The sequence below is a fragment of the Streptomyces sp. SAI-170 genome (assembly GCF_049739565.1).
Taxonomy (GTDB): Bacteria; Actinomycetota; Actinomycetes; order Streptomycetales; family Streptomycetaceae; genus Streptomyces.
On record NZ_JBMGQD010000001.1, the window covers coordinates 687,827 to 1,140,709 of the forward strand.

General features: G+C 72.0%; 411 protein-coding genes, 19 pseudogenes and 1 riboswitch (2 of these 431 only partly in view). Of the genes and pseudogenes, 219 read left to right on the forward strand and 211 right to left on the reverse strand.

The annotated features are described in order from the left end of the window. Positions 1-411, forward strand: partial view of a tyrosinase family protein gene (locus RKD23_RS03075; RefSeq protein ID WP_424852164.1) — the end only. 564 nt of this gene lie to the left of the window's left edge; only the last 411 of its 975 coding nucleotides appear in the window; the start codon falls outside the window, past its left edge; it ends in the stop codon at positions 409-411. A 15-nt stretch (positions 412-426) separates the two neighbouring features. Here RKD23_RS03075 and RKD23_RS03080 read toward each other — a convergent pair whose 3' ends face one another. Both RKD23_RS03080 and RKD23_RS03085 read right to left on the reverse strand, forming a co-directional pair. Continuing rightward, entirely contained in the window at positions 427-774 is a 348-nt protein-coding gene (locus tag RKD23_RS03080) for a hypothetical protein (RefSeq protein WP_424852165.1), read from the reverse strand. Positions 775-803: 29 nt separating this feature from the next. Then, complete coding sequence (locus RKD23_RS03085) at positions 804-1,679, reverse strand: RNA polymerase sigma factor SigF (protein WP_424852166.1); 876 nt, start codon at positions 1,677-1,679, stop codon at positions 804-806. A 306-nt stretch (positions 1,680-1,985) separates the two neighbouring features. On the opposite strand from RKD23_RS03085, the gene RKD23_RS03090 reads away from it, so the two are divergent. Together RKD23_RS03090 and RKD23_RS03095 are read left to right on the forward strand one after the other, a co-directional pair. Continuing rightward, positions 1,986-2,819, forward strand: a complete 834-nt coding sequence (locus tag RKD23_RS03090) for a SigB/SigF/SigG family RNA polymerase sigma factor (RefSeq protein WP_424852167.1) — start codon at positions 1,986-1,988, stop codon at positions 2,817-2,819. A 104-nt stretch (positions 2,820-2,923) separates the two neighbouring features. Next, positions 2,924-3,349 carry an ATP-binding protein gene (locus RKD23_RS03095; protein WP_424852168.1) on the forward strand — a complete coding sequence of 142 codons (426 nt, stop codon included), beginning with the start codon at positions 2,924-2,926 and terminating at the stop codon, positions 3,347-3,349. Between the two features lie 16 nt (positions 3,350-3,365). Here RKD23_RS03095 and RKD23_RS03100 read toward each other — a convergent pair whose 3' ends face one another. Further along, complete coding sequence (locus tag RKD23_RS03100; protein WP_404041400.1) at positions 3,366-3,797, reverse strand: ATP-binding protein; 432 nt, start codon at positions 3,795-3,797, stop codon at positions 3,366-3,368. Between the two features lie 249 nt (positions 3,798-4,046). Between RKD23_RS03100 and RKD23_RS03105 the strand changes: the two genes are divergently transcribed. Both RKD23_RS03105 and RKD23_RS03110 read left to right on the forward strand, forming a co-directional pair. Further along, complete coding sequence (locus RKD23_RS03105; protein ID WP_424852169.1) at positions 4,047-4,985, forward strand: DUF6924 domain-containing protein; 939 nt, start codon at positions 4,047-4,049, stop codon at positions 4,983-4,985. A 67-nt stretch (positions 4,986-5,052) separates the two neighbouring features. Further along, positions 5,053-5,682, forward strand: a complete 630-nt coding sequence (locus RKD23_RS03110) for a maltokinase N-terminal cap-like domain-containing protein (protein WP_424852170.1) — start codon at positions 5,053-5,055, stop codon at positions 5,680-5,682. 4 nt (positions 5,683-5,686) lie between these two features. Here RKD23_RS03110 and RKD23_RS03115 read toward each other — a convergent pair whose 3' ends face one another. Continuing rightward, positions 5,687-6,337, reverse strand: a complete 651-nt coding sequence (locus RKD23_RS03115; RefSeq protein ID WP_424852171.1) for an HD domain-containing protein — start codon at positions 6,335-6,337, stop codon at positions 5,687-5,689. A gap of 52 nt (positions 6,338-6,389) precedes the next feature. On the opposite strand from RKD23_RS03115, the gene RKD23_RS03120 reads away from it, so the two are divergent. Further along, positions 6,390-7,385 (forward strand): GlxA family transcriptional regulator, encoded by a 996-nt coding sequence (locus tag RKD23_RS03120; protein ID WP_424852172.1) that lies wholly within the window; start codon positions 6,390-6,392, stop codon positions 7,383-7,385. A 2-nt stretch (positions 7,386-7,387) separates the two neighbouring features. Here RKD23_RS03120 and RKD23_RS03125 read toward each other — a convergent pair whose 3' ends face one another. The 4 genes from RKD23_RS03125 to RKD23_RS03140 all read right to left on the reverse strand — a co-directional run bounded on the left by RKD23_RS03125 (position 7,388) and on the right by RKD23_RS03140 (position 10,789). Further along, positions 7,388-8,557: a hypothetical protein gene (locus RKD23_RS03125; protein ID WP_424852173.1), complete on the reverse strand. Its 1,170-nt coding sequence runs from the start codon at positions 8,555-8,557 to the stop codon at positions 7,388-7,390. Positions 8,558-8,695: 138 nt separating this feature from the next. Then, positions 8,696-9,583, reverse strand: a complete 888-nt coding sequence (locus tag RKD23_RS03130) for a TIGR03619 family F420-dependent LLM class oxidoreductase (RefSeq protein WP_424852174.1) — start codon at positions 9,581-9,583, stop codon at positions 8,696-8,698. A gap of 134 nt (positions 9,584-9,717) precedes the next feature. Further along, positions 9,718-10,458 carry an aquaporin gene (locus tag RKD23_RS03135; protein WP_424852175.1) on the reverse strand — a complete coding sequence of 247 codons (741 nt, stop codon included), beginning with the start codon at positions 10,456-10,458 and terminating at the stop codon, positions 9,718-9,720. Positions 10,459-10,474: 16 nt separating this feature from the next. Beyond that, positions 10,475-10,789 carry an ArsR/SmtB family transcription factor gene (locus RKD23_RS03140; protein WP_424852176.1) on the reverse strand — a complete coding sequence of 105 codons (315 nt, stop codon included), beginning with the start codon at positions 10,787-10,789 and terminating at the stop codon, positions 10,475-10,477. A 73-nt stretch (positions 10,790-10,862) separates the two neighbouring features. Here RKD23_RS03140 and RKD23_RS03145 point away from each other — a divergent pair, with 73 nt between their 5' ends. Together RKD23_RS03145 and RKD23_RS03150 are read left to right on the forward strand one after the other, a co-directional pair. After that, positions 10,863-11,282 carry an arsenate reductase ArsC gene (locus RKD23_RS03145; protein WP_424852177.1) on the forward strand — a complete coding sequence of 140 codons (420 nt, stop codon included), beginning with the start codon at positions 10,863-10,865 and terminating at the stop codon, positions 11,280-11,282. A 116-nt stretch (positions 11,283-11,398) separates the two neighbouring features. Beyond that, positions 11,399-11,785, forward strand: a complete 387-nt coding sequence (locus RKD23_RS03150; RefSeq protein WP_424852178.1) for a MerR family transcriptional regulator — start codon at positions 11,399-11,401, stop codon at positions 11,783-11,785. Between the two features lie 27 nt (positions 11,786-11,812). Here the strand turns inward: RKD23_RS03150 and RKD23_RS03155 are convergent, their stop codons facing one another. Next, positions 11,813-14,104, reverse strand: a complete 2,292-nt coding sequence (locus RKD23_RS03155; RefSeq protein ID WP_424852179.1) for an ATP-binding protein — start codon at positions 14,102-14,104, stop codon at positions 11,813-11,815. 206 nt (positions 14,105-14,310) lie between these two features. Here RKD23_RS03155 and RKD23_RS03160 point away from each other — a divergent pair, with 206 nt between their 5' ends. Continuing rightward, positions 14,311-15,003 (forward strand): DUF4232 domain-containing protein, encoded by a 693-nt coding sequence (locus tag RKD23_RS03160; protein WP_424852180.1) that lies wholly within the window; start codon positions 14,311-14,313, stop codon positions 15,001-15,003. Here the strand turns inward: RKD23_RS03160 and RKD23_RS03165 are convergent. Continuing rightward, entirely contained in the window at positions 14,961-15,947 is a 987-nt protein-coding gene (locus RKD23_RS03165; RefSeq protein ID WP_424858150.1) for an LLM class flavin-dependent oxidoreductase, read from the reverse strand. The genes RKD23_RS03160 and RKD23_RS03165 overlap by 43 nt on opposite strands. Positions 15,948-16,034: 87 nt before the next feature. On the opposite strand from RKD23_RS03165, the gene RKD23_RS03170 reads away from it, so the two are divergent. Continuing rightward, positions 16,035-16,820, forward strand: a complete 786-nt coding sequence (locus RKD23_RS03170) for a helix-turn-helix domain-containing protein (protein ID WP_424852181.1) — start codon at positions 16,035-16,037, stop codon at positions 16,818-16,820. Here RKD23_RS03170 and RKD23_RS03175 read toward each other — a convergent pair. After that, the gene (locus RKD23_RS03175; protein WP_424852182.1) at positions 16,799-17,221 is read right to left on the reverse strand and encodes a hypothetical protein; all 423 of its coding nucleotides are present in this window, start codon (positions 17,219-17,221) and stop codon (positions 16,799-16,801) included. The two genes, RKD23_RS03170 and RKD23_RS03175, sit on opposite strands and share 22 nt — an antisense overlap. A gap of 238 nt (positions 17,222-17,459) precedes the next feature. Between RKD23_RS03175 and RKD23_RS03180 the strand changes: the two genes are divergently transcribed. Further along, complete coding sequence (locus RKD23_RS03180; protein WP_424852183.1) at positions 17,460-17,849, forward strand: cupin; 390 nt, start codon at positions 17,460-17,462, stop codon at positions 17,847-17,849. A gap of 18 nt (positions 17,850-17,867) precedes the next feature. Here RKD23_RS03180 and RKD23_RS03185 read toward each other — a convergent pair. Next, positions 17,868-18,014: pseudogene (locus RKD23_RS03185) on the reverse strand (GNAT family N-acetyltransferase); the annotation flags it as partial. A gap of 84 nt (positions 18,015-18,098) precedes the next feature. After that, positions 18,099-19,256, reverse strand: coding sequence for an FAD-dependent monooxygenase (locus tag RKD23_RS03190; RefSeq protein WP_424852184.1), 1,158 nt, complete (start codon positions 19,254-19,256; stop codon positions 18,099-18,101). A gap of 105 nt (positions 19,257-19,361) precedes the next feature. Between RKD23_RS03190 and RKD23_RS03195 the strand changes: the two genes are divergently transcribed. The 3 genes from RKD23_RS03195 to RKD23_RS03205 all read left to right on the forward strand — a co-directional run bounded on the left by RKD23_RS03195 (position 19,362) and on the right by RKD23_RS03205 (position 22,873). Further along, complete coding sequence (locus RKD23_RS03195) at positions 19,362-19,919, forward strand: TetR/AcrR family transcriptional regulator (RefSeq protein WP_424852185.1); 558 nt, start codon at positions 19,362-19,364, stop codon at positions 19,917-19,919. 191 nt (positions 19,920-20,110) lie between these two features. Beyond that, complete coding sequence (gene helR / locus RKD23_RS03200) at positions 20,111-22,267, forward strand: RNA polymerase recycling motor ATPase HelR (RefSeq protein ID WP_424852186.1); 2,157 nt, start codon at positions 20,111-20,113, stop codon at positions 22,265-22,267. 66 nt (positions 22,268-22,333) lie between these two features. After that, positions 22,334-22,873, forward strand: coding sequence for a DUF6174 domain-containing protein (locus RKD23_RS03205; RefSeq protein ID WP_424852187.1), 540 nt, complete (start codon positions 22,334-22,336; stop codon positions 22,871-22,873). Between the two features lie 7 nt (positions 22,874-22,880). Here RKD23_RS03205 and RKD23_RS03210 read toward each other — a convergent pair whose 3' ends face one another. After that, a complete protein-coding gene (locus RKD23_RS03210) occupies positions 22,881-23,453 on the reverse strand; it encodes a hypothetical protein (RefSeq protein WP_424852188.1) in 573 nt (190 codons plus the stop codon). 102 nt (positions 23,454-23,555) lie between these two features. After that, positions 23,556-23,939, reverse strand: coding sequence for a DoxX family protein (locus RKD23_RS03215; RefSeq protein WP_424852189.1), 384 nt, complete (start codon positions 23,937-23,939; stop codon positions 23,556-23,558). 238 nt (positions 23,940-24,177) lie between these two features. Here RKD23_RS03215 and RKD23_RS03220 point away from each other — a divergent pair, with 238 nt between their 5' ends. Beyond that, positions 24,178-24,825 carry a DUF4328 domain-containing protein gene (locus RKD23_RS03220; protein WP_424852190.1) on the forward strand — a complete coding sequence of 216 codons (648 nt, stop codon included), beginning with the start codon at positions 24,178-24,180 and terminating at the stop codon, positions 24,823-24,825. Positions 24,826-25,269: 444 nt separating this feature from the next. Here RKD23_RS03220 and RKD23_RS03225 read toward each other — a convergent pair whose 3' ends face one another. Further along, the gene (locus RKD23_RS03225; RefSeq protein WP_424852191.1) at positions 25,270-26,238 is read right to left on the reverse strand and encodes a TIGR03620 family F420-dependent LLM class oxidoreductase; all 969 of its coding nucleotides are present in this window, start codon (positions 26,236-26,238) and stop codon (positions 25,270-25,272) included. A gap of 98 nt (positions 26,239-26,336) precedes the next feature. On the opposite strand from RKD23_RS03225, the gene RKD23_RS03230 reads away from it, so the two are divergent. Then, positions 26,337-26,933, forward strand: coding sequence for a TetR/AcrR family transcriptional regulator (locus tag RKD23_RS03230; protein WP_424852192.1), 597 nt, complete (start codon positions 26,337-26,339; stop codon positions 26,931-26,933). 6 nt (positions 26,934-26,939) lie between these two features. Here the strand turns inward: RKD23_RS03230 and RKD23_RS03235 are convergent, their stop codons facing one another. Continuing rightward, positions 26,940-27,530, reverse strand: coding sequence for a GNAT family N-acetyltransferase (locus RKD23_RS03235; protein ID WP_424858151.1), 591 nt, complete (start codon positions 27,528-27,530; stop codon positions 26,940-26,942). Positions 27,531-27,664: 134 nt separating this feature from the next. Between RKD23_RS03235 and RKD23_RS03240 the strand changes: the two genes are divergently transcribed. Further along, the gene (locus tag RKD23_RS03240) at positions 27,665-28,318 is read left to right on the forward strand and encodes a TetR/AcrR family transcriptional regulator (protein ID WP_424852193.1); all 654 of its coding nucleotides are present in this window, start codon (positions 27,665-27,667) and stop codon (positions 28,316-28,318) included. Positions 28,319-28,361: 43 nt separating this feature from the next. On the opposite strand, the gene RKD23_RS03245 is transcribed toward RKD23_RS03240, so the two are convergent. The 5 genes from RKD23_RS03245 to RKD23_RS03265 all read right to left on the reverse strand — a co-directional run bounded on the left by RKD23_RS03245 (position 28,362) and on the right by RKD23_RS03265 (position 34,982). Beyond that, the gene (locus RKD23_RS03245; RefSeq protein ID WP_424852194.1) at positions 28,362-29,054 is read right to left on the reverse strand and encodes a maleylpyruvate isomerase family mycothiol-dependent enzyme; all 693 of its coding nucleotides are present in this window, start codon (positions 29,052-29,054) and stop codon (positions 28,362-28,364) included. Between the two features lie 46 nt (positions 29,055-29,100). After that, on the reverse strand, positions 29,101-30,672 hold the full coding sequence (locus RKD23_RS03250; RefSeq protein ID WP_424852195.1) for an SMI1/KNR4 family protein: 1,572 nt from the start codon (positions 30,670-30,672) through the stop codon (positions 29,101-29,103). Positions 30,673-31,428: 756 nt separating this feature from the next. Then, positions 31,429-33,000: a SpoIIE family protein phosphatase gene (locus RKD23_RS03255; RefSeq protein WP_424858152.1), complete on the reverse strand. Its 1,572-nt coding sequence runs from the start codon at positions 32,998-33,000 to the stop codon at positions 31,429-31,431. A gap of 496 nt (positions 33,001-33,496) precedes the next feature. Continuing rightward, positions 33,497-34,177: a class I SAM-dependent DNA methyltransferase gene (locus tag RKD23_RS03260; RefSeq protein ID WP_424852196.1), complete on the reverse strand. Its 681-nt coding sequence runs from the start codon at positions 34,175-34,177 to the stop codon at positions 33,497-33,499. An 82-nt stretch (positions 34,178-34,259) separates the two neighbouring features. Next, the gene (locus RKD23_RS03265; RefSeq protein ID WP_424852197.1) at positions 34,260-34,982 is read right to left on the reverse strand and encodes an RNA polymerase subunit sigma-70; all 723 of its coding nucleotides are present in this window, start codon (positions 34,980-34,982) and stop codon (positions 34,260-34,262) included. A 347-nt stretch (positions 34,983-35,329) separates the two neighbouring features. Between RKD23_RS03265 and RKD23_RS03270 the strand changes: the two genes are divergently transcribed. Beyond that, on the forward strand, positions 35,330-35,812 hold the full coding sequence (locus RKD23_RS03270) for an SRPBCC family protein (RefSeq protein ID WP_424852198.1): 483 nt from the start codon (positions 35,330-35,332) through the stop codon (positions 35,810-35,812). A gap of 178 nt (positions 35,813-35,990) precedes the next feature. Here RKD23_RS03270 and RKD23_RS03275 read toward each other — a convergent pair whose 3' ends face one another. Both RKD23_RS03275 and RKD23_RS03280 read right to left on the reverse strand, forming a co-directional pair. After that, positions 35,991-36,644, reverse strand: a complete 654-nt coding sequence (locus RKD23_RS03275; protein WP_424852199.1) for a maleylpyruvate isomerase N-terminal domain-containing protein — start codon at positions 36,642-36,644, stop codon at positions 35,991-35,993. Between the two features lie 304 nt (positions 36,645-36,948). Continuing rightward, positions 36,949-37,275: a DUF6415 family natural product biosynthesis protein gene (locus tag RKD23_RS03280; RefSeq protein WP_424852200.1), complete on the reverse strand. Its 327-nt coding sequence runs from the start codon at positions 37,273-37,275 to the stop codon at positions 36,949-36,951. 254 nt (positions 37,276-37,529) lie between these two features. Between RKD23_RS03280 and RKD23_RS03285 the strand changes: the two genes are divergently transcribed. From RKD23_RS03285 to RKD23_RS03295, 3 genes are all read left to right on the forward strand, one after another. Then, on the forward strand, positions 37,530-38,186 hold the full coding sequence (locus tag RKD23_RS03285; RefSeq protein WP_424852201.1) for a class I SAM-dependent methyltransferase: 657 nt from the start codon (positions 37,530-37,532) through the stop codon (positions 38,184-38,186). A gap of 162 nt (positions 38,187-38,348) precedes the next feature. Then, the gene (locus RKD23_RS03290; protein WP_424852202.1) at positions 38,349-38,930 is read left to right on the forward strand and encodes a sugar O-acetyltransferase; all 582 of its coding nucleotides are present in this window, start codon (positions 38,349-38,351) and stop codon (positions 38,928-38,930) included. Positions 38,931-38,934: 4 nt separating this feature from the next. After that, positions 38,935-39,492, forward strand: a complete 558-nt coding sequence (locus RKD23_RS03295) for a TetR/AcrR family transcriptional regulator (RefSeq protein WP_424852203.1) — start codon at positions 38,935-38,937, stop codon at positions 39,490-39,492. A gap of 59 nt (positions 39,493-39,551) precedes the next feature. Here RKD23_RS03295 and RKD23_RS03300 read toward each other — a convergent pair whose 3' ends face one another. After that, the gene (locus RKD23_RS03300; protein WP_424852204.1) at positions 39,552-41,936 is read right to left on the reverse strand and encodes an ATP-binding cassette domain-containing protein; all 2,385 of its coding nucleotides are present in this window, start codon (positions 41,934-41,936) and stop codon (positions 39,552-39,554) included. 106 nt (positions 41,937-42,042) lie between these two features. Next, entirely contained in the window at positions 42,043-42,654 is a 612-nt protein-coding gene (locus RKD23_RS03305) for a hypothetical protein (protein ID WP_424852205.1), read from the reverse strand. A 166-nt stretch (positions 42,655-42,820) separates the two neighbouring features. Between RKD23_RS03305 and RKD23_RS03310 the strand changes: the two genes are divergently transcribed. From RKD23_RS03310 to RKD23_RS03320, 3 genes and pseudogenes are all read left to right on the forward strand, one after another. After that, on the forward strand, positions 42,821-43,195 hold the full coding sequence (locus RKD23_RS03310; protein WP_424852206.1) for a nuclear transport factor 2 family protein: 375 nt from the start codon (positions 42,821-42,823) through the stop codon (positions 43,193-43,195). A 62-nt stretch (positions 43,196-43,257) separates the two neighbouring features. Beyond that, a pseudogene (locus RKD23_RS03315) lies at positions 43,258-45,629 on the forward strand (hypothetical protein). Positions 45,630-45,837: 208 nt separating this feature from the next. Further along, positions 45,838-49,677, forward strand: a complete 3,840-nt coding sequence (locus RKD23_RS03320; RefSeq protein WP_424852207.1) for a CHAT domain-containing protein — start codon at positions 45,838-45,840, stop codon at positions 49,675-49,677. 6 nt (positions 49,678-49,683) lie between these two features. On the opposite strand, the gene RKD23_RS03325 is transcribed toward RKD23_RS03320, so the two are convergent. The 3 genes from RKD23_RS03325 to RKD23_RS03335 form a co-directional block, all read right to left on the reverse strand. Beyond that, entirely contained in the window at positions 49,684-50,334 is a 651-nt protein-coding gene (locus tag RKD23_RS03325) for a GntR family transcriptional regulator (protein WP_424852208.1), read from the reverse strand. A 79-nt stretch (positions 50,335-50,413) separates the two neighbouring features. Beyond that, entirely contained in the window at positions 50,414-51,688 is a 1,275-nt protein-coding gene (locus RKD23_RS03330) for an amidohydrolase (protein ID WP_424852209.1), read from the reverse strand. A gap of 20 nt (positions 51,689-51,708) precedes the next feature. Further along, positions 51,709-52,977 (reverse strand): amidohydrolase family protein, encoded by a 1,269-nt coding sequence (locus RKD23_RS03335; RefSeq protein ID WP_424852210.1) that lies wholly within the window; start codon positions 52,975-52,977, stop codon positions 51,709-51,711. 166 nt (positions 52,978-53,143) lie between these two features. On the opposite strand from RKD23_RS03335, the gene RKD23_RS03340 reads away from it, so the two are divergent. The 9 genes from RKD23_RS03340 (at position 53,144) to RKD23_RS03380 (ending at position 62,202) form a co-directional block, all read left to right on the forward strand. After that, positions 53,144-54,490 (forward strand): 6-phospho-beta-glucosidase, encoded by a 1,347-nt coding sequence (locus RKD23_RS03340; protein ID WP_424852211.1) that lies wholly within the window; start codon positions 53,144-53,146, stop codon positions 54,488-54,490. 35 nt (positions 54,491-54,525) lie between these two features. Then, the gene (locus RKD23_RS03345) at positions 54,526-55,485 is read left to right on the forward strand and encodes a GlxA family transcriptional regulator (protein WP_424852212.1); all 960 of its coding nucleotides are present in this window, start codon (positions 54,526-54,528) and stop codon (positions 55,483-55,485) included. 126 nt (positions 55,486-55,611) lie between these two features. After that, complete coding sequence (gene gap, locus RKD23_RS03350) at positions 55,612-56,610, forward strand: type I glyceraldehyde-3-phosphate dehydrogenase (protein ID WP_424852213.1); 999 nt, start codon at positions 55,612-55,614, stop codon at positions 56,608-56,610. A gap of 296 nt (positions 56,611-56,906) precedes the next feature. Continuing rightward, a complete protein-coding gene (locus RKD23_RS03355) occupies positions 56,907-58,079 on the forward strand; it encodes an ATP-binding protein (RefSeq protein WP_424852214.1) in 1,173 nt (390 codons plus the stop codon). Then, complete coding sequence (locus RKD23_RS03360; RefSeq protein ID WP_424852215.1) at positions 58,076-58,477, forward strand: roadblock/LC7 domain-containing protein; 402 nt, start codon at positions 58,076-58,078, stop codon at positions 58,475-58,477. Before RKD23_RS03355 ends, RKD23_RS03360 begins: the two co-directional genes overlap by 4 nt. Beyond that, on the forward strand, positions 58,474-58,851 hold the full coding sequence (locus RKD23_RS03365; protein ID WP_404041480.1) for a DUF742 domain-containing protein: 378 nt from the start codon (positions 58,474-58,476) through the stop codon (positions 58,849-58,851). The genes RKD23_RS03360 and RKD23_RS03365 overlap by 4 nt, the downstream gene beginning before the upstream one ends. Then, complete coding sequence (locus RKD23_RS03370) at positions 58,826-59,419, forward strand: GTP-binding protein (RefSeq protein ID WP_424852216.1); 594 nt, start codon at positions 58,826-58,828, stop codon at positions 59,417-59,419. Before RKD23_RS03365 ends, RKD23_RS03370 begins: the two co-directional genes overlap by 26 nt. Before the next feature lie 10 nt (positions 59,420-59,429). Continuing rightward, positions 59,430-60,767 (forward strand): cytochrome P450, encoded by a 1,338-nt coding sequence (locus tag RKD23_RS03375; protein WP_424852217.1) that lies wholly within the window; start codon positions 59,430-59,432, stop codon positions 60,765-60,767. Between the two features lie 304 nt (positions 60,768-61,071). Continuing rightward, positions 61,072-62,202 carry a tryptophan dimethylallyltransferase family protein gene (locus RKD23_RS03380; protein ID WP_424852218.1) on the forward strand — a complete coding sequence of 377 codons (1,131 nt, stop codon included), beginning with the start codon at positions 61,072-61,074 and terminating at the stop codon, positions 62,200-62,202. 69 nt (positions 62,203-62,271) lie between these two features. Here the strand turns inward: RKD23_RS03380 and RKD23_RS03385 are convergent, their stop codons facing one another. From RKD23_RS03385 to RKD23_RS03400, 4 genes are all read right to left on the reverse strand, one after another. Further along, positions 62,272-63,564: a flavin-containing monooxygenase gene (locus RKD23_RS03385; protein ID WP_424852219.1), complete on the reverse strand. Its 1,293-nt coding sequence runs from the start codon at positions 63,562-63,564 to the stop codon at positions 62,272-62,274. A 99-nt stretch (positions 63,565-63,663) separates the two neighbouring features. Then, positions 63,664-64,191: a DM13 domain-containing protein gene (locus RKD23_RS03390; RefSeq protein ID WP_424852220.1), complete on the reverse strand. Its 528-nt coding sequence runs from the start codon at positions 64,189-64,191 to the stop codon at positions 63,664-63,666. 122 nt (positions 64,192-64,313) lie between these two features. Then, complete coding sequence (locus RKD23_RS03395) at positions 64,314-64,919, reverse strand: isochorismatase family protein (RefSeq protein ID WP_424852221.1); 606 nt, start codon at positions 64,917-64,919, stop codon at positions 64,314-64,316. 74 nt (positions 64,920-64,993) lie between these two features. Beyond that, complete coding sequence (locus RKD23_RS03400; RefSeq protein ID WP_424852222.1) at positions 64,994-65,977, reverse strand: GlxA family transcriptional regulator; 984 nt, start codon at positions 65,975-65,977, stop codon at positions 64,994-64,996. 88 nt (positions 65,978-66,065) lie between these two features. Between RKD23_RS03400 and RKD23_RS03405 the strand changes: the two genes are divergently transcribed. The 5 genes from RKD23_RS03405 to RKD23_RS03425 all read left to right on the forward strand — a co-directional run bounded on the left by RKD23_RS03405 (position 66,066) and on the right by RKD23_RS03425 (position 72,196). Next, positions 66,066-66,578 carry a GNAT family N-acetyltransferase gene (locus tag RKD23_RS03405; protein WP_424852223.1) on the forward strand — a complete coding sequence of 171 codons (513 nt, stop codon included), beginning with the start codon at positions 66,066-66,068 and terminating at the stop codon, positions 66,576-66,578. 92 nt (positions 66,579-66,670) lie between these two features. Continuing rightward, positions 66,671-67,084, forward strand: coding sequence for a hypothetical protein (locus RKD23_RS03410; protein ID WP_424852224.1), 414 nt, complete (start codon positions 66,671-66,673; stop codon positions 67,082-67,084). Positions 67,085-67,095: 11 nt separating this feature from the next. Next, the gene (locus RKD23_RS03415; protein WP_424852225.1) at positions 67,096-69,750 is read left to right on the forward strand and encodes an ATP-binding protein; all 2,655 of its coding nucleotides are present in this window, start codon (positions 67,096-67,098) and stop codon (positions 69,748-69,750) included. A gap of 58 nt (positions 69,751-69,808) precedes the next feature. Next, the gene (locus RKD23_RS03420; RefSeq protein ID WP_424852226.1) at positions 69,809-70,771 is read left to right on the forward strand and encodes a LysR substrate-binding domain-containing protein; all 963 of its coding nucleotides are present in this window, start codon (positions 69,809-69,811) and stop codon (positions 70,769-70,771) included. 93 nt (positions 70,772-70,864) lie between these two features. After that, entirely contained in the window at positions 70,865-72,196 is a 1,332-nt protein-coding gene (locus RKD23_RS03425; RefSeq protein WP_424852227.1) for a carbohydrate-binding protein, read from the forward strand. Between the two features lie 82 nt (positions 72,197-72,278). Here RKD23_RS03425 and argG read toward each other — a convergent pair whose 3' ends face one another. Then, a complete protein-coding gene (argG, locus tag RKD23_RS03430) occupies positions 72,279-73,724 on the reverse strand; it encodes an argininosuccinate synthase (protein ID WP_404041499.1) in 1,446 nt (481 codons plus the stop codon). An 89-nt stretch (positions 73,725-73,813) separates the two neighbouring features. On the opposite strand from argG, the gene RKD23_RS03435 reads away from it, so the two are divergent. Next, entirely contained in the window at positions 73,814-74,092 is a 279-nt protein-coding gene (locus RKD23_RS03435; protein WP_424852228.1) for a hypothetical protein, read from the forward strand. Positions 74,093-74,316: 224 nt separating this feature from the next. On the opposite strand, the gene RKD23_RS03440 is transcribed toward RKD23_RS03435, so the two are convergent. From RKD23_RS03440 to RKD23_RS03450, 3 genes are all read right to left on the reverse strand, one after another. After that, positions 74,317-74,931: a hypothetical protein gene (locus tag RKD23_RS03440; protein WP_424852229.1), complete on the reverse strand. Its 615-nt coding sequence runs from the start codon at positions 74,929-74,931 to the stop codon at positions 74,317-74,319. A gap of 27 nt (positions 74,932-74,958) precedes the next feature. Continuing rightward, on the reverse strand, positions 74,959-75,486 hold the full coding sequence (locus tag RKD23_RS03445; RefSeq protein ID WP_424852230.1) for a hypothetical protein: 528 nt from the start codon (positions 75,484-75,486) through the stop codon (positions 74,959-74,961). Between the two features lie 71 nt (positions 75,487-75,557). Then, complete coding sequence (locus tag RKD23_RS03450) at positions 75,558-76,136, reverse strand: helix-turn-helix domain-containing protein (protein ID WP_404041506.1); 579 nt, start codon at positions 76,134-76,136, stop codon at positions 75,558-75,560. Positions 76,137-76,230: 94 nt separating this feature from the next. Here RKD23_RS03450 and RKD23_RS03455 point away from each other — a divergent pair, with 94 nt between their 5' ends. Beyond that, positions 76,231-77,625 (forward strand): MFS transporter, encoded by a 1,395-nt coding sequence (locus tag RKD23_RS03455; RefSeq protein WP_424852231.1) that lies wholly within the window; start codon positions 76,231-76,233, stop codon positions 77,623-77,625. A 55-nt stretch (positions 77,626-77,680) separates the two neighbouring features. Here RKD23_RS03455 and RKD23_RS03460 read toward each other — a convergent pair whose 3' ends face one another. After that, the gene (locus RKD23_RS03460) at positions 77,681-78,667 is read right to left on the reverse strand and encodes an aldo/keto reductase (protein ID WP_424852232.1); all 987 of its coding nucleotides are present in this window, start codon (positions 78,665-78,667) and stop codon (positions 77,681-77,683) included. Between the two features lie 110 nt (positions 78,668-78,777). Here RKD23_RS03460 and RKD23_RS03465 point away from each other — a divergent pair, with 110 nt between their 5' ends. After that, the gene (locus tag RKD23_RS03465; protein ID WP_424852233.1) at positions 78,778-79,347 is read left to right on the forward strand and encodes a GNAT family N-acetyltransferase; all 570 of its coding nucleotides are present in this window, start codon (positions 78,778-78,780) and stop codon (positions 79,345-79,347) included. Here the strand turns inward: RKD23_RS03465 and RKD23_RS03470 are convergent. Both RKD23_RS03470 and RKD23_RS03475 read right to left on the reverse strand, forming a co-directional pair. After that, a complete protein-coding gene (locus RKD23_RS03470) occupies positions 79,328-80,518 on the reverse strand; it encodes a hypothetical protein (protein ID WP_424852234.1) in 1,191 nt (396 codons plus the stop codon). The two genes, RKD23_RS03465 and RKD23_RS03470, sit on opposite strands and share 20 nt — an antisense overlap. Next, positions 80,515-82,167, reverse strand: a complete 1,653-nt coding sequence (locus tag RKD23_RS03475; RefSeq protein ID WP_424852235.1) for a protein kinase domain-containing protein — start codon at positions 82,165-82,167, stop codon at positions 80,515-80,517. Before RKD23_RS03475 ends, RKD23_RS03470 begins: the two co-directional genes overlap by 4 nt. A 146-nt stretch (positions 82,168-82,313) precedes the next feature. Here RKD23_RS03475 and RKD23_RS03480 point away from each other — a divergent pair, with 146 nt between their 5' ends. Next, the gene (locus RKD23_RS03480; RefSeq protein WP_424852236.1) at positions 82,314-85,688 is read left to right on the forward strand and encodes a pyruvate carboxylase; all 3,375 of its coding nucleotides are present in this window, start codon (positions 82,314-82,316) and stop codon (positions 85,686-85,688) included. Between the two features lie 522 nt (positions 85,689-86,210). Here RKD23_RS03480 and RKD23_RS03485 read toward each other — a convergent pair. After that, positions 86,211-87,527, reverse strand: a complete 1,317-nt coding sequence (locus tag RKD23_RS03485) for an MFS transporter (RefSeq protein WP_424852237.1) — start codon at positions 87,525-87,527, stop codon at positions 86,211-86,213. Positions 87,528-87,678: 151 nt separating this feature from the next. Between RKD23_RS03485 and RKD23_RS03490 the strand changes: the two genes are divergently transcribed. Beyond that, complete coding sequence (locus RKD23_RS03490; RefSeq protein WP_424852238.1) at positions 87,679-88,395, forward strand: hypothetical protein; 717 nt, start codon at positions 87,679-87,681, stop codon at positions 88,393-88,395. Between the two features lie 120 nt (positions 88,396-88,515). Here RKD23_RS03490 and RKD23_RS03495 read toward each other — a convergent pair whose 3' ends face one another. From RKD23_RS03495 to RKD23_RS03505, 3 genes are all read right to left on the reverse strand, one after another. Further along, the gene (locus RKD23_RS03495) at positions 88,516-89,118 is read right to left on the reverse strand and encodes a hypothetical protein (RefSeq protein WP_424852239.1); all 603 of its coding nucleotides are present in this window, start codon (positions 89,116-89,118) and stop codon (positions 88,516-88,518) included. Positions 89,119-89,179: 61 nt separating this feature from the next. Next, positions 89,180-90,448, reverse strand: a complete 1,269-nt coding sequence (locus tag RKD23_RS03500; protein ID WP_424858153.1) for an MFS transporter — start codon at positions 90,446-90,448, stop codon at positions 89,180-89,182. 301 nt (positions 90,449-90,749) lie between these two features. After that, positions 90,750-91,610, reverse strand: coding sequence for a LysR family transcriptional regulator (locus RKD23_RS03505; protein ID WP_424852240.1), 861 nt, complete (start codon positions 91,608-91,610; stop codon positions 90,750-90,752). A gap of 69 nt (positions 91,611-91,679) precedes the next feature. Between RKD23_RS03505 and RKD23_RS03510 the strand changes: the two genes are divergently transcribed. Next, complete coding sequence (locus tag RKD23_RS03510) at positions 91,680-92,570, forward strand: EamA family transporter (protein WP_424852241.1); 891 nt, start codon at positions 91,680-91,682, stop codon at positions 92,568-92,570. Here RKD23_RS03510 and RKD23_RS03515 read toward each other — a convergent pair. Together RKD23_RS03515 and RKD23_RS03520 are read right to left on the reverse strand one after the other, a co-directional pair. Further along, positions 92,564-93,424 (reverse strand): SCO6745 family protein, encoded by an 861-nt coding sequence (locus RKD23_RS03515; protein WP_424852242.1) that lies wholly within the window; start codon positions 93,422-93,424, stop codon positions 92,564-92,566. The two genes, RKD23_RS03510 and RKD23_RS03515, sit on opposite strands and share 7 nt — an antisense overlap. A 38-nt stretch (positions 93,425-93,462) precedes the next feature. Next, positions 93,463-95,514, reverse strand: coding sequence for a discoidin domain-containing protein (locus RKD23_RS03520; protein WP_424852243.1), 2,052 nt, complete (start codon positions 95,512-95,514; stop codon positions 93,463-93,465). 258 nt (positions 95,515-95,772) lie between these two features. On the opposite strand from RKD23_RS03520, the gene RKD23_RS03525 reads away from it, so the two are divergent. Beyond that, entirely contained in the window at positions 95,773-96,387 is a 615-nt protein-coding gene (locus tag RKD23_RS03525) for a hypothetical protein (protein WP_424852244.1), read from the forward strand. On the opposite strand, the gene RKD23_RS03530 is transcribed toward RKD23_RS03525, so the two are convergent. Together RKD23_RS03530 and RKD23_RS03535 are read right to left on the reverse strand one after the other, a co-directional pair. Then, positions 96,381-96,962 (reverse strand): TetR/AcrR family transcriptional regulator, encoded by a 582-nt coding sequence (locus RKD23_RS03530; protein WP_424852245.1) that lies wholly within the window; start codon positions 96,960-96,962, stop codon positions 96,381-96,383. The genes RKD23_RS03525 and RKD23_RS03530 overlap by 7 nt on opposite strands. Before the next feature lie 93 nt (positions 96,963-97,055). Then, entirely contained in the window at positions 97,056-97,454 is a 399-nt protein-coding gene (locus tag RKD23_RS03535) for a DUF4440 domain-containing protein (protein WP_424852246.1), read from the reverse strand. A gap of 152 nt (positions 97,455-97,606) precedes the next feature. Here RKD23_RS03535 and RKD23_RS03540 point away from each other — a divergent pair, with 152 nt between their 5' ends. Then, a complete protein-coding gene (locus RKD23_RS03540; protein ID WP_424852247.1) occupies positions 97,607-98,020 on the forward strand; it encodes a VOC family protein in 414 nt (137 codons plus the stop codon). 12 nt (positions 98,021-98,032) lie between these two features. On the opposite strand, the gene RKD23_RS03545 is transcribed toward RKD23_RS03540, so the two are convergent. Together RKD23_RS03545 and RKD23_RS03550 are read right to left on the reverse strand one after the other, a co-directional pair. After that, complete coding sequence (locus RKD23_RS03545; RefSeq protein WP_424852248.1) at positions 98,033-98,959, reverse strand: phosphotransferase family protein; 927 nt, start codon at positions 98,957-98,959, stop codon at positions 98,033-98,035. 62 nt (positions 98,960-99,021) lie between these two features. Continuing rightward, positions 99,022-99,528: a GNAT family N-acetyltransferase gene (locus tag RKD23_RS03550; RefSeq protein WP_424852249.1), complete on the reverse strand. Its 507-nt coding sequence runs from the start codon at positions 99,526-99,528 to the stop codon at positions 99,022-99,024. A gap of 110 nt (positions 99,529-99,638) precedes the next feature. On the opposite strand from RKD23_RS03550, the gene RKD23_RS03555 reads away from it, so the two are divergent. Next, positions 99,639-100,406, forward strand: coding sequence for an SDR family NAD(P)-dependent oxidoreductase (locus RKD23_RS03555; RefSeq protein WP_424852250.1), 768 nt, complete (start codon positions 99,639-99,641; stop codon positions 100,404-100,406). 63 nt (positions 100,407-100,469) lie between these two features. Here RKD23_RS03555 and RKD23_RS03560 read toward each other — a convergent pair whose 3' ends face one another. Then, positions 100,470-101,372, reverse strand: a complete 903-nt coding sequence (locus RKD23_RS03560) for an aminoglycoside phosphotransferase family protein (protein WP_424852251.1) — start codon at positions 101,370-101,372, stop codon at positions 100,470-100,472. A 148-nt stretch (positions 101,373-101,520) separates the two neighbouring features. On the opposite strand from RKD23_RS03560, the gene RKD23_RS03565 reads away from it, so the two are divergent. The 4 genes from RKD23_RS03565 to RKD23_RS03580 all read left to right on the forward strand — a co-directional run bounded on the left by RKD23_RS03565 (position 101,521) and on the right by RKD23_RS03580 (position 106,204). Next, positions 101,521-101,868, forward strand: a complete 348-nt coding sequence (locus tag RKD23_RS03565) for a DUF1330 domain-containing protein (protein WP_424852252.1) — start codon at positions 101,521-101,523, stop codon at positions 101,866-101,868. A 124-nt stretch (positions 101,869-101,992) separates the two neighbouring features. Continuing rightward, a complete protein-coding gene (locus RKD23_RS03570) occupies positions 101,993-103,396 on the forward strand; it encodes a hypothetical protein (protein ID WP_424852253.1) in 1,404 nt (467 codons plus the stop codon). A gap of 49 nt (positions 103,397-103,445) precedes the next feature. Next, positions 103,446-104,687 carry an AAA family ATPase gene (locus tag RKD23_RS03575; protein WP_424852254.1) on the forward strand — a complete coding sequence of 414 codons (1,242 nt, stop codon included), beginning with the start codon at positions 103,446-103,448 and terminating at the stop codon, positions 104,685-104,687. Positions 104,688-104,974: 287 nt separating this feature from the next. Next, positions 104,975-106,204, forward strand: coding sequence for a DUF2201 family putative metallopeptidase (locus RKD23_RS03580; protein ID WP_424852255.1), 1,230 nt, complete (start codon positions 104,975-104,977; stop codon positions 106,202-106,204). Positions 106,205-106,281: 77 nt separating this feature from the next. Here the strand turns inward: RKD23_RS03580 and RKD23_RS03585 are convergent, their stop codons facing one another. Together RKD23_RS03585 and RKD23_RS03590 are read right to left on the reverse strand one after the other, a co-directional pair. Then, on the reverse strand, positions 106,282-108,597 hold the full coding sequence (locus RKD23_RS03585; protein WP_424852256.1) for a DUF4132 domain-containing protein: 2,316 nt from the start codon (positions 108,595-108,597) through the stop codon (positions 106,282-106,284). Between the two features lie 177 nt (positions 108,598-108,774). Beyond that, a complete protein-coding gene (locus RKD23_RS03590; RefSeq protein WP_424852257.1) occupies positions 108,775-109,662 on the reverse strand; it encodes a LysR substrate-binding domain-containing protein in 888 nt (295 codons plus the stop codon). Positions 109,663-109,819: 157 nt separating this feature from the next. Here RKD23_RS03590 and RKD23_RS03595 point away from each other — a divergent pair, with 157 nt between their 5' ends. Together RKD23_RS03595 and RKD23_RS03600 are read left to right on the forward strand one after the other, a co-directional pair. Further along, a complete protein-coding gene (locus RKD23_RS03595) occupies positions 109,820-110,305 on the forward strand; it encodes a cupin domain-containing protein (RefSeq protein WP_424852258.1) in 486 nt (161 codons plus the stop codon). A 299-nt stretch (positions 110,306-110,604) separates the two neighbouring features. After that, positions 110,605-113,688 carry an NPCBM/NEW2 domain-containing protein gene (locus RKD23_RS03600; RefSeq protein WP_424852259.1) on the forward strand — a complete coding sequence of 1,028 codons (3,084 nt, stop codon included), beginning with the start codon at positions 110,605-110,607 and terminating at the stop codon, positions 113,686-113,688. 54 nt (positions 113,689-113,742) lie between these two features. Here the strand turns inward: RKD23_RS03600 and RKD23_RS03605 are convergent, their stop codons facing one another. Continuing rightward, entirely contained in the window at positions 113,743-114,093 is a 351-nt protein-coding gene (locus tag RKD23_RS03605) for a hypothetical protein (protein WP_424852260.1), read from the reverse strand. Between the two features lie 55 nt (positions 114,094-114,148). Next, positions 114,149-114,670: a GNAT family N-acetyltransferase gene (locus tag RKD23_RS03610; RefSeq protein WP_424852261.1), complete on the reverse strand. Its 522-nt coding sequence runs from the start codon at positions 114,668-114,670 to the stop codon at positions 114,149-114,151. A gap of 244 nt (positions 114,671-114,914) precedes the next feature. Here RKD23_RS03610 and RKD23_RS03615 point away from each other — a divergent pair, with 244 nt between their 5' ends. Further along, positions 114,915-115,865, forward strand: a complete 951-nt coding sequence (locus tag RKD23_RS03615; RefSeq protein ID WP_424852262.1) for a DMT family transporter — start codon at positions 114,915-114,917, stop codon at positions 115,863-115,865. A 30-nt stretch (positions 115,866-115,895) separates the two neighbouring features. Here RKD23_RS03615 and RKD23_RS03620 read toward each other — a convergent pair whose 3' ends face one another. Next, positions 115,896-116,480 (reverse strand): hypothetical protein, encoded by a 585-nt coding sequence (locus tag RKD23_RS03620; RefSeq protein WP_424852263.1) that lies wholly within the window; start codon positions 116,478-116,480, stop codon positions 115,896-115,898. 170 nt (positions 116,481-116,650) lie between these two features. On the opposite strand from RKD23_RS03620, the gene RKD23_RS03625 reads away from it, so the two are divergent. From RKD23_RS03625 to RKD23_RS03650, 6 genes are all read left to right on the forward strand, one after another. Further along, complete coding sequence (locus RKD23_RS03625; protein WP_424852264.1) at positions 116,651-117,796, forward strand: hypothetical protein; 1,146 nt, start codon at positions 116,651-116,653, stop codon at positions 117,794-117,796. A gap of 228 nt (positions 117,797-118,024) precedes the next feature. Further along, positions 118,025-120,265: an RICIN domain-containing protein gene (locus tag RKD23_RS03630; protein ID WP_424852265.1), complete on the forward strand. Its 2,241-nt coding sequence runs from the start codon at positions 118,025-118,027 to the stop codon at positions 120,263-120,265. A gap of 91 nt (positions 120,266-120,356) precedes the next feature. Continuing rightward, on the forward strand, positions 120,357-121,394 hold the full coding sequence (locus RKD23_RS03635) for a YihY/virulence factor BrkB family protein (protein WP_424852266.1): 1,038 nt from the start codon (positions 120,357-120,359) through the stop codon (positions 121,392-121,394). Between the two features lie 162 nt (positions 121,395-121,556). Further along, positions 121,557-122,525 carry an ROK family protein gene (locus RKD23_RS03640; RefSeq protein WP_424858154.1) on the forward strand — a complete coding sequence of 323 codons (969 nt, stop codon included), beginning with the start codon at positions 121,557-121,559 and terminating at the stop codon, positions 122,523-122,525. A gap of 1,252 nt (positions 122,526-123,777) precedes the next feature. After that, positions 123,778-124,980: a mannose-6-phosphate isomerase, class I gene (gene manA / locus RKD23_RS03645; RefSeq protein ID WP_424852267.1), complete on the forward strand. Its 1,203-nt coding sequence runs from the start codon at positions 123,778-123,780 to the stop codon at positions 124,978-124,980. A gap of 275 nt (positions 124,981-125,255) precedes the next feature. Continuing rightward, entirely contained in the window at positions 125,256-126,899 is a 1,644-nt protein-coding gene (locus tag RKD23_RS03650) for a cellulase family glycosylhydrolase (protein WP_424852268.1), read from the forward strand. A 123-nt stretch (positions 126,900-127,022) separates the two neighbouring features. Here the strand turns inward: RKD23_RS03650 and RKD23_RS03655 are convergent, their stop codons facing one another. Both RKD23_RS03655 and RKD23_RS03660 read right to left on the reverse strand, forming a co-directional pair. After that, the gene (locus RKD23_RS03655; RefSeq protein WP_424852269.1) at positions 127,023-128,093 is read right to left on the reverse strand and encodes a LacI family DNA-binding transcriptional regulator; all 1,071 of its coding nucleotides are present in this window, start codon (positions 128,091-128,093) and stop codon (positions 127,023-127,025) included. After that, a complete protein-coding gene (locus RKD23_RS03660; protein ID WP_424852270.1) occupies positions 128,090-130,489 on the reverse strand; it encodes a glycoside hydrolase family 2 protein in 2,400 nt (799 codons plus the stop codon). Before RKD23_RS03660 ends, RKD23_RS03655 begins: the two co-directional genes overlap by 4 nt. A gap of 268 nt (positions 130,490-130,757) precedes the next feature. On the opposite strand from RKD23_RS03660, the gene RKD23_RS03665 reads away from it, so the two are divergent. From RKD23_RS03665 to RKD23_RS03675, 3 genes are all read left to right on the forward strand, one after another. Then, positions 130,758-132,086, forward strand: a complete 1,329-nt coding sequence (locus RKD23_RS03665) for an ABC transporter substrate-binding protein (RefSeq protein WP_424852271.1) — start codon at positions 130,758-130,760, stop codon at positions 132,084-132,086. A gap of 787 nt (positions 132,087-132,873) precedes the next feature. Further along, positions 132,874-133,845 carry a carbohydrate ABC transporter permease gene (locus RKD23_RS03670; protein ID WP_424852272.1) on the forward strand — a complete coding sequence of 324 codons (972 nt, stop codon included), beginning with the start codon at positions 132,874-132,876 and terminating at the stop codon, positions 133,843-133,845. Next, positions 133,842-134,690, forward strand: coding sequence for a carbohydrate ABC transporter permease (locus RKD23_RS03675; protein ID WP_424852273.1), 849 nt, complete (start codon positions 133,842-133,844; stop codon positions 134,688-134,690). The genes RKD23_RS03670 and RKD23_RS03675 overlap by 4 nt, the downstream gene beginning before the upstream one ends. A gap of 46 nt (positions 134,691-134,736) precedes the next feature. On the opposite strand, the gene RKD23_RS03680 is transcribed toward RKD23_RS03675, so the two are convergent. Next, positions 134,737-136,413, reverse strand: coding sequence for a cellulase family glycosylhydrolase (locus tag RKD23_RS03680; RefSeq protein WP_424852274.1), 1,677 nt, complete (start codon positions 136,411-136,413; stop codon positions 134,737-134,739). 231 nt (positions 136,414-136,644) lie between these two features. On the opposite strand from RKD23_RS03680, the gene RKD23_RS03685 reads away from it, so the two are divergent. After that, the gene (locus RKD23_RS03685) at positions 136,645-137,223 is read left to right on the forward strand and encodes a TetR/AcrR family transcriptional regulator (protein ID WP_424852275.1); all 579 of its coding nucleotides are present in this window, start codon (positions 136,645-136,647) and stop codon (positions 137,221-137,223) included. Positions 137,224-137,365: 142 nt separating this feature from the next. Here RKD23_RS03685 and RKD23_RS03690 read toward each other — a convergent pair whose 3' ends face one another. Further along, a complete protein-coding gene (locus RKD23_RS03690) occupies positions 137,366-137,860 on the reverse strand; it encodes a PaaI family thioesterase (RefSeq protein ID WP_424852276.1) in 495 nt (164 codons plus the stop codon). 94 nt (positions 137,861-137,954) lie between these two features. On the opposite strand from RKD23_RS03690, the gene RKD23_RS03695 reads away from it, so the two are divergent. Next, positions 137,955-138,422, forward strand: coding sequence for a winged helix-turn-helix transcriptional regulator (locus tag RKD23_RS03695; RefSeq protein ID WP_424852277.1), 468 nt, complete (start codon positions 137,955-137,957; stop codon positions 138,420-138,422). A 107-nt stretch (positions 138,423-138,529) separates the two neighbouring features. Here the strand turns inward: RKD23_RS03695 and proC are convergent, their stop codons facing one another. Further along, the gene (gene proC, locus RKD23_RS03700; RefSeq protein ID WP_424852278.1) at positions 138,530-139,330 is read right to left on the reverse strand and encodes a pyrroline-5-carboxylate reductase; all 801 of its coding nucleotides are present in this window, start codon (positions 139,328-139,330) and stop codon (positions 138,530-138,532) included. A 113-nt stretch (positions 139,331-139,443) separates the two neighbouring features. Next, a complete protein-coding gene (locus tag RKD23_RS03705) occupies positions 139,444-139,689 on the reverse strand; it encodes a hypothetical protein (RefSeq protein WP_424852279.1) in 246 nt (81 codons plus the stop codon). 382 nt (positions 139,690-140,071) lie between these two features. Here RKD23_RS03705 and RKD23_RS03710 point away from each other — a divergent pair, with 382 nt between their 5' ends. Then, a complete protein-coding gene (locus tag RKD23_RS03710) occupies positions 140,072-140,992 on the forward strand; it encodes a terpene synthase family protein (RefSeq protein WP_424852280.1) in 921 nt (306 codons plus the stop codon). Between the two features lies 1 nt (position 140,993). Here RKD23_RS03710 and RKD23_RS03715 read toward each other — a convergent pair whose 3' ends face one another. Continuing rightward, positions 140,994-141,569, reverse strand: coding sequence for a CAP domain-containing protein (locus tag RKD23_RS03715; protein WP_424852281.1), 576 nt, complete (start codon positions 141,567-141,569; stop codon positions 140,994-140,996). Between the two features lie 131 nt (positions 141,570-141,700). Between RKD23_RS03715 and RKD23_RS03720 the strand changes: the two genes are divergently transcribed. Beyond that, positions 141,701-141,943: a hypothetical protein gene (locus tag RKD23_RS03720; protein ID WP_424852282.1), complete on the forward strand. Its 243-nt coding sequence runs from the start codon at positions 141,701-141,703 to the stop codon at positions 141,941-141,943. Positions 141,944-142,006: 63 nt separating this feature from the next. Here RKD23_RS03720 and RKD23_RS03725 read toward each other — a convergent pair whose 3' ends face one another. From RKD23_RS03725 to RKD23_RS03745, 5 genes are all read right to left on the reverse strand, one after another. Next, positions 142,007-142,639, reverse strand: coding sequence for an ABC transporter permease (locus tag RKD23_RS03725; RefSeq protein WP_424852283.1), 633 nt, complete (start codon positions 142,637-142,639; stop codon positions 142,007-142,009). A 126-nt stretch (positions 142,640-142,765) separates the two neighbouring features. Beyond that, the gene (locus tag RKD23_RS03730) at positions 142,766-143,680 is read right to left on the reverse strand and encodes an ABC transporter ATP-binding protein (protein ID WP_424852284.1); all 915 of its coding nucleotides are present in this window, start codon (positions 143,678-143,680) and stop codon (positions 142,766-142,768) included. Between the two features lie 131 nt (positions 143,681-143,811). Beyond that, entirely contained in the window at positions 143,812-144,855 is a 1,044-nt protein-coding gene (locus RKD23_RS03735) for a polyprenyl synthetase family protein (RefSeq protein ID WP_424852285.1), read from the reverse strand. A gap of 240 nt (positions 144,856-145,095) precedes the next feature. Continuing rightward, entirely contained in the window at positions 145,096-146,022 is a 927-nt protein-coding gene (locus RKD23_RS03740) for a hypothetical protein (RefSeq protein ID WP_424852286.1), read from the reverse strand. A gap of 199 nt (positions 146,023-146,221) precedes the next feature. Continuing rightward, on the reverse strand, positions 146,222-147,667 hold the full coding sequence (locus RKD23_RS03745; RefSeq protein WP_424852287.1) for a glyceraldehyde-3-phosphate dehydrogenase: 1,446 nt from the start codon (positions 147,665-147,667) through the stop codon (positions 146,222-146,224). A 140-nt stretch (positions 147,668-147,807) separates the two neighbouring features. Here RKD23_RS03745 and RKD23_RS03750 point away from each other — a divergent pair, with 140 nt between their 5' ends. Further along, the gene (locus RKD23_RS03750) at positions 147,808-148,914 is read left to right on the forward strand and encodes a CapA family protein (protein ID WP_424852288.1); all 1,107 of its coding nucleotides are present in this window, start codon (positions 147,808-147,810) and stop codon (positions 148,912-148,914) included. A gap of 3 nt (positions 148,915-148,917) precedes the next feature. Here RKD23_RS03750 and RKD23_RS03755 read toward each other — a convergent pair whose 3' ends face one another. The 3 genes from RKD23_RS03755 to RKD23_RS03765 are packed head-to-tail and all read right to left on the reverse strand — an operon-like array spanning position 148,918 to position 151,576. Continuing rightward, positions 148,918-149,664: an SDR family NAD(P)-dependent oxidoreductase gene (locus RKD23_RS03755; protein WP_424852289.1), complete on the reverse strand. Its 747-nt coding sequence runs from the start codon at positions 149,662-149,664 to the stop codon at positions 148,918-148,920. Further along, positions 149,661-150,659: an alpha/beta hydrolase family protein gene (locus tag RKD23_RS03760; RefSeq protein ID WP_424852290.1), complete on the reverse strand. Its 999-nt coding sequence runs from the start codon at positions 150,657-150,659 to the stop codon at positions 149,661-149,663. The genes RKD23_RS03755 and RKD23_RS03760 overlap by 4 nt, the downstream gene beginning before the upstream one ends. Then, positions 150,656-151,576, reverse strand: a complete 921-nt coding sequence (locus tag RKD23_RS03765; protein ID WP_424852291.1) for a zinc-binding dehydrogenase — start codon at positions 151,574-151,576, stop codon at positions 150,656-150,658. The genes RKD23_RS03760 and RKD23_RS03765 overlap by 4 nt, the downstream gene beginning before the upstream one ends. Before the next feature lie 89 nt (positions 151,577-151,665). On the opposite strand from RKD23_RS03765, the gene RKD23_RS03770 reads away from it, so the two are divergent. Both RKD23_RS03770 and RKD23_RS03775 read left to right on the forward strand, forming a co-directional pair. Beyond that, positions 151,666-152,691: a LysR family transcriptional regulator gene (locus RKD23_RS03770; protein ID WP_424852292.1), complete on the forward strand. Its 1,026-nt coding sequence runs from the start codon at positions 151,666-151,668 to the stop codon at positions 152,689-152,691. After that, the gene (locus tag RKD23_RS03775; protein WP_424852293.1) at positions 152,688-153,560 is read left to right on the forward strand and encodes a trypsin-like serine protease; all 873 of its coding nucleotides are present in this window, start codon (positions 152,688-152,690) and stop codon (positions 153,558-153,560) included. Before RKD23_RS03770 ends, RKD23_RS03775 begins: the two co-directional genes overlap by 4 nt. 95 nt (positions 153,561-153,655) lie before the next feature. Here RKD23_RS03775 and RKD23_RS03780 read toward each other — a convergent pair whose 3' ends face one another. From RKD23_RS03780 to RKD23_RS03795, 4 genes are all read right to left on the reverse strand, one after another. Continuing rightward, positions 153,656-154,234 carry a phosphatase PAP2 family protein gene (locus RKD23_RS03780; protein ID WP_404030646.1) on the reverse strand — a complete coding sequence of 193 codons (579 nt, stop codon included), beginning with the start codon at positions 154,232-154,234 and terminating at the stop codon, positions 153,656-153,658. Beyond that, on the reverse strand, positions 154,234-155,598 hold the full coding sequence (locus RKD23_RS03785) for a diacylglycerol/lipid kinase family protein (protein WP_424852294.1): 1,365 nt from the start codon (positions 155,596-155,598) through the stop codon (positions 154,234-154,236). Before RKD23_RS03785 ends, RKD23_RS03780 begins: the two co-directional genes overlap by 1 nt. 211 nt (positions 155,599-155,809) lie before the next feature. Then, on the reverse strand, positions 155,810-157,318 hold the full coding sequence (locus RKD23_RS03790; protein ID WP_424852295.1) for a ricin-type beta-trefoil lectin domain protein: 1,509 nt from the start codon (positions 157,316-157,318) through the stop codon (positions 155,810-155,812). Between the two features lie 80 nt (positions 157,319-157,398). Further along, positions 157,399-159,114, reverse strand: a complete 1,716-nt coding sequence (locus RKD23_RS03795; protein ID WP_424852296.1) for a hypothetical protein — start codon at positions 159,112-159,114, stop codon at positions 157,399-157,401. Positions 159,115-159,252: 138 nt separating this feature from the next. Here RKD23_RS03795 and RKD23_RS03800 point away from each other — a divergent pair, with 138 nt between their 5' ends. Then, a complete protein-coding gene (locus RKD23_RS03800; protein ID WP_424852297.1) occupies positions 159,253-159,642 on the forward strand; it encodes an SRPBCC family protein in 390 nt (129 codons plus the stop codon). A 2-nt stretch (positions 159,643-159,644) separates the two neighbouring features. On the opposite strand, the gene RKD23_RS03805 is transcribed toward RKD23_RS03800, so the two are convergent. The 4 genes from RKD23_RS03805 to RKD23_RS03820 all read right to left on the reverse strand — a co-directional run bounded on the left by RKD23_RS03805 (position 159,645) and on the right by RKD23_RS03820 (position 163,801). Continuing rightward, positions 159,645-160,214, reverse strand: coding sequence for a PadR family transcriptional regulator (locus RKD23_RS03805; RefSeq protein ID WP_424852298.1), 570 nt, complete (start codon positions 160,212-160,214; stop codon positions 159,645-159,647). 55 nt (positions 160,215-160,269) lie between these two features. Then, positions 160,270-160,746 carry a (2Fe-2S)-binding protein gene (locus tag RKD23_RS03810; protein WP_424852299.1) on the reverse strand — a complete coding sequence of 159 codons (477 nt, stop codon included), beginning with the start codon at positions 160,744-160,746 and terminating at the stop codon, positions 160,270-160,272. Positions 160,747-160,754: 8 nt separating this feature from the next. Beyond that, positions 160,755-163,085, reverse strand: coding sequence for a molybdopterin cofactor-binding domain-containing protein (locus RKD23_RS03815; protein ID WP_424852300.1), 2,331 nt, complete (start codon positions 163,083-163,085; stop codon positions 160,755-160,757). Between the two features lie 203 nt (positions 163,086-163,288). Next, positions 163,289-163,801 carry a hypothetical protein gene (locus RKD23_RS03820; RefSeq protein ID WP_424852301.1) on the reverse strand — a complete coding sequence of 171 codons (513 nt, stop codon included), beginning with the start codon at positions 163,799-163,801 and terminating at the stop codon, positions 163,289-163,291. Between the two features lie 814 nt (positions 163,802-164,615). Between RKD23_RS03820 and RKD23_RS03825 the strand changes: the two genes are divergently transcribed. Both RKD23_RS03825 and RKD23_RS03830 read left to right on the forward strand, forming a co-directional pair. Continuing rightward, a complete protein-coding gene (locus RKD23_RS03825; protein ID WP_424852302.1) occupies positions 164,616-165,068 on the forward strand; it encodes a YbhB/YbcL family Raf kinase inhibitor-like protein in 453 nt (150 codons plus the stop codon). Between the two features lie 137 nt (positions 165,069-165,205). Next, a complete protein-coding gene (locus tag RKD23_RS03830) occupies positions 165,206-166,822 on the forward strand; it encodes a right-handed parallel beta-helix repeat-containing protein (protein ID WP_424852303.1) in 1,617 nt (538 codons plus the stop codon). Positions 166,823-166,824: 2 nt separating this feature from the next. Here the strand turns inward: RKD23_RS03830 and RKD23_RS03835 are convergent, their stop codons facing one another. From RKD23_RS03835 to RKD23_RS03845, 3 genes are all read right to left on the reverse strand, one after another. After that, positions 166,825-168,258, reverse strand: a complete 1,434-nt coding sequence (locus RKD23_RS03835) for an FAD-dependent oxidoreductase (protein ID WP_424852304.1) — start codon at positions 168,256-168,258, stop codon at positions 166,825-166,827. A 44-nt stretch (positions 168,259-168,302) separates the two neighbouring features. Beyond that, positions 168,303-169,505, reverse strand: coding sequence for a polysaccharide pyruvyl transferase family protein (locus RKD23_RS03840; RefSeq protein ID WP_424852305.1), 1,203 nt, complete (start codon positions 169,503-169,505; stop codon positions 168,303-168,305). Between the two features lie 168 nt (positions 169,506-169,673). Continuing rightward, positions 169,674-170,156, reverse strand: a complete 483-nt coding sequence (locus RKD23_RS03845; RefSeq protein ID WP_424852306.1) for a hypothetical protein — start codon at positions 170,154-170,156, stop codon at positions 169,674-169,676. A 336-nt stretch (positions 170,157-170,492) separates the two neighbouring features. On the opposite strand from RKD23_RS03845, the gene RKD23_RS03850 reads away from it, so the two are divergent. Together RKD23_RS03850 and RKD23_RS03855 are read left to right on the forward strand one after the other, a co-directional pair. Beyond that, a complete protein-coding gene (locus RKD23_RS03850; protein ID WP_424852307.1) occupies positions 170,493-171,059 on the forward strand; it encodes a hemerythrin domain-containing protein in 567 nt (188 codons plus the stop codon). 246 nt (positions 171,060-171,305) lie between these two features. Next, a complete protein-coding gene (locus RKD23_RS03855) occupies positions 171,306-171,590 on the forward strand; it encodes a hypothetical protein (protein WP_424852308.1) in 285 nt (94 codons plus the stop codon). A 28-nt stretch (positions 171,591-171,618) separates the two neighbouring features. On the opposite strand, the gene RKD23_RS03860 is transcribed toward RKD23_RS03855, so the two are convergent. Next, positions 171,619-172,458 (reverse strand): alpha/beta fold hydrolase, encoded by an 840-nt coding sequence (locus tag RKD23_RS03860; RefSeq protein WP_424852309.1) that lies wholly within the window; start codon positions 172,456-172,458, stop codon positions 171,619-171,621. 240 nt (positions 172,459-172,698) lie between these two features. Between RKD23_RS03860 and RKD23_RS03865 the strand changes: the two genes are divergently transcribed. Then, complete coding sequence (locus RKD23_RS03865) at positions 172,699-173,625, forward strand: N-acetyltransferase family protein (RefSeq protein WP_424852310.1); 927 nt, start codon at positions 172,699-172,701, stop codon at positions 173,623-173,625. A 3-nt stretch (positions 173,626-173,628) separates the two neighbouring features. On the opposite strand, the gene RKD23_RS03870 is transcribed toward RKD23_RS03865, so the two are convergent. Together RKD23_RS03870 and RKD23_RS03875 are read right to left on the reverse strand one after the other, a co-directional pair. After that, positions 173,629-174,258 (reverse strand): lipoprotein, encoded by a 630-nt coding sequence (locus RKD23_RS03870; RefSeq protein ID WP_424852311.1) that lies wholly within the window; start codon positions 174,256-174,258, stop codon positions 173,629-173,631. 108 nt (positions 174,259-174,366) lie between these two features. Further along, the gene (locus tag RKD23_RS03875; RefSeq protein ID WP_424852312.1) at positions 174,367-175,104 is read right to left on the reverse strand and encodes a D-Ala-D-Ala carboxypeptidase family metallohydrolase; all 738 of its coding nucleotides are present in this window, start codon (positions 175,102-175,104) and stop codon (positions 174,367-174,369) included. 475 nt (positions 175,105-175,579) lie between these two features. On the opposite strand from RKD23_RS03875, the gene RKD23_RS03880 reads away from it, so the two are divergent. Together RKD23_RS03880 and RKD23_RS03885 are read left to right on the forward strand one after the other, a co-directional pair. Next, complete coding sequence (locus RKD23_RS03880) at positions 175,580-177,139, forward strand: APC family permease (RefSeq protein WP_424852313.1); 1,560 nt, start codon at positions 175,580-175,582, stop codon at positions 177,137-177,139. Between the two features lie 50 nt (positions 177,140-177,189). Further along, entirely contained in the window at positions 177,190-177,969 is a 780-nt protein-coding gene (locus tag RKD23_RS03885) for an SDR family NAD(P)-dependent oxidoreductase (protein ID WP_424852314.1), read from the forward strand. 91 nt (positions 177,970-178,060) lie between these two features. On the opposite strand, the gene RKD23_RS03890 is transcribed toward RKD23_RS03885, so the two are convergent. The 4 genes from RKD23_RS03890 to RKD23_RS03905 form a co-directional block, all read right to left on the reverse strand. Beyond that, complete coding sequence (locus RKD23_RS03890; RefSeq protein ID WP_424852315.1) at positions 178,061-178,234, reverse strand: CsbD family protein; 174 nt, start codon at positions 178,232-178,234, stop codon at positions 178,061-178,063. A gap of 43 nt (positions 178,235-178,277) precedes the next feature. Beyond that, entirely contained in the window at positions 178,278-179,813 is a 1,536-nt protein-coding gene (locus tag RKD23_RS03895; RefSeq protein ID WP_424852316.1) for an FAD-dependent oxidoreductase, read from the reverse strand. A 29-nt stretch (positions 179,814-179,842) separates the two neighbouring features. Next, positions 179,843-180,604: a hypothetical protein gene (locus RKD23_RS03900; protein WP_424852317.1), complete on the reverse strand. Its 762-nt coding sequence runs from the start codon at positions 180,602-180,604 to the stop codon at positions 179,843-179,845. An 89-nt stretch (positions 180,605-180,693) separates the two neighbouring features. Next, positions 180,694-181,305 carry a hypothetical protein gene (locus tag RKD23_RS03905; RefSeq protein WP_424852318.1) on the reverse strand — a complete coding sequence of 204 codons (612 nt, stop codon included), beginning with the start codon at positions 181,303-181,305 and terminating at the stop codon, positions 180,694-180,696. Between the two features lie 198 nt (positions 181,306-181,503). Here RKD23_RS03905 and RKD23_RS03910 point away from each other — a divergent pair, with 198 nt between their 5' ends. Further along, a complete protein-coding gene (locus RKD23_RS03910) occupies positions 181,504-182,559 on the forward strand; it encodes a collagen-binding domain-containing protein (protein WP_424852319.1) in 1,056 nt (351 codons plus the stop codon). A 61-nt stretch (positions 182,560-182,620) separates the two neighbouring features. Here the strand turns inward: RKD23_RS03910 and RKD23_RS03915 are convergent, their stop codons facing one another. Then, positions 182,621-183,220: a TetR/AcrR family transcriptional regulator gene (locus RKD23_RS03915; RefSeq protein ID WP_424852320.1), complete on the reverse strand. Its 600-nt coding sequence runs from the start codon at positions 183,218-183,220 to the stop codon at positions 182,621-182,623. Between the two features lie 64 nt (positions 183,221-183,284). Between RKD23_RS03915 and RKD23_RS03920 the strand changes: the two genes are divergently transcribed. From RKD23_RS03920 to tgmB, 6 genes are all read left to right on the forward strand, one after another. Then, the gene (locus RKD23_RS03920) at positions 183,285-184,133 is read left to right on the forward strand and encodes an alpha/beta fold hydrolase (protein ID WP_424852321.1); all 849 of its coding nucleotides are present in this window, start codon (positions 183,285-183,287) and stop codon (positions 184,131-184,133) included. A gap of 135 nt (positions 184,134-184,268) precedes the next feature. Further along, positions 184,269-185,633 carry an FAD-dependent oxidoreductase gene (locus tag RKD23_RS03925; protein ID WP_424852322.1) on the forward strand — a complete coding sequence of 455 codons (1,365 nt, stop codon included), beginning with the start codon at positions 184,269-184,271 and terminating at the stop codon, positions 185,631-185,633. A 282-nt stretch (positions 185,634-185,915) separates the two neighbouring features. After that, on the forward strand, positions 185,916-187,043 hold the full coding sequence (locus RKD23_RS03930) for a hypothetical protein (protein ID WP_424852323.1): 1,128 nt from the start codon (positions 185,916-185,918) through the stop codon (positions 187,041-187,043). A 186-nt stretch (positions 187,044-187,229) separates the two neighbouring features. Then, entirely contained in the window at positions 187,230-187,514 is a 285-nt protein-coding gene (locus tag RKD23_RS03935) for a DUF1232 domain-containing protein (protein WP_424852324.1), read from the forward strand. Between the two features lie 270 nt (positions 187,515-187,784). Beyond that, positions 187,785-187,976, forward strand: a complete 192-nt coding sequence (gene tgmA, locus RKD23_RS03940; protein WP_404030735.1) for a putative ATP-grasp-modified RiPP — start codon at positions 187,785-187,787, stop codon at positions 187,974-187,976. Between the two features lie 13 nt (positions 187,977-187,989). Further along, positions 187,990-188,979, forward strand: a complete 990-nt coding sequence (tgmB, locus tag RKD23_RS03945) for an ATP-grasp ribosomal peptide maturase (protein ID WP_424852325.1) — start codon at positions 187,990-187,992, stop codon at positions 188,977-188,979. Positions 188,980-189,057: 78 nt separating this feature from the next. Here tgmB and RKD23_RS03950 read toward each other — a convergent pair whose 3' ends face one another. From RKD23_RS03950 to RKD23_RS03990, 9 genes are all read right to left on the reverse strand, one after another. Continuing rightward, positions 189,058-190,827, reverse strand: a complete 1,770-nt coding sequence (locus RKD23_RS03950; RefSeq protein ID WP_424852326.1) for an ABC transporter ATP-binding protein — start codon at positions 190,825-190,827, stop codon at positions 189,058-189,060. Positions 190,828-190,915: 88 nt separating this feature from the next. Further along, on the reverse strand, positions 190,916-192,190 hold the full coding sequence (locus RKD23_RS03955; RefSeq protein WP_424852327.1) for an ABC transporter substrate-binding protein: 1,275 nt from the start codon (positions 192,188-192,190) through the stop codon (positions 190,916-190,918). Beyond that, positions 192,187-193,338 carry a branched-chain amino acid ABC transporter permease gene (locus tag RKD23_RS03960; protein WP_424852328.1) on the reverse strand — a complete coding sequence of 384 codons (1,152 nt, stop codon included), beginning with the start codon at positions 193,336-193,338 and terminating at the stop codon, positions 192,187-192,189. The genes RKD23_RS03955 and RKD23_RS03960 overlap by 4 nt, the downstream gene beginning before the upstream one ends. Further along, positions 193,331-194,227: a branched-chain amino acid ABC transporter permease gene (locus tag RKD23_RS03965; protein WP_424852329.1), complete on the reverse strand. Its 897-nt coding sequence runs from the start codon at positions 194,225-194,227 to the stop codon at positions 193,331-193,333. The genes RKD23_RS03960 and RKD23_RS03965 overlap by 8 nt, the downstream gene beginning before the upstream one ends. After that, positions 194,224-195,012, reverse strand: coding sequence for an ABC transporter ATP-binding protein (locus tag RKD23_RS03970; protein WP_424852330.1), 789 nt, complete (start codon positions 195,010-195,012; stop codon positions 194,224-194,226). The genes RKD23_RS03965 and RKD23_RS03970 overlap by 4 nt, the downstream gene beginning before the upstream one ends. Beyond that, positions 195,009-195,794 carry an ABC transporter ATP-binding protein gene (locus RKD23_RS03975; protein ID WP_424852331.1) on the reverse strand — a complete coding sequence of 262 codons (786 nt, stop codon included), beginning with the start codon at positions 195,792-195,794 and terminating at the stop codon, positions 195,009-195,011. Before RKD23_RS03975 ends, RKD23_RS03970 begins: the two co-directional genes overlap by 4 nt. A gap of 214 nt (positions 195,795-196,008) precedes the next feature. Beyond that, positions 196,009-197,235, reverse strand: a complete 1,227-nt coding sequence (locus tag RKD23_RS03980; protein WP_424852332.1) for a PucR family transcriptional regulator — start codon at positions 197,233-197,235, stop codon at positions 196,009-196,011. Between the two features lie 131 nt (positions 197,236-197,366). After that, positions 197,367-200,111 carry a LuxR C-terminal-related transcriptional regulator gene (locus RKD23_RS03985; RefSeq protein WP_424852333.1) on the reverse strand — a complete coding sequence of 915 codons (2,745 nt, stop codon included), beginning with the start codon at positions 200,109-200,111 and terminating at the stop codon, positions 197,367-197,369. Between the two features lie 168 nt (positions 200,112-200,279). Continuing rightward, complete coding sequence (locus tag RKD23_RS03990) at positions 200,280-201,182, reverse strand: dienelactone hydrolase family protein (protein WP_424852334.1); 903 nt, start codon at positions 201,180-201,182, stop codon at positions 200,280-200,282. Between the two features lie 262 nt (positions 201,183-201,444). Here RKD23_RS03990 and RKD23_RS03995 point away from each other — a divergent pair, with 262 nt between their 5' ends. From RKD23_RS03995 to RKD23_RS04005, 3 genes are all read left to right on the forward strand, one after another. Next, positions 201,445-202,335: a Gfo/Idh/MocA family protein gene (locus RKD23_RS03995; RefSeq protein ID WP_424852335.1), complete on the forward strand. Its 891-nt coding sequence runs from the start codon at positions 201,445-201,447 to the stop codon at positions 202,333-202,335. Between the two features lie 46 nt (positions 202,336-202,381). After that, on the forward strand, positions 202,382-202,915 hold the full coding sequence (gene cpt, locus RKD23_RS04000) for a chloramphenicol phosphotransferase CPT (protein ID WP_424852336.1): 534 nt from the start codon (positions 202,382-202,384) through the stop codon (positions 202,913-202,915). 125 nt (positions 202,916-203,040) lie between these two features. After that, on the forward strand, positions 203,041-203,259 hold the full coding sequence (locus RKD23_RS04005; RefSeq protein WP_404030770.1) for a hypothetical protein: 219 nt from the start codon (positions 203,041-203,043) through the stop codon (positions 203,257-203,259). Between the two features lie 50 nt (positions 203,260-203,309). On the opposite strand, the gene RKD23_RS04010 is transcribed toward RKD23_RS04005, so the two are convergent. The 5 genes and pseudogenes from RKD23_RS04010 to RKD23_RS04030 form a co-directional block, all read right to left on the reverse strand. After that, positions 203,310-203,927 carry a TOPRIM nucleotidyl transferase/hydrolase domain-containing protein gene (locus tag RKD23_RS04010; RefSeq protein ID WP_424852337.1) on the reverse strand — a complete coding sequence of 206 codons (618 nt, stop codon included), beginning with the start codon at positions 203,925-203,927 and terminating at the stop codon, positions 203,310-203,312. A gap of 77 nt (positions 203,928-204,004) precedes the next feature. Continuing rightward, positions 204,005-204,268, reverse strand: a pseudogene (locus RKD23_RS04015) (DUF5709 domain-containing protein); the annotation flags it as partial. A 128-nt stretch (positions 204,269-204,396) separates the two neighbouring features. Further along, on the reverse strand, positions 204,397-205,827 hold the full coding sequence (locus RKD23_RS04020) for a glycoside hydrolase family 32 protein (RefSeq protein WP_424852338.1): 1,431 nt from the start codon (positions 205,825-205,827) through the stop codon (positions 204,397-204,399). Continuing rightward, positions 205,820-207,190, reverse strand: a complete 1,371-nt coding sequence (locus RKD23_RS04025) for a glycoside hydrolase family 172 protein (protein ID WP_424852339.1) — start codon at positions 207,188-207,190, stop codon at positions 205,820-205,822. Before RKD23_RS04025 ends, RKD23_RS04020 begins: the two co-directional genes overlap by 8 nt. Positions 207,191-207,322: 132 nt before the next feature. Next, positions 207,323-208,327, reverse strand: a complete 1,005-nt coding sequence (locus tag RKD23_RS04030; RefSeq protein WP_424852340.1) for a LacI family DNA-binding transcriptional regulator — start codon at positions 208,325-208,327, stop codon at positions 207,323-207,325. A 229-nt stretch (positions 208,328-208,556) separates the two neighbouring features. Between RKD23_RS04030 and RKD23_RS04035 the strand changes: the two genes are divergently transcribed. From RKD23_RS04035 to RKD23_RS04055, 5 genes are read left to right on the forward strand one after another with little or no spacing between them, the layout of a single operon-like run. After that, entirely contained in the window at positions 208,557-209,864 is a 1,308-nt protein-coding gene (locus RKD23_RS04035; RefSeq protein WP_424852341.1) for an ABC transporter substrate-binding protein, read from the forward strand. A 13-nt stretch (positions 209,865-209,877) separates the two neighbouring features. Next, a complete protein-coding gene (locus RKD23_RS04040; protein WP_424852342.1) occupies positions 209,878-210,753 on the forward strand; it encodes a carbohydrate ABC transporter permease in 876 nt (291 codons plus the stop codon). Then, positions 210,750-211,649: a carbohydrate ABC transporter permease gene (locus tag RKD23_RS04045; protein ID WP_424852343.1), complete on the forward strand. Its 900-nt coding sequence runs from the start codon at positions 210,750-210,752 to the stop codon at positions 211,647-211,649. Before RKD23_RS04040 ends, RKD23_RS04045 begins: the two co-directional genes overlap by 4 nt. Positions 211,650-211,676: 27 nt before the next feature. Beyond that, positions 211,677-211,865: a hypothetical protein gene (locus tag RKD23_RS04050; RefSeq protein ID WP_424852344.1), complete on the forward strand. Its 189-nt coding sequence runs from the start codon at positions 211,677-211,679 to the stop codon at positions 211,863-211,865. Positions 211,866-211,892: 27 nt separating this feature from the next. Continuing rightward, positions 211,893-213,074: a NosD domain-containing protein gene (locus tag RKD23_RS04055; protein ID WP_424852345.1), complete on the forward strand. Its 1,182-nt coding sequence runs from the start codon at positions 211,893-211,895 to the stop codon at positions 213,072-213,074. A gap of 26 nt (positions 213,075-213,100) precedes the next feature. Here the strand turns inward: RKD23_RS04055 and prcB are convergent, their stop codons facing one another. The 5 genes from prcB to RKD23_RS04080 all read right to left on the reverse strand — a co-directional run bounded on the left by prcB (position 213,101) and on the right by RKD23_RS04080 (position 219,816). Then, on the reverse strand, positions 213,101-213,958 hold the full coding sequence (prcB, locus tag RKD23_RS04060; RefSeq protein ID WP_424852346.1) for a proteasome subunit beta: 858 nt from the start codon (positions 213,956-213,958) through the stop codon (positions 213,101-213,103). A 74-nt stretch (positions 213,959-214,032) separates the two neighbouring features. Beyond that, entirely contained in the window at positions 214,033-215,001 is a 969-nt protein-coding gene (locus RKD23_RS04065; RefSeq protein WP_424852347.1) for a lysylphosphatidylglycerol synthase transmembrane domain-containing protein, read from the reverse strand. A gap of 69 nt (positions 215,002-215,070) precedes the next feature. Beyond that, positions 215,071-216,546 (reverse strand): hypothetical protein, encoded by a 1,476-nt coding sequence (locus RKD23_RS04070; RefSeq protein WP_424852348.1) that lies wholly within the window; start codon positions 216,544-216,546, stop codon positions 215,071-215,073. A 190-nt stretch (positions 216,547-216,736) separates the two neighbouring features. Then, positions 216,737-219,079 (reverse strand): glycoside hydrolase family 65 protein, encoded by a 2,343-nt coding sequence (locus RKD23_RS04075; RefSeq protein ID WP_424852349.1) that lies wholly within the window; start codon positions 219,077-219,079, stop codon positions 216,737-216,739. Further along, a complete protein-coding gene (locus RKD23_RS04080; RefSeq protein WP_424852350.1) occupies positions 219,076-219,816 on the reverse strand; it encodes an HAD family hydrolase in 741 nt (246 codons plus the stop codon). The genes RKD23_RS04075 and RKD23_RS04080 overlap by 4 nt, the downstream gene beginning before the upstream one ends. A 125-nt stretch (positions 219,817-219,941) precedes the next feature. Here RKD23_RS04080 and RKD23_RS04085 point away from each other — a divergent pair, with 125 nt between their 5' ends. From RKD23_RS04085 to RKD23_RS04100, 4 genes are all read left to right on the forward strand, one after another. Then, on the forward strand, positions 219,942-220,595 hold the full coding sequence (locus tag RKD23_RS04085; protein ID WP_424852351.1) for a nucleoside/nucleotide kinase family protein: 654 nt from the start codon (positions 219,942-219,944) through the stop codon (positions 220,593-220,595). An 80-nt stretch (positions 220,596-220,675) separates the two neighbouring features. Further along, positions 220,676-222,271, forward strand: coding sequence for a glycosyltransferase family 39 protein (locus RKD23_RS04090; RefSeq protein WP_424852352.1), 1,596 nt, complete (start codon positions 220,676-220,678; stop codon positions 222,269-222,271). 109 nt (positions 222,272-222,380) lie between these two features. Next, positions 222,381-223,298 (forward strand): MurR/RpiR family transcriptional regulator, encoded by a 918-nt coding sequence (locus RKD23_RS04095; protein WP_424852353.1) that lies wholly within the window; start codon positions 222,381-222,383, stop codon positions 223,296-223,298. A gap of 256 nt (positions 223,299-223,554) precedes the next feature. Next, a complete protein-coding gene (locus RKD23_RS04100) occupies positions 223,555-223,935 on the forward strand; it encodes a hypothetical protein (RefSeq protein WP_424852354.1) in 381 nt (126 codons plus the stop codon). Between the two features lie 70 nt (positions 223,936-224,005). On the opposite strand, the gene RKD23_RS04105 is transcribed toward RKD23_RS04100, so the two are convergent. Next, positions 224,006-224,356 carry a helix-turn-helix transcriptional regulator gene (locus RKD23_RS04105; protein ID WP_424852355.1) on the reverse strand — a complete coding sequence of 117 codons (351 nt, stop codon included), beginning with the start codon at positions 224,354-224,356 and terminating at the stop codon, positions 224,006-224,008. Between the two features lie 150 nt (positions 224,357-224,506). On the opposite strand from RKD23_RS04105, the gene RKD23_RS04110 reads away from it, so the two are divergent. After that, positions 224,507-225,187, forward strand: coding sequence for an ANTAR domain-containing protein (locus tag RKD23_RS04110; RefSeq protein ID WP_424852356.1), 681 nt, complete (start codon positions 224,507-224,509; stop codon positions 225,185-225,187). 96 nt (positions 225,188-225,283) lie between these two features. On the opposite strand, the gene RKD23_RS04115 is transcribed toward RKD23_RS04110, so the two are convergent. Then, entirely contained in the window at positions 225,284-226,117 is an 834-nt protein-coding gene (locus RKD23_RS04115) for a hypothetical protein (RefSeq protein ID WP_424852357.1), read from the reverse strand. Positions 226,118-226,266: 149 nt separating this feature from the next. Between RKD23_RS04115 and RKD23_RS04120 the strand changes: the two genes are divergently transcribed. Together RKD23_RS04120 and RKD23_RS04125 are read left to right on the forward strand one after the other, a co-directional pair. Continuing rightward, a complete protein-coding gene (locus tag RKD23_RS04120; protein ID WP_424852358.1) occupies positions 226,267-227,001 on the forward strand; it encodes a TetR family transcriptional regulator in 735 nt (244 codons plus the stop codon). A gap of 177 nt (positions 227,002-227,178) precedes the next feature. Next, positions 227,179-227,610, forward strand: a complete 432-nt coding sequence (locus RKD23_RS04125; protein ID WP_424852359.1) for a Zn-ribbon domain-containing OB-fold protein — start codon at positions 227,179-227,181, stop codon at positions 227,608-227,610. Positions 227,611-227,622: 12 nt separating this feature from the next. Here the strand turns inward: RKD23_RS04125 and RKD23_RS04130 are convergent, their stop codons facing one another. Continuing rightward, positions 227,623-228,012: a PPOX class F420-dependent oxidoreductase gene (locus RKD23_RS04130; RefSeq protein ID WP_424852360.1), complete on the reverse strand. Its 390-nt coding sequence runs from the start codon at positions 228,010-228,012 to the stop codon at positions 227,623-227,625. Between the two features lie 173 nt (positions 228,013-228,185). Here RKD23_RS04130 and RKD23_RS04135 point away from each other — a divergent pair, with 173 nt between their 5' ends. Next, entirely contained in the window at positions 228,186-228,974 is a 789-nt protein-coding gene (locus tag RKD23_RS04135) for an SAM-dependent methyltransferase (RefSeq protein WP_424858155.1), read from the forward strand. A gap of 99 nt (positions 228,975-229,073) precedes the next feature. Further along, positions 229,074-230,420: a S1 family peptidase gene (locus tag RKD23_RS04140; RefSeq protein ID WP_424852361.1), complete on the forward strand. Its 1,347-nt coding sequence runs from the start codon at positions 229,074-229,076 to the stop codon at positions 230,418-230,420. A 7-nt stretch (positions 230,421-230,427) separates the two neighbouring features. On the opposite strand, the gene RKD23_RS04145 is transcribed toward RKD23_RS04140, so the two are convergent. The 3 genes from RKD23_RS04145 to RKD23_RS04155 all read right to left on the reverse strand — a co-directional run bounded on the left by RKD23_RS04145 (position 230,428) and on the right by RKD23_RS04155 (position 232,817). Next, entirely contained in the window at positions 230,428-230,613 is a 186-nt protein-coding gene (locus RKD23_RS04145; RefSeq protein WP_404030844.1) for a hypothetical protein, read from the reverse strand. Between the two features lie 86 nt (positions 230,614-230,699). Further along, the gene (locus tag RKD23_RS04150; RefSeq protein WP_424852362.1) at positions 230,700-231,395 is read right to left on the reverse strand and encodes a L,D-transpeptidase family protein; all 696 of its coding nucleotides are present in this window, start codon (positions 231,393-231,395) and stop codon (positions 230,700-230,702) included. A gap of 141 nt (positions 231,396-231,536) precedes the next feature. Continuing rightward, positions 231,537-232,817 carry an MFS transporter gene (locus RKD23_RS04155; RefSeq protein WP_424852363.1) on the reverse strand — a complete coding sequence of 427 codons (1,281 nt, stop codon included), beginning with the start codon at positions 232,815-232,817 and terminating at the stop codon, positions 231,537-231,539. A 91-nt stretch (positions 232,818-232,908) separates the two neighbouring features. Between RKD23_RS04155 and RKD23_RS04160 the strand changes: the two genes are divergently transcribed. Beyond that, on the forward strand, positions 232,909-233,457 hold the full coding sequence (locus tag RKD23_RS04160) for a hypothetical protein (protein WP_424852364.1): 549 nt from the start codon (positions 232,909-232,911) through the stop codon (positions 233,455-233,457). Here the strand turns inward: RKD23_RS04160 and RKD23_RS04165 are convergent. The 5 genes and pseudogenes from RKD23_RS04165 to RKD23_RS04185 form a co-directional block, all read right to left on the reverse strand. Continuing rightward, positions 233,448-234,362 carry an SDR family oxidoreductase gene (locus RKD23_RS04165; RefSeq protein ID WP_424852365.1) on the reverse strand — a complete coding sequence of 305 codons (915 nt, stop codon included), beginning with the start codon at positions 234,360-234,362 and terminating at the stop codon, positions 233,448-233,450. The two genes, RKD23_RS04160 and RKD23_RS04165, sit on opposite strands and share 10 nt — an antisense overlap. 86 nt (positions 234,363-234,448) lie before the next feature. Then, positions 234,449-234,823 carry a DUF4180 domain-containing protein gene (locus tag RKD23_RS04170; protein ID WP_404030855.1) on the reverse strand — a complete coding sequence of 125 codons (375 nt, stop codon included), beginning with the start codon at positions 234,821-234,823 and terminating at the stop codon, positions 234,449-234,451. A gap of 16 nt (positions 234,824-234,839) precedes the next feature. Next, a pseudogene (locus RKD23_RS04175) lies at positions 234,840-235,466 on the reverse strand (MBL fold metallo-hydrolase); the annotation flags it as partial. After that, a complete protein-coding gene (locus RKD23_RS04180; RefSeq protein WP_424852366.1) occupies positions 235,466-236,554 on the reverse strand; it encodes an S-(hydroxymethyl)mycothiol dehydrogenase in 1,089 nt (362 codons plus the stop codon). The pseudogene RKD23_RS04175 and the gene RKD23_RS04180, both read right to left, overlap by 1 nt. A 145-nt stretch (positions 236,555-236,699) precedes the next feature. Then, complete coding sequence (locus RKD23_RS04185) at positions 236,700-236,999, reverse strand: hypothetical protein (RefSeq protein ID WP_424852367.1); 300 nt, start codon at positions 236,997-236,999, stop codon at positions 236,700-236,702. Between the two features lie 202 nt (positions 237,000-237,201). Between RKD23_RS04185 and RKD23_RS04190 the strand changes: the two genes are divergently transcribed. From RKD23_RS04190 to RKD23_RS04200, 3 genes are all read left to right on the forward strand, one after another. After that, positions 237,202-237,567, forward strand: a complete 366-nt coding sequence (locus tag RKD23_RS04190; RefSeq protein ID WP_424852368.1) for a nuclear transport factor 2 family protein — start codon at positions 237,202-237,204, stop codon at positions 237,565-237,567. A gap of 75 nt (positions 237,568-237,642) precedes the next feature. Next, positions 237,643-237,727: riboswitch (ZMP/ZTP riboswitch) on the forward strand. Positions 237,728-237,749: 22 nt separating this feature from the next. Further along, positions 237,750-238,598: a bifunctional 5,10-methylenetetrahydrofolate dehydrogenase/5,10-methenyltetrahydrofolate cyclohydrolase gene (locus RKD23_RS04195; protein WP_424852369.1), complete on the forward strand. Its 849-nt coding sequence runs from the start codon at positions 237,750-237,752 to the stop codon at positions 238,596-238,598. Positions 238,599-238,682: 84 nt separating this feature from the next. Further along, positions 238,683-239,912: a glycosyltransferase gene (locus RKD23_RS04200; RefSeq protein ID WP_424858156.1), complete on the forward strand. Its 1,230-nt coding sequence runs from the start codon at positions 238,683-238,685 to the stop codon at positions 239,910-239,912. Positions 239,913-240,010: 98 nt separating this feature from the next. Here the strand turns inward: RKD23_RS04200 and RKD23_RS04205 are convergent, their stop codons facing one another. Continuing rightward, a complete protein-coding gene (locus RKD23_RS04205; RefSeq protein ID WP_424852370.1) occupies positions 240,011-240,652 on the reverse strand; it encodes a TetR/AcrR family transcriptional regulator in 642 nt (213 codons plus the stop codon). A 162-nt stretch (positions 240,653-240,814) separates the two neighbouring features. Here RKD23_RS04205 and RKD23_RS04210 point away from each other — a divergent pair, with 162 nt between their 5' ends. Further along, complete coding sequence (locus RKD23_RS04210) at positions 240,815-242,062, forward strand: YncE family protein (RefSeq protein WP_424852371.1); 1,248 nt, start codon at positions 240,815-240,817, stop codon at positions 242,060-242,062. On the opposite strand, the gene RKD23_RS04215 is transcribed toward RKD23_RS04210, so the two are convergent. Together RKD23_RS04215 and RKD23_RS04220 are read right to left on the reverse strand one after the other, a co-directional pair. Then, on the reverse strand, positions 242,055-243,908 hold the full coding sequence (locus RKD23_RS04215; protein WP_424852372.1) for a cellulase family glycosylhydrolase: 1,854 nt from the start codon (positions 243,906-243,908) through the stop codon (positions 242,055-242,057). The genes RKD23_RS04210 and RKD23_RS04215 overlap by 8 nt on opposite strands. A gap of 32 nt (positions 243,909-243,940) precedes the next feature. Next, entirely contained in the window at positions 243,941-245,911 is a 1,971-nt protein-coding gene (locus RKD23_RS04220) for a GTP-binding protein (protein WP_424852373.1), read from the reverse strand. Positions 245,912-246,060: 149 nt separating this feature from the next. On the opposite strand from RKD23_RS04220, the gene RKD23_RS04225 reads away from it, so the two are divergent. After that, the gene (locus tag RKD23_RS04225) at positions 246,061-247,191 is read left to right on the forward strand and encodes an XdhC family protein (protein ID WP_424852374.1); all 1,131 of its coding nucleotides are present in this window, start codon (positions 246,061-246,063) and stop codon (positions 247,189-247,191) included. A 223-nt stretch (positions 247,192-247,414) separates the two neighbouring features. Here the strand turns inward: RKD23_RS04225 and RKD23_RS04230 are convergent, their stop codons facing one another. Further along, positions 247,415-247,915 (reverse strand): metallophosphoesterase family protein, encoded by a 501-nt coding sequence (locus RKD23_RS04230; RefSeq protein ID WP_424852375.1) that lies wholly within the window; start codon positions 247,913-247,915, stop codon positions 247,415-247,417. A gap of 119 nt (positions 247,916-248,034) precedes the next feature. Here RKD23_RS04230 and RKD23_RS04235 point away from each other — a divergent pair, with 119 nt between their 5' ends. Together RKD23_RS04235 and rfbC are read left to right on the forward strand one after the other, a co-directional pair. Beyond that, positions 248,035-249,978 carry a glycosyltransferase family 2 protein gene (locus RKD23_RS04235; protein ID WP_424852376.1) on the forward strand — a complete coding sequence of 648 codons (1,944 nt, stop codon included), beginning with the start codon at positions 248,035-248,037 and terminating at the stop codon, positions 249,976-249,978. A 4-nt stretch (positions 249,979-249,982) separates the two neighbouring features. Then, positions 249,983-250,591 (forward strand): dTDP-4-dehydrorhamnose 3,5-epimerase, encoded by a 609-nt coding sequence (gene rfbC, locus RKD23_RS04240; RefSeq protein WP_424852377.1) that lies wholly within the window; start codon positions 249,983-249,985, stop codon positions 250,589-250,591. Between the two features lie 18 nt (positions 250,592-250,609). Here rfbC and RKD23_RS04245 read toward each other — a convergent pair whose 3' ends face one another. From RKD23_RS04245 to RKD23_RS04280, 8 genes are all read right to left on the reverse strand, one after another. Next, positions 250,610-251,452: a hypothetical protein gene (locus RKD23_RS04245; RefSeq protein ID WP_424852378.1), complete on the reverse strand. Its 843-nt coding sequence runs from the start codon at positions 251,450-251,452 to the stop codon at positions 250,610-250,612. Beyond that, positions 251,431-252,339 carry a dTDP-4-dehydrorhamnose reductase gene (rfbD, locus tag RKD23_RS04250; RefSeq protein WP_424852379.1) on the reverse strand — a complete coding sequence of 303 codons (909 nt, stop codon included), beginning with the start codon at positions 252,337-252,339 and terminating at the stop codon, positions 251,431-251,433. Before rfbD ends, RKD23_RS04245 begins: the two co-directional genes overlap by 22 nt. Then, on the reverse strand, positions 252,336-253,301 hold the full coding sequence (gene rfbB / locus RKD23_RS04255) for a dTDP-glucose 4,6-dehydratase (protein WP_424852380.1): 966 nt from the start codon (positions 253,299-253,301) through the stop codon (positions 252,336-252,338). Before rfbB ends, rfbD begins: the two co-directional genes overlap by 4 nt. Positions 253,302-253,343: 42 nt before the next feature. Beyond that, entirely contained in the window at positions 253,344-254,411 is a 1,068-nt protein-coding gene (locus RKD23_RS04260; RefSeq protein ID WP_424852381.1) for a glucose-1-phosphate thymidylyltransferase, read from the reverse strand. Positions 254,412-254,503: 92 nt separating this feature from the next. Continuing rightward, the gene (locus RKD23_RS04265) at positions 254,504-255,343 is read right to left on the reverse strand and encodes an NlpC/P60 family protein (RefSeq protein WP_424852382.1); all 840 of its coding nucleotides are present in this window, start codon (positions 255,341-255,343) and stop codon (positions 254,504-254,506) included. A gap of 170 nt (positions 255,344-255,513) precedes the next feature. Further along, positions 255,514-259,251, reverse strand: coding sequence for a helix-turn-helix domain-containing protein (locus RKD23_RS04270; protein ID WP_424852383.1), 3,738 nt, complete (start codon positions 259,249-259,251; stop codon positions 255,514-255,516). Positions 259,252-259,418: 167 nt separating this feature from the next. Further along, positions 259,419-259,793, reverse strand: a complete 375-nt coding sequence (locus RKD23_RS04275) for a hypothetical protein (RefSeq protein ID WP_404030906.1) — start codon at positions 259,791-259,793, stop codon at positions 259,419-259,421. Positions 259,794-260,004: 211 nt separating this feature from the next. Continuing rightward, the gene (locus RKD23_RS04280) at positions 260,005-262,449 is read right to left on the reverse strand and encodes a SpoIIE family protein phosphatase (RefSeq protein ID WP_424852384.1); all 2,445 of its coding nucleotides are present in this window, start codon (positions 262,447-262,449) and stop codon (positions 260,005-260,007) included. 197 nt (positions 262,450-262,646) lie between these two features. Here RKD23_RS04280 and lanKC point away from each other — a divergent pair, with 197 nt between their 5' ends. The 4 genes from lanKC to RKD23_RS04300 all read left to right on the forward strand — a co-directional run bounded on the left by lanKC (position 262,647) and on the right by RKD23_RS04300 (position 269,078). Continuing rightward, positions 262,647-265,247, forward strand: coding sequence for a class III lanthionine synthetase LanKC (gene lanKC / locus RKD23_RS04285; protein WP_424852385.1), 2,601 nt, complete (start codon positions 262,647-262,649; stop codon positions 265,245-265,247). 87 nt (positions 265,248-265,334) lie between these two features. After that, the gene (locus tag RKD23_RS04290) at positions 265,335-265,451 is read left to right on the forward strand and encodes a SapB/AmfS family lanthipeptide (RefSeq protein WP_404030913.1); all 117 of its coding nucleotides are present in this window, start codon (positions 265,335-265,337) and stop codon (positions 265,449-265,451) included. Positions 265,452-265,545: 94 nt separating this feature from the next. Next, complete coding sequence (locus RKD23_RS04295) at positions 265,546-267,228, forward strand: ATP-binding cassette domain-containing protein (RefSeq protein WP_424852386.1); 1,683 nt, start codon at positions 265,546-265,548, stop codon at positions 267,226-267,228. Continuing rightward, positions 267,225-269,078 carry an ATP-binding cassette domain-containing protein gene (locus RKD23_RS04300; protein WP_424852387.1) on the forward strand — a complete coding sequence of 618 codons (1,854 nt, stop codon included), beginning with the start codon at positions 267,225-267,227 and terminating at the stop codon, positions 269,076-269,078. Before RKD23_RS04295 ends, RKD23_RS04300 begins: the two co-directional genes overlap by 4 nt. Here RKD23_RS04300 and RKD23_RS04305 read toward each other — a convergent pair. Next, a pseudogene (locus RKD23_RS04305) lies at positions 269,001-269,426 on the reverse strand (LuxR C-terminal-related transcriptional regulator); the annotation flags it as partial. The gene RKD23_RS04300 and the pseudogene RKD23_RS04305 sit on opposite strands and share 78 nt — an antisense overlap. Before the next feature lie 506 nt (positions 269,427-269,932). On the opposite strand from RKD23_RS04305, the gene RKD23_RS04310 reads away from it, so the two are divergent. After that, on the forward strand, positions 269,933-272,077 hold the full coding sequence (locus RKD23_RS04310) for a PP2C family protein-serine/threonine phosphatase (protein ID WP_424858157.1): 2,145 nt from the start codon (positions 269,933-269,935) through the stop codon (positions 272,075-272,077). Positions 272,078-272,135: 58 nt separating this feature from the next. On the opposite strand, the gene RKD23_RS04315 is transcribed toward RKD23_RS04310, so the two are convergent. Next, positions 272,136-273,506 (reverse strand): S1 family peptidase, encoded by a 1,371-nt coding sequence (locus tag RKD23_RS04315; RefSeq protein ID WP_424852388.1) that lies wholly within the window; start codon positions 273,504-273,506, stop codon positions 272,136-272,138. A 132-nt stretch (positions 273,507-273,638) separates the two neighbouring features. Here RKD23_RS04315 and RKD23_RS04320 point away from each other — a divergent pair, with 132 nt between their 5' ends. The 5 genes from RKD23_RS04320 to RKD23_RS04340 all read left to right on the forward strand — a co-directional run bounded on the left by RKD23_RS04320 (position 273,639) and on the right by RKD23_RS04340 (position 280,727). Further along, entirely contained in the window at positions 273,639-274,052 is a 414-nt protein-coding gene (locus RKD23_RS04320) for a PaaI family thioesterase (protein WP_424852389.1), read from the forward strand. A 537-nt stretch (positions 274,053-274,589) separates the two neighbouring features. Continuing rightward, the gene (locus RKD23_RS04325) at positions 274,590-274,808 is read left to right on the forward strand and encodes a type A2 lantipeptide (RefSeq protein WP_424852390.1); all 219 of its coding nucleotides are present in this window, start codon (positions 274,590-274,592) and stop codon (positions 274,806-274,808) included. Positions 274,809-274,910: 102 nt separating this feature from the next. Continuing rightward, complete coding sequence (locus RKD23_RS04330; protein ID WP_424852391.1) at positions 274,911-275,717, forward strand: HlyD family efflux transporter periplasmic adaptor subunit; 807 nt, start codon at positions 274,911-274,913, stop codon at positions 275,715-275,717. Next, positions 275,714-277,906, forward strand: a complete 2,193-nt coding sequence (locus RKD23_RS04335; protein ID WP_424852392.1) for an NHLP family bacteriocin export ABC transporter peptidase/permease/ATPase subunit — start codon at positions 275,714-275,716, stop codon at positions 277,904-277,906. Before RKD23_RS04330 ends, RKD23_RS04335 begins: the two co-directional genes overlap by 4 nt. A 1-nt stretch (position 277,907) precedes the next feature. Next, positions 277,908-280,727 (forward strand): NHLP bacteriocin export ABC transporter permease/ATPase subunit, encoded by a 2,820-nt coding sequence (locus RKD23_RS04340; RefSeq protein WP_424852393.1) that lies wholly within the window; start codon positions 277,908-277,910, stop codon positions 280,725-280,727. A gap of 1 nt (position 280,728) precedes the next feature. Here RKD23_RS04340 and RKD23_RS04345 read toward each other — a convergent pair whose 3' ends face one another. Further along, positions 280,729-281,232, reverse strand: coding sequence for an SRPBCC domain-containing protein (locus tag RKD23_RS04345; protein ID WP_424852394.1), 504 nt, complete (start codon positions 281,230-281,232; stop codon positions 280,729-280,731). A gap of 123 nt (positions 281,233-281,355) precedes the next feature. On the opposite strand from RKD23_RS04345, the gene RKD23_RS04350 reads away from it, so the two are divergent. From RKD23_RS04350 to RKD23_RS04370, 5 genes are read left to right on the forward strand one after another with little or no spacing between them, the layout of a single operon-like run. Beyond that, positions 281,356-282,363 carry a Ppx/GppA family phosphatase gene (locus tag RKD23_RS04350; protein WP_424852395.1) on the forward strand — a complete coding sequence of 336 codons (1,008 nt, stop codon included), beginning with the start codon at positions 281,356-281,358 and terminating at the stop codon, positions 282,361-282,363. Between the two features lie 33 nt (positions 282,364-282,396). After that, complete coding sequence (locus RKD23_RS04355; RefSeq protein WP_424852396.1) at positions 282,397-282,582, forward strand: hypothetical protein; 186 nt, start codon at positions 282,397-282,399, stop codon at positions 282,580-282,582. Positions 282,583-282,614: 32 nt separating this feature from the next. After that, positions 282,615-283,637, forward strand: coding sequence for an iron-containing redox enzyme family protein (locus tag RKD23_RS04360; RefSeq protein WP_424852397.1), 1,023 nt, complete (start codon positions 282,615-282,617; stop codon positions 283,635-283,637). 22 nt (positions 283,638-283,659) lie between these two features. Next, complete coding sequence (locus RKD23_RS04365) at positions 283,660-284,310, forward strand: HemK2/MTQ2 family protein methyltransferase (protein ID WP_424852398.1); 651 nt, start codon at positions 283,660-283,662, stop codon at positions 284,308-284,310. After that, positions 284,294-284,548 carry a CDGSH iron-sulfur domain-containing protein gene (locus RKD23_RS04370; protein WP_424852399.1) on the forward strand — a complete coding sequence of 85 codons (255 nt, stop codon included), beginning with the start codon at positions 284,294-284,296 and terminating at the stop codon, positions 284,546-284,548. Before RKD23_RS04365 ends, RKD23_RS04370 begins: the two co-directional genes overlap by 17 nt. 165 nt (positions 284,549-284,713) lie before the next feature. Here RKD23_RS04370 and RKD23_RS04375 read toward each other — a convergent pair whose 3' ends face one another. Then, on the reverse strand, positions 284,714-285,148 hold the full coding sequence (locus tag RKD23_RS04375; RefSeq protein WP_424852400.1) for a protease inhibitor: 435 nt from the start codon (positions 285,146-285,148) through the stop codon (positions 284,714-284,716). 336 nt (positions 285,149-285,484) lie between these two features. Here RKD23_RS04375 and RKD23_RS04380 point away from each other — a divergent pair, with 336 nt between their 5' ends. Beyond that, positions 285,485-286,009, forward strand: coding sequence for a hypothetical protein (locus tag RKD23_RS04380; RefSeq protein ID WP_424852401.1), 525 nt, complete (start codon positions 285,485-285,487; stop codon positions 286,007-286,009). Between the two features lie 53 nt (positions 286,010-286,062). Here RKD23_RS04380 and RKD23_RS04385 read toward each other — a convergent pair whose 3' ends face one another. Then, entirely contained in the window at positions 286,063-286,707 is a 645-nt protein-coding gene (locus tag RKD23_RS04385; protein ID WP_424852402.1) for a hypothetical protein, read from the reverse strand. 298 nt (positions 286,708-287,005) lie between these two features. On the opposite strand from RKD23_RS04385, the gene RKD23_RS04390 reads away from it, so the two are divergent. Continuing rightward, complete coding sequence (locus RKD23_RS04390; RefSeq protein WP_424852403.1) at positions 287,006-287,875, forward strand: glutaminyl-peptide cyclotransferase; 870 nt, start codon at positions 287,006-287,008, stop codon at positions 287,873-287,875. Here the strand turns inward: RKD23_RS04390 and RKD23_RS04395 are convergent, their stop codons facing one another. From RKD23_RS04395 to RKD23_RS04415, 5 genes are all read right to left on the reverse strand, one after another. Then, positions 287,876-289,318 (reverse strand): RICIN domain-containing protein, encoded by a 1,443-nt coding sequence (locus RKD23_RS04395; RefSeq protein WP_424852404.1) that lies wholly within the window; start codon positions 289,316-289,318, stop codon positions 287,876-287,878. A gap of 449 nt (positions 289,319-289,767) precedes the next feature. Beyond that, positions 289,768-290,145, reverse strand: a complete 378-nt coding sequence (locus RKD23_RS04400; RefSeq protein ID WP_424852405.1) for a toxin Doc — start codon at positions 290,143-290,145, stop codon at positions 289,768-289,770. 3 nt (positions 290,146-290,148) lie between these two features. Then, positions 290,149-290,394 carry a hypothetical protein gene (locus tag RKD23_RS04405; RefSeq protein WP_404030967.1) on the reverse strand — a complete coding sequence of 82 codons (246 nt, stop codon included), beginning with the start codon at positions 290,392-290,394 and terminating at the stop codon, positions 290,149-290,151. A 91-nt stretch (positions 290,395-290,485) separates the two neighbouring features. Beyond that, a complete protein-coding gene (locus tag RKD23_RS04410) occupies positions 290,486-292,729 on the reverse strand; it encodes a glycoside hydrolase family 9 protein (RefSeq protein ID WP_424852406.1) in 2,244 nt (747 codons plus the stop codon). Positions 292,730-292,844: 115 nt separating this feature from the next. Further along, positions 292,845-293,291 (reverse strand): pyridoxamine 5'-phosphate oxidase family protein, encoded by a 447-nt coding sequence (locus tag RKD23_RS04415; protein ID WP_424852407.1) that lies wholly within the window; start codon positions 293,289-293,291, stop codon positions 292,845-292,847. Between the two features lie 101 nt (positions 293,292-293,392). Between RKD23_RS04415 and RKD23_RS04420 the strand changes: the two genes are divergently transcribed. From RKD23_RS04420 to RKD23_RS04430, 3 genes are all read left to right on the forward strand, one after another. Next, positions 293,393-296,182 (forward strand): ATP-binding protein, encoded by a 2,790-nt coding sequence (locus tag RKD23_RS04420; RefSeq protein WP_424852408.1) that lies wholly within the window; start codon positions 293,393-293,395, stop codon positions 296,180-296,182. Between the two features lie 33 nt (positions 296,183-296,215). Beyond that, entirely contained in the window at positions 296,216-296,398 is a 183-nt protein-coding gene (locus tag RKD23_RS04425; protein WP_424852409.1) for a hypothetical protein, read from the forward strand. A 448-nt stretch (positions 296,399-296,846) separates the two neighbouring features. After that, positions 296,847-299,246: a SpoIIE family protein phosphatase gene (locus tag RKD23_RS04430; RefSeq protein ID WP_424852410.1), complete on the forward strand. Its 2,400-nt coding sequence runs from the start codon at positions 296,847-296,849 to the stop codon at positions 299,244-299,246. A gap of 27 nt (positions 299,247-299,273) precedes the next feature. Here the strand turns inward: RKD23_RS04430 and RKD23_RS04435 are convergent, their stop codons facing one another. Next, positions 299,274-300,320, reverse strand: a complete 1,047-nt coding sequence (locus RKD23_RS04435) for an SGNH/GDSL hydrolase family protein (protein ID WP_424852411.1) — start codon at positions 300,318-300,320, stop codon at positions 299,274-299,276. A gap of 305 nt (positions 300,321-300,625) precedes the next feature. Here RKD23_RS04435 and RKD23_RS04440 point away from each other — a divergent pair. Beyond that, positions 300,626-301,042 (forward strand): annotated as a pseudogene (locus RKD23_RS04440) (DUF4232 domain-containing protein); the annotation flags it as partial. A gap of 34 nt (positions 301,043-301,076) precedes the next feature. Here RKD23_RS04440 and RKD23_RS04445 read toward each other — a convergent pair. The 3 genes from RKD23_RS04445 to RKD23_RS04455 are packed head-to-tail and all read right to left on the reverse strand — an operon-like array spanning position 301,077 to position 303,097. Further along, entirely contained in the window at positions 301,077-302,045 is a 969-nt protein-coding gene (locus RKD23_RS04445; RefSeq protein ID WP_424852412.1) for an aldo/keto reductase, read from the reverse strand. A gap of 50 nt (positions 302,046-302,095) precedes the next feature. Then, the gene (locus tag RKD23_RS04450; RefSeq protein ID WP_424852413.1) at positions 302,096-302,626 is read right to left on the reverse strand and encodes a flavoprotein; all 531 of its coding nucleotides are present in this window, start codon (positions 302,624-302,626) and stop codon (positions 302,096-302,098) included. 9 nt (positions 302,627-302,635) lie between these two features. Then, complete coding sequence (locus RKD23_RS04455; protein WP_424852414.1) at positions 302,636-303,097, reverse strand: nuclear transport factor 2 family protein; 462 nt, start codon at positions 303,095-303,097, stop codon at positions 302,636-302,638. A gap of 93 nt (positions 303,098-303,190) precedes the next feature. Here RKD23_RS04455 and RKD23_RS04460 point away from each other — a divergent pair, with 93 nt between their 5' ends. Beyond that, a complete protein-coding gene (locus RKD23_RS04460) occupies positions 303,191-303,805 on the forward strand; it encodes a TetR/AcrR family transcriptional regulator (protein WP_424852415.1) in 615 nt (204 codons plus the stop codon). 7 nt (positions 303,806-303,812) lie between these two features. Here RKD23_RS04460 and RKD23_RS04465 read toward each other — a convergent pair whose 3' ends face one another. Further along, on the reverse strand, positions 303,813-304,244 hold the full coding sequence (locus RKD23_RS04465; protein ID WP_404030991.1) for a nuclear transport factor 2 family protein: 432 nt from the start codon (positions 304,242-304,244) through the stop codon (positions 303,813-303,815). A 237-nt stretch (positions 304,245-304,481) separates the two neighbouring features. Here RKD23_RS04465 and RKD23_RS04470 point away from each other — a divergent pair, with 237 nt between their 5' ends. Then, on the forward strand, positions 304,482-304,934 hold the full coding sequence (locus RKD23_RS04470; RefSeq protein WP_424852416.1) for a nitroreductase family deazaflavin-dependent oxidoreductase: 453 nt from the start codon (positions 304,482-304,484) through the stop codon (positions 304,932-304,934). Positions 304,935-305,043: 109 nt separating this feature from the next. On the opposite strand, the gene RKD23_RS04475 is transcribed toward RKD23_RS04470, so the two are convergent. After that, a complete protein-coding gene (locus RKD23_RS04475) occupies positions 305,044-306,042 on the reverse strand; it encodes a cation diffusion facilitator family transporter (protein ID WP_424852417.1) in 999 nt (332 codons plus the stop codon). 99 nt (positions 306,043-306,141) lie between these two features. Here RKD23_RS04475 and RKD23_RS04480 point away from each other — a divergent pair, with 99 nt between their 5' ends. Together RKD23_RS04480 and RKD23_RS04485 are read left to right on the forward strand one after the other, a co-directional pair. Continuing rightward, complete coding sequence (locus RKD23_RS04480) at positions 306,142-307,161, forward strand: glutathione S-transferase family protein (RefSeq protein ID WP_424852418.1); 1,020 nt, start codon at positions 306,142-306,144, stop codon at positions 307,159-307,161. Positions 307,162-307,179: 18 nt separating this feature from the next. After that, positions 307,180-307,485: a DUF4235 domain-containing protein gene (locus tag RKD23_RS04485; protein WP_424852419.1), complete on the forward strand. Its 306-nt coding sequence runs from the start codon at positions 307,180-307,182 to the stop codon at positions 307,483-307,485. A 140-nt stretch (positions 307,486-307,625) separates the two neighbouring features. Here the strand turns inward: RKD23_RS04485 and RKD23_RS04490 are convergent, their stop codons facing one another. Then, on the reverse strand, positions 307,626-308,093 hold the full coding sequence (locus tag RKD23_RS04490; protein WP_424852420.1) for a pyridoxamine 5'-phosphate oxidase family protein: 468 nt from the start codon (positions 308,091-308,093) through the stop codon (positions 307,626-307,628). Between the two features lie 178 nt (positions 308,094-308,271). Continuing rightward, positions 308,272-309,129 carry a hypothetical protein gene (locus tag RKD23_RS04495; protein ID WP_424852421.1) on the reverse strand — a complete coding sequence of 286 codons (858 nt, stop codon included), beginning with the start codon at positions 309,127-309,129 and terminating at the stop codon, positions 308,272-308,274. Between the two features lie 237 nt (positions 309,130-309,366). Here RKD23_RS04495 and RKD23_RS04500 point away from each other — a divergent pair, with 237 nt between their 5' ends. Both RKD23_RS04500 and RKD23_RS04505 read left to right on the forward strand, forming a co-directional pair. Next, positions 309,367-309,747, forward strand: coding sequence for an anti-sigma factor antagonist (locus RKD23_RS04500; protein ID WP_424852422.1), 381 nt, complete (start codon positions 309,367-309,369; stop codon positions 309,745-309,747). Next, the gene (locus tag RKD23_RS04505; protein WP_424852423.1) at positions 309,744-310,502 is read left to right on the forward strand and encodes a DUF4230 domain-containing protein; all 759 of its coding nucleotides are present in this window, start codon (positions 309,744-309,746) and stop codon (positions 310,500-310,502) included. Before RKD23_RS04500 ends, RKD23_RS04505 begins: the two co-directional genes overlap by 4 nt. A gap of 15 nt (positions 310,503-310,517) precedes the next feature. Here the strand turns inward: RKD23_RS04505 and RKD23_RS04510 are convergent. From RKD23_RS04510 to RKD23_RS04535, 6 genes and pseudogenes are all read right to left on the reverse strand, one after another. Beyond that, positions 310,518-312,274, reverse strand: a pseudogene (locus RKD23_RS04510) (complex I subunit 5 family protein). After that, positions 312,274-312,621 carry a sodium:proton antiporter gene (locus tag RKD23_RS04515; protein ID WP_424852424.1) on the reverse strand — a complete coding sequence of 116 codons (348 nt, stop codon included), beginning with the start codon at positions 312,619-312,621 and terminating at the stop codon, positions 312,274-312,276. Before RKD23_RS04515 ends, RKD23_RS04510 begins: the two are co-directional and overlap by 1 nt. A gap of 10 nt (positions 312,622-312,631) precedes the next feature. Continuing rightward, positions 312,632-313,372 (reverse strand): MnhB domain-containing protein, encoded by a 741-nt coding sequence (locus RKD23_RS04520; RefSeq protein WP_424852425.1) that lies wholly within the window; start codon positions 313,370-313,372, stop codon positions 312,632-312,634. Then, positions 313,369-313,629, reverse strand: coding sequence for a Na(+)/H(+) antiporter subunit B (locus tag RKD23_RS04525; RefSeq protein ID WP_424852426.1), 261 nt, complete (start codon positions 313,627-313,629; stop codon positions 313,369-313,371). Before RKD23_RS04525 ends, RKD23_RS04520 begins: the two co-directional genes overlap by 4 nt. Then, entirely contained in the window at positions 313,622-314,074 is a 453-nt protein-coding gene (locus RKD23_RS04530) for an MrpF/PhaF family protein (RefSeq protein ID WP_424852427.1), read from the reverse strand. The genes RKD23_RS04525 and RKD23_RS04530 overlap by 8 nt, the downstream gene beginning before the upstream one ends. Further along, a complete protein-coding gene (locus tag RKD23_RS04535) occupies positions 314,071-314,253 on the reverse strand; it encodes a hypothetical protein (RefSeq protein WP_424852428.1) in 183 nt (60 codons plus the stop codon). The genes RKD23_RS04530 and RKD23_RS04535 overlap by 4 nt, the downstream gene beginning before the upstream one ends. Before the next feature lie 206 nt (positions 314,254-314,459). Between RKD23_RS04535 and RKD23_RS04540 the strand changes: the two genes are divergently transcribed. Further along, on the forward strand, positions 314,460-314,990 hold the full coding sequence (locus tag RKD23_RS04540; RefSeq protein WP_424852429.1) for a VanZ family protein: 531 nt from the start codon (positions 314,460-314,462) through the stop codon (positions 314,988-314,990). Here RKD23_RS04540 and RKD23_RS04545 read toward each other — a convergent pair. Then, positions 314,971-315,207, reverse strand: a complete 237-nt coding sequence (locus RKD23_RS04545) for a hypothetical protein (protein WP_404031033.1) — start codon at positions 315,205-315,207, stop codon at positions 314,971-314,973. The two genes, RKD23_RS04540 and RKD23_RS04545, sit on opposite strands and share 20 nt — an antisense overlap. Before the next feature lie 80 nt (positions 315,208-315,287). After that, positions 315,288-316,304, reverse strand: coding sequence for a DNA topoisomerase IB (locus RKD23_RS04550; protein WP_424852430.1), 1,017 nt, complete (start codon positions 316,302-316,304; stop codon positions 315,288-315,290). Between the two features lie 83 nt (positions 316,305-316,387). Between RKD23_RS04550 and RKD23_RS04555 the strand changes: the two genes are divergently transcribed. The 3 genes from RKD23_RS04555 to RKD23_RS04565 all read left to right on the forward strand — a co-directional run bounded on the left by RKD23_RS04555 (position 316,388) and on the right by RKD23_RS04565 (position 319,923). Beyond that, positions 316,388-317,422: a PHP domain-containing protein gene (locus tag RKD23_RS04555; protein ID WP_424852431.1), complete on the forward strand. Its 1,035-nt coding sequence runs from the start codon at positions 316,388-316,390 to the stop codon at positions 317,420-317,422. Between the two features lie 327 nt (positions 317,423-317,749). Next, positions 317,750-318,721, forward strand: coding sequence for an SDR family NAD(P)-dependent oxidoreductase (locus tag RKD23_RS04560; protein ID WP_424852432.1), 972 nt, complete (start codon positions 317,750-317,752; stop codon positions 318,719-318,721). Between the two features lie 173 nt (positions 318,722-318,894). Further along, the gene (locus tag RKD23_RS04565; RefSeq protein WP_424852433.1) at positions 318,895-319,923 is read left to right on the forward strand and encodes an SDR family oxidoreductase; all 1,029 of its coding nucleotides are present in this window, start codon (positions 318,895-318,897) and stop codon (positions 319,921-319,923) included. Between the two features lie 70 nt (positions 319,924-319,993). Here RKD23_RS04565 and RKD23_RS04570 read toward each other — a convergent pair whose 3' ends face one another. Next, positions 319,994-320,230, reverse strand: coding sequence for a hypothetical protein (locus tag RKD23_RS04570; RefSeq protein ID WP_404031047.1), 237 nt, complete (start codon positions 320,228-320,230; stop codon positions 319,994-319,996). A gap of 72 nt (positions 320,231-320,302) precedes the next feature. Continuing rightward, positions 320,303-321,592 (reverse strand): ROK family protein, encoded by a 1,290-nt coding sequence (locus RKD23_RS04575; protein ID WP_424852434.1) that lies wholly within the window; start codon positions 321,590-321,592, stop codon positions 320,303-320,305. 198 nt (positions 321,593-321,790) lie between these two features. Between RKD23_RS04575 and RKD23_RS04580 the strand changes: the two genes are divergently transcribed. The 3 genes from RKD23_RS04580 to RKD23_RS04590 all read left to right on the forward strand — a co-directional run bounded on the left by RKD23_RS04580 (position 321,791) and on the right by RKD23_RS04590 (position 324,924). Then, the gene (locus RKD23_RS04580; protein WP_424852435.1) at positions 321,791-322,285 is read left to right on the forward strand and encodes an FBP domain-containing protein; all 495 of its coding nucleotides are present in this window, start codon (positions 321,791-321,793) and stop codon (positions 322,283-322,285) included. 41 nt (positions 322,286-322,326) lie between these two features. Further along, positions 322,327-323,571, forward strand: coding sequence for an FUSC family protein (locus tag RKD23_RS04585; RefSeq protein WP_424852436.1), 1,245 nt, complete (start codon positions 322,327-322,329; stop codon positions 323,569-323,571). Between the two features lie 159 nt (positions 323,572-323,730). Then, a complete protein-coding gene (locus RKD23_RS04590) occupies positions 323,731-324,924 on the forward strand; it encodes a lactonase family protein (protein WP_424852437.1) in 1,194 nt (397 codons plus the stop codon). On the opposite strand, the gene RKD23_RS04595 is transcribed toward RKD23_RS04590, so the two are convergent. Further along, positions 324,892-325,611, reverse strand: a complete 720-nt coding sequence (locus tag RKD23_RS04595; protein WP_424852438.1) for a DUF2470 domain-containing protein — start codon at positions 325,609-325,611, stop codon at positions 324,892-324,894. The two genes, RKD23_RS04590 and RKD23_RS04595, sit on opposite strands and share 33 nt — an antisense overlap. A 61-nt stretch (positions 325,612-325,672) precedes the next feature. After that, positions 325,673-326,281 (reverse strand): TetR/AcrR family transcriptional regulator, encoded by a 609-nt coding sequence (locus RKD23_RS04600; protein WP_424852439.1) that lies wholly within the window; start codon positions 326,279-326,281, stop codon positions 325,673-325,675. 107 nt (positions 326,282-326,388) lie between these two features. On the opposite strand from RKD23_RS04600, the gene RKD23_RS04605 reads away from it, so the two are divergent. Both RKD23_RS04605 and RKD23_RS04610 read left to right on the forward strand, forming a co-directional pair. Beyond that, positions 326,389-327,879, forward strand: coding sequence for a cytochrome P450 (locus tag RKD23_RS04605; RefSeq protein ID WP_424852440.1), 1,491 nt, complete (start codon positions 326,389-326,391; stop codon positions 327,877-327,879). Between the two features lie 106 nt (positions 327,880-327,985). Beyond that, entirely contained in the window at positions 327,986-328,174 is a 189-nt protein-coding gene (locus RKD23_RS04610; RefSeq protein ID WP_424852441.1) for a DUF5999 family protein, read from the forward strand. 7 nt (positions 328,175-328,181) lie between these two features. On the opposite strand, the gene RKD23_RS04615 is transcribed toward RKD23_RS04610, so the two are convergent. The 10 genes from RKD23_RS04615 to RKD23_RS04660 form a co-directional block, all read right to left on the reverse strand. Next, a complete protein-coding gene (locus RKD23_RS04615) occupies positions 328,182-329,063 on the reverse strand; it encodes a sigma-70 family RNA polymerase sigma factor (RefSeq protein ID WP_404031073.1) in 882 nt (293 codons plus the stop codon). Further along, positions 329,060-329,797, reverse strand: coding sequence for a PIG-L deacetylase family protein (locus tag RKD23_RS04620; RefSeq protein ID WP_424852442.1), 738 nt, complete (start codon positions 329,795-329,797; stop codon positions 329,060-329,062). The genes RKD23_RS04615 and RKD23_RS04620 overlap by 4 nt, the downstream gene beginning before the upstream one ends. 90 nt (positions 329,798-329,887) lie before the next feature. Then, complete coding sequence (locus RKD23_RS04625; RefSeq protein WP_424852443.1) at positions 329,888-331,189, reverse strand: alpha/beta fold hydrolase; 1,302 nt, start codon at positions 331,187-331,189, stop codon at positions 329,888-329,890. A 123-nt stretch (positions 331,190-331,312) separates the two neighbouring features. Further along, positions 331,313-332,332: a LacI family DNA-binding transcriptional regulator gene (locus RKD23_RS04630; protein WP_424852444.1), complete on the reverse strand. Its 1,020-nt coding sequence runs from the start codon at positions 332,330-332,332 to the stop codon at positions 331,313-331,315. A gap of 57 nt (positions 332,333-332,389) precedes the next feature. Next, positions 332,390-333,754 carry a BNR repeat-containing protein gene (locus RKD23_RS04635; RefSeq protein WP_424852445.1) on the reverse strand — a complete coding sequence of 455 codons (1,365 nt, stop codon included), beginning with the start codon at positions 333,752-333,754 and terminating at the stop codon, positions 332,390-332,392. A gap of 15 nt (positions 333,755-333,769) precedes the next feature. Next, positions 333,770-334,090 carry an L-rhamnose mutarotase gene (locus RKD23_RS04640; RefSeq protein ID WP_424852446.1) on the reverse strand — a complete coding sequence of 107 codons (321 nt, stop codon included), beginning with the start codon at positions 334,088-334,090 and terminating at the stop codon, positions 333,770-333,772. Between the two features lie 20 nt (positions 334,091-334,110). Continuing rightward, a complete protein-coding gene (gene rhaS, locus RKD23_RS04645) occupies positions 334,111-335,175 on the reverse strand; it encodes a rhamnose ABC transporter substrate-binding protein (RefSeq protein ID WP_424852447.1) in 1,065 nt (354 codons plus the stop codon). Between the two features lie 106 nt (positions 335,176-335,281). Beyond that, positions 335,282-336,271: an ABC transporter permease gene (locus RKD23_RS04650; protein WP_424852448.1), complete on the reverse strand. Its 990-nt coding sequence runs from the start codon at positions 336,269-336,271 to the stop codon at positions 335,282-335,284. After that, positions 336,264-337,304 (reverse strand): ABC transporter permease, encoded by a 1,041-nt coding sequence (locus tag RKD23_RS04655; RefSeq protein ID WP_424852449.1) that lies wholly within the window; start codon positions 337,302-337,304, stop codon positions 336,264-336,266. The genes RKD23_RS04650 and RKD23_RS04655 overlap by 8 nt, the downstream gene beginning before the upstream one ends. Further along, entirely contained in the window at positions 337,301-338,818 is a 1,518-nt protein-coding gene (locus RKD23_RS04660; protein WP_424852450.1) for a sugar ABC transporter ATP-binding protein, read from the reverse strand. The genes RKD23_RS04655 and RKD23_RS04660 overlap by 4 nt, the downstream gene beginning before the upstream one ends. Before the next feature lie 256 nt (positions 338,819-339,074). On the opposite strand from RKD23_RS04660, the gene rhaI reads away from it, so the two are divergent. The 6 genes from rhaI to RKD23_RS04690 all read left to right on the forward strand — a co-directional run bounded on the left by rhaI (position 339,075) and on the right by RKD23_RS04690 (position 347,134). Then, positions 339,075-340,235 carry an L-rhamnose isomerase gene (rhaI, locus tag RKD23_RS04665; RefSeq protein WP_424858158.1) on the forward strand — a complete coding sequence of 387 codons (1,161 nt, stop codon included), beginning with the start codon at positions 339,075-339,077 and terminating at the stop codon, positions 340,233-340,235. Positions 340,236-340,357: 122 nt separating this feature from the next. Continuing rightward, positions 340,358-342,397, forward strand: a complete 2,040-nt coding sequence (locus tag RKD23_RS04670) for a bifunctional aldolase/short-chain dehydrogenase (RefSeq protein ID WP_424852451.1) — start codon at positions 340,358-340,360, stop codon at positions 342,395-342,397. Between the two features lie 53 nt (positions 342,398-342,450). Further along, entirely contained in the window at positions 342,451-343,839 is a 1,389-nt protein-coding gene (locus tag RKD23_RS04675; RefSeq protein WP_424858159.1) for a rhamnulokinase, read from the forward strand. 429 nt (positions 343,840-344,268) lie between these two features. Then, a complete protein-coding gene (locus RKD23_RS04680; protein WP_424852452.1) occupies positions 344,269-345,024 on the forward strand; it encodes a (Fe-S)-binding protein in 756 nt (251 codons plus the stop codon). Then, positions 345,021-346,499 (forward strand): LutB/LldF family L-lactate oxidation iron-sulfur protein, encoded by a 1,479-nt coding sequence (locus tag RKD23_RS04685; RefSeq protein ID WP_424852453.1) that lies wholly within the window; start codon positions 345,021-345,023, stop codon positions 346,497-346,499. Before RKD23_RS04680 ends, RKD23_RS04685 begins: the two co-directional genes overlap by 4 nt. Beyond that, positions 346,496-347,134: a LutC/YkgG family protein gene (locus RKD23_RS04690; RefSeq protein ID WP_424852454.1), complete on the forward strand. Its 639-nt coding sequence runs from the start codon at positions 346,496-346,498 to the stop codon at positions 347,132-347,134. The genes RKD23_RS04685 and RKD23_RS04690 overlap by 4 nt, the downstream gene beginning before the upstream one ends. Here RKD23_RS04690 and RKD23_RS04695 read toward each other — a convergent pair. Then, the gene (locus RKD23_RS04695; RefSeq protein ID WP_424852455.1) at positions 347,131-347,517 is read right to left on the reverse strand and encodes a winged helix-turn-helix transcriptional regulator; all 387 of its coding nucleotides are present in this window, start codon (positions 347,515-347,517) and stop codon (positions 347,131-347,133) included. The two genes, RKD23_RS04690 and RKD23_RS04695, sit on opposite strands and share 4 nt — an antisense overlap. Positions 347,518-347,655: 138 nt before the next feature. Here RKD23_RS04695 and RKD23_RS04700 point away from each other — a divergent pair, with 138 nt between their 5' ends. The 4 genes from RKD23_RS04700 to RKD23_RS04715 all read left to right on the forward strand — a co-directional run bounded on the left by RKD23_RS04700 (position 347,656) and on the right by RKD23_RS04715 (position 351,556). Then, positions 347,656-348,501 (forward strand): NAD(P)H-binding protein, encoded by an 846-nt coding sequence (locus tag RKD23_RS04700; RefSeq protein WP_424852456.1) that lies wholly within the window; start codon positions 347,656-347,658, stop codon positions 348,499-348,501. A gap of 78 nt (positions 348,502-348,579) precedes the next feature. Then, entirely contained in the window at positions 348,580-349,254 is a 675-nt protein-coding gene (locus RKD23_RS04705) for a VOC family protein (protein WP_424852457.1), read from the forward strand. A gap of 89 nt (positions 349,255-349,343) precedes the next feature. Further along, entirely contained in the window at positions 349,344-350,201 is an 858-nt protein-coding gene (locus RKD23_RS04710; protein WP_424852458.1) for an AAA family ATPase, read from the forward strand. Next, the gene (locus RKD23_RS04715) at positions 350,198-351,556 is read left to right on the forward strand and encodes a VWA domain-containing protein (protein ID WP_424852459.1); all 1,359 of its coding nucleotides are present in this window, start codon (positions 350,198-350,200) and stop codon (positions 351,554-351,556) included. Before RKD23_RS04710 ends, RKD23_RS04715 begins: the two co-directional genes overlap by 4 nt. 55 nt (positions 351,557-351,611) lie before the next feature. On the opposite strand, the gene RKD23_RS04720 is transcribed toward RKD23_RS04715, so the two are convergent. The 3 genes from RKD23_RS04720 to RKD23_RS04730 form a co-directional block, all read right to left on the reverse strand. After that, positions 351,612-351,977, reverse strand: a complete 366-nt coding sequence (locus tag RKD23_RS04720; protein ID WP_424852460.1) for a cupin domain-containing protein — start codon at positions 351,975-351,977, stop codon at positions 351,612-351,614. Between the two features lie 143 nt (positions 351,978-352,120). Then, complete coding sequence (locus RKD23_RS04725; protein WP_424852461.1) at positions 352,121-353,119, reverse strand: threonine ammonia-lyase; 999 nt, start codon at positions 353,117-353,119, stop codon at positions 352,121-352,123. A 171-nt stretch (positions 353,120-353,290) separates the two neighbouring features. Next, on the reverse strand, positions 353,291-354,031 hold the full coding sequence (locus RKD23_RS04730; protein ID WP_424852462.1) for a helix-turn-helix transcriptional regulator: 741 nt from the start codon (positions 354,029-354,031) through the stop codon (positions 353,291-353,293). A 177-nt stretch (positions 354,032-354,208) separates the two neighbouring features. Here RKD23_RS04730 and RKD23_RS04735 point away from each other — a divergent pair, with 177 nt between their 5' ends. From RKD23_RS04735 to ppk2, 4 genes are all read left to right on the forward strand, one after another. Then, positions 354,209-354,475 (forward strand): DUF1876 domain-containing protein, encoded by a 267-nt coding sequence (locus RKD23_RS04735; protein WP_404031134.1) that lies wholly within the window; start codon positions 354,209-354,211, stop codon positions 354,473-354,475. A 116-nt stretch (positions 354,476-354,591) separates the two neighbouring features. After that, positions 354,592-355,176 (forward strand): Rv1733c family protein, encoded by a 585-nt coding sequence (locus RKD23_RS04740; RefSeq protein ID WP_424852463.1) that lies wholly within the window; start codon positions 354,592-354,594, stop codon positions 355,174-355,176. A 23-nt stretch (positions 355,177-355,199) separates the two neighbouring features. Then, on the forward strand, positions 355,200-356,528 hold the full coding sequence (locus RKD23_RS04745) for a phosphoribosyltransferase family protein (protein WP_424852464.1): 1,329 nt from the start codon (positions 355,200-355,202) through the stop codon (positions 356,526-356,528). Positions 356,529-356,670: 142 nt separating this feature from the next. Beyond that, the gene (ppk2, locus tag RKD23_RS04750) at positions 356,671-357,501 is read left to right on the forward strand and encodes a polyphosphate kinase 2 (RefSeq protein ID WP_424858160.1); all 831 of its coding nucleotides are present in this window, start codon (positions 356,671-356,673) and stop codon (positions 357,499-357,501) included. A gap of 134 nt (positions 357,502-357,635) precedes the next feature. Here ppk2 and RKD23_RS04755 read toward each other — a convergent pair whose 3' ends face one another. Next, a complete protein-coding gene (locus RKD23_RS04755) occupies positions 357,636-359,789 on the reverse strand; it encodes an alpha-galactosidase (RefSeq protein WP_424852465.1) in 2,154 nt (717 codons plus the stop codon). Between the two features lie 219 nt (positions 359,790-360,008). Between RKD23_RS04755 and RKD23_RS04760 the strand changes: the two genes are divergently transcribed. Continuing rightward, positions 360,009-361,160 carry an ROK family protein gene (locus RKD23_RS04760; protein WP_424852466.1) on the forward strand — a complete coding sequence of 384 codons (1,152 nt, stop codon included), beginning with the start codon at positions 360,009-360,011 and terminating at the stop codon, positions 361,158-361,160. A 215-nt stretch (positions 361,161-361,375) separates the two neighbouring features. Beyond that, positions 361,376-361,727 (forward strand): annotated as a pseudogene (locus RKD23_RS04765) (pyridoxamine 5'-phosphate oxidase family protein); the annotation flags it as partial. Here RKD23_RS04765 and RKD23_RS04770 read toward each other — a convergent pair. The 4 genes from RKD23_RS04770 to RKD23_RS04785 are packed head-to-tail and all read right to left on the reverse strand — an operon-like array spanning position 361,714 to position 364,286. Then, positions 361,714-361,953 carry a hypothetical protein gene (locus tag RKD23_RS04770; RefSeq protein ID WP_424852467.1) on the reverse strand — a complete coding sequence of 80 codons (240 nt, stop codon included), beginning with the start codon at positions 361,951-361,953 and terminating at the stop codon, positions 361,714-361,716. The pseudogene RKD23_RS04765 and the gene RKD23_RS04770 overlap by 14 nt on opposite strands. Next, on the reverse strand, positions 361,929-362,714 hold the full coding sequence (locus tag RKD23_RS04775; protein WP_424852468.1) for a hypothetical protein: 786 nt from the start codon (positions 362,712-362,714) through the stop codon (positions 361,929-361,931). Before RKD23_RS04775 ends, RKD23_RS04770 begins: the two co-directional genes overlap by 25 nt. A gap of 13 nt (positions 362,715-362,727) precedes the next feature. Further along, positions 362,728-363,720: a hypothetical protein gene (locus RKD23_RS04780; protein WP_424852469.1), complete on the reverse strand. Its 993-nt coding sequence runs from the start codon at positions 363,718-363,720 to the stop codon at positions 362,728-362,730. Between the two features lie 23 nt (positions 363,721-363,743). Next, complete coding sequence (locus tag RKD23_RS04785) at positions 363,744-364,286, reverse strand: acyl-CoA dehydrogenase family protein (RefSeq protein WP_424852470.1); 543 nt, start codon at positions 364,284-364,286, stop codon at positions 363,744-363,746. Between RKD23_RS04785 and RKD23_RS04790 the strand changes: the two genes are divergently transcribed. Then, positions 364,268-365,326, forward strand: a complete 1,059-nt coding sequence (locus RKD23_RS04790) for a magnesium and cobalt transport protein CorA (protein WP_424852471.1) — start codon at positions 364,268-364,270, stop codon at positions 365,324-365,326. The two genes, RKD23_RS04785 and RKD23_RS04790, sit on opposite strands and share 19 nt — an antisense overlap. Positions 365,327-365,438: 112 nt before the next feature. Here RKD23_RS04790 and RKD23_RS04795 read toward each other — a convergent pair. Next, positions 365,439-365,603 (reverse strand): annotated as a pseudogene (locus tag RKD23_RS04795) (pirin family protein); the annotation flags it as partial. A gap of 219 nt (positions 365,604-365,822) precedes the next feature. Here RKD23_RS04795 and RKD23_RS04800 point away from each other — a divergent pair. From RKD23_RS04800 to ppdK, 13 genes and pseudogenes are all read left to right on the forward strand, one after another. Continuing rightward, a complete protein-coding gene (locus tag RKD23_RS04800) occupies positions 365,823-366,851 on the forward strand; it encodes a tyrosine-type recombinase/integrase (RefSeq protein WP_424852472.1) in 1,029 nt (342 codons plus the stop codon). 459 nt (positions 366,852-367,310) lie between these two features. Continuing rightward, a complete protein-coding gene (locus RKD23_RS04805) occupies positions 367,311-367,676 on the forward strand; it encodes an Hsp20/alpha crystallin family protein (RefSeq protein ID WP_424852473.1) in 366 nt (121 codons plus the stop codon). A 312-nt stretch (positions 367,677-367,988) separates the two neighbouring features. Next, positions 367,989-369,152 (forward strand): 4Fe-4S dicluster domain-containing protein, encoded by a 1,164-nt coding sequence (locus RKD23_RS04810; RefSeq protein WP_424852474.1) that lies wholly within the window; start codon positions 367,989-367,991, stop codon positions 369,150-369,152. Continuing rightward, positions 369,149-369,607 carry a Crp/Fnr family transcriptional regulator gene (locus RKD23_RS04815; protein ID WP_424852475.1) on the forward strand — a complete coding sequence of 153 codons (459 nt, stop codon included), beginning with the start codon at positions 369,149-369,151 and terminating at the stop codon, positions 369,605-369,607. The genes RKD23_RS04810 and RKD23_RS04815 overlap by 4 nt, the downstream gene beginning before the upstream one ends. Then, positions 369,604-370,419 carry an FAD/NAD(P)-binding protein gene (locus tag RKD23_RS04820; protein ID WP_424852476.1) on the forward strand — a complete coding sequence of 272 codons (816 nt, stop codon included), beginning with the start codon at positions 369,604-369,606 and terminating at the stop codon, positions 370,417-370,419. The genes RKD23_RS04815 and RKD23_RS04820 overlap by 4 nt, the downstream gene beginning before the upstream one ends. Before the next feature lie 2 nt (positions 370,420-370,421). After that, the gene (locus RKD23_RS04825) at positions 370,422-371,180 is read left to right on the forward strand and encodes an oxidoreductase (protein WP_424852477.1); all 759 of its coding nucleotides are present in this window, start codon (positions 370,422-370,424) and stop codon (positions 371,178-371,180) included. Then, positions 371,177-372,508: a Ni/Fe hydrogenase subunit alpha gene (locus tag RKD23_RS04830; protein ID WP_424852478.1), complete on the forward strand. Its 1,332-nt coding sequence runs from the start codon at positions 371,177-371,179 to the stop codon at positions 372,506-372,508. Before RKD23_RS04825 ends, RKD23_RS04830 begins: the two co-directional genes overlap by 4 nt. Positions 372,509-372,518: 10 nt before the next feature. Then, the gene (locus tag RKD23_RS04835; RefSeq protein WP_424852479.1) at positions 372,519-373,139 is read left to right on the forward strand and encodes a CBS domain-containing protein; all 621 of its coding nucleotides are present in this window, start codon (positions 372,519-372,521) and stop codon (positions 373,137-373,139) included. Next, a pseudogene (hypD, locus tag RKD23_RS04840) lies at positions 373,136-374,147 on the forward strand (hydrogenase formation protein HypD). Before RKD23_RS04835 ends, hypD begins: the two are co-directional and overlap by 4 nt. Next, on the forward strand, positions 374,144-374,353 hold the full coding sequence (locus tag RKD23_RS04845) for a hypothetical protein (protein ID WP_424858446.1): 210 nt from the start codon (positions 374,144-374,146) through the stop codon (positions 374,351-374,353). The pseudogene hypD and the gene RKD23_RS04845 overlap by 4 nt, the downstream one beginning before the upstream one ends. Then, a pseudogene (locus tag RKD23_RS04850) lies at positions 374,296-374,508 on the forward strand (hydrogenase expression/formation protein HypE); the annotation flags it as partial. The gene RKD23_RS04845 and the pseudogene RKD23_RS04850, both read left to right, overlap by 58 nt. A 104-nt stretch (positions 374,509-374,612) precedes the next feature. Further along, entirely contained in the window at positions 374,613-375,179 is a 567-nt protein-coding gene (locus RKD23_RS04855; protein WP_424852480.1) for a hypothetical protein, read from the forward strand. Positions 375,180-375,358: 179 nt separating this feature from the next. Then, positions 375,359-378,046, forward strand: a complete 2,688-nt coding sequence (ppdK, locus tag RKD23_RS04860; RefSeq protein WP_424852481.1) for a pyruvate, phosphate dikinase — start codon at positions 375,359-375,361, stop codon at positions 378,044-378,046. Between the two features lie 60 nt (positions 378,047-378,106). Here the strand turns inward: ppdK and RKD23_RS04865 are convergent, their stop codons facing one another. The 7 genes from RKD23_RS04865 to RKD23_RS04895 all read right to left on the reverse strand — a co-directional run bounded on the left by RKD23_RS04865 (position 378,107) and on the right by RKD23_RS04895 (position 386,275). Continuing rightward, positions 378,107-378,781, reverse strand: coding sequence for a helix-turn-helix domain-containing protein (locus RKD23_RS04865; protein ID WP_424852482.1), 675 nt, complete (start codon positions 378,779-378,781; stop codon positions 378,107-378,109). Positions 378,782-378,803: 22 nt separating this feature from the next. After that, complete coding sequence (locus RKD23_RS04870) at positions 378,804-379,874, reverse strand: zinc-dependent alcohol dehydrogenase family protein (RefSeq protein ID WP_424852483.1); 1,071 nt, start codon at positions 379,872-379,874, stop codon at positions 378,804-378,806. A gap of 410 nt (positions 379,875-380,284) precedes the next feature. Then, positions 380,285-380,779: a flavodoxin domain-containing protein gene (locus tag RKD23_RS04875; protein ID WP_424852484.1), complete on the reverse strand. Its 495-nt coding sequence runs from the start codon at positions 380,777-380,779 to the stop codon at positions 380,285-380,287. Between the two features lie 16 nt (positions 380,780-380,795). Beyond that, positions 380,796-381,533 (reverse strand): CBS domain-containing protein, encoded by a 738-nt coding sequence (locus tag RKD23_RS04880; protein ID WP_424852485.1) that lies wholly within the window; start codon positions 381,531-381,533, stop codon positions 380,796-380,798. A 39-nt stretch (positions 381,534-381,572) separates the two neighbouring features. Next, on the reverse strand, positions 381,573-384,269 hold the full coding sequence (locus RKD23_RS04885) for a GNAT family N-acetyltransferase (protein WP_424852486.1): 2,697 nt from the start codon (positions 384,267-384,269) through the stop codon (positions 381,573-381,575). Between the two features lie 147 nt (positions 384,270-384,416). Further along, positions 384,417-385,295, reverse strand: coding sequence for a universal stress protein (locus tag RKD23_RS04890; protein ID WP_424852487.1), 879 nt, complete (start codon positions 385,293-385,295; stop codon positions 384,417-384,419). A 74-nt stretch (positions 385,296-385,369) separates the two neighbouring features. Next, positions 385,370-386,275: a universal stress protein gene (locus tag RKD23_RS04895; protein WP_424852488.1), complete on the reverse strand. Its 906-nt coding sequence runs from the start codon at positions 386,273-386,275 to the stop codon at positions 385,370-385,372. Positions 386,276-386,456: 181 nt separating this feature from the next. Between RKD23_RS04895 and RKD23_RS04900 the strand changes: the two genes are divergently transcribed. Continuing rightward, positions 386,457-387,158, forward strand: a complete 702-nt coding sequence (locus RKD23_RS04900; RefSeq protein WP_424858161.1) for a response regulator — start codon at positions 386,457-386,459, stop codon at positions 387,156-387,158. A 28-nt stretch (positions 387,159-387,186) separates the two neighbouring features. Here RKD23_RS04900 and RKD23_RS04905 read toward each other — a convergent pair whose 3' ends face one another. The 6 genes from RKD23_RS04905 to RKD23_RS04930 all read right to left on the reverse strand — a co-directional run bounded on the left by RKD23_RS04905 (position 387,187) and on the right by RKD23_RS04930 (position 394,625). Then, positions 387,187-388,920, reverse strand: a complete 1,734-nt coding sequence (locus RKD23_RS04905) for a GAF domain-containing protein (protein WP_424852489.1) — start codon at positions 388,918-388,920, stop codon at positions 387,187-387,189. A 1,254-nt stretch (positions 388,921-390,174) separates the two neighbouring features. Then, positions 390,175-391,224: an NAD(P)-dependent alcohol dehydrogenase gene (locus RKD23_RS04910; RefSeq protein ID WP_424852490.1), complete on the reverse strand. Its 1,050-nt coding sequence runs from the start codon at positions 391,222-391,224 to the stop codon at positions 390,175-390,177. Between the two features lie 145 nt (positions 391,225-391,369). Continuing rightward, the gene (locus RKD23_RS04915) at positions 391,370-392,074 is read right to left on the reverse strand and encodes a hypothetical protein (RefSeq protein ID WP_424852491.1); all 705 of its coding nucleotides are present in this window, start codon (positions 392,072-392,074) and stop codon (positions 391,370-391,372) included. A gap of 157 nt (positions 392,075-392,231) precedes the next feature. Beyond that, entirely contained in the window at positions 392,232-392,507 is a 276-nt protein-coding gene (locus tag RKD23_RS04920; RefSeq protein WP_424852492.1) for a hypothetical protein, read from the reverse strand. Between the two features lie 699 nt (positions 392,508-393,206). Next, on the reverse strand, positions 393,207-394,235 hold the full coding sequence (locus RKD23_RS04925; protein ID WP_424852493.1) for a tyrosine-type recombinase/integrase: 1,029 nt from the start codon (positions 394,233-394,235) through the stop codon (positions 393,207-393,209). Between the two features lie 198 nt (positions 394,236-394,433). After that, complete coding sequence (locus RKD23_RS04930; protein WP_424852494.1) at positions 394,434-394,625, reverse strand: helix-turn-helix domain-containing protein; 192 nt, start codon at positions 394,623-394,625, stop codon at positions 394,434-394,436. Between the two features lie 345 nt (positions 394,626-394,970). Here RKD23_RS04930 and RKD23_RS04935 point away from each other — a divergent pair, with 345 nt between their 5' ends. Together RKD23_RS04935 and RKD23_RS04940 are read left to right on the forward strand one after the other, a co-directional pair. Continuing rightward, positions 394,971-395,336: a RacP protein gene (locus RKD23_RS04935; RefSeq protein WP_424852495.1), complete on the forward strand. Its 366-nt coding sequence runs from the start codon at positions 394,971-394,973 to the stop codon at positions 395,334-395,336. A gap of 56 nt (positions 395,337-395,392) precedes the next feature. Further along, positions 395,393-395,813: pseudogene (locus tag RKD23_RS04940) on the forward strand (transposase); the annotation flags it as partial. 6 nt (positions 395,814-395,819) lie between these two features. Here the strand turns inward: RKD23_RS04940 and RKD23_RS04945 are convergent. Continuing rightward, positions 395,820-396,986, reverse strand: a pseudogene (locus RKD23_RS04945) (IS110 family transposase). A 365-nt stretch (positions 396,987-397,351) separates the two neighbouring features. Here RKD23_RS04945 and RKD23_RS04950 point away from each other — a divergent pair. The 4 genes and pseudogenes from RKD23_RS04950 to RKD23_RS04965 all read left to right on the forward strand — a co-directional run. Beyond that, a pseudogene (locus tag RKD23_RS04950) lies at positions 397,352-397,740 on the forward strand (transposase); the annotation flags it as partial. Between the two features lie 314 nt (positions 397,741-398,054). After that, complete coding sequence (locus RKD23_RS04955; RefSeq protein ID WP_424852496.1) at positions 398,055-398,306, forward strand: hypothetical protein; 252 nt, start codon at positions 398,055-398,057, stop codon at positions 398,304-398,306. Positions 398,307-398,789: 483 nt separating this feature from the next. Continuing rightward, on the forward strand, positions 398,790-399,041 hold the full coding sequence (locus RKD23_RS04960) for a hypothetical protein (protein WP_424852497.1): 252 nt from the start codon (positions 398,790-398,792) through the stop codon (positions 399,039-399,041). A 403-nt stretch (positions 399,042-399,444) separates the two neighbouring features. Next, positions 399,445-399,857 (forward strand): annotated as a pseudogene (locus RKD23_RS04965) (potassium transporter TrkA); the annotation flags it as partial. 22 nt (positions 399,858-399,879) lie between these two features. On the opposite strand, the gene RKD23_RS04970 reads toward RKD23_RS04965, so the two are convergent. Beyond that, positions 399,880-400,578, reverse strand: coding sequence for a potassium channel family protein (locus tag RKD23_RS04970; RefSeq protein ID WP_424852498.1), 699 nt, complete (start codon positions 400,576-400,578; stop codon positions 399,880-399,882). Positions 400,579-401,116: 538 nt separating this feature from the next. On the opposite strand from RKD23_RS04970, the pseudogene RKD23_RS04975 reads away from it, so the two are divergent. From RKD23_RS04975 to RKD23_RS04985, 3 genes and pseudogenes are all read left to right on the forward strand, one after another. Further along, positions 401,117-402,590: pseudogene (locus tag RKD23_RS04975) on the forward strand (alanine/glycine:cation symporter family protein). A 231-nt stretch (positions 402,591-402,821) separates the two neighbouring features. Continuing rightward, complete coding sequence (gene nhaA, locus RKD23_RS04980) at positions 402,822-404,129, forward strand: Na+/H+ antiporter NhaA (RefSeq protein WP_424852499.1); 1,308 nt, start codon at positions 402,822-402,824, stop codon at positions 404,127-404,129. Beyond that, positions 404,126-404,395 carry a hypothetical protein gene (locus tag RKD23_RS04985; RefSeq protein WP_424852500.1) on the forward strand — a complete coding sequence of 90 codons (270 nt, stop codon included), beginning with the start codon at positions 404,126-404,128 and terminating at the stop codon, positions 404,393-404,395. The genes nhaA and RKD23_RS04985 overlap by 4 nt, the downstream gene beginning before the upstream one ends. Before the next feature lie 231 nt (positions 404,396-404,626). On the opposite strand, the gene RKD23_RS04990 is transcribed toward RKD23_RS04985, so the two are convergent. The 4 genes from RKD23_RS04990 to RKD23_RS05005 form a co-directional block, all read right to left on the reverse strand. Next, positions 404,627-404,800, reverse strand: coding sequence for a hypothetical protein (locus RKD23_RS04990; RefSeq protein ID WP_424852501.1), 174 nt, complete (start codon positions 404,798-404,800; stop codon positions 404,627-404,629). 158 nt (positions 404,801-404,958) lie between these two features. Next, positions 404,959-411,177, reverse strand: coding sequence for a DNRLRE domain-containing protein (locus tag RKD23_RS04995; protein WP_424852502.1), 6,219 nt, complete (start codon positions 411,175-411,177; stop codon positions 404,959-404,961). Positions 411,178-411,454: 277 nt separating this feature from the next. Further along, positions 411,455-412,111, reverse strand: coding sequence for a response regulator (locus RKD23_RS05000; RefSeq protein ID WP_424852503.1), 657 nt, complete (start codon positions 412,109-412,111; stop codon positions 411,455-411,457). Continuing rightward, entirely contained in the window at positions 412,111-413,064 is a 954-nt protein-coding gene (locus RKD23_RS05005) for a HAMP domain-containing sensor histidine kinase (RefSeq protein ID WP_424852504.1), read from the reverse strand. Before RKD23_RS05005 ends, RKD23_RS05000 begins: the two co-directional genes overlap by 1 nt. A gap of 330 nt (positions 413,065-413,394) precedes the next feature. On the opposite strand from RKD23_RS05005, the gene RKD23_RS05010 reads away from it, so the two are divergent. After that, on the forward strand, positions 413,395-413,772 hold the full coding sequence (locus RKD23_RS05010) for a hypothetical protein (RefSeq protein ID WP_424852505.1): 378 nt from the start codon (positions 413,395-413,397) through the stop codon (positions 413,770-413,772). Then, the gene (locus RKD23_RS05015) at positions 413,765-414,391 is read left to right on the forward strand and encodes a hypothetical protein (RefSeq protein ID WP_424852506.1); all 627 of its coding nucleotides are present in this window, start codon (positions 413,765-413,767) and stop codon (positions 414,389-414,391) included. The genes RKD23_RS05010 and RKD23_RS05015 overlap by 8 nt, the downstream gene beginning before the upstream one ends. A 701-nt stretch (positions 414,392-415,092) precedes the next feature. Here RKD23_RS05015 and RKD23_RS05020 read toward each other — a convergent pair. From RKD23_RS05020 to RKD23_RS05035, 4 genes are all read right to left on the reverse strand, one after another. Continuing rightward, a complete protein-coding gene (locus RKD23_RS05020; RefSeq protein WP_424852507.1) occupies positions 415,093-415,830 on the reverse strand; it encodes a 5-formyltetrahydrofolate cyclo-ligase in 738 nt (245 codons plus the stop codon). Between the two features lie 18 nt (positions 415,831-415,848). After that, on the reverse strand, positions 415,849-417,039 hold the full coding sequence (locus RKD23_RS05025; RefSeq protein WP_424852508.1) for a helix-turn-helix transcriptional regulator: 1,191 nt from the start codon (positions 417,037-417,039) through the stop codon (positions 415,849-415,851). 176 nt (positions 417,040-417,215) lie between these two features. After that, positions 417,216-418,409, reverse strand: a complete 1,194-nt coding sequence (locus RKD23_RS05030) for a helix-turn-helix domain-containing protein (protein WP_424852509.1) — start codon at positions 418,407-418,409, stop codon at positions 417,216-417,218. Positions 418,410-418,415: 6 nt separating this feature from the next. Beyond that, positions 418,416-418,874, reverse strand: a complete 459-nt coding sequence (locus RKD23_RS05035; protein ID WP_424852510.1) for an NUDIX hydrolase — start codon at positions 418,872-418,874, stop codon at positions 418,416-418,418. 168 nt (positions 418,875-419,042) lie between these two features. Between RKD23_RS05035 and RKD23_RS05040 the strand changes: the two genes are divergently transcribed. From RKD23_RS05040 to RKD23_RS05115, 16 genes are all read left to right on the forward strand, one after another. Beyond that, the gene (locus RKD23_RS05040; RefSeq protein ID WP_424852511.1) at positions 419,043-419,846 is read left to right on the forward strand and encodes a TauD/TfdA family dioxygenase; all 804 of its coding nucleotides are present in this window, start codon (positions 419,043-419,045) and stop codon (positions 419,844-419,846) included. Positions 419,847-419,952: 106 nt separating this feature from the next. Continuing rightward, the gene (locus RKD23_RS05045; protein WP_424852512.1) at positions 419,953-420,387 is read left to right on the forward strand and encodes an ATP-binding protein; all 435 of its coding nucleotides are present in this window, start codon (positions 419,953-419,955) and stop codon (positions 420,385-420,387) included. A 237-nt stretch (positions 420,388-420,624) separates the two neighbouring features. Beyond that, positions 420,625-422,532 carry a glycoside hydrolase family 15 protein gene (locus tag RKD23_RS05050; RefSeq protein WP_424852513.1) on the forward strand — a complete coding sequence of 636 codons (1,908 nt, stop codon included), beginning with the start codon at positions 420,625-420,627 and terminating at the stop codon, positions 422,530-422,532. 122 nt (positions 422,533-422,654) lie between these two features. Further along, positions 422,655-424,052, forward strand: a complete 1,398-nt coding sequence (locus RKD23_RS05055; protein WP_424852514.1) for a sensor histidine kinase — start codon at positions 422,655-422,657, stop codon at positions 424,050-424,052. A gap of 78 nt (positions 424,053-424,130) precedes the next feature. Next, positions 424,131-424,637, forward strand: coding sequence for a roadblock/LC7 domain-containing protein (locus RKD23_RS05060; RefSeq protein WP_424852515.1), 507 nt, complete (start codon positions 424,131-424,133; stop codon positions 424,635-424,637). Continuing rightward, the gene (locus tag RKD23_RS05065) at positions 424,634-425,035 is read left to right on the forward strand and encodes a DUF742 domain-containing protein (RefSeq protein WP_424852516.1); all 402 of its coding nucleotides are present in this window, start codon (positions 424,634-424,636) and stop codon (positions 425,033-425,035) included. The genes RKD23_RS05060 and RKD23_RS05065 overlap by 4 nt, the downstream gene beginning before the upstream one ends. 55 nt (positions 425,036-425,090) lie before the next feature. Beyond that, entirely contained in the window at positions 425,091-425,675 is a 585-nt protein-coding gene (locus RKD23_RS05070; protein WP_424852517.1) for a GTP-binding protein, read from the forward strand. Next, positions 425,675-426,280: a GAF domain-containing protein gene (locus RKD23_RS05075; protein ID WP_424852518.1), complete on the forward strand. Its 606-nt coding sequence runs from the start codon at positions 425,675-425,677 to the stop codon at positions 426,278-426,280. Before RKD23_RS05070 ends, RKD23_RS05075 begins: the two co-directional genes overlap by 1 nt. A gap of 85 nt (positions 426,281-426,365) precedes the next feature. After that, positions 426,366-427,622, forward strand: a complete 1,257-nt coding sequence (locus RKD23_RS05080) for an acyl-CoA dehydrogenase family protein (protein WP_424852519.1) — start codon at positions 426,366-426,368, stop codon at positions 427,620-427,622. 126 nt (positions 427,623-427,748) lie between these two features. Continuing rightward, positions 427,749-428,279, forward strand: a complete 531-nt coding sequence (locus RKD23_RS05085) for a DNA-binding protein (RefSeq protein WP_424852520.1) — start codon at positions 427,749-427,751, stop codon at positions 428,277-428,279. Between the two features lie 114 nt (positions 428,280-428,393). Then, positions 428,394-428,573 carry an FxLD family lanthipeptide gene (locus RKD23_RS05090; protein WP_424852521.1) on the forward strand — a complete coding sequence of 60 codons (180 nt, stop codon included), beginning with the start codon at positions 428,394-428,396 and terminating at the stop codon, positions 428,571-428,573. Between the two features lie 78 nt (positions 428,574-428,651). Further along, a complete protein-coding gene (locus RKD23_RS05095; RefSeq protein WP_424852522.1) occupies positions 428,652-430,691 on the forward strand; it encodes a lantibiotic dehydratase family protein in 2,040 nt (679 codons plus the stop codon). Further along, entirely contained in the window at positions 430,688-431,761 is a 1,074-nt protein-coding gene (locus RKD23_RS05100; protein ID WP_424852523.1) for a lanthionine synthetase C family protein, read from the forward strand. Before RKD23_RS05095 ends, RKD23_RS05100 begins: the two co-directional genes overlap by 4 nt. A gap of 35 nt (positions 431,762-431,796) precedes the next feature. After that, entirely contained in the window at positions 431,797-433,374 is a 1,578-nt protein-coding gene (locus tag RKD23_RS05105; protein ID WP_424852524.1) for a methyltransferase, FxLD system, read from the forward strand. Positions 433,375-433,378: 4 nt separating this feature from the next. Beyond that, entirely contained in the window at positions 433,379-433,846 is a 468-nt protein-coding gene (locus tag RKD23_RS05110) for a DUF6545 domain-containing protein (protein ID WP_424852525.1), read from the forward strand. A 2-nt stretch (positions 433,847-433,848) separates the two neighbouring features. Continuing rightward, entirely contained in the window at positions 433,849-434,307 is a 459-nt protein-coding gene (locus tag RKD23_RS05115) for an NUDIX domain-containing protein (protein ID WP_424852526.1), read from the forward strand. A gap of 60 nt (positions 434,308-434,367) precedes the next feature. Here the strand turns inward: RKD23_RS05115 and RKD23_RS05120 are convergent, their stop codons facing one another. Next, complete coding sequence (locus tag RKD23_RS05120; RefSeq protein ID WP_424852527.1) at positions 434,368-435,234, reverse strand: helix-turn-helix domain-containing protein; 867 nt, start codon at positions 435,232-435,234, stop codon at positions 434,368-434,370. Between the two features lie 570 nt (positions 435,235-435,804). Here RKD23_RS05120 and RKD23_RS05125 point away from each other — a divergent pair. The 10 genes and pseudogenes from RKD23_RS05125 (at position 435,805) to RKD23_RS05170 (ending at position 444,999) form a co-directional block, all read left to right on the forward strand. Further along, entirely contained in the window at positions 435,805-435,951 is a 147-nt protein-coding gene (locus RKD23_RS05125) for a hypothetical protein (RefSeq protein WP_424852528.1), read from the forward strand. Continuing rightward, a pseudogene (locus RKD23_RS05130) lies at positions 435,948-436,818 on the forward strand (helix-turn-helix domain-containing protein). The gene RKD23_RS05125 and the pseudogene RKD23_RS05130 overlap by 4 nt, the downstream one beginning before the upstream one ends. Before the next feature lie 2 nt (positions 436,819-436,820). Continuing rightward, a complete protein-coding gene (locus RKD23_RS05135; RefSeq protein ID WP_424852529.1) occupies positions 436,821-437,519 on the forward strand; it encodes a zinc finger domain-containing protein in 699 nt (232 codons plus the stop codon). Between the two features lie 149 nt (positions 437,520-437,668). Continuing rightward, complete coding sequence (locus tag RKD23_RS05140) at positions 437,669-438,301, forward strand: WhiB family transcriptional regulator (protein WP_424852530.1); 633 nt, start codon at positions 437,669-437,671, stop codon at positions 438,299-438,301. Beyond that, positions 438,298-439,824, forward strand: coding sequence for a hypothetical protein (locus RKD23_RS05145; RefSeq protein WP_424852531.1), 1,527 nt, complete (start codon positions 438,298-438,300; stop codon positions 439,822-439,824). Before RKD23_RS05140 ends, RKD23_RS05145 begins: the two co-directional genes overlap by 4 nt. 811 nt (positions 439,825-440,635) lie before the next feature. Next, positions 440,636-440,992, forward strand: coding sequence for a plasmid mobilization protein (locus RKD23_RS05150; protein WP_424852532.1), 357 nt, complete (start codon positions 440,636-440,638; stop codon positions 440,990-440,992). Beyond that, positions 440,989-442,709: pseudogene (locus RKD23_RS05155) on the forward strand (relaxase/mobilization nuclease domain-containing protein). Before RKD23_RS05150 ends, RKD23_RS05155 begins: the two are co-directional and overlap by 4 nt. An 84-nt stretch (positions 442,710-442,793) precedes the next feature. Continuing rightward, a complete protein-coding gene (locus tag RKD23_RS05160) occupies positions 442,794-443,240 on the forward strand; it encodes a hypothetical protein (RefSeq protein ID WP_424852533.1) in 447 nt (148 codons plus the stop codon). Positions 443,241-443,317: 77 nt separating this feature from the next. Continuing rightward, positions 443,318-444,010, forward strand: a complete 693-nt coding sequence (locus tag RKD23_RS05165; RefSeq protein WP_424852534.1) for a hypothetical protein — start codon at positions 443,318-443,320, stop codon at positions 444,008-444,010. A gap of 129 nt (positions 444,011-444,139) precedes the next feature. Further along, positions 444,140-444,999, forward strand: a protein-coding gene (locus RKD23_RS05170; RefSeq protein WP_424852535.1) for an IS5 family transposase whose coding sequence is annotated in 2 segments (ribosomal slippage) — positions 444,140-444,491 and positions 444,491-444,999 — 861 coding nt in all. Because the reading frame shifts where the segments join, the coding sequence is not laid out codon by codon here. A 10-nt stretch (positions 445,000-445,009) separates the two neighbouring features. Here the strand turns inward: RKD23_RS05170 and RKD23_RS05175 are convergent. The 4 genes from RKD23_RS05175 to RKD23_RS05190 all read right to left on the reverse strand — a co-directional run bounded on the left by RKD23_RS05175 (position 445,010) and on the right by RKD23_RS05190 (position 447,071). Continuing rightward, the gene (locus tag RKD23_RS05175) at positions 445,010-445,315 is read right to left on the reverse strand and encodes a barstar family protein (RefSeq protein WP_424852536.1); all 306 of its coding nucleotides are present in this window, start codon (positions 445,313-445,315) and stop codon (positions 445,010-445,012) included. A gap of 170 nt (positions 445,316-445,485) precedes the next feature. Beyond that, positions 445,486-446,307 (reverse strand): DUF317 domain-containing protein, encoded by an 822-nt coding sequence (locus RKD23_RS05180; RefSeq protein ID WP_424852537.1) that lies wholly within the window; start codon positions 446,305-446,307, stop codon positions 445,486-445,488. Positions 446,308-446,322: 15 nt separating this feature from the next. Then, complete coding sequence (locus tag RKD23_RS05185) at positions 446,323-446,613, reverse strand: hypothetical protein (RefSeq protein ID WP_424852538.1); 291 nt, start codon at positions 446,611-446,613, stop codon at positions 446,323-446,325. 104 nt (positions 446,614-446,717) lie between these two features. Next, entirely contained in the window at positions 446,718-447,071 is a 354-nt protein-coding gene (locus tag RKD23_RS05190; RefSeq protein WP_424852539.1) for a DUF317 domain-containing protein, read from the reverse strand. Between the two features lie 226 nt (positions 447,072-447,297). Here RKD23_RS05190 and RKD23_RS05195 point away from each other — a divergent pair, with 226 nt between their 5' ends. The 5 genes and pseudogenes from RKD23_RS05195 (at position 447,298) to RKD23_RS05215 (ending at position 452,020) form a co-directional block, all read left to right on the forward strand. After that, positions 447,298-448,176, forward strand: a complete 879-nt coding sequence (locus tag RKD23_RS05195; RefSeq protein ID WP_424852540.1) for a hypothetical protein — start codon at positions 447,298-447,300, stop codon at positions 448,174-448,176. Between the two features lie 182 nt (positions 448,177-448,358). After that, the gene (locus RKD23_RS05200; protein ID WP_424852541.1) at positions 448,359-449,381 is read left to right on the forward strand and encodes a hypothetical protein; all 1,023 of its coding nucleotides are present in this window, start codon (positions 448,359-448,361) and stop codon (positions 449,379-449,381) included. Between the two features lie 187 nt (positions 449,382-449,568). Next, positions 449,569-449,823, forward strand: a complete 255-nt coding sequence (locus tag RKD23_RS05205) for a hypothetical protein (RefSeq protein WP_424852542.1) — start codon at positions 449,569-449,571, stop codon at positions 449,821-449,823. Positions 449,824-450,669: 846 nt separating this feature from the next. Further along, positions 450,670-451,697 (forward strand): annotated as a pseudogene (locus RKD23_RS05210) (tyrosine-type recombinase/integrase). Further along, complete coding sequence (locus RKD23_RS05215) at positions 451,694-452,020, forward strand: helix-turn-helix domain-containing protein (protein WP_424852543.1); 327 nt, start codon at positions 451,694-451,696, stop codon at positions 452,018-452,020. Before RKD23_RS05210 ends, RKD23_RS05215 begins: the two are co-directional and overlap by 4 nt. Positions 452,021-452,201: 181 nt before the next feature. Here RKD23_RS05215 and RKD23_RS05220 read toward each other — a convergent pair whose 3' ends face one another. Beyond that, positions 452,202-452,883, reverse strand: partial view of a hypothetical protein gene (locus RKD23_RS05220; RefSeq protein WP_424852544.1) — the 3' portion only. Its footprint extends 164 nt past the window's final position; only the last 682 of its 846 coding nucleotides appear in the window; its start codon lies off the right edge, out of view; the stop codon is at positions 452,202-452,204.

A 452,883-nucleotide genomic window follows, 5' to 3' on the forward strand; every position in this document is an offset into this window, starting at 1 on the left:
CTGGACGTGGGGGCGGCCTTCAATGTGCTGCCGCCGCCGCTCGGCGACCCGGACCTCGCCACGTACGACTTCGCTCCTTGGCTCGCGGCCTCGCGGGGGTTCCGCAGCCGGCTGGAGGGGTTCACCGGGACGGGGCTGCACAACCAGGTGCACCGGTGGATCGGCGGGGACATGGCCCCGGCCACCTCCCCGAACGACCCCGTCTTCTTCCTCCACCACTGCAACGTGGACCGGCTGTGGGAGGCGTGGATGAACCGCAACGGGCGCACCTACCTGCCCGGCATGGAGGAGTCGGAGGACCTGCTGGGCCATCGGATCGACGACCCGCTGGTCTCCCCGCTGGGCGCGGGCGCCACGCCGCGTTCGACCCTCGACAACACCGGCCTGTTCGTCTACGACCTCGTGCCGTGAGCCGACCGCACCGGTTCAGCGCGCGCTCCAGGCGCTCACCGCGGACAGCGGGACGCGGAAGAACTCGCCGAGCTGGGCGGGCAGGGTGCTGGAGCCGGAGATCAGCTGGCACCCCTGGAGGTGGATGAACACCGGTGGATAGCCCAGGGGTTCCTCCGCCTCCCTTGTGAAGGCCTCGGCGAAGCGCGCGTCCGGTTCGCCGTCGTCGCCGAGCCGGGCCGCGACGCACATCGCCCAGTGCCGGTGCGCCACGAGACGGCCGGTGATCACGGCCCCCTCCGTCACGACGGTGATGCGCGGGCCGGTGCCGGACATCTCGGTGCGGTTGATCAGGTCGATCAGCAGGTCGTCTCGTACGGTCATGCCGCGACTGTAGTGATCATCGCGCGGGCTCAGGCAACCGCGGGCCCCAGCAGGCCGGTGCGCAGGCGCTTGATGATGCGGCTGATGAGCCGTGAGACATGCATCTGGGAGACGTCGAGCCGGGCGGCGATCTGGGACTGGGTCAGTTCCTCGACGAAACGCATGTGGATGATCTGCCGGTCCCGTTCCTCGAGTCCGGCGATCAGCGGGGCGAGCGACCTGAAGTCCACCACGAGTTCCAGCGACGGGTCCTCCTCGCCGAGGCGGTCGGCCAGCGCGGTCTCCGTGCCCTCGTCCTCGGTGGTCAGGGCGGCGTCCAGGGAGGAGGTCCGGTAGCAGTTGGCGGCCTTGCGGGCCTCGATGACCTCCTCCTCCGTCAGGGACATCAGCTCGGCCAGTTCCCGGGTGGTCGGAGTGCGGCCCAGCCGGGAGCGCAGCTCCTCGGTCGCCTTCGCCAGCTCGGCCCGTGCCTCCTGGAGCCGGCGCGGCACATGGACGGCCCAACTCGTGTCGCGGAAGAAGCGCTTGATCTCGCCCACGATGTAGGGCACGGCGAAGGTGGTGAACTCCACCTCCCGGGACAGCTCGAACCGGTCGATGGCCTTGATCAGGCCGATGGTGCCGACCTGGACCACGTCCTCCTGCGAGTCGCCGCGGGTGCGCATCCGGGAGGCGGCGTACCGCACCAGGGACAGGTTCATCTCGATGAGCGTGTTGCGTACGTACTGGTGTTCGCGTGTGCCTTCGTCCAGCATGGCCAGTCGCTGGAAGAACACGCGGGACAGTTCACGCGCGTCCTTCGGGCGTATCCGGGCCGGGTCCGCGACGAGCGGCAGCTCCGCTCCGTCCGACGTGACCGTCGCCTCTGCCGTGGCCGTTGCGTGTGCCGCCGTCACGGCTGCCATGCCGCCCTCCCCTGCGTCGGAACCTGATGTCCTCCCCCCGACTTCCCGGCTTCTCGCGCTTCAGTCCCCCGTACGGCCCTCGAATCCGAAGCAGGCCGAACGGCGGGGCCCGGATCCGCTCCTTCGGGTGATGTATCGGCCAGGACGGGGGGTCGCGTTGTTTGCGGGGCGAGTCGTGGGGCAGGCGGGACATCGTGCTTCGGACCGGAGGCACACCACGGGGTGCGTGTCCGCTGCGGACCGTTCGCAGCCCCGCCCCGTTTCCCACGGCAACTCCTTGACACCTTCGTTCAGGAGCTCTTTCGCATGCTGGTCGAGACATCCGCACAGTCCTCCGACGCCCCGTCCGCCACCCGCAGGCACCCCCACGACGACGCCCCCGACACCGCGGCCGACTTCGCACGGCTGGCGGCACTGCCGGAGGGCCCCGAACGCGACGCCGTACGCGAGGCGCTGACCGAGGCCTGGCTGCCCATGGCCCACCGCATCGCGGGCCGCTTCCGCAACCGCGGGGAGTCGCTGGAGGACCTCCGCCAGGTCGCGGCCCTGGGGCTGGTCAAGGCCATCGACAGGTACGAACCCGGGCGGGGCGCCTTCGAGAGTTACGCCGTGCCCACCATCACCGGCGAGATCAAGCGGCACTTCCGGGACCGCACATGGGCCCTGCGGGTCCCCCGCCGGGTGCAGGAACTGCGCAACAAGGTGCGCGTCGCCCGCCGCGAGCTTCTCCAGACGTCCGGCGGCGCGGAACCCTCCGCCGCCGAGATCGCCGCCCTGGCGGGCCTCACCGAGCAGGAGGTCGCGGTCGGCACCGAGGCGCTGGACAGCTACAGCACCCTCTCCCTCGACGCGGAGGTGTCCCGCGAGGACGACGGCTACAGCCTCGCCGACACCCTGGGGGTGCGCGAGGAGGCGTACGACGTCGTCGTCGACCGCGAGGCCGCGAAGGAGGGCCTGCGACGGCTGCCCGAGCGCGAGCGCGCCATCCTGTACATGCGGTTCTTCGAGGACATGACACAGAGCCGCATCGCCGACCAGCTCGGCATCTCGCAGATGCATGTCTCGCGCCTCATCAGCCGCTGCTGCGCCAAGGTACGGGCGGAGGCACTGGACGCCGCCCACGGCACGGGCGAGGACTGAGGGCGGTCGGTCGTGGTGACGCAAGCCTTTCAGCCACGTGTGCGCACCGGAGCGTCTCGGCCAGATGCCTCCGAGCCAGGCGCACGTACCGGCGGCACGCAGCGATGAGCCGCGCCGGACACCCCGGGCGGGCACCGGTCAGGGCGCCGGGCATCGCCAGTCCCGCCGCCGCGCGGGCGTATGTGCGCTCGCTGGTGCGGGAGCACTGGCGCGGGCCGTCCGGGCGGCCGCGCGAGGAGGCCGTGGTCGATCTTCTGCTGGTCGTGTCCGAGCTGGTCACCAACGCCATCCGGCACGGCGGCGGCCTGGCCCGCTTCGAGGCGGTGCTCGTGCCCGAGGGCGTCCGGCTGGGGGTGCACGACCACAGCGATGTCGTGCCGCCGGCCGCGTACGGGCGCGGCGCGCTCCCCAGCCCGGGCGCGGGCGGGGGCTACGGCTGGCCGCTGATCGTCCGGCTGGCCCGGGAGATCAGGGTCGAGCGGCGCCGGGAGGGCGGCAAGGCGATCGGCGTCCTGGTGCCGCTGAGCTGAGCCGGATGCACCGGTGTCACCAGGGCAGGAACACGTGCACGTCCTTGCCGTCCTCCCGCGCCACCACGCTGACCTGCTCCGCCAGCGTCTGGATCAGGTACCAGCCGATGCCGCCGCCCGTGCCCGGCCGGAAGGAGCGCGGGGCGGGCTTGGTGCGGCTGGTGTCCCCCAGGACCACGTGCACGCCGTCGTAGGTTCTGCGCAGGATCAGCCGGAAGGGGCCCGGGGCGTACTGCACCGCGTTCGCGGCGAGCTCCGCGACCACGAGCAGGATGTCGTCCCAGTGCTCGGCGGAGGCGGGGGGCGCGGTTCGGGCCAGCCTGGCGAGGAAGGTCTCCGCGGTCAGCCGGGCGTCCGTCACGTCCTCCAGCCGCCCGTCGAACGTGGCCTCGCATGCCTGCACACCCTCGGAGGACGGTGTTCCGTCCCCACGCGGTTCGGTCGACATCGCACCTTCCCGGCGTTGCACCGCACACTGCGGCCGCCTTGTGTCCCTCGTTCCTTTCCGCTGCTGGTTCCCCGAGCGGGAGCTGCTACGCGCGCTGCATCGTCGCGGACGTGACGGGTTCGTGCAATGGCGCCTGCCGTGGCGGGACCGTCGCCGTACGGCGACGGCCGGCCGCCGGGTAGGTTCGCGGGCAGAAAGTCCCCCGCGGCGGCCCGACAGCGGGCTGCGCGGGCCCCGCGAAGGAGGGTCATGTCGTTTCCCGCGCTGCCTCGGTCCGCGCCCGGAGAAGTGCTGCTGATCGGCACCTGCTACGAGGACGGGAAGGTCCTGTGGGGCGGGCTGCTCGGCGAGATCGGCGGGCGCGAGGAGGGTGACGTGCGCGTCCTCGACGGCGAGGTGCGGCTCCGCCCGGTCGCCGACAGCGCGTGGCACTACCTGCACGGCGGCAACATACCGGCGCTGGTCCCCACCGACGGCGTGCTGCCGCCGGTGGCCGTCCTGGCGGACATCCCCGTGGTGTACGGCGGTGACGGGCCGCTGCTGGTGGATCTGGCGGCGACGCCCGGGCGGGGGGTGCGCGTCCCTGCGGCCCGGCTCGGCGAGATCCTGGCCGAGGTGCTGGCCGGGCGGCTGGAGTTCGACGATCTGGTCGGCGCCATGGACACGTACGGCATGTACCAGGGCGAGGGCGGCCGGCCCGCCCACCCGGCCGCGACGGCACTGCCGCGCCGCGCCTTCCCCACGCTGCCTGCCACCGAGGCGGCCCTGCTGGTCCGCACGTCGTTCGACGACGAGCCGGGCTGGCGCGCCCTGCTCGACGAGCTGGGCGGGACCGACGAGGACGGCTGGGTGAACGCGGACCCCGACCTGGACGACATCGACCCGGACCACTACCCGGTGCAGGCACTGGTCGTCGACGACCACGCCTTCGAGGGCCTCCTGCCCGGCCAGGTCCCCGCGCTGGTCCCGCCCCACGAGCACGCCACGCTCGTCGCGCTCGCCGACGCCCGGACGTTCACCGAGCCCGGCCGGCCGCTGACCGTCGTCGACCTGTACGACGTTCCGGGGCGCAGCGCCGTTCTGCCGTGCCGCCAGGTCGGCTCGATGGCGTGCAACCTGGAGATCGCCAACATGGACTTCGACGACTTCGTGGCGGTGGAAGGCGAGAAACCGTGGTGGGACGCGTGAAAGTCCCTTGTAGCGTGTCTCTTCGATCTTGATCGTCCTGATCGCCGACAGAACGGGAGCCTTCGGCATGGCCGTGATCCACCACACCACCCTCAAGCCGACCAAGCTGGAGCTGCTCACCGACTGGCTGCCGTCCCGCCCGTGGTACCGCGGCGGCCCGGCGGCACCGCAGCTCAGCAAGGCCGGCGGCTTCCGCCTGGACGACCCGCAGGGCGAGGTCGGCATCGAGTTCATGGTGGTCACCGACGCGTCGACGCCCTACCTCGTGCCGCTCACCTATCGCGGCGCCCCGCTCGACGGGGCGGAGCACGCCCTCGTCGGCACGATGGAGCACGGGGTCCTCGGAAAGCGCTGGGTCTACGACGCCTGCCACGACCCGGTCGCCGTCGCCCAGCTGCTGTCCCTGATCGAGGGCCGCGTGCAGGCCCAGGACCAGAACGCCAGCGATGTCCCGGACCGGGAGGTCGTGGCGGCGTACACCGGCGAAGCACCGCTCACCACCAAGGACGTCACCACGACCGACGACACCTCGGGCACCGCGCTCACCACGCCGAACGGCACAACGGTCCGCCTGCAGCGGGCACTTGAGCCCTCCTCCGCCGCCCCCGAGGAAGCGATCGGCCAGGTGACGGGCTCCTGGCAGCTGCCGGACGACGGCCGCGCCAGGGGGCTGTTCGCCGTGGTGCACCCCGCCTGAAAGGTCAGTTGCCCCAACGGCCGTTGCTGGTGGCCGTCTCCAGGGAGGTCGTGTGGGGCGGGGTGGCGCGTTCGCGGAGGAAGTCGGCGGTGAGGGAGTGGAGCGGGGCCTTCTCGGGGCGGTTGAGGGCCTGGGCGGTGATCTCGTCGATGAGGGTGGTGGCCATGTTCAGGCGGGGGTAGGCGGCATGGATGGCGGCGCCGGTGGTGTCGTCGACGAAGTGGGTGGCGATGCCGAAGTCCATGCCGATCCCGGTGCGGACGAGGGCGGACAGGGTGCTGCGGCGTTCGGCTATGCCGGGTGAGGTGTGCAGGGCGATGGCCTCCCAGACGGCGTCGACCGCGTCCGCGGACAGGCCCTGGGCGGTGAGGAACTCCGCGGCCAGGTCGGCGCCGTCGACCTCGAACCGCTGGTCGCGGTCGCCGGCCTCGGTCAAGCCGATGTCGTGCAGCACGCAGGCGAGGAACAGCAGGTCCGGGTCGTAGTCATGGCCGGGCCGCGCACCCTGGTGGTCCGCGCAGAGGCGGGCGAACAGCGCGCTGCGGATGCTGTGGTGGGCGGTCGCGGGGGATTCGGTGTCCTTCACCAGGGCCAGCGCCCGCCGCGCGACGGGGGTGTCCGGCAGAGTCATGAGGTCGATCATCGTTTCGGTCATGTGTCCATGGTCGGCACCTCGCACCTCGCCCGACAGTGGCAAGATTGCCGACATGCGAGAGGAAGCTGCCAGCCCCTCGGCCGGTGCCCCTGCGGCCCACCGGGTGGCCGTCCTCGCCCTCGACGGTGTGCTGCCCCTCGATCTGGGCATCCCCACCCAGGTGTTCACGTCCGTGCCGGGTGCGCCGTACGCGATGACGTTGTGCGGGCGCAGGACCGGAGCGGTGACCACGGCCGCGGGGTTCGAGCTGACCGTGGCCGCGGGTCTCGAGGCGCTGGGCGGGGCCGACACCGTGGTGGTCCCGGGCTACGCGAACCATCTCGCCGAGCTGGACGCGGCGGTGCTGGACGCGCTGGCGGAGTGTCATGCGCGGGGGCAGCGGCTGGTGTCCATCTGCACGGGCGCGTTCGCGCTGGCGGCCGCCGGAGTGCTGGACGGACGTACCGCCACCACCCACTGGCGGTACGCCGGTGAACTGGCCGCCCGCCACCCGCGGATCACCGTGGACCCACAGGTGCTGTACGTGGACGAGGGCAGCGTGCTGACCTCGGCGGGTGTCGCGGCCGGGATCGATCTGTGTCTGCATCTGGTGCGCCGCGATCTGGGAGCGGGGACGGCGAACGAGGTGGCGCGCACCCTCGTCGCGGCCCCGCACCGCGACGGCGGGCAGGCGCAGTACATCAGGCGCCCGCTGGCGGCGGCCGTCGACGGCACCACGCTGGCCGCCACCAGGACCTGGGCCCTGGCCAGGCTGCACGAGCCGCTGACCGTCCAGCGGCTCGCCGCGCACGCGCATCTGGCGCCGCGCACCCTTGCCCGCCGCTTCGTCGCGGAGACCGGCACCACGCCGCTGCAGTGGCTGCTGGCCGCTCGTCTCGACCGGGCCCGGGAGCTGCTGGAGAGCACCGACCTCGCGGTCGAGCAGGTGGCCGAGCGATGCGGGCTGGGCAGCCCGTCCAATCTGCGGCTCCACTTCCGGCGGACCCTGGGCACCTCGCCGTCGGCCTACCGCGCCGCCTTCGCTCCCACGGGGGCTCGGAGCAGGTGACTTCAGCTGTCCGCCGGCTCCGAGGTCAGCACCACGCGGGGGTCCGACGGAGGGTCGTAGGGGACGTACGTCTTCTCGAACTGCCCGGGCGGCACGCCTCGGTAGCCGCCCACGCCGTACGTGATCCAGGTGCCGGGCCGGAAGCCCTGCCCCTTGTTTCCCGGGAGGTGGATCACGTCGGGGTTCTTCGGCGGCAGGCGTCTGCCGAGGAAGGCGCAGACCTCGACGAGGTTGGCCGGGCCCTGCCACTGGAGGGCCAGGACGGGCCAGGGGCGACGGCGGAAGCGCTGGGGGCGGGTCCAGCGGGCGGGGTGGCCGAGGGGGCCGCTGCCGGGCGGGAGCACGAGGTCGTACCAGCGTTCCATGTGGCCGCTGAACTCGTAGGCGTCGGGGCGCCGGTCGCGGTCGTCGCGGACGATCCAGGTGCCGGGGAAGCAGGTCCTGTACTCCGAGACGCGCAGCATGCCGCGGTCGGCCGGGGCGTCCTGTTCCGCCGCGCCGACGAACGCGCGCACCTCGTCGTAGTTGCCCTCGCCGTTCCAGTACAGGGCGTCCGCGAAGGTGATGTCGTCCTTCTCGTGGTAGCGGGCCACGCCGTCGAGGAGGGTGTCCGTCGGGTCGACGGGGTCGTACCGCTCGATGAGGAAGAGGGAGTCCACCGCGAGGAACAGGTCGGGGGACCAGCGCAGGATCCACTGCCCCAGGGCGGCCGTGCGCCGCTCGTCCGAGTAGCTCGGCATCGGCAGCGGGAACCTGGTGCGACCCGGGGCGAGTTGGTCCATCGGGGCGCCGATGAAGGCCTGGAGTTCGTCGAGTTGGGCCATGGAGCGCCAGTGGAAGGCGTCGACGGGCCGGGGTCTGCTGCGGTAGCGGGACACGCCGGGGCGGTGGAAGGGAAAGTCCCTGCGCGCGGCCTCGGGCACGCCCTGCTGGTCGTACTCCCGGGTGAAGTGGTCGCGCGACGCCCGGAAACAGTCGCCGACCATGTCGTGCCGCAGCACCCAGTCACCGGGTGTGGCGACCCATTCGTACCGGCCCGGGAGGTAGATGCGGCGTGGGCCGACGCCCTCCTGGTGCGGCGAGACGCCGATGAAGTCGCAGACGTCCTGGAAGGCGGAGTCCCCGTGCCAGTGAATGGCGTCCACGTACTCGTACTTGGCCCGAACGCGCATGCGCATCCCCCCGAAGTGCAGGATGCCCCGCGGTGGGGCGGCGCGCCATACCGCGGCGAGGGGCGGCTCGTTCGGCCGCCGTCCTCGCCGCGGGCGCCGGGGCCGCCTGGATCGGCGTACTACGGCGGTGCGGTCGTGTCAGGCGAGCTGCGGCAGCACCTCGGCGGCGATCCACTCGGTCGCCTTCTCCACATGCTCGGCGGCCACGGGCAGCCAGAGGGTGCATGCGGACAGGCCCGCCTCGGCGAGCCGGCCGAGGTCGTCGACGACGCTGGCCGCGGTCGGCGAGGGGCCGCCGACCGGCCGGCCCGGGGGCTGGATCAGGGCGGGGACGCCGGGCGGGGTGAAGAACTCCATCGAGTTGAGCGTCAGCCGGTCGGCGTCCTGCGAGGCGTCGGCCAGGTCGCGCAGCCGCCGGCGTACGTCGGTGACGGTCGCGGCGTCCGCGCCGGAGCCGTACCAGCCGTCGCCGAACCGCAGCGCGCGGCGCAGGGCGACATCGCTGTGGCCGCCGACCCACACCGGCGGGCCACCGGGCGTCACGGGCGTGACGCCCAGGCTGGCGCCCTGCAGCGTGGTGAACCGGCCCTCGAAGTCGGCGGGTCGCCCCGTCCACAGGGCCTTCGCGGCGGCGAGGTGGTCGTCGGTGCGGGCGCCGCGCTCACGGACCGGCACACCGGCGGCGGCGAACTCGCCCGGGTTCCAGCCGGTGCCGACGCCCAGCAGCAGCCGGCCGCCGGACACCACGTCCAGGGTGGCGGCCTGGTTGGCGAGCAGCACCGCCGGATAGTACGGCGCGACGAGCACGGACGTCAGCAGGCGCAGGCGCGTCGTCGCGCCGGCCACGGCCGACAGGAGCACGAAGGGGTCGGTGTCCAGGCCGAACCCGCTGTCGAGGAGGCGGTTGCCGACCGCCACATGGTCCAGGCCCAGCTCCTCGGCGTGGACGGCGGCACGCAGCACGGCGCGTCCGTCGTCCAGCGGCCAGCGCGGCTGGAGAGAGACACCCAGGCGTAACTGGGGCATGAGCACTACCTTTCCCTCGCGGTGACAGGCAGGGCCTGCCACCCTGCCGCCCTGTCAACGACACCAAGCTACCGACAGCACGGGGCGCGGCGGTGCGTCGCCCGGTGTTCATTCGGAGGTCGGGCTGCCCCGGCTCACTCGGCGGTGTCCCGGCCGGGCGCGAAGATCAGCGCCACCAGCGCCAGACCCACGGCGGCGCCGAGGAGTTGCATGCCGATGAACGCGGCGAGGGAGCCGGGCGCGATGCCCGCGAAGGTGTCGGTGAAGGCGCGGCCGATCGTCACGGCGGGGTTGGCGAAGGAGGTGGAGGACGTGAACCAGTACGCGGCGCCGATGTAGGAGGCGACGGCGACGGGAGCGAAGCGCAGCCGGTCGGTGCGGGCCAGGCCGAAGATCAGCAGGATCAGGCCGGCGGTTGCGACGACCTCGCCGAGGAGCAGGTGCCCGGCCGAGCGGTCGTGGGTGGACCACTTGACCAGCGGTTCGCCGAACATGGCGTCGGCCAGCACCGCGCCGCCGACGGCACCCACGATCTGCGCCGGGATGTACGCGGCCGCCTCGCGCCGGGTGACACCGGCTCCGGTCCACCACTCGGCGAGGGTGACGGCGGGGTTGAAGTGCGCGCCGGAGACCGGGCCGAGCAGGAGGATCAGCACGCCGAGGCCGAAGACGGTGGCGATCGAGTTGGCCAGCAGCTGCAGGCCCACGTCCTGGGTGAGCCGGGTGGCCTGGATGCCGGAGCCGACGACGACCGCGACCAGGGCCGCGGTGCCGACGAGCTCGGCCGTGACCCGGCGGGCGAGGGGCGGGCGGGCCGGGACGGCGAGGGAGATGGCGACGGCGGGGGCCGCCGGCGTCTCCGGGAGCGTGGTCACGGGGTTCCTCAGGGGGTCAGGGGCAGGAGCGTTTGACGTTCGCCGCGGCGGTCAGTCGCGCGAGCTGGGCGAGGTCGGCGAACTGGCCGGCCAGCGACTCGATGACCTCGGGCTTCAGCCGGTAGTACGTGAACCGGCCGCACGGCTCCGTCTCGACGACCCCGGCCTCGCGCAGCACCTTGAGGTGATTGGAGAGGTTGGTCTGCCTGGCTCCGGTCTCCTCGACGAGGTGGGTGGTGCACAGGGTCTCGCGGGCGAGCAGGGCCACGATCCGGAGCCGCAGCGGGTCGGCTAGGACCCTCATCAACTCAGTGTCGACTGACGTCAGCATGGACTGATACTGTCACATCAGTGAGGGCTGATACCAGCGAGGCTGCGCCCTGCCTGCCGCGAAGGAAGAACCGATGACCGAGACCCCGCTCGCCTCCGTGCTGTTCGTCTGCGTCCACAACGCCGGGCGCTCCCAGATGGCCGCCGGCTTCCTCCGTCATCTGGCCGGCGACCGCGTCGAGGTGCGTTCCGCCGGTTCGCTCCCCGGCGACCAGGTCAATCCCGCCGCCGTCGCCGCCATGGCCGAACTGGGCATCGACATCTCCGACCAGAAGCCGAAGGTCCTCACGAGCGAGGCCGTCCAGGCCTCCGACTACGTCATCACCATGGGCTGCGGCGACACCTGCCCGGTCTTCCCCGGCAAGCACTACCTGGACTGGCCCCTGGACGACCCGGCCGGCCAGGGCGTCGACGCGGTCCGCCCGATCCGCGACGAGATAGGGAAGCTGATCGAGGGGCTGATCGAGGAGATCACCCGGGACACGACCGCGTAGGCCGCCTCACGAGCGGACTCCCCCGGTTCCCTACGGCGTGTGTGCTCGTCACGCGGGCAGGGTAGAACTTGCCATCGGTGTCAGATTCAAGGCGTCGTACGAGGTGAGGCAGAGGTATGCGGATCGGTGAACTGGCCCGGCGCAGCGGGGTGAGCGAGCGTTCCCTGCGCTATTACGAGGCTCAGGGGCTGCTGCGGTCGGAACGCACGCCCGGCGGGCACCGGGAGTACGGCGACTGGGCGGTCGACCGGGTCGTACGCATCCAGACCCTCTACGCAGCGGGCCTGCACAGCAGGACGATCGCCCAGCTCCTGCCGTGCATGCGGGACACGGACGGCCGCCCGAACGAGATCGCCACGCCCGAGCTGGTGCACAAGCTCGCCGCGGAACGCGACCGCATCGACAGCCTGATCACCGACCTGATCCGTTCCCGCGACGTCCTCGACGAGGTCATCGACACGGCGTCGGACGACGCGACCACCGCGACTGCCCGAGGCGCGTGACCGGCCCTCGCGCCAGGGCGGTGGCGCTCACCTCGGCAGCTCGTCGAGTGCGGCGGCGGCCTCGCTCCGGCGGGGGCTCTTCAGCTCGGTGAGGGCGTCGCGGGCGGCGAGGAGGGTGTCCCGGGCCTCGGGGTGGCCCAGGGCGCGCAGCACCTGGCCCAGGTCGAGCCGGGCCGGTTCGCTCCAGGCCGGCATCTGGGCGTCCTCGAAGTGGGCCAGGGCACGGCGCAGGGGTGCCTCGGCCTCGGCCCAGCGGCCCAGTGCGGCCAGGTCGTTGCCGATCTGCTGCTGCGCGACCGCGTGGTACATCGCGATCAGTTCCTCGGGCTGCCCCGGGATGCCGGCGCCGCAGATCTCGGCACTGCGGCGGTGGATGGCCAGGGCCTCCTCCGGCCGGTCGGCCTGGCGCAGATAGGTGCCGAGGGAGTTGAGCATCGTCAGCTCGGGCAGCCGGGCCTGCGGGGAGTCCTGGGCGGCGAGGAGGCGGGCCGCCCGGTGGAGCCGGTCGTGGGCCTCCTCCGCCCGGCCCAGCCGGTGCAGTGCCGCCGCGCCGTAGCCCAGCGCCCAGCCCACCTGGAGCTGGTCGTCGCTCTCGCGGGCCGCGACCAGCGCGGTGTCGGCGGTCGCCAGGGCGGCCCGGGGGTCGTGGACACAGAGGTTGTACGCCCAGGCGAGGTAGTTGAGATGGACGGCCTCCTCCTGCCTGCTGCCCAGGGCGCGGGCCGCGTCGGCGGAGCGCCGGAACACCTCCACCCACAGCTCCCAGTGCTGGTTGAGGTCGGAGAACCAGTGCATGGCCTCCGCCATGTCCAGGACCTGCCGGTGCCGTCCGGTGTCGTGGGCGCGGCGCAGCGCGGCCAGCCACTGGGCGCGTTCCGCCTCCAGCCAGGCCCGCGCCTCCTCACGGCCGGCGGGCGCGCTCGCGGGATCGGGGTCGCCGTGCGGTCCGTTCCGGTGATGCTCGACGTCGAAGCGGAGCCCGGCGGCGGTGGCACGGCGCAGCATCCAGTCGGCGGCCCGGTCCAGCGCGGCTTCCCGCACCTCGGGCCCGTCCTCGGCCGCCGACTGCTCGGCGGCGTAGAGCTTGAGCAGGTCGTGGAAGCGGTAGCGGTCGGCGGCGGGGTCGCTCTGCAGCAGCCCGGCGTCCGTCAGCTCCTCCGCGCAGGCTGCCGCGTCGTCGTAGGGGAGGTCGGCGAGCAGCGCGACGGTCTCGGGGCTGAAGTCCGGTCCGGCGGCAAGGGCGGCGCGCCGCAGGAAGGTGCGGGTGTCCGGGGGGAGTTGGCGGTACGACAGTGCGAACGCGGCGCGCACGCCCAGGCTGCCGGCCTGGAGGCCGTCCAGGCGCCGGCCCTCGGCGGTGAGCCGGGCGACGAGCTTGCCGAGGCGTTCATGGGGCCTGCCGTGCAGCCGCTGGCCCGCGATCCGCACGGCCAGCGGCAGATGTCCGCACAGGTCGGCGAGGTCCCGGGCGGCCTGCGCCTCGGCGGCGACGCGCTCCGCGCCGACGATACGGGTGAGGAGTTCGACCGCTTCCTCGCGCCGCAGCAGCGCCAGGTCGGTGCGGTGGACCGACTCGAGCCCCGCCAGGGTGTGCCTGCTGGTGACCAGAGTCAGAGACGGGCCGGTGCCGGGCAGCAGGGGGCGTACCTGCGCCTCGTCGGCGGCGTTGTCCAGCAGCAGGAGCACCCGCCGGTCGCGCACCACGGACCGCCACAGGCCGGCCCGGTCGTCGGTACCGGGCGGGACGGCCGCGTCGGCGACGCCCATCGCCCGCAACAGCCGGGCCAGGGCGTCGCGCGGGGTCGTCGGTTCGGGGTCCATGCCGTGCAGGTCGAGGGCGAACTGCCCGTCGGGGAAGTGCGGGGCGAGGCGGTGCGCGGCGTGCACGGCGAACGCGGTCTTGCCCAGGCCTGGCTGCCCGGAGACCACGCTCACGGCCGGGCGCGCCGGGTCGGCGTCCGCGGCCAGCTCCCGCAGCTGGGCCAGGGCCGGGCCGCGGGCGGTGAAGTCCTGGATGTCACGCGGCAGGGCCAGGGCGGAGTGGGCGCCCGGCCCGGTGGCGGCCCGGGGGCGGGGCCGGCCCAGCGCGGCGGCCTTCTCCAGCCGCCCGGCGGTCTCCTCGTCCAGTCCCAGCCCCTCGGCGAGAGCCTCCACGGTGCGGCGCTGCGGGCCGCGGGTCCGTCCGCGTTCCATGTCCGCCAGCGCCCGCACGCTCACCCCGCAGGCGTGCGCGAGCGCCTCCTGGCTGAGCCCGGCACGTGTGCGCAGTGCGCGGAGCTGCTGCCCGAAGTCCTCCGTGGCGGGCGTGCCGCTGCACACAGTCGTCGTCCCCGTTCACCCGGCCCGTACGACTGCGAGCCCCCGGCAGAAGTATGGCGGACGGTACTTCTGCCGGGAGAACCGCCTGGGCCGCCGGCCGCCGGGATGGTCGACTGAGGGCAGGTGAGGGACGGCACCACGACCAGCCCCTCACCTGCGCGTCCGCCGCCATGCGGACCATCGACCATCTTCACGGGGAAGCACACATGAACACTCTTCGTCACCGTTCCGCCTTCTTCGCCGCCGCGGGTGTGGCGGCCCTCGCTCTGTCCCTCACCGGGTGCCAGGGCGACTCGGACACGACGTCGTCACCGACGGGGGCCGCTTCGGCCTCGACGGGGTCGACCGGTTCGACCGGGTCGGCCGACTCCGACTCCGGCACGAGCGGCTCCACGGGCTCGGCCGACTCCGGCTCCGACTCCGGCACCAGCGGCTCCACGGGTTCCTCCGGCGCGGACGGTCAGCAGGCCTCCGCCGACACCCCGGCCTGCACCGCGGGCGACGTCGCCGTCACCGCCGCCACCCAGGACGGGCCGCCCTACACCCACCTCGTCCTCACGGCGAAGAACACCTCCGGCCACTCCTGCCGCCTGGCGGGCTTCCCGCACATCCAGTTCCTGGAGAGCCACAAGCAGGACGTCCCGGCGGTCGCCGAGAGCAAGCCGGCCACGCCGACGGTGCTGGCCGCGGGTGCCCCGGCGTACGCCCTGGTGAAGCTGTCGGACGGCGGCACCGACGAGGAGAACGAGCCCGTGTCGGCGTTCTCCGTCATGCTGGAGGGCGACTCGACCGTCATCGCCGTCACCGCGCCCGGCAGCAGCGGGGTCGCCGTCGACCCGGCGAAGGCGCTCACCGGCTACTGGACGCCCGAACTGCGCAACGGCGCCGACGACTTCTGAGCCGGAGTCGCCCGCAGGGCCGGGAGGAGCGCGGCCAGCCGTTCCAACTGGTCCCGCTGCGAGGGGAGATCCAGGGCGGCGAGCCGGATCACGACGTGCCGCGCGCCGGCGTCGGCGTAACGCTGCATGCCTTGCAGGACCTGGTCGGCGGAGCCGGTGACGACGGCCTGGATCTCCTCCAGTCGATCGAGCGGCATGCCGTAGACGGCCCGGGCGTAGTCGTCCAGGGCGCGGCGGCCGCTCTCGGCGTCGTCGTCGACGCGGACGGAGACGAAGAGGGCGGGGGTCACGTCCTCGAGAGCGCGGCCCGCGTCGGCTGCGGCGCCGCGGACGGCATGCAGGCCGGACGCGTAGTCGGCGGGGTCGGGCGGGTAGGGCAGCCATCCGTCGTACGTCCGCCCCGTACGGGCCAGTGCCGCGGGCGTCGCGCCGCCCAGCCAGATGGGCGGGTGGCCCCGGGCGGGCCTGGTCGTGGGCGGGAGGTCGTCGAAGTGGAGGAGGTCGCCGTGGAAGGAGTCGGCGCCGTCCCACAGGGCCCGCCACAGCGCGACCGTCTCGTCCAGGCGGGCGAAGCGCCTCTCCCAGGGCAGCTCGGACAGGGCGTAGAGGGGGCGTCCGAAGCGGCCGGGGAAACCGGCGCCGACGGTCACGGTGAGCCGGCCGCCGCTGAGCAGGTCGATCGATGCCAGTGACTGCGCGGCCTGGACCGGCCGGCGCAGGAACGGCAGCAGGGCGGCCGTCCCCAGGGTCACCGTGTTGGTGACCGGGGCCAGCGCCGCCAGCATCGTGAGGGCCTCGATGCGCGGGCTGATCAGGGAGTCGCCCACGAAGAGCGAGGAGAAACCCGAGCGTTCGGCCTCGCGGCCGAGGGCGATCAGCTCGCGCGGATCGTCGGCCGGGCCCCATTGTGCGGTCGCGGTCGGAAGCAGTACACCGATGTCCATGCCGGTGATCGTCGCGCCCGCCGCGGGCACGCCTCAATTCCCTGCGGGGAATGGCCCGTATGCCGCGACGCCGATACAACAGGGCTCGTGGACTTTCCGAGAGCGCTCCGCGCATGCCGTGCCCGCCGTCATCTCAGCCAGCTCGACCTGGCCTCGCGGGCGGGCACCACACAACGCCACCTGAGTTTCATCGAGTCGGGCCGGTCGGTGCCGGGCCGGAACATGGTCGTACGCCTGGCGGAGTCGCTGGAGCTGTCGCTGCGGGAGCGCAACGAGCTGCTGCTGTCGGCCGGTTACGCGCCCGCCTATGCCGAGAGCGCGCTGGACTCGGCGGAGCTGGCACCGGTGCGTGCGGCGATCGACAGCATTCTCCGCGGGCATCTGCCGTATCCGGCGCTGGTCGTGGACCGGGGCGGGGATCTGGTCGCCGCGAACTCCGCGATGGACGTCATCACCGAGGGGGCGGCCCCCGAGCTGGTCGGCCCGGGCACCAATGTCTACCGTCTGGCCCTGCATCCGCAGGGCGTGGCGCCGCGCATCCTCAACCTGGCGGAGTGGGCGCGCCACATCCTGGCGGCCCTCGGTCATCTGCCGGAGCTGCGCGACGAACTCGCCGCGTACGTACCGCCGTTGGACCCGTCGGCCGGGCAGCTCGGCTTCGCCGTCCCGCTGCGGCTGCGGTCGTCGTACGGCGAGCTGCGGCTGATGACGACGGTGACGACCTTCGCCACGGCGGTGGATGTGACGCTGGCCGAGCTGAGGCTGGAGGCGTTCCTGCCGGCCGATCCGGCGACGGCGGAGGCGCTCGCGGCGGCCGCCGCCGTGGCCGGGGCGATTCCCGCGGCGGCCGGTCAGGGGCCGGGGTACATGTAGTCGGACTTGATCCGGCCGTCGTCGTCCAGGACGACGAACTCCACGCCGCCTCCGAGCACTTCGCCGGTCTCGGCCGACACCGCCTCCCAGCCGAACTTCACCACGCCGTGGAGGCGGACGGCGTCGGCGCGCGGCCGGAAGGTGAGGCCCTGCTTCGCCACGAACTCCTCGTAGCTGCGCGCGACCCGCCGTTCGATGGCGTCGTGCCCCTGCGCCTCCAGGGTCGTGTGGCTGAAGCCGAGGCCCGCGGCGACCTCGCGGATCTCCGCGGGCGGGTGCAGGGTGTGGGTGCCGTCCTCGGCCCAGAGCCGCTCGATGGCCGCACGCCGTTCGCCGGCGTCCGAGGTGTTCCACTGGGCGGTGTAGCGGTGGGCCAGGTCCTGCGGGTCGATCTCGATCACGTGGATCTCCTTGCCGGGCGGGTCACTAGGCACCCGATCCTGCGGTGCGCCGCGGGGACCGGCAATTCCCTGCGGGGAATCGGCTTCAGCGACCAGGGCGGTGGGGAGAGGGGGTGCGCCGAACGGTGCGTGGTCGGGGCGGGATGCCCGACGTCCGTCGGCTGAAGTCGGGGTGGCTGGTCGGAAGGATGGCCGTCATGAACAGGCCGTTCCACCATCGCAGAAGGGAAGCCCTGGCATGACTGTCACTCCGATCGACCTCTTCGCCTCCTTCATCCACCTCGACGAGGGCGGCCAAGTGCGCGCCGAGCAGCCGGTGTTCGAGTCCGAGCGGGAGGGCTGGCAGCTGATGACCTTCCATGTGGAGTCCGACGCCGACGTCCACGCCGATCACTGGGAGGTCCACACCGACGCGGACGAGATCGTGTCGTGCCTCAGCGGCGGTATCCGCCTCCATCTGCGCCCGGAGCACCCCGGTCAGGAGGCCGAAGAGATCGCGCTGCCCGCGGGGACGGCGGCCATCGTCCCTCGCGGCCGCTGGCACCGCCTCGCCCTGGACGCCCCCAGCGACATCATGTCCGTCACCGTGCCCCGCGGCAGCCGTCTGGAGAAGCGGACCGACGCCTGACCGCCCGGCAGCACCGGGTCACAGGGCGATCAGCCCGGCCGCCGTCTCCCTGAAGCCGCAGGCGTCGAAGTAGAACGAGCGCAGATGCGGCTCGAAGTCGACATGCAGCCACGCACACCCGGCGGCGCGGGCCGCGTCGACGGCCTCGGCGACGAGTGCGGCCCCGCCCCGCCACTCGTACGTGATCGTCATGCGGGGATCGTACGAGGGCCGGACCCGGACTCGCGTGGCACACCGGCGCCATCGATGTCAGACCAGGCTCGGTGGGGTCCAGTCGGCGTGGCGGAGGATGGCTCGCAGGGCGGCGCCGGAGGGGGCGAGGCGGAGGGCGGTGTTGCGGGCGGCGACGGCGAGGGGGTGGGTGAGTTGCTGGCCGAGACGGCCGGCCTGGCGGGCGGCGCGGGTGATGGCCTGGGCGCGGGGGCGGCGTTCGGCGTCGTAGCGGGTCAGGGCCGCGGCGAGGGTGGGCTCGGTGGCCACGGCGGCGGTCAGGGACGCCGCGTCCTCCAGGGCCTGGCAGGCGCCCTGGCCGAGGTTGGGGGTCATGGCGTGGGCGGCGTCGCCGAGGAGGGCGATGCGGCCGACGGTGAAGGTGGGCAGGGGGTCGGTCAGTTCGTGGATGTCGTGGTGGAGGACGGCCTCGGGGCGGGTCGCGTCCAGGAGGGCGGGGATCGGGGCGTGCCAGTGGCCGAAGCGGCGGCGGAGCTCGGTCAGGGGGTCCGAGTGGCGCACGCCCGCAGGTGAGTTGACGACCGCGTGCCACTCTGCCCTGCCGTCGGTGAAGGCGATGTGGCCGAACTCCGCGCCTCTTCCCCAGGTGAGTTCGAAGTCGGTGCGCAGGTCCACCGGGTCTTCGGTGATCGCGCGCAGGACCGTGGAGCCGCTGTAGCGGGGGCCGGGGTGCTCGGGGAAGAGGTGGGTGCGCAGCCTGCTGCGTACGCCGTCGGCGGCCACCACCAAGTCCGCCTCCACGGTGGACTGTTCGCAGTGGATGCGGAGGCGGCCGTCCCCGGAGTCCTCCACCGAGCGCACCTCCCGGCCCACGGTGAGGCACTCGGGCGGCAGGGCCTCGCGCAGCAGGCGGTGCAGGACGGCTCGGGGGATGCCGACGATCGGCGTGCCCAGGGCGCGTTCCAGTGCGGCTCCGTCCATGCGGGCCAGCCAGCGGCCGTCCGGGGTGCGGGTGCCGCCGGTGTACTGCGGGCGGGCCGCCGCACGGACCGGCTCGCCGGCGCCGAGGACGTCCAGGGCGCGAAGTCCGTTGGCGTGCAGGGAGATTCCGGCGCCCGCGTCCTCCAGGACCAAGGCGCGTTCGACGACCGTGACGTCCCAGCCGATCCGCCGCAGGCCGATCGCCGCGGCCAGCCCGCCGATGCCCCCGCCGACCACTACCGCGCTGCTGCCCATACCCGGCCCTCCCTCGTCACGACCGCACTCACGGCTTCTACAGATGTAGAAGCACCGATGCCGGAGGAAGCGTACTCCTGGGCTCTACAGGTGTAGAAATAGGGGGTGCCCACCGATCGACGCACCCTCCTCGCCGACGCCGCCATCACCGTGCTCACCGAGTCCGGCATGCGCGGACTCACCCACCGTGCCGTGGACCGGGCCGCGGGCCTGCCGTCCGGCACCACCTCCGCCTATCTGCGCACCCGCACGGCCCTCCTGACCGCGCTGGTGCGGCGGCTGGTCGCCCTCGACCAGGCGGAGCTGGAGGAGATCGGCGGCCGGACGCCGGTGCCGCGCGACGCCGAGGAACTGGTGGCCGGTCTCGTCGCCTTCGTCGAGCGACGGCTCACCGGGGACGGCCGACGGCGCTCGCTCGCCCGCTACGCGTGCGCCCTCGAGAGCGTCCACCAGCCCGAACTGCGCGAGATCCTCGTGCCCCGCGAGAACACGGCACGGCAGGCGGTCCAGGACTTCCTCGCCGCACAGGGCGTGCCCGACGCCGCGGAACGCACCGTCACCCTGCTGACCTGCGTGGACGGCCTCGTCTTCGACCGCCTCGTCAACGGCGGCACGGTGAGCGCCCAGGAAGTGCGCCGCCTGGTGACGGCCGCCGTACGCTGACGCCCGTCACTCCTGGACGACGGAAGGCCCCCGGTCACGCCGTACTCCGGGCACAAGAAAGGCAAGGACGGTGAACCCGTTCCTTGCCACTCTCAACTTATAGCGCACAGGGGGGCTTGCGGCAAGGCCCCGGGTATCCCGCACAATCACTGGCTCATGGCCACAACCTGCTGAAATAGGTGATCGCTGAAGTGCCTGCCCGTTCCCTGCCCACCAGCCCGTTCGACCTGTCCGACCGACTGTCCGCCAAGGCCGACCCGGCGCTGATCGCCGAGGACGAGAAGCACTTCGCCGCCGTCGCGGAGAGCCTCGAGCTGGCCATCGCCGAGGTGTCCGACAGCCTCGACGCCGCACTGAAGGCACCCGGCGGGATCGGCCGGGCGGCGATGGACCGGGACGCGGAGGTGCACCGGCTGACGGGCCGGCTGCGCGCCCTGCGCCGCTTCGGTCTCGACCTGTGCCTCGGGCGCGTCGTCGGCGCGGACGACGCCGAGCCCCTGTACATCGGCCGGCTCGGCCTCACCGACAGCTCGGGGCGTCGGCTGCTCGTCGACTGGCGCTCCCCCGCGGCCGAGCCGTTCTTCGCGGCGACCCACGCCCACCCGATGGGGCTGGCCAGCCGCCGCAGATACCGCTGGAGCGACGGCCGGATCAGCGACTACTGGGACGAGGTGTTCACCGCCGACGGCCTGGAGGGGCATGCCGCGCTCGACGACCAGTCGGCGTTCATCGCGGGCCTCGGCAGCAGCCGGTCGGCCCGGATGCGGGACGTGCTCGCCACCATCCAGGCCGACCAGGACGCCATCGTCCGCGCCGGATCGCGCGGCGCGCTCGTCGTGGACGGCGGCCCGGGCACCGGCAAGACCGTCGTCGCCCTGCACCGCACCGCCTACCTGCTGTACGCCGACCCGCGCCTGAGGCATCGCCGCGGCGGTGTGCTGTTCGTCGGCCCGCACCAGCCGTACCTGGACTACGTCTCCGACGTGCTGCCCAGCCTCGGCGAGGAGGGCGTGCGCACCTGCACCGTGCGCGACCTCGTCGCGGAGGGAGAGGGCGCGCCGCCCGAGTCCGACCCGGAGGTGGCCCGGCTGAAGGCGTCCGCGCGGATGGTGCGGGCGATCGAACCGGGCGTGCGGTTCTACGAGGAGCCGCCCACCGAGGGCCTGCGGGTCACGACGCCGTGGGCCGAGGTGTGGCTGAGCGCCGACGACTGGGCGGACGCCTTCCGCGCGCCCGGGCCCGGCACGCCGCACAACGAGGGGCGGGACGTGGTCTGGGAGGAGCTGGTCACGATCCTGCTGGACAAGGCCGTCGGCGAGGTCCCGGAGGAGCTGTTCCGCAGGGCGCTGCTGCACGACAAGGAGCTGGTCGGCGCCCTGGAGCGGGCGTGGCCGCTGATCGACGCGGCCGACCTGGTCGCGGACCTGTGGTCGGTACCGGCGTATCTGAGGCTGTGCGCTCCCTGGCTCACCCCCGAGGAGGTACGTACGCTCCAGCGCAAGGCGGCCCCGCAGGCCTGGACCGAGTCCGACCTGCCGCTTCTGGACGCGGCGCGGCAGCGGCTCGGGGACCCGGCGGCGGCGCGGCGCAAGCGGCGGCACGACGCCGCCGTCGCCGCCGAGCGCGAGCGGATGGGCCGTGTCATCGACAACGTGCTGGCCGCACAGGACGACGGCGAGAGCGCGGTGACGATGCTCAGCGGGCGTGACCTGCAGGACGCGCTCGTCGACGGCAGCGCCCTGCCCGCCGCCGAGGCGGACCGGCTCGCCGGTCCCTTCGCGCACATCGTCGTGGACGAGGCGCAGGAACTCACCGACGCCGAATGGCAGATGCTGCTGCAGCGCTGCCCGTCCCGGAGCTTCACGATCGTCGGCGACCGCGCCCAGGCGCGGCACGGGTTCGCCGAGTCGTGGCGGGAACGCCTGGAACGGATCGGGCTCGACCGTGTCGAGGTGGCGTCGCTGAGCATCAACTACCGCACGCCGGAAGAGGTGATGACCGAGGCCGAGCCGGTCATCCGGGCCGTGCTCCCGGACGCCAACGTGCCGACGTCCATCCGCAGCAGCGGCGTTCCCGTCGTGCACGGCTCCGTGACGCGGCGGGACGAGATCCTCGACGCCTGGCTCGCCGAGCACGCCGACGGCGTCGCCTGTGTCATCGGCGATCCCACGTTCCAGGAGACTGCCCGAGTCCGGTCGCTCACCCCGCAGTTGTCGAAGGGCCTGGAGTTCGACCTGGTCGTGCTCGTCGACCCGGAGGAGTTCGGCACGGGCGTGGAGGGGGCGGTCGACCGGTATGTGGCGATGACCCGGGCGACGCAGCAGTTGGTGGTGCTCACGAGCCGCTGACGGGTCGAAGTTCCGGGGGCGGACGGATCGAACGTTCCGGGGGCGGTCGGCGTCACAGGTGCAGTCGTGATCGAAGGGACCATCACCATGAGCACCTCCATGACCACCACCGTGACCGCCGTACGCCGCACCTGCGGGCGGGCCCGTGCCGTGGCCGCCGTCGCGCTGATCGCCGGGATGCTGGGCACGACGGCCGCCTGCGGCACCGAGACGGAGGCCGCCTCCACCAAGGGCTCCGAGGCAGTCGCGGCGCAGAGCCGTACGACGTGGAAGGAGCCGGCCTCGTACGTGTACACACTGGAGTCGACCGAGGGGGAACAGGCCCTGATCGGGACCTTCCGGATCACCGTGCGGGACCACAAGGTGACGCGGGCCCGCGGCCTCGACGAGAGCGGCCGGCGCGTCGTGAAGGACCTCCCCGACCAGGTGCCCACCATCGGCGCCCTGCTCGGGGAGCTGGAACAGGCCCGCAAGGAGGACGCGGACCAGGCCGAGGCCACCTACGCCCCCGACGGGCACCCGGAGCGGATCGTCCTCGACTGGGACACGAACGCGCTGGACGACGAGTCGCACTACGTCATCAGCGGCTACGCGCCCAGCTCTTGATGCCCCGTCAGCCGACCCGGAGGTGACGCAGGACGCGGGAGTGGGCTTTGGCCGCGTCGATGCCCAGGGCCTCGCCTACCGTCTCCGGCGACAGGGCCTCGTCGTCGATGACGTACGCGGCGTCCCGGCCGGCGTCGCGGGTCAGGCGCTCCAGCCGGGCGACCGCCCGCAGTGCCGCCAGGGGCGCCTCGTCGGCGAGCGAGCAGAGCCGGGTCTCCAGCCGGTCGAGCAGCTCGGTGACGTCCGCGGGGAGGGGCACCGTCCGCCGTTGCACGTCGCGCAGGTGCTCGCACCAGTCGGCGTGGGCGGCGGAGACGTCCGGATCGCCCGGCCGGCCGGCGGGCTCCGCCGAGGGGACCGGGTGGCCGGGGCCGCGCCAGCCGCAGGCGCAGGCCGCGCGGTACGTGGCTGCTGTGGGGCGGCTCATGAACCCGTCGTACGCCCACCACTCGCGGGTCTCGTGGATCTCGCCGCCGCTGCCCAGGTCCAGGTACATGGGCCCGGGCTCGCTGCCGTCGGCGAGGACCGCCCCGGCGTACCCCTCGTGGGACTCCCCGAACTCCTCGGTCAGCCACCGCACGGCATCCCCTTTCGTCCTTGCCTGTCTGCGCCCGAGGATGCCGTGGCGAGGTCGCGCCGGCGGGCGGTCGATGTCAACCGTGCCAAGTGTGGGACGGGCACGTCAGCCGGTGAAGGTCTCGGGGCCGAAGCGGCCCCAGGCGACGAACACCGCGATGGCGAGGTAGACGAAGTTCACGGCGACGAGCGCGTTCTCGCCGCGGCGGCCGTGGGTGGCCATCGCGCCCACCATCAGCAGGACCCAGCACACGGCGGTCACCGGCACCATGACGGGCGCGATGTCGAGCACGGCGGGCAGGATCAGGCCCACGGCGGCCAGGACCTCAAGTATGCCGAGCCCCTTGATGAAGCCCTCGCTCTTCCCGTCGGTCCACCCGCCGCCGTGGGCCGCCGCCAGCTTCTCCTTCGGCACGAACGTCTTGACCATGCCGCTGAACAGGGCCACCGCGGCCAGCAGTCCGGCGGCGATCCACAGGGCGAGGTTCATCGTCTGCTCCTTGATCGAAAGTGTCTTCACTCCTTACGACGAGACAGCCCGCCGGGCTGTGACATCCCTGGCGCACCGATCCCGACGTGGACGTAAGAGCAGGTCACACGTATCGTGCCCGGGCACGCGATCTTCCGCGGGCGTTTCCCTTTTCGTTTCTCGCCCGTGGGGGGCCGCTGTCATGTCCGTGTCCGAGAGACCTCTTCCCGATGCCGTGCTGCCACGGGAGTCGCGGCCGTTGCGGTGGTTTCTCTACCTGGTGTCGGCCCTCCTCGCGGCGGCGGCCGCCGGCGGCGCCTACTCCGTGTACCGGGGCCTGCGACTGTTCTCCCTGATCGAGGGGGAATTCGGCTTCGTCGCAGCGCCGGAGGACGAATTGCTGGCCGCGGCGGCGCAGTACGAGAACGCAGGCCGGGTGCAGGGCGGTACGTACCTGTTGTGCGCCGTGGTGTTCCTCGCGTGGTTCTCCGTCATGCGGCGCAGCATCGGTCGGCTGACGCCGGACGGGTTCCGCAGGGGTCCGGGCTGGGCGATCGGGGCCTGGTTCATCCCGGTCGCGTGTCTGTGGATGCCGTATCGCATCGCCGTGGACATGTGGGCGGCGGCCTCCCCGCTGCCGACCGACGGGAAGCCGACCCGTGTGCCAATGTGGCCGGTGAACCTGTGGTGGGGGCTGTTCGCCGGCAACGTCGTGCTGAGCCGGTACTGCGCGTACCGCTTCGACCGCGCCGAGAATCTGTTCGCGTTGCGTGACGCCCTACGGATGTACCTGGTGTGCGACGCACTGGAGGTCGTCGCGGCGGGTGCGGCGGTGTACTTCGCGTTCCGGCTGACGGCCCTGCAGGAGCGGAAGATCGCCCAGGGTCCGTTCCTGAGCGGGGTGTAGGGCTCAGGAGTCCGCGTGGCGGCCACGGTGATCCGGGTGGTCGGCCGTGTCCACGCTCGGGTTCCGGAGGTTGTCGGGGCTACCGAAGGCGGCGAAGTCTGCGGTGACGCCGTCGGCGGCCAGGGTCGGGGCGAACGGGGCACCCTGGGAGAACCCGACCGCCGCGAGTTCCCGCAGTCCACCGGCGACGGCGAAGTCCCGGGTGCCGGCCGCCCAATTGCTCGGTGTCCGGGTCGGGGTCCGAGCCGCTCAGTTCCGGCCGGTCGACAGCGATGTGCCGGACACCCGCGCCCCGGACGATGCCCGCGCCGAGGCCGCGTCACCTGCCGGTAGCCGCGCCCGGACACAGCAGCACGGCGGTGCCGTCCTCGGGCCCCGCCGGGGCGTGCGGCCGAGACGGCCGGGGCTGTCGCGTCGTAGGCGTGGTCGTCATCGGCGACGGCTTCATGCTCGGTGGCTTGGCAGGGCCTCGGCCTTTCGCTCGTGGCGGCGGGTGCCCAACGTCGTGAGGGCCGGGGCCAGTTCACGCCACTGCCGCAGGGGAAGGTCGGTGGGGGACGCCGTGAGGACCTGGACGGCGACGTGGTCGGCGCCCGCCTGCAGGTGTTCCTCCACCCGGCGCCGGATCTCGTCGATGTCACCGTGGGCGACGATGGCGTCGACCAGCCGCTCGCTCGGCCCGCCGAGGACGTCGTCGTCGCCGAAGCCCAGTCTGCGCACATTGGCGAGCTGGTGGGGTGCGCTCTCGATGTACATCGCCACGTGGGCGGTGGCCAGTTCACGGGCCCGCGCCGCGTCGGTGTCGAGCACGACGGCGAGTTCCACGCCGAGGAACGCCTCGGGGCCCATGATGCGGCGGGCGTGCGCGGTGTGCTCGACCGGCACGAAGTACGAGTGCGCGCCCCAGGTGCGTTCCGCGGCCAGGCCGAGCATCTTGGGGCCCAGGGCCGCGAGCACGCGCCGCGGTGCCGGGTCGGGGCGTGGGCCGTGCTCGGGGACGGCGTCCATCGAGTCGAGGTAGGCGCGCATGGTGTGCACCGCCCGCCCGCGCGCCGGCATCGGGTAGCCGTCGAGGTGGTGGACGGTGTCGTCGACCCGGTGTCCGCCGAGCCCGAGCAGATAGCGGCCCGGGAACGCGTCGCCCAGGGTGCGGGTGGCCGTCGCCGCCGCGATCGGGTCGCGGAAGGCGATGTTGGCGATGCCGGAGGCGACCGTCAGCCTGCGGGTCGCCGACAGCAACAGCCACGCCTGGCCGAAGCTCTCCCGGCCGAACGCCTCCCCGAACCAGATCGCCCCGTAGCCCAACTCCTCGATTTCCGCGGCGGCTTCGCGGACCAGGCCGGCCGGGTGCGCGTCGAAGGCGAACGTCCAGATGCCTGCCGGCCCGAGGGCGGCGTGTGCGTCGTCGTGCATGTGCGCTCCTCCTCCGCCAAGCGGAGACCCTCTCCGCTTGGCTGTGCGGGCTACCATACGGAGAAGCTCTCCGGATCGCCAGCGTGAAAGGCGGCATCATGACGACACCCGGCCCGGCCGCACAGCCGCCCGCCTCGCGCGCGGACGCGCGGGTCAACCGCGAGCGCATCCTCACCGTGGCCCGCGAGGTGTTCGCCGAGAGCGGCCCCGAGGCCTCCCTCAACGCGATCGCTCGCCGGGCCGGCGTCGGCCCCGGCACCCTCTACCGGCACTTCCCCAACCGCCAGGCCCTGGTGGTCGCCCTCGTACGGGACCGCGTCCTCGCCCTGCAGGCGTTGGCAGAGGAACTGCCCGCCTCCCATTCCCCCGACGACGCCCTCGCCGCCTGGCTCACCGCTCTGCTCGCCCACGCCCGGCTCCATCAGGGCACGGGCGTCGCGGCGCTGCTCGACGAGACGGCCGACCTCGGCATCGACTGCCACCGCCTCGTCCTGGACAGCGCCGCCGCCATCCTGTCCCGCGCCCAGCACGAGGGCACGGCACGGTCCGACCTCGACGTCGGCGACCTGGTCCGACTCGTCGCCGGAATCGCCCTCACCACGACCCGCGACGACGAACCGGGGCTGCCGGAACGGCTGCTGGGGCTGGTGCTGGACGCCGTACGCCGGGGTGGCGGCGGTGGGGCCGAGAGCTAGCCCTCGTCAGGCACGCGGTTCGCGCCACATGCCCCAGAGGGTCGGGCCGTCGCCCGGGAGGGGCAGTTCCTCGCGGACGGTGAAGCCGAAGTGTTCGTAGAAGGGGTTGTTGGAGGACTTGGAGGACTCCAGGTAGACGGGGAGGCCGGCGGCGTCGGCCTGGGCGAGGCCGGAGCGGAGGAGGGCGGCGCCGTGGCCCTGGCCGCGTGCGGCGGGGTCGGCGCCGATCACGGCGAGGGACCAGTGGGGTTCGCGCGGGGTGTGCCGGGCGGCCGTCTCGACCGCGTCCCGGAACAGCGGGGCGCGGTCGCCGAGTATGTCCTGGAGCTGCCGGATGGTGTCCGCCTCGGGCACGGCCTGCGCACCCGCGGCGACCCAGAACGCGGCGGCCGCGTCGGTGCGTTCGCACACGCCGTGGTGGACGTACTGCCCCGTGAAGAGGGTGGTGAAGTAGCGGACCAGCGACGCCTCGCGCGAGGCGTCGTCGGGGAAGAACCAGCGCATCATCGGGTCGTCGTCGAAGGCGCGGGCGAGGGCGCCGCTGATCAGCGGGGCGTCGTCGAGCGTGGCCGGTTTCGGCGTGTTCGTCATCGGCATACGGGCCATTCTGCCCTTGATGATCTTCATGGGCGGACGTGGGGTACCGATATCCGAACACCCCTGCCGGACGTGGCCCCGTGGGTCCGCTTGAACTAAACCGTGCAGTTCAGGGGCTGCTAGGGTCGGTTCCCATGAGCGTGGACAGCGGCAAGCAGCGGCCGAGCGGACCCCGGGCGGAGCTCAAGCGGCAGGCCATCGTGCGGGCCGCGCGCGAGCTGTTCCTGCGGGAGGGCTTCGGCGTGGGCATGGACACCATCGCCGCCCGAGCCGGCGTGTCCAAGGTGACCGTCTACAACCACTTCGGCAGCAAGGAAGCCCTGTTCACGGCCGTCATCACCCACGCGCTCGACGAACCGCTCGCCGGCGAGTCCGCGGCCGCGCTGGAGGGTCTGGCCGAGGCCGAGGACCTGCGCACGGCCCTTGTCGACGCGGCCCGCGCCTGGGTGCACGCCGTCCGCACCAATGACGAGGTCACCGCCCTGCGCAACCTCGTCGCCGCCGAGCTCCACCGCTTCCCCGAGCTGGGCGAGGCCTGGCGCCACCACGGCACGGAGAGCCACCACCCGGCCGTGGCGAACGCCCTGCGCGGCCTCGCCGAACAGGGCCGCCTGGACATCCCCGACCTCGAGGTCGCCGTCCTGCAGTTCTACGGGCTGCTGGTCTTCCCCCACATGGTCTTCAGCTCGTACGGCACCCGGATCGACGACGGCCTGACGGAGCGTCTGGTCACCGGCGCTGTCGACATGTTCCTGGCGCACTACGGGCCGCGGGGCACCCAGCCGTAGCGGCAAGACGGACCCTCGGGGCAACCCCCGCTGCGGCGCCGGGTCAGGGCGTCAAGGGGCCCCGCAGTAGGGCCAGTCCGACCTCCTGGTCGCCGGTCCAGGTGACGGCCTCACCGGTGTGCGGTCCGCGGCCCCACAGCAGGAGCAGCAGGTGTTCCGCGGGCGCGGCGAGTGTCGCCACGGGGTCGCCCGGGCCGTAGGTCCAGCCGGCTCCGGTGTCGGTGGCCAGGAGGCGAAGGGCCTGCGCGGGCGGGCGCGCTCGGCCCCGGGCGACCTGGCGCGGTGCCATGGTGTCGAAGACCTCGGCCACGCCCTCCCCGGCGAGGTGGGGGTCGAGCGGGCGGGGGGTGCCCAGCGCCCGCTCGGCGTCCCAGCGGTGCACGAGCGCCTCCAGGCAGCGGCGCCGCTGCCAGAAGCCCACCGTGTGGGGCGGGTGGAACGTCCAGGCGGGCGTCGCCGGGTCCGTGTCCAGGGCCTTGAGCAGGGTCCGTGCCGTCTCGTCGAACCACGGCAGCAGTTCCTCGGGCGCCCGAGGAGCCGACGGGGGCTCGTGGTCACCGCGTCGCTCGGTCACCGCGGCCGCGGCCCACAGGTTGGAGGTGCCGAGGTGTTCCGCCAGATCCCGCAGCGTCCAGGAGCCGCAGTGCTCGATGCCCAGGGACAGGTCGCCGTCGAGGCAGGCGCGGAAGGCGGCCAGCTCGTCACGCAGGTGCTGAAGCAGGGTTGCCGAGTCCATGACCGGTCAACCTATCGGTCCCCGGTGACACGGGAGTTGAGCCCCCTCAGCCGCCCACCCCCTCTACCGTGCCTGTCACCCGCAGTGCGTCCTCGGTGTCCATGCCGAGCCGGGCCGCCCAGGCGAGGGCGTCGTCGAACGTCGCCTCCGTGTCGGTGAGGTGCGCGGCGGCGAGCGTGACAGGCGCCTTGCCCTGGTCGAGGACAGCGGTCCACTGGCGGCCGGTCAGGGCGAGGTACCGCAGCTCCGGCAGGTCGGCCACGACGGTCGGGTCCAGCACGTCGGCCTCCGAGACGTCGAGGCCGCGCAGGTGCGGAACCGTCCGCAGGGGTCTCAGATCCGCCGGGGCGCCGGTGGTCAGGTCGAGGGCGGCGAGGTGCGGGTGGTCTGCCAGCGCGGTGAGGTCGCCGTGGGCGAGGGTGACGCGCAGGGACTCGACCGGCAGGTCCCGCACCGGTGTCAGGTCGGTGGTGGTGGAACGGTTGAGGTGCAGTCGGCGCAGGTGCGGGGCCGCGGCGAGCGGGGCGAGGTCCACCGGGGCGGGGGCGTCGTTGATGTGGAGGGCCTGGAGCGTGGGCGGGACCTCGTCCGGGACGGCGCCGATGATCTGCCGGGTGCCGGGGTCGCTGTCGCCGGGGTGGACGGACAGGTGGTCGCCGTGTATCTCGTAGGCGCCCCTTTCCATCAGGTCCAGTTGGTGGCCGAGGAGGGAGGTCACCGAGTCGGCGATGTAGGCGGGGCCGTCGTCGTAGTCGCGGCCGGTGCGGATGATCTGGCCCGGGTGTCCCAGACGGGCCGGGGCCGTGTCGACGGCGAGATAGTTGCCGTCCTCGCTGGTGGCGAACCGCAGCCAGCCGGGGTGCCCGCCGCAGCGGCGTACGGTCTCGGCGGGCGTGGTGTCGAAGACGACGGCCTCCCACTCCAGGTCCCAGCCGTACCAGGGCCGCTCCCCCGCCTGCCACTCGGTGTGCTCGGCGACCAGGCTCTTCAGCGACAGCCAGGCGCAGTTGTTGAACAGGTAGTGGTGGTCGTAGCCGATGCCGTCGCCGTCCGCGATCAGGTACAGGGCGCGCAGGTCGGCGGGCAGACTGCGGCCCAGGCGCCGCTCGGCCTCGTCGAGTTCGGCGGCGGTGGCGGGCGGGGGCAGTTCGAGCCGGCGCCCGAGGAGCGCGGCCCGCCGCGAGACGTATGTGTGGAAGCGGGACACGGCCAGCTCCGGGTCGCCCGCGGGCGGGGCCGTGCCGGCCTCCTGACGCAGACCGGGCTGCGGCAACCGGTAGTCGGAGTCCAGGACGGCCTCCCAGCCGCTCATCCCGCCGCTCACCCGGGCGACCGCGTCCCGGAAGGCGGTGAGGCGGTACGCCCCGGACGGCTCGCACCGTATCTCCAGGCTGACCGGCTCCCAGCCGCGGTCCTTCCGCAACGTCTCGGCCAGGGCCATCAGTTCCTGGTACGGATTGGGCACACTCGGACCCCAGGGGCCGCTGCGCGGACTGTAGCCGCCGGTCACCGAGGTGCCGCCGCGACCCGCCCGGGCGTACATGACCGCGTCCGTCCAACCCCGCGGCGCCTCGGCGAGGATCGCCTCGACGACCGGCCGCACCACCTGCTCAACCATGCGCTGCTCCCGTGCTGTTGCTCCTGCCGAAAATCATGACAGGCCCCACTGACAACGCCCTGAGCGCCGGCAACCGGGGCAGCGGCGGTGACAACGGCTCGAGCACGGGTGAGGCCGCCGGGGCGGCCGGGATGGCCGGGAGCGTAAGGGCAGTTAGGACTGCCGGGACAGCAGGGACGCGTACAACCAGCCGCCCGAGCTGTGCGAGACGGGCCCGGCAGGCGCTGGGAGACGAGCCGTACGAGGTGTGCCTACGGCTCGGCGGGCTGCGGTGGCCCGGGCGCTGGGCGAGGCGCCGTCCCGGACCCCGGACGGGTCGCCATCCCGCGGATGGGTCGCCGTCCCGGACCGCGGACGGGTCGCCGTTGGACACAGGGCAGCCAGGATGGCCGGGACCCCGGGACGGCCAGGGCCGCCGGGACAGCGCGGGCGGCCGGGGCCGCCAGGGCTACCAGGACTCACGGAGCCGCCGGGCTGCCGGGCCCCCCGGGGCGCCGGGCTACGGGGCTGCCGGGCCACCGGGCCACCGGGCCACCGGGCCACCGGGCTACCTGGAACAACCGCCCCAGCGAGACCCATGGCACGCCTCACGGTCCGTCCACCTCACCGCCCACACCGCCTCATCACCCACGCCCGCGCTCAAGCCCGCGCCCCCAACGCCCGCCCGTCCACACCGAAGCCATCACCGAAGACGCCGTAGCCGCGACAACCGCCACAGACGCAATACCCGCCGTACGCCCCGACTCAGACTCAGACTCAGGGCAGCCGCTGCTCGAACCAGACGATCTTGCCGCCGCTCACCCGGGTGGCTCCCCAGCTCTGGGCCAGCTGGTCGACGAGGAACAGTCCGCGGCCGCCTTCGTCGTCGAGCTGGGCGTGGCCGAGGCGCGGGAGTTGGACGGAGTCGTCGCGGACCTCGACGCGCAGGACGTCGGTGCGCAGCATGCGCAGGGTGAGGGGCCGGGTGGTGACGCGTACGGCGTTCGCGACCACCTCGCTGACGAGGAGTTCGGTGGTGTCGGTGAGGTCGGCCAGGCCCCAGCGGCGCAGGGTGCGGCGGACCAGTCGGCGGGCCTGGCCCGCGGTGCGCGGATGCGGGGTCAGGTACCAGTTGGCGGCGGTCTCCGGCAGGAGGCCCTCGAAGCGGGCGGCGAGCAGGGCGACGTCGTCCTCGCGCTCGACCTCGTCCAGGGTGCCGAGCGCCACCTCGCACAGCGGCTCCAGGGCGGGCGGCCCCGCCGAGCCGAGGGCCCGCAGCCGGTGGCGCAGCCGCGTCATGCCGGTCTGGATGTCGGAGCCGCGGGACTCGACCAGGCCGTCGGTGTAGAGCAGCAGGGTGGCGCCGGTGGGCGCGGGCATCTCGGTGGTCTCGAAGACCCCGCCGCCGACGCCGATCGGCACGCCGGAGGGCAGGGTGAGGGCCTCCGCCGAGCCGTCGGGGCGCAGCAGGAAGGGGGGCGGGTGGCCGGCGTTGGCCATCAGCAGGCGCCGGGAGACCGGGTCGTACACGGCGTACAGGCAGGTGGCGAGGTGCTGGCTGCCGAGCCGGCCGGCCTGTTCGTCGAGGTGGTGCAGGACCTCGTGGGGCGGGAGGTCCAGGCCGGCCAGGGTGTGGACGACGGTGCGGAGCTGGCCCATGATCGCGGCCGAGGTGAGGGAGTGGCCCATCACGTCGCCGATGACGAGGGCGACCCGGTTGCCGGGCAGCGGGATCGCGTCGTACCAGTCGCCGCCCACTTCGGCGGTGCGGGAGGCGGGCAGATACCGGCTGGCCAGCCGGACACCGGCGAGGGCAGGCAGGGAAGGCGGCAGCATGGTGCGTTGCAGGGTGTCGGCCACGGACGACTCGTGGCCGTGGGCGAGCGCCTTGTCGACACCGAGCGCGGCGTGCGTGGCGAGCTGGGAGGCGACCAGCAGGTCGTCTCCGGTGAAGGCGCGGCGGCCGCGGTCGCGCACGAGGGTGATGCAGCCCAGGACGTGGTGGCGGCCGCGCAGCGGGGCGATGATCACGCGCCGTCCGGGCGGCACCTCCCCGGGGAGTCCGGCCGACGCGAGCAGCTCCGCCGCAGCGGCTGCGGCCTCCTCGGTAGTGGCGAACAGGGGCCGTCCGGAGCGCAGCAGTTTCGCCGGGGCTCCCTTCACCGCTTGCAGGGAGGCCTGGGGGGCCGGGACCGGCTCCCGGTGGACGCTGTGCAGCCTGAGCAGGACGGGGTCGGCGGAGCTTCCGTCGCCGACCGGCAGCGGATCGTACAGATGGACGACGGCCAGGTCGGCGAAGAGCGGCACCGCCGCCCGGCACAGCTCGGCCAGGGTCTCGTCCAGGTTCATGCCGCGCGCGATGCGCCGGGTGGCGCTGTCGAGGTACCGCAGCCGGTCCGTCCCGGCGTCGCGCAGGGCGCGGAGTTCCCGTAGGGCTCCTGTGTCGCGCCGGGCACCGCCACCCCGTACGGCTCGGGCAGCACGCAGGGCCCGGGCATCGCCGCGTGCGAACCTGGCGCCGTGCACCCGGCGGCCCCGGCCGCGCTCGGAGCCGCCCTGTGCCCCGATCACGGGGTCACCACGGCGCGCAGTGCCCCTCGGATCCGTCCGCCACTTGCTCGGCGCACCGGCCCGGACACTCGGGGGCACTCACGTATCACGACACCCACAGGGCTCAGGCCGGCGCCCTGCTCGCCTCCGGCCGCTTCTGCTGACATGGGTCTGGCTCCCGCACCCCGCTCTGCTCGACGGCCCTCTGGCGCCTGGCCTGGGAGGACCCCAGACCTCGCTCGACCGGCCCGCACCGCACTGTCTCCTACAGCCCGCCTGATCCGGAGGACAGGCCCTAGTCGAGTTTCGTACAGCGCAGGAAGATCTGCTCCTCCGGCGGGACGTCCGAGCTCTCCGGCGCGTAGGTGTAGGAGGACTCCCCGTCGATGGAGAAGCCCGCCGCCTCGACGACCTCGCGGAGGGTGTCGCGGAGGTAGCCCGTGACGCGGATGGTGCTGCCGAGGAAGGGGATCGCGAAGTCGTCGACGTCGGCCTCGACCATCGACAGGACGAGCAGACCACCCGGTTCGAGCAGCCCGTGGATCGTCTTCAGGGCGAGGGGGATCTCGGCGCGCGGCAGCATCAGCAGCGAGAAGAAGGCCGCGACCGCGTCGAAACGGCCCAGGTCGAGGGGACCGTCGGGGCGCAGGTCCGCGATGTCCGCCCGGTGGAACTCCGCCTCGGGCACATTGCGCCGGGCCAGTTCCACCATGCCGTCGGACAGGTCGACGCCCACGACCGCGCACCCGCCGTCGGCGAGCTGTCGCGCGGTCGGCAGTCCGGTGCCGCAGCCGAGGTCCAGCACGCGCGCGCCGGGCGAGACGCTCTTCAGCAGCCAGTCGGCGGCCTGGACCTGCCCCTCCTTGTGCGGGAAGGCCTCGTCGTAGCGGTCGCCGATGGCGTCGAAGGCCTCCGCCTGACCCGTTCGGTCGACCCGCAGGCCGTCGTAGTCGACTCCCTCACCAGCACCGCTCACGCTGCGTCTCCCTCAGGCTAAGGCTTCGATCATCCTTGCACAGGAGGACCGGCCGTGACGGGGCGTCCACAGAGAAACTGCCTCAACCACCGTGGATCACCAGGGCGATGAGCGCGATCAGGGCCGCCGTCACCGCGAACACCGTACGGGTGAGGACCCGTACGTGTCGCTCGCTGCCGGCGCGAACGGACCACGGCTGGGCGAGGGTCGCGGCCGACGCCTCCTCGACGCGGGTGCGCAGCGCCCGCCGTGCCGCGTCCGGGGTGGCGCCGAGGACGGCACGCGCGTGCCGCAGTCTGCCGCGTACGGCATGGCTGCTGGCCTCCGTCTCGGCGGCGGCCTCCGACACGCCGAGCCCGAGTCCGTCGCACAGCACGGCGGTACGGCGGTGACGCGGGGGAAGGTCCAGCAGCGCGCGCAGGAGCGGATCGGCGGGCGGCGGGCCCGGACGGGTGACGAGCCACCGGAAGCGGTGCCAGGGCGACAGGGCGTACTCGTGGGTCTGCACCCTCACCCAGCCCACCGGGTCGGGGTCGCGGGCGACCTCGGGCCAGCGTTCCCAGGCCTTGCGGAAGGCGTATTCGGCGGACTCGAAGGCACGGCGGCGGCAGCCGGTCAGCAGGTACGCCTGGTGTATCAGGCCGGGGACGGCGTAGACGTACAGCGCGTCGAAGGCGGCCTCGGGCGTGAGCGCGGCGGGCCCGGGGGGCACGGTGTCGGCGCGGTCGTCCAGGGCGCGTATCAGGGTCGTACGGGCGGTGGTCGCGGCGCTGCCGCCCCGCTCGTGGGAGGGGTCGCGGTACATCGGGGCTTCCTGTGTGACCTGCGCGGGTCGTCGGGACCCTGCGCAGGTCACCGATCGGGGGCGGCCACGCCCGCAGACCCCGTGGGGGCTGTGGGTGCGCCACGGCATCCCCAACGCCGCGTCGGCGCGACAGGTGGCGCCGAGCATCACTTGATCACACTGTCCGACGAACCCTCGAACCCACGTCCCGTCCGCGCGACCCGCATCCGATGCGTGGCCCCACCCCATCCGATGCGTGGCCCCATGTGGATACCCGCCCATCACGGGTACCCGGCGCGACGAGCCCTGACCTGCGCGGTGGCCGACGAGCCGCCGCCGACCGAGGCACGTATACGGAGGTAGACACGATGAGCACGGTCAAGGAGACGGTGGAGGTCGGCGTTCCGCTGCACACCGCGTACAACCAGTGGACGCAGTTCGAGGACTTCCCGAACTTCATGGAGGGCGTCGAGCAGGTCACTCAGCTGGACGACCGCCACAATCACTGGACCACCAAGATCGCCGGGGTCCAGCGGGAGTTCGACACCGAGATCGTCGACCAGCTGCCCGACGAGCGCATCACCTGGCGCACCACTTCGGGCGACACCAGCCAGAAGGGCTCCGTCCGCTTCGAGCGCGTGGACGACACGCACACCCGGGTGGAGCTGGTGATGGACGTGGAGCCCAGCGGCGCCGCCGAGAAGGTCGGCGATGTGCTCGGCACGATCGACCGGCGGGTGAAGGGGGACATGAAGCGGTTCAAGGAGTACATCGAGAAGCGCGGCGGCGAGAGCGGGGCCTGGCGCGGACGCATCCGGCCGGGCGAGACGGGGGGCCCGACGCCGCTCTGACTCGTACGAGCCGTACGAGCCGTACGAGCCGCCTGACGGCGCCTAGGACCGTACGAGCCGTACGAACCGTCTGACGGCGCCTGCGGACCGTACGAGCCGCCGCCGTTCAGGACAGGACAGGGGCCCGGGCACTGCCGTCCGGGCCCCGTCCGCGCCCCTGTCCGGGGGGAACGCCGGTTCAGCCGAGCACGAGCGGCAGTCGCGCGGCGAGGTCGCCCAGGGCCGCCCGCTCCGCGTCGGTCGGCGTCCGGCGCCCCGTGCCGACGCGCAGGGCGTCCGTGTCGGAGAAGGAGGCGGGGAACGGGGCCCCGGCGATCTTCTCCAGGGCCGCACGGGCCGCGGCGAGGGTCTCACCGGGCGGTTCCGCGGCCGACGGCCGGTACGCGATCAGGTCCAGGTGGTGCAGGGTCCACTCCAGCACATACGCCGAGAGGTAGTCCCCGACCGTCAGCACCTCGCCCTTGGTGCCCACCCGCAGGGCCGGGTCGGCGAGCGCGGCGGCGCGGCCCGCGGCGGAGCCGACGTCGTCGAGATGGAACTTCAGCAGTCCTGGTTCGCCGTACGCGGCCGCCAGCCGGGGGATCAGCCCGTCGAGCGGGTCCTCGCCGGTCGGCGGCTCGACGAGCTCCCAGTAGGTGACGGCGTCCACGGTCGGCTCGGTGTCGGCGGGCGTGGCAAGGGTGATCAGGACGTCCTGGGCGTCGATGACGAGGTGGCACACCAGGTCCCGTACGAGCCACCCGGCGCAGCCGGAGGGCCGCTCGAAGTCCTCGTCCGGGGTGTCGGCGACGGCCGTGAGCAGGGCGGTCCAGGCGGGTGAGAAGAGGTCCACGCGCGGCACCGTAGTGCGGTGGCGGGCGGGCGGACAACCGCGTTCCGGGCGGACCCGGCCGGCTGAGCCGCTTCAGCCGCGGCCGAAGTAGTCCTGGGGTTCCGCCGGTCTTCGTGCCGTCAACTCCTTGTGCGCCTCGGGTACTTCACGCCCCGCCGCGCGCCACTGCCTCACGAGCTCCTCGTAGATAGGTGTGCCCGTGTCCTGAGGCGCGTGCCCGTGCGGGGTCCGCCCGTCCGGGTGGCCGGCTCCTGACGACGTCATCCCTGTCTCTCACGCCTTCCCCTGGCTGAACGTTTCGCCACTAAGCCCGCCCCCCTTCGTCGAGCAGCGCCAGCAGCGCCCGGGCGGCCTCCGCCATGTCCTGCGGGGAGTACGCCGGACGGGCCGGGGTGCCGTGCGGGGCCTGGCCGACGAGGTGGGCGGCGTGGGCCAGGACGTGTATCGCGGCACAACGCCACTCCCCCTCCATACGGGACGCCTGCGCGGCGACCGTGGGGAGCAGAGCCCGGACGTCACCGGCGAGCCGGCCACCGAGGGCCTCGGCCGCCGCCTGGTCGGGCAGCCCGTCCAGGATCGCTCCGTAGGCTCTGCGAATCGCTGCAGAATCGATTTGCTCCACGGCGCTCATGCCTGCCCACCCCGGCCGGTGCGCACCCTCCCCCCACGGGGTGAACCGGCGCACCGCAGGCGCCCACGGAGGCACGGCAAGAACCACGCGCGCCCCCTGAGGGGCCGTCAGGACAGGCCGAAGACGTCGGCCCCAGGCCCAAGTAGCGGACCGTTGAGCCCTTGAGCCCCTGAGCCCCTGAGCCCTTGAGTCCTTGAGTCCTTGAGTCGTACGGAAGGCGGCCACCCTCGCCGACGGCCTGGAAGGCTGAGGGGATGAGCACCGAACCCGCGTACGTGGCCGCGGTCCGGGAGTCGTACGACACCGTCGCCGCCGCCTACGCCGCACTCGTCAAGTCCCCTGCCGAACTGGACCCGTTGTCGCGGGGAATGCTGGCCGCCTTCGCGGAGTCCGTACGGGCCGACGTGCTCGGGCCGGTCGCGGACGTGGGGTGCGGGCCGGGAAAGGTCACGGCGCATCTGGCCGCGCTCGGCCTGGCCGTGTTCGGGGTGGACGTGTCGCCGAGGATGATCGAGCTGGCGCGAGCCGCCCATCCGGGCCTGCGGTTCGAGGTGGGGTCCATGACCGCGCTGGACCTGGCGGACGGCTCGCTCGGCGGTCTCCTCGCGTACTACTCCACCCATCACACGCCGCCCGAGGTGCTGCCGCGCGTGTTCGCCGAGTTCCGGCGCACCCTGTTGCCCGGCGGCCGTCTGATGCTCGCCGGACACGCGGGCGACGGCGAGCGACGTCGCCCGACGTACGCCTACGGCGGGCTCCCGGTGTCCTACGAGTCCCATCTGCTGCCCCCGGACCGGCTCGCCGCCCTGCTCGACGAGGCCGGCTTCGACCTCACGGCACGGCTGACGCAGGAGCCGCAGGAGGGCAGGAGGACGACGATCGCCACGTTCCTCGCCCGCCGGCGGCCGTGAGCCGGGGCCGAGCGGCACCACCACTGCGGGGTTTCAGGGGCGCGGGGAACTGCGCGAGCGACCGCAGACGGTCCGCAGCCGCGATCGAACGGCCATCGCCCCGGGCCGGACGCGGCGGCACCGAGTGTACGTTCGTACGCTTTGGAGTGTACGATCGTACGCATGGTGACCGACCACTTCGCGGGCGACCCGCGCACGCACCTCGAGCGCATGATGGCGGGCGATCTCTACATCGCCGACGACCCGGAGATCGCGCGGTGGCAGCAGGAGGCCGTGCGGCTGGCCGCGCGGTATCAGGCGGCCTACGCGGAGGACGCCGAGGCGGCGCGGGAGGTGCTCGCCGAGCTTCTCGGGGCGCTGGGCGAAGAGGCGCATGTGCGGCCGCCGCTGTACGTCGACTACGGCAGCAACATCCGCATCGGCGCGCGCACGTTCGTGAACTACAACCTGACCGCGCTGGACGTCGCGGCCGTCACGATCGGCGAGGACTGCCAGATCGGGCCCAACGTCCAGCTGCTCACCCCGACCCACCCGCTGGAGCCGCAGCCGCGGCGCGACAAGCTGGAGGCGGCGCGGCCGATCACCATCGGGGACAACGTGTGGCTCGGCGGCGGTGTGATCGTGCTGCCCGGCGTGAGCATCGGGGACAACTCGGTGATCGGCGCGGGCTCGGTCGTCACCAAGGACGTGCCCGCGAACGTCGTGGCCGTCGGCAACCCCGCCCGCGTGGTGCGCGAGCTCTGACGCCATGGCCACCGGACACACCGACCCGCAGCGCCGCGAGCGCATCCTCGACGCGACCCTGGACCTGATCGCCGAGGAGGGCGTCGCGGGCGTGTCGCACCGCAAGATCGCCGGGCGCGCGGGCGTGCCGCTGGGGTCGATGACGTACCACTTCAGCGGGATGGACGAGCTGCTGCGGGAAGCGTTCGGACGGTTCGTCGAGCACTTCGTCGCGGTCTTCGACGCCCATCTGTCCGTGCCGGCCGGCCGCGAGGAGGCCCGGGAGGCGGTGGCGGATCTGGTGCACGTGCTGTCCGAGGGCAGCCGGCGCGACCTCGTGCTCACCCAGGAGCTGTACACGCTCGCCGCGCGCCGGCCGGAGTACCGGGAGCTGACCCATGAGTGGATGCGGCGCAGCCGGGTCCATCTGGAGAAGCACTTCGATCCCGACACCGCGCGTCAACTCGACGCGCTCATCGAGGGCCTGACGCTCCATCGGGCTCTGGCGCAGGAGCCGCACGGGCGGGCGCTGACCCTGGAGGCGATCTCCCGCATCACCGAGACCGGTCGGCGGGAGGGCTGAGCCGCCCGTGCGGCACGGACCTGACGCCGTGCCGCACGGGCCTTTCACTCAAGGTCCGTTCAGGCGCCGACGTACTCCGCGAGGTGCTCGCCGGTGAGGGTGGAGCGCGCGGCGGCCAGGTCGGCGGGCGTGCCCTCGAAGACGACGCGGCCGCCGTCGTGACCGGCGCCGGGGCCGAGGTCGATGATCCAGTCGGCGTGCGCCATGACCGCCGGGTGGTGCTCGATGACGACGACCGACTTGCCGGAGTCGACCAACCGGTCGAGCAGGCCCAGGAGTTGGGCGACATCGGCCAGGTGGAGGCCGGTGGTCGGCTCGTCTAGGACGTACACGCCGCCCTTGTCGGCCATGTGGGTGGCGAGCTTGAGCCGCTGGCGCTCGCCGCCGGAGAGGGTGGTGAGCGGCTGGCCGAGCGTGAGGTAGCCGAGGCCGACGTCCGCGAGCCGCTGGAGGATCTTGTGCGCGGCCGGGAGGCGGGCCTCGCCCTCGGCGAAGAACTCCTCCGCCTCGGTCACCGGCATCGCGAGTACCTCGCTGATGTCGCGGCCCCCGAGGTGGTACTCCAGGACGGAGGCGTCGTAGCGCTTGCCCTCGCAGTCCTCGCAGACCGTGGACACCTCGGCCATCATCGCCAGGTCGGTGTAGATGACCCCGGCGCCGTTGCAGGTGGGGCAGGCGCCCTCGGAGTTGGCGCTGAACAGGGCGGGCTTGACGCCGTTGGCCTTGGCGAAGGCCTTGCGGATCGGCTCCAGGAGCCCGGTGTACGTGGCGGGGTTGCTGCGCCGGGAGCCGCGGATGGGGCCCTGGTCGACCGAGACGACGCCCTCCTCGGCGGGGATCGAGCCGTGCACCAGCGAGCTCTTGCCGGAGCCGGCCACGCCGGTGACGACCGTCAGCACACCGAGGGGGATGTCGACGTCGACGTCCTGGAGGTTGTGCGCGTTCGCCCCGCGGATCGGGAGCTTGCCGGTCGGCCTGCGCACCGACTCCTTCAGCGCGGCCCGGTCGTCGAGGTGGCGTCCGGTGACCGTGTCGCCGGCCCGCAGGCCCTCGACCGTGCCCTCGTAGCAGACGGTGCCGCCGCCTGTACCGGCGCCGGGGCCGAGGTCGACGACGTGGTCGGCGATGGCGATCGTCTGCGGCTTGTGCTCCACGACGAGGACGGTGTTGCCCTTGTCGCGCAGGCGCAGCAGCAGGTCGTTCATCCGCTGGATGTCGTGCGGGTGCAGGCCGGTGGTGGGCTCGTCGAAGACATACGTCACGTCGGTGAGGGAGGAGCCGAGGTGGCGGATCATCTTCACGCGCTGCGCCTCGCCGCCGGACAGCGTGCCGGCCGGGCGGTCGAGGGAGAGGTAGCCGAGGCCGATCTCCGTGAACGACTCCAGAGTGTGCCGCAGCGACTGGAGCAGCGGCGCCACGGAGGGCTCCTCGATCCCCGCGACCCATTCGGCGAGGTCGCTGATCTGCATCGCGCACGCGTCGGCGATGGAGACGCCCTTGATCTTGGAGACCCGGGCGCCCTCGGCGAGACGCGTGCCGTCGCACTCGGGGCAGGTCTGGAAGGTCGTCGCGCGCTCGACGAAGGCACGGACGTGCGGCTGGAGCGCGTCGATGTCCTTGGACAGCATCGACTTCTGGATCTTCGGGATCAGCCCTTCGTACGTCAGGTTGATGCCCTCGACCTTGATCTTGGTCGGCTCCTTGTGGAGGAGGTCGTGCAGCTCCTTCTTGGTGTACTTGCGGATCGGCTTGTCCGGGTCGAAGAAGCCGCAGCCCCGGTAGATCCGGCCGTACCAGCCGTCCATGGTGTAGCCGGGGATGGTCAGGGCGCCCTCGTTGAGCGACTTGGAGTCGTCGTACAGCTGGGTGAGGTCGATGTCGGAGACCGTGCCGCGGCCCTCGCAGCGCGGGCACATGCCGCCGGTGCGGCTGTAGGTCGCCTTGACGGCCTTCTTGTCGCCGACGGCGATCGCACCGCTGCCGCGGACCGACGGCACATTGAAGGCGTACGCGCTCGGCGGGCCGATGTGCGGGTCGCCGAGGCGGCTGAAGAGGATGCGCAGCATCGCGTTGGCGTCGGTGGCGGTGCCGACGGTGGAGCGGGGGTCGGCGCCCATCCGCTTCTGGTCGACGATGATCGCCGTGGTCAGGCCGTCGAGGACGTCGACCTCCGGCCGCGACAGCGAGGGCATGAAGCCCTGCACGAAGGCGCTGTACGTCTCGTTGATCAGCCGCTGCGACTCGGCCGCGATCGTGTCGAACACCAGGGAGCTCTTGCCCGAGCCGGACACGCCGGTGAACACGGTCAGCCGTCGCTTGGGGATCTCGACGCTGACGTCCTTGAGGTTGTTCTCGCGTGCGCCGATGACCCGGATCAGCTCGTGGCTGTCGGCGAGGTGCGGCGCCGCCGACTGCTTGTCCGTCGTCCTGGTGGCCCTGCTCATCCTGTCTCCATGTGCCGTCGGTGCCGTCGCGCGTTCGTACGACGTCACCCTAGACGCGGCTCGCCCGCGGGGCTTCTCCATTCGTGACCGGACCCGCGCCGCGAAGCTAGAAGCTGCCGTCCGCCTTGAGGGGTGTGCCGTCCATGGAGGTGTCGGTGAGCGTGGTACGGACCTCGGTGACGACCTCGGTGCGGCTGATCGCGAAGCAGGTCATCGCGTTCAGCAGGAACCCGGCGCGGTGCTGCCCCCGGATTCCGCCGGAGCCGGCCACGTCGGTGAGGCCCTGGCCGAGCCATTCGTAGACGCCCTGGAGGTCCTCGTCCCGCCAGCCCTTCAGCTCGGCCGCGCCGATGCCCAGCGCCAGCTTCTCGGCGAGGTAGTCCGGGTCGAGGACGCTGCGGAAGTGGAGGGTGAGCCGCTCGAACCGATGCCCCTCGGAGAACTCCCAGTGCCCCCACACCTCACCGATGCCCTCCGCCACGGGCCGGGCCTCGACGATCCACTCGTACCTCTTCAGGTGGGGCGCGTGGTCCCGCAGCCACTGCCGCTGCTGCCGGGGCAGGACGATCCAGGAGAACGGCGTGTCCTCCACCGGAGACCACTCGACCTCGGGAATCTCCCAACGCCCCTGCCAGGACCGCACTTTGTCCCGGTTCGCCTCGAACCTCGCCCGCAGCTCGTCCGCTTCGTGCCGTCGCCCCGCGCCGCGTGAGAACATCCGCCCGCGCCTCCCCGTGTCGGCTCACGTCCAGCGTATCGACGTCAACTCGGGTCGGCCAAGGGGAGTTTCCGCAGGCGCCACGGACCTCCGGAGCGACATGCACGGCATCACGGGGCGGACGCGATCTCCTCGCCAGTGTGGAGCTACTGGTATGACTTGGTGCATGCAGGAAGAACTCGCCCGGACGGCGATCGACACGTTCATCTCGGCGTTCAACGCCTCGGACGACAGCTATGTGACGTCCCTGCTGTCGCAGGCCCTGACTCCGGACGTGGTGTTCTGGGGACCGCTGGGCCGCAGCGAGGGTGTCGCGGCGGTCGAGCGGTTCGTGCTGGACCTGAGGCACCATCCGGCGGGGGCGGGCACGATGGTGCGCTGCTCCGGTGTGGACATGCCCAGTGAATGGGCCCGGTACCAGTGGGTGTTCACCACGCCGAACGAGGGGCCGCGTCTGGCGGGGACGGACGTGGTGCACCTGCGCCGCCATCTGATCGACCAGATGATCGTGTTCGCCGGGGACATCAAGCCGTTCCCCTGAGCACCGGCATCCGGGCGCATATCCGGGTGCGGCCGTGATCGCCGCTCTGCCAGCATGGCCGGATGGATCACCGTCTCGCTTCCCTGGTCGTACGGCACACTCGTCGCGTCCCCGTCGGACCGGCCGACGTGACCGCGCGCCGGAGTCTTGGTGTCGCCAGGCAGTTGGACGGCGCGCTGATGTCCGTCGGGTTCAAGCTGTCGGCGGAGCTGCTGGAGCACCTGGCGGGGCTGCCGGAGGCGACGGTCGTCGAGACGGCGCGGTGCACACTGGACACCGTGCGGGAGATGGTCGGTGACCATGTCCGGCACAACACCTACTTCCGTGAGTTCCCGGCCAACGTGCCCGACACCTACGACTTCTGGATGCGCTGCATCGCGGAGGCCCTCGCCGACGAGGCCTCCCGCGCCGGGACGCTCGACCAGCTGAGCGAGGGCGTCGTCGACCTGCTGACGCTGCCGTCGTACGGCAGGTACCAGCACACGTACGAGGAGATGCTCGCCGCCCACGCCGAGCTGATCCCCGCCGCGGGCGACCGGGTCACGGTGCTGCACCTCGGCGGCACCCTGGAGTCCGAGGCGACCTCGCTGTATCTGGCGCTGGCCGGGAGTGTCACGCCGCTCGGCGAGGAGCACATCGGGGACCTGCGGACACTGGCCGGGGCGTGCGCCGAGGGGCCGCAGCCGACGGAGATCCCCGTGCGGGAGAACCGGGCGATCGTGAACGCGGCCCGCCTGGAGGCCGGTCGCCCGCTGCTGCTGGACACGGTGACGGACGTGCTGCGCCTGGCGTGCTGTCGGACGGCGATGTGACGCTGCGGGAGCCGACGCGGTTCGCCCGGCTGTCCCGGCGGGCGCGGCGCGCCATGATCGACGGCCTGGACGCCGTGGTGGAGGCCTCCCCCGCCAAGCTCGCCGATGTGGCGGCGCACCGGGAGCGGTGGAAGCGGCTCGGTGAGCGGCTCCACCCGCACGAGTACCCTCGCCGGCCGCACGCGGCCGCCGTGTTCGAGGTCGCGCGCGGCGAACGCCGGGTGCCGTCCCTGGACAGCCGCGTGGAGGAGCTGCTGGCGCACGGCGACGTGGCCGGGGCGGCGGAGCTGCTGGCGACCGCGCCGGGCAGGCTCTACCGCTCCCTGGACCGACTGCTGCGCACGGCGTCCGACGAGCAGCAGAGAAACGCCGTCGTCACCGCGGCGTGGCGCACCGCCGACCAGGTGTCCGGCCGGGTCCTGCTGTCCGTGCGCGAGCATCTGCACAACCGTTCCGCCGAGGGTGGGCGGCTGCGTTCCGCTGGGGCCGAGAACGGCCAGCGGCGCTTCGCCGAGACCGAGAACGACCAGCAGCGTTCCGCCGAGGCCGAGCACGACCAGCGGCGCTTCGCCGAGGCCGAGAGCGGCCGTCAGCGTCTCGCCGAGGCCGAGAACGACCGGCGGTCTCCCGCCGCGAGCGACGCACAGCGGCCCGCCACGCCCGCCCGACGGCGCGTCTTCGTCAACCGTGCGGGCGGCGCATGGGTGGCGGTCGACGGCCGTCCGCCCGTGCCCGGCAGCGCGCGGGAGGCGCTCGTCGCCGCGCTGGACGCCGAGACCGCGCGGCGGCTGCCGGATCCCGGCCATCTGCTGGTCGAGCCCGAGATGCTGGACGTGGCCCTTCCGCTGAGCGGCCGCGCGGCCGCCTCGGGGTTCGGGGTGCTGCCGCGCGGCTCGGTGTCGCGGGTCGAGGGCGAGCTGCTGCGGTTCTTCGCGTACTGGAAGCAGACTCGCCGCACCACCGACTACGACCTGTCGGCGCTCATGCTCTCCGCCGACCACACCGCCATGTCCTGGCTGTCGTGGACGGCGCTGACGGCCGTCGAGGGGGTGCACTCCGGAGACATCACCGAAGCGCCCGACGGAGCCTCGGAGTTCATCGATCTGCGGCTGGGCGCGGTGCGCGGCGCGTACATCGTGCCCCAGGTCAACGTCTACTCGGGGGAGGACTTCGAGGAGGTCGAGGAGTCGTTCTTCGGGTTCATGCTCCGCGACGCCGAGCAGCAGGGCCGCCCCTTCGAACCGCGCACCGTACGGCTGAAGTCGGAGCTGCGCGGGCCCGGCCGGGTGGCGCTGCCGCTGGTGTTCGCCCGCGACGCGGACGGCCGCTGGCAGGCGAAGTGGCTGCACGTGTATCTGAAGGGCCACCCGTCGGCGAACCGCGTGGAGGGCAACCGTGTGACGGTGGCCGCGCTGCTGCGGGGCGTCATGGAGCACGAGAGCCTGACGGTGCGTCACCTGGTGGATCTGCTGGCCGAGCAGGCGTCTTCGGTGACGCTGTGGGACGGTACGACGGTGCCGCAGGGTCCGGTCACCTTCCTGGGCCTCACCCGGCCCGAGGGACTGCACCCGGACTCGCGGGTCGTGACCCCGGAAAACCTGCGGGACATGATCCCCGCGTGACTGTTAGCGTGGGTCCACGGCGAGGCCATGAGGGGGCTTCCTTCTCACCACTCCTTGATGTAGTCCTCTCGCTCTCCTCGCCGCTCACGTGAGATGCGGGGCGGCCGTGCGCCCCCCGCGCTCGCGTGCCTCCCCCGCACCACCGCCCGTACGGCTCCTGCCGCGGCTACGCTCGTCGCTCGTGAGGGGGCCGGGGAGACGGACGCGCTTGCTCGACACTGTGCAGGGGAGACTGCTGCGCTGCTCCGAGGGAGAGTTGTCCGCGGCGATCGAAACGGGCGCGCTGCATGAGGCGCGCAAGCTCGTCGCGTATCTGGAGGGCGACGACGATCTGGCGGTGCATCAGGCGCTCGGCACGCTGCACTGGTACCGCATGTGCGCGCTGCCCGGCAAGGCGGCCGAGGCGGACGCGGATCTGGCGGTGGCGCTCTTCACGGCCTGTTTCCTGAGCGGCGTCCGCTTCTCCGTGCCCGCACCCCTGCTGCCGTTCGTCGTGGACTCCGCCGCACGGACGGCGACCGACTGGCTCCGGGACAGGCCTGCCGGCTTCGACCCTGTCTCGGCGGCGTTCACGGGTGTGTGGCAGCGCATCGCGTACAGCACCGCGGAGGGCCACTCGCAGCGCGCACTGCGCCTGACGCAACTGAGCTCGCTGCTGCTGCGGCGGTTCGACCGCACCGAGGCGCGGGAGGACCTGGACGAGGCGGTCCGCGCCGCTGCGGAAGCGGTGCGGTGCATGGCCGACGACGAGCCCGAGCGGGCGACGGTACTGCATGTGCTGCACCACGCGTCGCAGGTGCGCTTCCGGCGGACGGGCGACGAGGCCGACCTCGACGAGGCCGTGCGCGCGGGCCTGGCCGCGGTCCTCGCCACCCCGGCCGGGGACGACACCGAGGCCGTGACGCTGACGAGCGTGCTCGACGCGGTGTGGACCCGGTTCGAGGGCGCCGGCGAGGTGTCCGACCTGGAGGAGGCCGTCTGCATCGCGCGCCGGCTCGTCGAGGTCACGGCCGTCGGCAGCGTCCGGCGCGCGGCACTCCTGTCCGGCCTGAGCACGGCACTGGCGGGCCGGTCCGGGCACAGCGGCGACCCGGACGACCTGGACGAGGCCGTACGCCTCGGTCAGGCGGCCGTTCGGTGCTGCCCCGCCGATCACGCCGACCGAGCGTCGGCCCTGTCCAACCTCGTGGCCGTTCTGATCCGGCGGTTCAAGCGCTTCGGCGTGCGCGGCGATCTGGAGGATGCCGTCGGCGCCGGGCGTGAAGCCGTGCGCATCGTCACCGTCGGTCACCCGGCCCGACCGACGGCACTCACCAACCTGGCCATGGCGTTGCAGCTGCTGTACGAGAACGTCGAGGACGCAAGCGCCCTCGACGAAGCGGTGTGTCACCTTCGCCAGGTTGTCGAGGCCACTTCGCAGGACGGCGATCCCGAACTGGCCCAGGATCAGAGCAATCTGGCCTCGGTGTTGCTGACACGCCACCAGCACACCGGCTCTGCGGAGGACCTGGAGGAGGCCGCGCACCTCATTCGGCAGGCGGTGAGGGCCACTGCCGCCGGCCATCCCGAACGGGCGGTGCGGCTGACGTGCCTGGGCGGTGTGCTCAGGGCGCGGTTCGCCCGCACCGGGGAGCAGCACGACCTCGACGAGGCCGTCGACATCCTGCGCGACGCCGTCGGGGACGCGCCCGCCGACGGCACCGACGCCCTGCAGACGCTCTCCTCCCTCAGCATCGCCCTGCTGACGCGCTTCGAACACACCCGTGGCCGCGCGGACCTGGACGAGGCCGTCCGCATCGGTGACGAGACGATCGCGGCCACGCCTGTCGGCCATCCCGATCTGGCCCAGACGCTCGGCATTCAGGGGGTCGCGTTCCTGTACCGCTACGAGCGCACGGGGAATGCCGACGACCTGGAGGAGAGCATCCGCCTTCAGCGCCGAGCCGTAGGGCTCGTTCCGCCCGGCCACTACCGCCGCGCGGCGACGCTCTCCAACCTGGGCGACGCGCTGCGGATGCGGTTCGAGCGGCCCGGGAGACCCGGGAACCCCGTCGATCTCGACGAGGCCATTCACTACGGCCGGGAGGCGGTATGCGCGACCGCCTCCACCGACCACCCCGACATAGCGGCGCGCCTGAACAATCTGGGGCTGGCCCTGCGTCTACGGCACGAGCTCACCGGCGCCCCGGGGGACCTCGACGAGGCCGTCCGGTTCGGCCGGGAGGCGGTGCGCGCGACCGTTCCCGCAGACCATCCCGACGCAGCGACGCGCTGGAACAACCTCGGGCTGGCTCTCGGCGCCCTCCACGTGCGCACCGAAGATCCGGTCGTCCTCGCGCAGGCTGTCGCGGCTCACGTCGCCGCATGGGAGACGCCGGCCGCCCCTCCCTTCGTCCGCATCCGCGCGGCCCAGGCCGCGGCCAACCTGCTGGCCACGGCAGAGGACCGGGAGTCGGCAGCGGATCTGCTGGAGGCCGCGGTACGGCTGCTCCCGGAGGTCGCCCCGCGTCGGCTGGAACGCGGCGACCAGCAGTACACCCTGAGCCTGTTCCCCGGCCTGGCCGGCGACGCCGCCGCGCTGGCCCTCGACCGGAGCGGCGGCACGGCTGCGGAACGCGCCGCGCGTGCGCTGCAGTTGCTGGAGTCGGGCCGGGCGGTGCTGCTCAGCCAGGCGCTCAACACCCGCAACGACCTCACCGACCTGCGGCGTCTGCGCCCGGGTCTGGCCGAGCGGTTCACACGGCTGCGCGATCTCCTCGACCAGCCCGCGCCCGGTGGCCCGGGTCCGGCCGAGGAGCGGCACCGGCTCGCGCAGGAGTTCGCCGCGACACTCGCGCAGATCCGGGCGGACGAGGAGTTCCGCCGCTTCGGGCTGCCGCCTGCCGTCGACGAGCTGCTGGACCAGGCGCAGGACGGTCCCGTGGTGGTGTTCAACGTCAGCCGCCATCGCAGTGACGCCCTGCTCCTCACCCGGACCGGCATCACCGCCCTGCCCCTGCCGGGACTCGGGCACGACACGCTCGTGCGCCGGGTCGACGCCTTCCACCGCGCGTTGCGCACCGTGGTCACCGGGCAGGACCTCGCCCGCCGCGATGCGGCCGAGGCCGTGCTGGTGGGCACCCTGGAGTGGCTGTGGGACGTCGCCGCCGAGCCCGTGCTGAGGGCGCTGGGGTATCTGCGGCAGCCGGCGGAGGATGCCGCGTGGCCGCGGGTGTGGTGGTCGCCGGGCGGGCTGCTCGGGCTGCTGCCGCTGCACGCCGCGGGCCGTCACACGGGTCCGCGGCAGGGCAGCGTGCTGGACCGGGTCGTCTCCTCCTACACACCGACGGTGCGCGCGCTGAGCCACGCCCGGCGGCACGCGCCCGCGCCGGGTTCCTCGCGGCGCGCGCTTGTCGTGGCGATGCCCGTCACCCGCGGGCTGCCGGGCGGGCACCGCCTGCCCGACGTCCCGGCCGAGGTGGCACGGGTGCGCCGGCACCTCCCCGACAACGTGCTGCTGTCCGCGCCCGACCCGGACGACGGCCCCGGCGAGCCGACTGCCCTGCCGACAAGGGCGAATGTGCTGGCGGCGCTGTCCTCCTGCGCGATCGCCCACTTCTCCTGTCACGGGAGAAGCCATCCCGCCGACCCGTCGCAGAGCATGCTGCTGCTCCACGACCACGACACCGACCCGCTGACCGTCGCCAGTCTCGCGCCGGTCCGGCTGGAGCAGGCCGAGCTGGCCTTCCTGTCGGCCTGCCGGACCGCCGCCATCGACGCGGCCGAGCTGGTCGACGAGGCGATCCATCTGACCTCGGCGTTCCAGCTGGCGGGCTTTGCGCGGGTGATCGGCACGCTGTGGAGCATCTCCGACCGGATCGCCGTCACCGTCGCCGACGCGTTCTACACCCATCTGCGTACGGGCCAGGGCGTGTTGGACACCGGCCGGGCGGCGTGCGCGCTCCATCACGCCGTACGGGCTGTGCGGGACGGGGACGACTTGGGCGAGGGCCGCGACCGGAGGCGAACGCCGTTCGTGTGGGCGGCGTATCTGCACAGCGGGGCCTGAGACGCGTCAGTCCCCTTCCCGGTCCCGGCGGCTGGTGATCGCGCGGCGGCTGGTGGCGAGGTGCGCGAGGACGAGGGACTCGACGCGGTCGACGTCGCGGGCGGCGATGGCGTCGTAGAGGGCCTCGTGCTCCCGCGCGATGCCGAGCAGGTCGTCGTGCTGGCCGAGGAGCCAGCGCATACGGCTGCGCAGGACCCGTTCCATTTCGTTGAGCAGCTCGTTGGCGGCGAGCGAGGTGACGGTCTGGTGGAAGTCGGCGGCGGCGCGCCGGGCGCGTACGGCGTCACCGGCGCGGGCGGCGTCCAGTTCCGCGTCCAGGTCGGCCCGCAGCCGTTCCAGGCCGGCCCGGGTGTGCCGCTGGGCGGCGAGCCGGAAGGCGAGGGTCTCCAGAGCGGAGCGGACCTCGTCGAGGTCGGCGACGTCGCTGGGGCTGAACTCGCGGACCACGGCCCAGCTGCGGGGCCTCGGAGTGACCAGGCCCTCGGCGACGAGCGCCTTGAGGGCGTCGCGGACCGGGAGGCGGCTGACCCCCAGGTGTTCGGCGACCTCCCGCTCGACCAGCCGGCTGCCGGGGCGGCGTACTCCGTCCAGGATCTCGTCGCGCAGTTGCCGCGTCACCCGCTCCGACTCAGGGGTGAAGTCCCCAGACGCAGTCATGCTCGCCCTTCTCCCGTACGGACCGCTGTGCCGCGGCGGTCACACGCGGCACAGCGACCCTAGCGCCCGGGGAACGCGGCTACAGCAGGCGGCCGTCCCGCGCCACGATCTCGCCCGCGTGGACGACGAGGTCGCGGGGCGGCATGTCGACGAGGACCTGCGGCAGGCACTCGCCGCGGACGAGGACGAAGTCCGCGGGGCTGCCCGGGGTGAGGTCGGCGCGGGGCAGGCCCATGACGTCGGCACCGCCGTGGGCGGCGGCCTCGTAGCAGGCGCGCAGCTCCTCGTCGAGGCGTACGTCGGTGACCCAGCCGAGGAGGTGGGCGCGGTGCACCATGTCGGCGTTGCCGAACGGGCTCCAGGAGTCGCGTACGCCGTCGGAGCCGAGGCCGACCGTCACCCCGTGCTCGCGGAGCTTCGCGATGGGCAGGACGAGGTCGCGGCTGGGCGCCACGGTCGTCAGGGAGATGTCCAGTTCGGCCAGGTCGCCCGCGATGCCGGCGAGTTCGGCGTCGGGCAGGAAGGGCAGGCAGAAGACGTGGCTGACGGTGACCCGGCCGCGCAGGGACAGCGCCCGGGTGCGGTCGATGATGGCGCGCAGCACGGCCACGCCGCCGGCGTCGGAGTCGTGCAGGTGGATGTCGAGGTCGGTGCCGTAGCGGTCGGCGAGGCCGAAGACCAGGTCGAGCTGTTCGTCCATGGCGCCGTCGAAGCTGCTCGGGTCGATGCCGCCGATGGCGTCGACGGCGCCGCTGCGGGCCGCCTGGGTGAGCAGGTCGGCGGTGCCCGGGGTGCGGACGACGCCGTGCTGCGGGAAGGCGACGATCTGGACGTCCAGCGCGTGCGCGAGGCGGTCGCGGGCGGCGGCGACGCCCTCCACCCCGGCGAGCCCGTAGGCCGGGGCGACGTCGGCGTGCGCCCGCATGGCCCGGGTGCCGCGGGTGACGGCGTGCGCCATCAGCCCGTAGGCCCGCTCGGCGACGGACCGGTCCTGGCTGCGGAAGAGTTCGACGTCCTGCTCGACGTACTCGGCGATGGTGCTCGCGGGCCTGCGCGACACCCAGGGGCCGCCCCAGGTGGTCTTGTCGGGGTGGATGTGCGCGTCGACGGGCGCCGGCAGGGCGATGCGTCCGCCGCCGTCGACGACCCTCGCGCCCCTGGGGGCGGGGCCGGCGCTGATGCGTCCGTCGACGACGGTGAGGTCGACCGGGGTGCCGGCGCCGAGGGGCCGTACGTCGCGGTAGACGACAGCCCTTCGAGGGGCCGCCGCTGCGGGCTGGGACAGCGCGCCGGCGGCCGTCACGGAGGCGGCTCCCGCGAGGACGGTGCGCCGGGAGAGCGGAGGAGGCGTCATGGGGTTCCCTTCGGGACTGTTCAGCGGAGGCGGCCGGAACGCACCACGTGCGTGGGGCGGGTGAGGACCGACAGGTCGGCCAGCGGGTCGCCGGGCAGGACGACGGCGTCCCCGGCGTGTCCGGGGGCCAGCCGGCCGACGGTGGAGGCGAGGCCGAGGAGGCGGGCCGCGCCGGTGGTGGCGGTGCGGATGGCGTCCAGGGGCGTGAGCCCCGCCGCGTGCATGAGCGCGACCTCACGGCCGACGGGGGTGACCTCGCCGCCGGAGGAGTCGGTGCCCGCGGCGAGCGGCACACCGAGCTCGTGCGCGGCCCGTACCGCCTGCTTGAGGATCGGCAGGTAGGTGCGGCCGCGTTCGGCGAGGACCGGGTCGGGGTCGTCGGCCAGCCCGGCGATGGCGGTCAGGGTCGGGGTGAACCACGTCTGCCTGCGGCGCATCTCGTGCAGGGTGCGCTCGCCGACGAACACGCCGTGCTCCAGGGAGCGGATGCCGGCCCGGACGGCGTCGTCGCAGCCCTTCTCGCTGTAGCTGTGGCACAGCACGCCCTTGCCGCCGCGGCGGGCCGCGGCCACGATCTCCGCGAGCTGGGCGTGGGAGTACACCTGCGTCAGCGGGTCCTGGTCGGGCAGTCCGGCGCGTTCGTTGACCCGGGTCTTGATGACGTCGGCCCCGCGCGCGAGGTTGACGCCCACGACGTGCCGGAGGGCCTCGGCCGAGCGCACTCCGTCCGGCAGCACGGCGAGCGGGGCCAGTTCGGGGTCGGCGAGCACGGAGTCGCCCAGGTGCGGGGTGACGAAGACGCCTGCGGCCACCAGGCGCGGGGCCTGGTCCGGCAGTCTGCGGGCCAGTTCCCGGACGGCGATGTCCTGGTAGAAGGTCGTGGAGCCGCTGCGCGCGGTGGTGGCCCCGCCGGCCAGCGCCCGGCGGGCCTCGGCGACGGTGCTGAGGTGGATGTGGGCGTCCACGAGACCCGGCAGCACCCAGCCCCCGTGCGCGTCGAGCCGGCTGACGTCCGCGGGGACGCGCATCTTCCCCCGGGGTCCGGCGCCGTGCACCTTCCCGGCGCGGATCACGACGACGGCGTCCTCGGTCACCTCGCCCGTGGCCGGGTCGAGCAGGGTGCCGCCGTCGATGACCAGGTCACCCGCGGCTGCGGGTTCCCGCGGCGCGGCGGCCGCGTGCCCGGCCGTGGACAGGACGCCCGCGGTGCCGGCCAGCACGGCGGCACCGGCGAGCCCGCCGCGGCGCGTGATCCGGTTCGAGGGGGGCGGGGTGGATGCCAGACACATGACGGCTCCCGGGGGACGGAGGTGCGGAGTACTGGGCGGCAGTTTTGTATACCAAAACTCGGCTGTCCATCGTCTGCACACCATCTCCTCAGAGAGTGTGGCAAATTTTGGTATCCCATTTTCCCCGCGCTCCGTCGATGTCAGACGCCTCCGGTACTGTCGCAGCGTGAAACTGACCATCCTGGGCGGCGGGGGTTTCCGCGTACCGCTCGTGTACGGCGCTCTGCTCGGCGACCACGCCGAGGGCCGGGTCACGCAGGTGACCCTGTTCGACCTCGACGCGGCGCGGCTGTCCGCGATCGCCCGGGTGCTGGCCGAACAGGCCGCGGAGCACCCGGACGCGCCACGGGTGTCCGTCACCACCGACCTCGACGAGGCCCTGAAGGGCGCGGACTTCGTGTTCTCCGCGATCCGGGTCGGCGGTCTGGAGGGCCGGGCTGCGGACGAACGCGTGGCGCTCGCCGAGGGCGTGCTCGGCCAGGAGACGGTCGGCGCGGGCGGCATCGCGTACGGGCTGCGCACGCTGCCGGTCGTGGACCACATCGCCCGGCGGGTCGCCGCGCTCGCCCCGCAGGCGTGGTTCATCAACTTCACCAACCCGGCCGGGCTGGTCACCGAGGCCATGTCCCGGCGCCTCGGCGACCGGGTCATCGGCATCTGCGACTCCCCCGTGGGCCTCGGCCGCCGGGTGGCCCGGGCGCTGGGGGCGGCCCGGCCCGAGGAGGCGTGGATCGACTATGTCGGCCTCAACCACCTGGGCTGGCTGCGGGGTCTGCGCATCGACGGCCGCGACGAACTCCCGCGGCTGCTCGCGGACCGCGAACTGCTCGGCAGCTTCGAGGAGGGCAAGCTCTTCGGCCCGGAGTGGATCCAGTCGCTGGGCGCGATCCCCAACGAGTATCTGCACTACTACTACTTCAACCGCGAGACGGTGAAGGCGTATCAGGAGGTCCCGCAGACACGCGGGGCGTTCCTGCGCGAGCAGCAGGCCCGTTTCTACGACCGGATGCGCGACCCGGCCGCGCCCGCGCTGGCGACCTGGGACGCCACCCGGGCCGAGCGGGAGGCGACGTACATGGCGGAGAACCGGGAGGCGGCGGGCGCCGGCGAGCGCGACGAGGCGTCGCTGACGGAGTCGGGCGGCTACGAGCAGGTGGCGCTCGCGCTGATGCGGGCCATCGCCCGCGACGAGCGCACGACGCTGATCCTCAACGTCCGCAACCGCTCGACGCTGTCCGTCCTCGACGAGGACGCGGTCATCGAGGTGCCCTGTCTGGTCGACGGCAACGGCGCCCACCCGGTGGCCGTCTCGCCGCTGCCCACCCATGCGACGGGCCTGGTGTGCGCGGTGAAGGCGGTCGAGCGCGAGGCGCTGGCTGCGGCCGCGTCGGGTTCACGGGCCGCGGCCGTGAAGGCCTTCGCCCTCCACCCGCTGGTCGACTCGGTGGAGGTGGCGCGACGGCTCGTCGACTCCTACCGCGCGGTACATCCGGGGCTGGCGTACCTGAGCTGAGATCCGGGGGTGCGTAGGCCTCGTACGCTGGGCGTGTGTCGTCCTCCTCCCGTCTGCGCCGTGTCGCCGTCCTCGTGCTCGAAGGGGCGAAGCCGCTGGACGTGGGCATCCCGGCGCAGGTGTTCACGACCCGGGCGAGCATGCCGTACGAGGTGCGGGTGTGCGGAGCGGAGCCGGGTCTTGTCACCGGCGGGGACGGGCTGTCGTACCACGTGGCGGACGGGCTGGACGCGCTCGGCTGGGCCGATGTGGTGTTCGTGCCGGGCTACCGGTTCCCGGACCGTGAGGACCCTCCGGCGGCGGTGGTGGAGGCGCTGATCGCGGCGCACGAGCGGGGTGCGCGGCTCGCGGCGATCTCCACGGGGGCGTTCGCGCTGGCCGCGACGGGGCTGCTGGACGGGCGGCGGGCCACGACGCACTGGCACTACACACGGGCGCTCGCCGAGCGGCATCCGCTGGTCGAGGTCGACGAGAACGTGCTGTTCGTGGACGAGGGCAGCGTGCTGACCTCGGCGGGGGCCGCGTCCGGCATCGATCTGTGCCTGCACATCCTGCGCGGCGATCTAGGGGTGGCCGCCTCCAATCACGCGGCCCGACGCCTGGTCGCGGCGCCGTACCGCAGCGGCGGGCAGGCGCAGTACGTGCCGCGGACGGTGCCCGAGCCGCTCGGGGAGAAGTTCGCCGCCACGCGCGAGTGGGCGCTGCGCCGGCTGGACGAGCCGCTCACGCTGGAGACCCTCGCCCGGCACGCGGCGGTGTCTGCGCGGACGTTCTCGCGGCGCTTCGTCGAGGACACCGGGTACACGCCGATGCAGTGGGTGATGCGGGCCCGGATCGACCGGGCGCGGGAGCTGCTGGAGCGCTCCGGACGCAGTGTCGAGCAGATCGCGGGCGACGTGGGGCTGGGGACCGGGGCCAATCTGAGGATGCACTTCCAGCGGGTGCTCGGGACGACGCCGAGCGAGTACCGGCGGACCTTCACCCGGGGCGAGTGACGCCGCCTCGCAGGCGTTGGCGCGATCCTTGCGGACCATGGCGCTCTCGCCCGGGTCATGCGCGGGCGCCGCGCGCGAGGCTGGTGACGCACCAAGGGACAAGACAAGGACCGAGGGACACCACTCATGACCCGCATCGCCATCAACGGTTTCGGCCGCATCGGCCGCAATGTGCTGCGCGCCCTGCTGGAGCGCGACAGCGCCCTGGAGATCGTCGCCGTCAACGACCTGACCGAGCCCGCCACGCTGGCGCGGCTGCTCGCCTTCGACACCACGGCCGGGCGCCTGGGCCGTCCGGTGAGCGTCGACGGCGACACCCTCGTCGTGGACGGCCGGCGCATCAAGGTGCTGGCCGAGCGTGAGCCGGCGCAGCTGCCGTGGGCCGAGCTGGGCGTGGATCTCGTGCTGGAGGCGACGGGCCGGTTCACCTCGGCGAAGGCGGCCCGGGCGCACATCGACGCGGGCGCGAAGAAGGTGCTGGTGGGCGCGCCGTCGGACGGTGCCGACGTGACGCTGGCGTACGGGGTGAACACGGACGCGTACGACGCCGAGCTGCACACCGTCGTCTCCAACGCCTCCTGCACGACGAACGCGCTCGCCCCGCTGGCCGCGGTGCTGGACGAGCTGGCGGGCATCGAGCACGGCTTCATGACGACCGTGCACGCCTACACCCAGGAGCAGAACCTCCAGGACGGCCCGCACCGCGACCCGCGCCGCGCCCGTGCCGCCGGTGTGAACATCGTGCCCACCACGACGGGCGCCGCGAAGGCGATCGGCCTGGTGCTGCCGGGCCTGGACGGCAAGCTGTCCGGCGACTCGATCCGGGTGCCGGTGCCGGTGGGCTCGATCGTCGAGCTGAACACGACCGTCGCCCGGGACGTCACGCGCGAGGAGGTGCTGGACGCCTACCGCAAGGCCGCCGAGGGGCCGCTGGCCGGGATTCTGGAGTACTCGCAGGACCCGCTGGTGTCGGCCGACATCACCGGCAACCCGGCCTCGTCGATCTTCGACTCCGAGCTCACCCGGGTCGACGGGCGCCACGTCAAGGTGGTCGCCTGGTACGACAACGAGTGGGGCTTCTCCAACCGCGTCATCGACACGCTGGAGCTGCTCGCCGCAGGCTGAGCCGCTGATCGTTCGAACTCCCCGTCCAGGGCTGCCCGGGCGGGGAGTTCTGCTGTCCGGGGCACGCTTTCGGGGGTGATCGTCCGGAATCACCCCCGACCGCCGCACAAGCGCGGCTTTCCCGGATTACACGCCAATACACCGACCCTGCAAGGGTATTGACGGAACGTCATAACTTCCTGTGGTGATACGATCACCCCGCACTTGCGGAGTGCGGTTCGGATAGGCGCACCGCTGGTTCACCCCCGCATTGGCGGAGATTCAACCATCTGACCGTCGGGCCTGAAGAGAGTCTTATGACGTACATACAGAACCCACTGGTGTGGGCTCTCCTCGTCACCACCCTCGTCGCGGTCGCCGCCTTTGTCCGCCAGCGCAGAGCGGCCAAGTCCCTGCGGCAGGACGTCGACGGACTGAGGGTCCATTACTCCGAGCTGGAGACCGACTACGCGAAATCCGTGCAGGCGGCTCAGGAGCAGGCCGAGGAAGCGACGAAGACGGTTCTGAAATCCGCGATGCGCACCCTTCAGGGTCTCGCCGCGGAACAGCAACTGGTCATCTCGGGACTGCAGAACAAGTACGGCGAATCGGCGATTCTCCAGGACCTCCTGGAAATCGACCACACCAATTCCCAGTTCGGCCGCCGCGCCCAGTCCATTGCGGTGCTCTGCGACGGCTGGCTGGGCCGGCAGCGCGATGTCGCCTCGGTTTACGACGTGGTGCGCAGCGCGCAGGGCCGGATCCGCCACTACCGGCGGGTGGAAATTCTGTCGCAGGTGGACTTCGCCCTCACCAGCCGCGCCGTGGAACCGGTCGCCCTGGCCCTGGCCGAACTCCTCGACAACGCCACCAGCTATTCCAGCCCGGACAGCGTCGTCGAGATCAACATCCGGACCGTGCCGAAGGGCATCTGCATCGTCGTCGACGACGCGGGCGTCGGCATGAACGACGAGGAGCGCGCCCGGGCGACCAAGCTGCTCTCGACCGAGCGGGTCTCCGGAGTCTCCGCGCTCGGCAATCCGCCGCAGTTCGGCTTCGCGGTGGTCGGTGTGCTCGCCGAACGCTTCGGCTTCGAGGTGTCGGTGGACTCCAGCTCACCCTACGGCGGTGTCCGCGCCGTCCTCCTCCTCCCCCACGAACTGCTCACCAGCACGCCGGAGAAGCGCGTGCCCGCGTCGAGCGCCCCGGCCGCCACCGGGCTCGCCCGCGGTGGCCCCGAGGCCGCCGCGCCCCTCGCCGCGACGGCCGACGGTCTGCCCAAGCGGCGCCGCAAGCGGCCGATGACGATCGTGCCGGGCAGCGCCCCGGCTTCCCCCGCCCCGGCCCGCTCGCACGCGGAGACCGCGGCGATCATGGGTGCGTTCCAGCGGGGTACGCAGTCCGGTCGCGCCACGACCCCGGACGCGGACCGCGCGGAGCCGACGAACGGCACACCTGGTGCAGGCACTGAAGGACATGAGGTCTCGTGAACGACGATCTGGCATGGATGCTCGACAGCGCCCTGGAGATTCCCGGCGCCCTGCACGCGGTCCTGATCTCCGCCGACGGTCTGTTGATGGCGCGGACGAAGGACTTCGACAAGGACGACGCGGACCGGGTGGCCGCCGCGATGAGCGGGGTGCAGTCGCTCAGCCGGTCGCTGGGGTTCTTCTGCGAGGGTGACAACCAGAAGTGGCGGCAGACGCTGGTGGAGTTCGACGGCGGCTGGGTGTTCCTGATATCCGCCGGCGAAGGCGCCTACCTCGGTGTCTCGGCCACCCCTGACGTCGACATGGCCGACATCACCTTCCGGATGCAGCAGCTCGTCGGCCAGCTGGGCAAGGCGCTGACGACACCGCCCCGCGAGAACCTCGGTGCCTCGTCATGAGCGGGGCGGACGCGTGGGAGCCGGAGGCCGCCGAACTCGTCCGGCCGTATGTCATCACCCGCGGTCGGGGCTTACCCGATGAACAGCAGCTCTCGCTGATCACTTTGGTCACGGCGGCCGAGGACCACCAGCAGCGGCCCACCCGCCTGTCGCCCGAGGAGCAGCAGCTTCTCGACATCTGCTCCGCCGGCTATCTCTCGGTCGCCGAGATCGCGGGGCACACCCGTTTCCCCCTGGGTGTCGTGAAGATCGTCCTGTCCTCGCTCGTCGAGGGCGGCTATCTCCTCACCCGCCCGCCGGTCGAGCGCGCTCCCGTCGCCGATCTGCAGATCCTGGAGGAGGTGCTGCATGGTCTCAGGGCCAAGTTTGGATGAACGGGCCTACGTCCGCGGCGGAGCGCAGCAGACGGCCGTGAAGATCCTGGTCGTCGGGCATTTCGCGGTGGGCAAGACCACGTTCATCGGCTCGATCTCGGAGATCGTCCCGCTCACCACCGAGGAGACGATGACCCGGGCCGCCGAGTCCGTCGACGACCTCAAGGGAGTCTCCGGCAAGACCACCACCACGGTCGCCATGGACTTCGGGCGCCTCACCATCAGCGACCGGGTCGTGCTCTACCTGTTCGGCACACCCGGCCAGCAGCGCTTCGTGCAGATGTGGGAGGACATGGCCCGGGGCGCGCTGGGAGCCCTGGTGCTGGTGGACCCCGAGCGGCTCGCGGACTCCTTCCCGGTGATCGACCTGATCGAGAGCTACGGCCTCGACTACGCCATCGCCGTCAACCACTTCGACAGCACGCCCCTGCGAGAGGAGCGCGCCCTGCGCGAGGCGCTGGACCTGCTCGACGACACCCCGGTCGTCACCTGCGACGCGCGCGACGAGCAGTCGTCGGCCCAAGCACTGATCACTCTGGTCCGCTATCTGCTGGACCGCGCCTCCTAGGAGCAAGCACATGGACGACCGTTCCCCCGCCCCCGTGCCGCCGCCCGGGTGCCCGGCGCACGGCTCCGGTGGCCGAGTGCCCCTGTACGGGCCCGAGTTCGCGGCCGATCCGCAGGCGTACTACACGTATCTGCGCCACTACGGGCCCGCCGCGCCCGTCGAACTCGCTCCGGGGGTGGAGGCGACCCTCGTCACCGACTACCAGTCGGCGCTCCAGCTCCTGCAGGACTCCGGCTCGTTCCGCAAGGACGCGCGCCGCTGGCGGGACCTCAACGACGGCAAGATCCCCGCCGACAGCCCGGTCGTGCCGGCGCTCGCCCACCGCAGCAACTGCATGTTCACCGACGGCGCCGAGCATCTGCGGCTGCGGCAGGCCGTCACGGACAGCATGGCGCGCATCGACGCGCGCCGGATCACCCGCACCGCCGAGCAGGCGGCCGACTACCTCATCGCCCAGTTCGGCGGACGGGGTTCGGCGGACCTGCTGAGCGACTACGCCAAACAGCTGCCGCTGTTCGTGTTCAACGAACTCTTCGGCTGCCCCGCGGACATCGGCGACCGCGTCCTGTTCGGCATCTCCGGCATGTTCGACGGCATCAACGCGGCGAAGGCGACCGAGGTCCTGTTCCAGGCCGCGGGGGAGCTCATCGCGCTCAAGCGGGACCGGCCCGGCGACGACGTCACCTCCTGGCTGATGGGGCACGAGGCAGGGCTCACCGACCAGGAGATGGTCCACCAGCTGGCGCTGCTTCTGGGCGCTGGTGCCGAGCCGCTGCGCAACCTGATCGGCAACACCCTCCACCGTCTGCTCACGCACGACCGGTACGCGCACGGGGGCGGGCTGATCGAGGAGGCCGTCGACGACACGCTGTGGGAGAACCCGCCGATCTCCAACTACGCGGCTCACTACCCCGCGTCGGACATCGAGTTCGCGGGCCGGGAGCTGGCGGCGGGCGAACTGGTCCTGGTGAGCTTCGCGGCCGCCAACACCGGCCCCGCACTCACGCAGGCACGGCAGGCGGGCAGCAACCGTGCCCACCTCGCCTGGAGCGCGGGTCCGCACGCCTGCCCCTCCAAGGAGACCGCGCGGCACGTCACCGTCACGGCGGTCGAGTATCTGTTCAACCGGCTGCCCGACATCGAACTCGCCGTCCCCGAGGACAGTCTGACCTGGCGTCCGGGCCCCTTCACCCGGGCACTGGTCACGCTGCCGGCCCGCTTCACCCCCCTGCAGCCGGTTCGGCAGCCCGCCGCCCGGGTGGCGGAGGCAGCGGCGCCTCGGGCCACGGACGCGGCACCTCGGCGAGCGGGGCTGTGGAGTCAGTTCCTGAACTGGCTGGCCAAGTAGACACCCTGAGGACGTAGGTCACACGACACGCACCAGTCCCGTACGACCGCATGAACCTCTGAGCGGAAGGGTAACCATCGCTTCCGTATCGGTTTCCGGTCGAAGGAAGGTTCGTGTCCCGAATAACCGTCGGCTCCGCGCGAGTTCGCCCACCCGGATGGGGACGGCGTACCCACAGCCGCAGCGCAAGAGGTCACATTCGAAGACAGCAGGGGAAGATACCCGCCCTCACCGGCGGGTATCTTCTTGCGCCCAGGGCCCTCACCGGGCCGGGCGCGCACTGCGGCGCCCCCCGGGGGCGCCGATGAGGGGCAGTCGGAGCTCCCTTCCCTCCCCGGCACTCGGCTACTTCGCGGCACGGCAGTTGGTGCGGCTGTGCGACATCGCCGGGCTCGCTCCGGGAGACGTCGCCACCTATGTGGACGTCCTCATCGACGCGCTCGGCCCCGTGGCCGCACGGCGTCTCGACGAGCCGCCGCCGTATCCGACGTTCCTGTCCGACGACCACACGCCTGTCGAGTACTCCTTCGCGTTCGTGCCGGGAGGCGCGCCGACGCTGCGCGTGCTGCTGGACCCGGGATGCGGCGCGGACGGTCTCGCGGGCAACGGCCGCACCGGCCTGCGGCTGGTGCGTGACATGGCCAGGACCTGGGACTTCTCCACCGACCGGCTCGACGAGCTGGAGGACCTGTTCTTCCCCGACCGCCCCAAGGGCCCGCTGGCACTGTGGCTCGCGCTGGAGCTGTGCCCCGGCGGGGTGCCCAAGGTCAAGGTGTACCTCAACCCCGCCGCCTCGGGGAGAAAGCGTTCCTTCGCCACGGTCCGGGAGGCCATGCGACGGCTCGGCCACGCCGAGGCGTTCTCGGCCCTGCCCCCCGCGGACGGCTTCCCCTTCCTCGCCCTGGACCTCGGCGACTGGGAGACGCCCAGGGCCAAGGTCTACCTCCGGCACGACGGCCTGTCGGCGACGGAGGCGGCCGGCCTGTCCCGGATGCCGGACGGGCCCACGCCCGCCGCGCTCACGGAGTTCTTCCGCACGGTGGCCGGACTCGATCCCTCGGGCTCGGAGGACGCCGTACCCCTCACCGGGCGCCCCGTGCTGACCTGCCACGCCTTCACCGGCTCGATGACACGGCAGCCGAGCGGGTTCACCCTGCACATCCCGGTGCGGGACTACGTCCGGCACGACGGCGAGGCCCTGGAGCGGGCCGTGACCGTGCTCTGCCGACACGGTGTGGACCCCGCGCCGCTGCTCGGGGCGCTGCCCGCCGTGACCTCACGCCTGCCCGAGGAGGGCATCGGGCTCATCGCGTATCTCGCACTGGTCCACCAGCAGGACCGTCCGCCGCGGCTCACGGCCTACCTGTCCTCGGAGGCGTACGCGGTACGTCCGCCGCTGCGCGTGCCGGTCCGAAGCGCCGCGCTGGTCCTCTGACCCGCTGTCCGGGGCCCCGAGCCGAGGGTGCGGCCAGCGTCGCCCGCACCCCGCGCGGCAGGGCCGGGTTCACCCGTCCTCGCTCAGCTGCCGCAGATAGGGCACCACGTCGACCTGGAGGGAGGTGCCCTCGCTCTCCCCGTACCGCTGGGCGATCCCGCCGAGGTGCGCGGCGATCTCCTCCCGCATCACCTCCGGCGACGGCAGACGGGCGTCACCGCCCACGATCCGGGCCACCCACTGGCTCTGCGCCTCCACGAGCCGGGTGATGGTGCCGACCGGCCGCACCAGACCGACGAAGTACAGACCGGGCAGGTCGGGGGCCACGACGCGCTTGTACAGTTCGACCGAGCCGCGCGGCCCCGCCGGAGAGCCCGCGGGCAGGAACGGAAACGCCATGCGGTAGCCCGTGCAGTAGACGATGGCGTCGGCCTCCTCCACGCTTCCGTCTGTGAAGCGGACCTCGCTACCGGCCAGGGAGTCGATCGCGGGCCGAGGGAACACGGCGCCATGGCGTATCCGGCTGAGGATCTCGTCGGAGATCGTCACCGCCGAGGCGAAGATCGGGTGATCGGGCTCGGGCAGCCCGTAGTCGGCCAGCCTGCCTCGCGCGACCAGCAGCGCCTGCTCCACGAACCGCCGCTGCTCCGGCAGCGTCATCCGGGTCCACCAGGGGGCGTTGGCTATCTGATCGAGCGTCATGCCGAAGAGCTGCTTGGGCACGATGTGCAGCCCCCGCCGCACCGACAGCACGGTCCGTGCCGCGTGCCGGGACAGATCGGCCGCGATGTCCACGGCCGACGCGCCAAGTCCCACGACGACCACGCGCTGCCCGTCGAAGTCCCGGCCGTCGTGGTAGTCGAGGGCGTGCAGGATCTTGCCGCCGAAGGAGTCGGCGCCGGAGGGCAGCGGATCGGGCAGGTGGGCCTCGGTGTTGTGCCCCGAGGCGACGACCACGTGGTCGAACTGCCGCGGCATCTCCACGCCTTCGGCGTCCCGGCTGACCACCGTCCAGCGCCCGTCCGCCTCCTGACGCACCGACAGCACCTCGGTGCGCAGCTCGATCCGGTCCTGCACGCCGGCCCATGCGGCGAAGGAGCGCAGATACGCCGCCATGTCGCTGTGCCGGGGGTAGAGAGGCAGGGAGTCCGGCATCGGGAAACCGGTGTAGGCGGTCAGTTCCTTGGCCGAGTTCAGGTGCAGCGCCAGGTAGCCGGGCCCGCGCTCACCCGCCTGCGGCTGCCGCCAGATCCCGCCCACGTCCGAGGCCTTCTCGAGGCACACATGGTCGATGCCCCGTTCCCGAAGGGACCGCATGACGGCCAGCCCGGACAGCCCGGCACCGATCACACACACGCTCAAGGATTCCCCCACAAGTGTCATTCGCACAGCAGGGAACATCCTTGCCCCACCCGCTCCTCCCTCACACGGTGATCTGGAACACCGGAGTCCGGGAGTCCGTCAGCCCGCCACGGGGGTGAGGTCGGCGGCGCCGAAGGAGACCGAGAAGCGCTTGCACCACAGCACCGCGCTGCGGAACCCGGACAGGTCGGTACCGGCCGGGACGGTGTAGTTCTGGTCGCCCAGGTTTCCCTTGAGCTCCCCGAGCTCGACCGCCCCGTCACCGAGCCCCGAGCGCACCTCGTCGGCGTCCCGGGTGGAGAGGTAGACGCGTACGTCGGGGCCGTCGGAGGTCCTGAGGTCCTCCAGGCGCAGCAGCCGGGCGCCGTCGGCGAGCCGGATCGTACGGGCGGTGCCGCTGGTGTCGTGCTCGTGGGTGACGAAGGTGCCCTCTGCGAGGTTCTCGGGCACGATGTCCTGCTTCGGCGCCGCTTCCTTCCTCGCGGGGCCGACCGCCGTCGGCAGCGCCTCCTCCACCCTGGTGTCGGTGAACGCCTTCCAGGGCTGGAAGAGATACAGCACGACGGCGGCGGCGACCGCGGCCACCAGGGCGGCGAAGACGGCCGTACGACGGGACACGCGGGACACCGGGACCCTCCTGCGGGGACTGGGCGGGAAGGCCGTGCGTCGGCCGCTCCCCCGATGTGCCCAGCCAACACGCCGCCGCGCCCGCGCGAAACCGCCGCGGCGGCGCCGTAAGACTCCGGTAATCAGGGCCGGGTGAGGTCGTCCACCGTGCGGGCGACCGTGCCGAAGAGGTCGCCGATGGTGGTGAGGGCGGCGGTGTGGAGGTCGGCCGCGGGGACGACGGTGCCGTCGGGTGCGGCCAGCGACCGGGTGGCGCAGGCCTCGGCGACGACGGCGGGCCGGTAGCCCTGGGCGAACGCGCCCTGGGCGGTGAAGGTGACGCACATGTGGGTCATGAAGCCGGCCAGCACCAGGTCCTCGCCCGCGCCGAGTTCGCGCAGGGTCTTCTCCAGGTCGGTGTCGCGGAAGGCGTCGGGGAACTGCTTGACCACCACGGGCTCACCGTCGGCGGGGGCGACCTCGGGGCTGATGGCGCCGATCTCGGCGCGGATGTCGTAAGGAGTGTCCGGGCCGCCGTCGTTGACGACGTGGACGACCCGGGCACCGGCCGCGCGAGCGGCGGCCAGCAGCCGGGCACCGGCGGCGAGGGCCTCGTCCGCGCCTTCGAGGGCCATCACGCCGGTGAGGTAGGTGTTCTGGTAGTCGATCAGGACGACGGTGGCGTCGGCCAGCCGGGGCAGCCGGCCGTCGAGACCGATGACGTCACGCAGGGTGCTGGAAACGGGCATGGCAAAGCTCCTTGGTCATAAGGGGGTTGAGAGAACGGGCACAGTGAACGCCCGTGTGAGGTGGGGGCCGCCGCTCAGCCGTTGGTGCGGAAGCGGCGGCGGTAGGCGGCCGGGGTCGTGCCGAGCTGCTTGCGCAGCGCCCGGTGGAGGGTCTCCACCGAGCCCAGTCCGCAGGCGGCGGCGACCTCGTCGAGAGGCTGGTCGGTGCTCTCCAGCAGCCGGCGGGCCGCCTCGACCCGGGCGGCCTCGACGTAGGCGGCCGGTGTGGTGCCGGTCTCCTGGCGGAAGACCCGGGCGAAGTGGCGCTCGCTCAGGCACATCCGCGCCGCGAGCGCCGAGGCCGACAGGTCGCCGTCGAGGTGGTCGGAGATGTGCAGGCGCAGTTCGTCGATGTCCCGGCGGGCGGCCGGGGGCCGGCTCAGCGGGACGGAGAACTGGCTCTGCCCGCCCTGGCGTTTGAGGTACATCACCAACTGCCGGGCCACCGCGAGCGCGACCTCCTCACCGAGGTCCTCGGCGACCAGCGCCAGCGCGAGGTCCATGCAGGCGCTGATGCCCGCCCCGGTCCACACCGACCCGCTCCGTACGAAGATGGGGTCGGGGTCGACGGTCACCTCCGGGTGCTCGGCGGCCAGTTGCGCGGCCGTCGACCAGTGCGTGGTGGCGGTCCGGCCGTCCAGCAGTCCGGCCGCGGCGAGCACATGCGCGCCCACGCGCACCGACGCCACCCGCCGTGCCTCGGGCGCGACCCGCTTGACCCACGCGACGACGTCCTCGTCGATGCGCGCGACGGGCCCTTCCGGCAGCACGTCCACCGCACCGGGCACCAGGAGGGTGTCCAGCCCACCGTCGACGTCGTCGAACGCGAGGTCCGCGACCAGCCGTACGCCCGCCGAGGTCGTCACCGGGCCGCGGGTGGGCGCCGCGAGCTGCACGGCGTAGCCCGCCCGGCCGCCGGTCTCCCGGTTGGCCAGCGCGAACACCTCGGCCGGGCCGGTGACGTCGAGGAGGTCGACATCGGGGAAGACGGCGATGACGACTCGGCGGTTCGTGGACATGTCTCCATGGTCGGCCGCCCCGCCCACGACCGCAATGACGGTCTTCTGTCACATCCGGACACCGCATCCCCCCGGGTAGGGTCCTGCCATGACGGTCCTGCATGGCACCCACGTCGTCCTGCGTCCCGCGACCGAGGACGACGTCCCGGCCCTGGCGGCCATCCGCGCCACCCCCGAGGTGCGCGCCCGGTGGCGAGGCGGCGACGACCTGGCGGCGGAGGTCGCCGAGGACCTGGCCGACCCCGGCACGCACGTCCTCACCGTCGAGGCCGAGGGCCGCATCGTGGGCCTCATCCAGTGGTACGCCGAGGACGACCCGGAGTACCGGCACGCCGGCATCGACCTCTTCCTCGACCCCGCCGTCCACGGCAGGGGCCTGGGCACCGACGCGGTCCGCACCCTCGCCCGCCATCTCGTCGACGACCGCGGCCACCACCGGCTCGTCATCGACCCGGCCGCCGACAACGCACCGGCGATCCGCTGCTACACCAAGGTCGGCTTCCGCCCCGTCGGCATCATGCGCCAGTACGAACGCGGCGCCGATGGCACCTGGCACGACGGCCTGCTGATGGACCTCCTGGCGGACGAACTCGAACGCTGAAAGCCGCCTCGGCGCAACCGACTGACACCCAACTCGCCTCGATCTAGGCTGGGTTGGCAGGCAGTGACGTAGGAGCGGCACGGGGGTGGGGCATGGATCCGAGTACGGTCGCACAGCTGGCGGGGTCGGCGCTTGTCGCCGCGATGGCCACGGACGCGTGGCAGCAGGCGCGCACCGGGGTGGTCTCGGTGTGGCGGCGGGTCCGCCCCGAGGAGGCACCGGCGGTGGACGACGAGCTGGCCGAGGCCCGCACGGTCCTGCTGGCGGACGACGCCCCGGCGGACGCCGGTGAGCTGACCGCGCTGTGGCAGCGCAGGCTGCTGGAGCTGCTGCTCGCCGACACCGCGCGCACCGAGGAACTGACCCGGGAACTGCACCGGCTGACCCAGCGCCTCGACTCCGCGCCGCCCGCGCCGGCGGTCGGCACGATCCGGATGCACGCCAGTGCGACCGACGGTGGCAGTGTCTACCAGTCCGGCCGCGACATCAACATCAGCGGGCGCTGACGGAGCGGCCGGTGGCGTCGCCCGACAGATCCGACGGCCGCGCGCACGCCGACGCGGTACGGCTGTCCGCCCTCGCGACCTCGGGCGGCAGGGTCGTCCAGGCCGGGCACGACGTGCGGATCACCGAGGTGCACCACCATGCGCAGGTGCCCGACGCGGTGGTCGTGGTGGAGCGCGTGCAGCCGGCCGCGGAGGCGGTCGGGGAGGTCTTCGTCGGCCGGGACACCGAGGTGGAGTCCGTCCTCGGTGTGCTGGACCCCACGCACGAGGCGTCCGCGATGGTGGTGGTGTCGGCCGTGGCGGGGCTCGCCGGGATCGGCAAGACCGCGCTGGCCCGGGTCGGTGCCGCCGAGGCGGTGTCCCGCGGCTGGTTCCCCGGCGGCGCGGTCTTCGTCGACCTCAACGGCTATGCCCTCCAGCCCGAGCAACGGGTGCGGCCGGAGCAGATGTACGGCCCCCTGCTGCACGCGCTGGACGAAGGAGCCGCGGACACGGTCGCCCCGCAGCACCAGGCGGTGCAGTACCACCGGCTGCTCGACGACCTCGCGGAGCGGGGCCGCAGCGTCCTGCTCGTCCTGGACAACGCCTCCACCAGCGAGCAGATCGCCTCCCTGCTGCCGCGGTCCCGCCGGCACCGGGTGCTGATCACGTCACGGCACACGCTGGCCGTCCGGGGCTCACGCACCCTGGACCTCAGGACGCTCGCGGGCGCCGACTCGCTGAGACTGGTCAGGCAGCAGCTGGAGCAGCTGTCGGCGTGGGACTCCCGCGTCCACGACGACCGGGCGGGCCTGGTGCGGCTGTGCGACCTGTGCGGGCATCTGCCGCTGGCGCTGCACATCGCCACGGCCCTGCTGGCGGGCGCCCCCGGGCTGGGGCCCGGCGAGCTGGCGGACGACCTGGAGCGGGCGCACAGCAGGCTCGACGTGCTCGACGACGGGGAGCGCGCCGTGCGGGCCGCCTTCGACCTGTCGTACCACCGGCTGCCGCCCGACCCGGCCCGTCTGTTCCGGCTGCTGCCGCTCAACCCCGGCCCCCACTTCGGGATCGAGACCGCCGCCCGGCTCCTCGGGCTCACCGGGTCCGAGGCGCGTCCCCTGCTGCACGAGCTGGGCCGGGCGCACATGATCGAGCACGTCGGCGCGGGCGCCTGGCGGCAGCACGACCTCATCCGTGACTACGCCATCGAGCTGATGGCGAAGAACCGGGACGACCAACTCGGTCCGGCGGAACGGCTGCTGGATCACTACGCGGTCAGGGCGGCGGCCGCCGCGCAGGTGCTGGACAGCGCACCGGACCCGGACTCCCCGGCCGTGCAGAGCGCGCTCGCGTGGTTCGACCGGGAGCAGCCCAACCTCCAGGCCGCGGTCGGGGTGGGGGTGACCTTCGACGACGTGGACGCCGCGCTGCGCATCCTGGAGGGATTCGTTCAACTTCACCGGTTCCGAGGCCAGTTGCACGACCTCGAGGAGACGGCCCGCCGGATCGCCGACGTGGCGTCCGCGTCGTCCGACGCCGACAGCACGCTGTGGTCCCTGGCGGGGCGGGCGTGGGAGCTGGGGGCACAGGTCGGCGGGGCGGAGCCGGGCACGGCGGCGGAGCTGCTCCTGGACCTGGACGTGGGCGCGCTGCAATGGACGCTGGAGAACGACCTGGGCGCGGCTCACGACGAGCTCACCGATCTGTGGCGGACGGCCCAGCGGGTCTCGTCCGGTCTGGCGCGGGCGGAGCAGCTCGCCGTGGTACCGCTCCTGTTCGAGATCGCCGGTACGGCGTCCGCGGTGGACCTCGAGCAGTCGCTGGTGACGGAGCCCCTGAAGGACGCGCTGCGTCTGGCGCGGCTGCATGGTGACGCCCTTCTGGAGGCCCACACGCACCTCGTCAAGGCCCGGCACTGGGTGCGGCGGGAGCGGGTCGTCGCCGCTCTCGACCGTATCGAGGCCGCCCTGGAACCGTTGGAGCGCTCCGCGGGTGCCGAGCGGTCGCGGCGTGAGCAGGTCTGCCGTGTGCTCACGGCGATCGCGTTCGACACGGCCAACACGGTGGTGTCCCTGCGCCGGCAGCTGCGCACTCCGGCGGACCATCTCGCACGGGCCCAGCGCCTTTCCGTGGCGGCGTGGCGACTCCTCGACTCCCCCGAGCACATCGCGGCGACGCTGAGCCGTTTCGCCGAGCTGCGTCACAAATCAGGTCACTACCAGGCGGCGATCGACCTCTACCAGAAGGCGATCAGCGTGTATCAGGGCGTGCACCGACGCAGGGATCTGGCCCGTACGCATGTGAACCTGTCCGCGGCACACACCGCGCTGCGCCATCACCATCTGGCCGCGGACGAGGCACGGCGGGCGGCCGAGCTGTTCGCGGCGGACCTCGACCTGCCCGGGGTGTCCCGGGCCAAGACCCTCCTCGCCTACAGTCTGCTGGCCATCGGCGACGTGTCGGAGGCGCTGGACGTCGCCACCGAGGCGAAGGAGGCGGCCGTCGACGCGGGCGACCAGGAGGGTCAGGTGTCCGCCGGGGTGGCTCTCGCCCTGACTCTCAAGGAGTACGGGCTGGGCCAGGACGCCAGGCACGAGGCGCGACTCGCCGTGCAGCTCTCCGCCCGTGTCGGCCGCGAGCTGCACTGGCCGACGCGCGCCCGGCTCCGGGAGGCCGGCCTCATGTAGACCCCCTGGTCCGTACCAACCCCTTGCCGTCGTCCCGTTCACGCTTCAAGCTCCCCCCATGGAGCTGGAGTTGCGGCATCTGAGGACCGTCCGGGCGATCGCCGACGCGGGGAGTCTGACGCGGGCGGCGTCGGAGCTCGGCCTCGCGCAGCCCGCGCTCAGCGCGCAGCTCCGGCGGATCGAGCGGGCACTGGGCGGGGCGTTGTTCGAGCGGGGGCGGTTCGGGGTGCGGGCGACCGCGCTGGGGGAACTGGTGCTGGACCGGGCGCAGCTCGTGCTGCCCGCGGTGAGCGAGTTGCAGCGGGAGGCGGTGCGGTTCTCCCAGGGAGAGCGGCGGGCTCCGCAGCGGCTGCGGCTCGGAGGGACGCACGGGCCGCTGCTGGGGGCGCTGGTGGACCGGCTCGCGGACGCCGTGCCGCACGCGACGGTGACCACGTGTGCCTCCTGGTCGGAGCGGGAGCTGGCGGAGCTGCTGACCGAGGGGCGGCTGGACTTCGCGCTGACCGGCACCTGCGGTTCGGCCGCTCCCCCGGGCAGAGCGGAGCTGGTGTGGCAGGAGGTCGCCGTCGACCCGGTGTTCGTGATGCTCGCCGACGGCCATCCGCTGGCCGGGGGCCGGGGAGAGCTGGAGCTGGCCGCGCTGGCGGACCAGGAGTGGGCGTGTGTGCCCGGGGACGGCTGCTTCGCGGACTGCTTCACCGCGGCCTGCGCCCGTGCCGGGTTCACACCGCGCCGGATGTACGAGACGGACACCGCGTCCGTCGTCCATCTCGTGCAGGTGGGCCGCGCGGTGGGGTTGTGCCGGGCCGTCTTCCCGCCGACTCCCGGTGTCACCACTCGTCCGCTGGCCGGTACGCCCCTGCTGTGGCGGCATCTGCTGGGCCGGCACCCGGCGGCCGGGCGGCCGGACGCCGCGGCGACCGTGCTGGCGCAGGCCCGTGCCGCGCATGCCGTCGCGGCGGCGCGCAGCGGGAGTTACGCGGACTGGCTGGCAGGCCGGGAGGCGACCCGCGTTCCATAACACCGGGGCAGGGGGTCGAACGATGTCTTACCGGGGCCGGTCGCGCGTCCCTACGGTTTCGGCACCGCCCACCGACTCCGAGGAGACCTCCCCATGCTCCGACCCCATGCCAGAGCCGTCCGCGCGGCCGCGGCGGCGACGGCTGCCCTGCTCGTGTCCGGGCTCAGCGGCACCGCGAGCGCGCGGCCCGAACCCGCCGCGGCGACCCTCCGTACGGCCGACGCCCCGCCCGCACTGCTGCGCGCCATGGAGCGCGACCTCGGCCTCGACCGGCGGCAGGCCGAGCGCCGCCTCGCCAACGAGGCCGAGGCCGGCGCCACCGCCGGCCGGCTGCGGGCCGCTCTGGGCGGGGACTTCGCGGGCGCCTGGGTGCGCGGCGCGGAGTCGGCCACGCTGACGGTGGCCACGACGGACGCCGCCGACGTGCCCGCGATCGAGGCGCAGGGCGCAAACGCGGTCGTCGTACGGCGTTCCCTCGCGGCCCTGGACGAGGCCAAGGCACGCCTGGACCGGGCGGCGGCCCGGCACGCCACCCCGGACACACCCGTCTGGTACGTCGATGTCCGCACCAACTTCCTGGTGGTGCAGGCCGTGCGGGCCGAGGCGGGGCGTGCCCTGCTGGCTGCGGCCGGAGTCGAGGGCCGCGTGGAGGTGTCGGCGGAGCGGCCGCGTCCGCTGTACGACCTGCGCGGCGGAGACGCGTACTACATGGGCAGCGGCGGCCGTTGCTCGATCGGCTTCCCGGTGACCCGGGGCACGCAGCAGGGCTTCGCCACGGCCGGTCACTGCGGCCGCGCGGGCACGACCACGTCCGGCTCCAACCGGGTCGCGCAGGGCACGTTCCAGGCGTCGGTCTTCCCGGGCAACGACATGGCCTGGGTGGCCGCCAACTCCAGCTGGACGGCGACCCCGTACGTCAATGGCTCCGGCGTGCAGGTCGCCGGTTCCGTCCAGGCGCCCGTGGGCGCGTCGGTGTGCCGCTCCGGCTCGACGACCGGCTGGCACTGCGGCACGGTCCAGCAGCACAACACCAGCGTGACCTACCAGGAGGGCACCGTCTCCGGTGTCACCCGTACGTCGGTGTGCGCCGAACCGGGCGACTCGGGCGGCTCGTTCGTCTCCGGCAGTCAGGCACAGGGCGTCACCTCGGGCGGCTCGGGCAACTGCACGTCCGGCGGGACGACGTTCTTCCAGCCGGTCAACCCGATCCTCCAGGCGTACGGCCTGACGCTGAAGACGACCGGAAGCGACCCGGGCGACCCCGGTGACCCGGGTGAGCCGGGCGGCACCTGGTCGGCCGGGACTGCCTACCAGGCGGGCGACACGGTGACCTACGGCGGCGCGACGTACCGCTGTCTCCAGGGCCACCAGGCGCAGACGGGCTGGGAGCCGCCGAACGTGCCGGCGCTGTGGCAGCGCGTCTGACCGGGAGGGACAGGCAGAAACGGACGGGGCGGACCGGCACTCGTGGTGCCGGTCCGCCCCGCCCGTGTCCTCAGGCGTCCGGTCAGTCCGTGCCGGACTCGATCGCGGCGCGGTCCAGCGCCTCGTCCTCCTCGGAGACCTCGCCGCGGGAGGCGATGGCCTCGGCGCCGCCCTCGGGCATCGCGCCGATCAGGCCGGTCGCGGCCGCCTGCGCGGCACCGACGGCGGGACCGGCGGCGCCGATCAGGCCGAGGCCGGCGTACTGCTCGAGGCGGGCGCGCGAGTCGGCGATGTCGAGGTTGCGCATGGTGAGCTGGCCGATGCGGTCCGAGGGGCCGAAGGCCGAGTCCTCGGTGCGCTCCATCGACAGCTTGTCGGGGTGGTAGCTGAACGCGGGGCCCGTGGTGTCGAGGATCGAGTAGTCCTCGCCGCGCCGCAGCCGCAGGGTCACCTCGCCGGTGACGGCCGCGCCGACCCAGCGCTGGAGGGACTCGCGGATCATCAGCGCCTGCGGGTCCAGCCAGCGGCCCTCGTACATCAGGCGGCCGAGGCGACGGCCCTCGATCTGGTACTGGGCGAGGGTGTCCTCGTTGTGGATCGCGTTGACCAGGCGCTCGTAGGCGGCGTGCAGCAGGGCCATGCCCGGGGCCTCGTAGATGCCGCGGCTCTTGGCCTCGATGATGCGGTTCTCGATCTGGTCGGACATGCCCAGTCCGTGCCGGCCGCCGATGGCGTTGGCCTCCAGGACGAGGTCGACGGCGGAGGCGAACTCCTTGCCGTTGATCGTCACCGGGCGGCCCTGCTCGAAGCCGATCGTCACGTCCTCGGTGGCGATCTCCACGGCGGGGTCCCAGAACCGTACGCCCATGATCGGCTGGACGGTCTCGACGCCGGTGTCCAGGTGCTCCAGGGTCTTGGCCTCGTGGGTGGCGCCCCAGATGTTGGCGTCGGTGGAGTAGGCCTTCTCCGGGCTGTCGCGGTAGGGGAGGTCGTGGGCCAGCAGCCACTCCGACATCTCCTTGCGGCCGCCCAGCTCGGTCACGAAGGTCGAGTCCAGCCAGGGCTTGTAGATCCGCAGGTGCGGGTTGGCGAGCAGGCCGTAGCGGTAGAACCGCTCGATGTCGTTGCCCTTGTACGTGGAGCCGTCGCCCCAGATCTGCACGTCGTCCTCGAGCATCGCCCGCACCAGCAGGGTGCCGGTGACGGCGCGGCCGAGCGGCGTGGTGTTGAAGTACGCCCGTCCGCCCGAGCGGATGTGGAACGCGCCGCAGGCGAGCGCGGCCAGGCCCTCCTCGACGAGCGCCGCACGGCAGTCGACCAGGCGCGCGATCTCGGCGCCGTAGGTCTTCGCGCGGCCCGGCACCGAGGCGATGTCGGGTTCGTCGTACTGGCCGATGTCGGCGGTGTAGGTGCACGGGACGGCACCCTTGTCGCGCATCCACGCGACGGCGACCGAGGTGTCGAGGCCGCCGGAGAAGGCGATACCGACGCGTTCGCCGGCCGGAAGGGAAGTGAGGACCTTGGACATAGGAAGAGTATGCATCCTCCTGCATGGTCATGCAACCCACGGCATATTCTCGCCGCGCGCGAACGGCCCGCGCTTCTTACGATCACAAAGTGGCGCACACCTTCGAAGAGCTGATCGAGAAGCAGCGCGCGGCCGACCAGGCGCACGCCCGGGTCGAGGAGCTGCGCGACCAGTACGGCCCGCCCGCGCACAACCCGTGGCCCGAGCATCAGACGGAGGTGTACGAGACCGCCTGGCGCGCCTGGCGCGAGCTGGCCCGCGACGTCCAGGAGGCGGTCACCGAGTACGCCAAGGACCAGGGCACGGCCCGCAACCAGGTCGAGGCAGACGTCAGACAAGCCGTACGCCGTACCGGGGCCGAGGGCTAGGGCCTGTCTTCCGGATCAGGCCGGCCATAAGGGACATGGGCTTCTTGGCCGGGTCGAGCGGGGTCTGGTGCGTGCAGCTGCAAGGCGGAGGAGGGCGTCGACGCGGAGCGTCGGCAACCGACGACAACGCGGCAGATGTGCGTGCCAGACCCCGCGACGCCGGCATGATCCGGAAGACAGGTCCTAGGCCCTGAGCACTGGCCGCACAGGGCCTGGCACAAGCCCTACTCGCTCAGTCCCACCAGTGCCCAGCTTCTCGCCGCCGCCTCGGTGACGACGGTCCCCCAGCCCTCCAGCAGGTCCCGGAACGCCCCGAAGTCACCGATCCAGCCGTCGGGCTCGGCGGCGTGTGCGGTGAAGGCCCCTTCCAGGCCGGCGAGGGCGGGCCGGGTCCGCTCCCAGATCGCGGCCAGTTCTCGCACGCCGTCGGGCGACCGGGACAGCAGCAGGCCGCGGTGGGAGGGGCCGTCGCCGAAGACCTCCGGGTCGGTCGGCTCCGACAGACCGTCCGGGCCGGGCCAGAAGAGCCCGAGCAGCAAGGCGTCCACACCGGCCCGCACCGGCTCGCCGACCTGGTCGCGGAACGCCTCCCACCGGTGTCCGGCCCAGAAGTGGGGCTTGAACGAACCGCAGGTGCGCGCGAACTCGTACACGGCGAAACGCTCGCCGGCCACACCCCGTGGCCGGACCCAACCGGCGTCCACCAAGGGCGCGTCGGCGTCCCACAGGCCTGTCCCGTCGTCGTACCAGGCGTCCCTTAGGCGTTCCAGGCGCTGCCCGGCCGGCACCTCGCTCAGCCACGACCAGTCGGCGATCAGCACGGTGATGTCCAGCCCCATGGCCGACGACGATAACGGGGCCGCACGTCAGCGCGGGACCAGGGCTCCCGCCGGGGTGAGGGCCACCTGCGCCTGACGGCCGCCGGGCGAGCAGTCGCGGCCGTTGGGGTAGGTGACCTGCGCGGTGACGGTCGTACGGCGCTTCAGGACCGTACGGCCCCGGTCGTCCCTCAGCTCCAGCGTGATGCGGACGGGCCCGGCCGGGAGGTCGTCCAGCTCGGCGAAGCCGGGCCGCACGGGCCGCTGCGTCGGCTCGGCGGCGGGCGGGGTGGGGGACTTCGTGGTCATCACGGGGTCGTCGGCGACGGGCGCGGGGTCCTCGCGCAGGCGCAGCCCGGTGGTTCTGCACATGGCGTCCCAGCAGGTGGTGAGGTCGGCCGCGGCCGCCGTACGGGCGAGGCTCGGGGCGATCTCGACGCCTATGCCCGACGGCGAGCCGATCAGGGTGCACGGGTGGGTGTCGCCCCCGAGGACCCCGCACGCGGTCTGCGCCGCCAGGGCGGAGACGGCGAGGGCCCGTGCGGCGGCGCGTCTCGCGCGAGGTCCGTGGATCATGGCGCCCGATCCTCGCACACCGCGCACCGAGGCCCCGCTCATGAGCCGGTCACCGAGCACCGACGCTCTTCTCATGAGCCGGCCTCCGGGCCGGTACGCACGACGGCCTGGTCGCCGTGCGGGCCGAACAGATGGAGGATCTCGACCGCGCTGTCGCCCGCGGGCCCGAACCAGTGGGGTTCGCCCGTGTCGAACTCGGCGACCTCGCCCGGCCGCAGCGTGACGTCGGAGTCGCCGAGGATGAGACGGAGCCGGCCGGCGAGGACGTAGAGCCACTCGTAGCCGGCGTGGGTGACGAGCTTCGGTTCGCGCGGGGCGAGCACCTGCTTGAAGACCTGGACTCGGCCCGGGTACTGCGTGAGGGGCACCAGGACGCTGCCGCGGTCCTTGCGGTGGGGGCGCAGGTGCACCCGTGGGTCGCCGGTGGCCGGGGCGGCGACGAGCTGGTCCAGGGCCACGCGGTGGGCCCGCGCCAGCGGGATCAGCAGGTCGAGGGTGGGGCGCCGGATGCCGGACTCCAGACGGGAGAGCGTGCTCACGGAGATGCCGGTGTCCTGCGCCAGTGCCTCCAGGGTGAGGCCTCGGTCGCGCCGCAGGGCGCGCAGCCGGGGTCCGATGCCGTCGAGGATCTGGGCGAGTTCGGCGTCCATGGCTTCATTTTGCGGCCTTCGCAAAGACGCTGGGTGGGGGACGTAGGCGGGTCCGAGCATGGCGGCACATGATCCCGACGGAAGGCGGCCGCCGATGACCACGACCTCTTTGCCGGCAGAACCCGGACTCAGTGCGCGCGGACGCTGGACGGTCCTGGCCGTCTGCGCGCTGAGCATGTTCCTGGTGGGCCTGGACACCACCATCGTCAACGTGGGCCTGCCCGCGATAGGGGACGGCCTGGGGATCGGCACCCGGGGCCTGGAGTGGGTGGTGGACGCCTACACCGTCGTCCTGGCCGCTCTGCTCATCGCCTCCGGCGCGCTCGCGGACCGCTTCGGGCGGCGGCGGATGTTTCGCGTCGGGCTGGTCGTCTTCGGGCTCGCCTCGCTGGTCTGCGCGCTGGCGCCGTCGCTCGGCGTCCTGGTCGCGGCGCGGGCCGTGCAAGGGGTCGGGGCGTCGATGCTGAGCCCGGTGGCGCTGGCGATCGTGGTGAGCGCGATGCCCGATCCGCGGGAGCGGGCCCGGGCGATCGGGATCTGGGCGTCGGTCTTCGGGCTGAGCATGGCGGCGGGGCCGGTCACCGGCGGGGCGCTCGTCGCCGCGTTCGGCTGGCGGTCGGTGTTCTGGGTCAACGCGCCGGTCGTCGTGGCCGCGCTGGTGCTGGTCGCCGTGTTCGTGCCGGAGTCCCACGGGCAGCGCGCACGCCGGCTGGACCTGCCCGGGCAGGTGCTGCTCACGCTGACTCTCGGGGCGTGCGTCTGGGTCCTCATCGAGGGCCCGCGCATCGGCTGGGCCTCCCCCGCGGCGGCGGCCTGCTACGCGCTGATCGCCGTCACCGCGGCCGCGTTCGTCCGGGTCGAGACCCGGCGGAGCGAGCCGCTGATGGATCTCGGGCTGTTCCGACGGCCCGTGTTCGCGGCTGCGGTGCTGGGCGCCATCGCCGTGTTCGTCGCGCTCGGCGCGGCCCTGCTGCTGAACACGCTCTACCTCCAGCACGCCCGCGGCTGGACCCCGCTCGCGGCCGGGCTCGCGACCCTGCCCATGGCGCTCGGCGCCACCCTGTGCGCGCCCTGGGCGGGCAGCCTGGTGGGCCGGCTCGGGCCGCGGCGTCCGCTGCTGCTCGCGGGCGCCTTCACCGCCGCGGGCGGACTGTGCCTGGTGAACCTCGGCCAGGACACTGACATACGCCTGCTGCTGACGGCCCAGCTGCTGCTCGGCATCGGGTTCGGCTTCGCCAACGCGCCGCTCACCAACACCGCGGTCGGCGGGCTGCCGGCCTCCCGTGCGGGCGTGGCCGGGGCCATCACCTCCACCGCGCGCCAGGTCGGCTCGGCGGTCGGCGTGGCCCTCGCGGGCGCCCTGGTCGCCGGGGTCGGGCCGGACGCGCTCGCCCGTGCCACCCGCCCCGGCTGGCTGCTGGTGACGGCCTGCGGGGTGTTCCTGCTCGGCGTGGCGCGCGCTGCCGCGCCGGTACGCCGGGACGCGTGACAGCCCGGCCGTCGGCGAAGGGCCCTGCCCATCAGGCATCGGCCCTTCCGGACGCTCAGCCGTCGACGAAGGTCAGGCTGCCGGCGTCGTAGCGGGAGCCCGCGATCAGCTCCGGCGGGGCGGCGGCCTCGACGGCGGCGAGGTCGTCCGGGGTCAGCTCGACGGTCAGGGCGGCGAGGTTCTCCTCCAGGTAGCGCTGCCTGCGGGTGCCGGGGATCGGCACCACGTCGTCGCCCCGGTGCTGCACCCAGGCCAGGGCCAGCTGTCCCGCGGTCACGCCCTTGGCCTCGGCCAGCTCCTCCAGAGCGGCGACGATCGCCAGGTTGCGTTCGAGGTTGCCGTCGGCGAAGCGCGGCTGCGTGCGGCGTACGTCGTCGGCGGCCAGGCCCTCGACCGAGCCGACCCGGCCGGTCAGGAAGCCGCGGCCGAGCGGGGAGAACGGCACGATGCCGATGCCGAGTTCACGGCAGACCGGGGCGACCTCGGCCTCCAGGCCACGGGTCCACAGCGACCACTCGCTCTGCAGCGCGGCGATCGGGTGCACCGCGTGCGCCCGGCGGATCGTGTCCGGGGCCGCCTCCGACAGCCCGAGGTGGCGCACCTTCCCGGCCCGCACCAGCTCGGCCATCGCGCCGACCGTCTCCTCGATCGGCACCCGCGGGTCCACCCGGTGCTGGTAGTACAGGTCGATGTGGTCCACGCCGAGCCTGCGCAGCGAGGCGTCGCACGCCTCGCGCACGTAGGCCGCGTCCCCTCGGATGCGGGTGGGCTCGCCCAGCCGGTTGGCGAAGCCGAACTTCGTCGCCAGCACCACCTCGTCGCGCCGGCCCGCGATCGCCCGGCCGATCAACTCCTCGTTGTGCCCGGCGCCGTAGAAGTCGGCGGTGTCCAGCAGGGTCACGCCGAGGTCGAGGGCGTGGTGCAGGGTGGCGACGGACTGCGCGTCGTCGCCGGCGCCGTAGCCGTGGCTCATGCCCATGCAGCCCAGCCCCTGGGCGGAGACCGCCAGTTCGCCGAGGTGCCGGGTGGGGATGTGCGTCATGATGCTGCCTCCTGGTGGTCCGCGACGGGCGTTCATGACGCTAGGCGTTGAAGCGCGCTCCAAGTCAAAGCGCCGCCTCGGCCGCCGAGTTGGCCGGGTAGAGTCCTGGCATGTATCCGGTCAGCCGGCGCGGCGCCCGACTCGGGCTGCGCGAGGTCGAGTCGGGGGACGTGGACGCGGTCCTCGCGGTCTACGGCAGCCCGCGCGCGACGGAGCATCTGTCGTTCGAGCCGCGCACCCGGGAGCAGGTCGCCGACATCGTCGCCCGGTCCGTCGCCTCGGCGGGTGCCGACCCGCGCACGGAGTACGCGCTCGCCGTCGTCCTGCCGGAGGCGGCCGAGTTGGTCGGGTTCGGCCGGCTGGCGCTCGACCCGCACCAACAGCGCGCCGCTACGGTCGGCTTCGCGCTGCGCCCCGACGTCTGGGGCGCCGGATACGGCGTCGAGACGGTACGGCTGCTGCTCGGCGTCGCCTTCGACGACCTCCGCCTGCACCGCGTCTGGGGCGCCCGCTCGCCCCACAACGCCGCGTCCGCACGGACCATGGCCGCCGTCGGGATGACGGAGGAGGGCGTCATCCGCGAACACGTCCTCAAGGGCGGCGTCTGGCGGGACAGCGTGGTCCACGCGATCCTCGACCGTGAGTGGCGGGCGTCCGCCTCTAGGGGCAGTCGTACGTGATCTGGGCCGTGACCGTGCGGCTGGTCGGGGTGAGGAGGCGCAGGTCCGCCTGTCCCGTGAGGTGGCCCTCCCCCTCGAAGGTCCATCGCAGGTGCAGGCGCGCCTCACGCTGTCCCCGGGCCAGGGTCTCGCGCAGGACGCCGGAGGCGGTGCCGTCGCTGCGGATCCAGCGGTAGGTGAGGGTGCCGGGGCTGCCGTCGGTGGTGACCCGGGCGACGATGTCCGACGTGGTGTCGCAGCCGAGCACCGCCGGACGCGCCACGACGCTCACCGACCGCACCTCGACGGACGAGCCGAGCCGCTGCCAGGCGAGGAACGCCAGCACGCACAGGAGCACCACCGCGGGCAGGGCGTATCGGCGCAGCCCGGGACGGGGCCGGGCAGCGGGCGGCTCGGCCACGACGGACACCTGCCGCAGCGTCCGCTCCGCGAGAGCCGCCGTGACGCCGGGGCCGAACCGCAGCACGGCACCCTCGACACGGTCCGGCTCGGGCCCGCCCTCCAGTGCCCCTGGCACGGTGGCCTGCGCCCCCGGGCCCTGGCTGCGCAGGGTCCCGGTCGCACCGGACCCCGGCCCCGGGCCCCGCACGGTCCCCGCCTCCGCCGACGCCGCGCTCTGGTCCCCCGCGGGCACAGTGGCCTGAGGCCCTCGGCCCCCGAGTCGCACGGTCCCGGTCGCACCGGACCCCGACCCCGGGACCCGCACGGTCCCCGCCTCCACCGACGCCGCGCTCTGGTCCCCCGCGGGCACGGTGGCCTGTGACCCCGGGCCCTGGATGCGCAAGGTCCCGGTCGCACCGGACCCCGACCCCGGGACCCGCACGGTCCCCGCCTCCACCGACGCCGCGCTCTGCTCCCCGGCGGGCACAGTGGCCTGGGCTCCCCGGTCCCCGAGTCGCACGGTCCCCAGCTCACCAGCCCCCGGACCCGACACCGCGGGCACGGTCTTCTCCGGCTGCCCGTCCTGCATCCGCAGGGTCCCGGTCTCCCCTGGCTCCGGACTCTGGATCCGCACAGTGCCCGTCTCGTCCGGCTCCGGACTCTGGATCCGCACAGTGCCCGTCTCGTCCGGCTCCGGGCCCTGGATCCAGTGGCTGGCCAGCACGGTGGCGCTGTAGTCGTCGTCGGGCCCCGAACCGGGCGCGGGCGTGCTGTCGTCGTGGGTGGTCATCTCAACTCACACTGCCTGGTCAGAAGCTGCTGCGAGGCCCCGCCGTCGGCGGAGGCGGGAGTGGTGGTGGCCTGCACGGTCCAGTAGCAGCCTCGGCTCTGGAAGGTGTGCTCGACCGTGACCGTGTAGCTGGTGGCGCCGCTGCGCTGGACGGTCTCGGTCGCGCCGTCCGGGGTACCGGGCTGTCCGGAGGTGTCCCCGGTGAACCACGCGACGTTCACGGACACCGGCCCGGTGCCGTCGGTGGTGACGGTGAAGGTGGCGCTGGCGGTGAGCAGGCCCGTCTGCTGGAAGGCCGTCACCGTCACGTCCTTGACGGCCGTCGGGGCGTCGCTGGTGGGCGGGGCGCTCGTCGGCGGGGCCTCGGTGTCGCCGGGCGGCGGCGGAGGCGGCGGCTCCGTGGTCTCCGCGGGGGTGGTGGCGGGCGCGGACACGGAGGGCGCGGCCGTGGCGGTCGGCGTCGGGGTGACCGACCCCGTCTCCGTCGCCGAGGCCGTCGGCGTCTCGGCCGAAGCCGAGGGGGAGGCCGTCCCGGGCACCGAGGGCGACGCCGATGCGCCGGGACTCGCGCTGGTCGTGGCCAGGGCCCGCGCGGCCTCGCCCGGGGCCGCTTCGGAAGCGGGCGGCTGGGCACCGTAGGCGAGGAGGATTCCCAGGAGCGCCAGGGCGCCGGACAGGAGGAGTCCCGAGCGGCCCGGCAGCCAGGCGCGGAGGCCGCCGGGGGCGGTGGGCCCGGCCAGGACCGTGCGGGCGGTGTCGACGGTGGTGCGCGGGTCGGTGCGGGGCCGGGGCAGCAGCAGGGGCAGCAGGGCGACGAGCGCGGCGAGCCGGCCCCGGCCGCGCTCCTCCCAGTCGGGGCCGTAGGCGGCACCGGCGGCCGCCTCCAGTTCGCGGACGAACTCCTCGGCATGGGTGGGTCGTTGGGCGGGGTCCTTGGCCAGGCCCCGGCGCACCAGGTCGCGGACCGGCTCGGGGACCTCCTCCGCGGGGATCGGCGCGTCGACGTGCCGCAGCGCCAGTTCGGCGAGGTTGTCGCCCTGGTAGGGCTTGCGGCGGGTGAGGCACTCGAAGAAGGTGGCCGTCGCCGCGTACACGTCGGCCGCGGGCGAGGCGGGGGCGCCGGTCCACTGCTCGGGCGCCATGTAGGCGGGCGTCCCGGCGATGGTCGCGCTGATGCCGGAGTCGACCGCGATGCCGAAGTCGACCAGACGGGACGTGCCGTCGGGCCGGACCAGGACGTTCTCGGGCTTGTAGTCGCGGTGCACGACCCCGACGCGGTGCGCGTCGGCGAGGCCGAGCAGCGAGCCCTTGAGGACGACCAGGGCGGCCTCGGGCTCCAGGGGCCCCTGCCGGGCGAGCAGCGCCCGCAGGGACACGCCGTCGACCAGCTCCATCACGATCGCGGCGCCGTCGGGGCTCTCGACGTACTCGTACAACCCGGCGACGTACGGGCTCGCCAGTCCGCCCAGGCGCCGGGCCTCCGCCCGGAACTCCTGGACGAAACCGGGCCGGGTGCGCAGCGAGTCGCTGAGGTATTTGACCGCGACCGGCACGCCGGTCTCGGTGTGCACGGCCAGGACGACCCGGCCGCTCGCGCCTGAGCCGAGTTCCTGTGACTCGGCGTATCCGGGCACCGCCCAAGCATTCATGCGTTCAGAGACACATTTTCGGCCACCGCGGTTGCGGTCGGAACGCGCGCGGAAGGGAAGGGTGTCAGTGGCCCGGCTCACATGGCGTACGGAGGGCATGGCCGACACCATGGGCTCGTCCCACCGGCAGGCTGAAGGGATCGGGAATGTTCCGCAAGGTGCTGGTCGCCAACCGTGGCGAGATCGCGATTCGCGCGTTCCGCGCCGGCTATGAGCTGGGCGCGCGGACGGTTGCCGTCTTCCCCCACGAGGACCGCAACTCGCTGCACAGGCTGAAGGCCGACGAGGCCTACGAGATCGGCGAGCCGGGACATCCGGTGCGGGCGTATCTCTCCGTGGAGGAGATCGTCGGGGCGGCCCGGCGTGCGGGGGCCGACGCCGTGTATCCCGGCTACGGCTTCCTCTCCGAGAACCCGGAGCTGGCGCGGGCCTGCCAGGAGGCGGGCATCACCTTCGTCGGGCCGGACGCGGAGATCCTGGAGCTGACCGGCAACAAGGCGAGGGCGGTGGCGGCGGCGCGGGCGGCCGGGGTGCCGGTGCTGGGCTCGTCGGCGCCCTCCACCGATGTCGACGAGCTGGTGCGGGCGGCCGGGGAGATCGGTTTCCCGGTGTTCGTGAAGGCCGTCGCGGGCGGCGGTGGGCGCGGTATGCGCCGGGTCGAGGAGCCTGCGCAGTTGCGGGAGGCCATCGAGGCGGCTTCCCGGGAGGCGGCGTCGGCATTCGGGGACGCGACGGTGTTCCTGGAGAAGGCCGTCGTCGAGCCCCGTCACATCGAGGTGCAGATCCTCGCCGACGGGGCGGGCAACGTCATCCATCTCTTCGAGCGGGACTGTTCGGTGCAGCGCCGGCACCAGAAGGTGATCGAGCTGGCGCCCGCGCCCAATCTCGACCCGGCGCTGCGCGACCGTATCTGCGCGGACGCGGTGCGGTTCGCGCGGCAGATCGGCTACCGCAACGCGGGCACGGTGGAGTTCCTCGTCGACCGCGACGGCAACCATGTCTTCATCGAGATGAACCCGCGCATCCAGGTCGAGCACACGGTCACCGAGGAGGTCACCGATGTCGACCTCGTGCAGGCGCAGTTGCGCATCGCCTCCGGCGAGACGCTCGCCGACCTCGGCCTGTCGCAGGAGAACATCACGCTGCGCGGTGCGGCCCTGCAGTGCCGTATCACCACCGAGGACCCGGCCAACGGGTTCCGCCCGGACACCGGCCGGATCAGCGCCTACCGCTCCCCCGGCGGTTCCGGCATCCGGCTGGACGGCGGTACCACGCACGCCGGTTCGGAGATCAGCGCGCACTTCGACTCGATGCTGGTCAAGCTGAGCTGCCGGGGCCGGGACTTCACCACGGCCGTGAACCGCGCCAGGCGCGCCGTCGCCGAGTTCCGTATCCGTGGCGTGGCCACCAACATCCCGTTCCTGCAGGCCGTGCTGGACGATCCGGACTTCCAGGCGGGCCGGGTCACCACCGCGTTCATCGAGCAGCGGCCGCATCTGCTGACCTCCCGGCACTCCGCCGACCGCGGTACGAAGCTGCTGACGTACCTGGCCGACGTGACGGTGAACAAGCCGCACGGTGAGCGGCCTACGCTCGTCGACCCGGTGACGAAGCTGCCGCCGCTGCCTTCCGGGGAGCCGCCGGCGGGCTCCCGGCAGCGGCTCGTCGAGCTGGGCCCGGAGGGCTTCGCGCGATGGCTGCGCGAGTCGACGACCCTAGGCGTCACCGACACCACCTTCCGCGATGCCCATCAGTCGCTGCTGGCGACCCGGGTGCGCACCAAGGACATGCTGGCCGTCGCCCCGGTGGTGGCCCGGACGCTGCCGCAGTTGCTGTCCCTGGAGTGCTGGGGCGGGGCGACGTACGACGTGGCGCTGCGGTTCCTCGCCGAGGACCCGTGGGAGCGGCTGGCCGCGCTGCGGGAGGCGGTGCCGAACATCTGCCTGCAGATGCTGCTGCGCGGCCGCAACACCGTGGGCTACACGCCGTATCCGACCGAGGTGACCGACGCGTTCGTGAAGGAGGCTGCGGCCACCGGCATCGACATCTTCCGCATCTTCGACGCGCTGAACGACGTGGACCAGATGCGGCCCGCGATCGACGCCGTACGGGAGACGGGGACGGCGATCGCCGAGGTGGCGCTCTGCTACACGTCGGACCTGTCGGACCCGTCGGAGAAGCTGTACACGCTGGACTACTACCTGCGGCTGGCCGAGCGGATCGTCGAGGCCGGCGCGCATGTGCTGGCCGTCAAGGACATGGCGGGCCTGCTGCGGGCGCCGGCCGCGGCGACGCTGGTCTCGGCGCTGCGGCGGGAGTTCGGCCTGCCGGTGCATCTGCACACCCATGACACCGCGGGCGGACAGCTCGCCACCTATCTCGCCGCGGTGCAGGCGGGCGTGGACGCGGTGGACGGGGCGGTGGCCTCCATGGCCGGTACGACGTCCCAGCCGTCCCTGTCCTCGATCGTGGCCGCCACGGACCACTCGGAGCGGCCGACGGGGCTGAGCCTGGCGGCCGTCGGCGACCTGGAGCCCTACTGGGAGAGCGTGCGCCAGGTGTACGCCCCCTTCGAGGCGGGCCTGTCCGCGCCGACCGGCCGTGTCTACCACCACGAGATCCCCGGCGGGCAGCTGTCCAACCTGCGCACCCAGGCGGTCGCGCTCGGGCTCGGCGACCGCTTCGAGCAGATCGAGGCGATGTACGCGGCCGCCGACCGGATGCTGGGCCGGCTGGTGAAGGTCACCCCCTCGTCGAAGGTGGTCGGTGACCTGGCGCTGCATCTGGTGGGGGCGGGGGTGGACCCGAAGGACTTCGAGACCAACCCTGACAAGTACGACATCCCGGACTCGGTCATCGGCTTCCTGCGCGGCGAGCTGGGCACCCCGCCCGGCGGCTGGCCCGAGCCGTTCCGCAGCAAGGCGCTGCGCGGACGGGCCGAGGCCAAGCCGATGGCGGAGCTGTCCGCCGAGGACCGGGCCGGGCTGGTGAAGGAGCCGCGGGCCACGCTGAACCGGCTGCTGTTCCCGGCGCCGACGCGGGAGTTCGACCACCACCGGCAGGCCTTCGGCGACACCAGCGTGCTCGACAGCAAGGACTTCTTCTACGGGCTGCGGCCCGGGCAGGAGTACGCCATCGACCTGGAGCCCGGGGTCCGGCTGCTGATCGAGCTCCAGGCCGTCGGCGAGGCCGACGAGCGGGGCATGCGCACGGTGATGTCCTCCCTCAACGGCCAGCTCCGCCCCATCCAGGTCCGCGACCGCGCCGCCGCGACCGACGTCCCGGTCACGGAGAAGGCCGACCGGACCAACCCCGGCCATGTCCCCGCCCCCTTCGCGGGCGTGGTCACGCTCGTGGTCGCCGAGGGCGACGAGGTGGAGGCCGGGACGACCCTCGCCACCATCGAGGCCATGAAGATGGAGGCCTCCATCACCGCGCCCATGTCCGGCCGGGTCGCGCGGCTCGCGGTGAACCGGGTCCAGCAGGTGGAGGGTGGTGACCTGCTGGTCGAGCTGGGGTGAGGACACGGCCGGCGGGGCCTTGGGGTCGGCTTGGCGGGGAGGGGCCTTCGGGCTTCTTCGGGCACCGGGCGGGTGCTTCGGCCGGCCCGGGCGGGTGCTTCGGCCGGCCCGGGCGGGTGCTTCGGCCGGCCCGGGCGGGTGCTTCGGCCGGCCCGGGCGGGTGCTTCGGCCGGCCCGGGCGGGTGCTTCGGCCGGCCCGGGCGGGTGCTTCGGCCGGCCCGGGGGGGGCCGCTTCGGCCGGCCCGGGGGGGGCCGCTTCGGCCGGCCCGGGCGGGCGCTTCAGGCTCCGGGCGGGCGCTCCGGGCGGGCGCTTCGGGCCGCCCAGCCGGGAAGGACCCTCAGGCGCAGCCTCGGGCCGGAGCCCGCTGACGCGGCTCAGGCCGGTGCCCGCGTGAAGGGGCGCGCCCACCTGGGCAGGCTGCCCCGAGCCGGGTCACGGGGCAGCCCTCGGGCCGGAGCCCGCTGACGCGGCTCAGGTCGGTGCCGGAGCGGAGGGGCGCCCACCAGGGCGAGCGGCCCGGATCACGGCCCCGCCGGTTCCTCCTCGACGGGTCCGCGCTGCGGCTCGCCGTCGGCAGGCCCGGGCCGCTCCCCCTTCCGGGCTCCCGCCGAGGAGGCGCCGGCGTCGCGCCGGAGTTCCGGGGTCGTGCCCGCCACGGTCGCCACCGCGGCCAGGCACATCAGGCCGCCCGTGATCAGGGCGGTCGCGCCGGAGGTCCAGCCGGCCAGGAGGCCGCCGCGGAGGTTGCCCAGATGCGGTCCCGCCTGGCCGACGATCAGCTCGGCGGCCGTCACCCGGCCCAGCAGGGCGTCGGGGGTGTGGGTCTGGATGATCGTGGTGCGGGACAGGACGGCCACGGAGTCCGCGGCCCCGGCCAGCGCGAGGGTGGCGAAGGCGGCCCAGGCGGCCTCGGTCATGCCGAACAGGACGAGGGCGGCGCCCCATGTCCCGGACGCGACCAGCATGACCGGCCCGGGACGGGCCAGCCGGGTGAGCGGCCCGGAGAACGCGGTCGCTGCGACACCCCCCACGGCGAGCGCGGACAGGAACAGGCCGAGGGTGCGCGGATCGCCGCCGAAGCGCTCGGCGTTGACGACCGGGAAGAGGCTGATCGGCATGGCCAGCAGCGTGGCGGCGAGGTCGGTGACGAGCGCGCCGCGCACCACCCGGTGCCCGGTCAGGAAGCGCAGCCCGTCCAGGACGCCGTGCATCCCGGCCCGGGACTTCTCGCCCTCGGGCGGGAGCGCGGGCAGGCCGAAGGCGCCGTAGAAGGCGACCCCGAAGCTGACGGCGTCGACCACGTAGCAGACGCCGATGCCCCACCAGCCGAGCACCAGGCCCGCGACGGCCGGGCCGAGCAGCATCATGGCCTGGCCGGTGACCTGGTTCAGGGCGAGCCCGGCGGCGATCTGGTCACGGGGCAGCAGCCGCGGCAGGAACACGCCCGCCGCGGGGGCGCCGAGCGCGCCGAACGCGGACTGCGCCGCGACCAGCGCCAGGATCACGGCGACCGGCACGGTCCCGGCGAACGCCTGGACGGCCAGCAGCACCGAGCACACCGCCTGTCCGACGGTGGCCACCAGGTACACCCGGCGCCGGTCGGACCGGTCGACGAAGGCGCCCGCCACCAGCCCGACCCCGACCAGCGGCAGCGCCTGCGCGAGACCGACGGCTCCGCTCCAGACGGTGCTGTGGGTCATGTCCCACACCTGGTACATGACGGTGACGGCGGTCATGAAGCCGCCGAGCGTGGACACGGTCCGCCCGATCAGCAGCCGCCGGAAGAGAGGCGAGGTCCGCAGGGGGCGTACGTCCAGCAGGGTCCTGGACAGGCTCATGAGGCGAGGGCGGCGGCTTGGTTCACGGCGGGGAGGCTATCCCGACGCCTCGTCAGGGCTCCACCGAATTACGCACCTGTCGTCGCCGCCGACCCTGCCCCTGAGCCGCCTCCCTTGCCCCTGAGGCGACGACTACGCCAAGGTGCTGGGCATGACGGCCGCCGACGCCGCGGAGGAAGAGCCGCGAGGTGAGGACGGCACGCCGTCGGTCCCCCGCCCGCGCCCCGGCAGCCTGTCGATCTGGCTGGGGCTCCTGGCCCTGCTGCTCGGCGTGGCGGTGGTGCTGGGCGGTCTGCTGAGCATCGGCGCGACGATGAGTCCCGTGGCGGACCCCTTGACCGTGGACGTGGGCAGGCCGACCGCCGAGAATTGGACGGTGTTTCCGTGCCCCGAGGACACCGGCCCGGCGTCCCCGGCCTGCCCCCGGGCGCCGGTGCGCACGGCGCGGCTCCACATCACCGTACAGGCGGGCGGCACCGACGTACTCGTGACCGCTCTGACCCTGCGGCCGCGTCCCGAAGGACGGCACACGCGCCCCACCGCACCGTCCGGTACGGCCCCGCCGACGCTACGGCTCCCCGCCCGGGCCGACACGGAACTGCTCGCGCCCACCCGTGCGCTGCACCTGAAGGCCGGGGAGCCCGAGACCTTCGACGTCACGCTGGTGGACGCCTCCGCCAGGTCCGTCACCGAGCCCTGGGTCGCGACCCTCTGCGTGCGCGCCGAGGCGGAGACACGGGAGTTCGGGGTGGTCGCCGAGGACTGCCGGTACGGGGTGCTCGTACACCCGCGTGCCGCCATCAGCTCCCGGGCTCCCGGAACTCCATCCGCACCTCCAGGTCCTTCGGGTCGCTCGGCAGGACGATGACCGGGCCTCGTTCGGGGCGCCAGTTCTCGGGGACGAGGAAGCAGCGGCTGCCGGACCTGATGAGGAGCTTCAGGCCGGTGACGCGGTAGCGGTACAGCGGCTCTGCTCCCGCGGGCCGCTTCAGCCGCACCGACCGGACTCCGGGGGCCGGGCCATGCCCCGCCACAGCGGGCTCCGTGCGTGTGGTTGCCCAGGAGCGAGGACATCGCCGTAGGCCACCGCCGCGAAGCCGGCCGTCATCAGCGCCGGGCCGGGCGGCGGTTCCGTCCCGCTGCCGCTGTCCAGCAGGGCCACGACGGCCGGCCCGAGCAGCACCCCGGCGAATCCGGCCTGTTCGAGGACCCGGCCGAGCCGCCGCGTCAGCTCCGGGTCGGACTCGGCGCGTTGCCGTACGACGTGGTGGGCGTGCACGCAGAAGAACGCCACCAGGCCGAGCGTGAGCAGGGTGGGGTAGGCGAGCCGGACCCCGCGCAGCATGTAGTCGACCGTCGAGAAGTCCAACAGGCTGGTGTCGACCCGGAAGTAGCGGTACGCGGCCCGCGTGGAGACCCAGCCGAAGTAGAACATCAGCGCGGTCAGCAGCGCCGTCTGCGAGGCGAGCGAGGGGAGCAGCGAGACCGTCCTGCCGCCGCGCACCTCTTCCGCACCGCCCGCCTCCCCCGGCGCCGGGTCCTCCGGCCCTGGGTCCTGCGACCGCGTTTCGCCCCCGCCGGCTCCCGTCACGGCCCCATCCTCGGTCCTCGCCGGGCCGTGGCACAGGCGAACGGCGGGACTGCGGTGACTGTCAGGCCGCCGGGGCCAGCGCCTCCCGCTCGCGCAGATCCTCGTGCAGGGTCGGCACGGGGACGGTGACCGGAGTGCGGCGGGAGCGGAACAGGAAGCCGGTGCCGATGACGCCTGCGATGAGGAGTCCGCCGGTGACCAGGGCGCCGCGTGCTCCGGCGTGTTCCATGAGGAAGCCGAGGGCGGGCGGGCCGCCGAGGCCCCAGACGGTGGCGATGGTGCCCCAGACGCCGAGGACGCGGCCGCGCATCCGGGCGGGCGGGTCGGTCTGGAGAACGGAGGTGCCGGCCGTGTCGGACACGGACTCGACGATGGCCATCGGCAGCACGAGCGCCAGCAGTACGGTCATCGACGGCGACAGCCCGGCCGCCACCTGGAGCAGACCGCCGCCGGCGGCGAGCACGCCGACGAGGCGTACGGAGGGCCGGCGCAGCCGGGCGCCGAGGACGGCGCCGAGGATGCCGCCGACGGCGAGGACGGTGGAAACGGTGCCGAAGGCGCCGGCGCCGCCCGCGAGGGGGCCGGTGACCAGGACGGTGAGGGTGAGTCCGTAGTTGCGGCCGAAGACGGCGCTCACGCCGGTGATTCCGGCGAGCGCGACCAGCCGTGGTCGGCGCATGAAGAACATCAGGCCCTCGCGCACGGTCATGGCGTCGCCGGGCGCGTCGGGCCCCTTCGCGAGCGCCGGCTCGGTGCGCTCCTTCGCGGACGCGGGCTCGGTGTGCCGCACGGGCCGCAGGAACGGGATGACCGCCGCCACGAACAGGAAGGACAGACCGTTCGCCGCGTACGCCGCGGCCGTGCCGACGAAGGCGACCGTGGCTCCCGCGAGGCCCGCCCCCACGAGCCGACCGGCGCTGTGCACCAGGGAGCCGACGCCTATGGCCGACGGCACGTCCTCCGGCGGCACCAGGTCGTTGCCCAGCAGGGCGCAGGCGGGCCCGTCGACGGTGGCGACGACGCCGGTCACGGCGGCGAGCACCATCAGGGTCGTGACGTCCAGCCGGTCCAGCGCGACCAGCGTGGCCGTGGCGAAGGCGACGAGGCCGAGCAGCGCCTGGCTGACGGCGGCCGTCAGACGCCGGGGCCAGCGGTCGACGGCGGCGCCGCCGAACACGCTGATGAGCAGCGCGGGGGCGGCCTGGACGGACATCGACAGGCCGGTGGCGGCGGCGGAGCCGGTGATCTGCAGCACGAGCAGGTTCTGCACGGTGAGCTGCATCCAGGTGCCGGTGTTCGACACGAAGTTGGCCAGCGACCACCAGCGCATGCTGCGGTGGCGCAGCGAACGCCACGGCGAGTGGGAGGCGGACGAGGGCACGGCGGAGACAGGTGTGGAAGGCACGGTGAAGTCACTCGGGAGGAGTCCGGCGGGACTCGGAGGGGGTGTTCCGGCGGGAGTGGGAACACCGGCTGCGCTGCGCGGCTCACTCCTCGGTGCCGGATGACGGCGTCGCCCATCGTGGCAGACGGGGTGGGAGAGGCACGGGTCGTACGGCCGTTACTCCGGTCACACGCTCCGGGTCGCACCCGTCCTGTGCTCGTACGTTGCCGGACGCGGGTGTTCCGGATCACGCGGCGCGGGCGACGACCTCCCGCACGAGCGCCAGCAGATCCGGCACCGCGGGGTGGCCCGGTCCGTCGCGCCAGGCGAGGAGGACGGGGACGGGCGGCGCGTCGGCGAGGGGGCGGTAGGCGAGGGCGGGGTGGGCGTGGTTGCTCGGGGTGGCCGAGGTGGACACGCCGACCGCGCGGCCGGCGGCGATGGCGATGATCCACTCGTCGGTGTTGGTCACCTCGACGCTCGCGGCCGGCCGCCGCCCGGCCGGCCACAGGTCCAGGGTCGTGGTGCCGGACACGGTGTTCAGGGCGATGGTGTGCGCGGCGAGGCCCGCGAGGGTCACGCGGGGCAGCGCGGCGAGCGGGCTGTCCGCCGCCATGACGACGACCCGCTCCTCCGACAGCAGCAGCTCGGTGCGCACGCCGGGAGCGGTGACCTGGCCGCGCAGCAGCGCCGCGTCGACCTTGCCCTGGGTGAGTCCCGCCGTACGGTCGTCGACGCGCAGCAGTTCCAGGGGCACGTCCGGGTACGTCTCGTCCCAGCGGCGCAGCAGCGGCACGGTGTGATCGCCGAGCGCGGCCCAGGTGTGGCCGAGGCGCAGCGGCCAGCCGCGCAGTCCGGCCGGGTCGAGGGCGGTCTCCACAGCGGCGAGCGCGGCCCGCGCCTTGTCCCGGAAGGTCCGGCCCTCCGCCGTGAGCCGCAGGTGATGGGTGGACCGGTCGACGAGCCGGGCGCCCAGATGGTCCTCCAGCTGGCGCAGCGTGCGCGACAGGGCGGGCTGCCCGAGGTGGAGCCGGGCGGCGGCACGGGTGACGTTGCCTTCGTCGGCGATGGCGAGGAAGGCCCGCAGATGCCGCAGCTCGATGGTCATGCTTCGCAAGCATAACCGCAGCGGAATCGGCATTTCACGGGCGGCGGCGCGCTCCCTAGCGTGGAGCGCATGACGACTCCGGTGCGCGACACGACGGCCACGGCACTCTCTCTACGATCCTCAGCGCGGCCCGGCACGCTCGCCGGGGTCGGCCTGGTGCTGGTAGGGGCGGTGTCGGTGCAGTTCGGCTCCGCCTGCGCGGCCCTGCTGTTCCCGCGGGCGGGGGCGCTCGGCACGGTCGCGCTGCGGGTGACCCTGGCGGCGGTGCTGCTGCTGGTGGTGGTGCGGCCACGACTGCGGGGCCTCTCGCGCGGGGACTGGGCGGTGGCGGCGGGGTACGGGCTCGCCCTCGGCTGTATGAACGTGCTCTTCTACCAGGCGATCGACCGGATTCCGCTCGGCCCCGCGGTGACCTTGGAGGTGCTGGGGCCGCTGCTGCTGTCGGTGATCGCGGCGCGCCGGGCCTCCGGTGTGCTGTGGGCCGTGCTGGCGCTGGCGGGGGTCGCGCTGCTGGGCGGCGGCATGGGCGGGCTCGACCTCGTGGGCGTGGGCTTCGCGCTGGCCGCGGGCGTGATGTGGGCGTCGTACATCGTGCTCGGTTCCCATGCGGGCAGCCGCTTCCCGAGTCTGGACGGGCTGGCCGTCGCGATGGCGTTCGCGGCGCTGGTCGGCCTGCCGCTGGGCGTCGCCTCGGCGGGCGGGGCCCTGCTGGAGCCGGGCGTGCTGGGGCTGGGCCTGGGCATCGCGGTGCTGAGCTCGGGCGTGCCCTACGCCTTGGAGCTGCTCGCGCTGCGGCGGCTGCCCGCGGCGACCTTCGCGGTGCTGATGAGCCTGGCGCCCGCCCTGGCCGCGCTGGCGGGTCTGCTGGTGCTGGGCCAGGGCCTGTCCGTGGTGCAGTGCGCGGCCGTCGCGCTGGTGGTGGCGGCCAGTGCGGGGGCGGTGCGGACGGGGTCTCAGTGAGCTCTGCGGGGCGGCAGTCCCATCGGGTTCGGGAAGGGGATGACCCCACTGGCGAGGACCTGCTCGGCCAGCAAGGTCAGCTCCTCGACCAGACGGGAGGCCTCGTGCGGCGCCAGGACACGGTAGGGCCGGACGGCCAGTTCGTCGGTGCGGGCCTCGATGTGTGCGCGCAGGGCCTCTCCGTCGGCGGTGAGGGAGTCGGCGTCCTTCAGCAGGCCGCGCGCGCTGAGCCGGTCGAGGGCGGCCTGCCACTCCTCGGCGGACCAGCCGCGGTTGTCCCGCAGGACCTCCACGGGCACCTGCTCGCCGGCCGCGAAGAGGACATGCGCCTCGCAGCCGTCGAGGCCCTCGGCGGTCAGGACGGCGACATGGCCGTCGCCCCGGTGTTCGCGCAGCGCGGTCGCGGCCTGCCACAGGGCGCCGACCGCGTCCTCGGGCGCGGGCACGCCCCGGTTGGCGGCGAACAGCGGCCGTCCCGCTCCGTCGGCGGCCGCGACGACCCGCTCCAGCAGCTCCACGGCCGGCGCCGCCCCCTCGGCCACCGCGGGTGCCACCCGGCGCAGGGCGGCGGTGGCCGCGTCGACGCGGGCGCGCAGGACCGCCTCGGGCGAGGCGAAGTCCCAGGCGTCGGGCAGGGCACGGCGGACCATCGCGGGGTGGAAGTTGTAGAAGGCCGCCTCCACCACGCCGGGCGTGACCGCGCCGAGCGGTGCGGCCCGCAGGGCGAAGTAACCCATCCAGAAACCGCGCAGACCCACCGCGCGAGCGGCCTCACGGCTCTCCGGCGCGAAGTACGTGACGGCGTGCAGGGGTTCGAGCACCTGCCAGACCGAGCGAGCGTAACCGGCATCCATGCACGGCAGTCTGGCAGACGGCACTGACATGCGGCCCGTCAGCCGCTGTGGACGCTCACCTCGTGCAGCGAGTACCCCCAGTCCGTGCCCCGGTCCAGGAGCTGCACGCGCACGTACCGGGCGGGCGTCCCGGTGAAGTCGGCCGTGTCGAGGCCGCCGTCGCCGGTGGTCGTGGACCAGACGGTCCGCCAGTCGGTGCCGTCGGTGGAGAGGTCGATCCGGTACGCACGCCCATAGGCGCGCTCCCAGTCGAGGGTGACGCGGCCGACGCGATGGGTGGTGCCGAGGTCGAGGCGCAGCCACTGGTCGTCGCTCCAGCCGCTCGCCCAGCGGGTGTCGCGCGAGCCGTCCACGGCCCGGCCCGGCGCGTAGCTGGTGAACGGGTTCCACTCGGCCGAACTGGCCGTGGCCGCGGCCCCCTTGGCGAGGTTCACGGCGGCCTGGTGGTGTTCGGTCGCGCCCCAGGTGTCGAGGTAGGACTCGGCGCCCCGGAAGAGGTCGTCGACCACGTCCTGGCCGCCGACCAGCCGGATGTCCTCGATCCAGTCGGGGACCAGGCCGTAATGGGCGGCCCCGTCGGTGTTCAGGTCCCAGGTGCGCTCGCCGGTGGTCTGCCGGTCGATGAGGGAGCCGCCGTCGACGCTGCGGAAGGGGTACCTGACGGGGTTGGGGGTGTCGGTGCCGCGCGGGCCCGGCCAGCCGCCGACGCCGTTCATGTCGGTGCCGTAGCCGTAGCCGACGCCGTACTTGTCGCGCAGCGCGTCGGTGCGCCCGGCCTCCGCGCTGAAGCCCTCGGAGCCGTGCATGTACTGGGCGATGAACCCGCCGAGGGAGTAGACGCGTTCCGTCCAGTTCAGGTCCATCCAGCTGTGGGAGGAGATCACGCCCGGGTAGGACGCGGCCTGGAAGAGGTCGAGGGCACGGCCGGTGGCCTTGACGCTCATGTGGTCGATCTCGAGCATCATCTTGCGTTTCATCATGCCGCGCACGGCGTACTCGCCCAGCTCCGTCAACCCGCGTACGTTGCACTGCGCGTCGGCGGCGTAGGAGGGGACGGAGACGCCCGCCGGGAGCTTCGCCTCGGCGCCGGGGGCGGAGGCCAGGCCGATGGGGTTGTCGTGCTGCGGGCCGGTGCACTTCTCCGTGCGCCAGAAGGTGCCGGTCGACAGGAACTGGCCGACGTTGATGGCGGTGCCGAGCGTGCCTTCGTCGAAGCGGACACCGCACAGGGCGTTGTCGAACTTGTGGCACAGGAACATGCTGCGCACACCGAGCGCGTACAGCTCGTCCAGCCCCTTGTCGATGTCCTCCCTGCTGCACTGCGGGATGTCGAGGATCTGCTTGCAGCCGAAGGGTTCGGAGGTCTCCACGCCGAGGATCACGGCCAGCTTGCCCTGCTCGACGACCTGGCGGGCCTGCGCGCTGTCGGTGACGATCCGGAACCAGCCCTTGCCGGGGCCGCCGTACATCCTGTCGACGTAGGCCTGGAGGTCGTAGCTCAGCTTCGCCTGGAGGCGGATCGACGTCATCTCGTCGCAGGAGCGGTCCTTGAAGAAATACACCGAGCAGATCACGCCGTTGGTGACGAGGTCGTTGACGAGGACGCGCTGGCCGCCGCGCCAGGCACGCTCCACCCAGGCGTAGTAGTTCTGCTGGTGGGTGAGCGAGTCATGGGCGGGCCAGTCCTTGAAGGTGGGCCAGCCGACGGGGTCGTGACGGCCGTCGCCGCCCTTGGTGATGAAGTCGAAGACGGCGAGGGAGCCGTCGGGGTAGTGCTCGGGGCAGTCCTTGAGCGCGTCGGCGATGCCGGCTTCGGAGAAGGTCTTTCCGCAGATGAGGCGGCCGCCGAACGCCTCGTTGGAGAACAGGTGATTGTGGGCGTCGACGAACCCCCGTACCTCGCCACGGGAGTCGGTGCCCTTGAACGGCTCGCCGGTCACGCCGATCCGCGCGTCCGGCGCCGGCCGTGCGGTCGGGTTCCACCAGTCGTCGGCTCCTGCCGCGGAGCTGGGCGCGGGGCCGAGGGCCATCGCCAGCACGAGCAGCAGCAGCGTGACGGCGGCGACGTACGGGTGCCGAACCTTGGCCATCGACCCACGTCCCTCGGTCGTAACGGGCAGGCTGTTGTCATGCCCAGTGAAAGTTACCGACGAGGATCGTCAGGGGCGCGCGAGGAGTCAAGGGTCGTGCGGGCCTCCGAAGTGGGTGGATGTAGCCGTTCCGTGACGAATGAGACCAGTTTGTGTCGGGACACGGCGCAACGGACCGACCCGGCCACGAGTCGTACCGGTCACAGTCACTGCGACGACACACCTCCCAGTGCGACGACACACCTTCCAGGGGGCACCATGACTCACCGTTCTCGACAGATCCGACTGACGCTCGCCGCGGTGGCAACCGGCACCGCGGTCGCCGTCGGCTTGGCCGCGCCCGCGGCGACCGCCGCCTCCGGCGGTCCGGCGTTCCTCAAGCCGGGCGAGCTGCCCCCGCACCCCACCTCGTCCTGGTACGCGGGCCGGGTGACCCCCGGGCAGCCGGACCCGCTGCCGATCTGCGTCGGCGAGTCACTCCCGTCCATCTCCTCCCACCGCACCTTCTGGACGGAGTACGACACCAACGCGCTGCAGGTGACCGTCGTGGAGCGCAGCGCGCAGCGAGCCGCGAACTTCGCCACGCTGCTGCGCAAGAAGATCCGCGAGTGCGCGACCACGCTCGAACGGCAGGACCCGGACATGACGGCGACCGGCAGGTACTACGGCCGTCTGAACGTCGAGGAGGGCGCCGACGTCTACGGCCTGCACACCGCGTCGAGCTGGGGCGCCTCGGACATCGCCCTGCTCTCGGTCGGGCGGGACGGCCGTACGGTGACCTTCGTGAAGTGGGCGCAGATGGGCACCTTCCGGGACGCCCAGGTCGCGGACTTCAAGAAGACCACCAGGACGGCGGTGAACAAGCTCTACTGAACGCCGGGCACCAGACGGTCGACCGCCGCCGCGACAAGCTGGTCGCGCTCCGCCGCCGACAGCACGTCCGGGAGGGTGAGCTGCTCGACGATCAGCCAGTTCAGCGCCAGGTACAGCAGGCGTACGGCGGTGGCGTCGCCGGGCAGTCCGGACTCCTCGTGGTAGGCGACGTTGGCGTCGAGGTCGGTGCGCACCTGCTCGGTCAGCAGGGCGCGCAGCCCCGGTCGCCGCGTGGCCTCCAGGCGCAGCTCCAGCAGCGCCAGGTAGCCGGCCCGGAACGCGCTGACCCGGCCGACCAGTTCCCGCATCAGCTCCGTGTACGTCTCCCGGTCGCGGGCGGCCGTACGATGCCGGGCGAGGACCGACTCGTCCGGCCGGAGCCGCTCGTAGACGCGGGCGCCGGTCTGGGTGAGGAGGTCGTCGCGGTTGACGAAGTAGTTGGAGGCGGTCCCGACGGGCACGTCGGCCTCGGCGTCCACCGCGCGGAAGGTCAGGCCGCGCGCGCCCTCGCGGGCCAGCACCTCGATGGCGGCGTCCACCAGGGCGGCTCGTCGCTGATCGTTCCTGCGCACCATTGCACCCACTCCGCTTGCCGTACGACGGCCGCAGACTACTACAGGTGAAGTGGCCAGGCGCCCCATGGTCAGAATCGCGTGGGAGTGCCCTGGTCAGAGTCGCGTGGGCGTGCCCTGGTTGTGGAACATCTGCCAGCGCCCCGGCGCCACGCGGCGCCACAGGGATGTCCGGTGCGACCAGCGGCCGTCGATGCACGCCGTGTACTTGAGCATGACCAGCCCGTCGGCCAGCCGTACGCCCCGCATGGCCTCCACGCCGATGGGTTCACCCTCGGGGTCGGTGTAGGCCGCGACGCGCTCGGCGGTCCCCTCGAAGAAGATCTCCCGGCCCGAGGCGCCGAACTCGTGGAAGTCCGGGGCGAGGAAGCTCCTCAGCCGGTCGGCGTCGGCCCGGCACGCGGGCGACAGCGTCTCGTACTCGGCGGCCATCGCCTCCGCCACCTGCGGGTCGTCACCGCCGTGACCGGTGTGGTTCGACTGGTTCGAGGTCATGACCGAAGGACTATCACGCGCCGTTCACGCACCTGCCGCCCGGTGCGGCGGCCGGGTCCGTCCGGCGGGCCGGGTCCGTCCGGCGGGCCGCTGTCAGTGCCCCGCGCTAGTCTGCGCGTAATCGACCGATCCGCCCGTTCCGGGAGGTATTCATGGCTTCGCGTCTCAACCCCTACCTCAGCTTCGACGGCGACGCCCGCCAGGCGATGGAGTTCTACAAGGAGGTCTTCGGCGGCACCCTCACGCTGAACACCTACGCCGACTTCCGCCCCGAGGGCGTCCCCCAGCCCGACAACATCATGCACGCCATGCTGGAGACCTCCGCGGGCTTCACCCTGATGGGCGCCGACTCCCCGCCCGGCATGGAGGTCACGGCGGGCAACAACATCGCGGTGTCCGTCAGCGGGGACGACGACGCCGCGCTGCGCGGCTACTGGGAGAAGCTGTCCGCCGACAGCCAGGTGTCCGTGCCGCTGGAGAAGCAGATGTGGGGCGATGTGTTCGGCATGTGCACCGACCGTTTCGGCGTCAGCTGGATGATCGACATCACCGAGCCCCAGAGCTGATCCAGCCACCCTTCACGCCGTGCCGAACCACGCCTCGGCGAGCGCGGCCGGGCTCGCCTCGGCGGGGACGCCCAACTCCCGTATGTACCAAGGGAGATCGCTGTACACATGCAGCAGCGTGTAGGCGAGCAGCTCGTCGGGCCGGAAGGTGCGCCCGTAGGCGCGGCAGAGCCGGGCCAGCAGGGCCGGGTCGCCGCGGGTGACGAACAGGCCGACGCCCACGAAGTCGTAGGCCGCGTCGCCGATCATCGCGGGTTCGAAGTCGAACAGGCCGGTCAGGCGCGGGCCGTCCGCCGGGTCGGCCAGGAAGTGCTGCGCCATCACCTCGGTGTGCAGCAAGGAGGCCCGCGGGGCGCGCGGCAGCGCAGTCGCGGCGAGGAAGTCCGGGATCTGCTCCAACCAGACCTCGGACAGCCCCTTGTGTCGCTGCCGCTCCACCGCACCGGCCGTCTGACGGTCCACGAACGCGCCCCAGCTCCCGGGGCCGAGCACGTCCGCCAGCGGGGCCGGGTCCAGGGAGTGCAGCACGGCGAGGGTCTCGCCGACCTCGGTGACGACCCGTTCGCGCTGCGGCCTGGACAGGCGCTCCCAGGCTCCGGCGAGGTTCTCGCCGCGCAGCCGGGACATCAGCACGTACCGCCAGCCGTTCTCGTACGTCCCGAAGTCGCGCACCCGCGGTGTCGGCACCGGCAGCCTGTCCTCGAGGTGGGCGAGGACCCTGCCCTCGGCGAGCCCGTCCGCGGCCGCGGCCGCGGGGAACAGCTTGAGGACGAGGTCGTCACCGACCGCGTACACGGGCTGCGACCCGTCGGCGAACCGGCTCAGCGACGCCCCCGCCAGCCCGAGGCGCGCACAGAGATCCTCGACGCCGGGCCGCATCACACCCTCGTCCGGGACGATCGCGTCCCACTGGGCGTCGGTCTCCACGACAGGCAGCATGATCGGGACCCTAGGGGGCGGGGCACCGGAGGACAACGTGATTTCCGGGGCTCGGGCGGGCGTCAGGTCAGGTCGGTGCGCGGGTCGATCGACCAGTGGTTGGTGCGCAGGACGCGATCGGCGAAGGGGGTGTCCCGTTGTCCGAGGAGGCGGAAACCGAGGGAGCGGCAGATGGCGTTGGAGGCGGTGTTGCCGACGGCCGGGAAGGCGTGGACGGTGCCCCAGCGGTCCTCGTCGCGGGCCCGCCGGAGCAGGGCGCCGGCGGCGCGTCCGCCGAGGCCACGGCCCTGGTGCTCGGGAAGGATCATCCAGCCGATCTCCGACAGGGGGCCGTCGTCCGTCTCGTGGGACCAGAGGGTCACCAGCCCGGCCACGTCGGGGCGGCCCGGGTCAGGGACGATCATCTTGATCCAGGCGGTGTCGGCCGCCGCCTCCAGGGCGTCGCGGCGCACCTTGTCCGCCATGCCCTCGCGCGGCAGCGGGCCGCCGAGGTCGGCCATCATCACGGGGTCGCAGCGCATCCGCAGATAGGCGTCGACGTCGTCGGGTGTGACATTGCGCAGGTGCACCAAGTCCTCCTCGGCCGTGGGGCGGTGGGTCCCATGATCCGGCACCGGGGGCGGGGCGTAGCGTGGGGACGGCTTCTCGCCGACTCGTCGCCGAACGGAAAGGCATCCGCATGAACCTGCCCGCATCGGGCCGCCGCGTCCTCGTCAGCGGTGCCTCGCGAGGGCTCGGCCGCGCGGTGGCGCAGGCGTTCGCGGCCAACGGCGACCGGATCGCCGTGCACTACGGCTCCCGCGCCGAGGAGGCCCGCGCGACCCTGGACTCCCTCACCGGCACCGGGCATGCCCTCACGGGCGGCGACCTCGCGGACCCGGCCGGGGCCGCGGCGGTGGTGGACGCGGCGGCCGACGCGCTCGGCGGGATCGACGTACTGGTGAACAACGCGGCTGTGAACGTACGGCATCCGCTCGCCGAGACGCCGTACGAGGAGTGGGTGGCGGTGTGGCAGCGGCATGTGGCCGTGAACCTCCTCGCCACGGCCAACCTGAGTCATCTCGCGGCGCGCCGGATGATCGACCAGGGCACGGGCGGACGCATCGTCAACATCGGCTCCCGGGGCGCCTTCCGCGGCGAGCCGGACCACCCCGCCTACGGGGCGACCAAGGCTGCGGTGCACGCGCTCGGCCAGTCCCTCGCGGTGTCCCTGGCCCCGTACGGCATCGGTGTCGCGTCCGTCGCGCCCGGCTTCTTCGCCACCGAGCGGGTCTCCCCGCGCCTGGACGGGCCCGAGGGCGCCGCGATCCGCGCGCAGAGCCCCTTCGGGCGGGTGGCGGAGCCGGAGGAGATCGCGGCGGCCGTCCTGTGGCTGGCCTCACCCGAGGCCGAGTGGTCCTCGGGCACGATTCTGGACCTCAACGGGGCGTCGTACCTGCGTACTTGAGCCCAGCGGACGCGTGAGCCAGTCGGAAGGGTGATCCCACCGCACGCCTGAGCCCGTCGGACGCTATGCCGCCTCCTCCAGCACGGCCCGGATCACATGCCGTGCGTTGCCCGCCATTGCCGGGTTGGTGTCGCGGTAGTGGGGCAGGGCGATCAGGGCCTGGGAGAGGGTGCGTGCGCGGCCTCGCCGCCAGGTCGCCTCGTCGACGCCGAGCGCGTCGCGGAAGACCTGGCGGGCGTCGGCGGGCAGCAGGTTCCACGCCGGGAAGAGGTCGCAGGCCGGGTCGCCCACGCCCATGCAGCCGAAGTCGATGACCGAGCCGAGCCGGCCGCCGCGCAGGAGGAGGTTGCCCGGCATCAGGTCGGCGTGCAGCCACACCGGTGTCCGCTCGCCCTCGGGCGCCCGCAGGGCGTCCTCCCACACGGCGGTCACGGCGTCGCAGTCGACGCCTTCCTGCGGGAGCGCCCGCAGTCGCCCGATCGCCGCACGCGTCTCCGTCTCCTGGAGAGCGAGCGGCCCGCCGCGGTACGCCCGGGGCGCCCCGGGCAGGGTGATGCCACGCATCGCCGTGACGAACGCCGCCAAGTCCTCGGCCAGCAGCACCGGTTCGGCCAGCGCACCCGCCTCGGGGTTCTCCCCGTCCAGCCACCGGTACACCGACCACGGCCATGGATACCCCTCGGCCGGCTTCCCGGCCCCGAGCACCTCGGGCACGGCCACGGGCAGCAGGGCCGCCAGGCGCGGCAGCCACTCCTGCTCCGTCGTCACGTCCGGCGCGCCGCCCCGCACCAACGGCAGCCGTACGACCATGTCGTCACCGAGGCGGTACATGGCGTTGACCGTGCCACCGGACGCGATCCGCCGGACCGGCAGGCCGGACCACCGGGGGAACTGCCCCGCCACCAGCCGCCGTACGAGATCGTCGTCGAGGGGCGGCCGGCCGGGATGCGTCTGTCCTGCGCTCATGGGACGCCATCCGACCGGTGGACGGCGACGGCGGTCAACCGCATTTGCCGGCCGAGGGCCTTTACCCCGGAGGTAATCGCCCCAGCGGGCGGAGGGTGCCACGATCGTCGGCGTGAGCAGGGCCGTTCGACCGACCGGAGGGACAATCGTGACCGCCTACGCCATAGCCCATCTACGGGAGATCACTCCGCATCCGGAGATCCCCGAGTACATCGACCGCATCAGCGCCACCTTCGAGCCGTACGGCGGCCGCTTCCTGGTGCACGGCACCGCGCACGAGGTGCTGGAGGGCGACTGGCCGGGGGCCGTCGTGATGATCGGCTTCCCTGGCATGGCCGAGGCGCGGGCGTGGTGGGACTCCCCCGCCTATCAGGAGATCGCGCCGCTGCGCTCGCGGCACATCGTGGGCGACATCATCCTGGTGCCGGGCGTACCCGAGGGCTACGACCCGCGTGTCACGGCCGAGGCCGTACGGGCGGCCCTGCCCGCCGAGTGACCACGGCACCCGCGGGCCGCGCGGATAATCACCTGACAGGCCTGCGGGCGTGTGCCATGATCACGGCGATGACGACTCACTCTCTTCAGAGATTGGGGGCACCGTCCGCGCAAGGTGAGTGCTGATGGCCTCTCACCTCGCGAACGGGGACTCCCGACTTTCCTTCTGGTCGCGCGTACGCGAGTACGCCGTGCCGCCGTCCATGATCGAGACCGCGACCGCCCGGCGCCGCGCAGGCGACTGGGCGGGGGCGTGTGCCGCCGCGGGCATCGACGTGGATCTCACCCCGCGTTCCGTGGCGCTGTCCCACGGCCGGGAGACGGCGGCCCGACTGCGCGACGACCTCCGCCACTTGGCGCCCGACCTGCTGCGCTGGCACATGCCGAGGATCGCCCCGGACGGACTGCTGCGCCCGGCCCTGACCGTCTCCCTGGCCCGTTACGAGGCCGCCGGGAGGGACGGCGTGAGCCCGCTGCATCTCGTGGTGCGGACCCCGCCGGCCCGCGCGGACGCCGGTCAGCGGATGAGCCTCGCCCTGTGGGACGCCTCCCGCCCCGGCACCGGCGCGGGCAGCCACCCGCACGCCCGCCCCAGCAGGCGCTTCCGCCTCGATCTGCACCGACACCTGTGGGACGTACGCAGGGCCAGGGAGCTGCGGACACGTTCCGGGGCGGACCGACCGCCACCTTTCGCGCCGAGCGCGCGTGACACGCCTCCGCGTCCGCCGGACTCCCTTACGGACGCAGGGCGTTGTGCCGTGGACCGGTGGGCGGCCGAGGCACGGATTCTGCTGCGGGCCGACGGGTCGGCCGCCGACGGTGTCGTCGTACGACTCGACGCACGGCACCGGCTGCTGCTCACCCCCGTCGCAGACGGCACCGGGCCGCCCGAGGTCGAGGTCACGCGGGTGTCGGCCGGTGGCCGGGTGGCGGCGCTGCCGGTGCTGCCGGACGCCGCGACCTGGATGCTGCCCGACCTGGAGCTGCTGCGAACCGGTCTGGCCGAGCCCGGGCTGCTGCATCCGCTGGTCGCCGAGGCCCTGGTGCCGGGGCACGCGCCCGCACCGGCACGGACCGTGGAGCCGCCCGGAGCGCCACACATCGTGGAGTGCCGTGGGCGGCAGCACCGGATCGGCCTGGTCGACGGGGTGCTGGCCCCGCTGGACCACGAGCCGGGCGAGGTCCGGCGCGAGGAACTCCTCGCCGCGCTCTCCGGGCCACCACTGCCCTGTCTGCGGGCCATCGACGAGGCCCACCGCCGGCCCGACTGCCTGACCGGCGTAAGGGAACGTCTGCTGCACGGCGACATCGCCGGAGCGCTCGCCGTGGTCGAAGGTCTCCTCGGGCCCGGCGCGGTGCTGCGCAGCGGTCCGCTGCTGGACGAACTCGAGGCGGCCGCGCAACGGCGCATCGCCTACGGGCTGTTCAGGGCGGGCCTGTCCGACCCCGTGCCGCGCCGGACCCTGCTCCCGGGCCCGACCCGCCCGCATGCCCACCGTTCCCGTCCGCGCCACACGACCGGGCGCTGAACTCTCCTTCCCGTCCCCGCACTTCTCCAGACCCCTTAGGTGATGACGTATGCCCACAACCTCCTCGTACTCCGAACTCGACATCGCGGGCGACCTGTTGAGCCTGCTGCGCGACACGACGACCGAACCGCGCCCGGACACTCAGCTAGAGGCACTGACGCTGGCCGTGGCCGCCGATCTGCCGGTGCTGCTGTGGGGTGAGCCCGGGATCGGCAAGACCGCGGCCCTGACCCAACTGGCGGCGGCGCTGGACCTGCCGCTGACCACGGTGATCGCCAGCGTGCACGAGCCGTCCGACTTCTCCGGGCTGCCCGTCGTCGGCGACGACCCCGCGCAGCAGGGCGTGCCGATGGCGCCGCCGGACTGGGCGGTGCGCCTGGTGCGGGCCGGGCGGGGCCTGCTGTTCCTGGACGAGCTGTCCACCGCGCCGCCCGCCGTGCAGGCCGCCCTGCTCCGGCTGGTGCTGGAGCGGCGGATCGGCACCCTGCGGCTGCCGCCGGGCGTACGGATCGTGGCCGCGGCCAATCCGCGGTCCTCGGCGGCCGACGGCTGGGAGCTGAGCCCGCCGCTGGCCAACCGCTTCGTCCACCTGCAGTGGACCCACGACCATGAGGTCGTCGTCCGCGGCCTCGGCGGGACCTGGCCCCGGGCGACCCTGCCCCGCCTGGACCCTGCGAGGCTGACCGAGGCCGTGGACTTCGCGCGCCGCGCCGTGTGCGAGTTCCTCACGACCCGGCCCACCCTCGTCCACCGGCTGCCGGGCAGCGAGTCGCGCCGGGGCGGGGCCTGGCCCTCGCCGCGCAGCTGGGACATGACGCTGTCCCTGATCGCCTTCGCCACCGCCGCGGGCTCCTCCCGGGAGGTGCTGGCCCTGCTGGTCAGAGGGACCGTGGGCGACGGGCCGGGGCTGGAGCTGCTGGCCGCGATGGACCGGATGGAGCTACCCGACCCGGAGCTGCTGCTCGCCGACCCCGCGCGGGCCGAGCTGCCCGAGCGCGGGGATCTGCGCCAGGCCAGCCTGGAGGCGGTGGTGGCCGCCGTGAACGCCCGCCCGGAGCGGGTTCGTTGGGACGCGGCATGGGCTCTGCTGGTGCGGGCGCTGGAGACGGGGGCGCCCGACCTCGTGGTCGCCCCCGCGACCGCGCTCGCGGGGCTGCGCCGCGAGGACTGGGACGTGCCCGAGGCCATCGAACGCCTCGCCGGAGCGGTGTCCCTGTCCCGGCGCGCCGACAAGGCGGCCCACCGCGCGGCGAACCGGCCCGCCGCCGTCGCCGGGCAGGGCGCCCGATGAAGGCGGAGGCGCCGGACAGCGGGCCTGACGAGTGCGGCCCGGCCCGCGATCACCAGAACGCGCGGACAGCGGGGGCCGCGGACCTCGACAGGCGGAGAGCAGGGGCCGTAGACCTCGACACGCGGACAGCAGGGGCCGCGGACCTCGACACGCGGACAGCAGGGGCCGCGGACCTCGACACGCGGACAGCAGGGACCGTAGACCTCGACACGCGGAGCGCAGGAGCCGCGGACCTCGACACGCGGACAGCAGGGACCGTCGACCTCGACACGCAGAGCGCAGGAGCCGTGGACCTCGACAAGCTCTACGCCGCCCGGCTGTACGCCGCCCGGGCCCGGCCCTATCTCGCGACCGCGTTGTTCGCGCTGCGGGTCGTCGTGTCGCGTCGGGTGCCGACGATGGCGGTCGACCGGCACTGGCGCTGCTATGTCTCAGCGGGTTTCGTGGCCGCGACGCCCGTGGAGGAGCTGGCGGGTGTGTGGGTGCATGAGGTGTCGCATCTGCTGCGCGACCACCACGGCCGCGGCGACCGGCTCGCGCGCGAGCTGGGGATGGACGGTCCGGCCGGGCGGCTGCGGATGAACATCGCCGCGGACTGCGAGATCAACGACGACATCGCCGGCGACGGCCTCGTCCTGCCCGAGGACGTCGTGCGGCCCGCCTCCCTGCTGTTGCCCGAGGGCCTGCTCATGGAGGAGTACGCACGGCGGATCGGCGTCGGGCCGCTCACCGGGGACCTGGCCTGGCTGGACTGCGGCAGCGGCGCCGACGGCCTGGACCGCGACTGGGACCTGGGGCCCGACGGCGCGCACGGACTGAGCGAACAGGAGCAGGACGCCGTACGGTTCCGGGTCGCCGAGGGCATCAACGGCCGGCCCGGCAACGCGCCGCTGGGCTGGCAGCGCTGGGCGGAGGAGGCGTTCCATCCGCCGCAGCCCTGGCGGGAGCTGTTGGGCGCGGCCCTGCGGTCGGCGGTCTCCGGCCCCGGCGTCGGTGAGGACTACACCTACGGCCGCCCGGCGAGGCGTTCGGCCGGGGTGCCCGGGGTGGTGCTGCCGAGCCTGCGGCGGATGCCCCCGCAGGTCGCCGTCGTGGTCGACACCTCCGGGTCCGTCAGCGACGCCGAACTGGGCAGCGCGCTGCTGGAGGTCGCCGCGATCTCCCGGGCCGTCGGGGGCCGGCGCGACCTGGTCAGCGTGCTGTCCTGCGACGCGGCGGCCGGGGTGGTGCATCCGCTGTGCCGGGCCGAGGACATTCCGCTGGTGGGCGGCGGAGGCACCGATCTGCGGTCGGGTTTCGCGAAGGCGCTCGCCGCGCAGCCGCGCCCGGACGTCATCGTCGCCCTGACCGACGGCCAGACGCCCTGGCCGTCCGTCCGCCCGCCGTGCCGCACGGTGGTCGGCCTGTTCCCGCGCCTGTGGGCACCCGGGCCGCGCGACGAGGACGACCCGGGCCATGCGCCCGACCGGCCACCGGCCTGGGCCCGGGTGGTACGGCTCGGAAGCGGGCGGGGCTGACGGCGGTTCAGCCGGGTCCACCGAGCCCACCGGACAGTGCTCAGCAGCCGGTCGGCACCTCAGCAGCTCAACCGCCCTCAGGCCCCTCGCTGGATCTGCCGGAGGATGACCGGGTCGGTGATCTCGGTGTCGGCGGCGAGCAGGAACGCCTTGCTGAGGATGACCGCCAGCCGGTCGTCCTCGAACGGCAGGAACACCTTCCCCTCGGCCGGCCGGCGCGCCGGAACCACGCACAGATAGCGGTCGTCCGGCTCCATCAGGATGTTCGCCGACCATATGTGGATCTTGTAGGTGCACAGCTCGCCGCGGACGACGAGGAAGCGTCCGTCGAGCGTGCACCGGTCGGCGATCTTCAGCCTCGGCAGGATGCGTGCGAGGGCCTCGCGCCGGACCTCGCCGGTCCCGGGCAGCTCGGCGAACCCGGCGCGCCGCCAGTAGGCGTGTCCGGGACCGCCGTCGGTCCAGTCGGGGTCGGCGGCGATCGAGGTCACCCCGACGAAGAGGTCCACGTCCCGCATCGCCTCGCTGAACACCAGCGGGGGCACCTCGGCCAGCGGCGCCACCTGCCGTGCCCCGTCCGTCCGGCGGGTGAAGCGGACCTGGTCGGTGGAGGCCAGTGCATCCTCGTCCGCCCAGTCGGCGAGCGCGTGCCGGAAGGTGACGCACCACTCCCCCGCGCCCCATATCCGCTCGGCCGTGTCGTCGTCGCCCGGGTGCCAGGGACGGCCGCTCGTCCAGCCCCGGGCCCGGAACAGCGCACGCATCCGGTGGTAGTGCACGAGGTGCCCGGCGAAGCGGTTGGAGTAGACGCGGGTCTCCTCCTCCGCCGGGGTGAGCAGGTAGGTCTCGCGGTACGCCTGCTTGAACGGCTGCCTCACCCGCGCCTCGACGAGCAGGTCACGCCAGGCCCGCACGGTGTCCGGGTCGGAGCGCAGCGGGTGCCACAGCCGCACGGCCGCGTCCTCGGGCGCCTCGGGAAGGTCGCCGGTCTCCGGGAGTACGGCCTGCCAGGTGCCCGGCGCCGTCTCGATCTCCCAGATCAGCCGGCCCACGACGGACCGGCCGAGCGGATGTCCGGCCAGCCGGGTGCGCCACCAGCCGTACGGGTGGGTGGCGTCGACGCTGTAGGAGCCCTCCAACGCACGGGCCAGCGTGGCGAGATGGGCGGTCGCCCGCTTGACCAGCTCGCGCGTCTCCTCGAGCACGTCGGCGTGGTCGCGGCGGACGGCCGCGGGCAGGCCGCGCAGCCGGCGGCCGTCCTTCTCCCAGGCGAGCTCGACGTTCTCGGCGACCGTGACGACGGCCGTGTACGCGCCCGCCTCCCGGCGCAGGACACCGTCGTCGGCGAAGCCCAGGGTGGGCAGGCGCAGCGCCACGTCGGTGCGCTCGGCGAGGACCGCCTCGATCTTCTTGAGCGACTTGTCGAGCTGCTTGGGCACACCGGCGTGCCGGACCGTCCCGCGGACCGTGCGCAGGCCGATGACCAGCTCGGGCGTGGGCCATTCCTGTGCCGCGCGGGTGATTTCGTAGAGCAGCGCCTGGGAGGGCAGGGTCCTGGCGGCCGTCGGTGCGAGGGCGATGCCGGGGAGCAGCCTGTCCAGGAGGTCCGGCAGCCAGGGCTCGTCGCGCACCAGCGCCACCCGCAGGGCGCGCCCGAGCGTGGTGACCTCCTGGGAGGTGAAGGCCTTGTCGGACCGGTAGGGGACGGTACCCGCCTTGATGGCGTCGGTGCGGTCGGCGGCCGTATGGAGCACGCGGTCGGCGAGGTCGGCGTAGGCCGGGAGGGCGGCGATGGCCCGCCATGCCGCTGGCGGCGCCGGCGGGTCGACGATCGGTTGCCGGTCGACCTGGGAGAACAGGGTCAGTTCGGCCGGTGTGAGCGCGTGGAGGACCTCCAGTTCGTCCCGCGCGATGGGTTCCTCAGGCCGGAGCAGGTGCTGTACGACCCTGCTCAGGGTCTCCTCTCCGGCGAGCGCCCCCAGGGCTAGCAGCGTGAGCTGCCGCCGGTCCGCGTAGCTCTCGCGCAGGGCGTGCTCCACCAGGAAGCGGGCGGGCTCGGAGAGGTCGGGCAGCGGGCCGGTGCAGCGCGTCAACGCGTCCGCGGTGAGGCCGAGATCGGCCCAGTTCCGACGCTCGGTGCCCGCGACGAGTGCCTCGAACAGCCCGCGGCAGGTGTCGGGTGTGTAGCGGGGCGCTCGCTCCTTGGCCGCCTCCTCGACCGCGAACCGGGCCGAGGTCGTACCGCGCGCCCCGGCCCCGGCCGTGACACCGTAGGCCAGCGGCATCAACGCACCCAACTCCTCCTCGGACACCTCGGCCGCGTCCCCGTACGGGTCCGCGATCTCGTACGACGCGTCGGTCAGCGCACGCCGCAGCCGCTCGGCGGGCGTCACCGGGCACCCCCCGGCACAAAGGCGCCGGCCAGGACGGCGGCGGTCCTGCCGCCGTGCAGGTCACTGCTGCGGGGTACGGTCACCCGGGCGTCGTCGAACATGCCTCGATCATGGCAGGGGGCACTGACAACGCCGGAAAGACGGGCTTGCCCGACACCGCGAGGGGAGCGAGCGAGCTCACCCGGCCCGGTCCGTGAAGCTCCGCTGAAGGCTCCCCGTCAAGTGCCGGAGAGCAGGCGGGAGTTCCCCCTGTCGTACGGCCAGCGACGTCGGCACGCTCGGTTCGTCCAGCGGTCGGATGGTGATGCCCGGGGCGGGTGGCAGTCCGGAGACGTCGTAGAAGACGGTCCAGGAGGGCGGGCCGACGGCGATCTCGGCCAGGGTCTCGCGCAGGCTGGTGAACTCGGGCCCCGGTGGCGGGGACACCCCGGCGGCCCGCAGGGCGTCGCTGACGAGGTCGTGGAACGGCGGGTTCTTCTCCCGGGGAGCCAACCTCAGCGGCAGGCCGGCGAGTTGTCCGAGGGCGAGGCGGGGCTCGGCGGCCAGGGGATGGCGTGCGGGCAGGGCGACGTGGAGCGGGTCGGTCCGCAGGGGGATGAGCCGCAGGCCGGGTTCGGCGGTCATGGCCCGGATCAGGGCCGCGTCCAGTCCGCCTTCCCGTACGGCGGCCACCCGCTCGGCCGCCGGGAGCCGCTTGAGGCGCACCTGGAGCCCCGGGTGCGTCTCCGCCAGCTCGGCCAGGGCGCGGTAGAGGCGCTCGCCGGGGCCGTGGATCGTGCCGAGCCGCAGGACGCCCGCCGCGCCCGTGGTGATGTCGGCCGCGACCTGCCGGGTGCGCCGGGCGGCTTCGAGCACCAGGCGGGCCTCCGGCAGGAGCCGTTCCCCGGCTGCCGAGAGGTGCACACGCCGGGTGGAGCGGTCGAAGAGCGTCACGCCGAGGTCCCGCTCCAGCTTGCGGATCTGCTGGCTCACGGCCGACTGGACGATGCCGATGCGCTCGGCGGCGCGGGCGAAGCCGCCCTCCTCCGCCACGGCGAGGAAGTACTGCAACTGGCGCAGCTCCACGGCCGTCCCCCTCCTCGTTGCCTCATTCATCACGATCGCTGATCTCTGTGTGCGCCAACTGCTTCTGGTTCGGCGGTTGTTCCCGCTGTCGAATGGTCGCGGACGATCTGTTCGACCCGTTCGACCTGTTCGACCTTTTCGACGGAAGGAGCGCGAGATGACGGAGGCCGTGGTCGTGGCGGCGGAGGAGGCCGAGGTGGTGGGGCTGGCGCACGGCGGTGCGTTCCGGCTGCTGGTCGACGGCGACACCACCGCGGGCGCGCTGGGCGCCAACCGGCTCACCCTGCCGGCCGGGGCCGACGGGGCGAGACCGCACCGGCACGAGCGGTCGGCCGAGCTGTTCCATGTGCTGGGCGGGCGGATGGAGTTCCTGCTCGGGGAACGGTCGGTGACCGTGGGCGAGGGCGGCCTGGTGGTGGTGCCGCCGGGCCTGGTGCACGCCTTCGGTGCGGCGCCGGGGACGGGGGCCGACGTGCTCGTGGTGATGGCGCCTGGCGTGGAGCGGTTCGGCTACTTCCGTCACCTGGGGCGAGTGTCCCAGGGCCTGGAACCGCCGGAGAGCCTGCTGCCGGAGCAGGACCGCTACGACGTGCACTTCGTGGAGGGCACCCGGTGGGCGGAGCTGCGCGGCCGGAACGCCTGACACCGACCGCTCCACCCGGCACCCCTCACCCCTCACCCCTCACCCCCCACACTGCCCCACCCTGCACCGATCCCCACACCACCCCCGGCCCCGCGCCCGACGCAGGGGCAACCGCCCCTCGGACGCGGGCCCGTCCTCCTGTCCGCCCTCTCCCTTCGGCCCCGGCACGCACTCTGGCCAACGCGTGCGCCGATGCGCTATACCTTCCTCGCCTGATTGATTGTGCTCGATGCGACCGACTTTCAAGCACCTTCCGTCAACGCGACCTGTGCCGACAGACGCTTGCGAAGGGAATCGACATGACCGCTCCACCCCGTAGACCCACGACGCGCCCGGCGGCCTTCATCGGCGCCACCCTGCTCGCCCTGCTGGCGGCGGCGACCGGCCCGGCCCTCCCAGCGCAGGCCGCGCCAGCCGCCCAGGCGGAGGCCGAGGCGGCGACGGTGATCGGCGACGTCACCGGCTTCTCCGCGAACGGCGCCACCTACACACTGACCGCGGGCCCGGCCAAGGCCCGGGTCAGCTTCGTCGGCCAGGAGACCTTCCGGATCGAGGTGGCACCCGAGGGCACCTTCACGGACCCGGTCGGCGACGACATCGTGCTGCCGCAGGGCACGCCGCCCACCACCCGGTGGGCCGACCGCGGCGACCGCTACGAGCTGTCCACGGACCAAATCACCCTGCGCGCCTACAAGTCACCGCTGCGCTTCGCCCTCCATCGCGCCGACGGCACCCGGCTGTGGGAGGAGACCAAGGGCATCAGTTGGACCGGCACGTCCACCACCCAGACGCTCCGGCGCGGCGCGGACGAGCAGTTCTACGGCCTGGGCGAGCAGAACGGCAGCGGCAACACCTCGCACCGCGGCAAGACCCTCGACGTGGGCGTCGACTACAACTGGAACGAGGGCGGTCACCCCAACTCGGTGCCGTTCTACCTGTCTTCGGCCGGGTACGGCGTGTACCGCAACACCTACTCCCCCGGCACGTACGCCTTCACCGACCCGGTCACCACCACCGAGAAGGAGAAGCGGTTCGACGCGTACTACGTCGCCGGGCGCTCCGCCAAGGACGTGATCGGGCAGTACACCAGGCTCACCGGCCGGCCCATGATGCCGCCCATCTACGGCCTGGAGATCGGCGACTCGGACTGCTACCTGCACAACGCCAACCGCGGCGAACGGCACACGCTGGACGCGCTGAAGGTCGCCGACGAGTACGTGAAGCACGACATGCCGCTCGGCTGGATGCTCGTCAACGACGGCTACGGCTGCGGTTACGAGAACCTCGCCGAGACGGCCAAGGGCCTCACCGACCGCAAGATGGAAATGGGGTTGTGGACCGAGGACGGCCTCGACAAGCTCGCCGAGCAGGTGAAGGCCGGCCAGCGGGTGGCGAAGCTGGATGTCGCCTGGGTGGGCGACGGCTACAAGTTCGCGCTCGACGGCTGCAAGGCCGCCCACCGCGGCATCGAGGACAACAGCGACGCCCGCGGCTTCACCTGGGCGCCGGAGAGCTGGTCGGGCGCGCAGCGCTGCGGGGTGCAGTGGAGCGGCGACCAGTCCGGCAGCTGGGACTACATCCGCTGGCAGATCCCGACGTACGCAGGTGCCACGATGTCCGGCCTCGCCTACACCACCGGTGACGTGGACGGCATCTTCGGCGGCAGCGCCAAGACGTACGTCCGCGACCTGCAGTGGAAGGCGTTCCTGCCGGCCGTGATGACGATGGACGGCTGGGCCGCGAGCGACAAGCAGCCCTTCCGGTACGGGGAGCCGTACACGAGCATCAACCGCAAGTACCTCAAGCTCAAGGAATCCCTGCTGCCGTACATGTACACCTACGCGGCCCGCGCGCACCGCGACGGTGTCGGCCCGGTGCGGCCGCTGGCGCTGGAGTACCCGGACGACCCGGTGGCCGCGTCCGACGCCGCCAAGTACGAGTTCATGACCGGCGAGCACTTCCTCGTCGCGCCGGTCTACCGCGACACGGCCGTCCGTGACGGCATCTACCTGCCGAAGGGCACCTGGGTCGACTACTGGTCCGGCCGCACCTACGAGGGTCCGACCACGGTCGACGGCTACCAGGCGCCGCTGGACACGCTGCCGCTGTTCGTGAAGGCCGGTGCCTCCGTGCCGATGTGGCCGGGCATCACCTCGTACCGCGACCGCACGGCCGGTTCCCCGCTGGCCTGGGACGTCTACCCGCAGGGCCGCACGTCCTTCACGCTGTACGAGGACGACGGCGTGACCCGGCAGCATCAGACGGGCGAGTTCGCCGAGCAGCGGGTCCAGGTGAGCGCGCCGCAGAGCGGACCGGGGCCGGTCACGATCGACGTCGGCGCGAGCGTGGGCGCCTTCACGGGCAAGCAGACCGCGCGCCCGTACCGGTTCACCGTCCACACCGGTTCCACGCCCCAACAGGCGCTGCTCGCCGACCGGGTGCTGCCGCGGTACACCTCGAAGGCCGCGTTCGACGCGGCGGCCGAGGGCTGGTGGTACGACGCCACCGACCGGTCCGGGGTCGTCCAGGTCAAGACGCGTGCGCTGAGCACCGCGCGGGCGTTCCGGATCGAGCTGGCCGGGGCGAGCGCGGTGGGCGGCAAGGTGCCCGGCGCGAAGGGCACGCTCGCGGTGAGCGCGCCCGCCGAGCTCGGCGCCGGTACGTCGGCGCAGGTGGCGGTCGACTTCACCGCCGGGCGCGCCGGCGCCGACGCCACCGAGCTGTCGCTGGCCGCCCCGGAGGGCTGGACGGTGTCGGCCGCACGGACGCTCGGCCGGGTCGAGCCGGGTCAGCGGGCGCACGCCGAGTTCACGGTGACGCCGCCCGGCGAACAGGGCGTGGGCGAAGCGGTGTTGACCGCCACGGCCCGCTACCGGGCCGCGGGCGAGGCACAGTTGACCGCGCTACGGGCCGCCGTACGCACCATGCCGAAGCCGCCGACGGCGGACGCCTGGGCGAGCGATCTGCCGTGGCTGAAGTCCGCCAACGGCTACGGTCCGCCCGAACGCGACCGCAGCAACGGCGAGTCGGGCGCGTCCGACGGTCATACGCTCACTCTCAACGGCGCGACGTACACCAAGGGCATCGGCGCCCACGCCAACTCCGACATCGAGTTCTGGCTCGGCGGGAAGTGCACGTCCTTCACCGCCACCGTCGGCATCGACGACGAGATCAACGGCTACGGAGGCGTGTCCTTCTCGGTCGTCGCCGACGGCCGCACGCTGTGGTCGTCGCCGACGGTGAACGGCAGGTCGGACCCGGTCCGGGCGGACGTACCGCTCGCCGGAGCCCGGCATGTGAATCTGCTGGTCACCGACACGGACGGCACCAAGTCCGGCGACCACGGGGACTGGGCCGACGCGAAGTTCCACTGCGCGCCCTGACCCCGTCGGCGAAGCCGCCGGCCGGCCCCGTGCCGGGCCGGCGGCTCTCGCGCGTCAGCGGAACTCGTGCACGACCTCGATCCGGCCGACGATGTGCGCGTTGAACTCCGCCAACTCCTCGGCCGGCACCCACAGTTCGAGGATCGTCCGCCCGCCCGCCTGCTGCACGGGGTAGCGCCGCAGGAACTCGGACTCGACCTCGAACCGCGTCACATACCCCACGCCACTGGCCTTGACGTTCCAGTCCCGCGCGATCTTGATCGCGTACTCCTCGTTCAGCACGGGATAGAAGATCGGCTGCTCGGGCAGCCGCGGCGGCCAGGCCCGCCAGTCCGACTCCCGCACCAGCGCGAGCTCCTCGGGACCGGTGGGACGCCAGAGGGTGGTGGTCGCTGTCTGCTGCATACCGGGACCATATCCGCAGGTGAACCGACGGGTCACCGGGGTTTCCCGGCGGCCCTCACATCGGGAACGAGTGCAGTCGTACGGTGCCCGGCGGCCAGTCGGCCTCCTCGCGCAGCGGCGTCCACATCGTGTTCAGCGGCATGAGCACCGGGCCGTCGTGCTGTTCGACGTGGACGGGGGCCTGGACGGGGTGCCAGCCGAGGTGGGCGTAGAAGGGGACGAGCGGGGTGCGGCAGAACAGGAGCGCGTAGGGCGGGCCCTGGGTGCGGGCGTGGGCCAGCGCGGCGGCGACGACCCGGCGGGCCAGGCCGCGGCCGCGGACGTCGGGGGCGACGGCGACGCCACCGACGCCCATGGCCTCGGTGCGGGTGTCGCCGACGGTCAGCGACAGGCGGAGCAGACCGGCGTGGGCGACCAGACGGCCGGCGAGTCTGATGCCGTAGTGCTCGTCCTTGGGCAGGAAGGTCAGCCCGGTGCCGGCGACCCCGAAGGGGTCGTCGCCGTCACCGAGGATCTCTGTCAGGTCGCTCCTGGTGTAGGCCGCGAGCCGTACCGGAGTCGTCGGATCGTCATCCATGCCCTCATGATCCACGGCGGTCGCGGCCCACGACTCGGCACCCCCTGATGCTGTCCGGTTATCATCACGGCGTGAACACCCACTGGCACGTCGTCCTTCCGCCGCCCTGCGCCTGACGGGCGCGGACTTCCGGCGGTAGGTGAATCCCCGGCCCCGGCCGGCCCCTCAGGGGCGGTCAGGGGTTGTTGTCGTGCGCCCGTTCTCGGATCGACTCCCAGACGCTTCGACGACGGAAGACACGACTGTGCCGAACCGCACCGCTTCTTCGACTCCCGCGCGCCCGGCCGAGGCCGGCCCGCGCCGCTCCCGCCACCGGCTCCTCGGCGGACCCGCCCCCATCCTCACCTCGGCCGTGGTGTGGGGCACGACCGGAACGGCGAGTTCCCTGGCCCCGGCCGGTGCGCCGCCCGCGGCGATCGGCTGCGCCGGTCTGGCCCTCGGCGGGCTGCTCATGTTCCTCACCTCCCGCGGGGCGCGTTCCCTGACGGGTGCCTGCTCGCGTCGCGAGCGCCGGCTGCTCGCGCTGGGCGCGGTGGCGGTGGCCGGGTATCCGGTGTGCTTCTACCCAGCGGTGGCCCGTACCGGCGTGGCCGTGGCCACGGTGATCGCGCTGGGCAGCGCGCCGGTCTTCGCCGGCCTGCTGACGTGGATCGCCGGACGGGGCCGGCCCACCGCCCGCTGGGCCGCCGCCACCACGGCGGCCGTCCTCGGCTGCGCCCTGCTGGTGCTGGCCCCCGACCCCGCCGGACAGGCCGCCCCGATGGACCTGGCCGGGGTGGCGCTCGCCGCGGGCGGGGGGCTGTCGTACGCCGTCTACGCCTTGATCGGCGGCAGCTTCATCACGCGCGGGCACGCCTCCGGGGCGGTGATGGGCGTGCTGTTCGGCGGGGCCGGGCTGCTCGTCGTGCCCGTGGTGGTGTGCACGGACACGGGCTGGCTGAGCACGGCGCGCGGTGCGTCCGTGGCCGCGTATCTCGCCGTGTTCACGGTCTGCCTGGCCTACCGGCTCTTCGGCTACGGCCTGCGCCGCACGCCCGCGTCGGTGGCCACGTCCCTCACTCTGGCCGAGCCCGCCGTCGCCGCGGTGCTGGGCGTGGCCGTGCTCGGGGAGAGGCTGCCGGTCGTGGGCTGGTGCGGGCTGGCCGTGCTCGGCGCCGGCCTGGTCCTGCTGACCGTACCGGCGCGTCGGCGCTGACCGTACCGGCCCGGCGGCGCCGACCGGGCCTCAGTGGGACTCGCGGTCCCGCAGCGTGTAGCCGCCCGCGACCACAGCCATGTCGGCCGCGGGCGCCATGCACCGGGTGAGTGGCGGGGCCCCCTTGGCCGTCGCGCCGGAGAGCCCCGCGCGGGCCGGGTCGTGACGGCCCTTGCCGTGCTCGGGGACGTAGAAGCTCACCCCCATGCGGGTGTGCGGGTCCAGCTCGGTCGTCCACGGGTGGCCGGGGCTGGTGCGTACGAGGCGGCCGGTCACGGTGGCGGTGGGGCCGCCCGTGGTGAGGCAGTCGACCTCGAACTCGCCCCAGTGGTCCCGGCCTTGGATGGCGTGGGAGATCCTGAAGGTGCCCCAGGAGCGGGCGGGGATGCTGCCGAGGTTGTCGTACACGGCGTGGGCGTCCACGCTGACGCGGACCGCCTCGCTGGTCACCGGGTAGTCCAACCGTGCGGTGCCCTCGAGGGAGGACACGAGGGTGACAGCCGCCGGACGGGCGGCAACGGGGTGGTCCTGGGCGGGCGCCGCGAGCGCGACAGGCGCGGCGAACGCGGTGACGAGGGCGAGGAGCGCGGTGGCGCGCACGATCTTTTTCAGCACTGAAGGCTCCGGTTGCGAAGGGTTGCTGACGACCCGTCGATCGTCGCCGCCGGTCCGGCCCCCGGGCGTCCTTCGCCGGTATCGACCGTCTCCGCCGCACGGGTGAGAGGCCCTCCGACGAGCAGCCTGGCGCGGGCACCGGGACGGGCCGGTCCGGCATATTCCGTTCCATGTCGGACAGCGGATCGGGCGAGGAGACGGACGGCAAGAAGACGGAGGTCAAGGAGCGGCCATGGAAGGAGTGGTGGCAGAGGCGCAGATGGGCCGCCGCCGAGCTGGGGCCGTGGGAACAGCGGGAAGCCGTGCTGGCGAGGATCTCCGAGATCCAGGCGGCCCTCGACGTGGCGGCGAGCCGCGCGGCCGCCGACTCACCCCAGGCCCATGCCACGGCGGCCTACAAGGCCGTGGCCGAGCGAGAACTGCAGCAGGCACGCGACGCACTCGCGCACTCCGCCCACGCGGCCATGCGAGGCGCGGCACACGTCGGTGTCGCCCAGTCGCACCTCGACACCGCGCAGAACCTCATCGTCTCGCTGGCCCCGCAGGACGATGTCAAGGCGATGCTTCCCCAGATGGTCGCGCTGGTCGACGAGCACTTCACCCCCAAGGATCCGCGTCGGCTGCGCATCAAAGAGATCTCCGAGCGGGTGAACAAAGGCGCGGACCTCACACCGAGCGACCGCGGTTTCCTCTCCGAGACGACCGGGCTCGCCCGCCGCATGCTGCGCAAGGAGACACTCCGCGTCCGGAGCTTCGCCCGGGTCCTCGCCGCCGTTTCGGCCACGATGCTGCTGATCGCGGTGCTGGTGGCCTTCTGTGCGTTCAGATGGCCGGCCATGGTCCCCCTGTGCTTCGCCCCGGAGGACGGCGGGATGTTCTCCGTCGTCTGCCCGACCGACAGCGTCACCCGGATCGGCCACCCGCCGAACACGCGTGAGATCGGCTGGGCCGCCCGCGCCCAGGACTACCTCGTCGTGGAGATCGTCGGCGCGGTGTCCGCGGCCGTCGCCTCGGCCGCCGCACTGCGCCGGATCAGAGGAACGGCACTGCCGTACAACGTGCCTCTGCTTCTGGCCGCCCTCAAGCTGCCGACCGGGGCCCTCACCGCGCTGCTGGGGCTGCTGCTCATGCGGGGCGGCTTCGTCCCCGGGCTCAGCGCCCTCGACTCCTCGGCGCAGATCATCGCGTGGGCCATCATCTTCGGCTACTCGCAGCAGCTCTTCACCAAGTTCGTCGACTCGCAGGGCCAGGCGCTCCTGGACGCCGTCCGTGGCCCGGGCAGCGCCCCGCCGCCGGGCGAGGGGGCCAAGCCTTAAAGCCCCACGGACTTCGGTGTTATCGCCAACATGGCAGTCCAACTGCGCTGTCCCGAGATGTTCGCGCGACCCGTTGGCATCGATAACATCCTCTGCCATAGTGGCCGCGACCACCGCGCCCACGTCCTGGACGCAGCACCGCACACCGACCAGCTGTCCCACCTCTGAGCAACGCCCGCACGGGGCCGCCGTGAAGGAGCGCGGCCCCTCCAGCCGCGAGGAGCACCTGTGTCAACTGTCCGCGGGAGACTGGCCGGAGCGCTCGCCGCAACGGCCACGGCCCTGGCGCTGGCCGGCGCCGGCACGCTCGGCTCGCCCCCGGCGTCGGCGGCGTCCGAGGCCGACACGGCAGCTGTGGCCGTGGCCGATGCCACCTACACCGTCACCGTCGGCTCCAAGGGCTCCTGGACCCACCCCGACGACACCCCGGCCGCCTCCTACATAGACAAGGACGGCACCTACTACTTCCAGCAGGCCCACGCCCTGTACGGCGCGAACGACAGCCGCCAGTGGAACTTCTTCACCGGCACGAACCTCGACACGGCCACCCGGTCGGGCACGATCAGCAACGCGGTGAACCCCGCCAACCCGGACGACAAGAACGGCGACACGACCTGGCGCTGCAACAACAGCCCCACCGGCGTCGAGTCCACCTACGCGCCCACGGGTTCGGGCTACGCGCAGCGCAACTACTGCGATCTGGCGGGCGTCTGGGTCGACCCGGACACCGGCCACTGGTACGGGCTCGTGCACAACGAGTTCACCCCGCAGCCCTTCGGCGACGGACTGCACTACGACGGCATCGACTACGCCGTCTCCACCGACAAGGGCCGCACCTGGGACATCAAGTCCCATGTGATCACCTCGCCTTACAGCACCAGGCGCGGCGACACGACCGCCTTCCCGCAGCAGACGTACCACTACGGCGACGGCGACCCACGACTGTACGTCGACACGGCCTCCGGCTGGTTCTACGTCTTCTACGGCTCGCGGATCGTGGAGAAGGGCGGCGGCTGGAAGGCGTTCCACGCACATGTGGCCCGCGCCCCCATCTCCCAGAAGATGGCGCCGAGTTCATGGCGCAAGTGGTACGACGGCACCTGGTCCGAGCCCGGCGTGGGCGGCCGGGAGAGCAACATGGTCCCGGTCGGCGCCGACAGCGCCACCGGCTACACGCCCGTCGACAAGGAGTACGACCCCGCCAACAGCGGCAAGGTCGCCGAGCAGGTCGCGGCGGGCAAGATGCCGCCGACCTCGCCCCTGTTCGTCATGGACATTACCTACAACGCCCACCTGGGGCTGTACATCGGCGAGCCGCAGGCGGTGGACCAGAGCGGCAACGCCCCGCAGCAGTTCTACGCCACCGACGACCTCGCCACGCAGAAGTGGCGGCTGATCGGCGACACGGGCAGCTACACCAACGCCTCCTGGTACCGGTGGTTCCTGGACGGTGTGAACAAAACCAGCTCCCAGATCGTGGGCAGGTCTTTCCGCTCGTACTGCTCGTTCGGCTGCTCGGGCGGCTCGTCGAGCGAGTACGTCGACGTCAGCATCGGCACCTCGGCCCCCGCCGCGCCGGTCGACACGACGATGTCGTATCGCATAGGCAACGGTGACGGGCGGGTCCTGGCCCAGGTCACCGGCGGCTCCGCGATCACGTCGGTGGCCGCGCCGACGGGCTCGGCGGCCGAGGCCTGGATCTTCACCGGCAACGGCGACGGCTCCTACCGCATCGCGAACGCGGCCACCGGAGCGCTGCTCGGCGTCGGCTCCGGCAGCACGTCGACCCGGGCGTGGGGCACCAGGCCGACCGCGACGGCGCTCGGGGCCGGGGGTACCGCGGTGGGTCAGCAGTGGTGGGTGATCCCCGGCACCTCAGCCGACGGGACCGCGAACGGCACCTACCGGCTCGTCAACCGCTACAGCGGGCTGGTGCTCGGCCTGTCCGCCGACTCCGCACGGACCGCCGAGACGGCGCCCTCCCGCTACTGGAGCTCCGGCACCCGCACCGCCGCCGAACAGACCCTGCGCCTCACCGCCGTCGGGCCGGCGCCCGGCTCGCTCGACGGCACGCACACCCTGGTCACCGGCGGCAAGGCGCTGGACGACCCCGACCACAGCACCACGCCCGGCACCCAGCTCGTCACCTGGACGCCCAACGGCGGCGCCAACCAGCAGTGGACGTTCACTCGCCAGTCCGACGGCTCCTACGAACTGCGCAACGCCGAGTCCCGGCTGTGCGCGGACGTCGAGGGCGGCTCCACCGCGGCGGGCGCCAAGGTCGTCCAGTGGACCTGCACCGGCAACGCCAACCAGCGCTGGCGGGTCGAGCGACAGCCCGACGGCACGTACGAAGTCGCCTCCATGAAAAGCGGCCTGCTGCTGACCAGCGCCGCCACCTCCGACGGGGCGAAGGTCAGCCAGCAGCCGGACACCGGCGCGGCGCTCCAGCGGTGGACGATCTCCTGAGCCGGAGCCGGACGACGGACCGATGGGCGGGCTCCCGGACAGCGGGGGCCCGCCCGCGCGTGGGGTGTCCGGCGGCGGATACCCGGCCCCCATGAACCGACTGCTCAGAGCCCTGCGTCCACGGCGCACCACCGAACGGTTCGGCCCAGGCCCCGAGGTCGAGGAGCGGGCCCCCGACACCCCGACGGAGCTGCCGCGGACCGCGTGGTGGGCGGCCCTCAAGGGCACCGTGCGGGAGTTCCGCGACGACGAGCTGACCGACCGCGCCGCCGCCCTCACCTACTACGGCGTCCTGTCGCTCTTCCCGGCCCTGCTGGTGCTCGTCTCCCTGATCGGCATCGCCGGGCGCTCTGCCACGGACCGGTTGCTGGACAACTTCGGGCAGTTCGCGCCCGGTTCGGCCCGCGACATCGTCACCCGGGCCGTCCAGCAGCTCAGCGACCGCGGCGGACTCGGCTCGGTCATGGCCGTCGTCGGCCTCGTCCTGGCGGTCTGGTCGGCCTCGGCCTACGTCGCCGCGTTCATCCGCGCCGCCAACGCGGTGTACGACGTCCCCGAGGGGCGCCCGCTGTGGAAGATCCTGCCGCTGCGGCTCGCCGTGACCGTCACGCTGCTGGTCCTCGCCGTCCTCAGTGCCCTCATCGTCGTGTTCACCGGCGGCCTCGCCCGCCGCGCGGGCACCGCGCTGGGCATCGGCGACACCGCGCTGACGGTGTGGTCCATCGCCAAGTGGCCCCTGCTGGTCGCCCTCGTCGTCGCCATGATCGCGCTGCTGTACTGGGCCACGCCCAACGCCGAGATCCGCGGCTTCAAGTGGATCACGCCGGGCAGTCTGCTGGCCCTGCTCATCTGGCTGGCCGCCTCCGCGGGCTTCGCCCTCTACGTGGCGAACTTCGGCTCGCTCAACCAGACCTACGGCACCATGGCCGGCGCCATCGCGTTCCTGGTGTGGCTCTGGCTCGGCAACCTCGCCATCCTGCTCGGCCTGGAGTTCGACGCCGAGACGGCACGGCAGCGCGCGGTCGCGGGCGGATATCCCGCGGACGAGGAGCCGTACACGACACCGCGCGACACGACGAAATGGGACGAGCAGGACCGTCTCCGGATGAGGCGGCAGAGGCCTTCCTGAACCGGTTGCGGTGGAGTTGACCAGAGACAGGAGGGCATTGGTGACTAAACGCGGCACTAAACTCCCCCTCCGGCTAGACAACGTTGTCATCCGCCGGGCACAGTGTCTCCGCGGCGCGTCCATCCCATGCCGCCGACGCAGGAGGACCTTCAAGACATGGACATGGTGTACGGAGCACTGGACATAGGTGGCACGAAGATCGCCGGGGCGCTGGTCTCGGCGGACGGGCGGGTGCTGGCCCGGGTGCAGCGGCCGACGCCGGCCCGTGAACCGGCCGAGTCGCTGATGGCCGTAGTGACCTCGGTCCTCGACGAACTGTCCGCGCAGCCGGAGTGGCGGTCCCTCGCCTGTCTGGGGATCGCCAGCGCGGGCCCGGTCGACACCGCCGCCGGGACGGTCAGCCCGGTCAACATCCCCGGCTGGCGCGGCTTTCCCTTGGTGGACCGGGTCCGGGCGCATCCGGGCCTGCCCGCCGACGTGGGCGTCACCCTCATCGGCGACGCGGTGGCCATGGCCGCCGCCGAGCACTGGCTGGGCGCGGCCCGCGGCGTGGACAACGCCCTGTGCATGGTCGTCTCCACGGGGGTCGGCGGCGGCCTGATCCTCAACGGCCGTCTCCATCCAGGGCGTTCGGGCAACGCGGGGCACATCGGGCACATCTCGGTCGACCTCGACGGCTCCGACTGCCCTTGCGGCGCCCGGGGTTGCGTGGAGGGCCTGGCGAGCGGCACGGCCATCGCCGCCCATGCCTCGGCAGCGGGCTGGCGTGCACCGGCCGGTGTCGCCCCGGACGCCGCGAGCGTGGCCGCTGCCGCCGCCGCGGGCGACCCCGTCGCCCTGGCCGCCTACGACCGTGCCGCCCAGGCCCTCGCCGCCGCCATCGCCGCCACGGCCGCCCTCGTCGAGCTCGACCTGGCCGTCATCGGCGGCGGCGTGGCCCAGTCGGGCGACGTCCTCTTCGTCCCCCTGCGACGCTGGCTGACCCGCTACGCGGTGCTCGACTTCGCCCGGGACGTGGCGGTGGTCCCGGCCGGGCTGGCGCTGGACGCCGGGTTGATCGGCGCGGCGGCTGCCGGTGCCGCCGCGCTGGAGGCCGGCTCCAGGCCGTACGCACCGGTGGCGGGGGTCTGAGCGGCGCCAACTCCGTTGGGCCGCGTCCGGGATGGGGTCGGTTGCGTTGCCTCGCGGGTGGTCGAGCGGGGTCTTGGTCGGGGGTCGAGGGAGTCGCCGCACCTCGGTTGCCATCGCGTGCCTGGGCGCGGTCGATCGCCTTCCGGGCGGAGGCACTCGGATGCTGCGCGGCGCCGCCCAACCGGGCTGCTCGTTCCCCGGGTGGAGGGGCTCCCACCGGGCACGTCACCGCGTGGCTGGGCGGGGCCGGTCACCTCTCGGCAGAGGCACTCGCGGTCGGTGTCGCCGCGTGGCTGGGCGGGACGGGGTTTCGTCCGGGGTGGAGGGGCTCCCACCGGGCATGCCCTCGCCCACCCGAGCATGGTGATGCCCTCCCGGCCGGAGGCGGTCGCACAACGACGCGTCCCCGCGTACCTGGGCGGAGCGGACTCTCGTCCAGGGTGGAGGAACTCCGACTGGGCATACGCTCGCCCACCCGAGCAGGTGGCGCCCTCCCGAGCCGAGGCGGTCGCACCGGACACGTCGCCGCGCACTTGGGCGGAGCGGACTCTCGTCCAGGGCGGAGGAACTCCCTGCGGGCATACGCTCGCCCACCCGAGCATGCTCCCGGGCGAAGGCGGCCGCACCGGACGCGTCACCGCGCACCCGGGCGGAACAGGCTCCCGTCCAGGACGGAGGAACTCCCACCGGGCATGCCCCCGCCCACCCGAGCATGCCCGGGCGGAGGCGGCCCGCCCGGACGCGTCGCCGCGGACCCGGGCGGAGCAGGCTCTCGTCCGGGACGGAGGCAGCCACACCGGGCATGCCACCGCACGCCCGGCCCGGGCGGTCCTCGCCCAGGTCGGAGACAGTCCCACCGCGCGCGCCGCCGCCCCAGCCGAGCGCGGCCAGTCCCTCCCCGGCAGAGGCACTCGCAGCCGGCGCGTCGCCGCACAGCCCTCCCGGGCGGGACCGGTTCCTGCCCAGGGCGGAGGCGCTTGGACCGAACGCGTCACTGCGGTGCCCACCCACGGCTGTTCACCTCCCAGGGGCGGCCGCACCAGCACGGGGCACGCCACCACTACCGCCACCGCCGGGGCCGGCCGGTCCCCCTCCCCGGGGCGCAGGCATTCGCACCCGGCACACCACCGCACACCCACCCGCAGCCGAACCCTGCCCCACCTGAAGCCCTCGCCCCGACCCCGCTTCCGCCACCCGCCCCCCTCATCGACACCCCACCACGCCCCCACAAGCCCCCGAAAGGACCCACCCCATGGACCGACTCATCAACACCGTGCGCCCCTACCCCTGGGGCTCCACCACAGCCCTGCCCAAGCTGATGGGCATCGCGCCGGACGGCTCTCCGCAGGCCGAGCTGTGGATGGGGGCGCACCCTGCGGCGCCCTCGTATGCCGAACGGGCGGGGCGGCAGGAGGGGCTGGACAAGGTGGTCGGGGCGGATCCGCGGGGGGAGTTGGGTGACTGGGTGGTCGACCGCTTCGGAGCGAGGCTGCCGTTCCTGCTCAAACTGCTCGCGGCGGACGCCCCGTTGTCGCTCCAGGTCCACCCGGACGCGGCCCAGGCGGCCGAGGGTTTCGCGCGTGAGGAGGAGCGGGGCGTCCCGCTGGACGCGCCGCAGCGGTCGTACCGCGATCCTCATCACAAGCCCGAGATGATCGTCGCGCTCGGCCCGTTCGAGGGGCTCTGCGGGTTCCGGCCGGCCGGTGCGAGCGCGGATCTGCTGGAGGCGCTGGAAGCAGCGGGGCTCGGTCCGTACGTCGAGGTGCTGCGCTCCCACCCCGAGGAGCGGGCCCTGCGGGAGGTCTTCACCGCCTTCCTCTCCCCCACCCCTGGCCTGCTGGACGACGTCACCGACGCGCTCACGCGGGCGACACGGGAGGGCGGCGAACGGGCGGCGCTGTTCGACGTGTACGACAGGATCGCCAAGGCTCACCCCGGTGACCCCGGCGTGCTGGCCGCTCTCCTGGTCCGGCACGTCCGGCTGGAGCCGGGCGAGGCCCTGTTCCTCGGCGCGGGTGTGCCGCACGCCTATGTGCGGGGTCTGGGCGTGGAGATCATGGCGGCCTCGGACAACGTCCTGCGCTGCGGCCTGACGGACAAGCATGTGGACGTGCCCGAGCTGCTGCGCGTGGTGCGCTTCGACGCCGCCCCGGTCCGTCCGTCCGGCCCGGTGTTCGACGCCGGCGGGGAGGACCTCTACCCGGCTCCTGTCGACGACTTCCGCCTCTCCCGCCTACGGGTCCGGGCGGGCGGCGACGCGGACGCGCGGACCCTCGCCGGCGGCGGACCGCAGATCCTGGTGTGCACCGACGGGGCGGTACGGCTGCGCGCTGCGCACGGGGACGTTCTGCTCACCGCGGGCCGCTCCGCCTATGTGCCCCACGGCGAGCGCGTCACCGTATCGGGAGAGGGCACGGTGTTCCGCGCGACGGTTCCCGTACCGCCCGCCAACTGAACCACAGCTAAACTTAACCGGTTTCGTCCAGCCTGTTGTCTCCCCCGTTTTCCTTCCCTAGCCTCATTTCCGGCCACCGATCGGATGCGCTCAACTGCCGCTGCTTTCTCGGGTATTCCGGCACCCCGCATTTCTGCGCACGGCGTGTGATCCACGCCTGACCAGGGGCGCCGACAGAAGAGCCGACGTGCGAAATGAGTCCATGATCCATTTCCCTCCGCGCGGGCCGGCCGGCGTTCCGGCCGGCCCGCGCGGGCGACCACAGGAGAACAGGGATGAGAAGAATGCTGGCCGCCACGGCGGGAGCGCTGCTGGCCGTCACGGCATCGGTGCTGGCGGCACCGCCCTCGACCGCCCAGCCGACCGAGTCGGCCGAGTCGGTCCAGGCCGCCGCCGGGTTCCACGTCGCCGACGGACGGCTGCTGGACGCCAACGGCAAGGATTTCGTGATGCGCGGCGTCAACCACGCCCACACCTGGTACCCCACCCGGACCACGCAGGCACTGAAGGACATCAAGGCGCTGGGCGCGAACGCCGTACGGGTGGTCCTGAGCACGGGCGACCGCTGGACGCGCAACGACGCCACGGACGTCGCCTCGATCGTCGCCCAGTGCAAGCAGAACCGTCTCGTCTGCGTCCTGGAGGCGCACGACACCACCGGCTACGGCGAACAGAGCGGCGCCGTCTCCCTGGACCGCGCGGTGGACTACTGGGTGAGCGTCAAGGGCGCGGTGGAGGGCGAGGAGGAGTACGTCGTCCTGAACCTCGGGAACGAGCCGCACGGCAACTCCGGCTATTCCGCCTGGACTTCCGACACCAAGGGCGCCATCGCCCGGATGCGCTCGGCCGGCTTCGATCACACGCTGATGGTCGACGCGCCCAACTGGGGCCAGGACTGGTCGTTCACCATGCGCGACAATGCCGAGAGCGTGTTCGCCGCGGATCCGGACCGCAACACCGTGTTCTCCATCCACATGTACGGCGTGTTCGACACGGCCACCGAGGTGCAGGACTACCTCAACCGGTTCACTTCACGCAAACTCCCCCTGGTCGTCGGGGAATTCGGCGACTTCCACTCCGACGGCGACCCGGACGAGAACGCCATCATGGCGGCGGCCCGGCAGCTCGGCATCGGCTACCTGGGCTGGTCCTGGAGCGGCAACGGCGGGGGCGTCGAGTATCTCGACATGGCGTCCGGCTTCGACGCCTCGCAGCTGACGCCGTGGGGCCGCCGGATCTTCAGCGGCACGGACGGCATCCAGCAGACCGCCCGCGAGGCGAGCGTCTTCTCCGGCGGCGGCACCGACACCCAGGCCCCGACGGCACCGGGCACTCCCACGGCCGCCGAGGTCACCGCGACCGGAGTCAGGCTCTCCTGGGCGCCGGCCACCGACAACGTGGGGGTCGCCGGATACGACGTCGTCCGGCTGGACGGCACCCAGGAGACGCGCGTGGCGACCGGCACCTCCACCGGCGCCACGGTCACCGGGCTGTCCCCGTCCACCGCGTACAGCTTCGCCGTGTACGCCCGTGACGCCGCCGGAAACCGCTCCGCCCGCTCGGGCGCCCTCCAGGTGACCACCACCAGCGGCTCCACGAACGGCAGTTGTGCGGTGGCGTACCGGCTGAGCGACTGGGGCTCCACCTTCAACGCCGACGTGACCATCCGCAACACCGGCACCACCGCCGTGAAGGGCTGGCAACTCGACTTCGCCTTCCCGGGCGCGCAGAAGGTCAACTCCGCCTGGAACGCCAAGGTCGTCCAGCAGAACACTCAGGTGCGGGCCACCCATGAGTCCTGGACGGAGACGATCCCGGCGGGCGGCTCGGTGAGCTTCGGCTTCAACGGCAGCTCCACAGGGACGAACGGCATCCCTGCCGCCTTCACCCTCAACGGGGCTTCCTGCACCAAGAGTTGAGCCACCCCTCCGAACGCCTGTGCCGGTACGGGGCCGACGTGGCCCTCAGCCCGGCCTGGCGAGGGACGGGGGAACAAGGGGGGCCGCACCTGCAAAGGTGCGGCCCCCCTTGATGCACTCTGGTCAGCCCGCGTGCCCCGGTGCGGGCGCAGTGGAGCCGCGCGGGGTGAGGGACGGCGTCGGCACCTGGTGGGGGCCGCTGTGCTCGCCGTTGATGACGTCGAACAGGACCCGCGCCACCTCGGCGCCGAACTGGTGCACGTCATGGCTCATCGCCGACAGCGTGGGATGGGTGATCCGGCACAACTGGGAGTCGTCCCAGGCCAGCAGGGACAGATCGTCGGGGACCGTGAACCCCATCTCGGCGGCCACGCCCGCGCCGGCCACCGCCATGATGTCGTTGTCGTAGACGATCGCGGTCGGCCTCCGGGCCCCGAGCAGCAGGGAACGGGTGGCCCGTGCCCCCTCCTTCTCCTCGAAGCCGGTGGCGATCTGCGGCGCCTCCTCCAGGCCGAGTTGACGGACGGTCTCCGCGAACGCCCGGGTCCTGATGCCGCTGTGGCCGAGGTCGGCCGGTCCGCCGACGCGCGCGATCCGCCGGTGGCCGAGGGCGGCCAGATAGCGGACCGCCTCACCGACCGCGGAGGCGTCGTCGGTCCACACCGCCGGCAAGGGCCCGGCCAGGGAGGGGTGGCCGACCGCCACCGCGGGCATGCCGAGGCCCTCCAGCGACGGGATCCGCGGGTCGCCCTCACGCAGGTCGACCACGATCGCCCCGGCGATCATGCGGCCCCGCCACCACTCCTTGTACAGGCCGGTCTCCTCGTCGAGATCGTGCACCAGCCGCAGCAGCAGCGAGCAGGAGCGCTCGGCCAGGACGCTCTCGATGCCGGAGATGAAGTCCATGTAGAACGGCTCCAGGCCCAGCAGCCGGGCGGGCCGGCACAACGCCAGGCCGACGATGTCGATCCGCCGGCTGGACAGGCTGCGCGCGGTCACGCTGGGCGCCCAGCCCAGCTCCCGGGCCGCCGCGAAGATCCGCTCCCGGGTGGCCGCGGAGACGCCGGGCTTGTGGTTGAACGCCAGCGACACCGCGCCTTTGGAGACCCCCGCCCGCGCGGCGACGTCCTTGATGGTGACGCGCTCCGGCGCGCCGCCGGAAACCCCGGGTCCGCTCCCCGCCGCGCCGCTCACACCACGTCCACGCAGAACAGGGCCGCACGCACCGCGTCGGCGTCGACGGCTCCGCAGCCGCCGACGCGGATACGGGTGCGTTCGCCGGGCAGCAGGGTCTGCGGGCCGCGGTCACAGACGGCGGCCGGGTCGAGCCGGTCGGGCTGCAGCAGGAGGTCTCTGACGAGGGTACGGGCGGTCACCACGACATCGACCTTATCCTCCTGCCCCGGCACCGGCTCCACCTCGATGTCGAATCGGGGCCGCGGGTAGCCGAAGTCCTTGTCCGCGACGGGGAAGTGCAGCGCGCGCAGCCCGTCGGCATCGGCCACCAGGAACTCCTTGGCGGACCCGGCGGCCGGCGCCAGCCCGTCGGGCACGGGCAGCCGGAGCACCTCGCGCGGTCCGGCCTCGGCGTCCAGCACACCCTCGTCGAGTACGGTGCCGTCGGCCGCCACTCGCAGCAGCGTGACCCGGGTGTGCCAGGGCTCGGCGGACTGGTTGATCACCGCGAGCACCAGGCCCGGCCCGTCCGGCTGGAGGGTCAGCAGGCGGTCGGCGTAGACGCGGCGCAGTTCGTGATGGAGGGGCTTGAGGCGGCCGTCGCCGTCGACGGCGGCCCAGGAGGTCACCGGCCAGCAGTCGTTGAGCTGCCAGACGACGGTTCCGGCGCACACCGGCCAGTGGGAACGCCAGTGCTCGATCCCGGCGGCGACGGCGCGGGCCTGGACGAGCTGGGTGAGGTAGTGCCAGCGGTCGAAGTCGCCCTCGGGCAGCGGGAAGTGGCGGGCCACACCGCGGTTCAGCTTGCCGTTGCCGTCCTCGGCCTTCTGGTGGTGGAGCATTCCGGGCGAGTCGGGGGCGAGCTGCTCGCCGGGGAGTGCGCGGCGCAGGGTGGCCAGGGCGGGCGGTGCCTGCCAGCCGAACTCGGCGACGAAGCGCGGCACACTGGCCCGGTACTCGGCGTAGTCCTGCCGGTTCCACACCTCCCAGGAGTGGTGGGTGCCGTGGGCGGGGTCGTTGGGGTGGTGGTCCCAGGATCCGGACCAGGGGCTGCCGGCGGTGTAGGGGCGGGTGGGGTCGAGTTCGGCGACGATACGGGGCAGCAGTCCGAGGTAGTAGCCCTCGCCCCAGGAGTCGCCGGCGAGCGTGGGCTCCCAGCCCCAGTCGCGGAAGCCCCAGAGGTTCTCGTTGTTGCCGTTCCAGAGGATCAGGGAGGGGTGCGGCATCAGCCGGACAACGTTGTCGCGGGCCTCTGCCTCCACCTCGCTCCGGAGCGGCTGCTCCTCCGGGTAGGCGGAGCAGGCGAAGAGGAAGTCCTGCCAGACCATCAGGCCGAGTTCGTCGCAGACGTCGTAGAAGGCGTCGTCCTCGTAGATGCCGCCGCCCCAGACGCGTACGAGATCGACGTTGGCGTCGGCGGCCTGGGTCAGCCGGGTGCGGTAGCGCTCGGCGGTGACGCGGGAGGGGAAGGCGTCGTCGGGGATCCAGTTGACGCCGCGCGCGAAGATCCGTACGCCGTTGACGACGAGGGTGAAGCCGGTGCCGTGCTCGTCGGCCGAGCGGTCGAGTTCGACGGTGCGGAAGCCGACGCGGCGGTGCCAGGTGTCGAGGGGGCCGTCGTCGTCGGAGAGCGTGATGTCCAGGTCGTACAGGGGCTGTTCGCCGTAGCCGCGGGGCCACCACAGGCGGGGGCCGGGCACCTCCAGGCGCAGGACCGCCTCGTCGCCGGTGAAGTCGGTCTCGGCCCGGACCCCGGCGATACGGGCCTCGGCGTGCAGGGTGCGGCCGCGGCCGAGGGCGGTGCGCTCGGTGTCGAGGCGCACCTCGACGCGGCCGGTGCCGTCCTCGACGGTGATCACGGGGCGCACGGCGGCGAGGCGGGCGGTGGACCAGTGCTCCAGGCGCACCGGCCGCCAGATGCCGGCGGTGACGAGCGTGGGGCCCCAGTCCCAGCCGAAGTTGCAGGCCATCTTGCGGATGTACTGGGAGGGTTCGGGATACACGTTGGGCCGCTCGCCGACGGCCGCGCGGACCGACTCGGCCTCGTCGTAGGCGGAGGCGAAGCGGACGAGGAGTTCGCCGGTGCGGCCGGTGACGTCGAAGCGGTGGACGCGGTGCATGTTGCGGGTGGTGCCGAGGGGGCGGCCGTCCAGGGTGACGGAGGCGGCGGTGTCCAGGCCGTCGAATACCAGGTCGGTGCGCTCATGGGGGCTGTCGTGGTGCAGCCGGGCGACATAGGTCCAGGGGCGGCGGCCGACCCAGGCGACCTCGGACTCGGCGAGGCCGAGGAAGGGGTCCGGGACGACCCCCGCGGCCATCAGGTCGGTGTGGACGCAGCCCGGCACCCGGGCCTCGAGCAACTCCTCGCCGTGGCGCAGGCTCCAGCCCTCGGTGAGCTGGGTGACGTCCTTCATGGTGCGGCTCCAATCGCCTGGCGTAAGGCCGGATGGGAAGTGCGACGCGCACACGCTAGCCCGGCGACGGGGAGCTGTCCATAAACCGGTCTAGTCGTCTTCCGTAACAAACGGTGGCCGAATGACCCGCTTTTGTGGGGCTCCAGGGCCGTGATGGTAACGATTGGGTATCGCGCTCGAAATCGGAGCTTTACCGGTTCACCACCGGCTGACATAGTGCCGACATCCCACCCGCAGAGTGAGCCGCGATCCTGAAGGAGCTGGGCACATGGGGAAGAGGAAGACGCTCGCCGGAGCGTTGCTGGCCTCGGCGATCCTGACCGCCACCGGATGCAGCGGTGCAGGGGCACCCTCGGGCGAGGCGGCCTCGGCGCCTGCCGATCCCGCCGACGTCTCGGGCGACATCAAGGTCCTCACGCACCGCACCGACCTGGTCCAGGACGGCACGATGGCGAAGTACGCCGCCGAGTTCAACAAGACCTACCCGAAGGTGAAGGTGAAGTTCGAGGCCCTCACCGACTACGAGGGCGAGGTCAAGATCCGGATGAACACCACGGACTACGGCGACGTCCTCATGATCCCGGGCGCCGTGGCCAAGAACGACTACCCGAAGTTCTTCGCCCCCTTGGGCAGCGCCGCCGAACTGAGCGGGAAGTACCGGTTCAGCGACAAGACCGACGTCGACGGCAAGGTCTACGGCATCGCCCAGTTCGGCACCGCCAACGGCTTCGTCTACAACAAGGCCGTCTGGAAGAAGGCCGGCGTCACCGACTGGCCGACCACGCCCGCGGAGTTCCTCGACGGCCTGCGGGCGATCGAGGCGAAGACGGACGCGGTGCCGTACTACACCAACTTCAAGGACGGCTGGCCGCTGACCGCCTGGAGCAACAACATCGGCTCGGTCACCTGCGACACCGGCGCCAACGACAAGCTCGCCGGGGCCGTCTCTCCCTGGAAGGCGGGCGGCGAGCTCAGCGTCATCGACACGCTGCTGCACGACATCGTCGCGGACGACCTGTCCGAGAAGGACCCCAACACCACCAACTGGGAAGCCTCCAAGGGCATGATCGCCAAGGGCGAGATCGCCACCATGCAGCTCGGCTCCTGGGCGATCACCCAGATGCGCGCCGCCGCCGACAAGGCGGGCACCGACCCCGACGACATCGGCTTCATGCCGTTCCCCGTCCAGAAGGACGGCAAGTTCTGCGCCACGCTCGTCTCCGACTACCAGCAGGCGGTCAACGCCCACTCCGACCACAAGGCCGCGGCCCGCGCGTGGATCGACTGGTTCACCCAGAAGTCGGGCTACTCGACCAAGGAGGGCGCCGTCCCCGCGCTGAAGTCCGCCCCCATGCCGGACACCCTCAAGGACTTCGTTGACAACGATGTCACCTTCGTCGAGCGCTCCGAGGCCAAGACCGGCCAGGTCAACGCCATCGACAACCTGGCCGAGATCGGGCTCGCCAAGCCCGACTACCGGCAGCAGCTGGTGGATCTCGCACGGGGTGCGCGCAAGGGGGACCTGAAGGGCTTCTTCGCAGACCTCGACGAGCGATGGAACGAGGCTGCGCGCAGCGCGGGTGCCTCCGGCGGTTGAGCGGGCTGATGGGGCGGGCGTGGATCTGGGCTCGGGTGGGTGTGGTCGGTGGGGCGGGGTGGCTGGTGGTGGGTCCTGCGCGTGGCCCTGCGGGGCCGGGTGTGGCTGGGCTCGTCGCGGGTCCTGTGCCTGGCCACGTACGGCTGGTGGGGCTGGCTCGTTGCGCCCCGCGCCTCGCCCGGGATGTGGCTGCGGGGGCTGGGCTGGTCGCAGGCCCTGCACGTCGCCGGGAGCGGTCGCCGGGGCCGGCCAGTCGCGGTGCCTACACCTCGCCGGGAGCGGCTTCCGGGACTGGCTGGCCGCGGCGCCAGTGCCTGCCCAGCTCTGCGTTGGTGAGCCCGGCCGACGCCGACTCCCAGGTCGGCCGACCCCTGCCGGTTCTCGGAGCCACGCGACACCCGAGCCCCACCCCAGCCGGATCTCGGAGCCACCCGACCCCCGACTCCAACCCCGGCCAGGTCGCGGAGTCACCCGACACCCCCTCCAACCCCGGCCGGATCTCCGCTCCACACCCCGCCGGCTCACCAGAACTCGCCCTCGCACCCCGCCCGATCCTCGACGGCGTACCCGGAGGGGCTCGTCCCACCGGCGGTCGGTCCCGAGCAGGCCGCCGCCGGGAAGCCGGGGTCGGCCCGATCTCCGGACGCCTCCCGCCCCGGGGCGAGACCGCGAGGTCGAGCCCCGTCCGTAGGGGCCAGTCGTCGGCCTCGGTTCGTGTGGCCGGGGTCGGCCGGCCCCCTGTTGCTTGCCCGTATGTCGCTGTTCGGCGTAGACGAAAGGCCCGATCATGACCGAGACGACCGATGCGGTGGGTGCGCGGCCGCCGCGTACCGGTGTGCCGCCGAGCAGGAAGGTGCGGGGGGCGGCCTCGCCCGGTGGGTGGCGCCGCGGTGGCGGACTGTTGCGCCGGCTGACGCCGTGGCTGTTTCTCGCCGTGCCGCTGACCCTGCTGATCACGTTCACCTATGTCCCGGTGGGGAACATGATCTACTACAGCTTCACCGACTGGGACGGTGTCAGCCCCGACCGCAACTTCACGGGCGTCGACAACTACCGGCAGATCTTCACGCGGCCCGAGCTGTTCCGGGTGTTCTTCGTGAGCGGCTACTACCTGGCCGCGTCCGCCGTGCAGATCGTCATCGCGCTGTACTTCGCGACAGTGCTGAGCTTCGACCTGCGCTTCCGGAACTTCTTCAAGGGGATCCTGTTCTTCCCCTACCTGATCAACGGCGTGGCGATCGGCTTCGTCTTCCTCTACTTCTTCCAGGACGGCGGCACGCTCGACTCGGTGCTGTCCTGGTTCGGCAGCGAGCCCGACCACGCCTGGCTGGGCGACCCGACGTCGGCGAACACCTCGCTGGCAGGGGTGTCCGTGTGGCGCTTCACCGGGCTGAACTTCGTCCTCTTCCTCGGCGCGATCCAGTCGATCCCGGGTGAGCTGTACGAGGCGGCGCAGCTGGACGGCGCCTCCCGGTGGCAGCAGTTCAGGCATCTCATCGCGCCCAGCATCCGGCCGGTGCTGAGCCTGAGCGTCATCCTGGCGGTCTCCGGCTCACTGGCCGTGTTCGAGATCCCGTACATCATGACGGCGGGCGCGACGGGGACGTCGACGTTCGTCATCCAGACCGTGAAGCTCGCTTTCCAGTTCAACAAGACGGGCCTGGCCTCCGCGGCGGCCGTCGTCCTGCTGGTGATCATCCTGGTGATCACGTGGATCCAGCGGCGGCTCGTGCCCGACGAGAGGGTGGATCTCGTATGACCCTGTCCCTGCCCGCCCGGCGTCGCCGCCGTATCGGTCCGGTCCTGATCTATCTGTCGCTGGCACTCGCCTCGCTCGTCGTGCTGATCCCGCTGGTCGTCGTCTTCCTCACCTCGCTGAAGACGTCGTCCGAGGTCGACGACGGCGGCGCGCTCTCGCTGCCGCACGACTGGCTGAACCTCGACAACTACGTGACGGCGTTCTCCGACGGGGACATGCTCGCCGCGCTCGGGAACACCGCGTTCATCCTGCTGTTCTCGATCACCGGCACGGTACTCATCGGCTCGATGACGGCGTACGCGATCGACCGCTTCGCCTTCCGCGCCAAGAAGCCGATCATGGCGTTGTTCCTGATCGCGACGCTGGTGCCGGGTGTCACCACGCAGGTCGCGACCTTCCAAGTGGTCAACAGCTTCGGCCTGTTCAACACCCTGTGGGCGCCGATCCTGCTCTACATGGGCACGGACATCGTCTCGATCTACATCTTCCTGCAGTTCATCCGGGGCATCCCCGTCTCGCTGGACGAGGCGGCACGGCTCGACGGCGCCAACTCGCTGACCATCTACTGGAAGATCATCCTGCCGCTGCTGAAGCCGGCGATCGCCACCGTGGTCATCATCAAGGGCATCACCGTCTACAACGACTTCTACATTCCCTTCCTCTACATGCCCTCCGAGGAGCTCGGCACCATCTCCACCGCCCTGTTCCGCTTCAAGGGCCCCTTCGGGGCGCACTGGGAGAACATCTCCGCGGGCACCGTCCTGGTGATCGTCCCGACGCTGATCGTCTTCCTCTTCCTGCAGCGCTACATCTACAGCGGGTTCACGCAGGGGGCGACGAAGTGAGGGGCCCGGGCCGACCGGGTTTCCTCGGCCGGCCCGGGGCGGCGGATCAACTCACCGTGCAGGCACTTCCGTTGAGCGTGAAAGCCGTCGGGGCGGTGTTGGTGGCGCCCTTGGCGGCGATGAAGCCGAGGGTGACCGAGCCGCCGGCGGCGATGGTAGACGTGTAGGAAGCGGGGGTGACGGTCACCGAGCCTCCCGCGGTCTGGGTCGGGGTGCCTCCCCACATGTTGCTGATCGTCTGGCCGTCGGTGAAGGAGAAGCCGAGCCGCCAGCCGCTGAGCGCTGCCGTGCCCGTGTTGCGCAGGACGATCTCGCCCTGGAAGCCGCCGGGCCAGTCGCCCGTGACCCGGTAGCCGACCGCGCAGGAACCGGCCGGGGTGCTCCCGGTGGTGACGTTCACGGTCGCCGAGCGCGTCGAGCGGTTGCCCGCGGCGTCCTTGGCGTAGACGGCGAAGGTGTACGCCGTGTTCGCGGTCAGGCCGGTGACGGTGGCCGAGGTGGTGGTGGAGGCGGCTGCCGCGGTCTCGGAGCCGGAGGCGACGCGGACGACGTCGTAGCCGGTCACGCCGACGTTGTCCGTGGCGGCGGGCCAGGTCAGGGTGACGGAGGTGGCGGTGACGGCGGAGGCCGTCGGGGTGCCGGGCGCGGTCGGCGGCTGGGTGTCGGCGGGGCCGCCGCCCCCGAAGATCGTGGCCTCCTTCGAGGTCTGGGCGATGCCGTTGGCGCCGTGGAAGATGCGCTGACCCCAGGAGCTGAGCCGGGCCGGGTCGAAGTCGGTCGCCAGGTCGAGGATCGGGTCGGTGTTGCCGCTCCACGACCAGGCCAGGTAGCCGAGGCCGAGCCGCTCCGCCTCGGCCATCATCGTGTCCTCGTCCGGGTCGCCCCACTGGTCGGCCGGACCGCCGAACTCACCGATGAGGAGAGGGAGTTTCGCGGTGACGAAGGCGTTGAGGTAGTCGGTGATCTCCTGCGCGGTGTCGAAGACGCTGTACATGTGGATCGAGAAGATCAGGTTGCCGGTGGGGTCGGCGTCGTACACCGTGCGGGCGTTGGCGCGCATGACGCCCTGCCAGTCCTGGCCCCAGTTGGGGGCGTCGACCATGATGGTGTGCTCGAGCCCGGCGGCGCGCAGCTTCTTCACGGCCGCGGTCGTGGGGGCGGTCCAGCCGGCCGGATCGGTGTTGCCCCAGGGTTCGTTGCCGATGTTGACGATGACGTAGTTCTCCTGGCCGGCGAGCACGTCCTTCAGGCCGATCCAGTAGTCGGCCGCCTGGTCGAGGGTGGCGGCCGCGCTCTCTTCGCCGTAGCCGGTGGTGTCGTGCACCTCCAGGACGCAGATCAGGCGGTTGGCCTTGCAGCGCTCGATCACGGCGGTCACGTCGGCGGCGCTGTTGCGGGTCCAGCGGTGGCCGTTGGAGAGCACCACACGGATCGTGTTGGCGCCCAGCGCCTTCACATCGGCCCACGACTGCGTCTCGCCCGTGTACCAGGTGTGGGCGTGGTTGACGCCCCGCATGACGAAGTCGTTGCCGTTGCCCTCGACCAGCCGGCCGTTGCTGATGTGGAGGCCGGTGGCCTGAGCGCCGGACGGCTCCGCGGCGGTCTGCACGGCGGCTTGTGCGGCAGCGGGGGTGAACGCGCCGGTGACGGCCAGCCCGAGGAGGGCGGCCAGCACCGCCAGTAAACCGGTGAGGGTGCGGGGCGTGCTTCTCGTTGGTCTCACTACGACTCCAGAAAGCGGTTGCCGATGGGAGTGGGGTCCCACGTGTTGGGGACGCGTGGGAGCGCTCCCATGAACCCATTGATGCCAAGGACACGTCAAGATGCGTGCGTGAGATAGGTTCTCGGCGGTTCGCCGTTTGCCTACACCCTGTAGGCAAACGCAGAATCCGTTATGGGAGCACAGAGCCATTGCGGGAGCACAGATCCGTTACGGGAGCACAGAGGGAGACCGATGGCACGCGCAGGACTCACCGCGGAGCGCCTGACCCGGGCCGGGGCCGAGCTGGCCGACGAGGTCGGCTTCGAGCAGGTCACCGTCTCCGCGGTCGCCCGGCGCTTCGATGTGAAGGTCGCGAGCCTGTACTCGCACGTGAAGAGCTCGCAGGACCTCAAGACGCGGATCGCCCTGCTCGCCCTGGAGGAACTCGCCGACCGGGCCACGGAGGCCCTGGCCGGCCGGGCCGGCAAGGACGCCCTGCGCGCGCTCGCCGACGTCTACCGCGACTACGCCCGCGAGCACCCCGGCCGGTACGCCGCCGCCCAGCTCCGGCTGGACCCGGAGACCGCGGCCGCCAGCGCCGGCGTACGGCATGCCCGGATGACCCGCGCGCTGCTGCGCGGCTACGACCTCACCGAGCCCGACCAGACGCACGCCGTCCGGCTGCTGGGCAGCGTCTTCCACGGGTACGTCAGCCTGGAGCTCGGCGGCGGCTTCAGCCACAGCGCCCCGGACACCGAGGAGACGTGGAACCGCATCCTGGACGCGCTGGACGCGCTGCTGCGCAACTGGCCCGATCCTGTGCCGACCTGACTGGGGCTCAGCTCGGCCATCGGTGCGCATCGGCCTGGACGAAGGGGCGCAGGACGGCACATGAGCCATCGACGGTCAGGACGAAGTCACCGCTGAACGACCTGAGGTCCGACCTTCCCTCCCCGCCCGTCGGCACACCGTCTCAGGCCGCAGGCACCGGGAACAGCAGGCAGCTGCTGGTGGCGTGGGCGAGCAGACGGTCCTTCTCGTCCACGAGGGTGGCCTCGGCGAGCGCGGTCTGACGGCTGCTGTTGACGACCCGGCCGATGGCCCGCACCGGGCCGGTGTCCACCGTCACCCGGCGCAGGAACTTCACGTTCAGGTCGAGCGAGGTGTAGCCCATGCCCGCGGGCAGCACGCTCTGTACGGCGCAGCCCGCCGCGGAGTCGAGCAGTGTGGCGTAGACGCCGCCGTGGACACTGCCGATCGGGTTGTAGTGCTCCTCGCCGGGCATCAGGGAGAACACCGCGTGACCGTGTTCGACCTCGTCGAGGGTGAAGCCGAGCGTGGCCGCGACGGGCGGGGTGGGCAGCCGTCCCGCCACCATGTCGCGCAGCAGGTCCAGGCCGGTGCCCTGGCCCACGGCCGCGGCCGTGATCGCCGGGTCCTGCCACTCGTACGTCCTGGTCCGTCCCATGCTGCGCCACCCTCTCCCGCTGACTTCGTAGATCGAAGCTAGCCGCGCGTCCAGCTGGCTGTCAATGACGAAGTCAGGGCCTACGATGGCGCCCATGGACTGGCTTGAGACGAGCACGGAGAACTGTCCCGTCCAGCGCACCCTCGAAGTCGTGGGCGAGAAGTGGACGCTGCAGATCCTGCGCGACGCCGCCAACGGGGTGCGCCGGTTCGAGGACTTCCGGCGTCACATGAGCCTCTCGGAGGCCGTGCTCAGCGACCGGCTGCGCAAGCTCACGTCCGCCGGCATCCTCGCCACGGTCCCCTACCAGGAGCCGGGCAGCCGCGCCCGCAACGAGTACCGCCTCACCCGCAAGGGCTGGGACCTGTGGCCCGTGCTCATGGCACTGGGCCAGTGGGGCGAGACCTACGCCGGCGAGCCGGAGGGGCCGGTCCTGGACATACGCCACTCGGACTGCGGCGCGCCGGTGCGCGTGGTCGTGGAGTGCTGCGAGGAGCGCACGGCGCTGACGCCGCGCGATGTGGTGGCCCGCCCGGGGCCGGGGGCCCGGCGGTTGGGGTGAGCTGTCGGGGGGCGGCGTGTGAGGTGGGCGTCCGGGGCGGGCCGGTGCGCGGCCCCTCGACCCGCCCCCCAGCCCTCAGCCCTCAGCCCTCAGCCCTCAGCAGAGCCCTACGTGACCTGCTCCCCCAGCTCCCGGCTCCGCCGCGCCGCCGCCTCCACCGCGGCGCGGAACGCGGGGCCGACGCCCTTGTCGTCGAGGGTAGCCAGGGCGGCTTGGGTGGTGCCGCCGGAGGAGGTGACCGACTCGCGGAGGGTGTCGGGGGTCTCGCCGGTGCTGCGGAGCATGGCAACGGCGCCCTCGGCGGCCTGGAGGACCATGTCCCGGGCGGCCTCGCGGGGGACGCCGAGGTCGGTGCCGGCTTTGATCATGTTCTCGATGACGTAGTAGAAGTACGCGGGCGCGCTGCCCGAGAGGGCGGTGGCGGCGTCCTGCCCTTCCTCGTCGAGGCGGATCACCTTGCCGACGGGGCTGAGGAGTTCCTCGGCGCGCCGCAGGTGTTCCTCGCCGGCGTACCGGCCCGGGGAGATCACGGACATGCCCGACTCGACGAGCACCGGGGTGTTCGGCATGACGCGGACGACGGGCGGCTCCCCGCCGAGGTGCTGCTCCACGAGCCGGGTAGGGATGCCGGCCGCGGCCGAGACGACCAGGCAGCCGGAGCGCAGGTGCGGGGCGATGTCGTCGAGGAGGCCGGGCACATGGTGGGGCCGCACGACGACCAGCAGGGTGTCCGCCGCCTCGGCGGCCTTCTCCGGCGGGACGGCGCTCACGCCGTACTTCCACCTCAGATCGTCCGCGCGCTCGGCCCGCGGCTCCACCACCAGGATCTCGTCCGGGCCGCGCCCCGACCGCACGAGGCCCGCGAGAAGCGCCTCGCCCATCTCCCCGGCGCCGAACAGCGCGATCATGGCTGCTCCCTGTGCGTCGTACGGGCTCACCCGCCCGGTTTGTAGGGATACGCGCACCCTAACCCGGGCGGGTGACCGGTGCCCGCCGGCGGCCTGGAGGAGCGTCGGCCCGCTCAGGCCCTCGGGAAGATCATGTCGCTGGCCGCGTTGACGAACGGCGCGGTCATCTCGGCGAACTGGGCCGCGCCCTGGGCGAACGGCGTCAGCGGGTTGATCGAGCCCGACTGGCCGTGCGGGCGGGACGGGGCCTGCGGGGCGGGACGCGGGCGCGGGTCTTTCGTGTCGGCCAGGGCGGAGGAGCCGCCCTGGACGGCCAGCACAACGGTCAGCAGGACGACGGCACGTCGGCAGGTTCGCATTCGCATGACCGTCTCAACGAAGGGGTCCGTATCGGGTCACCGATCCACCGGAAGTGTGATCTAAGGGTGAACCGCGCGGCGTCAAGTCAACGGTCCGCCGGGTCCATTCCTTCGGTGGACACGGGGGATGCCTGGGCATGGCTCGTCGCGGCCGCTCTTCGATGTCCCGGATGATCGTGACCGTTTTCCACCCCCTTTCTCATCCATTCATCGGAAGGTTCACGCTGCCATGGGACCGCATCCGTCCGAAGTGGAATTGCCGCCACTGTTCTGCCCTCTGGAATCAGCGGTTCACCCTCATGTCCATCAGATCGAGAAACGCGCCGTGGAATGGATCGGCGCGAGTGGTATGTGCGCGTCGGAACGCGAGAAGGCGTGGGTCGTGGCGACGCACAGCGCCGACTTCTACGCCCGTTTCACCCCGGTCGCCGACGACGACCGGCTTCTGGCGGCGGCCCTGTGGGTGTACTGGGGCTTCGCGTTCGACGACGCGCGCTGCGACAGCGGCCCGCTGAGCAGCCGTCCGGCGCAGTTCAACGCCCTGGCCGGTGAGGTGCAGCGGGCGTGCGAGTCCGCGTCGGCGGTCCCCGACGACCGGTACGCCCGAGCCCTGCAGGACATCGTCCGGCGGTTCCGCTCGTTCGCCGAGCCCACCCAGGTGGCCCGTTTCCAGCACGCACACCGGACCTGGCTGTCGGGTGTCGCGTGGCAGATCGGCAACCGGGCGCTGGGCCGGATGCCGGGGCTCGACGAGTTCCTGACCATGCGGTTGCAGGCGGCCGGCGGGCACCCGACGTACGCGATGCTGGAACTGTCCACCGGGGTCGAGGTGCCGGACCGCGAGATGTACCGGCCCGCCGTGCAGGCCCTGTCCGAGATGGCGATCATGGTGGCCTCGCTGGACAACGACCGCCACTCGCTGCACAAGGAGCTGGCCCGGGGTCACACCGACCAGAACGTCTACACCGTACTGATGGCCGAGCGGGGCATCGGCCTGCAGCAGGCCGTCGGTGAGGCGAGCGGCCTGCGCGACCGCGTCCTGCTGCGCTTCCTGGAGCTGTACGACCGGGTGCGCCCGACGGCCGGTCATGAGCTGTCCACCTATCTGCAGGGACTGCGCTACGGGATGCGCGGCAACAACGAATGGGGGATGCGGGTCCCCCGGTACCTCAGCCAGGGGCGCTGGCCGGACAGCATGGAGGATCTGGCGCTGACGTACGCCGAGGAGCCGTCCGACACCCGGCCGGGCCCGGTGGAGGGCGCGCCGGGCATCGCCTGGTGGTGGGACGCCGATCTGCGCTGAGTCACAGGCGGTCGGCCAGGTCCAGGGTCCACCAGGGGCCGTCGGGGCCCGCCGCCGTGCCGATGCCTGCGTCGGTGTAGAGGCAGGTGAGGAGGATGGAGCGGTGCGCGGGGCTGTCCATCCACTGCGCCACGACCGCCGTCGCGGTGGAAGGTCCCACGGCGACCGCTTCGCCCGTGTGGCCGGGGTCGTAGCCGGCGTCCCGCATCCGTTCGTCGGGGCGGCTGCCGCCCCTGCCCGCGTGGGTGAGCCGCCCCTGTGCGGCCATGTAGGCGCTGTGGGCGCGGGCGGCCCGGTTCAGGGACGCCTGCGGTCGTACGGCCGGACAGCCCGCCGCCGCGCGGTGCCGGTTGACCTCGCTGATCACATCGGTCGCCGGCGCCGCGGGAGCCGCTTGTGCCGCCGGAGCCGGCGGTGCTGCCGGAGCCGCTGGTGTCGTCGGCGGGCGCCAGCGTGGCACCTCGTACGGCGGTGGTCCGGGTACGGGCGGACCGGCCCAGGCCCCGGGCGGGCAGCACAGCAGCGTCATGAGGGCGGCGCAGCCTGCGAAGAACACCTTTCCCCACGTGGCGGTCATGATTTTATTGACCTTTCTTTTCCCTTTCGGAGGAATTCGGCATTTCCTCGGCCCGGCCTCGGGTGCAGGCCGCTAGGGTAAATCCCGGATTCCCCCCTCCCTTTCAAAGCCTGTCGCACAGGAGGTTTTTCATGTCATTGCGAATTCGCCGCCTCGCCGTCGTCTCGCTCGCGGCTGTGGCACTGGCCGCCGGCGGTACTGTTTCCGCTTCCGCTTCCGTCATGGCACAGCCGGCCCAGGAAATGGCCTACCCCGGCCCGGACGGCGACGGCTACCCGGGCCACGGTCATGACCGGCCGCTGCGCTTCGGCCCGTTCGAGTTCCCTCGCTCCGGCACGGTCTCGGGCGGTTTCGCGTGGGACATGGACCGCTGAACCGCGGCCCCGCCGGCGGCCTCCTCCCGCTCCCGGGTGGGGGCCGTCGGCATGTCGGGGCCCTCAGCGCTTGAGCGTGGCCGCGCTGGCCACCAGCACGAGGATCACGCACCCGAGGATCAGCAGCGCGTCGCGGACGAAGAGCCCGGTGACGCCGGTGTGCGTGGCCGCATCGCCCGCGGCCTGGACGCCGTAGGTCATGGGCATCACCTTGGCGACGGCGGACAGCGCCCCCTGCATCTGGTCGCGGGGCACGAACAGGCCGCACACGAGGAACTGGGGCAGGACGCCCGCCGGCAGGAACTGCACGGCCTGGAACTCGTTGCGGGCGAAGGCGCTCACCAGCAGTCCCAGCGCCAGCCCCAGCAGGGCCCCGAGCATGGCGATGACCATCAGCAGATACGCCGGTCCCTTGATGTCCAGGCCCAACGGGCCGATGGCCAACAGGGTGGACAGCACCGCCTGGAGCAGCGCCAGCAGGGCGAAGGCGCAGCTGTAGCCGAGCACGATGTCAAGGCGTCGTACGGGCATGGTGAGCAGCCGTTCGGCGGTGCCGGTGGTGCGCTCGCGCAGCATCGAGACCGACGCCACCAGGTACATCACGATGACGGGGAAGACCCCGAACACCTGCGGGCCGACGCGCTGGAAGGATGCCTCCGAGCCGTGGAACATGAGCTTGAGCAGCACCATCAGCATGCAGGGGATGACCAGCAGCAGGGCCGCGCTACCCCCGGTCGCGGGAGATCTGCTGGAGCACCCGGACCGCGGTCGCGCCGGTGATCGTGGGTGAGAACGGGAGCCGGTCGGCGAGCGGGGTGCCATTCACGAGCGGGTGTCCGCCGCGAAGAAGGACTGCTGCGCGGCCGGCCCACTCGCCTCGTCGAACAGCCCCGTCAGGCCGGTCAGTTCCGGCAGCAGGCTCTGCCTGGCGGCCCGCTGCCGGGCGAGCTTCTCGGCCGCCGTGGCGGCCTCCACCAGATGCATGAACGCCTGCTCCACATCCGTGCAGCCGGTGCGGTCCAGCAGCGTCTCCCGGTCGGCGCTGGCCAGCAGCCGGCCGGAGCGCATCAGCAGCAGCCGGTCGCAGCGGTCGGCCTCGTCCATGACATGGCTGGAGATCAGCAGGGTGGTGCCCTCCATCGCCAACCGCTGGAACACGAGCCAGAGTTCGCGGCGCACCATCGGGTCGAGTCCGACGGTGGGTTCGTCCATCACCAGCAGGTCGGGGCGGTTGAGCAGGGCGACGGCCAGCGAGACCCGGGAGTACTGGCCGCCCGAGAGGCGGGAGACGAGTTTGTCGGCGTATCCCGCCAGGTCGACCTCCTTGACCACCCGCACCACCGCGTCCTCCCGGCGCCAGCCGCGCATCCCCAGCGCCGCGGCGAAGTAGCGCAGGTTCTCCAGCACGGTCAGGTCCGCGTACACCGACGGGGCCTGGGTGACGTAGCCGACCCGGGTCTGCAACTGCTGGGCTCCGGCGGCGTACCCGAGGACCTGCACATGGCCCGCGGTGGCCTGCTGGACGCCCACGACGGAGCGCAGCAGGGTCGTCTTTCCGCAGCCGCTCGGGCCCAGCAGGCCGACGATGCAGCCTCGGGGGATGGTGAAGGTGACGTCCGCCAGCACCGTGTGGGTGCCGCGGACCACTCGAAGTCCGTAGGCGGACACCGCCGGGAGGTCCCCCGCCAGGGGCGTACTGGGTTCGGTCTGCTGCACGGCTCCACTGCGTTTCGTCACAAAGAGTCCTGTTGCGGATGGTCGGGGTACGGCCGGACAGACGCCGCATAACGGCCCACCGCACGGACAACGGCCCACCGGGGCCGAAGTCACGCCCGGACGGCGACCGTCTTGCGGCGTCCGGGCGCAGGTCAGGAGTCGCGGCGCACCATCGCCCAGGCGATCTCCTGCAACTGCCGGTAGGCGTCGGCGGTCGGCGCCGCGTACGACAGCGCGCGCAGCGCCGCCTGCAGCTGCCGCCGCGCCTCCTCCTCGGCGGCCTGCCGCCCGCCGGCCTTCTCCACCAGTTCCCGTACGAGCTCCAACTCGCCTTCACCGAGCGGGTGTTCACCGCAGTACAGGTCGCGCAGCCGCTCTGCGGCGGAGTCGGTGCCCTGCAGCGCGGCGACGACGGGCAGGGACTTCTTGCGCGCGGCGAGGTCCGCCCCCACCGGCTTGCCGCTGCGTGAACTGCGCCCCCAGATGCCGAGCAGATCGTCGGCGCACTGGAAGGAGACGCCGAGCCTGCGGCCGAACTCCCGCAGCCCGTCCACCCGTTCACCGTCCGCTCCGGCGAGCAGCCCGCCCAGGGCGCAGGCGCAGCCCATCAGCGAGCCGGTCTTGCCCTCGGCCATGGCCAGGTACTCGCCGACCGACACCTGTGCGGTGTCCTCGAAGGCGACGTCCCGGCTCTGTCCCTCCACCAGCTCCAGCAGGGCCGTGACCAGCTCTTTCACCGCCGCGGCGGCATGCTCGCGCGGGGTGTCGCACACTGCGCGCAGCGCCGCGACCAGCAGGGCGTCGCCGGCCAGCACGGCGGCAGGCGTGCCGAACACCGACCAGGCGGCCGGACGGTGCCGGCGCAGAGCGTCCCCGTCGATGACGTCGTCGTGCAGCAGCGTGAAGTCGTGCACCAGTTCCACCGCAACGGCTCCCGGCAGCGCACTGCGGGCGCTGCCCCCGACGGCCTGTGCGGACAGCAGTGCCAGCGCCGGCCGAACCGCCTTGCCCCGCCCCGAGACCCGCGCCACCGGGGTGCCGTCCGCCTCGCACCAGCCGCGGTGGTACCCGGCCACCCTGCTCTCGCTCTCGGGAAGGCCCGCCACGGCCTCCCTCAGCGCCGGTACGAACATGTCCTCGGCCCAACTCAGGCGCGGGAAGACGGGAGTCGGGGACGGTTCGGTGATCGGCGACATGTACGGCTCCTCAGCGGGGGACGACCAGGGGGTACACGCCCAGTCAATCGGCGCCGGCAGTGCCGGGGAGGCGCCGCACACGGGCGCACGCCAAAGGATCACCGGTGCGGCTCAGACGTCATACGTTGCACTCAAGGGACCATCGGAGGACCGCCAACTGCGTCTCCACACCCCCATCACGCCACCCACATCCCACGTCCACATCCGGCGTCCGCCGACTGCCCGTTCGGCGGAGACGCCCTAGTCGCCCTCGCTGAGTCCGGCCAGTGCACGGGCGGCGCGTTCGGCGGTGCGGTGGGCCTGCTGGGCGGCTCGGGCGGCCTCCTTCGCGGCGGTGTCGGCCTCGTCGGCCGCGGCGCGGGCCTCGCGTCGGGCGAGGCGGGCCTCGCGCAGTTCCTCCTCCAGCCGGGCGACGCGCTCGTCGGCCTCGGTCACGCGGTCTCGTGCCGCCTGGCGTGCCTCCTCGGCGGCCTCGCGCTCCCCGTGCAGCCGGCGGGCCTCCTCGGCGGCCTCCTTGTCGGCGGCACGGGCCTGCGCCAGGCGCCGCCGCCCGGGGTTCTGCTTCGGGGCACGAGCCGAGCGCGGTGCGGCCCGCGCCGGCGCCGGCTCTTCGGCCTCGCCGAGCTCCTCGGCCGCGCTCCGCCCCTGCGCGCCGGACCGTTTCCTCGCGGCGTCCACCGCCTCCGGCGCGACCGTGCCGAAGCCGACGACCGCCTCCGGGGCCTTGGCGAGGGTGCCGGTCGCCCACTGGTCGGCGGCGTCCTGGTCGCCGAGGACGGCGTGGAAGATCTGCTCCAGCTCGCGCTGGGCGCTCTCGGTGAGGGGGTGCCCGGCCTCGCGGGCGAGCTTCGCCGTCTCGCGGACCAGCGCGGCGACCATCCGGTGCTGCTCCGCTGCGGCCTGCCGCAGCGTGGCCGCGTCCAGGGTGCGGTGCGCCTCGCGGAGGGTGGCGCCCAGGGCGCGCAGCCGCTCGGCGTCCTCAGGGCGGCTGCGGACGAACCGGTTGGAGGCCCAGGCCGCCACGGTGGGCCGCCGCAGCCCCGCGATCCGCTTCGCCGCGGCGGTGTCCTTCGCCTTCCGGGCCTCGGCCGCGCGGGCGTCCCGCGCCGCGACGAACTCCTCGGGCCGCAGCGCGTACAACTCCTCGACGATCTCCTCGGCATCCACTCCCCCACCATCGACCGGCCCTCGCCGCGCAAGCGCCGGGCGCGTCCGACGGGCGTACGACGGTCACCCGCCCGGGGCACGCCGAGGCCCCCGCCGTCGTACGCGCACCGGACGCCCGGGGACTCCGGCAAACGCGCGGTGTCCCCGCCCGTCGCGGAGGACGGGCGGGGACACCGAGGTCACCGGGGAGCCGGACCGGTCAGGCCTGGGCCGCCGGGAAGGTCGGGTACTCGACGCCCGAGACGTGCTGGACGACGCGGACGACCTGGCAGGAGTAGCCGAACTCGTTGTCGTACCAGAGGTAGAGGATGGCGTTGTCGCCGTCGACCTTGGTGGCGCCCGCGTCGACGATCGACGCGTGGCGGGAGCCCACGAAGTCCATGGAGACGGCGTCGGGGGCGGTGGTGAAGTCGATCTGGCGCTTGAGCGGGGAGTGCAGCGAGACGTCGCGGAGGTAGTCGAGGACCTCCTCGCGGGTGGTCTCGCGGCCCAGGCGAAGGCTCAGGATGGCGATCGAGACGTCCGGGACGGGGACGCGGATCGAGCTGCCGGTGATCGGGGCCTTGAGGTCCGGCAGCGCCTTGGCCACGGCCGAGGCGGCACCGGTCTCGGTGATGACCATGTTGAGCGGCGCGGAGCGGCCCCGGCGGTCGGCCTTGTGGTAGTTGTCCAGCAGGTTCTGGTCGTTGGTGAACGAGTGGACGGTCTCCACGTGGCCGCGCAGCACGCCGTACTCGTCGTCCATGGCCTTCAGCGGCGGGACGATCGCGTTGGTGGTGCAGGAGGCGCAGGACAGGATCCGCTCGTCCGGCTTGACGGTGTCGTGGTTGACGCCGTGGACGATGTTCGGGACGTCGCCCTTGCCGGGCGCCGTGAGGACGACCTTGTCGATGCCGGGGCGCAGGTGCTGGGAGAGGCCCTCGCGGTCGCGCCACTTGCCCGTGTTGTCGATGAGGATGGCGTCCTTGATGCCGTACGCCGTGTAGTCGACCTCGCTGGGGCTGTTCGCGTAGATCACCCGGATCGCGTTGCCGTTGGCGAAGATCGTGCTGGACTCCTCGTCCACCGTGATCGTGCCCTGGAACTGTCCGTGGATCGAGTCGCGGCGCAGCAGCGAGGCGCGCTTGACGAGGTCCTGGCTGCCGCCGCCGCGCACCACGATGGCGCGCAGGCGCAGGCCGTTGCCGGAGCCGGACTTCTCGATCAGCAGGCGGGCGACGAGGCGGCCGATGCGGCCGAAGCCGTACAGGACCACGTCGCGGCCCTCGCCGCGCTCGATCTTGTTGGCACCCGTGGCACCGGCGACGGCCTCGGCGGTGAACTCGGCGATCGACAGGCCGCGGTCGTCGGCCTTGTACTCCGCGGCGAGCATGCCGATGTCGATCTGGGAGGGGCCGAGGTCCAGGGTGGTCAGGGCCTGGAGGAAGGGCATCGTCTCGGTGACCGAGAGCTCCTCGCCGTCGATCTGGCGGGCGAAGCGGTGGGTCTTGAGGATGCTGACCACCGACTTGTTCACCAAGGAGCGGCTGTGCAGCAGGACGGTCACGTCCAGCTCACGGTGCAGCTTCCCGATGATCGGGATCATCGACTCCGCGATCTCCTCGCGGTTCTTCCAGTTGGTGAACGAGTCGTCGTTGACAGTCACAGTCTTCACTTTCGAGCTAGACGGCGCTCATATGCTAACCCGACTTGATTCCCACCCTTGAGGGGGCCACCCGCCAGCCCGTTTCGCCCCGGTCTGTCCGACCGGTTGCGTGCCGCGGCCCTCGGCAGGTGTCATGAGATATGGGCAGAGAGCCGGTCTCACTGTTCCTCTGCGGAGATGTGATGCTCGGCCGCGGTGTGGACCAGGTCCTGCCGCATCCACTCGATCCGGCCATCCCCGAGCAGTACGTCCGCGACGCACGCGACTACGTGTCCCTGGCCGAGTCGGTGCACGGAGCGGTGCCCCGAGGCGGCGGTTTCGGGTATCCGTGGGGCGAGGCGCTCGCGCTGCTGGACGCGGCGGCGCCGCACGCGCGGATCGTGAACCTGGAGACGGCCGTGACCGAGCACGACCGGTTCGCCCCGGGCAAGGCCGTGCACTACCGGATGCACCCGGCCAACCTTCCGGCCCTCAGCGTCGCCCGCCCCGATGTGTGCGTGCTGGCCAACAACCACGTCCTCGACTACGGCCGGCAGGGGCTCGCCGACACCCTGGACGCGCTCACCGGTGCCGGGCTGCCTGCCGTGGGCGCGGGCGCCGACCTGCGGGGAGCGGGCGCGCCGGTGATCCTCAGGCCCCACGCCGGCGTACGGCTGGCCGTGTTCGGGCTCGCCACCGCCTCCAGCGGCGTCCCCCGCGACTGGGCCGCCACCGCCCGGCGCAGCGGCGTCCACCACGCCGGGGACACGGCCGTGCCCCGGCTGCTCGCGGCCGTCGGGGACCGCAAGAGGGCCGGGGACCTCGTCGTGGTGTCGGTCCACATGGGCTCCAACTGGGGCTACTCACCCGCCCGTTCGGACCGCGAGCTGGCCCATGCGCTGATCGACGCCGGAGCCGACCTCGTCCACGGGCACTCCTCGCACCATCCGCGCCCCCTGGAGGTCCACCGCGGCCGGCTGATCCTGCACGGCTGCGGCGACCTCGTCAACGACTACGAGGGCATCGGTGGCCAGGAGCACTTCCGCGACGACCTCCGTCTGCTGTACTTCGCCGAACTCGACCCGGACGACGGCCACTTCAGGAAGCTGCGCATGGTCCCGCTGCGCAGCCGCCGGCTGCGCCTGGAACGGGCCCCGGAGTACGACGTGCTGTGGCTGCACGGCGTCCTGGACCGGATCAGCAGGCCCTACGGCATCCGGGTCGACCACACGGACGACCCGGCGCCCCTGGTCGCGCACCTCGGCTGAGCCTCAGGCCGGCACCGCGCCCACGAGACCCCCGTCCACCACGAGGTCCTGCCCGTTGACGTAGGAGGCGTCGGAGGAGGCGAGGAACGCCACGGCCGCCGCGACCTCCTCCGGGCGGCCGAAGCGGCCCGCGACGACCTGGCCGTTCAGCGCCTTGGCCTCCGCCGGGCTCAGGGCGTCGTACGGGTACATCGGGGTGTCGATGTAGCCGGGGCTGACGGAGTTGACCCGGATGCCGCGCGGGGCCAGGGCGGCGGCGAGGGTGCGGGCCAGGTTGTGCACGGCGGCCTTGGTCGCCGAGTACAGGGTGAGGACGCTGTTGCCCCGGTGGAGGGTCCAGGAGGCGTTGATGACGATCGAGCCTCCGTCCGCGAGGAGCGGCACGGCCTTCTGGACGGTGAAGAACACGCCCTTGAAGTTGACGTCGACGCCCTGGTCGAAGTCCTGTTCCGTGATGGTCCCGAACGGCAGGAACGTGCCGGTCCCCGCGTTCGCGAAGAGGCTGTCCAGGCGGCCGTGCCGGTCACGGACCGTCGCCATCAGCGCGTCCAGGGCCGCCGGGTCTGCGGCGTCGGCGACGACTCCCGAGGCACGGTCCCCGAGCTGCCCGACGGCGGCGTCGACGCGTTCACGGGTGCGGCCGGTGACGACGACGTGGGCGCCCTCGGCGACGAGCCGGTGCGCGGTCGCCAGGCCCATGCCGCTGGTGCCGCCGGTGATCAGGACGGTCTTGCCGGTGAAGCGGTTCATGCCGAGGCCCCCTTCAGGGCGTGTGCGAGGTGGTCGGTGAGGTGGGGCAGCCAGTCGGGCCGGGCGTTGCCGAGCAGGTGGTCGCCGTGCGGGACGGACAGGTACGTGCCCTGGGGTGCCAGGCGGGCCAGTGCCTCGCCATTGGTGACGCCGGAGATGATGTCCTGGCCGCCGTCCACGACCAGCAGTGGGACCGCGACACGGGGAGCCAGCTCGGCGAGGTCGACGTGGGCGGCGAACGCCCGGGCGGCATAGGCCCCTCCGGTGCGCCGGGCCATGATGTCCCGTACGGGCGGGGGCAGTTGGGCCCAGTCGAGACGGAAGGGGCCGCTGACGGTGGCGACGGCCGCCACCCGCGGCTCCAGGGCCGCGGTGCGGGCCGCGAAGTAGCCGCCGAGGCTGAGGCCGACCAGGCCGACGCGGTTGACGCCGAGCGCGTCGACGACCCGGCCCACGACCTCCTCGTACGCCGGGGTGAGCGCCGAGCCGGCCGCGTGCACGCCCTGTCCGGGGCCGTCCAGCGCGAACACCGCCAGGCCCCTGGCCAGCAGCGCGGCGGCCAGGTCCAGGAACTCCTCCTTGGCCGAGTCGAGCCCGGGGACGACGACCACGACAGGGGCGTCCGCGGGGCCGCGGCGCCAGCCGGTGAAGCCCTCGCCGGTCACCCGCCGCGCGCCGGGCTCCAGCAGCGTGAGCCCCCGGCCCAGCGCCGCGTCCGCCTCGACCGCGGCACGGGGGGCCGACCCGTCGTGCGCGAGGGTGGCGAGGTGGAACCACCGGGCGGCCATCAGCAGATGCTCTCCGGCGGATACGGCGGATACGGCCGATCCCGCCCGCTCCGCGCGCTCCAGGTAGGCGTGCCCGGTGCGCAGGAAGGACGGCCCCCAGTCGGCGACGGAGGCGAGGCCTTCGGTGACGCGCCGGTACTCGTGCGGGTCGACGCCCGCACCGGTGGCCCGGGTGAACTGGGCAGCGGCGAAGTCGGCGGCGTTCATCGGGTGCCTCCCGTCGTCAGTACGGCCTTGCCGCGGATACGGCGCTCACGCAGGTCGACCAGCGTCTGCGCGGTGTCGGCCCAGTCGGACACCCGGCCGACCTCCGGGTGCAGCCGCTTCTGCTCCACGAGGCGTACCAGGGCGGCGAGTTCTGGACCGTAGGGGGCGCCGGCGTAGTGGAAGTGCTGGATCGTCGCGCGTTCGGGTCCGCCCAGGAGGTCGAAGAAGTCCAGCGTCACCGGGGTGCGGCTCGCCTGGCCGAACCAGACGAGCAGGCCACCCGGGCGCAGCTTCGACAGGGCCGCGGGGAGAGCAGAGCCGCCCGTGGACTCCAGTACGACGTCGAACGGCCCTTGTGCCGCGGCCAGTTCATGGATCACCTGGGCGCCCAGCTCGGCCAGTCGCTCGCCACGCGCGGGAGTCGCCGTCACCGCCGTCACCTCGGCGCCGGACCCGACGGCCAGCTCGGTGACATAGTGGCCGACCCCGCCCGAGGCGCCGGTCAGCAGCACCCGCCGGCCGGCCGGATTTCCCGCGGCGCGCAACAGGCGCAGGGCGGTGATGCCGGCCAGCGGCAGGGCGGCCGCACGGACGCTGTCGACGCCGTCCGGGAGCACCGCCAGGGAGTGGGTGGGCACGCTCGCGTACTCGGCCCAGCCGCCCTGCGGCGGATGCCCGACCACACGGGTTCCGACGGCAGGACCCGAGCCGTCGGCAGCGGCCTGCACGACGAGCCCGGCGATGTCCTTGCCGGGCAGCAGCCCCGGCCGGGGGTGTTCGAGGAGGAACGTCTCGCCCCGGTTGGGTGCGAACGCCTCGACCTTGACCAGGACCTCATCGGGCTCCGGCAGCGGCTGGGGGACCTCGGCGAAGGCGACCGGACGCGCCGCGTCCCCCGTGGGAATCAGTCTTCGCATGCCCTGCATGCAACTCCCACGGCCGTGCCCTGATCCAACAACGCCCGGGCAAGATCGACAACTTGCGGTTGTCGCCTATGGTGAGGGCCATGGATCTGGACGTGGCGCAGGTGCGTGCCTTCGTACGCGTCGCCGAGGAACTGCACTTCGGCCGGGCGGCCGGGACGCTCGGCATCACCCAGCAGGCGCTGTCCAAGCGGATCGCTCGGCTGGAGTCGCTGCTGGGCACCGCGTTGCTGCGGCGCGGCGGCACGGGGGTGTCGCTCACCGAGGCGGGGCGGCGGTTCCTCACGCCGGCCCGGCGGACCCTGGCCGCCGCCGACGCCGCCGTCGCGGCGGTGACCGGGACGGACCGCCCCTTGCGGGTGGACGTCTGGGGTCATCTGTACGCGCCGTTGCGGACCTTGGCCCAAGTCGCCGGAGACGCCGGGGAGTTGATGCTGGGGCACGGCCGTGATCTGCCGTCGGTGACGGCGGCGCTGCTGCGCGGTGACATCGACGGCGCCTTCGGCCGGGTCCACCCTCCGCTGCCGGCCGGGCTAGCCCATCGGCTCGTACGCCTCGAACCCGTGGACGCCGTGCTGAGCGTGGAGCATCCCCTCGCTGCCGAACCGGCGCTGCGGCCGGGGCAGTTGAGCGGCAGTGTGCTGTGGGCGCCCGGTCCGCTGGACCGGCTGGACTTCCTGAGCCGGTTCGCCGAACGGTTCGGCATCCGCGACACGAGCACCGGCGTCAACCTGGGGCTCGCCCATTTCCTGCACGAAGTGGCCGCCGATCCGCGCCGGTTCGCGCTGCTGCCCGCCGACGTGCCTCTGCCGGACGTGCCCGGGCTGCGCTCGGTCCCGCTGGTCGAGCCGACGCCGCTGTACGCCTGGTCGCTGCTGTGGCGCGGCGACGGCGGGCACCCCGGCCTCGACGCGCTCCTCGCCGCCTGTGCCGCCCAAGCGGGGCGCGGCAGGTGGCTGGAGTACGACCCGGCGCGCGACTGGCTGCCCGAACCGGCCGCGGCCGAGATCACGCCCGCTCTTGTCGCCGCCGGTCCCAGGCGCTTCAATGCGTCTCACCTCCCACAGGAGAACGCCCGTCCCACCACCGTCCGAAGGGGTTCTTCTTGACCGCCCTCCGCGCCACCGCCGTCACCGCAGCGGCCTGCGCCACCGTGATCGCCACGGCGATGAACTCGTCCGCGATCAACTCCTACAACGCCGCTCCCGCCCCCGAACGCACCGAGGTCGGCGCGCTCGTCGCCACCTGGGACAACGACGCCGATCCGGCGACCCCGGACCGGGTCGACTGGGTGTGCTCCGGCACGATGATCGACGCCGACACGTTCCTGACCGCGGCGCACTGCACCACCGACTGGCCGGACGACGTCCGCTTCTACGTGTCGCTGGACCAGGACGTGCAGGCGGGTCTGGACGCCGCCGCGAAGGCCCACCCGGGCGACCCGGCCGCGCAGGCGAACGCCGTCGCCGTCCAGGGCACCGCCCACAGCCACCCCGACTACCCGGGCCCCGCCGCGGACACCCACGACATCTCGGTGATCGAACTGCCCGCCGCCAAGATGAAGTCCCGCTGGTCCTTCACCCCGGCCACGCTGCCCACCGCGAACCAGCTCGGCGCGCTCGGCCCCCGCGGGCTGGACGCCACCGACTGGCTCGTCGCCGGATACGGCACCCAGGAGGCGGCACGCGGCCCCGGCGGCCAGACCCACCCCGGCGGCGGCGTCCGCATGAAGGCGCCCGTGTCCTTCGACGCCCTCAACGACGCGTGGGTGCGCCTGGCCATGACCGCCCCGCAGGGCAACGGCGGCGCCTGCTACGGCGACTCCGGCGGCCCCAACTTCGCGACCCTGGGCAGCAAGCGGGTGCTCGCCGCCACCACCATCACCGGTGACGGGCCGTGCTACGCCACCAACGTCGTGTACCGCCTGGACACCCCGGGTGCGCGCGCCTTCCTGTCGCCGTACGCGAAGCTGCCGTAGGCGCTCCCGCGCGGATGCGGCGGGGCCCCAAGGGGAAGCGCCCTCGGGGAGCGCCGTCGGGAAGCTCCTTCAGGAAGCCCCGCCGTATCCGCGTGTCAGCCCGCCCTGCGGGCCGCCGTCGCGAGGACCACGGCGGCCGCGCCGGTGCCGAGGAGCGCTCCGGCGATCACATCGCCCGGGTAGTGGACCCCGGTGTGCACCCGGGAGTAGCCCACCGCGGCCGCCAGCATGCCGAGCGGCACGGTCGAGACCGGCAGCACCGGCCCGACCGCGGCGGCGAAGGCGACGGCGGACGCGGTGTGCCCGGAGGGGAAGGACGCCGACTCCGGCATGGGCACATGCCGTCCGGGGAACGGCGAGTCCTCGGCGCGGTGGGGCCGGCGCCTGCGCACCAGCTTCTTGCCGATCAGGTTGGCGCTCGCGGAGGCGACCCCGACCGCGGCGACCCCCAGCAGCGCGGCCCGGCGCGGCCGTCCGGGCACCAGGGCGAGCAGCGCGGCCGCCGTGAAGGACAGCTTGGAGTGGTCGGCGGCCGCGGACAGCCGGCGCAGCGCCCGGTCCAGCGCCGGCGTCTCGGTGATGGTGACCGCCTCGTACAGCGCCTGGTCCAGGGCGCCGAGATCGCGGGCCAGGCGGCGGTAGGGCAGACGGTCGTAGGGCGGTCGGTCGGACATCAGTCGGCTCCTGGAGCTGTGGTACGAGGGGTCAGAGCGAGTCGGAGGATGCGCCGCCAGTCCACCGGAGGCGTCACATAGGTGGCGCCCGGCCGGTGCAGCGGCACCCGGACCCGGAGTACCCGGGGCCGTACGACGCACACGACGGGCACGGGCAGGGTGAGTGCCTCGCCGTCCACCGCCACGGGGATGCGGTCGGCGTCGGCGTGCACGGTCACCCGTGACGCGGTCAGCACGGAGATGGCCCCGGCCCGTTCACCGCGCAGCGCCAGCTCGGCGGCCTGGGCCGCGCTCTCCACCCGTACGGCGATCACGCCGAGCGCGCCGCGGTCCAGGCGGGTCCTGCGGCCGCCGCCGAGCGGGTCGGCGCGTGCGTAGGGGTTGTTGCTGACCAGCAGGGCCTGCGGGTCGTCCAGGCGGGTGCCGCCCGCGTAGGCGTGCAGGCGAGGGCCCGCCTCCCCCTGGAGCAGCTCCGGCAGGTGTTCGAGAGCGGTGGCGGTCTTGGCGTCGCGGTACTCGGGGTTCTGCACGATGTGGGCGTACGCCCCGAAGGACACGGTGTTGACGAAGGGCCGCCCGGCGACGTCGCCGAGGTCGACGCGCAGTTCGACGCCGTTGGTGAGGGCGTCGAGGCAGGTCGAGGGGTCGGTGCGGTCGAGGCCGAGGTCCATCGCGAAGTGGTTGCGGGTGCCGGCCGAGACGACGAGGAACGGCAGATTGTGCTCGACGGCGACGGCCGCGACGATCGCCAGGGTGCCGTCACCGCCCGCCGCGCCGAGCAGGTCGGCGCCCTGGGCGACGGCCTGCCGGGCCAGGGTCTCCGCGTCAGGCCCGGTGTCGGGGTCGAGCAGCACCACGCGGGCGCCGCGGGCCTCGGCGCGTTCGACGAGCTGGAAGCGCTCGACCTTCCCGCCGCCCGAGCGCGGGTTCATGATCAGTACGGGGCGGCGGGCCCGTGCGACGCGGTGGGCGTGCATGCCGTACGGCTGCCGCAGCCGGCGCAGGCAGGCCCGGGCGGAGGCCAGCGCGGCCGCCCACAGGCTGATCACCCCTACGGCGACGACCCACAGGCCGGTGGCGGCGAACAGGACCAGCACGGCGACCGGGGTGGCCAGCGCCAGCAGGGCGCCGACCAGGCGGGCCACGCCCCGGTGGGCGAGGGCCCACCACACGCCGACGCCGGTGAGTGCGAGTCCGGCGAGCCCGGCGACGAGGAAGAGCCAGCCGCCGGAGCCGTAGGCCGAGACGAGGACCGCCAGGGCGCCGGCCGCGCAGGCGACCGCGAGCCGTGCCCAGGTGCGGGCGCGGCCGTCGGCCCCACCGGTGCTGCCCGGGCCGGTCCCGGTGCCCGCCGCCGTCGCCATTCCACTCCCCGCCCTCGCGCCAGGGACCCGGGGCCCGCCGTCCGGATCGTGCCGGCGTCGCGGAGCCCGACAGGCCCTGCCCAGGTCCCGTCGCCGTTTTTCGTCGTCCGGCGACGATCTCATGATGGCGTGTCGAGGGCCATGGCGACACGGGAGGCCGCCCCCCGGGTGCGGGGGCGGCCTCCTGCCGTACCGATGGGGCGGGTGCGGGTCAGGCGAATCGCTGGCGGGCCGAGCCGTCGCAGGTCTGCAGCCGCAGCGGGTCCTTCGCCGCGCCGAGGGTCAGGCACAGTCCGGTCGCGGCGGCCGGGCGGATGGTGCCGGACTGGCGGACGAACTGCTGGTTGGTGCCGCCGTGGCAGTTCCACAGGATCAGCGCGCGGCCGGCGCTGTAGCCGTCGGGCACGTCGAGGCAGCGGTCGTGCGTGGACTCGATGTGCAGGGAGCGGCGCCCGCTGTCGTACCACCAGCCCTGGTTACGGCCGCCGTGGCAGTCCCAGCCGATGACGGCGGTGCCGTTGGCGCTGCTGCCCCCGCTCGCGTCGAGGCAGGTGCCGGTGGCCTCGTTCTTCAGCGGCCGGAAGGCGTCGTCCCAGGCGAGCGGGTAGAGCTGCGGGGTGCCGGTGCTCGCCGGGTCGGCGCAACCGGCCTCGGTGGCGCCGGAGTTGTAGAGCTGGGTGAGGCAGCTCGCGAAGGCCGCGTGGCCGCGCGCGTTGGGGTGGAAGGACTGGCGGGCGGTGTTCTCGTCCCAGGGGAAGTGGTCGCCGAGGTCGAGGTAGAGGCCGCGCGCCCAGGGGTCCTCCATGCAGACCTCGTGGCCGTGGAAGAGCCGGGAGTTGTCCAGGTAGACCGCGCCGGTGGTGCGGGCGGCCTGCCGGATGCCGCGCTCGAAGGCGGGCACGGCGTAGTCGCGGCCCCATTTGGCGTCGGAGTCGTAGCCCGCGCAGCCGCCGGGGAGCTTCCCGGGGAAGTCGGGGTTGTCGTACATGTCCGGGCCGATGGGGCTCGGGTAGCCCATGACGACCAGCTTGTAGTCGCCGTCGGCGTAACCGGCGTCGCGCATCACGGTGCGCAGGTCGCGGACGGTCTGCTCGACCTTCGGGCGCAGTCCGTCGACTCTGGCCTGCCAGCCGGGCGCGTACTTGGGCTCGCAGGCGCCCTGGCTGAGCACCCAGCGGGTCACGCAGTCGGTCATGACCGGCCCGAACTGGAGGTCGTCGTTGGCACCCGCGACCAGCAGGACCATCTTGATCCGGGTGTTGCGGGCCTTGATGGCGAGGTTGTCGCTCTGGACGAGTTCGTCGGCGTACTGCTTGCCGCCGCCGATACGGATGTTGCCGGTGTAGGCGCCCGAGCAGGAGACGTTGTAGGTGACGTCGGCCGGGATGCCGGTGCGGTGGATCGCGGAGTCCGGCGCGCGGTGGCACCAGTTGTCCGGACCGTTGGTGCCGGGTTCGTACGTGCCGACGCCCTCGCCGGAGATCTCGCTGTCGCCCAGCGAGATCAGCGACGACTTGCGCTCGGCGAGCGGGCGTTCGGCCGCGTCGCCGTACAGGGCGGTGGCCTCGGCGGCGCGGATCCGCTCCAACTCGGCCGGGAGCGGGGTGGATGCGGCCGTGGCCGCGCCGGCGGTGGGGGCGGTCAACCCCGCCAGCGCGGCCGCGGCCGCCGCGAGGAACACGGCGGCCGTACATCTGATCCTGGGTCTCGTGCGCTTCATTACGCCTCCCCGATGCAGGTGTCACCCAAGGTCGTACCGGCGAGTAGCTGCGTTGGGAAGACATTGAACGTGAGAAATGTTCACCTTTTACGATCGTGTGATCCGGCGGGTGATCCGGCGCAACACCCGTCCCCGGCCCCGGAATCGGGGCCTTTGGTGTCGAGCCGGCAGAAGCAGGACGCCTCGACGGGTACGTCCGCCAGGGCGGTGGCGAGCTTCAGCTGCTGGGCGACGATGCCCGCCTCCCCGAGCTTGCCGAGGCGGACCAGGCACTCGTGGAAGCCGTGCAACGCCCACACGTTGCCCGGGTGCTGGCAGGCGCGCGGCAGGCTGTCGTCCAGGCCGAGGTCGGCCCGGTACACGGCCTCGGCCTCCACCACCCGGCCCTGCTCCAGCAGCAGCGCGCCGAGCGCGTGGCGGGTGGGCTGCATCCAGCCCCAGGGTTCGTCGTACGGCAGGCTGTCGTCCAGGGCGACGGACCGCTCCAGGGCCGCGAAGGCGGTGTCGAAGTCGCCTTTGCGGTAATCGAGTTCGCCGTCGAGCATGGCCGAGGCGATGGCGAGGATGTCGGCGCAGGTGTTGTTGAACAGCGTGCGCGACTCCGGCACGCGGGCGACCGCGGCCCGGAACACCTCGCGCTCCGCCTCGGCCTCGGTGACACGGCCGGTGGCCGAGAGGGCGACGCCGCGGGCGTAGTGGAGCATCGCGGTGGTCACGCAGTACAGCGACGGGTCGGCGGGAAAGGGCAGTTGAAGGATGTCCTCCCACCGGCCGAAGCGGATCAGCACATGGACCCGCATGGCGAGGAAGCCCTCCAGCCAGTCGGCCATCGGCGGGCTCTGCACCCGCAGCAGGTCCTCCGGGATCGCGGCCTCCAGCCGCGCCGCCGCCTCCAGGGCGACGCGGGACTGGCCGAGGAACATGGCGCCGTAGATTTTGAAGTGGTGGTTGTGCGCCCGGTAGAGGGTGTAGAAGTTCATCGCGCCGGAGCGGGCGAGGTACTTGTCGTCGGCGGCGATCGCGGCGGTGTTGTCCGCGACCACACGCCGGTAGTCGCCGCACAGGACGTCCAGGTGCGAGGGCATGTGCTGGAGGTGCCCGGCGTCCGGCACCAGGCCGCGCAGCCGGTCGGCGACGGGCAGGGCCGTCTCGGGGGTCGGGGACATCTCCATCAGGTGGATGCAGAAGTGCAGCAGGCCCGGGTGGGCCGCGCCCGCGTCGGTGGCGAGCGCGCGGTCGAGGACCGACTTCGCCTCCAACGTCCTTGCTCCGGCCGCTGGTTCACCGGTGCGCAGGTCCCACAGCTGCCAGGGCGTGAGGTTCATCAGCGCGTCGGCGTACAGGGCGGCCACGTCGAGGTCGTCGGGTGCCAGCTCGTGGACGTCGCGCATCCGGTCGGCGTACGGCACGTTCCATACCGAGCAGTCCTCGGCGGGGCGGTCCTGCGGGTAACGGGCGCGCAGGGCCTCGATCAGCGCGCGCTCGACCGGGGTCGCGCCGGACGCCAGTTCATGGGCGCGCTCGACGGCCGCGTGGGTGCGTTCGACGGTCCGCGTGAGCTCCTGGTCGTCGAAGAACTCCCAGGGTTTGTTGTAGTTGGGGCCGAGCGCGTAGGCGATGCCCCAGTGGGCCATGGCGCAGTCGGGGTCGGCCGCCACGGCGGCCTCGAAGCAGGAGACGGCCTCCTCGTGATGGAAGGCGTACGTCCACACCAGCCCTCGGTCGAACCACCTCTGGGCGGCGGGCGAGGAGGTCGTGACGGGGCGGGTGTGGGTGCCGAGGTCGTAGTAATCCATGCGTTTCCCCTGGCTGTTCGGCCGCCCGGCCGGGGCGGACCGTGGTCGTGCGGCGCAGCCTAGCGGCGGGCGCCGGGGACTGGCCCGCGCCTCGGTAACCACTTATAGTGGTTACATCGAGCTACGGGAGGGAACGCCATGCCCACAGGACTCACCCAGGACGTCGGCTGGGAGATCGGTGTCTCGCGGACCCTGCCGCATCCGCCCGCCGCGGTGTGGGACCTCGTCAGCGGCCCGGAGGGGCTCGCCCTCTGGCTCGGTGCGGGCGCGGCACTGCCCACCGAGCGGGGCGCCTCGTACCGTACGGCCGAGGGCATCGAGGGCGAGGTGCGCGGCTACCGCGCCGGAGAGCGCATCCGCGTCACCCGCGGGGCCACGACCGTGCAGGTCACCGTCTCCCCCGCGGCCGGCGGCACGAAGGCCGTCCTGCGCTTCCACGAGGAGCATCTGAGCAGCGCCGAGGAGCGGGAGCGGCGGCGCGCCCACTGGAAGGGCGTGCTGGACGAGGTCGCCCGCCGCCTCGGCTGAGCTCAGACCTCGCGCGCGGCCGCCCGGTCCACCAGACGGCGCAGGGCGAGTTCACTCCATCGGAGGTTCTCCTGCTCGAAGGAGATGCCCCGCAGAAGGGTGAGGTAGGGGCCGATGCGATCGGCCTCCGCGAAGTACGCGTCCTCGGTGCGGCCGGCCAGCATCCGCTGCCGCAGCCGCTCGTAGCGGTCGAGCTTGGCGCGGGACCACTCCATCCGCTCGGCGACGGCCGCGCGCACCGCGTCGAGGTCGCCCACGTCCGCGCACTGCACCTTGACCATCAGCTCGTCCCGGATGGCCGTGGGCTTGGCCGGCGGCTGGGCCACATAGGCGCGTACGGCCTCGTGTCCGGCCTCGGTGAGGGAGAACAGTCGCTTGTTGGGGCGGCGCTGCTGCTCCACGACCCGGGCGGCGATCAGCCCGTCGCCCTCCATGCGCTCCAGCTCGCGGTAGAGCTGCTGCGGCGAGGCCGTCCAGAAGTTGGCGACCGAGGCGTCGAACTCCTTGGCGAGGTCGTAGCCGGACGCCTCGCCCCGGAGCAGGGCCGCCATGAGCGCGTGTCGCAGTGCCATGGCAGCCAAGCTAACACCGGTGTTGACTAATCAAAGAAACGAGTAGAGGTCCGGCTCAGTACTTCTTCGCGCCCGCCACGATCGCCTGCCGTATGCGGTGGTACGTCCCGCAGCGGCACACGTTGCGGATCTCGTCGAGGTCCGCCTCGGTGATCTCGCGGCCCTCCTCGCGGGCCTGGCGCACCTTGGCGACGGCCGTCATGATCTGCCCCGGCTGGCAGTAGCCGCACTGCGCCACGTCGTACTCCAGCCAGGCCTCCTGCATCGGGTGCAGTTCGCGGCCGACCGTGGCGGGCAGGCCCTCGATGGTGGTGACCTCGTCGGTGGGGCGCAGCTGCCCCACCGGGACCGAGCAGGGGTTGAACGCCTTGCCGTTGATGTGGCTGGTGCAGGCCTGGCACACGCCGATCCCGCAGCCGTACTTGGGGCCGGTGACCCCGAGGACGTCCCGCAGGACCCAGAGCAGCCGTACGTCGTCCTCGATGTCGACGGTGACCTCTTCGCCGTTGAGGATGAAGGTGTGTTCGGGCACGGGGACTCCTAGAAGGCGCGGTCGAGGCCGTCGGCCGGGGACGCGGGGATCGGCGGGACGGTGGGCTTCGGCTCGAAGCCGAGCGGTTCGGAGTGGTTGACCGGGAAGCTCCTCGGCATCCGTCCGGTGGCCCGGCCGTACGCGCAGGCCACCGCGGCCATCGCCCCGGCCACGGCCAGCTCGCCCGCGCCGCCGGGCTCTCCTGTGGTCGGAGGCATCACGACGATCTCCAGCTCGGGCGGGGTGTTCCACTGGCGGGTGTAGCGGTAGTTGTCCCAACTGCCCTCCAGGAAGTGTCCGTTGTCGAGGTGCAGGCTGGAGCTGAGCGTGATCGCGATGCCGTCCATGATGCCGCCCATCATCTGGGCCTGAAGTCCGCGCGGGTTGACGGCCAGGCCGACGTCGACGGCGCAGACGACCTTGGTGACGCGCGGACCGGTGTACGCGTCGGGGATCTTCCGGCCGGTCGTCTCCGGGCGGCAGTCGATCTCGGCGAGGACCGCGACCCAGCCGTGGTACTCGGGGTGCAGCGCGATGCCCTGCGCGGTTCCGGCGGGCATCTCCCGCCCCCAGTCGCCGACTTCGGCGACCTTGTCCAGGACGGCCCGGCCCCGGTCGTCCTTCAGGAACGCACGCCGGAACCGGTACGGGTCCTTGCCCATGCGCCGGGCCAGCTCGTCCACCACCAGCTCCTGGGCGCAGCGCACGTTCGGCGAGTAGATGTTGCGCATCGAGCCGGTGTTGAAGCCTTTGTCCGTCTCGGCGAGCAGCTGGGTGGTGACGCCGAAGTGGTAGGGGCTCTGCTGGGTCAGCGCGAAGATCGTCTCGGAGAAGGTGAGGTCGCCGACGGGCAGCCGGGCCGCCTCGGCGGTGATGATTTCGCCCAGGCCGTGGCCGAAGTCGGTGGCGACGGAGGTGTGCCGCTGCTCGTAGGTGAGCACCTCGCCGAGCGCGTACGTGGCGCGCACCCGGGAGGTGGACATGGGGTGGACGCGACCCTGGCGGAAGTCGTCGGTGCGGTGCCACATCAGCCGCACCGGCTTGCCCGTCGCCTGCGACACCTCGGCGGCCTCGGCGGCGGCGTCGTGGAAGAGCTTGCGGCCGAAGGAGCCGCCGCCCTCGGTGACATGGACCTTGACGGCACCGGGCGGCAGACCGAGTCGCAGCGCGATCTGCTCCTGGGCGACGATCGGGGACTTCAGGCTGGCCCAGATCTCGGCGGAGTCCTCCCTCACGTCCGCGACGGCGCAGTTGGTCTCCAGCGCGCTGTTGCTGGCGAAGTGGAAGGTGAACCGCTCGTCCACGGCCTTGGTCAGCAGGTCCAACGGCGGTACGACCAGGGGGAGTTCCGCCCGGCGCAGTTCGTCGAGGACGGTGGCGTCGGACTTGCCCTCGGCCGTGCCGGGCGCCCAGGTGACCTTCAGGGCGCGGACGGCGTCGATACACTGCCCGAAGGTACGGCCGCGGACGGCGACGCCGGTGGAGACGGTGACGACGTCGGTGATGCCGGGCATCGCCCGCACCTCGGCCAGGTTCTCCACCGAGCGGACGGTGCCGTTGATCGTCGGCGGCCGGCAGATCATCGCCGGGAGCGCACCGGGCACCTTCACGTCCATGGCGAACCGCTTGCGGCCGGTCACGGCGTCCAGCGCGTCGAGGCGGCGCCGCGGGGTACCGATGACGGTGAAGTCGGCGCTGTCCTTGAGGGTGACCTGGACCTGAGCGGTCGCCAGGGATGCCGCCTTCGCCGCGAGTTCGCCGTACGTCAGGCTGCGGCCGGTGGCGGTGGACAGGATCGTGCCCGTCTTCGTCGTCAACGACTCGACGGTCTCGCCCAGTTCGAGGGCGGCTGCCTTGAGGAGACGGCCACGGGCGACGGCCGCGGCGACCCTGATCGGGGTGAAGGTGGAGATGGTGGTGTTGGAGCCGCCGGTGAGCTGGTTGAACAGCAGCTCGGGCCGGGCGTCGGCGAGGGTGACCTTGATGCGGTCCAGCGGGAGGTCCAGCTCCTCGGCGATGAGCATGGCGCTGGAGGTGGTGATGCCCTGGCCGACCTCGGCGCGCGGCAGGGCGAAGGAGGCCGTGCCGTCGGGGTCGAGCCGGATGGTGATCAGGCCGGCCGTCGGCAGGGTGGCGTGCGTGAGCATGTCGTTGAGGTCGTAGATCTCGGCCGGGCCCGGGACCGAGGGCACGGCCGCGGACGCCGCCGTGCCCTCACCGAGGCTCGCCGCCACGGTCAGGGTGGAGGCGGCCACCACGTATCCGAGAAACCTGCGTCTGCCGATCCCCTCCGGCTCCGCCGCGGTGCCCTCACGCGGCGGGCCGCCGTGAGCTGCCATCGATGTCCTCCCCGGGGTCAGAATGCCCGTCGATCACGGCTCCCGACTGTGCCCGTCCGGGGCCCGCACCGGAAGACGTCCTCGAGTTCTCCTCGAAAGGTCCACAAGGACGTGTGGGCACGGTTTGTTGCACTGCGGGGGCGGATCCGGCTGGTCGGGAGGGTGGGGCGCCGCAACAAACCGTGCCCACACAGACCCTCGGGTCAGGCGGTCAGGCCCAGGCGGTCCAGGAGGTCCGACCGGTGGAGGGCGGCGACGGGGGCCAGCAGGTCGGGGTGGCGCAGCAGGGCCGCGGCCTGGTGGTCGTGGGCGTCGGGGTCGGTCAGCCTCCGGAAGCCCAGCGGGGTCACGGGCGCGTACTCGGCCTTCGTCGCGGCGGCCACGCCCCTGGCGGCCAGCACGGGGTCGGTGAGCAGGCACGCCGCCCAGCTCACGACGACCTCGTCGACCCAGGTCCGCCAGCCGGAACCGTCCTCGCCGGACTCGCCCGCGTCCGCGCCGGTGATCCAGTCCAGCCGCGCGGAGCCTCCGGGGCCGGCCAGGGAGACCAGTGCGGCGTCCATCGGCGTCGGGTAGCGCAGCCAGGCGGCCACGGTCACCGCCTGCCGGGCCTGCGCCTCGCACAGAGCGGCCGCCAGGGCACCCCCGCCGGGCGGGTAGGCACACGCCAGCCAGCGGGTGGTCGCCGCGATGAGGGAGGAGAAGTCTGCGAGCACTACCGGGCCGTCCGCGTCGGTTCGGTCACTGGGATGCAGACCACGGTAGCCCGCACCCTCACCTGCCGGACATGTCGGGAAGCCACCGCTTCCGTGTCCTCCGCCACATCGGGGGCGCGGCGGTGGGCGAAGGTTCTTCGGGGGGCCGACTCACTCGGGCGCCCCTGGAGGGCCGGCGTTCTTCGGGGGGGGGCCGACTCAGCTGGACGCCCCTGGCGAGCTGGCCTTCCCCAGGGAACCGGCTCAACCGGACGCCCCGCACAGCCGACCTCCCCCAGGGAAACCGCCTCAACCGGGCGCCCCGGGGACAGCCCAAGCTCTCCAGCGAACAGACACACCCGGGTCGCACCCGAGACAGCCAACCGCCAGCGACCCGACTCACCCGGCGCGGCCCGACAACCGACCTCCGCCAGCGAACTCATTCGCCTGGGCGAATCCGCGGAGAACCGACCCCGCCCGCGAGCCGACTCACCGCCCAGGGACGCGCCCGAACAGCCCTCCCAGCGGCCCCACCCACCTGGGCACCCCCGGGAGAACCGCCCCCTCAGGCGAGCCCACTCACCCCGACCGCCACCACAGAAGCCCACCTCATCCGGCAAGCCGACGCACCGCCGGTCCGCCGGACCGCCGCCAGAGCGCCACCCCCTTCAGGCAGCCGACCCACCACCCGGGGCGAGCCGAACAGCCCACCTCCCCCAGCGACCCGACTCACCCGCCCGATGCCCCGACAGCCGCAAGCCGACCCACCACCCGACCACCCCCCGAAGGTCCCCCACCCCCGAATGCCCAGCCGCCCCATGGGTACCCCGGGATCATGACCGGCATCGAGCTGAAGAGCAGCGCTTTCGACGACCACGCCTACATCCCGCGCCGGTATGCGCTGGAGGGTGAGAACGTCTCTCCGCCGCTGGCCTGGTCCGGGGTGCCGGACGACGCCAAGGAGCTGGCCCTGGTGTGTGAGGACCCCGATGCGCCGTCGGGGACGTTCGTGCACTGGGTCTGCGTCGGTATCGACCCGCACAGCGACGGGGCGGGGAGCGGTGAGCACCCGCGCGGTGGCACCGATCTCATGAACGGCTACGGCCGGCGCGGCTGGGGCGGCCCCCATCCGCCGCCCGGTGACGACGCCCATCGCTACTTCTTCCGCCTCTACGCGCTCAGGGAGCCGTGTGTGCTGCCCGACGAGCCCTCGGCGGAGGAGGTGCACCGGGTGCTGGAGGAGCGGGAGGTGGCCAGCGGCACGCTGGTGGGGCTGTACCACCGGTGAGACGGCCGGCCGGGCGTACCGCGGACCCGGCCCGGCCGTCGGCCCTTCCACCGTCATGCCGTCGCGCGCACGCGGCACCGGCCGGGTACCCGGGGCCGTACCGGCAAACCGTCGGCAGCACGTGAGAGGAGCGCACCATGGCCCTGCCCCTGACCGTCGACGCCCGCGAGCACGGTCTGTCCGGTGACGGCAGTGCCGACGACGGCCCCGCTCTCCAGGACCTGGTGGACACGCTCGGCGCGGCCTGTGCCGCGGACGGACGGCCGCGGGTGATCCAGGTGCCGGCGGGCCGGTTCGTGATCCGGGACCGCCCGGTCCTGTGGCGCAGCGGCGTGTCGCTGATCGGGGCGGGACGGGGGGCCACCTGCTTCGTGCTGTGCAACCCGGGTGCGCCCGGGCAGCCGGTGCCGCTGGCCTGGTTCACCGCGCAGGAGCACGGGGCGGGCCCGGACAACGCCCTCACGGACCTCACCTTCGCCCACTTCGAGGTGGACGGCGCACGGGTGCACACCGAGCGGTACGACCCGCTGGCCAAGGGTCTCGGCCTGCAGTACGTACGGCGAGGCCGGTTCAGTGACCTGTACATCCACGACACGGCGGCGACCGGCTTCGGCTGCGACTTCCTGCAGGACACGGTCGTGGAGGCGGTGCTGGCCGAGCGGTGCGGGCGGCAGGACCCGGGCGAGTGCATGGGCGGGGCGGGCATCGGGATCGGCATCGGCGGCTGGGGCGCGGTCGAGCGGCTGACGGTGACCGCCTGCACGGCGATCGGCAACGGCACCAACGGCATCTTCGTGGAGCTCCAACAGGAGAACTGGCCGCCGCCGCGCGGCATCCGGATCACCGCCTGCCACACCGAGGACAACCGCTACGGCATCTCCGACTGGGGCGCCGACGGCCTGCTGGTCACCTCGTGCACGATGCTCGGCAACCATCTGGCGGGCTTCGACGTGTCCTCGCAGGGCACGGCCGGTGTGGGCGGCCGGGGCGGCATCGTCACCGGGTGTGTGATCGACGGGAATCTGCGCGACGGTCTCGCGATCGGCAACACGCCGGGCCCGTACGCGGTGCGCGGCAACCGGATCAGCGCCAACGGCCGGTACGGCTACTGGCAGCACAACCTCGAGGGCGGCGACCAGGAGCCGGCCGCGGACGTGGTGCTGGAGGCCAACGACATCCGCGACAACGCCCTGGACGGCGTACGGATCGGCGCGGATCTGCGGGAGGCGGCGATCGCGGGCAACCGGCTGCGCAACAACGGCCGCCGGGCGGCACCGGCCACGGCCGGCGGCGGGGACGGCGTCCGCTACGGCCCGCTGTGGATCACGGACGAGCACGCCGACTGGCGTCCGGACGGGCACCGCGGCAAGCGGGTGCAGGTCGGCTCGCAGAGCGCGCTGGTGTCGTACAACACCGAGCAGCGGCTCGCGCTCGCCCCGATGCGGCCTGGCGCGGACACCGCCTGGGGCGAGGGCACCCCCGCGCCCGGCACCGCCTACCGGCTGCCCGAGCCCCCGGAGCCCCGGGCCGGGCTCACCGTGGCCGCACACGTGTCGGGACTCCAGCTGTACGACAACCGGATGTGGGACGACCAGCACGCCAAGACGCAGACGCACGGCGTACGCATCACCCCGGAGGGCACCTGGGTCGGCGGCCGTGTCCACGGCAACGACCTGCGCGGCAACGCCTCGGGCGACACGCTGCTCGAGTCACCGCCCCGCGAGGTGGACTGGCCGGACGACGAGGGCCGCTGAGGTCAGACCACGGCCGCGTCCTGCACCCGCGCCCCTTGGCGCCGCAGCTCCTGCTGCACCAGCGGGTAGGGCACCTCGCGCGGCAGCTTCCCCGAGCGCACGGCGAGTGCGGCGCAGGCGCCCGCCGCCTGGCCGGTGGCCATCGCGATGGGCATCACCCGGTAGGAGGAGTGCGCCACGTGGGAGCCGGAGATGCAGCGCCCGGCGACCAGCAGCCGGTCGACCCCCCGCGGCAGCAGACAGCGCAGCGGGATGTCGTAGAACCGTCCGCGCGGGACGCGTTTGAGGACGGTCCCCGAGCCGCGCGGGTTGTGGATGTCGACCGGGTAGGCGCCGTGCGCGATGACGTCCGGGAAGGAGCAGGCGCCGAGGATGTCATGGCCGGTGAGGTGGTAGTCGCCGAGGATGCGGCGGGTCTCGCGGACGCCGATCTGGGTGCCGCTCTGCACGGTGTACGCCTCCTCGAAGCCGGGGACGCGGGTGCGCAGGAAGCGGTCGATCTGCTCCAGCTGGCGGCGGGCGACGACCTCGGCGCGGGTGAGGTCCCACACGTCGATGCCGAGGGCCTTGGTGACGCGCGTGCTGTTGACGCTGAGCTCGCGCGGGTGCGGGGTGCCGAAGAAGAGGATGTCCTCGCGGGACAGGCGCAGCTCGCCCTCCGCGGTGGCCTGCTCGACCAGGTCCCACAGGCCGTGCACCCCGCGCCACTGGTCGGGGTTCTCGCGCACGTACGCGGCGAATCCCTCCGGCTGGAAGTCGGCCATGCGGAACATCAGCGTCATCGGCTGCACCCGCCCGTCCTCGGGCCTGCCGACCTCGTACGGCGCTCCGGCGGCGACCGCGACATCGCCGTCCCCTGTGCCGTCGACGACGACGTCCGCGTCGATCACCACGGGTCCCGACTTGGTCTCGAACACGACCCGCCAGCCGTCGTCCAGGGGCAGCGCGGAGGAGGCGAAGGAGTGCAGCAGCAGCCGTACGCCCGCCTCGTCGAGCAGGTCGAGGAGGACGAGCTTGAAGATCTCGGGGTCGAAGGGGACGGTGTAGCCGGTGTCCAGGGAGGGCGGGATGCAGCCGCCGCGCGCGTCGAGCCGTTCCAGCAGCTGCCACAGGAAGCCCGCGACGACGGGTTCGCCCTCGCCGTGGTCGGACGGCAGCAGCCGGTTGTCGCCCCCGGACTCGTCGAAGACGGCCTGTTTCTGTTCGTTGTGGAAGGACATCAGCGGCATCACCAGGGCGGCGGTGGCGTTGCCGCCGAGGAAGCCGTAGCGCTCGACCAGGACGACGTCGGCGCCCGCGTCGGCGGCCGCGTGCGCCGCGGCCGTGCCGGCCGGTCCGCCGCCCACGACGAGGACGTCGGTACGGCCCCCGTGGCGGGCCGCGCGGGGCGGCAGGGTGACCGTCCGGGTCTCGCGGGGTGGTTCGAGGATCGGCATGGGTCTTTTCCCGTCCACTCGGTTGGGGGTGCGCGGGCTGTGGTTCAGACTCCTTCGATGTGCTCGTGCCGGATCCGCCCGGGGGCCGCGGCGGCGGCGTCGACGCGGTCCAGCAGGACCCCGCAGCGCAGGCAGGTCTCCCCGGCCAGCTCGCGCAGCCGTCGCATCCGCACCTCCAGCGCCTCCCGGCGCTCCGGGAACTCGTCCCACAGCCGGTCCACCTCGGCGAGCATCAGCCCGGCCTGCTCGCGGGCCACGCCGACCAGCGCCGGCGCCCCCATACGGCGGGCGAAGTCGAACACCTTGCCGGAGTACGGCAGCGGCAGCACGGGCAGCCCGGACAGCGCGGCGAACATCACGAAGTGCAGCCGCATGCCGACGACGAGGTCCAGGTGGTTCATGAAGCCGAGGATCTCGCCGGGGCTGTAGGTGTTGTGCAGGATGCGGCCGCGGTCCGGGGCGCTCATCCGTGACAGCACGGCGTGGGCGTGGTGGACGTCCTGGCGTTCCATGGGCACGAACACCACATGGGCGTCCATGCGGCGGGTGAGGAAGTCGGCGACGTCGGCGAGGAGGGCGTGGTAGTCGCCCTCGTCGAGCTTCTCCGCCGCGCGGCCGGGCTCGCGCACGGACATCCCCACCAGCCGGGTGTCGGTCGGCAGGCCCTCCTGGCGCATCATCTGCTCGGTGAAGGGCTCGCGGGGCAGCAGCAGGGCGGGGTCGGCGGTGACGGTGATCTCGCGTTCGACGCCTACCTCCTCCAGGACCAGGTGGCTCTCCTCGTCGCGGACCACCACCTCGTCCATGGCCGACAGCACCGTGCGCACCGCCTCCCGGTCGGCGGGCTCGCTGAGGGGGCCGGCGCCGACGGCGTAGGCGAAGGTGGGCACGCCCCGGTCCTGGGCGGCCTTGACCAGGCGCAGATAGCGCCGGGCCTCACCGTCGTACAGGAATCCGCCGCCGCCGACGACCAGCAGGTCGAGGCTCTGCAGGGCGTCGAGGACGGGCTTTTGCGGTACGCCCTCCCAGTGGACCACCTCGTCGGCGTCGCGCCGGTGGGTGCGGGTGTGCTCGGCGTCGCGGCTGAAGACCACGAGCCGGGCGTCGGGCCGGTGGGAGCGCAGGCAGCTGAGCACACACAGCAGGATCGCCTCGTCGCCGATGTTGAAGCCGCCGAACGAGCCGAGCACGCCGATCCTCGGCGCGGTCGATGTGGCGGGGGGCACGCGGCTCTGGGTGAGGGCCATCCGGGACTCCTGTTCCGAGCGGGGACGGGACTTCCGGCGCGCTTCGTGGGGCCGGGGGGGCTCGGGCTCGAGTTGCCCGAAGCCGTCGTGGGAAACCGGCGGGGTCCGGGCCCTGTGGCGCGGCCCGGATGTGCTGTTCCGGGCAGCCTGCCCGGTCCGGGCGTGGCCCTAGTCGCGGGTGAGCAGCTGTGGGGACAGCTCCTTTAGCAGCGTGCGCGTCCATTGGATCTGGCGCAAGGTGCGGGGGCGGCAGGTGATCACCAGCTCCAGGAGACGCTCGTCGCGGCCGGCCTGCGCGGCCTGCGCGAGCATCTCCCAGTGCAGGGAGGTGCGGGTGGCGGCCAGGTGCAGTTCCAGCAGGTCGTCGAGGAGACCGGCGCCGGGCTCCGCGCGGCGGGTGCGGGCGGCCGTGTCGCGCACGAGACGGCGTACGCGCTTGCCGTCCACCAGAGGGAGGGGCAGGTCCAGGCCGTAGAGCCGGCCGGTGCGGGCGAGCCGGGCCCGGTGGTCGTGGGACCAGCGGGCCAGGTCGATGGCGGCGTGGTGGATCTCCTGGTCGCCGCGGTGGCGTTCGGCCGTGGCCGCCAGTTGTCTCTCCAGGGCCTGCTCACCGTCGTACAGGGCCCGCAGCGTGTGCGCGACACCGTTCATGGACTGCCGTTCCTTCCGTGCGTGCGGCGGCACCGGCTCGCGCGCTCCCGCGGCGGGCGGTGCGGGTGACGCGTGCCGCACAGCCGGCGGGCGTGGGCCGACCGCCGACGCGTGCACGATCACCCACCGGGCCCGGCCGCCGGTAAAACACCTGTTCGAGAACGCCCTGCGGCGGTCGGCCGGCTGTCCCGGCGAGTACCCCGCTCGCCGGCGGCGTCACGCTGCACCGGCCGGGCGCTACTCACCGCAGGGCCGTGTAGCGCGTCGGGCCCGGGGCACTCGGGCGCCGGCGGGATCCGTCCGGAACCCGTCGTGCTCACGCTGGAGGTGAAGGACATGGGTCACGGTGGGAACGTCATCGACGAGCTGATGACCGATCACCGGGAGGTCGAGGACCTGTTCGCCCGGATCGAGGCGCTGCCGTCAGGTGACAGGAACCAGCGCAAGATGTACGCCGATCAGGTCACGATGGAGCTGGTACGGCACTCCGTGGCCGAGGAGGCCTACCTCTACCCGGCCGTGCGCGAGCACATCGCGAACGGTGACGCGATGGCCGACCGCGAGCTGGAGGACCACGCCAAGGCCGAGCGGATCATGAAGGACCTGGAGGGCTGCGAGGCCGACGACCCGGAGTTCGACCGGCTGATGGGCGACCTGATGACCGAGATCCGTGCCCATGTGGCGGACGAGGAGGAGAACCTCTTCCCCATGCTGCGCACGGCCTGCCCGCCCGAGATGCTGGACGACCTCGGCGACAAGGTCCGCATGGCGAAGAAGACCGCGCCGACCCGCCCGCACCCCTCGGCCCCGGACAAGCCGCCGGCGAACAAGCTGCTGGCCCCCGGGATGGGTCTGGTCGACCGGATGCGGGACGCGCTGACGGGCCGCGGCAAGCCGGACTGACCACCCTGACCAACGGATCCGAGGGGCGTCGGCGCGGGGTGGCCGGCGCCCCTCCCGCTGCCACGAAAAACCCGACGCCCTTCTGCCACAAATGGCCCCGCGCCAGGAATGGCCCGGCCCCCCTCGGCGTTGTGCGGACCGCGAGGCCACGACCGGGAACGAACCGGGTCGGGCCCGCACTCCCCCGACCCGGCGGATGCCGGCCGGGGCCTCCAACGGCGTTGCGGAAGAAGGGGCGTGGAACGGATGGCGGCGACAGGTCGGGACGTGTCCGGTACGGCCGGAACCACCGAGCTGGTGACCAAGTGCGGTCGCCGGATCGTGGTGAAGTGCCTCAAGCTGGTGCCTGAGGAGCGGCCGATCAGCCGCGTCACGCTGGACGTGGGCGGCCATCGGGACGGCGGACCGGGCATCTGGGCGTCGCTCACCGCGACGGAGGCCCGTGAACTGGCCCGTCAGCTGCTCGACCGCGCGGACATCGCCGAACACGCCGCGGGACCCGTCTCGGACGCGGCACCGGCATCGGCCTGACGCCCGCCGCCAAGCCCCGGCCTCGGTTTCAGCTGAGGAAATCCTCGACGGCCGTCACGAACCGGGACCCGTCGTCGAGCCACGGAAAGTGCCCGGCCCCCGGCTGTACGACCGGACGCGCGTCCGGGAACAGGGTGGCGAGCTCGGCCACCGGGCCGGGCGGGGAGTTCAGGTCCAGCTCACCCGCGAGCACGAGCACCGGCCGGTGGAATCCGGCGAGTGCGGCGCGGGTGGCGTCCGGGTCGAAGGCGCCCTCGGAGCCGTAGACGGCGGCGGCCTGCTGGTTGCGCTGCGTCGCCTCGGCGGCGCGGTGAGCCCGGGCGGCAGCGTCCCAACGGCCGTACGCGAAGGGGGCCATGGCCTGCCAGCTCTCTTGCGTCGCCCGGCCGGCGACGATGTCCTCCAGCGCCGCGAACGCCTCCGCGAACCAGGGCTCGTCCCGCCTGAGCAGCGCGGCCTCGCGGCGTGCCTCCCCCGGCACGGGCACGCCGACACCGAACAGGCTCGGCGTGACCAGCACCAGCCGGTCGACCCGGTCGGGGTGCCGCTCGACGTACCGCAGAGCGAGGTTGCTGCCCGCGGAGTGGCCCAGTACGTCCATCCGCTCCAGACCGAGATGCGCCCGCAGCGCCTCGACGTCGTCGACCAGCCGGTCGCAGCGGTAGCTCCCCGTGTCCTCCGGCTCCGCCGACTCGCCGGTACCGCGCAGGTCGAGCATGATCAGCCGCCGGTGGGCCCCGAGCCCACCCAGGTCCCCGAGGTAGGCGGAGTCCTGCATCGGCCCGCCGGGCACACACACCAGCGGCTCTCCCTGACCGGAGACGTGGTAGGCGAGCGTCGTTCCGTCGAACGCCGAGAAGGTGGCCATGATCGCGACCCTGTCAGTCCCGGGGACACCGGGCAACCGCATTTCGGCGGGGCGGGTGTGCGGGAGAACGGGCGGGCCAGTTCTGGGAAAACAGGCAGGCCCCGTCCGGAAGAGCGGGCGGGCGCGTCCCGCATACAGGCGACCCATGGGAAGGAGTACGGGCGGCCCGCACGGCAAAAGGCCCGTTGGCCGAGGAAAACCCGTTGCGGCGCTCGTCCCCCTCCCCCGACGCTGACCCCTATGCCCGCAACAGTCCGTCCGGCCACGCTCGCCGACGCGCCCGCCATCACCGACCTGCTCAACGCCGTCGACCTCATCGAGATCGGCCGGGCCGAGACCGATCTGCACACCGTCGAAGCCGACTTGAAGCATCCCGAGGCCGACCTGGAACGGGATTCCTGGCTCGCCTTCGACGCCGACAAGCTGGTCACGTACGGGCTGCTGTGGGACGAGTCGGGCGGCGAGCGCATCGACATCGACCACTATGTGCTGCCCGACCATCAGCAGGCCGGCTTCGACGTCCTCACCGCGATGGAGGCCAGGGCACTGGAGCGGGCGCGGGAGAACGGCGCCGAGCGGGCGGTGGTCCACCTCCATCTGAACGTGCGTCCCACGACCGACACCGCACGGCTGCGCGACCGGGGCTGGCAGGACGTACGCCGCTATCACGTGCTGCGCCGGCCCGTGGACCGCGCCGACGACCAGCCGCCCGCGCTGCCGGACGGCGTACGGATACGCCCCTGCGCCACGGAGGCGGACAAGGCGCTCGTCCACCGGCTCTACCAGACGGCGTTCGCCCAGCACTTCGACTTCCAGCCGCGCTCCTTCGAGGCCTGGCTGAGCGACATCGACGCCGACGCCCTGGACTGGTCCCTGGTGTGGCTCGTGGAGACGGACGACCTGGGCGAGACGGGTTTCCTGCTCTCGCGCAACGACCGTGAGGCCATGGGCTGGATCCGCAGCATCGGCGTCCTGCCCGAGGCGCGCGGCCGCGGCCTGGGCGGCCTGCTGCTGCGGCAGGCCTTCGCCTCGTTCGCCGCGCTGGGCCGGGACACGGTCGGCCTCGGTGTGGACACCTCGAACGCCACGGGGGCGCCGGAGCTGTACCGCCGCCACGGCATGACGGTGCACTACGCCGTCGACACCTGGGAGACGGTCCTGGCCTGAGGGTCAGCCCGTACGGAGGGACTTCCGGGCCAGTTCGTACGCCGGGAGCATGTCCCGGTGCTCCTCGTCGTCCAGGCCGCCGAGGTGGACGACGACGGGGCCGCTGTCGGTGACGACGGCGAAGGCGTGCTCCTGCTTGGTCTCCCCCAGCAGCTCGTTGGTGTGCCGGTACGCCACCTCGGCGCCGGTGACGCCGCTGTCGGCCGCGAAGGTGCGGTACCGCTCCTGGGCGTTGCCGTCCTCGGCGGCGACGAAGGCCTGCAGCACCTTGCGGGGGTCGTCGTCGCCGGGCTCGCCGGTCCACACGCGCAGGTAGCCGATGTGGCCGGCCGGCTTGGCGTCCACCTCGCAGGCGGCGGAGACCGGGCCCTGCCGCAGCAGGTCGGCGACCGCCTCGCTGTCCCCGGCCGAGAGGGCCTCGACGGCCTCCGCCTTCCAGTCGGCGGCGAGGTCGAAGGTGACGGGCAGTTCGCAGGCGGAGCCGGCCGGGCCGAGGGTGCCGCCCTTGGCGACCGCCTCGGCGGTCTTCGCGGCAGTCGGCGTGCCGGCGGCGGTCCCGGGCTGCTCCTCAGGCTGTTTCCCGGCCCCCTCGGAGCACGCCGTCAGCAGCCCCGCCAGCAGTGCCGCGCCCACCAGTCCCCGACCCGCTCTTCCCGCCCCGACCTGCACTTCTGTCTCCCCTGTTCGCGATCCGGCGGGACACTGTATCCAGGGGGCGGGAAGGGCTCGCACCAAGGGCGGTCAGATGCCGCAGGTGGGCGCCGACCAGTACTGGCTGTCGCGATGGTCGACGTGGGTGTGGTCGTCGTGGCCCGGGTAGCCGGGGCCGAGGATGCCGCGGAAGCCGTGGGAGCGGGCCTGCCGGGCCAGGGTGCACAGGGAGTGCGGCCCCGCGCCGAGGTCGGCGGCGTCGCCGTACAGATGGCGGCTGTTGCTCGCGCCGCCGACGGCCGAGTTGCAGGCGTACGAGCGGAAGCCGCTGGTGACGGTGATCGGCTGGTCGCCGAGGGCGTGCCGCATGGCCTCCAGCTTCCACATGGTGCGCAGGGCGTTGGCCTTAGCGGTGGCCGCGCCGACCGCGCCGCCGGACCAGTCGCTGTTGCAGTCGTTGAGCTCCGCGTAGGAGAAGTGGATCGGCGTGCAGTCGTCGTCCTGGAGGGCGTACAGCTTGTTGAAGGTGTTGCTGCCGGCGACGCCGTCGGCGGTGAGGCCGTACGCCGACTGGAAGCGTTTGACGGCGGCCTCGGTGGCCGGCCCGAAGGAGCCGTCGGTGGCGAGGACGGCGCCGTAGCCGGCGTAGCCACCGAGGCGGATCTGGAGCTGGGTGACGTCGGCTCCGGAGGAGCCCTGGGAGAGGGTGCGCGTCCAGGTGTAGCAGCCGTCGGCGTGCGCGGTGCCCGCGGTGAGGACGGTCCCCGCGAACGCACCCGACAGGATCATGACAAGAGCGGCGAAGAGTCGAACCGTACGTCTGAGCATCTGCTCTCCTCTGCATGAGGGACCTGCGGCACGACAGAGAGTGGCGGCACATGTGACGCGCGTCAACCACACCTCCCCGCGGCGGTGCGGATCCGCGCGAGGCACCCGGCGCGCCCCCTCGGTCGACCCCATTCGTCACAGCGGACACACCCCGTCCGACCGGCGGTAACCCCTTGCGGAACCGGCGATCGGCGCCCTGCGCAACGGGGTTGACCGTCACCCTTCACCTGCGCGTCACATGCGTGACGTGGGTCACATGGAAAATTTCGGAAGGCCTATTTCGGAGGTCGCTGCGGTTACCGAATATCGGACGCCTGCGGTCCGGTTCTTCGGGATGCAGCCGCTTCGACCGTCACGCCTTAGAAATAAAGGCGCCCGACGGGAGTTGACCGTTGAACAAATGGCCGGTGTCCGGGATGCGCCCTCTGCCCTCGACCCGCCCGGCACGGAAACCGCAGAACTTAACGTCCTGTTCATGACTCAGCTGGACGTGCGGCCCCGGGCCGCGGACGACGGCGACGGGCGCTCCGTCGAAGGCATGCGCACCAAGGGCCTGAGCGGGAACTCCGTCGGCCTGCTGGGCAGCGCTGTCATCGGCGTCTCCACCGTCGCCCCGGTGTACTGCCTCACCTCCACGCTCGGCTCCACCGCCGGCGAGGTCGGACTGCAGATGCCGGCCGTGTTCCTCGCGGGCTTCCTCCCGATGCTGCTGGTGGCCTTCGCCTACCGCGAGCTGAACAAGGCGATGCCGGACTGCGGCACCTCCTTCACCTGGACCGTGAAGGCCTTCGGGCCGCGGCTGGGCTGGATGTGCGGCTGGGGCCTGGTGATCGCCACGATCATCGTGCTGTCGAACCTGGCCGGTGTGGCCACGTCGTACTTCTGGCTGCTGGCGGGCGAGATCACCGGCAGCGACTCGGTGGCCGCGCTCGACGGGAACAAGGCCGTCCACATCGTCACGTGTCTGGCGCTGATCGCGACCGCCACCGTCATCAGCTACCGCGGCATGACGGCCACCAAGGGCGTGCAGTACGCGCTGGTCGGGCTCCAGCTGGTGGTGCTCGCGCTGTTCGTGGCGATGGCCTTCGGCAAGGCGGGCAGCACCGACTTCCCGACCGGCGTGGACTTCTCCTGGTCCTGGCTCAACCCGTTCGCGGTCCAGTCGTTCGCCGCGTTCACCGCGGGTCTGTCCCTGTCGATCTTCATGTACTGGGGCTGGGACGCCTGTCTGACCGCCAACGAGGAGACCAGCGGCAGCAGCCGCACCCCGGGCCGCGCCGCGCTGATCGCTATGGTCGTGCTGGTCGGCTCCTACCTCGCCACCGGTGTGGCCGCGCAGATGATCGTCGGCTCCGGCGACAAGGGTCTCGGCCTCGCCAACCCGGAGACCTCTGACAACGTCTTCGCCGCGCTGGCCGGTCCGGTGATGGGCCCGGCGCTGGGCATCCTGCTGTTCCTCGCGGTGCTCGCCTCGGCGGCGGCCAGCCTCCAGACCACGTTCATCCCGGTCGCCCGCACGGTCCTCGCCATGTCGACGTACAAGGCGCTGCCGGCCTCCTACGCCGAGGTGCACCCGCGCTTCAAGACCCCGGGCCGCGCCACGGTCATGTCCGGCATCGCGACCGGCGTGTTCTACACGGTCATGACGCTGGTCAGCGAGCATGTCCTGGTCGACACCATCTACGCGCTCGGCCTGATGATCTGCTTCTACTACGCGCTGACGGCCTTCGCCTGCGCCTGGTACTTCCGCGGAGAGCTGCTGAAGTCCGGCCGCGACCTGCTCTTCAAGGGCCTGTTCCCGGTGGTCGGCGGCCTGCTGCTGACGGCCGTGTTCGCCAAGACCCTGATCGACATGTGGGACCCGGCCTACGGCAGCGGCTCCTCCGTCCTCGGCGTCGGCTCCGTCTTCGTCATCGGTGTCGGACTGCTCGCCGTCGGCGTGGTGATCATGCTGGTGATGCAGCGCCGCAGCCCCGCCTTCTTCCGCGGCGAGGTGCTCACCACGTCCACTCCGGCGCTGGTCGCGGAGGACTGAGTCGGGCCGGATTCGCGAGTACGGCCGAGACGGCCCTCTAGGGTGTGGACATGATCAAAGACACGTATCTGTCGGATCTGTTCTCCCTGGAGGGCCGCGTCGCGTTCGTCACCGGCGGCAGCTCGGGGATCGGACGGGCCATGGCGGGCGCGCTCGCCCGGGCCGGGGCGAGTCTCGTGGTCGTCGCACGCCGGGAGGCGGAGCTGGCCGCGACGGTGGACGAGCTGACCGCCGAGGGATGCACGGCGGCCTGGGTGAGCGCCGATCTGAGCACCCGGGACGGAGTGCGCAAAGCCGCCCAGGAGGCCGTGGCGGTGTACGGCGAACCGGACATCCTCGTCAACTCCGCCGGCGTCAACCTGCGGCCGCCACTGGGCGAGCTGTCCGACGAGGTCTGGGACACCACCATGGCGGTGAACCTCCAGGCGCCGTTCCTGCTCGGGCAGCGCTTCGGCCCGGGGATGGCCGAGCGGGGCTTCGGGCGGATCATCCACATCACCTCGCAGCAGGCGCACCGGGCGTTCGTGCAGAGCGGCGCCTACGGCGTCTCCAAGGGCGGCCTGGAGTCGCTGGCCCGCTCGCAGGCGGAGGCCTGGTCCCCGTACGGCGTCACCTGCAACACCCTGGTGCCCGGCTTCGTGATGACCCCGCTGAACGAGCGGCTGTCCGCCGACCCGGCCAAGGTCGCCGAGCTAGCCGCCCGCACGATGATCGGGCGCAACGGCCTGGCGGAGGACTTCGCGGGCGCGACCGTGTTCCTGGCGAGCCGGGCGTCGGCGTACATCACGGGTCAGTCGATCTTCGTGGACGGCGGCCTGTCGGTGCACTGAGACCTGTCGGTGCTGTGAGACCTGTCGGTGCACCGAGACAGAAAGGGTCCGGCTCCCGCACCACGGGCGGGAGCCGGACCAGTTTCATGCATCAGTGCTTGAAGGTGTCCTTCGTCTTCTCCTTGGCCTGCCGGGCGTCGCCCTTCATCTGCTCCAGGTCGCCCTCGGAGGCCATCCGCTCGTTCCCCGTCACCCGGCCCGTGGCCTCCTTGGCCTTGCCCTTGAGCTGTTCCTTCTTCGCCTTGGCCTTCTGGTTCCGTGCCACAACAGATCACCTCTCCGTGCACGAGTGGCCCGCGGACGGCGCTTCAAACACCGAGGTCCCGCTGTCCCAGGGGGCGTACCGCGGGCCCTTGCAGCACCTGCCCGTCCACGTCGAAGCGGGAGCCGTGGCAGGGGCACTCCCAGGTCCGTTCGGCGGTGTTGAAGCCGACCAGGCAGCCCAGGTGGGTGCAGCGGGCGGAGACGGCGTGCAGATGGCCGTCCTCGTCGCGGTACACCGCGCAGCGTCGCCCGTCGACGGTGAGGACCGCGCCGTCGCCCGGGGCCAGTCCCTCGGCCGGAGGGCGGGCGGGTCCGGGCAGCCGGTCGCCCAGGAAATGCCGCGCCACCTGCGCCTGGTGCTTCAGGAAGTGCCCGCTCTCGCGCAGGACCGGCCGGACGCGGCGCGGGTCGTACAGGTCGCTCCAGGGGCTCGGCCTGCCGGTGATCTCGTCGCACAGCAGCCGACCCGCCATGATGCCGCCGCTTATCCCCCAGCCGCCGAAGCCGGTGGCGACGTACACATGCCGGCTCGCCGGGTGCAGCGGTCCGACGAGCGGCACGGTGTCGGTGGAGTCGTTGTCCTGGGCGGCCCAGCGGTGGGTCAGCCGCTCCACGCCGAAGTGCCGGGCCGCCCATGTGCCCAGCTCCCGGTAGCGCTCCTCGACGTCGCCGCCCGTGCCGGGCGTGAAGTGCTCCCCGGTGACGATCAGCAGCCGGCCTCCGCCCGGGAGGGGGGCCGTACGCACCGAGCGGGTGTTCTGCTCGGGGGTGATGTACATGCCCTCCGGGGCCAGGGACTCCTCGACGGGACCGGCCACGACCAGTTCCCGGCGCGGTGACAGCCGGGTGAACAGCAGGGCGCGGTCGAAGACCGGGTAGTGCGTGGCGACGACGACGGCCCGGGCGAGGACCCGTACGCCCTGCTCGGTCGTCAGCACGCACGGCTCGCCCTCGCGCAGCCTGACCACCCGGGTGCCTTCGTACAGGTGGCCGCCGTGCCTGCGGATCGCGTCGGCGAGCGCCATGAGGTACTTGCGCGGATGGAACTGGACCTGCCCCTCGACGCGGACCGCGCCCGCGACCGGGAACGGCAGCTCGGTCTCCGTCACGAACGACGCCGAGAGGCCCGCCTGGGCGGCGGCCTCGGCCTCGGCCCGCAGGGCGGACACCTGGCCGGGGTCCTCGGCGTAGGTGTGGGCCGGCGCCTCCTCCCAGTCACAGGCGATACCCAGGTCGGCGACATGGTCGGCCGCGGCGCGGATCGCGTCGGTCTGCGAGCGGGCGTACAGCCGGGCCGCCTCACGGCCCCGGGTGCGCCGCAGCCGGTCGTAGACGAGGGTGTGCAGGGCGCTGAGCTTGGCGGTGGTGTGGCCGGTGACCCCGGCGGCGAGCCGGTCGGCCTCCAGGACGGCGACGCCGTGACCGCGCCTGACCAGTTCCCAGGCCGTGCTCAGCCCGGCGATCCCGGCGCCGATCACGGCCACGTCCACGGTGAGCTCGGCCTCGGGTCCGGGGGCCGGTTCGCCGGGCGGGAGGGTGTCGAGCCAGTAGGACCTCTGGGTGAGCGCCTGTTGCTGCATGGCCGCCGGGTTCCCGGAGCGGCGGCCGGTCACACCCGTGACGCGTACAGCTCCCGCAGCGGCTCGGCGGACTCGGCGCCGGAGTGGCCGAAGGGCGCGTCGAAGCTCCACACCAGGAAGAGCAGGAAGACGACGAGCGCGCTGAACGCGGTGGCGAGCAGCAGTTCCCGCGCGGAGCGGCGGATCTGGAGCGCGAAGAGCAGGCCCAGGGTGACGGCACCCCCGGCGACGAGCCCGAACCAGACCACACCCGGCAGGGTCGTGCCCCCGCTGTCCAGCCGCTCATGGCGGGCCACGTCGGCGGCGGCCACCTCGTCGAGCAGCGGCTGATAGGCCTGGGCCTGAAGTTCGTCGGCGGGCGGCCGGTGGGCGAGGTCGGCACGGATCCGGCCGAGCAGCACGGCACCGGTGTCGTCGGGCTCGGTGTCCTGCTCCATGGCGGGCCACTCCGCGGTCACCGCGTGGCGTGCGTAGGCGTCGATGTGGCCGCGTACCTGGTCGCGGAAGGCCACCGGGTAGACGTCCACCCGCTGGTCGATCTCGTGCAGGGCCAGCGCCTCCCGGCGCACGGTGTCCTCAGCCGCCCCGCGCGCCTCCCACACACCCGCGATCGCCAGCCCGAGCACGATCGCGTAGACCACGCCGACCATCATCACCATGTACTCCAGCACGTCCGGCGTCTCGGACGTGTCCTCGTCGTCGTCGACGCGACGGTGGCGTACGACGGTCGCGGCGACGACGAACGCGCAGACCATCAGGGCGGCCAGGGTGTAGATCAGCCATTCCGGCACGGGTGCACTCCAGAGCGGTGGTTACGGGTTCGGGGATACGGGCTTCAGTGATGCGGGGTTCGGTGGTACGGGGTTCAGCCGCGGGCGGGTCAGGCCCTGCGGCGGCGGGAGGCCGGGCGCAGGGCCGCGGCGGCGAGGATCGCCGGGACGGTCACGACCGTGTTGGTGGTGACCAGGGACAGACCGCTTGCCGTCCTGCGCGGGGCAGCGGCGGCGGTGTGGTGCGGACGGACCCAGCGGAAGAGGTCGGGGGACGTGCCAGGCGGTTCGGGGGCCGGGGGTGGAGCCGGGTGGGCGGGCGCGGGGACGGGGGCCTGCGCGGAGGGGGTGCGGGGCGGGGGCGGGGGCGGTGTGGCCGGTCGTGCCCTCTCCTCGGCCGGTTCCCTCTCTGCGGCCGGGGTCCTTTCGGAGACGCTCGCGGTCCGCGCCTTCCGCCCAGCGGGTCCTGGGGCCGACCGGGCCGGCGGCTTCGCCGGATGTGCCACCGGCTCGGCAGGACCGGGAGGTTCGGCAGGGTGGGTATGGTCGGCAGGACCGGCCGCCGGCTTCTCGGGTGCGGGCGCCGCGTCCGGGGCGCAGACTCCCACCCGTACGTCGGCGTAGGCGTCACCCGCCCGTGCCTGCACCTGCGCGCCCGCGCCGCCGGGCAGCGGGACGAGCACGGCGGCGGCGCCCAGACCGACCGTGATCCAGCAGCTCACCGGGGCAGCTCCTCCGTCGCAATGATCACCGCGCTGCAAGAACGATCTTCCTGGGCGGGGGTCACGCGCTTCGATCACGCCCCGGCGTGGCTCCCGGCACCCCGACCCGGTCGCCCTAAATTTCCCATCATGAAAAAAGCCGCAAAACCGATGACTTCGGGCACTCGACCATGGCGTCGGCGCCTGCTGCTCAGCGCCGTGAGCGCGACCTGTTCAGGCGCTCTGACGGCCGTTGCGCTCGTCAGCGGGACCGCGGGGGCCGCGGCCCGCGACACGGTCGCCATCGGCAACCCCGTCGCCGGGAACAACGGCTTCGGGGTCGTCACCGAGGGCGACGCCACGCTCGGCAGCACCGAGTCCGAGGGCCCGGTCGCGGTCGGCGGCGACCTCACGTTCGGGGACGGCTACGACGTCTCCGTGCACACCGCCGGGACGTTCACCGCACCCGACGACTCCCGGCCCACCGCGCTCCTCGTCGGCGGGCAGGTCGACTACGCGGGCAGCAGTCAGGTGGGCGTTCTCAGGGTCCTGCAGAGCGGTTATGTGAAGCTCGGCCGGATGACGGGCGGACGGGTGCTGACCCGGGACGACAACGGCGCGAGCGCCGACACCCATGTCGCCATGAGCGGTTTCCCCTACGACTCGACCCCGCGCATCGAGCTGACGACCCGGCAGCCGGCGACCTCCGTGACCCGGTCGGGCCTGATGGACTTCCCGTCACTGTTCTCGACGTACCGGGACCGCGCCGACGCGATGGCCGAGTGCGCGGCGAACGTCCGGGCGACCGTGCCGGACAACGGCCGACTTGAGATTGCCCTCACCCCCGGGCGCACGAACGTGGTCCGGCTGACCGGCGAAGAGCTCGATGACATCAGCACGTTGACGTTCCTGAACCCGCCGGCCGCCGACACACCGGTGCTGTTCGTCGTCGACACGACCGGCACGGACGGCGCCTTCACCTGGAACACCCCCACCCTGGCCGGCGTCTCGGGGGCCAACGCGCCGTACATGCTCTGGGACTTCCCTGACGCCACGTCCATGACCATCGCGTCAGGCGACACGATGATCGGCACCCTCTACGCGCCACGCGCCGCCGTCACCGATCTCGCCTCTTCGGACATCGAGGGCGACGTCATCGTCAAGTCCCTGGTGGCGGGGCCACTTTCAGGCCAGTCGGCCTCGGCGGTGGACGCGGGCGAGATCCACTACTCCCCGTTCGCGGCGGAGCTGCGGTGCGAGCCCTGGGCGCCGTAGAGGTTTGCGTGCGGGCCGTCCGTGGCCACGCACCCACACAAGCCCCCACGGCGATGGGCACTTACGCGCGCACGAGGGCCGCGCGCACAATCGCCTCGGCCGCCCGCCCCGCGGAGACGACCGGCTCGGTGCTGCGCGCGGCACGGCCGAGCATGAAGGCGCCCTCGAGGAGCGCGATCACAGACCCGGCCGTCTCGCGGGCAGCCGGCTCGGGCATGCCGCCGGACGCGTAGTACGCGGCAAGGGCGTCGATCCAGCTGTCGAAGACCTCCGCGGTCGCCCGCCGGAGGCGTTCGCTGGTGCCGGCCACCTCCATGGCGATCGTCGCGATCGGGCAGGGGTCGGCGAAGTCGAGTTCGCGCAGCGTCTCGGCCGCGCCCGTGAAGGCGTCACGGGTGGCGGCGGCCCGGTCCTCGTACGGCGCCATGAGGGCGATGACGAGGTCGAGATAGGCGGCGCCCGAGGTGCGGACCACCTCCTCGCCCAGGTGTGCCTTCCCCCCGGGGAAGAAGTGGTAGATCGACCCGAAAGGCGCCTCGGCCGCCTCGGCGATCTGTTTCATCCCGGTCGCGGTGTAGCCCTTGCGCCGGAACAGCTCGGTGGCGGCTCCGAGAATGCGCCGCCGGGTGTCCCGTACATCGGTGGAATCTTTGTCGCTCACGCCTGTAGTCTCTCACTAGAACGCTCTATCTAATACTGCTACGGAACCGTCCGGAGGCAATGCGATGCCCGAGATCGAGCTGAGCGCGGGGACGATCGACTACCTGGACACCGGCGGCGACGGACCCGTGGTGGTCCTGGTGCACGGCCTCGGGTTCGACGAGTCGGTGTGGGCGGACGTCACGGAGGAGCTGCGCGGGGGCTTCCGGGTCGTGGTCCCGGTGCAGCCGCTCGGCAGCCACCGGCGGCCGATGCGGCCGGACGCCGATCTGTCGGCGCACGGGATCGCGGCGCTGCTCGGCGAGTTCCTGGAGCGGCTCGACCTGCGCGAGGTCACTCTCGTGCAGAACGACACCGGCACCGCGCAGCTCATGGTCGGGGCGCACGACGAGCGGATCGCCCGGCTCGTCCTCACCTCCTGCGAGGCCCTCGACAATTACCCGCCGGGCCTCCAGGGAAAGACCCTGAACCGCGCCGCGCGCATACCCGGCGGCCTCTTCCTGCTCCTTCAGTCCTTCCGTTTTCCGGCGCTCGCCCGTATGCGGACCTCGCTCGGCGGAATGGCGAAGAAGCCTCTCCCGAAGGAACTGATCGCGCGCTGGTACGGGCCTTTGCTGAGCAGCCGGGAGATTCGCCGCGACTTCGCGAAGTTCTGCCGCGGCGGGGACCCGGACTGCTATCTGCGGGCGGCCGAGCGACTGCCGTCCTTCACGCGGCCGGCCCTGGTCGCCTGGGGCGCCGAGGACCGCATGATGCCGCCCGCGACCGGGCGGCGCCTCGCCGAGCTGCTGCCCGACTGCCGGTACGTCGAGATCCCGGACGCCCGGACGCTGGTGCCGCTGGACAACCCGACGGCACTGACCGCGGAGATCCGCCGCTTCGTGAAGGAGAACCCGCTGCCCAGCGACCAGTGAGGACCCAAGGGCAGCTTTGACGGTCCATAAACCCGGCTTATGAGCCCATAGACCGGACCCGCGTACCAAGTAAGGCTTGCCTTAACTTAGGCTTCCCTCCGAAGATCGCCTGTCATCGCTCGAAGGGAACTGACCATGTCCCGCCCCCTGCGGGTAGCCATCGTCGGAGCCGGTCCCGCCGGCATCTACGCCGCCGACGCCCTGCTGAAGTCCGACGTGGCCGCCGAACCCGGTGTGTCCATCGACATCTTCGAGCGCATGCCTGCCCCGTTCGGTCTCATCCGCTACGGCGTCGCCCCCGACCACCCGCGCATCAAGGGCATCATCACCGCCCTGCACCAGGTGCTCGACAAGCCGCAGGTCCGCCTGTTCGGCAACGTCGACTACGGCACCGACGTCCACCTGGACGACCTGCGCGCCTTCTACGACGCGGTGATCTTCTCCACCGGCGCCATGGCGGACCGCGAGCTGAACATCCCCGGCGTCGACCTCGAGGGCTCCTACGGCGCCGCCGACTTCGCCTCCTGGTACGACGGCCACCCGGACGTGCCGCGCACCTGGCCGCTGGAGGCCGAGAAGGTCGCGGTGCTGGGTGTCGGCAACGTGGCGCTCGATGTCTCCCGCATCCTCGCCAAGACCGCGGACGAGCTGCTGCCGACCGAGATCCCGCCGAACGTGTACGAGGGCCTCAAGGCGAACAAGGCCGTCGAGATCCACGTCTTCGGCCGCCGCGGGCCGGCCCAGGCCAAGTTCAGCCCTATGGAGCTGCGCGAGCTGGACCACTCCCCCAGCATCGAGGTCGTCGTCAACCCCGAGGACATCGACTACGACGAGGGCTCGATCGCCGAGCGGCGCGGCAACAAGCAGGTCGACATGGTCGCCAAGACCCTGGAGAACTGGGCGATACGCGACATCGGCGACCGTCCGCACAAGCTCTACCTGCACTTCTTCGAGTCGCCCGTGGAGATCCTCGGCGAGGACGGCAAGGTCGTCGGTCTGCGCACCGAGCGCACCGAGCTGGACGGCACCGGCAACGTCAAGGGCACCGGCCAGTTCACCGACTGGGACGTCCAGTCGGTCTACCGCGCGGTCGGCTATCTCTCCGACAAGCTCCCCAAGCTGCCCTGGGACCTCGGCTCCGGCACGGTCCCGGACGAGGGCGGCCGGGTCATCGAGGAGAGCGGCACCCACCTCCAGTCGGTCTACGTCACCGGCTGGATCCGGCGCGGCCCGGTCGGTCTCATCGGCCACACCAAGGGCGACGCCAACGAGACCGTGGCGAACCTCCTGGACGACTTCGCGGGCGGCCGCCTGCAGTCGCCCGAGTCGCCCGCGCCGGAGGCCGTGGACACGTTCCTCGCCGAGCGGGGCCTGAGGGTCACCACGTGGGAGGGCTGGTACAAGCTCGACGCCGCCGAGAAGGCGCTGGGCGAGCCGCAGGGCCGCGAGCGCGTGAAGATCGTCGAGCGCGAGGACATGCTGCGCGCGAGCGGCGCGTAGGGCCGGAGGGCCACGGGCCCTCCGTGCGGACAGGACCCGCCCCGAAGCGGATGGCGGGCGGGCCCTGTCCGCCCCGGGGATTCTCACCGCCGCGCCACGCTCCCGACCAGGAGTGAACACCGCGGCGTCGTACGCGCACCGCGCACCCGGCTCTCATGGAACACACCCCGCACGCCCCTCACACACCCCGTGCGCCCCGGCCGGTCGGGACCCCGGTTGATCGTCGGCACCGGGCGGCAGGGATACTGGCAGGTGGACCACGCCCCCTGCCCCGATGGACCCATGCCGAGCTCACCGACCGTCCGCGCGATGACTCCTCCTACGGTGTGGCTGGCCCGCGGCCGCCATGTCGGTCCCGGCGCGGAAGGCGCCGTACGGGCGCGGCTGCGTCAGCTGGCGGACGCCGGGACGCTCGACGGGCAGCTGGAGGTGCCTCCCGCCGAGGGCGCGCGGGAGCAGGTGTTCGAGGCGCGGTGGCGGCCGGTCGGCGAGGTGACCGTACGGGCGCGTCTGACGCTGGCGACCGGCGCGGACGGGGGCCGTACATGGACGCTGGCCGCCGAGGCGGAGCGGGCGTGGGACGCTGCGTGGCCGTCGCCGGCTCAGATGTTCTGGCCGGAGGGCACGGAGTCGGAGTGGGCCCACGAGTCGGGCAGTGAGCTTTCTCTCACCGAGCTCAATCCGCTGCCGGAGGACGAGAAGGAGCTGCGGCGCGTGCTGAAGGGCGCCGCGCAGGCCTGGTGGGCGGTGCATGTCGTCGTCCACGAGGCCATGACGCCCGACGAGCGCGGCCGCAAGCCGCTCGCCGGATGGCTGCCCGTGGGGCTGCGCCACCGCGTGGTGGAGCACCGCGCGGCCCCGCATCAATTGCGCGCCGTGAACTACGCCTTGCGCGACCTCGGCGTCCAGGTGCCGCGCGGCGGCGCCGTCGTGCTGCCCGGCGACCCCGCCCCGGCGGCGTACGACGGCGACGACCTCACCGTGCGCAGTGTCTTCCTCGACGGTTCCGAGCCCGCCGAGCTGATGGCCGCGGTGACACGTTTCGCCGTGCTGCCCCGGCCGCTGGCGCGGGAGGCGGAGGAGGCGCTCACCGCGCTGCGGGAGGACTGGCGCCTGCTGACGCTGGAGGAGGAACTGGCCCGCGAGCGCAAGCTGGTGGCGATGTACGCCGAGGCGCTGGAGGCGATGACGAAGTCCCGGGACCTGTACCGGGAGGCCGCCGAGCAGGCCCACGAGGCGCTGGCCGCCTGCCGTGAGGCGGCCGGGAACCCGCCGCCCGCCGAACAGCCCGCGGTCACGTCCCCCTTCCAGCATCTGACCCGCACTCTGGAGCGCCTCAGGGGCTCCTCCCGGGCCCGGCGCACGGACGAGGCCGGGGCGGCGGGCCAGGAGGGTTCGGCGGCGGGCTGAGCGGTCCCGCAAGGGGCGTACGGGTGCACGACGTGCCCCCGAAGGGTGTGGCCTGCCTTCGTCGCGGCAATAGAGCGGCCGAAGGGGGTAACTCTGTAGGAGCGCGTGCGTGCCGTGCGGACGGGGCGCACGGACGCCGCACGCGCTGATCGGCCCGTACTCTCGCACCGCACACAGGAGGGCTCCGTGGATTCGACCACCCTCGCGCTCGCCGTCGTCGCCGCGGTGCTCGCGGCGCTCGTCCTGGCGGCGGCCGTCGTCCTGCTCGTCCGGCTGGTACGGACGCGGCGCGGACTGCGGCGCGCCGGGCTCCCCACGGGCCCGCGCTGGGTCTTCTGGGCCGCTGTCGGCTATTTCGTCCTGCCCACCGACCTGCTGCCGGACCCCGTCTACCTGGACGACATCGGCGTACTGCTGCTGGCTCTGCGCGCCCTGCGCGCCCCCCTCGGGCGCACCGGCGGGCCCGCCTGACGGAACCGGACCACCGCGCGGCGCCGTCCGGACCGGTGGCGGCCCGCGTCTCGCGGCCACGCAAGCTCTCTCACGATAAGTCAACCGCCGGACGGTCTCGGCCGTCTCAGGGTTCAGAGCGACCGAAACGCCCGTGGCCACGGAGCGTGACGAAACCATTCACTCGTTCGATTCGTATAAGGAATGGAAGCCCTGCAAGATCCATGGGGCGAAGCAAGACAGCGGCCTGTACCGGGACTTGTCCCGGGCAGCACCGACGAGGGAGAGACCATGCAACCATTCGCGCTCAACTATGCACGCCCGGCAACGGAGTTGGACGTAACCGCTGCGTACACCTATGACTCCGGACTGCAGTTGAACGTGCTCCTCGACGGGCGGATCGCCGCCACCGATCTCGCCCTGTTGAGAGAGTTGGGGACCACGACATCGACCGCGGGCTCCAAGACGCACTTCGACGACTGAACACGGAACGTCGATGACCGTTCTGATCCTGACGTCCGAGCAGGATGTGACAGCGGACATGGTGGTCGTGCATCTGCACGCGGCCGGGGTGCCGGTGCTGCGGCTGGATCCGGCCGACATGACCGGCCAGGTCGCGCTGTCGGGCGAGTATGTGCACGGCGCGTTCCGCGGCCATCTGTGGTCCGCGGGACGCCTGGTGGGCATCGACGGGCTGAGGTCCGTGTGGGTGCGCCGGCCGGGGGTGCCGGCGGCCCGGGTGGCCGAACCGTCCGAGTGGCTGACCGAGGAGTCCTCGCAGGCGCTCTACGGCATGCTGCGCGGCAGCGCGGCACGCTGGATGAATCACCCGGACGCGGCCCGCCGCGCCCGGTACAAGCCGTGGCAGCTGCGGCTCGCGCAGTCGACCGGGCTGCCGGTGCCGGCCACGCTGATCACCACGTTCCCGCAGGCCGCCCGGGACTTCGCGGAGCGTTTCCCGGACCTGGTCGTCAAGCCGGTGTCCGGGGCGCATCCGCAGGAGCCGCCGCGGGCGGTGCCGACCAGCCGGGTGGCACCCGGCACGGACTTCTCGGCCGTGGCGTACGGTCCGACGCTGCTGCAGCGGCGGATCGCCAAGCGGGCGGACATCCGTCTCACCGCGGTCGGCGAGCGGCTGCTGGCCGCGCGGAAGGCGGCCGCGGTGGACGCCGACCCGGACGAGGTGGATGTGCGATTCGCCACATCCGACGAGCCCTGGCGGCCGGTCGACGTACCGCCGAGGGTCGCCGAGTCCGTGCGGGCGTACCTGCGGGAGGCGGAACTCTCCTACGGCGCCTTCGACTTCGTCGAGGACGCCGACGGCACGTGGTGGTTCCTGGAGTGCAACCAGTCGGGCCAGTTCGGCTTCATCGAGGTGGAGACGGGCCAGCCCATCGCGCGCACCATCGCGGAGTGGCTCGCTGCCACGCCGCCGTCCCTGCCCCGCCAGCGGGGCCGCGGCGGCACGAACGCGGCGGTCCCGTGACCCGGCCCCGGGCCGCCCCCGGGTGAGGGGGCACGGGGCCCGCCGATGCCCTGGGCGCCGTCCTGCCCAGGGCCTTCGCTACGAGACCACCTGGCCGCGGTGCAGAGCGGCGTAGGCGCCGCCCCGGGCGAGGAGGTCGTCGTGGGTGCCGGTCTCCAGGACGCGGCCGTCGCCCATGACCACGATGCGGTCGGCGCCGCGGACCGTGGACAGGCGGTGCGCGACGACGAACGTGGTGCGGCCGTGCAGGAGCCGGGCCAGGGCCTGCTGGACGAGGGCCTCGGAGCGGGTGTCCAGCGCGGAGGTGGCCTCGTCGAGGACGAGGATCCTCGGGTCGCGGATCAACGCCCGGGCGATGGCGAGGCGTTGGCGCTGGCCGCCGGACAGCCGGGCGCCCCGCTCGCCGACCAGGGTGTCCAGGCCCTGGGGCAGCCGGTCGACGAACTCCAGCGCGTTGGCGTCGCGCAGGGCCGCGCGGACGGTCTCCTCGTCGGCGTCGTCCATGCCGTAGGCGACGTTCTCGCGGATCGTGCCGTCGAAGAGGATCGACTCCTGCGGCACGACCGACAGGAAGCGCCGGTAGGTGCGCAGGTCGAGGGTGCTCATGTCGGTGCCGTCGAGCAGGATGCGCCCCGAGGTGGGCCGGATGAACCCGATGACCAGGTTGAGGAGCGTGGACTTGCCCGCCCCGGAGGCGCCGACCAGCGCGACGGTCTCGCCCGGTACGACGGTCAGGTCGAAGTCGCGCACGGCCGCCCGGTCGGACTCGTAGGCGTAGGTGACGTGTCGGAAGGTCACCGCGCCGTGCAGGGACGTCACCTCCGACTTGCCCTCGTTGTCCTCCAGTTCGGGTGCCTGGAGCACCTCACCGACCGAACGCACCGACTCCAGGCCCTTGGTGATGACCGGGGCGAGGCCGGCCAGGGTGGTGGTGGCGTTGGTGAGTGTGGTGAGGAAGGCGCTGAGCATCACCACGTCGCCGGCGCTGACGCCCCAGACGCCGTAGTACGACACGAGCGCGGCACCGGCCAGCACCAGCACGCCGATGACGTTGAGGACCACCCAGGCCAGCGAGCCGAAGCGGCCGTTGAGCAGGTCCAGGCGCATGCCCGACTGCAGCAGCCGCCGCAGGGTGCCGTCCATGCGGTTCAGGGCCTTGCCCTCCAGGCCATGGGCGCGGGTGACGGGTATCAGCCGGGTCATCTCCGTCACCCGGGAGGACAGCATCTCCACCTCGTGCCGGAAGTGCTCGTTGTGCGTGCGCAGCCGGGACCGCAGCCGCGCCACCAGCAGCGCGGCCGCGGGCACCACGACGAGGAAGACCGGCAGGAACTCGGGGGTGCGGATGCCGATGATGACGAGCCCGCCGGTGAGGACGGTCAGCGCGCCGAGCCCGGTCTCCGCGGTCTGCTGCACCATCTGCTCGGCAGCTTCGACGTCCCGGACGACCTTGGCCTGGAGCACGCCCGCGCTGACCCGTGCGTGGTAGCCGATGGACAGCTGCTGCATGCGGGTGCACAGGGCCGAGCGCAGGGTGGTGCCCATGCGGCGGACGCTGCCGTAGAGCAGACGGACGTAGAGCAGGTGGAGCGGGTAGTTGACCAGCAGGATGAACATGATCAGTCCGGTGCTGGTCCACAGTCGGGCGATCGGCCGGTGCTCGACGACGGTGTCGACGATGGACGCCGTGATCAGCGGCAGCAGCCAGACGGGGCTGTGCTTGACGGTGAAGACCCCGACCGCGGCGGCCAGTCGCCGGCGGTCGGGGCGGAACAGATAGGCGAGGGTGCGGACGGGGTGTTCGTCCCGGTAGCGGTGATCGAGGGGTGGCTCGGTCGACGACGCCATAGGGCGGGGGTCCTCTCCAGCTTGCCGTACGGGGGTGGCAAACGCTTACTACCACGCGTCGCGCCGAAGAGGACCCCGCCGTCCAGGATCAGGACGTCCGCGACTTCAGGTACGCCTCCACCCCCGGCGCGCTGTGCGCGTCCTCGACGCCGACGAGCCCGCCGACCGCCTTCGCGTCGGGCTTGAGCACGTACGTCTTCACGCTCGCGGGCCGGTTCACGTCCGAGAAGTTCAGCACGGTGCCGAGCCCGGTGTCGGCGTTCTGCTGCGCGCGGTGCGCCTTGACGACGTCCTCGCGGGCGAGGCTGCCCGCCGCGCACGCCTTCTTCAGGTCGGCGCCGAGCAACTGCGCGGCGTTGTAGCCGGAGAGCACGCCCGAGTCGACCGGGGAGCCCGGGTACTTCTTCTGGTACGCCGCCACCATCTTCTGGACGCCGGGCAGTTCGGAGCTGGGGGCCGGGGCCGCACTGACCACGCTGAGCAGGCCGGTCAGCGCCTTCGCGGCGGGCGTCTTCAGCAACTGCGGGGCGAAACCGGGAGCGTTGCTGACGATCGGCACCAGCAGTCCGCGCGAGGCGGCGACTCCCGCGAGGGAGGCGGTCTGGGCGGGCCCGGCGCTGATCAGGATGGCCTTCACACCGGCCTCGCGCAGCGCGGAGACCTGCGCGGACAGGTCGGTGTCCGTGGCCTTGATCTTCTGGGCGACGACCTTCAGACCGGCCCGCTCGGCCGCCCACTCGGAGCCCTCCAGCGCGTTGGCGCCGTAGTCGCCCTCGAAGTAGACGTGCCCGATGGAGTCGCCCTTCTTCAGGCCCTTGGTGCGGGTGAGGTAGTCGACGGCGGCGATCATGTCGAGGTCGTAGGTGGTGCCGACCACCTGCACGGACTGCTTGCCCAGCAGGGAGGCGGCCCAGGCCTGCGGGAAGGTCAGGACCTGGTCGCGCTCGATGTCGTCGAGGAGCGCCGCGACGACCGGGGAGCCGATGACCTGCGGCAGGGCGACGACGTCCGGGGAGATGTCGGCGTAGGCGGTGACCGCCTTCTGCACGTCGTAGCCGTGGTCCTCGACGACGATCTCGACCTTGCGGCCGCAGATGCCGCCGGCCGCGTTGGTCTCGTCGGCCCACATCTGCTGGGCCTGCACGATGGACTTGCCGAGGGTGGCGTACGGCCCGGTCAGGTCGGTCAGGGCGCCCAGTCTGACGGTCTTGTCGGTGACGCCGGGCCCGGCCTTGACGCCGTCGGCGCCGTCGGCCGCGCCGTCGTCGCCCGCCTTGGAGCTGCACGCGGTGGAGGCGAGGAGCAGTGCCGTCAGGGCCGAGGCGAGGAGGATACGGGCGGGGCGGGGGTGCGTGACGTTCACGGGGTGTGCTCCTTGGCTCGTACGGCGGTGGTGTCGGTGGTGGCGGTGGTGGCGGTGGTGGCGGCAGCGTCGGTGTCGGCGGCGCTGGGGCGGGGGGTGTCGGCGGCCGGCTTGCGACGGCGGGCGCGCAGGCGGCGGGCCAGGCCGTGCAGCCCGTCGGGGGCGTACAGGAGGATGACGACGATGGCGGCGCCGTAGAGGTAGCGGGCCGCCTCGGTGGGGCCGATCGAGCCCTCGCCGGAGCCCGGGGTGGCGACCAGCGGCAGATGGTCGGCGTAGCGGGTCATCAGCAGGGGCAGGGCGGTGACGAACACGGCGCCCGCGGTGGCGCCGGCCACCGAGCCCAGGCCGCCGATGACGATCATGGCGAGGTAGTCGACGGACAGGGCGAGGCCGAAGTAGTCGGGGACGATCCGGCGGAAGGCGAGGGCGAGCAGCGCCCCGGCCAGGCCCGCGTACATCGAGGAGACGACGAAGGCCGCCGAGCGCTCGCGGGCCACGTGCACGCCCATCACCGCGGCCGCGGTCTCGCTGTCGCGCAGCGCGGCCAGCGCGCGGCCGGGGCGCCCCTTGAGGATGCCGCGGGCGGTGAACCAGGTCAGCGCGAGCAGCGCGAGGCCCAGGTACCACAGGCGCTCCTCGGCGCCGAACGGCACGCCGAGGACGGTCAGTTCGGGGCCGGTGTCGGAGAACCCGAAGCCGCCGATCGTCAGCGGCGGCACCGAGCGGCCGTTGAAGCCGCCGGTGACGGAGTCCGCCGTGAGCAGGACGTGATGGCCGAGGAACACCAGCGCCAGGGTGGCCACGCCCAGGTAGATCCCGCGCACCCGGCCCGCGACGGGGCTGAACAGCCCGCCCGCGACCCCGGCCAGCAGCACGGCGAGGACGAGTGCGAGCAGGGGCGGCAGGCCGGGGCCCGGGTCGCCGGCGAGCCAGGCGTAGCCGTAGGCGCCGACGGCGAGGAAGAAGGCGTGGCCGAGGGAGAGCTGGCCCGCGGTGCCGGCGAGCAGGCCGAGGCCGACCGCGCCGATGGCGGCGGCCATGGCGAACAGACCGACGCGCAGCCAGAAGGCGTCCACGTAGAACGGCAGCACACACAGCACGAGCGCGGGCAGCAGGAGGCGTGCCTTGCGGAGGAGGTCAGACACGAGCCGCTCCCTTCGCGCCGAACAGCCCGGTGGGCCGCACCAGTAGCACCAGCACCATCACGGCGTAGGGGGCGACATCGCCGAACCCCTCGCCGAGGACGGTCAGTTCGGACTGGTAGCCCGCGACCAGCGACTCGGTCAGGCCGATGATCAGGCTGCCCGCGAGGGCGCCGGGCGGGGAGGCCATGCCGCCGAGGATCGCGGCGGGGAAGGCCTTCAGGGCGATCTGGCCGGTGGTCCGCTCCAGGCCGGGCGCGGGGAACGCGGCGAGGAACACCGCGGCCAGCGCGGCCAGCGCCCCGGCCAGGCACCAGGCGAGGGTGCGCACCCGCGTCAGCCGTACGCCCATCAGGGCCGCGGCCTCCACGTCCTCGGCCGAGGCCCGCAGGGACAGACCCCAGGACGTGTACCGGAACAGGGCGAACACGCCGCCGATGACGACCGCGGACACGGCGATCGCGGCGAGCCGGCTGTCGGCGACCGTCAACGACCAGATCCGGGTGACGGAGTCGCCCCAGGGGTCGCCGAGGGTGAGCAGGTCACCGCCGATGCGCCGGGTCAGGTCGGTGAGCAGCACGATGTCGATGCCGATGGTGACGATCGTCTGCACATGGGCGGCCTGCGGGTCCTGCCCTCCGGCGCGCAGCAGCAGCCGGTCCAGCAGGCCCGCCACGGCCGCGGTCACCAGCACGGCGAGCGCGAGGGCTCCGGCGAAGCCGAGGTCGTCGTGGAGCACGGCGGTGAGATAGCCGCCGAGCAGCAGCAGCGAGCCGTGGGCGAAGTTGAGCACCCCGGACGCCTTGAAGATGACGACGAAGCCGAGGGCGACGAGCGCGTACACCGAGCCCAGGGCGAGGCCGTTCAGGACGTGGTCGAGAAAGCCGCTCATGCCGCCTCCTCCCCCGGCTCGCCGAGGTAGGCCCGCAGCACTTCGGGGTCGCGCCGGACCTCGTCGGGTGTGCCGTGGGCGATGGCCCGGCCGAAGTCCAGGACCGTGACCTCGTCGGCCAGCCGCATGACGAGCCCCATGTCGTGCTCCACGAGGACGACGGACAGCCCGAGTTGTTCGCGCACATCGCGTACGACCTCGACGGCGCGGGCGCGTTCGGTGGCGTTCATGCCGGCCACGGGTTCGTCGAGCAACAGCACACGCGGCTCCAGGCACAGGGCGCGGGCGAACTCCACGCGCTTACGGTCTCCGTAGGACAGCCCCGTGACCGGCGCGTCGAAGTGGGCGCCGAGACCGACGAGTTCGGCGATCTCGCGGGCTCTGGCCCGGTGCTCGCGCTGTTCGCGGCGGGCGCCGGGCAGGCGCAGGGCGCTGGCGGCGAACCCGGCGCGGGTCAGGGCGTGCCGGCCGAGCATCAGGTTGTCGGCGACGGTGCCCTCGGTGGTGACGATGTTCTGGAAGGTGCGGGCCACACCGAGCGCGGCGATGCGGTGCGGGGCCAGCCGGGTCAGCTCGGTGTCCCCGAGGCGGACCGTGCCGGAGGCGGGCCGGTACAGGCCCGACAGCACGTTGAAACAGGTGGACTTGCCCGCGCCGTTGGGCCCGATGAGGGCGTGGACGGTGCCCGGGGCGACGGTGAAGGACACCCCGTCGAGGGCGGTGAGTCCGGCGAACCGCACGGTGACGTCCTGCACCTGAAGGACCGGGGGTGTGCGCTCGTTCACGCGGCGCCCTCCTCGTCGCGGTCGGTGTCGCCCAGGTAGAGGCGGCGCACGGCGTCCGTGCCGGCCAGTTCGTCGGCGGGGCCGGACAGCCGGACCTCGCCGACGTCGAGGACGTACGCGTGGGAGGCGAGCGACAGGGCCATCGCGGCGTTCTGCTCGACCAGCAGCACTCCGGTGCCCTGGGCGTTGATCTCGCGGACCACCTCGGCGATCCGCTGCACCATGAGCGGGGCGAGCCCGAGCGAGGGCTCGTCGAGCAGGAGCAGCCGGGGCGCCGCCATCAGGGCCCGCCCGATGGCCAGCATCTGCTGCTCGCCGCCGGACAGCAGCCCCGCGGCCTGCCGGGTCCGCTCGGCGAGCCTCGGGAACAGCGCGAACACCCGGTCGCGGGCCTCCCGCACCTGGCCCGGGGCCCTGCGGCCGAGGCCGAGGCCGCCGGTGCGCAGGTTCTCGTCGACCGTGAGGCCGGCGAAGACCCGTCGGCCCTCGGGTACTTGGACGACTCCGGCGCGCACCGCGGCGACGGGGTCCCGCCCGTCCAGCGCGGTGTCGCCGTACCGTATGCGTCCGGCCGTCACCGCGCCGCGGTGCAGCCGCAGCGTGCCGGAGACCGCCCGCAGCAGGGTGGTCTTCCCGGCGCCGTTGGCGCCCAGCAGCGCCACGACGGCGCCGGGCGGCACGTTCAGGGACACGGAACGCAGTGCGGACAGGGCCCGGCCGTAGGCCACGTCGAGATCCTCGACCTGCAGCATGGCCTCGTCGTCCGGTGGTGCTTCGGGCATCGCGGCTCCTCGGGGAAAGGGGAGCTCACGACAGCACGGGGGCGGCGGACCGGTACAGAGAGATCAGCGGGAGGGCTGCGGGTGACCAGGGTGTACGGCCGCTCGTTGTGCCGACGCCCAGAGGGGGTACTTCAGGGGCGCGGGGAACTGCGCGAGAAACCACGGACAACCCGCACCCGCCGACGGCGAGACGAGGCAGATCAGCAGGCGCACATCACCCAGGCAGCACCCGACGCGCGGTCAAGGCAAGACTCACCTCGACCAGGTCCGCAGGTCGCGCAAGCGACCTCCCACTGAGCTGCTCGAACCGCCGCAACCGATTGAGCACGGTGTTCCGATGGCAGTACAACCGCTCCCCGGCCCGCTGCGCGGAGCCGTCGCACGCCAGCCACACCCCCACCGTGTCCAGCAGCACCTCACGATCGGCCGGATCGAGCCCGGCCAGCGCCCCGAGGACCTGCTCGGCGAGGGCGCCACCGAGATCCGGGCTGGAGACGACAAGGGCGGCCGGCAGCCGCTCGGCGAGCCGCACGACACCCCCTGTGTCCGGACACAATCTCAACGCGAGGTCGGCCTGCGCCCGGGCGTCCCCCACCGCGGCCAGCCCCGCGACGGCGCCGCTCAGCCCGATCCGCACCCCGGACCCCGCCTCGATTCGCTCCGGCAGGTCCCCGCGGACGATGCCGTAGTCCACCTCGACGCCCGTGTGCCAGTGCACCCGCACACCCGGCAGCAGATCACCGCCCCGCCCCCCGGCCACCGCGAGGACGACATACCGCCCTTGTTCCTCCAGATCCAGGACCTGTGCCGTCTCGGGCAGGTCCGCGATCCGGCTGGACCCGTCGAGCAGCGCGGCGACCAGCACCCGCACGCGGTTCTCCCGCTGCCAGGCCAGCTGCCGTTCGACCTGGCGGTAGGCGTCGGCGACGAGGGTGCAGTGCTCGTCGACGAAGTTCCAGATGTCGGAGGCGACATGGACGAGCAGGCGTACGTCCTCGGGTGCGGTGCGCGAGGTCTCCTCCACCAGCCGCTGCCACACCAGGGAGCCGCCGAGGCGGAAGGCGTGCAGCAGCGCGTCCAGCGGTACGCCCTGTTCCGCGCGGGTGGCGCCGATCTTCCAGGAGCAGCGGCGTGCGGCGTCGCGGGAGCCGCGCGGGTCGAGCAGCGAGGCGACGCTGTGCCGCAGCGAGCGGTGCATCTCCTGCCAGATGCCGGCGGGGTCGCTGGTGACGGCGGCCCGGTAGGCCGGTTCCTGGTCCTGTACGACGGCCATGAGGCGGTCGGTGAGTTCGGCCAGGTCCGCCTGCAGCACGCGGGCCGCGCGGTGCAGGACGGCGATGGCGTCGGCGTCGATCAGCGACCGGACCGGCCTCGTCCGCGGCTGCGGTACGACGGCTGGTACGGGCCGGTTCGGCGTGCGGTGCCGTACGGCGCGGTGCATCACGGTCCTCCCCCAGGGTGTGCGACCTGATTCATCCTGCCGGAAGGATGACATACCGTCCGGTCGGTCCCTAGGCTCCGGGAGCGAATTCCCCTGGCCGATCTCGCGCGGGGCGGCGGGCTCCCGGGGGGTCATGGGCGCGCCTGGGGCTGCTCGGCCTGCTCGACCAGGCGGGCGAGCTCGACGCGGGAGCGGACGCCGAGGGCCGCGAAGACGTTGCGCAGGTGGTAGTCGACGGTGCGGGTGCTGACCGAGAGGATGCGGGCGACCTCGCGGTTGGTGGCGCCGTCGGCGACATACCGGGCGATCCGGCACTGCTGGGGTGTGAGCCGGTCCAGCCCCTGCGCGTGGACGGCGCCCGGTGCCGTGCCGTGCGCCCGCAGCTCGCCGCGCGCCTGCTCTGCCCAGACCCGGGCGCCGCAGCTCTCGAAGCCGACCAGGGCCGCGCCGAGCCGGTCGCGGGCCTCGCGCAGCCTGCGGCGGCGCCGCAGCCACTTGCCGTACAGCAGCTCCGTACGGGCCCGCTCGAAGTCGCCGGTGGTCCGCTCGTGCAGGTCCAGGGCCCGCGCGTACAGCCCGTCGGCGCGTTCCGGCGGGGCGAGCAGCGCGCGGCAGCGCAGCAGCTGCGCGGGGGCCTGCGGGTCGGCGCCGAAGGCGGCCCAGGCCGCGAGGTCCTGGACCGCGCGCCGGGCGTCCGCGGGGCGGCCGGCGAGGGCGGCGGCCTCCACGAAACAGGGCACGGCGAGCATCCACACCGCGAAGTGGCCGCGCCGGGGGCCGGGCCGCACGAGCGGGCCGAGCCGGTCGGCGGCCTCCAGGGGGCGCCCGCGCCCGAGGTCCGCGCGGCCCAGCGCCCACTGGGCCAGGGTGGCCGTCTGGGCCAGCCCGTGCCGCCGGGCCGTGGCCAGCGCGGCCGCCGCGTGTCCGGCGACCGCGGCGGGCTCCCCCTCGATCGAGGCGGCCAGCGCCAGTACGGCGTGATGTCCGGCGGCCGTGTTGCGCTGTCCGGCCCGCTCGGCCTCCCGCAGCCCCTCCTCGGCGTGGGCCCGCGCCTGCGCGTGCCGTCCGCTGCGCAGTTCGGCGTAGGCCAGGTACTCCAGCGCGCGCGGGACGACTCCCCGGTTCCCGTCGGCCCTGCCCACCGCCGCCGCCCGCGCCGCCACCCGGGAGGCCGCGGGCATGTCCCCGACGACGAGCGCGGCCGCCGCCGCCCGCAGCGACCCCTCACCGTCGGCCTCGTCCGCGACCACCCGCCTCAGCACCCGCGCGCCCTCCTCCCGTCGCCCCTCCAGCACGGCCCGCAGTCCTCGGCGGTAGTCGTCCAGGCGGGGCCGCGCCTCGGCGAGCGACTCCAGAGCGCCGGGGAGGTCGCCCGCCGCCCAGGCCGCGTCCGCGGCGCCGGCCGTCGCGGTCGCCGCGAGGGCGGGGGCGTCGGTGGCGAGGAGGGCCGCGGCCGTCAGCAGGGACGCGCGAGCGGTGGCGGTGGGGCCGTCGAGCAACTGGGCGCTGCCGCGGAGCAGCTCGGCCCGGCCGCGTACGGCGTCGGCCACGGGCGCGTTCGTGACGGTGCCCAGCAGGGCCAGCGCGCGGCGCGGCAGCCCGGCGCGCAGGGCCTGCTCGGCGGCGGCGGTACGGCACTCGGCCCGCGCCGCCTCGTCGGCCACCAGCTCGGCGGCACCGGCGTACGCCAGCGAGCGCAGCCGGGGCGGAGCCGGTGAACGGGGGTCGGTCGCCGCCGCGGTCAGCTCCGCCGCGAGCTCGGGGGCGGGTCCCGTGCCGGCCCGGGCCCGGTGCAGCAGGGCGCGCAGCCGGTCGCCGTCCCGCTCCAGGACCCGGGCGAGGGCCCCGTGCGCCGCGCGACGCCGGTCCGCACTCGCCCCGGCGTACGCGGCCCTGCGCAGAACCGGCCCGGCGAAACGGAGCTGCCCGTCGGCGAGCCGCACCAGGCCGGCCACCGCGGCGGCCAGTTCCTCGACCGGCTCGAAGGCCGCATCGTCGCGGGGCGCACGACCCGCACCCGACCCGTCCTTCAGGATCTGCAGCGCGGCCCCGACGACCCTCGCGTCGGCGTCCTCCTCCTCCGTGTCCCGCAGGGCCGTCGCCGTGAGCAGCAGCAGGTCGGCCATCTCCGGCGGGAGGCCGTGCAGGCAGGGGCCCGCGAGCGCCGTGAGCGTGTCGGTGAGGGCGTGGGGCAGGGGCTGCCGGCCGTCCAGTTGGGCGGGTGAGAGGCGGCCGGCCAGGGCGAGCAGCAACGCCGGGTTCCCGTCGGCGTGCTCCAGCAGCTCGTCCCGTACGGCCGGGTCGAGGGCCGGGTCGGTCAGGTCGTCCAGCAAGGCGCCGGCATCCGGGGCCGGCAGCGGACCGAGGTGCAGCACGGGCAGTCCGGCCGCCTCGGGCGGGGCGTACCCGGCGGCGGAGAGCAGGAGCCCCACCGGGCCGACCTCCGGCAGTCGCCGTGCGGCACGGCCCAGCAGGGTGCGGGACGGGGTGTCCCAGAGGTGGACGTCGTCCAGGCAGAGCAGGAGCGGGCGACCGCCGGCCGCCCGCCGCAGCGCCGAGAGCAGCGGCTCGACCCGCGCCTCGGGCTCCGCCGCCCCGCCGGGCACGCCTCCGAGCGCCCCGGCCAACGCGCGCAGTGCGTCGTACGGCCGCAGTCCCTGCTCCGGGGCCGCCCGCAGGAGGAGCGCCCGGCCTGCGGTGAAGGAGCGGGCCGCGTGGTCGAGGAGGGTGGTGCGGCCGATCCCGGGCTCTCCGGTGAGCAGGAGCGCGCCGGGGCGCTGCGGGAGGGCGTCCGACAGCGCGGCCACGGCACGCAGGTGGGGCCCGCGCCCGTGGATGCGCGGGGCCGTCGTCACGCTCGTCGTCCGTCCGGTCACTCCCGCGAGGTTACGTACGGGTAACCGTGCCCGGAAGCCGTACGTCCGTACCGGTCGGCCCCGCTCACGCGCCCCACCTGCCGTTTCCGGCGGGCGCGCGTCCACGCTCTGTGCCGGCGCCCAGCGCGAGCGCCCCGCGCCCGTGCACCGGCACAGCCGCCGAAGCGGTCAGGAGGCGTGCGGGCAGTTGCCGCGGTACTCCTCGATCGTCAGGCTCGGCCGGGGCAGCGGGCACAGGAACTGCTCGTAGCGGGTGTCGTTGTCGATGAACCGCTTCAGCCAGGAAATGCTGTACTTCGCGATCGTGGTGTTGGACGTGTTCGGCGAGAAGTGCGTGGCGTTGTTGAGCTCCAGGTAGGCCCGGTCCGTGCCGGAGGGCAGGCTGCTGTAGAAGGGCTCGGCGTGGCTGGCGACCGGCGCGATCGTGTCGCCGTCGGCGCCGAAGATCAGCGTCGGCGTGGTGACCTCGGGCCAGGTCTTGTCGAGGTTCCACGGGGTCAGCGGGATCGCCGCCTGGAGGGACGGCCGGTCCTTCGCGGCCTCCAGGCTGCCGCCGCCGCCCATGGAGTGGCCCATCACGCCGAGCCGGCCGGTGTCGATGCGGGAGCGCACGGAGCTGCGCTGGGTGAGGTAGTCCAGAGCGGCGAGCAGCTGGCGCCCGCGTGAGTCGGGCTGGTCGAGGGTGGTGAGGGTGTCGATGGTGAACACCACGAAGCCCTGGGAGGCCAGCCGGGGGCCCAGCCAGGAGATGGAGGACTGGGTGCCGGTGTAGCCGGGCGAGATCGCGATCGCGCCGAAGGTGCCGTCGGCGGTGCTGGTGGGGTAGTAGATGGTGCCGCCGCCGAAGTCCGTCACCAGCAGCGACGACACCGACGCCTCGGAGACCGCGTAGGGGCCGCGCAGCGCCTCGATGCTCGAGGTGGTCGGGGCGGGGCCGCGCTCGTAGGGGTTGTCGGCCGCGTGGGCGCCGGGTCCGGACAGGGTGCCGAGCCCGATGACGGCCGCGAGGGCGGCGACCGTCCCGGCCAGGCGACGGGTTCTGCGGTGGGTGGGGGTGTGGGGATGCTGCACGACGAGTCGTCCTCTCGGTCGTGGATCTTGGGGAGATGTGCCTGTCGAACCGACTGGGTGGCATGTACGCGTCGGTCGACGACTGCCACTGTCGGTGCCTCCGCGTCCGCCGCCACCGGCGAAATCACCGGTCGTGCGTCGTTGCGCCCCCCGGCCGCCCACGCCGAGGGGCTGGGCCTGCGGCCGGGGCGTGTGGCACGCTCGCCTGCGAACCGGTGGCCCGGCCGCCGGTCCCCGCTCGGCACCGTGGAGAGGCGGCGGTATGCGCATCGGACTGCTCGGCACCGGCCCCTGGGCGCAGATGGCCCACGCGCCCGCCCTGGCGGCACACCCTCAGCTGGACCTCACGGGCGTGTGGGGGCGCCGCCCCGACGCCGCCAAGGAGCTGGCGGGCCGGCACGGGGCGCGTGCGTACGACGATGTCGACGCGCTCCTCGCCGACGTGGACGCCGTCGCGGTGGCGCTGCCGCCGGGTGTGCAGGCCGACCTCGCGGTGCGGGCGGCCCGGGCGGGACGCCATCTGCTGCTCGACAAGCCGCTGGCGGCGACGGTGCCGCAGGCGCGGGCCGTGGCCGAGGCCGCGCGGGAGGCACAGGTGGCGTCGGTCGTCTTCTTCACGACCCGGTTCCAGCCGGCGGCCGCCACCTGGATCACCGAACAGGCCGCCGAGGAGGGCTGGTTCACCGCGCGGGCCCAGTGGCTCGGGTCGGTCTTCGGCGGTGGCGACAGCCCGTTCGCCCACTCCCCCTGGCGACGCGAGAAGGGCGCCCTGTGGGACGTGGGCCCGCACGCCCTGTCCGTGCTGCTGCCGGTGCTCGGCGACGCCGTGCGGGTGGCGGCCGCCGCCTACGGCCCCGGGGACACGGCCCACCTCGTCGTCGAGCACGACGGCGGCGCCTTCAGCTCGGTCACCCTCAGCCTCACCGCCCCGCCCGCGGCGGCCGGCGCCGAGGTGGAACTGCGCGGCTCGGCCGGGGTCGCCCGGCTGCCCAGCGGCGGCGACGGTCCGGTGCCCGCGCTGTCCCGGGCCGCCGACGCGCTGCTGGCCGCCGCCCGCACGGGCCGCCCGCATCCGTGCGACGCCGCGTTCGGACTGCGGGTCACGGAGATCCTCGCCGAGGCGGAAGGGCTGCTGAACACCGACGAGGGCTGAACGAAATCCGGTGGGAGCGGACGCCGTGCGCCTCTATCGTGGCGCGGTGGCAACTCAGGTGATCTTCCTCAACGGCGGTTCCAGCTCCGGCAAGACCGGCATCGTGCGCTGTCTGCAGGCCGTGCTGCCGGGTCCGTGGCTGGCGCTCAGTGTCGACACCTTCGTCGACGCGCTGCCCGCCGCCCTGCAGAACTCCGACACCGGCCTCGACATCGGCCCGGACGGCACGGTCAGCGTCGGCGCCGACTTCATGGCGCTGGAGGCGGCCTGGCTGGAGGGCGTGGCCGCCATGGTCCGCGCCGGGGCCCGGGTGATCCTCGACGACGTGTTCCTCGGCGGCGCCGACTCCCAGCGTCGCTGGCAGAAGGCACTGAGCGGCCTGGACGTGCTGTGGGTCGGCGTGCGCTGCGCGCCCGAGGTCGCCGCGGGCCGTGAACTGGCGCGCGGCGACCGCGTCGTCGGCATGGCCGCGCAGCAGGCCGAACTGGTCCACCGCGGCGTGACGTACGACCTCGAGATCGACACCGCGCACACCGAGTCGGTGGAGAGCGCGCGGACGATCGCGGCGCGGGTGCGCTGAGTGTTCTTCCGACAGTCTCTGGATGGTTCTCCAGATGCATTTCGGGCCGAGGCGTTGAATGGTGTTAGTGGACCCGAAGACTCTGCGGGGCCGCAGCACACTCCCTGACCGGAGGAGCACCGATCATGTCTACTTCACAGCCCGAAGGTTCTCAGCCCGAGGCGTCCTGGCGTCCGGACCGCGCCACTCCGGACAACCTCCTCCACACCCGCACCGGCGTCGATGTGTCGGCGGAAGACATCGTCCTCGCCTCGGGCAAGGACCTCACTCCGCGAAACCTGGAGTGGGCGAAGCGGAAGCTGGCGCAAGAGGGTCCCGCAGCCCTCGACAAGCTGCTCCCCTGAGGCAGCACGCAGGCAGGACGTGAGCCTGTGACCGCGCGCGACGGCGTCGGTCACAGGCTCACGAGAAGGTCGTCCAGCGGGGCCGGCACCTGCCCGGGTCCGAGTGCCTCGACCAGCAGACGGCCGTAGCGGATCTTGCGGCCCTTCTTCGTGCCGAGGAAGCGCCGCAGCTGGAGATGCCGGGGCCTGCCGTGCTGCGCGGGCTGGTGCAGGAAGGTCTGCCAGGCCCGCAGGTCGCCCTCCTCCCGCACGATCTCCTCGACCTTCTCCGTGCCCAGTGCGCGGATCAGCTCGTCCTCCAGGTCGCGCACGCACACGAAGAAGCCCTCGTGCGGTGCGCCCACGCGCGTCAGGGCCCGGTCGTAGAAGGGCTGCTCGCGCTCGTCGCACAGACCGGCCAGGCGCAGCCCGAGCCCGGGCGGTCCCAGCAGCTCGGTGTAGCGGCCGACGTTCATCGCGCCGCCCATCGACAGGGCGCACACCCCCTCGTCGGCGAGGTCCCGGCCGCGCCCTGCCGCCAGCGCCTCGACGGCCGCGAGATCGCTGAGCCCCTCCAGCAGCACCGCGCTCCGCACGCCCGACTGCCCGGCCAGTTCCGCCGCCGCTTCGCCGGAACCGCCGCTCGCCCATACGGTGACCGCGTCCCGGAACGCCTCTATGTCCGCCATGCAGCGAGTCTGCATCGCCGGCCGGCCGCACCGCACGCGATATTCGACGCCTCAGGTCGGAGAACTCCCGCTGGTCAGGCGTCGCGCTCCGGCCTCTCCTGTGCCAGTCGCTCGTCGAGGCTCTCCCCTTCGCGCTGTTCGGCGGCCGTGGTGCCGTGCTTGGTGACACCGAGCGGCCGTTCGGGCGGGGAGTAGCCGCGGTCGAGCGTCTCGTCGTAGGTGGGTTCGTCCAGGGTGTCCTCCGGGTCGAGCGGGGCCGCGTCCTGCTGTTCCTCGTTGTCGCCCGTGGGCTGGTAGGCGTCGTCGGCCATCGGTTCGGGCTCACCCTGTTCACTCGCCATGGCTGCTGCCTCCCTCACGGCTGGGCCGGGGACGCCGGGCCTGTTCCCGGCGTCCCCTTCCGCGTTTCCCGTGACAGCGTCCGAAACCTCGACAGGGCTCGTACGCCCCTCACGTCACAGGCCACCCGTCACAGGTCCCAGGCGCGCACCTCGTACGCAGCCCGCCGCTCCCCCACGGTGTCCGCCCGCAGCCGCCAGGGACCCTTCCCCACCGGGTAGAAGCGCAGGGTGAGGGTGCGGCCCTCGGCGGTGAAGACCTCCACGGCGGAGTGGTCGATCAGCAGCCGCAGCTCGGCCGTCGCGCCCTCCGGGGGCAGCCGCCACCGGCCCCGCCGGGCGCGCGGGTCGAGCGAGGCGTGGTCGCGGTCGACGATGAGCTCGCCGGTGCCGGGGTCGTGCACGAGGTCGAGGTACTCGGCGCCGTCGGCGGAGGTGAGCAGCCGCAGCCGGGCGCCGCGGCCCAGCCGGGCCGTCACATCGGCGGCGCGGGAGACGGAACCCAGCTCCACCGCGTCGCCCGGTGTCACCTCTCCGGCCGCGTCGATCCGTCGGTCCCGGCGCAGGGCGGTCAGTTCGCGGGCGGGCCGCTGGCGCAGGGTGCCGTCCTCGGCGGCGGTCAGTTCGCGGGGCAGCGACAGCATCCCCGCCCAGCCCGCCTCGTCGGTCCAGCCGCTCGGCGCGCCGACCCGCTCCGCGTCCCGGGCCTCCCAGAGCCACGCCCACATCAGCAGCCGCCCGTCGGGGGCGCGCAGCAGGGCGGGGGCGTAGAAGTCGGGGCCGTGGTCGAGGAGTCGGGCCTCGCCCGCCCGGAAGGTGCCGTCGCTCTCCCGGCCCGGGAAGTACGCCGTGCAGCTCGCGCCCTCCTCCGGGTCCCAGGCACTGACCAGGACGGCCCCGCTGCCGTCGGGGAAGGAGGCGTACTGGGCGCACTCCCAGCCCTCCTCGGTGTCCCGGCCGTCGCCCAGTGGCTGTGGCGCGCGGGCCAGGAAGACGCCCCGGTACCGCCAGTCCTCCAGGTCGTCGGAGTCGTACTCCAGGGCGGCACCCCGGCCGTCGGCGAGTCCGGCGCCGACGAGCATCCGCCAGCGGTCGCCGTCGCGCCAGACATAGGGGTCGCGGAACATGACCGTGCCGTCGGGCGGTTCGGGGATCAGCAGCCGGCCGCGCTTGGTGAAGGTCGTACCGCCGTCGGTCGACACCGCGGAGGTCACCGGCTGGTGCCACCGGTCCGGGTGACGTGCGGAGTAGAAGGCGGTCAGCCGCCCCTCGTGGGACACGGCGTTGCCGGACCAGACGCCGCCCTCGTCGTCGCCGCCGGGTGTGGGGGCGAGGGCGACCGGGAGGGCCTCCCAGTGGAGCAGGTCGCGGCTGCGGAAGTGACCCCAGTGCATGTCGGCGTGGCGGGCGCTGTGCGGGTTGTACTGGAAGTAGACGTGGTAACAACCGTCGTGGAACACCAGCCCGTTGGGGTCGTTGAGCCAGTTCGCGGGCGGCCGCAGGTGCACGGCGGGAAAGTGCGGGTCGAGCGTCACGGCCGGCCGCAGGGGGGTCTCAGTCATCGGCGCGCTCGTCGTAGCGGCGGCGGACCGCGGCGGCCTGCTTGATGTTGGCCTCGGACTCCTGCAAGGAGCGCTCGCCGCGCTGCCGGGTGCGTTCGGCGAGGTGCTCCATGTGGCGCTCAAAGCGGGCCCGGTACCTCTCGCGCATCACGGCGATCTCCTCGGCGACCGCGCCCGAGCGCGGCGCGGCGGCCGGCATCGGCTGTCCCGCCGGCCGGACGGGCAGCCGCTGCTCCAGCGGCGGGATCGTGGCCTTCGGGGAGGGCAGGGTCTGGTACCAGTACGCCGTGGACGCCCAGTCGTCGGCGAGATGGTTGCCGTGGCCGTGCTCGATCGAGACCTTGATGCGCTCCTCGAAGCGGACCGGGTCGGCCACGTGGAAGCGGTAGTTGACGGAGTATCCGGGGACGTCGGCCTCGTGCACGATCGCGCCGTGGTAGAGGTAGGCGTTCTTCTGCATCCCCCAGGCGTGGTTGAAGTAGTCCTCGGTGCCGGTGCCGTGCAGGGAGGGCGGCCAGCTGGTGGAGCCGTCGGGCAGGAAGTCGTCGTCGATCCAGATCATGTCGTTGCCCTCGCCCCACCAACTGCCCTGCCGGTGGTGGACGGAGAGGTTGCAGCCGACGTAGTGGCCCCTGCCCTCGGTGTCGAGGATGACGTAGTTGTCCTCGCCGGTCAGGTCGGCGATGTTGACCTCGGGGCTGTTGGTCTGGATGTCGGGGGCCCAGCCGTTGCAGGGGTTGCTGCGGTGGAAGCGGGCGTGGAAGTAGAGGGTGTCCTCGGGGAGTTCGTAGGGCAGCAGCTCGTAGTCGATGTAGAAGTACTGCTGGATCGGCAGGTCGTTGTCGTTGACCAGCTCGATGCGGGCCCGCTTGTTGAACGGCATGGGCGCCCAGCAGTTCAGGGCGGCGCTGCCGCCGAAGACGAGGGACTCCTCGGGCTTGGCGGAGACGGTGAACAGGGCCGACTGGTAGCTGTTGGGCAGACAGTGGCCGATGCCGAAGAAGTCGCCGAGCGGGACGAGGACGGCCGGCTCCTCCTCGTCGTCCCAGGTGATACGGATCAGGACCTTGCGGTAGTAGTCGGGGTCCGGCTCCTCCCAGTTGACGCCGAGCGCGTTGTGGATCTCCATGACCGGGGCGACGGTGTCGGCCTCCAGCGGGTCGATCAGGCCGGGGCCGAGCGTGCGGCGGCAGAACTGGGTCATCCAGATGTGGGTGATACGGCCGGGTCCCTCCAGGTCGGCCAGCACCCGGGAGGACTTCGCCGGGGTCGTCCAGTAGTCCTGGTTGCGACCCCGCTGGTCCCAGCTGGAGACACGGGCGGTACGGGCTCTCACCGGCCGGGAGAGGTGGTCGAGCAGCATGAGAGAGTGGTCCCTTCAGTGATGGTTCGTCGCTGAACTCGGGCGGCGGGAGACTGGACCTCTCCCGCCGCCCCTTGGCAAAAAGTCTCAGCAGCCGCTTCGCAAAGCCTCAGCAGCGCCTTCGCGGAAGCCTCAGCAGCCGCACGACTCGCGGTACGTCGTCTCCGGCTCCAGCCGGATCGACCGGTGCCGGGCGGTGGCGGCGAGCGAGCCGTCGATCCGGCTGAGCAGCAGCTGCATCGCCGTGGCCCCGATGTCCTGGGCGGGCTGGGCGACGGTGGTGATGCCGGGGCGGAACAGGTCGGCGTGCGGGAAGCCGTCGAAGGTGGCGAAGGCGAGATCGTCGGGGACGGCCAGTCCCAGTTCCTTGGCCGCCTCCAGCACTCCTACGGCCGTCTCGGTACTGGCGGCGACCACGGCCGTCGGAGCGTCCGCGCCGCGCAGCACGTCCCGTGCCCGCTCCCGTGTCTCGTCCGCCAGCCCGCTCCCCTCGACGACCAGGCCGGCGTCGGGCTCGATGCCCGCCTCGGCGAGCGCCTCCCGGTAGCCGCGCCGGCGCTCGGCGATGGTCGGCACGCCGGTGTCCCCGGCGGCGAGCGCGATCCTGCGGTGGCCGTGCGCCACCAGGTGCAGCACCAGTTCCCGCATGGGCGCGGTGTTCTCCACACCCACCTGGTCGGCGCGCACCCCGCCGAGACGGTCCATCACCACCACGGGTGTGCCCTGCTCCAGCACGGCGGCGATCTCCTCGCTGCGCGAGCGGGCCACCGGGGCGACGACCAGTCCGTCGACCCGGCGCTCGGTGAGCACCTGGAGGATGCGGGCCTCCAGGTCGGGGTCCTCGCCGGAGTTGGCGAGCAGGACGGTGTAGCCGGCGGCCGTGGCCTCCCGTTCGACGCCCCGGGCCATCGCGGCGAAGGCCGGTTCGGACACGTCGGAGACGATCAGCCCGATGGAGTCGGTACGGTTGCGGCGCAGCGCACGCGCCAGCCCGTCCCGCCGGTATCCGGTCGCCCGTACGGCCTCCTCGACCCGCAGCCGGGTCTCCTCGCGGACGGGCCGGGTGCCGTTGATGACATGGGACACGGTGGACGTGGACACGCCCGCCATGCGCGCCACGTCGTTGATCGTCGCCACGGGTGAGTGGCCTCCTCCGACTACGTCGAAACGTTTGCGCTGACGATCGCACGGTCGACGGACCTCGTCAATGCCGAGGACAGCCAGATCAGCGGCGTGTTGTGCCAACTCCCCGGGAAACAACCGCGACACACACTCTTGACACACCTCGCCTCCTGAGTACTTTTCATCGAAACGTTTGCGCGCAGCACTGCAGCAGTACGGCATCTCGACCGGAAGGCTCTGCACCATGGCGACTCCCCCTGCCAGAAAACCCCGCGGCCGGCTCCTGATCATGGCCACGGCGACCGCCCTGCTGGCGACGGCCTGCGGCTCGGCGACGAACACCGGCGGCGCCGCCTCCGACGGCGTGATCACGCTGTCCATGCACAACCCCGACAGCAGGACGCAGGACCCGGCGACCTGGCAGCTGGTCGAGGAGTTCAACTCCCGCCACCCCGACCTGAAGATCCGGCTGGAGGGCCAGCCGGTCGAACAGCACGAGCAGCGCATGACGATCGCCGCGCAGAGCGACACCCTGCCGGAGATCTTCTGGGTCTACGACTCGCTGGCGAAGACGATGGTCAAGGACGGCGACCTGCTCGACCTGACGCCGATCCTCCAGGAGAAGAACCTGGAGGCGAAGTTCTCCCTGAGCATGCTGGCCGCCTTCCGCAGCGGGGACGGCATCCAGTACGGCGTCCCCTACCAGGCCCTGGTCACCGGCTTCTACTACAACAAGGCGCTCCTGGACGAGCACGGCATCGCCCTGCCGGAGACCTTCGACGAACTCCTCGCCGCCGTGAAGAAGTTGAAGGAGGAGGGCGTCGTGCCGATCGCGCAGGGCGCCAACAGCTCGGCGTTCAGCGTGTGGGCGTTCCTGACGATGCTCGACCGCTTCGGCTACGAGCAGAAGTACCCGGCGATCCTCGCGGGCAACGCCCGCTACGACAACCCCGACTTCCTGCGCCTGTACGGGCATGTGCGCGAGCTGGCCGAGGCCGGCGCCTTCCCGGAGAACATGACGACGCAGACGTACGCCCAGGCGGTCGCCTCCTACACGGCAGGCAAGGCCGCCTTTCTGGACGCCGGTGTCTGGGAGGCCGCCAAGATCGAGAAGAGCGGGGTCGGCAGGAGCACCGGCTTCTGGGCGGGGCCCACCTTCGCCGACGGGGTCGGCGAGCAGAAGCTGGTGATGAACGTGCCGTCCGCACCCTTCGTGGTGAGCGCGAAGGTGAAGGAGGACAAGAAGAAGTACGCGGCCGTGAAGGCCTTCATCCAGTTCTACTACAGCGACGAGGGCCAGCAGATCCTCGTCGACAACGCCCAGCCGCCGGTGACCACGTACCGGCCCCAGGTCGATCCGAGGAAGCACCCGGTCTTCGCCGCCGTCCTCGACGAGGCGGCCAAGCCCGGCTGGAAGAGCCCCGCCGCGCAGCCCGACCTGGTCGTGTCGGCGGCCACCGCCAGCGCGATGTACGACAGCTTCTACGGCGTGATGAGCGGCAGCCTCAGCCCGCAAGAGGCCGCGCGCAGCGTGCAGAAGTCCCTCAAGTGAGGCCCGGGACGCAATGAACTGGCTCACCACACGCCGGCACTTCGCGCTCCTGGTCGCGCCGGCCCTGCTCCTCTACAGCCTGTACATGATCTTCCCGATCCTGTACTCCCTCTTCTACAGCGTCACCGACTACGACGGCGTGAGCGCCACCGCCTTCACGGGCCTGGACAACTACCGCCACATGGCCGACGACCCGGCCTTCTGGACCTCCCTGCGCAACACCGGGATCGTCCTCGGCATCGCCCTGTTCCTGCTGATCCCGCTGGGCTTCCTGCTCGCGGTGCTGCTCAGCGGCGGGGTGCGGGGCAGCGGGGCGCTGCGGGCGCTGGTGTTCGCGCCGGCGATCGTGGCGCCGATCCTGGTCGGCCTGGTGTGGATCTTCATCCTGGATCCGCAGATCGGTCTGCTCAACGCCTTCCTGCTGGCGATCGGCGTCCCGGCCCACCCGCAGTGGATCGGCGGCCCGACCCTCAGTCCCTACTCGATCGGCTTCGTCTATCTCTGGCAGCAGATCGGCTTCGTCCTCACCGTCTTCTACGCCGGTCTGCGCATGCTGCCCCGCGATGTGCTGGAGGCCTCCAGCCTAGACGGCGCCACCCGGTGGCAGCAGCTGAGGCACATTCAGGTGCCCATGCTGCGCGAGACGTTCGGCATCGTGACCGCGCTGGTCGTCACCGGTGTGTTCAAGGTGTTCGAGCTGGTCTACGCGCTGACCGGCGGCGGCCCGGTCCATCTGTCCGAGGTGCTGGTCAGCTACATGTACCACGTCACCTTCACCACCCAGCAGTACGGCTACGGCATGGCGCTGGCCGTGGTGGTCTTCGCCGTCGGCGCGCTCGCCTCGGCGGCCACCTTCCTCGGCAACCGCGAGAAGAGGAGCGGACGTTGAGCATCGTCAAGACGCGCCCGAGGGCCGCCACGCGGCCGGCGTCAGCCCCGGGCCGGGCGCTGCCTCCACGCCGCCTCCGGCGCGGCCGGCTCGTGGCGTCGGCGGCCGCCTATCTGATCACCTTCGTGATCCTCTTCCCGCTGCTGTGGATCGTGCTGCTGTCCTTCCAGAGCAACGACCGCATCCTGGGCCGTTCGTTCTCCCTCGGCGATCTCACGCTGGGCAACTACGAGCGGGCGCTTCAGACGCTGAACCTGCTGGTGATGTACAAGAACACGCTGATCCTGGCGGTCGTCTCCGTCACGGCCGGGCTGTTCGTGTCCTACCTGGCGGCCTTCGCGCTGACCCGGATGGTCCTGCGCCGCAGGCGCGTGCAGTCCACCCTGCGCTACTACTTCCTGGCCGGGCTCGCCGTCCCCGTCTATGTGCTGCTGTTCCCGGTGTACCGGATCGACATCGCGCTCGGCCTGTTCGGCACGCACCTGGCGCTGATCCTGCCGTACATCGCGGTCACGATCCCGTTCAACATCCTGCTGCTGACCGGCTTCCTGCGGGACTTCCCCGAGGAGGTCGAACAGGCCGCCGTGATGGACGGGGTCGGGCTGTGGCGGATGGCCTGGCGGGTGGTGTTCCCGCTGATGCGGCCGGTCGTCGCCACGCTGGCGATCCTCAACGTCGTCTACGTCTGGAACGAGTTCCCCTTCGCGGTGACGCTCATCAACGACCCGACGCTGACCACGGTCTCGCTGGGGGTGTCCCAGTTCCAGGGCATCTACAGCGTCGACCACGGCGCCATGATGGCGTCCGCCACCCTCGTCCTGCTGCCCCAACTGGCCCTGTACGCGGCCTTCCAGAAGCAGGTCATCGCCGGCATGACCGCCGGCGCCGTCCGCTGAACCCCGCCCTTCTCCTCAGGAGCAGCCATGCCCGCTGAGAAACCCCTCGCCCGCAGGTCCGTGCTGCGTGCGGCCGCGCTGGCCGCGCTCGCCGGGCCGGTGCTCGGCCGCCCGGCGCAGGCCCAGGCCCAGGCCGCCGAGCGCCCGCTCCCGCCGAACAGGCCCACGGCACCCCCGCGCCACCCCTCGTACGGGGCCATCGTCGGCCTGCTCTGATCCGCCGCCCGCATCGGAAGGAACCCCATGGCAGACACCGTCTACGACGTCACCACCTGGCCGGGAGCGTCGGTCTCCCCGTACACCGACATCGGCAGGGTAATTAACGAGATCATCGCCGACATCAAGGCGAAGCAGACCACCCAGAACAGCAGACCGGGCGCGGTGATCTACATCCCGCCGGGCCACTACGACCTGCTCACCCGGGTCGTGATCGACATCAGCTTCCTGCAGATCAAGGGCTCCGGGCACGGCTTCCTGTCCGAGGCGATCCGCGACGAGTCCGCCACCGGGTCATGGGTGGAGGTGCAGCCCGGGGCCAGTCATGTCCGGGTGAAGAACACCGACGGGCACCGGGAGGCGTTCCTGGTGCAGCGCACCGGGGCGCCGGGGACCGTCGGGCGGCTGAACTCCGTCGTGTTCCAGGACTTCTGCATCGACGGCGTGTCCTCGTCGAAGCCGTACACGCCCGGCAACTCCAAGATCGGCATATCAGTGCAGTCCGACAACGACTCGCTGCGCTTCGAGGGGATGGGCTTCGTCTACCTGGAGCACGCGATGATCGTGAAGGGCGCGGACGCGCCGTCCTTCACCAACAACTTCGTCGCCGAGTGCGGCAGTTGCATCGAGCTGACCGGCGCCTCCCAGGTCGCGAAGATCACCAACAACTTCCTGATCAGCGCCTGGGCGGGCTACTCGGTGTTCGCGGAGAACGCAGAGGGCGTCCTCATCAGCGGCAACAGCGTGCTGTGGGCGTGCAACATCACCCTGGCCAACTGCCATCGCTCGACGATCACTTCGAACAAGCTGCTGAGCAACTTCCCCTCCATGATCGCGCTGACCGGCGGCAGTTCGGGCAGCCTGATCGGCTCCAACCACTTCCGGCGCGTGTACGGCGACGGCTCCAGCACCCGCTACGACGACCTGTTCGGGCTGGTGCACATCGACGGCAGCGACAACGCCGTGATCGGCAACCAGTTCTCCTTCCAGGTCGACGCCGCGAACATCCGGCCCTCGGGGGCCTCGCCGACGATCATCCTGGTCAAGGGCGGCGACGCCAACTACCTGGCCACCAACAACATCGTCGCCAACCTCGGCGTCAAGGTCGTCCTGGACGCCTCGACCACCGCGACCAAGGTGCTCTACAGCGCCCGCAGTTCACAGCTCGACGCGTTCACCACCAACCACGCGGCGGTGTACACGCCCTGAACCGGACCGGCCGGGCGCCGCCCCCGTCACGGGGTGGCGTTCGGCCCGTCGGGGCAGCTGTGGCGCTGCTCGACCATCTCCCGGGTGAGCTGCTCCGTCTCCTGCTCGGATAGCCGCTCGAAGCCGTCCTCGGTGATCACGGAGAGGATCGGGAAGATCCCGCGGTTCAGGTCGGGGCCGCCGGTCGCGGAGTCGTCGTCGGCCGCGTCCCACAGCGCCTGGAGCGCGGCGAGCGCCGCCTCGCGCCGGGACATCCCCGGCCGGTACAGCTTCTTCAACGCGCCCCGGGCGTACGGCGATCCGGAACCCTCGGCGTGGAAGTCGGCCTTCTCGTAGGTGCCGCCGACGACGTCGAAGGAGAAGATGCGCCCGCGCCGACCCTCGTCGCGGGTGACGTCGTAGCCCGCGAGCAGGGGGACGACGGCGAGGCCCTGCATCGCCTGGCCGAGGTTCTGCCGCAGCATGCTTGAGAGCCGGGACGCCTTGGCGTTCAGCGTCATCGGCGCGCCCTCCATCTTCTCGAAGTGCGTCAGCTCGACCTGGAACAGCTTCACCATGTCCACGGCCAGGCCGACCGTGCCGGCGAAGGCGACCGCGGTGTGGTCGTCGGCCGGGTGCACCTTCTCCAGGTCGCGCTGGGCGATGAGGTTGCCCATGGTGGCGCGCCGGTCCCCGGCGACGAGGACGCCGTCGCGGTAGGTGAGGGCGAGCACGGTCGTGCCGTGCGGGAGGCTGTCGGCCGCGGCGCGCACTCCGTCCGGGAACGGCGGCCGGGTGGGGAGCAGTTCGGGCCGGTGGGCGCCCAGGAACTCGGTGAACGACGACGTGCTGGGGGTGAAGAACTCGTCCCCCAGCCGGCCGTCGGTGTCGCTGTGTGCCGCCATGTCTCTCCCCCTCGGCCTCGGTCCCGCCATCCCAGTCCTACCTGGCGCGGGCGGCCGGGAAACTCCGTCACGCCTCACAGTGCCCGGCGGCGCAGTAGCACCCCCAGCACCAGCAGGCCCGGGACCAGCGGCAGCCAGACCGTCAGCAGCCGGTAGCCCAGCACGGCGGAGGCGGCCGCGGCGGTCGGTGCCCCGGCCGCGGTGAGGGCGATGGCGAGCACGGCGTCCAGGGAGCCGAGCCCGCCGGGTGTGGGCAGCAGGGCGGCCGCGCTGCTCGCGGCGAGATAGAGCAGCGCGACCCTGGCCGGCGGCAGCGGCAGGGCGATGGCCTGGGTGACCGCGATCAGCACCACCGCGTGCAGCAGCGCGAAGGCCAGCGAGCCGCCCCACAGGGCCGCGGCCCGGGCGGGCCGGGTGTGCACCCGGCGGATGTCGGCGCGCACCGCGGCGAGCGCCCCACGGCAGCGCGGCCCGAGCGGCGTGCGCAGCAGCAGCGCCACTACGACGGCCACCGCGAGCGGCACCGTCAGGCCCACCGGCGGGATGCGCGGCATCTGGAGCACGCCCGGACAGGCGAGGGCCAGTACGGCGATCAGGACGCCCCGCACCAGCGCGCTCGCGGCGGCCTTCACCCCGAGCGCGGTCGCCGCGCGGGCGGCCGGGACGCCGCGGCGCATCAGGAAGCGCATGTTGACGGCGCCGGCCCCGACACCGGCGGGCAGCACATGGTTGGCGGCCGACGCGGCGATCTGCACGGCCACCAGCCGTCCGGCGGGCAGCGCCTCGGCCACCGCGCCCTGCTGGGCGAGCGCCGAGCACGCCCAGGTCAGCAGGGTCGCCGCCGCGCCCACCAGCAGCCAGCCCTGGTCGGCGACGGCCAGCCGTGCCGCGCCGCTGCGCAGGACGGGCCAGTGATGGTGGGCGAGGAAGCCGGCGGTCAGGACGACGGCCAGGGAACCGGCGGTGTGCAAGTAGGCGCGTCTGCGGACGGGGGCCGCGGCGACGCTGTCGGTCGTGGCGGTGGTGCACTCCTGCGTCGTCATACGGCTCAACCTTTCGGGTCCACCGAGGCGCCGACTGCGTATGTCCGTCCTCTCATACGGTTTTCCCGCTCAACCGTCTCCTCCCGCCTGGGCCGACGGGGCCACGTAGAGGTCGAACCCGGCGAAGCCGTGGCGGGGCCAGGAGCGGGCGTAGCGGGGCGGGGTGCTGCCGGTCCGGGCGATCGTGGCGACGGGACGACGGCGGCTCTCCTCCAGGATGGCCGCCTTGGTGGTGTTGGCGTTGTGGCCGATGGTGTTGCCCGAGGCGCAGCCGGTGTAGTAGCCGAGCGGGATGGACTCGAAGCCGGTGATCAGACACGGTGGCCGGACGCCGAGCCGGTGCAGTTCGTCCGCGGTGCGGGCCCAGTCCCCGCGGGCGCCGACGGTACGACTCACCACGCTGTGGAGCACGGCGCCCTGCACGGCCAGGTGTCCGGCGAGCGCGGCGGCGACCAGCGTCGCGGCGACCGGCCGCCAAGTGCCGCTGGGCCGCCGCACCAGATGCCACAGCGCGTCGGCGACGGGGATCGCCAGCAGGGCGTAGAAGGGCAGCAGGAAGCGGGGCGCCGCGTAGCCGATCAGGAACAGGTACGGGATGCCCGCCGTGAGGGCGCAGGCCACCGGCACGAGGGTGCGTTCGGTACGGCGGGCGCGGACGGCGAGCCACAGGCCGAGCCCGGCCAGCACGGGCAGCGTGAACCACCACGCGACGATCACCGGGTTGGGGAGGTCGCCGGTGCAGGGCCGGCACAGGGCGCGCCCGGTGAGGCTGCGCAGCTGGTCGCCGACGGCGATGTTCCAGCCGAGCCCGCCCTGGATGCGGGACGCCTCGTCGAGGCGCTCGGTGAGGCCGCCGTAGCTGATGTACGCCTCGATCACCCACTCGGCGGCACCGGCCGCGAGGCCGCCGAGGAGCGCGGCGAGCAGCCGCAGGTGACGTACCGCCAGGACGAGAACAAGGAGTGGCAGGGTCACCCAGACGGCGTCCGTGGGCCGCATCAGCGCCATCAGCGCGGCACTGCCCGCGACAGCCCACAGCGCGGCGCGGCCGCCCTGACCGGCGCGGACCCGCAGCACGCAGCCGGCGCAGACCAGGGCGCCGATCGCGACCCAGTAGTTGGGCATGGCCTGCGGGCCGTAGAAGACGGTCACCCACAGGGAGGCGAACAGGGCGCCCGCGGCGGCCAGGACGCGCTCGGGGAACAGGCCCCGCCAGGCGCGCAGGGCCAGATACAGCCCGAGTGCGGCGAGGATCGTGAAGTAGATCCGCAGCAGGGTGGTGTAGGACGTCCAGGAGGCGACGGGCGCGGCCAGCAGGGTCACACCGCGGGCGCGGGGTGCGCTGAAGAAGGCCGCGGGGGCGTGGTCGCCGACCTGGCTGACGTAGACGATCTCGTCCCAGCCGAGGCCCATACGGGGCGGGACGAGCAGGAGTTGGACCAGGACGAAGACCCCCGCGACCAGTGCGGTCGCGCCCGGTCCTGGTCTCGCCGGACGCGGGGTTTCGGTGCGGGTCGCGCGGGTCGCGCTCGCGGTGTCGGCCATCGGTTCGGCCCCTCCCCGATGGATGCACACGGCTCATCGCTGTTCGGACTGATGTGGGAAAACAAGCAAAAAGTAACCCACGGTCCCAGCCCGTGCAGAATGCCGTACGGCCAACTGACCGATGGAATCCAGCCATGCGAAGGCCCCGCGGTCCCGGTGGGGCGGGTCCGCGGGGCCTTGTGAGGTGCGGTCAGTGGACGTCGGGGCGGCGGTGCCGGGGCTGCTCCGGGGCGGGGAGGTCGACGGGTGCGGGGACCGCGCGTACGGCGGGTCCGTCGCTGCCGACGGTGAGGACTTCGCCGTGGTGGCGGATGCGCAGCGGCTCCCCGGACAGCAGGGTGTAGGTCGTCTTGTCCTGGGTGATCTCCACGCGCAGCCGGCGGCCGAGGAGCTGGAGGGAGAAGGCGAGACGGCTGAGCGTCTCCGGCAGGCGCGGCGCGAACCGCAGCCCGTCGGCGTCCCGGCGCATGCCGCCGAACCCGGCGACCAGCGCCATCCAGGTGCCGGCGAGGGAGGCGATGTGCAGTCCGTCGCGGGTGTTGTGCTCCAGGTCGTGCAGGTCCATCAGCGCCGCTTCGGTGGTGTAGTCGTAGGCGAGCTTGAGATGGCCCGCCTGGGCGGCGATGACGGCCTGGCAGCAGGCAGACAGGGAGGAGTCGCGGACGGTCAGCGGCTCGTAGTAGGCGAAGTTGCGGGCGATGTGCTCCTCGTCGAAGTGGTCGGGGCAGGTGTACATCGCCAGGACCAGGTCGGCCTGCTTGACGACCTGTTTGCGGTACAGGTCGAAGTAGGGGAAGTTCAGCAGCAGCGGGTACTGCTCGGGGCTGGTGTTCTCGAAGTCCCAGCGCTGATAGCGGGTGAAGCCCGCGTGCTGCTCGTGGACGCCGAGGTCGCGGTTGTACGGGATGTGCACGGCCGCGGCGGCCTCCCGCCAGGAGGCGCTCTCCTCGTCGTCCACGCCGAGCTGCGCGGCCTGTTTCGGGTGGCGGGCGACGAGGTCGGCGGCGGCGAGCAGGTTCGCGCGGGCCATGAGGTTGGTGTACGTGTTGTCGTCGGCGACCGCGCTGTACTCGTCCGGGCCGGTGACGCCGTCGATGTGGAAGACGCCGTGCGGGTCGTGATGGCCGAGCGAGCGCCACAGCCGGGCGGTCTCCACCAGCAGCTCCACGCCGGTCTCGCGCTCGAAGTCGGTGTCGCCGGTGGCGTCCACGTAGCGGACCACGGCGTCGGCGATGTCGGCGTTGACATGGAAGGCGGCCGTGCCGGCGGGCCAGTAGGCCGAGCCCTCCGAGCCGGCGATGGTCCGCCAAGGGAAGGCGGCGCCGCGCAGGCCGAGCTGGGCGGCGCGCTCCCGGGCGGCGGGCAGGGTGTTCTGCCGCCAGCGCAGCGCCTCGGCGACCGCGTCGGGCGAGGTGTAGGTGAGCAGCGGCAGCACGAACGTCTCGGTGTCCCAGAAGGCGTGGCCGTCGTAGCCGGAGCCGGTCAGGCCCTTGGCGGGGATGGCGCGCTGCTCGGCGCGGGCGCCCGCCTGCAGGACGTGGAAGAGGGCGAAGCGGACGGCCTGCTGGATCTCCTCGTCACCGTCGACCTCGACGTCGGCGCGGGCCCAGAAGTCGTCCAGGTACGCCTGCTGTTCCTGGAGCAGGCCCTCCCAGCCGCTGTGCCGGGCGGCGGCGAGCGCGGCGTCGACCTGGTCGCTCATCGCCGGGCGGGAGCGGGTGCCGGACCAGCCGTGGGCGACGAACTTCTGCACGCGCAGGCTCTGTCCGGGCTCCAGGACGGAGGTGACGGTGAGCCGGGCCACGTCCTCGTCGCTCTCCCGGGCGGTGGTGGTGCCCTCGGGTCCGGCGACGATGTGATCGGCGGCGACGGCGACCCTGAGGCCGCTGTTGCGGGTGCGGTGCACCAGCCGTAGCCGGGTGCCGGACGCGAAGTCCTCCTCCGGCTCCAGCGGCGACTTCAGGGTCATCGCGGCGCGCGGGTCGCCGTTGGAGCCGGGCAGGGACTCGTTGGCGACCAGCTCGGACTGGATCACCACCCGGGCGCGGGAGTCGACGGGCTCCACCTCGTAGGAGATGGCGGCGATGGCGCGCTGGGTGAGGGAGACCAGGCGGGTGGAGCGCACGCGGATGGTGGAGCCGGCCGGGGAGGTCCACTCACAGACCCGGGTGAGGATGCCCCGGCGCAGGTCCAGGGTGCGCTCGTGGGAGACCAGGCGGCCGTAGCGCAGGTCGAAGGGCTCGTCGTCGACGAGGAGCCGCAGCACCTTGCCGTTGGTGACGTTGATGACGGTCTGCCCGGACTCGGGGTAGCCGTAGCCCGCCTCGGCGTAGGGCAGCGGGTGCACCTCGTGGACGCCGTTGAGGTAGGAGCCGGGCAGTCCGTGCGGCTCGCCCTCGTCGAGGTTGCCGCGCCAGCCGACATGGCCGTTGGACAGCGCGAACACGGACTCGCTCTGTGCGAGGACGTCGAGGCCGAGGGACGTCTCGCGGACGGTCCAGGGCTCGACGGCGTACGAGCGTTGGGTGATCACGCCTTGCCTCCCAGTTCGGCGAGGTCCTGCACGACGACGTCCGCGCCGTGCTTGTACAGGGCGTCGGTCTGGCCGACGCGGTCGATGCCGACGACATAGCCGAAGCCGCCGGAGCGGCCGGCGTCCATGCCGGCCAGCGCGTCCTCGAACACCGCCGCCTGCTTCGCCTCCAGGCCCAGGTCGCGGGCGGCGGCGAGGAAGGTGTCGGGGTGGGGCTTGCCGGGCAGCCCGCGTTCGGCGGCCACGACCCCGTCGACCCGGACGTCGAACAGGTGCTCGGCGCCGATCGCGCGCAGCACGTCACGGCAGTTGGCGCTGGAGGACACGATCGCGGTGCGCATGCCCGCGGCGCGGGCCGCCTCGATGTAGCGCAGGGTGCCGTCGTAGGCCTCGACGCCGCCGGTGCGGATCTTCTCCAGCAGCAGCACGTTCTTGCGGTTGCCGAGGCCGTGCACGGTGACGGCGTCCGGTGGATCGTCGGGTGTGCCCTCGGGCAGTTCGATGCCGCGCGCGGCGAGGAAAGTGCGGACGCCGTCGGCGCGGGGGCGTCCGTCGACGTACTCGTCGTACTCCTCGACGGCGTCGAACGGCCGGAAGGCCGGGCCCTCGCGTTCGCGCAGGAAGGCGTCGAACATCTCCTTCCAGGCGGCCGCGTGCACGGCGGCCGTCTTGGTGACGACGCCGTCGAGGTCGAACAGGCAGGCCTGGATGCCTTCGGGCAGACCGAGATCCGTCATGGGAGTCATGGTTCCCCGGAACGGCCACGTCAAGTGAACGACCTGCGTCACAGCGGATGTACTTCCGGATGTCAGCGGCCGGACTGAGACACTCCGGCGTGTGACGGGCTGAGACACTCCTGCCTGTGGCTGTGACCTTCGACGACCTGCTCGCCCGGGCCCGCGCCCTCACCGACGGCCGGCGCCGCGCCCTGCTCGGCATCGCGGGCGCGCCCGGCGCGGGCAAGACGACCCTGGCCGAGCATCTGGTGCGGGCGCTGAACGCGGACGGCGCGCCGTGGGTGGCGCATGTGCCGATGGACGGCTTCCATCTGGCCGACGCGGAGCTGGACCGGCTGGGCCGGCGCGACCGCAAGGGCGCCCCCGACACCTTCGACGCGGCCGGGTACGCGGCCCTGCTGCACCGGCTGCGCGCGGAGGCGGACGGCCCGGACACGGTGTACGCGCCGGGGTTCGAGCGGGTGCTGGAGCAGCCGCTGGCAGGCGCGGTGCCGGTGGAGCCGTCGGCGCGGCTGGTGGTGACGGAGGGCAACTACCTGCTGCTGGACACGGGCGCCTGGGCGCGGGTGCGGGCCGAGCTGGACGAGGTGTGGTTCTGCGGGCCGGCGGAGAGCGAGCGGATCGCCCGGCTGGTCGCCCGGCACGAGGAGTTCGGCAAGGCCCATGAGGAGGCGGTCGCCTGGGTGCTGGGCACCGACCAGCGCAACGCCGACCTCGTCGCGGGGACCCGGCACCGCGCCGACCTGGTGGTGCCGGTGTCGGCGATGCCGGTGCCGTAGCTGAACGGCCCGCCGCCACGGGCCGTACCCGCGTACGGCGGTTGCGGTCCGCGTACGGCGGCCGGTGCGAAGGTGGGGGCATGGCACGGCGGACGGTTCTCGGGCGGTGGGCGGTGGTGGTCGCCGTCATGCTGCTGCTGGCGCAGATGGCGGTGGCGATGGTGACGACGGCCCTGCGGCAGACCCCGACCATCGACGAACCGGTCTACGTGGGCACGGCCGTGGTCCAGTGGCGTGAGCACACCCTGCGCTGGAACCCCGAACACCCGCCGCTGGGCAAGCTGCTGATCGGCGCCGGGGTGGCGTTCGCACAGCCCCGTCTGGAACCGCCGCTGCCCGCGGACCAGGGCCTGTTGGGGCGCCGGCTGCTGTACGAGTCGGGCAACGACCCGTGGCGGGTGATGCTGTGGGCCCGGCTGCCGGTGATCGCGCTGACGCTGCTGTGCGGTCTGGTGGTGTTCGCCTTCGCCCGTGAACTCACCGGCGCGGCGGGCGGGTTGACGGCTCTCGCGCTGTACGCCTTCTCCCCCGACGTCATCGCGCACGGTTCACTGGCCACGCTGGACGTGCCCGCGGCCGCCTTCCTGCTGACCTCCGCCTGGCTGGTCTGGCGGGCGCGCCGCCGACCGGGGCTGTATCTGCCGCTCGCAGGCGTGGCGCTCGGGGCGGCGGTGGCCACCCGGATGAACACGCTGGCGGCGGTGCCGGTCCTGCTGGCACTGGCGGTGGTGTCCGTACGGCGTCGTCGGCCGGGTTCGCCCGCAAGGGCGGCCGTGGGCGCGGGAGTTGTGGCGCTGACCGCACTGGCCGTCGTATGGGCGGTGTATCTCATGGTGGACCCGCGGCTGCGGTGGGCGCCGGAGCAGGTGCCCGAGGTGCGGGGGCTGCGCGGGGTGCTCGTCGGGCTGCTGCCGCTGCCGGAGCCGTTCCGCGACGGGATGCGGCTGCAGTTCGCGCTGGAGAACCGGCCCTGGCAGGGCTTTTTGTTCGGGCACCTCTACACCGGCTCGAAGTGGTACTACCTGCCGGCCGCGCTGCTGGTGAAGACCCCGCTGGGCATGCTCGCGCTGTGGGCGGCGGGCGCGGTGGTGTGCGTGGCCGTACGGCGGTTGCGGCCGGCCGCGCCGTACGTGCTGCTGCCGGCCGCCGTGCTGCTGCTGGCGGCGATGCAGGGCTCGCGGGACTTCGGCACGCGGTACGCGGTGTTCCTGCCGATGTTCCTGGCGGTGGCCGCGGCCGGGGTGCTCGCGGCCCGGTGGCGGTGGGCGCCCGCCGCGGCGGCGGGGCTCGCGCTGTGCGTGGCGGTGAGTTCGGTGCGTGCGTACCCCTTCTATCTGCCGTACTCCAACGAGGCGTTCGGCGGACCGGCGTCCACCCGCTACCGGCTGCACGACTCCAACGTCGACTGGGGCCAGGACCTGGGGCGGCTGGCGGAGCGGCTGCGGACGCGCTGGCCGGGGCAGCGGGTGTGGCTGGTGTACAAGGGCAGCGGGGTGCCCGCCTCCTACGGCATCGAGGCGGCCGATCCACGCCGGGTGCCCGCGAGCCGGGTGCACGGTCTGCTGGTGGTGTCCGACTCCGCGGCGGCCAAGGCCCGCGGCAGGCTGGCCGAGCTGCTGGCGAGCAGCCGGCCGGTGGAGGACGTGGGGCACTCCATCACGGTCTACCGGCGTTGAGCCACGGGCCACCCGTGGTCTACGGGCGTTGAAGATCACCGCGGCCGCCCTGGTCAGCACGGTCGGTGAGCTATGTTGAACGTTCGTGGGCAACAAAGGAGGCACACCGGTGCCATCGCCGCAGCAGGCACGTGCGCAGGCGTCCGCGATCACCTCGCCGAAGGCGGTCGCGGAGGTCGAGGCCGCACCCGCCTCTCAGCTCAGGACGCTCTTCGACCGACCACGGCTGTCGCCCGGCCAGCGCCGTATCGCCCAGTACCTGATCGACCACCTCACCGAGGCCGCGTTCCTGTCGATCACCGACCTCGCCGACCGGGTGGGGGTCAGCCAGCCCTCGGTCACGCGGTTCGCCGCGGCGGTCGGCTTCAGCGGCTACCCGGCGCTGCGCGAGCGGCTGCAGACGATCGCCCTGGGCACCATCGGCGGGCCCGGCGTCTCGGAGGAGAGCGGCAACGAACTGCAGTCCGCGGTCGACGCCGAGATCGAGAACCTGGAGAACCTGCGCCGCGACTTCGCCGACCCCGCGCAGGTCATCGACACCGGCCGCAGGCTCTCGGAGTCGACCCCGCTGACGGTCCTCGGCCTGCGTATCTCCGCCTCGCTCGCCGAGTACTTCGCCTACGCCGCGCGCCGCATCCACCCCGACGTACGGCTGGTCACGCTCGGCGGCAGTGTGGCCTACGACGCGCTGCTGCAGTCGCGGGAGGCGGGCGGCACCTGGGTGCTGGCGTTCTCCCTGCCGCGGCACGCGCAGGAGACGCTGTCGGCCATCCGGGTGGCCCGCCAGGCGGGGCTGCGGGTGGCGCTGATCACGGACCTGGCGCTGGGACCGCTGGCCGACGAGGCGGACGTCACCTTCGCCACCGGGACCGGCTCACGGCTGGTGTTCGACTCCTACGCGGCCCCGGGCCTGATGGCCGCCGCGCTGCTCCAGGCCATGACCGACGCGGACCCTGAGCGGACGCACGGGCGGCTGGAGGAGTACGAGCAGATCTCCGAGCAACATCAATTCTTCCTCAAGGACTGAGGGTCACTCTTGGCGCTTTGAGGGCTGTTCACACCCAAACCCGGCATGAATTTTTTCATGCGTATTGCATACCCGGCGGTATATATAAATACTGCAGCGGACGCCCGGGCCGTCGTCTCCCTACCCGCGACGACCCCCGGGCTGTTCGGTCGGGCATCGCCTGCGCGAGCCCCCGTGGGCGGCCCCGGTCATCCCCTAGGCCGGGGCCGCCCACGAACCCGTCGAGGTCCCCACGACGCCGCACGACCCGGAAGCGATGATCATGCCCCTGACGACCATGCGCACAAGCCCGGACTGGCCCTGCCAGGTCAAGACGCCCGGCAGCTACGACTGGGAGCGCTCGGCCGCGAAGTGGCTGCGCGAACTGGTACCGGCGCGATACGCCAGCTACCCGGCGTTGATGCGCCACCCCGTGCTGCTGGCCCGCCACGCGCAGATCCAGGTCCAGCAGGAGATCCGGGTCGCCCGCACCGCCCTGCAGACGGCCCGCGCCGACCTGCCGCGCCTGGGCATGCCGGAGTCGGTCATCGAGCACACCATCAAGATGTACGCCGCCGAGGTCATGCAGCTGCAGCACATCGCGCGCAGCGTCCGCGCCGTCAGCGAGGCACTCGCGGACCGTACCGCGGCACGCTGACGGTCCGACACACCTCAGGCCTGGCGACAGGCCTCACACCGCCGGCACGTTCGGCCGGCACACGCCCGCTTCAGAAGTCGGCCGGAGCCATGCCCGGATCCACGGGGCGTCCCGAGCGGTCGACCTCGTCCTGCACGAGCAGCGAGAGCAGCGCCGCCACGGTCAGACCGGCCTCGGCCGGATGGCGCAGCACCATCCCCGGCTCGATCCGATACGTGTTGCTCCGCCCTTCGCGCCGGTGCGAGAGATACCCGGCCTCTTCCAGGTCCGCGATGATCTTCTGCACGGCGCGCTCTGTGAGCCGGCAGTAGGCCGCGATGTCACGGATCCTGGCGTTGTGATCATCGGCAATGGCGGCCAGCACGCGGGCGTGATTGGTGAGAAACGTCCATCCTGTATGCGGCTCAGGCACTCCACCCATGTCGCCAGCATACGACCAACCATTCCCGCAAACCAAAGCGCGAAATAGATTTCATGTATCCCTTGACGTATTCCCCTGCCCGGTCCAGCCTTGAAGGGCAGAGGAAGGCAGGAGTCCGCAGCGGAGTACGAGCCCGAGGGAGAGGCCGCAATGCCGGAGCCCGCGTATTCGGCGTCCTCAGCCGGCGACATGGTCGCGGCCGGGGCGGGAGCGGAGGACTCGCCCCCCGAACACCGGCCTGAACAGCTCACCGTCGACAGCCGTGCCGACGGTGACCGCGTGGTGGTCGAGGTGCGTGGCGAGTTGTGCCTGGATGTCGACCACGAATTCAAGGATCGCCTGTTCCAGGCCCTGGAGCACTCGGTGTCGGGCCTGGATCTGGACCTGAGCGGCGTGGGTTTCTGCGACTGCTCCGGTCTCAACGCCCTGCTACGGGTGCGCAGGCAGGCCCTGGCCGACGGCAAGACCATCACCGTCCGGGCGGCCGGGCCCGTGGTCGAGCGGCTGCTCGAACTGACCGGGACCCAGCCGCTGTTCGCGTCCGACGCCGAGCACGACGGCGGGCCCGACCTGGGCGTCGAGGTGGTGCAGTTGCGCCGGGCGATGCGCACCCGGCCGACCATCGACCTGGCCCGCGGGGTGCTGATGGCGACCTTCGGGCTGAGTCCGGACCAGGCCTGGGAGGTGCTGGTGCACAGCTCGCAGAACACCAACACCAAGCTGCACCGGCTCGCCGAGCACCTGGTGGAGGCCGTCCAGGGCGAGCCGCCGCCCGAGGCCGTGCAGCAGGAGGTCGCCGCGGCGGTGGCCCGCGTGGGGTCCGGGGCGTGACCGCTCTACGCCGAGGTGGAGTCCGGCGCGTGACAGTTCTGCGCGGGGGTGGAGTCCGGCGCGTGACCGCTCGACGCGGCGTGGAGTGACGGGCTCTCAGGCGCCCAGGAAGCGGCGCAGGGACGCGGACATCGCCGTCACGAACGCGTCCTGGGCCTCTTGAGGGAGGGCGTCCAGGGAGAGGTAGGGGTTGAGGTCCTCCAGCTCCACCAGCAGCAGCTCACCGCCGGGCGCCCGGCAGGCGTCCACGCGCTGGATGCCGTGCTCCAGGCCGTTCCAGGCGATGAAGCCGTGCGCGAACTCCAGGTCCTCGGCGGTGGGCTCGTACGGCTTCAGCTCCCAGCGCCGGTCAGGGTCGGGGGCGTGCAGGGCGTACTGGAAGTCGTGGTCGACGAAGTAGAACGACACCTCGTAGGCGAAGTCGATGTGCGGCTGCACCAGGAAGCTGCCGCAGGACAGGTCGAGGCCGCCCAGTTCGCCGGCGGACACGATCCGCAGGCCTATGGAGTCGGCGCCGAGCCTGGGCTTGACCACGTACCGCTCCGCGGGCGGCAGCCGGTCCAGGTCGGTCGCGCGGTCGACGGTGGGGATCACCGGGTGCCCGGCCGCGGTGAGGTCCAGCAGGTACTGCTTGCCCGCCATGTCGGCCTTCCCGGTGAGGGGGTTGTAGACCCGCACCCCGTCGCGCAGGGCGCGCTCGCGGAAGTCGTCGTAGGCGGCCCGGTACTCCAGTACGGGGCCGCTGTTGCGGACGACGACCGCGTCGAAGCGGCCCATCAGGGCGGCCGCGTCACGCGGATGGCACAGCGCCAGGTCGAAGTCCTCGCGCAGCCGGGAGGTGAGCCGGATGTCCTCGTCGCAGTAGCGCCGCCCGCGCGCCTCGTAGGCCAGGTCGGTGACGTACAGCAGACGGGGCCGCGCCTCGGGCATGGAGGTCTCCTCGGTGATGCGCGCCCGGGCCGGTCACCGGGCCCGGTCAGAGTACGCGGGGGCGGCCCTGTCGGTGTTCACGCAGGTGGTCGCCGTGGAGGGCACTCAGTTCCCTGTTCCGAGCGCACTGAGTGCCATACCCTTCGTCCATGAGCTCCAGCGGTACGGCGCCCCGGCGCGACGAGAAGTCCGACACGGCAGTGAAGCCGCCCATGCGGGACGCCCTGGTCGCGGCGGCCTTCCGGCTCTTCCTGGAGCGGGGCTACGAGCAGACGACCGTGGACGACATCGTGGCGCTCGCCGGGGTGGGCCGGCGGTCCTTCTTCCGGTACTTCCCCTCCAAGGAGGACGTGGTCTTCCCCGACCACGAGCGGTGCCTGACCGACATGACGGACTTCCTGGCCTCGGGTGACGACACCGAGGAGCCGGTGCGCCGGGTGTGCGACGCGGCCCGGCTGGTGCTGCGGATGTACGCCGAGAACCCGGACTTCTCCGTGCAGCGCTACCGGCTCACCAAGCAGGTGCCGGGCCTGCGGGCGTACGAGCTGTCGGTGGTGTGGCGCTACGAGCGGGCCCTTGCCGACTATCTGCGGCGGCGGCTGCGGGACCGGCGGGACGGGACGCTGCGGGCCGATGTCGTCGCGGCCGCGGTGGTCGCGGCACACAACAACGCGCTGCGGTCCTGGCTGCGTTCGGACGGGGAGGGCGATGCCGAGGCCGCCGTCGACCACGCGCTCGGGCTGGTGCAGTCCGCGTTCGGCACGGGGCCGGTCCCGCCGGTCGCGGACCAGGCGGAGGACGACGTGGTGGTCGTCGTGTCGCGGCGCGGGGCTCCGCTGTGGCGGGTGGTGCAGGAGATCGAGACGACGCTGGCCCGCGACTGACCACCCGGCCGGGCGGGACCGGCGCGGCGGTCGGCCGAAAATTGGGGGTACGCAGTGCCTTTACGGGTGGCACTGAGTGCCATACGCTGACGGTGTGCACGGTGGCACGGCCCGCCGCGCACGGACGTGCGCGGCCTGCCGCGCGCGGGATTCCGGCCGAGCGCAGGGAGTTGCAGCGTGTACCACCACTCAGGAAGCGTCGCTCAGCAGGCAACCGGCTCCGCGACGGGCGTCCTCGACCATCGGCCGGCCGGCCGGGTCGCGGAGGCCTCACCCGAGACCATCCTTTTCCAGCGCTGCACCTGGTGCGGCACGGCGATGTACCACCGGCTGCTGTGTCCGGTCTGCCAGGGCAGCGACCTGCGCACCGAGCGCAGCGAGGGCGTGGGCACGGTCCGCCACTCCACGGTGGTGCACCGCAACACCCCTGCCGCGCGCAATGTGTCGCTGATCGAGATGGCGGAGGGCTTCGTGATCCGCGGCCGTGTGATGGGCCCGCCGATCGGCATCCACAGCGGCGACCGGGTACGGCTGTCCACGGCCAAGGACCCGGTCCGCGGCGAGCCCGTCTTCCAGTTGGTCGACGAGCCGTACCGCGCCTGGACCTGAGCCGCGGGACCCTCAGCCGGAGGTGAGCGCCACCCGGATCCCGACGGTTCCCCGGGTGCCGCGCCGCAGCCGGCTGCCGAGGAGCGTGAGCCGGCCGAGGACGCCGTACTTGCGCGCGACGAGCGCACGGTAGCGGGCGCTGGTCGCCTCGTCGCAGATCTCCGCCTTCCCGGGCACCTGCTCCCCCGTGGGGTTGCCCCGCAGGTCACAGGGGCCGACCAGCACATCGGCGCGGTTGCGGATGCGCTTGACCTTGTAGGAGTCGGCGGCCGTCCAGACCCCCAGCGCGTCCGCGTCCCGCACGACCCACACCGGCGTGGCGACCGGCGTGCCGTTCCTGCGATAGCTGGTGATCAACAGGTACTTGCCCTCGGCGAGCCGGTCCAGCGCGGTTGCGTCCATACCCCGCAGTCTAGGGGCGTCGCCGCGAGCGAAGGGCCGTGGAAATCGCCGCTCGGGCGGCGGAGATCAACTGGGCGGTCTAGATTGCTCGTTGCCACCCCGAACGACCCGGCAACCAGGAGCTGATCCCGTGACCGAGAACCCGCCGGCCGCAGAACCGACCCGCGGAGGCGCTGCGCGCCCGTATCGTCACCACCCAGCCGCACACCGCCCGCATCTGGAACTACTGGCTGGGCGGCAAGGACAACTACGAGGTCGACCGCGCCGCCGGTGACCAGATCCGCCAACTGCACCCGGGCATCGGCGAGTACGCCCGTGCCGACCGGCTGTTCCTGGGCCGGGCCGTGCGGCATCTGGTCGGCGAGGTGGGCATACGCCAGTTCCTGGACATCGGCACCGGCCTGCCCACCGCGGACAACACCCACGAGGTGGCCCAGCGGCACGCCCCGGACGCGCGGATCGTCTACGTCGACAACGACCCGTTGGTCCTGGCCCATGCCCGCGCCCTGCTCACCAGCACCGAGGAAGGCCGCACCGACTACCTCGACGAGGACCTCCGCAATGTGGACGCGATCCTCGAACACGCGGCGAAGACGCTGGACTTCAGCCGGCCGGTCGCGCTGATCCTGCTCGGTGTGGTCATCTTCATCGGCGACGACGAGGACCCGTACGCCCTGGTGCGCCGGCTGATGGACGCGCTGCCCGCGGGCAGCCACCTGGTGCTGTCGCACACCGTCACCCACCCGGAGATGCCGGACGTGGACGAGGCCGTGAAGTTCTGGAACGAGCACGGCACCCCGAAGCTCACCCAGCGCACCCCCGAGGCCGTGGCCCGCTTCTTCGACGGCCTGGACCTGCTGGAGCCGGGCGTGGTGTCCTGCTCGCGCTGGCGCCCGGAGCACACCAACGGCGCGGAGCCGGAGGAGGTCGCGATGTTCGGCGGGGTGGCCCGCAAGGCGTGACTGAACGCCCCGGCGGCCCGGTGCGTATGGACGGGGGGCGCTCGACTGCGGGAGCGCCCCGCGGCCACGGTGCCGCGTCCTTGAGTTCGGGAGCCATGCATGGGGCACGCACGACGACGGATCGTCCGCCGGGTGACACGGCTCGCGGCCGTCGGCGGTCTCCTCCTGGGAGGCACCATGGTCGGCCGCGCTGTGGCGGACGAGCCGTCCGCCGCGCCGCGCGGGACCGCGTCGGCGGCCGTGTCGCCCGGCGGGGCCCTGGTGGCCCGGCTGGGCGAGGCGCGTACGGCCGGCAGCTGGATCGGCGCCGACGGGCGGCCGGTCGTCGCGGTCACCGACCCGGGGGCGGCCGCCGAGGTGCGCCGCGCGGGGGCCACTCCCAAGGTGGTCCCGCACAGCCTGGGCGAGCTGCGGTCGGCCACCACGGCCCTGCGCGCGGCGCCGCGGGTGCCGGGCACGGCCTGGGCGGTGGACTACCGGTCCAACGAGGTGGTGCTCCGGGCCGACCGCACGGTCTCCGCGGCGGACTGGGCCCGTCTCACCGCTCTCGCGCACGATCTGGACGCCCCGGTGCGCATGGAACGCACGCAGGGCACCTTCACCACGCGTCTGAACGGGGCGCGGCCGATCCTCTCGACCGGGGGCCGCTGTTCGGCGGGCTTCAACGTCACCGACGGCCGCTCGGACTTCATCCTGACCGCGGGACACTGCGGGCCGGCCGGCTCGGTGTGGTTCGCCGACTCCCGGGCCGGCCGCGAGGTGGGCCGGACCGTGCGGGGCAGCTTCCCGGGGGCCGACTTCTCGCTGGTGAGCTACACGGGCGGGCGGGCCGGCGACGGCGCCGACGTGGTGGACCTCGGCGGCGGGCGGGGCGTACGGATCACCGCCGCGGCCGATCCCGCCGTAGGGCAGCGGGTGTTCCGCAGCGGCAGCACCAGCGGGCTGCACGACGGTGTCGTCCGCGCGCTCGATGTGACGGTCAACTACCCCGAGGGCAGCGTGAGCGGGCTGATCGAGACGGATGTGTGCGCCGAACCCGGCGACAGCGGGGGCCCGTTGTTCTCCGAGGGGATCGCGCTCGGCATCACCTCGGGCGGCAGCGGAGACTGCCGGGTGGGCGGTACGACGTTCTTCCAGCCGGTGACGAAGGCGCTCGAGGAGCTCGGCGTGCGGCTGGTGGCGCCGGCCGGTGCTGCCGTACCGGCGCCTTCGGCCTCGGCCCCGCAGAGCGCCCTCGCACCCGGGGAGGCCTCACCGGGGTCGTCGGCTCCGGTGGGCGGGGAACAGGCCTCGACGCTGCTGTCGCGGCTGGCGGACCCGCGGAACACGGGCCCGGGGCTGCTGATCGTCGCGGGGAGCCTTGTGGCCCTGGTGGCCACGCGGTACATCCGCGCGGAACAGGACCGCAAGGCCTATCGCAGTCATTACTCGGCGACCTGGGGCTGAGCGGCTCTCAGGCCACCCGCTCCTGCTGCGTGGCCACGGCGGCCCACTCCATCACGAGCCGCTGGTACTCCTCGCGCTGCTCGACGGTCAGTGTCCCGCCCGACCGGCGCCACAGCGCCCGGATCTCCTCGTTGACCTCCGCGGCCGATCTCTCGGAGACGGGTTCAACAGTGGTGGACATGCTGTGAAGCATACGGCTCCGGAGGTGAAGACCGTGTGAGTGATGACGTACAAACCGGACATAACGGACCGTGTTGCTGATCACGTCCAACTGGCGTGTCAGGTGCCCGGCTTGCGGCCGTACACGTACACGTCGTCGCCGTTCCTCAGCAGCGACCAGTACTTCTTCGCCGTGGTGGTGGTCATGTTGACGCAGCCGTGCGAGCCGGGCGGGTTCCACATGCTGAGGTTGACCGAGTGGAAGGCCTGGCCGCCGTCGAAGAACTGGCTGTAGGGCATGGGCACGTTGTAGATGCTCGACACGTGGTCGATGTCACGCCAGTAGATCTTCTTCAGGCCGGTGCGGGTCTCGTAGCCGTCCCGGCCGGTGCGCACCGGGACGGGGCCGTACACCAGGCGGCTGCCGTCCTGGATCCAGCTGAGCTGGAGCGTGAGGTTCACACAGGCGATCCGGCCCTTGTTGGTGGGGCACCTGCCGTCGCGGTTGGGGTTGGTGCCGACGGCCTTCTGCTTGCGCATGAGGTCCATCACACCCCAGGTGACGGGGCCGGCGTAGCCGATGTTCGGCTTGATGCCGTGCTTGTCCTGGAAGGCCTTGATCTTCTGGCAGTCGGTCGGCGACTGCCTGCCGTCGACGGGCAGGCCGAGGAACTTCTCGACCTGCTTCTGGTACGGGCCGGTCGATGTGGTGCAGCTCGCGGCCTGCGCGGGCGCGGCCCCCAGGCCGATCGCCAGCGGCACCACCAGCGCGCCGGTCCCGACGACGGCCGCCCCTCGTCTGCGTATGTCCCCCATGAGCACTCGCCCTCCCGTAGTCCCCTGCACTGCACGCACACCGTGCGGCTCTGACCACTAGACCGGCATCGGCCGGCCGTGGTTGCCCCCTCGCCCGCTTCGCGACGAAACGGTGACATTACGACCCCGGCGGCACGCCCCTCAAGTCCGCGCCGCCTCGGTGACCGCCGACCCCTCGGGCTGCCGCTGCGGGAGCTCGCGACGGGAGCGCACCGGGGAGAGCAGCAGCGGCAGGACCGAGACCGCCAGCACCGCGGCGCCCACCCACAGCGTCGCGCTCACCCCCACCAGCTCGCCCAGCAGTCCGGAGAGGGCGGCCCCGACGGCGAGCGCGCCGGTGAGCATGAACCGGAAGGTGGCGTTCATACGGCCGAGCAGGGCGTCCGGCGTCATCCGCTGGCGCAGGCTCACCCCGAGCACGTTCGCCGTGCCGATCCTGGCCATCGACAGCACCCAGCCGGCACCCGCCAGCCACAGCCCCGGTCCGCGCCCGATGAGCGGCACCAGCAGCGCGGCGGGGGCCAGGAGCAGCCCGGTGACCACCTGGGTGCGGCCGTGGCCGAGGCGGGCTGCCAGCGGGCGGGCGCAGCGGGCGCCGAGCAGCACGCCCAGGCCGCCGACGGCCCAGAACAGACCCAGGGCGCTCGCGGAGAGGCCGAGTTCACGGACGAAGAGGAGCGGCAGCATGGTGTTGACGATCTGCACGCCGAGGTTGGTGAGGGCGGCGGTGAGCGCGAGGGCACGCAGTTCGGCGTTGCCGAGGACGTGCCGCAGGCCCTCGGCGATCTGCGTCCGCAGGCGCGTCTCGCGGGGCTGCGCGGGCGGCTGGTGCCGTGTGCCGACGGCGGTGAGCCGCAGCGCCGAGGCGAGATGGGCGACGGCCGTGAACAGCACGGCGACGGGCGCGGTCAGGAACTGCACGAGTCCGCCTCCCGCGCCGCGTCCGGCGATGTTGCTCACCGCCTGCAGGCTGACCACGGCGGCGTTGGCGCCCACCAGCGCCTCCCGGCCGACCAGTTGGGGCAGCGTGCTCTGCGAGCCGACGTCGAAGAACACCGTCGCGCAGCCGGTCAGCAGCACGACCGTGCAGAGGTGGCCGAGGGTGAGCGCGTCGAGCCACCAGGCGATCGGCACGGAGGCGTTGAGGGCGGCGCGGGCCAGGTCGGCGCCGATCAGCACCCGGCGGTGGCGCATCCGGTCGACCCAGGCACCGGCGGGCAGCCCGATGAGGAGGAACGCCAGCGTGCTGAGCGCGGCCAGCGCGCCGACCTGTCCGGGGCTCGCGTCGAGCGCGGCGACGGCGACCAGCGGAACGGCCACATAGCCGACGTTCGTGCCGAGTTGGCTGAGGGTGGTGGCGGTGAAGAGCGTACGGAAGTCACGGACGCGCCAGGGCGAGGAAGCTCGTTCGTCGTTGTGCACACCAGCACGCTGCCCGTCACCACCTCGCAGGACAAGTGAAAAGATCTATACCAACGCTTAAGCGGTGCTACGGAGTTGATACGGTGCGCCCATGTCGGCCGCATCCACGTTCCTTCAGCAACTGCCCACGCTCCTCGGTGTCGTGATCGGCGCCCTCGGCTCCTATCTGGCGGTCGTCCGCAGCGACGGCGCCCGCTTCCGGCGGGAGCGGGACGCGCGGTGGGAGGAGCGGCGGCTGGCGGTGTACTCGGACTACGCGCGGGCGGTGAAGCGGACCGTCACCCTCACCTACCGGGTGGCGGCGCACCTGGGCAACGACCCGCATCCGCACCCGCTGTCCCCGCAGGAGGCCGAGCCGCTGCTGGCGGAGGCCACGGCCGGCCGGGACCCGGTCGGTGAGGCGCTGCTCATGCTCGGCAGCGCCGATGTCGTGGAGCTGGCGCGCGAGTGGGTCGTCGTCGTGCTGGAGATGGAGGCGTTCCTGCGGGCCGGGACCCGGGACCCGGAGGCCTGGCAGGCGCTGATGGAGCGGCAGCGGTCCGCCCGGCAGGCCTACTACGGCGCCGTACGCGAGGATCTGGCGCTGCCGCCCGGGCACCCGGCCCGCTGGCTGGCCCCCGCGCTCCGGGATCAGCGGTAGCCGGTCGTGTCGGCGGGCCTGCCCTTGTCCGCGACCTCGACCAGGTACCGCCAGGCGTCGGGGCGGCTGCCGTCGAGGTCGGTGAAGCCGTAGATCTGCGCGAGACCGCCGCTGGACAGGGACTGCCCGTTGAAGCGGGCCACCTCCGGGTCGGCGGCGAGCGCGGCGACGGCCCGGCCGACATAGCGCGGGGTCTCCGAGATGGCGAAGTGCGGCTGCGTGTCCAGCGCGTCGCGCCAGTTGTCCTCGCGCACCCCGAAGGTGTCCAGCATCATCTCCGAGCGCAGCCAGCCCGGCGTGAGCGCGACCGCGGTCGCTCCGCGCGGGCCGAGCTCGTGGCCGAGGGAGAAGCCCATGCGCAGGACGGACGCCTTGGCGAGGTCGTAGAAGAAGGAGTTGCGGTAGGTGGCGCCGTTGTACTCGGCGGTGCCGTCGGTCATCTCCACGACCAGCCCGCCGGGCCGGCGCAGCAGCAGGGGCAGCGCGTGATGGCTGGTGATCGCGTGCGTCTCGACGGCGAGCCGGAGCAGTCTGAGGCCCTTGTCGAGGTCGTGCTCCCAGATCGGCGTCTCCCACGCGAAGAGATGCTCGCCGCCCCAGACGTCGTTCACCAGCACGTCCAGGCGCCCCTGCTCGGCGTCGATCCGCTCCACCAGGGCCCGTACCTGGCCGGGTTCGAGGTGGTCGGTGGGTACGGCGACACCCTCGCCGCCCGCCTCGGTGACCAGGTCGGCGGTGTCCTCGACCGTCTCGGGGCGGTCGTACTCGGAACGGTGTGAGCGGGTGGTGCGCCCGGTGACGTACACGGTGGCTCCCGCCGCCCCCAGTTCGACGGCGATCCCGCGGCCCGCGCCACGGGTCGCCCCGGCGACGAGCGCCACCTTGCCCTGCAACGGCTTGTCCATGTCCGGCTCCCGACCTCGTGTTTCCTACGTGTCGATTCGAGAGTGCCGGGGAAACCGGACATCTTCTGTCGCCTTTTGCCGCGGGTTCACCCGGCCGCGCGCAACTTCTCACCGAGTTCGTCGTAGTCGGGCACGAACCAGATGTGCCCGCCCTCGTTCGTCTCGCGCAGGAAGTCGCGCAGCGCGCCGCTCTCGGCGGCCTGGCGGGACACGTCCCCCACGACGGCGAGCCGCACCCGGTAGGTGACGAACTTCTGCATCACCGCGCCCGCGACGCCCGTGCGCAGCCGGAAGAACTCCTGCGGCACCCGCTCGACGGGGACGGCGACCAGCGTGGCGTCCTGGCCGAACGCGTCGCCGATCAGGTCCAGCGCCGCGCTCTCGCCGTCCAGGAGGGGTCCTTCGGGGGCACAGCGCAGCACACGGACGCCGTGCAGGGTCTCGAGCGTGTTCGTCGTCATACCGGCGATGATGTCCGTGGCCGCGGTCGATCCACTCCTGAAGGTGCGGTGCCTCCGCCCCGATGGTGGTGGGGTCGCCGTGTCCCGTGAGCACCTTCGTCTCGGGCGGGAGGCCGAGCAGCCGGTTGCGGATCGAGTCGATGATCGTCGGGAAGTGGGACCAGGACCGGCCCGTGGCACCCGGCCCGCCCTGGAACAGCGTGTCACCGGTGAAGACCGCCCCCAGGCCGGGGTCGTACAGGCAGACCGCGCCGGGCGCGTGGCCGGGTGTGTGCAGGACCCTGAGGTCGGCGCCCGCGGCCTCGATGACCTGCCCGTCGCGCAGCCAGGCGTCCGGCTCACGCTCGGGGTGGGTCTGCTTCCACAGGGGCAGGTCGTCGCGGTGCAGCCAGATCACGGCGCCGGTGCGCTCGGCGAGGGCGGGGGCGGCGTCGATGTGGTCGTTGTGGGCGTGGGTGCAGACGATGGCGGTCAGCCGCCGGTCGCCGACCGCCTCGGCGATGGCGTCGGCGTCGTGCGCGGCGTCGATGACGACGACCTCGTGGTCGTCGCCGACCAGCCAGACGTTGTTGTCGACGTCCCAGCTGCCGCCGTCGAGGGTGAACCGGCCCGAGGTGACCAGGCGTTCGATGCGCGGGGCCATCACAGCACCACCACCGAGCGCAGGACGTCGCCGTGGTGCATCCGCTCGAACGCCTTCTCCACCTCGTCGAGTCGGATCGTCTCCGTCACGAACGCGCCGAGGTCCAGGCGGCCTTGGCGGTGGAGGTCGATCAGCATGGGGAAGTCGCGGGAGGGCAGACAGTCGCCGTACCAGGAGGACTTCAGTGCGCCGCCCCGTCCGAAGACGTCCAGCAGGGGCAGTTCGAGCTTCATCTCCGGTGTCGGTACGCCGACCAGGACGACCGTGCCTGCCAGGTCACGGGCGTAGAAGGCCTGCCGGTACGTCTCGGGGCGGCCGACCGCCTCGATGACCACGTCGGCGCCGAAGCCGCCGGTCAGCTCGCGGATCGCCTCGACGGGGTCGGTGTCGCGGGAGTTGACGGTGTGGGTGGCGCCCATCGTGCGGGCCTTGTCCAGCTTGCGGTCGTCGATGTCGACCGCGATGATCGTCGCCGCCCCGGCCAGGTGCGACCCCGCGATCGCCGCGTCACCGACACCGCCGCAGCCGATGACAGCGACGGAGTCGCCGCGGCCGACGTTGCCCGTGTTGATCGCGGCGCCGATCCCGGCCATCACCCCGCAGCCCAGCAGTCCGGCGACGGCCGGGGACACCTCGGGGTCGACCTTGGTGCACTGGCCCGCGGCGACCAGGGTCTTCTCGGCGAACGCGCCGATGCCGAGGGCGGGCGACAATTCCTGGCCGGTCGAGGCGAGGGTCATGCGCTGCTTCGCGTTGTGGGTGTCGAAGCAGTACCAGGGGCGGCCGCGCAGACAGGCCCGACAACGCCCGCAGACTGCCCGCCAGTTGAGGATCACGAAGTCACCCGGCGCCACGTCGGCCACGCCGTCGCCGACCGACTCGACCACTCCCGCGGCCTCGTGGCCGAGCAGGAAGGGGAAGTCGTCGCTGATGCCGCCCTGTTTGTAGTGCAGATCGGTGTGGCAGACACCGCAGGCCTGGATCCGCACCACGGCCTCACCCGGTCCGGGGTCCGGCACGACGATCGTCTCCAGGCGGACCGGCTCGTCCTTGCCGGGTGCGATCACGCCGCGTACTTCCTGCGCCATGGCTGCTGGGTCCCTTCCGTCGGCGGGCGTTGTCTCCCTGCTCCGACCCTACGCGCGATCACCGGGCGGGGAGCGGACACCGGACACAACGCGCCCGGCCGCGTCCGGGGCACGGACGCGGCCGGGCGGGCCGGGGCGGGCGGGGTCAGGTCTGGAGGCCGGGCAGCAGGCCGGTGACCGGCGCGACCAGGTCGGTGATCTGGTGCAGCTGGTCGAGGTCGCTCGGCACACGGTTGAGCTGCGCGAGCTGCTGGGAGGGCCGCGGGAGCGCGCCCCGGTGCGACTCGGGGATGTCACTGGTGGCCAGCGAGTCCAGCAGGGCGATCGGGCTCAGGCTGCTGCCTGCCTTGGCGTCCGTCTCGGCCGCGCCCGCCGAGGGGGCGGCGAGTGCGGTGACCCCGGCGGCGAGACATGCGGCGGCGAGGATACGGCGAGTTGAGATCATGCCCTCAGCAACGCGGCCGCCCCGGCTCCGGACACGGCCGCCGCGCCGCGCTCACCCGTCAGGAGGAGCGCGTCACCGCGCCGCCCTCCCCGGAACCCGCCTGCCCCCGCGCTTGCCGTGCCCCACGGGCCGGAGGACGCTCGTAGAGAAGGCTTCGGTGGCCCGCAGCCCGCCGGGTCGCCCGCCTCGGAGGAGGTTCATCATGGGCACCAGCACGAGCCCCGCCTTCAGCGCCGACACCCTGCGCCGGGGCCTGGAAGGACAGTCGTCGACGGACCTTCTGAAGCTCTACGCCGATGACGCGGAGCTGCGGATCGTCGACCGCAACACCCAGCCCAGCAGCCCGAAGGTCATGCACGGCCGCGACGAGATCGCCCGCATGCTCGAGGACGTCTACAGCCGCGACATGACCCACAAGCTGGAGGGGTGCGTCGTCCAGGGCGACCGCGCCGCCTACAGCGAGTCCTGCCAGTACGCGGACGGGGTCCGTGTCCTGTCCGAGTCGATGATCACCCTGCGCGACGGGAAGATCTCCGAACAGATCATGATCCAGGCCTGGGACGAGTAGGAGCCGCCCCCGTCACCTGGCCGGGCCCCTGGCGAGGGGCCCCGGCCGGGCCGCCGCACGTCTCGGTTAAGGTGTCCGTGGGCCCGTGACTGGCGCTGAGGTGGAGCACCACCGGGGAGCGGGCCGACATCAGTGAATGCCGTGCGCCTGGGCGACGAGACCGATCAGCTCAGGAGTGGATCATGACTCAGGCACGGCTCATGGACGGCACCTCGCTCGCCCGCGGCATCGTCGAGGGGACCGCCAAGCGCGCGGCGGACCTCACCGAGCGCACCGGCACCGCCCCCTGTCTCGCGACCGTACTGGTCGGCGAGGACCCCGCCTCCGTGACGTACGTCCGGATGAAGCAGAACCGCTGCCGCAAGGCCGGCATCGGCTCCCGGCACGTGGAGCTGCCCGCCTCGACCACCACCGAGGAGCTGGTCGGCACGCTGCGGGCGCTGTCCGCCGACCCCACCGTGCACGGCATCCTGCTCCAGCACCCGATGGGCGAACACATCGACGAGCGGGCCGCGTTCGAGGCGATCGCGCCGGAGAAGGACGTCGACGGCGTCACCTTCGCCTCGTTCGCCACGATGAGCTTCGGCCTGCCGGGCTTCGTGTCCTGCACGCCCGGCGGCATCATGCGGCTGCTCGACGCGTACGGCGTCGACCCGTCCGGCAAGCGTGCGGTGGTGGTCGGCCGCAGCGCCATCCTGGGCAAGCCGGCCGGCATGCTGCTGCTCGCCCGCGACGCGACGGTGACGTACTGCCACTCGCGCACCGCGGACCTGTCGGCGGTCGTGCGCGAGGCGGACATCGTGGTCGCCGCCGTCGGCCGGCCGCGGCTGATCAAGGGCCAGGACATCAAGCCCGGCGCGGTCGTGATCGACGCCGGCTACAACCCGGGCAACGTGGGTGACGTCGACTTCGACTCGGCCGTGGAGCGCGCCTCGCTGATCACCCCGGTGCCGGGCGGCGTCGGCCCGATGACCATCGCCACGCTGCTGGAGCAGACGGTGGACGCGGCGATCAGCCAACTCGGGGACTGACTCCCCAGGGGCGCGGGGGACGGCGCGAGCAACCACGAACGACGGGCAGCCGCCCCCATACTGATGGGTGTGCGCATCGCGATCATGACGGCGGGCTCCCGGGGCGACGTGGCCCCCTTCACCGGTCTCGGACACGGTCTGCTGGACGCAGGCCACGAGGTCACCCTGGTGACACACGCCCGCTTCGAGCAGCTGGTGGCGGGTGCGGGGCTGGACTTCCACCCGCTGCCGGTCGATCCGCAGGCCGAACTGCACTCCCCGCGCGGACGCGCCCTGCACCGCAGCGCGACCGGCGCGGGGAAGCTGCTGCGGGTGGTGTCGATGGCGCGGGCGCTGGTCGGCCGGATGACCGAGGACCTGGTGACGGCCGCCCGTGCGAGCGATCTGCTGCTGCTCGCCGGCCCGATCGCCCCGCTCGGGGTGGCCGTCGCCGAGGGCCTGCGGCTGCCGAGCCTCGGTCTTCATCTGCAACCCATCGCACCCACACGGGAGTTCGCGCCCCCGCTGCTGGGCGACCGCTCCTTCGGCGGGGCCGGAAACCGGCTCGCCGGGCACGCGGTGAACCTCGCCGTGGAGCACATCTTCGGGAGGGCCGTCCCCGCGGTACGCGCCCGGCTGGGCCTACCCGCCGCCCGGCCGGGCGCCCTGCGCCGGGACCTGGAGCGGCGGCGCTGGCCGGTGCAGCACGGCTTCAGCCCGCTGATCGTCCCCCGCCCCCGCGACTGGCGGCCCGGCCTCGACATCGCCGGGTACTGGTGGCCGTACGACGCCGACGCGCGGCTTCCCGAGGAGGTGCGGGCGTTCCTCGACGCGGGGCCGCCGCCGGTGTTCGTCGGCCTGGGCAGCGCGACCGTGCCGGACCCCGAGGGGCTGAGCGCGCTGGTCGTGGCGGCGCTGCGGCGGGCCGGGCTGCGCGGGGTGATCCAGCGCGGCTGGGGCGGACTCGCGGCGGACGCGGACGACATGCTGACCATCGGTGAGGTGGCCCACTCGGCGCTGTTCCCGCACATGGCCGCGGTGGTCCATCACGCGGGTGCCGGCACGACCGCGGCCGGGCTGCGCGCCGGGGTGCCCGCGGTGCCGCTGCCCGTCCAGTTCGACGAGACCTTCTGGGCGTCCCGCCTGGTCACGCTGGGCGTGGCGCCCTGCGCGCTGCCGCTGCGGCGGGTGACGGCCGACTCCCTCGCCGCGGCCCTGACCCGAGCCGTCGGCGACCCGGCCCACCGGAGCCGGGCACAGGCCCTCGGCGTACGCGTCGGCGCGGAGGACGGGGTGGCCCCCGTACTGGAGGCGGTGAACCGGCTGGCCCGGTGAGCCACTTGTGGCGGCGCCGCCGCGTGGGCCGTCGTGGCGGCCTGCTGTTCGCGGAGCCGCTGCCTGGGCCGTCGTAACGGCCGGCTGCTCGCGGCGCCTCAGGAAGGCCGCAGGATCGCCAGGAGTTGACGCACCAGCTCGTCGACCACCTCGTCGAGCGTGGCCTCCACCCAGCCCGCGCTCCAGTCGTGGAGCAGGCCGTTGACGCTGCCGATGAACGCCGTGGCGGCGAGCCGGTGGTCGCGCGGTGCGGCCTCCCCCCGGGCCACGGCTGCGGCGGCCTCGCCGCAGATGAAGTCGACCCAGCGGGCCCGCCGGGCCAGCCGCTGCTCCTCCAGCCGCGGGCTGACCCCGATGATCTCGACGAAGGTGATGCGGATGCGGCGCGGGTCGCCGGTGACGTTCCCGGCGTACGCCCGGAAGATCGCGGAGGCCCGTTCCGCCAGCGGCCTGCCCTCCACCTCGGCGGCCGCCGCCAGCACGGCCTCCTCGGCCCAGCCGTTGACCTGAAGGTGCAGTTCGGCGAGGACGTCCTCCAGGGTGCGGAACTCCTCGTAGAACTGACGGGTCGACAGTCCGGCGGCCTCGCTGAGCGCGGCGACGGTGGTGGCGCGGTAGCCCGGGGTGCCGCCGAACAGCTGAAGTGCCGCGTCCAGAAAACGCCGGCGCCGCTCGACCTGCCGTTCCTGCGCGGACCTGCCGCCGTAGCGGCCGGTCGGCCCCTTGAGCCTGCCCGCCACTGTGCCTCCCGTCGTCGCCGGGCTCCCGCTCGGCCCGCCGACGGCCAATTTTGTCGTGTACGCAGTCTTGTGGAGAAGGGCGACCCTTCCTTACTTTCCAGTAAGTCGAACTCTGAACGACGTTGTATTCAGACTTCCCCCCACCCCGAGGAGAGTGCAGCCATGCCTGCCTTCCGCCCCCGGCACCTGTGCACCGTCGCCGCCGCCCTCGCCCTGACCGCCACGGTCCCCGCGACCGGCGCGGCCGCCGACTCCCCCGCGGCGCTGCGCGAGGTGCTGTTCGTCGGCAACAACTGGGACGGCACCGCCGAAGTCATCGCCTCCTCGGGCGACTTCGCGAGGATCGGCCGGGTGAACGTCGTCCCGGACAAGGACCAGCGCATGGCGGAGATCAACGCCGACCCGGTCAAGTGGGTCTACTTCATGGCGATCCGCAACAGCGTCGGCGAGGGCCACGACCAGTTCGTCGACGACATGTACGCCACCCCGGACGGCCGCTCGATGGTGGTCTCCCGGCCCAGCTTCGCCGACGTGGTCTCCATCGACCTGGCCACCGGGTCGGTCGACTGGCGCTTCGCCGTGTCGGGTCACCGCGCCGACCACATGGCGGTCTCCCCCGACGGCACCAAGGTCGCGGTGTCGGCGTCCACCTCCAACACGGTCCATGTGCTGGACATCGTCACCGGCCGGCAGCTCGGCTCCTTCGGCACCGGCGACAAGCCGCACGAGAACGTCTTCACCGGCGACGGCCGCTACATCTGGAACATGTCCATCGGCGAGGTGAACACCGCCCTGGACGAGCCGTGGCTGGACTGGACGAAGGGCGACCGGCGCATCACCGTCGTCGACGCGGCGACCTTCCGGCAGGTGAAGGTCGTCGACATGCGGCAGCGCCTGGACGCGGCAGGGCTCGGCCAGTACTCGGACGCGGTGCGCCCGGCCGCGTTCAGCCCCGACGAGTCCAAGCTGTACTTCCAGGTGTCGTTCTTCAACGGCTTCTTCGAGTACGACGTGGCGAGCGACAAGATCACCCGGACCAAGGTGCTGCCGAAGAACCCGGCCACCAGCGAGGACCGCACGACCTGGGTCAACGACTCGCGCCACCACGGCCTCTCGATGAGCCCCGACGGCAGGAAGCTGTGCGTGGCCGGCACGATGGACGACTACGCCACCGTCGTCGACCGCGCCACCCTCCAGGAGGGCCCGCTCGTCACCGCCGCCAAGCCCTACTGGGCCACGGTCAGCGGCGACGGCAAGTCCTGCGTGATCTCCGAGAGCGGCGCCGACCAGGTCACCGCCATCGACTTCGCGACGGGCCGCAAGACGGTGTCGGTCCCGGTCGGCGACCACCCCCAGCGCGTGCGCCTGGCGCGGGTGCCCGCCGACTGGTCGGGCCCGTCGGCTAGCTGAGCGCGGCCCAGGCGTCCAGTTCGGCACGGGCCGCCTGAAGCAGTGAAGTCGCCGGAGCCGTCGCCCCGTTGGTCACCAGCGCGTAGTGCCGAACGCCCGTGTCGCGTGCGGTGAGCAGCAGGCGGCGGCTTCCCGTGGCGCCGGGTTCGGGGGCTGCGGCGACCGGGGCGGAGGCCGTGTAGGCGGGCAGGCCGTGGAGGGTGCCCAGGTCGGAGACCACGGTGGTCGTGGCGGGCGGGAAGGCCGCCGGGAGGTGCAGCTCGGTCGGCGCCGGGCCGCCGTCGGAGCGCCACAGCAGGACGCCGTACTGTCCGGAGCCCACCAGCCGGGCCACGTTCGGCAGCGAGGCCGGTACCGGGTTCCAGGTCAGCGTGGTGGACCCGTCACGGGAGCGGTCCTCGTAGGTGAAGGCGAGCGTGGTTCCGGCGGTGGCGGCCGGGTAGAGGCGGTCCAGCAGGCGGACGTCCTGACGGAGTGTCACCGTGCCGGTGCCGTCGAGACGTACGGCGGACAGGTCCTCGTCGTTCCAGGCGTCACCGGCGGTGAGGATCTTGTCGGGGTTGCCGTTCATCGCCTCGCGGTGGCGGCCGTTGTAGAGGTCCCACTGCCATTGGGTGGCCGACAGCACGGGGCCGCTCGCGGTGGGGCGGGTCCACCAGGCGGAGCCGGGCAGGCGGGAGTCGAGGGCCTGGTACATCGCCTTGAGGACGGTCGGCGCCTTGTCGGAGACCGTGCCGCTGAGCGGGTGGCCGAACTCGCTGACCATCGCCGCCGTGCCGGTCGCGGCGGCCCGGTCCCGGACGGTCCCGAAGTCCCCGGTGTACTGGCCGTCCTTCGCCTTGCCCCACATGAAGACGCCCGAGATGGCCTTCTGGTCGTAGAAGTGAGTGTTGAAGACATAGCGCGGGCCCAGCTTCCCCGAGTCCAGCAGACCGCCCTCCTGGCGCTGGAAGTCGAGGTTCGCGTTCCAGAAGAGGTTCGGCTCGACGAACGCGGGCTTGTCCTGCCAGCCCGCCGCGTCCATCCGGGCCCGGAAGCGCTCGTAGAACGGCCACAGCACGTCCCGCTCCCAGGCGCGGCTGCCCTGGCCGGGGTCGTAGGTGCCGGCGTGCGGCTCGTTGTAAGGGTCGAAGCCGACGACACCCGCGAACTGCTCGTCGGTGAGGTGCTGTTCGACGTACGCCATCGTTTTCTCGGCCGTGGCGAGGAAGGCGTCCTGGACGCCGTGCGCGTTGTGCCAGAAGTCGTGCGTCGCGCGCATCACCGCCTCGTTCTGGGTGATGTTCTGGCCCCAGAAGAGGCAGATCCCGCAGGACTCGTCGGGGTAATCGCCCGCGTCCACGGCCCACTTGGGGGCGCCGTCACCGGTGTACCAGCTGTCCGGGTCGAAGAGGTGGCGGGAGTACAGGTCCTGGTGGAAGTCGGGGTAGACGCGGATGCCGGTGTCCAGGAAGGCGCGCATCTGGTCGGTGACGGCGGCCAGGTAGGCCGTGTCGACCCGGCCGCGCTCGGGCTCGGCGTGTGCCCAGGACAGCAGGAAGCGCACCGCGTTGCCGCCGCCGAGGGCACGCAGCGCGGCAGCGGACCTGCGCGCGTCGGCGACGGACGCGAAGGGCAGGCCGCCGTGCTCCTCCAGCTTGGTCTCACCGGAGACGTTGTAGCCGCGCAGCACGACCTCGCGGCCGTGGGCGTCGACGAAGCGGCCGTCCACCACCGTCAGCGGGGAGCCGTCGAACCACAGGGAGTCGGCCGCGGCGGCGGGAGGGGCACCCGCCGCCGGGGAACCGCACAGGAATCCACACAGGACGACCAGAGCGACGAGCACATGTGCGCGCTTCTTGGGCATGTCCCTAAAGGTCGAGCTTTTCTGACACTCCGTCAACTACTCGTCCTGCGAGTGACGTTCAGCAGATACTCCTTCCGGTTCAGCGGGTTGTGGTCGGTGCGCGGCCGCTCGGGCACGGGCCCCTGCGTGACGGGCGCGTAGTGGTCGAAGGCGCACTCCAGCTCACCCTCGCCCCGGGTGAGTCCCGGCAGCCGCTGCTCCAGGGCGTGCACACGGGCCGCCGGGACGTCGCCCTCCAGGACGCAGACGGCACCCTGCGTCTCGGTGGTGCGCGGCACCGCCCGCAGCGCGGCCAGCACCGGCAGCAGCGCGCCGAGCGTGTCCGCGGGTGCCTCCAGGCGGAAGCGGTGCAGGGGCTCGTGCACCCGCGTCCCCGCCCGCCGCAGCGCCTCCACCAGGACCAGCGGGGTCAGGCCCCGGAAGTCGTATCCGGTGCTGGACATGCTCTTGTCGAAACCCTGGTGGGCGTGGCTCTGACGGGGGCAGTAGCCGGAGTGGGTCATGGTGACCTGGCAGTCGGTGACCCGCCAGCCGTGCAGGCCCTGTTCGAGGGTCTCGCGCACGGTGTCCTCGACGGCCTTGAAGAAGGCGTACGGCATCGCGCCCAGCTCCACCTCCAGGCCGAACGTGACGCCCGAGCCGGGCGGGGCCGGGTCGACGCGCAGACCGATCGTGGCCAGGAACGGGTTGTCGCCCCTCTTGACGAACTCCGCTGCCGTGCCCGACCCGACCGGCCGTTCCACGCACAGCGGGGTCGTCTCCCGGAAGCCGACCTCCAGGCCGTACTCCTCGGCGAGCGTGGCCTGGACGACCTCCTTCTGCACCTCCCCGTACAGCGACACGCTGGTCTCCCGCCGCACCTCGTCGTGGCGCAGCCCGATCAGCGGGTCCTGCTCGGCGAGCTGGGTCAGGGCCAGGTGCAGCGCCCCCGGGTCCGTGCCGGGGCCGGGCACGACGACCGTCTCCAGCGTCGGCGGGGCGAAGAAGTGCCCGTACGGCTTACGGGGCACACCGAGGAAGTCGCCGATCCTGATGTCCGCGAGGCCCCACACCCGGGCGATCCGGCCCGCCGGCACCGCGTCCGCGGGGACGTCCGTGCCGTGGTCGAAGACGCCGACCGCGGTGACCTTGCCCTCCTGGGGCGGGTCGCCGAAGGGGACGCGGTCGCGGACGCGCAGGGTGCCGGTGAAGACGCGCGCGTAGGCGATCTTCTCGCCCGCCGGGCCCCGCTCGACCTTGAACACGGTGCCCGACAGCGGCCCGGCCGGATCGCCGCCGGCGGCCGGGAGCAGCTCCCGGATGCCGGTGATCAGCGGGTCCGTCCCCGCGCCGGTGGCGGCGGAGCCGAAGTAGACGGGGTGCACCAGGCCCTGCCGGGTCTGCTCGGCGAGGGCCGCGCGCACCCGCTCCGGCCGTACGGCGCCCTCGACGTACGCGGCCAGCAGGTCGTCGTCGTGGTCGGCGAGGACGTCGAGCGCGGCGGGGCCGAGGCCGGGCACGAACCGGGCGTCCGGGGTGCCGAGCCGCTCGGCGGTCCCCATCGGCACCACGGGCACCTTCAGCCGCTCGGCGACCGACCGCACCAGCTCCGCACCGCGTGCCCCGCGCCGGTCGATCTTGTTGACGAAGACCAGAGTGGGGATGCCCAGGCGGCGCAGGGTGCGCATCAGGACGCGCGTCTGTGCCTGGACGCCCTCGACGGCGGAGACGACGAGCACGGCGCCGTCGAGCACACCGAGGACGCGTTCCACCTCGGCGATGAAGTCCGGGTGCCCCGGGGTGTCGATGAGGTTGACGGTCACGTCGTCGACGGGGAACGACACGACCGCGGACTTGATGGTGATCCCGCGCCTGCGCTCCAGCGCGAGGGTGTCCGTCCGGGTGCTGCCGTCGTCGACGCTGCCGATCTCGTCGATGACCCCGGCGGTGTGCAGCAGCCGTTCGGTCAGGCTGGTCTTTCCTGCGTCGACGTGGGCGAGGATGCCAAGATTGAGCATGTGCACGTAGCGTCATGTCCTCGGGAGAGTGGGCTGTTTCCTTCCTGGGTGGACATGAACGGTGCGCGCATTGCGGCCCTCCTCGGCTCGAAGCTGGAACCCGAGCAGTGCAGCAGACGGCGAGGGCGACGGCAACGCGATTAAGGAGCCCCGCGGTGCGTGAGATTCTCCCGGTGCTGGCCGGCTGGTGGTCCGCATCTGTTCCGTTCGGGCTGGCCACCGTGGTGGCGGTGAGCCGCAGCGCGCCCCGGGGTCCGGGCGCGGCGATGGCCGTCGGCCCAGGCGACGAGGTCGTCGGCAGTGTGTCCGGAGGCTGCGTGGAGGGCGCGGTCCTGGAACTGGCCCAGGAGGCCCTGGCCGACGGCCGGGCCCGCCTGGAGACCTTCGGCTACAGCGACGAGGACGCCTTCGCAGTCGGCCTGACCTGCGGCGGCGAGCTCACCGTCCTCGTCCGCCCCGTGACCCCCGACCTGGACCCCACCCTCGGCCCGGTCGCCGACTCGGTGGCAGCGGGCCGCCCGGTGACCCTGGCCACGGTCGTCGACGGCCCGGCACCACGCGGAGCCGCGCTCGCGGTGTGGCCGCCGGACGAGCCGGGGCCGGGTGACGCCCCCGAGACGCTGGGCAGTCTGGGAAACGCCGGCCTCGACGCTGCCGTCGCCGCCGATGCCTGGGGTGAGCTCGCTGTGGGTGCCACAGGCGTGCGGCACTACGGGCCCGGTGGGGAGCGCCGGGAGGACACCGTCTCGGTGTTCATGCAGTCGTTCGCGCCGCCGCCGCGGATGCTGGTGTTCGGGGCGATCGACTACGCGGCCGCTGTCGCCCGGATCGGGGACTTCCTCGGCTACCGGGTGACCGTGTGCGACGCCCGCCCCGTCTTCGCCACGCCCCGCCGCTTCCCGCCGGGCGTGGAGGTGGTGGTGGACTGGCCGCACCGGTACCTGGCGGGCACCGGCACCGACGAGCGGACGGTGATCTGCGTGCTCACCCACGACCCCAAGTTCGACGTCCCGCTGCTCGAGGAGGCACTGCGCCGGCCGGCCGCGTACATCGGGGCGATGGGCAGCCGCCGTACGCACGCCGAGCGCCGGGAGCGGCTGGTGGCGGCGGGGCTGACCGGGGCCGAGCTGGCCCGGCTGCGCTCGCCGGTCGGGCTGGATCTGGGGGCCCGTACGCCCGAGGAGGTGGCGGTGTCGGTGGCCGCGGAGATCGTGGCGCTGCGGTGGGGCGGCAGCGGAGCACCGCTGACGTCGACGGCGGGGGCGATCCACGGGGCGCCGCGGTGAGGCGCGCGGTGAGGCCCCTCGAAAAAAATCCGCTGTCCGTGTGTGAGGTGGAGCGAATCGGGTATTCGCGGCTCAAAGGGACGAAATAGTCCGCCCCTGCAGTAGGTCGGAAGGAGGTCCGTGACGGACAGCCCAGATTCGCAGTGCGCGGGCCGTTGCCGGTAGGCCGGAGCGGCCCGCCTTTTCATGTGCGGGGCCGGTTCAGCAATTCGGGTGAAGGCGCTCAGCGTGGGGGCAGCCGGTGCAGGACCACGTCGGTGAGGTCACCGTCCGTGACGGACGCGGTCATATAGGTGCAGTACGGCTCCCTGCGACGGTCGGTCGGCGAGCCCGGGTTGAGCAGGCGGAGCCCTGTCGCAGCGGTGCTGTCCCAGGGGATGTGGCTGTGTCCGAAGACGAGAACGTCCAGCTCGGGAAAGCGCGCCGCGCAGCGGGCCTCGCGGCCCTGGGCCGGGCCCGTCTCGTGCACCACGCCGAAGCGCAGGCCGCCCAGCTGGGCATGAGCGATCTCGGGCAGCCGGGCCCGCAGGTCGGGGCCGTCGTTGTTGCCGTACACCCCGATCAGCCGACGGCTGCGCTCCTCCAGCAGGTCGAGCGTGGCCGTGTCGACCCAGTCGCCGGCGTGCACCACGACATCGGCCGCCTCCACCTCGGTCAGCACCTCGGCGGGCAACTCCCGCGCCCGGCGCGGCAGGTGGGTGTCGGAGATCAGCAGCAGACGCATACGACCAGGGTAAGTCCGCGCGTGTGCACGGCGATCGACGGCGCGACAGCCGGATACGATCGGGCAACGCACGTCAATCCTCAACATGAACGGCAGACGACCCCAGGGGTCAGGAGGCCATGCCGGTGAAGGTCAGCGTCATCGTTCCGGTGTACAACCCCGGGCGCTACATCGACGACTGCGTCGATTCCCTGCTGCGTCAGTCGCTGCCCGACGACGCCTATGAAGTGATCTTCGTCGACGACGGCTCCACCGACGACACCCCGGCCCGGCTCGACGCCGTCGCCGCCGAGCACCCCCATGTGCACGTCATCCACCAGGAGAACTCCGGCTGGTCGGGCAAGCCCCGCAACGTCGGCATCGAGGCCTCCAAGGGCGAGTTCGTGATGTTCGTCGACAACGACGACTATCTCGCCGACGAGGCGCTGGAGCGGATGTACGACTACGCCGTCGCCAACGACGCTGACGTCGTCGTCGGCAAGATGGCCGGCAAGGGGCGCCCCGTGCCGGTCGAGCTGTTCCGGCGCAACCACCCGAAGGCGTCCGTGGCGAACGCGCCGCTCATCGACAGCCTCACCCCGCACAAGATGTTCCGCCGGGAGTTCCTGGACCGCATCGGGCTGCGCTTCCCGGAGGGGCGGCGGCGCCTGGAGGACCACGTCTTCGTCACCGAGGCGTATCTGCGCGCGGGCAACGTCTCGGTGCTCAGCGACTACGTCTGCTACTACCACGTCCGCCGCGACGACGCCTCCAACGCCGGTTTCCAGCAGCTCGACCCGGCCGGGTACTTCAAGAACCTCCGCGAGGCCCTGGACGTCGTCGAGGCGTACACCGAGCCGGGCGAGCTGCGGGACCGGCTGCTGCGCCGCTGGCTGCGCAACGAGATGGTCGAGCGGATGCGCGGCAAGCGCCTGCTCGCGATGCCCGAGGACTACCGCCGCTCCCTGTTCGCCGAGATCCACGCGACCGCCGTCGAGCGCTTCGGCCCCGGCGTCGCGGCCGGGCTCCCGCCGGCCCAGCGGGTGGTCGCCGCGATGATCGCCGCGGACCGGTACGACGACGTCGTCGCCTTCGCCGAGTGGGAGAGCGGCATCGCCGTGCGGGCCCTGCCCGAGGGCGTCGAGTGGGACGGGGGCGTGGTGCGGGTGGCCCTGCGCGCAGAGTTCACCTCGGGCGGCGAGCCGATGCCGTTCCCCGCCGAAGGGGTGCCCGCGACGGGCGAGCCGCCGCTGGACGCCGCCGAGGCCGTCGACTGGGTGTGTGCCGACTCCGTGGCGCGGTTCGACAAGGCGACGGCCGACCTGCTGCTGCGGGAGCGCGAGAGCGCCGCCCAGCACTTCCAGCCGGTGCGGGTCACCCGGGAGACCGTGCCGGAGGGCGACGGAGAGCGGGTGCGGCTGGTGCTGCGGGCGTCCGCCACGGTCGACCCGGCGACCGCGGCGGACGGGGCGGCGCCGGCCGCCGGTCTGTGGGACGCGTTCGTCCGGGTCCGGCTGGGCGCCTGGACCAAGGAGTGCCGGCTGGGCCCGGCCCCGGCCCAGGACCGGCCCACGCCCAGCGCGGGTGTCGCGGGCGGACGGGTGGTCCTGCCGTACTGGACCCATCCGCACGGCAACCTCGCCTTCGACGTGGACCGCGCGACCAAGCGGCTCGGTCTGTCCGAGGTCACGCACACGATGGTCACCGTGTCCGGGAGCGGTCTGCGCGCGCCGGTTCCGCTGTATGTGCCCGGCGAGTCGGAGGTGCGGCTGCGGCTGACCGCCGAGCGGAGCGTGGAGGTGTCCGGGCGCCTGTCCCCCGCCGCCGACGGGCGCAGGGCGGTGCTGGAGGCCGAACTGCCGCTCGCGAAGCTGCGGGCGGGCACCTGGGGGGTGGCGCTGGGTCCGGTCCCGGAGCGCTTCCTGGCGCTGCCGCTCGCCCTGGAGGTCACCGACGACGGCACGGTGCGTGCGGTGCCTGCCGCGACACCGCGCGACAGCCGGCCGCTGCTGCGCCGTGTCCGCCGCAGGCTCGGCCGGGTGCTGCGCGGCGCGGTGTCCCGAGTCACCGAGCACAGGAGGTAGAGCGTTGCGACCGCTGGGGATCGAGGGTGCCTGGGTGCTGGAGCCCAAGGTCTTCCCGGACGAGCGGGGCAGTTTCCACGAGTGGTACCGCGGCCAGGAGTTCCGCGAGGCCACCGGCTACGACCTGGCACTGGCGCAGGCGAACTGCTCGGTCTCCCGCCGGGGTGTGCTGCGCGGGGTGCACTTCTCCGATGTGCCGCCCGGGCAGGCGAAGTACGTCACCTGTGTGCGCGGCGCCGTCCTGGACGTGGCGATCGACCTGCGCGTCGGCTCGCCCACGTTCCGGCAGTGGGAGGCGGTCCGGCTCGACGACGACTCCCGGCACGCGGTGTTCCTCGCGGAAGGCCTCGGCCACGCCTTCATGGCGCTGACCGACGACGCGACGGTCGTCTATCTGTGCTCCACCGGGTACGCCCCGGAGCGTGAGCACGGCGTGCATCCGCTGGACGCGGACCTGGGCATCGAGTGGCCCCGGGGCATCGAGCCGGTGCTGTCGCCGAAGGACGCCGAGGCGCCGTCCCTCGCGGAGGCGCTGGAGGCCGGGCTCCTGCCGGAGTACGAGACCTGCCGCGCCCACTACGAGCGGCTTCGCGCGGGCGGCCCCACCGGCTGACGGGGCCGCCCGGCCTGCTCACGAGGTCTTGGCGCTGGGGGTGCCGTAGCGGGCCTTGAGGACCCGCTTCTTGTTGGTGCCCTCGGCGTTGACGCCCTTCTCGATGATCACGAGATTGTGGAAGAAGTGGACCGCCCGGATGTTGCGGTCGAAGTAGGAGGGCTCGTAGTCCTCGTCCACGAACTCCTCGTAGTTCAGGCCGTCCACGAGCTGCTTGAGGACTCCCATGCTGGTGTCCTTGGAGTCCAGGTCCTCGCTGCCCATCCACTCCGGCCAGTACGAGCTCTGGGTGTCCTCGACCGCGTAGATCCCGCCGTCGCTGAGCAGCGGGAACAGGGTGCGGAACGTGGTGATGACGTGCGGGCTGCGGTGGCTGCCGTCGTCGATGATCACATCGATCCTGCCGATCTTCTCGGCGATGGACAGCAGCGAGTCGGGGTCGGACTGGTCGCCGATGTAGGTGGTGATCCGGTCCTCGTCCACGAAGGACTTGTCCTGGATGTCCATGCCGTGGATCTGCGCGTTGGGGAAGAAGTGCTTCCACATCCGCAGCGAGGCGCCGCCCTCGCCGGGCCGGTTGTAACCGCCGATGCCGATCTCCAGCAGGTTGAACTCCGCGTTCTTGAGGTGCTGGAGATAGCGCTGGTAGTGCTGGGCGTACTTGTGGCCGCCCCACTTGTCGGTCTTGAAGTGGGTGGCGAGCTTGCAGAGGTCGTCGGAGATCGCGGCGACACCCGTGGGCTTCTTCGGGGGCGCCGGCGGGGTGCCGAACGTCCGCTGCCTGACGCGGCGCAGTGCCTGCCAGCCGCGCTCGCCGACGACGGGCTTGACGGTCTTCCTCACGACCGACTTGATCGACATGCTGCGGATTCTCCCTCTGTGGTGGTGACGCCGAAGGACGGGAACGCGGCTGCCAGCGCTTCTGGCCAGTCGCGGATGGGGGTGAGGCCCGCCTGCCGCAGGCGGTCGTGGCCGAGCGCGCTGTACGGGGGGCGCGGGGCGGGCCTGGGGAAGGCGGAGCTGTCCACGGGCCGTACCCGCTCGGGGTCGGCGCCCGCGTGCCGGAACACCTCGCGGGCCAGGCCGTACCAGGTGGTCTCGCCGGAGCTGGTGGCGTGGAACACGCCGCTCAGGCCGGGGCCGATCAGTGGCCCGAGGTCGGCGAGGAGTTCGGCGACGTCGGCGCTCCAGGTGGGCTGGCCGCGCTGGTCGTCGACGACGTCGAGCGTGTCGCGGCGGGCCTGCAGATCGAGCATCGTACGGACGAAGTTGCGGCCCGTGGCGCCGTACAGCCAGGCCGTGCGGACGATCGCGGAGGTCTCGGGGAGTTCGGCGAGGACGGCCTGTTCGCCGGCGAGTTTGGTGCGGCCGTAGGCGGTGCGCGGGTCCGGGGGGTGGTCCTCCGGATAGGGGGTGGTGCGGGACTCGCCGGAGAAGACGTAGTCGGTGGACAGGTGCAGCAGCCGGGCGCCGGTCGTGGCACAGGCGCGGGCCAGGTGTCGGGGGCCTTCGCCGTTGATCAGCAGGGCCGTCTTCTCGTCGGTCTCGGCGTCGTCGACGGCCGTGTAGGCGGCGCAGTTGACCACGATGTCGGGGCGGTGCGCGGCGAGCGCCTCGTCCACCGACTCCGGCCGCGTGATGTCCAGGGCGGCGTGGCCGAGGCCCGTCACGTCCTCGCCGCGCCGGGTGAGGGCGGCGACGGTGTCCTGGCCGAGCATGCCGCCCGCGCCGGTGACGAGCCACCTCATCGGCGCTCCTTCAGCGGCTCCCACCAGGCGCGGTTGGCGCGGTACCAGTCGACGGTCGCGGCCAGGCCCTCGGTGAAGTCGTGGCGGGGGCGGTAGCCGAGCTCGGTGCGCGCCTTGGTCCAGTCGACGGAGTAGCGCAGGTCGTGGCCCTTGCGGTCGGTGACGTGCTCGACCATCTCCCAGTCGGCCCCGCAGGCCTCCAGGAGCAGGCCGGTGAGCTCCTTGTTGGTCAGCTCGGTGCCGCCGCCGATGTTGTATACCTCGCCGGCGCGTCCCTCGGTGCGCACGAGTTCCACGCCGTGGCAGTGGTCCTCGACGTGCAGCCAGTCGCGGACGTTGAGGCCCTCGCCGTACAGAGGGACCTTTCTGCCGTCGAGGAGGTTGGTGACGAACAGCGGGACGACCTTCTCGGGGAACTGGTGCGGGCCGTAGTTGTTGGAGCACCGGGTGACGCGCACGTCGAGGCCGTGGGTGCGGTGGTAGGCCAGGGCGAGCAGGTCGGAGGAGGCCTTGGAGGCGGAGTACGGGGAGTTGGGGCTCAGCGGGTGGGTCTCGGGCCAGGAGCCGGACTCGATGGAGCCGTACACCTCGTCGGTGGAGATGTGCACGAACGGGCCGACGCCGTGGCGCAGGGCCGCGTCCAGCAGGGTCTGGGTGCCGAGCACATTGGTGCGGACGAAATCGGCGGCGCCGTCGATGGAGCGGTCCACGTGCGACTCGGCCGCGAAGTGCACGACCTGGTCGCTCTCGGAGACCAGCTTGTCGACGAGCGGGGCGTCGCAGATGTCTCCCTGCACGAACCGCAGCCGTGGGTGTTCGGGCGGCAGGTTGTCGAGCGTGCCGGCGTAGGTGAGCTTGTCCAGCACCGTGATGTACGGGGCGTTCGGCCCGTCGTCCGCCAGCAGCATGCGGACGTACGTCGAGCCGATGAACCCGGCGGCGCCGGTGACGAGGAGGTTCATGTGGGGATCTGCACCTTGCTCGGAGCGGGCTGTGCGTGTTGCTCAGGTATGGATCTGGACCGTGCTGTGGTCGCCGAGGACGAGGCGGTGGGCGCTGGGCACGCTGGGTGCCGGGGTCACCTCGACATGGCGGCCGATGAGGGAGTTCTCGATCCGGCCCACCCCGTCGATGGAGGAGTCGCGCAGCACGATCGAGAACTCCAGTTCGCTGTCCTTGATGCGGCAGTTCTCCGCGACGGACGTGAACGGGCCGACGTAGGAGTCGGTGACGACCGTGCCGGAGCCGATCACCACGGGGCCGACGATGCGGGAGCCGATCACGCGCGCGCCCCGCTCGACGACGACGCGGCCGACGGTCTCCGACGCCTCGTCGACCTCGCCGTCGATGCGCCGCTCCATGGTCTCAAGGACGGTGCGGTTGACCTCCAGCATGTCGACGACGTTGCCGGTGTCCTTCCAGTAGCCGTGGATCACGGTGGAGCGGACATCGGCGCCGGAGTCGAGCAGATGCTGGATGGCGTGGGTGATCTCCAACTCGCCGCGCCAGGACGGGGCGATCGCGCGCACGGCCTCGTGGACGGCCGGCGTGAACAGGTACACGCCGACCAGGGCGAGATCGCTCTTGGGGCGCTCCGGCTTCTCCTCCAGGCCGATCACCTGCCCGGCGGGGCCGAGTTCGGCGACGCCGAAGGCGCGCGGGTCGGCGACATGGGTGAGCAGGATCTGGGCGTCGGGGCGGCTGGTGCGGAACTCCTCCACCAGGCCGGTGATGCCGCCGACGATGAAGTTGTCGCCGAGGTACATCACGAAGTCGTCGTCGCCGAGGAAGTCCCGGGCGATCAGCACCGCGTGGGCGAGTCCGAGGGGTCGTTCCTGCGGGATGTAGGTGATCTCCAGGCCGAACTTCGATCCGTCGCCGACCGCTTCCTGGATCTCCTCCGCGGTGTCGCCGACGACGAGTCCCACCTCGGTGATCCCCGCGTCGGCGATCGACTCCAGGCCGTAGAACAGCACGGCTTTGTTCGCCACCGGAACGAGTTGCTTGGCCGAGGTGTGGGTGATCGGCCTCAACCGTGTTCCGGCGCCTCCGGACAGCACGAGTGCCTTCATCTGCTTCACCATAGCGGGGATCAAGGGGCCGAGTGGTCGCCTGCGGTACTTCTCCTGTACGCCCGCCTCGACCCTTGTGTTCGCTCGTCGGGTCAGGGGCAGGCGGGGACGCCGTCCAGCCACGCGGGTCCCTGGATGTAGATGTTGGTGACCCAGGCGCGGTAGTCGGGCAGGTAGGACCACACGTCGTTGGTGTAGCCGTCGGAGGTGACGCGCTCGGCGTGCTTCTGGCAGCGGACCCGGATGGTGGTCGGACCGGGGAACGCGTACACGCGCGTGGCCGCGACGGCCGGTTCGGCCTTGGTCCACACGCCGTTGCCCCAGGTGGCGAAGAGGGGCCCGGTGACCGGACCCGTGTCGAGGCGGACGGCCCCGAAGTAGGCGCTGTTCAGGCGTACGTCACTGACCATCAGCTTCGTGCCGGACTGCCGGGCCTCGACCATCCGGCCCGCGCCGAGGTAGATCGCGATGTGCTTGAGGTGGTCGGAGGTGCCCCAGGCGAGCAGGTCGCCGGGCAGCAGGGGGGCGAGGCCCTGGTCGGGGGTGAAGCGTGCGGCGGCGCGGTGCGTGTAGTACTGGGCGCTCGCCACGCCGTTCAGGAGGTCCTCGCCGGTGGCGCGGGCGTAGGCGTACCGCACCAGGCCGGAGCAGTCGAAGCCGCGCCGCTCGGGGTCGTGCTCGCTGGCCGGGTCCTCGGGGTCGACCTGGCCGTACGTGGGCCCGGGCTGCGGTCCGTGGCCGCCGCCCCAGGAGTACCAGGTGCCCGCGGCGACCTCTTCGCAGGCGGCGGCGATGGCCCGTTCGGCGGCCGCGGAGGCGCCTGAGGCGAGGGTGCGGCAGTCGTCGGCGGCGGCCGCCGTGGTGGCGGGTGCGCCGAGGAGCAGGGCGAGCAGCGCGCCGAGCACGCTGCCGACGAGGGTGCGGCGGATCATGCGGAGTCCCCGTTCTCGAAGGTGGCGAGAAGTGCGAAGGTGGCGAGAAGTTCCGAAGACGGCGGGAAGCCGGTCGACTGTCAGACTGCCGACCGGCGCCCGCTCGTTCCCGCCCGGCGCGTGGTCCACTCGAAAGAGGCAACGGGCAACGCCCGGGAAACCCTCACCTCTCAGGGTGGTTGATGAGCCGTCAGGCGCTCGCGCAGCCGGTGGATGTCCCGGAGCCGGGCCCCGGGGTCGAGGTTCCACAGCCGTACGGTGCCGTCGTTGCCGGCGCTGGCCACCGTCCGCCCGTCGGGCGCGAAGTCGACGCCCCACACCGCGCCCGTGTGTCCGGTGAGCGTGGCCCAGGGCCGCCGGGCGGAAACGTCCCACAGCCGGACCGTGCCGTCGCCGCCGCTGCTGGCGAGCCGGTGGCCGTCGGGCGAGAAGGCGATGCCGCGCACGGAGCCCGCGTGGCCGGTGAGCGCGGCCGTGCGGCGGTGCCGGCGCAGGTCCCACAGGCGTACGGCCCCGTCGTTGCCGCCGCTGGCGAGGACACGCCCGTCGGGGCCGAAGGCGAGACCGCGCACGGCGCCTGTATGGCCCTTGAGGACGGCGCGCTGCCGGTGCGAGGCCACGTCCCACAGTCGTACGGTCAGATCGTCGCTCGCGCTGGCGAGGGTGCGGCCGTCGGGGCTGAAGGCGACGTCGTTCACGAAGTCGGTGTGGCCGTCAAGGACCCCCGGCGGGCGGTGTCCGGTGAGGTCCCAGAGGCGGACGGTGCGGTCGGCCGAAGCCGAGGCGAGGGTGCGGCCGTCGGGAGCATAGGCGACGGCGAACACACTCTGGCGGTGCCCGCGCAGGGTCGCCACCGGGCGCCGGGTCGCCACGTCCCACAGGCGGATGTCGCCGTCGGAGCCGGCCGAGGCGAGGGTGCGGCCGTCCGGGGCGAAGGCGACGGCGAACACGCTCTCCCGGTGGCCCCGCAGCGTCGCCACCGGGCGCCGGGACGCCACGTCCCACAGCCGTACGGTGTGGTCGGTCCCGGCGGCGGCGAGCAGCCGGCCGTCGGGGCTGTGGTCGGCGCGGGACAGCTCGGTGAACGGGCGTGCGGTCAGCGCCCGGCCGCGCAGGTCCCACAGCACCACCGACTGGTCGAACCCGGCGGTGGCCAGCCCTCGTCCGGCGGGGTCGACGGCCACGGACAGGACGTAGTCGGTGTGCCCGGCGAGGGTGGCGACGGGGCGGGCGGCGCGGACGTCCCACAGCCGGGTCGTGCCGTCGCCGCCCGCGCTGACGACCGTGGTGCCGTCGGGGGTGTAGGCCACCGCGTTGACGTCGTCGGCGTGCCCGGACAGGGTCGCGGTGGCCCTGCGGGTGGCGAGGTCCCACAGCCGTACGGTGCGGTCGGTGCCGCCCGAGGCGAGGGTGTGCCCGCCGGGCGCGACGGCGAGCCCGAGCACCTCGCCGGTGTGCCCGCGCAGCGCGGCGAGCGGCCGGGCCAGGTCCGGGTCCCACAGGCGTACGGTGCCGTCGGCGCCGGCGGACAGGAGCCGGTGCCCGTCGGGGGTGTAGGCGAGGGCGTTGACGCCTCCCGCATGCCCGCCCAGGACCGCCTCGCGGCGCGGCTCGCGGCCGGTGCGCCAGAGCTGGACCGTCCCGTCGGCGGCGGCCACGGCGAGCCGGGCGCCGCGGGGGTCGAAGGCGAGGGCGCGGGCGCCGGTGGTGGCGGGCAGGAGCCGCGGCGGGGCGGGCGAGGCCGGGTCGAACATTCGGACGGGCCCGGTCGTGGAGGTCGCCGCCAGCAGCCCGCCGTCCCGGTCGAAGGCCACCGCGCGGACGCGCCCGGGCACCCGCAGGGTGGTGACGACATGGCGGTCGGACACGCGCAGCAGCCGGACGGTGCCGTCGGAGCTGCCGTCGGCGAGGAGGCGCCCGTCCGGGGTGAAGGCGACCGTGTTGACGGGGCCGCGATGGCCGGTGAGGCGCGCGGAGAACAGCTGGGCCTGGGTGCTGAGCAGGGCGCTGCGGGCCTCGGCGCCGGCGTCGGCGCGGTAGGCCTCCTCGGCCAGCAGCATCGACGCCTCGGGGCGGCCGCCGGCCAGGGAGATGGAGCGTACGGCGAGGGCCTGGGAGCGGGCGGCGCGTTCATGGGCGAGGGCGGCCGTGCGCTGCTGGTGGGCGAGGGCGCCGGCGGTCACCGCGAGACCGAGGAGCACCGCGAGGGTGGCGAGCAGCGTCTGCCGCAGTCGCGTCTGGCGGCGCGCCTGCCGCCTTCTGGTGTCCTCCTCGGCGAGCGCCGCCGCCAGGAACGCCTCCTGCAGCGGGCTGAGTCCGTCGGCCTCGTCGGCCCAGGCGCGGGCCGTCTCCAGGCGGCTGCCCCGGTAGAGGGCCGACGGGTCGTGGCCCTCGCGCTCCCACTCGGCTGCCGCGTGGGCGAGCTGCTGGTGGACCAGCAGCCCGGCGCGGTCGGCGTGGATCCAGTCGCGCAGCCGGGGCCAGGCGTGCAGCAGGGCCTCGTGGGCGATCTCCACCGTGTCGTGGTCGACGGTGATCAGGCGGGCCCGCACGAACGCGTCCAGGGCGCGCTCGGCGCCCTCCGCGTCGGCCGGCAGGGCCGTGAGGTCGGCGCGCCGGGCCCGGCGGCGGGTCGGGCCTGCCTCGTCGGAGACCTGCACCAGGCGGGACAGCAGCCGGCGTACGGTGCGCTGCTCGGCCGGGTGGAGCCCGGCGAAGACGCTCTCGGCGGTGCGGGCGACCGCGCCCTGGATGCCGCCGGTGCGCTCGTACGCGGCGACGGTGAGGGCGGCGCCCTCGCGCTGCTGCCAGGTGGAGAGCAACGCGTGGGAGACCAGGGGCAGGGCGGCGCTGGTGTCGGCGTCGCGCAGCAGGAGGGGGACGAGGCCCGGTTCCAGGGGGATGCCGGCCAGTTCCGCCGGGCGGCTGATCGACTCGCGCAGTTCGTCGGGGGTCATCGGCGGCAGGACGAACAGGCCGTCGGTGAACACGTCCGCCAGTTCGGGCAGTTCCAGGCACCGGCCGGCGAAGTCCGCCCGTACGCCGAGCACCACCAGCGCCCCGTCGTCCGGGGGCGCGGCGAGGTCGGTGAGGAGGCGGACGAAGGAGCGTCGTTCGGTGTGGTCGGCGCAGAGGGTGAACAGCTCCTCGAACTGATCGACGATCAGGACGGGGCGGACGGGCGGCGGCCGGCGCTCGGCCCGGGGTGCGGGAACGGCGGCGGCGCGGACGGCGGCCAGCAGCGCGGCCGGGTCGGGCGTCGGCTCCGGGACGCCGAGGGTCTTGGCGGTGCGTTCGAGGAGTTCCTCGACGGGGCGGGCGGTGGGGGTGAGGGTGACCACCGGCCAGCGGTCGGCGCCCGGCATCGGGAAGCCCCCGGCCCGGCCGAGGGCGGGCACGAAACCGGCGTTGAGCAGGGAGGACTTGCCCGCCCCGGAGGGGGCGACCAGCAGTAGCGGGCCTTTGCCGACGCGCTGGAAGGCCCGTTCGACCAGCGCGGCCGTGGCCCGCTCCCGGCCGAAGAACCGGGCCGCGTCCTGCGGGGTGAACGCCGACAGCCCCCGGTAGGGGCAGGCCGGCTCGTCCGGGCCGGCGTCCGCGCGCGGCTGTTCCACCAGACGCAGCAACTCCCCCTCGGCGTCCAGGATACGGTCGCAGCGGCGGGCCACGTCGACCGTGGCGCGCTTGGCCCCGGTCTCGATCTTGCTGAGGTAGCCCTTGCTGTAGTGGGTGCGGCGGGCCAGGTCGGCGAGGGACAGGCCGCGCTGCTGTCGTAGTCGTCTGAGCTGGGCGGGGAAGGAGGCGGTGGTCTGTGCGGAGGCCGCCGGTGCGCCCCGGTCACCGCCCGCCGGTGCGCCCTGGTCCCCGCCCGCCGGGTCCTGCTGCTGGTCCCCCAAAACGTCCCCCATGGCATGGTGCGTCCACGTCGTGAGACGGCGGACGCCCAGGCTACTGCGGGGGACTGACGGACCGGCACGTCATTCACTCCAAGTGGCGAAAAGCGGGAGGGCGTCCGCAGCCGCCGTACGCCGGCTGCGGACGCCCCGCTCCCCCATGGCGGAACGTCAGGGTCGGGTCACGGCCGGTTCAGCCGTACCGAGTTGATCGGGGTGAGGTCGGCGTAGACGGCCACGCCCGCGGCGATGGCGTCGCCGCAGCCGCCGCCGTTGTACTGGGTGCACAGGTTGGCGGTGGCCCCGCCGGTCTGGTTGTTGTAGACCCAGTGGTGGCCGACCTGGTTGCTGAGGTTGTGGGCGCCGTAGCTCCAGAAGACGTCGGTGGGGTTGACGCCGGGGTCGGTCTCCGGGTCCTGGCCCTCGGGGTAGATGCAGACCGCGCCGTCCGGGCAGCGGTCCCAGTCGGCGGGCCGGGCCTCGGCGGCGGAGCCGAGGGCGAGGACGGCGGCCGTGGCGGTGACGAGTGCGGCGGCGCCGCGGATCTTGTTGCGCATGTTTCCCCCTTGCGGGTCTCCTGCGGGTTCGCAGGCCGTGCTTGTCGGTCGCCATCAGCCTGTCCCGCCGGCCGGGCGGGGTCGACGGGTTGCCCGTCGCCCGACCGGGCACGGCTCGGGAAACCCAGCGTGACCTGGGGTTTCACCGAAGGGAAGGCAACCCCGGGAGGGTGGTCACCGGTCGAGGGCGACCTCTGCCCCTGGAGGGTGGTCACCCGTCGAGGGCGACCTCGCACCACACCTGCTTGCCCCCGCTGACCGGCAGGGTGCCCCAGACCGCCGACATGGCCTCCACGAGGAGCAGCCCGCGTCCGCCGGTGGCCTCCCAGCCGATGCTGGTCGGCTTGACGGGCGTGCGCGGTGAGGAATCGGCGACGGCGATGCGCAGCCGGCTGCTGATCAGGGTGAGGTCGAGGCGGACCTGTCCTTCGGTGTGCACGAGGGCGTTGGTGACGAGTTCGGAGACGATCAGCAGGACGGCGTCGGTCTGGTCGGCGACGTCCCAGGCGCGCAGGGTGCGCCGGGTGAAGCGGCGGGCGTGCCGCACGGCCTCGGGGACGCGCCAGACCGTCCAGCTCTCGCGCAGGGGCCGTACGGCCATCCCGTCGTAGCGCATCAGGAGCAGGGCGACGTCGTCGCTGCGGTGGGCGCTGCCGAGCAGGGCGTCGGCGACGAGGCCGAGGTGGGCGGGGTCGGTGGCGGTGAGGTCGGCCGCGAACCGGGCCATGCCGGCGTCGATGTCGGCCTCGGTGGACTCCACCAGTCCGTCGGTGGTCAGGGCGATCACGGTGCCGGGCTGGAGCCGCAGCGGGCTCATCGGGAAGTCGGCCTGCCGTTCCACGCCGAGCGGCAGTCCGCCCTCCGCCTCGGCGATCTCGGTTCGGCCGTCCGGGTGACGCAGCACCGGAGGCAGGTGTCCGGCGCGCACGCTCCAGGCCGAACCCTCCTCCAGGTCGACGTCGACGTAGCAGCAGGTGACGAAGAGGTCGGTCTCCAGGTCGACGAGGAGCCGGTTGGCGTGGGCGACGACCACGTCGGGCGGATGGCCCTCGGCGGCGTAGGCGCGCAGCGCGGTGCGCATCTGGCCCATCAGGGTGGCGGCGGCCGCGCTGTGGCCCTGGACGTCGCCGATGACGAGGGCGACGTGGTTGTCGGGCAGCGGGATGACGTCGTACCAGTCGCCGCCGACCTCCAGCCCCGCGGTGGTGGGCAGATAGCGGGCGACGGCCTCGGCGCCGGGGAGTTTGGGCAGGCGGCGCGGCAGCAGCTGGCGCTGGAGCATGCCGACGAGTTCGTGCTCGGCGTCGAAGGCGCGGGCACGCATGAGGGCCTGTCCGGTGAGGCCCGCGGAGGCGATGAGCAGGGCGCGTTCGTCGGCGCCGAAGTCGTGCGGGCTGTCCCAGCCGATCAGGCAGGCGCCCGCCATGCGGTTGCCGGCGGGCAGCGGCAGCACGGCGAGTCCGCCGGGGCCGACCTCGGCGAGCGCGGGCTCCAGGGCGGTCCCGGCGGGCCAGATGCGGGCGCGGCCCTCGTCGAGGGCGGCGGCGAGGGTGGGCATGGCGCGCACCGGCGCGTCCGGCCACTCGGTGCGCCACTCCAGGCGCCACAGCTCGGGCCAGGACTCGGGCTCGGGCGGGTCGAGGACGGTGACGACGAGCCGGTCGCCCTCCAGTTCGGCCAGCGCGATGCGGTCGGCGCGCAGCGGGGCGCGCAGCGCGGCGACGACGGCCTGGCCGACGTCACGGACGGTGCCCGCGGTGGCGAGGGCCGCGGCGAGCCGCTGGACGCGGGCGACGTCGGTGACGTCCGAGCGCAGGGTGGAGGCGTCGGCGACGGTGCCGACGAGCCGGGCCGGCTGTCCGTCGCCGCCGGGCAGCAGCCGGCCGCGCAGCCGCAGCCAGCGGGGCCGGCCGGTGGGCTGGAGCACCCGGAACTCCAGCTCTCGCTCGCCGATGGTCATGTGGTCGGCCTCGGTGACGCTCATCAGCGCGGGCAGGTCCTCGGGGACGGTCAGGCCGAGCAGGGTCTCGACGCGGCCGTCGAAATCGTCCCGGTCGAGCCCGAACAGTTCCAGGAGCTGGTCGCCGACCTCGACGCGGCCGCTGTCCATGGCGAGGACGAACCCGCCGGGGCGCAGCTCGCCGCTCTCGGCCTGTTCGCCGGGGGCGGGGCAGGAGACGGCGTCGGCGACCAGCTCCAGACAGGCGCGGTCCTCGGCGTCGAAGCCGCCGGGGTGTTCGGTGACCGCGACGAGGCAGCCGCCGTCGTGGTCGCGGTCGGTGGGCAGCGCCGCCAGCCAGAAGCCGCCCGCGGGGGTGCGGCGCGCCTCGGGGGCGTCGGCCAGGTCGGCGGGGCCCAGCCACAGTGGCTGCCCGCTGCGGTGGACGTCGGCCGCCGGGGAGCGGCCGGTGAGCGGGTAGCTGTCGCGCAGGCCGTACAGGGTGCGCGGGACGCCGGCGGACTCCACGAGTCGCAGCAGGTCGTGTTCGGCCGAGCGGGTGTAGACGGCGGCGAAGGTCGCGCCGGCGAAGACGAGGGCCTGTTCCAGGACGCGGCGCAGCCGGTCGGGTGCCTCAAGGTCGGTGGTGAGCGCTTTCAAGGCGATCTCTGCGCGCGCAACCCTGGCGCCCCGTCCGTCGCCGCCCTCACTGACCACGTGGGTATTACAGCGCGGATCACGCGCCTGCGCAGCCCCTGCGGACGCTCCATGGAGCCGCCGGGAAGGGCGCGCTCGAAAGGGCTCGAACAAGTCTTTACGCGTGCGTACCGCACGGTCGTCTGGTGACAGCTGGGACTGTCCGGGGCCGTGGCCCGGCTGCGAAGGTCGTTCCGGCGGCGACCAGAGGGGGGCGCATGGACAAGCGGTACGAGGTGTACGCGCTGGCGGACAGCCACTTCTACGACACGCCCGACCGGCTGTCGGCGGCCGGGCCCGCGCCGCTGTACGAGACGGCGCGCCGGCGGGTGCCGGACGGCTGGGAGGCCGCGCGGATCGGCGACTGGCTGACGCTGACCCCGCTCGACGCGGACGGACGGCCGGCCACCGGGCCCGCACAGGGCTGGAAGATCCACGCCTCGGCCACCCGGGAGAACGCCGAGCGGATCGCGGCGATCGTGTGGGACTACTGCGTGCCGCGGCGCATCCCGTTCAAGTTCGTCCCCGGCCCCCACCTGCTGCACCTGCGCAACGCCAAGTACGCGCCCCGCGACGGCAGCGGCAAGTTCGTCACCCTCTACCCGGCGGACGAGGAGCAGCTGCACACCGTGCTGCGCGAGCTGGGCGCGCTCCTGGACGGCTTCGAGGGGCCGTACGTCCTGACGGATCTGCGCTGGCACGACGGTCCGCTGTATGTCCGCTACGGCGCGTTCGCGCGCAGCTTCACCGTGGACGAGCGCGGGACGCTGGTGCCGGCGGTGCGGGACGGCTCGGGCCGGCTGGTGCCGGACGTGCGGGCGCCGTCGTTCCGGGTGCCGGAGTGGGTGACGCTGCCCGAGTTCCTCCAGCCGCATCTCGAAGCCCGCAACACCACGACCGTGGGCGACCTGCCGTACCGCATCGAGAAGGCGCTGCACTTCTCCAACGGCGGCGGGGTGTACTCGGGCACCGACACGCGCGACGGGCGGCGGGTGGTGCTGAAGGAGGCCCGGCCGTACGCGGGGCTCGCCTCGGACGGGGCGGACGCGGTCGCGCGGCTGGAGCGGGAGCGTGCGGCGCTGGAGCGGGTGGCGGGCACGGGCGCGGCGCCTCAGGTGCGGGACTTCTTCGCGCTGGGCGAGCACCGCTTCCTCGTCATGGACTTCGTCGAGGGACGCCCGCTGAACTCGTTCTTCGCCGAGCGGCATCCGCTGCTCACCGCCGACCCGGACCCGAAGGCGGTCACCGCGTACACCGAGTGGGCGCTGCGGGTGCACGCGCTGGTGGAGGCCGCCGTGGAGAAGGTGCACGCGCGCGGGATCGTCTTCAACGACCTGCATGTGTTCAACATCCTGGTGGCTCCCGACGAGCGGTCGGTGTGTCTGGTCGACTTCGAGGCGGCCGCGCCGGTGTCCGAGCACGGGCGGCAGGTCGTCGCCCACCCCGGCTTCTTCGCGCCGCCGGACCGGCGGGGCGCCGACATCGACCGGTACGCGCTGGCGTGTCTGCGGCTGGCGCTGTTCTTACCGGTCACCACGCTGTTCGTGATCGACCGCGGCAAGGCGTCCCATCTGGCGGGGGTGATCGCGGATCAGTTCCCGGACGCGCCGCGGGAGTTCCTGGACGCGGCGGTCGCGGAGATCACCCGCGACACCGGCGGGGCCCCGGCACGGCCGGCCGGCGCCGCACGCACGCCCGCGCCGCTGGTCGACCCGGCCGACTGGCCGCACAGCCGGGACTCGATGGTGAAGGCCCTGCTCGCCTCGGCCACGCCCGAGCGCGACGACCGGCTCTTCCCCGGCGACGTCGCCCAGTTCTCCGACGGCGGCGGCCTCGGCGTCGCGCACGGCGCGGCCGGAGTGCTGTACGCCCTGGACCGGATCGGCGCCGAGCGGTACGAGGAGGGCGAGCGCTGGCTGCTGGAGCGCACGGCACCCCCGCCGGTGGGCACACCGCTCGGCCTGTACGACGGGCTCGCGGGTGTCGCCCTGCTCCTCGACGGCCTCGGACACCGGCAGCGGGCACTGGACCTGGTCGAGGGCATCCTGCGCGAGCGCTGGCAGCGGCTGGCCTCCGACCTGCACGGCGGCCTCGCCGGACTCGGCCTGGTCCTCGGCAGGCTGGCCGAGGCGACGGGCGAGCGGGAGCTGGCCGAGCGGGCCGACGAGGCCGCCGACATCGTCGTACGACGGCTCGAAGAGCCACGGCCGGCCTCGCCCCGCCCGCGTGCCGGGCTGATGCGCGGGTCGAGCGGGCCCGGGCTGTTCCTGCTGCGGCGGTACGAGGCGACGGGCGACAGGGCGCTGCTGAAGGCCGCCGGGCTCGCGCTCGGCCGGGACCTGGAGTGCTGCACGGTCCGCGAGGGCGGCGCCCTGGAGGTCGACGAGGGCTGGCGGACCATGCCGTACCTCGGTGACGGCAGCGTCGGTGTGGGTCTGGTCCTCGACGACTACCTCGCCCATGTCCCTGACGCCGTCGAGCAGTTGGGCGCGGCCCGCGCCGGTGTCGTCGCCGCCGCCTCCTGCCGCTTCTACGCCCAGCCCGGCCTGTTCCAGGGCCGCGCCGGGATGATCCTGCACCTGGCCCGCACGACCGCGCCGGAGGCGACCGGGGCGCGGCTCGCCGAACAGGTCGCCGGGCTCGGCTGGTCGGCGATGTCCTACCAGGGCCAACTCGCCTTCCCCGGGCACCAGATGATGCGCCTGTCCATGGACCTGGCCACCGGAACGCCAGGGTGCCTGCTGGCACTCGGCGCGGCCCTCGGCGGGTCGCCCGACGCCCACCTGCCGTTCCTCCCGCCGCTGCGGCGGACCCCCTGAGACGCGGCTCCGCTCGACGGAGTCGTGACACAACCCCCCGTCCCCACGGGCACCACACGGGACACGACAAGGAAGGTAGGACCCGATATGGCACTTCTCGACCTGCAGACGATGGAGTCCGACGAGCTCACCGGCGGCGGCGGCGCGAGCACGGTCAGCCTGCTGTCCTGCGTCAGCGCGGCGAGCGTTCTGCTCTGTCTCTGACCGACGCCGCACACACGGCTCCGGGCGGCCTCCTCCCTCAGGGAGGGGCCGCCCGGGGTCCTGTGCCGACCGCGAGGATGCGAGGCGGACGCGCATGAAGGGGCGAACGGCACCAGCGCGGGCGGACGGAGGCGGCCGGGCTCTCCTGCTGGGGGCGCTCGGGCTTCTCGCCGCCGGGGCCGGGCTGTTGCTGCCCATGGCGTTGGGCCGGGCGCTGGACGCGTTGCTCGTGCGGGAGCCCGCCACGCGGTGGGTCGGGGCCTGTGCGGGGCTGGTCGTGCTGCTCGCGGTGCTGGACGCCGGGCAGAGTGTGCTCACCGGGACCGTCGACGCACGGACGGCGGCGGCGCTGCGGCACCGGGTGCTCGGGCATGTGCTCAGCCTCGGCCCCCGCGCGGCGGCCCGGTTCGGGTCGGGCGATCTGGTGGCCCGGCTGGTGGGCAACGCCGCGCAGGCCGGGACCGCGCCCGCGGCACGGGCCGCGCTGCCGGCCGCTCTCGCCGTGCCCGTGGGAGGGGTCGTGGCGCTCGCCCTGCTGGACCTGCGGCTCGCGGCCGTCTTCCTGGCCGGGGTGCCCGTGCTGGTGCTGCTGCTGCGGGTGCTGGCCCGGGACACCTCCGCGTGTGTGGCGGAGTACCAGCGGGTGCAGGGGGGCATCGCGACCGCGCTCGCCGAGGCGGTGGGCGGGCATCGCACCGTCCGCGCGGCGGGCGTGGAGCGGGCCGAGACGGCACGCGTCCTGCGTCCGCTGCCGGAGCTGTCGCGCGCCGGGCACCGGATGTGGCGGGTGCAGGGACGGGCCTTCGCGCAGGCGGTCACGGTGGCGCCGCTGCTGCACCTCGCGGTCGTCGCGACCGCCGGGGTGCTGCTCGCCCGGCACCGGCTGTCCGTGGGCGAGGTGCTCGCCGCCGCGCGGTACGCCGTCCTGGCGACCGGCGTCGGCATGCTGGTCGGGCAGTTGTCGGGCCTCGCCCGGGCGCGGGCCTCCGCCGAACGGCTCGGTGAGGTGCTGGCTCAGGCCGCCCCCGCCCACGGGCCGCGCCGGCTGCCGCCCGGACCCGGCCGGCTGGAGCTGCGCGGGGTCACCGCCCGGCGCGGTGAGCGGGTCGTCCTCGACGGCGTCGACCTGGTCGTGCCCGGCGGGACCACGCTCGCCGTCGTGGGCCGTTCCGGCTCGGGCAAGTCGCTGCTCGCCGAGCTCGCCGGGCGGCTCGCCGACCCGGACGCCGGGGACGTCCTCCTCGACGGGGTGCCGCTGCGCGACCTCACCCACGACGAACTGCGCCGCGCGGTCGCGCACGCCTTCGACCGGCCCGCGCTGCTCGGGGCGACCGTCGAGGACACCATCGCCCTGGGACCCGCGCCCCGCTCCCCCGCCAGGGTCAGGGAGGCGGCCAGGACCGCCCACGCCGACGCGTTCGTGCGGCGCCTCCCGCACGGCTACGCCACCGCCCTCGCCGACGCGCCCCTGTCCGGCGGTGAGGCCCAACGGCTCGGTCTCGCCCGGGCCTTCGCCCACGGCGGGCGCCTGCTGATCCTCGACGACGCCCTGTCCAGCCTGGACACGGTCACCGAGGCCCGCGTCACCGAAGCCCTCCTGGGCAGCACGCCCGGCACCACCCGCCTCGTCATCGCCCACCGCACCGCCACGGCGGCCCGCGCCGACGCGGTCGCCTGGCTGGACGCCGGGCGGATCCGGGCCTGCGGACCGCATGCCGAGCTGTGGGCGGACGCGGAGTACCGGGCGGTCTTCGGCGACGGGGAGGCCACGGCATGAGCGGGCAGGCGCTGCGGCGGCGGGGGCTCGCGTTCCTGCGGGCGCGGTGGCGGGTCGTCGGGCGCCTGTGCGGATGGTCCGTACTGGAGACCGGGCAGGCCTTCCTCGTCGGGTACGCGCCCGCCCGCGCGCTGGACGACGGGTTCCTGGCCGGGCGCACACCCCTCGGGCTGGCGTGGCTCGGCGTGGCCGCGGTGGGGGTGGTGGTCGGCGCGTACGGCACCGGGCGGGTCTACCGTGCGGTCGCGGAGCTGGTCGAGCCGCTGCGGGACCGGCTCGTCGAGCGGGTGGTGGAACGCGGGGTGCGCGAGGCGGACCGCGGGGCCCTGTCCGGGCTCACCCAGCAGGTGGAGATCGCGCGGGACACCTTCGCCGGGCTGGTGCTGGTGTCGCGGTCGTTCGTGTTCACGGCCGCGGGTGCGCTCGCCGGGCTGTGCTCGCTCGCCCCGGTCCTGCTCCTGGTGGTCGGGCCGCCGCTGGCCGCCGGGGTGCTGCTGTTCGCGGCGTCGCTGCGGCCGCTCGCCCGCCGCCAGGAGGCGTTCCTGCGCGCCGACGAGGCCCTCGCCGAGCGGCTCGGCACCGTCTGCCCGGGGCTGCGGGACATCACGGCGGCCGGGGCGGAACACCAGGTCGCCGCCGACACCGGCGAACTGCTCGACCGGGAACGGGACGCCGCGCGCTCCCTCGCCCGCTGGTCCGTGCCGCGCGTCGCGGCCCTCGCCGTCGGCGGACAGCTCCCGCTGGTGCTGCTCCTGCTCACCGCCCCCTGGCTGCTGTCCCACGACGTCACCCCGGGCGCCCTCCTCGGCGCCCTCTCCTACGTCACCCAGTCCCTCCTGCCCGCCCTCCGCGACCTCGTCCACGGCCTGGGCACCAGCGGCTCCCGGCTGGCGGTGGTCCTGCGCCGGCTGGCTCCCGCGACGGCGCCCGAGCCTGCGGCCGGAGCCCCCACCGAAAAAACGACCGACATCACCGAGCCCGCCCCCGCCCTGGCGCTGCGCTGCGTCACCTTCGCCTACGGCGCCGCCGCCACGCCCGTCCTCGACCGGCTCGACCTCGTCGTACCGCAGGGCGGGCACCTCGCCGTCGTCGGGCCGAGCGGGGTCGGGAAGTCGACGCTCACCGCGCTCGTCGCCGGGCTGCTCCGGCCCGGGAGCGGGGACGTCCGCGTGTGCGGCCACCCCGTGCCGGGGCCGGAAGCTGCGCGGCGGCGGGTGCTCGTACCGCAGGAGGCGTACGTGTTCACGGGCACGCTCGCCGAGAACCTGGGGCTGCTGCGGCCGGACCCGGTGCCCGAGGCGGAGCTGCTCGCCGCGGCCGAGGCGGTCGGGCTGACGCCGGTGCTGGAGGCGCTCGGCGGGCCGGACTCGGTCCTCGATCCGGCGGCGCTGTCCGCGGGTGAGCGCCAGCTCGTCGCGCTGACCCGGGCCTACCTGTCGTACGCCCCGCTCGCGCTGCTCGACGAGGCCACCTGCCATCTGGACCCGGCGGCGGAGGAACGCGCCGAACGGGCCTTCGCCGCGCGGCCCGGCGGCACGCTGGTCGTGGTCGCGCACCGGCTCAGCTCCGCCCGCAGGGCCAAGCGTGTGCTGGTGATGGACGGGCCGCGCACCGCGTACGGCACCCACGAGCGGCTGCTGAACGGCTCGGCGCAGTATCGCGACCTGGTCGGCGGCTGGGCGGCGGCGTCACAGCCAGCCCTCGCCCTGCGAGATGCGGATGGCGTCGACGCGGTTGCGGGCCCCGGTCTTGCGGGTGATGGACGCCATGTAGTTGCGCACGGTCCCATGGGACAGATGCAGACTCCCGGCGATCTCGGCGACGGAGGCACCCTCCGCCGCCAGGGATAACACGCTCAGCTCCCGCCGGGTCAGCGGCATCTCGGCGGCCTGAGGAAGCCGAAGCCGAGGGAGTCGTCGACGAAGCGTTCCCCGGCGGCGACCCGCCGTATGCCGTCCACCAGACGCTGCGGCGAGCCCGCCCTGTCGACATACCCCGTCGCCCCCGCCTCCAGGGCCCGGCGCAGCAGCCCCGGTCTGTTGGCACCGGCGAGCACCAGTAATCGGGGGGTTCCCTGCCCCGCCCCGTGCGGGCGCAGGTCGCCGAGCGGCGGAACGCCGTACGTGCTGTCGCAGTCGAGGTCCGCCGCGCACACGTCCGGCCGCAGCGTACGCACCCGGGCGGGCGCCGAGCGCCATGCCGTCTCGTCCACCCGCAGGTCGGGGGCCCGCCCCAGCCACTCGGCCAGGACCGATCGGACCAGACCCACGTCGTGCACCAGAAGTACCCGGATCACTGCCGTCCCTTCAGCTTGCTGCCGTCCGCTGTCACGCTCTTGAAGTGCGTGCCCATTGTTCGCGTCCGCAGCCGTCCGTGAGCGCGAAGAACCGGCCATCGAGATGCGCGGGGGCGCGCGCGGGGCGTTCGCGCTCCGGCGCGTGCAACGACTGGGGCGGCATGGGCACCGTCGGAGGGGGTACGCGGGCGGGTTCACAGCAGCCTCACGGGTTTCCCGGGTTGCGGGTACGGCGGCCTCACGGGTTTCCCGGGATGCCGGTAAGGCGGCCTCAGGGGGCTCCGGATCGCGTGTCCGGCGGCCTCTTCGGGGGAGTCCTTGGTGCGTGCGTCCGCTCTCGCCGTGCGCCGCCGCCCCGGTGGGGGGAGATTGGTCAAAACGCCGTTCCGCGGCGGCCCGGGCGAGGAGGTGGTCGGCGTGTCCGACGGGCAGGCGCCGGCGGCTTCCAGGGCGCCGGTCGGCCGGCCGCTGCTGTCCCTGGCGCTCGCGGCGATGCTGGACGAGGTGCACGCGCACTCCGGCGCGGTCTATCTGCTCTGGCGCGACCGGCCGGTGCTGGAGATGGCGGTGATGGCCGGGCTGCCGCGGGCGTTCGCCGCGCCCTGGGAGCGGGTGGGGCTGAGCGCGGCGATCCCGGTCGCCGACGCGGCCCGCGAACGGCGGCTGGTGTGGGTGAGCGGCGAGGAGGAGATGGCACGGCGGTATCCGCGGCTCGCCGTCGTCCTGCCGTATCCGTTCGCGCTGGCCGCGCTGCCGGTGGCCACGGACACCACCGTCTTCGGCGCGGTGTTCGTCACCTGGCCCGGCTCGCATCCGCCGGAGCTGTCCGACCACGAGCGCGACCACCTGACGGCGGCCTGCCGCAGGCTCGCCGTGCGGCTGGAGCGCACCACCGACATGAGCCTGCCGCTGGCCCCCGAGCCGGATCTGCTCGGCACCCCGCCGGTGGGCGGCGGGGCGGGCACGCTCGGCACGGTCGAGGCGACACGGATGGTGGCCCGGCTGCCGTACGGGCTGTGCTCGCTGGATCTGCACGGCCGGGTGGCGTTCGCGAACGCGGCGGCGGCCGAGCTGATCGGCGAGCCGGTGAGCCGGCTGCTCGGCCACCAGCTGTGGGCGGCGGTGCCCTGGCTGAACGACCCGGTGTACGAGGACCGGTACCGCGCGGCGCTGATGAGCCAGCAGGTCGCGTCCTTCGTGGCGCTGCGCCCGCCGGGCGACTGGCTGTCGTTCCGGCTGTACCCGAGCACGACCGGGCTCAGTGTGCGGATCACCCGGGCGCGTGCGGTGGCGCAGATGGCGACGGCCGGGCCGCGCCCGGTCGCGGCCGGCGACACGCCGTCCCGGCTCGTGACGATCTCGCAGGTGCTGAGCCTCGCGGGGGCGCTGACCGAGGCGGTGGGCGTGCAGGACGTGGTGCAGCTGGTGGCCGACGAGATCGCCCCGGCGGTCGGTGCGCAGGCGGTCGTGGTGCTCGGGACCCGGGCCGGGCGGCTGCATGTGCTGGGGCACCGGGGCTATCCCGACCCGCATGTCGTGGAGCGCTTCGACGGCATCCCGCTGACCGAGCAGACCCCCGGGGTGCACGCCCTGAACAGCGGGGTGCCCGCGTTCTTCGACTCGCGGGCACAGCTCGAACATCTGTATCCGGCTCGCCATTCGACGCCGGACGGCTTCGCCGCCTGGGCCTACCTTCCGCTGATCGCCTCCGGCCGCCCGGTCGGCACCTGCGTCCTCGCCTACGCCGAGCCGCACGCCTTCCCCACCGAGGAACGGGCCGTCCTCACCAGCGTGGGCGGGCTGATCGCGCTGGCCCTGGAGCGGGCGCTGCTCTACGACGTCAAACACCAGCTCGCGCACGGCCTCCAGGCCGCCCTGCTGCCGCACTCGCTGCCGCCGCTGCCCGGTGTGGCGGCGGCCGCGCGCTATCTGCCGGCCACCCGCGGCATGGACATCGGCGGCGACTTCTACGACCTGGTGCCGACGGCGGGCGGAGCGGCCGCGGTCATCGGGGACGTGCAGGGGCACAACGTGACCGCGGCCGGGCTGATGGGGCAGTTGCGCACGGCCGTACGGGCGTACACGACGGTCGGGCAGGCGCCCGAGCAGGTGATGGCCAGCACCAACCGGCTGCTGATCGACCTCGGCGCCGAGCTGTTCGCCAGCTGCCTGTATCTACGGCTGGATCCGGCCCATGGGCGGGCCGTGATGGCGCGGGCCGGGCATCCGCCGCCCCTGCTGCTGCGGCCCGACGGGCGGGTCCGGGTGCTGGACCTGGCGGGCGGTCCGCTGCTGGGCATCGACGGCTCGGCCGTCTATCCGACGACCGAGGTCGCCCTGACTCCCGGCTCGGTGCTCGTGCTGTACACCGACGGCCTCATCGAATCCCCCGGCATCGACATCGAGGAGGCCCTCGCCGGACTCGGTCGCCGGCTCGCGGGGGCCGGGGAGCTGCCGCTGGACCGGCTGGCCGATGTGCTGGTGGGTCATCTGGCGGCGGCGGAGGAGCGGTTGGACGACGTGGCGTTGTTGTTGCTGCGTGCCGAGCGGTGAGGTCCGGTCCTCCCGCCGAAGGACCGGACCGCGGGTCAGGGGGTCAGAGGGTCAGGGATCAGTGGGTCTCCGACAGGCCGGGGGCGTCGGCACCGGCGCCTGCCTCGTCACCGGCTCCCGCTTCTTCGCCTGCCCCTGACTCATCGCCGGCCCCCGCACCGGCTTCCTCGCCGGCGCCTGCCTCTTCGCCTGCGCCCGCGTCACCACCGGCTTCCTCGCCGGCGCCGGCACCGCCCTCGTCGCCTCCGCCGATCGCGTTGCCACCGGCCTCCTCACCGGCGCCGGCCTCCTCGCCGCCACCCGCGCCACCGCCGCCGTCGGCGCCCAGCGTCGCGCCGACCGCCTCCAGCGCCGTGGTCACCGGCTGGAAGAAGGTCTCGCCACCGGAGGTGCAGTCGCCGCTGCCGCCGGAGGTCAGGCCGATGGCGCTGCCGTCCTGGGTGAAGAGGGAGCCGCCGCTGTCGCCGGGTTCGGCGCAGACGTTCGTCTGGATGAGGCCGGTGACGGTGCCCTCGGGGTAGTTCACCGTGGCGTCGAGGCCGGTGACCTGGCCGTCGTGCAGGCCGGTCGTGCTGCCCATGCGGAGGACCTGGAGCCCGACGGCCGCGTCGGCGGCTTGGCCGATGGCCACCGTCTGCCCGTTACCGATGTTGACGTCGCTCGGGGCCTGGGTCGCCGGGTCGTCGTACTTGACGAGGGCGAAGTCGCCCGCGCCGGGGAACACGGCCTGGTCGACGGTGGCGATCGGGGCGCCGTTCTGGGAGTCGGACCACTGCTCGGCCGCGACACCGCAGTGACCGGCCGTCAGGAAGGCCGGGCTGCCGTCGCCCGCGACGACGTTGAAGCCCAGGGAGCAGCGCGCGCCTCCGCCGAAGACGGCGTCGCCGCCGGAGACGAACGGTTTGAAGGTGCCGGAGGACTTGCGCAGGGTCGCCATGCCGGAGCCGAGGCGTTCGACGGTCGACTCCAGCGTGTCCCAGTTGTCGCCGGTGACGGTCCGGTCGGCGGTGACGAGGATCTTGTTGCTGCGCGGGTCGACGGCCCAGGCGGTGCCGGGGATGGTCGCCTCGGTCTTCAGGGTCCGCGCGGCGGCCTTCAGTTCGGCCGTGCTGTTGTCGACCTGGCGGACGGCCGCTCCGGCCCGCTGGGCCTGCACGACGAGCTGGTTGTTGTCGCCGACGACGTTGACGACGAGCTGTTGCCTGCCCGCGTCGTAGTAGGCACCGGCGTAGGCGTCGCCGAGAGCGGCGGCGAGCTGGTCGGCGAGCGAGGAGGCGTCGGCCGACTTGAGGGTCCGGGGCGCCGTCGCGTCCGCCGCGCCGTCCTGGGAGGCGTTGGCGTGGGGCAGCAGCAGGGCCGCCGCTCCGAGCGCCGCCACGCCGCCCGCCGCGATCGCGGCCCTGCGCTTCGGCATTCGCTTGTGACTCAAACTTCTCGACCTCCTGGTCTTGACGGGGTGTCGCACCGCCGGCGGCGGCTGTCGGGCGCCTGGATGGCCAGAGGTACGCAGGGGGCGAGCGGGGCGTTCAATGCGGGGCGGGCCGGGGGAACAATCCCCCTTATGACGATGACGACGGCCGAGGCCGACAAGATCCTTTCCGCCAACTTCGCCCCCTGGGTGCTGGACCTCGGCCTGGTCGTCGAGGAGTTGGGCGAGCAGCGGGCCGTGCTGCGGCTGCCCTGGTCGGCGGCGCTGGCCCGGGAGGGCGGGGCGCTGTCGGGGCAGGCGCTGATGGCCGCGGCGGACACGGCGACGGTGATCGCGGTGTCGGTGGCGCGGGGCGGCTTCGTGCCCATGACGACCGTTCAGCAGTCGACGTCGTTCCAGCGGGCGGTGACCGGGTCGGACGTGCTGATCGAGGCGGTGCTGACCAAGCTGGGCCGCCGGATGGCGTTCGCCGAGATCGCGATGACGGACGCGACGAGCGGGGAGCTGGCCGCGAAGGCGAGCACGGTGTACGCGCTGCTCGGCTGAGACGACGGCGACCGCTCGGCTGCGACAACAGCGACCGCTCGGCTGCGACAACAGCGATCGCTCGGCTGCGACAACAGCGACCGCTCGGCTGCGACAACAGCGATCGCTCGGCTGAGAATCGGCGATCGCCCACGCACAGCGACCGGACAGAAGCGGTCGGTTGCGAACCTCGAACGGAATCCCCGCTTCAGGGAATCTGCACACCGAATACCCAACCGGCGCACGGCAGTCGACGGATCTGCACAAGCACCGGTGGCCGGTCATGCCTTTGGGGCGGGAGTGCCGGAATTCGCCGCACCCGCCTCGCGGGCCCCTCACCCCCTTGTCGCCCAGGTTGTGAAGAAGTCGCCACCAAGCCGTGCGCGCGCCTGCACCAATACGTTGCGCGGGGAGCCCAAACGCCCAGGTGAGGGGGCTGGTTGATTGGAAGGGCGAGGCGGCCGCGTGCTTTTATCCATCGCACCGCGGCCGTTCTTCTGTCCCCGCAGAGGGGGCCGCTTTCCCCCTTGTGAATATCCAATGAAGGGAAGTTCCATCATGAACTCCACCCCCCAGGTCGAGACCGCCGAGATCGCCGACGCCGACCTCGACAACGTCTCCGGCGGCCTGCAGCTGAACGCCCTCGACAGCACCCTCGGCCTGGCGCAGGAGGTTGCCCCGGGTGCCTTCGGCCTGGTCAACACCGCCACCGGCCTGGTCCAGGGCGTGGCCGGCGTGAACGTGTCCCCGATCCAGGGCGCTGTCGCGGGTCTCTGAGCCCAGCCGAGCACACCTTGACGTGCTCTTGAGTCCCGGGGCCTCCTGACGGGCCCCGGGACTCGTTCTGTCCCGACGCGCATCACCGGGTGAGGAAGATCCGTGCAGTTCCGCCAACAGGCCCTCGCCAAACTCCAGTCGCCGGAAGAGCTCGACCTTCCCGTGCGGCTGGCCCGCCCGCAGGGCTGGCTCGTGCTGTCCGTGACGCTGGTCGCGATGGTGGCCGCGTCCGTGTGGGCGGTGACGGGCTCGGTGTCCTCCACCGTGAGCGCTCCCGCCGTCCTCACCCACGGCCGCGGCAGCTACATCCTGCAGAGCCCGGTCGCGGGCCAGGTCACCGACGTCCTGGCCGAGCCGGGCGGACAACTGGCCATGAACGCACCGGTGTTGAAGGTGCGGACCGCCGAGGGCGAGACCGTCGTCCGGGCGGTCGCCGCGGGCCGGGTCACCGCGCTCGCCGCCTCCGTCGGACAGATCGTCTCCACCGGCGCCGACCTCGCCGCCGTGGAGAAGGTGACGCGCGCCGACGCCCCGCTGTACGCGACGGTGTACGTGCCCGCGAAGAGCGCGGCCTCGATCCCCGTGGGCGCGGCCGTGGACCTGACCGTGCAGACGGTCCCGGCGCAGAGTTACGGGGTGCTGCGCGGCCGGGTGAAGTCCGTGGACCCCGCCCCGCAGTCGGCCCGGCAGATCGCTGTGTTCCTCGGGGACGCCCAGCTGGGCGAGCAGTTGAGCCGCGACGGCCGCCCGGTGGCGGTGCTGGTGCAGCTGGAGCGGGCGACGGGCACGAAGAGCGGCTACCGCTGGTCCACCTCCGACGGGCCGCCGCACGCGCTGACCTCCATGACCCTGGCCGACGGCTCGATCCATCTGGCGGATCAGCGTCCCGTCGACTGGCTGCTGCCGTGACCGCGACCAGGCGGCGTGCTGCCGCGCCCCCGCCCAAGCCGCGCACGAAGACCGTGCGCACCCCGACCGTGCTCCAGATGGAGGCCGTCGAGTGCGGCGCCGCCTCGCTGGCGATGGTGCTGGCCCACCACGGCCGGCACGTCCCGCTGGAGGAGCTGCGCATCGCCTGCGGTGTCTCCCGCGACGGCTCGCGGGCCTCCAACCTGCTGAAGGCGGCCCGTAGTTACGGCCTGACGGCCAAGGGCATGCAGATGGACCTGGCGGCTCTCGCCGGGGTGCAGGGTCCGGCGATCCTGTTCTGGAACTTCAACCACTACGTCGTCTACGACGGCATGGGCCGCCGCTTCGGCCGCCGCGGTGTGTTCGTCAACGACCCCGGCAAGGGCCGCCGGTTCGTGCCGATGGAGGAGTTCGACGGCAGCTTCACCGGTGTGGTGCTGGTGCTGGAGCCGGGCGAGGGCTTCACCCGGGGCGGGCGGCGCACCGGTGTGTGGGGCGCGATGCCGGCCCGGCTGCGCGGCACGGCGGGCACGCTGCCCGCCGCGGTGCTGGCGAGCCTGCTGCTGGTGCTGGTCGGCGCGGCGGTGCCCGCGCTGAGCCGCACCTACATCGACACGTTCCTGATCGGCGGCCAGACCTCGCTGCTGGGCGTGCTGTTCACCGCGATGGGCGCGTGTGTGCTGCTCACGGTGGTGCTGACCTGGCTGCAGCAGGCCAACCTCCATCACGGCCGGATCATCTCCTCGACGCTGTCGAGCGCGCGCTTCCTGCGCCATCTGCTGCGCCTGCCGGTGACGTTCTTCGCCCAGCGCAGCCCGGCCGACCTGGTGCAGCGCCTGCAGTCCAACGACGCCGTCGCCGAGACGCTGGCCCGCGATCTGGCGGCGGCCGGCGTGGACGCGGTGGTGGTCGTGCTGTATGCCGTCCTGCTGTACACCTACGACCCTCAGCTGACGGGCGTCGGCATCGGCGTGGCCCTGCTGAACGTCGTCGCGCTGCGGATCGTCGTACGGCTGCGGGCGACCCGGACGGCGAAGCTGCGGGCGGACAGCGCGCGGCTGACGAACACGGCGTACACCGGGCTGCAGTTGATCGAGACGATGAAGGCGACCGGCGGGGAGGACGGCTACTTCCGCAAGTGGGCGGGGCAGCACGCGACCACGCTGGAGGAGCAACAGCGGCTCGGGGTGCCGGGGGCGTGGCTGGGTGTGGTCGCGCCGGCGCTGGCGACGCTGAACAGCGCGCTGATCCTGTGGATCGGCGGGCTGCGGGCCGTCGAGGGGCATGTGTCGGTGGGTCTGCTGGTCGCCTTCCAGGCGCTGGTGACCCGGTTCACCGCGCCGCTGACCCGGCTCAACGGCGTGGTCGGGCGGATCCAGGACTTCGCGGCGGACGTGGCCCGGCTGAAGGACGTGGAGAACTTCCGCGCCGACCCGTTGTACACACGCAAGGGCGAGTCGACGCGGCGGCTGCAGGGCCATGTGGAGCTGGAGAACATCACCTTCGGCTACAGCCCGCTGGACAAGCCCCTGCTCAGCGGCTTCGACCTGACGGTCGGACCCGGGCGGCAGGTGGCGCTGGTCGGCGGCTCGGGCAGCGGCAAGTCGACGGTGTCCAGGCTGATCTCGGGCCTGTACACGCCCTGGGAGGGCGTGATCCGCATCGACGGCAGGCGCCTTGAGGACATCCCGCGCGGCGCGCTGGCGGCCTCGGTGTCGTTCGTCGACCAGGAGGTGTTCCTGTTCGAGGGCAGCGTGCGGGACAACGTGGCGCTGTGGGACCCGTCGATCCCGGACGAGGCGGTGGTGGAGGCGCTGAAGGACGCGGCGCTGTACGACGTGGTGATGCGCAGGCCCGGCGGCATCCACAGCCCGGTCGAGCAGGACGGGCGCAACTTCTCCGGTGGTCAGCGGCAACGCCTGGAGATCGCGCGGGCGTTGGTGCGCCGGCCGAGCATCCTGGTGCTGGACGAGGTGACCAGCGCGCTGGACGCGGAGACCGAGCAGGTGGTGATGGACAACCTGCGCCGGCGCGGCTGCGCCTGTGTGGTGATCGCGCACCGGCTGAGCACCGTACGCGACAGCGACGAGATCGTCGTGCTGCAGCACGGCACGGTCGTCGAGCGTGGCCGGCACGAGGAGCTGGTGGCGCGCGGCGGGGCGTACGCGGCGCTGGTCAGGGAGCGGTGAGATGACGGCCGTACAGGACGTGTACGAGGGCGACGCGGTGCTGACCGCGCTCGGCGCGATGGGCAGCCGGATCGACTGCACGGGCTTCAGCCGCCTTGAGCTGGAGGGCCCGCAGGTGCTGTGGCTGGTGGCGGCCGGGGCGCTGGACCTGTTCGCGGTGGACGCCGTACAGCAGGGCCAGTGGCATCATGTGGGCCGCCTGGAGGCGGGCGCGCTGCTGCTCGGACCGGTGACGGGGCCTCAGCACTCGCTGGTGGCACGGCCGTTGCGGGACTGCGTGGTGCACCGGATCGCGCTGCGGGAGCTGTACCAGCAGCCGCAGACCGTGTCGTACGACGAGTGGGGCAATCCTCAGTACCTGCCCCCGCAGCCGAGTCCGCTGGAGCACGCGCTCGCCCTCGGTGTGGGCCGCGGTCTGTCGGTGCTGTTCGAGGCGCCGATGGCGGCCGACCCGACGGCGGCGATGGCCGACGACGACGTGTTCTGGATGCAGGTGCCGCCCGGCAGCGTGCAGTACGGCTCCCTGTACGGCGCGGAGGCGGCCGCCGATCTGCTGATGGACCCGGCGCTGTGGCAGAGCCTGGTCGAGCAGCAGTACCGGCTGCTGACCACGCTGGACCGCTGGATCGAGGAGCTGGAGCAGCATCACGAGACGCGTGCGGCGGCGGGCATCCGGGCCGGTGAGGCGGTGCGCGCGCAGGCCGACCGGACGCTGCTGGCGTCCATCGGCAGGACCTCGTCGCGGCGCCAGACGGCGGCGGACGCCGACGCCACGTACGCGGCGTGCAAGCTGGTCGCCGAAGCAGCCGGGATCACGCTGGCGGAGCCCGCGCACGGCGGCACCGAGAGCGAGCGCCTCGACCCGGTCGAGCGGATCGCGCTGGCCTCGCGGGTGCGGACCCGGGCGGTACGGCTCGACGGACGCTGGTGGCGCGACGACGTGGGCCCGCTGGTGGGCCGGCGGGCCCTGTCGGGGGCGCCGGTGGCGCTGCTGTGGCGGCGCGGCGGCTATGTCGCGGTGCAGCCGGCCACCGGGCGGGAGACGCCGGTGGAGAAGGCGAACGCGGGCGAGTTCGAGCCGCGCGCGGTGATGCTCTACCGGCCGCTGCCCGAACTCCGGCTCGGCCCCCTCGGGCTCGCCCGGTTCGTGCTGAGCGGCACCCGCGGGGATGTGGCGGCGCTGCTGGGCGCGGGCCTGGTGACGGTGGCGATCGGCGCGCTGGTGCCGGTGGCGACCGGCAAGGTGCTCGGTGAGTACGTGCCGAAGGCGCAGGCCGGGCTGATCGGCCAGGTGTGTCTGGCGGTGATGGTCAGCGCGCTGGTGTCGGCGGCGTTCATGCTGCTGCAGAACCTGACGATCCTGCGTCTGGAGGGCCGGATCGAGGCGACACTCCAGCCGGCCGTGTGGGACCGGCTGCTGCGACTGCCGACGAGCTTCTTCGCCGGGCGGTCCACCGGCGAGCTGGCGAGTGCCGCGATGGGGGTGAGCGCGATCCGGCGGCTGCTCGCCGGTGTGGGCCCGACGGTCGCGCAGTCGGTGACCGTCGGCGCGATGAACCTGGCACTGCTGCTCTGGTACAGCGTGCCGATGGCGCTGGCCGCGGTCGGCATGCTGGTGCTGGTCGCCGCGGTGTTCCTGGGCCTGGGGCTGTGGCAGGTGCGCTGGCAGCGGCGGCTGGTGAAGCTGACGAACCGGCTGAACAACCAGGCGTTCCAGACGCTGCGGGGCCTGCCGAAGCTCAGGGTCGCGGCGGCGGAGAACTACGCGTACGCGGCATGGGCGGGCGAGTTCGCGCGCAGCCGGGAGCTGCAGCAGCGGGTCGGCCGGATCAAGAACCTGTCGGCGGTGCTGGGCACGGTGTATCTGCCGGTGTGTTCGCTGCTGATGTTCATGCTGCTGGCGGGCCCGGCGCGGGGCGCGATGTCGGCCGCGGACTTCCTGGCCTTCCACACCGCGGTCACCATGCTGCTGACCTCGGTGACCCAGCTGACCGGCGCGTTCGTGTCGATGGTGGCGGCGCTGCCGCTGTACGAGGAGATCAAGCCGGTGCTGGCGGCGGCGCCCGAGGTGCGGTCGGCGAGCACCCGGCCGGGTCCGCTGTCAGGAGCGCTCGAGGCGCGGCGGCTGTCGTTCCGCTACTCCGACGACGGGCCGCTGGTGCTCGACGACGTGTCCTTCGAGGTGCGGCCGGGCGAGTTCGTGGCGGTGGTCGGCCCGAGCGGCTGCGGCAAGTCGACGCTGCTGCGGCTGCTGATCGGCTTCGACCGGCCGGTCTCCGGGAGCGTGCTGTACGACGGGCAGGACCTGGCGGCGCTCGACCAGTCTGCGGTGCGACGGCAGTGCGGGGTGGTGCTCCAGCACGCGCAGCCGTTCACCGGCTCGATCCTGGACGTCATCTGCGGCACGGAGCCGTACACGCCGGAGGAGGCGATGGCCGCGGCGGAGCTGGCGGGGCTCGCCGACGACATCCGGCGGATGCCGATGGGCCTGCACACGATCGTCTCCGGCGGCGGCGCGGTCTCCGGCGGGCAGCGGCAGCGGCTGATGATCGCCCAGGCGCTGATCCGGCGTCCGCGCATCCTGTTCTTCGACGAGGCGACCAGCGCGCTGGACAACGAGACGCAGCGCCGGGTGATCGAGTCGACCAAGGCGCTCGACGCGACCCGCGTCGTGATCGCGCACCGGCTGTCCACGGTGCTGGACGCCGACCGGGTGATCGTGATGGAGAACGGCCGGGTCGTCCAGCAGGGCCCCCCGGCGCACCTGCTCGCCGACACCGCCGGGCGGCTGCACGAGCTGGTGCGGCGGCAGCTGGCCTGAGTCACTCCAGGCCGGGGACAGGGGCGCCCGAGGGGAATCCGGCCTGGACGTAGCCGTCGTAGGCCTCCTGCCACAGGGCGCCGGGTCCCGTCGGGGTGCGGCCGTCGGCCATGGCGTCCAGGGCGGTCAGGCACACCTCCCAGCCGGCCGCGTTGCGGGCCGCGGCCTCCGCGTCGGCGAGGACGTTGGTGAGCGTCAGCCGGGTCCGCTCGGGCTGCTCCGGCGCCACGTCGAGGCGGATCTCGTCGCCGCCCCACTCGAAGGCCAGGTGGCGGGGCTCGTCGACGGCCAGGACCAGGCCGGTGGAGCCGGGCTGGTTGGGGTCGCCGCTGAAGCGGACCGTGCCGCCGGGGCGCAGCTCGAACTCGGTCCGGGCGGGGAACCACCCGGGGGCGGTCAGCATGGACCAGACCCACTCGACGGGACGGGCGTAGACGCGGCCGATGACGACGGCGGGGCGGCCGTCGTCCAGGGCGAGAAAGGTGCCGGTGAGGTCGGCGGGCATGGTGGATCACTCCTTCGGGAGCCGTGCGATGCCCCATTCCTCCCGCAACGACGGCATACGTACACCCCGGGTGGCCGGAAGACGTCCGTTCTCGCACCCCGCCGGATGGGTACTCGCCTGCCCATGCGGATCAGTGTGGTGGATGTCGGATCGCACACGGTGCGGCTGGTCGTGGCGGATGCGGGGAGCGGGGTGCCGCTGCCGGTCCACACCGCCAAGTGGCGGCTGCGGCTGACGGATTGCCTGGAGCCGGGCGGACGGCTGCCCGAGGAGGCCGTGGAGCGGCTCGTCGGAGCGGTGGCCGAGGCGAAACGGACCGCGGCCCGGTGGGGCGCGGAGCCGCCGCTCGCCTTCGCGACCGCCGTGGTCCGAGCCGCGCCGAACCGGCGCGAGGTGCTCGACGCGGTCACCTCCCGCACCGGCGTCGCCCTGTGCACCCTGCCGGGTGAACTGGAGGCCGAGCTGACGTTCCTGGCGGCCCGCCGCTGGGCGGGCTGGCGGGCAGGTCCGCTGGCGGTGCTGGACATCGGCGGCGGCTCGCTGGAGGTGGCCTTCGGCCGGGGCCGGCTGCCGGACTTCGTGGCCTCGCTGCCGCTGGGGGCGGGCCGGCTCACCCGCGAGTTCTTCGCGGGCGAGGACCCGCCGGGCCCGGCCCGGGTGAGGGAGCTGCGCCGGGCGGTGCGGCACCAGATGCGGGACGTGGCGGCACGCATCCGCTGGGAGGGGCCGCGCAGCGCGGTGGCCACCTCCCGCACCTTCCAGCAGCTCGGCCGGCTGTGCGGCGCCCCGCCCGGCCGGCAGGGACCCTTCACCCAGCGGCTGATGCGCCGCTCCGACCTGCGCGCCGCCGCGGACCGGCTGGCCGGTCTGTCCGTCGCCGAGCGCGCCCTGCTGCCCGGCATCTCGGCGCCGCGTGCCGCGCAGAGCCTCGCCGGCGCCGTCGTGGCCCATACGGCGATGAAGCTCACCGGCATCCCGGAGGTCGAGATCTGCCCCTGGGCGATCCGCGAGGGCGTCCTGCTGCGCCACATCGAGGACGGCCCCGCCTGGTGGGCCCGTATCGCCGAGCCCGCCGACGACACCCCGGCCACCGAGCCGGTCCCGCTGCGCATCGCGGGCGCCCACCGCTGACCGCTCGCTCAACGGACGTACGAAGGAGCCGCCATGTCGGACGAGGACACCCGCCCCGAGGAACATCCCGAGACCGCCCGCGAGGAGGTGCTCCGCGAGATCCTCGACGCCGAGCGCCGGGTCGGCGAGGACGACGAGGAGGAACGCCGCCACCGAGGTGAGGCCGGCGAGGCGATCACCCCGAACACCGAGGCCCAGGAGGAGTCGCAGGGCGAGTGACACCACCGGCGCCGGGTGGGTACCCGGGGCGCATGGATCAAGAGCGTACGGAACCGTGTCCGCCGTCGCCGCGGGGGCCGGTCTCCGCTGCCGTACGGGAGTATCTGCTCGGCACGGGGCCGTTGCCGCCCCCGGAGGAGGTCGCGGCCGCGGAGCCCTACGGCGACGACCTCCAGCTGGCCCTGCATCTGTGCTACGAGCTGCACTACCGGGGCCTGGCCGGAGTGCCCGCTGACCGCGAGTGGGACCCCCAGCTGCTGCACACCCGGGCCGCGCTGGAGCACCGCTTCCTCACCGCGCTACGCGCGGACGTCCCGGCCCACGACGACGTGGCCGGGGCTCTGGAACGCCTGCTCGTCGAGCCCGCCGACGCCGAGGGCGTCAGCCACTTCCTGGCCGACCGGGGCGAGTTGTGGCAGGTGCGCGAGTACGCCGCCCAGCGCTCGGTCTACCACCTGAAGGAGGCCGACCCGCACGCCTGGGTGCTGCCCCGGCTGTACGGCCGGGCCAAGGCGGCGATGGCCGCGGTGGAGTTCGACGAGTTCGGCGGCGGCCGCGCCGACCGGGTGCACGCCGACCTGTTCGCCCGGCTGATGGACGACCTGGGACTGGACACGGCGTACGGCCGCTACGTGGACGCGGCCTGCGCCCCCGCCCTGGCCACCGTGAACCTCATGTCGCTGCTCGGCCTGCACCGCTCCCTGCGGGGCGCGCTCGTCGGGCACTTCGCGTCCGTGGAGGTCACCTCCTCCCCCGCCTCCCGGCGCCTGGCCAAGGCGATGCGCCGCACGGGCGCGGGCCCGGCCGCCGAGTTCTTCTACGACGAGCATGTAGAGGCCGACGCGGTGCACGAGCAGGTCGTACGGCACGAGGTGGTCGGCGGCCTGCTGGAGGCCGAGCCGAATCTCGCCGCCGACATCGCCTTCGGCATCGACGCGACCGAGTGGCTGGAGGACCGCCTGGCCGGGCATCTGCTCGGGGCCTGGCGGGCGGGGAGGTCGTCGCTGCACGCGCCGCTCCCCGAAAACCAGAAGGCCGTTTCCGGTATTTCATGACATTCTTGGGTACCTGGGGTCCATGATCCCCTTCACCCCACCCGGTGTGTATCCCCCGCAGGAGGACACCGCCCTGCTGGCCGACGCACTCTCCGAGGAGCCACTGCCGCCCGGAGCATCCGTCCTCGACGTCGGCACGGGAACCGGCACATTGGCGCTGGACGCGGCGCGGCAGGGCTCACGGGTGACGGCGGTGGACGTGTCCTGGCGGGCGGCATGGGCGGCCCGGGTCAACGCCCGGCTGGCCGGCCTGCCGGTCCGCGTGCGGCGCGGCAACCTCTTCGCCCCCGTACGCGGCCAGTCGTTCGACCTCATCCTCGCCAACCCCCCGTACGTCCCCGCGCCCCCGGGCTCGGGGCGTCCGCGCGGGGCGGCCCGCGCCTGGAACGCGGGCCCGGACGGCAGGCTCGTCCTGGACCGGATCTGCCAGGAGGCCCCGGCGCTGCTGCGGCCCGGCGGCGTGCTGCTGGTGGTGCACTCGGCGCTCAGCGGACCCGAGAGCACGGTCCTGCGCCTGCGGGACGCGGGGATGAAGGCGGCCGTCGTACGGCGCCACCGCATCCCCTTCGGGCGGGTGCTGCGCTCCCGGCGGGACTGGCTGCGCGAGCGGGGCCTGCTGTCCGCCGCCGACGACACGGAGGAGCTGGTGGTCGTCCGTGCCGAACTCACCTGAGCCGGTCCGCAAGGACCCCGAGACCGAGACACCCCGCCGGGTCGTGGCCCGGCGGCAGGGCCCGCTGCTGATGGAGGGCCCGGTGGAGGTGGAGCTGGAGGACGGGTCGGTGGTGCGGTCCGACCGGTTCCGGGTGGCGCTGTGCACCTGCGCGCGCAGCCGCCGCTTCCCGTGGTGCGACACCAGCCACCGCACCCGGGAACAGCCCCGGGACCGTGATACAGGACGTGAAGCATGACGCGACGCATGATGCAGGGCATGAAAATGCCGGGGTCCGGCCGGGCGGCCCCACTCCGCCCGGCCGGTCCCCGGCGCGGGAAACCGCAGGAACTCAGCGACCGTGCCCGCACTCCCCAGTCACGGGTCCGGCTCTGTCCAACGCGTTCCGTACGGCCCCGGTCCTTTAGAACGAGAAGAGGCTCGATTCGACGGAGCTCTTCACGCACTCGTTGGCGAAGGTGCGCTCATAGGAGACGCGCTGACCCCGCCAGACGCCGGTGACGGTGACGACCACGGGGTCCCACTCCCGGGTGCACAGCACGTCCTGCCGGCTGTTCAGCGCGTCGAAGTCGCCTCCGGCCGCGCGCAGTTCGGCGCAGGCCGCGGCGGGCGCCGGATGGGTGCCCGTGGGCACCGTGGAGCAGTCGAGCGTGACAGCACGCTCGGGGGTGACGCCGGCCGCGGTCTCACCGTGGCCCGTGGTGAGCACCAGGGCGGACGGGGCGTAGAGAGACGCCGGTGCGCTGCCGGGGGCGGCGAGGGCGGCCCCGGTCAGGGGTCCGCAGAGGGCGCCGGCCGTGAGGCCGAGGGTCGCTGCCCAGCGCGCGGTGTTCCGCATTGTGTGCATCCTTCCGCTCGATTCGGGGGGTGCCGGCACGGGGACCGGGTGTGGTCCCCGACCGGCGACCGCGAGTCTGCCGAGAACGCCGCCGGAATTCACATCGAACCCATAGGTTTCAGTAACCTTGCGTATTGAATCAGTGGCGTGAAGTCACGGAATCGAGCGTTCCAAGCACCGATTAGTCCGCTCCATGATCATCTGCAGTGGCCGAATGGCCGCTTTTCTCACGCTGCGTAATCGGCTGGAAACATTCCGGATCGGCCCCCGAGCAGCCCCCGAAGAGCCCCTGCGCGACCCCTTGCGTTCATGAACCGCGCGAGTAATCGTCATTACATGATTACGAAGCAGCAGCAGGAGGAACTACGCGGCTGGTTCGCCGGCCGTCTGCCCGACGGCCTCTTCGAGGAGCTGACCGAGGTCTCGGTCGACCGCGAGGAGATCACCGTCATCGGGCGCATCCCCGAGCCCCGGCTCGCGGAGGACGCCCCGCCCGCCGAACGCGACGCGGCCGTACGGGGCCGGATCGAGGAGTTCCGCGAACGCACCCGCGAGGACCGCATGGCGGTCGCCCGCGAGGCCGAGCACCGCTTCCGCAGGAAGGTGTCCTGGGGCGTGGAGTGCGGGACGGAACGTGCTCTGTTCACGCATGTCGCCGCTCCGGTGATGACCCGGCTGCGACAGAGCGAGCGGCAGGTCCTGGACACCCTCGTCGCCTCGGGCGTGGCCCGCAGCCGCAGCGACGCCCTCGCCTGGTGCGTGCGGCTGGTGCGGCGGCACACCGACGACTGGCTGACCGAGCTTCAGGAGTCGCTGGAGCACGTGCACGAGGTCCGGGACCGGGGTCCGGAGGCCGACTGACACCGAGAGCCCTCTGCCGAAGGGGAAACATCGGCAGAGGGCTCTCTCTCGGCTCAGGAAGTCAGCCGGAAACGCTGGTCGGTCGTGTTGGTGCCACCAGGGCTGTTGATGTTGTTGTTGGTGGAGATGTTGTTGAAGAAGGAGAGGAGTCCGCTGAGGTTGATCGGCAGGAGGGACCCGTTGCCGTCCCCGTCTCCATCTCCATCGCCGTCACCATCGCCGTCACAGTCGCCGCCCGTGATGGTGGTGGGGTCGCTGTCCATGTCGGAGAGGCCGCTGCCGATTCCCTGCGCGGTGTTGGTGACCGTACAGGGGGTGTTCGCGGCGACATCGACCACGACCTGAAACGTGTAGGTCCCCTCAAGCACACCGGTCCCGAAGCAGTCGACCGTCGTTTCTGTGTTGTTGCAGTCGAAGATGGCCGAACTCTGGGTGAAACTGTCGATGGTGAGACCTGTGGGAAGCTCGTCGTACACCGTGAGGGACGGCTGTTCCCCGACGACTTCCAGAGTGATGGTGTACGTGCCCTGGCCGCCCCGCGCGAAGGTTCCGGTGTGGGTCTTCTCGATGTCGATGCTGCCCGACGACGGCGGCTGGGCGGCTGCGGGCGTGGCGCCGACGGTGAACGGGAAGGCGGAGGTCAGCCCCATCACCACGGCGAAGGCGGCGATCCGCCACCTCAACCCGAATCTGCTCATACGGGAATCTCCTGTGAACTGTCGTCGACCGCGGAATTGCGGTCGCTACGGAGGGGGAGGGGGAGTGCGAGCAGGCATGAGACTTGCATACAAGGCGCTTTGCTACGTGACCCGGCTTATGGGAGCCATTGCCGTTTCACCCGTTCGCTGCGACGGAGCAAGACCCGGCGGAGCAATTGGGTGAAATCGATCTCGGTCCCGTCATGGACGAATGGGGTTCCATTAGCGTCTGACACCCGAACCGCCGTGTTCTCCGGAAACGAACGAAGTGATGAGCATTCATCGATTGAGGCAGGGGATGGCGCGCTTCGTGCTGGGCGTGCTGGTTTCCGGCGCCGCCCTCGGGGCCTGCTCCCCCGGCTCCACCGACAGCGCGGCACGCACGACAGCTCTGCCCAAGGGATCGCGTGCCGCCCGCGCCCAGCTGTGGCGAGTCGAAGTGCAGGATGTCCTCCCCCACGATCCGCAGGCCTTCACCCAGGGCCTGGAGTTGCACGGCGGCACCCTCTACGAAAGCACCGGCCTGGTGGGCCGGTCCTCCGTGCGTTCCGGACCGCCGGGTGAGCCGCCCACCGTGCTCGCCGAACTTCCGGCGCCTCTGTTCGGCGAAGGCATCACCTTGTCCGGTTCCAGCCTGTGGCAACTCACCTGGCGCGACGGCATCGCCGTCGAACGCGATCCCAAGACCCTCGCGGAACGCCGCAGGGTCACCTACCAGGGCGAGGGATGGGGCCTCTGCCACCACCGCGTCGCCGGACGGGAGCAGCTGGTGATGAGCGACGGCAGCGACCGGCTCACCTTCCGGGACCCGGTCACCTTCAAGGCGACAGGCGGTGTCGACGTACGCCAGGACGGCCGGCCGGTGAAGCTGCTCAACGAGTTGGAATGCGCACCCGACGGCTCCGTCTACGCCAACGTCTACCTCACGGACACGATCGTGCGCATCGATCCGCACACCGGCACCGTCACCGCTCGTATCGACGCCGCCGGCTTGCTGACGCCGTCCGAACGCCGCAGAGCCGAGGTCCTCAACGGCATCGCCGCCGTACCGGGCACCGACCAGTTCCTGATCACCGGCAAGCTCTGGCCTCACCTCTTCAAGGTCACTTTCGTCCCGGCCGGTGATGGAGGAGATCCGCCTCCCCCGTCTCCGGCCGGGCCGGTGTGATCAGTTCCCCACGGCTCGGCGCCAGCGTTGCAACTCCGAGCCGTCCCTCACCTTGACGACGATGTCAGCGCTCGTGTCGGCGGTGGTGGCCGCCAGGGCCAGGCTGTCGTCCCAGCGGGGCAGCAGCTCGCCCTTGTCCGTGAACTCGTAGCGGACGTCGTCGGCCCGTGGGTCGTCGCGTGCCGCGCACCTCGCGAGGATCACCACACCGGCGTCCATGTGCGAGTCCAGGCACAGGCTCGGCTCGGCATCGCTGCGGAGCAGGCCGTCGGACGCGTAGGACCACAGTTGGGTGCGGGCCGATGTGCAGGTGGCGAGGCGGGTGCCCGCGCCGGGGCGTGGCTGCCCGTCGATGTCGAGGCAGAGGCCCGCGCCCGCGTTCAGCAGGCCCGGCTCGGGTGACGGGTCGCGGCCGCTCGCGCCCGTCGAGGCCATCGGCTCGGCCCTGTCGTCGGTGCCCCACAGCCCCGCCGCGAGGACGATCGCGAGAATCCCGGCCGAGGCCAGGCCGACTCCGGTGAGCAGGGCCCTCGGTGAGCGCCGGGGGGCCGGGGTGCGGGACGGCAGCCTGTGGCGTGCCCCCGTGCGCGGGCCGGGTGTCGCGCGGGCCCGGCCCGGGCGGGACTCGACATACCGGCGGGCGCCCCAGCCGAGTACCGCCTCGGCGAGGAGTTCCCCCAATCCGCTCTCGAAATAACTCAGTTGTTCGGCGGCGGCCCGGCAGTAACGGCACTCGGCGACATGCCGGCGCACCTCCGGAAGGAGGGCTCCGCCGCGCCGGATGGGCACGTCGAGAAGGCGGTTGTAGAAGCGGCATTCTTTTGTCGGCGCGAGTTCCCGATGGGCGCGGACGCAGCCTTCCCGGAGTTTTTCACGCGCCTGTTCGACGGTCGTCGTGGCGACTTCGACGTCCATGCCGAGCAGCTCCGCCGGAACGGCGACCGCTTCCGCCTCGACCTCGGTGTGCCACAGCAGGCACTGATCGATGCGCCGCAGCTCCTTGAATGCCCGCTCGGTGAGTCTGCGGTTCTCCGGCGTTCGCGCGGGCGCGACCCGCATGCCGCGCCCTCCGGCCGGTCTGGTCAGATCCGGCAGTACGGCGGATATCCGCTCCTCGGCGGCCCACAGCCGCACCGTGTCCCGTACGGCGGTCAGCAGCCGTGGGCGCAGGGCGACGGCGCCTTCGCCGAGGGTGAGGCGGTCGAGGAGCTGGTGGACGGCGGCGGCGGTCACCATCGCAGCGGTGGGCCCGGCGTCCGCGAGGCAGATGACCGCGTACTCGTGCGCGGGCCGCCAATGCCGCGCGATCAACAGGGCGGTGGAACGGGAGACCTCCGCGTCCGTGTTTCCCCGGAGCCGGCCGGCGAGCGACTCGTCGGATTCTCCGGGAAACGCGCCGGGTGGCGGGTAGGGCGGACGGGGAGGGTGGGGGGTGGGTGGCACTGAACGGATTCCTTCCCACGCGTATGTGCGACACACAGGAGTTCGGCCGACTGAGAAAAGAGCCCGGACTCCGGGCGGTTCACCCTGGCACAGCGCACACAAGGCCAACAAGGCACTTGGGAAACATGCGTATCACTGAAAGAAAGTCAGGAAGGGATCCGGCCTGCCGAATCGCACTGCTTTTCGCCATTCCATGCGCCCCGTGTGAAAGGCGCGCCCGCAGCGGTCCGCCGCGCACGCTCCCGGCCTCCGGGGGCACGTAGTGGACTGGGCAGCGGCCTACTCGGCAGGCCCCGCGCGGGACGGCGGCTCTCCTGCGCGAAATCGGCCGCCGGCCCTGTTCCTCCCGCCCTCGGCCGGCGGCCCCGAGCGTCCGGCCGGGGGGCACGGGAAGCGGTCTCCGCAGGGCCGGCGGCCACACCGGCGGGGCTGTATCCGCCCAGTAGCGGCTATATCTGCCAGGAGCGCAGCCGGTCGGCGGCGCCGTAGACGTCCGTGCTGCCGTCGATGAGATCCCGGGCGAGGTCCACCAGCGCCCCGTACGGCGGGTCGATGCCGACGCCGCTGACGAACATGTAGGCCACCGCGGTGGCGCAGGCGAAGCGGGCGTTGGCCGACGGCAGGGGCCTCAGCAGCGCGAGGGTGTGCAGCAGCGCGGCGGCGCGCCAGGCGGGGTCGGAGTCGACGCCCAGCCGGGGCGGGTCCACGCGGTGCCGGGCGACGGCGGCGACCAGCGCGGAGAAGTCGTTGATCGTGGGCTGCTCCGGCAGCACTTCCTCGTGGCGCTGGAGCAGCCAGGGCACGTCGATGTGGATGACGGGTGTCATCGGTCAGGCGACCCGCCCCGCGCCCTTGGCGGGCGCCTCGTCGTCGGGGAACGCCGCGGCGAATTCGTCGGCGTGGGCCGAGAAGAACCGGCGGAAGGCCTCGGCGCCTTCCTTGAGCGCGCGGTGCCGGGCGATGTCGGCGGCGGCCGCCTCCCGCACGAGGGCCTTCATCGACGTACCGCGCTCCTTGGCGATCTGCCGGAGGTCCTCGAGCTCGCGCTCACTGAACTCCACATTCAGGGCTGGCATGACGACACGGTACCGCTCGGGTACTTACCCGTAAATACTCCCAGGTCACAAGCGTCCCGAGGCGGTACCGGCCGTCATACGGTCAGCTCGGTCAGCCCTGGTCGGCGACGAAGGACGCCATCCGGGCCAGAGCGGCGTTCCAGTTGATCGTGTGCTCGTTGGTCGACCAGGACTGGATGTCGTCGATGTAGCAGAACTGCCCGACACAGCCCTGGAGCTTGCTCTGCGCGAAGGGGTCCTGGATGCCGGAGTTCGCTCCGCCGGCCAGAGTGCCGCGCGGCGGGTTCGGCTGGTTCGGGTCGAGCTGGTGGGCGTACCACCGGGCGTGCTGGTTGTGGGCGCTGACCTCGCCGTAGCCGGTGACGTAGGAGATGTTCAGCGCGTTGCGGCCGAGCAGGTAGTCCATGGCCTGGAGCGCGCCGTCGCGGTACTTGGCCGCACCGGTGAGGTCGTACGCCGTGGCCAGGACGACCGCGTTGTTGAGGATCTGGTGGTTGGAGCCCCAGTCGTACTTGTTCTCGTCCGGGGCGTACGGCACTCCGTACGGGTGTGCCTTGAGGGTGGCCAGGTAGCGGTCGGCGCCCTTGACGACCGACTGGCGGACCTTGTCCCGGCCGGGCAGCGCGCTCGGCACCAGCGCCAGGTCCAGGCGGCCCGCCGCGGCGGTGCGCGCCCAGTCGAAGCCGATGGGGCCGAAGATGTCGGCAGTGTGGACCGGGGAGTTGAGCACGCGGTCGGCGAACTGCTTCTCGCGGGTGGTGAGATACAGCTCGGCCGCCGCCCAGTAGAACTCGTCGGCGACATCGCCGTCGGCGTAGGTGCCGCCGCCTATGCCGTCGCTGTCGGAGGCGTACACATCCGGGTGCGCGAGCGCCGCCGACCAGGCCTTGCGGGCGGCCGCCAGGGCCTTCGCCGCGAACTGCCGGTCGTAGGGGGCGTACAGCCGCGCCGCCTGGGCCGCGGTCGCCGCCAGGTTGAGGGTGGCCGCGGTGGTCGGCGGGTGCAGCTCGCGCTTCTGCGGGTCGTCGTGCGGCATCAGCGGCAGGCCGGTCCACTGCTCGTCGTGGATCTTGTGGTGGGCCATGCCGGCCAGCGGCTGCCCGTCGGGCACCTGCATCTTCAGCAGGAAGTCCAGCTCCCAGCGGGCCTCGTCGAGGATGTCCGGCACCTTGTTGCCGCTCTCGGGGATGGCGAGGGTGCCGTCGCGCAGCCTGCCCTGCTCGCCGGTGCGGGCGATCCTGGCACGCTCGTAGGTGCTGAGCACCTCCCAGGTGGAGATGCCGCCGTTGACGACGTACTTGCCGTGGTCACCGGCGTCGTACCAGCCCCCGCTGACGTCCAGGGTGTAGTCGCACACGCCGGGCTGGCAGGGCACGGCCGTGTCGCCCTGGTTGGGCGCGGTGCCGACGTGGCCGGCGGGGCGGCCGTAGCCGGGGCGCAGGTCGTCACGGATGGGGGTCCCGCTGCGCTGCGTGTAGTAGTACTTCAGCGCGTCCAGGCGCAGTTGCTCGTAGCCGGCCGTGCCCAGGTCGAAGGGGCGGCTGGTCTCGCCGTCGGCGACCAGGGTGAAGCCCTCGCCCGCCGTGCGGTAGGCGCCGAAGTCGATCGAGTGGACGTTCTGCCCGGAGGAGGCGTCCGTCCCGCGCGGCACGGTCCAGCCGCGCGCGACCACGGCTCCACCGGCGTTCTTCAGCTGCCAGGGCAGCCGCGCGGTCGCGTCGGTGACGAGCGTGGCGTTCTTGGGTCCGGCGGGCAGATAGCCGACCTGGTTGACCCGCACCCGCGGCCCGGTGTCCGGCTCGTACGACTCGGGCGGTACGCCGCCCAGCAGCGAGACGTCGTCCATGCAGAAGCGCCAGGCGTCCGCGGCGCCGCCGACCTGGAAGGCGACCTGCGCCTGGCTGGTGTCGACGGGCGAGGTGAAGGTGTAGGAGTAGGAGTTGCCGGACACGCTGAGCTGCGGCGACACCTCGAACCAGGTGTCGTACGGAGCCGTCGAGAGCCCGACGATCGCGCGGACGACGTGCCCCTCGGGCGTGCCGGTGGCGCTGAAGGAGAAGCGGTACGACTCCCCCTTGACCAGGGTGACGTCGTTCTGGCCGACGGAGGCGTCCCAGCGGTTGGCCGTGCCGCCGGGCACGTCCGCGCACATACGGCCGGTGTCGAGGCCGGCCGTGACGTTGCTCGAGGCCCACCAGGGGTCGGTGCCGGTGTCGAAGGTGCCGTTCCTGAGCTGCTCGACCTCGTCGGCCGTGGCGGACGGCGTGGGCAAGGCGGTCAGGGCGGCCGCCAGGAGCGTGGTGAGGGACACCAGGGCGGTTCTGCGTTTGTACACGTGTCGGCTCCTCGGGGAAGGCGCGCATGGGAGCGCTCCCAAAGTACGGTCGAGGCACATGCTTGTGGCAGGCATGACACTGCGTCAACCGTCGTGACACACCCCGACCCGTCGGTCACACCGCCCAGCGGCCCTCCCGCATCAGTTCGCGGCCCGCCATCTCCTCCACCTCGCGCCAGGCCTGGACCCGCCGCGGGGTGACCCGGAACCAGCGGTAGGGGGTGGTGAGGGTGCGCGGGTCGAAGCCGGTGCGGGCGGCGAACCGGTCGCCCCGCTCCGTCGGCAGGGCGTCCGTCTCCAGGACGTCGACCTCGCCCTCGATCATCGTCACGTCCCGGGTGTGGCCGAGGCTCAGCCGGACGCCCCGGCCGGAGGCGAGGTTGCGGCCGGTGGGGCTGTCGGCCGGGGTGGCGAGCAGCAGGGCCTCGCCGTCCCAGTCGAAGGACAGCGGGACCAGGTACGGCACGCCGTCCGCGGAGGCGCTGGCCACCCAGACGTCCACGTCGTGGGCGAGGCGGTGCTCGGTGTCGCGGCGGCGCTGGGTGGGGGTGCGGGGGGTCATGAGTCCTCCGGAGGTCTCGTACTCGGTGCGCTCAGGTTCTCCCCCGGGGCACCGCGGCCGCCTCCGTGCCGGCCACGGAAAGCGGTACGGATAATGACCCGATGCCCACCGACGTGATCTCCGCCCGGGAAGCCGAAGTACTCGCCCTGCTCGGGGAGCACCTGAGCAACGCGGAGATCGCGGCACGCCTGTTCATCTCCGTACGGACCGTCGAGTCCCATGTCTCCTCGCTGCTGCGGAAGTTGGAGCTGCCGGACCGGCGGGCACTGTCGCGGCGGGCGGCCGAGCGGGCACGGCCGGCAGCGCCCGCCCTGCCCGCTCCGCTGACGGCGTTCGTCGGACGGGTGCGGGAGCGCGGGGAGTTGGCCGAGGCGGTCAAGACACACCGGCAGGTGACGGCGGTGGGCCCGGGCGGGGTCGGCAAGACGCGGCTGGCGCTGGCGGTCGCGGCCGAGGTGGCGGCTGACTACGCCGACGGGGTGTGGTTCGTGGACCTGGTGCCGGTCACCGATCCGAGGCGGGTCGGGGCGGCGGTCGCCGCTGCCGTGGGCGTGGGCGAGCAGCCCGGCGCCGGCCTCGACGACGCCGTGGTGGCCGCGCTGGCGGACCGCGAGGCGCTGCTGGTGCTGGACAACTGCGAGCAGGTGCGGGACGGGGTGGCTCCGTTCCTGGAGCGGCTGCTCGCGGCCTGCCCCGGCGTGCGGGTGCTGGTGACGAGCCGGGCCCGGCTGATGGTGCCGTTCGAGCGGGTGTTCCCGGTGCCGCCGCTGTCGCGGGACGGGGGCGCCGAGTCGGAGGCGGTGGCCCTGTTCCTGGACCGGGCCGCGGCGGTCGGCCTCGCCCCCGGTCCGGCCGTACGGGACCGGGTGGCGGCCCTGTGCGAGCGGCTGGACGGCATGGCCCTCGCGATCGAGCTCGCGGCGGCCCGGCTGCCCACCCTCGGCCTCGACGGCCTCACGGCCGGCCTCTCCGACCAGTTGCGCGTCCTCGCGGGCGGGCCCCGCGCGGACGACCGGCACCGGTCGGTGCGGGCGGTGCTGGACTGGAGCCACGACCTGCTCCGGCCGCAGGACCAGGCGTTGTTGCGCAGGCTGTCGGTGTTCGTGGCGCCGTTCACCGCGGACGCGGCCGCCGAGGTGACCGGTTTCGCCCCGCTGGACCGGGCCACGGTCGCCGACGGTCTGGGCCGGCTCGCCGAGCAGAGCCTGCTCGTGGTGGCCCCGGCCGCGTCCGGGACCCGCTATCGGGCGCTGGAGACCATCCGGCAGTACGGCGGGGCGCGCCTCGCCGACGCCGGTGAGGCGGACGAGGTCCTGGCCCGGCACGCGGACTGGTGCCTGGCCGCCGCGAGCGGACTGGAGGACACCGAGGGGCCCGACTGGCGGGCCCGCTTCGACGCCGTCGCGGACGACGTACGGGCCGCGCTCTCCTGGTCCGCCCGGCGCCCTGAGCGGCGCGGACAGGCCGGCAGGCTCGCCCTGGCCCTGGCGGGTGCCGCCTTCACCCGCACCCTGCTCGGCGAGTCCCAGCAGCGCTACGAGCAGGCGGCCGGGCTCGCCGACGAGAACCTGGCGGCCACGGCGTTGCGGCAGGCCGCCGCGGTGGCCGGCTGCCGCCGGCTCGGCGACGACATGCTGCGCCTGCACCGCGCCGCCTCCGCGGCCGCCCTGCGAGCCGGGGACAGCGCGGGCGCGGGCCGGGACCTCGCGGAGGCCGCGACCATCGCGTACCGCTTCTCGAGCACGTTCGCGCAGGTGCCGCCCCGCGACGAGGTGACCGGCCTGCTGGCGCGGGCGCGGGAGTTGTCCGGGAGCGACCCGGCCGCGCGGGCGGCGGTCGCGCTGGCGGAGGCGGCGGTGGTCGCGGACGCGTTCGGCGCGGTGCAGGGCGACGTCGACAACAGCGTGCGGGAGACCGTGGCGAGCGCCGAGCGGGCCGTACGGCTGGCCCGGCCGACGGGCGACCCGGTGGCCGAGTCGGCCGCGCTGGACGCGCTGTCCGGGGCCCGCAGCTGGGACGGGGACCCGTTCGGCGCGGCCGACGCCGCCCGGCGGCGGGTCGACGTCCTGGCCTCGGCGCCGCCGGGCCCGGCCGCGGCGCACGAGTTGATGGACGCCCTCGCCATGGCCGCGGGGACAGCCGTCGGGGCGGGCCGGCTGCCGGAGGCGCGGCGCTGGGGGCGGCGGCTCGCGCAGCACCCGCTGCTGGCCGAGGTGGGACACCACGCGACGTCCTGGCTGCTGGTCGCCGACGCGTTCGCCGGGCACGCCGACGAGGTCCTCGCGGGCAGTGTGCGGTTCCGTGACGCCTGGGAGCACAGCGGGCGGCAGCGGTCGTTCTCCCTGGGTCCCGCCGCCGCGGCCGTCGCCCTGGTGCACGGGCTGCGCGGTGACGGGCAGGCCCGGGCGGACTGGCTCGGGATCGTCGGCCGGGCGGGCAACGCGCCCGAGCACCGGCACGGCTACGGCGCCGTGTTCGACGCCCTGGTCCTGCTCCACCACGGAGACGTGGACGCGGCACTGGACCGGGTCGAGCCGGAGCCGGAGGAGGTGTGGAAGTGGGTGTCCTGGGTGTGGCTGCACTGGTACGTGGCGCTGCGCGCGGAGACGGCCGCACTCGCCGGGCATCCCGCGGCCCGGGACCGTATCGCCGCCGCCCGGGCCCTGGTCGACGGGAACCCGGTCGCCACCGCCCAGGTCGACCGGGCCGAGGCGCTCCTCGACGGTGACGTCTCCCGGCTCCCGGCCGCCGCAGCGGCGTTCGAGGCGGCCGGGAGTCCCTACCAGGCGGCCCGCACCCTGCTGCTCGCCGGCGGCCCGCACACCGCCACGGGCGAGGCCGCGCTGACCGGCCTGGGCCTGGGGTACGGCTTCCGGGTCGGCTCGGCCTGAAGGGACTGCGTGCGCCGGGCCCCACGGCGCGGCATGATCCGGAGGACGGGCCCTGCCGGCCCGGCCGACGGCCGCCGCAGCGGCGCTCGACGGCGCCGGAAGCCCTGCCAGGCGGCCCGCGCCTTGCTACTCGCCGGCGGCCCGCACACCGCCACGGGCGAGGCCGCGCTGACCGGCCTGGGCCTGGGGTACGGCTTCCGGGTCGGCCAGGCCTGAAGGGACTGCGTGCGCCGGGCCCCACGGCGCGGCATGATCCGGAGGACGGGCCCTGCCGGCCCGGCCGACGGCCGCCGCAGCGGCGTTCGAGGGCGCCGGAAGCCCGCCAGGCGGCCCGCACCCTGCTGCTCATCGGGGGCGAGGCCGCGCTCACCGGCCTGGGCATCGCAGCCACACGGAGATGACGGGCCTCCCTTCGCCGGGCGGCCCGCACTCTCCGGTTCACCCCGGCCTGGGCGTCGGCGCTGTCTCCCGGATCGGTCGGCCTGAAAGGACTGCGCTTCCCAGCGCGAGCAGGCCCCCGCGGTGCCGGCATGAGCCGGAAGGCGGGTCCTGGTGGCCGCGCGGACATGACCGGCCTCCCGTTCGCCGGTACGGTCGGAACCACTAGGCTGGAACGCAGCAGACGCACCCGTTGACTGTGAGTGTGCGCGATGGAGTGGCGACGATGAGCCTGGGCTACCCGTTCGACGAGGCCGCGACGGCCCGGGCTGTCATCGCCGAGGACGGCACACTGACCGCGTGGAACGAGGGCGCCCACCGGCTGCTGGGCTGGAGCGCGGACGACGTGCTGGGCCGCCCGGCCGCCGAACTGGTCGAGGGCACGGCGCCCCAGCTGCGGGGCACGCGCTGGGACGGCACTCTGACGCTGCGCCACCGGGACGGCCCTACGGTCTCGGTGTGGCTGCTCGCCCACCACCAGTGGCCGCCCGAGGGCGGCGCCGGGCACTGGCTCGTCGTCACCCCGCTGGACTCCCCCGGCAGACGCCCGCCCGGCGACCCGCTGGAGCAGTCCGCGCTGGCGCAGGCCCCGTGCGCGGTGGCCGTCTACGACGAGCGGCTGCGGCTGCACTCCGTCAACGACGCTATGGCCCGTACGCTCGGGCTGCCGCAGGAGCGCATCCAGGGGCTGCGGCTGTCCGAGATCGGCGGGAAGCCGCAGAGCGAGGAACTGGAGGAGAACCTCCTCCAGGTGCTCACCAGCGGCCGGCCCCGCGACGTACAGACGTATCTGCGCGCCGGCGGCGAGGAACACGCCCACGCGTGGCTCGCCCGGATGACCGCGGTCACCGACTCCGCCGGGCAGGTGCGGGGCGTGTGCATGGCCGCCCACGACGTCAGCGACAGCCATCTCGCGCGGGAGCGGCTGCAGTTGGTCAACCAGGCGAGCGTGCGTATCGGCAGCACCCTCGACGTCACCCGCACGGCTCAGGAGCTGGCCGAGGTGTGCGTGCCCGCGCTGGCCGACTTCGTCAGCGTCGACCTGCTGGACGCCGACGAGCAGAGCGGCGATCCGCCCGCCCGGATCGCCGTACCGGTCGGGCTGCGCAGGATCGCCCACCAGTCGGTGAACCCGGGCAGCCCCGAGGCGGTGGTCAAGCAGGGCGAGTTCGACTTCTACCCGGCCACCTCGCCGCAGGCCGACTCGCTCGTCGCGGGCCGCACCACCGTCGTGTCGGTGTCCGGCGGTGACCTGGAGCAGTGGCTGGCCCGCTCCCGGGAGCGCCGTGAGCGGGTGCGCGAGTACGGCATCCACTCCACGATGTCGGTGCCCATCCGGGCGCGTGGCACCACGCTCGGCGTGGTGGTGTTCAGCCGCTTCCGGCGGCCCGAGCCGTTCACCGACGACGACGTCCTGCTGGCCGAGGAGATCACGGCGCGGGCCGCGGTGTGCATCGACAACGCCCGCCGGTTCTCCCGGGAGCGGGAGACGGCCCTCGCGCTGCAGCGCAGCCTGCTGCCCCGCCGGCTGCCGCGGACGGCCGCGGTGGCGGCGGCCTCCCGGTATCTCCCGGCGGCGCGGGCGGGGGTGGGCGGCGACTGGTTCGATGTGATCCCGCTGTCGGGCATGCGGGTCGCCATGGTGGTCGGCGATGTCGTCGGCCACGGGGTGCAGGCCTCGGCGACGATGGGCCGGCTGCGCACGGCGGTGCGCACCCTCGCCGACATCGACCTGGCCCCGGACGAGTTGCTCACCCACCTCGACGATCTTGTCGTACGGCTCGCGCAGGAGAACGGCAGCGAGGCCGGCCGGCCCGGCGAGCTGGGCGCGACGTGCGTGTACGCGGTGTACGACCCGGTGTCCCGGCGCTGCACGGTGGCGCGGGCCGGGCATCCGGCACCGCTGATGCTGCCGCCGGACGGGCCGCCGTGCGAGATGGAGGTGCCCGCGGGGCCGCCGCTCGGGCTGGGCGGCCTGCCGTTCGAGTGCAGCGAGCTGTATCTGGCCGAGGGCACCGTGCTCGCCTTCTACACCGACGGGCTGATCTGGTCCCAGGACCGGGACGAGGAGGCCGCGCGTACGACTCTGCGGGCGGCGCTGGCCCAGCACGCGCAGTCGCTGGACGAGACCTGCGACCGTGTCCTGGCCTCGCTGCTGCCGCCCAGCGGCATCGCCGACGACGTGGCCCTGCTGCTGGCCGCCACCCGGGGCCTGCCCGCGGACCGGGTGGCCACCTGGGACATCCCGGCCGATCCCGCCCTGGTCTCGCCGATCCGCAAGCAGGTCGTCGAGCAACTGGCCACCTGGCGCCTCGACGAGGCGTCCTTCACGGCCGAGCTGGTGGTGAGCGAGCTCGTCACCAACGCGATCCGCTACGGCGCCCGGCCCATCCGGCTGCGCCTCATCCACGACACGGACACGCTGATCTGCGAGGTGTCCGACACCAACCACACCGCACCTCATCTGCGACGGGCCAAGACCTGGGACGAGGGCGGCCGCGGACTGCTGCTGGTGGCCCAGCTGACACAGCGGTGGGGCAGCCGACACACGGCCGACGGGAAGACGATCTGGGCGGAGCTGGGCCTCTTGGAGGAGCCGGGACAGCGCGGTGGCGCCTGGGAGTGAGGCCGGGCGCCACCGACTTGGGCGGGGTCAGGTTGTCAGTGCCGTACGGATGGCGGCCTCGACCTGAGTGGCCATGCTGGTGTGGCCGGCGGCGTTCGGGTGCACGAGGGTGGCGCGGTTGCCGTCGGAGCACGTGAGAGTGACCGGGCCGAGGCCGAGTTGGGTCGGCCAGTACGAGCCCGCTTGGCCGCAGACGCCTTCCACCCACTTCTGCGCAGGGGCCTGGCAAGCGTCATGGCCGACGCCGGCGGAGGCGGTGTCGACGTACTGGCCGCCGGACAGTTCCGTCACGGCCTGGATGATCGCGTTGAGGTGGCTGTGCACTTCGTGCAGCCAGGCGATGTCCCCGTGGGTGGCCGAGATCCGTCCGAGGCCACTGATGTCGGCGGCCAGCTCGGTGGTGTCCTGGCGGTCGCAGGTGGTGGGGTCCTCGGGGACGACCGTGGGGTAGCCGACCGTGATGATCTCGGCGTTGGGGGCCTTCTGACGCACGGAGTCCAGCATGACGGCGTACTCGCGGGTGACCCGGTCGTACTTGTCGTAGATGGACTCGGGGTCGAGGAACGAGCCGCCCGCTTCGTAGGCGTCCCGACAGGGTGTGGCTTCGTCGGGCTGGCCGACGTCGGCGAGCAGGCAGGAGGTGAGCATGCCGCCGAAGGGCAGGCTGTTGCCGCCCACGCCGATGGTGACCACCTTGGTGCTCTCGCTGAGCTGCGCACGCTCGGCCTGGGAGGCCACGGCGGGCCAGCCGTCCTCGGGCGGGTCCACGGGGCTGATGGGCTTCTGCCCGGTCGCGGCGATCTCGTTGATGACGGCACCACCGCAGCTGACGTCGGTCAGCCGCACCTCCTGCCCTGCGGGCGGCTGCGCGGCCAGCCCTTGCGCGACGAGGTTCGGATACGACCCGGTCGTGCGGTCACACCCGTCGCGATCCGCACTGCCCAGCGGCGGGCTCGGATCGCCGACGAAGACGCCCGCGGTGTAGGAGTCGCCGAGGGCCACCCACTGGACGGGTTCCGCCGCCGCGGAGGCGGGGGCCTGGGCGGTGGCGGCGAGTGTCAGCGCGGCCAGCACACCCAGTGCAACCCTTCGGATATTTCTGGAAATCTCGATGTGAAACACACACTCTCCCGAAAACAGACCGGACGGTTTCTTACCCTTGGTAGGTAAACAGTGACCCTCCGTATCTGCCAGGACTTCAGGTGATCATTCACTCCGTCGTGTCAATGCGGGTCCGCCGGGGGTGAGTCGGGCGAGCGGGGGTACCTCGTCCCTGAACTCACGGGAGGTTGAGGTTCATGACCAGGACGATCCCGTTCGTCGCCGGCGCGGCGCTCCTCGGGTGCGCCCTCGCGCTGCCGGGCAGCACCGCACAGGGCACCGAAGGCCGTTGCCACTCCGCCGAGTTGGCCGCGTCCGTCGGACGCAACGAACCCGGGGCGGGGCAGTGGAACTTCCCTGTCGTGCTGACCAATGTGTCCGGCCGTACCTGCACGGTGTACGGCTATCCGGGCGCGGCTTTCGTCGACGCGGAGGGCAGGCAGCTGGGCCCGGACCCCTCGCGGGAGGGCGGAGCGCCGGTGCGGGTGACTCTGGCGCCGGGTGACAGCGCGCGGGCCGGGTTGTCGTATGCCAACCCGGCCGTCAGCGGGGCGCGGACCGCTGTGCCCCGCTCGCTGCTGGTGACGCCGCCCGACGAGCGGAAGTCGCTTGTCGTGCGGTGGACTTCGGGTGCCGTGCCGGTGGGCGGGAACGAGTCGACCGTGTCGGTGACTGTGCTGCGCGGCTCGCCGTAGGCCGTCGGTCGCCTGGCGGCGGTTCCCCGCGCCTCTAGTGGCCGGCGATCGGGTGGGGCGTGTACGGGGCCTCCAGCTCCTCCAACTCCTTTTCGGTGAGGTGGAGTTCGACCGCCGCGACGGCGTCCTCGATGTGGTGGGGCTTGGACGCGCCGACGATCGGGGACGTCACCGAGGACTTGTGCAGGAGCCAGGCGAGGGCCACCTGAGCGCGGGGTACGCCTCGGGACTCGGCGATGCGGGTGACGGCTTCGACGATGGCGCGGTCGCCCTCCTGGTAGAGGGTGCTGCCGAAGTCGTCGGTGCTGCTGCGGTCGGTGACGGTGCCCCAGTCGCGGGTGAGGCGGCCGCGGGCGAGGGGGCTCCAGGGCAGGACGCCGACGCCCTGGTCGGCGCACAGGGGCAGCATCTCGCGTTCCTCCTCGCGGTAGAGGAGGTTGTAGTGGTTCTGCATGGAGACGAACTTGGTCCAGCCGTGCCGTTCCGCCGTGTGCTGCATCTTGGCGAACTGCCAGGCGTACATCGAACTCGCCCCGATGTAGCGCACCTTGCCCGCCTTCACGAGGTCGTGCAGGGCCTCCATGGTCTCCTCGACCGGGGTGTGCGGGTCGAAGCGGTGGATCTGGTACAGGTCGACGTAGTCGGTGCCGAGGCGCGCGAGGCTGTGGTCGATCTCGGTGAGGATCGCCTTGCGGGACAGCCCGGCGCCGTTGGGGCCGGGCCGCATCCGGCCGTGCACCTTGGTGGCGAGCACGATCTCGTCGCGGCGGGCGAAGTCGCGCAGCGCCTTGCCGACGATCTCCTCGCTGGAGCCGTCGGAGTAGACGTTCGCGGTGTCGAAGAAGGTGATGCCGGCGTCCAGCGCCTGGCGGATCAGCGGCCGGGACGCCTCCTCGTCGAGCGTCCACTCGTGCACGCCCCGGTCGGGTGCGCCGTAGGTCATGCAGCCCAGACAGATCCGCGACACGTCCAGACCGGTCGAACCGAGCTTCACGTACTGCATCGTTGCTGCTCCCGTCGTCGGCGGTGGAGGTCCGAGGGGAGCCTACGTCGTCAGTGCCCGAGCAGGTCCAGCGCCCTGAGCCAGGGGAACTCGGGGCGGCGGCCGTCGGGTCCGGGTTCGCCGGAGTACGGCTCCCCGAAGCGCACGCCCATGGCGCGCAGGCGTATCAGGCTGTCCCCGTAGGCGGGGTGGGCGGCCAGCGCGTCGGCCACGCAGGGCAGGACCGCGATGGGGACGCCCAGGCCGCAGGCCTCGTTGAGGGTGCCCAGGGCGAGGGTGTCGGCGATGCCTGCCGCCCACTTGTTGACGGTGTTGAAGGTGGCGGGCGCCACCACCACGGCGTCCGGCGGCGGGAAGGGGCGCGGGTCGCCGGGTGCGCGCCAGGCCGAGCGGATGGGGCGGCCGGTGAGCGTCTCGACGGCGGCCGTGTCGAAGAAGCCGTTCATGGCGGTGGGGGTGGCGAGCACACCGACCTCCCAGCCCTCCCGCCGGGCCGCGCCGATGAGTTCACCGACGCCCGAGGCGATGCCGGCGGCACACACGACGACGTAGAGGAAGGGTTTCGCGGCCTGTTCGATCACCCGAAGACCCTACTGGAGCGGGAAGGTCAGCCCGCGTTCGGCGTCCGGGCGCGGCCCGAGGATGCGGCGCTCGCTCTCCTCGATCGGCACGTCGTCGATGGACGCCTCCCGACGGCTCATCAGGCCCTGCTCGTCGAACTCCCACAGCTCATTGCCGTACGACCGCCACCAGCGGCCCTCGGCGTCCTGGGACTCGTACTGGAAGCGGACGGCGATGCGGTTGCCGTCGAAGGCCCACAGGTCCTTGCGCAGCGCGTACTGCCGCTCGCGCGCCCACTTGGCGGTGAGGAACCGGGCGATCTCGGCACGGCCGGTGAGGAAGGTGTCGCGGTTGCGCCACACGGAGTCCTCGGAGTAGGCCAGGGCGACCTTGTGCGGGTCGCGGGTGTTCCAGGCGTCCTCGGCGGCTTGCACCTTCTGTGCGGCGGTCTCCCGGGTGAAGGGCGGCAGGGGCGGTCGCGCGGCGGTCATGGCGTCCTCCGGTACGAGTCGAGGGAGAACGAGCGTTCTCCCGTTGGCTGCTACCGTAGGAGAACGCTCGTTCTCACGTCAAGGAGTGGCCCCATGGACAGCGCGACCGCGCGGGAGAAGGCCCTGGACGCCGCGGAGGCCCTCTTCTACGGGCGCGGCGTGCAGTCGGTCGGCATGGACGACGTCCGCGCCGCCTCGGGGGTCTCGCTGAAGCGCCTCTACCAGCTCTTCCCGGCCAAGGAACAGCTGGTCGTGGCCTATCTGGAGCGCCGCGACACCCGCTGGCGCAGCCGCCTCGCCGATCACGTCGCCCGGCACCCCGACCCCGAGCGCCGGCTCCTCGCGGTCTTCGACTGGCTCGAGCTGTGGTTCGCCGAGCCCGGCTTCCGCGGCTGCGCCTGGATCAACGCGTACGGCGAACTGGGCGCGACCTCCTCCGCGGTGGCGGACCAAGTGCGCGCCCACAAGCGGGCGTTCCGCGCCTACCTCACCGCTCTGGTGAAGGACGCCCGCCGGCCGGAGGAACTGGCGGGCCGGCTCTACCTCCTGGCGGAGGGCGCGATGGTGACGGCGGGCATCGAGGGCACACAGGAGCCGGCCGCGGAAGCGAGAGACTCCGCAAGGGCGCTGCTAGGGGCGCGGGGAACTGCGCGACCAGCCACGACCGACCCGCAGCCGCGCGTCACGAGCGATCAGGCGGACGACTAGGCGCACCTCACTCGAACGCCCGCGCCACGGCCAGCGAGTCCTCGTACACGTGATGCCGCACGACCAGGCCATTCTCCACGCTCAGATGCAGTGCGAATCTGGCGCGATACGCACGCCCCGTCGCCTTGGAGGTCTGCCGGATCTCGCCGAGCACCACCGCGTCGGCCCCGTCCACGAGGATCCGCTCGACCCGCGTCGCGGCCCGCTCGGCGACATGGTGCTCGGCCAGCTCCCGGTAGTGCGCGGCCGCGTCCGCGCGGGTGGAGCGGTGCCTGATCCACGGCGTGGCCGCCCGCCCGTGCTCGGCCTCCGGCCAGTCCAGCCGCCAGTCCACGCGCTCGGCGTACAGCTCGGCGATACGGTCGGGGTCGCCCTGGCCGATGCGGCGCAGCAGTTCCTCGACGACGGAGCGGGTGGTCGGTTCAGGGGTCGCGGTCATGGGGGTTCGCTCTCCTTCGGCCGGTGTCGCACGCGGGGATCACGACTGTGCCCGACCGGTACGCGCGGCGCGATCACGCCGGTGGCAATCACGCCGCACCCCGCACCCGCTCCGGCCTGCGGCGGTGGCCGAAAGCGGCCGCGGCCGAAGATGTTCGCGGTAGGGATGATTCCGGCGCCCGCGGTTGTTCCCGCACGGCGCCAGTGATGTGTACGCAAACCATCGGACGGAGTTTCCATGCCTCTTGAGGGCGAGTACGAACCGAGCCCGACCCAGTGGGTCCGCGAGCAGGTGGAGCTGTACGAGGGCTCCGGCGGCACCGAGGGAACGACCCTGTTCGACACCGGGCTGCCGGTCGTCGTCCTGACCAGCATCGGTGCGAAGAGCGGCAAGATCCGCAAGACGCCGCTGATGCGGGTCGAGTACGAGGGCAGCTACGCCGCCGTGGGCTCGGTGGGCGGCGCGCCGAAGAACCCGGTCTGGTACGCCAACCTCAAGGCCGACCCGCGGGTGGAGCTGCAGGACGGCACGGTCAAGCAGGACATGAAGGCCCGCGAGGTCAGCGGCCGGGAGCGGGACGAGTGGTGGGAGCGGGCCGTCGCGGCCTTCCCCCAGTACGCCGAGTACCAGAAGCACACCGACCGGACGATTCCCGTCTTCGTGCTGGAACCGGTCGACGGACACCACTGATCACGCGACTCCCACATCGGATCCGGTCGGCGGACAGCGCTGATCACGCCGGATCCGGGATTTTCGGCGCGTGGCGCGCATGATCGCCGCCGTGCCGGGCATCCGGATGTCAGGCCCCGCCGCGTTCCCCCGTCGCGGCGGGGCTCTCCTGTGCCTCCCGGGCGGGCCGGTCGGTCACGTCGAGGAAGATCTGGTCGGCCTCGGGCACGGCCCGCGCGATCGAGCGCTTGATGCGTACGGCGACCTCTTCCACGCGCTCGCTGTCGATGCCCGGCATGAGGTCGATCCGCGCGGCGACCAGCGTCGATTCGAGGCCGGTCTGCATGGTGAACAGGGCCTCCACGCTGTCGATCTCCGGCTGTGCCGCCAGCAGGGCACGGATGCGGGCGCTCGCCTCGGGATCGGCGGCCTGTCCGATCAGCCGGTCGCGGGCGTCGCGGCCGAGCCGGATGGCGACGAGGACGAGGAGCGCGCCGATGGCGAGCGAGGCCGCGCCCTCCCAGACGGCCTGCCCGGTGGCGCGGTGCAGGGCCATCCCGGCGAAGGCCAGGGCCACGCCGATCACCGCCGTACCGTCCTCGGCGACGACCGTGCGCAGGGCGGGGTCGCGCAGGCCGTCGGCCATGCCGTGGACGCGCAGCTGGTACAAGGCCCGCACGAGGGAGGCGCCCTCGGCGACGAACGCCACGGCGAGGACGATCAGACCGGCGGAGTAGCCCGTGAAGTCCTGGTGGGCTCCGCCGCGCAGGGCCTCGACGCCCTGGAAGAACGAGAAGCAGCCGCCGGTCACGAAGATCCCGACGGCCGCGAGCAGGGCCCAGAAGAAGCGTTCCTTGCCGTAGCCGAAGGGGTGGCGGCGGTCGGCCGGGCGGCGGCTGCGGCGCAGCGCGGTGAGCAGGAAGACCTCGTTCAGGCTGTCGGCGACGGAGTGGGCGGCCTCGGACAGCAGCGCCGGTGAGGCGGCGGCGAGGCCGCCGACCACTTTGGCGACCGCGATCACCAGGTTCGCGGCGAGGGCCACCAGCACGGTGACACGGGTCCTGCGGTCGGCTTTCCGGGTCGGGGGCGGGGTGGTGGGCGTGTTCGGGGTCCTGGACGTATCGCTCACCCCCGCCGATTGCCCCGGCCGGTGCGGATCACACCGTTCCGGTCGGCGAAACGGGGTACCCGGGCCGACGGAAGCCGTGTGGTGGGGAGGAAGGCCGTGATGAGCGACACCGGCGAGGGCAACAGCGCGTACGGCAGGAGGGACTTCAAGCGGTCCAAGAGCCACTTCACCGACCGGATCACCGCCGACGGCCGGGACGGCTGGCCGGTGGAGCCGGGCCGTTACCGCCTGGTGGTGAGCCGCGCCTGTCCGTGGGCGAGCCGGGCGGTGATCGCCCGTCGGCTGCTGGGCCTCGAGGACGCCCTGTCGATGGCGATCGCCGATCCGATCCAGGACGACCGCAGCTGGCGCTTCACGCTGGACCCGGACGGACGCGATCCGGTGCTCGGCATCCGTTTCCTCAGCGAGGCCTACGACCGCCGGGAGACGGACTACCCGGGCGGGGTGAGCGTGCCCGCGGTCGTGGACGTGCCCAGCGGGAAGCTGGTCACCAACGACTACCAGCAGCTCACCCTGGACCTCGCGACCGAGTGGACGGCCCTGCACCGGGAGGGGGCGCCGCAGCTGTACCCCGAGCGGCTGCGGGACGAGATCGACAGTGTGATGGCGGACGTCTACGAGGACGTCAACAACGGTGTGTACCGGGCCGGTTTCGCCACCGGGCAGGAGGAGTACGAGTCCGCCTGCGCGGCGGTGTTCCGGCGGCTGGAGCTGCTCTCCGCGCGGCTGGAGCGGCAGCGGTACCTCGTCGGCGACACGATCACCGAGGCGGACGTCCGGCTGTTCACCACGCTGGTGCGGTTCGACGCCGTCTACCACGGCCACTTCAAGTGCAACCGCTGGAAGCTGGCGGAGGACCCGGTGCTGTGGGCGTACGCGCGTGACCTGTTCCAGACGCCCGGCTTCGGGGACACCGTCGACTTCGACCACATCAAACGGCACTACTACCGGGTCCACACCGGCATCAACCCGAGCCGCATCGTGCCGCTCGGGCCCGATCTGTCCGGCTGGGCGACCCCGCACCGCCGGGAGGAGCTGGGCGGACGCCCCTTCGGCGACGGTACGCCGCCCGGCCCGGTACCGGCCGCCGAGGTGGTCCCCTCGGTGGGCCGGCCCTGAACCCTGAAAGGAGCTTCCGTGGCCAAGAAGCAGAAGAAGCAGAAGCTGCCGCTGGCGTACAAGCCGCTCGGCTTCGTCCTCGGCTATGCCGGCGGTACCCTCTCCGGTCTCGCCTTCCGCCGCACCTGGCGGGCTCTCCGGCACGAGGACGACGCCCCCGACCCGCTCGACCGCGACCGCGGCTGGGGCGAGATCCTGCTCGCCGCGGCCATCCAGGGGGCCATCTTCGCCGCCGTCCGCAGCGCGGTGGACCGTGGCGGTGCGAAGGCCATCGAACGCTCCACGGGCGTCTGGCCGGGCGATCCGAAGCAGGGCCGCGCGTAGGCCTCCGGCCGTTCGGCACCGCCGCCCGCCGTACGGGCTTGGACGTGTGCGCGGCCGCGGGCCGTGGTGGTTGCTCGCGCCGTTCCCCGCGCCCCTTGGGGGCGTGCCCTGGAGGGACCCGGGGAGCGCGCAGCGGGGTTTCAGTCGGTCATCAGCCAGGTTCCGTTGCTCATCAGCTCCCGGCCGTCGAGTTCGGTGCCGCCGCGCCAGCTCTGGATGCGGGCCGGCCGGATGCGGAAGTACAGGTAGGGCGTGGACAGTTGCCGCGGGTCGAAGCCGGTCCTCGTGGCGAACAGGTCGGCCTCCTCCTCGGACAGGTCGGGCGGGGCGACCGTGTCGGCGGTGCCCTCCACCAGCACGACGTCCCGCGTCTCCCCCACTCCGAGCCGCACGCTGCCGTTCGCGGCCAGGTTGCGCCCGGTGCGGGAACCTTCCGGCGTGGCGATCAGCACGGTCGTCCCGTCCCAGATGAACGACAGCGGCACGAGATAGGGCGCGCCCGGCTCCTCCCCCGCCGTGGCGACCCACGCGTCCCCGCCCTCCTCCAACCGCCCCAACGCCTCCCGCAACCGCGGCTCACCCGGCCGCACCGGCTCCGCACCACTCATGGGACCACCTCCAGCTGCACCGACACCCCCTCGTCCCCAGTCTGCCCCCGCGCCCTGGCCCACCCCGGCATCACGCAAGGTGGGCGTACGGTGTCGATGCCCGCGGCCGTCTTTTCACCCTGGCGGGTGATCACTTCTCGGTCATTCACAGGGACCGGCGGCCCCTCACCGGCAGCCCTCACCGGCACCCGAAGTCCTCGCTCACCCGAGGCCACGCCTCCACCCCGTCGGGGCTGCGGACGTAGAGGTACGTCGGGTCGGTGGTGTGCCAGAGGGTGTGGTCGGTCTGGTGGTAGCCGAGGGGGCGGGCGTCGGTGGGGAGGGTGGTGTGGCGGGCGTAGGGGGCGGTGAGGGTGCCTTCCGGGAGGACCTTGTCGGGGTCGCGGGCGTAGGTGGCGTCGGCCAGGGCGATGAAGTCGGCGGACTGCCAGTCGCAGTGGGACGGGCCCGAGTAGCTGTGGATCTCGGTGTAGGGGAGGCGGTGGCCGGTGGAGTCGGTCCACAGGGTGTAGGGGCGGCTCGCCAGGTAGCTGTCCGGGAGTTCGGAGGGGTCGCAGGCGGCGCTGGTCTCGGGGCCCCAACCGGGGGCGTTCGGGCGGTCCTTGGCGACGACGACGGCGACCTTGGTGCGGCCGTCGACGTCGAGGGAGAACAGCACCCGGTCGCCCTCCTCGCGCTCGACCCGGTAGCCGTGACGCGGCACGTCCGGCTGCTCGATGTCGAAGTAGGCCTCCAGGCCCTCCTCGGGCGTGTCCCCGCCGTCGCCCTCGCTCCACCGCTCGCCCGGCCCGCCGGAGAAGATCTCCCCCTCGCACTCCAGCGCCCGCCCCGCCGCGCCGGACTCGATCCGCACGGCCCGCTGACTGTCCTCGTCGAGGTTCCTGGCCGGAACGTGCAGCGGCCCGCGGTACGGCGTGACGGGCGGGGTCCCTGTGACGACGACGTCCTCGCCGTCCGCCCCGCACCCGGTGACCAGGCCCGTCACGGCCGCGGTCAGGACCAGCCCCGTCCTCGCCGCCCGAAACGCTCCGCGCATGTCCCGCCCCTGTCCCTCGCCGCTGTGTCCCTCCTACGACGCCGCGGTGGCCGGAAGCGTTCGACCCCGTCGGGGCCCTCCGGGCGGGCTCTCCGAACCGCGGGTGAACGCCGAGGACGATCTCCGCCGCAATTCGGCGACATATGTCAACCGAACATGCTGCAATACATGCGTTCGAGGGTAACTTGCGGGGCAGGAACAGGACTTGGGACCGCCCGGGCAGGAGGCGAAGTCGTCGTGCAGCAGGAACCCGCGCCGCTCACCCGGCATCTCCGTGTCCGGGGCGAGCGGGGCTACACCGTTCTGGAGTTCCGCGGTGAGATCGACATCGCCGCCGCGGCGGAGATCCTGCCGCATCTGGACGCCGCCACCGGGGCCCCCGGCGCCCGGGTCGTGCTCGACCTGCGCCCCACCGAGTTCTTCGACTGCTCCGGGCTGCGTCTGCTCGCCCGGGCCAGGACCCGGGTGCTCGACGGGGACGGGAGGCTGCACCTGGTGTGCACGGACCCGCTGACCCTGCGCGTCCTGCGGGTCACCGGCATGGCCCGGCTGCTGCCCCCGCGGCCGACGCTGGACGCGGCCCTGGAGCAGCCCGAGACGACGTCCGGCAGCTTATGAGCCCCTCCCCCGCCCCCTCAACTGCGCCAACTCACCGGTCTGGAAGGGCTGATGACGGGCATTCGGAAAGGAGGGAAGGAAGGGGGTACCCCGTGACGACGACCCGTGCACACGCCTCCCGCCGCCCGCGGGGCTGGGCCTGGGCGGCCGGCGCCGTGGTGCTGGTGCTCGCCCTGCTGGCCGCCGGGCTCGGCCTCAGCGCGCTGCCGGGGCTGAGGGACGTCTTCGGCACCGAGACCCGGGACCGGTCGGGACCCGCCCTGCTGGAGTCGATCCAGGACCTCAGCCGCTACGAGGCCGCCTCGGGCGCCTTCCAGGTGGTGGTGGACCTGGAGAAGGACGCCCGGTTCCTGCCGGACGCGGTCCGCGGCACCCGCACGCTGTACGTCGGCGCGGGGTCGGTCGACGCGTACGTCGATCTCGGCAAGGTCGGCGCGGACGACGTGCAGGTCGACGAGGACCGCACCTCGGCCACGCTGCACCTGCCGCACGCCGCCCTCGGCAGGCCCGCCCTCGACCCCGACCGCTCCTACGCCGTCTCCAAACAGCGCGGCCTGCTGGACCGGCTCGGCGACCTGTTCTCCGACAACCCGAACGGCGAACAGGCCGTACAGCAACTCGCGGTGCGGCACATCGCGGACGCGGCGAAGGAGAGCGGGCTGACCGCACGCGCCGAGCGCAACACCACCGACATGCTGCAAGGGCTGCTGCACTCCCTGGGGTTCAGCCGGGTGCGGGTCACGTACGGTCCCTGACCCTCCCCCGTCCCCTCACCCCGACAGCAGCCCCGGCAGCGTGAGCGCCGCCAGCAGCGCCGCCCCCGCCACCAGCCAGGCCACGTAGTCCCCGACGTGCCCGGACTGGAGCTTGCGCAGCGGCAGCGCCCAGCCCGGCGCCGACAGGGCCCGCGGCCGCTGGACCGCCGCGGCGGCGAGCCCGGCCGCGAGGGTCGTCGAGACCAGGCCGAGCAGGATTCCGGCGCCGCTCCAGTGCACCGGCACGGCCGGCGTGCCGGGCCGGGCCGCGGCGACCGCCCGGGCGACGACCTCGCCGAAGCCGGGCACGCCCACGGCGAGCGCGGCCGCCAGCAGCACCGCCGGTACGGCCGTCATGGTGTCGGGGACCCGGCGCAGCGGTCGCTCGGTCTCGGGCCGCTCCCCCGCGCCGGTCGTCTCGTAGGCGTCGTCCTCCTCGGGCGCGGGGCCGAGCCCCAGGAACACCCGGGCGGCGACCCGCAGCACCGCCCCTGCCGTGACCGCGGAGGCCAGGACGTACAGGGCGGTGAGCGGTCCGCCGACCGCCTCCTCCGTGACGGCCTTGCCGAGTGCGGTGCCGAACGGCGGCAGGCCCGCGAGGGCCAGCGCCCGGCCGCGAACATCACGGCCACGCCGGGCAGTTGGCGGCCCCGTCCGTGCAGCGCGTGCTCGTCGACGCTGCCGTAGCGGTCGAGGAGAATGCCGGTGCAGGCGAACAGGGCCGCCTTCACCCCGGCGTGCCCGAGGACGTACAGCGCGACGCCCTCGGCAGCGCCGGGTTTCAGCACGCCGATGCCGACCAAGAAGAGTCCGGTGTGGGCGACGGTGGAGTAGGCCAGCAGCCGTTTGATGTGCCGCTGGTACCAGCACATCACGGCGCCGGTCGCCGCTGTCAGCACGCCCAGCACGACCAGGACACGCGTGAGTTCGGCCGCCGGTACGCCGCCGGGGCCCGCGAACACGCTGCCGTAGACCCGCCACACGCCGTACACGCCGAGCTCCACCATGGAGCCGGACAGCAGCATGCACACCGGGGTCGGGGCGACCGCGTGGGCGTCGGGCAGCCAGAAGTGGAAGGGCACGGCGGCCGCCTTGACCAGCAGACCGGTCAGGACGAGGACGAAGCCCGCGAGGACCAGCGCGTCCGGCTCACCGCGCGCGTCCAGCTCACGCCCGATCCGCTCCATCGCCAGCTCGCCGGTACGGCCGTACAGCAGGCCGATCCCCATCAGCATCGCGTACGCGCCGAGGGAGGTGACGACGGCGAAGGTCAGCGCGCCCTGCACGGCCCGCGCCTCCTCGACCCGGTAGCCGGTCAGCGCGTACGCCACGACGCTCATCAGCTCGAAGAACACGAACGCGTTGAACAGGTCGCCGGCGACGGCGAAGCCGCACATGCCGGCCTGGAAGACCAGCAGCAGGGCGGGGAAGGAACCGGCGTGCCGGCGGGGCGGTTCGTCGAAGTAGTGCCAGGAGTACGCCAGTGCGGCCAGGGTCAGCAGCGAGGCGAGGGCGGCGAGGCCGAGCCCGGGGCCGTCGCCGACCAGGACGATGCCGACGGTCGTGCCGTCCTTCGGGGTCCAGCCGCCGGCCCATTCGGTCATCGGCGGCGAGGAGTTGAGCAGCAGCACCAGCGCGAGGGCGGCGGTGGCGGCGGAGACCACGCAGCCGGCGGCCTCGGCGGCGAACCGCGGCAGCCGCCGGCCCCCGGCGACCAGCAGGGCGGCGCCGAGGAGCGGGACGGCCACGAGCAGCGGCAGGAGTCGGTGCATCAGCCGCGCAGCTCCGACAGCTCGTCCGGGTCGAGGGTGCCGTGCCGCTTGGCGACCTGCACGACCAGCGCGAGCAGCAGGGCGGTGACGGTGGCCCCGACGACGACGTCGGTCAGCGCCAGCGCCTGCACGACCGGGTCGACGACCGGCCGCGAGCCCGGCTTCACATCGGAGTGGACCGGCGCCGTGGCCCCGTCGCGGTAGCCGACGGCCAGCAGCAGGACGTAGGTGGCGGCCTGGCACACGGACAGACAGCCGACGGCGTGGATGAGGTTGCGGCTGGTGGCCAGGCCGTAGCAGCCGGCCAGGAACACCCAGACGGACACCAGGTAGGGAGTTACGTCCATCACGGCGGGCTCACTTCTCCTTCCCCTCCTCGATCTCGACGGCCTGGTCCAGGAAGTGGGCGATCAGCACGACGACCGCGCAGGCGACCTCCATGCCGACGGCCGCGTTCAGCAGCGGGACCGTGCCGCCGGAGGAGAGCGTGTTGAACGTGCCGTACGGCAGCAGGGTGTTGGCGAGGAACGCGGTGCCGCCGAGGAGCCCGGCCAGTCCGAGAACCGTGTAGGCGGAGGCGGCCAGCGCGTCGCCGACCTCGTACAGGCCGAGGGGGCGGACGCGTTCCAGGGCGCGGTAGTCGGCGCCGAGGTAGAGCAGGTGCAGGGAGGTGGCGGCCACCACGCCGCCCTGGAAGCCGCCGCCGGGGCTGAGCTGGCCGTGGGCGATCACGTAGAGGCCGATGAGCAGGGCGACGGGCAGGACGGTGAGGGCGTAGCGGCGTACGGGCGCGCAGACGTCGGCGGGTTCGGGGCGGGCGCGGTGCTCGTCGCGGGTCTGGCGCAGCAGGACGACGCAGCCGACGACGGCGGCGAACAGGATGGACAGTTCGCCGAGGGTGTCGAAGGCGCGCTGGTCGAAGTTGACGGAGGCGACGGTGTTGGCGGTGTGCCGGGCCAGGGAGGCGCCTACCGCCCGGTCGCCGTAAGGGTGGTGGTCGCCGCCGAAGCGGGGCAGTTCGAGGCAGGCGGCGACCAGCAGCACGGCGAGCCCCGCGCCGCCCGCGAGGACGAGCCACAGCCGCAGGCGCCGGCTCACCGCGGCTCCTCCCTGTTCCGGGCGCGCCGCCGTACCTTGCGCACCGTCAGCAGAAGCAGCAGCGGCGTGACGGCGGTTCCGACGGCGAGCTGGGAGAGGCCCACGTCGGGTGCCTGGAGCACGGTGAACAGCACGGCCAGCGCCAGCCCGAGCACGGACAGCACCAGCGCCTGCCGTACGGGGTCGCGCACGGCCACGGCGGCGGTCGCGGCGGCGGCGACGCCCAGCAGGGTGACGGCGACGACGACGTCAGCCACGGCGCACCCCCCGGAAGCCGCCCGCCAGGGCCCGGGACGCGATCAGGTTGCCGCCGATCAGCAGGGCGCCGGTGACCAGGAGTTTGACCGTCTGGCGGCCGGGGCTCCGGGCAAGGCAGAGGGCCAGCACGACCCCCGCGCCGAGGGCGGCGAGGGCCCAGGTGGCCCGCCAGGCGCGGGGTGGGGCGGCGGCGAGGTCGTCGGCGAGGAGGCGGGCGAAGACGAGCGTGCCGACCGGGCCGAGGACGGCGAGGACCAGCGCGACATCGACGTAGGAGGGGCGGTCGTAGCCCTGGGCGAGGAGCAGCAGGCCGGGGCAGAGGGCGGCGGTGGCGAGGTTCTGGGCGACGACCCGGCGCGGCAGCGGCCCGGTCGTCACGCCCCACAGGGCTCCGGCGAGGCCGCCGCCGAGGACGACGGCCGCGGCCCAGGTCCAGCCGTTCACGGGCGGGTCACCGCCCGGCGCGCCGCCCCGGCCGCGAGCGCGCCGACGGCCGAGGCACCGGCGCCCACGGCCAGTTCGAGCGGGTCCACCGCGCCGATCAGGACCAGCCACAGCGCCGCGAGCACCGTCCACCAGACCAGGAACTCGGCCACGGCGAGCAGGCTCGTACGCCGGGTCATGGACGTCACCCCTCCGCGTGCACGGTTCGTCACTGCGCGTCATCCAAGCACCGCCGCGAACGGCGCAGGCGGCGGCGCGCGCGGGTCACCGCCCGGAGTGCCCCGACGGCGGGAAAGGAAACGGCGTGCGCCCGGGCCGCGGCATGCGGCCGCCGGTCCGGGGTAACCGGCTTCCCACACAGGGAAGTTGAAGGTGGGAGGACTCCATGGCCCGTGTCGTGCCGTCGTTACGCGCACGTTCCAAGCCCCCACCGGTCGAGGTGCGGCCCCTCCCCCTTCCCGTGCGGCTGCCGGCCATGCTGCTCGCCTTCGTGTGCATGGTGGCCTTCGCGGTGGTCCTGGCACGGATCACCCTGGAGCCGTCCCCCGCCTCGGAGGCGCTGACGCACAGCAATCTGCACCTGGGCCGCTCGCTGCGCGCCTACGTCGAGCATGCCGAACCGGTGGACGCCGTACGGCAGATCGGCGGGAACGTGCTGCTGGGGGTGCCGTTCGGTGTGCTGGTGCCGGTGCTCGCGCCGGGCGCGCGCGGGATGCTGCGCGTGCTGCTGCTCACCGCGACGGTGATGCTGATGGTGGAGCTGGCGCAGGGCGCGATGGTCACCGGGCGCGCCTTCGACATCGACGACGTCCTGCTGAACACCACGGGCGCGCTGCTCGGCCACCTGCTGCTCGGGCGCCGGCTGGGCCGGGCCGTGCACGCGCGGCGGCACCGGGCTAGTGACGCGTCCAGGTGAACTTGTCGCCGCCGACCCAGCGGACCACGTCGGGGTCGTCCAGGTCGTGAACCGTGATGCCGAAGGCGGCGGCCGTCTCCAGCACGTCGGTGACGGCCCGGGCCTCACCGACCACCTCTCCGTCGATCTCCATGATCCGGAACGGCGGTGTGCCCGGCTGGACACCGAGCACCATGATCCGCGGATGGGAGATGTGGGGGCTCGAGATTTCGGTCATGTCATAGAGCGTAGAGCGGATCCGGCCACCATGACCGGTTCAGACGGGTGGGGCCGGTCCGCCCCTTCGGCCGGACGGCGTCATCCGCCGAGCAGCTCCAGGACCGCCGCCTCCACGGCGCCCTGGGTGGCCGGACGGCCGAAGCGGCCGTGCTCGCCGAGCCGGGAGAGCGCGGGGGCGATGGTGTGCCCCTCCTCGAACCGTTCGAAGATCTGCGGGTCGATGTAGGAGGAGCGGCACACGGCCGGGGTGTTGCCCAGGTAGTGGCTGACCTCCCGCACGGCCCGGGCGATCTGGCGGCGGCGCGCGGCGGGCGTGGCACGGGCGTCGTCGGTGGTCACGGCGAGGGCGACGGCGGCGAGGACGGTGGCGTGCCAGGTGCGGAAGTCCTTGGCGCTGATCTCGGTGCCGGCCAGCCGCCGCAGCGCCTCGTTGAGGTCGTCCCCGTGCAGCTCGTGCCAGCGGCGCCGCTCCCAGTAGGCCAGCAGCCGCTCCCCGCCGCGCGGGCGGCGCAGCAGCGCCCGTACGACGCTGTGGACCTGCTCGTCCACCAGGGCGCGGACCATCTCGGTGCCGCCCTTGGCCGGGTAGCTGAACGCGATCTCCTCGCGGCCGCAGGTGACGTGCTCGCGCAGCATCGTGGTCAGGCCGTAGGTGTCGTTGGCGCGGGTGTGCCGGTCGCTGCCGATCCGGAAGAAGCCCAGGTCGAGCAGGCGTACGGCGCAGGCGGTGACCCGGGTGCGGCTCAGGCCGCGCCCGGCGAGACCGGCGGCGACCTCGGCGCGCAGCCCGGGCAGGGCGCGGGCGACCTCGCGGACGTGCTCGTGCTTGGCCTTGTCCTGCCGGGCGCGGAACTCCTCGTGGTACAGGTACTGCCGGCGGCCGGCGTCGTCGGTGCCGACGGCCTGGAGGTGGCCGTTCGGCCAGGGGCAGATCCAGACGTCCCGCCAGGCGGGCGGGATGACCAGGGCGCGGATGCGGGCGAGCTGCTCGGCGTCGGTGAGCGGCTCACCGGCGCTGTCCCGGTAGCGGAAGCCGCGCCCGCAGCGCACCCGGGTGAACCCCGGGCGGTCACAGGACACGGTGCGCAGTCTCATGGCTCCGGGAAGTACCCGCGCGCCCGGCCCGCAAACGGGTGCGGCGCGCCGGTGGCCGGGCAACCCTGGAGGAGGAGGTGGCCATGGACCCCGTACAGGCACTGGAGCGGATCGCGTTCCTGCTGGAGCGGTCCCTCGCGCCCTCGTACCGCGTACGTGCCTTCCGTACGGCGGCCCGGACGCTGGACGCGCTGGGGCCCGAGGAGGTGCGGCAGCGGGCGGAGGCCGGGACGCTGGAGTCGCTCAAGGGTGTCGGCCCGAAGACGGCCCAGGTGGCGCGGGAGGCGCTGGCCGGGCAGGTGCCCGGGTATCTGGTGAAGCTGGAGGAGGAGGCCGTGGAGGCCGCGGTGGCGCCCGACCGGGTGGGCGCGCAGCTGCGGGCGCTGCTGCGCGGCGACTGCCATCTGCACTCCGACTGGTCGGACGGCGGCAGCCCGATCGAGGAGATGGGCCGGGCCGCGGCCGCGCTCGGCCATGAGTGGGCCGTCCTCACCGACCACTCGCCCCGCCTCACCGTGGCGCGCGGGCTGTCCCCCGAGCGGCTGCGCGAACAGCTGGAGGTGGTGGCCGAACTGAACCGCACCTGGGCGCCGTTCCGGCTGCTGACCGGGATCGAGTGCGACATCCTCGAGGACGGGTCGCTGGACCAGGAGCCGGAGCTGCTGGACCGGCTCGACGTGGTCGTCGTCTCCGTGCACTCCAAGCTGCGGATGGACGCCCGCTCGATGACCCGGCGGATGGTGCGGGCCGTCACCGATCCGCACGCCGACATCCTCGGGCACTGCACCGGGCGGCTGGTGTCCGGGCGGGGGCGGCCGGAGTCGGAGTTCGACGCGGAGGAGGTGTTCGCCGCGTGCGCGCGGGCCAGTACGGCCGTGGAGATCAACAGCAGGCCGGAGCGGCTCGACCCGCCGCGGCGGCTGCTGCGGCAGGCCGTGGACGCGGGCGTGCTGTTCTCGGTCGACACCGACGCGCACGCCCCCGGTCAGCTGGACTGGCAGATCCTCGGGTGCGCCCGGGCGGAGGAGTGCGGGGTGCCCGCCGACCGGGTGGTGACCACGTGGCCGGTGGAGAGGCTGCTGGAGTGGACGCGGTCGGGGGCGTCGCGGCCGGGGTGACCGGGATCACCCTGGATGTCGGCCTTCTCCGGAACACCGAGGGGTGGTTGTCCGTTGAACAGTCCGTGGGTGCGGGCGGGACAGTGTCCCCGGGCCTCACCTTTTGCCCACAGGGACGATCGTTCGGCTGAAGCCCTGTGGAGCCTTTCGCCGAGAGGCGACCGCCGTCCGCACCCACCACAGAGCCGCCCCGGCCGCGATTCCCCCGTCGCGGCCGGGGCTTTCCCTTGCGCGTGGTGACGTAGTGGCCGGAATGTGGTGACACAGTGGCCGGAGCAGGCCCTGTTTCCTTGACTTCGAGCGCGCTCCAATTCGTAGCGTTCCGGCATGACCTCAGCGATCACACCGCAGCACAGCATCGACTCCGGATTCGGCGCCCGCAGCACCGCCGACGACGTCCTGAAGGGCATCGACCTCACCGGCCGCCTCGCGCTGGTGACCGGCGGCTACTCGGGCATCGGCCTGGAGACCACCCGTGCCCTGGTGCGGGCCGGGGCCCGGGTCGTCGTCCCGGCCCGTCGCCCGGAGCTGGCCCGGGAGAACCTGGCCGGGGTCGACGGGGTCGAGGTCGAGGCGCTGGACCTGGCGGACCTCGAGAGCGTGCGTGCCTTCGCCGAGCGGTTCCTGGCCTCCGGGCGCGGCCTCGACCTGCTGATCAACAGCGCCGGGATCATGGCCTGCCCGGAGACGCGGGTCGGCCCCGGCTGGGAGCTGCAGTTCGCCACCAACCACCTCGGGCACTTCGCGCTCGTCAACCGGCTGTGGCCCGCGATCGAACCGGGCGGTGCGCGGATGGTGTCCGTGTCCTCCCTCGCCCACCACTTCTCCGCGATCCGCTTCGACGACCTCGACTGGCGCGAGGGCTACGACAAGTGGGGCGCCTACGGCCAGGCCAAGACCGCGAACGTGCTGTTCGCCGTGCAGCTGGACCGGCTCGCCCGGGACCGCGGTGTCCGGGCCTTCTCCCTCCACCCCGGCGGCATCCTCACGCCGCTCCAGCGCTATCTGCCGCAGCAGGAGATGATCGACCGCGGCTGGATCGACGCCGACGGCAACGTGCTCGACCCCGACGCCTTCAAGACCCCGCAGCAGGGTGCCGCGACCCAGGTGTGGGCCGCGACCTCGCCGCAGCTCGACGGCATGGGCGGCGTCTACCTGGAGGACTGCGACATCGCCGGGCTGGCCCCCGCGGACGGCTCCGAGCTGGTCGGCGTCAAGGACTGGGCGATCGACCCGGAGCAGGCGGCCCGGCTGTGGACCGTGTCGGCCGAGCTGACGGGCGTGAACGCCTTCGCGTGACGGGGCTGAGCTGCATCTCGCGATGGGCCTGAGCTCCTTGGCCTGACGGACCTGTCTCTGCCCACGCGGCCACGCCGTCGCCCTGTCACGCCGTCGTGCCGCCGCCCGCGTTCGGCCCGCTCGCGCCGGGTACTCGGTGTTCCCGCCGAGCCGACGGCCGAGAGGAGCCGACAGTGAGCAGCACAGCGGGCAGCAGGATCGTCGTCACCGGGGCCACCGGGAACGTGGGCACGAGCGTGGTGCGCCTGCTCTCGGAGGACCCCCAGGTGGAGTCGGTGCGCGGCCTCGCGCGCCGGCTCCCCGACTGGTCGCCCCCGAAGACGGAGTGGTCGTCGGTCGACCTGGCCGACGAGGGGGCGGATCTCGCGAGGGAGTTCGAGGGCGCCTCAGCGGTGGTCCATCTGGCCTGGGCGTTCCAGCCGACGCACGACCCGGTGCGGACCTGGCAGACGAACGTGCTGGGCTCCCTCCGGGTGTTCGAGGCCGCGGCGGCCGCCGGGGTGCCGGTGCTGGTGCACGCCTCGTCGGTCGGGGCGTACTCGCCAGGGCCCAAGGACCGCGCGGTCGACGAGTCATGGCCGACGCACGGCTGGCCGGACGCCGCGTACTGCCGGGAGAAGGCGTATCTGGAGCGGACGCTGGACGCGTTCGAGCGGGAGCACCCCGAGGTGCGGGTGGTGCGGATGCGGCCGGCGTTCCTGTTCAAGCGGGAGGCGGCGAGCGAGCAGCGGCGCATCTTCGGCGGGCGTTTCCTGCCGGGTCCGCTGGCGCGTCCCGAACTGCTGCCCTTCCTGCCGGACATCCCCGGGCTGCGGGTGCAGGCGCTGCACACAGACGACGCGGCCGAGGCGTACCGGCTCGCGGTGCACACCGACGTCCGCGGGGCGTTCAACCTGGCGGCGGACCCGCCGGTGGACGCTGAGCTGCTCGGCGAGATGTTCGGCGCCCGTCCGGTGCGGCTCCCGCGTACGGCCGCCCGCTCGGCCATCGCCGCCGCGTGGGGCGTCCGGCTGCTGCCGGCCTCCCCTCACCTCTTCGACGCGGTGCTGCGGCTGCCGCTGATGGACTGCACCCGTGCCCGTACCGAACTGGGCTGGGAGCCGGAGCGCTCCGCCACCGAGACGGTCGAGGAGTTCCTCCAGGGCTTCCGGCAGGGAGCGGGCGCGGACACGGTGCCGCTGCGGGGCCGGAAGGTGGGCTGAGGAGAACGCGCCGGGACGAACGCCTGGGGCGAGGCTCTCCTGACGAAGCCTCGCCCCAGGGGCGGTCCTTCTACGCCGACGGCTCGTCCGGGACGGGCTGGTCCGCACGGGTACCGGCCGCGTGGGGGGCGCCTCGGCGGCCGGTGCCGGCCTCGTCGGTGTCGGGCACGTCCTCGTCGGGGGTGCCGGCCGGTTCGGGCTCGGGGCGGGCGTCCCAGCGGTCGTCGGTGCCGGCTTCCTGGTCCTGCATGTCGTGGGGCACGGGCGTGCCGTTCCCGCCCGGGGTGTCCTGCCGGTGGTCGTCCATGGCGTGCTCCCTCCGCCCGATGCCTTACGAGCCCCACGCGGGTACCGCGGGGCGCACCGGGCGAAACGCCGCTCAGTGCAGGGCCCGCTCCTCCAGGGCCGCGCGCCACGCGGGGGCGGGTTCCTCGGGGGTGGGCTCGCGGCGGCGGCCGCCTCGGGCGAAGAAGTCGGCGAGCGGGAGGATCGCGGCGCCGACGGTGACCGCGTCGGGGCCGAGCCGGCCGAGATCGACGGTGACCTTCTCGGCGGGGTGGCGCAGCGCGTAGGACACGGCGTGGCGGCGTACGGCGGGCAGGAAGTGCGGGCCGAGCTGGAGTCCGGCCCAGCCGCCGATGAGGATGCGCTCGGGCTGGAAGAGGTTGATCAGGTCGGACAGGCCCGCGCCCAGGTACTCGGCGGTCTCCTCCAGCACGCCCACCGCGACCGGGTCGGGCTCGGCGCCCTCGGGCGGGTAGGCGGCGGCGAGCATGGCGGTGAGCGCGGTCTCCTCGTCGGCGCCCTCGGGCGGACGCCCGCCCGCCTCGCGCCAGCGCTCCAGGAGCGACTCGGCACCGGCGTAGGCCTCCAGACAGCCGAGCGCACCGCAGCGGCAGCGCCGGCCCCGGACCCGTACGGTCAGATGGCCCCACTCGACGGCCCGGCCGTGCTCGACCTCCGGGGTGACCAGGCAGGCGCCGACGCCGGAGCCGAAGAGGACCACGACGGCGTTGCGGGCGCCACGGCCGCCGCCGAACCACATCTCGGCCTGGCCGAGGGTGCGGGCGCCGTTGTCGATGAAGAAGGAGACGGTCTCCGGCAGCCGGGAGCCCTCGCGCAGCAGCGCCTCGAGCGGTACGGCGTCCCAGCCGATGGTCTGGCCATACACGACGGCCCCCTGGGAGGGGGTGCGCTCGACGATGCCGGGGACGCCGATACCGACGCCGAGGAGCCGGTCGGGGGCGATGCCCGCCTCGGCCAGGACCTCGTCGATGCCGTCGCGGATATGGCCCGCGACCACGTCGGCGTCGTAGTGCTGGGGGGCCAGGGGGCGCTGGGTGCGGGCGAGTTCGGTGAGGGTGAGGTCGAACAGCTCCACCCGTACCCGGGTCTCGCCGACGTCGACCCCGATCATGTGACCGCTGCCCGGCGCCACCCGCAGCAGGGTGCGCGGGCGGCCGCCGTCGGAGTCGACGCTGCCGGCTTCCTCGACGAGCCCGTCGGCCAGCAGGTCCGCGACGACGTTGCTCACCGAGCCGGAGCTCAGCCCGGTGGCCGGCCCGAGTTCGAACCGGCTGAGCGGCCCGTCGAAGTAGAGCCGTTGCAGCACAGCGGCACGGTTGGCCCGCCGCAGATCCCGTACCGTACGCCCGTTGCGCCCCGCCATGTGGCTCCTTCCGCCCCCTGCCCGACCTGCAACATACCCTCGCCATGGGTCCCCACGCGACATTCGACAGCCCTTAATTCACGTACTGAGCAAAGTGGAGCCGTCTCGTCGCGCGCGGAAATCCACTGGAGCCCTCCCTCCTGGCCTGCTTATCCTAGGTGTGTCCCTAAAGGCTTTAGGTTTCTGGAGGCTGCACTCATGAAGTCACTCACCGAGCGGGAGATCCGCGACTCCTTCGTCAACTGCTCCAAGGGCGAGGCGAAGCGGCTGGCCGTGCCGCGCGATCTCGAGCTGCTGCCGTGGGACGACCTCGACTTCCTCGGGTGGCGGGATCCGGGGGCGCCGGACCGGAGCTATCTCGTGTCCGAGCGGGAGGGGCGCCTGGTGGGCGTCTCCATGCGGTTCCCGTCCTCGCACCGCGGCTTTCTGCACCGGAGCATGTGCTCGCTGTGCCTGACCGTGCATCCCGGCAACGGGGTGTCCCTGATGACGGCGCGCAAGGCGGGCACGGCCGGGCGTGAGGGCAACTCGGTCGGGCTGTACATGTGCACCGACCTCGCGTGCTCCCTCTACGTCCGGGGCAAGAAGGTCCCCGACTCGGGTCCGCGGATCAAGGAGACCCTCGGCGTGGAAGAGCAGGTCAGTCGCACGATGGGCAACCTTTCCGCCTTCCTCGACAAGCTCTACGCCTGAGAGGCGTTCGACCCGCCCGCCGATGGGGAACAGCCCTAGGGATGCGCGTGGTACATGAGTGGCCCGCGCCCCTCGTGCGCATGGCGAGGCGGCGCCGGGAGCCGGTGGTCGTCCAGGCGCTGCGGTCCTCGGCCGCGGCGACGATCGCGTACGTCGTGGCCCTGCACCTCAGTCCCGAGGCCGCCCCCCTGACCGCTCCCCTGACCGCACTGCTGGTCGTCCAGGTCACCCTCTACGCCACCCTCACCAACGGCATCCGCCGGGTGAACTCCGTGGTCGCGGGTGTCCTGGTGGCCATCGCGTTCAGCCTCCTGGTCGGACTGACCTGGTGGAGCCTGGCCCTGCTGATCGTGGCGTCGCTGGCGGTGGGCCATCTCGTCAGAGTCGACGAGTACGTCCCCGAAGTGGCGATCAGCGCCATGCTGGTGCTCGGCGTCACCGCGGTCGGCGACTACGCCTGGGCGCGGGTCCTGGAGACGCTGATCGGCGCGGTGGTGGGCCTCTCCATCAATGTGCTGCTACCCCCGCCGGTGTGGGTCGGCGAGGCGGGCGAGTCCATCGAGGGGCTGGCCCGCCGGGTGCGCCAGCTGATGCTGCGCCTCGGCGAGCAGGCCGCGGGCCACACCCCGTTCCTGCGCGCGGCGGCGCGGCTGCACGAGGCACGCCGCCTGGACCACGACATCGTCGGCGTGGACGCGGCCCTGCGGCAGGCCGAGGACAGCCTGCGGCTCAACCCGCGCGTCCGTGAGGGCCTGCTGTACCGGATCGTGCTGCGCACCGGCCTGGACACGCTGGAGATCGTCACGGTGGTCCTGCGGGTGCTCGCCCGCACTCTCACCGACCTCGCCAAGGAACGCGAGCCGGAGCCGCTGTTCCGCGAGGAGACCGGCGCGGTCCTGGAGCAGCTGCTGTCCGAGGTCGCCGACGCGGTGGTCAGTTTCGCCGTGCTGGTCACCACCCATGTCAGCGAGAACGCCGAGTCCGCGGAGGCCCGCCTGACCGCCGAGCTGCGCCAGGCCGCCACGACCCGCGACAAGCTCGCCGACCTGCTGCTGGACGACGTACGCCTGGACGCCGAGCACTGGCAGCTGCGCGGGGCCGTGCTGACCGAGGTCAACCGGATCCTCGACGAGATGGACACCGAGCACCGCTCGCGCCGGCTCCTGGAGGAGCTGGACCGCGTCTCCCGCGAGCAGCGCGAACGGCGACCGTGGCTGACCTGGCTGCGCGAGCGGCTGCAACTCCCCCGATGGAACCGCCGCGCGAGCCGCAGGCGCTCGTCCTGACGGCCTCGGTGCGGTCACCGTTTGTTGCACTCCAGCCCCCTCTGCACACGCCCCCCGCTGCAACAAACCGTGCCCCCACCGGCCGGGCCCGGTTTGGCTCCCGCGGGTCGTCCGCGTCATGGTGGCTGCTGAGACTCAGGCGACGACCCGAGGTGTGGCATGGGGAGCGGTACGGCACGTGGCTGGAGCCGGCGGGGGTTCGTTGCGGCCGTGGCGGCCCTTCCGCTGGCGGGGTGCGGCAGTCCGGCGCCTCCGGCCGGCGGTCCGTCGACCTCGCGCGGCGAGAGCCCCGCGGCGACCGGCCGGCGGCCGTCACGGCCCTCCGGTCCCCGCCCCCTCTACCTCGGCACGTACACCTCCGCCGAGGGCGGCGGCCGGGGCATCGGACTCGCCTCCTACGATCCGGGAAGCGGGCGCGTCCGCGGGGTCGGGACCGTCACGGGTGTCGCCGACCCGTCGTATCTCGCGGTGCACCCGGACGGGCGCACGCTGTACGCGGTGAACGAGCGCGAGCGGGGCACGGTGACCGCGGTGCGCCTCGCGGACCGGAAGGTGCTGGGCAGTCGTGGCACGGGCGGGTCGGGGCCGTGCCATGTGTCGGTGCATCCGGGCGGGCGCTGGCTGCTGAGCGCGAACTACGGCTCGGGCAGCGTGGCCGTGCATCCCGTCGACGCCTCGGGCGCGCTCGGTGAGCCCACCGACGTGGTCACGCACTCCCGCCCCGCGCCCGCACCCGGGCAGGAGGGCCCGCACGCCCATCAGTTCGTCACCGGGCCCGAGCCGGACACGGTGCTCGCCGTGGACCTCGGCACGGACACCGTCTACAGCTACCGCCTCGACCTGCGCAGGGGCACGCTGGAGGAGGTCGGGCAGGCGCACACCCGGCCGGGTGCGGGGCCTCGGCATCTGACCTTCCATCCGGGTGGCCGGTACGCGTATCTGGCCAACGAGGTGGACAACACGGTGGCCGTGTGCGCGTACGAACGCGGGACCGGGCGGCTGACGATCGGTGCGCCGCAGTCCACGGGCACGGGTGAGGGCACCAGCTATCCGGCACAGTTCGTGGTCACCGCGGACGGGGCGTTCGCGTATCTGGCGAACCGGGGGCACAACAGCATCACGCGCTACGCGGTGGAGGCGGCGGGTGCCCGGCTCAGGCTGCTGGACACCGTGCCGGTGGGCGGGGACTTCCCCCGCCATCTCGCGCTGTCGCCGGACGGGCGGCTGCTGTTCGCGGCGAATCAGCGGTCGGGCACGGTGAGCGTGTTCCACGTGGACGCGGCGAGCGGTGGGCTGCGGCTCGCGGGGCGGCCGTTCCCGTCAGCGGTCGCCGTCTGCGCGGTGCCGCTGTAGGGCGCGAGGGCAGCCGGTGGCCGCGGCCTGGCCGAGCAGGACGTGCATACGCTCGGTGAGCTGGGCGACGGTGTCGGCGGGGGCGTGGAAGGGCAGGCGTACGTCGCCGTGGGCGCGGACGCGTTCGATGCGCAGGGTGAGGCCGTGGCGGTCGACCGCGAGGGGCCGGACCCGGACGGCGCCGTGCAGGCTGTCCGGCTCGACGAGCCGGGTGAGGCGTTCGACCGCGTCCGGGTGGGCGTCGGCGAGGTGGGTCAGCAGGTGCGCCTCGGCGCCGGCCAGCGGGTCGGGGGCCGCGGCGGTGAACTCGTCGAGGCCGACGAGCTCGGCACCGGCGGGGCGGCGCAGGACGACCCGGGTGGGGCGCAGGGCGAGGCCGCCGTCCTCGGAGGTGAACCAGCCGGCGATCCACAGCCGGGCGCGGATCCGGTTGCGCACGGGGACGGGGGCGACGTCGGCGAACTCCAGGACGGCGGACGGCTCACCGCGGGGTGCGCAGAGCGCGGCCGCGAGCAGTGCGCTGTCCTCGGGCAACTGCAGCACGACCCGGCCGTCGTCGGTCACGGTGTGCGCGCCGACGAGCTCCTCCCGGCCGCCGTCCGCCGTCACCGAGCACGACCACGCCGTCGAGAGCACCGACCGCGCGCGTTCCGCCGCGCCGGGCACGGCCGTCCAGGGGTCACCCATGCGTTCCTCCTTAGGTAAGGCTCACCTAACCTATCGGAGATCACGGCCGCCGCCAAGCCGCTCAGCCGGTCACCACCCCCAGCAACGCCCGCGCACACAGGTCCCGGACCTGCTCTCGGCTCAGGTCCGGGCCGCGCAGCCACTCCAGGCAGACCGCGGTGGTGAAGGCGAGCCAGCCGCGGACGGCGAGGGGGAGGTCGGGGCGTTCGGCGAAGGCCGGCCCGAACTCGGGGTCGGCGGCGAGGGCCGCGAGGATCTGCTGTTCCTGGGCGGCGAGGGCGCGCTGGTAGACGCGGCGGACGGCCTGGTCGCCGGCGGCGTCGGCGCGGTGGAAGGCGCGGTAGCCGTGGGCGTGGGACGCGACGTACTCCAGATAGGTGTCCAGGCCCGCGGTGAGCTGTTCACGCACGGGGACGCCCGGTACCGCGGCCGTCATGCGCAGCATGCGCTCGCTCTCCCGCTCCACCACCGCGGCGAAGAAGTCCCGTTTGGTCGGGAAGTAGTGGTAGAGGAGGCCGCGGGACACTCCCGCGATCTCGGCGACCTGCTCGATCCACACGTCGTCGTACGGGTTCTCCGAGAACAGCCGCGCCCCGACCGTCAGGAGCTGCTCACGGCGCTCCTCGGTGCTGAGCCGACGGCGTGTGCGCTCACCCTGGTTCGCGGCCATGCCCGCACTTTACTTGACGTCGGTTCAACAGCGGGCGGAGACTGGCCGCACTGTTGAACCCACGTACAACAGGCTCAACCTGCCGTTGGATCAAGGGAGATCGCGTCATGGCGGAGACGGCGACGCAGCGGACACCGGACGGGCTGCCCCGGGGATTCCGCAGCGCCGAGCAGGGCTGGCCCGAGCTGCACCGCATTCCGCACCCGCCCCGCCGGCTCCCCCTGCTGGGCGATGTCCTCGGGGTCAGCCTGCGCACCCCGCTGCAGGACTCGATGCGCATCGGCCGCGAGCTGGGCCCGATCTTCCGGCGGCGGGCGTTCGGCCGGGAGTTCGTGTTCGTGTGGGGCGCGGACCTGGCCGCCGAGCTGGCGGACGAGTCACGCTTCGCCAAGCATGTGGGGCTCGGCATCGCCAACCTGCGGCCGGTCGCCGGGGACGGCCTGTTCACGGCGTACAACCACGAGTCCAACTGGCAGTTGGCGCACGACGTGCTCGCGCCCGGCTTCAGCCGCGAGGCGATGGCGGGCTACCACCCGATGATGCTGGACGTGGCCGCGCGGCTGACGGACCACTGGGACGCGCGGGCGGCCGCCGGGCGGTCCGTGGACGTGCCCGGGGACATGACCAAGCTGACGCTGGAGACGATCGCGCGCACCGGCTTCGGCCATGACTTCGACTCCTTCGAGCGGGACCGGCCGCACCCCTTCGTCACCGCGATGGTGGGCACCCTCAGCTACGCCCAGCGGCTCAACTCCGTGCCCTCGCCGCTGCTGATACGCGCAGCAGCGCGCCGCAACGCCGCCGACATCGCGTATCTCAACCACACCGTCGACGAGCTGGTGGAAGCCCGGCGGGCGTCCGGGTCGAGCGGCGGGGGTGACCTGCTGGACCGGATGCTCGACACCGCGCACCCCGAGACCGGTGAGCGGCTGTCGGCGCGGAACGTCCGGCACCAGGTGATCACCTTCCTGGTCGCGGGCCACGAGACCACCTCCGGCGCGCTCTCCTTCGCCCTGCACTATCTGGCCCTGCACCCCGAGATCGCCGAGCGCGCCCGCGCCGAGGTGGACCGGGTGTGGGGCGACGCGGAGACACCGGAGTACGAGCAGGTGGCCAAACTGCGGTACGTACGCCGGGTGCTGGACGAGTCGCTGCGACTGTGGCCGACGGCTCCGGCGTTCGCCCGCGAGGCCCGGACGGACACCGTGCTCGCGGGGACGCATCCGATGCGGCGCGGCGCGTGGGCGCTGGTGCTCACCGCGTCCCTGCACCGCGATCCGCGGGCGTGGGGGCCGGACGCCGAACGGTTCGACCCGGACCGCTTCGACGCGGCCGCCGTCCGCGCCCGTCCCCCGCACACCTTCAAGCCGTTCGGGACCGGCGCGCGGGCCTGCATCGGACGCCAGTTCGCGCTGCACGAGGCCACGCTCGTGCTGGGTCTGCTGCTGCGCCGCTACGAGCTGGTGCCCGACCCCGGCTACCGGCTGCGGGTCGCCGAGCGCCTCACCCTGATGCCCGAGGGGCTGCGGCTGCGGCTGCGCCGGCGGACCGCTCCGGCGGCGGGGCGCGCGCCCGCGGAGGCGCGAACTCACCGCTGAGTTTCCGGTTCTGTGGGGTCCCCTCATGCAGCCGAAAACAACGTCGGCTACCACTGGGGTGAGGAACCGAGTCGCGGCAGGAGCCCCACCGGATCGAGGAGACGCCATGTGCAGCCATCAGCCGCCGTGCCCCACCGCCGAGAGCCCGCACCACCACACCGCGGCCGTCGTCACGGCCCACCCCGAGCAGGGCTGGAGCCTGCTGTGCAACGGCACGATCGTCTTCGACGACACCGGTGAACTCCTGCCGGACGGGCGGGTCGTGGACCCGCACCGCACACCGGCCGGTGTCTGACGTACCGTCAGTCCTCGGCGAACGACGGAAGGTCGAGACGGGCGAGCCGCTCGGGGTCGGCCAGGATGAACATCTCGGTGATACGGCCGTCCGTGACGGTGACGCCCATGAGGGAGAGCACCTGGCCGTCCACCACGTTGGCCACCCCGATCCCGTCGCCCAGCAGCAGGAAGCGGGCGTTCGGGGCGAACTGCCGGAACAGCATGGCCTGTTCGGCGACCGGGCGGGCGCCGCGAACGACCTTGGAGGCGGCCGCGCCGCGCACCAGCGGGCCGGAGTCGGCGCGCAGGACGACGTCCGGGTCGAGGACGGCGAGCAGCGCGTCGAAGTCGCCGCCGCGCGCGGCCGCCATGAAGGCGTCCAGGACCTTGCGCTGCCGGCCCAGATCCGGGGCGGCGGACGGGGAGGCGCCGCGCACCCGCCGCCGGGCCCGGCTGGCGAGCTGCCGGGTGGCGTCCACGCTGCGCTCCACGATCGGGGCGATCTCGTCGAACGGCACGGCGAACATGTCGTGCAGCACGAACGCCAGGCGCTCGGCGGGCTCCAGATTCTCCAGCACGACCAGCAGGGCGAGGCCCACCGAGTCGGCGTGCAGCACCTCCCGCTCCGGGTCGATCTCCGACAGCGGCCGCACGACGGGGTCGGGCACGAACGCCTCGTCCATGGGCTGTTCCCGGCGCGAGGTGCGCGAGCGCAGCATGCTGAGGCAGATCCGGCTGATCACGGTGGTCAGCCAGCCGCCGAGGTTGCGCACCTCGGTGACGTCGGCCCCGTGGTACTTCAGCCAGGTCTCCTGCACGGCGTCGTCCGCCTCGGCGAGCGAGCCGAGCATGCGGTAGGCCACCGCGCGCAGATGGTCGCGGTGCTCCTCGAAGGTCTGCGCCGTCATCGGCTGAACAGCTCGAAGGTCACGGCCGGCTTGCCGCCGAAGCGGGCGGCGGCGGCCTCGGCGTTGCCGGTGAGGAAGCCGCGGACGTACGTCTCCGGGTCCTCGCTCGTCAGGGCCTCGATGTAGCTGCGGTGTTCCAGCAGGGAGTGCACCGCCCGCTCCAGGCCGGCCGTCGCCTCCATCGCGTGGGTGGGCGTGCTGGAACCGGCGACGGCGACCCAGCGGACGCCGTTCCAGGGTTCCAGGCCCTGTTCGGTCAGCTCGGGGAAGATCCACCGGTTGCCCGCGTCGGCCGCCGCGTCCAGGGTGGCCCGGCCGACGGCGACGTGGTCGGGGGTGTTCCAGGCGACTCCGCCCCAGGTGTCGCGGTGGTTGAGGGTGATCACCAGCTCGGGGCGGTGGCGGCGGATCGCCGCGGCGATGTCCCTCCGCAGGGCCGTGCCGTACTCGACGACGCCGTCCTTGTGGTCGAGGAACTCGACGGTGGTGACGCCCACGACCGCGGCGCTGGCCCGCTGCTCCTGCTCGCGCAGCGGGCCGCACTTGTCCGGTTCCAGGGTGTCGATGCCGGCCTCTCCGCGGGTGGCCAGGACGTAGGCCACGTCGCGGCCGCCGTCCGTCCACTGGGCGATGGCGGCGGAGCAGCCGTATTCGAGGTCGTCGGGGTGGGCCACCACTGCCAGTGCGCGCTGCCAGTCCTCGGGCATGGGGTTCAGCTGAGCGATCTCTGTCATGATCGCAGAGTAGTGCGTGGGCTTGAAGTGCCGTCTTATGTCTGCGGGTTGTGCGTGGCCGATCGCGCAGTTCCCCGCGCCCCTAGGGTTCTACACCTCGTCTCGGACAAGAGCCAGGAGTCGGTCCAGTACCTTCGGGCCTCCCGCGCGCACACCGTCATGCTCGAACTCGTTCGTCACCCAGGTGCGCAGGCCGCGGATCGCGCGAGCCGTCTCCAGGGAGTGGGCCGTGTCGACGTACATGTCGTCGTGGTAGATCGCGGCCGCGACCGGGACCTCGTTCGCCGCCAGGCGTGCGGCGTCGTACAGCGGGGTCCAGTCCGTGCGGCCGGCCAGGAGGTCGGCTGTCTCGCGCAAGGGGCGCAGGGACGGGTCGCAGTCGAACATCCAGGGGTGGACGGTCTCGCCGGTGAAGAGGAGCGGGCCGTCGCCGGTGAGGGTCTTGGCCGCGTCGAACTGGGGGAACTCGGCGCGGACGCGTTCGGCGGACCAGGCCGTGGGGCGGGGGTCCTGGCCGTAGATGGCCTCGTGGACGAGGGCGTACAGCGGGTGGCCGGCGTAGGAGAGGAGGCCCTGGACCTCTTCCTGGAAGGCGTCGGAGAGGGCCGGGCCGTGCGGGGTGGGCACGAAGGCGTGCTCCAGCAGGAAGTGCAGGCGGTGGCTGCCCTCGCCGCCGCCGAGGAGGATGCCGAGGGACTGGAAGGCCTCGACGGTGAGGCGGTAGCCGCCCGGGAGGGTCACCTCGTGGTGCAGGAGGTGGTCGGCGATGGCGCGGGCCCGCTCGACGTCCTGCGGGTAGCGGGCGTAGTGGGCGGCGACCTTGCGCTCGACGCGCGGGTAGGCGGCGCGGTAGACGTCGTCGGCGTGGGCGTGCAGGGAGGGCAGGCCGCCGGTGATCAGGGCGGCGGTCAGGCCCTCGGGGGCGGTGGAGAGGTAGTTGACGGTGCAGAAGCCGCCGAAGCTCTGGCCGAGGACCGTCCACGTGGCGCCGCCGGTGACCTGGGGGCGGATGGCCTCGCAGTCGCGGACGATGGAGTCGGCGCGGAAGTGGGTGAGGTAGTCGGCCTGCTCGGCGGGGCCGCCGCGCAGCGGGAGCGTCTGGCGGTTGGCGGGCGTGGAGTGGCCGGTGCCGCGCTGGTCCAGCAGCAGGACGCGGTACTCCTTCAGGGCGCGGCCGAGCCAGGCGGGCCTGCCGATGAAGCGGTTGGCGCCGAAGCCGGGGCCGCCCTGGAGGTAGACCAGCCACGGCAGGCCCTGGTGCGCCTTGTCGCTCGCGACGACCTCACGGGCGTACAGCTCGATGGTCTCGCCCGTGGGGTCGTCGTGGTCGAGCGGCACGGTGAAGCGGCGGTCGGTGAGGACGACGCCGGGCTGACGGTAGCTGAGGGTCAAGGGTGCTCCCGGTGCGGTCGGAGATCCTGGGTCGCAGGCTCTACGTGCAGGTCAGCTCCCAGTCCAACATATGGACAGGCTTCTGCCGAACCCAGGGATCATGAACCGTTACTGAACCGCCGCTCAGCGGGCCGACAGGCTGGAGCGGCGGACCACCAGTTCCGGCTGGAGCACGACCCGGCGGTGTTCGTGGGGGCTGCCGGTCTCCTCGGTCTCCTCCAGGAGGAGTTCCGCGGCCAGGGCGCCCATGGTGACGGCGGGCTGGCGGACCGAGGTGAGGGGTACGGCGGCCGCGGCGGCGAACTCGATGTCGTCGTAGCCGACGATCGCGAGGTCGCCGGGGATGTCGACGCCGGCCGCGTACATCGCCTGGAGCACCCCGAGGGCGAGCAGGTCGTTGGCGCAGAACACCGCGGTGGGGCGGTCGGCGAGGCCGAGCAGACGGGCACCGGCGTCGCGGCCCGCGGTGACGTCGAGGCGCTCGGTGGGGATCTCGCGCAGGCACTGAGGGCCGAGCCCGGCCTCCGCGAGGGCGTTCAGCGCGCCGATGCGGCGGTCGCGGACCTGGGTGAAGCCGGGCGGGCCGCTGACGTACGCCAGGGAGCGGTGCCCGGCGTCGATGAGGTGGCGGACCGCCAGCGCGCCGCCCGCCACGTCGTCCACGGACACCGAGCACTCGCTGGTGCCCTCCGACACGCGGTCGACCAGCACGAACGGGATGCCGTGCCGGCGGAAGGCCGCGATGTTGCGACCGGTGGCGTCCGCCGGGGTGAGCAGCACGCCCCGCACCCGCTGCTCGGCGAAGAGGGAGAGGTACTCGGCCTCCTCGCTGACGCTCTCGGCGCTGTTGCAGACCATCACGCCGAGCCCGGCGTCCCGGGCGGCCCGCTCGGCGCCGCGTGCCACGTCGACGAAGAAGGGGTTGCCCATGTCGAGGACGAGCAGGCCCATGATGCGGCTGCGGCCGGCCCGCAGCTGCCGCGCGGACTCGCTGCGCACATAGCCGAGCCGGTCGATCGCGCTGAGCACCCGCGCGCGGGTCTCGGCGGCGACGGTGTCCGGGCGGTTGATGACGTTGGACACCGTGCCGACGGACACTCCGGCGACGCGGGCGACGTCCTTGATACCCACCGACTGGGCCATCGGGCGAAGTCCTCCAGGTGAACGAGGGGCGGCGGGAAGGGCGGGAAGGCCTTCACACTACCGCCGTCCCCGCGCGACTCGGCCCCCGTCATAGGGCAGTGTGAAGTCCACGACGTGCAGGGCCGACGGGGTGGTTCCCGTGGACCGCTCCTGGTACAGGAACGACAGCACGCCGTCGGCCGCGATCCGTGTCTCGTCGACGACGACCTCGCCGAAGGCGTTCAGTCCCTCGCCGTCGAACAGCAGCGTCCAGTCCGTGTGACCTGAGGCCCGGGAGGCGGCGGCGATCCGCCCGTACGGCAGGACGGCGTAGGCGTTGTCGTGGCGGTCCAGGACCAGCTTGGTGCGCTGGCTGGAGGCGAGCGGGACCGGGATCTCGGTCTTGAGCCAGTGCCCGGCGGCGTCCTTGCGCAGGTGGTGGGCGCGGGCGTGCCGGACGCGCTCGGTGACGTAGTCGCCGGTGCGCGGGCCGAGGCGGACCGGCACATGGCTGATGATCGCGTGCGGGCGTCCGGCGGAGTCGACGGCCTGGCTCTCCTGGTTCATCAGGCAGTGGTCCGGGCCGAGCGGGTCGACGATCACGCCGGGGGACGTGACGGCGACTTCCCCCAGAGCCTCGCCGGCGTCGTTGCGCCAGGTGCGGCCGCGGTCGTCGGAGTACACGTATCCGGTGTCGTGGTTGGTGAGGCCACCGGCCGCGCGCAGCACGGCCGGGTCCTGCTCGCGCCAGGTGAAGAAGGCGTGCAGGCGGCCGTGGACGTCGTAGTCGATGCCGTGCAGGTACATGTTGCGGGCGGTGGAGGTGCGGTGGGCGCCGGTGGAGGATCGGTAGAGGCCGGTGGAGCTGCTCCACTCCCCCAGCGCCCGCCACCGCGAACCGTCGTACTCGGCGAGGGCGTTGCGCCCGTCGCCGGAGACGCCGTCGCGGTGGCTGAGCTGGAGCAGGCCCTCGGGGGTGGTGAGGAACTGCGGATACGTGAAGCGCGGGGTGAGCGGCAGACCGTCCAGGGTGGTGTGTACGGGGCCCAGTGCGGCCGGTGTCCAGGCGCCGGCCGCCGGTTCGTCCGGGTCGAGGAGACCGGCGGCCGACTTGACGTAGAAGAAGCCGTCGCTGTGCGAGTCGAGGACGAGGTGCAGCCGGCCGTCGACGGCGGAGACGCCCATGGAGATGACGTTGTGGGAGTCGTCGTAGCGCAGGCGGTGGCCCAGCCGGACGGTCTCCCAGGTGTCCTCGCCGAGGGCGCGCCGGGCGACCACGGCGGAGCGGTCGGCGGTGTACCAGGCGGCGTACTGATGGCCGCGGTAGGTCAACAGGCCGTTCTTCTGGAAGGAGTTGTTGTTGACGAGGCCGTCGTAGGAGACGAAGTACAGGGCGTGCGCGTCCAGTCGGGTGCTGCCGCTAAGGGTGAGCGACGGTTTCATGGTCCGGCTCCCGGATCAGGCGAGGTGGAAGACTTCCGTCAGCGGCTTCATCGCCTCGTCCGGGCGGGCGCCGTCCAGTGCCTCGAAGAACGGCGCCATCTCCTTCTGCCAGCGGGCGTTGACGTCGGTGGCCTCCATGCCGGCCAGGGCGGCCTGGAAGTCCTCGGTCTCCAGGTAGCCGACGAGGAGGCCGTCGTCGCGCAGGAAGAGGGAGTAGTTGCGCCAGCCGGTGGCCGTGAGCGCCTGGAGCATCTCCGGCCATACCTCGGCATGGCGCTCGCGGTACTCGTCGAGCCGGTCCTGGCGGACCTTGAGCAGGAAACAGACGCGCTGCATGGTGACGTACCGCCCCGTGGCTAGAAGTTGTACTGGTCGATGTTCTTCGCGTCGAACACGGTCGGCTTGCCGAGGCTGATCACGCCGTCCTTGCCGATGGTGTAGGTCGTGTCGCCGGCCTTGAAGGTCTCGCCCTCCTTGCCGGTGATCTGGCCGGACACCAGCGCGACGGAGGCGCGGGCGGCGAGGTCGCCGAGCTTGGCCGGGTCCCACAGCTCGAACGCGTCGACGGTGCCGTTCTTGACGTACTTGCGCATGTCGTTCGGGGTGCCGAGGCCGGTCAGCTTGACCTTGCCCTTGTACTTGGAGCCGGACAGGTACTGGGCGGCCGCCTTGATGCCGACGGTGGTCGGGGAGATGATCCCCTTCAGGCTCGGGTACTCCTGGAGCAGGCCCTGGGTCTGCTGGAAGGACTGCTGGGCGTCGTCATTGCCGTAGGCGACCTTGACCAGCTTCATGTCCTTGTACTTGGGGTCCTCGAGTTCGTCCTTCATGAACTCGATCCAGGTGTTCTGGTTGGTGGCGGTCTGCGCGGCCGACAGGATCGCGATCTCGCCCTTGTACCCGATCTGCTCGGCCAGCAGTTGCACCTCGGTGCGGCCCAGGTCCTCGGCGGAGGCCTGCGAGATGAAGGCGTTGCGGCAGCCGGGGGTGGTGTCCGAGTCGTACGTGACGACCTTGATCCCGTTCTTCATGGCCTGCTTCAGCGCGGTGCACAGCGCGCCGGGGTCCTGCGCGGACACGGCCATCGCGTCGACCTGCTGCTGGGTGAGCGTGTTGACGTAGCTCACCTGCCCGGCGGTGTCGGTGGCGCTGGAGGGGCCGACCTCCTTGTAGCTGGAGCCCAGTTCGGTGAGTGCCTTCTCGCCGCCCTTGTCGGCGCTGGTGAAGTACGGGTTGTTCACCTGCTTGGGCAGGAAGCCGACGGTCAGGCCCTTCTTGAGCCGGGCGTTCGGATCGGCCTTGCCGGCGGTGGCGGCGGAGGCGTCCTCCTTGGCGACGTCCTCCTTGGTGGTGCCGCCGCAGGCGGCGAGGGCGAGGGAGCCGATGATCACGAGGGGGACGAGGGTGCGGCGCATGGGCATGGTGAGTCCTTTTGAACGGGGAGGAAGGGAAACGCCCTGAAGGGGCACGGGGCTGTATCGATGTGCGGCTCCGCCGCGTGGGCGCGATCAACCACAAAACAACCGATCAGCCGGACGATCGAGCACGCACGACGGCGATCTGCCGCACAACCCGAGGTCCGAGCACGGAAAGAACGAGCAGCACACCGGTGACGACGATCTGCGACTGTGCGGAGACGTCCTGAAGGCTCATGACGTTCTGCAGCGCACCGAGCAGGAACACCCCCGCGATCGCACCGCCGAGCGTCCCCTTGCCCCCGTCGAAGTCGATACCACCGAGCAGCACCGCGGCGACGACGGAAAGCTCCAGGCCGGTGGCGTTGTCGTACCGCGCACTCGCATAGTGCAGGGCCCAGAAGACACCGGTGAGCGAAGCCATGAGTCCGGTGACCGTGAACAGGATGAGCTTCTGCCGCTTGACCCGGATGCCGGCGAACCGCGCGGCCTCCTCGTTCGCGCCCGTCGCGAAAAGCGATCGGCCGAACGGCGTGGCGTGCAGAACGATCACGGCGATGGCGAGAAGCGCCAGGAAAGGCACAAACGCATAGGGGATGAACGTGTCCCCGATCCGCCCGGCCGCGAAGTCCAGGTACTGCGTGGGAAAGTCGGTGACCGCGTCCGAGCCGAGCACGATCTGGGCGATCCCGCGATACGCGGCGAGCGTGCCGATGGTGACGGCCAGGGACGGCAGTCCCAGCCTGGTCACCAGCAGTCCGTTGACCAGACCGCACACCACACCGAGCAGCAGACAGATCGGGATGATCGTCTCGATCGTCATGCCCTGGTTCCACAGGGCGCCCATGACCGCACCGGACAGACCGGCGGTCGAGGCGACCGAAAGATCGATCTCCCCGGAAACGACCAGGAGCGTCATCGGTAGCGCGATCAGTGCGATCGGAAGCGTGTTTCCGATCAGGAAAGAGAGATTGAGCGCGTTTCCGAAGCCGTCGACGGATCCGAAGGACAACAGCAGCACAACGATCAGAAGCGCACCGACGGCTGAATCCCACCTTTTCCAGGAGGACCATCGGACCGCACGCACAAGGGACTCAGGCATGGCGGGCGTTCCTCTTCTTCAGGGCGTCGGCCACGCGCAGCCCGACGATCCGGTCGACCACGATGGCGAGGATGAGCAGAAGGCCGTTGATGGCGAGCACCCAGACGGAGCTGACGCCGAGGGCGGGCAGCACGCTGTTGATGGAGGTCAGCAGCAGCGCGCCGAGGGCCGCTCCGTACACGCTCCCGGACCCGCCGGTGAAGACGACCCCGCCGACCACGACCGCGCTGACGACGGTCAGTTCGTAGCCGTTGCCCGTGCCGGAGTCGACGTTGCCGAACCGGGCCAGATACATGGCCCCGGCGAGCCCCGCGGCCGCCCCGCAGAAGGTGTAGGCGGTGAGGATCCGCTTGCGCACCGGGATGCCGGCGAGCCGTGCGGCCTCCGGGTTGGAGCCGAGCGCGTACAGCTCGCGTCCGCTGCCGTAGTGCTTGAGGTAGTACGCGGTGGTCACCAGCACGGCGAGCGCGATCAGCGCCAGGTACGGCACGGCGGAGATGCCGCCGGAGCCGAAGTCGACGAAGCCGCCGGGCAGGTCCGCCGCGGTGATCTGCCGGGAGCCGACCCAGATGGAGTCGATGCCGCGGACGATGTACAGCGTGCCGAGGGTGACGACGAGCGCGGGCACCTGGCCGAGGCTGACCAGCAGGCCGTTGAGCAGTCCGAAGCCGACGCCCGTGAGGACGGCGAGCAGGACGGCCACCACGGGGTTGCCGCCGCCCTGGAGGTAGGTGCCGGCGGCGAAGGCGCTGATCCCGAGGGTGGAGCCGACGGACAGGTCGACGTTGCGGGTGATGACGACGAGGGACTGGCCGGTGGCGACCAGGACCAGGATGGTCGCGTTCAGCAGCAGGTCCTTGATGCCCTGCTCGGACAGGAACTCGCTGTTGCCGGCCTGGGTGACGGCGATCATCACCAGGAAGACGACCAGGATGGCCAGCTCGCGCATCTTGAAGACGCGGTCGACCAGGCGGGTGCCGCCGGACTTCGGCACGTCCGACACGGGGGTGTGCTCGGGGGCGGTGACCGTCATGCGGCGGCCCTCCCCGTGGCTGCGGCCATCACGGTTTCCTCGGTGGCTTCGGAGCGGGGGATCTCGGCGGTGAGCCGGCCCTCGTGCATGACGAGGACGCGGTCGGCCATGCCGAGGATCTCGGGCAGGTCGGAGGAGATCATCAGGACGGCCACGCCGTCGGCGGCGAGCTGCGACAGCAGCCGGTGCACCTCGGCCTTGGTGCCGACGTCGATGCCGCGGGTCGGCTCGTCGACGATGAGCACCCTGGGGCCGGTGGCGAGCCACTTGGCGAGGACGACCTTCTGCTGGTTGCCGCCGGAGAGGGTGGACACGGCGTCGGCGATCCGCGCGTACTTGACCTGGAGTTTTACGGCCCAGTCGAGGGAGCGGCTGCGTTCGGCGCCCCGGTCGACTAGGCCCGCCCTCACGGTCGTGCGCAGTCCGGTGAGGCCGATGTTGCGCTCGATGGACATGTCCATCACCAGGCCCTGCGCGCGGCGGTCCTCGGGGACGAGGGCGAGCCCGGACGCCATGGCCGTGGACGGGGCGCCGTTGACCAGGGCCTTGCCCTCCACGGACACCTCTCCCGCGTCCCAGCGGTCGATACCGAACACGGCTCGGGCGACCTCTGTGCGGCCCGCGCCGACGAGGCCTGCCAGGCCGACGATCTCGCCGCGCCGTACGTCGAAGGAGACGTCGGTGAAGACGCCCTCGCGGGTGAGCCGGCGCACGCTCAGGGCGACTTCGCCGGGCGTCACGTCCTGCTTGGGGTAGAGCTCGTCGAGGTCGCGGCCGACCATACGGCGGACGAGGTCGTCCTCGGTCATGTCCGCCAGCGGTTCGCTCGCGATCCAGGCGCCGTCGCGCAGGGTGGTCACCTTCTGGCAGATCTCGAAGATCTCCTCCAGACGGTGGGAGATGAACAGCACGGCCGCGCCTTGTTCGCGCAGTGTGCGGACGACCCCGAAGAGGCGGGCGACCTCGCTGCCGGTCAGGGCGGCGGTCGGCTCGTCCATGATCAGGACACGGGCGTCGAAGGAGAGCGCCTTGGCGATCTCGACGATCTGCTGGTCGGCGATGGACAGGCCGCGCGCGGGCCGGTCGGGGTCGAGGTCGACACCGAGGCGGCGCATCAGGGCCAGGGTGGCGGCGTGCACGGCCCTGTGGTCGATCCGGCCGAGAGTGCGGCGGGGCCGGCGGCCCATGAAGATGTTCTCGGCGATGGACAGGTCGGGGAAGAGCGTCGGCTCCTGGTAGATCACCGCGATGCCGGCGTCCCGGGCGTCGCCCGGCCCGTGGAAGGCGACGGACGCGCCGTCGAGGAGCACCTGGCCGGTGTCCGGGCGGTGCACGCCGGCGAGCGTCTTGATCAGGGTCGACTTGCCCGCGCCGTTCTCCCCGGCGAGCGCGTGCACCTCGCCGGCGAACAGCTCCAGACAGACGCCCCGCAGCGCGCGTACGGCGCCGAAGGACTTGGAGACGTCCCTGAGCGCGAGCACGGGGGCTTGTCCCGTGTCGGACGGGTGGGTCATGGGGGCTCCTCGACGACGGGGGCGGAGCGGTCCCGGCCCCACGGCGTGAAAGGTTTCAAGTGATTGCCGGGACGGTAGGCACGTCGGCCATGCGGCGTCAATGGGTCCGTCTCGAAAAGTTTTCGAAAGGTGAAGCGCAGGTCCATGGCGCACGAACGGGCCTGGACAGAGGGGTTGACACACCTTGCAGGGGCCCATAGCTTCGCGTTCTGAATCGTTTCATCGAGGAGTCTTCCGACTGATGCAGGAGCCCGAAGTGACCGACCTCGCCGCGGTGAAGGCCGCGCTGAAGACCCAGGCCGTCGAGACGCCGTCGTGGGCGTACGGGAACTCGGGGACCCGTTTCAAGGTGTTCACGCAGCCGGGTGTGCCGCGCACGCCTTTCGAGAAGCTGGACGACGCGGCCCAGGTGCACGCGTTCACCGGGGTGGCGCCGACCGTCGCCCTGCACATCCCCTGGGACAAGGTCGACGACTACGCCGCGCTCGCCAAGCACGCCGAGGACCGCGGGGTGCGGCTCGGGGCGATCAACTCCAACACCTTCCAGGACGACGACTACAAGCTCGGCAGCATCTGCCATCCCGACGCGGCGGTGCGCCGCAAGGCGGTCGACCATCTGCTGGAGTGCGTCGACATCATGGACGCGACCGGTTCGGCGGATCTGAAGCTCTGGTTCGCCGACGGCACGAACTATCCCGGGCAGGACGACATCCGCGCGCGCCAGGACCGGCTCGCTGAGGGGCTCGCGGAGGTGTACGAGCGGCTGGGGGACGGGCAGCGGATGCTGCTGGAGTACAAGTTCTTCGAGCCGGCCTTCTACACGACCGACGTGCCGGACTGGGGGACGGCGTACGCACACTGCCTGAAGCTCGGACCGAAAGCGCAGGTCGTCGTCGACACGGGGCATCACGCGCCGGGCACGAACATCGAGTTCATCGTGGCGACGCTGCTGCGCGAGGGGAAGCTCGGCGGGTTCGACTTCAACTCGCGGTTCTACGCCGATGACGACCTGATGGTCGGGGCCGCCGATCCGTTCCAGTTGTTCCGGATCATGTACGAGGTCGTTCGGGGCGGGGGGTTCACCTCCGAGGTCGCTTTCATGCTCGATCAGTGTCACAACATCGAGGCGAAGATCCCCGCGATCATTCGATCGGTCATGAACGTTCAGGAGGCCACGGCGAAGGCGCTGCTCGTGGATCGGGGGGCGTTGGCTGCGGCGCAGGCTTCTGGGGATGTGCTCGGCGCGAATGCCGTGGTGATGGATGCGTACGCCACGGATGTGCGGCCTCTGCTGCGGGAGGTGCGGGAGGAGATGGGGCTGGACCCCTCGCCGCTGGAGGCGTATGCGCGGTCCGGATGGGCCTCGAAGATCGTTGCTGAGCGGGTTGGAGGGTCGCAGGCCGGTTGGGGGGCGTGAGCGTCTGCCGGGTTGCTGTTTTGTTCGGGCTGCGGGCCGTACGTGGCTGATCGCGCAGTTCCCCGCGCCCCTGGAGGGGCGCTGCTGTCCGTGTCTCTTTGTTCGTATAAGGAACACTTCTCATGACACTTCATCCTGAAGCTGCCGCCCTGATCGAACGATCACATCGGCTCGGATCCGATCCTCGAAACACCAATTACGCAGGCGGCAACACCTCGGCCAAGGGCACCGACACCGACCCCGTCACCGGTGGGGACGTGGAGTTGATGTGGGTCAAGGGGTCCGGGGGTGATCTCGGGACGCTGAGCGAGGCTGGGCTCGCGGTGTTGCGGCTGGACCGGTTGCGGGCGCTCGTCGAGGTGTATCCCGGTGTGGAGCGCGAGGACGAGATGGTCGCCGCGTTCGACTACTGCCTGCACGGGAAGGGCGGTGCGGCGCCGTCGATCGACACGGCGATGCACGGCCTCGTCGACGCGCCGCACGTCGACCATCTGCACCCCGACTCCGGCATCGCGCTGGCCTGTGCGGCGGACGGGGAGAAGCTCACCGCCGAGTGTTTCGGCGACTCTGTCGTATGGGTGCCGTGGCGGCGGCCCGGGTTCCAGCTCGGGCTGGACATCGCCGCGATCAAGGAGGCCAACCCGCAGGCGATCGGCTGTGTCCTGGGCGGCCACGGCATCACGGCCTGGGGCGCCACCTCCGAGGAGTGCGAGCGCAACTCGCTGCACATCATCCGGACCGCGGAGGCGTTCCTCGCCGAGCGTGGCAGGCCGGAGCCCTTCGGGCCGGTCCTGGACGGTTACGGGCCTCTGCCCGAGCAGGAGCGCCGGGCGCGGGCGGCCGCGCTGGCCCCGCACATCCGGGCCGTCGCCTCGCAGGACCGGCCGCAGGTCGGCCACTTCACCGACGCGGACGTCGTCCTGGACTTCGTCTCCCGCGCGGAGCATCCGCGCCTCGCCGCCCTCGGTACGTCCTGCCCCGACCACTTCCTGCGCACCAAGGTGCGGCCGCTGGTGCTGGACCTGCCGCCGAGCGCGCCTCTGGAGGAGGCCGTCGCACGGCTCAAGGAGCTGCACACCGCGTACCGCGAGGAGTACGCCGCCTACTACCGCAGGCACGCCCTGCCCGACTCCCCCGCCATGCGCGGCGCCGACCCGGCGATCGTGCTGGTCCCCGGTGTGGGCATGTTCTCCTTCGGCAAGGACAAGCAGACCGCGCGGGTGGCCGGCGAGTTCTACGTCAACGCCATCAACGTGATGCGCGGGGCCGAGGCCGTGTCGACGTACGCGCCCATCGAGGAGTCGGAGAAGTTCCGTATCGAGTACTGGGCGCTGGAGGAGGCCAAGCTCCAGCGGATGCCGAAGCCGAAGGCGCTGGCCACGCGGGTGGCGCTGGTGACCGGAGCGGGCAGCGGGATCGGCAGGGCGATCGCGCACCGGCTGGTCGCCGAGGGCGCGTGTGTCGTCGTCGCCGACCTCGACGGCGACAACGCCCAGGCCGTCGCCGAGGAGCTGGGCGGCCCGGACAAGGCCGTCGCGGTCACCGTCGACGTCACCGACGAGGAGCAGATCGCCGCGGCCTTCGGCGCGGGCGTGCTCGCCTTCGGCGGGGTCGACCTCGTCGTGAACAACGCCGGCATCTCCATCTCCAAGCCGCTGCTGGAGACTTCGGCGAAGGACTGGGACCTCCAGCACGACATCATGGCCCGTGGCTCCTTCCTGGTGTCGCGCGAGGCGGCCCGGGTGATGATCGCGCAGGGGCTGGGCGGCGACATCGTCTACATCGCCTCGAAGAACGCCGTGTTCGCCGGGCCCAACAACATCGCCTACTCCGCCACCAAGGCCGACCAGGCGCACCAAGTACGCCTGCTGGCCGCTGAGTTGGGCGAGCACGGCATTCGCGTCAACGGGATCAACCCGGACGGTGTGGTGCGCGGCTCGGGCATCTTCGCCGGCGGCTGGGGTGCCCAGCGGGCGGCGACCTACGGCATCGAGGAGGAGAAGCTGGGCGAGTTCTACGCACAGCGCACCATCCTCAAGCGGGAGGTGCTGCCCGAGCATGTGGCGAACGCCGTGTTCGCGCTCACCGGTGGCGAGCTGACCCACACCACCGGGCTGCACGTCCCGGTCGACGCCGGCGTCGCCGCCGCGTTCCTGCGGTGACGCGCGTGAAGGCGTACGCCGCGGTCGACCTGGGAGCGTCCAGCGGGCGGGTCATGGTCGGCCGTGTCGGCCTGGACTCGCTGGAGCTGGCCGAGGCGCACCGGTTCGTGAACCGGCCGGTGCGGGTGCCGGAGGGGCTGCGCTGGGACATCCTCGGCCTGTACGCGGGGGTGCTGGACGGGCTGCGGGCCGCAGGTCAGATGGACTCCGTCGGCATCGACAGCTGGGCCGTCGACTACGGCCTGCTGGATGCCGACGGGGCCCTGCTCGGCAACCCGGTGCACTATCGCGACGCCCGCACGGAGGGGGTCGCGAAGAAGGTGTGGGCGACCGTTCCGGCGGACGAGCTGTACGCGGCCACCGGGATCCAGTACGCGCCGTTCAACACCCTGTACCAGCTGGCCGCTGCCGCGCCTTCCGCTCAACTGGCCCATGCACGACGCCTGTTGCTCGTCCCCGACCTGATCGCCTACTGGCTCACCGGTGAGCAGGGCACCGAGCTGACCAACGCCTCCACCACCCAGCTGATCGACCCGCGCACCCGCGACTGGGCCCGGGACGTGGCCGAGCGGCTGGGGGTCGACCTGGGACTGTTCGCGCCGCTGCGGCAACCGGGCGATCCGGCGGGCGAGTTGCTGTCGCGTGTGCTGGAGGAGACGGGGCTCGCGGGGCCGGTGCCGGTGACGGCGGTCGGCTCGCACGACACGGCGTCCGCGGTGGCCGCGGTGCCCGCCTCGGGCGAGCGGTTCGCCTACATCTGCACAGGCACCTGGTCGCTGGCGGGGCTGGAGCTGGACGCCCCGGTGCTGACGGAGGAGAGCCGGGCGGCCAACTTCACCAATGAACTGGGCCTCGACGGCACCGTGCGCTATCTGCGCAACATCATGGGTCTGTGGCTGCTCCAGGAGTGCCAACGCGCCTGGGGCGAGGACGACTTGGGCACGCTGCTGCGGGAGGCCGCGGGGGTGCCGGCGCTGCGGTCGGTCGTGGACGCCGGGGACGCCGCGTTCCTCGCGCCGGGGCGGATGCCGCAGCGGATCGCGGAGGCCTGCCGCGCCTCGGGGCAGCCGGTGCCGCTGACCCCGGCGCAGGTCACGCGCTGCATCCTCGACTCGCTCGCGCTGGCGCACCGGCGGGCCGTGGAGGACGCCCAGCGGCTCGCCGGGCACGCCGTCGACGTCATCCACATCGTGGGCGGCGGCACCCGCAACGCCCTGCTGTGCCAGCTCACCGCCGATGCCTGCGGGCTGCCGGTGGTGGCCGGGCCGACCGAGGGCGCCGCGCTGGGCAACGTCCTCGTCCAGGCCCGGGCACACGGACTCGTCGGCGACCTCGCCGACATGCGGCGGCTGCTCACCCGTACGCAGTCGCTCACGCGGTACGAGCCCCAGGGCGGCACCGCACGCTGGCGCGAGGCGGAGGCCCGGCTCGCCACGGGGTGAGGCGGGTCCGGCCGCGGGCCCGCCGGTCCGGCAGGTCCGGCCGGGGCCGCGCGCCGGTCCGGCAGGTCCAACCGGGCCGCGCCGGTCCGGCAGGCTCGCGGGGCCTCGCCGATGGGGGTCGCGAGGCTTGTACCGCCGGCGGGCTCACGGGCTCGTACCGCCGACGAGCACGCGGGACTGTACCGCCGATGGGCTCCCGGGGGCCGTGCCGCCGTAGGCTCGCGGGCCCGTACCGCCGACGAGCACGCGGGCCCGTACCACCGATGGGCTCGCGGGGCCCGCACCGCCAGTGGGCTCGCGGGGCCCGCACCACCGGCGAACCCGCGGACCAGTACCCCCGGCGAGCCCGCGGCCCCGTGCCGCCAGTGGGCCGGCCCGTGCCCGCGCACTAATCTGCAACCGTCCGACGACCGATCACGAGGAGCCGCGATGCGTGTCGCCCTGTTCCTGACCTGTGTCAACGACACGCTGTATCCCGACACCGGACGTGCGGTGGTGAAGCTGCTCACCAGGCTGGGCGTGGAGGTCGACTTCCCGATGGGGCAGACCTGCTGCGGGCAGGCGCACTACAACACCGGCTACCGGCACGAGGCCGAGCCGCTGGCCCGGCACTTCGCCGAGGTCTTCGGCGGGTACGAGGCGATCGTGACGCCGTCCGGGTCGTGCGGGGCGATGGTGCGGGAGCTGTACCCGCGCATGGGCGCCCGGGCACGGGCCGAGGGCCGAGGGGAGGCCCTCGCGGCCACGCTGGCGCCCGTGGTGCCGAAGACGTACGAGCTGACGGAGTTCCTGGTGGACGTGCTGGGCGTGACGGACGTCGGCGCCCATTACCCGCACCGGGTCACCTATCACCCCACCTGCCACGGTCTGCGCGGTCTGGGCCTCGGCGACCGGCCGCGGCGGCTGCTGGAGGCGGTGAAGGGGCTGGAGCTGGTGGAACTGCCTGGCGCGGAGGAGTGCTGCGGGTTCGGCGGCACGTTCGCGGTGAAGAACGCCGACGTGTCGGCGGCGATGGGCGCGGACAAGGTGCGCAACGCCGAGTCGACGGGCGCGGACGTGCTGTGCGCGGCCGACAACTCCTGCCTGATGCACATCGGCGGCACGATGGCCCGGCTGCGCACCGGGATGCGGCCGGTGCACATCGCGGAGATCCTGGCGAGCACGGAGGAGGAGCCGACGGTATGAGCGGTACGTATCTGGGGATGCCGGCGTTTCCGACGGCCGCGCGGGAGGCGGTGCGGGACACCACATTGCGCGGCAATCTGCGGCACGCCACCCACACCATCCGCGCCAAGCGGGAGAAGGCCGTGGCGGAGGTGTCCGACTGGGCCGAGCTACGGGAGGCCGGGAAGCGGATCAAGGACCACACGCTCCGCCATCTCGACCGCTATCTCGTGCAGTTGGAGGAGTCGGTGACGGCCGCGGGCGGGGTCGTGCACTGGGCCTCCGACGCAGACGAGGCGAACCGGATCGTCGCCGAACTGGTGAAGGCGACCGGGGAGTCGGAGGTCGTCAAGGTCAAGTCGATGGCCACGCAGGAGATCGGGCTGAACGAGGCCCTTCTCGAAGAAGGCATCCATGCCTATGAGACCGATCTCGCCGAGCTGATCGTGCAGTTGGGCAAGGACCGGCCGTCGCACATCCTCGTGCCCGCCATCCACCGCAACCGCGGGGAGATCCGGGACATCTTCGCGCGCGAGATGAGCGAGTGGGGCCGCCCGGCGCCCGAGGGCCTCACCGACACACCGGCCGAGCTGGCCGAGGCGGCGCGGCTGCATCTGCGGGAGAAGTTCCTGCGCGCCAAGGTCGGCATCTCGGGCGCCAACTTCATGGTCGCGGAGACCGGCACGCTGGTGGTCGTGGAGTCCGAGGGCAACGGCCGGATGTGTCTGACCCTGCCCGAGACGCTGATCTCGGTCGTCGGCATCGAGAAGATCGTGCCGACCTGGCAGGACCTGGAGGTGTTCCTGCAGACGCTGCCGCGCTCCTCCACGGCCGAGCGCATGAACCCGTACACGAGCATGTGGACCGGTACGGCCGACGGGGACGGACCGCGGGTGTTCCACCTGGTCCTGCTCGACAACGGCCGCACCGACACCCTCGCCGACGAGGTCGGCCGGCAGGCTCTGCGCTGTATCCGCTGCTCGGCCTGTCTGAATGTGTGCCCGGTGTACGAGCGGGCCGGCGGGCATGCGTACGGCTCGGTCTATCCGGGCCCGATCGGCGCGATCCTGAGCCCCCAACTGCGCGGGACGGGCAGCGAGATCGACGCCTCGTTGCCGTACGCGTCCTCGTTGTGCGGGGCGTGCTACGAGGTGTGCCCGGTCGCCATCGACATCCCCGAGGTGCTGGTGCACTTGCGGGAGCGGGTGGCTCAAGGCGGTCCGGTGACCCGGGCGGGCAACCGCGTGGTGCTCCGGCCGGCCAAGGGGCATGCCGCCGAGCGTGCGGCGATGCGGGCGGCGCGCTGGGCGCTGGCCCGGCCGGGCGCCCTGCGGGCCGGGCAGCGGCTGGCCTCGGCCACCCGGCGGCTGCATCCGCGGACGCTGCCGGGTCCGGGCCGGGCGTGGAGCGCGTCCCGTGAGCTGCCCGCCGTACCCGCGGAGCCGTTCCGGGACTGGTGGCAGCGGACGAACGGCGGGAAGGGCGAGGCGAAGTGAGCAGCAGGGAACGAATCCTGGGCCGGGTGCGGCGCGCACTGGCCGACGCGGCGCCGGACGACGCCGACGCCCCGATCGAGCGCGGCTATCTGCGGGAGCACGGCGACCGGAGCGTCGCGGAGACGGTGGAGCTGCTGGCGGAGAACCTGGCGGACTACCGGGCGGTGGTGCATCGCTGCACGGCCGCCGAACTGCCCTCGGTCATCGGCAGGTTGCTGGCGGACCGGAAGGCCGGCTCGGTGCTGGTCCCGCCCGGGCTCGACGCGGCCTGGCTGGCGGCGACGGACGTCGAGCGCGTCGCGGACCGTGCGGAGAGCAGCCCGCACGCACTCGACCGCGTCGACAGCGTGGTCACGGGATGCGCCGTCGCGATCGCCGAGACCGGCACGATCGTCCTGGACGGCTCGCCCGACCAGGGGCGCCGTCGCATCACGCTGGTGCCCGACCACCACATCTGTGTCGTACGAGTCCCCGAGCAGGTCGTGGGATCGGTGCCGCAGGCGCTCGAACGACTCGACCCGGTACGGCCGTTGACCTGGATCTCGGGCCCGTCCGCGACCAGCGACATCGAACTGGACCGGGTGGAGGGCGTGCACGGCCCGCGCACCCTCGAAGTGGTGCTGGTGGACGGCTAGTCGGCGGCGTCGTAGGCGTCGCGGGCCCGCTCCACCTTCGGCAGGTTGGCCGCGGACCAGTCGGCGAGGTGTGCGAAGAGGGGGGCGAGGCTGCGGCCGAGGTCGCTGATCTCGTACTCGACTCGGGGCGGGACCTCGGGGTGGTAGGTGCGCACCACGAGGCCGTCGCGCTCCAGTTGGCGCAGGCGCTGGGTGAGGACCTTCGGGGTGATCCGGGTGATGCGGCGCTCCAGCTCGACGAACCGCTGGCGGCCGTAGGTGTGCAGCGCCCACAGGACCGGGGTGGTCCAGCGGCTGAAGACGATGTCCACGACCGGCGCGATCGGACAGGCGAGCTGGGGATCGGCGCCGGGCGGCGCGATCGGCATCGGGTCGGCGGTCATGCGCATCCCTTCGAGGTAGTCACTTTCCTCTAGGTACCTACTATATCGGCGCTGTTAGCGTCGTCCTCGGCGCCACGGGGAGCGGTTCTCGTCCCGGTGGAGGCCCATCAATCACTGTTGGGTACAGGGGAGTTGGACATGATCGTGGTGACGGGTGCGACCGGGAACGTGGGGCGGTCGCTGGTGCGGCAGCTGGTGGCGGCGGGCGAGCGGGTGACCGCCACCTCGCGCGGGATCTCGGCGGCGGACATGCCGGAGGGTGTCCTCGCGCGGCGGGCGGATCTGACGGACGTGGAGAGCCTGCGGCCGGTGTTCGACGGCGCGGAGGCACTGTTCCTCCAGAACGGCGGGCCGACCGCCCATCTCATGCCCACGGCTGAGGTTCTGGAGGCCGCCGTCGCGGGCGGCGTGAAGAAGGTGGTGCTGCTGTCGTCGCAGGGCGTGGTGACGCGTCCGGACTCCGCGTCGCACGGACAGGTCGCGTACGCCATCGAGGAGGCCGTACGAGCGTCCGGCCTGGAGTGGACGATCCTGCGGCCGGGCGGTTTCGCGTCCAACACCTACGCCTGGGCCGAGCCGGTCCGCACCTCGCGGACGGTGGCCGCGCCTTTCGGCGACGTGGGGCTGCCGGTGGTGGACCCGGACGACATCGCGGAGATGGCCCTGGTGACGCTCCTCTCGGGCGAACACGCCGGACATTCCTACGAGTTGACGGGGCCGGCGCTCATCACTCCCCGGCAGCAGGCGGCCGCGCTGGGGGACGCGCTCGGGGAGCCGGTGCGGTTCGTCGAGCTGTCCCGCGAGGAGGCACGCGCCATGATGACGCGGTTCATGCCCGAGCCCGTCGTCGACACCACCCTCGCGATCCTCGGCGACCCGACCGAGGCGGAGCGGCGCGTCAGCCCTGATGTGGAGAGGGTGCTGGGGCGCGCGCCGGGGGCGTACGGGGAGTGGGCGCGGCGCAATGTGGAGGCGTTCCGCTGATCGGGCGGGCGCTGCGCCGGCCCTGCCGCACCGTCGCGTCGAGGCGCCCTCGACGGGGCGCGCTGGGACCATGGCCCCATGGAAATGCTGAGCAATCGTGAGGTGCTGCGGGAGATCCAGGACGGTGGCCTCGGTGACTGGCGGAAGCTGGCACAGCCGCTGACCGCTCGCTACAGGCTCGCCGACCGGGTGACGGGGGCCCTGTTCGTGGCCGCCGTGGCGAAGGCGGCGGGGTACGCCGGGCGGGAGCCGGAGATCCGCTGGGGGCGGGGCGGCATCGATGTCGCGCTGTGCACGGTGGACGGCACGACCGGCGAGCGCGGGGTCACCGCGGCGGACCTGGAGCTGGCCCGCGCGATCAGCGGTCTCGCCGAGGAGCACGGTCTGACGGCCGTGCCCGGCGAGGTGGCGCAGGTGGAGCTGGCGCTGGACACGGCCGGCCGGCAGGCGCTCGCGCCGTTCTGGTCCGCGCTGCTCACCGGGGAGCCGGGCCACCTGGTGGACGACACGGTGTTCGACCCCACGGACCGGGTGCCGAGTATGTGGTTCCAGCCCACCGATCCGCATGACACGCCCCGCCAGCGCTGGCACCTCGACCTGTGGCTGGCGCCCGAGGTCGCCGACGCCCGGATCGAGGCCGCCGTCACCGCGGGCGGCACCGTCGTCGACGCCTCGAACGCGCCGTCGTACACGGTCCTCGCCGACCCGGACGGCAACAAGGTGTGTGTCTGCACGGCCCTGGACCGTGCGTAGGGCTCCCGGCGGCGGTGAAGCAGTGACACCGAGGTGAACAAGCGCTTAGATAGGTGAGGTCATCTCGCTGCCGACCGCCGGAGGCCCGGTTGTTCACTTCCGTCGACGACGTCACCGCCCGCCTCGCCGAGACGGGGTACCTCGCCTCCCCCTCCGTGGCCACCACGGTGTTCCTCGCCGACCGGCTGGGCAAGCCGCTGCTCGTGGAGGGCCCCGCGGGTGTCGGCAAGACCGAGCTGGCCAAGGCGGTGGCGGCGGTCGCGGGCGCCCGGCTGGTGCGGCTGCAGTGCTACGAGGGCGTGGACGAGTCCCGCGCCCTGTACGAGTGGAACCACGCCAAGCAACTGCTGCGGATCAGCGCCGGCCGCGACGAGACCTGGGACGAGGCCCGCACGGACATCTTCAGCGAGGAGTTCCTGCTCCCCCGGCCGCTGCTGACCGCCATCCGCGGCGACGACCCCAAGGTCCTGCTGATCGACGAGACCGACAAGGCCGACGTCGAGGTGGAGGGCCTCCTCCTGGAGGTGCTCAGCGACTTCCAGGTGACCGTCCCCGAGCTGGGCACGGTCACCGCGACCCGCCGCCCGTTCGTCGTGCTCACCTCCAACGCCAGCCGTGAACTGTCCGAGGCCCTGCGCCGCCGCTGTCTCTTCCTGCACATCGGGTTCCCGGACGAGGAACTGGAGCGGCGGATCGTCCGGCTGAAGGTCCCCGAGCTGGACGAGGCCCTGACGGCGTCCGTGGTGCGGGTCGCGGGCGCGCTGCGCGAAATGGACCTCAGGAAGGTGCCGTCGGTCGCGGAGACCATCGACTGGGCGCGCACCCTCCTCGCGCTCGGCGCCGACACCCTGGACGAGACCGTCGTACGGGCCACCCTCGGTGTCGTCCTCAAGCATCAGGACGACGTGCTGAAGGCGGCCGCCAAGCTCGACCTGGACGCCGTGTGACGGCGCCCGCGGATGTCACGGCCCGGCTGACGGGGCTCGTCTCGGCCCTGCGCGCCCACGGGCTGCGGATCGGCACCGGCGAGAGCGTGGACGCCGCGCGGGCCGCGGCCGAGCTCGGCTTCACCGACCGCGAGCTGCTGCGCGAGGGGCTGGCCGCCACGCTGCTGCACTCCCCCGCCCAGCGGCAGGTGTTCGACCCCGTCTTCGACCTGTTCTTCCCGCGCGCGGTCGGCGCACCCGAGGCGTCCTCGGCGGACCGGGACGAACTGCGCGACCGGCTCGCCGCCGCCCTCGCGGCCGACGACCGCGCGGCGATGGCCCGGCTCGCGGTGGAGGCGGTCGACGGCTTCGGCGGATACGGCGGCTCCTCCGGCTCGGACGGCTGGTCCTCCTACCAGGCGCTGGACCGGCTGCGCCCGCAGACGCTGCTGGCCCGGGTCCGCGACGACGTACGGGCGAGCGGCGCGCGGACCGGGTTCGCCGACCGGCTGCTGGAGGACGAGATCCGGCGGCGCATCGAGGAGTTCCGCCGGCTGGTGGCCGCCGAGACACGGCGCCGGGTGGCCGAGCGACGCGGCCGCGACGAGATCGCCCGCCGGGCCGTCGCGCCGACCGCCGACCGGGTCGACTTCCTGTACGCGGGCAAGGACCGGCTCGCCGAACTGCGCCGGACCGTACAGCCGTTGGCGCGCAGGCTCGCCACCCGGCTGGCCGCGCGACGCCGCCGGGCCGCGCGGGGCAGCATCGATCTGCGGCGGACGCTGCGCGGCTCGCTGTCCACGGGCGGGGTGCCGATGCGCCCGGTGCTGCGCAGGCGCCGGCCGGTCCGGCCCGAACTGGTGCTGCTGTGCGACGTGTCGGGGTCGGTGTCCGGCTTCTCGGACTTCACGATGCTGCTGGTGCAGGCGCTGCACGACCAGTTCAGCAAGGTGCGGGTCTTCGCCTTCGTCAACCGCGTCGACGAGGTGACCGGGCTGCTGGTGCACGGCCACGCCGACCCGGAGGGCCTCGGCGCCCGCATCCGCGCCGAGGCGCACATCGCCGGATGGCACGGCAGCAGCGACTACGGCGTGGCCCTCGGCGAGTTCGCGGAGCGCTACGGCGACGCGGTCGGGCCGCGCACGACCGTGTTCGTGCTGGGGGACGCCCGGACCAACATGGCCGATCCGAACCTCCCCGCGCTCTCACGGATCGCCGAGCGGGCCCGCCGCGTGTACTGGCTCAACCCCGAGCCGCGCGCCCAGTGGGGCACGGGCGACTCGGCCGCGCCCGACTACGCCGGGCTGGTGGAGATGCACGAGTGCCGCACCGCGCGCCAACTCGGCGATCTGATCAGCCGGTTGCTGCCTGTGTGACCGGTGGAGGCAGGGGTCTTCCAGCCGCCTGGGGACTTCCGGCCGCCCTGCTGCCTCATCCCTCCTTGGGCTTCGCGTATTCCTTGGACATCTGGCCCTCGAAGTCGTAGGCGATGCAGGCTTCGTCGCCCACGACCCAGGCGTCATGTCCCGGCGAGCACACGAAGACGTCGCCCGGGCCGACCTCGCTCTCGGTGCCGTCGTCCATGCGGATGTGCAGATGGCCCTTGGCGATGTAGCCGTTGTGGTTCATCTGACAGCTTTCGGTGCCCGCGATCGGTCCCACGTCCTGGGACCAGCGCCAGCCCGGTTCGAAGGTCGCCACGGCGAAGTCGCACCCTTGCAGATGGACGGCTTCGAGGTGGCCGTGGGGGAAGTCGCGCCGCTCGTCCGGCCTCTCGAGCGTCTTTGCCTCCAGCATGACGCTTCTCCTTTCCGGCCGTCTCCCGACGGCCGGGTCCGGCCCCCGTCTCCCGCTCCCGGGCCGGGAACGGCTCCGCGAAGGACCGGGCCCCTCCCTCTCATCGTCCGCCCGCCAGGCCGGACACCGCCATTCGGGCGGGGTCATTCCCCGCCGGCGCAGACGCGCGCGAAGCGGTCGGCGTCGATGTTGCCGCCGGACAGGATCAAGCCGGTACGGCGGGACGCGGACCCTGCGCGGCCGGACGCCGATCCGGTACGGCCGGTCAGCAGCGCGGCCAGCGGCGTGGCTCCGCTCGGCTCCAGCACGATCTTCAGCCGCTCGAAGGCGAAGCGCATCGCGGCGCGTATCTCGTCGTCGGTGACCAGGACGATCTCGTCGACCAGCCGCCGGTTCACGGAGAAGGTCAGCTCGCCCGGGGTGTGCAGGGCCTGTCCGTCGGCGATGGTGCGCGGCACCGGGATGCTGACCCGTCGGCCCGCCTCCAGGGACCGCTTGGTGTCGTCCCCCGCCTCCGGCTCCACACCGACGACCCGTGTGCCGGGGTACAGGCCCTTCGCGGCGGTGGCGCTGCCGGCGATCAGTCCGCCGCCGCCGACCGGCACCACCAGGGTGTCCAGCTCCCCCGTCTCCTCCAGGAGTTCGAGGGCTGCGGTGCCCTGTCCGGCGATGATGTGCGGGTGCTCGTACGGCGGGATCAGGGTGAGGCCGCGCTCCACCGCGAGGGCCTCGGCGATGGCGACACGGTCGCCGGTGTAGCGGTCGTAGGTGACGATCTCGGCGCCGTAGCCCTCGGTCGCCTCACGCTTGGAGCGGGGCGCGTCCTCCGGCATGACGATCACCGCGGTCGTGCCCAGTTCGCGCGCGGCGAGGGCGACGGCCTGGGCGTGGTTCCCGGAGGAGTAGGCGGCGATCCCCCGCGCGCGCTGCTCGGGCGTGAGCCGCGAGGCGGCGTTGAAGGCGCCGCGGAACTTGAAGGCACCCACACGCTGGAAGTTCTCGCACTTGAGGTGGACCTCCCAGCCGGTCAGGTCGTCGAGGGTGCGTGAGCGCAGCACAGGGGTGCGGTGGGCTACGCCGTCGAGGCGTGCGGCGGCGTCGCGGACGTCGTCCAGGGTGACAGGCGGGGCGGTCGTCGTCACGGGCGGGCTCCCTTCGGAGCGGTGGTCCTCACGGGCGGCTTCCCTACAGGATCGGTCGGCGTCACGGACGGGTTCCCTTCACGGTCGCCGTCACGGGCGGCTTCGCTTCACGGTCGGCGTCACGGTTGAGTTCGCTTCAGAGCAGTGGGCGGAGCCTGTGCACAACCGCCCTCACGACCGACCCCCTTTCGCGGCCGAGCCCGATCCGCTGTCGGTCGCGCCCGAGGCCCGCCGCGCGGAGTCGGTCTCGTCCGCGGCACGCGCCTGGGACAGGTAGTTGTAGGCGGAGGCGCGGGAGATGCCGAGGCGGGTGGCGACCTGTTCGACGGACCGGCGGACGGCGAAGACGCCGTGTTCGTCCAGGCTGCGGAACAGCTCCAGTCTCGCGGCGCGGTCCAGGCCGGCCCAGTTCTGGTGCCGGTGGAGCTGGTGGGCGTCGACGATGGCGTCCACCACGGAGTCGATGTCATGGCCGAAGGTGGTGACGGGCAGGTGGGCGGCGGGGGCGCTGCCGAGGCCGGCGAGGGCGCCGAGCAGGGCGTGGGCCTGGGAGACGGCGCCGATGTCGAGGTTGAGGCACAGGGCGCCGAAGACCGCACCGGTGGAGTCGCGGAGCACGACGGTGGAGGACTTGATCAGGTGCCCGTCGCGGGTGCGGGTGAGGTAGTTGAGCTCGTCGGCCGCCTCGTCGCCGCGGGCGAGGACGCGCATGCCGATCTCGCTCATCGCCCCGCCCGCCGTGCGCCCCGTCACCGAACCGGCCACGGCGACCACGGACTTCTCCGGCCGCCGGTAGTCGTGCAGCACCGCCTCGCAGACGGGGCCGAAGGTCGCCGCGATCCCTTCGACGACCGGAGTGAGCGCGGCGATGATCGCGTCCCGCTCCTGCTCCAGGACCTGCTCGGCGGCCATGCCCTGCCCTCCTCCCGCACCTGCCTGGACTGACAGTCCAATGTCTGTACAGACAGTCTAAGCGCACCGCACGGGGCCTTGGCAACACCCGTTCGAGGGAACTGGACCCCGGCCCCATGGGAGCGCACGCTGAGAGGGAACGAGGCCACACCTGAACGCCGTACGGGAGTGAGCGCGATGGAAGCCAAGCAGTGGACCGTGCAGATCTACATCACCGAGAGCGGCGACGACACGCAGGCGCGGGCCGTCCTGTCGACGGGTGGCACGGCCGAGACCGACAGCGTCACCGGCCGCGGCACGGCCCGGCGCAACCCCATGGACCGGCCCATACCGGAGATCGGCGACGAACTCGCCGCCAGCCGCGCCCTGGAGGACCTGGCCATCCGGCTGCACGACGTGGCCGCCGACGACATCGTGGAGCTGGCAGGGCCTGTGACCACATGAGGCCTGCCCGGGTGGGGACGGCCCGGCACCTCCCGCCGCTCGCACGCGACAACCCGCGCGCCGCTGGCTCGACGCCGTAGCGGCGGAGTGTGACCCTGGTAGGGAGGTGCGAGGCGATGCACGGCTACAGGTACTCCAAGCACTGGTTCTGGCGGTGGCGCACGAACCCGCTGCGGCGGCGTGACGACCTCGTCGAGGCCTGGATCGTGCTGGCCGTGTGGCTGATCGCCCTGGTCGGCGGGATCGTGGCCGGCACCATGGCGGCACGCGCCGCCGACGCCTCCTTCGCCGAGCAGCGCGCCGAGCGCACCCCCGTACGCGCGGTGGTCCTCGCGGACGCGCCGCCGGACGCCTCGCGCGCGGGCACCGTCTCCGACCAGGTCAGGGCGAAGGTGCGATGGACCGCCCCGGACGGCACCACGCGCACCGGCGTCGCTCTCGTGGAGCGCGGACACAAGGCCGGATCCCCGGTCGTGGTCTGGCAGGACCCGCGGGGCACGCTCGCCACCGAACCGCCGACCAGCACGGAGGCCTCCGTCGAGGCCGCCCTGCTCGGCGCGGCCGCCGCCGTCGCCTTCGCCGGCACCGTCGTGGGCGCCGGGGCCGTCGTACGGTGGCGTCTGGACCAGCGGCGCCTGGATCTGTGGGGCCGCGAATGGGAGCTGGTCGGCCCGCGCTGGGGCGGCCACAAGACAGGCTGACCGGCCCGCGAGGAGGTGGCCGCATGCGCTTCGACGACCGTGTGGACGCCGGACGCAGGCTGGCGGACGCCCTGGACGGGTTGCGCGGCGCGGACGCGGTCGTGCTGGGTCTGCCGCGCGGTGGCATCCCGGTCGCCTACCAGGTCGCCCGCAGCCTCGACGCCCCGCTGGATGTGCTGGTGGTGCGCAAGCTCGGGGTGCCCTGGCAGCCGGAGCTCGCGTTCGGCGCGATCGGCGAGCACGGGGTGCGGGTCCTCAACGACGACGTCCTGGACGCGGCCGGGGTGAGCGTCGCCGAACAGGCAAAGGTCGAGGAGCGGGAACGGGCCGAGCTGGAGCGGCGGGTCGCCGCCTACCGGGTCGGCCGTCCGCCCGTCCCGGTGCGCGGGCGGACCGTCGTCGTCGTGGACGACGGCCTCGCCACCGGCGCCACCGCGCTGGCCGCCTGCCGGGTGGTGCGCGGACAGGGCGCCGCCCGGATCGTGCTGGCCGTGCCCGTCGCCCCCGACCGCACGCTGTCCCGTCTGCGCGCCGTCACCGACGACGTGGTGTGCCTGGAGGCACCGGCCGCGTTCGGCTCGGTCGGCGCCTGGTACCGCGACTTCGACCAGACCCCCGACACGGAGGTCACCGCGCTGCTGTCGCGGGCCGCCGAGCGGGAGCGGGAACGCCCGCGTGACGACGAGGGGAGCCTCCCCGCCGATCCCGAGCTGGAGGTCCCGCTGGACGGTGTGCGGCTCGCCGCCCGGTTCGCGTTGCCCGGCGGCGCCCCGGCCGTCGTGGTGTTCGCGCACGGCAGCGGCAGCAGCCGGCACAGCCCGCGCAACCAGTACGTCGCCACCGAGCTGAACCGGGCGGGTCTGGGCACGCTGCTGCTCGACCTGCTCACCGAGGACGAGGAGGGCGACCGGGCCAACGTCTTCGACACGCTGCTGCTGGCCCGGCGGCTGCGGGGCACCGCCGACTGGCTGCGCCGGGAGGCGGGCCTGCCGGTGTCGTACTTCGGGGCGAGCACCGGTGCGGCCGCGTGTCTGGAGGCCGCGGCCGACGACGACGTACTGGCGATCGTCTCCCGCGGCGGCCGGCCCGACCTCGCCTCCGCGGCCACGCTGGCGCGCGTACGGGCGCCGACCCTGCTGGTCGTCGGCAGTCTCGACACGCAGGTGCTCAGCCTCAACCGGCTCGCGGCGGACCGGCTGCACTGCGAGCACCGGCTCGCCGTGGTGCCCGGTGCGACCCACCTGTTCACCGAACCCGGCACGCTGGACACGGTCGCCGAGCTGGCGCGCGACTGGTTCACCTCGCATCTGACCGGGCCCGACACCGCCGTACGACGGCACAGTCCGGCATGACACGGCCCGCGGCGGCTCGAAGTCACCGGCTGGGAAGGGACGTTGTCCGGAAGTCCCGGTGAACCCGAGGTGTCCGCGTGCGGGGTGCGGGGCGGGAAAGTACGGTGGCGTCCTGGTGTTCGACCGGCAGTGGAGCGGCGTCATGGGCGACAAGAAGACGGCGGACAAGAAGACGGCGAAGGGGACGGCGAAGCTGCCCCGCAAGACGTACGAGCGTGAACTGCTGCGGCTGCAGACGGAGTTGGTGAAGCTGCAGGAGTGGGTGCGGTCGGAGGGCGCCCGGCTGGTGGTCGTCTTCGAGGGCCGGGACGCGGCGGGCAAGGGCGGCACCATCAAGCGGGTCACCGAACACCTCAACCCCCGCGTCGCACGGATCGCGGCCCTGCCCAAGCCGACCGAGCGCCAGCGCAGCCAGTGGTACTTCCAGCGGTACATCGAGCAGTTGCCGGCCGCCGGGGAGATCGTGCTGTTCGACCGGTCCTGGTACAACCGGGCCGGCGTCGAGCATGTGATGGGCTTCTGCAGCAAGGAGGAGTACCAGCGGTTCCTGCGCCAGTGCCCGATCTTCGAGCGGATGCTGGTGGAGGACGGGATCCTGCTGCGCAAGTACTGGTTCTCGGTGAGCGACGCCGAGCAGCAGGACCGCTTCCGGCGCCGGCTGGAGGACCCGCTGCGGCAGTGGAAGCTGTCCCCGATGGACCTGGAGTCGATCACCCGCTGGGAGGCGTACTCCCGCGCCAAGGACGAGATGATGGTGCACACCGACATCGCGGAGGCGCCCTGGTACGTCGTGGAGAGCGACGACAAGCGCCGGGCCCGGGTCAACATGATCGCCCATCTGCTGGACTCCGTGCCCTACAAGGAGGTCCCGCCGCCCGTGCTGGAACTGCCCGAGCGGCCCGAGTCGACCGGTTACGAACGCCCGCCGCGCGACCTGCAGACCTACGTCCCGGACCACGCGGCGACGCTCTGACCACGCGTTCCCAGGGCCGCATGGGCCGCGGCGCCCGACGTCCCGGAGGCCCTGCGGATCTCCGACGGCCCGTAGGCCGGCGAAGCCTGCTCCGTCACGCTGCCATGACACACCACGCCGAACGCAACGGCGGTTCAGGCGCCGACCCTGCGTGCCTCCACGAGGACCGCCCGCTCCGGGAACAGCGCGGGAGCCTGTACGCCGACGGTCTCCAAGGTCCGCCCGGTCAGTTCCACCCCGCCGCCGTGCCACCAGGGCAGCTTCGAGCCGGTCGGTCCCTCGGGGCGGTCGCCGGGGGCGAGCGGGGACAACCGGTACGCGGCCTCCGGGTCGAGGCCGGGCAGGCGGACCCGGCCGGGCGGGGACTGCACGCTGGTGGCCGTCTGGACCAGGGCGTAGACCGCCTGGGACCGGTCGGCGGCGACGACCCCGTGGAGCCAGAGAGCAGGGTCCGGATGGTCACCGTGGACGACCGTGCCGGAGTGCAGCAGGGGCCGCAGCCGCTTGTACGCCGTGACCCACTCGGCGAGCCGGGCGCGGTCCTCGGCGGAGGCGAGGGTGAGGTCCCACTCGATCCCGAAGTGGCCGAACAGGGCTGTCGCCGCACGAAAGTCGAGGGTGTGCGCCCGGCCGGTGGTGTGGGCTACGGGCGCGGCCACATGCGAGCCGAGCAGTTCGGGCGGCAGCAGGAGCCCGGTCCAGCGCTGGATCTGCTGGCGCTCCAGGGCGTCGATGCAGTCGCTGGTCCACACCCGGTCGGTGCGCTCCAGGATGCCCAGGTCGATCCGGCCGCCCCCGGACGAGCAGGACTCGATCTCCAGGCGGGGATGGCGGGCGCGCAGCTCGTCGATCAGCCGGTACACGGCGAGGGTCTGGGCGTGCACCCCGGGCGTGCCGAGCGGGCTGTGCCCGGCCTCGACCAGGTCCCGGTTGTGGTCCCACTTGATGTACGCGATGCGGTACTCGGTGACGAGCGCGTCCAGGCGCTCCAGGAGGTGGGCGTACGCCTCCGGATGACCGAGGTCGAGGACCTGCTGGTGGCGGGCGGTCGGCGGGGTGCGCCCGCCCGTTGCCATGATCCACTCGGGGTGGGCCCGGGCGAGGTCGGAGTCGGGGTTGATCATCTCGGGCTCGAACCAGAGGCCGAACTGCATTCCCAGCGCGTGCACATGGTCGACCAGCGGGTGCAGCCCGTCCGGCCAGACGTCCTTGTCGACGTACCAGTCGCCGAGCCCCGCGGTGTCGTCGCGGCGGCCGCGGAACCAGCCGTCGTCGAGGACGAAGCGCTCCGCCCCGGCCTCGGCCGCCGCGTCGGCCAGGGCCTTCAACTTGGCCTCGTCGTGCTGGAAGTAGACGGCCTCCCAGGTGTTCAGGGTGACCGGCCGCGGCGAGCGCGGGTGGTGGGCGCGGTCGCGGAGGTAGCCGTGGAAACGCCCGGCCAGTTCATCGAGCCCGCGCCCGTACGAGCCGTAGATCCAGGGCGAGTCGTACCGCTCACCGGTCGCGAGCCGGATCTCGCCGGGCAGCAGGCTCTCGCCCCCGCCCAGCAGACGTACGCCCGCCGGGGTGCGCTCGGCCAGCGAGCGGTGGTTGCCGCTCCAGGCGACATGCAGACCCCACACCTCGCCGGTGCGGAAGCCGAACCCGCGCTCGCCGGCGACCTGCACGAGGGTCGCGTCGATCCCGGTGCGCCCGCGCCAGTTCTCCCGCAGGTGTGTGCCGACGGTGAACTCGTGCCGCTGCGGGGCGCGTTCGCGCAGATGCCGGCCGGTGAGGTCGAGCAGCTCGGTGGCCTGGCCGGGCACGGGCAGGGTCAGCAGCAGCCCGTCCAGGGTGTAGGGGCGGTCCCCCTCGTTGGTGAGGGCGGCCCGCTGCCGGACCAGACCGGACCGGGTCACCTCGATCTCCAGGGTCAGGGCGAGGTGCGCGTGGCCGTCGACGGCGTCCACCGTCAGGCGGTGCGCGACCGGGCCCTCGCCGCTCTCCGGCCGAACGGACCGGACGCTGAAGGCCGTGGAGAAGTCCTGTCCGTCGCGGTGCCCGGTGAGCCCGGCGGTCCCGAGCCAGCCGGCGGACTGCTGCGGCAGCACGCTGAGCGGGACCGGCCCGTCGATCGAGGACGACACGACCTGCTGTGCGTCGGCGAGGGCCAGGCGGGCCAGGGCGTCACGGGTGAGGGGACCGAGATCCGCGCCCCAGTGGACGATCCGGGGCAGCAGGCCGCCGGTGCAGTCCAGGACGAGGCTCGTGCCGGCGGCGCGGAGGTGGAGGAGGTCGTCGTCGGGCATGCAGGGTCCCCCTGAGAGGAGTGGGCGCGGACTCTGGAGCGGAGGTGGGCACGGACTCGCCAGAGACTTTCGCTGTGGAAGCATCTTGCCGTCAAGTCCCTCACCAGACCAGACATCTCAGGCGAATCTTTGTGTCCAATTTCCGTGTCGGAAGTAATCCGCCCTGTGGGACGCTGACCCCCTCCTGCCCACCGTCACCACTCCGCGGAGGTACCCCCGGTGGACGCCACCTCAGAGCCGTCGGCCCCGCTGACCGGTGCGACGCGCGCCGTCGCGCTGGAAGTGCTCCTGCGCGGGCCCGTCTCCCGCAGCGAGATGGCCCGGCGGCTGGACCTGTCGGCGGGCAGCCTCACCCGGCTCACCAAGCCGCTGGTCGACGACGGGCTGTTGGTGGAGGTGGACACCGGCCTCGACCAGGGCGTCCGTACCGGTCGGCGGACCCGGCCGCTGGACATCAACCCCTCGGCGCACCACTTCGTCGGCGCCAAGGTGACCGGCGACGACGTCCACGCCGTCCTGACGACCCTCCGCGCCGAGGTCGTCGCCTCCGCGCGCAGGCCCCTGACCGGCCGGGATCCGGAGTCGGTCATGGACGCCGTACGCGAACTCACCGACGAACTCACCGCCGGGGGCCCGCCGCTCAGCCGGGTCGGTGTCAGTCTCGGCGGACGCGTCGCCCAGCACACGACCGTCACGGAGGCGCCCTTCCTCGGCTGGACCGAGGACGTGCCTCTCGGCGCTCTGCTGACGGACGCCCTCGGGTTGCCCGTCACCGTCGACAACGACCTGCTGGCGCTGACCCGGGCCGAGCACTGGTTCGGCGTGGCCCGTGGGCACGACCGCTTCGCGGTCCTCACCATCGGGGCCGGCATCGGCTACGGGCTGGTCATGCACGACACGGTCGTCGACAGCCCGGACGCCGGCATCGGCCTCCTCGGCCACTGCCCCCTCGACCCGCTGGGCCCGCTCTGCCCGAGCGGCCACCGGGGCTGCGCCACGGCCATGCTGACGACGACGTCCCTCTGCGCCGCCGTCTCGGTCGGCCTGCGGCGTTCGGTGACGTACGACGAGTGCCTCGATCTCGCCGCGGCCGGTGACCCGGTGGCCGCGCAGGCCGTGACCGCCGCCGGACGCGCCCTGGGCCGGCTGGTGGCCGCGATCGCCAACTTCACCCTGGTGCGGAAGATCGTGCTCGCTGGAGAGGGCGTCCGCCTGGCGGAGGTGGCCCGTACGGCGGTCGACGAGGCGATGCGCGCCGACCGCGCGCCAACGGCAGCCCCGCTCGAACTCGACGTACAGCACAGCGACTTCACCCACTGGGCGCGCGGAGCCGCAGCTACGGCGATCCAGGCGCACATCCTGAGCATGTAGGGCACCACGTCACCCGGGCGACAGGCGCCGGCCTGGGCCTCTCGTACGGGGAAGGCGTCCGCGGCCCGTCGTGGAGGCGAAGGCCGCGGTGCTCAGAGCGAGGACGTCGACGCCTCGCCGGTAGGGCCGAGAGGCGGCCGGTTGCCGGGCCGAACGCCCCCGGGCCACGACGGGGCCGATGGTCCCGATCCGGCGGGCCGATGAGCCCGATCCGGAGGGCCGTTGGTCTCCGCCGCGCTCCGGCACAGATCCGTCCCGTCAACCATGTGATGGACGGCGAGGACATCGTCATCCGCACCCACACGGGCGCCGCCCTCGCCCTGCGGACGGGGGCGGCGGGCGGCGGGCGGCGAAGGCGTCGTCGTCGCCTACGAGGCCGACTGCAGCGACCCCGACAGCCACGCCGGCTGGAGCGTCGTCGTCACCGGCTACGCCCACCTCGTCACGGACCCCGGCGAGTTGGCCCGCTACCAGGCGCTGCTCCACCCCTGGCTGGACCGCGGCATGGACCACGCGATCCGTATCCACCCGGAACTGCTGACGGGCCTGCGGCTCACGGCCGCGTGACCTCGAGGCACGCCCGCACCTCTGCGAGGAGGCTCGGGTAGTCCTCGCCGTAGGCGGTCACGGCCGCGTGCACCGCGTCCAGGGCCGCCCGGAGGGGGTCCGGCTCGGCGGCGGCGAGCAAGGCGGGGAGCGCCATGTGCGGCTGGGACAGCCTGAGGCCTCCGGTGTACGACGTCGTCCCCAGGGCCCCCGACGACTCGATCAGCGCGGCCGCGGGGCCGGCCACCTGCGCGGGAAGCCGGACCTCGGGTGTCCGCGACGGCTCGGGCGCCACCGCCTGGGCCACCGTACGGTCGGGGACGCGCGGGTCGCTGTCCAGGGCCCGCCACATGCGGTCCGGGGCGTCGAACGGCGGCGGCAGCGGACGCCCCTGGTCCAGCGCGGCGAGGCCCGCAGCGATCCAGTCCAAGCCGCTGAGGCCGGCCACCTCGCACGCCCGGCGCGCCGCCAGCACGGCCACGGCACGCTGGAGGGAGGGCCGGCGTCGTCGAGGGCGTGGACGAGGGCCGGGTCGAAGGGGAGCAGCCCCTGCACATTGCCGCCGACCTGGCGCAGGGCCCGGCTCGGCAGTCGGCCGCCCCACTCCCCTCGGGCGTGGGCGAGCAGGCGCTCCCTCTCCTCGTCCCCCTGCGTGAGGCGGGCACGCCGTTCGGCCTCGGCGCGTTCGGCGGGGGTGGGAGGGAGCGGTTGCTCGGCGGCGTAGCCGTGCCAGTAGGCGGCGATCCGCGCGGTCTGCTTCAGGATGCGGTCGGGTGCGGGCGGGGCGGGCCAGAACTGCAGGAGGTAGTGGTCGTACGGCGCCTCGGCGTCCCCGCGGGTGTCGGCCTCATGCGCCTCGTCCATGCCTCTGGCGCAGTAGCGCACCCGGAGGTCGGCCTCCTCCAGACCCAGCGTCCAGGAGTCCTCCGCCGCCCACTGCACGAGCAGGCTGGTGTCCGAGAGGGGCCGGTAGGACGCCTCCACCACCTCCTCCCACACCGGGTCCAACGGCGGGGCGTGGTCAGGCCTCCGCCCCCATCATCGCCGCGCCGAACCCGCCCAGGACCTCTTCGATGCTGAGCTCGGTGGCGCCGGCCGGGGCCGTGGGCTTCTGGCCCTCGCTCATGCGCACCACCAGGCCCAGCTTCTTCACCTTGGCGTTCTCGGCCAGCTTGGCGAGGTCGACACGGACCTCGGTCAGTTCGCCGTTCTTGAGCGTGAAGTCGGCCGTGACGTCGGTGTTCGGGGCGTCCTTGAGTTCCTTGTCCGTGGGCAGGTCCATGCCCGGGGGCAGGCTCTTGGCGAACGGGCGGATCTCGCCGAGGAACTCCGTCATGAGGGTGCGGAACGGAGCCGTGGCGGTGATGTGCTCGGAGCCGTCCTTCTCCCCGGCGGTCTTGAAGTCGACCTCGCCGGCGACGGTCTTGCGGAGCGCCTCCAGCAGTTTCTTCTGCGTCTTGGCGTCGAGGGTGGGCTCCGGCTCGGGCTCTGCGCCGGGCTCGGCACCCATCTCGGCGGTGGTCTCCTCCATCTTCTTGGTGTCGAGTTTCACCCACTCGCCTTCGAGCACCTTCTTGAGCCCGCCCGCCTCCGCGGGCAGGTCCTCCGCGGACGGGACGGGGGCGCCCAGTGCCTTGCCGACGGAGTCCATGTCGGAGCGGATGTAGGTGTAGTCACCGACGATCCGGTACTCGATGAGGTCGCCGTCCTCGGTGCTGACCTTCATGGCCATACCGACGTAGTCCTTCTCCCCGGACTCGTCGATCGGCTTCCTCGACTGCACGGTGACACTGATCTTCGCGCCGCTCAGCAGGTCGGCGGCCTCGTCGGGGATCTCTTCGCCGGGCTCCGGGTCCGAGGAGGCGTCCAGCGTCTTGAGGGTCTCGGCGTCGGTGTCCAGGTCGAGCTCGAAGGAGATCGTCTTCTCCTTGCCCAGCTTCTCGAAGGCCTGCTCGAGCTTCCTCCCCGCGGAGAGCTGCTCCACGGTGCCGCAGGCAGCCGAACCTGCCAGCACGGCACCGACGACTGCGGTGGCGGTCAGGGTCTTACGTATGGCGGTGATGATGGTCTCCTCGTCAGTGCGATCACGACGTGATCACCTGGGAGACCCATGGCATGGCCAAATGGTTGTCCCAAAACGTTCAGGACGACCCTGCGGCCGAGCAGGGCAAGTCCGTGGATGCCGTGGGTTCCCTCGTGGATGGGGTTGAGCCGGTTGTCCCGGCAGAACTGCTCGACGTTGTACTCCCGGGTGCAGCCGTAGCCGCCGTGCACCTGGATGGCGAGGTCGTTGGCGGCCAGGCACTGCGACGGCCAGGCCTTGACGATCGGCGTCAGAACGTCCAGCAGCAGCCGTGCCCGGGCACGCTCGGACTCCCGCTCGGCCGTGCGCTCCTCGTCGAGGAGGGGTCTTGGTGATACTGCCCGGGGTGCCCGGCGGCCCTGTGTGCCGTGCGGGTGTGACCGTCGGAGGCAACCATGGCTGTAGAGCAGGAGCGGCGCGCGCCACGCCTTGGAGAGCGACCTGCGGTGCACGTCGGCCCGACGCGAGGAGGAGCGCCATGATCGTCGACTGCGCACACTACCGCGACGGTCGCCGGCAGCAGGAGGGGCCGATGCCGCTGGAGGAGGCTGCCGCGCGCTGCACGCAGGGCGGCTTCGTCTGGCTGGGCCTCTTCGAGCCCGGTCCGCAGGAGATGGACAAGGTGCGCGAGTGCTTCGGACTGCACGAGCTCGCCGTCGAGGACGCCAGGTCCCCGCACCTGCGGCCGAAGGCCGAGCGGTACGAGGACGGAACCGAGCTGATCATTCTGCGCACCGCGCGCTACGACGACGAGCGGGAGGAGATCGACACCGGCGAGATCAGCGTCTTCCTCGCCGAGCACTTCGTGATCACTGTTCGCCAGGGCGTCGCCAGCGAACTGCACGGCGCCCGAGGCCGACTCGAACATCGCCCCGAGCTGCTGCGAGCCGGCAGTTCATCGACACTCTGGGCGATCTTCGACCAGGTGGTCGACAGCTACGCGCCCGTCGTCGCGGAACTCGACCGCGACATCGAGGAGATCGAGGCCACCGTGTTCTCCGGGGCGGTCGCCCCGACCGAACGGATCTACTTCCTGCGCCGCGAGGTCACCGACTTCTACCGTGCCGTGCACCCGCTGCTCGCCGTACTCGCCCGGCAGCTCCAGCCCGGCAAGCAACCGTCCGAGCTCCTGCCGTACTTCCACAACGTGCACGACCACCTGACGCTGGTCAACGAGGAGGTCGCCGCCCAGCGCGACCTGCTGGCCACTGTCCTGGAAGCGAACATCGCGGTGATCTCCGTCGAGCAGAACAAGATCAATCTCCGGCAGAGCGCCACGATGGAACAGCTCACGATCCTCGCCACCGTGTTCCTGCCGCTGTCCGTCGTGGTCGGCTTCTTCGGGCAGAACTTCGCCTGGCTGGTCGGACGGATCGAGAGCCTCACCGCCTTCGTCGTACTCACCCTTCTCGGCCTGCTGCTGCCGTGCCTGGCGGTGTACGTCTGGCTGCGTCGCCGGCGTCACCGGCCGACACCGTCGATGCCGGAGGTGCGCCACGATGCGGCGACGGCAGCGATGCCGACTCCTCGTTCTTGAGCGGTCCGCCGGCGAGCGTGTCCCATCCGTGCCGGGACCGCTAGGGAGTTGACGTCATGCCACGCCCCCCGCATTCCGGCTCATGCCGAGGGAGGTGTCCGCCTCCCGCAGATCAACGCACCCGACCCCGCGGCTTCAGCCGCGTCACCGGCAGCTCCGGCGCAGCCAGCGGCGCACCGTCGTACCCCTTCACCTCGCCGAATCTCGTCCCCTCCATCCAGTCCCGCCGCGCCTGCTCGATCTCCTCCTGGGACCGTCCGATCCAGTTCCAGAACATAGCGGACCCTGCTACATCAGTGCAGGTCAGCGGCGTTCCGGATCGCCGACGGTTAGCAAAGTGTCAGCATCGGTCCCGGAGGAGTCGTCAACCGTGAGTTCCACCGCCCTGGTTCGTGGGATGGGTTCGTTTTTCAAGGAGTGTGAGCATCCGCGGTCGCGGTGGTCGAGGTGTCCGCACGCGTACAAGATCCGGTACCGGTCGGCGGCGGGTAAGCAGGTGAAGGAGTCCGGGTTCTCGACCCAGGACCAGGCGATCGCGCGTTTGACGGAGATCTACAACGCGAAGAAGGCCGCCCCGCGGGGGCAGGCGAAGGCGGAGCGGATCGCGCGGTACGGGGCGATGCGGTTCGAGGAGTACGCCACGGAGTGGAAGGCCGGGCAGCGGGACCTGGGGCCGGCGTCGATGGTGCATCTGGAGTCGCTGCTGAACATCCATCTGCTGCCGCTGCTGGGCAGCCGGCGGATGAACACCTTCGACCACAAGGTCGTCGAGGGCTTCATCCAGGCGCTGGAGCGCAACGGCATCGGCCTGGCCGCGCAGGCGAACGCGTTCGACAAGCTGAAGGCGATCCTGCTGGACGCGAACCGGCTGGGCCTGTTCGACGACAACCCGGTCGCCGGGGTGAAGCCGCCGCAGTACGACCCCAAGCGGGTGGTGATCCCCTCACCCGAGCAGCTACGCGAGATACGCACCGCCGGCGACGACAGCTTCCTGCTGGTCTCCGACCTGATGAGCGGCTGCGGCATGCGCAACGGTGAAGCCTTCGCCGTGAATCTGGACAACATCGTCGCCGACGACGTCTACCGCATCACCGAACAGGTCAACCGCACCACCTGCCAGTACGAGCGGCTCAAGCACCGCAAGCCCGGCGAGTACCGCGACGTGCCCCTGCCCGCCCGCGTGCGGCAGACGATCGAGTGGTACGCCGACAAGCACGGCACCGTCGACGGCTACCTGCTGCGTCACCCGAGCGACCCGTCCCGCACGTTCCCGCACTACCACATCGCCAACCAGTGGCAGCGGATCAAGAAGGCCGGCGAGATCGACATCCCCGACGGGATGGTCGTCTACGGCCTGCGCCACTTCTTCGCCTCCAACTGCCTCACCCACAACATCCCCATCACCGACGTCGCCGAGTGGATGGGCCACAAGACCATCGAGATCACCTTCAAGATCTACCGCCACCTCATGCCCGGCTCCATCAGCAAAGCCGCCAAAATCCTCAACCTCGACCTCGCCGCATAGGACACCGCTGATCAAGGAGGTCCTTATCAAGGAGGTCCTTATCAAGGAGGTCCTTATGTCGATGAGCTGAGATTGCGCGTTACGGACACCGACCTGCCCACCCGATCAGTGGCCCTGTTGTGACACGAACCCGCTGATAAAACGGCAATGGCTTTATTAGCCCTTGCGAGACGTCAGTCGACGAGATCTGGCCGGGGCGGGGAAGATCCGGCTCGGGCTCCCGGAACCGCGCCATGCCCGGCGTGCTGACGTCGCAGGGGTAGGGATCGGCCCACCCGGCGATGACCGGATCGGCGACACCTGTGGCATAGAGAGTGCCGAGGGGAGCGAGTGGTCCACAGCGGTTGCAGGAGTGATCGGCTGGCCGGGGCCGATCGGTGCGTACAAAGGGGCCGGCTGGCTCATGCGCCGTAGCCCCCGCTGGGTGAGTCTGGATGTGCGGATGAAGAGGAGCACGTCATGAGCAGCACGATTGAACACATCCTCAGCCGGGCCACACCGCTCGAGTCGTCCGATTGGGTGGAGGCAGGCTTCCTCGAGATGGATCCGGAAACGCGCGGCGTGCACGTCGAAGAACGCCTGACGGACGGGATCTTTGTGCTGCGGGCCGAGATTCCAGGAATGGACCCTGCAAAGGACTTCTACATCACCGTTGAGAACGGCTTCCTGACCCTGCGTGCGGGGTTCAGCGAGGGGGCAACGAAGCAGAACAGCAAAGCCCGCTTCGGTCATGTCACCCCTCTGCCGACCGGGGCCCGAAGCGACCATGCGACGGCGAAGTACGAGAACGGTGTCCTGACGGTCAGGGTGCCGGTGTCGGAGTGAGAAAAGCGCCAGTCAGCACGCATGGAGCCTTGCCGGTCCTAAGGAGTCCGAAGAGGGGTCGATGAGGATGGCAAAGGTCCATGCCGGTCGTCCAACCGCTTCCGGACCCTACTGCCGACGTGATGCTCCACGGGGTCTCCGCCGAGCCGCCTCTGAGAGCGCAGACGCTCGGACTGTGACTACTTGTAACACCGAAGGGCGTTGCAACAGGATCAGCTCGGATCGAATCGCCTCTGGCGCTCCGGGAGCGGGTCGGAACGTACTGGATAGGCCGAGTCTGCGCGACCGCGACTTCGCATCCCGGAGGGGACAATGTCAGACCGCCGCACGACCGCCGTCCTGGATCGCAACGGACTCGACTTCCTGGTCAAGGCCCTGCGAGCGCAGGGACGCACGGTCGTCGGTCCGACCGTGCGGGACGGAGCGGTCGTGCTGGCCGAGCTGGCGTCGGCCGACCAACTGCCTTTCGGCTGGGGGACCCGTGTCGAGGCCGGCCGTTACCGACTGGTTCCACGTGCGGACGGCGCGGCCTTCGCGCACACGACGGGCCCGCAGTCCTGGAAGGCGTTCCTGCACCCCGAGCGGGAGAAGCTGTGGAGCGCCGACCGTACGGCCGACGGGCATCTGTCAGTCAGCAAGGACCACCCTGATCCGCCGTCGTACGCCTTCCTGGGCGTCCGCCCCTGCGACCTGCGTGCCATCGCGATCCAGGACCGGGTGCTGACGGGGGGCCGCTACAGCGACCGCGGTTACCAGGAACGGCGAACGGGGGCCTTCCTCATCGTTGCCGAATGCACCGAGCCGGGAGCCACCTGCTTCTGCGTCTCCATGGGCAGCGGGCCGGGAGCCGACGAGGGGTTCGATCTCGCATTGACCGAGATCGTGGACGAAACCGGTCATCGATTTCTCGTCCGGGCCGGCAGTGACGCCGGGGAAGACCTCTTCGCTGAACTCCCTACCCGGCCGGCCGATCACGAGACGCTGACCGCTGCACGCGACGCCGTTGACGCCGCGCGGGAGCGGATGGGCCGGTCCATGCCGCCCGTGGATCTTCGGACGCTGATGGGCGAGAGCCTTGAAGCCGACCGCTGGGACGACGTCGCCGCCCGCTGCCTGGCCTGCGGCAACTGCACCATGGTCTGCCCCACCTGCTTCTGCACCACCACCGAGGAGGTCACCGACCTCACCGGCGACCACGCAGAGCGGTGGCAGCGTTGGGACTCCTGCTTCGACCTGGACTTCTCCCACCTTCACGGCGGCCCGGTGCGCTCCTCTGCCCGCAGCCGCTACCGGCAGTGGCTCACTCACAAGCTCTCCACCTGGCACCAGCAGTTCGACAGCTCCGGCTGCGTCGGCTGCGGACGCTGCATCGCGTGGTGCCCGGTCGGCATCGACATCACCGACGAAGCCGCGGCCCTGCACGACGAACTCGCGCAGCGGCTGCGACCAGCTACACCAAAGGAGCCGGAACCATGACCTCCACCACCACCCTGGCCCGCACCCTTCCGGCCGAGCACCGCGAACGGCTGATGCGGATCGCCCGCGAGGTCTCCTTCGAGGCGGGCTCCCGCCTGTTCGAGGAGGGACAGCGCGCCAACCGGTTCTGGATCATCCGGACCGGCACGGTCGCCCTCGACCTGCACGTACCCGGCCGTCGCGCCGCCGTCATCGAGTCCCTCGGACACGGTGAGCTGGTCGGCTGGTCCTGGCACTTCCCGCCGTACGCATGGCACCTGGGCGCGCAGGCGATGAGCCCGGTGCGGGCCTACGAGTTCGACGCGCAGGCCGTACGGGCGTTGTGCGCGCAGGACGCCGAGTTCGGCCGCGCCATCGCGGTCTGGGTCGGCCAGGTGGTCGCCGACCGGCTGCACAGGTCGCGCATTCGACTGCTCGACCTGTACGCCCCGTACGGGAGCGGGAGCATGCCATGAGCGACGTGCCCCTGCCGTACCAGGTGACCCGGGTGTGGCCCGAGACGGCCGACACGGTCAGCATCGCGCTGGCACCGGCGGGCGGGGCGAGGCTCGCGCCCTTCGCACCGGGCCAGTTCGCGATGGTGTACGCGTTCGGTGTCGGGGAAATCCCCGTTTCGGTGTCCCGCATACGCCACCAAGAGCTGGTCCACACGGTCCGCTCGGTCGGCGCGGTGTCGGCGGCGCTGAGCGCGCTGCTGCCGGGTGACCACGTCGGCCTGCGCGGCCCGTTCGGCACCGGCTGGAACCTGGGCGCGGCGATGGGCCAGGAACTGCTGGTCATTGCGGGCGGCATCGGTCTCGCCCCGCTGCGGCCACCGATCGTCGCGGCACTCGCCGCCCCGCATGCCTACGGTCGACTGAATCTGCTCGTCGGTGCCCGGACCCCGGACGACGTGCTCTACGCCGGTCAGCTCCGGGCCTGGTCGGCATTCCGGAGGCTGCACTGCGTGGTCCCCGTCGACCGCCCCTCCCCCGCCTGGCGCGGCAACGTCGGTCTCGTCACCACCCTGCTGAATGACGCCGGGTTCACGGCCGGCAACACGACGGCCTTCGTGTGCGGCCCCGAGGTGATGATCCGTGCGACCGCCCGCGATCTGGTCGGCCGCGGACTCCCGCCGCACCGGATCCGTGTGTCGCTGGAGCGCAATATGCGCTGCGCCACCGGGCACTGCGGCCACTGCCAGTTGGGCGGTGTCCTGCTGTGCCGGGACGGGCCGGTGAACGACTGGGAGCGGGCCGAAGATCTGCTTGCGGTAAGGGAGTTGTGACCATGTCCTCCGCTCCGACCCTCGCGGTGTTCAAACTGGCGTCCTGCGACGGCTGCCAGCTCACGCTCCTGGACTGCGAGGACGAACTCCTCGCCCTCGCGGGCCGCGTGCGGATCGCCCACTTCTTCGAGGCCTCCAGCGCCGTGACGCCCGGCCCGTACGACCTCGGGCTCGTCGAGGGCTCGGTCACCACACCGGACGACGCCCGGCGGATCCGGGAGATCCGCGAGCAGTGCCGCGTGCTGGTGACCATCGGCGCCTGCGCCACCGCCGGCGGAATCCAGGCGCTGCGCGACTTCGCCGACGTCGAGGAGTTCCGCCGTACGGTCTATGCCCGGCCCGACTACATCGAGACGCTGGCCACCTCGACCCCCGTGTCCGCCCATGTGGACGTCGACTTCGAGCTGCGCGGCTGCCCCATCGACCGCGGTCAGCTGTTGAAGGTCGTCACGGCGTTCCTTGCCGGGCGCAAGCCTGACGTCCCGAACCACAGCGTGTGCTTCCAGTGCAAGCGCCGTGGCACGGTCTGCGTCACCGTCGCCCACGGGACGCCCTGCCTCGGGCCGGTCACGCATGCCGGGTGCGGGGCGATCTGCCCGGCGTACGGGCGTGGCTGCTACGGCTGCTTCGGTCCGTCCGGGTCGGCGAACCTGCCGGCGCTGATCCCGCTGCTGCACCGGGACGGCATGGACGATCGCGCCGTCGAGCGCGTCCTGCGCACCTTCAACGCCACCGCCTTCGCGAAGGAGGGGCAGTCATGACCCATCGAGGCTCACGAGTCCTGCGCGTCGGCTCGCTCGCCCGCGTCGAGGGCGAGGGTGCCCTGCTGCTGCGTCTGGCCGGTGACCGGGACGAGGAGGCGCGGCTGCGGATCTACGAACCGCCCCGCTTCTTCGAGGCGTTCCTGCGTGGCCGTGCCTACACCGAGCCGCCCGACATCACCGCCCGGGTGTGTGGCATCTGCCCGGTGGCGTACCAGATGAGCGCCTGCCAGGCGATCGAGGACGCCTGCGGCGTGACCGTCGACCGGTCGATCCGAGACCTGCGCAGGCTGCTGTACTGCGGCGAGTGGATCGAGAGCCACGCCCTGCACATCTATCTGCTGCACGCCCCGGACTTCCTGGGCCGCGACAGCGCGATCGTCCTCGCCCGCACCGACCGCGGTGCCGTGGAGCGAGGGCTGAGGCTCAAGCAGGCGGGCAACGCGCTCCTCGAATTCCTCGGCGGCCGGGCCATCCATCCCGTCAACGTCCGGCTCGGCGGCTTCCACCGCGCGCCCACGCGCGACGAACTGCGCCCGCTCGCGGAGCGGTTGCGCCGAGCCTCCCACGACGCCTGGGAGACCGTGCGCTGGGCGGCCGGCTTCGACATCCCCGACGCCGCCGTCGACGCCGACTTCCTGGCCCTGGCGTCCCCTGACACCTACGCCATCGAGCGGGGTACCCCGATGGTGCTGCGCACCGACGGCGACCGCACCACCTTCGAGACATCCGCCTTCCTCGACCACGTCCACGAAGAGCAGGTGCCCCACTCCACAGCGCTGCACTCCCGCCTCGACGGACGTCGCCATCTCACAGGCCCCCTCGCCAGGTTCGCGATCAGCGGGCATCTGCTGTCGTGTACGGCGCTTCAAGCGGCCCGCGAGGCCGGGCTCGGCAACGCGGTGGAGGGCCACGTGTGCCGCAATCCGTACCAGTCGATCCTCGTACGCGCCGTCGAGGTGGTGTACGCCGTGGACGAGGCCCTGCGCCTCATCGACGCGTACGAACCCCCGCCGCGCCCATACGTCGACGTCCCGCCCATCGCCGGAACCGGCCACGGTGCGACAGAGGCACCGCGTGGCCTGCTCTACCACCGCTACCGGCCCGACGCCGACGGGACCGTCACCGATGCCCGCATCGTGCCGCCCACCGCGCAGAACCAGGGCGCCATCGAGGACGACCTGGTCCGGATCGCCCAGGCGGCAATCACCAGGGGGGACTCGACGGACGAGGAGCTCACGCGGCTGTGCGAGCGGGCCATCCGCAACCACGACCCGTGCATCTCCTGCTCCACCCACTTCCTCGACCTCACCGTCGTCCGAACCTGAGGAGGCCGCGATGCCTGAATCCCCGTACACCGTGAGCGACGTGATGACGCACACCGTCGTCGCCGTCGGCAGCAAGGCGTCCTTCAAGGAGATCGTCGAGCTGCTCGCCCAGTGGAAGGTCAGCGCCCTGCCGGTACTGGCCGGTGAGGGCCGTGTGGTCGGCGTGGTCTCCGAGGCGGACCTGCTGGCCAAGGAGGAGTTCCGCGACACCGAACGGGGCGACCTCGCCGAGCGGATCAAGGCGAGCGCGCTGACGGCGGGCGACCTGATGAGCACCCCGGCCGTGACCGTGCATGCGGACGCCACCGTCGCCGAGGCCGCCCGGATCATGGCCCACAGGCACGTCAAACGGCTTCCGGTCGTCGACCGTGCCGGCCTGCTGCAAGGCGTGGTCAGCCGCAGCGATCTGCTGAAGGTGTTCCTGCGCCCCGACGAGGAGATCGCCGAGGAGATCCAGCACAGCGTGCTCAACCTGCTGCCTCCTGGTGACACGCTGAAGGCGTCGGTGACCGACGGCACGGTCACCATCGCGGGATCCCTGCCCGACCGCGGACTCGTTCCCGTGATCGCGCGGGCGGTGCGTTCCGTCGAGGGCGTCGTGGACGTCCGGCTGAATGTGACCTACCGATGAAGTACCTGGAGGAGTACCGCGATCCTGTGCTCGCCCGGCGTCTGCTGGACGAGCTGCGGGCCGTCGCCACGCGCCCCTGGCGGATCATGGAGGTGTGCGGCGGCCAGACGCACACCCTGGTCCGTCAGGGCATCGACGAGCTGCTGCCGGCCGGCATCCGCATGATCCACGGCCCCGGCTGCCCCGTCTGCGTCACTCCGCTGGAGACCTTGGACCGCGCCATGGCCATCGCCGAACGCCCAGGAGTGATCTTCACCAGCTTCGGCGACATGCTGCGGGTCCCAGGCACGGGCACAGACCTGCTGTCCCTGCGGGCGCGCGGCGCGGACGTACGCGTCGTCTACACACCGATGGACGCCGTACGCCTGGCAGCCGCCCACCCGGAACGTGAGGTTGTTTTCCTGGCGGTCGGCTTCGAAACCACCGCGCCGGCCAACGCCATGGCCGGTAGTGGGCGCGGTAGGTCTCGGTGAGGTGGTCGACGGTGGTGCCGACCACGGCCTCGTCGGCGCCTACGAGCCGATCGCCGCCCGCTACCGCGTCCCGATCGTGGTGACCGGCTTCGAGCCGCTGGATCTGCTGGAGGGGATCCTCATGGCGGTCCGGCAGCTGGAGTCCGGCCGGTATGCGGTGGAGAACCAGTACGTACGGGCCGTGCGCCGGTCCGGCAACACCGAGGCGCAGGACGCCGTCCGCACGGTCTTCCGCGTCACCGACCGGGCCTGGCGGGGCATCGGGGCGCTGCCCGACAGCGGGCTCGAACTCGCCGAGGACTACGCGCGGTTCGACGCCGCCCGCCGTTTCGCCGTGGGCGGCCTGCGCCCGGTCGAGGACGCGGAATGCATCGCGGGCGCGATCCTCACCGGCGCGCGCCTGCCCACCGACTGCACCGCCTACGGCACCCGCTGCACGCCCCGCCATCCGCTCGGCGCGCCGATGGTCTCCGCCGAGGGCACCTGTGCCGCCTTCTACGCGGCCGGCCGCACGAAGGAAGGGTCGAGGTCATGACCGTCGTATGCCCCACACCCCACCACGAGGACGAGAGAGTCCTGCTCGGTCACGGCGCCGGAGGGCGGCTCACCGCCGAGCTCCTGGACGCGCTGGTCCTGCCTGCCCTCGGCGGACCGAGCGACCCGATGGAGGACGCCGCGCTGCTGCCAACGAGGGCTGTCTGGTCGCCTTCGTCGACGCCGCAGCGGCCGAGGACGCGCTGACGGCCCTGCGCTCCCGTCCAGAAGGCGCGCAGGCCGTACGGATCGGCGAGGTGCTCCCAGAGGGACCGCGTGGACGTGTAACGCTCCGCACCCTGGTGGGCGCCCGGCGCGTCGTGGACATGCCGCTCGGGGAGCAGCTGCCCCGCATCTGCTGAAACACGGGAGGCCACACGACGGTAAACACCAATCGGCAATACCGTCATCGTGCGCGTCGAGAGACTGCCGGAAATCCGATGGACAGGGCTATTACGGTACAAGCATGACTTGGTCGCTGGGCCACTTGCCCCCGCGTGAGCCGGAGTTGTTGGACGCGCTGTTCCTCTCGGCAGGGCGCTCGCTCCACCTCGCCAACGCCTTTGAAACGAAATGCCGCTGGATCGTGCGCTGTATCAACTTGATCGAGGCGCACGACGCCGCTGATCCGATGGCCACGTTCGAGGACATCATCGCTGCGCTGCCGAAGGACGAGATGCTCGGCCCTACACTGCGCCAGCTCGTCGTACACATGTCGGTGTCGGCAGAACCTGCGGACATTCTCCGGCGGGCCAGGGAAGCACGGAACTTCATCGCACACGAAGGCGCCGGCGTCGGCGACATCTCCGCCGTGCGCGACAAGCACATCCTCGTGCATGCAGCACGCCTGCGCACCGCGGTCTCGGACCTGGCTACGGGCGACAACATCGTCTCGGCATGGGGCTACCACCTCGACGAATGGCGGGAGCCCCTTCCCTGGGACCTGATCAACGCGTATCCGAAGATGATCGACGACTGGGTCTTCGGGCACTTCGGTGATCTGCTCGACAGGGATCCAGCGCCTGGGGAATGATCAGCTTCCTGCGAATCCCGAAGCGGCTGGTCATAAGGCTCTCAGCCCCGTTCGACCGCCGCGATGGGGCCGACCGGCCCCCCGGCAGGGTCCAGCGGCATTTGCCCTCACACGGACACCCGTCCGACGCTGGAACTGGCGAAGCCGATGCCACTGCCGAGCCGAGGAGTGCGGGTGTCATGGTCCGTTATGTGTACGACTTCACGGAGGGCGGCCGTGACCTGGCCGACCTGCTCGGCGGCAAGGGCGCGAACCTCGCCGAGATGACCCGGCTGGGCCTGCCGGTCCCGCTGGGTTTCATAGTCTCCACCGAGGCGTGCCGAGCCTTTCTGGCCACCGGCACCGAGCCGGGAGGTATGTCCGAGGAGATCTCCCGCCGTCTGTCAGCCGTCGAGGCCGACGCCGGACGACGCCTCGGGCAGCCGGACCATCCGCTTCTGGTGTCCGTGCGCTCCGGGGCCCGTTTCTCCATGCCCGGCATGATGGAGACGGTCCTGGACATCGGCCTCAACGACGACTCGGTCCTGGGCCTGGCCAAGGCCTCCGGCAACGAACGCTTCGCCTGGGACTCCTACCGACGTCTCGTCCAGATGTTCGGCAGCACGGTCATGGGCGTCGAAGGGGCACTGTTCGACCGGATCATGACCGGGCTGAAGGAGCTGCGGGGCGCCCCGGACGACCTGCATCTCGATGCTGCAGACCTCGCCGAACTCGTCGAGGCGTACAAGCAGCTCATTCATGAGGAAACCGGGGACCACTTCCCCCAATCGCCCGCCGAGCAGCTGCGCCGGGCGATCCTCGCGGTCTTCCGCTCCTGGAACGGCGAACGCGCCCGCCTCTACCGCCGGCGCGAACACATCCCCGACGACCTCGGCACCGCGGTCACCGTGCAGCGTATGGTCTACGGCAACCTGGGCGCCGACTCGGGCAGCGGCGTCGCCTTCACCCGTGACCCTGCCACCGGACGCCCCGGCTTGTACGGCGACTACCTGCCCAACGCACAAGGTGAGGACGTGGTCGCCGGCATCCGCAACACCGTGCCCCTTGCCGAACTGGAACGGTTCGCCCCGGACGCCCATCACCAACTGCGCGATCACATGGTCACGCTGGAGCGGCACTACCGGGACCTGTGCGACATCGAGTTCACCATCGAACGCGGAAAGCTCTGGATGCTGCAGACCCGGGTGGGCAAACGCACAGCTGAGGCCGCATTCACCATCGCCGCCGAGCTGGCCGACGAGGGGGTCATCACCCGTGAGGAGGGGTTGACCCGGGTGAGCGGCGGCGGGCTCGCCCGGCTGATGTTCCCGCGCTTCGACACCTCCACGATCGACGAACCGCTGGCCAACGGTATTCCGGCCTCGCCCGGTGCCGCGGTGGGCGCGGTGGTCTTCGACTCCGCCGAGGCGGTACGGCGGGCCGCGGCAGGCGAGAAGGTCATCCTCGTCCGCGAGGAGACCACGCCCGACGACCTTCCCGGCATGGTCGCCGCCCAGGCCGTACTGACCAGCCGGGGCGGCAAGACGTCGCACGCGGCCGTCGTCGCACGCGGCATGGGCAAGGTCTGCGTCTGCGGCGCCGAGCAGCTTGCGGTGGACACCGCGTCCCGGCGCTTCACCACGGGTGACGGAACCATCGTCGAGCAGGGCACAGTGATCTCGGTCGACGGCTCAGCCGGTGCGGTGTACGCGGGGGCGGTTCCGATGACCGACTCCGCCGTCATGCGGTACCTGGAGACAGGTGAGCGACCGCCTGGAGTCGTCGACACCGTGGCGCGTGCCCTGGAACTGGCCGACGGCCTGAGGCGGTTGGAGGTCCGGGCCAACGCCGACACGCCGGCGGACGCAGTCCGCGCCCGCCGGTTCGGCGCGCAGGGGATCGGCCTGTGCCGCACCGAGCACATGTTCCTCGGTGAGCGCCGCAAGCTGGTCGAGGAGATGATCCTGGCCCGCGACGACGGCGCCCGAACCCGCGCACTGGACGCGCTGCTTCCCCTCCAGCAGCAGGACTTCGTCGGCATTCTGGAGGCGATGGACGGCCTGCCGGTCACCATCCGCTTGCTCGACCCGCCGCTGCACGAGTTCCTGCCCGACCGCACCGAACTGGCCGTCCGCATCGCCGCCACCGAGGCCCGTGGCGAGAAACCGAACCCTCGCGACGTCGAACTCCTAGACGCCATACGGCGCATGCACGAGGAGAACCCGATGCTCGGCCTGCGCGGCGTGCGCCTCGGCCTGGTGGTCCCGGGCCTGGTCGCCATGCAGGTTCGCGCCATCGCCCAGGCCGTTGTGGAGCGCACGCGGGCAGGTGGAGCCCCACAGGCGGAGATCATGGTGCCGCTCGTCGGGGACGTCACAGAACTCCGGCTTGTGCGCCAGGAAGTGGAGCAGGTGCTGGCCGAAGTCTCGGACGAGTCCGGGGTTCCTGTGCACTGCCCGGTCGGCACGATGATCGAGCTGCCCCGGGCCGCGCTCACGGCAGGACTAATCGCCGAGGAGGCCGAGTTCTTCTCCTTCGGTACGAACGACCTGACCCAGACCACCTGGGGCTTCTCGCGCGACGACGTCGAGGCGGCCTTCTTCTCCGCCTACCTGGACAAGGGCGTGTTCGCCGCCTCTCCGTTCGAGACGATCGACCGGGAGGGCGTCGGCCGCCTGGTGGAGATCGCCGTCGCAGAGGGCCGCGCGACCCGCCCCGGCCTCAAGATCGGCGTCTGCGGCGAACACGGCGGCGACCCCGACTCCGTGCACTTCTTCCACGCCAGCGGCCTCGACTACGTCTCCTGCTCGCCGTTCCGCGTCCCGGCCGCCCGACTGGAGGCCGGCCGAGCTGCCTGCTCCGAGGCGACGACAAGCGACACAAGGTGAAGCAGGACGAACGTCCGCTGCGCCCGAGACGCGGGCGCAGCGGACGCCTGGGCAGCTTCCTCAAACCTTGATCCTGCGCCCAGTCATACCTGTGGGATCGATGCTCATCCACTGATCGCGCCGGCCTCCCACCCAGGGTGCGCTGTAGGCCCTTTCCGCGAGCCGACCCACTTCTTCGGGATCGGTCACGGCCCGCGCACGGCCACGTACGAGCACGCTCCAGCCCTCGCTGAACGCGTCGTCGATGCGGTCGACCTCGAAGGCGACCATCTGACCGATGGCCTGCCCGGGCGTCGTGCCGGCCGCCGTCCGCAGGACGATCGTGCCATCGATGACGCTGTAGTTGACGGGCACGACGACCGGCCCGGAAGCCGTGGTCATGGCGAGGCGTCCCACGCCGTGCGTCGACAGCAGAGCGCGGCACTCGGCTTCGGTCAGCTGGGTGACCCGGGGGGTGCGCGAGGCGTGCCCGAGGCCGGGCGGCAGATCGATGTCGCCGCCGGTCAAGTGCCACACCGTGGTGTGCAGTGTTCCCGCCAGCCTGAGGAGTGTGGCCGCGTCCGGGGAGGCTGTCGGGTGCTCCTCCAGGTGCTGAAGGTAGCCCGGCGCCATGCCCGCTTCAGCGGCCGTCGCCTGCAGGGTCAGGCCGAGTTCCGTGCGCCGCTGCGCAATGCGGCGCCCGAGGTCGCCCACCGGGCGCGCCTCAAATGCGTACGACGACGAGTGTTCCGTCATGGCCCGTCACCTCTCTCTTTCGTCAGACCGCCCGCGCGGGGACGACCTCGTGCTGCTCCTCGCCGAGCACCACCTTGAGGGCACCGGTGTCGGCGGGCCGGGTGAAGACGTCGTACGCCTCCTCCATGCGCGTCAGCGGGAACGTGTGCGTGACCAGCTGCGCGGTGGGCAACCGGCCCGCGGCCGCCATTCGCAGCAGGGTGGGTGTGGAGTACGTGTCCACGAGGCCTGTCGTGATGGTCAGGTTCTTGATCCACAGGTCTTCCAGGTGAAGGGTCGCGGGCCTGCCGTGCACGCCGACGTTGGCGACGTGCCCGCCGGGCCGCACCATGCGCGTGCACAGCTCGAAGGTCTCCGGCGCGCCGACGGCCTCCACGACGACGTCCGCGCCCAACCCGTCGGTGAGGTCCGCGATCAGCTGCTCGGGGGCTTCACTGGCGTCCGCCACCGCGTCCGCGCCGAGCTGCCTGGCCGCTTCCAGCCGTGCGGCGGCAAGATCTACGGCAACGATCCGCTCCGGTGCGAACAGCCGGGCCGTGGCGACGGCCGCGAGCCCGATGGGACCGGCACCCACGATGGCCACCGTGTCCCCTGGCCGTACGTGCCCGTTGAGCACACCCACCTCGTAGGCGGTCGGGAAGATGTCGGCCAGCAGCACGGCGTCCCGGCTGTCCAAGGCGCCAGGCAGCGGGTGCACGGAGAGGTCCGCGTGCGGCACGCGGACGTACTCGGCCTGGGTGCCATGGATCAGGTGGCCGAGGATCCAGCCTCCGCCACCCCGGCACTGGCCGTACATGGCCTCCCGGCAGTAGCGGCAGCGACCGCAGGCGGTGATGCAGGAAACCAGTACCCGGTCCCCCGGCCGCACTGTGCGCACGTCACCGCCGACCTCGACGATCTCACCGACCGCCTCATGCCCTAGCACCGTGCCGGGACGCACCTCGGGAACGTCGCCCTTGAGGATGTGCAGGTCCGTTCCGCAGATGGTGACGGCGTCGACACGCACGATCGCATCGGTCATCTCCTTGACACCAGGGTCCGGGACGTCCTCCCACGCGGACTGTCCTGGGCCATGGAAGACGTAGCCTTTCATGGTGTTCCCACCTTCCTGGCGCGGACACGATGCCGGGATTGCACCGCAATTCCAGCTTTTCGCGGACTGGTGGGCGGCGCATGGGCCGGTCGGCCCCATCCGCCGACCAGACGGGCAGTCTCCAGGCCGCCGGTGCCTACCGCGTGCCCTCCGAGTGGAGCGTCGTCCACGGCGAAAGCGGGCTGGGGCACTGCTGGAGCCTGGTCACGCTGACCTGGGGAGAAGCGGGCCAAGACGGTTGCCGGACTCGGCTGCGCATCCGGTCGGACCTGGCCACACGACTCATCTCCGGTATCTGGAGCGACGAACAGCCACTGTGAGGAGCGGTCGTGAACCGCCGAGTCGAGCAGCGATGATGCCCCTGGCACCGGTCGGGGCCGGTGCCAGGGGCATCACTGTCCCTTCTCTTGTCAAGCGGGCAGCTCCCGGCCGATGCGCGCCGCCCACGCCTCGATCTGGTCGAAGTCGCGGTAGTCCCCGCCCTTTCCATTGCGCACGATCATCCGGGCGACCCACCCCTTCGCGCCTTCTTCGAGGCAGCCGCCGAAGGTGACGTGTTCCTTGGCGTCGAGCCGGGCCATGGCCTTCTTCACCGCGGGCACGGGTGGGATGTCCCGCTCGGAGGCCGAGGCGTCGAGCGGGCCACTGCTGAAGAGCCACAGCGGGCGTTCGGCCAGGGCCTTGCCATGGCGCCGGACGAAGCGGCGGGCGTCCTTGTGCCAGCGGCCGGCGTACAGCCCGCCACCGACCACGACGGCGTCGTACGGCACTGCGCTCGGCACCGAGCGGGCCGGGAGTGCCTCTGCTGTCAGTCCTTCCTTGCGAAGGATCTCGGCGATGGTCTCGGCGATCTTCGCGGTCGATCCGTTGTTTGTCCCGTAGGCGACCAGCACGTTCGTCGGCATGATGGTCCGCCTCCTCTCACAGTGTGCGCAGCCAGTCGTCGGCCACGCCGTGGAGCGCCTGTTCGTCCGGCCGCAGACGCGCGTCGTCCAGGCGCCAGGTGAGCTTGTCGACGACCGCGACCACACCGTCGATCTGTCGGGTCATGGAGACGGTGATCTCCGTCTCGCTCTTGCGTTCCAGCCGGCCGGTGAGCGTGACCACGCCCTCGGTGACGGAGACGTCGATGCTGCCGGGTGCTAGCCACAGAGCACGCACCAGTACCTCGTCGATCACCTCGTCACGGATCGCCGCGTCGGGCCGCAGAAAGACCTGGAGCAGGTCGCGGCGGGTGACGATGCCGACCAGCCGGTGCTCCTCGTCGAGTACCGGCAGCCGCTCCACGTGCCGCTGGGCCATGGTCCGTGCTGCCTCGACGATGGTGTCGTCGGCCTGCACGGTTACCGGCGGTGTGCTCATCAGCTCACCGGCTGTGCGTGCCGTCGCCTTCGTGGCCCGCTTACGGACGGCGGGTGTCAGCGCGGCGAGACGGAGACGGAAGCGGCTGTCAGGCCCGTGGGTGTCTGGGCTCTCGGCCTGGTGGGCCATCAGATCGGTTTCCGAGATGACGCCGATGACTCGGTCGTCCTCGTCCACGACGGGCAGTCCGCTGATCCGGTGGTCGGCGAGCACCCGGGTGACTTCCTTGAACGGGGTTCCGTACACGGCCCGGACCACGTCCATGGTCATGACGGAGCCGACCTTGTTGTGTTTCATGGTGGTACCTCCTCGGCTGACTCACCTGACCGAGCCGCCTCAGCGGAGTCGGCGAAGATAGGGGTCCTGAGTCCGGCGTGGCAGCAGGCGCAGGCGTGCGTCGAGCACACTGACCTCGCCGGGTGTCGCGAGAACCGGATTGAAGTCGGCCTCCGCGAGCTGCGGCAGGTCGCCGGCCATCCGCGACACACGCAGAAGCAGTTGCTCCAGGCCCGCGAGGTCGACGGGGCTGCTGCCGCGCGAGCCGAACAGCAGCGGTGCGCAGCGCGGGGAGGTGATCACGTCGTGCACGTCGTGGTCGGTGAGCGGGGCGAGCCGAGCGGCGTGGTCAGCCAGCACCTCCGTGGCCGTACCGCCGAGCCCGAACAGGACCAGCGGGCCGAACACCTCGTCCTGGACGACGCCGGTGAAGAGCTCCGTGCCGCGCGCGGCGAGCGGCTGGACGACCACGCCGGTCAGCAGGTCGCCGAAGCGTTTCTGGAAGTCACGGAAAGCGGCACGTACTTGGGCGTCGCCCTGGAGGTCGAGGTGGACGGCGCGCTTCGCGGTCTTGTGCACGAGTCCCGGCCAGTACGCCTTCATGACCACCCGGCCGTCCGCGGCACGCAGTCGCCGGGCGGCGCCGACGGCGTCGTCCTCGGTCTCGGCCCAGGCCCACGGGATCTGCGGGATGCCGTAGCAGTTGAGGAGCTCGGCGCAGGTGCGCGGGTCCAGCCAGCCGCCGTCCGGTTGTGCCGCGAGGTATGTCTCGGCGATCTCGTGGGCGTGTTCCGTGTCGATGCCGTCCAGCTCCGGGACCGTGCCGACCGGCCTGCCGAGCCAGGCCGCGCGGCGCGCCGCATGAGCCAACGCCCGTGCCACAGCCTGGGGTTCCGCGTACGAGGGGATCGTGCCGCCATCGCCCGTCGGTAGCAGTGTCACCGCCGTGTCCTGCTCCAGGCGTACGGCGGCGATCGGCTTGGCACGTTGTGCCCGCCGACTGGTGAGGGCCCTCACCAGGTCGTCACCGGTCGCAGCGGCGACAGCGGTGGGCACCAGGGCCGCGAGCACCGCGTCGACACCGTCGCACTGCATAAGCCGGTCGACACAGGTTGCGAGTTGTTCCTCCGTCACCGCGGCCGTGCAGTCCACGGGGTTGCTGACAGTGGCACCGTCGGGCAGCACGGAGTGCAGGGCGAGGGTCAGCTGGAAGGTGAGCGACGGCAGCGTGAGCCTCGCCTCCGCGCAGGCATCGGCGGCCAGGACGCCGGCGCCGCCCGCGTTGGTGACGACGGCGACGCGGGTGCCCGCCGGCAGGGGCTGAGAGTGCAGGAGGGCGGCTGTTTCGAGGAGTTCACCGATCGAGTGCGTACTGGTGATCCCGGCCTGGGTGAAAAGCGCCTGCCGGGTCATGGTGCGGCTGGCGGCCGCCGCCGTGTGCGAGGCGGCTGCCCGTCGGCCCGCCTCGGTGCGGCCGGCGTCCACGGTGAGCACGGGCATGCGGCGGGTCACGCGCCGGGCAGTACGGGAGAAGGCCCGCGGGTTGCCGAAGGATTCCAGGTGCAGCAGGGCGAGGTCGGTACGGCCGTCACTCTCCCACCACTGGAGCATGTCATTGCCGCTGACGTCGTACTTGTCGCCGAGGGAGGCGAAGGTCGACACCCCGATGCCGAGGCGGGACAGTCCGTCCAGGAGCGCGATACCGACGCCGCCCGACTGGACCGCGACGCCCGCGGTGCCGGGGCGCGGGTGGCCGGCGGCGAAGGTCGCGTCGAGGCGCAGCCGCGGCTCGGTGTTGGAGATGCCGAGGCAGTTGGGCCCGACGAGCCGCATGCCGTACGTGCGACAGGCGGCCATCAGCGCCCGCGCCTCGTGGGCGTCTAGGCCGGCGGTGACGACGAGAAGGGCGCGTACGCCCCTCTTGCCGCACTCCTCGGCGGTGGCCGGCACCGCCGAGGCGGGCACGGCGAGGACCGCAAGGGTGGGGATCCGGGGCAGGGCGCTCACCGACGGGTAGCAGGGCACGCCGAGAATCGCGGTCGCGGCGGGATTCACGGCGAACAGGCGCCGGGTGAAGCCACCCGCCTTCAGGTGGTGCAGGATCGCCCGGCCGACCGACCCGGGCCTGCGCCCGGCGCCGATGACGGCGACCACGTCCGGCCGGAAGAGGGGCTGGAGACTGGCCACGTCGGCAGCCCGGCCCCGCTCCTCCACGGCCGACAGATAGGCGTCGTCCTGGTCCAGCCGGATGGTGCAGCGCACCTCGGGCCCGTCGAAGTGACGGGCCGTGCGCAGGCCGAGGTCGGCGAAGAGCCGGAGCACCTTGTGGTTCTCGCCCAGCGCGTCGGCCGTGAAGGTCGTGATGCCGTCGGCGCGGGCGGCGGAGACCAGGTGCTCGACGAGCAGGGTGCCCACACCGCGGTGGTGCACGCCGTCGGCAACTGCGACAGAGATCTCGGCCGTGTCCTCCCCGCCGTCAGTGTCGTACTCGGCGAGGCCGATCACCTGACCCCGCGTCTCGGCAAGCAAGGCCTGGTAGCCCGGCCGTGCCGGAGCGCAGGCCCGGTCGGCGGCCATTTCTGCTGAACGTCGGCTCGCCGCGAAGAACCTCAGCCGTAGGTTCTCCGGGGACATCTTCTCGTAGAAGCTTTGCAACCGGTCGTGATCGCCCTGCTGCACGGGGCGTATGCACACGGTGGTGCCGTCCACGAGCAGGGCGTGGACCGGCGGTCGGTCGAGCACGTCGTACTTCGTCATGGTGGTCGCCTCCCTACCTCTCGACACCTTGAGCATCCGGCGGTTCGAGGGCCACGCCCATGGGCTGTACGGGGTCGTCCGAGGGCCGATCGGCCCTGCGGCCGCCCTGTCCGTCCCTGGTGAGCGACTCGCTCGGAAGAAGGCACATCAGAGATGTCGAGCCTGCTCGGGCACCACGGCGACCGGGCAAGCGGAACGGGTCAGCGCCGCGTGGGCGACCCGGCCGAGGTGCAGTCCGAAGTGCCCAGGACGACGCCGCGCCCCGAGCACCAGCAGGTCTGCGTCGCGGGAGGCGTCCAGCAGCACCCGACGGGCGTCCCCCTCCATAGCACGCTTGCGCAGCCGCACACCCGGCGAGGCCTCACTGAGCGCTGTTTCCAGTGCCTGCACCGCCAACTGCTCACGTACGTGTGCCGGTTCTCCGATGAGCAGCGGGTGGTCGGTGGTCGCGTGTCCGGGGTGCCGCCAAACGCGCACGGCTTCCAGTACGGCGCCGCGCCGCTCGGCCTCCTCCAAGGCGAACCGGACGGCGTTGGCACTTGCCTCCCACTCGCCGATGCCGACCACGATACGGTCATGCGGGCGGGCGACGGCCGTGTCCTTGTTGCCGCCGCGGACCACGACCACCGGACAGTCAGCGCGGCCGACCACGGTCAGGCCGACCGAACCCAAGAGAAGCTCGGCAGCGCCGTTGCGATCACGCGCCCCCAGGACCAGCGCAGACGCATCATGTGCCTCATGGATGAGGGCGGGCACCGGCCCCTCGGCCACGACCTGGGTGGAGGTCTTCATATCCGGGGCCCGCTGCCGGGCGCGCTCGGCAGCGGCCTCCACGAGGACGTCCGCGAGTATCCGCTCCAGCCTCTCAGGTGCCGCGGGGAAGACGGCACGTTCGTAGCACTCCCACAGCGAGGCATGCACCAGACGCAGCGGCACACCGCGCAGCGCGGCCTCGTCGGCCGCCCAGTCCGCAGCCCGCAGGCCGGCCTCGGAGCCGTCCACGCCGACGACGATCGGCAAGTCCATCGTCTTCGTCCTTCCTCGGCGAACTGCTCGGCGCGGGCGGCCGCACCTTCCTGGGCCGCCGATTCGGTCACGCCTCAGTCGTGTGCGACGACTGCGACGGGTGCCGTGGCGTGGTGCAGCACGGCATGGGTGACGGAGCCGATGTGCGTTCCGAACGCGTGGCGGCGGATCCGCCGGCCGACAACGACCAGCGAGGCCCCGTGAGAGGCGTCGATCAGGTGACCCGCCGGGCTGCCCGAGCGGGACTCCTCGACCACCTCGACGGTCGGGTACTTCTGCCGCCACATGCTCAGTGCCTCGGTGAGCGCGGAGGCGTGCCAGTGGGCGACCTGGTCGTACCGTGCGAGGTCGCTGGTCGCGCCGTAGACGAAGTACGGCGGCAGGTTCCACCCGTGCACGACCCGCAGACCGGTGTCGCGCAGAGCGGCCGCCTCGAAGGCGAAGTCGATCACCGACGCATCAAGGCTGTCGATGTCGAGGCCCAGCACCACCGGCCGATACCGTGTCGCGGCGGACGGAATTCCTGCGGGGTCCATCTCATGCTCGTCCGCCGCCTGTTCACCGGACCGGACGAGGACCACAGGGCGCTCGGCATGCGCCAAAACCGCCAAGCCGACCGAACCCACCAGGAACCCACCGAGACCGCCCAGGCCCCGCGATCCGAGGACAATCAGCTCGACGGCCTTGGCGGCCTCGCAGAGCACCTCACTCGGGCGACCGGGAACGTGCTCAGTCGTCACCTCGATGCCGGGGTGACGCAGACGGAGGCCCTTCGCCGATTCGCGGGGGATCTTCTCGGTCCAGTGCTGATGGGTCTCGGCGCCGAGGAGCGGGGCCTGCGCCATGGGCTCCGGCACCGGCTCCCAAACGTGGAGGAGCTTCAGCTGCAGGCCACGTAGCTTCGCCTCACGAGCCGCCCACTCGGCAGCGGCGCGGCTCTCGGGCGAGCCGTCGAGGCCCACGATGATCGTGCGGGTCATGCTCTCCACCTCCTGAGCAGGGGCTGACAATTTCAGCGTCGCTTCCGGAGTCGTAGCCTTGGAGGGGCCGCAGGTCCCCTGCTGGGTCCGATCGGCCCTGGTACATTCGGCCCCCATGCGTGACGATCGTTGTCGGGGCGGTCGGCGATCGCCCCGGCTTTCCCCGAAACGAGGGGTCGACATGACTGAGCCGCGCACCTTCACCGAAGAGCACCCCATCCGGGTCTTCCTGCTCGATGACCATGAGGTCGTGCGCCGCGGTCTGGCCGATCTCCTGGATGCCGAACCCGACATCTCGGTGGTCGGCGACGCCGAGAATGTCGAGCACGCACTCGCCCGGGGCCCAGCTCTCCGCCCCGACGTGGCGGTTCTCGACGTACGCCTGCCGGACGGCGACGGCATCACCGTCTGCCGCGAGCTGCGCAGCCAGATGCCCGAGCTGGCCTGTCTGATGCTGACCTCGTTCGACGACGAGGAGGCGCTGCTTGACGCGATCATGGCCGGGGCGGCCGGGTATGTACTCAAGCAGATCAAGGGCTCCGACTTGGTCTCGGCGGTGCGCACGGTCGCCACGGGACGGTCCATGCTCGACCCGGAGACGACCGCCCGCCTGATGCGATCGCTGCGCGCCGACCCTTCCGAGGACTCGGCCATGGCACCCGAGCTGGCGAGCCTGTCGCCGCGCGAGCGGGACATTCTCGCCCTGATCGGGGATGGTCTCACCAACCGCGAGATCGGCCGGAAGCTCTACTTGTCCGAGAAGACCGTCAAGAACCACATCTCCCGGCTTCTGGCCAAGCTCGGGGTACAGCGGCGTGTACAGGCTGCCGTCCTCGCGTCGCATCTGGAGCAGCCCCAGGTGAGCGAGCGCCACGGGCGGTGACGCCGGGCGAGCGGCGAGCCCGACGCCGTCAAGCTCTCGCCGGGCGCACCGGCACCCGCCACACGATCCGGGTGCCGCCTCCTTCCGGGCGCTCACCGAGCCGGAGGTCACCGCCGAGCGACAGTGCCCGCTCCTCCATGTTCCTCAGCCCACTGCGCGCGGCACCCTGCGGTATCCCGCGCCCGTCATCGGTCACCGTGAGGACCAGCTCGCCGTCGGCGAGCCGCAGATGCACGTCTACGGAATGGGCGCCGGAATGCCGGGCCGCATTGCTCAGAGCCTCGGCGAGCACCGCGAGCACATGATCGGCGATCTCTCCCGGCACGTCCGTGTCGACCAGGCCCTCGATCCGCACCGCGGGAGTGAAACCCAGGGATGAGGAGGCCGCCGTCACCGCGTCCGAGACACGACTGCGCAGTCCGCTGCCCTCCCCCCTTCCGTCGCCGTGCGCTCGTAGTCCGAAGATCGTGGATCGGATGATCTTGATGGTCTCGTCCAGGTCGTCCACGGTCCGCGACAGTCGTTCCACGGCCTCCGGATGGTCGACGAATCGCTGGGTGCTCTGCAGAGTCATCCCTGCGGCGAACAGTCGCTGGATGGCCAGGTCGTGCAGATCACGCGCGATCCGCTCGTGGTCCCGCAGCAGTGTGATCTGCTCGGCGTCCCGGCGCCGCTCGGCCAGTTCCAGGGCCAGAGCCGCCTGCCCGGCGAATCCCAGCAAGGGGCGCGTGTCGGCGCCCGTGAACGGCGTACGCCCAGCCGCGCGCCCCAGCAGCAACACTCCCCCGGCCTTGCCGCCGGCCTCCAGCGGCACACCGACCACGGGGCCGAGCCCGGCCCACTGAGCAGCCCCCCTGCTGGTGCGGGCGTCCTCTTGGATGTCGGCGCTCACCGCCGGCTCTGCCGTGGTCAGGACGGCGGCCACGAACCCGTCGTCCGCGGACATCACCAGGCCGCCGCGCCGCTCCGCGTCCAGCCCGACGGCGAGCAGGGGCCGCAGCGCCTTCTCCTCGGGTACCCGCTCGGCGATCATTCCGACATCGGCGTCCGCGATCTGCCGCGCCTGCTCCACAATCAGTTCCAGGACGTCGGTGCTCGGAGCACCTGAGAGCAGGGCACGCGTGACCTCGGAGCTCGCTCCCAGCCACCGCTCGCGCAGCCGTGTCTCCTCGTACAGGCGGGCGTTCTCGATGGCCACGCCCGCCGCCACGGCGAGCGTGGAGAGCACCGCCTCGTCCTCGGCGTCGAACTCCGTCGCGCCCCGCTTCTCGGTGAGGTAGAGGTTGCCGAACACCTGGTCGCGCACTCGGATGGGCACGCCCACGAAGGAATGCATCGGCGGGTGATGCGCCGGGAAACCGTATGAGGACGGGTGCTCGGAGATCTCCGTCAGCCGCAGCGGCTCCGGGTGCCGGATCAGCTCGCCGAGAATGCCGTGCCCGCTGGGCAGGTGCCCGATCCGAGCCCGCTGCTCGTGGCTGATGCCGACAGTATGGAACTCGGAGAGCATGCGGTCCTCACCGATGACTCCCAGGGCCCCGTACTCGGCGTCCACGAGCACTACGGCCGCCTCGACGATGCGCCGAAGCACCTGCGGGAGATCCAACTCCCGCCCGACCGACAGCACCGCCTCCAGAAGGCTGTGCACACGATCCCGCGCGCCCCGCGCCGCGTCGATCCGCGCCTGCAGCTCGTCCAGCAGCTCGTCCAGCCGCAACTTGGGCAGATACTGCTCGGATCGCCCGCGCTCGTCCCCGCTCATCGTCGCCTCCGACCGGTTCCCGCGGACACCCAGGCCAGGGCGCCTCCCTCCCCTCACGATAGTCAGTGATGTCCTGATTGGCCGGACCGCGCGTCCCTACGGGCGGCTACTCGGAGGCGCCTGGCATCGCGGCTTCGGAGCCCATGCCCACACCAGAGCTCCAGGGGTTGGGGCCGAGTGTCCACGAACCGAGGCCGACCGGCCCCGAGCACGAGCGCGGGAAGCCGCCTAGGGTCGCGGGACAAGCCCTCCACGAACGGGAGGAAACGACGTGGAGATCATCGCGTACGGGGTCCTCGCCGACGAGGAGCCCCTCCTACGAGGAGCCTTCGACCAAGCCTTCGGCGGCGACCGCGAACTCGTCTCGCGCGGGGCACGAAGTGGTTCTTCGTCTCGGCCCGTGACAACGGCTACTGGCAGCGCGTCATCCTGGCCGTCCGCCATGTCGCCGGCGGCGAGTACGAGGACGAGGCCGCCGTCGCCGTACGTTCATTCACCCAGCTCAGCAGCCAGCTGGCCGGTTGCATGGGTGTCATCTACGACGGAGCGTTCCGCGGCGTGCACCGCGATGCCCTCGCCCGCCGCGGACTATTGGTCATCAACCGCCAGCACGGCTCGGTCAAACCGCGGGCCTACGAGCTCGTGCGCTTCGGCCGTTGCCGCCATGACCTGTGGTGCGACCAGGGTCGCATCGCCGAGCGCGTCCTCCTCGACGACGGCACGAGCACGCTGATACCTGTCCCTGTCAGCCGTCTGGAACACCGACAAGGACGTACGAAGTCACGCTGGTACCACCTGTTGCTCATTCTCTGCCGTCACGGCGCCCATTCGTACCGCGTCCAGGTCGCGATCACCACGACCCCCCATGACCGCACCGGCACGGATCCGGCCACCGGCCGCAGACTCAAGAGCGACAGTGAGCGCGACTTCCACCGCGCCGAGTATCTTCAGCAGATCCCGGAGTCCACCCTCACCCACCAACAGCTCTACCCCTACCGCAGCGACTCAGAGTCGGTGCACAGCCAGTTCGACCAGAGCTTGTGGAACAACCGGATGATCTCCTACGGCCTCGATCGCCAGAAGTCTTCGCTCTCGGCTTCGCTCTCGCCCAGAACGCCACCAGCCGACGCTTCTTCCTGGAGCGATCAAGGGCGCTGGAGGCGGTGGGTACAGAGCGTGAGCCGACGTAGCACTGGGGCTGGCCCTCTCGGGCGCCTCCATCCCTGTGACCGGCTCCAGTGGCGGAGACCGTCCTCAGGGTGCGGTCGCCAGAGTCGAGGCGTCGATGACGAAGCGATAGCGCACGTCGGAGGCGAGGACGCGGTCGTACGCCTCGTTGATCTTCTCCGCCGGGATGACCTCGACCTCGGCGCCGATGCCGTGCTCGGCACAGAAGTCGAGCATCTGCTGGGTGGTGCGGATTCCGCCGATCTGGGAGCCGGCGAAGGCCCGTTGGTTGCGCACCAGGCTGAAGCGGTCGAGGGAGAACTTCGGGGTGGCGCCGACGATGGCCAGGGTGCCGTTGACGGCGAGCAGGGACAGGTAGGCGTCGACGTCGAGTTCGGCGCTGACCGTGTTGACGATCAGGTCGAAGGTGCCCGCCAGGTGCTCGAAGGTCGCCGGGTCGCTGGTGGCGTAGTAGTGGTCGGCGCCCAGACGTAGCCCGTCGTCCTTCTTGGCGAGGGTGCGGGACAGGACGGTGGTCTCGGCGCCCATCGCCTTCGCCAGTTTCACGGCCACATGGCCGAGACCGCCGAGCCCGATAACGCCGACATTCTTGCCGGGACCGGCGCCCCAGCGCGTGAGCGGTGAGTACGTCGTGACGCCCGCGCAGAGCAGCGGGGCTGCCTCCTCGAGTCTGACGCCTTCGGGGATGCGCAGGACGAAATCCTGGTCGACGACGACATGGGTGGAGTAGCCGCCCTGGGTGAGCGTGCCGTCGCGGTCGACCGAACCGTAGGTGAGGATGTGGCCCTTGATGCAGTACTGCTCCTCGCCCTGCTGGCACGGGCCGCACTCGCGGCAGGAGTTGACCATGCAGCCGACGCCGACGCGCTCGCCGACGGCGTGCCGCGTGACCTCCGGGCCGACTTGGCTGACGATGCCGGCGATCTCATGGCCGGGGACGACGGGGTAGTCCTTGGCCCCCCAGTCGCCGCGGACCCAGTGGATGTCGGTATGGCAGATGCCGCAGTACTTGATCTCGATCAGCACGTCACGCGGGCCGAGATCGCGGCGCTCGACAGTTGCCGGGGCGAGGGGCTCGGTGGGCGAGGCGGCGGCATAGGCGTTGACAGTCAGCACGGTTTCTCCGATGAGTCCTGTTGCGTGTTGGTCGGTGCTTGGGGGCGGTTCCAGGAGTACGGCGGTGGTTGTCGTGACCGTGAGCGGCAATCCCTTAGGGCCATGCGATTGCCGGAGTAATGACCGCGCCTGCGCGGGTGGACGGTCAGCCGCGTGAGAGCGGCTGTGCGGCGGAGCCGGTGTCTGCTCGTAGGTGGAGGCGGGGGGCGAGGAAGGCCACGTGGAAGCCCGCGTCCTCGGGCCACGGCCGGTATCCCTGGTGACGGCCGCGGGACACTTCGTTGAGGAGGTTGTCGATGAAGACGGCTCCCGTGCTGTGACCGACGAGTGTGATCGGCGGACGTGCTCCGTCGCCGAGTGCCTGGGCCAGTCCGTCCAGGAGGAGACGGCCACCTCGGTCGGGCGCGGCATCGAAGGTGTCCAAGGTCTCCCTCTTCATGGCGGACCAGAGGACTCCGCCCGCTTTGGCAACGTACAACGCCCTCAGCAGCTCCTCCACGACCGTGGGGTAGACCCAATGGTCCGTCTCCGCGCGGAACCGCTGGATCACACGCATGAGAACCCGTCCACATTTTGCGGCCAGTCCGGTCAGGGCGAGGACGCTGCGTTCGCCGGCTCCGCCGCCCGGATCGATGTCGTCGAGCGCCTCGGGATCGATCAGGCTGGCCCGCGACGCCTCACGGCGGATCGTCACCCCTCGCGCCCCCTCAACAGGCCCCTCCGTGTGTCTCGCGGCCAGGATCGCCTCCAGATCCGCGCGCAGATCGTCGTCGCTCTGCAGCTCCTCCTCCAGCTGCTGTCGTTCGCTTTCGTCCACTTCGGTGAGCACCGCGGGACGCGCGATGTCCACGAAGGGCTCCCTCCCGGTGCCGCGGAGCGCGAGTTCTTCCCTGACCTGCCGCTCATGGGGCAAGGGGAGCACTCCTGCGGCCCGCTGGCTCGGCTCCCGCCACAGCTTGCCAACCGAGAACTGCAACACCCACTTGAGCAGGCGCTTGAACAGGTCCTCACCCGAAGATCTCGTCGAGGTTGTGCCGCAGCACTTCGAGCAGACCGCTCTGCCACACCACGAACACGGGGCGGGCGCCCGCCGCGACATATGTGTCGCTGAGCCGGTACGCCGTCCCCAGGCCACTGGCCTCGTTGACCAGTCCGCCGTGAAGGTGGACGACGATCTTCTTCTCGGACCGGGCCGCTTCGACGATGTCGTTGATGTCGGCGGACTTCTCCGGTTCGATCCGTCCGTTGCGAGCTGTCGTCAGGATGAATGGCTGATCCGACATGATGTTTCCTCAGCGGGATTCGGCCGCTCGCTGTCCTTGTCCCATCTTCCCGCCATACCGTCGGCAGGGCCATTCAAGATGCTTGAGGCGTCAACTGACCTCGTAGGGCAAGCGCGGCCATAACCCTCTACCGCGCCCTGAGTGGCCCCGGCTTCCGCACCCCAGGCAGGCACCCGTGCTATTGCGGGCGGATAGACGACGTCGCAGCGCCGGGGCCACGGTCAGCGCCGCCTCCGCCGCGGGGCTGCTGATCGAAGCAGCCAGCACCGAGAATGCCAGGATCACTGCGACGCTCCCGGCGTCACTTTCGCCAGGAACGGCCACGGCAACCAATCCCTGAAGCACTCCTGTCACCCTAACTCTGACCGACGGCCCCCGGCTGCATCAGAGGCTGTACCCAGCCGAGGCAACGAGCAGGAGGCATGCGCGAGCTCCACGGCGGCACTGATCAGCAGTCCAGCGAGGTCTCGCGCGCCTTGGCGACTTCCTACTCACAGTGACAGGCAAGGACATGGCGCTCCGGAGAACCTCAAAGCGGTGCAGGAGGCCGAGGATGACTCGCCCCTCGAGCACGAGGTACGGATGAACGCGGCAGCTTTCCATCGCGATGGCCTCCAGGGCGGTGACCAACCCGACCCGGGACCATGACTGGCCGCCACGTCAGACGCGCCCTTTGTTGGAGGTCGAAGCCAGCTCAGCTTATGCGGCGAGGTCGAGGTTGAGGATTTTGGCGGCTTTGCTGATGGAGCCGGGCATGAGGTGGCGGTAGATCTTGAAGGTGATCTCGATGGTCTTGTGGCCCATCCACTCGGCGACGTCGGTGATGGGGATGTTGTGGGTGAGGCAGTTGGAGGCGAAGAAGTGGCGCAGGCCGTAGACGACCATCCCCTCGGGGATGTCGATCTCGCCGGCCTTCTTGATCCGCTGCCACTGGTTGGCGATGTGGTAGTGCGGGAACGTGCGGGTCGGGTCGCTGGGGTGACGCAGCAGGTAGCCGTCGACGGTGCCGTGCTTGTCGGCGTACCACTCGATCGTCTGCCGCACGCGGGCGGGCAGGGGCACGTCGCGGTACTCGCCGGGCTTGCGGTGCTTGAGCCGCTCGTACTGGCAGGTGGTGCGGTTGACCTGTTCGGTGATGCGGTAGACGTCGTCGGCGACGATGTTGTCCAGATTCACGGCGAAGGCTTCACCGTTGCGCATGCCGCAGCCGCTCATCAGGTCGGAGACCAGGAGGAAGCTGTCGTCGCCGGCGGTGCGTATCTCGCGTAGCTGCTCGGGTGAGGGGATCACCACCCGCTTGGGGTCGTACTGCGGCGGCTTCACCCCGGCGACCGGGTTGTCGTCGAACAGGCCCAGCCGGTTCGCGTCCAGCAGGATCGCCTTCAGCTTGTCGAACGCGTTCGCCTGCGCGGCCAGGCCGATGCCGTTGCGCTCCAGCGCCTGGATGAAGCCCTCGACGACCTTGTGGTCGAAGGTGTTCATCCGCCGGCTGCCCAGCAGCGGCAGCAGATGGATGTTCAGCAGCGACTCCAGATGCACCATCGACGCCGGCCCCAGGTCCCGCTGCCCGGCCTTCCACTCCGTGGCGTACTCCTCGAACCGCATCGCCCCGTACCGCGCGATCCGCTCCGCCTTCGCCTGCCCCCGCGGGGCGGCCTTCTTCGCGTTGTAGATCTCCGTCAAACGCGCGATCGCCTGGTCCTGGGTCGAGAACCCGGACTCCTTCACCTGCTTACCCGCCGCCGACCGGTACCGGATCTTGTACGCGTGCGGACACCTCGACCACCGCGACCGCGGATGCTCACACTCCTTGAAAAACGAACCCATCCCACGAATCAACGAACGACTCTGCAAGCTGAACTTCCGATGTAAATCATGTCCACACGCTTTGCAGCGGACTTCTCGACTTGTGAAGCTCGGGCAGCGTCATCCGCTCATTACTCGCTGCTGCATCGCCCAGGCTTCGACTTCTGATGTCTTGAATCGAATCTTGGCATTGGAGCCCGCGCCGAACCTGTAGGCCACGAGTCCAGAACGCGCAGAGTTCTTGTATAGCCAAGAAACGGAAACATTCAGGTACTCAGCCGTCTCCCTGACATCCATGAACCTCACTGCCATATCGCCTTCCGTAATTGACTCACATGACTCTCCAGCCGCCTGGAGATTTTCACAGATCGACCTTTAGGGATATAGATCTACCGCTTGACGCCGGGCGCCAGCCTCAATAGTCCGCTGAATCGCCGGTTTGGCTAACCGGCGATCTTCGCCTATATTGCGCTGCCGCCAGGCTCCCCACGTGACTCACGACCAGGGCCGCAGCGGGCACAGGCGTCCCGAGGACACCCGCATTCGGAAGCAGAGGTTCGCCCGTCCCATCCAAAGCCGGCGGCACCACCGATCTCAAAGAGCGTTTCCGAGCGCAGATCACCCGCCGCCCAGCGACACGCCGACACCGTCCGGTTCGTGCTGTTCGAGGCCCGCCCGGCCAGTCTGACCTTCCACCAGCTGGTCAGATCCAGCGAACTGTCGCCCCACCAGACCCGGGCGAGCCTGGCCTGCTTGCGGGACATCATCGCCGAACGCAGCTGGCCGCCCCTGATCTGGACCAGGGCGGACGGCTACAAGTTCTGCTCGGACCCGGCCGAGCTCCAGGCATACGAGGTCGCGGTCATCTGGGAGAAGCTCACCGAGATCCGCCGGTTCCTCACCGGCGTCGTCGCCCCGCACGCGGCCCTCCAGCCGAAGGGCCGGTGGATCAAGCACCTGAACACCCAGCTCAGCTCGGTCGAGTCCACGCTCGACGTGATCGCCGACTACATTGACGCCTGACCGGCGGGTGCCGGCCACGAAGCGGCCGGCACCCGCCCCGTCCTTGAAGGAGGGAAGTGCCGCGCAGGCGCTGCTATCCCTCCGACACCTGGGACGACGAATGGGCCCTGCCGAGCCTCTGTTCCCGACACCGGCCCGCGAGACCAGGGCGGGCGGCCGGCCTGCCGGCCGGAGAAGCATCCCCGCCGGGAGATCGTCGACGCGATCCGCTATGTCGTCGACACCGGATGCAAGTGGCGGGCCCTGCCCAGGCACTTCCCGCGCTGGCGCACGTGTTATCGGTTCATGGCCCACTGGGCAGCCTGCGGCGTCGTCGGGCAGATCCGTGACCAGCTCCGCAAACGCATCCGCCGCGAGATGGACAAGGCGCCCGGTGCGGTCGCGACCGTCATCGACTCCCAGTCGATCAAGGCCGCGGAGACCGTCGGCAAGGACTCCCGCGGCTGCGACGCGGGCAAGAAGACATCCGATGCGAAGAACGTGTCAAGCGGCGAGGGCAAGACGGGGCTCTCGCGAGGTCGGGAAGGCTACGGCCTCGTTGAACGGGATCTGGTGAGTCAGGCAGTGGTGGAGGCAGCCGATCATCCGGTTGAAGAGGCTCTTCTGAGCGGCCGTGTGCCGGTCTCCGGCCTCACGTCGGCGGTCGTAGTGAGCCCGCGCTCCGTCTGAATGGGCCATCGCGGAGAAGGCCCACATGTAGCCGACGCCGGCGAGCCGTTGGTTCTTCACCCTGCCGGCCGCGACGGACACGCTCTTGCCGGAGGCCCGGGTGACCGGGGCGGAACCTGCGTACGCCTTCAGCCCTCTGGCGTCGGCGAACCGAGTCCGGTCGTCGCCGATCTCGGCCAGAACCCGAGCTCCGCTGAGCGGACCCAGCCCTGGGAAACTGGTGATGATCCCGGCATCAGCATGCGCCTCGAACGCTTGCACCGCGGCCTCGGCGAGATCATCGGCGCTCGTGCACACGGCTTCCGACTGCCGGAGCAGCGCGAGGGCCTGGCCCCCCATGGCCTCCTCGACCAGGGGAAGATGGCGCATCTGCGTTGCGCGAAGTGCGCTGTGCAGACGTTCGGCCTCCCTATCGATGGTGTTCTTGCGCCCGGCATTCTTCAGCACGGCCCGCAGCTGCGGCCGGGTCAGCTTTGCCGCCTGGCGCGGGGTCGGCGCTGCGGCCAGCAGAGCCCGGGCTATGGGGTGATAGATGCCCTCGCGGCGGTTCCCGACGGCGGCCAGATAGTTGGGGAAGTACTCGCGCAGGTGGGAGGTCAGATTGTTGCCGGCCTGGGTTCGGTCCCAGACGGCGTCCTGATGGGCGCGAGCAAGGACCGCGACGGCCTGGGCCACCTCCGAGTCGGCGGGAAGCATGCGGTGTGACGGTCCCGGTACCGGGCGGCGGCCATCGGGAGGATGGCGTAGACGGGCCGGCCCGTTGCCCGAAGGCAGGCGACCAGAAGACCGCGGGAGGTCTCAATGGCCACCGGGACGGAGGCCCTGCGGACTGTCGCCATGCTCCGCGAGCATTTGAAGCAGCTGGTCGAACCCTTCCGCGGAGTCATCGATGCAAGCGCGAGCAAGCAGCGGACCCGCTTCGTCGACGGCAGCTATGTCGTGGTGGTCGCTGGCCCAGTCGATGCCGCAGAACGCTCTCACTCGCCTCACGCATGCCCATCGAACCAGTGTTGTGGCTGGTCACAGCCGTGAAGGGCATGCGTCTCTCTAATGGAAGGGCTCGATGGCCCGACAACCGATTAGCCGTTCATGACCCCAGCGACCTGCGGGGCCCTCGGTCTTGATCGGAGCTGGTGGCTCCCGAGCACGTAAGAGGTAGTCCCCGCAGGGGGCTTGGACCACGATCATCATCGGTGATCAAGTGCTCGCCCTCGATGCCGACGGCGAGCGCCAGCACACGTCAGTCTTCTTTGAGGACTCAAGGCCCGGATCAACGGAGGACGTCGTGCTGACGTCGGCGATCGGCATCGAGAAGGTGTTCAACGAGCTCAGCTCCCGCCCATTAGATCAACGGCCGCGAGCGGCACCTGGTCGTGGACACCAAGGGCCTGCCGCTGTTCGTCATGGTCACCCCGGCCGACATGACCGACCGCGACGCAGCCAAGGAAGTCATGTTCCGGCTTCGGCTGATGCACCCGGAGATCACCATCGTCTAGGCCGACTCCGCCTATGCCGGGCAGCTCGTGGGCGAAAACCTACCTGACCTTGACGATCAAGACCGTCAGCCGCCAGAAGAACGTCCCCGGGTTCGTCGTTATGCCCCGGCGCTGGGTCGTCGAACGCTCACACGCCTGGGTCATAGACGCCCGTCACGCGCGTGACACGGCTCGTCCAGCACTCGGAATCGCTCATCACCTGGGCCGCGATCACCTCGATGACCAGGCGAATAACCCGCCGAAGCTCCCGTAGGAGCGGACAGCCGGGCTCTCGCGAGGCTCCACACGACTGATCATCTCGGCACTGACGGTCAGCAGTCCCACCAAGAGGCCACCGGGCCCACAACCCTGCCTCATCATCGCACCACCACGACAGCGCCGTAGGGCATTCCGCCTCGGGGCCGTCGCCACAGTCGGCGGATCACGGCTAAAGACAGACGAAGTCTGTTTCCGGTAATTTCCACCTGGCTATCTGGCAAGCGTGGACGACGGAGCAGGACACGGGGTGGATCGGCAGACGGGTCGGTGGACGTTTCTCATCAACCATGCCTGGGTGCTCCTGGCCGTCGCGAAGGATCCCACCGCCCGCCTTCGCGACATCGCCGCGGTCTGCCACACCACCGAGCGCACCGCTCAGCTGATCGTCTCGGACCTCGACAAGGCCGGCTATCTCAGCCGCGAGCGGGACGGACGGCGCACCCGCTACACCCTCCACCTGGGCGGCAGGTTCCGCCATCCGGCAGAGGCCCACCTGCCCGTGCGGCGCCTGCTGGAACTTCTCGCCCACCACGACCACGACCGCTGAAGCCACCCATCCGCTCCTCATGACCCACACCGGCAGGCGTTCGAGATGCGGACGAGAGCAGCACTGGATAGACAGAAAGGGTGAGTGATCATAGGGCCGGTGCAGGCCGCCTCTCCCCACGAAGCTGGTTCGTGCGCGCTCGTGTCCGCATCCTCACAGAACACCAGTCCACCTCCGTTGAACCCGTGATGCTGAGGATCTTCCGTCCCGGCGAAGAACTGCAGATGGTGCAGTGGGGCCGACCCGGTGACGAGATCGGCATGACACCCTGGTGGACCAGCCATGACGTGCATGCGGCTCACATGGTCCCCGCGACGAAGGTCGAGGTCCTCGAAGTCATGCAGCCGCTGCCGATCCCCTGCCCCCGCCCACCTCATCCCCGACGCCACCGGCACCGACGCATTCCACAATGCATACCGGGACGCCATCGCACGCAACACCGTATTCGTCGCCATCGAATTCGAAGAACGTCAGCAGTGGATCGTGAAGGCGGACACGCTGCCGGCCGGTCAAGGCCACGCTGTCACCGACGCCGTCAACGACGCCGTCCGCGCCGCGATCACCCGCCTGGTCCACAACCACGAGGCTGATCCGGACGCCTACAAGGGGCCGATCTACTTCATGATGCACGGCGTACGGAGCGAACATCGGGCCCGCGAACTCGCCGCCGCACTTCACGCCGCACTCTACGGAGACCTGGAACCCCTGTCCCGCGCCGTCCCGCCCACACCTTGACACGGACACAGACACCGAGACCAACACCTCACCGAGCTTGCAGCCCCACCATGTTCAGAAAAAGCCTCTGCCGAGGCACAACACCCGCAGGCAATCCCGCCCGCACAAGCCAGCCGGCATCCCGCGAGAACGACCGAGACTGACGGTCGCCCGGACACCGCCACCCCACTCCTACCGCGTTCCCGCCCCCTCCACCCTCCCGCGACACCGCTCAAGCAGTGCAGGGATCGCATGACCGCGGTCATGCGATCCCTGCGCTGCGACCTGTTCGGCGAGGACGACGTCGTCGTTGATGTCGGTGTCGTCCTCTCCCACGAAGGCACCTCGGTCACGGGATGCGGGACGTACGTACCTGTGTTCGGCGCCGCCGAACAGCGGGTAGCGGGGCAGAGTGGGGGTGTTGATCTCCACCCTCTCGGCACCGGCCTTCGCCGGAGCCATGATGGGCCGCCAGATTCTCGGCGCCATCCCGGTCGAACGCCGCGTCCTGCTCTTCGCCGCCCTGAATGTCGCCGGGCACCCTCAGCTCGAGGGATGCACCGTCGCCAAGTCGTTCCGGCCCGGCGCCTGGCGCGTCCTCGCCCTTGACACCGCCGAACCCGGCCATCGCCTGCCCGACCTGGCCGCCAACCCGGCGCACGACGGCACCGACCGGCCGGCCGGGCTATCTGGGTCCTCCACCCGGGTTGCGTCCTTCGTGGCGAGGACCGCGTCGTCCTCGCCGCCACCCGGCAAGGACTGGCCGAGCTCCTGGGCCGACAGCCCCTGCCCACCGTACGTCCTCCCGACCCGGGGTCCGGCGGCCATCGCGTCTGACCAGTCGGTGTCGACCTGCCTCTCACGACTGAATCGGTGTCGTGCCGTGGCCGTGGTCCGCCGCGTACGCGGGGATGACGCAGCCGGAGCTTCCCCGGGTGTGCAGGAATCGGTCGTCGAGGATCACGGCGAGGTCGTCGAGGGCCGTGCGCAGGATGGAGCCTGCCAGGCGGACGTCCGGGTGCTCAGCGGCAGCAGCCTGTTCCGCCAGGGACACCGCATGGTCGAGCTGGAGCGGCAGGGAGGTGTGGTCGTCGACGTCGTAGAAGTAGTACGACTCCGGGTACTGCATGAAGTCGACCGAGACCACCGAGACAGCGGTGGCGAGCCCGTCCAGGAGCGCTGCACCCCCGTCCGAGTCGAGCGCCGACGCCGGGACGCGGCTACGGCGCAGGTGGGACAGGCGCAGGGCGAGAGCTCGGCGCCTGGCCAGAGCGGGATAGATACCGAGGATCCACGCCACAGTCGCCGACAGCAGGGCGAACCCGGACAGGGCTTCGACAGGGGCGAGGACCCGCAGCCAGCCGGCGGTCGGAGCGATGTCGCCCAGGCCCAAGGTGGCCAGCATCACCAGGGACACGTAGAGCGCGTCGAGGGGGCCGGCGTGCCGGCCGGGGCTGAGACCCGTGGCGTACGAGAAGTGCTCCGGCATGTGCGGCCAGTAGATGAATGCCCAGCCCACGGCCATGGTCGAGGCCCAGACCGCGACCACTGCGACCATTCCCAGCGGTCCAGTCAGCCCCGCAGGCCGGTGCCGAAGGGCAAGGCGAGCAGAGAGGCCCCACATGCAGGTCATCGCCAGTCGGCTCAGCCCGCCGTGGCGGGTCGGGTGCCAGAGCGTGTGGAACACATCCCGCAGGGCGCCCAGGACGAGAAGGGCGCCCACGATTGTCGCGAGCCACGTCATCTGGTCCCCCGTCGGCACATACATACACGATGAACGGACACAACCGTCCGACTAACGGTCGCATCACGGGTGCTGGACTTTCGGAACATCACCGTCCGCAGTGTGACATGCGCCACCCACCAGGGGGTGGGTGCTGTGGCACCAATACGCAACTTCGCAGGTGGCACCACCCCTCGCCGCCCCGCGGACCGGTCGGCCCATCCCCCGGCCCACCAGGCCTGGCGATCACTGTCCAAGTCCGGGGACAGCTTCGTAACCGGTCGCCGATCGGACAACGGCGTTCGCTCACAGCCCGTCCCCTCTCCGGCGCAGTCTCCCCGCGCGCCCGCCACGGGCTACGAGGTACCCACCCGTGTCACTCGACGCCTTCACCCAGTCCGTCGACAAGAACAGTCAGCGGATTCTTCGAGCCCAGAGCCACCTGGCTCGGCGAGGTCGTCTTCTACTCCGTGCCCATCGCCGGCACCGAGATCCCTCTGATCGTCGCCTGGCTCGTCGTGGCCGGCATCGTCTTCACCGGCTGGTTCGGCTTCGTCCAGCTGCGCAAGTTCAGGCTCGCGGTCGACGTCGTACGCGGCAAGTACGACGAGAAGGGCTCCGCCGGCGAGGTCAACCACTTCCAGGCGCTCACCGCCGCCGTCTCCGGCACCGTGGGCCTCGGCAACATCGCCGGTGTGGCCGTCGCCGTCTCCATCGGCGGCCCCGGCGCCACGTTCTGGATGATCCCGTGCGGCCTGCTCGGCATGGCCACCAAGTTCGTGGAGGTCACCCTCGGCGTGAAGTACCGGGAGGTGCACGCCGACGGCACCGTCTTCGGCGGCCAAGTGCTGGCGGTCCTCGCTTCCTTCTTCGTGCTGTTCTTCGGCCTGTTCGGCGGCAATCTCTTCCAGGTCAACCAGTCCTACGCGCAGCTGGTCTCCGTGACCGGCGGCGAGAGCGGCGCCCTGGGCTCCTCTGAGGGCGCTCTGTTCTTCGGCATCCTCATCGCAGCGCTCGTCGGCATCGTCCTCCTCGGCGGCATCCGCTCCATCGCCTCCGTCACCAGCAAGCTGGTGCCCGCTATGGCCGGCATCTACATGGCCGCGTGCCTCGTCGTGATCGCCGTCAACGCCACCGCCGTCCCCTCCGCGATGTCCGCCATCGTCGAGGGCGCGTTCAACCCCGAGGGTGTTGCGGGCGGTGTCCTCGGTGCACTGATCATCGGCTTCAAGCGGGCCGCGTTCTCCAACGAGGCCGGTCTCGGCTCCGCTCCCATCGCCCACTCCGCGGTCAAGACCAAGCGCCCCGCGAGCGAGGGACTGGTGGCCCTGCTCGAGCCGTTCATCGACACGGTCGTCATCTGCACCATGACCGCGCTGACCATCGTCATCGCCAACCCGGCCAGCTGGGCCGAGGCACGTGCGGGCCAGTCCATCGGCGGTGTCACGATCACCTCGGACGCCTTCGGGACCGTCATGCCGTGGTTCCCGTACATCCTGACCCTCGCGGTCATGCTGTTCGCGATCTCCACCGTGCTGACCTGGGGCTACTACTGCATGAAGGCGTGGACGCACCTGTTCGGCCGCAGCCGCACCAGCGAGCTGACCTTCAAGGTCCTCTACACCGTCTTCTCGGTGGCCGGTTCGCTGCTCACGCTGCAGACGCTGATCGACATGGCTGACGCGGTGCTCTTCATCCTCGCCGTCATCAACATCATCGGCCTGTACCTGCTCGCGCCGGTCGTCAAGCGGGAGCTGAACTCCTTCCTCGCCTTCGTCAAGCGGCGTGACGCCGGCCTCGACACGGACGAGGACGCCGACCAGGAGCCGGTGAAGACCACCGTCTGACCGTCCCCCGGCGGCCCGGCTCCTCTAGTGCGCCTGCCCCCACCTCGCGCCTTGGTGGGGGCAGGCCCACTCGCCTGTCCAACAGGTGAGAGGCGTTCTGGTGAGGCACCCGGTCACCCGATAGGGTGTAAAGCACGCATCAAGATGATGATGCTGGTGTGCCGGGAAGTCTGGTCGGCGTCCGAGGGGCCTGTGTGCCCGCCGCCGACATGCCCCGGAGGGTTTCTTCCCATGACGCAGGCACGCCCGCGCAAGATCGTCTTCGGATTGCTTCCCTGGCCCGAGCGGCAGGCCGTCGGCGAGGCCCTGCGTACGGAGACGGTCGGCGGACTGGTTCTGCTCACAGCGGCCGTCATCGCTCTCGTATGGGCGAACAGCCCGTGGAACACGGCGTACGAGTCCCTGCGCGACTTCCACTTCGGCATACCTGCCCTGGGCCTGGACCTGTCCGTCGAACACTGGGCCGCGGACGGCCTCCTTGCCGTCTTCTTCCTCGTCGCCGGCATCGAGCTGAAACGCGAACTCGTCGTCGGCGAACTGCGCACCCCCGCCACAGCCGCACTCCCCGTGATCGCCGCGCTGTGCGGGATGGCCGTACCGGCCGCCCTTTACACCCTCACCGCCGCCGCGGGCGGCGGAAGCCTCGGCGGCTGGGCGGTCCCCATGGCCACCGACATCGCCTTCGCGCTCGCCGTCCTCGCGGTCATCAGCACTCATCTGCCGGCCGCGCTGCGGGCGTTCCTGCTCACCCTCGCCGTCGTCGACGACCTCGGCGCCATCCTCATCATCGCGCTCTTCTTCACCAGTAACCTCAACTTCTGGGCCCTGGCGGGGGCGTTCGCCGGCCTGGCCCTCTTCTCCCTCCTCCAGCGTTTCCGGGTACGCGGCTGGTGGTGGTACGTGCCCCTGGGCATCGCCATCTGGGCGCTGATGTACAACTCTGGCGTCCACGCCACCGTCGCGGGCGTCGCCATGGGTCTGATCCTGCGCACCACCCGCGAGACGGGCGAGGAGCAGTCCCCGGCCGCCCGGGTCTCGCACCTCGTCCACCCCTTCTCGGCAGGCGTCGCCGTCCCCCTCTTCGCCCTCTTCGCTGCCGGCGTCGTCGTGTCCGGAGACGCCCTGACCAAGGTCTTCACCGAACCCGAGCCGCTCGCTGTCGTCGTCGGCCAGGTCGCCGGCAAGACCCTCGGCATCTTCCTGGGCACCTACGCGGCCGTCCGCTTCACCCGCGCCAGCCTCAACCCCGACCTCGCCTGGGCCGACGTCCTGGGACTCGCCGTCCTCGCGGGCATCGGCTTCACCGTGGCCCTGCTCATCGGAGAGCTGTCCTTCACCGACCCGGTCCGGGCCGAGCACGTCAAGGCCGCCGTCCTGCTCGGTTCCCTCACCGCGGCCCTGCTCGCCTCCGGCCTCCTGCGCCGCCGCAACCGCATCTACAAGCGCCTGTGCGAGGAGGAAGAACGCGACGAGGACGCCGACGGTATCCCCGACATCTACCAGGTCGACGCCCTGCCGAGCTCCGACACAACCCGATGATCACAGAGGACATCGGCCCGGCAACCCTCGCCGTCAGCGTCGTGCTCGCACTCCTGGTCATCCGCACCGCCGTAGCAGAACTCAAGGACCCGGGCACCGCCCGCCGCGAGTGGGCGTTCCTCCGCCACGCCCGAGCGCTCGCGACCGGCCTGACGGCGCTGACACTGTTTGCCGTTCTCGGCTGGGCGATCTCCGGACCAGCAAGCCTGCCCTGGGCGGCACTAGTCGGCCTGCTGGTCGCGCGCATCGAACACGGCACGAGATGAGGCCGCCCTCCAAGTCGGCCGGGCCGGGAACGTCCGATCGAAAGCTTGGGATACATCGTCATGGGACCGCTGACAGCAGCGGCCGGCGGTCTCCTGATGTTCGTTGTCATACGTCACACGTCGACGACAGCCCCTCCCAGGGCGGTGGCCTCTGCGCCTCATCCTGCTCGCCTGTCCGGCAACACAGTGGTGGACGCCGGCATGGCTCGGCTGATCAGCGAGCAGTAACGGTCAACCCGTCGTCTTGCGCCCGGTCAGCCACAGTGCTGCTCCTACCGCGATAGCGGTCAAGCCCAGGATGAGGAGGGGAAGGCCGGGGCCGGGAAGGACGTACATGGCTCCTCCGGCCACGAGGAGGGCGGCACCGATCGTCATCACCAGAACGCCTGCGCGGGGCTGGGACATGCTGATTCCTCTACGTCTGCTGGGTTGGTACTCAAAAAGTCCCGGTCTCGCCGGGTGGTTGCCCGGGCTGCTGACGTGCAGATGCCCGGGCAACCTTAAGAGGGTGGGGATCGATCACTGGTGCCAGGGCTTACGCATGAAGCGTGCCTGGCAGGCGATCAGTATCCCCAGTAGATCTTCGACGAGTAGACGTACACCCGTCGATAGGTGGTCCACCAGGACGACGTCTCCGAGAACCGGAAGTTCGTGTAGGTCTTCCGGTAGGTGATGCGGTCCTGGTACTGGGTCGTGTAGACCGACACCCACTCGGCGAGAACCTTCTCACGGCTCCATGACAGGAGGGTGCAGCGGACACCGCGCTGGGTGCGCCAGCGCCACCGCTCCTTCCAGCCCACGATCGCCAGAGGCGTCCAGTCGGCGAGCGCGTCCCACATCCAGGAGTACTTCTTGGTGCGCCAGCTGGTGTAGGACCACTTGCCGGACCACGTGATCTTGATGTCGCTTCGCCATCCGGTCCAGGCATACCACGGGATCTTGCAGGGCAGGCAGCCGGAGATATCCTCGGCGTTGACCGGGTCGCCGCAGACATAGTCGTAGTTGCTGCAGCTGCCGCCGGCCACCGGGTCGGTCTGCAGGAACCGGCCGGAGGCCGGGTCGTACAGGCGCACGCCCATCAGGACGAGGTTGCCGAGGGTGTCGGCGGAGCGCTGTTCGCCACCGAAGAAGCCGTAGCGAGCCTCGCCGGTGCCCGTGCGCTTGCCGAACTCGTCGGTCGTCAGCGCGGTGGCCGGCTTGGTGGTGTCGAGCGGGAGGGCGAGAGCGACGTCGTTGTGCAGATCGACGAACTGCAGGACGACGTCACCGGTCTTGCTGGTGGTCGCGCCCAGGTTGCGGCCGGCGGACTCCACGTTGCGCGTGATGGCGCCCGTGGCGGCGTCCTCGACGATCCAGGTCGGCTTGTCGCTGTCGCTGCTGTAGTGGTTCGTCTTGGTGGCGGTGGTGACCCAGCTGCCAGTGGCGTTCGACTCGACGGTCCAGGAACGGATCCGTCGGGTGGCGTCGAGCGCCCAGGTCTGGCGCTGGTTGCCCAGCACCTGCTGCCTCACGAGGTCGTTGAGGTAGTAGCTGAGGGTGCCCTCGCCCGGAACCGACGTGGCGCGGCCGAAGGTGTCATAGGCGTAGCCGCTGTCGGTCTTGCGGTCCGCTGTGTCGTAGGTGCTGGTGACGGTCGTACCACCGGTCGTCGGGCATTCGAGGCCGGGCACGCCGGCGGCCGTCGTGACGGAGGTGCGGTTGGAGTGCTTGTCCCAGGCGTACGAGCGGCGGGTGCAGACGCTGTCGACGGTCTCCTCGACCGTCGACAGACGACCCGCGGCGTCATAGCGGTAGTCGCGGTTGGCGTTCTGACCGACGCCGCCGGCGCGAGAGGCCCACTGGTCGTGCGCCGTGACCGTGGCGGAGTCGCTGAAGAGCAGACTTCCGTCGGAGTCGCGGGTGTAGGCGCGCTCCGTCGGCTTGCCCGCCGGGTCGGTGGACTGGGTCATGGTGTAGCCGCCGGGCAGCTTCTCGGTGGCCACGTTGCCGTCCGCGTCGTACGTGGCACCGAAGGTGCCGGCGACGGAGTCGGTCAGAGAGACGAGCAGGCCGCGCGGCTCAGCCGTCGTGTCGTAGGTGTAGGTGACGGTGGACGGAGCGCTGTCGGTGCTCTTGACCGGCCGGTTGAGCTGGTCGTAGTGCACCGTGGTGATGTTGGCGTCGGCGTCCGTGTAGGTCATCTGACGCCCGAGCACGTCGAACGTGCGGGTGATGCTGCCTGCGCTCGTCGAGGTGGTCTTGGTGAGGTGTCCTGCCTCCGGGTCGTAGGTGAAGGTCTGGTCGGGGATCGCCGTGCCGGCCGTGCCGCTGGTGGTCACAGCCGTCTGGCGGCCCGCCGCGTCGTAGGTGGTGACCAGCGTGCGCGTGGCGCCGTTGGCGGTCTCCACCACCTTCGCGGGCTGCCCGTAGGCGTTGTACTCGTTGTAGATGACCGGCAGCGCGCCGTTGGTGCCGGCGGCCGCGCCCGCGTAGCGGACCTCGCAGACCTGGTCGGCCCACTCGGGGCGGCCCTGGCAGGTGCCGGTGCCGGTCGCCGACCAGTAGGTGGTCAGCTGGGTGCCCGGGTCGGTGCCGGTCGACTTCGGCATCAGCGACTTGATCGGCCGGCCCTTGTCGTCGAACTCGGTGATCCGGGTGATCGCCAGACCACCGGGGTCCTGGACGTTCTTCGTCGCCAGGCCCTTGACCCAGTCGTACTCGGTCGTGGTGACCCGTCCATCGGCCATCTGGCCGGGGTAGGTGACCAGCTCGGCGCCGACGGTCTCCTTGGTGGGCTGGTTGACCACGGTGGCGGAGCCGTCGGTGGGACGGCCGGCGTCGTACTGGGTGGTGGTCCAGGTACGGCCGGGGGCCGCCGTGCCCGCGGCCAGAAGGACGGTGCCGTCGCCGGCCTTGAGGTCCTTCTCGACGGTGAGCATGCGCAGCGGGCCGCGGGTGTCCGTCGAGCGGGATCCGTCGGCGGAGAACGTCGTCTCGCTGGACAGCAGTCGGGCGCGCTCGGCGGATCCGGCTGCGTCGGTGCCCAGGCCGAGTTCGGCGAGGCGGATCCTGTCCTGGGCGGTCAGGCCGAGGGCGAGGGCCCGGTTCGCGGCCGAGAGCTCCATCACCGTGTTGCCGTACCGGTCGTACTGCGTGGTGGTGATGTGGTCACCGGGGTTGCGCTGGTTGACCTGCCGCCCGGAGGCGTTCAGGTAGACCACCATCGCCCGGGCGTAGTCGGCCTTCGTCAGCTGGGCTCCGTCGGACGACGAGGGCACCTTGTCGGCGGGGAAGACCGCTGTCGCGTCCGACGGGGCGTCGTACTGACCCCACTTGGCGACATCCGCCGTTCCCATGGCGGCGGGCGCCGTCGTCCCGGCCAACGGGACGTTGTAGACGACCGTGGAGGTCGCCGTACCAGAGACCTGGTCCTTCGTGCCGGCCACCAGCGTGGGGCGCTGAACGGACAGCAGCATGCCGTCCGAGGCGCCGGTCACCGCGGCGACCTTGCCGTAGTTGAACGTCCAGGGCAGCTGGCCGGGCGGGGTCAGGGTGACGATGCGTCCGGCGGAGTCGTAGGTGTAGGCGGTCTTCAGCGCGGGGCTGATCCGCGGGTCCCACGCCTCGCGCAGTCGGCCCTGCTCGTCGTAGGCGTAGCGGGCGACAGTACGAGCGGTCGCGTTGGCGGCGCCGGGGTCCGTGGCCCACACCTTGAGCTCGGAGACCTGCCCGGCGATGTCGCCGAAGGCGCTGGAAGTGGCGGTGGTGGTGGGCGCGTAGACGAAGTCCAGGACCTTGCAGCCGCGCGTGGAGGGCGTGGCTTCGCAGGTCGTGGCCGAGGCCGCGCCGGTGGCGCCGATGATGCGCTTCGGCCGGCTGACGCGCTTGCCGTCGATGGTGACGGCCTCGGAGACGACGAGGCTCTCGCCGCCGTCGATACCGGACTGCACCGCGCTCGACACCTGCCAGGTCGGGGCGTCGGCAGCGGCCTTCTTGAAGGTCGTCACCGAGCCGTCGTCCTCCTTCAGTACGAAGGACGAGGCGAAGCCGCCGGTCAGCGTGAGCTCTTCGAAGCCGGGCTCGGGGACCCAGCCGTTCTGCGCCTGGTTGGCCGTGAAGTAGACGGACGAGCCGTCGGCCGACACCACGTTCAGCGAGGTGTTCGAGGTCTTCTCGATGTGCGAGTACCCCGAGTCCACCTCCGGCGCGACGGTGCCGGAGACCCACTCCTTACCGAAGATGGGGGCCTGGCCGGTCTGCTTCGCGCCCTTGTCCGGCACACGCGAGGAGGCCGTACGGGTCACTGAGAGGCCCATCACCTCGGCGTCGGAGGCACCGAGCGAGTAGTCGCCGTTCAGCAGGTTGACGGAGCCCGGCCCCACCTGCGAGCCGGCGGCACCGTCGGCGTTGCGGTCGACGACGACCGGAAGCGGCTGGGTGCTTCCCGCGGCCCCGTTCGGGCCGGTGAAGTCGGCCTTGATCTGGACGCTTCCGTCGGGGTCGACGGTGCTGGTGGCGTTCCAGGTCAGGGCGGCGTTCTTGCCGTTCGTCAGCGGCACGGGCCAGGCGGCGAGCGCCTGACCGTCCTTGAGGACGTCGGCGGCGGGGATCTGCGTCCACGGGTCGGCGTCGGACCGGCGCCAGGAGAACGAGACGGAGTCGTACTTGCCGGCCTCGGCCTCGGCGACCAGCGGCAGACGGCGCGCCGTGCTCTCGCCCTCGCTCGGCTGGACGAAGCCGCCGGGGCCGGCGTGGAAGGTGTACTCCAGCGCCTCGGACTTGTTGTCGGCCTTGTCGACCTGCCGGACCTGCAGAGTGTGGGTGCCGTTCTTGGGCGGTGTGACGCTGATGGCCTTGGCGGCGGTGGAGCCGCCGGTGGAGACCTTGGTCCAGGTCAGGCCGTCCAGCGACCACTCGAGCCAGTTGTGGTCGGTGCCGTTGGGGGTGGCGGTGAAGGTGCCGGTCTGCCCGGCGCCCTTGACCCACGCGGTGGACGGGTAGTCCGTCGACGTGATGCCCGTCGGCGCGGACGGAGCGGCGGTGTCGACCGTGAAGGTCTTCCACTCCGACCAGCCCAGGTTGTAGTGCGTGCCGTCGTACGGGCTGCTGCGGAACTTGTACGTCTTCCCGTTCGTCAGCACACCGGCCGGAACGACCACCGGAGCGGGCTGCCCGGAAGGCACGAACGCCGACCGCAGCACCGCGCCCACCTGGGTGTTGGTGACCGAGTCGAAGATCTGGTAAGCACCCTGGATCTTGTCACCGTTGGGGTCGACGAACGTGTCCCGCAGCGTCGGGGTGGCCGTGTTGACCACATAGGCGCCGCCGTAGGAGTAGAACGGCGGGCCCGCCTCCTGCTTCGTACCCGTGCGAGGCCGGTAGTTGTAAGTGACGACCAGCTTCGGCGGGTTGGCGGCGGCGTTGGCGGAGTTGACCCGCTTCCACTGGCCCGTGATGGCCTCGTCGGACGCGCGCAGGCCCATGTTGGACTTTGCCGCCTTGGCCGAGGCCCATTCCTGCACCAGCGTGGTGACGTTGGCGTTGATCCAGCCGTCCGGCTGGGTCGAGCAGGAGGCGTTGCCCCGGGTCTCCGTGGAACTGGCCTTCTCGGCGATCCACGACGGCTGGGCCGTCCAGCGCGAGGAGGTCGAGGCAGCCCCGGTGGACCACACCTCCCACGGCTGGTTGGGGCAGGAGGTGCCGGTGTAGTTGCCGGAGTGGAAGTTCCACAGCGACAGCTTGGCGTCCATCACCAGCGCGTCGGCGATCGGCGCGGTGTTCCAGGAGATGAACGAACGCGCGGTGCGGTAGGTGCCGTCGGCGTTCTTCGTGCCCGGGTTGCCCAGGTCCAGCTCGACGTCCGTGGACCAGTCGACCGTCGTGCCCTGCTGCACGTAGGTGTCGAAGACGTTCGACAGCGAGGAGGTGGACGGGTCGACCGTCACCGGGTACTTCGTCGCCGGGTCGGCGAGGAACTTCGCGTCCGGGGTGATGACGAGGTCGACGCCGCCCTTGGTCTTGACGACCTTCATGCCGACCGCGACCTGGCGCGTGTGCTTGCCGGAGACCGGGTCGACGGTGGCGTCCCACATCACCGGAGCCGGCATGACCGCGGTCTTCTTCGACTTCTTGTCCTTGAACAGCACACTGCCGTCAGCCTGCTGCTCCACCTTCAGACCCTTGGTCCTCAGGGGCAGGGTGTACGAGAAGCCGTCGGCGGGCCGCTCCTTGACCTCGACGAACTGCTCGAAGCCGGTACGGGTGGCCTCGACCACGACATCGGCGCCAGGTACGGCGTTCTCGTACGTGGCCCGGGTGCCGTCCAGCTTCGGGGCCGGGAGGCCGCCCCTCCACTGGAGGGTGATCGCCTCGTCCCCGGTGCCAAGGGTGACGAGATCAGTGGCCGGGGCCGACTGGGCGGCCTTCAGCGAGCGGGGCTTGGTGCCGGACTTGCCGGCCAGCCTCAGGCCCGTCGGGTGCGACCTGGACACGACCGTCCCGTCCGACGACCTGACGAGGTCGACGTCGACGTCACGCCACTGGCCCGAGGCAGGGTCGCGGAACCGGATGGGACCGGCCGACAGCTCCGTGGTGAGCGACCCGTCCTTGTGGACCCAGGTCGTCGAGGTCTCGGTGCGCTCGGAGAGCGCCTCGACCCGGTGGCCTGAGAGGCGGGCGGTCACACGGGCGGAGGCGATGTCCGTCGCGGTCGTCGCGTAGGCCGGCTTCTGCGGCTGAGCAGCCGCCTGCTCAGCGGGGGCGGCGAGCGCCGCTTCCGCACCGTAGAGAGTCGAAACGGCCATCAGCAGAGCGAGTCCGGTCGCGGCCGCACGTATGCCTGGCCGACGATCCGCTCTGGACCGTTCCTGGAATCCTGCTAGGGATTCCCGTTCAGGGCTTCTCACATTGCTCCTATGAGGATGATGGTGCTGCGGAACCGGATACGGAGGTCCCGGTTCCTAAACCTGGGCCTCGAAGGCCCAGGAGTTCTTGTGGGTGACCGTCATCGGCTTCGGGCCGTTCTCGGGCATGACGGAATGCCCGCTCGGCGGTTGCCGCGGGGTAGTGCCGCAGAACGAGCTACGGTTCGATCAGGCCGGTCCTGATGGCGTAGCGGGTGAGTTCCACGCGATCGCGTAGCCCGAGCTTCTGCAGCAGGTTCGCCCTGTGGCGCTCAACGGTCTTGGCGCTGATGACGAGGAGTTCGCCGATCTCCTTCGAGCTGTGTCCCTCGGCAACGAGCTTGAGGATCTCTTCCTCGCGGTTCGTGATCGCTTTGTCCGGCAGGGGCCTGCCCTGCGCCACGTGATCGAGGTACTTGCGGATCAGGGTGTTCTCAGCGCCGGGATAAATGAACGGCTCGTCGCGCATCGCCGCACGACAGGCGTCCACCAGGTCCCGGTCCGCGACCGACTTGAGCACGTACCCGCTGGCACCGGCCTTCAGAGCTTCGAAGAAGTACTGCTCGTTGTCGTACATGGTGAGCATCAGGATCCGCAGGTCAGGTTGGGCCCGTGACAACTCGCGGGCGGCCTGCAGGCCAGTCATCCGAGGCATCGCGATGTCCAGAATGGCGAGGTCGAGCGGGACCGTACGCGCGACGGAGACGGCCTCGGCTCCGTCACCGGCCTCGGCGACGACTGTGAGGTCGGGCTCGGAGTCCAGAATCAACCGCACGCCGCGGCGGACCAGGGCATGATCGTCTGCGAGCAGGATCCGACGTGGAGACTCGGTCATCACTCGTTCTCCCCCGGCACTGATACCCGAAGGCGCACCGACGTGCCGCCTTGGGGAGTCGTCTCGATGGACAGTCGTGCGCCGATGAGCAGGGCGCGTTCCCGCATTCCGCGGATACCGGCACCTTCCGGAGCGTTGCGGCAACCCCGTCCGTTGTCCTGGATCACCAGATCCACCGCTCCGGATCTCGTGTGCCGCAGCTCAAGGTCCACGCGGTCGGCGTTCGCATGACGTGCCGCGTTGGCCAGGGCTTCCTGAGCCACCCGGTAGATCGCCAGTTCGGATTCTTGGGTGAGCGCTGGAAGGCCATGGTCAATGTGGTCGACGACAGTGAAGCCTGCGGCGTTGAAGTCGGACGCGAGCGCACGGAGAGCGCTGGCCAGGCCCAGGTCCTCCAGGACCCCGGGGCGCAGCCGACGCGCGATGCGCCGCAGCTCGTCCAGGCTCTCCCGGGTCGTCTCCTGTGCGCCGCGCAGGTCGCCCTGCAGTTCCGGCGGTGCCTGGTCGGCCAGCCATTTCAGTTGCAGTAGGACAGCTGTGAGCGCCTGTCCGACTTCGTCATGCAGCTCTCGGGCGAGATGCTGCCGCTCGGCCTCCTGCGCCGCGGCCACTCGCGCGCTGCTGGTGACGCGTTCATTCTCCAGCCGCTCGAGCATCGCGTTGAACGTCGCCACGAGCTGCACCATTTCGCTCGGTCCCCCCGACTCGGCCCGCAGGCCCGGGGCGAGAAGGTCCGCCTGCGCCATCGTGCGCGACAGACGGTTCAGGGGGGCCAGGGCGTAGCGAAGGACGAGCACGTTGGCCAGGAGCATCACCAAGACCCCGACGGCTACGACGACAGCTTCCGTGAGGCGGACTGGCGAAGAGACCGTGACCCACGGGCTGAGGAGAACGAGAGCCGCCACCACGAGGAGGGACGCGTTCATCACGAAGATGCGCCAGAACAGCGACATCGGCGGCCTCCCCCTTCCTGACCTGGGACTCGGCTGGCGCCATCGCCCCCTTGGTGATCATGTGGATTCTTTGTGATCGACCTGAGTCCGTCTATACATGCTGACACCCATGTTTCCGCAGATCGTGGAGGTCAGAGCACTTTTACGACGGTCTTCACCGCGGACCGCCACATGTCTGACCCTGCACGCGGTGGCGTCGAACCGCAGCGAGGGACAGCCCAGACGCCGAAACCCGCGCAGCGTGATGGACGCCACGTTTAGAACCGTCTCCCCAGTGGGTCGGCCGCAGGTAGGTTGGCTCTCCACTTGTCGCGGGAGGGATCAACTGCCATGGATTTACCGGTTGTTGTGGGCGAGGTTGTCTCCGGCTCAGCGATTGCGCTGGCCACCGGAGCCGTTACGGGCGGGACAGCATGGGTGAGCACAAAAGTCCGCGAGCTTCTGCGCCGCGGCACGCGTGACGAGCAGGACGCCGTTATCGCAGTACTTGACGATCAAGAAGCCACACCGGAGGAGCGCGCGGAGCGCTTGGCTCCCCTCATCCAGGCGCACTTCGACGCCCACCCGGACGCCATCCGCGAGTTCATGGCGCTGACGATGACGGGAACCACCGTCTACAACCAGCAGAACACCGGAAACGGTGTGTTCATCGGCGGAGACCACCACGGCAACCTGACGATCAATCACGGCGGGGAGCCTCGTGTCTGACCACCCGCCCGAGGACCAGAAGAGAGTGGTCAATCAGACCAACCGCGGCTCGGGCACCTTCGTCGCCGGCAACGTCTTCGGCAGCGTCGTGAACCTCTTCGTGTCCTCCCAGCGCCAACGTCCCCCGGCATCATCAGGCAGCTGCGACAATCCCCAAGATGACTACGCGGAAGTCACGTGGCAGATGTTCGGCGCCTTCTTGCTGGGGGTCATGTCTGGCGCCGGCCTCCTCTACATGATCCTCGGACTGCCTCTCTCCGGTACTGGTCCTGCGCCCGGCCTCACAACCCGCCTCATCGCGGGGTTCCTCTTCGCCGCCTGCTTCTTCGCGTGCGTCGCAGCTTTCGCGGCACGAGCCGCGCAAGGACTCGAGATGTGGGCGGGACGCTGCGCTGACACGGCCCATCACACCAGCGTGAGAATCCTCGCCCGGCTGCCGGCCGGCATGGCCAGGGCCCTGGCTGGTGCCTCCTCAGTGGCAGCGACGCTGGCCATCCTTGTTGCCGCCTTCTACGGGTGGGGGGAGTTCGGGGCGACCGTTCAGGAGAGGGCCCGGATCGCCCGAGACAACGCCGCCTTGAACGCCGCCAGAGCGCGTGCAGCTACGAGCCAAGAGTGACACTGAGGGCGGCGTCGGGACAGGCGGCGGACCACGCGAAGCGTCTCACAACGGGCCGCGATTTTCTTGTGCTGCCCCTATCGGTCTTCAATTGAAGCGCGATCATTTGCTCTCAGCATCGCTCGCTCGCCAGACACACGTCCCACTGATGGCGGCTTCAGGGTCACCCTTTCGGCTTTGCCTTCCATGCCCTTTGCTCGACTGCCCAGCGGACGCGGATGAGTCGTACGGATACACCGGTGAGGACGGCAGCCCCGATGCGCACAGGTTCCAGAAGGCCGACGGTGAGGCCGATTCCGAGGCGTTCGGTGACGCTACGGTGTTCCTGCGTCCCGGCGTCATCCTGGCAGACGGGCGTCCCGTGGACCACCCGCGGTGGGCGGAGCACGGGATTGTCCAGGAGGAGGAGGCAAAGATCCTCGCCTCCTTCGATTAGGCTCGGTCGCCAGCAGGGCCACGGGCGGGCCACGCCTGTACAGCGGGGAGCCCCGCGTGAACTCCTCGATCCGCTATCGGAGTTCGTTGGGGACGTTCGATCCGTGAAGTACGGTCGCGCCAGGTGCCCGCCGATCTGGGCCGCCCTCACGACGATGCCCCTGTTCCGTTCCTCGGCCGGCACTTCCCGGGTCGGCGTCAGGGCTCTCGGCCCGTGTCACGCCCCGCGTAACCGCATTGCATCCAACTGTGCATGCGGTCGGTCGTCAGTCTGACTCTGCCTGGCGACGTGCCCGGGCCTGCAGAGCGGGAATCGCGGCGATCTTGGAGGGGTCGAGGTGGTCCCAGAAGATCCCGCGGGGCCGATGCGGTGCGGTGCATTCGATGACCTCGTCCGGCGTGACGACCAGGTCGACCTTGACGTCATGGTCAGTGACCGGAATCGGTGTGTCGATCACCTGGAGGCTGTGCACCGTGGTCACCACCAGCGTGCCGGCGCCAATGAGTCCGGCCTCTGTCAGGAGCGCGAACTCCAGGTCGGAGTAGCCGGCCCCCTTTCCGATACGGGCACCATCCCGATTGACCGCGACGCTCCCGACGACGACAACATCGACGGGACGCAGAGAGTCGACCTCGACCGTCGGTGCGATCGTGGCCGCGACGCGGCTGGTGGCCGCCTCTTCCGGCGGGAGCGGCAGTGCGGCCGGGTCCAGCAGGTAGAAGGGCTTTGGTGCCGCCAGCTTCGGGACAGCCATGTAGACCAGCTTGCCCTCCCTCAGGGCACGAACCCGCACAGGAAGCTGGGCCTTGTCCGGCACAGCCTTGATGACGTCAGCCCCCTTCCACCCGTCGAGTTCAGCCAATCGTGCGGCAGCCTCATCCGCCCCGTGGAAGTTGGGGATGCGGCCGTGAGCGCTGTCGTCGTAGACCGCGCCGGCCTCGTCGAGAGCGTTCCAGACCTGGGTTCGTACGGCACGTTTGGCATCCTCATGCAGAGCGGGCACCCAGGTATCTCCTCACAGTCACGCCGTTGCCATAAGTGCGAACAGCTGGTCATGGACATCGGCGACGATTCGCTCCTGCCGCCACGGGCTCAGTTCACGGGCGGCGTTGAAGACCACGTTGAGCCCTCCGCCGCCCCTGGTCTCCCGTACCTCCGCGATCGCTTCGGTCAGAGCAGCTACGGCGGCGTCGACCTCGCCTTGCCGGATATAGGCGAGCGTAAGGTTCCCGAGCACGATCGCGCGCGACTTTCGCCGATCTTGTAGTTGGGCGGCGGTGGCCTGCAGCAGCTCCTCGGCGCGCCGGTGCTCTCCGAGGGAGAGGTAGCAGGACCCCGCCAGACGGCCGAACTGGGTCGGGGAGATCAGGTCCGCGGCCGCGTCCATCCCATCTGTTCGTTCCAGCTGCTGCCGAGCTGCGGCAAGCGCCGCTTCACATTCCCTCGCTCTTCCCAGCATTGCGTACGCCTCGCCGGCATGCAGGAGGGAGAGACCGGTCACAGCCGGACTGGTCGGCCGAGCAGTTTCCGCCGCCTGGAGAGCCAGATCCAAACCGGTGCGCGGGTCCTTGGCTCCATACAGGGCGACGTAGGAAGTCCTAAGGCGCGCTCGTGCCTCAAGGGTGGGATCGTGCAGGTGTCGAGCAACCCGGAGGCTCTCGTCGTAGTAGAGGCGCGCCGTCGCGTGGTCCCGGCGTTGAGAGGCGTCCCAGACAAGTTGGCCCATAAAGGCGAGGACATCGGCCTGGAGGGTCAGGAGCTCGCGCCCTGCTCGCCCGGCCGGGGCGTTACGGGCCATGTCCGTGATCAGGCTGAGGTGCTCCCCTCCTTTCGCCAGGAGGCTGGCGGACGGGGCCTGGTCATAGCGGGAGACGAGTTCGTCGAAGGTATCGCGGAGATCGGCTGCCGTGACCTGAGTGGCGCTATCTACGAACGCTGCGTCCTGACCCCTCCGAGCCGGGCCGTCTCCCTTCGCCTCGTTGGTCAGGAGATCGACGAGTTCCTCGACCGTGATGCGTAACGCATCGGCGAGCCGTGGGCGCATCCACGGCTGGGGAGAGACGGTGCCGGTCTCCCAGCGCACGACAGTCGAACGGTCCACACCAAGGTGCTCCGCCAGGTTTTCCTGAGTGAGACCAACTGATCGACGTCGGTCGGCAAGTCGCCGCCGCCTGTTTGCCATTCCCCGCCCCCCGAACTTCTTCAAGGCCATCAAACCCTGGACCGCCTGGTCATGCCCACCAACGCACCACTGATGCATCACTGATGCGTCAGATCTGCTCTGGGCGTGGCGAAGGGCGAGCGATTCGATGGGCGTCCAGATCCCGCAGGACGAAGGACATCACGGTGTTGCTGCACTGCACTGTTGCCTCCCAGAGTGGCACGGCTCTACGCCGCCATCTCGCTGCGCATGCGGTGCAAAGCGTGGGCCGCGGCCTCGTGAGCAACCGGCAGCCGGCCGACAGCCGTGCGCATGATGCGCTGGAGCTGATGCGGCAACCGCTGCACAACCGCTTCATGAACAGCACCGTCCAGCGACTCGGCCGCGCCGGTGCGGTCGCCGGCGAGCAACTGCACACTGCCCACGGTCACGAGCTCGATCACCCGCCATTGCGGCGCCACCGTAGTCGTGGCTGCAGGGGTGTCAGCCACGAGTCGTATGGCTTCGCGCGCCCTTCCGGTCCCGACCAGACCCCGCAGGCGGATCTCGTGCAGGGAGAAGGGGTTGAACAGGCTGGTGTGCTCCACCACGGCCAGCAGCTCGTCCGCTTCTCGCATCACCCGGTCGAACAGCTCGCTGTTGCCCAATGCACCAGCGGCCCGGGCCAGCAATGCCAGGCCGGCACCGCGTGCCTGGGTGTCGGGCGCGACAGCGACAGCACGGCACAGGCGGTCCACGGCTGCACCTCGCAGGCCGGCCTTGCGCAGCTCGTTGCCGTGCATCCGCAGTGCGTAAGACATCATGACGGGATCCCGGAAGTGCTCGGCAACCTCCAGACTCTTGCCCGTCCATCTCGCCGCAGTACTCAGTCGCTCTTCCGGAAGGACATTCCCCAGGGCGACCCCGAGTCCCACACGGGCACGCGCGAGCAGGTGCAGGACCTCCACCTCGGTGTGTCCGTCTTCCACCCGGGCCTCAAGGCGGGCGACCAAGGGCCACAGTTCGGAGACCGCTTCCGCTGCATGGCCGGACTGGCGGGCGATCTCGGCCAGCCGGACGGTGGACTCGCCGAACTGAAGCATGGCCCGGTGATCGGTGTCAGCCACGTCCGTGACTCCGAGGATGTGCGGGGGCAGCCGGAGGCACTCGGAAATGCGTCGGAGAGACCCCACGTCATCAAGGTGGCGCTTCCCGAGCTCCAACGCGGAGATGTAGGTCTTGTCGTAGCCGAGGAGAGCGCCGAATTCTGTTTGGTTCAGGCCGTGCACACGGCGGTAGAAGCGCAGGATGCCGGCCAGGTCCCCTGCTGCCAGGATGAGTTCGGCTTGCGGTGTCGCCCAATGCCATTGGGCGTGGCGCTCCGAGGGCCGAGTCTCCGGCCAGTGGTCGCCACGGCGTTTCGGGCTCTCCCCAACGGCCATGGAGGGTTACATCCGCTCGTAATCGTCGGCCTTTCGGCCGAACCAGGCGGCCACCGCCTGTTTGTACCCCTCTGGCATGTTCAGGGCGGCTACATGGTTAGCAGCGAACAGGCCGAGCTGCTTGTGCTCATGGCTGACGACCGGCGCCTGATCGGGGGTCAGCACAGTGCAACCGTAGGTGACGATCAAGACTTTGCGTCCTGGAATCGGTTCGTAGACCCAGACGCCGCCATCGATCAATGGTCCGGCTTTCACCTCCCAGCCGGTCTCCTCCCGGATCTCCCGTTCCAGGGCCGCTTCGGGGCTGACATCGGCAGGTACGACTCCGTCCGCCGTCCCCGGCTCCAGACGTCCCCCAGGAAGCTCCCATTCTTCACGCTCGTTCTTCAGCAGCAGCACCCTGTCATCGGCGTCAAGAGCCACGCCCTTTACGGAGACGGGCCAACGGGGCGGCGTGTGCGTCATTGCGGTCCTCGTCCTGGGCAGTGCGTTCCCGGTCTTCGGAACGTAGCACGACACCTACAACTCAGCGTGTGTCTGCGCGACTTGTCCGAGTCGACAATCTGTCGCTTTACCCGCCTCACCAGGGCCTCTCACTCTGAACGTTCCGACCTAGCGCGAAGGAGCACGGTGATGCGTGCTGCACCTACTCGTCCGGCGACGCCTGTTGGGGCTGGCCATGTCGACGTGCGCGCCTCGAACGCCGTCGATGCGTGCCGCACCCGGCTGCGGGAGACCGGACTGGTGACCGTTGCGGGCCTGATGGGTCGTAGCTCGGTACTCGACTTCGCCAGTCGGCTGATGCACGTAGTCCCGCATCCGCACAGCGGCCCGGACGGACTGACGGCCATCCAGGACACCGGCATGCACGCCCACCGCGCCGGTCTGGCCGGCTTCGGCCGCGGCGATCTGCAAGCACACACAGAGCGTGCCGGCGTGCCCAACCCGCCCCGCCTGATGCTCTTGGTCTGTCTCCAGCCTGCCACTGAAGGCGGCGATGTACTGCTCGCCGACGGGCGCGACGTCCTGGCAAGACTGGTAGCCGACGATCGTGCAGCGGCTGTCGCGCTCGCCCAAACGAGGACCGCCTACTTCGGCGCCGGCGCGGGCCACCCCAGCCAGGTGTTCACGGTTCGTCCCGACGGCCTCATATCGGTCCGGCTCCGTCAGGACGGTCTTGCGCGGTGGAGTCCGCTCGTCCATCCGTATTTGCCCGCACTGCGCCGGGCTGTCGGAGACTGCCAACTTCGCCTCCGCCTCGCACCGGGCCAGGGCTATCTGCTCGACAACCACCGATGGCTGCATGCCCGTACTGGCTTCACGGGCCGCCGGCTCTGTGTCCGCGCTTTGGGTGAGCCGCATAGGCCCATGCTTGCGGGTTTCGCTCCCGAGACGTTCGGTGCCCGGCTGCCGATGACCCACGATTCCGCCTTTTGACTGGACGCACCGTTTGCTCGGCCCCTGTAAAGGGGGTGCCAAGGCACGGATACGACGACGGCACAGAAGCACATGCCTTCTCCTCACCAACTCAGGAGAGAACCGAATGACTGCCCTCACAGCCCCCGCACGGCCGGCTGTTGAGTCGTTGGCGAACAACCCACGTCTGTTCGAGGCCGCCTTCGCCCCGGCGAGAGTCTGCGTTCAGAGAGCACGCCGAGACATCACGGCGGTCTTGAGGCTGTGGGACGTACGCGAGGTATTGATCCATGACGTCGTACTCACCGTTTCCGAGCTGGTAACCAACGCCGTTCAGCACGGCATGGGGGACGTTCGGCTGCGCGCATCGAACGCAAAGGGCCAGCTGCTCATTGAGGTCACCGATGACAGCCGTGCTCCTGCGACTCTGCGGGCAGTCGGGCACGCCGACACGTCGGGCCGTGGTCTGCTCCTCGTGTCCGCCCTCGCGCAGGACTGGGGCATCAGCGAAGACGGCAGGACGACGTGGTGTTCCTTCCCTGCCTCTCCGGGCAGGCCGTGATGGTCGCCGTGAACGACGGAACCAACAAGGTCCCGCAAGGTGTGACCTTCGCTCCTCGCTGATCGACAAACCACAAGCTCGGCGCCAGAGCAGCCTTGGCTGACGACTCACGGCTGGCCCGTATGCGCAGACCTGACAACAGATCGTTTTGCAGCCGAGCGATGTCGCATTCCCTTTCGCAGGCCGTCCCGCGGCCACCAGAACCCGCAACGCCGGGCACATGGAGATCCGACTGTTATGAAACGCCTTCCCCGCATTGAGCAATACGGCCTGATCGGCGACATGCAGACCAGCGCACACGTATGTGACGACGGCTCGATCGACTGGTTCTGCCCACCGCGTTTTGACTCGGCAGCCGTCTTCGCCGCGCTGCTGGGCACCCAGCAACACGGCTCGTGGCGGATCGCCCCCGCGTCGACCACGGGCGAATGGGACCCAGGCGTCGCCACAGAACGCCGGTACCGCGGTGACTCGCTCGTCCTCGAATCGGTGTGGTGTACGCCCACCGGCTCGGTTCGCGTGACCGACTTCATGCCGCCGCGCGAGGGCGCTCCTCGCGTGATCCGGATCGTCGATGGCCTGGTCGGCGCGGTGGCGATGGACTCGGTGATGCGTCCCCGGATGGGGTACGGCCGTGTCAGCCCGTGGATCCACGAGGTCGGTGGGCGCATGATCGCAGAGGCCGGTTCGGATGCCCTGTGGCTCGACACTCCAATCCGGCAGGTGGAGAAGGACGGTGCGGTCGTCAGTTCCTTCACCGTCGCGGCCGGCCAGAGCGTGGCTTTCGCATTGAGCTGGCAGCTGTCCCACACGGCCGCCCCGGAAGTAACGGATCCGATCGCCGAGCTCGACCGGACGCTCTCGTTCTGGCGGGAGTGGACAGGGCAGTGCACTTACGCCGGCCCGTACCGCGAGGACGTCATCCGGTCGCTGATCACGCTCAAGGCGATGACCTACGAGCCCAGCGGCGGGATCGTCGCAGCACCGACCACCTCCCTGCCCGAGGAAATCGGCGGCAAACGGAACTGGGACTACCGGTACACGTGGTTGCGGGATGCCGCCGCTACCCTCGACGCCCTGCTGGGGTCCGGGTACCGACAGGAGGCGGCCGCGTGGAGGCGGTGGCTCCTGCGGGCGGTGGCCGGCGACCCGAAGAGCCTGCAGATCCTTTACAGCGTCACCGGAGAGCGCGACCTGCCCGAGCGCGAGCTCGACCTGCCCGGGTACGAAGGCTCGGCGCCGGTCCGGGTCGGCAACGCGGCGGCGGACCAGTTGCAACTGGATGTGTACGGCGAGGTGATCGCAACCCTGTACCTCGCGCATGAGGAGGGGGTCGCCGGCTGCGCGGACACTGCTGTTCTGCACCTGCGGCTGGTCGAGCACCTGGCACGGAGATGGCAGGAACCGGACGAGGGCATCTGGGAGGTCCGCGGGGAGCGCCGGCATTTCGTGCACTCCAAGGTCATGGCGTGGGTGGCGGTCGATCGGACCATCCGTCTCGCCGAGGCCGGCGCCCTGGACATCGACACCGATGCCCTGGGCGCCCTCAACGAACTGCGCGACGCGATCCACCGTGAGGTGTGTGCCAAGGGCTTCGACCCTGTCCGCAACACCTTCACGCAGTCCTACGGCGCCGACGAACTCGACGCGTCCTTGCTGCTGATTCCCCGGGTCGGGTTTCTCCCGCCTACCGATCCTCGCGTCATCGGCACCGTGGAGGCGGTGCGGCGCGAGCTGTCCACGCCGGACGGGCTCGTGTGGCGCTACCCGACCGCGGGCGAGCGCACCGGAGTGGACGGCCTGCCCGGGGACGAGGGCGCCTTCCTCCTGTGTTCCTTCTGGCTCGTCGACGCGCTCGCCCTGATCGGCCGCCTCGATGAGGCCCACATTCTGTACGAGCGGCTGCTCGCGTTGTGCAACGACCTGGGCTTGCTCGCCGAGGAGTACGACCCGGTCGAAGAGCGCCAGCTCGGCAACTTCCCTCAGGCGTTCAGCCACCGGGGCCTGATCGAGAGTGCGCTGCTCCTGGAGCAGCTCTCAACGCGGCTGACACCTGCTCCACTCGAAGCGACGACTTTGCACTGCGATGGGGCGTCGAGGCGTCCGCAACATGACCGACGAGCCGTTGCCGCTCCGTCCTGCTGAGGATTTCCATGTCTGACAGTGTGTCCCCCGCGCAGCCCAGCGCGTCGCGCCGCCGCAGGCGGCGGCCGTCCCAGACCGACAGGTTCACGCTTCATCACCTCCGTGGCGCCGTCTTCGAGCCGATGCTGCTCTTGGTCGTGCTGCTGGGCTCCACCTTCGTCACATGGCTGTTGACGCCCGGCGTCTCGGTGGGCTGGCTGCTGACGGTTGTGGCGGTCGGGCTGGGGGGTCTGGTCCTCAAGGCAGCCCGGGGAGTGCGTGCTACAGCCCAGGCCATACAGCAGCACCAAGGCGAGAACCTTGCCGCGCTGGTGTCGGCGGCCGCGGCAGTGGAGAAGTCCGCGCTCTGGTCGGCTGACGAACTGTGTCGCGGCGCCCGTCCCCCAGTGCCGGACAGGGCGCAGCCGCGGTCGTCTGCTTCCACCGCGCAGGTCGAGGAGGTGCTGGCCGAACTGCACTTCCAGGTTGTGACGTCGCTGATCCGCGTGCACGACGAGTCGCAGTCCGTCGTTCTACTGGAGGTTCTCCGCCGACTGGCCAAGCGCGAGCATGCGCTGATCGGACGGGCGTTGGTGGCGTTGAGTGAGCTGGAGAAGCAGACCGCCGATCCGGAGCTGCTGGCGTCGATCTTCCAGATCGATCACCTGGTGACTCGCGCGCGGCGGCATGTGGAGAGCACAGCTGTGCTGGGTGGCGAGTCGCTGCGCCGTGTGCGTCGGCCGGTTTCCGTGACGACCATGCTGCGGGGAGCTGTGTCCGAAGTGGTCGACTACCCACGCGTCACCGTTGTGGCAGGACCGGTTGGAGCAGAGCTGGGCTTTCCGGGGCACGTGGGTCCGGACCTGACCCATGTCCTAGCTGAGTTGATCGAGAATTCTTGTCAGTACTCCGATCCGGCCACCAAGGTGACCGTGCGAGCGCAGCGGGTGCCGGCAGGCCTGGCGATCGAGGTGGAGGACCGCGCTGTTCCGATGCCTGCAGCACTGCGCGACCAGCTCAATTACCTCCTCGTGGCACCCGATGAGGTGGATGTCAGCGGTCAGGTGCGAGCGGGGCAGCTCGGCCTGCTGACCGCGGCGAAGATCGCACAGCGCCACGGGCTGTCCATCCAGTTGCAGGAAAACCCGACTGGCGGCACTACCGCACTGGTGGTCGTACCGACCAGACTCCTCGTCCCCATCGCTGAGGTCGACGACGCCCTTGCGTCGCGCGCAGCAGCGCCGCGGCCCCCTGCATCACTTCCTTCACCGGGTTCCTCGTCAGTCTCGCCCGGTCCTTCGGCCGCCCGAACTGCCCCGTCGGCTCTCGCCGCAGGGCAGGTGGCAGGCGAGGGGAACATCCGGCATGGTGCCCCGGCGCTGCCGAGGCGTTCACGCACGGGCGGCTCGTTCCCACCTCCTGCCGGTCGCGAGCAGGCCGCCACGGCTGCAACACCTGGTCTGGCAGCCGCCTACCGCCGCGGCGTTGAGGCGGGCAAGGACGGCGCACCGTCGTCGACGGCCGCCGAGCCCACCTCGTGACCATTCTTCCCGTACATGCCCGTCCGCGTCCCCGGCGGCCGGCTCCGGCCGCTGGCCCTCCCCCCATGGAGCGATCACATGACCACCCCTGACATGACCAGCCTTCCCGGCACCCAAGGCCCACGGGGCGGGGGCGAGCCGCAGACCGATATGGCATGGCTCTTAGGACAGTTCGCTGCCGAGACCCCCGGCGTCACCCACGCCGTCCTGCTGTCGCGGGACGGATTGCGGCTGCTGGACAGCGATGTCGACAAGGACTGGGCGGACGAGCTGGCCGCTGCGATGGCCGGGTTGGCCTCCCTGGCTGCGAACATCACCGGCCCGACCCACCAGAAGAAGCCGGCGAAACAGGTCGTCATCGAGCGGGACGACTGCCTCCTTTTCGTACAGCACGCCGGCCGCAGTGCGGCGTTCAGGAACTACCCCGGCAACACCCGCGGCGTGGTGGACACCGTCCTGGCCGTGATCACCACGACGGACGCGGACGTCGGCACCGTCGGGTTCGAGACGGCGCGCCTGGTGAACAGGTTCGCCCCGTACATGGACATCCCCGTGCGTGTGTCCACGGGCGATGAGGCCCGGTGAACGTGCACGACGGCTCTGACACGTCCGCCTTCGTACGGAACTACACGGTGACGAACGGACGTACTCGGCCGCATCACGTACTGGGCCTGGAGACCGTGCTTGAGACCGGACCAGGGCGTCCCGGTCCCGGGCAGGCCGAAGAGTGCCGTCAAATCCTCGCCCTGTGCCGAGCGCGGCGGCGCTCGGTTGCAGAACTGGCAGGCCGACTCTGCCGTCCCGTCACGGTGGTGAAGATCCTCATCTCCGACCTCCTGAACACCGATGCCCTCGTCCTGCCTGTCACCGATTCCTACACCGCCTCCGGTGAGGACCCGCGCCCCACTGAACAGTTGCTGGCGGCCCTGTCTGCGGGCCTCAGAAAGAAGTGGCCTGATGCCGTTTACCCCCAGGCCGGCTGACCCCGCCGCCACCTGCACGCCGTCGCTTCCGGCTAATGGACTCGCACCCGCCGTGATGAAGATCCTGATCGCCGGCGGCTTCGGCGTGGGCAAGACCACCGCGGTGGGCGCCGTCAGCGAGATCGCGCCGCTGAGTACGGAGGAGTACCTGACCGAGGCCGGCACAGCCGTCGACAGCCTGGAGGGTGTCGAGGCCAAGCAAACGACCACGGTCGCCTTCGACTTCGGCCGCATCACGTTCCACGATGCTCCGGTGCCGGTGGAGCTGCTGCTGTTCGGCACCCCTGGCCAGGACCGCTTCGTCAACATCTGGTACGACCTCGCCCGAGGAGCGGTCGGCGCAGTCGTGCTGGCCGACACGCGCCGACTGGAGAAGAGCTTCACAGCCCTGAGCTTCTTCGAGCATGTCGGTCTGCCGTTCGTTGTCGCCCTCAACCAGTTCGAGGGTGCTTACCGATACCACCCCGACGAGGTCCGAGAGGCGCTGGACCTGGCCGCGCACGTGCCAGTTGTCACCTGCGACGCACGCGAGGCGGACCACGTGGCCAGCGTCCTGCTCACGCTCGTCGGACACGCCGTCAAGGACACATCGCGGGCCCGCGCCCGCACCACCGCCCCTACCTCGCTACAGGACGCCTGATGAGTCATCACCACAGCGACTGGTTCACAGCCCCGCACGCCAACGAGTCGACCACGCGGTTATCCGGATCGCCCGCCCTGACCAGCGTGCCCGTCCTCAGCCCGGAGGCTGCGGAGTTGGCGGAACGCTACGAGCTGATCCGCCGCCTGGGCGTGCCTACCTCGGCCGATCCGGTCTTCGATGCCTTCGCGAAGGACATGGCCGCCCGGACGGGCTTGCGCTACAGCTTCGTCAACCTCTTCCTGGCCGACCAGACCTTCATCGGCCTGCATCAGCCGCCCGCCGAAAGCGGGTACGTCACCGTCAGTCGGACCATGAGCCGCGAGCACGGCTGGTGCCCTGAGGTCGTGGCCCGGCGGATGGCTCTTCCGCTGCACGACGTTCATGCCAGCCCGCGTTTCAGCGGCAATCATGTGGTCGACGCGGTTGGGATCCGCTGCTACTTCGGCGCCCCCCTCATCCACGACAGCGGCACCGTTCTGGGCACCGTGTGCGTCATCGACCCCGAGACACGGCTGCTCAGCGACGCGCGCCGGATCAGGGACATCGTGATCGACACCGGCAGTCAGGTGATGCAGCACATCATCCGGGCCGCGGCGCGCTGACGCCGACCCTTCGCCCCGACCCGGGAGACCTCGCAGACCCCGGCCGTCCACTGTGTGCTTCCCCTCCAGGGAGATGGAGACGACCATGTCCACCGCGCCTGTCATACCGCCTGCGGCGCTGCGCCCCTACCTCACAGACCGCCACGAACTGCTGTGGCAGGAGGCCGACGCCTTCGCGGCCGAGTACGTCGCCTCTCGCGTCGAGCGCATGGAATCTGCGCCGCACAGGGTTGAGCGCGAGGTCGCCGGCGTCATGGCCAGGCGCGGATGGTTCGCCGTTACCGTCCCCGCCGAATTCGGTGGCATGGATGCGGGCCACGTCGCCAAGACCATCCTCATTCACCGCGTCGCGCGTGTCTCGGCCGCCGCCGCCGCGATTTTGCAGGCGACCCTGATCCCCGTCGGAGCCCTGCTGCACTTCGCCACCCCCGCGCAGAAGCAACGCTGGCTGCCACAGGTCGCTGACGGCTCAATGCGGCTGTCGATCGCCTCCACCGAGCCGCGCGCCGGCGGCCACATCGGCGGTATCGAGACCACCGCCGAGCGCAGCGGCAAGGAGTGGGTGATCACCGGCAGCAAGATCCATATCGGCAATAGCCACCTCGCAGGAGCACATCTCGTCATCGCCCGCACCGCCGAGCCTGGCGTGAGCGCGTCCAAGGCGCTGACCGCGTTCCTGATCGAGTCCGACCGCACAGGACTCTGGGTCGCCGCCCACCGACCCGGTCTCGGCCTGCACGGGTTCACCGCCGGCCGTCTCGACATCAACGGCGTCCGTGTTCCTCAGGACAACGTGGTGGGAGGCGTGGGAGAAGGGCTGAGCGTGGCCCAGAGCAGCAGCATCCTCTACGGCCGCCCCAACCTGGCCGCCATCAGCCTCGGACTCCACGAAATGATCGTGGAAACCACCACCGCCTACCTCAAAGGGCGCCCCCGCTACCGGTCTTCCCTGGCCGACGTTCCAGTGCTGCGTGACCGCATCGGCGAGATGGAAGCCCGTCTGCGCGCCGCCCGCATACTGGCCTACCAAGCCGTCCACCTCCTCGACCAGGGCCTGCCCTGCGACGCCGAACTGATCAACGCCAAGTACCTAGGTCACCGATGGGCCGCGCGCTCTGCCCAGGACGCCATGGAACTCCATGGCGCACGGGCCCTCGCCCCCGACTGTCCCCTTCAGCGACTGTGGCGCGACGTGCAGCACACCTACCCGCCCGCCGGAACCGGCGAGATCCAACGCATACGCCTGGCCGACGCTGCCCTGGGCGAGGACCGGATCGAGTGGTCCGAACAGCTCGCATTGAAAGCAGGCTGGGCACGCCGTCCCGACCCGACGGCCGCATAAACCCCCGTGCGCGGCACCCCCGTGAGTTCCTCTCGCCGCGCGCGGGCCCTGTCGCCGGACCCCCAACCCCCGCCCAGGGCCCGGCGGCAGGGGACCACCCGTCCCCCGACACCGACTTGGACCCCCATGACCACCACCGCACCGATCACTCCGCTCTCGCGGACGGCGCGACGAATCGCCGAGCAGCTCGTACACCGCGTCCCGTCCAAGGACATCGCCGCCCAGGTGAACTTGTCACCACACACGGTCCGCAGTTACATCCACACCATCCGCGCGACACTCCACTGCCCTCCGCGCTGTCCCACTCACCTCGTCGTGCACAGGCTGCTGGCAACCGGCCAGGTCTCGCTCCCACCCGCGTCCGGGCCTGCGCCCGACCTCACGCCTGCCCAGATGCGGCTCCTGCGAGCCCTCACCGAACACAGCCGCGCACTGGACATCGGCATGGCTGCCGGCATCGCACCCGCTGACGTGAAAGAGCGCGTCACAGAACTCATGGGCATCGCAAACGCCGAGGACACCACCCACCTCGTCGTTCTCGCGCACGGCTGGGGCCTGCTTCCCCTCCAGGGAAAGACGGCTACGGCAGGAGGAAGCCATGAGAGCGCGCCTACAGGGCCGTCTCCGACAACTCGTCCCTGCTCCGTCTCAGCATGATCGACACCCATTCGACGCAACCACCTCAGTCCCACCGTGGCCTGGCCCTAAAAACTCCCGAGCCCAACTCGGGCCCGGGCCGTGCACCATCAACCCGCCCCCAGGAGGCACCACATGACCGTCCAGATCGAGCGTCCGATCGAGCCCGTACAACCGGCCGGCGAGGCCGCGGAGGACCCGTTCCAGCTGGACATCACCTTCGTGGAGGGAACACCGGCGACCGAAACGGTCCTGATGTGCAGCACCGGTGACACCTGCGGCAGCTCCTGCCCGAGCGCCTGCGTCACGTCGTAACCGACGCGAAGCGGCCGTGCGGGCCGGGCGGTAGTTCCGTCCGGCCCGCCCACCCCGGCTACCAAGAACGGAGTAGTGATGACACGCGCACGACGCAGCCTGTACCAGGGCACCGGGCAAGGAATGCTGCGCGCGGCAGTACACCTCGCAGAGCCAGTCATGGGGCCCTGGCCGGAGGACTCGGCCTCGCTCGACGCCTGGCGTTCGTGGCTGGGCACTGTGTGGGCCGACGGGACCTTCAGGCAGGCGGTAACCAGTGCCAGCCCGGATTTGGCCAAGCAGGTGCAGGCGATCCTGGATGGCCGGTCCCCGAAGCTGCGCCGTGTGCGCCGGGCGGCACTGGCCACTGCCCGATACGCAATCCGGTACGCGCGCCGCTCAACTCCCTACGGCTTCTTCGCAGGCGTAGCACTGATCGAGTTCGGGGACACGACGAAGGTCCGCTTCGGTCAGCGGCACCAGGCAGTCACCCGTCCCAACCCATTGGCGCTCGACAAGGCCATCAGCGCCTGGGAAAAGGACGGCGCGCGGATGGCCGAAGTCGAAGTGTGCGTCAACGCCCTGGCCCAGCAGCGCGATGGATACGTCCACGTACCGTCCGAGGGCGATGCCGAGTTCCGCCTCGCGCTGAGCAGCCCCGCGCTCCGGTTCGTGCTCGACGCGACACGCGCCCCCATTCGTTACTCCGCGTTGGCGGACAAACTTGCTGCCGAGTTCCCCTCCACCTCCGAACACGCCCGCACCCAGCTTCTCGGAGAGCTGCTTCGGGTGCGGCTGCTGCGGTCGTCGCTGCGTGCCCCCGCCACCGTCACCAACCCTGCCGAGGCGTTACCGGCCGTTCTGCGCGCGCTCGTGCGCGACCGCGTGGTGGCCACTGATCTACGGCTCGACGCCACGGTACGGCTGCCGAAGGAAGTGCTGACCGAGGCGGAGACGGCCGCGACCGTCCTTTCCCGGCTAGCCACCCACCCCAACGGCACCCCGGCCTGGCGCCGCTGGGTCGAGCAGTTCACCGACCGGTACGGCGAGAACATCGCGATCCCGGTCGAAGCGGCGACCGACCCCGACCGGGGAGTGGGATTTCCGGACGGCTTCATCAAGCCGTCCGAGCCGCCCCGCCCGATGTCCCGCCGTGACCGGCTCCTGCTGGAACTCGCCGGCACCGCGGCCGCCGAAGGCGCACGCTCGGTGCAGCTGACCGGCGGGATGATCGAGGAGCTGGAGGCGGCGGGCGAAGAGCCCCGGCTCACCGCCCCCCACCTCGAACTGGCCGCCCAGCTCCACGCCCGATCGACCGACGCCCTGAAGCGAGGGAACTTCCGGCTCCGGGTAGTCACCGTCTCCCGCTCGGCCGGCTCGATGACGGGACGGTTCTGGCACCTGTTCCCCGACACGGGCGCCACGTACAGGGGGCTGCCCACGATCGAGCCCGGCGCCGAGTTGGTCCAGCTCTCCTTCCACGCCGGGCGTGTCCCTGCCGACCTTCTCACCCGCGCCCCGCGCGTGCTGCCCCGCATTGTCAGCGTGGGCGAGTTCCGTCACCCCGGCGACGGCGTGCTGTTCCCCTCCGACCTTGCTGTCAGTGTCCGCGACGGCCGCCCCCGTCTGGTCGAGATCACCACCGGCACGCACCTGGAACTCCTGGCACCCACCGCGATCAACTTCCTCTGGAACAACTACACCCCGCCCATGGCCCGGTTCCTGAGCGAGATCAGCCGAGCCACCGCACCACAAGTGACCTGGTTCGACTGGGGCGTTGCATGGACGCTGCCCTTCACCCCGGCGCTGACCTACCGACGCTCGATCATCACGGCCGCGCGATGGAAGATGCGTGCGCGGGATCTGCCCGGCCGGACCGCGAGCTTGGACGAGTGGGCCGAGCAAATGCACGCCTGGCAGAGCCGCTTCCGGGTGCCGGACCGGGTTCTGCTGGCGGAAGACGATCAACAGCTCCCCCTTGATCTGAGCCGGGACATGCACCTGGACCTGCTGCGCGCCCACCTGGACGCCAGCCCCTTCGGCGTCGCAACACTGCACGAGGCACCGCCGCCCGACGCCGATGGATGGATCAGCGGACGAGCCCACAGCCTCGTCCTCCCCTTGGCGCCACGCGCATGACCGCCACGACGCTCCCGCCCCGTACACAAGACCTGTCCGAGGGTCCACTCGGGATCGTGCTGCTGGACATCGAGCGCGGTGACCTGCGCACCGCGCGGCACCACCTTGCGCAGGCAGTCACTCACGGGGTCAGCGCCGGCGGCAACGCGAGCCTGTTCCACGGTGCCCCGGCGCTGGAGTTCGTACTCGCCCGCGCCGGACGCGCAGGCCACGATGTCCGCGGTGCCGTCGACCGCGTGGTGGACGCCCGCCTGGCCGCCGTCCGGCGGCGACAGCAATCCGGGGGCCTGCCGCACCTCGCGGAATGGGACCTCATCCGGGGCCTTGCCGGACTGGGCGCGCTGCTCCTGACGCGTGGAGCGCCCACGGAGCGTCTGACAAACGTGCTGGCCTACCTCGTCTCCCTCTCGCGGCCGGTCCGCTTCGAGGGGAGGGAAGTGCCTGGGTGGTGGTCCGCGCTCGGGCCCGGCGACGTGGAACTGGCCGGCGGGCACAGCGATAACGGCATGGCGCACGGCATCGCCGGCCCAATGGCGGTTCTCTCACTCGCCGCCCGGCGGGACATCCTGGTGCCGGGCCAGCACGAGGCGATCGAGGTCTTCGCACGCTGGCTGGACCGGTACGGCAGCCACTATTGGACCAGCCGCGCCTACCTGGACACCGTCGAGCCGCCTTCACCGCAGCCGGCTCGCCCGTCCTGGTGCTACGGCCGACCCGGCATCGCCCGAGCCCAGCAGCTCGCCGCGCTCGCCCTGAACGACCAGGCCCGGCGCCGAGCGGCAGAAGACACCGTCGTACGGACGCTCACCGACCCCGGTCACCTCGCACTGATCACCGACGCCACGCTGTGCCACGGCTGGGCAGGTCTGGTGACCCTCGCCCGCGCTGTCGCCGCCGACAGCCCCACCCCGGAACGCTTCGCCTCCGCGATCGGTGACCTACAACAGCGCCTGGCCACCGACCTGGACCGGCTGTCCAAGCCCGGCTTCATGGAGGGCCGCAGCGGCGCGCAGCTCGCCCTCGAAGCAACGAACACCACGAACTGGACCAGCGTGCTGCTGATCACGTGACCCCATCCGTACGCCACCAAAGGACGCACACCGGTATGACGTTCGACGACGACGAGAAGCTTCCGATCACCTACGACACCACCTGGTGGCACGCCACCGTTGCCTTCCCTGGCGGCGCGGTGAGCCCCGAGACCGCCCAGGTCCTGTCGGCCGCGCTGCACGACCAGCGCTTCCACTTCCTGCGCAAGGACTCAGGGCTGCGCCTGCGCACCGAGCGCCCGGCAGCGGGGCTGCTGGACCGCCTCGTCGCCGATCAGCAGATCACCGGTTGGGCCAACAGCATCTACGAACCGGAGACCGAAGCCTTCGGCGGCCCGGAGGCAATGGACGTGGCACACGATCTGTTCTGCGCCGACAGCCGCAGCGCCCTGCCCGAGACCGGCAGCCCCGGCACCCGCGAACGCTGCGTGATGCTGCTGTCCACCACGATCCGTGAAGCCGGCCTTGACCCCTTCGAGGCCGGAGACGTCTGGTCCCAGTTGGCCGCCGTGCGGCCCCCCGTCCTCCCGCCCACCGGGATCGCCCTTGACCGCTCCCTCTCGGCCATGCGGCGCCTGATGAACGCCGACGCGGCCCGGCGCCCGGACGCCGAGGCGGGCTGGACCCACCGCGTCACCGCCTTCGCGGATACCGGCCGGCGTCTGCGTCAACTGGCCGCTGATGGGCGACTGATACGCGGCCTGCGCGCCATCCTCGCCCATCACGCGATCTTCGCGTTCAACCGTGCCGGGACGCCTGTCACCGAACAGGCGGCCACTGCGTGGCTGGGCCGTCAAGTCGCCTTTTCCACAACGGCTGACGCCCCCGTGTCTACTCGCCGGTCCGTTTCCCCGGACCCTAACCTCGCTCGAATGGAGACCACCGTGACCCCCGCCAACGACCCCGCCGAACTGCGCGAATCCCTCGCCAACCGCCTTGAGGAGAGCGGTCACCTGCGCACCCCCGCCGTCATCGACGCCTTCCGCACCACCGACCGCCATGACTTCCTGCCCGGCGTCGACCTGAATTCGGCGTACAAGGAGGACGCGGTGCCCATCAAGCACGACGAGCACGGCGAGATGATCGCCTGCATCTCCGCGCCCTCCATCGTCGCCACCCAGCTCGAACAGCTCGACGCGCAGCCCGGCCACAAGGTCCTGGAGGCCGGCGCCGCCACCGGCTACAACGCCAGCCTGCTGGGCAAGCTCGTCGGCCCCTCGGGGCAGGTGTGGACCCTGGACGTCGACCAGGACCTCGTCGACGGCGCGAGCAAGAACCTCCATGGGACTGCTCTATCTGTACACAGCAGCAGCGGCAGCGGTGTGCAGCTATCAGTGGGCCCGGGCCGCGCGGCGTGCCCAGCGATGGCCATTGCGAGCCGGTTTGGCGATGATGGCCGCTGGCATGGTCCTGCTCGTCTCGTACGCCGCCCTGCGTACCGCGTTCCTCCTGCCCACTGCAGTGGCTGTTCCGTCGGCGGCGTCCGTTGCCCAACAGGAGCAGATCACCGATGGCGTGCTGTACGGCGGCTTCCTGCTGTGGTTGGTCGGGGCTGTGACCCCGGCCGCCCGATCGCTCATCGGGCGAGTCCAGTGCATGCGTGCAGTCATCCGCCTCCATCCGCTGTGGCGTGACCTCGTGCTTGCAGTGGAAGGCAAGGCCCTGTACAAGCCCAGCCGTCTGCTCGGCGGGCACCGGGCCGCTGCCCTGGTCAACCTGGCCCGTGACGTCCTCTCGCACGATGCCACGCCGCAGATTCGGCTCGGCCGGTACGTCACCGAGATCCGGGATGTCACGCACGAGCTGCGGCGCCGGGTGCCCGCCGACCTTCTCTCGCGTGCCCGCGCAGTCGCGGAGGCCGAAGGGCTGAGGGGCGCGGACGCTGCGGCCACGGCGGAGGCGTACTGGCTGAAGGCGGCTCTCGGCGCAGTCGGTCACCCCGCGGGAGCGCCGGTCAGGTTCGACACCGTCGGCGACGGCTTCGCCTCCGAAGTTCCCTGGCTGCTCCGCGTCGCCGACGCCTACCGCTCGGCCAGCCCTGCCGCCGTCCCGCTCATAGCCGGCACCGTCGCTGAGCAGCCTGCCCACCACGCCTCCAGGATGTAACCATGAGTGTCCCTTCCTCCACGCTGAGCGCCTCCGCCGCCGCCCTGTTCTTCGACACGGAGGGCGCCGTTCTCATCGTCAACCCGACGTACAAGGACCACTGGAACCTGCCCGGCGGCGCCGTCGACATCGACAAGGACGAGACCCCGTCCGAGGCTGCCGCAAGGGAGGTCCACGAGGAGCTCGGTATCACGCCCTCCATCGGCCGGCTCCTCGTGCACGCCTGGATCACCATCCCCGGCCGAGGCGCCCAGGTGCTCTACGTGTACGACGGCGGGATCCTCGATGAGAAGGAGCAAGCCGCGATCGTGCTGCAGGAGTCCGAGCTGAGCGAGTACCGGTTCTGCCACCCTGACGCTCTTGAGCCGGGCATGATCCCCCCTCACCTGACCAAGGTCTGGCAGGCCGCCCTGGCCGCCCATGCCAGCCAATCCTTGGTGGAAGTCACCGTCCGGTTGTAAGACCACGTGCCCGGCACAGGAACCTGTTCCTCGCGCCGGGCACGCCGTTTCATCAGCCGGTCAGTCAGTCGGGCCGCTCCCCTGGGCGTCCGCTCGGGCCTTGTCGACCTCTCTGAAAATGAACTCCAGCAGTGCCGTCGAGAGCCCCTCCTGTTCACCGCCTCGTGCGGCGAGTGCGGCGACTTGACCCCTGAGCAGCATCGTTTCCGCGATGATTCGCTGGACGTCGGCGTCGGCGGACCAGATGAGCGGAGTGGTGTCCACAGCCTCGGCCAGCGCGTCCAGCACTTCCTCCGAGGTGCTGTTCACCGCTCCGGTGCGCAGATCTCGTACCAGGTCCTCGGTGAGGATCTTCGTCCTCGTGCGGCTGTTGCCCAGTGCTGCGACCTCTGCGTCCGAGAGCGGGGACGGAAGCTGCTCCAGCAGATACGTGATCTTCTCTGCGAGCGTCTCCGGGAGGCCATCGCCGGCGGCCTGCGGTGTCACCGTCTCGCCAGGCTCCGGCACGTCAATCCCGAAGGAGCGCTCCTGCGCGCGGAGCAGCGCTTCCACGCCGACGCCGTACGCCTCCGCCAACGGCAGGTGGTACTCCTCGGCGAGGCGCCGCTGGCCGTTCTCCGCGGCAGCCACCGGGCCGGCCGTCTTGGTCCTCGTCAGCTCCTTCGTCGCGGCCTGCGAGTAGCCGGCGTCGGCACGGAGATCGGCAAGGTCCGGAAGCCCCTCACGCGGGAACAGTTCGTCCTTGTCCTGTGCGAGGACTTGGGCAATGAGGGGCAGCTTCTCCGGATCCGGAACCGAGCGCCCCTTCTCCCAGGCGCTGACCCGAGCGGGGCTGACGCCCACGTGGGCCGCCACGTCGCTCTGCTTGCGACCGATGGCCCGGCGGGCGAGAAGCATGCGTTCGGCGTCGAACCGGCGTGCCGGCATGCAACCCGTCCTTCCTGGTCAGATGAGATCTGATCAACACTGTAGCCACTTGCTCACTCGACCAAACGAGGATACTTTCGTTTCGTCGATCAGAGGAGCTTCCTAGCCTACCTTCGCGCCATCGGCCTGCACTCATTCTGCAGAAACGTCCCTGCACGCCTTCACGCCTTGGAGTCCGCCATGCCTCACCAGCCGCCGCGTTCCGTCCCGGTGCTCGGAGGGACTCCGCTGGCTTCACGCGCACGATCCGCGGTGGGACATAGCCGTCGGACGCGCTGCGAGTAGTGGAGAGATGTTGAACCAAGTCTGGATCTTGACGCAGGCACGCGCCTATGTTCGTCGTCCCCCGGGCGGGCTGCCCGGCAGTCCGAACGCGAGGAGCAACGTGCACACCGTCCCGACCGCATAGGTCCACATACAGCGGCGGCGCCCGAAACGTGGGGTTCCGGACGCCGAACGCATAGCGGCAAAACCCGCTCCGGCAAGAGCGGGAGATTACCCACCATCACCACGCTGATCCCAATTCCACCGGGCGCGTCAGCGTGGCAACACTGCAAAGGAGATTGTTGCATGCGCTCTGCCACGCGCAAAAGGCCCGACGGTGCGGCCTACGCGGCAGGCACCCTCGTCTCGGCGCCTGGCCTCCCCGGCCACGAGTACTCCATCCAGGCACCGGCGGCAGACCTGACCCGCCTCGCGGGCGGGAGCAGCCGATGAGCAGCGATGCCCGCGAGTGGGTGTGGGAGCACAGCTCCAGCCGGGGAACTGCCCGTCTGGTCCTGCTGTCGATAGCCGACCGGGTGGCCGACGAGCAGTGCATCGCCTGGGCCTCCCTGGCGAGCCTGGCCGAGCGAGTGAACGCCTCCCGCTCCACGGTCCGCGAAGCTCTCGACCGGCTGCTCGACAGCGGCGAGCTGGAACAGCTCGACGGCTTCCAGGGGCCCCAGCGCAGCACGGTCTACCGCCTGACCCTCGCCGCTGAGGCCGTGGCAGAAGCCGCGACGCAGCAGGAGACCGACGGCGCAGCGGCACCAGCAGACGACGCCAGCGCCAGCCCCGCGCTCCGTATCTCGGCGCTGCGGCGGTACGGAATTCGCCCCCGCGATGTACCGGATTCCCCCACCACGGTCCGGAATCCGGCCCGTCCGGAAACCGGTCCCTCCCGGCGGAAACCGGCACCCCGATGTACCGGGATCCGGCCCCCAGAACCGTAGTGAACCGAAGGTGAACCGTAGGTACAGCAGTAGTGGTGCCGCTGTCACCTCGGCCAGCGAGTGGCAGGTCGACCCAGCCACCCACGCCTGGGCCCACCAGCAGGGGCACCTGGCTCGCCTCGGCGAAGACGGCCTGCGCGCCGCCGACGCGAAGTGGCGTGCTCACCGCGCCGACTTCAAGCCGAGGCCGGCGGGGGCCTGGGCTGCCGACTGGCGCTCGTGGATCGCCCGCGAGCACGCCCCGGGCCGGCCAAGCCTCTACGCCCTTCCCGGGAACGGCGGCTCGGGGCCCGCGGGTGCCATGACCCGCGCCCAGGCCCACACCGCCGCCCTCCTCGCCGCCCTCGACGAGCCGACCGGAACGGAGTAGCCATGGACCGTCGCGAAATCGCCGCCCTGCTGGCCTACATCGGCCGACTCGACCCCCGCACCATCCGAACCGACCAGGGCGAGGCCCGTGACCAGCTCGCCCAGTGGCACGAGCTGCTCGGCGACGTGCCGCTCGCCACGCCCCACGGGTGGGACGCCCGCGTCGCCGCCCGCCAGCACATCCGGGTCTCGCCCTACCCGATCGTCCCCGCAGACATCGCCCGTCCATGGGAGAGCTACCGGCGCGACCGCCTCTACCGGCACACCGACCCCACTCCGTCCGCCGATCCGGACGACCCGGCCGCCTGGACCGCGGAACTGGTCGGCACCCGGTGTGCTGTCGCCGCCGGCACCGCTCAGCCCACGCAGTACCGACAGCTCGCCGGCCGCAGGGTCGACCCAAGGCTCGAGGCGCGGCTGAAGGAAGTAGGTTCCTGCATCCCGCCCGAGGCCCGAGCCGCCCTCGCCCGCTACCGGCCCGCCCGGGCGGCCCGCGAAGCCGCCATCGCCCAGGGCCAGCCCGACGTGCTCTCGGTCGAGTGCACGTGGTGCAACGCCACCGTCGGCGAGCCCTGCCGCCGCCGACGGATCGGCCCCGACGGCGCAGCACGCGGCAATGCGCCGCGCGCCACGCCGCATCCCGGCCGCCTCGACCTCGCCGCAGCCAGGCACACGCGGACACCCCAGCCCGCGCTGGCCTGAGCGCCCCCACCGGTGCATCTCAACTGATGCACCGCTGCACACCCCCTCACGCCCCGACTGCGGTCCCTGCCCCCAGTCGGCGCCCGACGCCGCGTCCACGCCCGCCACGGGCCCCGCCGGAAGACGCGGCAGCACAACGGAGACCTCCCTTGCGCCACATCACCACCCACGACGCGCCGGCCACCGGCCTGCGCGGGATCGGCGACACCAGCTGGCACACGCGCGCCGTGTGCCACGGCATGGATGCCGAGGACGCCGACGCCATCTTCTTCCCGTTGCCCCGGGACCATGAGGCCATCGCAGAGGCCAAAGAATTGTGTGCCGCGTGCCCCGTCCACCGTGACTGCCTCAACTACGCCCTCGAAAACTCCCTCAAGGAGGGCATCTGGGGCGGACTGACCGAGGCTGAGCGCCGCCCCTGGCACGACGGGCTCCCCCAACGCCTGGACTACACCCGCGTGCTCGCCATCTTCCAGGGACGCGACGTCCACCTCACGGAGGCCGAACGACAGGTGGTCATCGACCATGCGTATGTGCGTGGATGGCGGGCGGACCGACTCGCGGTCGCCCTGCACATCAGCCATAAGCACGCCCGAGACCTGCTACGACAGGCCGCCAACAAGATCTTCGACCGCGACCTCACCCACGGCGTCCCGCCGAGGCGGAAGAAGAAGGCGAAGCGGACGGCACTGCCCGCGACCGCTCCCTCCCAGGAGCAGCCGGTGCCCACCCGCCCGGTGATGTCGAACTCCGTGCACGCCCCTCTCGGAAAGGCCGCATGACGCACCGCCTCCTGTCCCTCGGCATCGTCTCGGACACGTCCCTCCTCGTCGTCGGCCTGCCTGCCGCCGTCCTGGTCCTGGTACTCACCGGCTGGGTGATCCGACAGCGGGGAACGCGTCCAGCAAGTCGCTCGGGTAGTCCGGCGGTGAGGGTCGCCGCTCTGGCGGCGCTCGGCTGCACCGCCTACAGCGCGGACACCAGCTGGCGCTTCGCCGCCGACTACCTCGACATGGCCGGCACAGCCGAGCGCGCCGCGATGTTCAGCGCCGCCGAACTGGCCCTCTTCGCCACCGCACTGATGGCCCGGCAGAACCTGGCAACCCAGGGGGCGCCCGGGCTGCCGGGCACCCTCGTCTGGGTCATCACCGGTGTACAGGTGATTCCCGCCTACGCTGAAAGCGGCCCGGTCGGCGGCACGGTCCGGGCCTTCGTCGGACCGGTCATGGCGGCGATGCTCTGGCACCTCGCCATGGGCATCGAACTGCGCCTGCGTACCCCCGGCGCCGCCTCCCACGGCCTCATCGCGACTCTGGGCCGAGAGGCCCGCGAGCGGCTGCTGTCCCGCCTCGGTATCGCCGCCCGGGACCGCGACGCCGCACAGATCACCCGCGACCGAGCCACCAGACGGGCGGTCGACCTCGCCACCCGCCTCGCCGAGCGCACCCACGAGCAACGAACGGGCTGGCGTGGCCGGCGCCTCACTCGACGCCTGTCCAAGGCGATCGGCCGGGCCTCGGTCGGGACCAACCCTGCCCAGCGCACCGAGTTGCTCGCCCAACTCGCCGCACGCCGGCACGCACTCCACCTGGCCACGGTCCCCTTGCCGTCCCCCTGGTCCCCTCAGCACAACTGGGCGACCGCCACGGTCCCCGCGCGCAACACGACGACGACCATGGTCCCCAACGATGGGAATCCCACCGTCACCGATCCGACCGGGGACCGGGGGCAGGGCGGAGCGATGATCCCCGAAACCGTGGCTCGGGACGCGGGGACCAGGGACCGGGAAGCGGGGGGTGAGCCTCGCCAGCCAGAATCCGGAGCCGTGTTCGACAACAACGAAGGCGCCTGCCCACCAGAGGGCAAGTCGCCTCCTCAGGGCCCTACCGGGGACCGGGGACCGTGCAGCACCGAGTCGGGGACCGACCCCACCGGGGACCGGGAACCAACCGACACCGACACGGGGACCAACGCCAGCGGGGACCGGATGCACATGACGCGCCGACGGCAGGCACCCACGGCGTCCCAGAAAAAGGGCGATCACCGACGCCCATCACGCAGCCTACGGACGCAACGTCCGTCACAGGAACTGCAGGAGTCCATTGACCAGCTCGTCGAGCAGGTCCGCCCGCATGTCCCCGCACTGCTCGAACGGGACGGCAATGAAGCCATCACCCGGGTGCAGCTGCGGGAGATCCTTCGGCGCGAGGGGCTGAAGGGCGGCCGGAATGACCGACTGAGCCTCGTGCTCCAACAGCTGCGGAGCAACGACAGCACCAGCAAGACAGGGAGCCCCGTCCGATGAAGACGTGCCGCCGCTTCGAGACCCTCCGCGAAGACTACGAGCGGGACATCGCGATCTTGCGTACGCACTCCGAGCGTCACGCCGGCAAGGCATCAGCAAAGACCAGCGCCACGCACGCGCTGTCAGCGAAGACACGCATGGCCAGGGCACTCAGCGGCCACGTCCGACGCTGCCCCGAATGCGGATGAGCCGCAAAGCCGCAGCTCACCGCCAGTTCCGTAACCGGTGGCTCGGCACAGTGCCGGGCCACCGCCTTTCCCAGGAGTCGCCTCATGGTCTCCCGTCCAACTCGCTCGTCCCCGTTCACGACCGGCGAGGCTGGCGCCTGGGCGGACGTCCTGGTCCGCCGGCGACTTCTGTACGCCGCGGTTCTCACCCCGACCGGCCAATGGCTCGTCCAATTCGAGCCTGACACTCCTGTCCGCGTCATCTCGGACCCGGCCGCCATGGTCGAGCTGGCCGCCGCCATCCAACACCGCATCCGCTCCTCGAGGCCCCGAACCCGATGACGACCCACAACGACAACGGCACCACCCACGCACCTGCCCGTGACTCCAACTCGGTCTCGGGGCGAGCAAGTTATCGCAAGAGCATTGCTCCCGATGGGAGCAATGCTCTTGCCTCCCCCGCCACTGAGGCGGCGGGAGCGGACCGGCACCGGGGGGCGCCGGTCCACCAGGATGCGGCCGAGGGCGGACCGCATCCTGAAGGGGCACAACAGCACACCTGCCACACCGCGCACCGCGAACACGCCGCGCCGCCGAAGCCGCACGTACGCCAGCGTGAGCGTCTGCGCGACGAGAACAAGCGCATGCGTCAGCCCAGCTGCCGCATGAACGACGACGAGTACCAGATCCTCGTCCGCGCCGCGTCCGCCTGCCGCATGAGCGTCGCCGGCTTCCTCGCCCACGCCGCCCTCAGAGCCGCCCGTGACCTCGACCGCACTGCTGCCGAGATCGCCACCGAACGAGAAGTGCTGACCGAGCTGTTCGCCGTACGCCGGCACCTCGGCCAGATCGGCAACAACCTCAACCAGGTGGCCAAGGCCACCAATGCCGGCGCCGACGTCCCACACGCCCGAGCCGTCCTCGACGCCGTCCACCGAGCCGCCAAGCGAGTGGAGAACTTCACCCAGCACTACCTGGACACCGAGAACCACCCCTCATGATCCCGAGAGTCCACAAGCGCGGGAAGCGCACCATCGGACTGCTGTACTACCTGTACGGACCTGGCACCCACGAGGAACACGTCGACCCGCACCTCGTGGCAGCTTGGGACAGCCTGGCCCCGGACCCCGGCCGCGACCCGCAGACCACCTACACGGACCTGCAACAGCTGCTCGACCAGCCAGTCCAGGCCCTCGCCCCCGGCCGCCGCCCCGCGAAGCACGTATGGCACCTGTCCGTGCGCGCCGCGCCAGAGGACCCCGTGCTGTCCGACGAGCAGTGGGGCGAGATCGCCCGGCGCATGGTCGCGGCCACCGGCATCGCCCCCGACGGCGACGACGCCGGCTGCCGCTGGGCGGCAGTCCGCCACGCCGACGACCACATCCACATCATCGCCACCCTCGTCCGCGAAGACGGCCGTAGGCCCCGGCTGAACAACGACGCGGGCCGCGCTCAGGCCGAAGCCCGTTTGATCGAAGCCGAATATGGCCTCAAGCGGCTTAACACTGGGGACGGCACCGCCGCCCAGCAGCCCACCAGCGCCGAACGTCACAAGGCCGAGCGGCGGCAGCGGGAACGCACCCCGCGCGAGGAACTGCGCGAAACCGTCCGCCGGGCCGTGGCCGGAGCCACCGGCGAGACGGAGTTCTTCGACCGACTCGCCGCTGCTGGCCTGCTCATCCGGAGACGGATCGCACCCTCCGGTGACCTGCTCGGCTACACCGTCGCGCTCCCCGACGACCGAAACAAGGACGGCGAACCCATCTTCTACTCGGGGTCCAAACTCGCCCCGGACCTGTCCCTGCCCCACATCCGCGAACGCTGGTCCGCCGATCGCGACAACCATGCCACCGGATCACCCAACTCACCGTCGCAGACGGCTCCCGGCGCCCCGTCCGCCGCACGCCGAGTCACTGCCTCTACGGCGTGGCAGGCGCTGATCGTCATCGAGCAGGGCGACGACGCGGTCGCCGCCGCTCACATCGCCTCGGCCGGCGAGGTCCTGGCGCGCTCGCGAAAACCTCTGCCGCGCACACCCGGACGCAACTGCGGCAGGCCGCCATCGCCTTCGAGCGGGCGTCCCGTTCGCACGTGCAGGCCGAGCGCGGACACGACCGGGCACTGCGGCAGGCCGCCCGCGACCTTGTCCACGGTGGGCCCGCGCTCGGCCGCGGGGAGGACGGGACGACCACTGCGATGGCGATCGACATGCTGTTCTTCCTCGTCACCGCCGCCATGCACTGGCACGCGAAGAAGGGGCACGCCCAGCAGGCCGCCGCCGCCCGACAGGCGGCCGAGCATCTGCGCGCCGCCTACCGGGCCGCCGCAGCCCAGCCGCTCGGCGCCCTCTACCAGCGCGGCCGGCGCCTGGACCGCCCGCTGCTCCAACGACAGATGATGGTGCTGCGCAAGGCCCTCCCAGAGTTGTCCGAGCGGATCATCGCCGAGCCCGGCTGGTACGCGCTCGCCGCCACCCTCGCCGATGCCGAAGCCGTCGGCCACGACCCGGGTGTCCTCCTGGCCGAAGCTGCCGGGCGACGGGAGCTCGGCACAGCGGAATCCGTCAGCGATGTCCTCGTATGGCGACTGCGGCGGACGGCGGGCCTGCCTGCAGACACCACCGACCTGGCCAGCTCCCAACACACCGCGGACCGCTCGGCACACCGCGCGGGGCAACGAGTACCGGGCCAGCCCAGGCACCGACGGGGCAGAGCGTGACTGTGGACTTTGTGAATTGAAGCAGGTCATGGGCTTGCGGCACGATCATGACGCGAGCAGGACGATACGAGGGAGAACGTCACGGTGTTTTACCGCATACGCCGCCGGGCGCAGGAGCCGAGCGAGAGGCAGCGCCAGCACTACGAGGCACATGTACGTCTGGTCGGCCAGGTGCCGCCCGAGGTCCAACAGGTGCGGGCCGCTCATCAATCCGCTCCCGAGCCGACCTCGGTGGTGGACGACGTCCTCCCGCCGGAACTGCGCGTGCCGAGCCACGACCAGCTCGACGGCCGGGTGATGCCCTGGACGCAGCCGATCGTCCTCGACGGTGACATGGTCGCGTGCGCCGAGTGCGGTGCATACCGGGACTGGGTCATCATCTCCACCCAGGGACAGATCTGGGTGCGCTGCCGCCAGGGACACATGCAGCCCGAAACGCGACTCGACACCGCCTGGTACAACCGGCACGCCGGCCCTGCCGACGCCACGCACGCCACGTTCGAGGACTGCCTGCGCCACCTCGGCCACTGACCCCCACTCCTACGACCCCATCGGGCCTCGGGCCCGCGCTGCCCAACCGTCACCCAGCATCAAGGGGTCAACTCACTGTGCGCGTTCGCGTCACCGTCGCCCTCGGCCTCACCGCCGTTACCGTCCTCGCCCTGCCCGCCTGCTCCGCCGACACCAGCAACGCGAAGTCCACTCCTGCATCCTCCCCGCACAGCAGGAAGCCGATCACCGCCGACCAGGCCAATGCACTGTCGCCGACCGAGCTGGAGAGGCTTCTGCTCGACGAGAGCGACCTCGGTACCGGGTACAGCCGCAAGCCTGAGCGTCCTGCCCAGCACGACGACGTCACCGAACTCGGCTGCCCCGCCCTGAAAGACCTCGGCGGCGACGCGGCCACCGGTGGCTCGCCCGACTTCCCCCACCAGGCGAAGGCCAGCTTCATGTACGCCGACGGCAGCCACTCAGAGGTGTCCGAGGAGCTGTACAGCGACACCGCGAGCAAGCTGTCCGACGGCACCGACCGCATCTTCGACACCATGACCGGCTGCCCGCAGTACCAGGTCCTCGCCGGCAGCACCGCCATCGACGTGATGACGCAGAAGACGGCCACGCCCCAGCTCGGTGACGAGCAGTGGGGTCAGCTGATGACCTTCTCCGCGGGCGGGCAGAACACGGTCGTCAAGCAAATCGCGATCCGCGACGGCAACCTGCTGGTGATCGTCTCCGGCTCGCCTGCCCTCGTGGACCTGCACCTGGAGAAGGCCCTCGCCAAGGCATCGGCAACGGGCTGACGCATCCCCTGCCTTCCTCCGCGCCCTCGTCCACACGCTGTGGACGAGGGCGCCCCTGCATGCCACCGCCGCACACCAAGTGACGGAACTAGAGCGTGTCTCCTTGATGGGTTGGCCGGTTGATTGAATGTGTCTGTCCGGTTGGTGATCACTGATGTGATGTGGGACCGGATCGCGCCGTTGATGCCGGCCGATCCGGTCCGTGGGCGACGGTGGGCGGACCATCGTCGGACCCTTGAGGCCATCGCCTGGAAGTACCGCACCTGCTCACCCTGGCGGGACCTGCCAGCCGAACTGGGTTCGTTCCAAACCGCGCACAAGCGCTTGATCAGATGGGCGATTGACGGCACCTGGGAACGGGTCCTCGCGGCCGTGCTGGCCGCGGCGGATGCTGGCGATGAGGTGGGTTGGACGGTGTCGGTGGACTCCACTGTCTGCCGAGCTCACCAGCATGCTGCCGGAGCCAGGAAAAGGGGGCGCCCGGCCAGTCCGAACCGGAAGATCACGCACTCGGACGCTCCCGCGGCGGCCTGAGTACGAAAGTTCACCTGGCCAGCGACAGCCAGGCACGCCCATTGGCCGTTCACGTCACCGCGGGCCAGGCCGGTGACGCACCGGCGTTCGAGGCGGTCATGGCCAGGATCCGGGTGCCGCGCAGCGGGCTCGGCAGACCCAGGACCCGACCGGTGGCCGTCCTCGCGGATCGCGCGTACTCGTCCCGCGCGATCCGTGGACACCTTCGCCAGCGTGGCATCCGGGCGGTCATCCCACAACCTAACGACCAGGTGGGACATCGTCTGCGGCGAGGGCGTGCGGGAGGTCGCCCACCGGATTTCGATGCTGAGGCATACAAGCAGCGCAACGCCGCCGAGCGATGCATCAACCGCTTGAAGCAATGGCGTGGTTTGGCGATGCGCACCGACAAGCTTGCCCTGGCCTACCAGGCGGCCCTGCACCTGGCGGCCATCTTGATCTGGGCCCGCCGCTGAGCTGATCTGATCAGGACAGCTCGTGCACGACCAGCCGCGACTGCCGCCCCGCAAACGAGCGGCGCAGCGCCCGTGCCTCACGGTTCCGCGCAGCGAAGACTCCGTGCTTGTCCACGTGAACGACCAGGACGTCGTAGCTGTCGATCACCTCGGAAATGCCTCGTGTCTGGATAGTGTCCCGCCAGGCATCTGTATTCCGGCCGAACCACTCCGGCAGCCCGCAGGGCTCGGTGACGGCGTCCCAGAAGTCATCTAGCGTCTCGATCGGCCGCCCCCGCAGGTCAACCACCAGCTCCAACTCTGTCGTCTTGGCCATCGGAGCAGAGTAACCAACACTCATCCAGCCGGGCAGTGGTCCAAAGAGACACCCCCTAGATGCCGGACACACCAAAGGCCCGGGCACCCCGATCGGGGTGCCCGGGCCGTGTGAGTTGGAACGCACGTAGAGAGCCCGGAAAGGGGCGCCACGGGGTACGGCTGGCCCAGTCAGTCGGCGGGTGCGCGCAGGAGCCTGTCCTGGGTGCTTTCCGGAAGCACCCGCCGTAGCACCGGTGCCGTGGAGCTGAGCGAGGCGGCGAACGCGGCGACGAGGTCATTCGGGACGCTGGCGCCGAAGGAAGCAGCCCACAGACATGGCGAGCCCAGCACCGGCTCGGCCCATGCCTGCCACCCGGCCAGGCCCGACTCGTCAGCCTCGGCCGCCAGGGCGCGCGGGTCGGCGTCCTGGATGAGCGGCGGCACCTCTCCGTGGCTGAGGTGGGAGGTGAAGGTGGGGTCCGTCGCACCCGCACCCGGCTGGTCAATGTCGCGCAGCCAACCATGGGCCGTAACAGCGTCGAGAACCACCTCGGGACCTGCGAGGGGCAGGGATGGCTGATCGCGGGCGTCGACTGCGACGAGGAAGTCGCCGAGGACCTCGCCGGGGACGTCGGGGGTGAAGTAGGCCGACCACTGCGCCAGCGGGCTGCCCGTGTCCGCGCGGGCGGAAACCTGCCAGGCGATCGGCAGCTCCCCCAGGTAGAACGGCTCGTCCGGCAGGACCCACTGGGCCCACCGGAGGGTGTCGGGACTGATATGGAGGACGGTGCTGCGCAGGACCGGTCGGTCCTCCGGAGCCTCCTCCGGCTCCCGCCGTCCGCGGATGATGGTCAGGCTCGTCCAGCCAAGGCCGGCGAGCGTGTCGGCGACGGTGTCGTAGAGGCGCTTGTCGTCACCGGCCAGGTGCCGGGGACCGACCCAGAACGCGGGCTGACCACCAGGCGGAGTGGACGGGTCGAGCGGGAAGTCGGGATACAGGGGCGCCTCCAAGGGCTTGGTGCGGTTCTACTTACCGCCGGCAGTTCGGCGGGGGCGGCACGGTGGTGCCTGGACGGGGCCCTGCCAGGCAAGGGCGACGGCCACCTCGGGCGGCAGATGGCCGAGCTGTGTGTCCTCGTCCCGCCCCTCTGCGAAGTAGACGACCTCCCGGCCTGTCTCGTCCACGGACTGCACGACCTGCGCGAGGCGATGTGCCATGGGGAAGAACGGGTTCATGGCCTGGCGGACGGGGGCGCTCCCGTCGCAATGGGACAACAGGGCGATGACCTCGTCGACGGTCATCTCCGGGTGCGTCACGAACAGCCTCCTTGTGTGAGGAAAACGGTGAACGGTAGTGCGGGCCTGCTGCCGGGAGTCGGCGAGCCGCCCTCGGTGAGGTCTTCCGGCCAACTCCTGCGGTGTCACACCCGCCGTGAGGTTTCCAGCACGCGTGCCACTGCGGCGGCGACGATGTCGGCCGGCGTCTCGGTGTCGAAGGACAGGTGGTAGCCGCGCACCGTGGCTGTGCCGGTGACGGCGATCTTCCATCCTTCGCCGTCGGTGCCGGGGCGACCGAGCGGGAACCAACCGAGGTAGAAGCGGCCGTCCTTGCTGCTGACGTGCACGTCCGCACGGTCGTCCACGATCAGGTTGAAGTCGTCGGCGGAGAACTGGTCCATGACGAGCGTGGGCTGACCGGGCCCGAGCTGCCACTCACGCAGCCGGAGGGCCTCGATGGCAGTGGAGAATCCGGGGCCAACGGGAGCCATGGTCACGGGCAATCACCTCTTTGACCTGGGGTTTCTTGCAAGGTCGTCTACGTTGACATGGTCTCGAACGCGTTGGCCAGTCTTTCCGAGCTCTTTCCTGTCTGCCCCCGGCGAACTGTTGCCTTCCACCCCATTTCGCGTCGCGCTCACGAAGTCACCTGAAGGGAAAGGGGTGGCCGACTAGGGGCCCGGAGGTGCAAGCTGGCCCGTTTCCCATAGTGAGGAGAAGTACATGGAGATCCGGCCGCTTGAGGAGCTGCGCGCTGCGGACGATCTGTCGCTGGCGTTCAACCCCTACGGGCTCGGCGGCCGTATGAGGCCCGAGGACGCCACGGAGTTCCAGCAGCGGCAGATCGCCGACTGCGACCTGGTGGAGGATGTCGCGGCAGGAACACGCGACTCCTTCAAGCGGCTGCGTACCGTCTTCGCCTACGGCGTGCTGTGCTACGACGTGTGCACCATGGTCGGCGACCAGGCGCTCCTCATCTACGAGCAGGCGTTGCGCGACCGCTTCATGGAGTGGTGCTCCGGCACCATCACCTTCCGTCTCCGCCAGGCCCCGGACGTCTCCTACACCGTCACGTCGTACGACGACGTCAAGAAGCGCGCGGACAGGATGACGCGGCAACGCGCGAAGCTGGTCGTCGACACCCACGCCATCGAGTTCAACGGGATGCTGCATGGGCTCCGCCTGTGGGCGCGTACGGCGGGTCTGCTCCGCGGGCGGCGCAGCCACGCGGTCGAAGACGCGCTGGCCAAGCTGCGTAACTACGTTGCCCATCCCTCCGGCCACCATGTCGATACTCCTGTCGGGGCGGCCCGAACGGTGCGGGATCTGGCGGAGCTGATCAACCAGCTGTGGGGGCCGGCCACCCCCGATGGGCGCCTGTACCCGGCACCTCTGCACCGGGAGATCACCGTGCTGAGCTGGAACGGTTCCGGGCGGGCACGGATGGAACCGGCCGGCGCGCTCACCTCACCCGGCCCCATGGCCGACTGCGAACGTTCGGGTGACGCGGCGGCGCGTCACCACATCGACCAGGGCCTGCCCCCGGTCGATGTGGTCGAATCCGGAGCTGTGGGCCCGGCGGGGTCCCTGCCCCGTGCTTGACCCGACATCAAGCACGCCGTGGAGAAGCCAACTCGGCCGGCGCCGCTGCGTGGTCCGCATGTTCTTCGTGGCTCTCCGCCGCGCGTGCTGTGTCGGGACGGCCCCGCGGTGTTGAGGAGCTTCGAGCTACGAAGACAACCGCCGTCGAACGTCGCGCCGAGCTGCTGCGTCTGTACACCGGGATGCCCTGGCAGTCCGCCCGGCGCCAGGTCGAAGCCGCCGCGCCTGGCTCCTTGCTGATCCCGCAGCCGGACGCCGACCAGATGCTGCTGGAGGCCCGGGTGATGGCCGCACTGGCCTGGCGTCGGATCACCACTCTGCACCCATGGGGCATCGAATACGTCGACCCGCGCTCCGACCGCCTCCTGATCCGATTCGAGGCCGACCCGGTCGAGCGGCGCGACCCGGAGGAGACCCAGGCTCTGGACTTGGCCGAGGCGCTGCTGCCACGCGCCGACGAGTACGGCGACATCCAAGGGGTGCCTGGGGCCCGTACCCACGTCGAGGGCGGGCAGGTGATGCTGCGCATGCTGGACACGTCCGCCTCCGTCACTCTGCTGGGTCTGGACCCCGACGCCTGGCTGCGCGCGGTCGACGTCCAGGACCGGCAGATGGGCGCCTACGGCATGACGCCGTGCCACCGCGACGTGCCAGCCCTGTGGCACCCGGCCGAACGTCCCTACCGGCGGCCGGGCCGCCGGGGCACCGCGGCGTCGGCCTGGCTGACCAGCGGGCTGCTGCGCCGTGTCGGCCTGATCCGGACCCTGGGGGCACCGCTGGCCGTGACCGGCTGGCTCGGCCACCACGAACGCGGCGGTGGCGAACGCTGGATCATCGACCCCACGTTCGCGGAAGGTTCCGGCACCACCGGCCACCGGCGGCTGCTGGCACTGCTCGCGGCGCCAAGCTGGGGCCTGCCCCTCGCCTCCGTGGACGAACACTGCACCTGCCATCTGCCGCCCGGCTACAGCGACCAGTGCACCACCGTCGCCGCCGGCCTGGCCGAGCGGCCCGGAGTGCTGGAGGTTCGCGCCATCCAGCGCCATGGCGACCGCCTGAAGCGGATCCAGAAACACCGCCCGGCGACTTTCGCTGCCCAGCAGCAGCTTGCCCTCTCCGTGCCAGCCTGGGTCGACCGCTGGCTCGAGCGCAGTGGATCCACTACTTCGGAGGTACCGGACGGCGCCGTCACGAACCTTCGCTGAGTATCACTCATAGCTCATGATTCCCAGCCGAGTGTCCTGTGACAGCGAACTGTGAGCGTGTGCCATCGGAGCTTGAGGTGCGAACCGTCGCGATCTGCCTGCCAGCGGCGTAACCAAGATCGGGCCGAAGGCGTTCTCTACGCGCATCGCCCCCTGCGGTGCGACACGAACGAACGGAGCAACCTTGATGCGCGTAACAAGGCTGGCAGCAGTCGCGGCACTGGCCGGCGCCGCGATCCTCAGCAGCGGCACGGCAGCCGCGGCAGACCCCGGACCCATCCCCAACGTGCCCGTGGTCGGCACGGTCACCGATCTCGTGGGCACCGCGAGTCCCCCTGTGGCCGCCGTCGTCCTCAAATGCATTGCCCCCTGGAAGCAGTGGGGCTTCGGAGTGAAGGACTTCTACGCGCCGTGCGTCACCTCACCAGTCGGCGACCGCTGATCCCGTCACGGTGCAGCAGCCGCGCGGAGCCTTCGCTCTGGCTGACGGCTCCGCACCCCTGCACGCCGTGAGTTGGGTTCCTGCCGATCAAACTTCGTTGGCATCCGCTCAAGCTTCGGTGTCACAGGACACCGATCCCTGCGCCCACTACCTGCACAGATGCGACAGAAATCGAACACGTGATGCAATAACCGTATACGATGCTCTGCTTTCCCCGAGGACCTGATCGCCGCGCAGTCTGCCTGGGAGCGGACCTATCGGAGCCTCGCCGACCCGGCCCACCGTGAGCGGACGACGGTACTGCGTAGGCGCCTACTGGAGCTGTCGGTACAGGTGTGGTGGCACCCGTACTGGCATGAGGCCGGGACCGGGCAGCGGGTGGCGTTGCGTATGGCGGCGCGGGAGCTGGACGCCGGGGCCGGGTAGGTGGACGGCCCGAGCGGTGACCGGCGGACGGCCGGATCCCTTCCGGCCGAGATAGCGCTGACCTTGCCGGACGGGCAGACCGTGCGGGTCCGGCTCCACGCTCGGCAGGAGGTGCCCGGCCCGCACCGGTGGCGCTACCTCGTCGGCGTCCCCTCCTGGGTCGCGTGCCCAAACGGGATGAATTGCATCGGATGCAACACCCTGCAGGCTGCTCGAACTCTTGATACTGCTGGCCGAGCGCGGTGAGGCGGACTTCGGCGAGAGTTCACTCTTGGCGGTGACCTGGGAGGAAAGAGGCTGCCGCAACAATGTTGCATCCGTTACAACGGCGTCGTGACTACCGAGGCCCCGGGGTCAGCACGGCTTGTGCTGGCCCGGAATGTGGTGCACCTCGACTCGGCAGCAGCGGTGTTCGAGGCGATGAGAGACGGTTGGGCTCGACAGCAGGCGGCACGCTTCCTGAAGGCCAAGACGATCGATCCGCGCCTGCGTCTGGTGCAGCGTCTGGAGGAGTTCACCGGCCTGCACCCGTGGCAATGGACTCCGGCGGAGGGCGAGGCATTCATCGCGCACCTTCGCAGCGGTACGCAGCCGATCCAGATGTCCACGGCCCGCACGTACGAGGTGACGATCTCTCTGTTCCTGGAATACTTGCTCGACCGGCGTTACGGGTGGATCGAGACCTGCCTGGAGAAGTTCGGTGGGGCCCCGCGGGAGGTCTTCCACGAGGGCAATTCGGTTCTCATACGGTGGAGTACGAGGCGGATCCCCGCCGGCGTCCGCTGGACTACGACGAAGTTCAGGCGCTGTTCGATGCGGCTGACGCCCGCCCTGCCAGGGTGCGGGGGCAGGGGCGGAAGGGTGCCTTGACCGCGCTGCGGGACGCGGCGGTGCTGAAGACGATCTACGCCTACGGCACCCGGCGTACCGAGTCGTCCCGGGTCGACCTGGTGGATTTGCGGCGCAACCGGAAGGCCCCGCAGTTCGGCGCCTACGGCAGCATGATGGTGCGTTTCGGGAAGTCCTCAAAGGGGGCGCCTCCCAAACGGCGCACGGTGCTGACCGTTCCCGAGATGGACTGGGCGATCGATGTCCTCGACGAGTGGATCACGGAGATCCGGCCGCGCCTCTCACCGGGCCGGCACCCGGCGCTGTGGGTGACCGAACGGGTCGGGCGGCTGTCGCCCCGCTCGATCAACGAAGCCTTTGTCGCGGCCCGGCAGGACGCGGGCCTGGACGAGGACCTCGACCTGCACTGCCTGCGCCACAGCTACATCACCCACCTGACCGAGTTCGGCTACCCGGCTCGGTTCGTTCAGGAACAGGTCGGTCACTCCCACGCGGCCACCACCGCCATCTACATGGGCGTCTCAAACGAGTACCGCAACCAGCTGCTGGAGGCGTCGATGAAGGACCGCCTGGGTGACGACTGGAGTGTGACGGTGTGATCAGGAAGATGGGCTACCAGTGGAAGCTGCGCCAGCTCATGGCCGACCAGGGAATGTTCCAGACCTCGGATCTGGTACCGCTGCTCGCCGAGCGCGGCATCACGCTCTCGCGTGAGCAGGTCTATCGGCTGGTCACGCAGCCGCCGCAGCGTCTGAGCATGGACACCCTGGTCGCCTTGTGCGACATCCTGGGCTGCACACCGAACGACTTGATCAAACCGGAGGTCGTCAACGCTCAGGTCCGCAAGAGCGCCGATGGCACGCCGGGGCCGGCTCCGGCGGCTCCGCGTCGCACTGTCGTCCGCCGTCCCGGCCCGTCGTGAGCTACCGAACCCCGCGACAGCGGGAAGCCCAGGCCGAGTTGGAGGGCACCCGCGCCTGGGTGGTGGCCCGTCTGTGCCGGGCTGTCGGGCCGGGGTTGACGGCCGGGGCCGCGCAGGCTGCCGTCGAACACGGTCGTCGAAACCGTCGGGGAACAGTGCCCGGGCGGCTGGGCGGGGTCGGCTACCACTGGTCCGCGAGCCATTTCGCTCGCCGAGCCTGGAGATCCGCCTGCGTGACCTTGATCTCCGATAGCTCAAGGCTACCGAGAGGAAAAGTCCAGTGCTCACGGGCGAGCCGCACGTCTGACGGTGTCAGATCGTCGCTGCAGAGACCGGCCGCGTTGAGCTTGTCGAAGATGGCTGTGTTAATTCCCTCGACCACCGACCAGTGGGTGCTGTCCTCCAGGGGCACGCTCTTCCATTCGTCAGCGATGATCGTCAGGCCCACCTCGCTCGTGCACCCAAGGCGGTGCAATGCGATTGCCAGGTCGATCACCATGCTCGGCCACAGTTCGAGCCTCAGCTCGCTGCCGGAAGCCGGTGTTATCCAGAGGCTGACGCCCTCGCTCGTGACGTAGTCGACGTAGAGGCTCTCCTCGCGCTCCGCCTCGACGACGTTCCGGAAGATCCAGTCCACGTCGTTAGGACCATCGAGGTAGTGGCTCCGACGCAGGCTGTCGGCGTATCGGCGGACCTCACCGAAGCTGGCCGGCCGGCCTTCGATCACACGACCGTAGATACCGCGGACTCTGTGGCTGATGATGCTCTTGATCTGTCGCGCCACGGCAGGGTCGTCATCCCAGCCCATGCGTGCGATATCTAGCAGGATGAGGATCTTGGCGGCTTCCTCACTCGCCAGGCCG

Coding starts and splice junctions, on each gene's coding strand:
- RKD23_RS04585 (WP_424852436.1), top strand. CDS start 322,327: ATGCGCGTGGTACATGAGTGGCCCGCGCCCCTCGTGCGCATGGCGAGG.
- RKD23_RS05030 (WP_424852509.1), bottom strand. CDS start 418,409: ATGGCCGTTGGGGAGAGCCCGAAACGCCGTGGCGACCACTGGCCGGAG.
- proC (WP_424852278.1), bottom strand. CDS start 139,330: ATGATCGCGCTGTTCGGCGCCGGGGAGATGGGCGAGGCGCTTCTCGCG.
- RKD23_RS03180 (WP_424852183.1), top strand. CDS start 17,460: ATGACTGTCACTCCGATCGACCTCTTCGCCTCCTTCATCCACCTCGAC.
- RKD23_RS03750 (WP_424852288.1), top strand. CDS start 147,808: ATGGGCAGAGAGCCGGTCTCACTGTTCCTCTGCGGAGATGTGATGCTC.
- RKD23_RS03140 (WP_424852176.1), bottom strand. CDS start 10,789: ATGCTGACGTCAGTCGACACTGAGTTGATGAGGGTCCTAGCCGACCCG.
- RKD23_RS03785 (WP_424852294.1), bottom strand. CDS start 155,598: ATGGCGACGGCGGCGGGCACCGGGACCGGCCCGGGCAGCACCGGTGGG.
- RKD23_RS03755 (WP_424852289.1), bottom strand. CDS start 149,664: ATGAACCGCTTCACCGGCAAGACCGTCCTGATCACCGGCGGCACCAGC.
- RKD23_RS03825 (WP_424852302.1), top strand. CDS start 164,616: ATGACCGGCATCGAGCTGAAGAGCAGCGCTTTCGACGACCACGCCTAC.
- rfbD (WP_424852379.1), bottom strand. CDS start 252,339: ATGAGGTGGCTCGTCACCGGCGCGGGCGGCATGCTCGGCCAGGACACC.
- RKD23_RS03725 (WP_424852283.1), bottom strand. CDS start 142,639: ATGCTGATGGTGCTGCTCAAGCTCATGTTCCACGGCTCGGAGGCATCC.
- RKD23_RS04100 (WP_424852354.1), top strand. CDS start 223,555: ATGATCATGCCCCTGACGACCATGCGCACAAGCCCGGACTGGCCCTGC.
- RKD23_RS04470 (WP_424852416.1), top strand. CDS start 304,482: ATGCCTCTTGAGGGCGAGTACGAACCGAGCCCGACCCAGTGGGTCCGC.
- RKD23_RS04905 (WP_424852489.1), bottom strand. CDS start 388,920: ATGAGCGGGGACGAGCGCGGGCGATCCGAGCAGTATCTGCCCAAGTTG.
- RKD23_RS05100 (WP_424852523.1), top strand. CDS start 430,688: ATGACCGCCACGACGCTCCCGCCCCGTACACAAGACCTGTCCGAGGGT.
- RKD23_RS03480 (WP_424852236.1), top strand. CDS start 82,314: ATGTTCCGCAAGGTGCTGGTCGCCAACCGTGGCGAGATCGCGATTCGC.
- RKD23_RS04970 (WP_424852498.1), bottom strand. CDS start 400,578: ATGGTCGCAGTGGTCGCGGTCTGGGCCTCGACCATGGCCGTGGGCTGG.
- RKD23_RS04820 (WP_424852476.1), top strand. CDS start 369,604: ATGAGCGACGTGCCCCTGCCGTACCAGGTGACCCGGGTGTGGCCCGAG.
- RKD23_RS03375 (WP_424852217.1), top strand. CDS start 59,430: ATGGACGACCGTTCCCCCGCCCCCGTGCCGCCGCCCGGGTGCCCGGCG.
- RKD23_RS04290 (WP_404030913.1), top strand. CDS start 265,335: ATGGCACTTCTCGACCTGCAGACGATGGAGTCCGACGAGCTCACCGGC.
- RKD23_RS03505 (WP_424852240.1), bottom strand. CDS start 91,610: ATGACCATCGAGCTGCGGCATCTGCGGGCCTTCCTCGCCATCGCCGAC.
- RKD23_RS04210 (WP_424852371.1), top strand. CDS start 240,815: ATGCCTGCCTTCCGCCCCCGGCACCTGTGCACCGTCGCCGCCGCCCTC.
- RKD23_RS05080 (WP_424852519.1), top strand. CDS start 426,366: ATGTCCACCGCGCCTGTCATACCGCCTGCGGCGCTGCGCCCCTACCTC.
- RKD23_RS03100 (WP_404041400.1), bottom strand. CDS start 3,797: ATGTCGACCGAACCGCGTGGGGACGGAACACCGTCCTCCGAGGGTGTG.
- RKD23_RS04490 (WP_424852420.1), bottom strand. CDS start 308,093: ATGAGTGGTGCGGAGCCGGTGCGGCCGGGTGAGCCGCGGTTGCGGGAG.
- gap (WP_424852213.1), top strand. CDS start 55,612: ATGACCCGCATCGCCATCAACGGTTTCGGCCGCATCGGCCGCAATGTG.
- RKD23_RS04875 (WP_424852484.1), bottom strand. CDS start 380,779: ATGCCGACGAACGTGCTGGTCGCCTACGGGACAAACAACGGATCGACC.
- RKD23_RS05040 (WP_424852511.1), top strand. CDS start 419,043: ATGCGTGCTGCACCTACTCGTCCGGCGACGCCTGTTGGGGCTGGCCAT.
- RKD23_RS04865 (WP_424852482.1), bottom strand. CDS start 378,781: ATGACGGAACACTCGTCGTCGTACGCATTTGAGGCGCGCCCGGTGGGC.
- RKD23_RS03845 (WP_424852306.1), bottom strand. CDS start 170,156: ATGAACGGTGTCGCGCACACGCTGCGGGCCCTGTACGACGGTGAGCAG.
- RKD23_RS03640 (WP_424858154.1), top strand. CDS start 121,557: ATGGTGTACGGAGCACTGGACATAGGTGGCACGAAGATCGCCGGGGCG.
- RKD23_RS03335 (WP_424852210.1), bottom strand. CDS start 52,977: ATGTGTCTGGCATCCACCCCGCCCCCCTCGAACCGGATCACGCGCCGC.
- RKD23_RS03980 (WP_424852332.1), bottom strand. CDS start 197,235: ATGCACCGCGCCGTACGGCACCGCACGCCGAACCGGCCCGTACCAGCC.
- tgmA (WP_404030735.1), top strand. CDS start 187,785: ATGCAACCATTCGCGCTCAACTATGCACGCCCGGCAACGGAGTTGGAC.
- RKD23_RS04920 (WP_424852492.1), bottom strand. CDS start 392,507: ATGTCGGATCAGCCATTCATCCTGACGACAGCTCGCAACGGACGGATC.
- RKD23_RS04885 (WP_424852486.1), bottom strand. CDS start 384,269: ATGACGAAGTACGACGTGCTCGACCGACCGCCGGTCCACGCCCTGCTC.
- RKD23_RS04420 (WP_424852408.1), top strand. CDS start 293,393: ATGCCCACCGACGTGATCTCCGCCCGGGAAGCCGAAGTACTCGCCCTG.
- rhaS (WP_424852447.1), bottom strand. CDS start 335,175: ATGCCCATGCGCCGCACCCTCGTCCCCCTCGTGATCATCGGCTCCCTC.
- RKD23_RS03230 (WP_424852192.1), top strand. CDS start 26,337: ATGACGACACCCGGCCCGGCCGCACAGCCGCCCGCCTCGCGCGCGGAC.
- RKD23_RS04245 (WP_424852378.1), bottom strand. CDS start 251,452: ATGTCGATCAAGTCGGTCGTGAGGAAGACCGTCAAGCCCGTCGTCGGC.
- RKD23_RS03490 (WP_424852238.1), top strand. CDS start 87,679: ATGACGGCCGCCGACGCCGCGGAGGAAGAGCCGCGAGGTGAGGACGGC.
- RKD23_RS03445 (WP_424852230.1), bottom strand. CDS start 75,486: ATGATCCACGGACCTCGCGCGAGACGCGCCGCCGCACGGGCCCTCGCC.
- RKD23_RS03160 (WP_424852180.1), top strand. CDS start 14,311: ATGAACACTCTTCGTCACCGTTCCGCCTTCTTCGCCGCCGCGGGTGTG.
- RKD23_RS04115 (WP_424852357.1), bottom strand. CDS start 226,117: ATGCCCGAGGCGCGGCCCCGTCTGCTGTACGTCACCGACCTGGCCTAC.
- RKD23_RS03575 (WP_424852254.1), top strand. CDS start 103,446: ATGCCCACAACCTCCTCGTACTCCGAACTCGACATCGCGGGCGACCTG.
- RKD23_RS03525 (WP_424852244.1), top strand. CDS start 95,773: ATGACTCACCGTTCTCGACAGATCCGACTGACGCTCGCCGCGGTGGCA.
- RKD23_RS04105 (WP_424852355.1), bottom strand. CDS start 224,356: ATGGGTGGAGTGCCTGAGCCGCATACAGGATGGACGTTTCTCACCAAT.
- RKD23_RS04890 (WP_424852487.1), bottom strand. CDS start 385,295: ATGGACTTGCCGATCGTCGTCGGCGTGGACGGCTCCGAGGCCGGCCTG.
- RKD23_RS04300 (WP_424852387.1), top strand. CDS start 267,225: ATGAGCGGGCAGGCGCTGCGGCGGCGGGGGCTCGCGTTCCTGCGGGCG.
- RKD23_RS05005 (WP_424852504.1), bottom strand. CDS start 413,064: ATGTCGCTGTTCTGGCGCATCTTCGTGATGAACGCGTCCCTCCTCGTG.
- RKD23_RS03425 (WP_424852227.1), top strand. CDS start 70,865: ATGCTCCGACCCCATGCCAGAGCCGTCCGCGCGGCCGCGGCGGCGACG.
- RKD23_RS04170 (WP_404030855.1), bottom strand. CDS start 234,823: ATGACGACGAACACGCTCGAGACCCTGCACGGCGTCCGTGTGCTGCGC.
- RKD23_RS03800 (WP_424852297.1), top strand. CDS start 159,253: ATGCCCACAGGACTCACCCAGGACGTCGGCTGGGAGATCGGTGTCTCG.
- RKD23_RS04120 (WP_424852358.1), top strand. CDS start 226,267: ATGAGCTCCAGCGGTACGGCGCCCCGGCGCGACGAGAAGTCCGACACG.
- RKD23_RS05085 (WP_424852520.1), top strand. CDS start 427,749: ATGACCACCACCGCACCGATCACTCCGCTCTCGCGGACGGCGCGACGA.
- RKD23_RS03695 (WP_424852277.1), top strand. CDS start 137,955: ATGGACTGGCTTGAGACGAGCACGGAGAACTGTCCCGTCCAGCGCACC.
- RKD23_RS04685 (WP_424852453.1), top strand. CDS start 345,021: ATGAGCGGTACGTATCTGGGGATGCCGGCGTTTCCGACGGCCGCGCGG.
- RKD23_RS05115 (WP_424852526.1), top strand. CDS start 433,849: ATGAGTGTCCCTTCCTCCACGCTGAGCGCCTCCGCCGCCGCCCTGTTC.
- RKD23_RS04810 (WP_424852474.1), top strand. CDS start 367,989: ATGTCAGACCGCCGCACGACCGCCGTCCTGGATCGCAACGGACTCGAC.
- RKD23_RS04590 (WP_424852437.1), top strand. CDS start 323,731: ATGGGGAGCGGTACGGCACGTGGCTGGAGCCGGCGGGGGTTCGTTGCG.
- RKD23_RS03595 (WP_424852258.1), top strand. CDS start 109,820: ATGACGGAGGCCGTGGTCGTGGCGGCGGAGGAGGCCGAGGTGGTGGGG.
- RKD23_RS04025 (WP_424852339.1), bottom strand. CDS start 207,190: ATGCTGCTCGACCACCTCTCCCGGCCGGTGAGAGCCCGTACCGCCCGT.
- RKD23_RS05055 (WP_424852514.1), top strand. CDS start 422,655: ATGCTGCTCTTGGTCGTGCTGCTGGGCTCCACCTTCGTCACATGGCTG.
- RKD23_RS03995 (WP_424852335.1), top strand. CDS start 201,445: ATGCGCATCGGACTGCTCGGCACCGGCCCCTGGGCGCAGATGGCCCAC.
- RKD23_RS05150 (WP_424852532.1), top strand. CDS start 440,636: ATGCGTCAGCCCAGCTGCCGCATGAACGACGACGAGTACCAGATCCTC.
- RKD23_RS03625 (WP_424852264.1), top strand. CDS start 116,651: ATGTCGGACAGCGGATCGGGCGAGGAGACGGACGGCAAGAAGACGGAG.
- RKD23_RS04655 (WP_424852449.1), bottom strand. CDS start 337,304: ATGACGGTCACCGCCCCCGAGCACACCCCCGTGTCGGACGTGCCGAAG.
- RKD23_RS04790 (WP_424852471.1), top strand. CDS start 364,268: ATGATCGTCGACTGCGCACACTACCGCGACGGTCGCCGGCAGCAGGAG.
- RKD23_RS04735 (WP_404031134.1), top strand. CDS start 354,209: ATGGAAGCCAAGCAGTGGACCGTGCAGATCTACATCACCGAGAGCGGC.
- RKD23_RS04595 (WP_424852438.1), bottom strand. CDS start 325,611: ATGGGTGACCCCTGGACGGCCGTGCCCGGCGCGGCGGAACGCGCGCGG.
- RKD23_RS03965 (WP_424852329.1), bottom strand. CDS start 194,227: ATGAGCGGCTTTCTCGACCACGTCCTGAACGGCCTCGCCCTGGGCTCG.
- RKD23_RS03240 (WP_424852193.1), top strand. CDS start 27,665: ATGAGCGTGGACAGCGGCAAGCAGCGGCCGAGCGGACCCCGGGCGGAG.
- RKD23_RS04270 (WP_424852383.1), bottom strand. CDS start 259,251: ATGGGGGACGTTTTGGGGGACCAGCAGCAGGACCCGGCGGGCGGGGAC.
- RKD23_RS03535 (WP_424852246.1), bottom strand. CDS start 97,454: ATGACCTCGAACCAGTCGAACCACACCGGTCACGGCGGTGACGACCCG.
- RKD23_RS03950 (WP_424852326.1), bottom strand. CDS start 190,827: ATGGCGTCGTCGACCGAGCCACCCCTCGATCACCGCTACCGGGACGAA.
- RKD23_RS04415 (WP_424852407.1), bottom strand. CDS start 293,291: ATGACCCCCCGCACCCCCACCCAGCGCCGCCGCGACACCGAGCACCGC.
- RKD23_RS03215 (WP_424852189.1), bottom strand. CDS start 23,939: ATGAACCTCGCCCTGTGGATCGCCGCCGGACTGCTGGCCGCGGTGGCC.
- RKD23_RS04275 (WP_404030906.1), bottom strand. CDS start 259,793: ATGCGCAACAAGATCCGCGGCGCCGCCGCACTCGTCACCGCCACGGCC.
- RKD23_RS04755 (WP_424852465.1), bottom strand. CDS start 359,789: ATGCCCGACGACGACCTCCTCCACCTCCGCGCCGCCGGCACGAGCCTC.
- RKD23_RS05060 (WP_424852515.1), top strand. CDS start 424,131: ATGACCACCCCTGACATGACCAGCCTTCCCGGCACCCAAGGCCCACGG.
- RKD23_RS05205 (WP_424852542.1), top strand. CDS start 449,569: ATGCGCGTAACAAGGCTGGCAGCAGTCGCGGCACTGGCCGGCGCCGCG.
- RKD23_RS03460 (WP_424852232.1), bottom strand. CDS start 78,667: ATGACGCACATCCCCACCCGGCACCTCGGCGAACTGGCGGTCTCCGCC.
- RKD23_RS04830 (WP_424852478.1), top strand. CDS start 371,177: ATGACCCATCGAGGCTCACGAGTCCTGCGCGTCGGCTCGCTCGCCCGC.
- RKD23_RS04325 (WP_424852390.1), top strand. CDS start 274,590: ATGAACTCCACCCCCCAGGTCGAGACCGCCGAGATCGCCGACGCCGAC.
- RKD23_RS04430 (WP_424852410.1), top strand. CDS start 296,847: ATGAGCCTGGGCTACCCGTTCGACGAGGCCGCGACGGCCCGGGCTGTC.
- RKD23_RS04570 (WP_404031047.1), bottom strand. CDS start 320,230: ATGGACGACCACCGGCAGGACACCCCGGGCGGGAACGGCACGCCCGTG.
- RKD23_RS03235 (WP_424858151.1), bottom strand. CDS start 27,530: ATGCCGATGACGAACACGCCGAAACCGGCCACGCTCGACGACGCCCCG.
- RKD23_RS03475 (WP_424852235.1), bottom strand. CDS start 82,167: ATGAATGCTTGGGCGGTGCCCGGATACGCCGAGTCACAGGAACTCGGC.
- RKD23_RS03675 (WP_424852273.1), top strand. CDS start 133,842: ATGACCCTGTCCCTGCCCGCCCGGCGTCGCCGCCGTATCGGTCCGGTC.
- RKD23_RS04535 (WP_424852428.1), bottom strand. CDS start 314,253: ATGACCCGGCGTACGAGCCTGCTCGCCGTGGCCGAGTTCCTGGTCTGG.
- RKD23_RS04320 (WP_424852389.1), top strand. CDS start 273,639: ATGACGATGACGACGGCCGAGGCCGACAAGATCCTTTCCGCCAACTTC.
- RKD23_RS04070 (WP_424852348.1), bottom strand. CDS start 216,546: ATGGCCGACACCGCGAGCGCGACCCGCGCGACCCGCACCGAAACCCCG.
- RKD23_RS05125 (WP_424852528.1), top strand. CDS start 435,805: ATGCGCTCTGCCACGCGCAAAAGGCCCGACGGTGCGGCCTACGCGGCA.
- RKD23_RS04040 (WP_424852342.1), top strand. CDS start 209,878: ATGAACTGGCTCACCACACGCCGGCACTTCGCGCTCCTGGTCGCGCCG.
- RKD23_RS05195 (WP_424852540.1), top strand. CDS start 447,298: ATGGAGATCCGGCCGCTTGAGGAGCTGCGCGCTGCGGACGATCTGTCG.
- RKD23_RS04345 (WP_424852394.1), bottom strand. CDS start 281,232: ATGCCCGCCGACCTCACCGGCACCTTTCTCGCCCTGGACGACGGCCGC.
- RKD23_RS04215 (WP_424852372.1), bottom strand. CDS start 243,908: ATGCCCAAGAAGCGCGCACATGTGCTCGTCGCTCTGGTCGTCCTGTGT.
- RKD23_RS04495 (WP_424852421.1), bottom strand. CDS start 309,129: ATGCGCGGAGCGTTTCGGGCGGCGAGGACGGGGCTGGTCCTGACCGCG.
- RKD23_RS03440 (WP_424852229.1), bottom strand. CDS start 74,931: ATGGGGCTGGACATCACCGTGCTGATCGCCGACTGGTCGTGGCTGAGC.
- RKD23_RS04515 (WP_424852424.1), bottom strand. CDS start 312,621: ATGGACGTAACTCCCTACCTGGTGTCCGTCTGGGTGTTCCTGGCCGGC.
- RKD23_RS04185 (WP_424852367.1), bottom strand. CDS start 236,999: ATGATCTCAACTCGCCGTATCCTCGCCGCCGCATGTCTCGCCGCCGGG.
- RKD23_RS03310 (WP_424852206.1), top strand. CDS start 42,821: ATGCAGGAAGAACTCGCCCGGACGGCGATCGACACGTTCATCTCGGCG.
- RKD23_RS04380 (WP_424852401.1), top strand. CDS start 285,485: ATGATTACGAAGCAGCAGCAGGAGGAACTACGCGGCTGGTTCGCCGGC.
- RKD23_RS03145 (WP_424852177.1), top strand. CDS start 10,863: ATGACCGAGACCCCGCTCGCCTCCGTGCTGTTCGTCTGCGTCCACAAC.
- RKD23_RS04385 (WP_424852402.1), bottom strand. CDS start 286,707: ATGAGCAGATTCGGGTTGAGGTGGCGGATCGCCGCCTTCGCCGTGGTG.
- RKD23_RS04160 (WP_424852364.1), top strand. CDS start 232,909: ATGTCGGCCGCATCCACGTTCCTTCAGCAACTGCCCACGCTCCTCGGT.
- RKD23_RS03860 (WP_424852309.1), bottom strand. CDS start 172,458: ATGGCCACCTTCTCGGCGTTCGACGGAACGACGCTCGCCTACCACGTC.
- RKD23_RS03660 (WP_424852270.1), bottom strand. CDS start 130,489: ATGAAGGACGTCACCCAGCTCACCGAGGGCTGGAGCCTGCGCCACGGC.
- RKD23_RS04540 (WP_424852429.1), top strand. CDS start 314,460: ATGGCCCGTGTCGTGCCGTCGTTACGCGCACGTTCCAAGCCCCCACCG.
- RKD23_RS03295 (WP_424852203.1), top strand. CDS start 38,935: ATGGCCACCGGACACACCGACCCGCAGCGCCGCGAGCGCATCCTCGAC.
- RKD23_RS03270 (WP_424852198.1), top strand. CDS start 35,330: ATGAGCACGGTCAAGGAGACGGTGGAGGTCGGCGTTCCGCTGCACACC.
- RKD23_RS03470 (WP_424852234.1), bottom strand. CDS start 80,518: ATGACCACCCACGACGACAGCACGCCCGCGCCCGGTTCGGGGCCCGAC.
- RKD23_RS04090 (WP_424852352.1), top strand. CDS start 220,676: ATGGCACGGCGGACGGTTCTCGGGCGGTGGGCGGTGGTGGTCGCCGTC.
- argG (WP_404041499.1), bottom strand. CDS start 73,724: ATGTCCAAGGTCCTCACTTCCCTTCCGGCCGGCGAACGCGTCGGTATC.
- RKD23_RS03300 (WP_424852204.1), bottom strand. CDS start 41,936: ATGAGCAGGGCCACCAGGACGACGGACAAGCAGTCGGCGGCGCCGCAC.
- RKD23_RS03280 (WP_424852200.1), bottom strand. CDS start 37,275: ATGAGCGCCGTGGAGCAAATCGATTCTGCAGCGATTCGCAGAGCCTAC.
- RKD23_RS05070 (WP_424852517.1), top strand. CDS start 425,091: ATGAAGATCCTGATCGCCGGCGGCTTCGGCGTGGGCAAGACCACCGCG.
- RKD23_RS03855 (WP_424852308.1), top strand. CDS start 171,306: ATGGCGGCGACAGGTCGGGACGTGTCCGGTACGGCCGGAACCACCGAG.
- RKD23_RS04190 (WP_424852368.1), top strand. CDS start 237,202: ATGGGCACCAGCACGAGCCCCGCCTTCAGCGCCGACACCCTGCGCCGG.
- RKD23_RS04265 (WP_424852382.1), bottom strand. CDS start 255,343: ATGATCCGCCGCACCCTCGTCGGCAGCGTGCTCGGCGCGCTGCTCGCC.
- RKD23_RS03330 (WP_424852209.1), bottom strand. CDS start 51,688: ATGACGCCTCCTCCGCTCTCCCGGCGCACCGTCCTCGCGGGAGCCGCC.
- RKD23_RS04050 (WP_424852344.1), top strand. CDS start 211,677: ATGCCCGCTGAGAAACCCCTCGCCCGCAGGTCCGTGCTGCGTGCGGCC.
- RKD23_RS03540 (WP_424852247.1), top strand. CDS start 97,607: ATGGCTTCGCGTCTCAACCCCTACCTCAGCTTCGACGGCGACGCCCGC.
- RKD23_RS04460 (WP_424852415.1), top strand. CDS start 303,191: ATGGACAGCGCGACCGCGCGGGAGAAGGCCCTGGACGCCGCGGAGGCC.
- RKD23_RS03500 (WP_424858153.1), bottom strand. CDS start 90,448: ATGCGCTGGTGGTCGCTGGCCAACTTCGTGTCGAACACCGGCACCTGG.
- RKD23_RS03670 (WP_424852272.1), top strand. CDS start 132,874: ATGACCGAGACGACCGATGCGGTGGGTGCGCGGCCGCCGCGTACCGGT.
- RKD23_RS03125 (WP_424852173.1), bottom strand. CDS start 8,557: ATGCGCGTTCGGGCCAAGTACGAGTACGTGGACGCCATTCACTGGCAC.
- RKD23_RS04140 (WP_424852361.1), top strand. CDS start 229,074: ATGGGGCACGCACGACGACGGATCGTCCGCCGGGTGACACGGCTCGCG.
- RKD23_RS04825 (WP_424852477.1), top strand. CDS start 370,422: ATGTCCTCCGCTCCGACCCTCGCGGTGTTCAAACTGGCGTCCTGCGAC.
- RKD23_RS03765 (WP_424852291.1), bottom strand. CDS start 151,576: ATGCGAAGACTGATTCCCACGGGGGACGCGGCGCGTCCGGTCGCCTTC.
- RKD23_RS05025 (WP_424852508.1), bottom strand. CDS start 417,039: ATGGCCTTGAAGAAGTTCGGGGGGCGGGGAATGGCAAACAGGCGGCGG.
- RKD23_RS04740 (WP_424852463.1), top strand. CDS start 354,592: ATGCACGGCTACAGGTACTCCAAGCACTGGTTCTGGCGGTGGCGCACG.
- RKD23_RS03715 (WP_424852281.1), bottom strand. CDS start 141,569: ATGACCGCCACGTGGGGAAAGGTGTTCTTCGCAGGCTGCGCCGCCCTC.
- RKD23_RS04610 (WP_424852441.1), top strand. CDS start 327,986: ATGTGCAGCCATCAGCCGCCGTGCCCCACCGCCGAGAGCCCGCACCAC.
- RKD23_RS04550 (WP_424852430.1), bottom strand. CDS start 316,304: ATGAGACTGCGCACCGTGTCCTGTGACCGCCCGGGGTTCACCCGGGTG.
- RKD23_RS04555 (WP_424852431.1), top strand. CDS start 316,388: ATGGACCCCGTACAGGCACTGGAGCGGATCGCGTTCCTGCTGGAGCGG.
- nhaA (WP_424852499.1), top strand. CDS start 402,822: ATGACGCAGGCACGCCCGCGCAAGATCGTCTTCGGATTGCTTCCCTGG.
- RKD23_RS04605 (WP_424852440.1), top strand. CDS start 326,389: ATGGCGGAGACGGCGACGCAGCGGACACCGGACGGGCTGCCCCGGGGA.
- RKD23_RS04580 (WP_424852435.1), top strand. CDS start 321,791: ATGAAGTCACTCACCGAGCGGGAGATCCGCGACTCCTTCGTCAACTGC.
- RKD23_RS04560 (WP_424852432.1), top strand. CDS start 317,750: ATGACCTCAGCGATCACACCGCAGCACAGCATCGACTCCGGATTCGGC.
- RKD23_RS04145 (WP_404030844.1), bottom strand. CDS start 230,613: ATGCTTCACAGCATGTCCACCACTGTTGAACCCGTCTCCGAGAGATCG.
- RKD23_RS04995 (WP_424852502.1), bottom strand. CDS start 411,177: ATGGCCGTTTCGACTCTCTACGGTGCGGAAGCGGCGCTCGCCGCCCCC.
- RKD23_RS03560 (WP_424852251.1), bottom strand. CDS start 101,372: ATGAGCGCAGGACAGACGCATCCCGGCCGGCCGCCCCTCGACGACGAT.
- RKD23_RS03400 (WP_424852222.1), bottom strand. CDS start 65,977: ATGTCCACGAACCGCCGAGTCGTCATCGCCGTCTTCCCCGATGTCGAC.
- RKD23_RS04990 (WP_424852501.1), bottom strand. CDS start 404,800: ATGTCCCAGCCCCGCGCAGGCGTTCTGGTGATGACGATCGGTGCCGCC.
- RKD23_RS03815 (WP_424852300.1), bottom strand. CDS start 163,085: ATGGCAGCTCACGGCGGCCCGCCGCGTGAGGGCACCGCGGCGGAGCCG.
- RKD23_RS03355 (WP_424852214.1), top strand. CDS start 56,907: ATGACGTACATACAGAACCCACTGGTGTGGGCTCTCCTCGTCACCACC.
- RKD23_RS04375 (WP_424852400.1), bottom strand. CDS start 285,148: ATGCGGAACACCGCGCGCTGGGCAGCGACCCTCGGCCTCACGGCCGGC.
- RKD23_RS03520 (WP_424852243.1), bottom strand. CDS start 95,514: ATGGCCAAGGTTCGGCACCCGTACGTCGCCGCCGTCACGCTGCTGCTG.
- RKD23_RS03165 (WP_424858150.1), bottom strand. CDS start 15,947: ATGGACATCGGTGTACTGCTTCCGACCGCGACCGCACAATGGGGCCCG.
- RKD23_RS04615 (WP_404031073.1), bottom strand. CDS start 329,063: ATGACGGCGCAGACCTTCGAGGAGCACCGCGACCATCTGCGCGCGGTG.
- RKD23_RS04855 (WP_424852480.1), top strand. CDS start 374,613: ATGACTTGGTCGCTGGGCCACTTGCCCCCGCGTGAGCCGGAGTTGTTG.
- RKD23_RS03485 (WP_424852237.1), bottom strand. CDS start 87,527: ATGAGCCTGTCCAGGACCCTGCTGGACGTACGCCCCCTGCGGACCTCG.
- RKD23_RS03840 (WP_424852305.1), bottom strand. CDS start 169,505: ATGGCCCTCACCCAGAGCCGCGTGCCCCCCGCCACATCGACCGCGCCG.
- RKD23_RS03085 (WP_424852166.1), bottom strand. CDS start 1,679: ATGGCAGCCGTGACGGCGGCACACGCAACGGCCACGGCAGAGGCGACG.
- RKD23_RS03115 (WP_424852171.1), bottom strand. CDS start 6,337: ATGACCGAAACGATGATCGACCTCATGACTCTGCCGGACACCCCCGTC.
- RKD23_RS04730 (WP_424852462.1), bottom strand. CDS start 354,031: ATGGCCGCCGAGCAGGTCCTGGAGCAGGAGCGGGACGCGATCATCGCC.
- RKD23_RS04065 (WP_424852347.1), bottom strand. CDS start 215,001: ATGACGACGCAGGAGTGCACCACCGCCACGACCGACAGCGTCGCCGCG.
- RKD23_RS04720 (WP_424852460.1), bottom strand. CDS start 351,977: ATGCTGGAGGCAAAGACGCTCGAGAGGCCGGACGAGCGGCGCGACTTC.
- RKD23_RS03365 (WP_404041480.1), top strand. CDS start 58,474: ATGAGCGGGGCGGACGCGTGGGAGCCGGAGGCCGCCGAACTCGTCCGG.
- RKD23_RS03835 (WP_424852304.1), bottom strand. CDS start 168,258: ATGCCGATCCTCGAACCACCCCGCGAGACCCGGACGGTCACCCTGCCG.
- RKD23_RS04295 (WP_424852386.1), top strand. CDS start 265,546: ATGAAGGGGCGAACGGCACCAGCGCGGGCGGACGGAGGCGGCCGGGCT.
- RKD23_RS03325 (WP_424852208.1), bottom strand. CDS start 50,334: ATGACTGCGTCTGGGGACTTCACCCCTGAGTCGGAGCGGGTGACGCGG.
- RKD23_RS04365 (WP_424852398.1), top strand. CDS start 283,660: ATGATCCCCTTCACCCCACCCGGTGTGTATCCCCCGCAGGAGGACACC.
- RKD23_RS03515 (WP_424852242.1), bottom strand. CDS start 93,424: ATGGATGCCGGTTACGCTCGCTCGGTCTGGCAGGTGCTCGAACCCCTG.
- RKD23_RS03410 (WP_424852224.1), top strand. CDS start 66,671: ATGGATCCGAGTACGGTCGCACAGCTGGCGGGGTCGGCGCTTGTCGCC.
- RKD23_RS05000 (WP_424852503.1), bottom strand. CDS start 412,111: ATGACCGAGTCTCCACGTCGGATCCTGCTCGCAGACGATCATGCCCTG.
- RKD23_RS03805 (WP_424852298.1), bottom strand. CDS start 160,214: ATGGCACTGCGACACGCGCTCATGGCGGCCCTGCTCCGGGGCGAGGCG.
- RKD23_RS04005 (WP_404030770.1), top strand. CDS start 203,041: ATGTCTACTTCACAGCCCGAAGGTTCTCAGCCCGAGGCGTCCTGGCGT.
- RKD23_RS03250 (WP_424852195.1), bottom strand. CDS start 30,672: ATGGTTGAGCAGGTGGTGCGGCCGGTCGTCGAGGCGATCCTCGCCGAG.
- RKD23_RS04670 (WP_424852451.1), top strand. CDS start 340,358: ATGACACTTCATCCTGAAGCTGCCGCCCTGATCGAACGATCACATCGG.
- RKD23_RS05090 (WP_424852521.1), top strand. CDS start 428,394: ATGACCGTCCAGATCGAGCGTCCGATCGAGCCCGTACAACCGGCCGGC.
- RKD23_RS04660 (WP_424852450.1), bottom strand. CDS start 338,818: ATGACCCACCCGTCCGACACGGGACAAGCCCCCGTGCTCGCGCTCAGG.
- RKD23_RS03735 (WP_424852285.1), bottom strand. CDS start 144,855: ATGTCGCCGATCACCGAACCGTCCCCGACTCCCGTCTTCCCGCGCCTG.
- RKD23_RS04930 (WP_424852494.1), bottom strand. CDS start 394,625: ATGGCAGTGAGGTTCATGGATGTCAGGGAGACGGCTGAGTACCTGAAT.
- RKD23_RS04165 (WP_424852365.1), bottom strand. CDS start 234,362: ATGGACAAGCCGTTGCAGGGCAAGGTGGCGCTCGTCGCCGGGGCGACC.
- RKD23_RS03285 (WP_424852201.1), top strand. CDS start 37,530: ATGAGCACCGAACCCGCGTACGTGGCCGCGGTCCGGGAGTCGTACGAC.
- RKD23_RS03420 (WP_424852226.1), top strand. CDS start 69,809: ATGGAGCTGGAGTTGCGGCATCTGAGGACCGTCCGGGCGATCGCCGAC.
- RKD23_RS03080 (WP_424852165.1), bottom strand. CDS start 774: ATGACCGTACGAGACGACCTGCTGATCGACCTGATCAACCGCACCGAG.
- RKD23_RS03885 (WP_424852314.1), top strand. CDS start 177,190: ATGATCAAAGACACGTATCTGTCGGATCTGTTCTCCCTGGAGGGCCGC.
- RKD23_RS04835 (WP_424852479.1), top strand. CDS start 372,519: ATGCCTGAATCCCCGTACACCGTGAGCGACGTGATGACGCACACCGTC.
- RKD23_RS03465 (WP_424852233.1), top strand. CDS start 78,778: ATGTATCCGGTCAGCCGGCGCGGCGCCCGACTCGGGCTGCGCGAGGTC.
- RKD23_RS03090 (WP_424852167.1), top strand. CDS start 1,986: ATGCTGGTCGAGACATCCGCACAGTCCTCCGACGCCCCGTCCGCCACC.
- RKD23_RS04080 (WP_424852350.1), bottom strand. CDS start 219,816: ATGACGGATCTCGGTCTGCCCGAAGGCATCCAGGCCTGCCTGTTCGAC.
- prcB (WP_424852346.1), bottom strand. CDS start 213,958: ATGGCGGCACACAGCGACACCGACGGCCGGCTGGGGGACGAGTTCTTC.
- RKD23_RS03245 (WP_424852194.1), bottom strand. CDS start 29,054: ATGGACTCGGCAACCCTGCTTCAGCACCTGCGTGACGAGCTGGCCGCC.
- RKD23_RS03665 (WP_424852271.1), top strand. CDS start 130,758: ATGGGGAAGAGGAAGACGCTCGCCGGAGCGTTGCTGGCCTCGGCGATC.
- RKD23_RS05045 (WP_424852512.1), top strand. CDS start 419,953: ATGACTGCCCTCACAGCCCCCGCACGGCCGGCTGTTGAGTCGTTGGCG.
- RKD23_RS03395 (WP_424852221.1), bottom strand. CDS start 64,919: ATGCCCGTTTCCAGCACCCTGCGTGACGTCATCGGTCTCGACGGCCGG.
- RKD23_RS04465 (WP_404030991.1), bottom strand. CDS start 304,244: ATGACCGCGACCCCTGAACCGACCACCCGCTCCGTCGTCGAGGAACTG.
- RKD23_RS04355 (WP_424852396.1), top strand. CDS start 282,397: ATGTCGGACGAGGACACCCGCCCCGAGGAACATCCCGAGACCGCCCGC.
- tgmB (WP_424852325.1), top strand. CDS start 187,990: ATGACCGTTCTGATCCTGACGTCCGAGCAGGATGTGACAGCGGACATG.
- RKD23_RS04680 (WP_424852452.1), top strand. CDS start 344,269: ATGCGTGTCGCCCTGTTCCTGACCTGTGTCAACGACACGCTGTATCCC.
- RKD23_RS04700 (WP_424852456.1), top strand. CDS start 347,656: ATGATCGTGGTGACGGGTGCGACCGGGAACGTGGGGCGGTCGCTGGTG.
- RKD23_RS03105 (WP_424852169.1), top strand. CDS start 4,047: ATGTCGTTTCCCGCGCTGCCTCGGTCCGCGCCCGGAGAAGTGCTGCTG.
- RKD23_RS05135 (WP_424852529.1), top strand. CDS start 436,821: ATGGACCGTCGCGAAATCGCCGCCCTGCTGGCCTACATCGGCCGACTC.
- RKD23_RS04895 (WP_424852488.1), bottom strand. CDS start 386,275: ATGACCCGCACGATCATCGTGGGCCTCGACGGCTCGCCCGAGAGCCGC.
- RKD23_RS04150 (WP_424852362.1), bottom strand. CDS start 231,395: ATGGGGGACATACGCAGACGAGGGGCGGCCGTCGTCGGGACCGGCGCG.
- RKD23_RS03720 (WP_424852282.1), top strand. CDS start 141,701: ATGTCATTGCGAATTCGCCGCCTCGCCGTCGTCTCGCTCGCGGCTGTG.
- RKD23_RS04020 (WP_424852338.1), bottom strand. CDS start 205,827: ATGACTGAGACCCCCCTGCGGCCGGCCGTGACGCTCGACCCGCACTTT.
- RKD23_RS04695 (WP_424852455.1), bottom strand. CDS start 347,517: ATGACCGCCGACCCGATGCCGATCGCGCCGCCCGGCGCCGATCCCCAG.
- RKD23_RS04675 (WP_424858159.1), top strand. CDS start 342,451: ATGGTCGGCCGTGTCGGCCTGGACTCGCTGGAGCTGGCCGAGGCGCAC.
- RKD23_RS04985 (WP_424852500.1), top strand. CDS start 404,126: ATGATCACAGAGGACATCGGCCCGGCAACCCTCGCCGTCAGCGTCGTG.
- RKD23_RS04650 (WP_424852448.1), bottom strand. CDS start 336,271: ATGCCTGAGTCCCTTGTGCGTGCGGTCCGATGGTCCTCCTGGAAAAGG.
- RKD23_RS04055 (WP_424852345.1), top strand. CDS start 211,893: ATGGCAGACACCGTCTACGACGTCACCACCTGGCCGGGAGCGTCGGTC.
- RKD23_RS04505 (WP_424852423.1), top strand. CDS start 309,744: ATGAGCCCCTCCCCCGCCCCCTCAACTGCGCCAACTCACCGGTCTGGA.
- RKD23_RS04805 (WP_424852473.1), top strand. CDS start 367,311: ATGAGCAGCACGATTGAACACATCCTCAGCCGGGCCACACCGCTCGAG.
- RKD23_RS05010 (WP_424852505.1), top strand. CDS start 413,395: ATGGATTTACCGGTTGTTGTGGGCGAGGTTGTCTCCGGCTCAGCGATT.
- RKD23_RS05035 (WP_424852510.1), bottom strand. CDS start 418,874: ATGACGCACACGCCGCCCCGTTGGCCCGTCTCCGTAAAGGGCGTGGCT.
- RKD23_RS03380 (WP_424852218.1), top strand. CDS start 61,072: ATGAGGGGCAGTCGGAGCTCCCTTCCCTCCCCGGCACTCGGCTACTTC.
- RKD23_RS03975 (WP_424852331.1), bottom strand. CDS start 195,794: ATGCCCGAAGCACCACCGGACGACGAGGCCATGCTGCAGGTCGAGGAT.
- RKD23_RS04480 (WP_424852418.1), top strand. CDS start 306,142: ATGAGCGACACCGGCGAGGGCAACAGCGCGTACGGCAGGAGGGACTTC.
- RKD23_RS03530 (WP_424852245.1), bottom strand. CDS start 96,962: ATGGTGCGCAGGAACGATCAGCGACGAGCCGCCCTGGTGGACGCCGCC.
- RKD23_RS03610 (WP_424852261.1), bottom strand. CDS start 114,670: ATGGATGACGATCCGACGACTCCGGTACGGCTCGCGGCCTACACCAGG.
- RKD23_RS03930 (WP_424852323.1), top strand. CDS start 185,916: ATGCCGAGCTCACCGACCGTCCGCGCGATGACTCCTCCTACGGTGTGG.
- RKD23_RS03790 (WP_424852295.1), bottom strand. CDS start 157,318: ATGAAGCGCACGAGACCCAGGATCAGATGTACGGCCGCCGTGTTCCTC.
- RKD23_RS04815 (WP_424852475.1), top strand. CDS start 369,149: ATGACCTCCACCACCACCCTGGCCCGCACCCTTCCGGCCGAGCACCGC.
- RKD23_RS04845 (WP_424858446.1), top strand. CDS start 374,144: ATGACCGTCGTATGCCCCACACCCCACCACGAGGACGAGAGAGTCCTG.
- RKD23_RS03450 (WP_404041506.1), bottom strand. CDS start 76,136: ATGGACGCCGAACTCGCCCAGATCCTCGACGGCATCGGACCCCGGCTG.
- RKD23_RS04575 (WP_424852434.1), bottom strand. CDS start 321,592: ATGGCGGGGCGCAACGGGCGTACGGTACGGGATCTGCGGCGGGCCAAC.
- RKD23_RS05200 (WP_424852541.1), top strand. CDS start 448,359: ATGCCCTGGCAGTCCGCCCGGCGCCAGGTCGAAGCCGCCGCGCCTGGC.
- RKD23_RS05105 (WP_424852524.1), top strand. CDS start 431,797: ATGACGTTCGACGACGACGAGAAGCTTCCGATCACCTACGACACCACC.
- RKD23_RS04900 (WP_424858161.1), top strand. CDS start 386,457: ATGACTGAGCCGCGCACCTTCACCGAAGAGCACCCCATCCGGGTCTTC.
- RKD23_RS04635 (WP_424852445.1), bottom strand. CDS start 333,754: ATGAAACCGTCGCTCACCCTTAGCGGCAGCACCCGACTGGACGCGCAC.
- RKD23_RS04870 (WP_424852483.1), bottom strand. CDS start 379,874: ATGAAAGGCTACGTCTTCCATGGCCCAGGACAGTCCGCGTGGGAGGAC.
- RKD23_RS03190 (WP_424852184.1), bottom strand. CDS start 19,256: ATGGGCAGCAGCGCGGTAGTGGTCGGCGGGGGCATCGGCGGGCTGGCC.
- RKD23_RS03920 (WP_424852321.1), top strand. CDS start 183,285: ATGCCCGAGATCGAGCTGAGCGCGGGGACGATCGACTACCTGGACACC.
- RKD23_RS03865 (WP_424852310.1), top strand. CDS start 172,699: ATGCCCGCAACAGTCCGTCCGGCCACGCTCGCCGACGCGCCCGCCATC.
- RKD23_RS03255 (WP_424858152.1), bottom strand. CDS start 33,000: ATGAACCTGGACGAGACCCTGGCCGAGCTGTGCCGGGCGGCGGTGCCG.
- RKD23_RS03110 (WP_424852170.1), top strand. CDS start 5,053: ATGGCCGTGATCCACCACACCACCCTCAAGCCGACCAAGCTGGAGCTG.
- RKD23_RS04880 (WP_424852485.1), bottom strand. CDS start 381,533: ATGAAACACAACAAGGTCGGCTCCGTCATGACCATGGACGTGGTCCGG.
- RKD23_RS04640 (WP_424852446.1), bottom strand. CDS start 334,090: ATGCAGCGCGTCTGTTTCCTGCTCAAGGTCCGCCAGGACCGGCTCGAC.
- RKD23_RS03265 (WP_424852197.1), bottom strand. CDS start 34,982: ATGTACCGCGACCCCTCCCACGAGCGGGGCGGCAGCGCCGCGACCACC.
- RKD23_RS03225 (WP_424852191.1), bottom strand. CDS start 26,238: ATGCACGACGACGCACACGCCGCCCTCGGGCCGGCAGGCATCTGGACG.
- RKD23_RS04260 (WP_424852381.1), bottom strand. CDS start 254,411: ATGAAGGCACTCGTGCTGTCCGGAGGCGCCGGAACACGGTTGAGGCCG.
- RKD23_RS04110 (WP_424852356.1), top strand. CDS start 224,507: ATGCCGGAGCCCGCGTATTCGGCGTCCTCAGCCGGCGACATGGTCGCG.
- RKD23_RS03635 (WP_424852266.1), top strand. CDS start 120,357: ATGAACCGACTGCTCAGAGCCCTGCGTCCACGGCGCACCACCGAACGG.
- RKD23_RS03120 (WP_424852172.1), top strand. CDS start 6,390: ATGCGAGAGGAAGCTGCCAGCCCCTCGGCCGGTGCCCCTGCGGCCCAC.
- RKD23_RS04445 (WP_424852412.1), bottom strand. CDS start 302,045: ATGCAGTACGTGAAGCTCGGTTCGACCGGTCTGGACGTGTCGCGGATC.
- RKD23_RS03875 (WP_424852312.1), bottom strand. CDS start 175,104: ATGCTCAGACGTACGGTTCGACTCTTCGCCGCTCTTGTCATGATCCTG.
- RKD23_RS03510 (WP_424852241.1), top strand. CDS start 91,680: ATGACGACTCCGGTGCGCGACACGACGGCCACGGCACTCTCTCTACGA.
- RKD23_RS04035 (WP_424852341.1), top strand. CDS start 208,557: ATGGCGACTCCCCCTGCCAGAAAACCCCGCGGCCGGCTCCTGATCATG.
- RKD23_RS03405 (WP_424852223.1), top strand. CDS start 66,066: ATGACGGTCCTGCATGGCACCCACGTCGTCCTGCGTCCCGCGACCGAG.
- RKD23_RS03925 (WP_424852322.1), top strand. CDS start 184,269: ATGTCCCGCCCCCTGCGGGTAGCCATCGTCGGAGCCGGTCCCGCCGGC.
- RKD23_RS05050 (WP_424852513.1), top strand. CDS start 420,625: ATGAAACGCCTTCCCCGCATTGAGCAATACGGCCTGATCGGCGACATG.
- RKD23_RS04630 (WP_424852444.1), bottom strand. CDS start 332,332: ATGGCCCAGTCGGTGGGTATCAAGGACGTCGCCCGCGTCGCCGGAGTG.
- RKD23_RS03150 (WP_424852178.1), top strand. CDS start 11,399: ATGCGGATCGGTGAACTGGCCCGGCGCAGCGGGGTGAGCGAGCGTTCC.
- RKD23_RS03545 (WP_424852248.1), bottom strand. CDS start 98,959: ATGCTGCCTGTCGTGGAGACCGACGCCCAGTGGGACGCGATCGTCCCG.
- RKD23_RS04745 (WP_424852464.1), top strand. CDS start 355,200: ATGCGCTTCGACGACCGTGTGGACGCCGGACGCAGGCTGGCGGACGCC.
- RKD23_RS04195 (WP_424852369.1), top strand. CDS start 237,750: ATGACTCAGGCACGGCTCATGGACGGCACCTCGCTCGCCCGCGGCATC.
- RKD23_RS03570 (WP_424852253.1), top strand. CDS start 101,993: ATGGCCTCTCACCTCGCGAACGGGGACTCCCGACTTTCCTTCTGGTCG.
- ppdK (WP_424852481.1), top strand. CDS start 375,359: ATGGTCCGTTATGTGTACGACTTCACGGAGGGCGGCCGTGACCTGGCC.
- RKD23_RS03830 (WP_424852303.1), top strand. CDS start 165,206: ATGGCCCTGCCCCTGACCGTCGACGCCCGCGAGCACGGTCTGTCCGGT.
- RKD23_RS04010 (WP_424852337.1), bottom strand. CDS start 203,927: ATGGCGGACATAGAGGCGTTCCGGGACGCGGTCACCGTATGGGCGAGC.
- RKD23_RS04130 (WP_424852360.1), bottom strand. CDS start 228,012: ATGGACGCAACCGCGCTGGACCGGCTCGCCGAGGGCAAGTACCTGTTG.
- rfbB (WP_424852380.1), bottom strand. CDS start 253,301: ATGAACCTCCTCGTCACCGGCGCCGCCGGGTTCATCGGCTCGACGTAC.
- RKD23_RS03850 (WP_424852307.1), top strand. CDS start 170,493: ATGGGTCACGGTGGGAACGTCATCGACGAGCTGATGACCGATCACCGG.
- RKD23_RS03555 (WP_424852250.1), top strand. CDS start 99,639: ATGAACCTGCCCGCATCGGGCCGCCGCGTCCTCGTCAGCGGTGCCTCG.
- RKD23_RS04200 (WP_424858156.1), top strand. CDS start 238,683: ATGACGGCGGGCTCCCGGGGCGACGTGGCCCCCTTCACCGGTCTCGGA.
- RKD23_RS03685 (WP_424852275.1), top strand. CDS start 136,645: ATGGCACGCGCAGGACTCACCGCGGAGCGCCTGACCCGGGCCGGGGCC.
- RKD23_RS03305 (WP_424852205.1), bottom strand. CDS start 42,654: ATGTTCTCACGCGGCGCGGGGCGACGGCACGAAGCGGACGAGCTGCGG.
- RKD23_RS03130 (WP_424852174.1), bottom strand. CDS start 9,583: ATGCCCCAGTTACGCCTGGGTGTCTCTCTCCAGCCGCGCTGGCCGCTG.
- RKD23_RS04705 (WP_424852457.1), top strand. CDS start 348,580: ATGGAAATGCTGAGCAATCGTGAGGTGCTGCGGGAGATCCAGGACGGT.
- RKD23_RS04390 (WP_424852403.1), top strand. CDS start 287,006: ATGGCGCGCTTCGTGCTGGGCGTGCTGGTTTCCGGCGCCGCCCTCGGG.
- RKD23_RS04360 (WP_424852397.1), top strand. CDS start 282,615: ATGGATCAAGAGCGTACGGAACCGTGTCCGCCGTCGCCGCGGGGGCCG.
- ppk2 (WP_424858160.1), top strand. CDS start 356,671: ATGGGCGACAAGAAGACGGCGGACAAGAAGACGGCGAAGGGGACGGCG.
- RKD23_RS03760 (WP_424852290.1), bottom strand. CDS start 150,659: ATGAACGCCGCCGACTTCGCCGCTGCCCAGTTCACCCGGGCCACCGGT.
- RKD23_RS04340 (WP_424852393.1), top strand. CDS start 277,908: ATGACGGCCGTACAGGACGTGTACGAGGGCGACGCGGTGCTGACCGCG.
- RKD23_RS03370 (WP_424852216.1), top strand. CDS start 58,826: ATGGTCTCAGGGCCAAGTTTGGATGAACGGGCCTACGTCCGCGGCGGA.
- RKD23_RS03895 (WP_424852316.1), bottom strand. CDS start 179,813: ATGCAGCAACAGGCGCTCACCCAGAGGTCCTACTGGCTCGACACCCTC.
- RKD23_RS03290 (WP_424852202.1), top strand. CDS start 38,349: ATGGTGACCGACCACTTCGCGGGCGACCCGCGCACGCACCTCGAGCGC.
- RKD23_RS05120 (WP_424852527.1), bottom strand. CDS start 435,234: ATGCCGGCACGCCGGTTCGACGCCGAACGCATGCTTCTCGCCCGCCGG.
- RKD23_RS05095 (WP_424852522.1), top strand. CDS start 428,652: ATGACACGCGCACGACGCAGCCTGTACCAGGGCACCGGGCAAGGAATG.
- manA (WP_424852267.1), top strand. CDS start 123,778: ATGGACCGACTCATCAACACCGTGCGCCCCTACCCCTGGGGCTCCACC.
- RKD23_RS03095 (WP_424852168.1), top strand. CDS start 2,924: ATGAGCCGCGCCGGACACCCCGGGCGGGCACCGGTCAGGGCGCCGGGC.
- RKD23_RS04230 (WP_424852375.1), bottom strand. CDS start 247,915: ATGCGTCTGCTGCTGATCTCCGACACCCACCTGCCGCGCCGGGCGCGG.
- RKD23_RS04545 (WP_404031033.1), bottom strand. CDS start 315,207: ATGACCGAAATCTCGAGCCCCCACATCTCCCATCCGCGGATCATGGTG.
- RKD23_RS03455 (WP_424852231.1), top strand. CDS start 76,231: ATGACCACGACCTCTTTGCCGGCAGAACCCGGACTCAGTGCGCGCGGA.
- RKD23_RS03770 (WP_424852292.1), top strand. CDS start 151,666: ATGGATCTGGACGTGGCGCAGGTGCGTGCCTTCGTACGCGTCGCCGAG.
- RKD23_RS03605 (WP_424852260.1), bottom strand. CDS start 114,093: ATGCAGCAGACAGCGACCACCACCCTCTGGCGTCCCACCGGTCCCGAG.
- RKD23_RS04400 (WP_424852405.1), bottom strand. CDS start 290,145: ATGACACCCGTCATCCACATCGACGTGCCCTGGCTGCTCCAGCGCCAC.
- RKD23_RS04180 (WP_424852366.1), bottom strand. CDS start 236,554: ATGGCGCAGGAAGTACGCGGCGTGATCGCACCCGGCAAGGACGAGCCG.
- RKD23_RS04425 (WP_424852409.1), top strand. CDS start 296,216: ATGATCCGGAGGACGGGCCCTGCCGGCCCGGCCGACGGCCGCCGCAGC.
- RKD23_RS04600 (WP_424852439.1), bottom strand. CDS start 326,281: ATGGCCGCGAACCAGGGTGAGCGCACACGCCGTCGGCTCAGCACCGAG.
- RKD23_RS03780 (WP_404030646.1), bottom strand. CDS start 154,234: ATGTCCGACCGACCGCCCTACGACCGTCTGCCCTACCGCCGCCTGGCC.
- RKD23_RS05175 (WP_424852536.1), bottom strand. CDS start 445,315: ATGGCCAAGACGACAGAGTTGGAGCTGGTGGTTGACCTGCGGGGGCGG.
- RKD23_RS05145 (WP_424852531.1), top strand. CDS start 438,298: ATGACGCACCGCCTCCTGTCCCTCGGCATCGTCTCGGACACGTCCCTC.
- RKD23_RS03705 (WP_424852279.1), bottom strand. CDS start 139,689: ATGCGAACCTGCCGACGTGCCGTCGTCCTGCTGACCGTTGTGCTGGCC.
- RKD23_RS03600 (WP_424852259.1), top strand. CDS start 110,605: ATGACCGCTCCACCCCGTAGACCCACGACGCGCCCGGCGGCCTTCATC.
- RKD23_RS04620 (WP_424852442.1), bottom strand. CDS start 329,797: ATGACAGAGATCGCTCAGCTGAACCCCATGCCCGAGGACTGGCAGCGC.
- RKD23_RS03880 (WP_424852313.1), top strand. CDS start 175,580: ATGACTCAGCTGGACGTGCGGCCCCGGGCCGCGGACGACGGCGACGGG.
- RKD23_RS03690 (WP_424852276.1), bottom strand. CDS start 137,860: ATGGGACGGACCAGGACGTACGAGTGGCAGGACCCGGCGATCACGGCC.
- RKD23_RS03795 (WP_424852296.1), bottom strand. CDS start 159,114: ATGGATTACTACGACCTCGGCACCCACACCCGCCCCGTCACGACCTCC.
- RKD23_RS04235 (WP_424852376.1), top strand. CDS start 248,035: ATGCCGGTGAAGGTCAGCGTCATCGTTCCGGTGTACAACCCCGGGCGC.
- RKD23_RS04455 (WP_424852414.1), bottom strand. CDS start 303,097: ATGACCGCCGCGCGACCGCCCCTGCCGCCCTTCACCCGGGAGACCGCC.
- RKD23_RS04350 (WP_424852395.1), top strand. CDS start 281,356: ATGCGGATCAGTGTGGTGGATGTCGGATCGCACACGGTGCGGCTGGTC.
- RKD23_RS05075 (WP_424852518.1), top strand. CDS start 425,675: ATGAGTCATCACCACAGCGACTGGTTCACAGCCCCGCACGCCAACGAG.
- RKD23_RS03650 (WP_424852268.1), top strand. CDS start 125,256: ATGAGAAGAATGCTGGCCGCCACGGCGGGAGCGCTGCTGGCCGTCACG.
- RKD23_RS04405 (WP_404030967.1), bottom strand. CDS start 290,394: ATGCCAGCCCTGAATGTGGAGTTCAGTGAGCGCGAGCTCGAGGACCTC.
- lanKC (WP_424852385.1), top strand. CDS start 262,647: ATGGACAAGCGGTACGAGGTGTACGCGCTGGCGGACAGCCACTTCTAC.